At 69.0% G+C, this 446,480-nt stretch carries 444 protein-coding genes, 1 tRNA gene and 1 pseudogene (2 of these 446 running past the window's edge); 272 read left to right on the plus strand and 174 right to left on the minus strand.

Annotated elements, in window-relative coordinates; genetic code table 11:
• The 14 genes from ACLQ2Q_RS05930 to ACLQ2Q_RS05995 all read left to right on the plus strand — a co-directional run.
• Positions 1-221: the final stretch of an ABC transporter substrate-binding protein gene (locus ACLQ2Q_RS05930; protein WP_425818964.1), read on the plus strand. The gene continues 1,159 nt to the left of window position 1, outside the view; 221 of the gene's 1,380 nt are visible here — the last part of the coding sequence; its start codon lies beyond the left edge, outside the window; the stop codon is at positions 219-221.
• 35 nt (positions 222-256) lie between these two features.
• Positions 257-1,243, plus strand: a complete 987-nt coding sequence (locus ACLQ2Q_RS05935; protein ID WP_425818967.1) for a carbohydrate ABC transporter permease — start codon at positions 257-259, stop codon at positions 1,241-1,243.
• Positions 1,236-2,024 (plus strand): carbohydrate ABC transporter permease, encoded by a 789-nt coding sequence (locus tag ACLQ2Q_RS05940; protein WP_425818969.1) that lies wholly within the window; start codon positions 1,236-1,238, stop codon positions 2,022-2,024. The genes ACLQ2Q_RS05935 and ACLQ2Q_RS05940 overlap by 8 nt, the downstream gene beginning before the upstream one ends.
• A 9-nt stretch (positions 2,025-2,033) precedes the next feature.
• Positions 2,034-2,918, plus strand: coding sequence for a substrate-binding domain-containing protein (locus tag ACLQ2Q_RS05945; protein WP_425818971.1), 885 nt, complete (start codon positions 2,034-2,036; stop codon positions 2,916-2,918).
• Positions 2,915-4,165 carry an ROK family transcriptional regulator gene (locus tag ACLQ2Q_RS05950; RefSeq protein WP_425818974.1) on the plus strand — a complete coding sequence of 417 codons (1,251 nt, stop codon included), beginning with the start codon at positions 2,915-2,917 and terminating at the stop codon, positions 4,163-4,165. The genes ACLQ2Q_RS05945 and ACLQ2Q_RS05950 overlap by 4 nt, the downstream gene beginning before the upstream one ends.
• A gap of 127 nt (positions 4,166-4,292) precedes the next feature.
• Positions 4,293-5,063 carry a VOC family protein gene (locus ACLQ2Q_RS05955; RefSeq protein WP_425818976.1) on the plus strand — a complete coding sequence of 257 codons (771 nt, stop codon included), beginning with the start codon at positions 4,293-4,295 and terminating at the stop codon, positions 5,061-5,063.
• 1 nt (position 5,064) lies between these two features.
• Positions 5,065-6,018 carry an aldo/keto reductase gene (locus ACLQ2Q_RS05960; RefSeq protein ID WP_425818978.1) on the plus strand — a complete coding sequence of 318 codons (954 nt, stop codon included), beginning with the start codon at positions 5,065-5,067 and terminating at the stop codon, positions 6,016-6,018.
• A gap of 64 nt (positions 6,019-6,082) precedes the next feature.
• The gene (locus ACLQ2Q_RS05965) at positions 6,083-6,460 is read left to right on the plus strand and encodes a tautomerase family protein (RefSeq protein WP_425818980.1); all 378 of its coding nucleotides are present in this window, start codon (positions 6,083-6,085) and stop codon (positions 6,458-6,460) included.
• Entirely contained in the window at positions 6,447-7,853 is a 1,407-nt protein-coding gene (locus tag ACLQ2Q_RS05970; protein WP_425818982.1) for a GH1 family beta-glucosidase, read from the plus strand. The genes ACLQ2Q_RS05965 and ACLQ2Q_RS05970 overlap by 14 nt, the downstream gene beginning before the upstream one ends.
• 82 nt (positions 7,854-7,935) lie before the next feature.
• Positions 7,936-8,868: a PfkB family carbohydrate kinase gene (locus ACLQ2Q_RS05975; RefSeq protein ID WP_425818984.1), complete on the plus strand. Its 933-nt coding sequence runs from the start codon at positions 7,936-7,938 to the stop codon at positions 8,866-8,868.
• Positions 8,869-9,114: 246 nt separating this feature from the next.
• Positions 9,115-11,802, plus strand: coding sequence for a PQQ-binding-like beta-propeller repeat protein (locus ACLQ2Q_RS05980; RefSeq protein WP_425818986.1), 2,688 nt, complete (start codon positions 9,115-9,117; stop codon positions 11,800-11,802).
• Positions 11,803-12,009: 207 nt separating this feature from the next.
• Positions 12,010-12,660: a TRAP transporter small permease gene (locus tag ACLQ2Q_RS05985; protein ID WP_425818988.1), complete on the plus strand. Its 651-nt coding sequence runs from the start codon at positions 12,010-12,012 to the stop codon at positions 12,658-12,660.
• 5 nt (positions 12,661-12,665) lie between these two features.
• The gene (locus ACLQ2Q_RS05990; protein WP_425818990.1) at positions 12,666-13,946 is read left to right on the plus strand and encodes a TRAP transporter large permease; all 1,281 of its coding nucleotides are present in this window, start codon (positions 12,666-12,668) and stop codon (positions 13,944-13,946) included.
• Between the two features lie 22 nt (positions 13,947-13,968).
• On the plus strand, positions 13,969-14,406 hold the full coding sequence (locus ACLQ2Q_RS05995; protein ID WP_425818992.1) for a type II 3-dehydroquinate dehydratase: 438 nt from the start codon (positions 13,969-13,971) through the stop codon (positions 14,404-14,406).
• Here the strand turns inward: ACLQ2Q_RS05995 and ACLQ2Q_RS06000 are convergent, their stop codons facing one another.
• On the minus strand, positions 14,407-15,486 hold the full coding sequence (locus ACLQ2Q_RS06000) for a Gfo/Idh/MocA family protein (protein WP_425818994.1): 1,080 nt from the start codon (positions 15,484-15,486) through the stop codon (positions 14,407-14,409).
• A 322-nt stretch (positions 15,487-15,808) separates the two neighbouring features.
• Here ACLQ2Q_RS06000 and dctP point away from each other — a divergent pair, with 322 nt between their 5' ends.
• The gene (gene dctP, locus ACLQ2Q_RS06005; RefSeq protein ID WP_425818996.1) at positions 15,809-16,867 is read left to right on the plus strand and encodes a TRAP transporter substrate-binding protein DctP; all 1,059 of its coding nucleotides are present in this window, start codon (positions 15,809-15,811) and stop codon (positions 16,865-16,867) included.
• An 80-nt stretch (positions 16,868-16,947) separates the two neighbouring features.
• Here the strand turns inward: dctP and ACLQ2Q_RS06010 are convergent, their stop codons facing one another.
• Together ACLQ2Q_RS06010 and ACLQ2Q_RS06015 are read right to left on the minus strand one after the other, a co-directional pair.
• Complete coding sequence (locus ACLQ2Q_RS06010; RefSeq protein ID WP_425818999.1) at positions 16,948-17,727, minus strand: IclR family transcriptional regulator; 780 nt, start codon at positions 17,725-17,727, stop codon at positions 16,948-16,950.
• Positions 17,728-17,733: 6 nt separating this feature from the next.
• The gene (locus ACLQ2Q_RS06015; RefSeq protein WP_425819001.1) at positions 17,734-18,483 is read right to left on the minus strand and encodes an IclR family transcriptional regulator; all 750 of its coding nucleotides are present in this window, start codon (positions 18,481-18,483) and stop codon (positions 17,734-17,736) included.
• Between the two features lie 135 nt (positions 18,484-18,618).
• Here ACLQ2Q_RS06015 and ACLQ2Q_RS06020 point away from each other — a divergent pair, with 135 nt between their 5' ends.
• From ACLQ2Q_RS06020 to ACLQ2Q_RS06035, 4 genes are all read left to right on the plus strand, one after another.
• Positions 18,619-20,466 carry a bifunctional sugar phosphate isomerase/epimerase/4-hydroxyphenylpyruvate dioxygenase family protein gene (locus tag ACLQ2Q_RS06020; RefSeq protein WP_425819003.1) on the plus strand — a complete coding sequence of 616 codons (1,848 nt, stop codon included), beginning with the start codon at positions 18,619-18,621 and terminating at the stop codon, positions 20,464-20,466.
• On the plus strand, positions 20,463-20,765 hold the full coding sequence (locus ACLQ2Q_RS06025; RefSeq protein WP_425819005.1) for a Dabb family protein: 303 nt from the start codon (positions 20,463-20,465) through the stop codon (positions 20,763-20,765). The genes ACLQ2Q_RS06020 and ACLQ2Q_RS06025 overlap by 4 nt, the downstream gene beginning before the upstream one ends.
• Positions 20,762-21,685, plus strand: coding sequence for a shikimate dehydrogenase (locus ACLQ2Q_RS06030; protein ID WP_425819007.1), 924 nt, complete (start codon positions 20,762-20,764; stop codon positions 21,683-21,685). The genes ACLQ2Q_RS06025 and ACLQ2Q_RS06030 overlap by 4 nt, the downstream gene beginning before the upstream one ends.
• Positions 21,686-21,767: 82 nt before the next feature.
• Positions 21,768-22,442 (plus strand): TetR family transcriptional regulator, encoded by a 675-nt coding sequence (locus tag ACLQ2Q_RS06035; RefSeq protein ID WP_425819009.1) that lies wholly within the window; start codon positions 21,768-21,770, stop codon positions 22,440-22,442.
• Here the strand turns inward: ACLQ2Q_RS06035 and ACLQ2Q_RS06040 are convergent.
• The 3 genes from ACLQ2Q_RS06040 to ACLQ2Q_RS06050 form a co-directional block, all read right to left on the minus strand.
• Positions 22,420-23,172, minus strand: a complete 753-nt coding sequence (locus tag ACLQ2Q_RS06040) for an IclR family transcriptional regulator (RefSeq protein WP_425819011.1) — start codon at positions 23,170-23,172, stop codon at positions 22,420-22,422. The two genes, ACLQ2Q_RS06035 and ACLQ2Q_RS06040, sit on opposite strands and share 23 nt — an antisense overlap.
• Positions 23,169-23,909: an IclR family transcriptional regulator gene (locus ACLQ2Q_RS06045; RefSeq protein WP_425819013.1), complete on the minus strand. Its 741-nt coding sequence runs from the start codon at positions 23,907-23,909 to the stop codon at positions 23,169-23,171. Before ACLQ2Q_RS06045 ends, ACLQ2Q_RS06040 begins: the two co-directional genes overlap by 4 nt.
• A gap of 220 nt (positions 23,910-24,129) precedes the next feature.
• Positions 24,130-25,092, minus strand: a complete 963-nt coding sequence (locus ACLQ2Q_RS06050) for a ThuA domain-containing protein (protein ID WP_425819015.1) — start codon at positions 25,090-25,092, stop codon at positions 24,130-24,132.
• Positions 25,093-25,416: 324 nt separating this feature from the next.
• Between ACLQ2Q_RS06050 and ACLQ2Q_RS06055 the strand changes: the two genes are divergently transcribed.
• The 5 genes from ACLQ2Q_RS06055 to ACLQ2Q_RS06075 all read left to right on the plus strand — a co-directional run bounded on the left by ACLQ2Q_RS06055 (position 25,417) and on the right by ACLQ2Q_RS06075 (position 31,377).
• Positions 25,417-26,016 carry a dihydrofolate reductase family protein gene (locus tag ACLQ2Q_RS06055; RefSeq protein WP_425819017.1) on the plus strand — a complete coding sequence of 200 codons (600 nt, stop codon included), beginning with the start codon at positions 25,417-25,419 and terminating at the stop codon, positions 26,014-26,016.
• Positions 26,017-26,052: 36 nt separating this feature from the next.
• Complete coding sequence (locus ACLQ2Q_RS06060) at positions 26,053-26,388, plus strand: YciI family protein (protein ID WP_425819019.1); 336 nt, start codon at positions 26,053-26,055, stop codon at positions 26,386-26,388.
• Positions 26,385-27,611 carry an RNA polymerase sigma factor gene (locus ACLQ2Q_RS06065; RefSeq protein ID WP_425819945.1) on the plus strand — a complete coding sequence of 409 codons (1,227 nt, stop codon included), beginning with the start codon at positions 26,385-26,387 and terminating at the stop codon, positions 27,609-27,611. The genes ACLQ2Q_RS06060 and ACLQ2Q_RS06065 overlap by 4 nt, the downstream gene beginning before the upstream one ends.
• 460 nt (positions 27,612-28,071) lie before the next feature.
• Entirely contained in the window at positions 28,072-30,816 is a 2,745-nt protein-coding gene (locus ACLQ2Q_RS06070; RefSeq protein WP_425819020.1) for a glycoside hydrolase family 3 C-terminal domain-containing protein, read from the plus strand.
• A 183-nt stretch (positions 30,817-30,999) separates the two neighbouring features.
• Positions 31,000-31,377, plus strand: a complete 378-nt coding sequence (locus ACLQ2Q_RS06075; RefSeq protein ID WP_425819022.1) for a bleomycin resistance protein — start codon at positions 31,000-31,002, stop codon at positions 31,375-31,377.
• 73 nt (positions 31,378-31,450) lie between these two features.
• Here the strand turns inward: ACLQ2Q_RS06075 and ACLQ2Q_RS06080 are convergent, their stop codons facing one another.
• Positions 31,451-31,909 carry a hypothetical protein gene (locus ACLQ2Q_RS06080; RefSeq protein ID WP_425819024.1) on the minus strand — a complete coding sequence of 153 codons (459 nt, stop codon included), beginning with the start codon at positions 31,907-31,909 and terminating at the stop codon, positions 31,451-31,453.
• A 248-nt stretch (positions 31,910-32,157) separates the two neighbouring features.
• Positions 32,158-32,433 carry a hypothetical protein gene (locus tag ACLQ2Q_RS06085; protein WP_425819026.1) on the minus strand — a complete coding sequence of 92 codons (276 nt, stop codon included), beginning with the start codon at positions 32,431-32,433 and terminating at the stop codon, positions 32,158-32,160.
• A 259-nt stretch (positions 32,434-32,692) separates the two neighbouring features.
• Between ACLQ2Q_RS06085 and ACLQ2Q_RS06090 the strand changes: the two genes are divergently transcribed.
• Positions 32,693-33,676 carry an NADP-dependent oxidoreductase gene (locus ACLQ2Q_RS06090; RefSeq protein ID WP_425819028.1) on the plus strand — a complete coding sequence of 328 codons (984 nt, stop codon included), beginning with the start codon at positions 32,693-32,695 and terminating at the stop codon, positions 33,674-33,676.
• Between the two features lie 25 nt (positions 33,677-33,701).
• Positions 33,702-33,830: a hypothetical protein gene (locus tag ACLQ2Q_RS06095; RefSeq protein ID WP_425819030.1), complete on the plus strand. Its 129-nt coding sequence runs from the start codon at positions 33,702-33,704 to the stop codon at positions 33,828-33,830.
• Positions 33,831-33,853: 23 nt separating this feature from the next.
• On the opposite strand, the gene ACLQ2Q_RS06100 is transcribed toward ACLQ2Q_RS06095, so the two are convergent.
• Positions 33,854-34,279: an ester cyclase gene (locus tag ACLQ2Q_RS06100; RefSeq protein WP_425819032.1), complete on the minus strand. Its 426-nt coding sequence runs from the start codon at positions 34,277-34,279 to the stop codon at positions 33,854-33,856.
• 146 nt (positions 34,280-34,425) lie between these two features.
• Here ACLQ2Q_RS06100 and ACLQ2Q_RS06105 point away from each other — a divergent pair, with 146 nt between their 5' ends.
• The 4 genes from ACLQ2Q_RS06105 (at position 34,426) to ACLQ2Q_RS06120 (ending at position 37,252) form a co-directional block, all read left to right on the plus strand.
• Complete coding sequence (locus ACLQ2Q_RS06105) at positions 34,426-34,965, plus strand: YaeQ family protein (protein WP_425819034.1); 540 nt, start codon at positions 34,426-34,428, stop codon at positions 34,963-34,965.
• 73 nt (positions 34,966-35,038) lie between these two features.
• On the plus strand, positions 35,039-36,010 hold the full coding sequence (locus tag ACLQ2Q_RS06110; RefSeq protein WP_425819036.1) for a squalene cyclase: 972 nt from the start codon (positions 35,039-35,041) through the stop codon (positions 36,008-36,010).
• Between the two features lie 38 nt (positions 36,011-36,048).
• Positions 36,049-36,990, plus strand: a complete 942-nt coding sequence (locus ACLQ2Q_RS06115; RefSeq protein ID WP_425819038.1) for an aldo/keto reductase — start codon at positions 36,049-36,051, stop codon at positions 36,988-36,990.
• A gap of 34 nt (positions 36,991-37,024) precedes the next feature.
• Complete coding sequence (locus tag ACLQ2Q_RS06120; protein ID WP_425819040.1) at positions 37,025-37,252, plus strand: phage baseplate assembly protein V; 228 nt, start codon at positions 37,025-37,027, stop codon at positions 37,250-37,252.
• Between the two features lie 50 nt (positions 37,253-37,302).
• On the opposite strand, the gene ACLQ2Q_RS06125 is transcribed toward ACLQ2Q_RS06120, so the two are convergent.
• Positions 37,303-38,016 (minus strand): SDR family oxidoreductase, encoded by a 714-nt coding sequence (locus tag ACLQ2Q_RS06125; protein WP_425819042.1) that lies wholly within the window; start codon positions 38,014-38,016, stop codon positions 37,303-37,305.
• Between the two features lie 54 nt (positions 38,017-38,070).
• Between ACLQ2Q_RS06125 and ACLQ2Q_RS06130 the strand changes: the two genes are divergently transcribed.
• A complete protein-coding gene (locus ACLQ2Q_RS06130; RefSeq protein WP_425819044.1) occupies positions 38,071-38,631 on the plus strand; it encodes a hypothetical protein in 561 nt (186 codons plus the stop codon).
• A 30-nt stretch (positions 38,632-38,661) separates the two neighbouring features.
• Here the strand turns inward: ACLQ2Q_RS06130 and ACLQ2Q_RS06135 are convergent, their stop codons facing one another.
• Positions 38,662-39,249 (minus strand): M15 family metallopeptidase, encoded by a 588-nt coding sequence (locus ACLQ2Q_RS06135; protein WP_425819046.1) that lies wholly within the window; start codon positions 39,247-39,249, stop codon positions 38,662-38,664.
• An 86-nt stretch (positions 39,250-39,335) separates the two neighbouring features.
• Here ACLQ2Q_RS06135 and ACLQ2Q_RS06140 point away from each other — a divergent pair, with 86 nt between their 5' ends.
• Positions 39,336-40,025, plus strand: a complete 690-nt coding sequence (locus tag ACLQ2Q_RS06140; RefSeq protein ID WP_425819048.1) for a response regulator transcription factor — start codon at positions 39,336-39,338, stop codon at positions 40,023-40,025.
• On the plus strand, positions 40,012-41,121 hold the full coding sequence (locus ACLQ2Q_RS06145; protein WP_425819050.1) for an ATP-binding protein: 1,110 nt from the start codon (positions 40,012-40,014) through the stop codon (positions 41,119-41,121). Before ACLQ2Q_RS06140 ends, ACLQ2Q_RS06145 begins: the two co-directional genes overlap by 14 nt.
• 130 nt (positions 41,122-41,251) lie before the next feature.
• Here the strand turns inward: ACLQ2Q_RS06145 and ACLQ2Q_RS06150 are convergent, their stop codons facing one another.
• On the minus strand, positions 41,252-41,698 hold the full coding sequence (locus tag ACLQ2Q_RS06150) for a VanZ family protein (protein WP_425819052.1): 447 nt from the start codon (positions 41,696-41,698) through the stop codon (positions 41,252-41,254).
• 246 nt (positions 41,699-41,944) lie between these two features.
• On the opposite strand from ACLQ2Q_RS06150, the gene ACLQ2Q_RS06155 reads away from it, so the two are divergent.
• Together ACLQ2Q_RS06155 and speB are read left to right on the plus strand one after the other, a co-directional pair.
• Complete coding sequence (locus ACLQ2Q_RS06155) at positions 41,945-43,330, plus strand: DUF222 domain-containing protein (RefSeq protein WP_425819054.1); 1,386 nt, start codon at positions 41,945-41,947, stop codon at positions 43,328-43,330.
• Positions 43,331-43,356: 26 nt separating this feature from the next.
• The gene (gene speB / locus ACLQ2Q_RS06160) at positions 43,357-44,331 is read left to right on the plus strand and encodes an agmatinase (protein WP_425819056.1); all 975 of its coding nucleotides are present in this window, start codon (positions 43,357-43,359) and stop codon (positions 44,329-44,331) included.
• On the opposite strand, the gene ACLQ2Q_RS06165 is transcribed toward speB, so the two are convergent.
• From ACLQ2Q_RS06165 to ACLQ2Q_RS06180, 4 genes are all read right to left on the minus strand, one after another.
• The gene (locus ACLQ2Q_RS06165) at positions 44,311-45,426 is read right to left on the minus strand and encodes a LacI family DNA-binding transcriptional regulator (RefSeq protein WP_425819058.1); all 1,116 of its coding nucleotides are present in this window, start codon (positions 45,424-45,426) and stop codon (positions 44,311-44,313) included. The genes speB and ACLQ2Q_RS06165 overlap by 21 nt on opposite strands.
• Positions 45,427-45,535: 109 nt before the next feature.
• Positions 45,536-47,617 carry a glycoside hydrolase family 3 C-terminal domain-containing protein gene (locus tag ACLQ2Q_RS06170; RefSeq protein ID WP_425819060.1) on the minus strand — a complete coding sequence of 694 codons (2,082 nt, stop codon included), beginning with the start codon at positions 47,615-47,617 and terminating at the stop codon, positions 45,536-45,538.
• A 7-nt stretch (positions 47,618-47,624) separates the two neighbouring features.
• Entirely contained in the window at positions 47,625-48,377 is a 753-nt protein-coding gene (locus tag ACLQ2Q_RS06175) for a glycoside hydrolase family 3 N-terminal domain-containing protein (RefSeq protein WP_425819062.1), read from the minus strand.
• Positions 48,378-48,543: 166 nt separating this feature from the next.
• Positions 48,544-49,620: a DNA polymerase IV gene (locus tag ACLQ2Q_RS06180; RefSeq protein ID WP_425819064.1), complete on the minus strand. Its 1,077-nt coding sequence runs from the start codon at positions 49,618-49,620 to the stop codon at positions 48,544-48,546.
• Between the two features lie 223 nt (positions 49,621-49,843).
• On the opposite strand from ACLQ2Q_RS06180, the gene ACLQ2Q_RS06185 reads away from it, so the two are divergent.
• The 4 genes from ACLQ2Q_RS06185 (at position 49,844) to ACLQ2Q_RS06200 (ending at position 52,981) form a co-directional block, all read left to right on the plus strand.
• Complete coding sequence (locus tag ACLQ2Q_RS06185; protein ID WP_425819066.1) at positions 49,844-50,536, plus strand: ThuA domain-containing protein; 693 nt, start codon at positions 49,844-49,846, stop codon at positions 50,534-50,536.
• Positions 50,515-51,624 carry a Gfo/Idh/MocA family protein gene (locus tag ACLQ2Q_RS06190; RefSeq protein WP_425819068.1) on the plus strand — a complete coding sequence of 370 codons (1,110 nt, stop codon included), beginning with the start codon at positions 50,515-50,517 and terminating at the stop codon, positions 51,622-51,624. Before ACLQ2Q_RS06185 ends, ACLQ2Q_RS06190 begins: the two co-directional genes overlap by 22 nt.
• Before the next feature lie 170 nt (positions 51,625-51,794).
• Positions 51,795-51,992 carry a hypothetical protein gene (locus tag ACLQ2Q_RS06195; RefSeq protein ID WP_425819070.1) on the plus strand — a complete coding sequence of 66 codons (198 nt, stop codon included), beginning with the start codon at positions 51,795-51,797 and terminating at the stop codon, positions 51,990-51,992.
• 65 nt (positions 51,993-52,057) lie between these two features.
• Positions 52,058-52,981, plus strand: a complete 924-nt coding sequence (locus ACLQ2Q_RS06200; protein WP_425819072.1) for a hypothetical protein — start codon at positions 52,058-52,060, stop codon at positions 52,979-52,981.
• Between the two features lie 27 nt (positions 52,982-53,008).
• Here ACLQ2Q_RS06200 and ACLQ2Q_RS06205 read toward each other — a convergent pair whose 3' ends face one another.
• Positions 53,009-53,407, minus strand: a complete 399-nt coding sequence (locus tag ACLQ2Q_RS06205) for a DUF5655 domain-containing protein (protein ID WP_425819074.1) — start codon at positions 53,405-53,407, stop codon at positions 53,009-53,011.
• A 131-nt stretch (positions 53,408-53,538) separates the two neighbouring features.
• Between ACLQ2Q_RS06205 and ACLQ2Q_RS06210 the strand changes: the two genes are divergently transcribed.
• Positions 53,539-54,780 carry an amidohydrolase gene (locus ACLQ2Q_RS06210; protein WP_425819076.1) on the plus strand — a complete coding sequence of 414 codons (1,242 nt, stop codon included), beginning with the start codon at positions 53,539-53,541 and terminating at the stop codon, positions 54,778-54,780.
• Between the two features lie 51 nt (positions 54,781-54,831).
• Here ACLQ2Q_RS06210 and ACLQ2Q_RS06215 read toward each other — a convergent pair whose 3' ends face one another.
• The 5 genes from ACLQ2Q_RS06215 to ACLQ2Q_RS06235 form a co-directional block, all read right to left on the minus strand.
• Entirely contained in the window at positions 54,832-54,972 is a 141-nt protein-coding gene (locus tag ACLQ2Q_RS06215) for a hypothetical protein (protein ID WP_425819078.1), read from the minus strand.
• Between the two features lie 274 nt (positions 54,973-55,246).
• Positions 55,247-56,557: an RNA polymerase sigma factor gene (locus ACLQ2Q_RS06220; RefSeq protein ID WP_425819080.1), complete on the minus strand. Its 1,311-nt coding sequence runs from the start codon at positions 56,555-56,557 to the stop codon at positions 55,247-55,249.
• Entirely contained in the window at positions 56,539-56,916 is a 378-nt protein-coding gene (locus ACLQ2Q_RS06225) for a YciI family protein (RefSeq protein ID WP_425819082.1), read from the minus strand. The genes ACLQ2Q_RS06220 and ACLQ2Q_RS06225 overlap by 19 nt, the downstream gene beginning before the upstream one ends.
• Before the next feature lie 40 nt (positions 56,917-56,956).
• The gene (locus ACLQ2Q_RS06230; protein WP_425819084.1) at positions 56,957-57,541 is read right to left on the minus strand and encodes a dihydrofolate reductase family protein; all 585 of its coding nucleotides are present in this window, start codon (positions 57,539-57,541) and stop codon (positions 56,957-56,959) included.
• A gap of 179 nt (positions 57,542-57,720) precedes the next feature.
• Positions 57,721-58,713 (minus strand): LacI family DNA-binding transcriptional regulator, encoded by a 993-nt coding sequence (locus tag ACLQ2Q_RS06235; protein WP_425819086.1) that lies wholly within the window; start codon positions 58,711-58,713, stop codon positions 57,721-57,723.
• 266 nt (positions 58,714-58,979) lie between these two features.
• On the opposite strand from ACLQ2Q_RS06235, the gene ACLQ2Q_RS06240 reads away from it, so the two are divergent.
• From ACLQ2Q_RS06240 to ACLQ2Q_RS06280, 9 genes are all read left to right on the plus strand, one after another.
• The gene (locus ACLQ2Q_RS06240) at positions 58,980-60,521 is read left to right on the plus strand and encodes an ABC transporter substrate-binding protein (RefSeq protein WP_425819088.1); all 1,542 of its coding nucleotides are present in this window, start codon (positions 58,980-58,982) and stop codon (positions 60,519-60,521) included.
• Positions 60,522-60,598: 77 nt separating this feature from the next.
• Positions 60,599-61,540: an ABC transporter permease gene (locus tag ACLQ2Q_RS06245; RefSeq protein WP_425819090.1), complete on the plus strand. Its 942-nt coding sequence runs from the start codon at positions 60,599-60,601 to the stop codon at positions 61,538-61,540.
• Positions 61,537-63,417, plus strand: coding sequence for a dipeptide/oligopeptide/nickel ABC transporter permease/ATP-binding protein (locus tag ACLQ2Q_RS06250; RefSeq protein WP_425819092.1), 1,881 nt, complete (start codon positions 61,537-61,539; stop codon positions 63,415-63,417). The genes ACLQ2Q_RS06245 and ACLQ2Q_RS06250 overlap by 4 nt, the downstream gene beginning before the upstream one ends.
• A complete protein-coding gene (locus ACLQ2Q_RS06255; RefSeq protein ID WP_425819094.1) occupies positions 63,417-64,253 on the plus strand; it encodes an ATP-binding cassette domain-containing protein in 837 nt (278 codons plus the stop codon). Before ACLQ2Q_RS06250 ends, ACLQ2Q_RS06255 begins: the two co-directional genes overlap by 1 nt.
• A gap of 28 nt (positions 64,254-64,281) precedes the next feature.
• Positions 64,282-66,060 carry a beta-glucuronidase gene (gene uidA, locus ACLQ2Q_RS06260; protein WP_425819096.1) on the plus strand — a complete coding sequence of 593 codons (1,779 nt, stop codon included), beginning with the start codon at positions 64,282-64,284 and terminating at the stop codon, positions 66,058-66,060.
• A 3-nt stretch (positions 66,061-66,063) separates the two neighbouring features.
• Positions 66,064-67,494: a glucuronate isomerase gene (gene uxaC / locus ACLQ2Q_RS06265; protein WP_425819098.1), complete on the plus strand. Its 1,431-nt coding sequence runs from the start codon at positions 66,064-66,066 to the stop codon at positions 67,492-67,494.
• Positions 67,491-68,831: a mannitol dehydrogenase family protein gene (locus ACLQ2Q_RS06270; protein WP_425819100.1), complete on the plus strand. Its 1,341-nt coding sequence runs from the start codon at positions 67,491-67,493 to the stop codon at positions 68,829-68,831. Before uxaC ends, ACLQ2Q_RS06270 begins: the two co-directional genes overlap by 4 nt.
• A gap of 18 nt (positions 68,832-68,849) precedes the next feature.
• A complete protein-coding gene (manD, locus tag ACLQ2Q_RS06275; RefSeq protein WP_425819102.1) occupies positions 68,850-70,088 on the plus strand; it encodes a D-mannonate dehydratase ManD in 1,239 nt (412 codons plus the stop codon).
• Positions 70,085-70,609, plus strand: coding sequence for a gluconokinase (locus ACLQ2Q_RS06280; RefSeq protein ID WP_425819104.1), 525 nt, complete (start codon positions 70,085-70,087; stop codon positions 70,607-70,609). Before manD ends, ACLQ2Q_RS06280 begins: the two co-directional genes overlap by 4 nt.
• Before the next feature lie 53 nt (positions 70,610-70,662).
• Here ACLQ2Q_RS06280 and ACLQ2Q_RS06285 read toward each other — a convergent pair whose 3' ends face one another.
• The 3 genes from ACLQ2Q_RS06285 to ACLQ2Q_RS06295 are packed head-to-tail and all read right to left on the minus strand — an operon-like array spanning position 70,663 to position 73,883.
• Entirely contained in the window at positions 70,663-71,412 is a 750-nt protein-coding gene (locus ACLQ2Q_RS06285; protein ID WP_425819106.1) for an SDR family NAD(P)-dependent oxidoreductase, read from the minus strand.
• 36 nt (positions 71,413-71,448) lie between these two features.
• On the minus strand, positions 71,449-72,123 hold the full coding sequence (locus tag ACLQ2Q_RS06290; RefSeq protein ID WP_425819108.1) for an SDR family NAD(P)-dependent oxidoreductase: 675 nt from the start codon (positions 72,121-72,123) through the stop codon (positions 71,449-71,451).
• Positions 72,120-73,883 carry an IlvD/Edd family dehydratase gene (locus ACLQ2Q_RS06295; RefSeq protein ID WP_425819110.1) on the minus strand — a complete coding sequence of 588 codons (1,764 nt, stop codon included), beginning with the start codon at positions 73,881-73,883 and terminating at the stop codon, positions 72,120-72,122. The genes ACLQ2Q_RS06290 and ACLQ2Q_RS06295 overlap by 4 nt, the downstream gene beginning before the upstream one ends.
• Positions 73,884-73,968: 85 nt before the next feature.
• Here ACLQ2Q_RS06295 and ACLQ2Q_RS06300 point away from each other — a divergent pair, with 85 nt between their 5' ends.
• From ACLQ2Q_RS06300 to ACLQ2Q_RS06320, 5 genes are all read left to right on the plus strand, one after another.
• Positions 73,969-74,841 carry a fumarylacetoacetate hydrolase family protein gene (locus ACLQ2Q_RS06300; protein ID WP_425819112.1) on the plus strand — a complete coding sequence of 291 codons (873 nt, stop codon included), beginning with the start codon at positions 73,969-73,971 and terminating at the stop codon, positions 74,839-74,841.
• Positions 74,841-75,878, plus strand: a complete 1,038-nt coding sequence (locus tag ACLQ2Q_RS06305; protein ID WP_425819114.1) for a zinc-dependent alcohol dehydrogenase — start codon at positions 74,841-74,843, stop codon at positions 75,876-75,878. The genes ACLQ2Q_RS06300 and ACLQ2Q_RS06305 overlap by 1 nt, the downstream gene beginning before the upstream one ends.
• Positions 75,875-76,672 (plus strand): IclR family transcriptional regulator, encoded by a 798-nt coding sequence (locus ACLQ2Q_RS06310; protein ID WP_425819116.1) that lies wholly within the window; start codon positions 75,875-75,877, stop codon positions 76,670-76,672. Before ACLQ2Q_RS06305 ends, ACLQ2Q_RS06310 begins: the two co-directional genes overlap by 4 nt.
• Positions 76,673-76,755: 83 nt before the next feature.
• Complete coding sequence (locus ACLQ2Q_RS06315; RefSeq protein ID WP_425819118.1) at positions 76,756-77,241, plus strand: DUF2975 domain-containing protein; 486 nt, start codon at positions 76,756-76,758, stop codon at positions 77,239-77,241.
• Positions 77,241-77,468 carry a helix-turn-helix domain-containing protein gene (locus tag ACLQ2Q_RS06320; RefSeq protein ID WP_425819120.1) on the plus strand — a complete coding sequence of 76 codons (228 nt, stop codon included), beginning with the start codon at positions 77,241-77,243 and terminating at the stop codon, positions 77,466-77,468. Before ACLQ2Q_RS06315 ends, ACLQ2Q_RS06320 begins: the two co-directional genes overlap by 1 nt.
• Here the strand turns inward: ACLQ2Q_RS06320 and ACLQ2Q_RS06325 are convergent.
• Complete coding sequence (locus tag ACLQ2Q_RS06325) at positions 77,465-78,268, minus strand: SDR family oxidoreductase (RefSeq protein WP_425819122.1); 804 nt, start codon at positions 78,266-78,268, stop codon at positions 77,465-77,467. The genes ACLQ2Q_RS06320 and ACLQ2Q_RS06325 overlap by 4 nt on opposite strands.
• A gap of 107 nt (positions 78,269-78,375) precedes the next feature.
• Here ACLQ2Q_RS06325 and ACLQ2Q_RS06330 point away from each other — a divergent pair, with 107 nt between their 5' ends.
• Complete coding sequence (locus ACLQ2Q_RS06330; protein WP_425819124.1) at positions 78,376-78,750, plus strand: nuclear transport factor 2 family protein; 375 nt, start codon at positions 78,376-78,378, stop codon at positions 78,748-78,750.
• A 7-nt stretch (positions 78,751-78,757) separates the two neighbouring features.
• On the opposite strand, the gene ACLQ2Q_RS06335 is transcribed toward ACLQ2Q_RS06330, so the two are convergent.
• Together ACLQ2Q_RS06335 and ACLQ2Q_RS06340 are read right to left on the minus strand one after the other, a co-directional pair.
• Complete coding sequence (locus ACLQ2Q_RS06335) at positions 78,758-79,228, minus strand: GNAT family N-acetyltransferase (protein ID WP_425819126.1); 471 nt, start codon at positions 79,226-79,228, stop codon at positions 78,758-78,760.
• Between the two features lie 70 nt (positions 79,229-79,298).
• Positions 79,299-81,407 carry a DUF262 domain-containing protein gene (locus ACLQ2Q_RS06340; protein WP_425819128.1) on the minus strand — a complete coding sequence of 703 codons (2,109 nt, stop codon included), beginning with the start codon at positions 81,405-81,407 and terminating at the stop codon, positions 79,299-79,301.
• 226 nt (positions 81,408-81,633) lie between these two features.
• Here ACLQ2Q_RS06340 and ACLQ2Q_RS06345 point away from each other — a divergent pair, with 226 nt between their 5' ends.
• The gene (locus ACLQ2Q_RS06345; RefSeq protein WP_425819130.1) at positions 81,634-82,407 is read left to right on the plus strand and encodes a hypothetical protein; all 774 of its coding nucleotides are present in this window, start codon (positions 81,634-81,636) and stop codon (positions 82,405-82,407) included.
• Positions 82,408-83,023: 616 nt separating this feature from the next.
• Here ACLQ2Q_RS06345 and ACLQ2Q_RS06350 read toward each other — a convergent pair.
• The 4 genes from ACLQ2Q_RS06350 to ACLQ2Q_RS06365 form a co-directional block, all read right to left on the minus strand.
• Complete coding sequence (locus ACLQ2Q_RS06350; RefSeq protein ID WP_425819132.1) at positions 83,024-84,235, minus strand: ROK family protein; 1,212 nt, start codon at positions 84,233-84,235, stop codon at positions 83,024-83,026.
• Positions 84,236-85,171 (minus strand): carbohydrate ABC transporter permease, encoded by a 936-nt coding sequence (locus ACLQ2Q_RS06355; RefSeq protein WP_425819134.1) that lies wholly within the window; start codon positions 85,169-85,171, stop codon positions 84,236-84,238.
• Positions 85,168-86,190: a carbohydrate ABC transporter permease gene (locus tag ACLQ2Q_RS06360; RefSeq protein WP_425819136.1), complete on the minus strand. Its 1,023-nt coding sequence runs from the start codon at positions 86,188-86,190 to the stop codon at positions 85,168-85,170. The genes ACLQ2Q_RS06355 and ACLQ2Q_RS06360 overlap by 4 nt, the downstream gene beginning before the upstream one ends.
• Before the next feature lie 194 nt (positions 86,191-86,384).
• Positions 86,385-87,770 carry an ABC transporter substrate-binding protein gene (locus ACLQ2Q_RS06365; protein ID WP_425819138.1) on the minus strand — a complete coding sequence of 462 codons (1,386 nt, stop codon included), beginning with the start codon at positions 87,768-87,770 and terminating at the stop codon, positions 86,385-86,387.
• 257 nt (positions 87,771-88,027) lie between these two features.
• On the opposite strand from ACLQ2Q_RS06365, the gene ACLQ2Q_RS06370 reads away from it, so the two are divergent.
• From ACLQ2Q_RS06370 to ACLQ2Q_RS06380, 3 genes are all read left to right on the plus strand, one after another.
• Complete coding sequence (locus ACLQ2Q_RS06370) at positions 88,028-89,074, plus strand: zinc-dependent alcohol dehydrogenase (RefSeq protein ID WP_425819140.1); 1,047 nt, start codon at positions 88,028-88,030, stop codon at positions 89,072-89,074.
• Complete coding sequence (locus ACLQ2Q_RS06375) at positions 89,071-89,877, plus strand: sugar phosphate isomerase/epimerase family protein (RefSeq protein ID WP_425819142.1); 807 nt, start codon at positions 89,071-89,073, stop codon at positions 89,875-89,877. The genes ACLQ2Q_RS06370 and ACLQ2Q_RS06375 overlap by 4 nt, the downstream gene beginning before the upstream one ends.
• A gap of 99 nt (positions 89,878-89,976) precedes the next feature.
• Complete coding sequence (locus ACLQ2Q_RS06380) at positions 89,977-91,269, plus strand: MGH1-like glycoside hydrolase domain-containing protein (protein ID WP_425819144.1); 1,293 nt, start codon at positions 89,977-89,979, stop codon at positions 91,267-91,269.
• 40 nt (positions 91,270-91,309) lie between these two features.
• Here the strand turns inward: ACLQ2Q_RS06380 and ACLQ2Q_RS06385 are convergent, their stop codons facing one another.
• Positions 91,310-91,645 (minus strand): hypothetical protein, encoded by a 336-nt coding sequence (locus ACLQ2Q_RS06385; protein WP_425819146.1) that lies wholly within the window; start codon positions 91,643-91,645, stop codon positions 91,310-91,312.
• Between the two features lie 193 nt (positions 91,646-91,838).
• Between ACLQ2Q_RS06385 and ACLQ2Q_RS06390 the strand changes: the two genes are divergently transcribed.
• The 9 genes from ACLQ2Q_RS06390 to ACLQ2Q_RS06430 all read left to right on the plus strand — a co-directional run bounded on the left by ACLQ2Q_RS06390 (position 91,839) and on the right by ACLQ2Q_RS06430 (position 98,656).
• A complete protein-coding gene (locus ACLQ2Q_RS06390; protein WP_425819148.1) occupies positions 91,839-92,507 on the plus strand; it encodes a GAP family protein in 669 nt (222 codons plus the stop codon).
• Positions 92,508-92,573: 66 nt separating this feature from the next.
• Positions 92,574-93,548, plus strand: coding sequence for a Gfo/Idh/MocA family protein (locus tag ACLQ2Q_RS06395; RefSeq protein WP_425819151.1), 975 nt, complete (start codon positions 92,574-92,576; stop codon positions 93,546-93,548).
• A gap of 81 nt (positions 93,549-93,629) precedes the next feature.
• Positions 93,630-94,550, plus strand: a complete 921-nt coding sequence (locus ACLQ2Q_RS06400; protein WP_425819153.1) for a sugar kinase — start codon at positions 93,630-93,632, stop codon at positions 94,548-94,550.
• The gene (locus tag ACLQ2Q_RS06405) at positions 94,547-95,173 is read left to right on the plus strand and encodes a bifunctional 4-hydroxy-2-oxoglutarate aldolase/2-dehydro-3-deoxy-phosphogluconate aldolase (protein WP_425819155.1); all 627 of its coding nucleotides are present in this window, start codon (positions 94,547-94,549) and stop codon (positions 95,171-95,173) included. The genes ACLQ2Q_RS06400 and ACLQ2Q_RS06405 overlap by 4 nt, the downstream gene beginning before the upstream one ends.
• Positions 95,174-95,538: 365 nt before the next feature.
• Positions 95,539-96,972 (plus strand): aminotransferase class V-fold PLP-dependent enzyme, encoded by a 1,434-nt coding sequence (locus ACLQ2Q_RS06410; protein ID WP_425819157.1) that lies wholly within the window; start codon positions 95,539-95,541, stop codon positions 96,970-96,972.
• Positions 96,969-97,418 carry a Fe-S cluster assembly sulfur transfer protein SufU gene (sufU, locus tag ACLQ2Q_RS06415; protein WP_425819159.1) on the plus strand — a complete coding sequence of 150 codons (450 nt, stop codon included), beginning with the start codon at positions 96,969-96,971 and terminating at the stop codon, positions 97,416-97,418. The genes ACLQ2Q_RS06410 and sufU overlap by 4 nt, the downstream gene beginning before the upstream one ends.
• 105 nt (positions 97,419-97,523) lie before the next feature.
• Entirely contained in the window at positions 97,524-97,697 is a 174-nt protein-coding gene (locus ACLQ2Q_RS06420; protein WP_425819161.1) for a hypothetical protein, read from the plus strand.
• A gap of 43 nt (positions 97,698-97,740) precedes the next feature.
• The gene (locus tag ACLQ2Q_RS06425) at positions 97,741-98,145 is read left to right on the plus strand and encodes a type II toxin-antitoxin system VapC family toxin (protein ID WP_425819163.1); all 405 of its coding nucleotides are present in this window, start codon (positions 97,741-97,743) and stop codon (positions 98,143-98,145) included.
• 16 nt (positions 98,146-98,161) lie between these two features.
• On the plus strand, positions 98,162-98,656 hold the full coding sequence (locus tag ACLQ2Q_RS06430; protein ID WP_425819165.1) for a metallophosphoesterase family protein: 495 nt from the start codon (positions 98,162-98,164) through the stop codon (positions 98,654-98,656).
• A 36-nt stretch (positions 98,657-98,692) separates the two neighbouring features.
• Here the strand turns inward: ACLQ2Q_RS06430 and ACLQ2Q_RS06435 are convergent, their stop codons facing one another.
• The 5 genes from ACLQ2Q_RS06435 to ACLQ2Q_RS06455 all read right to left on the minus strand — a co-directional run bounded on the left by ACLQ2Q_RS06435 (position 98,693) and on the right by ACLQ2Q_RS06455 (position 104,264).
• Positions 98,693-99,952 (minus strand): family 1 glycosylhydrolase, encoded by a 1,260-nt coding sequence (locus ACLQ2Q_RS06435; protein WP_425819167.1) that lies wholly within the window; start codon positions 99,950-99,952, stop codon positions 98,693-98,695.
• Positions 99,953-100,014: 62 nt separating this feature from the next.
• Positions 100,015-101,040, minus strand: coding sequence for a glycosyltransferase (locus ACLQ2Q_RS06440; RefSeq protein WP_425819169.1), 1,026 nt, complete (start codon positions 101,038-101,040; stop codon positions 100,015-100,017).
• Positions 101,041-101,362: 322 nt separating this feature from the next.
• Positions 101,363-102,739, minus strand: coding sequence for an NAD(P)(+) transhydrogenase (Re/Si-specific) subunit beta (locus ACLQ2Q_RS06445; RefSeq protein ID WP_425819171.1), 1,377 nt, complete (start codon positions 102,737-102,739; stop codon positions 101,363-101,365).
• Entirely contained in the window at positions 102,736-103,116 is a 381-nt protein-coding gene (locus ACLQ2Q_RS06450; protein WP_425819173.1) for an NAD(P) transhydrogenase subunit alpha, read from the minus strand. The genes ACLQ2Q_RS06445 and ACLQ2Q_RS06450 overlap by 4 nt, the downstream gene beginning before the upstream one ends.
• Complete coding sequence (locus ACLQ2Q_RS06455) at positions 103,116-104,264, minus strand: NAD(P) transhydrogenase subunit alpha (RefSeq protein ID WP_425819175.1); 1,149 nt, start codon at positions 104,262-104,264, stop codon at positions 103,116-103,118. The genes ACLQ2Q_RS06450 and ACLQ2Q_RS06455 overlap by 1 nt, the downstream gene beginning before the upstream one ends.
• A 439-nt stretch (positions 104,265-104,703) precedes the next feature.
• Here ACLQ2Q_RS06455 and ACLQ2Q_RS06460 point away from each other — a divergent pair, with 439 nt between their 5' ends.
• From ACLQ2Q_RS06460 to ACLQ2Q_RS06470, 3 genes are read left to right on the plus strand one after another with little or no spacing between them, the layout of a single operon-like run.
• Positions 104,704-105,966, plus strand: coding sequence for a histidine kinase (locus ACLQ2Q_RS06460; protein WP_425819177.1), 1,263 nt, complete (start codon positions 104,704-104,706; stop codon positions 105,964-105,966).
• Positions 105,954-106,622: a response regulator transcription factor gene (locus tag ACLQ2Q_RS06465; RefSeq protein ID WP_425819179.1), complete on the plus strand. Its 669-nt coding sequence runs from the start codon at positions 105,954-105,956 to the stop codon at positions 106,620-106,622. The genes ACLQ2Q_RS06460 and ACLQ2Q_RS06465 overlap by 13 nt, the downstream gene beginning before the upstream one ends.
• Position 106,623: 1 nt before the next feature.
• A complete protein-coding gene (locus ACLQ2Q_RS06470) occupies positions 106,624-107,577 on the plus strand; it encodes a hypothetical protein (RefSeq protein ID WP_425819181.1) in 954 nt (317 codons plus the stop codon).
• Between the two features lie 159 nt (positions 107,578-107,736).
• On the opposite strand, the gene ACLQ2Q_RS06475 is transcribed toward ACLQ2Q_RS06470, so the two are convergent.
• Positions 107,737-109,506 carry a glycoside hydrolase family 35 protein gene (locus ACLQ2Q_RS06475; RefSeq protein WP_425819183.1) on the minus strand — a complete coding sequence of 590 codons (1,770 nt, stop codon included), beginning with the start codon at positions 109,504-109,506 and terminating at the stop codon, positions 107,737-107,739.
• A gap of 63 nt (positions 109,507-109,569) precedes the next feature.
• A complete protein-coding gene (locus ACLQ2Q_RS06480; protein WP_425819185.1) occupies positions 109,570-110,376 on the minus strand; it encodes a siderophore-interacting protein in 807 nt (268 codons plus the stop codon).
• Positions 110,377-110,506: 130 nt separating this feature from the next.
• Between ACLQ2Q_RS06480 and ACLQ2Q_RS06485 the strand changes: the two genes are divergently transcribed.
• From ACLQ2Q_RS06485 to ACLQ2Q_RS06520, 8 genes are all read left to right on the plus strand, one after another.
• A complete protein-coding gene (locus ACLQ2Q_RS06485) occupies positions 110,507-111,469 on the plus strand; it encodes a TIGR03557 family F420-dependent LLM class oxidoreductase (RefSeq protein ID WP_425819187.1) in 963 nt (320 codons plus the stop codon).
• A 222-nt stretch (positions 111,470-111,691) separates the two neighbouring features.
• Complete coding sequence (locus tag ACLQ2Q_RS06490) at positions 111,692-111,862, plus strand: hypothetical protein (RefSeq protein ID WP_425819189.1); 171 nt, start codon at positions 111,692-111,694, stop codon at positions 111,860-111,862.
• Positions 111,863-111,938: 76 nt separating this feature from the next.
• Entirely contained in the window at positions 111,939-112,157 is a 219-nt protein-coding gene (locus ACLQ2Q_RS06495; protein WP_425819191.1) for a hypothetical protein, read from the plus strand.
• A gap of 46 nt (positions 112,158-112,203) precedes the next feature.
• Positions 112,204-112,506: a hypothetical protein gene (locus tag ACLQ2Q_RS06500; protein WP_425819193.1), complete on the plus strand. Its 303-nt coding sequence runs from the start codon at positions 112,204-112,206 to the stop codon at positions 112,504-112,506.
• Entirely contained in the window at positions 112,503-113,585 is a 1,083-nt protein-coding gene (locus ACLQ2Q_RS06505) for an iron-containing redox enzyme family protein (protein ID WP_425819195.1), read from the plus strand. Before ACLQ2Q_RS06500 ends, ACLQ2Q_RS06505 begins: the two co-directional genes overlap by 4 nt.
• On the plus strand, positions 113,582-114,547 hold the full coding sequence (locus ACLQ2Q_RS06510) for a glycosyltransferase (RefSeq protein ID WP_425819197.1): 966 nt from the start codon (positions 113,582-113,584) through the stop codon (positions 114,545-114,547). The genes ACLQ2Q_RS06505 and ACLQ2Q_RS06510 overlap by 4 nt, the downstream gene beginning before the upstream one ends.
• Entirely contained in the window at positions 114,544-114,780 is a 237-nt protein-coding gene (locus ACLQ2Q_RS06515) for a CDGSH iron-sulfur domain-containing protein (protein WP_425819199.1), read from the plus strand. The genes ACLQ2Q_RS06510 and ACLQ2Q_RS06515 overlap by 4 nt, the downstream gene beginning before the upstream one ends.
• The gene (locus tag ACLQ2Q_RS06520) at positions 114,777-115,586 is read left to right on the plus strand and encodes a glycosyltransferase family 2 protein (RefSeq protein WP_425819201.1); all 810 of its coding nucleotides are present in this window, start codon (positions 114,777-114,779) and stop codon (positions 115,584-115,586) included. The genes ACLQ2Q_RS06515 and ACLQ2Q_RS06520 overlap by 4 nt, the downstream gene beginning before the upstream one ends.
• On the opposite strand, the gene ACLQ2Q_RS06525 is transcribed toward ACLQ2Q_RS06520, so the two are convergent.
• The 6 genes from ACLQ2Q_RS06525 to ACLQ2Q_RS06550 form a co-directional block, all read right to left on the minus strand.
• On the minus strand, positions 115,577-116,755 hold the full coding sequence (locus ACLQ2Q_RS06525; RefSeq protein ID WP_425819203.1) for a YihY/virulence factor BrkB family protein: 1,179 nt from the start codon (positions 116,753-116,755) through the stop codon (positions 115,577-115,579). The genes ACLQ2Q_RS06520 and ACLQ2Q_RS06525 overlap by 10 nt on opposite strands.
• A 71-nt stretch (positions 116,756-116,826) precedes the next feature.
• The gene (locus tag ACLQ2Q_RS06530) at positions 116,827-117,429 is read right to left on the minus strand and encodes a DUF3618 domain-containing protein (protein WP_425819205.1); all 603 of its coding nucleotides are present in this window, start codon (positions 117,427-117,429) and stop codon (positions 116,827-116,829) included.
• A complete protein-coding gene (locus ACLQ2Q_RS06535; RefSeq protein ID WP_425819207.1) occupies positions 117,426-117,842 on the minus strand; it encodes a phage holin family protein in 417 nt (138 codons plus the stop codon). The genes ACLQ2Q_RS06530 and ACLQ2Q_RS06535 overlap by 4 nt, the downstream gene beginning before the upstream one ends.
• Positions 117,820-118,503: a hypothetical protein gene (locus ACLQ2Q_RS06540; RefSeq protein WP_425819209.1), complete on the minus strand. Its 684-nt coding sequence runs from the start codon at positions 118,501-118,503 to the stop codon at positions 117,820-117,822. The genes ACLQ2Q_RS06535 and ACLQ2Q_RS06540 overlap by 23 nt, the downstream gene beginning before the upstream one ends.
• 208 nt (positions 118,504-118,711) lie before the next feature.
• Complete coding sequence (locus ACLQ2Q_RS06545; protein WP_425819211.1) at positions 118,712-119,662, minus strand: manganese catalase family protein; 951 nt, start codon at positions 119,660-119,662, stop codon at positions 118,712-118,714.
• Positions 119,663-119,793: 131 nt separating this feature from the next.
• A complete protein-coding gene (locus ACLQ2Q_RS06550) occupies positions 119,794-120,396 on the minus strand; it encodes a flavodoxin family protein (RefSeq protein WP_425819213.1) in 603 nt (200 codons plus the stop codon).
• A 167-nt stretch (positions 120,397-120,563) separates the two neighbouring features.
• On the opposite strand from ACLQ2Q_RS06550, the gene ACLQ2Q_RS06555 reads away from it, so the two are divergent.
• Both ACLQ2Q_RS06555 and ACLQ2Q_RS06560 read left to right on the plus strand, forming a co-directional pair.
• On the plus strand, positions 120,564-121,532 hold the full coding sequence (locus ACLQ2Q_RS06555; protein ID WP_425819215.1) for a TIGR03885 family FMN-dependent LLM class oxidoreductase: 969 nt from the start codon (positions 120,564-120,566) through the stop codon (positions 121,530-121,532).
• A complete protein-coding gene (locus ACLQ2Q_RS06560; protein WP_425819217.1) occupies positions 121,529-123,190 on the plus strand; it encodes an alpha-amylase family protein in 1,662 nt (553 codons plus the stop codon). The genes ACLQ2Q_RS06555 and ACLQ2Q_RS06560 overlap by 4 nt, the downstream gene beginning before the upstream one ends.
• A 128-nt stretch (positions 123,191-123,318) precedes the next feature.
• Here the strand turns inward: ACLQ2Q_RS06560 and ACLQ2Q_RS06565 are convergent, their stop codons facing one another.
• A complete protein-coding gene (locus ACLQ2Q_RS06565; RefSeq protein ID WP_425819219.1) occupies positions 123,319-124,704 on the minus strand; it encodes an MFS transporter in 1,386 nt (461 codons plus the stop codon).
• Positions 124,705-124,885: 181 nt separating this feature from the next.
• Between ACLQ2Q_RS06565 and ACLQ2Q_RS06570 the strand changes: the two genes are divergently transcribed.
• Positions 124,886-126,079 (plus strand): MalY/PatB family protein, encoded by a 1,194-nt coding sequence (locus tag ACLQ2Q_RS06570; RefSeq protein WP_425819221.1) that lies wholly within the window; start codon positions 124,886-124,888, stop codon positions 126,077-126,079.
• A gap of 214 nt (positions 126,080-126,293) precedes the next feature.
• Positions 126,294-126,842: a DUF1992 domain-containing protein gene (locus ACLQ2Q_RS06575; protein WP_425819947.1), complete on the plus strand. Its 549-nt coding sequence runs from the start codon at positions 126,294-126,296 to the stop codon at positions 126,840-126,842.
• Between the two features lie 8 nt (positions 126,843-126,850).
• Here the strand turns inward: ACLQ2Q_RS06575 and ACLQ2Q_RS06580 are convergent, their stop codons facing one another.
• The gene (locus ACLQ2Q_RS06580; RefSeq protein WP_425819223.1) at positions 126,851-128,065 is read right to left on the minus strand and encodes an ROK family protein; all 1,215 of its coding nucleotides are present in this window, start codon (positions 128,063-128,065) and stop codon (positions 126,851-126,853) included.
• A 134-nt stretch (positions 128,066-128,199) separates the two neighbouring features.
• Here ACLQ2Q_RS06580 and ACLQ2Q_RS06585 point away from each other — a divergent pair, with 134 nt between their 5' ends.
• The 5 genes from ACLQ2Q_RS06585 (at position 128,200) to ACLQ2Q_RS06605 (ending at position 134,169) form a co-directional block, all read left to right on the plus strand.
• The gene (locus ACLQ2Q_RS06585; protein ID WP_425819949.1) at positions 128,200-129,468 is read left to right on the plus strand and encodes an ABC transporter substrate-binding protein; all 1,269 of its coding nucleotides are present in this window, start codon (positions 128,200-128,202) and stop codon (positions 129,466-129,468) included.
• Between the two features lie 22 nt (positions 129,469-129,490).
• Positions 129,491-130,408, plus strand: coding sequence for a carbohydrate ABC transporter permease (locus ACLQ2Q_RS06590; RefSeq protein ID WP_425819225.1), 918 nt, complete (start codon positions 129,491-129,493; stop codon positions 130,406-130,408).
• The gene (locus tag ACLQ2Q_RS06595) at positions 130,408-131,322 is read left to right on the plus strand and encodes a carbohydrate ABC transporter permease (RefSeq protein WP_425819227.1); all 915 of its coding nucleotides are present in this window, start codon (positions 130,408-130,410) and stop codon (positions 131,320-131,322) included. The genes ACLQ2Q_RS06590 and ACLQ2Q_RS06595 overlap by 1 nt, the downstream gene beginning before the upstream one ends.
• Positions 131,323-131,378: 56 nt before the next feature.
• Positions 131,379-133,070, plus strand: a complete 1,692-nt coding sequence (locus ACLQ2Q_RS06600) for a glycoside hydrolase family 13 protein (RefSeq protein ID WP_425819229.1) — start codon at positions 131,379-131,381, stop codon at positions 133,068-133,070.
• Between the two features lie 295 nt (positions 133,071-133,365).
• A complete protein-coding gene (locus ACLQ2Q_RS06605) occupies positions 133,366-134,169 on the plus strand; it encodes an alpha/beta fold hydrolase (RefSeq protein WP_425819231.1) in 804 nt (267 codons plus the stop codon).
• Positions 134,170-134,220: 51 nt separating this feature from the next.
• Here the strand turns inward: ACLQ2Q_RS06605 and ACLQ2Q_RS06610 are convergent, their stop codons facing one another.
• Positions 134,221-135,714 carry an MFS transporter gene (locus ACLQ2Q_RS06610; protein WP_425819233.1) on the minus strand — a complete coding sequence of 498 codons (1,494 nt, stop codon included), beginning with the start codon at positions 135,712-135,714 and terminating at the stop codon, positions 134,221-134,223.
• A 94-nt stretch (positions 135,715-135,808) separates the two neighbouring features.
• On the opposite strand from ACLQ2Q_RS06610, the gene ACLQ2Q_RS06615 reads away from it, so the two are divergent.
• Positions 135,809-136,429, plus strand: coding sequence for a TetR/AcrR family transcriptional regulator (locus tag ACLQ2Q_RS06615; protein ID WP_425819235.1), 621 nt, complete (start codon positions 135,809-135,811; stop codon positions 136,427-136,429).
• 47 nt (positions 136,430-136,476) lie between these two features.
• Here the strand turns inward: ACLQ2Q_RS06615 and ACLQ2Q_RS06620 are convergent, their stop codons facing one another.
• The 6 genes from ACLQ2Q_RS06620 to paaA all read right to left on the minus strand — a co-directional run bounded on the left by ACLQ2Q_RS06620 (position 136,477) and on the right by paaA (position 141,299).
• A complete protein-coding gene (locus ACLQ2Q_RS06620; RefSeq protein WP_425819237.1) occupies positions 136,477-137,250 on the minus strand; it encodes an enoyl-CoA hydratase/isomerase family protein in 774 nt (257 codons plus the stop codon).
• 21 nt (positions 137,251-137,271) lie between these two features.
• Entirely contained in the window at positions 137,272-138,444 is a 1,173-nt protein-coding gene (locus ACLQ2Q_RS06625; RefSeq protein ID WP_425819239.1) for a 2Fe-2S iron-sulfur cluster-binding protein, read from the minus strand.
• Positions 138,441-138,932 (minus strand): 1,2-phenylacetyl-CoA epoxidase subunit PaaD, encoded by a 492-nt coding sequence (gene paaD, locus ACLQ2Q_RS06630; RefSeq protein ID WP_425819241.1) that lies wholly within the window; start codon positions 138,930-138,932, stop codon positions 138,441-138,443. Before paaD ends, ACLQ2Q_RS06625 begins: the two co-directional genes overlap by 4 nt.
• Positions 138,926-139,723 carry a 1,2-phenylacetyl-CoA epoxidase subunit PaaC gene (paaC, locus tag ACLQ2Q_RS06635; protein WP_425819951.1) on the minus strand — a complete coding sequence of 266 codons (798 nt, stop codon included), beginning with the start codon at positions 139,721-139,723 and terminating at the stop codon, positions 138,926-138,928. Before paaC ends, paaD begins: the two co-directional genes overlap by 7 nt.
• A gap of 254 nt (positions 139,724-139,977) precedes the next feature.
• Positions 139,978-140,361 carry a 1,2-phenylacetyl-CoA epoxidase subunit PaaB gene (gene paaB, locus ACLQ2Q_RS06640; RefSeq protein ID WP_425819243.1) on the minus strand — a complete coding sequence of 128 codons (384 nt, stop codon included), beginning with the start codon at positions 140,359-140,361 and terminating at the stop codon, positions 139,978-139,980.
• Positions 140,361-141,299, minus strand: a complete 939-nt coding sequence (gene paaA / locus ACLQ2Q_RS06645) for a 1,2-phenylacetyl-CoA epoxidase subunit PaaA (protein WP_425819245.1) — start codon at positions 141,297-141,299, stop codon at positions 140,361-140,363. Before paaA ends, paaB begins: the two co-directional genes overlap by 1 nt.
• 88 nt (positions 141,300-141,387) lie before the next feature.
• On the opposite strand from paaA, the gene paaI reads away from it, so the two are divergent.
• Both paaI and ACLQ2Q_RS06655 read left to right on the plus strand, forming a co-directional pair.
• Entirely contained in the window at positions 141,388-141,828 is a 441-nt protein-coding gene (paaI, locus tag ACLQ2Q_RS06650; protein ID WP_425819247.1) for a hydroxyphenylacetyl-CoA thioesterase PaaI, read from the plus strand.
• 38 nt (positions 141,829-141,866) lie between these two features.
• Complete coding sequence (locus ACLQ2Q_RS06655) at positions 141,867-142,499, plus strand: TetR/AcrR family transcriptional regulator (RefSeq protein ID WP_425819953.1); 633 nt, start codon at positions 141,867-141,869, stop codon at positions 142,497-142,499.
• Between the two features lie 362 nt (positions 142,500-142,861).
• Here the strand turns inward: ACLQ2Q_RS06655 and paaZ are convergent, their stop codons facing one another.
• Positions 142,862-144,907, minus strand: a complete 2,046-nt coding sequence (gene paaZ / locus ACLQ2Q_RS06660) for a phenylacetic acid degradation bifunctional protein PaaZ (RefSeq protein WP_425819249.1) — start codon at positions 144,905-144,907, stop codon at positions 142,862-142,864.
• 245 nt (positions 144,908-145,152) lie between these two features.
• Positions 145,153-145,851: a hypothetical protein gene (locus ACLQ2Q_RS06665; protein WP_425819251.1), complete on the minus strand. Its 699-nt coding sequence runs from the start codon at positions 145,849-145,851 to the stop codon at positions 145,153-145,155.
• Between the two features lie 135 nt (positions 145,852-145,986).
• Here ACLQ2Q_RS06665 and ACLQ2Q_RS06670 point away from each other — a divergent pair, with 135 nt between their 5' ends.
• The 6 genes from ACLQ2Q_RS06670 (at position 145,987) to ACLQ2Q_RS06695 (ending at position 151,708) form a co-directional block, all read left to right on the plus strand.
• On the plus strand, positions 145,987-146,418 hold the full coding sequence (locus ACLQ2Q_RS06670) for a YdeI/OmpD-associated family protein (protein ID WP_425819253.1): 432 nt from the start codon (positions 145,987-145,989) through the stop codon (positions 146,416-146,418).
• A 94-nt stretch (positions 146,419-146,512) separates the two neighbouring features.
• Positions 146,513-147,181, plus strand: a complete 669-nt coding sequence (locus tag ACLQ2Q_RS06675; RefSeq protein WP_425819255.1) for an asparagine synthase — start codon at positions 146,513-146,515, stop codon at positions 147,179-147,181.
• A gap of 31 nt (positions 147,182-147,212) precedes the next feature.
• Positions 147,213-147,623: an MmcQ/YjbR family DNA-binding protein gene (locus tag ACLQ2Q_RS06680; protein ID WP_425819257.1), complete on the plus strand. Its 411-nt coding sequence runs from the start codon at positions 147,213-147,215 to the stop codon at positions 147,621-147,623.
• Positions 147,620-148,417, plus strand: a complete 798-nt coding sequence (locus ACLQ2Q_RS06685) for a glycoside hydrolase family 16 protein (RefSeq protein WP_425819258.1) — start codon at positions 147,620-147,622, stop codon at positions 148,415-148,417. The genes ACLQ2Q_RS06680 and ACLQ2Q_RS06685 overlap by 4 nt, the downstream gene beginning before the upstream one ends.
• Positions 148,418-148,489: 72 nt before the next feature.
• Positions 148,490-148,562: transfer RNA gene (locus ACLQ2Q_RS06690), tRNA-Arg, on the plus strand.
• 689 nt (positions 148,563-149,251) lie between these two features.
• Entirely contained in the window at positions 149,252-151,708 is a 2,457-nt protein-coding gene (locus tag ACLQ2Q_RS06695) for a right-handed parallel beta-helix repeat-containing protein (protein ID WP_425819259.1), read from the plus strand.
• A 100-nt stretch (positions 151,709-151,808) separates the two neighbouring features.
• Here ACLQ2Q_RS06695 and ACLQ2Q_RS06700 read toward each other — a convergent pair whose 3' ends face one another.
• From ACLQ2Q_RS06700 to ACLQ2Q_RS06720, 5 genes are all read right to left on the minus strand, one after another.
• Positions 151,809-152,663, minus strand: a complete 855-nt coding sequence (locus tag ACLQ2Q_RS06700; RefSeq protein ID WP_425819260.1) for an amidohydrolase family protein — start codon at positions 152,661-152,663, stop codon at positions 151,809-151,811.
• A 34-nt stretch (positions 152,664-152,697) separates the two neighbouring features.
• On the minus strand, positions 152,698-153,027 hold the full coding sequence (locus tag ACLQ2Q_RS06705; protein ID WP_425819261.1) for a PfkB family carbohydrate kinase: 330 nt from the start codon (positions 153,025-153,027) through the stop codon (positions 152,698-152,700).
• A 372-nt stretch (positions 153,028-153,399) separates the two neighbouring features.
• A complete protein-coding gene (eda, locus tag ACLQ2Q_RS06710) occupies positions 153,400-154,041 on the minus strand; it encodes a bifunctional 4-hydroxy-2-oxoglutarate aldolase/2-dehydro-3-deoxy-phosphogluconate aldolase (protein ID WP_425819262.1) in 642 nt (213 codons plus the stop codon).
• A complete protein-coding gene (locus ACLQ2Q_RS06715; RefSeq protein ID WP_425819263.1) occupies positions 154,038-154,796 on the minus strand; it encodes an SDR family oxidoreductase in 759 nt (252 codons plus the stop codon). Before ACLQ2Q_RS06715 ends, eda begins: the two co-directional genes overlap by 4 nt.
• Positions 154,793-155,815: a zinc-dependent alcohol dehydrogenase gene (locus ACLQ2Q_RS06720; RefSeq protein WP_425819265.1), complete on the minus strand. Its 1,023-nt coding sequence runs from the start codon at positions 155,813-155,815 to the stop codon at positions 154,793-154,795. Before ACLQ2Q_RS06720 ends, ACLQ2Q_RS06715 begins: the two co-directional genes overlap by 4 nt.
• Positions 155,816-155,959: 144 nt before the next feature.
• Between ACLQ2Q_RS06720 and ACLQ2Q_RS06725 the strand changes: the two genes are divergently transcribed.
• The 6 genes from ACLQ2Q_RS06725 (at position 155,960) to ACLQ2Q_RS06750 (ending at position 164,276) form a co-directional block, all read left to right on the plus strand.
• The gene (locus ACLQ2Q_RS06725) at positions 155,960-157,333 is read left to right on the plus strand and encodes an ABC transporter substrate-binding protein (protein WP_425819267.1); all 1,374 of its coding nucleotides are present in this window, start codon (positions 155,960-155,962) and stop codon (positions 157,331-157,333) included.
• Positions 157,334-157,378: 45 nt separating this feature from the next.
• The gene (locus ACLQ2Q_RS06730; protein WP_425819269.1) at positions 157,379-158,308 is read left to right on the plus strand and encodes a carbohydrate ABC transporter permease; all 930 of its coding nucleotides are present in this window, start codon (positions 157,379-157,381) and stop codon (positions 158,306-158,308) included.
• A complete protein-coding gene (locus ACLQ2Q_RS06735) occupies positions 158,295-159,209 on the plus strand; it encodes a carbohydrate ABC transporter permease (protein WP_425819271.1) in 915 nt (304 codons plus the stop codon). Before ACLQ2Q_RS06730 ends, ACLQ2Q_RS06735 begins: the two co-directional genes overlap by 14 nt.
• Positions 159,210-159,214: 5 nt before the next feature.
• Entirely contained in the window at positions 159,215-159,538 is a 324-nt protein-coding gene (locus ACLQ2Q_RS06740; RefSeq protein ID WP_425819273.1) for an L-rhamnose mutarotase, read from the plus strand.
• A 298-nt stretch (positions 159,539-159,836) separates the two neighbouring features.
• Positions 159,837-161,942, plus strand: a complete 2,106-nt coding sequence (locus ACLQ2Q_RS06745) for a right-handed parallel beta-helix repeat-containing protein (protein ID WP_425819275.1) — start codon at positions 159,837-159,839, stop codon at positions 161,940-161,942.
• A gap of 219 nt (positions 161,943-162,161) precedes the next feature.
• A complete protein-coding gene (locus ACLQ2Q_RS06750) occupies positions 162,162-164,276 on the plus strand; it encodes a beta-galactosidase (protein WP_425819277.1) in 2,115 nt (704 codons plus the stop codon).
• 448 nt (positions 164,277-164,724) lie between these two features.
• On the opposite strand, the gene ACLQ2Q_RS06755 is transcribed toward ACLQ2Q_RS06750, so the two are convergent.
• Positions 164,725-165,492, minus strand: a complete 768-nt coding sequence (locus ACLQ2Q_RS06755; RefSeq protein WP_425819279.1) for a FadR/GntR family transcriptional regulator — start codon at positions 165,490-165,492, stop codon at positions 164,725-164,727.
• A 42-nt stretch (positions 165,493-165,534) separates the two neighbouring features.
• Positions 165,535-166,698 (minus strand): mandelate racemase/muconate lactonizing enzyme family protein, encoded by a 1,164-nt coding sequence (locus tag ACLQ2Q_RS06760; protein ID WP_425819281.1) that lies wholly within the window; start codon positions 166,696-166,698, stop codon positions 165,535-165,537.
• A 122-nt stretch (positions 166,699-166,820) separates the two neighbouring features.
• Between ACLQ2Q_RS06760 and ACLQ2Q_RS06765 the strand changes: the two genes are divergently transcribed.
• Complete coding sequence (locus ACLQ2Q_RS06765; RefSeq protein WP_425819283.1) at positions 166,821-167,789, plus strand: aldo/keto reductase; 969 nt, start codon at positions 166,821-166,823, stop codon at positions 167,787-167,789.
• Positions 167,790-168,005: 216 nt separating this feature from the next.
• On the opposite strand, the gene ACLQ2Q_RS06770 is transcribed toward ACLQ2Q_RS06765, so the two are convergent.
• Positions 168,006-169,091: a LacI family DNA-binding transcriptional regulator gene (locus ACLQ2Q_RS06770; protein WP_425819285.1), complete on the minus strand. Its 1,086-nt coding sequence runs from the start codon at positions 169,089-169,091 to the stop codon at positions 168,006-168,008.
• A gap of 314 nt (positions 169,092-169,405) precedes the next feature.
• On the opposite strand from ACLQ2Q_RS06770, the gene ACLQ2Q_RS06775 reads away from it, so the two are divergent.
• From ACLQ2Q_RS06775 to ACLQ2Q_RS06805, 7 genes are all read left to right on the plus strand, one after another.
• A complete protein-coding gene (locus ACLQ2Q_RS06775) occupies positions 169,406-170,767 on the plus strand; it encodes an ABC transporter substrate-binding protein (RefSeq protein ID WP_425819287.1) in 1,362 nt (453 codons plus the stop codon).
• A gap of 70 nt (positions 170,768-170,837) precedes the next feature.
• Positions 170,838-171,764: a carbohydrate ABC transporter permease gene (locus tag ACLQ2Q_RS06780; protein ID WP_425819289.1), complete on the plus strand. Its 927-nt coding sequence runs from the start codon at positions 170,838-170,840 to the stop codon at positions 171,762-171,764.
• On the plus strand, positions 171,761-172,687 hold the full coding sequence (locus tag ACLQ2Q_RS06785; RefSeq protein WP_425819291.1) for a carbohydrate ABC transporter permease: 927 nt from the start codon (positions 171,761-171,763) through the stop codon (positions 172,685-172,687). The genes ACLQ2Q_RS06780 and ACLQ2Q_RS06785 overlap by 4 nt, the downstream gene beginning before the upstream one ends.
• A gap of 36 nt (positions 172,688-172,723) precedes the next feature.
• The gene (locus ACLQ2Q_RS06790) at positions 172,724-174,235 is read left to right on the plus strand and encodes an alpha-N-arabinofuranosidase (protein ID WP_425819293.1); all 1,512 of its coding nucleotides are present in this window, start codon (positions 172,724-172,726) and stop codon (positions 174,233-174,235) included.
• A gap of 42 nt (positions 174,236-174,277) precedes the next feature.
• On the plus strand, positions 174,278-175,291 hold the full coding sequence (locus ACLQ2Q_RS06795) for a LacI family DNA-binding transcriptional regulator (RefSeq protein ID WP_425819295.1): 1,014 nt from the start codon (positions 174,278-174,280) through the stop codon (positions 175,289-175,291).
• A gap of 166 nt (positions 175,292-175,457) precedes the next feature.
• Positions 175,458-176,927 carry an alpha/beta hydrolase-fold protein gene (locus ACLQ2Q_RS06800; RefSeq protein ID WP_425819297.1) on the plus strand — a complete coding sequence of 490 codons (1,470 nt, stop codon included), beginning with the start codon at positions 175,458-175,460 and terminating at the stop codon, positions 176,925-176,927.
• A gap of 195 nt (positions 176,928-177,122) precedes the next feature.
• Positions 177,123-178,268, plus strand: a complete 1,146-nt coding sequence (locus ACLQ2Q_RS06805) for an endo-1,4-beta-xylanase (RefSeq protein ID WP_425819299.1) — start codon at positions 177,123-177,125, stop codon at positions 178,266-178,268.
• A gap of 124 nt (positions 178,269-178,392) precedes the next feature.
• Here ACLQ2Q_RS06805 and ACLQ2Q_RS06810 read toward each other — a convergent pair whose 3' ends face one another.
• On the minus strand, positions 178,393-180,138 hold the full coding sequence (locus ACLQ2Q_RS06810) for an amidase (protein ID WP_425819301.1): 1,746 nt from the start codon (positions 180,136-180,138) through the stop codon (positions 178,393-178,395).
• Entirely contained in the window at positions 180,135-181,178 is a 1,044-nt protein-coding gene (locus ACLQ2Q_RS06815; RefSeq protein WP_425819302.1) for an agmatine deiminase family protein, read from the minus strand. The genes ACLQ2Q_RS06810 and ACLQ2Q_RS06815 overlap by 4 nt, the downstream gene beginning before the upstream one ends.
• Positions 181,179-181,241: 63 nt before the next feature.
• On the opposite strand from ACLQ2Q_RS06815, the gene ACLQ2Q_RS06820 reads away from it, so the two are divergent.
• A complete protein-coding gene (locus tag ACLQ2Q_RS06820) occupies positions 181,242-181,865 on the plus strand; it encodes a TetR/AcrR family transcriptional regulator (RefSeq protein ID WP_425819304.1) in 624 nt (207 codons plus the stop codon).
• 43 nt (positions 181,866-181,908) lie between these two features.
• Here ACLQ2Q_RS06820 and ACLQ2Q_RS06825 read toward each other — a convergent pair whose 3' ends face one another.
• A complete protein-coding gene (locus ACLQ2Q_RS06825) occupies positions 181,909-183,267 on the minus strand; it encodes a pyridoxal phosphate-dependent decarboxylase family protein (protein WP_425819955.1) in 1,359 nt (452 codons plus the stop codon).
• A gap of 189 nt (positions 183,268-183,456) precedes the next feature.
• On the opposite strand from ACLQ2Q_RS06825, the gene ACLQ2Q_RS06830 reads away from it, so the two are divergent.
• Entirely contained in the window at positions 183,457-183,891 is a 435-nt protein-coding gene (locus ACLQ2Q_RS06830; protein WP_425819306.1) for an Lrp/AsnC family transcriptional regulator, read from the plus strand.
• 170 nt (positions 183,892-184,061) lie between these two features.
• Here ACLQ2Q_RS06830 and ACLQ2Q_RS06835 read toward each other — a convergent pair whose 3' ends face one another.
• Positions 184,062-185,156 (minus strand): LacI family DNA-binding transcriptional regulator, encoded by a 1,095-nt coding sequence (locus tag ACLQ2Q_RS06835; protein ID WP_425819308.1) that lies wholly within the window; start codon positions 185,154-185,156, stop codon positions 184,062-184,064.
• Between the two features lie 191 nt (positions 185,157-185,347).
• Between ACLQ2Q_RS06835 and ACLQ2Q_RS06840 the strand changes: the two genes are divergently transcribed.
• The 7 genes from ACLQ2Q_RS06840 (at position 185,348) to ACLQ2Q_RS06870 (ending at position 192,361) form a co-directional block, all read left to right on the plus strand.
• Positions 185,348-186,223, plus strand: a complete 876-nt coding sequence (locus tag ACLQ2Q_RS06840; RefSeq protein ID WP_425819310.1) for an ABC transporter substrate-binding protein — start codon at positions 185,348-185,350, stop codon at positions 186,221-186,223.
• 77 nt (positions 186,224-186,300) lie between these two features.
• The gene (locus ACLQ2Q_RS06845; protein ID WP_425819312.1) at positions 186,301-187,089 is read left to right on the plus strand and encodes an amino acid ABC transporter permease; all 789 of its coding nucleotides are present in this window, start codon (positions 186,301-186,303) and stop codon (positions 187,087-187,089) included.
• Complete coding sequence (locus tag ACLQ2Q_RS06850; RefSeq protein ID WP_425819314.1) at positions 187,086-187,856, plus strand: amino acid ABC transporter ATP-binding protein; 771 nt, start codon at positions 187,086-187,088, stop codon at positions 187,854-187,856. Before ACLQ2Q_RS06845 ends, ACLQ2Q_RS06850 begins: the two co-directional genes overlap by 4 nt.
• Entirely contained in the window at positions 187,856-188,908 is a 1,053-nt protein-coding gene (locus ACLQ2Q_RS06855; protein WP_425819316.1) for a Gfo/Idh/MocA family protein, read from the plus strand. The genes ACLQ2Q_RS06850 and ACLQ2Q_RS06855 overlap by 1 nt, the downstream gene beginning before the upstream one ends.
• A 35-nt stretch (positions 188,909-188,943) precedes the next feature.
• Complete coding sequence (locus ACLQ2Q_RS06860; protein WP_425819318.1) at positions 188,944-190,119, plus strand: NAD(P)/FAD-dependent oxidoreductase; 1,176 nt, start codon at positions 188,944-188,946, stop codon at positions 190,117-190,119.
• A 431-nt stretch (positions 190,120-190,550) separates the two neighbouring features.
• Positions 190,551-191,411, plus strand: a complete 861-nt coding sequence (locus ACLQ2Q_RS06865; protein WP_425819320.1) for an aldo/keto reductase — start codon at positions 190,551-190,553, stop codon at positions 191,409-191,411.
• Between the two features lie 35 nt (positions 191,412-191,446).
• The gene (locus ACLQ2Q_RS06870) at positions 191,447-192,361 is read left to right on the plus strand and encodes a nucleoside hydrolase (protein ID WP_425819322.1); all 915 of its coding nucleotides are present in this window, start codon (positions 191,447-191,449) and stop codon (positions 192,359-192,361) included.
• A gap of 23 nt (positions 192,362-192,384) precedes the next feature.
• Here the strand turns inward: ACLQ2Q_RS06870 and ACLQ2Q_RS06875 are convergent, their stop codons facing one another.
• Both ACLQ2Q_RS06875 and ACLQ2Q_RS06880 read right to left on the minus strand, forming a co-directional pair.
• Positions 192,385-193,521 carry a dienelactone hydrolase family protein gene (locus ACLQ2Q_RS06875; protein ID WP_425819324.1) on the minus strand — a complete coding sequence of 379 codons (1,137 nt, stop codon included), beginning with the start codon at positions 193,519-193,521 and terminating at the stop codon, positions 192,385-192,387.
• Positions 193,522-193,554: 33 nt separating this feature from the next.
• Positions 193,555-194,298 (minus strand): alpha/beta fold hydrolase, encoded by a 744-nt coding sequence (locus ACLQ2Q_RS06880; protein ID WP_425819326.1) that lies wholly within the window; start codon positions 194,296-194,298, stop codon positions 193,555-193,557.
• A gap of 208 nt (positions 194,299-194,506) precedes the next feature.
• Between ACLQ2Q_RS06880 and ACLQ2Q_RS06885 the strand changes: the two genes are divergently transcribed.
• From ACLQ2Q_RS06885 to ACLQ2Q_RS06905, 5 genes are all read left to right on the plus strand, one after another.
• Positions 194,507-195,802 carry an ABC transporter substrate-binding protein gene (locus ACLQ2Q_RS06885; protein ID WP_425819328.1) on the plus strand — a complete coding sequence of 432 codons (1,296 nt, stop codon included), beginning with the start codon at positions 194,507-194,509 and terminating at the stop codon, positions 195,800-195,802.
• Positions 195,803-195,917: 115 nt separating this feature from the next.
• Positions 195,918-196,841 (plus strand): carbohydrate ABC transporter permease, encoded by a 924-nt coding sequence (locus ACLQ2Q_RS06890; protein ID WP_425819957.1) that lies wholly within the window; start codon positions 195,918-195,920, stop codon positions 196,839-196,841.
• Positions 196,834-197,763 carry a carbohydrate ABC transporter permease gene (locus ACLQ2Q_RS06895; RefSeq protein ID WP_425819329.1) on the plus strand — a complete coding sequence of 310 codons (930 nt, stop codon included), beginning with the start codon at positions 196,834-196,836 and terminating at the stop codon, positions 197,761-197,763. The genes ACLQ2Q_RS06890 and ACLQ2Q_RS06895 overlap by 8 nt, the downstream gene beginning before the upstream one ends.
• Positions 197,760-199,166, plus strand: coding sequence for a Gfo/Idh/MocA family protein (locus ACLQ2Q_RS06900; protein WP_425819330.1), 1,407 nt, complete (start codon positions 197,760-197,762; stop codon positions 199,164-199,166). The genes ACLQ2Q_RS06895 and ACLQ2Q_RS06900 overlap by 4 nt, the downstream gene beginning before the upstream one ends.
• Entirely contained in the window at positions 199,163-199,933 is a 771-nt protein-coding gene (locus tag ACLQ2Q_RS06905) for a sialate O-acetylesterase (protein WP_425819332.1), read from the plus strand. Before ACLQ2Q_RS06900 ends, ACLQ2Q_RS06905 begins: the two co-directional genes overlap by 4 nt.
• On the opposite strand, the gene ACLQ2Q_RS06910 is transcribed toward ACLQ2Q_RS06905, so the two are convergent.
• Positions 199,897-201,504, minus strand: a complete 1,608-nt coding sequence (locus ACLQ2Q_RS06910; RefSeq protein ID WP_425819334.1) for a pectinesterase family protein — start codon at positions 201,502-201,504, stop codon at positions 199,897-199,899. The two genes, ACLQ2Q_RS06905 and ACLQ2Q_RS06910, sit on opposite strands and share 37 nt — an antisense overlap.
• Positions 201,505-201,576: 72 nt before the next feature.
• On the opposite strand from ACLQ2Q_RS06910, the gene ACLQ2Q_RS06915 reads away from it, so the two are divergent.
• Genes ACLQ2Q_RS06915 through ACLQ2Q_RS06925 form a run of 3 tightly spaced genes read left to right on the plus strand, consistent with a single transcriptional unit; the run spans position 201,577 to position 205,123 of the window.
• The gene (locus tag ACLQ2Q_RS06915; protein WP_425819336.1) at positions 201,577-203,169 is read left to right on the plus strand and encodes a family 43 glycosylhydrolase; all 1,593 of its coding nucleotides are present in this window, start codon (positions 201,577-201,579) and stop codon (positions 203,167-203,169) included.
• Entirely contained in the window at positions 203,166-203,987 is an 822-nt protein-coding gene (locus ACLQ2Q_RS06920; protein WP_425819338.1) for a DUF6807 family protein, read from the plus strand. Before ACLQ2Q_RS06915 ends, ACLQ2Q_RS06920 begins: the two co-directional genes overlap by 4 nt.
• Positions 203,984-205,123: a Gfo/Idh/MocA family protein gene (locus ACLQ2Q_RS06925; RefSeq protein ID WP_425819340.1), complete on the plus strand. Its 1,140-nt coding sequence runs from the start codon at positions 203,984-203,986 to the stop codon at positions 205,121-205,123. The genes ACLQ2Q_RS06920 and ACLQ2Q_RS06925 overlap by 4 nt, the downstream gene beginning before the upstream one ends.
• Before the next feature lie 21 nt (positions 205,124-205,144).
• Here the strand turns inward: ACLQ2Q_RS06925 and ACLQ2Q_RS06930 are convergent, their stop codons facing one another.
• Positions 205,145-206,158 (minus strand): LacI family DNA-binding transcriptional regulator, encoded by a 1,014-nt coding sequence (locus ACLQ2Q_RS06930; RefSeq protein WP_425819342.1) that lies wholly within the window; start codon positions 206,156-206,158, stop codon positions 205,145-205,147.
• Positions 206,159-206,248: 90 nt separating this feature from the next.
• A complete protein-coding gene (locus ACLQ2Q_RS06935) occupies positions 206,249-208,585 on the minus strand; it encodes a glycosyl hydrolase family 95 catalytic domain-containing protein (protein WP_425819344.1) in 2,337 nt (778 codons plus the stop codon).
• A gap of 154 nt (positions 208,586-208,739) precedes the next feature.
• Here ACLQ2Q_RS06935 and ACLQ2Q_RS06940 point away from each other — a divergent pair, with 154 nt between their 5' ends.
• The 4 genes from ACLQ2Q_RS06940 to ACLQ2Q_RS06955 are packed head-to-tail and all read left to right on the plus strand — an operon-like array spanning position 208,740 to position 213,230.
• A complete protein-coding gene (locus ACLQ2Q_RS06940; protein ID WP_425819346.1) occupies positions 208,740-209,675 on the plus strand; it encodes an NAD-dependent epimerase/dehydratase family protein in 936 nt (311 codons plus the stop codon).
• Positions 209,672-210,682 (plus strand): 5-dehydro-4-deoxyglucarate dehydratase, encoded by a 1,011-nt coding sequence (locus ACLQ2Q_RS06945; protein ID WP_425819348.1) that lies wholly within the window; start codon positions 209,672-209,674, stop codon positions 210,680-210,682. The genes ACLQ2Q_RS06940 and ACLQ2Q_RS06945 overlap by 4 nt, the downstream gene beginning before the upstream one ends.
• Positions 210,679-211,773: a mandelate racemase/muconate lactonizing enzyme family protein gene (locus ACLQ2Q_RS06950; protein WP_425819350.1), complete on the plus strand. Its 1,095-nt coding sequence runs from the start codon at positions 210,679-210,681 to the stop codon at positions 211,771-211,773. Before ACLQ2Q_RS06945 ends, ACLQ2Q_RS06950 begins: the two co-directional genes overlap by 4 nt.
• Positions 211,770-213,230 carry an aldehyde dehydrogenase (NADP(+)) gene (locus tag ACLQ2Q_RS06955; protein ID WP_425819352.1) on the plus strand — a complete coding sequence of 487 codons (1,461 nt, stop codon included), beginning with the start codon at positions 211,770-211,772 and terminating at the stop codon, positions 213,228-213,230. Before ACLQ2Q_RS06950 ends, ACLQ2Q_RS06955 begins: the two co-directional genes overlap by 4 nt.
• Positions 213,231-213,363: 133 nt before the next feature.
• On the opposite strand, the gene ACLQ2Q_RS06960 is transcribed toward ACLQ2Q_RS06955, so the two are convergent.
• Entirely contained in the window at positions 213,364-215,262 is a 1,899-nt protein-coding gene (locus ACLQ2Q_RS06960; protein ID WP_425819354.1) for an amylosucrase, read from the minus strand.
• A 101-nt stretch (positions 215,263-215,363) separates the two neighbouring features.
• On the opposite strand from ACLQ2Q_RS06960, the gene ACLQ2Q_RS06965 reads away from it, so the two are divergent.
• Both ACLQ2Q_RS06965 and ACLQ2Q_RS06970 read left to right on the plus strand, forming a co-directional pair.
• A complete protein-coding gene (locus tag ACLQ2Q_RS06965; RefSeq protein ID WP_425819356.1) occupies positions 215,364-215,729 on the plus strand; it encodes a VOC family protein in 366 nt (121 codons plus the stop codon).
• A 289-nt stretch (positions 215,730-216,018) separates the two neighbouring features.
• Positions 216,019-216,474, plus strand: a complete 456-nt coding sequence (locus tag ACLQ2Q_RS06970; RefSeq protein WP_425819358.1) for an Hsp20/alpha crystallin family protein — start codon at positions 216,019-216,021, stop codon at positions 216,472-216,474.
• A 247-nt stretch (positions 216,475-216,721) separates the two neighbouring features.
• On the opposite strand, the gene ACLQ2Q_RS06975 is transcribed toward ACLQ2Q_RS06970, so the two are convergent.
• A complete protein-coding gene (locus ACLQ2Q_RS06975) occupies positions 216,722-216,895 on the minus strand; it encodes a hypothetical protein (protein WP_425819360.1) in 174 nt (57 codons plus the stop codon).
• Between the two features lie 74 nt (positions 216,896-216,969).
• Here ACLQ2Q_RS06975 and ACLQ2Q_RS06980 point away from each other — a divergent pair, with 74 nt between their 5' ends.
• Positions 216,970-219,027, plus strand: coding sequence for an L-serine ammonia-lyase, iron-sulfur-dependent, subunit alpha (locus ACLQ2Q_RS06980; protein ID WP_425819362.1), 2,058 nt, complete (start codon positions 216,970-216,972; stop codon positions 219,025-219,027).
• 32 nt (positions 219,028-219,059) lie between these two features.
• On the opposite strand, the gene ACLQ2Q_RS06985 is transcribed toward ACLQ2Q_RS06980, so the two are convergent.
• Positions 219,060-220,232: a low temperature requirement protein A gene (locus ACLQ2Q_RS06985; RefSeq protein ID WP_425819363.1), complete on the minus strand. Its 1,173-nt coding sequence runs from the start codon at positions 220,230-220,232 to the stop codon at positions 219,060-219,062.
• Between the two features lie 101 nt (positions 220,233-220,333).
• On the opposite strand from ACLQ2Q_RS06985, the gene ACLQ2Q_RS06990 reads away from it, so the two are divergent.
• The 4 genes from ACLQ2Q_RS06990 (at position 220,334) to ACLQ2Q_RS07005 (ending at position 222,831) form a co-directional block, all read left to right on the plus strand.
• Positions 220,334-220,960: a TetR family transcriptional regulator gene (locus ACLQ2Q_RS06990; protein WP_425819365.1), complete on the plus strand. Its 627-nt coding sequence runs from the start codon at positions 220,334-220,336 to the stop codon at positions 220,958-220,960.
• Positions 220,957-221,247, plus strand: a complete 291-nt coding sequence (locus ACLQ2Q_RS06995; RefSeq protein WP_425819367.1) for a DUF4287 domain-containing protein — start codon at positions 220,957-220,959, stop codon at positions 221,245-221,247. The genes ACLQ2Q_RS06990 and ACLQ2Q_RS06995 overlap by 4 nt, the downstream gene beginning before the upstream one ends.
• A gap of 79 nt (positions 221,248-221,326) precedes the next feature.
• Positions 221,327-222,100, plus strand: a complete 774-nt coding sequence (locus ACLQ2Q_RS07000) for an ABC transporter ATP-binding protein (protein WP_425819369.1) — start codon at positions 221,327-221,329, stop codon at positions 222,098-222,100.
• On the plus strand, positions 222,097-222,831 hold the full coding sequence (locus ACLQ2Q_RS07005) for an ABC transporter permease (protein ID WP_425819371.1): 735 nt from the start codon (positions 222,097-222,099) through the stop codon (positions 222,829-222,831). Before ACLQ2Q_RS07000 ends, ACLQ2Q_RS07005 begins: the two co-directional genes overlap by 4 nt.
• Before the next feature lie 56 nt (positions 222,832-222,887).
• On the opposite strand, the gene ACLQ2Q_RS07010 is transcribed toward ACLQ2Q_RS07005, so the two are convergent.
• Positions 222,888-223,328, minus strand: a complete 441-nt coding sequence (locus ACLQ2Q_RS07010) for a MarR family winged helix-turn-helix transcriptional regulator (RefSeq protein WP_425819373.1) — start codon at positions 223,326-223,328, stop codon at positions 222,888-222,890.
• A gap of 44 nt (positions 223,329-223,372) precedes the next feature.
• Here ACLQ2Q_RS07010 and ACLQ2Q_RS07015 point away from each other — a divergent pair, with 44 nt between their 5' ends.
• On the plus strand, positions 223,373-225,256 hold the full coding sequence (locus ACLQ2Q_RS07015) for a DUF2207 domain-containing protein (RefSeq protein ID WP_425819375.1): 1,884 nt from the start codon (positions 223,373-223,375) through the stop codon (positions 225,254-225,256).
• 86 nt (positions 225,257-225,342) lie between these two features.
• On the opposite strand, the gene ACLQ2Q_RS07020 is transcribed toward ACLQ2Q_RS07015, so the two are convergent.
• The 4 genes from ACLQ2Q_RS07020 to ACLQ2Q_RS07035 all read right to left on the minus strand — a co-directional run bounded on the left by ACLQ2Q_RS07020 (position 225,343) and on the right by ACLQ2Q_RS07035 (position 228,191).
• A complete protein-coding gene (locus ACLQ2Q_RS07020) occupies positions 225,343-225,540 on the minus strand; it encodes a DUF2795 domain-containing protein (RefSeq protein ID WP_425819377.1) in 198 nt (65 codons plus the stop codon).
• 35 nt (positions 225,541-225,575) lie between these two features.
• On the minus strand, positions 225,576-226,748 hold the full coding sequence (locus ACLQ2Q_RS07025; RefSeq protein WP_425819379.1) for a hypothetical protein: 1,173 nt from the start codon (positions 226,746-226,748) through the stop codon (positions 225,576-225,578).
• Between the two features lie 439 nt (positions 226,749-227,187).
• On the minus strand, positions 227,188-227,856 hold the full coding sequence (locus ACLQ2Q_RS07030) for a cation diffusion facilitator family transporter (RefSeq protein WP_425819381.1): 669 nt from the start codon (positions 227,854-227,856) through the stop codon (positions 227,188-227,190).
• Positions 227,853-228,191: an ArsR/SmtB family transcription factor gene (locus ACLQ2Q_RS07035; protein WP_425819383.1), complete on the minus strand. Its 339-nt coding sequence runs from the start codon at positions 228,189-228,191 to the stop codon at positions 227,853-227,855. Before ACLQ2Q_RS07035 ends, ACLQ2Q_RS07030 begins: the two co-directional genes overlap by 4 nt.
• 155 nt (positions 228,192-228,346) lie before the next feature.
• On the opposite strand from ACLQ2Q_RS07035, the gene ACLQ2Q_RS07040 reads away from it, so the two are divergent.
• Positions 228,347-229,546, plus strand: coding sequence for an MFS transporter (locus ACLQ2Q_RS07040; RefSeq protein ID WP_425819385.1), 1,200 nt, complete (start codon positions 228,347-228,349; stop codon positions 229,544-229,546).
• Positions 229,547-229,738: 192 nt separating this feature from the next.
• Here ACLQ2Q_RS07040 and ACLQ2Q_RS07045 read toward each other — a convergent pair whose 3' ends face one another.
• Positions 229,739-230,662, minus strand: coding sequence for a hypothetical protein (locus ACLQ2Q_RS07045; protein ID WP_425819387.1), 924 nt, complete (start codon positions 230,660-230,662; stop codon positions 229,739-229,741).
• Between the two features lie 300 nt (positions 230,663-230,962).
• Between ACLQ2Q_RS07045 and ACLQ2Q_RS07050 the strand changes: the two genes are divergently transcribed.
• Together ACLQ2Q_RS07050 and ACLQ2Q_RS07055 are read left to right on the plus strand one after the other, a co-directional pair.
• Positions 230,963-231,790, plus strand: a complete 828-nt coding sequence (locus ACLQ2Q_RS07050) for a hypothetical protein (RefSeq protein ID WP_425819389.1) — start codon at positions 230,963-230,965, stop codon at positions 231,788-231,790.
• Between the two features lie 96 nt (positions 231,791-231,886).
• Positions 231,887-232,108, plus strand: a complete 222-nt coding sequence (locus ACLQ2Q_RS07055; RefSeq protein WP_425819391.1) for an amphi-Trp domain-containing protein — start codon at positions 231,887-231,889, stop codon at positions 232,106-232,108.
• 61 nt (positions 232,109-232,169) lie between these two features.
• On the opposite strand, the gene ACLQ2Q_RS07060 is transcribed toward ACLQ2Q_RS07055, so the two are convergent.
• From ACLQ2Q_RS07060 to budA, 3 genes are all read right to left on the minus strand, one after another.
• A complete protein-coding gene (locus tag ACLQ2Q_RS07060; protein ID WP_425819393.1) occupies positions 232,170-232,439 on the minus strand; it encodes a hypothetical protein in 270 nt (89 codons plus the stop codon).
• A 68-nt stretch (positions 232,440-232,507) separates the two neighbouring features.
• Positions 232,508-233,401 (minus strand): DUF808 domain-containing protein, encoded by an 894-nt coding sequence (locus tag ACLQ2Q_RS07065; RefSeq protein WP_425819395.1) that lies wholly within the window; start codon positions 233,399-233,401, stop codon positions 232,508-232,510.
• Positions 233,402-233,498: 97 nt separating this feature from the next.
• The gene (budA, locus tag ACLQ2Q_RS07070; RefSeq protein WP_425819397.1) at positions 233,499-234,221 is read right to left on the minus strand and encodes an acetolactate decarboxylase; all 723 of its coding nucleotides are present in this window, start codon (positions 234,219-234,221) and stop codon (positions 233,499-233,501) included.
• 144 nt (positions 234,222-234,365) lie between these two features.
• Here budA and ACLQ2Q_RS07075 point away from each other — a divergent pair, with 144 nt between their 5' ends.
• From ACLQ2Q_RS07075 to ACLQ2Q_RS07095, 5 genes are all read left to right on the plus strand, one after another.
• Positions 234,366-234,830, plus strand: coding sequence for a hypothetical protein (locus ACLQ2Q_RS07075; RefSeq protein ID WP_425819399.1), 465 nt, complete (start codon positions 234,366-234,368; stop codon positions 234,828-234,830).
• Between the two features lie 231 nt (positions 234,831-235,061).
• A complete protein-coding gene (locus ACLQ2Q_RS07080; protein ID WP_425819400.1) occupies positions 235,062-235,499 on the plus strand; it encodes a hypothetical protein in 438 nt (145 codons plus the stop codon).
• A 502-nt stretch (positions 235,500-236,001) separates the two neighbouring features.
• Positions 236,002-237,132, plus strand: a complete 1,131-nt coding sequence (locus ACLQ2Q_RS07085) for a glycosyltransferase (RefSeq protein WP_425819402.1) — start codon at positions 236,002-236,004, stop codon at positions 237,130-237,132.
• 74 nt (positions 237,133-237,206) lie between these two features.
• Complete coding sequence (locus ACLQ2Q_RS07090) at positions 237,207-238,127, plus strand: alpha/beta fold hydrolase (protein ID WP_425819404.1); 921 nt, start codon at positions 237,207-237,209, stop codon at positions 238,125-238,127.
• Complete coding sequence (locus ACLQ2Q_RS07095) at positions 238,120-238,383, plus strand: hypothetical protein (RefSeq protein WP_425819406.1); 264 nt, start codon at positions 238,120-238,122, stop codon at positions 238,381-238,383. The genes ACLQ2Q_RS07090 and ACLQ2Q_RS07095 overlap by 8 nt, the downstream gene beginning before the upstream one ends.
• 48 nt (positions 238,384-238,431) lie before the next feature.
• Here the strand turns inward: ACLQ2Q_RS07095 and ACLQ2Q_RS07100 are convergent, their stop codons facing one another.
• Positions 238,432-240,021, minus strand: a complete 1,590-nt coding sequence (locus ACLQ2Q_RS07100; RefSeq protein ID WP_425819408.1) for a serine hydrolase — start codon at positions 240,019-240,021, stop codon at positions 238,432-238,434.
• A 402-nt stretch (positions 240,022-240,423) separates the two neighbouring features.
• Here ACLQ2Q_RS07100 and ACLQ2Q_RS07105 point away from each other — a divergent pair, with 402 nt between their 5' ends.
• Positions 240,424-240,807, plus strand: coding sequence for a hypothetical protein (locus ACLQ2Q_RS07105; protein ID WP_425819410.1), 384 nt, complete (start codon positions 240,424-240,426; stop codon positions 240,805-240,807).
• Between the two features lie 128 nt (positions 240,808-240,935).
• Positions 240,936-242,177: a phosphotransferase gene (locus tag ACLQ2Q_RS07110; RefSeq protein WP_425819412.1), complete on the plus strand. Its 1,242-nt coding sequence runs from the start codon at positions 240,936-240,938 to the stop codon at positions 242,175-242,177.
• Positions 242,178-242,251: 74 nt separating this feature from the next.
• On the opposite strand, the gene treS is transcribed toward ACLQ2Q_RS07110, so the two are convergent.
• Positions 242,252-244,564 carry a maltose alpha-D-glucosyltransferase gene (gene treS / locus ACLQ2Q_RS07115; protein ID WP_425819414.1) on the minus strand — a complete coding sequence of 771 codons (2,313 nt, stop codon included), beginning with the start codon at positions 244,562-244,564 and terminating at the stop codon, positions 242,252-242,254.
• A 142-nt stretch (positions 244,565-244,706) separates the two neighbouring features.
• On the opposite strand from treS, the gene ACLQ2Q_RS07120 reads away from it, so the two are divergent.
• The gene (locus ACLQ2Q_RS07120; RefSeq protein ID WP_425819416.1) at positions 244,707-245,204 is read left to right on the plus strand and encodes a nucleoside deaminase; all 498 of its coding nucleotides are present in this window, start codon (positions 244,707-244,709) and stop codon (positions 245,202-245,204) included.
• Between the two features lie 15 nt (positions 245,205-245,219).
• On the opposite strand, the gene ACLQ2Q_RS07125 is transcribed toward ACLQ2Q_RS07120, so the two are convergent.
• The 6 genes from ACLQ2Q_RS07125 to ACLQ2Q_RS07150 all read right to left on the minus strand — a co-directional run bounded on the left by ACLQ2Q_RS07125 (position 245,220) and on the right by ACLQ2Q_RS07150 (position 248,647).
• Complete coding sequence (locus tag ACLQ2Q_RS07125; RefSeq protein WP_425819418.1) at positions 245,220-245,450, minus strand: YkvA family protein; 231 nt, start codon at positions 245,448-245,450, stop codon at positions 245,220-245,222.
• 89 nt (positions 245,451-245,539) lie between these two features.
• Positions 245,540-245,674: a hypothetical protein gene (locus ACLQ2Q_RS07130; RefSeq protein WP_425819420.1), complete on the minus strand. Its 135-nt coding sequence runs from the start codon at positions 245,672-245,674 to the stop codon at positions 245,540-245,542.
• A gap of 49 nt (positions 245,675-245,723) precedes the next feature.
• Positions 245,724-246,107 carry a RidA family protein gene (locus ACLQ2Q_RS07135; RefSeq protein ID WP_425819422.1) on the minus strand — a complete coding sequence of 128 codons (384 nt, stop codon included), beginning with the start codon at positions 246,105-246,107 and terminating at the stop codon, positions 245,724-245,726.
• 210 nt (positions 246,108-246,317) lie between these two features.
• Entirely contained in the window at positions 246,318-247,262 is a 945-nt protein-coding gene (locus ACLQ2Q_RS07140; protein WP_425819424.1) for a hypothetical protein, read from the minus strand.
• A gap of 137 nt (positions 247,263-247,399) precedes the next feature.
• Positions 247,400-248,179: a class I SAM-dependent methyltransferase gene (locus tag ACLQ2Q_RS07145; protein WP_425819426.1), complete on the minus strand. Its 780-nt coding sequence runs from the start codon at positions 248,177-248,179 to the stop codon at positions 247,400-247,402.
• A 72-nt stretch (positions 248,180-248,251) separates the two neighbouring features.
• On the minus strand, positions 248,252-248,647 hold the full coding sequence (locus ACLQ2Q_RS07150) for a ChaB family protein (RefSeq protein WP_425819428.1): 396 nt from the start codon (positions 248,645-248,647) through the stop codon (positions 248,252-248,254).
• 72 nt (positions 248,648-248,719) lie between these two features.
• Between ACLQ2Q_RS07150 and ACLQ2Q_RS07155 the strand changes: the two genes are divergently transcribed.
• From ACLQ2Q_RS07155 to ACLQ2Q_RS07175, 5 genes are all read left to right on the plus strand, one after another.
• Positions 248,720-249,109: a VOC family protein gene (locus ACLQ2Q_RS07155; protein WP_425819430.1), complete on the plus strand. Its 390-nt coding sequence runs from the start codon at positions 248,720-248,722 to the stop codon at positions 249,107-249,109.
• An 80-nt stretch (positions 249,110-249,189) separates the two neighbouring features.
• Positions 249,190-250,608 carry an FAD-dependent oxidoreductase gene (locus ACLQ2Q_RS07160; RefSeq protein ID WP_425819432.1) on the plus strand — a complete coding sequence of 473 codons (1,419 nt, stop codon included), beginning with the start codon at positions 249,190-249,192 and terminating at the stop codon, positions 250,606-250,608.
• 117 nt (positions 250,609-250,725) lie between these two features.
• Complete coding sequence (locus ACLQ2Q_RS07165; RefSeq protein WP_425819434.1) at positions 250,726-251,382, plus strand: histidine phosphatase family protein; 657 nt, start codon at positions 250,726-250,728, stop codon at positions 251,380-251,382.
• A gap of 144 nt (positions 251,383-251,526) precedes the next feature.
• Positions 251,527-251,856, plus strand: coding sequence for a hypothetical protein (locus ACLQ2Q_RS07170; protein ID WP_425819436.1), 330 nt, complete (start codon positions 251,527-251,529; stop codon positions 251,854-251,856).
• Positions 251,857-251,941: 85 nt separating this feature from the next.
• The gene (locus tag ACLQ2Q_RS07175) at positions 251,942-252,106 is read left to right on the plus strand and encodes a hypothetical protein (RefSeq protein ID WP_425819438.1); all 165 of its coding nucleotides are present in this window, start codon (positions 251,942-251,944) and stop codon (positions 252,104-252,106) included.
• Positions 252,107-252,131: 25 nt separating this feature from the next.
• Here the strand turns inward: ACLQ2Q_RS07175 and ACLQ2Q_RS07180 are convergent, their stop codons facing one another.
• Positions 252,132-254,174, minus strand: a complete 2,043-nt coding sequence (locus ACLQ2Q_RS07180) for an elongation factor G (RefSeq protein ID WP_425819440.1) — start codon at positions 254,172-254,174, stop codon at positions 252,132-252,134.
• 150 nt (positions 254,175-254,324) lie between these two features.
• Positions 254,325-254,699: an ATP-dependent DNA ligase gene (locus ACLQ2Q_RS07185; protein ID WP_425819442.1), complete on the minus strand. Its 375-nt coding sequence runs from the start codon at positions 254,697-254,699 to the stop codon at positions 254,325-254,327.
• A gap of 222 nt (positions 254,700-254,921) precedes the next feature.
• Between ACLQ2Q_RS07185 and ACLQ2Q_RS07190 the strand changes: the two genes are divergently transcribed.
• The 3 genes from ACLQ2Q_RS07190 to ACLQ2Q_RS07200 all read left to right on the plus strand — a co-directional run bounded on the left by ACLQ2Q_RS07190 (position 254,922) and on the right by ACLQ2Q_RS07200 (position 257,881).
• A complete protein-coding gene (locus tag ACLQ2Q_RS07190) occupies positions 254,922-256,547 on the plus strand; it encodes a DUF5597 domain-containing protein (protein WP_425819444.1) in 1,626 nt (541 codons plus the stop codon).
• A gap of 93 nt (positions 256,548-256,640) precedes the next feature.
• Positions 256,641-256,964 carry a winged helix-turn-helix transcriptional regulator gene (locus ACLQ2Q_RS07195; protein WP_425819446.1) on the plus strand — a complete coding sequence of 108 codons (324 nt, stop codon included), beginning with the start codon at positions 256,641-256,643 and terminating at the stop codon, positions 256,962-256,964.
• Between the two features lie 422 nt (positions 256,965-257,386).
• A complete protein-coding gene (locus ACLQ2Q_RS07200; RefSeq protein ID WP_425819448.1) occupies positions 257,387-257,881 on the plus strand; it encodes a hypothetical protein in 495 nt (164 codons plus the stop codon).
• 107 nt (positions 257,882-257,988) lie between these two features.
• Here ACLQ2Q_RS07200 and ACLQ2Q_RS07205 read toward each other — a convergent pair whose 3' ends face one another.
• Together ACLQ2Q_RS07205 and ACLQ2Q_RS07210 are read right to left on the minus strand one after the other, a co-directional pair.
• On the minus strand, positions 257,989-259,035 hold the full coding sequence (locus ACLQ2Q_RS07205; protein ID WP_425819450.1) for a PDDEXK nuclease domain-containing protein: 1,047 nt from the start codon (positions 259,033-259,035) through the stop codon (positions 257,989-257,991).
• Positions 259,036-259,118: 83 nt separating this feature from the next.
• Positions 259,119-259,559, minus strand: a complete 441-nt coding sequence (locus ACLQ2Q_RS07210) for a DUF1801 domain-containing protein (protein WP_425819452.1) — start codon at positions 259,557-259,559, stop codon at positions 259,119-259,121.
• Between the two features lie 151 nt (positions 259,560-259,710).
• On the opposite strand from ACLQ2Q_RS07210, the gene ACLQ2Q_RS07215 reads away from it, so the two are divergent.
• Both ACLQ2Q_RS07215 and ACLQ2Q_RS07220 read left to right on the plus strand, forming a co-directional pair.
• A complete protein-coding gene (locus tag ACLQ2Q_RS07215; protein WP_425819454.1) occupies positions 259,711-260,316 on the plus strand; it encodes a dihydrofolate reductase family protein in 606 nt (201 codons plus the stop codon).
• A gap of 228 nt (positions 260,317-260,544) precedes the next feature.
• Positions 260,545-261,582 carry an alpha/beta hydrolase fold domain-containing protein gene (locus ACLQ2Q_RS07220; RefSeq protein WP_425819456.1) on the plus strand — a complete coding sequence of 346 codons (1,038 nt, stop codon included), beginning with the start codon at positions 260,545-260,547 and terminating at the stop codon, positions 261,580-261,582.
• Here ACLQ2Q_RS07220 and ACLQ2Q_RS07225 read toward each other — a convergent pair.
• The 3 genes from ACLQ2Q_RS07225 to ACLQ2Q_RS07235 are packed head-to-tail and all read right to left on the minus strand — an operon-like array spanning position 261,548 to position 263,834.
• Positions 261,548-262,003 (minus strand): DUF2255 family protein, encoded by a 456-nt coding sequence (locus ACLQ2Q_RS07225; RefSeq protein WP_425819458.1) that lies wholly within the window; start codon positions 262,001-262,003, stop codon positions 261,548-261,550. The two genes, ACLQ2Q_RS07220 and ACLQ2Q_RS07225, sit on opposite strands and share 35 nt — an antisense overlap.
• 8 nt (positions 262,004-262,011) lie before the next feature.
• Complete coding sequence (locus ACLQ2Q_RS07230; RefSeq protein WP_425819460.1) at positions 262,012-262,614, minus strand: response regulator; 603 nt, start codon at positions 262,612-262,614, stop codon at positions 262,012-262,014.
• On the minus strand, positions 262,611-263,834 hold the full coding sequence (locus ACLQ2Q_RS07235) for a sensor histidine kinase (protein ID WP_425819462.1): 1,224 nt from the start codon (positions 263,832-263,834) through the stop codon (positions 262,611-262,613). The genes ACLQ2Q_RS07230 and ACLQ2Q_RS07235 overlap by 4 nt, the downstream gene beginning before the upstream one ends.
• Before the next feature lie 165 nt (positions 263,835-263,999).
• Here ACLQ2Q_RS07235 and ACLQ2Q_RS07240 point away from each other — a divergent pair, with 165 nt between their 5' ends.
• The 4 genes from ACLQ2Q_RS07240 (at position 264,000) to ACLQ2Q_RS07255 (ending at position 266,761) form a co-directional block, all read left to right on the plus strand.
• Positions 264,000-264,563, plus strand: coding sequence for a small multidrug efflux protein (locus ACLQ2Q_RS07240; protein ID WP_425819464.1), 564 nt, complete (start codon positions 264,000-264,002; stop codon positions 264,561-264,563).
• 122 nt (positions 264,564-264,685) lie between these two features.
• Positions 264,686-264,892 (plus strand): hypothetical protein, encoded by a 207-nt coding sequence (locus ACLQ2Q_RS07245; RefSeq protein WP_425819466.1) that lies wholly within the window; start codon positions 264,686-264,688, stop codon positions 264,890-264,892.
• A gap of 91 nt (positions 264,893-264,983) precedes the next feature.
• Positions 264,984-266,027, plus strand: coding sequence for a lactonase family protein (locus ACLQ2Q_RS07250; RefSeq protein WP_425819468.1), 1,044 nt, complete (start codon positions 264,984-264,986; stop codon positions 266,025-266,027).
• An 8-nt stretch (positions 266,028-266,035) separates the two neighbouring features.
• Positions 266,036-266,761, plus strand: coding sequence for an AAA family ATPase (locus ACLQ2Q_RS07255; RefSeq protein WP_425819470.1), 726 nt, complete (start codon positions 266,036-266,038; stop codon positions 266,759-266,761).
• A 42-nt stretch (positions 266,762-266,803) separates the two neighbouring features.
• On the opposite strand, the gene ACLQ2Q_RS07260 is transcribed toward ACLQ2Q_RS07255, so the two are convergent.
• The 5 genes from ACLQ2Q_RS07260 to ACLQ2Q_RS07280 all read right to left on the minus strand — a co-directional run bounded on the left by ACLQ2Q_RS07260 (position 266,804) and on the right by ACLQ2Q_RS07280 (position 269,053).
• Positions 266,804-267,253, minus strand: a complete 450-nt coding sequence (locus ACLQ2Q_RS07260) for a hypothetical protein (protein ID WP_425819472.1) — start codon at positions 267,251-267,253, stop codon at positions 266,804-266,806.
• On the minus strand, positions 267,222-267,704 hold the full coding sequence (locus ACLQ2Q_RS07265) for a pyridoxamine 5'-phosphate oxidase family protein (protein WP_425819473.1): 483 nt from the start codon (positions 267,702-267,704) through the stop codon (positions 267,222-267,224). Before ACLQ2Q_RS07265 ends, ACLQ2Q_RS07260 begins: the two co-directional genes overlap by 32 nt.
• A 179-nt stretch (positions 267,705-267,883) precedes the next feature.
• Positions 267,884-268,246, minus strand: coding sequence for a nuclear transport factor 2 family protein (locus ACLQ2Q_RS07270; RefSeq protein ID WP_425819475.1), 363 nt, complete (start codon positions 268,244-268,246; stop codon positions 267,884-267,886).
• Positions 268,247-268,305: 59 nt separating this feature from the next.
• Positions 268,306-268,737: an SRPBCC family protein gene (locus ACLQ2Q_RS07275; protein WP_425819477.1), complete on the minus strand. Its 432-nt coding sequence runs from the start codon at positions 268,735-268,737 to the stop codon at positions 268,306-268,308.
• Positions 268,730-269,053 (minus strand): ArsR/SmtB family transcription factor, encoded by a 324-nt coding sequence (locus ACLQ2Q_RS07280; RefSeq protein ID WP_425819479.1) that lies wholly within the window; start codon positions 269,051-269,053, stop codon positions 268,730-268,732. Before ACLQ2Q_RS07280 ends, ACLQ2Q_RS07275 begins: the two co-directional genes overlap by 8 nt.
• A 118-nt stretch (positions 269,054-269,171) precedes the next feature.
• On the opposite strand from ACLQ2Q_RS07280, the gene ACLQ2Q_RS07285 reads away from it, so the two are divergent.
• Positions 269,172-269,609, plus strand: coding sequence for a VOC family protein (locus tag ACLQ2Q_RS07285; RefSeq protein ID WP_425819481.1), 438 nt, complete (start codon positions 269,172-269,174; stop codon positions 269,607-269,609).
• A gap of 163 nt (positions 269,610-269,772) precedes the next feature.
• On the opposite strand, the gene ACLQ2Q_RS07290 is transcribed toward ACLQ2Q_RS07285, so the two are convergent.
• On the minus strand, positions 269,773-270,621 hold the full coding sequence (locus ACLQ2Q_RS07290) for an SRPBCC family protein (RefSeq protein WP_425819483.1): 849 nt from the start codon (positions 270,619-270,621) through the stop codon (positions 269,773-269,775).
• A gap of 241 nt (positions 270,622-270,862) precedes the next feature.
• Here ACLQ2Q_RS07290 and coaBC point away from each other — a divergent pair, with 241 nt between their 5' ends.
• From coaBC to ACLQ2Q_RS07305, 3 genes are all read left to right on the plus strand, one after another.
• Entirely contained in the window at positions 270,863-272,110 is a 1,248-nt protein-coding gene (coaBC, locus tag ACLQ2Q_RS07295; RefSeq protein WP_425819485.1) for a bifunctional phosphopantothenoylcysteine decarboxylase/phosphopantothenate--cysteine ligase CoaBC, read from the plus strand.
• Positions 272,107-273,063, plus strand: coding sequence for a type I pantothenate kinase (gene coaA / locus ACLQ2Q_RS07300; RefSeq protein WP_425819487.1), 957 nt, complete (start codon positions 272,107-272,109; stop codon positions 273,061-273,063). Before coaBC ends, coaA begins: the two co-directional genes overlap by 4 nt.
• A 102-nt stretch (positions 273,064-273,165) precedes the next feature.
• Entirely contained in the window at positions 273,166-273,870 is a 705-nt protein-coding gene (locus ACLQ2Q_RS07305; RefSeq protein ID WP_425819959.1) for an NRDE family protein, read from the plus strand.
• A 4-nt stretch (positions 273,871-273,874) separates the two neighbouring features.
• On the opposite strand, the gene ACLQ2Q_RS07310 is transcribed toward ACLQ2Q_RS07305, so the two are convergent.
• Positions 273,875-274,591, minus strand: a complete 717-nt coding sequence (locus ACLQ2Q_RS07310; protein ID WP_425819489.1) for a MerR family transcriptional regulator — start codon at positions 274,589-274,591, stop codon at positions 273,875-273,877.
• Positions 274,592-274,675: 84 nt separating this feature from the next.
• On the opposite strand from ACLQ2Q_RS07310, the gene ACLQ2Q_RS07315 reads away from it, so the two are divergent.
• The 3 genes from ACLQ2Q_RS07315 to ACLQ2Q_RS07325 are packed head-to-tail and all read left to right on the plus strand — an operon-like array spanning position 274,676 to position 277,910.
• The gene (locus ACLQ2Q_RS07315; RefSeq protein ID WP_425819491.1) at positions 274,676-275,122 is read left to right on the plus strand and encodes a DUF6194 family protein; all 447 of its coding nucleotides are present in this window, start codon (positions 274,676-274,678) and stop codon (positions 275,120-275,122) included.
• A 53-nt stretch (positions 275,123-275,175) separates the two neighbouring features.
• A complete protein-coding gene (locus ACLQ2Q_RS07320; RefSeq protein ID WP_425819493.1) occupies positions 275,176-276,555 on the plus strand; it encodes an FAD-binding oxidoreductase in 1,380 nt (459 codons plus the stop codon).
• Positions 276,552-277,910 (plus strand): class I SAM-dependent methyltransferase, encoded by a 1,359-nt coding sequence (locus tag ACLQ2Q_RS07325; protein WP_425819495.1) that lies wholly within the window; start codon positions 276,552-276,554, stop codon positions 277,908-277,910. Before ACLQ2Q_RS07320 ends, ACLQ2Q_RS07325 begins: the two co-directional genes overlap by 4 nt.
• Here ACLQ2Q_RS07325 and ACLQ2Q_RS07330 read toward each other — a convergent pair.
• Entirely contained in the window at positions 277,907-278,575 is a 669-nt protein-coding gene (locus ACLQ2Q_RS07330; protein ID WP_425819497.1) for a TetR/AcrR family transcriptional regulator, read from the minus strand. The genes ACLQ2Q_RS07325 and ACLQ2Q_RS07330 overlap by 4 nt on opposite strands.
• A 113-nt stretch (positions 278,576-278,688) precedes the next feature.
• Between ACLQ2Q_RS07330 and ACLQ2Q_RS07335 the strand changes: the two genes are divergently transcribed.
• A complete protein-coding gene (locus tag ACLQ2Q_RS07335) occupies positions 278,689-279,390 on the plus strand; it encodes a DUF899 domain-containing protein (protein ID WP_425819499.1) in 702 nt (233 codons plus the stop codon).
• A gap of 62 nt (positions 279,391-279,452) precedes the next feature.
• Here the strand turns inward: ACLQ2Q_RS07335 and ACLQ2Q_RS07340 are convergent, their stop codons facing one another.
• From ACLQ2Q_RS07340 to ACLQ2Q_RS07355, 4 genes are all read right to left on the minus strand, one after another.
• Positions 279,453-280,082 carry a LysE family translocator gene (locus ACLQ2Q_RS07340; RefSeq protein ID WP_425819501.1) on the minus strand — a complete coding sequence of 210 codons (630 nt, stop codon included), beginning with the start codon at positions 280,080-280,082 and terminating at the stop codon, positions 279,453-279,455.
• Positions 280,083-280,218: 136 nt separating this feature from the next.
• A complete protein-coding gene (locus tag ACLQ2Q_RS07345) occupies positions 280,219-280,371 on the minus strand; it encodes a hypothetical protein (RefSeq protein ID WP_425819503.1) in 153 nt (50 codons plus the stop codon).
• 8 nt (positions 280,372-280,379) lie between these two features.
• Positions 280,380-281,252 carry a class I SAM-dependent methyltransferase gene (locus ACLQ2Q_RS07350; RefSeq protein WP_425819504.1) on the minus strand — a complete coding sequence of 291 codons (873 nt, stop codon included), beginning with the start codon at positions 281,250-281,252 and terminating at the stop codon, positions 280,380-280,382.
• Between the two features lie 97 nt (positions 281,253-281,349).
• Positions 281,350-282,438, minus strand: coding sequence for an alpha/beta fold hydrolase (locus tag ACLQ2Q_RS07355; protein WP_425819505.1), 1,089 nt, complete (start codon positions 282,436-282,438; stop codon positions 281,350-281,352).
• Between the two features lie 232 nt (positions 282,439-282,670).
• Here ACLQ2Q_RS07355 and ACLQ2Q_RS07360 point away from each other — a divergent pair, with 232 nt between their 5' ends.
• The 3 genes from ACLQ2Q_RS07360 to ACLQ2Q_RS07370 all read left to right on the plus strand — a co-directional run bounded on the left by ACLQ2Q_RS07360 (position 282,671) and on the right by ACLQ2Q_RS07370 (position 285,579).
• Positions 282,671-283,609: an ABC transporter ATP-binding protein gene (locus ACLQ2Q_RS07360; protein WP_425819507.1), complete on the plus strand. Its 939-nt coding sequence runs from the start codon at positions 282,671-282,673 to the stop codon at positions 283,607-283,609.
• Complete coding sequence (locus tag ACLQ2Q_RS07365; RefSeq protein WP_425819508.1) at positions 283,606-284,364, plus strand: hypothetical protein; 759 nt, start codon at positions 283,606-283,608, stop codon at positions 284,362-284,364. The genes ACLQ2Q_RS07360 and ACLQ2Q_RS07365 overlap by 4 nt, the downstream gene beginning before the upstream one ends.
• A gap of 207 nt (positions 284,365-284,571) precedes the next feature.
• Positions 284,572-285,579, plus strand: a complete 1,008-nt coding sequence (locus ACLQ2Q_RS07370; RefSeq protein ID WP_425819510.1) for an alpha/beta fold hydrolase — start codon at positions 284,572-284,574, stop codon at positions 285,577-285,579.
• 27 nt (positions 285,580-285,606) lie between these two features.
• On the opposite strand, the gene ACLQ2Q_RS07375 is transcribed toward ACLQ2Q_RS07370, so the two are convergent.
• On the minus strand, positions 285,607-285,960 hold the full coding sequence (locus ACLQ2Q_RS07375) for a hypothetical protein (RefSeq protein WP_425819512.1): 354 nt from the start codon (positions 285,958-285,960) through the stop codon (positions 285,607-285,609).
• Between the two features lie 259 nt (positions 285,961-286,219).
• Between ACLQ2Q_RS07375 and ACLQ2Q_RS07380 the strand changes: the two genes are divergently transcribed.
• Entirely contained in the window at positions 286,220-286,570 is a 351-nt protein-coding gene (locus ACLQ2Q_RS07380) for a hypothetical protein (RefSeq protein ID WP_425819514.1), read from the plus strand.
• Between the two features lie 288 nt (positions 286,571-286,858).
• On the opposite strand, the gene ACLQ2Q_RS07385 is transcribed toward ACLQ2Q_RS07380, so the two are convergent.
• Positions 286,859-287,404 (minus strand): hypothetical protein, encoded by a 546-nt coding sequence (locus tag ACLQ2Q_RS07385; protein ID WP_425819516.1) that lies wholly within the window; start codon positions 287,402-287,404, stop codon positions 286,859-286,861.
• Positions 287,405-287,604: 200 nt separating this feature from the next.
• On the minus strand, positions 287,605-288,000 hold the full coding sequence (locus ACLQ2Q_RS07390; RefSeq protein ID WP_425819518.1) for a VOC family protein: 396 nt from the start codon (positions 287,998-288,000) through the stop codon (positions 287,605-287,607).
• 180 nt (positions 288,001-288,180) lie between these two features.
• Between ACLQ2Q_RS07390 and ACLQ2Q_RS07395 the strand changes: the two genes are divergently transcribed.
• Positions 288,181-288,972 carry a hypothetical protein gene (locus tag ACLQ2Q_RS07395; protein WP_425819520.1) on the plus strand — a complete coding sequence of 264 codons (792 nt, stop codon included), beginning with the start codon at positions 288,181-288,183 and terminating at the stop codon, positions 288,970-288,972.
• A 25-nt stretch (positions 288,973-288,997) separates the two neighbouring features.
• On the opposite strand, the gene ACLQ2Q_RS07400 is transcribed toward ACLQ2Q_RS07395, so the two are convergent.
• A complete protein-coding gene (locus ACLQ2Q_RS07400; protein WP_425819522.1) occupies positions 288,998-289,426 on the minus strand; it encodes a DUF1801 domain-containing protein in 429 nt (142 codons plus the stop codon).
• Positions 289,427-289,631: 205 nt separating this feature from the next.
• Complete coding sequence (locus ACLQ2Q_RS07405; protein WP_425819961.1) at positions 289,632-289,826, minus strand: hypothetical protein; 195 nt, start codon at positions 289,824-289,826, stop codon at positions 289,632-289,634.
• Between the two features lie 116 nt (positions 289,827-289,942).
• Between ACLQ2Q_RS07405 and ACLQ2Q_RS07410 the strand changes: the two genes are divergently transcribed.
• Positions 289,943-290,434 carry a methyltransferase domain-containing protein gene (locus ACLQ2Q_RS07410; protein ID WP_425819524.1) on the plus strand — a complete coding sequence of 164 codons (492 nt, stop codon included), beginning with the start codon at positions 289,943-289,945 and terminating at the stop codon, positions 290,432-290,434.
• Positions 290,435-290,491: 57 nt separating this feature from the next.
• On the opposite strand, the gene ACLQ2Q_RS07415 is transcribed toward ACLQ2Q_RS07410, so the two are convergent.
• Positions 290,492-290,761: a hypothetical protein gene (locus tag ACLQ2Q_RS07415; RefSeq protein WP_425819526.1), complete on the minus strand. Its 270-nt coding sequence runs from the start codon at positions 290,759-290,761 to the stop codon at positions 290,492-290,494.
• Between the two features lie 139 nt (positions 290,762-290,900).
• On the opposite strand from ACLQ2Q_RS07415, the gene ACLQ2Q_RS07420 reads away from it, so the two are divergent.
• Positions 290,901-291,701: a nucleotidyltransferase family protein gene (locus tag ACLQ2Q_RS07420; protein ID WP_425819528.1), complete on the plus strand. Its 801-nt coding sequence runs from the start codon at positions 290,901-290,903 to the stop codon at positions 291,699-291,701.
• Between the two features lie 123 nt (positions 291,702-291,824).
• Here the strand turns inward: ACLQ2Q_RS07420 and ACLQ2Q_RS07425 are convergent, their stop codons facing one another.
• The gene (locus ACLQ2Q_RS07425; protein ID WP_425819530.1) at positions 291,825-292,337 is read right to left on the minus strand and encodes an SRPBCC family protein; all 513 of its coding nucleotides are present in this window, start codon (positions 292,335-292,337) and stop codon (positions 291,825-291,827) included.
• Positions 292,338-292,411: 74 nt separating this feature from the next.
• Between ACLQ2Q_RS07425 and ACLQ2Q_RS07430 the strand changes: the two genes are divergently transcribed.
• Positions 292,412-292,972: a TetR/AcrR family transcriptional regulator gene (locus ACLQ2Q_RS07430; RefSeq protein ID WP_425819532.1), complete on the plus strand. Its 561-nt coding sequence runs from the start codon at positions 292,412-292,414 to the stop codon at positions 292,970-292,972.
• Positions 292,973-293,000: 28 nt separating this feature from the next.
• On the opposite strand, the gene ACLQ2Q_RS07435 is transcribed toward ACLQ2Q_RS07430, so the two are convergent.
• Complete coding sequence (locus ACLQ2Q_RS07435; protein WP_425819534.1) at positions 293,001-293,171, minus strand: hypothetical protein; 171 nt, start codon at positions 293,169-293,171, stop codon at positions 293,001-293,003.
• Positions 293,172-293,384: 213 nt separating this feature from the next.
• Here ACLQ2Q_RS07435 and ACLQ2Q_RS07440 point away from each other — a divergent pair, with 213 nt between their 5' ends.
• The 3 genes from ACLQ2Q_RS07440 to ACLQ2Q_RS07450 all read left to right on the plus strand — a co-directional run bounded on the left by ACLQ2Q_RS07440 (position 293,385) and on the right by ACLQ2Q_RS07450 (position 295,689).
• Positions 293,385-294,251 carry a GyrI-like domain-containing protein gene (locus ACLQ2Q_RS07440; RefSeq protein ID WP_425819536.1) on the plus strand — a complete coding sequence of 289 codons (867 nt, stop codon included), beginning with the start codon at positions 293,385-293,387 and terminating at the stop codon, positions 294,249-294,251.
• A 97-nt stretch (positions 294,252-294,348) separates the two neighbouring features.
• A complete protein-coding gene (locus ACLQ2Q_RS07445; protein ID WP_425819538.1) occupies positions 294,349-295,116 on the plus strand; it encodes an alpha/beta fold hydrolase in 768 nt (255 codons plus the stop codon).
• Positions 295,117-295,119: 3 nt separating this feature from the next.
• Entirely contained in the window at positions 295,120-295,689 is a 570-nt protein-coding gene (locus ACLQ2Q_RS07450) for a dihydrofolate reductase family protein (protein ID WP_425819540.1), read from the plus strand.
• Between the two features lie 124 nt (positions 295,690-295,813).
• On the opposite strand, the gene ACLQ2Q_RS07455 is transcribed toward ACLQ2Q_RS07450, so the two are convergent.
• Positions 295,814-296,203: a hypothetical protein gene (locus ACLQ2Q_RS07455; protein WP_425819542.1), complete on the minus strand. Its 390-nt coding sequence runs from the start codon at positions 296,201-296,203 to the stop codon at positions 295,814-295,816.
• A 65-nt stretch (positions 296,204-296,268) separates the two neighbouring features.
• On the opposite strand from ACLQ2Q_RS07455, the gene ACLQ2Q_RS07460 reads away from it, so the two are divergent.
• Positions 296,269-296,979 carry an NADPH-dependent F420 reductase gene (locus ACLQ2Q_RS07460; RefSeq protein WP_425819544.1) on the plus strand — a complete coding sequence of 237 codons (711 nt, stop codon included), beginning with the start codon at positions 296,269-296,271 and terminating at the stop codon, positions 296,977-296,979.
• 64 nt (positions 296,980-297,043) lie between these two features.
• Here ACLQ2Q_RS07460 and ACLQ2Q_RS07465 read toward each other — a convergent pair whose 3' ends face one another.
• On the minus strand, positions 297,044-298,306 hold the full coding sequence (locus tag ACLQ2Q_RS07465; protein WP_425819546.1) for an MFS transporter: 1,263 nt from the start codon (positions 298,304-298,306) through the stop codon (positions 297,044-297,046).
• Positions 298,307-298,579: 273 nt separating this feature from the next.
• On the opposite strand from ACLQ2Q_RS07465, the gene ACLQ2Q_RS07470 reads away from it, so the two are divergent.
• Positions 298,580-298,750 (plus strand): hypothetical protein, encoded by a 171-nt coding sequence (locus ACLQ2Q_RS07470; RefSeq protein WP_425819548.1) that lies wholly within the window; start codon positions 298,580-298,582, stop codon positions 298,748-298,750.
• A gap of 30 nt (positions 298,751-298,780) precedes the next feature.
• On the opposite strand, the gene ACLQ2Q_RS07475 is transcribed toward ACLQ2Q_RS07470, so the two are convergent.
• Positions 298,781-300,169, minus strand: coding sequence for a hypothetical protein (locus ACLQ2Q_RS07475; protein ID WP_425819550.1), 1,389 nt, complete (start codon positions 300,167-300,169; stop codon positions 298,781-298,783).
• A gap of 4 nt (positions 300,170-300,173) precedes the next feature.
• Complete coding sequence (locus tag ACLQ2Q_RS07480) at positions 300,174-301,190, minus strand: diacylglycerol/lipid kinase family protein (protein ID WP_425819552.1); 1,017 nt, start codon at positions 301,188-301,190, stop codon at positions 300,174-300,176.
• Between the two features lie 274 nt (positions 301,191-301,464).
• On the opposite strand from ACLQ2Q_RS07480, the gene ACLQ2Q_RS07485 reads away from it, so the two are divergent.
• A complete protein-coding gene (locus tag ACLQ2Q_RS07485) occupies positions 301,465-303,264 on the plus strand; it encodes a hypothetical protein (protein ID WP_425819554.1) in 1,800 nt (599 codons plus the stop codon).
• Positions 303,261-305,108, plus strand: coding sequence for an MBL fold metallo-hydrolase (locus tag ACLQ2Q_RS07490; RefSeq protein ID WP_425819556.1), 1,848 nt, complete (start codon positions 303,261-303,263; stop codon positions 305,106-305,108). The genes ACLQ2Q_RS07485 and ACLQ2Q_RS07490 overlap by 4 nt, the downstream gene beginning before the upstream one ends.
• Here ACLQ2Q_RS07490 and ACLQ2Q_RS07495 read toward each other — a convergent pair.
• The gene (locus ACLQ2Q_RS07495) at positions 305,080-306,555 is read right to left on the minus strand and encodes a sulfatase-like hydrolase/transferase (protein WP_425819558.1); all 1,476 of its coding nucleotides are present in this window, start codon (positions 306,553-306,555) and stop codon (positions 305,080-305,082) included. The genes ACLQ2Q_RS07490 and ACLQ2Q_RS07495 overlap by 29 nt on opposite strands.
• 120 nt (positions 306,556-306,675) lie before the next feature.
• On the opposite strand from ACLQ2Q_RS07495, the gene ACLQ2Q_RS07500 reads away from it, so the two are divergent.
• Positions 306,676-307,377, plus strand: a complete 702-nt coding sequence (locus ACLQ2Q_RS07500) for an alpha/beta fold hydrolase (protein WP_425819560.1) — start codon at positions 306,676-306,678, stop codon at positions 307,375-307,377.
• A 20-nt stretch (positions 307,378-307,397) separates the two neighbouring features.
• On the opposite strand, the gene ACLQ2Q_RS07505 is transcribed toward ACLQ2Q_RS07500, so the two are convergent.
• Positions 307,398-308,042, minus strand: coding sequence for a nucleoside/nucleotide kinase family protein (locus ACLQ2Q_RS07505; protein ID WP_425819562.1), 645 nt, complete (start codon positions 308,040-308,042; stop codon positions 307,398-307,400).
• A 341-nt stretch (positions 308,043-308,383) separates the two neighbouring features.
• On the opposite strand from ACLQ2Q_RS07505, the gene ACLQ2Q_RS07510 reads away from it, so the two are divergent.
• On the plus strand, positions 308,384-309,760 hold the full coding sequence (locus ACLQ2Q_RS07510; RefSeq protein ID WP_425819564.1) for an ABC transporter substrate-binding protein: 1,377 nt from the start codon (positions 308,384-308,386) through the stop codon (positions 309,758-309,760).
• Positions 309,761-310,717: 957 nt separating this feature from the next.
• On the opposite strand, the gene ACLQ2Q_RS07515 is transcribed toward ACLQ2Q_RS07510, so the two are convergent.
• The 5 genes from ACLQ2Q_RS07515 to ACLQ2Q_RS07535 form a co-directional block, all read right to left on the minus strand.
• A complete protein-coding gene (locus tag ACLQ2Q_RS07515) occupies positions 310,718-311,692 on the minus strand; it encodes a carbohydrate ABC transporter permease (protein WP_425819566.1) in 975 nt (324 codons plus the stop codon).
• Positions 311,692-312,666, minus strand: a complete 975-nt coding sequence (locus tag ACLQ2Q_RS07520; protein ID WP_425819568.1) for a carbohydrate ABC transporter permease — start codon at positions 312,664-312,666, stop codon at positions 311,692-311,694. Before ACLQ2Q_RS07520 ends, ACLQ2Q_RS07515 begins: the two co-directional genes overlap by 1 nt.
• Positions 312,667-313,095: 429 nt before the next feature.
• Positions 313,096-313,761, minus strand: a complete 666-nt coding sequence (locus ACLQ2Q_RS07525; RefSeq protein WP_425819570.1) for a class II aldolase/adducin family protein — start codon at positions 313,759-313,761, stop codon at positions 313,096-313,098.
• On the minus strand, positions 313,758-315,041 hold the full coding sequence (gene otnK / locus ACLQ2Q_RS07530; RefSeq protein ID WP_425819572.1) for a 3-oxo-tetronate kinase: 1,284 nt from the start codon (positions 315,039-315,041) through the stop codon (positions 313,758-313,760). Before otnK ends, ACLQ2Q_RS07525 begins: the two co-directional genes overlap by 4 nt.
• Positions 315,038-315,874: a DeoR/GlpR family DNA-binding transcription regulator gene (locus tag ACLQ2Q_RS07535; protein ID WP_425819574.1), complete on the minus strand. Its 837-nt coding sequence runs from the start codon at positions 315,872-315,874 to the stop codon at positions 315,038-315,040. The genes otnK and ACLQ2Q_RS07535 overlap by 4 nt, the downstream gene beginning before the upstream one ends.
• Positions 315,875-316,010: 136 nt before the next feature.
• Here ACLQ2Q_RS07535 and ACLQ2Q_RS07540 point away from each other — a divergent pair, with 136 nt between their 5' ends.
• From ACLQ2Q_RS07540 to ACLQ2Q_RS07555, 4 genes are read left to right on the plus strand one after another with little or no spacing between them, the layout of a single operon-like run.
• Positions 316,011-317,474: an FGGY family carbohydrate kinase gene (locus ACLQ2Q_RS07540; RefSeq protein ID WP_425819576.1), complete on the plus strand. Its 1,464-nt coding sequence runs from the start codon at positions 316,011-316,013 to the stop codon at positions 317,472-317,474.
• A gap of 55 nt (positions 317,475-317,529) precedes the next feature.
• Positions 317,530-318,411 (plus strand): hypothetical protein, encoded by an 882-nt coding sequence (locus ACLQ2Q_RS07545; protein ID WP_425819578.1) that lies wholly within the window; start codon positions 317,530-317,532, stop codon positions 318,409-318,411.
• Positions 318,408-319,064 (plus strand): aspartate/glutamate racemase family protein, encoded by a 657-nt coding sequence (locus ACLQ2Q_RS07550; RefSeq protein ID WP_425819580.1) that lies wholly within the window; start codon positions 318,408-318,410, stop codon positions 319,062-319,064. Before ACLQ2Q_RS07545 ends, ACLQ2Q_RS07550 begins: the two co-directional genes overlap by 4 nt.
• 1 nt (position 319,065) lies before the next feature.
• Positions 319,066-320,574 (plus strand): alpha-amylase family glycosyl hydrolase, encoded by a 1,509-nt coding sequence (locus ACLQ2Q_RS07555; RefSeq protein ID WP_425819582.1) that lies wholly within the window; start codon positions 319,066-319,068, stop codon positions 320,572-320,574.
• Between the two features lie 42 nt (positions 320,575-320,616).
• Here the strand turns inward: ACLQ2Q_RS07555 and ACLQ2Q_RS07560 are convergent, their stop codons facing one another.
• Positions 320,617-321,318 carry a phosphotransferase family protein gene (locus ACLQ2Q_RS07560; RefSeq protein WP_425819584.1) on the minus strand — a complete coding sequence of 234 codons (702 nt, stop codon included), beginning with the start codon at positions 321,316-321,318 and terminating at the stop codon, positions 320,617-320,619.
• 176 nt (positions 321,319-321,494) lie between these two features.
• On the opposite strand from ACLQ2Q_RS07560, the gene ACLQ2Q_RS07565 reads away from it, so the two are divergent.
• The 4 genes from ACLQ2Q_RS07565 to ACLQ2Q_RS07580 all read left to right on the plus strand — a co-directional run bounded on the left by ACLQ2Q_RS07565 (position 321,495) and on the right by ACLQ2Q_RS07580 (position 326,821).
• A complete protein-coding gene (locus ACLQ2Q_RS07565) occupies positions 321,495-322,535 on the plus strand; it encodes a LacI family DNA-binding transcriptional regulator (RefSeq protein ID WP_425819586.1) in 1,041 nt (346 codons plus the stop codon).
• A gap of 122 nt (positions 322,536-322,657) precedes the next feature.
• Positions 322,658-323,632 (plus strand): ROK family protein, encoded by a 975-nt coding sequence (locus ACLQ2Q_RS07570; protein ID WP_425819588.1) that lies wholly within the window; start codon positions 322,658-322,660, stop codon positions 323,630-323,632.
• Positions 323,622-324,215, plus strand: coding sequence for a D-sedoheptulose-7-phosphate isomerase (locus ACLQ2Q_RS07575; RefSeq protein ID WP_425819590.1), 594 nt, complete (start codon positions 323,622-323,624; stop codon positions 324,213-324,215). The genes ACLQ2Q_RS07570 and ACLQ2Q_RS07575 overlap by 11 nt, the downstream gene beginning before the upstream one ends.
• On the plus strand, positions 324,212-326,821 hold the full coding sequence (locus ACLQ2Q_RS07580) for an alpha-mannosidase (protein WP_425819592.1): 2,610 nt from the start codon (positions 324,212-324,214) through the stop codon (positions 326,819-326,821). Before ACLQ2Q_RS07575 ends, ACLQ2Q_RS07580 begins: the two co-directional genes overlap by 4 nt.
• 47 nt (positions 326,822-326,868) lie before the next feature.
• Here ACLQ2Q_RS07580 and ACLQ2Q_RS07585 read toward each other — a convergent pair whose 3' ends face one another.
• Genes ACLQ2Q_RS07585 through ACLQ2Q_RS07595 form a run of 3 tightly spaced genes read right to left on the minus strand, consistent with a single transcriptional unit; the run spans position 326,869 to position 331,573 of the window.
• Positions 326,869-327,834 carry an NAD-dependent epimerase/dehydratase family protein gene (locus tag ACLQ2Q_RS07585; RefSeq protein ID WP_425819594.1) on the minus strand — a complete coding sequence of 322 codons (966 nt, stop codon included), beginning with the start codon at positions 327,832-327,834 and terminating at the stop codon, positions 326,869-326,871.
• Positions 327,831-330,554, minus strand: coding sequence for an alpha/beta fold hydrolase (locus tag ACLQ2Q_RS07590; RefSeq protein WP_425819596.1), 2,724 nt, complete (start codon positions 330,552-330,554; stop codon positions 327,831-327,833). The genes ACLQ2Q_RS07585 and ACLQ2Q_RS07590 overlap by 4 nt, the downstream gene beginning before the upstream one ends.
• On the minus strand, positions 330,551-331,573 hold the full coding sequence (locus ACLQ2Q_RS07595; protein ID WP_425819598.1) for a 3-oxoacyl-ACP synthase III: 1,023 nt from the start codon (positions 331,571-331,573) through the stop codon (positions 330,551-330,553). The genes ACLQ2Q_RS07590 and ACLQ2Q_RS07595 overlap by 4 nt, the downstream gene beginning before the upstream one ends.
• Positions 331,574-331,768: 195 nt before the next feature.
• On the opposite strand from ACLQ2Q_RS07595, the gene ACLQ2Q_RS07600 reads away from it, so the two are divergent.
• Entirely contained in the window at positions 331,769-332,995 is a 1,227-nt protein-coding gene (locus tag ACLQ2Q_RS07600; protein WP_425819600.1) for a low temperature requirement protein A, read from the plus strand.
• A gap of 15 nt (positions 332,996-333,010) precedes the next feature.
• On the opposite strand, the gene ACLQ2Q_RS07605 is transcribed toward ACLQ2Q_RS07600, so the two are convergent.
• Entirely contained in the window at positions 333,011-334,012 is a 1,002-nt protein-coding gene (locus tag ACLQ2Q_RS07605) for an alpha/beta fold hydrolase (protein WP_425819602.1), read from the minus strand.
• A gap of 164 nt (positions 334,013-334,176) precedes the next feature.
• Positions 334,177-334,311: a hypothetical protein gene (locus tag ACLQ2Q_RS07610; RefSeq protein ID WP_425819604.1), complete on the minus strand. Its 135-nt coding sequence runs from the start codon at positions 334,309-334,311 to the stop codon at positions 334,177-334,179.
• Between the two features lie 112 nt (positions 334,312-334,423).
• Here ACLQ2Q_RS07610 and ACLQ2Q_RS07615 point away from each other — a divergent pair, with 112 nt between their 5' ends.
• The 3 genes from ACLQ2Q_RS07615 to ACLQ2Q_RS07625 all read left to right on the plus strand — a co-directional run bounded on the left by ACLQ2Q_RS07615 (position 334,424) and on the right by ACLQ2Q_RS07625 (position 335,993).
• Positions 334,424-334,750: an ArsR/SmtB family transcription factor gene (locus ACLQ2Q_RS07615; protein ID WP_425819606.1), complete on the plus strand. Its 327-nt coding sequence runs from the start codon at positions 334,424-334,426 to the stop codon at positions 334,748-334,750.
• The gene (locus tag ACLQ2Q_RS07620; RefSeq protein ID WP_425819608.1) at positions 334,750-335,190 is read left to right on the plus strand and encodes an SRPBCC family protein; all 441 of its coding nucleotides are present in this window, start codon (positions 334,750-334,752) and stop codon (positions 335,188-335,190) included. Before ACLQ2Q_RS07615 ends, ACLQ2Q_RS07620 begins: the two co-directional genes overlap by 1 nt.
• 92 nt (positions 335,191-335,282) lie before the next feature.
• A complete protein-coding gene (locus ACLQ2Q_RS07625) occupies positions 335,283-335,993 on the plus strand; it encodes a hypothetical protein (protein ID WP_425819610.1) in 711 nt (236 codons plus the stop codon).
• On the opposite strand, the gene ACLQ2Q_RS07630 is transcribed toward ACLQ2Q_RS07625, so the two are convergent.
• From ACLQ2Q_RS07630 to ACLQ2Q_RS07645, 4 genes are read right to left on the minus strand one after another with little or no spacing between them, the layout of a single operon-like run.
• Positions 335,978-336,424, minus strand: coding sequence for a DUF2510 domain-containing protein (locus ACLQ2Q_RS07630; RefSeq protein ID WP_425819963.1), 447 nt, complete (start codon positions 336,422-336,424; stop codon positions 335,978-335,980). The genes ACLQ2Q_RS07625 and ACLQ2Q_RS07630 overlap by 16 nt on opposite strands.
• Positions 336,318-336,551 carry a DUF2510 domain-containing protein gene (locus ACLQ2Q_RS07635; RefSeq protein ID WP_425819612.1) on the minus strand — a complete coding sequence of 78 codons (234 nt, stop codon included), beginning with the start codon at positions 336,549-336,551 and terminating at the stop codon, positions 336,318-336,320. Before ACLQ2Q_RS07635 ends, ACLQ2Q_RS07630 begins: the two co-directional genes overlap by 107 nt.
• Before the next feature lie 45 nt (positions 336,552-336,596).
• The gene (locus tag ACLQ2Q_RS07640; RefSeq protein ID WP_425819614.1) at positions 336,597-336,989 is read right to left on the minus strand and encodes an ester cyclase; all 393 of its coding nucleotides are present in this window, start codon (positions 336,987-336,989) and stop codon (positions 336,597-336,599) included.
• A 34-nt stretch (positions 336,990-337,023) separates the two neighbouring features.
• On the minus strand, positions 337,024-337,902 hold the full coding sequence (locus tag ACLQ2Q_RS07645; RefSeq protein WP_425819616.1) for an aminoglycoside phosphotransferase family protein: 879 nt from the start codon (positions 337,900-337,902) through the stop codon (positions 337,024-337,026).
• 116 nt (positions 337,903-338,018) lie between these two features.
• Here ACLQ2Q_RS07645 and ACLQ2Q_RS07650 point away from each other — a divergent pair, with 116 nt between their 5' ends.
• The 5 genes from ACLQ2Q_RS07650 to ACLQ2Q_RS07670 all read left to right on the plus strand — a co-directional run bounded on the left by ACLQ2Q_RS07650 (position 338,019) and on the right by ACLQ2Q_RS07670 (position 343,134).
• Entirely contained in the window at positions 338,019-338,960 is a 942-nt protein-coding gene (locus ACLQ2Q_RS07650) for an SMP-30/gluconolactonase/LRE family protein (protein WP_425819618.1), read from the plus strand.
• A gap of 121 nt (positions 338,961-339,081) precedes the next feature.
• The gene (locus ACLQ2Q_RS07655) at positions 339,082-339,720 is read left to right on the plus strand and encodes a dihydrofolate reductase family protein (RefSeq protein ID WP_425819620.1); all 639 of its coding nucleotides are present in this window, start codon (positions 339,082-339,084) and stop codon (positions 339,718-339,720) included.
• On the plus strand, positions 339,710-340,354 hold the full coding sequence (locus ACLQ2Q_RS07660) for a hypothetical protein (protein ID WP_425819622.1): 645 nt from the start codon (positions 339,710-339,712) through the stop codon (positions 340,352-340,354). Before ACLQ2Q_RS07655 ends, ACLQ2Q_RS07660 begins: the two co-directional genes overlap by 11 nt.
• Positions 340,355-340,429: 75 nt before the next feature.
• A complete protein-coding gene (locus ACLQ2Q_RS07665) occupies positions 340,430-342,280 on the plus strand; it encodes a glycoside hydrolase family 2 TIM barrel-domain containing protein (protein WP_425819624.1) in 1,851 nt (616 codons plus the stop codon).
• Between the two features lie 29 nt (positions 342,281-342,309).
• Positions 342,310-343,134, plus strand: a complete 825-nt coding sequence (locus ACLQ2Q_RS07670; RefSeq protein ID WP_425819626.1) for a zinc-ribbon domain-containing protein — start codon at positions 342,310-342,312, stop codon at positions 343,132-343,134.
• Positions 343,135-343,206: 72 nt separating this feature from the next.
• Here ACLQ2Q_RS07670 and ctaD read toward each other — a convergent pair whose 3' ends face one another.
• Positions 343,207-344,967 carry a cytochrome c oxidase subunit I gene (gene ctaD, locus ACLQ2Q_RS07675; RefSeq protein ID WP_425819628.1) on the minus strand — a complete coding sequence of 587 codons (1,761 nt, stop codon included), beginning with the start codon at positions 344,965-344,967 and terminating at the stop codon, positions 343,207-343,209.
• Positions 344,968-345,231: 264 nt separating this feature from the next.
• On the opposite strand from ctaD, the gene ACLQ2Q_RS07680 reads away from it, so the two are divergent.
• The 5 genes from ACLQ2Q_RS07680 to ACLQ2Q_RS07700 all read left to right on the plus strand — a co-directional run bounded on the left by ACLQ2Q_RS07680 (position 345,232) and on the right by ACLQ2Q_RS07700 (position 349,758).
• Positions 345,232-346,476, plus strand: coding sequence for an MFS transporter (locus ACLQ2Q_RS07680; protein ID WP_425819965.1), 1,245 nt, complete (start codon positions 345,232-345,234; stop codon positions 346,474-346,476).
• A gap of 113 nt (positions 346,477-346,589) precedes the next feature.
• Entirely contained in the window at positions 346,590-347,246 is a 657-nt protein-coding gene (locus ACLQ2Q_RS07685) for a hypothetical protein (protein ID WP_425819630.1), read from the plus strand.
• 55 nt (positions 347,247-347,301) lie between these two features.
• Positions 347,302-348,246: a DUF2382 domain-containing protein gene (locus ACLQ2Q_RS07690; protein WP_425819632.1), complete on the plus strand. Its 945-nt coding sequence runs from the start codon at positions 347,302-347,304 to the stop codon at positions 348,244-348,246.
• 124 nt (positions 348,247-348,370) lie between these two features.
• Positions 348,371-348,946, plus strand: a complete 576-nt coding sequence (locus ACLQ2Q_RS07695; RefSeq protein ID WP_425819634.1) for a DUF2243 domain-containing protein — start codon at positions 348,371-348,373, stop codon at positions 348,944-348,946.
• Entirely contained in the window at positions 348,943-349,758 is an 816-nt protein-coding gene (locus tag ACLQ2Q_RS07700; RefSeq protein ID WP_425819636.1) for a cytochrome c oxidase assembly protein, read from the plus strand. The genes ACLQ2Q_RS07695 and ACLQ2Q_RS07700 overlap by 4 nt, the downstream gene beginning before the upstream one ends.
• A 61-nt stretch (positions 349,759-349,819) precedes the next feature.
• Here the strand turns inward: ACLQ2Q_RS07700 and ACLQ2Q_RS07705 are convergent, their stop codons facing one another.
• The 3 genes from ACLQ2Q_RS07705 to ACLQ2Q_RS07715 are packed head-to-tail and all read right to left on the minus strand — an operon-like array spanning position 349,820 to position 352,440.
• Positions 349,820-351,346 (minus strand): FAD-dependent monooxygenase, encoded by a 1,527-nt coding sequence (locus tag ACLQ2Q_RS07705; RefSeq protein ID WP_425819638.1) that lies wholly within the window; start codon positions 351,344-351,346, stop codon positions 349,820-349,822.
• 42 nt (positions 351,347-351,388) lie between these two features.
• The gene (locus tag ACLQ2Q_RS07710; protein ID WP_425819640.1) at positions 351,389-352,042 is read right to left on the minus strand and encodes an SRPBCC domain-containing protein; all 654 of its coding nucleotides are present in this window, start codon (positions 352,040-352,042) and stop codon (positions 351,389-351,391) included.
• A complete protein-coding gene (locus tag ACLQ2Q_RS07715) occupies positions 352,039-352,440 on the minus strand; it encodes an ArsR/SmtB family transcription factor (RefSeq protein WP_425819642.1) in 402 nt (133 codons plus the stop codon). Before ACLQ2Q_RS07715 ends, ACLQ2Q_RS07710 begins: the two co-directional genes overlap by 4 nt.
• A 150-nt stretch (positions 352,441-352,590) precedes the next feature.
• On the opposite strand from ACLQ2Q_RS07715, the gene ACLQ2Q_RS07720 reads away from it, so the two are divergent.
• The gene (locus ACLQ2Q_RS07720; protein WP_425819644.1) at positions 352,591-352,836 is read left to right on the plus strand and encodes a hypothetical protein; all 246 of its coding nucleotides are present in this window, start codon (positions 352,591-352,593) and stop codon (positions 352,834-352,836) included.
• A 183-nt stretch (positions 352,837-353,019) separates the two neighbouring features.
• On the opposite strand, the gene ACLQ2Q_RS07725 is transcribed toward ACLQ2Q_RS07720, so the two are convergent.
• Entirely contained in the window at positions 353,020-353,676 is a 657-nt protein-coding gene (locus ACLQ2Q_RS07725) for a response regulator (RefSeq protein WP_425819646.1), read from the minus strand.
• The gene (locus ACLQ2Q_RS07730; RefSeq protein ID WP_425819648.1) at positions 353,673-355,313 is read right to left on the minus strand and encodes an ATP-binding protein; all 1,641 of its coding nucleotides are present in this window, start codon (positions 355,311-355,313) and stop codon (positions 353,673-353,675) included. The genes ACLQ2Q_RS07725 and ACLQ2Q_RS07730 overlap by 4 nt, the downstream gene beginning before the upstream one ends.
• 191 nt (positions 355,314-355,504) lie before the next feature.
• On the opposite strand from ACLQ2Q_RS07730, the gene ACLQ2Q_RS07735 reads away from it, so the two are divergent.
• Together ACLQ2Q_RS07735 and ACLQ2Q_RS07740 are read left to right on the plus strand one after the other, a co-directional pair.
• Positions 355,505-356,983, plus strand: coding sequence for a CitMHS family transporter (locus tag ACLQ2Q_RS07735; RefSeq protein WP_425819967.1), 1,479 nt, complete (start codon positions 355,505-355,507; stop codon positions 356,981-356,983).
• 244 nt (positions 356,984-357,227) lie between these two features.
• Positions 357,228-358,193 carry an aldo/keto reductase gene (locus ACLQ2Q_RS07740; RefSeq protein ID WP_425819650.1) on the plus strand — a complete coding sequence of 322 codons (966 nt, stop codon included), beginning with the start codon at positions 357,228-357,230 and terminating at the stop codon, positions 358,191-358,193.
• Positions 358,194-358,284: 91 nt separating this feature from the next.
• Here ACLQ2Q_RS07740 and ACLQ2Q_RS07745 read toward each other — a convergent pair whose 3' ends face one another.
• Entirely contained in the window at positions 358,285-358,554 is a 270-nt protein-coding gene (locus ACLQ2Q_RS07745) for a GlsB/YeaQ/YmgE family stress response membrane protein (protein WP_425819652.1), read from the minus strand.
• Between the two features lie 191 nt (positions 358,555-358,745).
• Here ACLQ2Q_RS07745 and ACLQ2Q_RS07750 point away from each other — a divergent pair, with 191 nt between their 5' ends.
• Positions 358,746-359,024 (plus strand): ArsR/SmtB family transcription factor, encoded by a 279-nt coding sequence (locus ACLQ2Q_RS07750; RefSeq protein ID WP_425819654.1) that lies wholly within the window; start codon positions 358,746-358,748, stop codon positions 359,022-359,024.
• Positions 359,021-359,419, plus strand: coding sequence for a VOC family protein (locus ACLQ2Q_RS07755; RefSeq protein WP_425819656.1), 399 nt, complete (start codon positions 359,021-359,023; stop codon positions 359,417-359,419). The genes ACLQ2Q_RS07750 and ACLQ2Q_RS07755 overlap by 4 nt, the downstream gene beginning before the upstream one ends.
• Positions 359,420-359,446: 27 nt before the next feature.
• Here the strand turns inward: ACLQ2Q_RS07755 and cls are convergent, their stop codons facing one another.
• On the minus strand, positions 359,447-360,928 hold the full coding sequence (gene cls, locus ACLQ2Q_RS07760) for a cardiolipin synthase (RefSeq protein WP_425819658.1): 1,482 nt from the start codon (positions 360,926-360,928) through the stop codon (positions 359,447-359,449).
• Between the two features lie 155 nt (positions 360,929-361,083).
• On the opposite strand from cls, the gene ACLQ2Q_RS07765 reads away from it, so the two are divergent.
• On the plus strand, positions 361,084-363,246 hold the full coding sequence (locus ACLQ2Q_RS07765) for a S9 family peptidase (protein ID WP_425819660.1): 2,163 nt from the start codon (positions 361,084-361,086) through the stop codon (positions 363,244-363,246).
• A gap of 5 nt (positions 363,247-363,251) precedes the next feature.
• A complete protein-coding gene (locus ACLQ2Q_RS07770) occupies positions 363,252-363,920 on the plus strand; it encodes a cyclodeaminase/cyclohydrolase family protein (RefSeq protein WP_425819662.1) in 669 nt (222 codons plus the stop codon).
• A 164-nt stretch (positions 363,921-364,084) separates the two neighbouring features.
• Here ACLQ2Q_RS07770 and ACLQ2Q_RS07775 read toward each other — a convergent pair whose 3' ends face one another.
• The 3 genes from ACLQ2Q_RS07775 to ACLQ2Q_RS07785 are packed head-to-tail and all read right to left on the minus strand — an operon-like array spanning position 364,085 to position 365,883.
• Positions 364,085-364,459 (minus strand): DUF2255 family protein, encoded by a 375-nt coding sequence (locus ACLQ2Q_RS07775; RefSeq protein ID WP_425819664.1) that lies wholly within the window; start codon positions 364,457-364,459, stop codon positions 364,085-364,087.
• 22 nt (positions 364,460-364,481) lie between these two features.
• Positions 364,482-365,117, minus strand: coding sequence for an NADPH-dependent F420 reductase (locus ACLQ2Q_RS07780; protein ID WP_425819666.1), 636 nt, complete (start codon positions 365,115-365,117; stop codon positions 364,482-364,484).
• Between the two features lie 49 nt (positions 365,118-365,166).
• The gene (locus ACLQ2Q_RS07785; RefSeq protein ID WP_425819668.1) at positions 365,167-365,883 is read right to left on the minus strand and encodes a TetR/AcrR family transcriptional regulator; all 717 of its coding nucleotides are present in this window, start codon (positions 365,881-365,883) and stop codon (positions 365,167-365,169) included.
• A 207-nt stretch (positions 365,884-366,090) separates the two neighbouring features.
• Here ACLQ2Q_RS07785 and ACLQ2Q_RS07790 point away from each other — a divergent pair, with 207 nt between their 5' ends.
• From ACLQ2Q_RS07790 to ACLQ2Q_RS07830, 9 genes are all read left to right on the plus strand, one after another.
• Positions 366,091-367,626 carry an ABC transporter substrate-binding protein gene (locus ACLQ2Q_RS07790; RefSeq protein ID WP_425819670.1) on the plus strand — a complete coding sequence of 512 codons (1,536 nt, stop codon included), beginning with the start codon at positions 366,091-366,093 and terminating at the stop codon, positions 367,624-367,626.
• A 70-nt stretch (positions 367,627-367,696) separates the two neighbouring features.
• The gene (locus ACLQ2Q_RS07795; protein WP_425819672.1) at positions 367,697-368,638 is read left to right on the plus strand and encodes an ABC transporter permease; all 942 of its coding nucleotides are present in this window, start codon (positions 367,697-367,699) and stop codon (positions 368,636-368,638) included.
• On the plus strand, positions 368,635-370,527 hold the full coding sequence (locus ACLQ2Q_RS07800; protein ID WP_425819674.1) for a dipeptide/oligopeptide/nickel ABC transporter permease/ATP-binding protein: 1,893 nt from the start codon (positions 368,635-368,637) through the stop codon (positions 370,525-370,527). Before ACLQ2Q_RS07795 ends, ACLQ2Q_RS07800 begins: the two co-directional genes overlap by 4 nt.
• Entirely contained in the window at positions 370,524-371,381 is an 858-nt protein-coding gene (locus tag ACLQ2Q_RS07805; protein WP_425819676.1) for an ATP-binding cassette domain-containing protein, read from the plus strand. The genes ACLQ2Q_RS07800 and ACLQ2Q_RS07805 overlap by 4 nt, the downstream gene beginning before the upstream one ends.
• Positions 371,378-373,822: a glycoside hydrolase family 3 protein gene (locus ACLQ2Q_RS07810; protein WP_425819678.1), complete on the plus strand. Its 2,445-nt coding sequence runs from the start codon at positions 371,378-371,380 to the stop codon at positions 373,820-373,822. The genes ACLQ2Q_RS07805 and ACLQ2Q_RS07810 overlap by 4 nt, the downstream gene beginning before the upstream one ends.
• Positions 373,819-374,949, plus strand: coding sequence for a serine hydrolase domain-containing protein (locus ACLQ2Q_RS07815; protein WP_425819680.1), 1,131 nt, complete (start codon positions 373,819-373,821; stop codon positions 374,947-374,949). The genes ACLQ2Q_RS07810 and ACLQ2Q_RS07815 overlap by 4 nt, the downstream gene beginning before the upstream one ends.
• Before the next feature lie 26 nt (positions 374,950-374,975).
• Positions 374,976-376,499 (plus strand): family 43 glycosylhydrolase, encoded by a 1,524-nt coding sequence (locus ACLQ2Q_RS07820; RefSeq protein WP_425819682.1) that lies wholly within the window; start codon positions 374,976-374,978, stop codon positions 376,497-376,499.
• Positions 376,496-379,312 (plus strand): family 78 glycoside hydrolase catalytic domain, encoded by a 2,817-nt coding sequence (locus ACLQ2Q_RS07825; protein ID WP_425819684.1) that lies wholly within the window; start codon positions 376,496-376,498, stop codon positions 379,310-379,312. The genes ACLQ2Q_RS07820 and ACLQ2Q_RS07825 overlap by 4 nt, the downstream gene beginning before the upstream one ends.
• Positions 379,313-379,382: 70 nt before the next feature.
• Positions 379,383-381,128, plus strand: coding sequence for a DUF5605 domain-containing protein (locus ACLQ2Q_RS07830; protein WP_425819686.1), 1,746 nt, complete (start codon positions 379,383-379,385; stop codon positions 381,126-381,128).
• A 95-nt stretch (positions 381,129-381,223) separates the two neighbouring features.
• Here the strand turns inward: ACLQ2Q_RS07830 and ACLQ2Q_RS07835 are convergent, their stop codons facing one another.
• Complete coding sequence (locus tag ACLQ2Q_RS07835; protein WP_425819688.1) at positions 381,224-381,628, minus strand: VOC family protein; 405 nt, start codon at positions 381,626-381,628, stop codon at positions 381,224-381,226.
• Between the two features lie 85 nt (positions 381,629-381,713).
• Complete coding sequence (locus ACLQ2Q_RS07840) at positions 381,714-382,337, minus strand: helix-turn-helix domain-containing protein (protein ID WP_425819690.1); 624 nt, start codon at positions 382,335-382,337, stop codon at positions 381,714-381,716.
• Between the two features lie 65 nt (positions 382,338-382,402).
• On the opposite strand from ACLQ2Q_RS07840, the gene ACLQ2Q_RS07845 reads away from it, so the two are divergent.
• Complete coding sequence (locus tag ACLQ2Q_RS07845; RefSeq protein ID WP_425819692.1) at positions 382,403-383,392, plus strand: NAD(P)/FAD-dependent oxidoreductase; 990 nt, start codon at positions 382,403-382,405, stop codon at positions 383,390-383,392.
• Positions 383,365-384,198, plus strand: a complete 834-nt coding sequence (locus ACLQ2Q_RS07850; RefSeq protein WP_425819694.1) for an aldo/keto reductase — start codon at positions 383,365-383,367, stop codon at positions 384,196-384,198. The genes ACLQ2Q_RS07845 and ACLQ2Q_RS07850 overlap by 28 nt, the downstream gene beginning before the upstream one ends.
• Here ACLQ2Q_RS07850 and ACLQ2Q_RS07855 read toward each other — a convergent pair.
• The gene (locus ACLQ2Q_RS07855) at positions 384,195-384,791 is read right to left on the minus strand and encodes a TetR/AcrR family transcriptional regulator (protein ID WP_425819696.1); all 597 of its coding nucleotides are present in this window, start codon (positions 384,789-384,791) and stop codon (positions 384,195-384,197) included. The genes ACLQ2Q_RS07850 and ACLQ2Q_RS07855 overlap by 4 nt on opposite strands.
• Before the next feature lie 62 nt (positions 384,792-384,853).
• On the opposite strand from ACLQ2Q_RS07855, the gene ACLQ2Q_RS07860 reads away from it, so the two are divergent.
• The 3 genes from ACLQ2Q_RS07860 (at position 384,854) to ACLQ2Q_RS07870 (ending at position 386,895) form a co-directional block, all read left to right on the plus strand.
• Positions 384,854-385,969, plus strand: a complete 1,116-nt coding sequence (locus ACLQ2Q_RS07860; protein ID WP_425819698.1) for a hypothetical protein — start codon at positions 384,854-384,856, stop codon at positions 385,967-385,969.
• A gap of 120 nt (positions 385,970-386,089) precedes the next feature.
• Positions 386,090-386,455 (plus strand): ArsR/SmtB family transcription factor, encoded by a 366-nt coding sequence (locus ACLQ2Q_RS07865; RefSeq protein ID WP_425819700.1) that lies wholly within the window; start codon positions 386,090-386,092, stop codon positions 386,453-386,455.
• Positions 386,452-386,895 (plus strand): SRPBCC family protein, encoded by a 444-nt coding sequence (locus ACLQ2Q_RS07870; protein ID WP_425819702.1) that lies wholly within the window; start codon positions 386,452-386,454, stop codon positions 386,893-386,895. The genes ACLQ2Q_RS07865 and ACLQ2Q_RS07870 overlap by 4 nt, the downstream gene beginning before the upstream one ends.
• Before the next feature lie 55 nt (positions 386,896-386,950).
• On the opposite strand, the gene ACLQ2Q_RS07875 is transcribed toward ACLQ2Q_RS07870, so the two are convergent.
• Positions 386,951-387,796, minus strand: a complete 846-nt coding sequence (locus ACLQ2Q_RS07875; protein ID WP_425819704.1) for an NAD-dependent epimerase/dehydratase family protein — start codon at positions 387,794-387,796, stop codon at positions 386,951-386,953.
• A 187-nt stretch (positions 387,797-387,983) separates the two neighbouring features.
• Between ACLQ2Q_RS07875 and ACLQ2Q_RS07880 the strand changes: the two genes are divergently transcribed.
• The 6 genes from ACLQ2Q_RS07880 (at position 387,984) to ACLQ2Q_RS07905 (ending at position 394,673) form a co-directional block, all read left to right on the plus strand.
• Complete coding sequence (locus ACLQ2Q_RS07880) at positions 387,984-389,075, plus strand: DNA glycosylase AlkZ-like family protein (protein WP_425819706.1); 1,092 nt, start codon at positions 387,984-387,986, stop codon at positions 389,073-389,075.
• Positions 389,076-389,119: 44 nt separating this feature from the next.
• Positions 389,120-389,476, plus strand: a complete 357-nt coding sequence (locus tag ACLQ2Q_RS07885; RefSeq protein WP_425819708.1) for a cupin domain-containing protein — start codon at positions 389,120-389,122, stop codon at positions 389,474-389,476.
• A 186-nt stretch (positions 389,477-389,662) separates the two neighbouring features.
• Complete coding sequence (locus ACLQ2Q_RS07890) at positions 389,663-390,961, plus strand: MFS transporter (RefSeq protein ID WP_425819710.1); 1,299 nt, start codon at positions 389,663-389,665, stop codon at positions 390,959-390,961.
• Between the two features lie 50 nt (positions 390,962-391,011).
• Positions 391,012-391,836, plus strand: a complete 825-nt coding sequence (locus ACLQ2Q_RS07895) for a MerR family transcriptional regulator (protein WP_425819712.1) — start codon at positions 391,012-391,014, stop codon at positions 391,834-391,836.
• Between the two features lie 416 nt (positions 391,837-392,252).
• Complete coding sequence (locus tag ACLQ2Q_RS07900; RefSeq protein ID WP_425819714.1) at positions 392,253-393,770, plus strand: DUF222 domain-containing protein; 1,518 nt, start codon at positions 392,253-392,255, stop codon at positions 393,768-393,770.
• A 537-nt stretch (positions 393,771-394,307) separates the two neighbouring features.
• Positions 394,308-394,673 carry a DUF5655 domain-containing protein gene (locus tag ACLQ2Q_RS07905; RefSeq protein WP_425819716.1) on the plus strand — a complete coding sequence of 122 codons (366 nt, stop codon included), beginning with the start codon at positions 394,308-394,310 and terminating at the stop codon, positions 394,671-394,673.
• A 94-nt stretch (positions 394,674-394,767) separates the two neighbouring features.
• Here the strand turns inward: ACLQ2Q_RS07905 and ACLQ2Q_RS07910 are convergent, their stop codons facing one another.
• The 10 genes from ACLQ2Q_RS07910 to ACLQ2Q_RS07955 form a co-directional block, all read right to left on the minus strand.
• A complete protein-coding gene (locus ACLQ2Q_RS07910; RefSeq protein WP_425819718.1) occupies positions 394,768-395,268 on the minus strand; it encodes a hemerythrin domain-containing protein in 501 nt (166 codons plus the stop codon).
• Positions 395,269-395,278: 10 nt separating this feature from the next.
• Complete coding sequence (locus tag ACLQ2Q_RS07915; RefSeq protein ID WP_425819720.1) at positions 395,279-395,695, minus strand: VOC family protein; 417 nt, start codon at positions 395,693-395,695, stop codon at positions 395,279-395,281.
• Between the two features lie 108 nt (positions 395,696-395,803).
• Positions 395,804-395,992: a PspC domain-containing protein gene (locus tag ACLQ2Q_RS07920; RefSeq protein ID WP_425819722.1), complete on the minus strand. Its 189-nt coding sequence runs from the start codon at positions 395,990-395,992 to the stop codon at positions 395,804-395,806.
• A 1-nt stretch (position 395,993) separates the two neighbouring features.
• On the minus strand, positions 395,994-396,212 hold the full coding sequence (locus ACLQ2Q_RS07925; RefSeq protein ID WP_425819724.1) for a hypothetical protein: 219 nt from the start codon (positions 396,210-396,212) through the stop codon (positions 395,994-395,996).
• 61 nt (positions 396,213-396,273) lie between these two features.
• Complete coding sequence (locus tag ACLQ2Q_RS07930) at positions 396,274-397,275, minus strand: DNA-3-methyladenine glycosylase family protein (protein WP_425819726.1); 1,002 nt, start codon at positions 397,273-397,275, stop codon at positions 396,274-396,276.
• A gap of 135 nt (positions 397,276-397,410) precedes the next feature.
• The gene (locus ACLQ2Q_RS07935) at positions 397,411-398,274 is read right to left on the minus strand and encodes a winged helix-turn-helix domain-containing protein (RefSeq protein WP_425819728.1); all 864 of its coding nucleotides are present in this window, start codon (positions 398,272-398,274) and stop codon (positions 397,411-397,413) included.
• A gap of 359 nt (positions 398,275-398,633) precedes the next feature.
• Positions 398,634-400,652 carry a beta-galactosidase gene (locus ACLQ2Q_RS07940; RefSeq protein WP_425819730.1) on the minus strand — a complete coding sequence of 673 codons (2,019 nt, stop codon included), beginning with the start codon at positions 400,650-400,652 and terminating at the stop codon, positions 398,634-398,636.
• Complete coding sequence (locus tag ACLQ2Q_RS07945; RefSeq protein WP_425819732.1) at positions 400,649-401,551, minus strand: carbohydrate ABC transporter permease; 903 nt, start codon at positions 401,549-401,551, stop codon at positions 400,649-400,651. The genes ACLQ2Q_RS07940 and ACLQ2Q_RS07945 overlap by 4 nt, the downstream gene beginning before the upstream one ends.
• Positions 401,548-402,486, minus strand: a complete 939-nt coding sequence (locus tag ACLQ2Q_RS07950) for a carbohydrate ABC transporter permease (protein WP_425819734.1) — start codon at positions 402,484-402,486, stop codon at positions 401,548-401,550. Before ACLQ2Q_RS07950 ends, ACLQ2Q_RS07945 begins: the two co-directional genes overlap by 4 nt.
• Before the next feature lie 95 nt (positions 402,487-402,581).
• A complete protein-coding gene (locus ACLQ2Q_RS07955) occupies positions 402,582-403,877 on the minus strand; it encodes an ABC transporter substrate-binding protein (RefSeq protein ID WP_425819736.1) in 1,296 nt (431 codons plus the stop codon).
• Positions 403,878-404,052: 175 nt separating this feature from the next.
• Between ACLQ2Q_RS07955 and ACLQ2Q_RS07960 the strand changes: the two genes are divergently transcribed.
• From ACLQ2Q_RS07960 to ACLQ2Q_RS08010, 11 genes and pseudogenes are all read left to right on the plus strand, one after another.
• Positions 404,053-405,081, plus strand: a complete 1,029-nt coding sequence (locus ACLQ2Q_RS07960; RefSeq protein ID WP_425819738.1) for a LacI family DNA-binding transcriptional regulator — start codon at positions 404,053-404,055, stop codon at positions 405,079-405,081.
• 139 nt (positions 405,082-405,220) lie between these two features.
• On the plus strand, positions 405,221-406,273 hold the full coding sequence (locus ACLQ2Q_RS07965; RefSeq protein WP_425819740.1) for a LacI family DNA-binding transcriptional regulator: 1,053 nt from the start codon (positions 405,221-405,223) through the stop codon (positions 406,271-406,273).
• 112 nt (positions 406,274-406,385) lie between these two features.
• Positions 406,386-407,705, plus strand: a complete 1,320-nt coding sequence (locus ACLQ2Q_RS07970; protein ID WP_425819742.1) for an ABC transporter substrate-binding protein — start codon at positions 406,386-406,388, stop codon at positions 407,703-407,705.
• 61 nt (positions 407,706-407,766) lie between these two features.
• The gene (locus tag ACLQ2Q_RS07975) at positions 407,767-408,744 is read left to right on the plus strand and encodes a carbohydrate ABC transporter permease (protein ID WP_425819744.1); all 978 of its coding nucleotides are present in this window, start codon (positions 407,767-407,769) and stop codon (positions 408,742-408,744) included.
• Complete coding sequence (locus ACLQ2Q_RS07980; RefSeq protein ID WP_425819746.1) at positions 408,744-409,640, plus strand: carbohydrate ABC transporter permease; 897 nt, start codon at positions 408,744-408,746, stop codon at positions 409,638-409,640. Before ACLQ2Q_RS07975 ends, ACLQ2Q_RS07980 begins: the two co-directional genes overlap by 1 nt.
• Positions 409,640-411,937 (plus strand): alpha-xylosidase, encoded by a 2,298-nt coding sequence (yicI, locus tag ACLQ2Q_RS07985; RefSeq protein WP_425819748.1) that lies wholly within the window; start codon positions 409,640-409,642, stop codon positions 411,935-411,937. Before ACLQ2Q_RS07980 ends, yicI begins: the two co-directional genes overlap by 1 nt.
• A pseudogene (locus tag ACLQ2Q_RS07990) lies at positions 411,934-413,384 on the plus strand (GH1 family beta-glucosidase). The gene yicI and the pseudogene ACLQ2Q_RS07990 overlap by 4 nt, the downstream one beginning before the upstream one ends.
• Positions 413,385-413,446: 62 nt before the next feature.
• Positions 413,447-413,728 (plus strand): GNAT family N-acetyltransferase, encoded by a 282-nt coding sequence (locus tag ACLQ2Q_RS07995; protein ID WP_425819969.1) that lies wholly within the window; start codon positions 413,447-413,449, stop codon positions 413,726-413,728.
• A 65-nt stretch (positions 413,729-413,793) separates the two neighbouring features.
• Positions 413,794-414,231: a DUF1622 domain-containing protein gene (locus ACLQ2Q_RS08000; RefSeq protein WP_425819750.1), complete on the plus strand. Its 438-nt coding sequence runs from the start codon at positions 413,794-413,796 to the stop codon at positions 414,229-414,231.
• An 89-nt stretch (positions 414,232-414,320) separates the two neighbouring features.
• Positions 414,321-414,671: a hypothetical protein gene (locus ACLQ2Q_RS08005; RefSeq protein ID WP_425819752.1), complete on the plus strand. Its 351-nt coding sequence runs from the start codon at positions 414,321-414,323 to the stop codon at positions 414,669-414,671.
• Complete coding sequence (locus ACLQ2Q_RS08010; RefSeq protein ID WP_425819754.1) at positions 414,671-415,063, plus strand: hypothetical protein; 393 nt, start codon at positions 414,671-414,673, stop codon at positions 415,061-415,063. Before ACLQ2Q_RS08005 ends, ACLQ2Q_RS08010 begins: the two co-directional genes overlap by 1 nt.
• 100 nt (positions 415,064-415,163) lie before the next feature.
• Here ACLQ2Q_RS08010 and ACLQ2Q_RS08015 read toward each other — a convergent pair whose 3' ends face one another.
• Positions 415,164-415,454, minus strand: coding sequence for a hypothetical protein (locus ACLQ2Q_RS08015; protein WP_425819756.1), 291 nt, complete (start codon positions 415,452-415,454; stop codon positions 415,164-415,166).
• Between the two features lie 349 nt (positions 415,455-415,803).
• Between ACLQ2Q_RS08015 and ACLQ2Q_RS08020 the strand changes: the two genes are divergently transcribed.
• The 5 genes from ACLQ2Q_RS08020 (at position 415,804) to ACLQ2Q_RS08040 (ending at position 421,814) form a co-directional block, all read left to right on the plus strand.
• Positions 415,804-416,961, plus strand: coding sequence for an exonuclease SbcCD subunit D (locus tag ACLQ2Q_RS08020; RefSeq protein ID WP_425819758.1), 1,158 nt, complete (start codon positions 415,804-415,806; stop codon positions 416,959-416,961).
• On the plus strand, positions 416,958-419,954 hold the full coding sequence (locus ACLQ2Q_RS08025; protein ID WP_425819760.1) for an AAA family ATPase: 2,997 nt from the start codon (positions 416,958-416,960) through the stop codon (positions 419,952-419,954). The genes ACLQ2Q_RS08020 and ACLQ2Q_RS08025 overlap by 4 nt, the downstream gene beginning before the upstream one ends.
• 193 nt (positions 419,955-420,147) lie before the next feature.
• Positions 420,148-420,987, plus strand: coding sequence for a GDSL-type esterase/lipase family protein (locus ACLQ2Q_RS08030; RefSeq protein WP_425819762.1), 840 nt, complete (start codon positions 420,148-420,150; stop codon positions 420,985-420,987).
• Positions 420,988-421,006: 19 nt separating this feature from the next.
• Positions 421,007-421,195, plus strand: coding sequence for a hypothetical protein (locus ACLQ2Q_RS08035; protein WP_425819764.1), 189 nt, complete (start codon positions 421,007-421,009; stop codon positions 421,193-421,195).
• A gap of 37 nt (positions 421,196-421,232) precedes the next feature.
• Positions 421,233-421,814: a hypothetical protein gene (locus tag ACLQ2Q_RS08040; protein WP_425819766.1), complete on the plus strand. Its 582-nt coding sequence runs from the start codon at positions 421,233-421,235 to the stop codon at positions 421,812-421,814.
• A gap of 15 nt (positions 421,815-421,829) precedes the next feature.
• Here ACLQ2Q_RS08040 and ACLQ2Q_RS08045 read toward each other — a convergent pair whose 3' ends face one another.
• Complete coding sequence (locus tag ACLQ2Q_RS08045) at positions 421,830-423,914, minus strand: NAD(+) synthase (RefSeq protein ID WP_425819768.1); 2,085 nt, start codon at positions 423,912-423,914, stop codon at positions 421,830-421,832.
• 83 nt (positions 423,915-423,997) lie between these two features.
• On the opposite strand from ACLQ2Q_RS08045, the gene ACLQ2Q_RS08050 reads away from it, so the two are divergent.
• The 7 genes from ACLQ2Q_RS08050 (at position 423,998) to ACLQ2Q_RS08080 (ending at position 432,361) form a co-directional block, all read left to right on the plus strand.
• Entirely contained in the window at positions 423,998-427,597 is a 3,600-nt protein-coding gene (locus tag ACLQ2Q_RS08050; RefSeq protein WP_425819770.1) for a TM0106 family RecB-like putative nuclease, read from the plus strand.
• Between the two features lie 24 nt (positions 427,598-427,621).
• Positions 427,622-427,963, plus strand: coding sequence for a DUF3467 domain-containing protein (locus ACLQ2Q_RS08055; protein ID WP_425819772.1), 342 nt, complete (start codon positions 427,622-427,624; stop codon positions 427,961-427,963).
• Between the two features lie 40 nt (positions 427,964-428,003).
• Positions 428,004-429,464, plus strand: coding sequence for an MFS transporter (locus ACLQ2Q_RS08060; protein WP_425819774.1), 1,461 nt, complete (start codon positions 428,004-428,006; stop codon positions 429,462-429,464).
• A gap of 255 nt (positions 429,465-429,719) precedes the next feature.
• Complete coding sequence (locus ACLQ2Q_RS08065; RefSeq protein WP_425819776.1) at positions 429,720-430,034, plus strand: ATP-dependent DNA ligase; 315 nt, start codon at positions 429,720-429,722, stop codon at positions 430,032-430,034.
• A 7-nt stretch (positions 430,035-430,041) separates the two neighbouring features.
• Positions 430,042-430,371, plus strand: coding sequence for a hypothetical protein (locus tag ACLQ2Q_RS08070; RefSeq protein ID WP_425819778.1), 330 nt, complete (start codon positions 430,042-430,044; stop codon positions 430,369-430,371).
• 137 nt (positions 430,372-430,508) lie between these two features.
• The gene (locus tag ACLQ2Q_RS08075; RefSeq protein WP_425819779.1) at positions 430,509-431,057 is read left to right on the plus strand and encodes a hypothetical protein; all 549 of its coding nucleotides are present in this window, start codon (positions 430,509-430,511) and stop codon (positions 431,055-431,057) included.
• Complete coding sequence (locus ACLQ2Q_RS08080) at positions 431,054-432,361, plus strand: type III PLP-dependent enzyme (RefSeq protein ID WP_425819781.1); 1,308 nt, start codon at positions 431,054-431,056, stop codon at positions 432,359-432,361. The genes ACLQ2Q_RS08075 and ACLQ2Q_RS08080 overlap by 4 nt, the downstream gene beginning before the upstream one ends.
• Before the next feature lie 60 nt (positions 432,362-432,421).
• On the opposite strand, the gene upp is transcribed toward ACLQ2Q_RS08080, so the two are convergent.
• Entirely contained in the window at positions 432,422-433,054 is a 633-nt protein-coding gene (gene upp, locus ACLQ2Q_RS08085; protein WP_425819783.1) for a uracil phosphoribosyltransferase, read from the minus strand.
• A 186-nt stretch (positions 433,055-433,240) separates the two neighbouring features.
• Here upp and ACLQ2Q_RS08090 point away from each other — a divergent pair, with 186 nt between their 5' ends.
• Entirely contained in the window at positions 433,241-434,668 is a 1,428-nt protein-coding gene (locus ACLQ2Q_RS08090; RefSeq protein ID WP_425819785.1) for a dihydrolipoyl dehydrogenase family protein, read from the plus strand.
• Here ACLQ2Q_RS08090 and ACLQ2Q_RS08095 read toward each other — a convergent pair.
• Complete coding sequence (locus ACLQ2Q_RS08095) at positions 434,657-435,001, minus strand: DUF2834 domain-containing protein (protein WP_425819787.1); 345 nt, start codon at positions 434,999-435,001, stop codon at positions 434,657-434,659. The two genes, ACLQ2Q_RS08090 and ACLQ2Q_RS08095, sit on opposite strands and share 12 nt — an antisense overlap.
• A gap of 29 nt (positions 435,002-435,030) precedes the next feature.
• Here ACLQ2Q_RS08095 and ACLQ2Q_RS08100 point away from each other — a divergent pair, with 29 nt between their 5' ends.
• Complete coding sequence (locus ACLQ2Q_RS08100) at positions 435,031-435,534, plus strand: hypothetical protein (protein WP_425819789.1); 504 nt, start codon at positions 435,031-435,033, stop codon at positions 435,532-435,534.
• Between the two features lie 83 nt (positions 435,535-435,617).
• On the opposite strand, the gene ACLQ2Q_RS08105 is transcribed toward ACLQ2Q_RS08100, so the two are convergent.
• Positions 435,618-436,073 (minus strand): CinA family protein, encoded by a 456-nt coding sequence (locus tag ACLQ2Q_RS08105; RefSeq protein WP_425819791.1) that lies wholly within the window; start codon positions 436,071-436,073, stop codon positions 435,618-435,620.
• Positions 436,074-436,408: 335 nt separating this feature from the next.
• Between ACLQ2Q_RS08105 and ACLQ2Q_RS08110 the strand changes: the two genes are divergently transcribed.
• Positions 436,409-437,086, plus strand: coding sequence for a GTP pyrophosphokinase (locus tag ACLQ2Q_RS08110; protein ID WP_425819793.1), 678 nt, complete (start codon positions 436,409-436,411; stop codon positions 437,084-437,086).
• A gap of 3 nt (positions 437,087-437,089) precedes the next feature.
• Here the strand turns inward: ACLQ2Q_RS08110 and purU are convergent, their stop codons facing one another.
• The gene (gene purU, locus ACLQ2Q_RS08115) at positions 437,090-437,947 is read right to left on the minus strand and encodes a formyltetrahydrofolate deformylase (RefSeq protein WP_425819795.1); all 858 of its coding nucleotides are present in this window, start codon (positions 437,945-437,947) and stop codon (positions 437,090-437,092) included.
• Between the two features lie 70 nt (positions 437,948-438,017).
• Here purU and ACLQ2Q_RS08120 point away from each other — a divergent pair, with 70 nt between their 5' ends.
• From ACLQ2Q_RS08120 to ACLQ2Q_RS08130, 3 genes are read left to right on the plus strand one after another with little or no spacing between them, the layout of a single operon-like run.
• Positions 438,018-439,235 carry a cation:proton antiporter gene (locus ACLQ2Q_RS08120; protein WP_425819797.1) on the plus strand — a complete coding sequence of 406 codons (1,218 nt, stop codon included), beginning with the start codon at positions 438,018-438,020 and terminating at the stop codon, positions 439,233-439,235.
• The gene (locus tag ACLQ2Q_RS08125; protein WP_425819799.1) at positions 439,236-439,724 is read left to right on the plus strand and encodes a glutaminase; all 489 of its coding nucleotides are present in this window, start codon (positions 439,236-439,238) and stop codon (positions 439,722-439,724) included.
• Between the two features lie 36 nt (positions 439,725-439,760).
• Positions 439,761-440,567, plus strand: coding sequence for a TspO/MBR family protein (locus ACLQ2Q_RS08130; protein WP_425819801.1), 807 nt, complete (start codon positions 439,761-439,763; stop codon positions 440,565-440,567).
• 36 nt (positions 440,568-440,603) lie between these two features.
• On the opposite strand, the gene ACLQ2Q_RS08135 is transcribed toward ACLQ2Q_RS08130, so the two are convergent.
• Positions 440,604-441,353 (minus strand): glutamine amidotransferase-related protein, encoded by a 750-nt coding sequence (locus ACLQ2Q_RS08135; protein WP_425819803.1) that lies wholly within the window; start codon positions 441,351-441,353, stop codon positions 440,604-440,606.
• Between the two features lie 181 nt (positions 441,354-441,534).
• On the opposite strand from ACLQ2Q_RS08135, the gene ACLQ2Q_RS08140 reads away from it, so the two are divergent.
• The 4 genes from ACLQ2Q_RS08140 to ACLQ2Q_RS08155 form a co-directional block, all read left to right on the plus strand.
• Entirely contained in the window at positions 441,535-442,191 is a 657-nt protein-coding gene (locus ACLQ2Q_RS08140; RefSeq protein ID WP_425819805.1) for an RNA polymerase sigma factor, read from the plus strand.
• Positions 442,191-442,664: a hypothetical protein gene (locus ACLQ2Q_RS08145; protein ID WP_425819807.1), complete on the plus strand. Its 474-nt coding sequence runs from the start codon at positions 442,191-442,193 to the stop codon at positions 442,662-442,664. The genes ACLQ2Q_RS08140 and ACLQ2Q_RS08145 overlap by 1 nt, the downstream gene beginning before the upstream one ends.
• Before the next feature lie 62 nt (positions 442,665-442,726).
• Positions 442,727-444,451, plus strand: coding sequence for a S8 family peptidase (locus ACLQ2Q_RS08150; RefSeq protein ID WP_425819809.1), 1,725 nt, complete (start codon positions 442,727-442,729; stop codon positions 444,449-444,451).
• Positions 444,452-444,507: 56 nt separating this feature from the next.
• Positions 444,508-446,480: the 5' portion of a CHAT domain-containing protein gene (locus tag ACLQ2Q_RS08155; RefSeq protein ID WP_425819811.1), read on the plus strand. Its footprint extends 532 nt past the window's final position; the window shows 1,973 of its 2,505 coding nt (coding positions 1-1,973); the start codon lies at positions 444,508-444,510; its stop codon lies beyond the right edge, outside the window.

Raw genomic sequence — 446,480 nt, forward strand, 5'->3', positions numbered from 1 at the left:
TCGTCGACGATGATGTGCAGCGCCCCGCCATCGAGGAGCTCATCGCGTCGAGCGCATCGTCCACGCAGTCCCGCCAGTGGCAGACGACGGAGACGACCCTGGATGCGATCGTCATCGCGATCCAGCAGGTGCTCGACCCGACGGTGGACAAGTCCATCGAGGACATCGCGGCGGAGATGCAGGCGACCGCCGAGCCGAGCTCCGTCGGCGTGGACGACTGAGCGCGCGGCATCCGGATCGAACGACGGGAATCGACATGACCACGGTCGCAGAGCGCACGCAGGGCTCGCCGAGCCCCGCCCCTCGCGATGGACGCGGCAGACGGGGAGGGCGGGCCAGGAGGTCCGCCCCCCTCATCCCCCCGGGACTCCGCTGGATCCTGCCCGGATTCATCATCTCGGTCGGGCTGATCTACTACAGCGTCGTCTATTCCGGCTACCTGTCGTTCTTCGACTGGCGCGGGGGCCGGGCGCCGATGATGCCGGTGGGCATCGACAACTATGTCGAGGCGTTCACCGACCCCGTCTTCTGGACGGCGATCCGCAACACCGTGATCTACTTCGTGGTCGTCTTCACGGTGCAGGTCATCGGCGGTGTGCTGTTCGCCGCGGCGCTTCATTCGAAGGTGCTGTTCGGGAATCTCTACAAGGTGATCATCGTCATCCCGGTCGTGGTGGCGCCGGCCACGCTCGCACCCGCGCACATCCAGGTGTGGCAGTCCGACGGCACCTTCAACGCGATCCTCGAGGCCATCGGGCTGGGCGCGTTGACGCAGTCGTGGATCGGACAGTCGACGACGTCGTTGATGGTCGTGATCGTCGTCGGATGCTGGGGCTCGATCGGATTCGGATTCATCCTGTACTACGGCGCGATGACGCAGGTCGACCCCGAGATGATCGAGGCCGGCCGCGTGGACGGAGCAGGAAACCTCCGCGTGCTCTTCTCGCTCGTGCTGCCCAGCATGCGCCCGATCACGATCTCCCTGGCGATTCTCAACCTCATCACCGCGCTCAAGCTGTTCGACAACGTCTGGCTGATCACGCAGGGCGGACCGGCGAACTCCTCGGCGTTCCTCGGCACGATGATCTACTCCGAGACCGCGGCGTCGGACCGCAACCTGGGGTACGCGTCGGCGCTGTCGATCATCCTGCTGGTGATCGCGGTGGTCACCTCGGTGCTGATCCAGCTTCGATCGCGCGAGCGACGGGTGAAGCCGATCCTGGAGGCGGCGAAGAATGTTTGAGACACGTTCCCGCCTCTCTCGGGCGGTGCTGCAGATCGTTCTCACGATCGCCGTCATCCCGTTCCTCATCCCCATCTATACGATGGTCGCGAGGTCCTTCGAGGGCGCGGGGTGGGGGAACTACGCGGCCGTTCTCGGAGTGCCGGGCTTCGCCCGGTTCTTCCTGAACTCCGCCATCGTCGCGGGCGGCTCGATCGTTCTCGTCTACGTGACGACGATGATGGCGGCCTTCGGGTTCTCCAAGCTGCGCATCCGCAACAAGGAGGTCTACTTCTGGCTGATGATGGTCGCACTGACCTTGCCGGAGGTCGTGCTCATCGCGCCGTTGTACGCGACAGCCGTCAGCCTCGGGCTGCTCGGTACCTTCTGGTCCGTGATCCTCCCGATCGTCGCCCTGCAGATCCCCTTCACCGTGCTCATCGCGCGGGGCTACGTCGACGGCATCCCCGACACTCTCTTCGAGGCGGCGAGGCTCGACGGCGCCGGCACCTGGCGGATGTTCTGGTCGGTGCTCGTGCCGCTGGCGCGGCCCATCGCCGTTGCTCTTCTGGTGCTCGTGCTCATCAACGCGTGGAACGCCTACCTGCTGCCGAAGGTCTTCCTCATCAACGACGACATGGGCGTGGTCACGCTGCTGCCCGAGTTCTTCCGCCGGCAGTACAACGACGACACCCCCAAGGTGCTCGCCGCCGCCGTGGTCACCGCCATCCCGACGATCGTCGCCTACATCGCGCTCCAGAAGCAGTTCGAGCGCGGCATGGCAGCCGGTGCCATCAAGTAGGCGGCCCCTATGATGAGTGCGATCGACACAGACCTGGCCACGGCGGCTCCTCCCGGCCTCCGGCGCCGGCCGCGCCGGGGCTTCCACCAGGCCGCGAACGACGGGGACCGGATGACGGGGATCGGGCTCGCTATCGCGGCCGGCAACGCCGACGACCACTTCGTCGCCGCTCTCGCACACGCGCTCGCCGAGCCGCTCATCACCCAGGGGATCGGGCTCTTCACCCGTGTCGTCCACGACGACGCATCGGAGGAGGGCATCTACCGCCACTGGGCCGACTCCGAGGGCATCTCCGGCGTGGCCCTTCTCGGCGCCGGACGGAACGACGCGCGCATTCCGCTGCTGCGATCCCTGGGGCTCCCCTTCGCCGCGGTCGTCGACGCCGGAGAGGCCGCCGACTTTCCCGCGGTCCTCATCGACGTCTCGGCTGCCGTGGACATCGTGCGCTCCTTCCTCGAAGGCGGTCGCCATGACCGGATCGTCTACATCGTCGGGCCGACCCCCTCGATCACCTCGCAGTCCAGGGCGGCGGCCCTCGCCGAGCAGTTCGCCGTGGTGCGCACCGACCGCTCCGCGGCGTCCGCCGTCGTGGCCGCCGCCGCCGTGATCGCCGACGGCCCCGCCGCGCTCCTCTTCGACAGCGATGTGCACGCGGCGGCGGCGCTCGCGGCTTTCGCCGAGCGGGGGCTCCGCATCCCGGATGACGTCTCGATCGTCTCGTGGACGGACTCGTCGCTCTGCCAGAGCACGTCGCCGTCCATCACGGCGATCAACCGCCGCGGGAGCGAGATCGGGGCGCTGCTGGGTGCCCAGGTGCTCGCGGCGATCCGGGGGGACGCCGTGGCCACGGTCGACGCGCCGCATCCGTTCGTCGTCGTGCGGGAGAGCGCATGAGTGTGGCACGCCGGCTCGGGCCGTCCTCCGAGAACACCCGGAGCGCGGTGCTCGACCTCATCCGCTCCAGCGGCACGGTGAGCCGCATCGAACTCGCCGAGATGTCGGGTCTGACGGCGACCTCCATCACGCGCATCATCAAGTCGCTCATCGACGCCGGTCTGGTCGTGGAGACGGGATACGGGGATTCGACGGGCGGCAAGCGCCCGAGCCTGATCGAGCTCAATCTGCTCGCGCGCTACGCGGTCGGCGTGTCGCTCGATGATGCCCGCTTGACGTACGTGGTCACGGATCTGGGCGGCAACCTCGTCGGGCAGCTGGTGACTCCCGGCATCGACAAGAGCCCGCCGAGCGATGTCGTCACCCGCATGGCCGAGGAGCTGGACGAGCTGTTCCGCGACCTCGACATCCCCCGAGCGAGCGTCGTCGGCGTCGGGGTGGCGGGCGCCGGCCTCGACATCCGCGCCGGCGCCGAACGGCTCTCGCTGACGGCGGACGAGTGGGAGTCGTTCGCCGTGCAGGAGGCGCTCGAGCTCAGCACCGGTCTGCCCACCGTGCGCGACAACGACGCCGCGTGCGCCGCGCTCGGCCAGTTCTGGGCTGGTCGCATGCCGGCGACCGACGACTTCGCCACGCTCTTCATGTCGAACGGCTTCGGCCTCGGCCTCATGACCGGGGGAAGCCTCAGCCGGGGCTCGTCGTCGAACGTCGGCGAGATCGGCCATATGGTGCTCGAGATCGACGGGCCGGACTGCTGGTGCGGGTCACGGGGCTGCCTCGAGATCCTCGCGGCGCCGCGGGCCATCGTCGCGATCGCGTTGACCGACGAGGGGCTGGCGTCGGACCTCGCCCTCGCCGGCGGCGACCGCAACGTGCGGCACGACTTCGACGCGGTCGCCCGGGCTGCAGGGCGCGGAGAGCCGCGCAGCCTGGCGATCATCGAGCGCTCGGCCCGCTACGTGGCGGCGGCGATGCTCTCGGTCGTCAACGTGCTGGACCTGGACCGCATCTACCTGGCCGGTCCTGGCTTCGCCGACGCCGGCGCGATCTACGTCCGCCACATCCGGGAGACCATCGCGCGGCTCGCACGCACCCGGGCGGTGCACGGGGTCGCTGTGGAGCTCTCCGACCCGGGGCTGGATGCGGCCGCGCTCGGCGCGGCATCGCTCGCCCTGCAGCACGTCCTGACGCCGCATACCCGCTCGACCCGCCCCGCGCTCGACGTCGCCGCGGCGCCGAGGGCATGAGAGCGGCGGCATCCGCGAACCTCCTGCAACGGGCCCCCCAACTTAGAACCACAAGCTTAGAAAGTAAGTTCACAACCCCGACCGCAGATCCGCTGCGCTCCTCAACCCCATCAGAAAGGACTGGCCCGTGGCCATCGCGTCCGTACTCATCAACGTCGCCGACATCGACCGTTCCGTCGACTTCTACACGCGTTTCCTCGGGCTCGTGCCCGTCGAGGTGACGTCGGGGAGCGCGGTGCTCGATGCCGTGACCGCGACGGTCCGCCTCGTGCGCCTCGACCAGCCCGGCGAGTCGAGCTGGATCGCCGACGACCTGCAGGCCGGATTCCGGCACATCGGATTCAAGGTGGCGGATCTCGACGAGCGGGTGCAGGCTCTCCGGAACGCCGACGTGCCGTTCCAGCTCGAGCCGATCCACGCCGAGGGCGACGTCCGCATCACCTTCTTCTACGACCCCGACGGCACCCTTCTCGAACTCGTCGAAGGACCGCTCCAGTATCACGAGGTCTACGACCGTGCCGAGGTCGACAGGGACTGGGGGCTCGGCACCCCCGACCGCCCGCGGTTCGACCACGTGGCGGAGACGGTGAACGACGCGCACGCCACGCACGAGTACTTCGCCGGTCTCGGCTTCGCGCTGATGGGCGGCATCCACCAGCCGAGCGATCCGCGAGGCTTCGAGATCACCTACCTGCACGGCGGCGACACCTCGATCGAGATCTTCGAGTTCAGCGGCGCCGAGAAGAGCGCGCGCGCCCCTCAGCTCGACGCGCCGGGCTTCGTCGCGGTCGAGTTGCAGGGTGAGCCTCCCGCCGCGGCGGCACCGCTCGGCGAGGCGCACGGCCGCCGCCTGTACGCCGACCCGGACGGTCTGGTCCAGGCGATCGCCGGGGCCTGAGGTGCCCTGGGAACTGCGTCCGCTCGGCTCGACGGGTCTTCGCGTCAGCCCCATCACGCTCGGGGGCGGGCCGCTCGGCGGGATGCCGGAGAACTTCGGCTACGACGTCGACGAGGACGACGCCGTGGCGCTGGTGCGAGCGGTGCTCGAGAGCGACATCCGGACGATCGACACGTCCAACGGATACTCCGGCGGACGCAGCGAGCAGCGGATCGGACGGGCGATCGGCGAGCACGGAGGTCTGCCCTCGGACGTCGTGGTCATCACGAAGGTCGACCCCCGCGACGGCGACTACGGCGGCGACCGCGTTCGGCGATCACTGGCGGAGAGCGAGGAGAGGCTCGGGATCACCCCCCTTCCGCTGGTGCACCTGCACGACCCGGAGTTCCACGACTTCGATGAGATGACGAAGCCCGGCGGTGCCGTCGCGGCGCTCATCGAGGCGCGGAACCGCGGCGAGATCGAGCACATCGGCCTCGCCGGGGGGAACGTGCACGAGATCGCCCGGTATCTCGAGCTCGGCGTCTTCGAGGTGCTGCTCGTGCACAACCGATGGACCCTGGTCGACCGCAGCGCGGGCAACCTGCTGCGCACCGCGGAGCGGCTGGGGGTCGCGGTGGTGAACGCCGCCGTGCTCGGCGGCGGCATCCTCGCGGACATGACCGGTGCCAACACCAGTTACGGCTATCGACCGGCCTCGCCGGCGACCCTCGATGCGGTGAGGCGGATGCGGGAGGTCTGCGTCCGCTGGGGCACGGACCTCGCCACGGCCGCCATCCGCTTCTCGACGCGCGACCCCCGATTCGCGTCGACCATCGTGGGCATCAGCAAGCCGGAGCGCATCGCATCCATGATCGCCGCCGCCACCGCGCAGCTGCCCGAGCCGTTCTGGGAGGAGCTCGAGTCCCTGCTGCCGTCGGCCGACCACTGGCTCGACGGCCCGAAACCGGCCTGACCCCTCGACCCCATCCAGTCCGCTGCGGGAACCGCAGCACCCAACCCGTATGAAGGAGATCACCATGCCCCTTGTCCGCGTCGACATCCACCGCCATCTCGCCGCTCTGCGGCCCGAAATGAGCGAGGCCATCCACCGCGCCCTCGTCGAGGGGTGGGAGATGCCCGCCGACGACCTCTTCCAGATCTTCCAGGTGCACGAGCCCGGCGACCTGTTCTACAGCCGCACGTTTCCGGAGGCCGACCGATCCGACATCGTCTTCGTGCAGATCCTCGCGTTCACGGGCTACAGCCCCGAGGTGAAGCAGAGGAGTGCGGCTCTGATCGCCGACCGCCTGGCGGCCCTCGGCATCAAGCGCGACGACATCCTGATCGCCCTCAGCGAGAACGGTGACGGCGACTGGCTGGCTCCGGCCGCGGAGGTGACCCGTGCAGCGGTCTGACTTCTCCGAGGACTTCGTGTGGGGCACCGCCACGGCGGCCTATCAGATCGAAGGCGCCGTTCAGGAGGACGGTCGCGGGCCGAGCATCTGGGACACGTTCAGTCGCAAGCCCGGTGCCGTGCTCGGCGGCGACACGGGCGACATCGCCGATGACCACTACCACCGGTTCCGCGAGGACGTGGCGCTCATGGCCGACCTGGGGGTGAACGCCTACAGGTTCTCGATCGCGTGGACGCGCGTTCAGCCGACCGGCAGTGGTCCCGCGAACCAGGCGGGCATCGACTTCTACCGGCGGCTCGCCGACACGCTCGGCGAGCACGGGATCACACCGTGGGCGACCCTCTATCACTGGGATCTCCCGCAGACGCTCGAGGACACCGGCGGCTGGCTGCGGCGGGACACGGCACTGCGATTCGCCGAGTACGCCGGCATCGCGGTCGACCGCCTCGGCGATGCGGTCTCGGACTGGATCACGCTCAACGAGCCGTGGTGCTCGGCTTTCCTGGGCTACGCCAGCGGCCACCACGCGCCGGGTCGTCACGAGGGGAGCCGCTCCCTGCACGCCGCCCATCACCTCCTGCTGGGTCACGGCCATGCCATGACGGCGATCCGCGCGGCGCGCCCCGACGCGAATGCGGGTATCACCCTCAATCTCTACTCCGTGCGTCCGGCGAGTGGAACGGCGGAAGACGTCGACGCCGCCCGCCGCATCGACGGGCTGAGCAATCGGCTGTTCCTCGACCCCGTGCTGCGGGGCCAGTACCCGCAGGACGTGCTGAATGACGCCGGCGAGGCGGATTGGTTCGCCGAGAACGCGACGGCGGAGGACCTCGCCCTCATCTCCGCGCCGATCGACTTCCTCGGCATCAACTACTACAGCCGCCACACGGTGGCCGCGGGGTCGGCCGCGACAGACGCCAGCGCGTACCCGGGGAGCGAGTCCGCCGTCATGATCGACACCGGCGCGCCGCGCACGCAGATGGGCTGGGAGATCCACCCCCACGGCATGCTCGATGTGCTCGAAATGGCCCACGAGCGTGCTCCCGAGCTGCCGCTGTACATCACCGAGAACGGGTCGGCGTATGAGGACGAGGTGTCTGAGAACGGCAATGTGGACGACCCGGATCGGCTCGACTACCTCCGCGCGCACATCGACGCGTGTCGCCAGGCAATCGAGCGCGGGCTTCCCCTGGCGGGCTACTTCGTCTGGTCGTTGATGGACAACTTCGAGTGGGCGTGGGGATACCACCGGCGATTCGGGATCGTGCACGTGGACTACGACACCCAGGTGCGCACGCCGAAAGCGAGCGGGATGTGGTTCTCCCGGTTCTTGGGCGGACGCATCGGGCGGCGGAGCCGCGAGGGCGTCGACGAAACGGTTGAGGTGGCGTAGCGCGGTCGGTCGAGGCGGCGTGCAGTACTCCTCGATTCAGGGTGCGCCTGCGCATGCTGGGGCTGCCTGAGAGGATGTGCCTGTGAAGGTAGCGGTGGTCGGAAGCATCAATCTGGACGTCGTCGCCCGGGTTCCGCACATCCCTGCACCGGGGGAGACGCTCCTTGCGCGCGGCTCATCGCGCGGCGGCGGTGGGAAGGGGGCCAATCAGGCGGTGGCCGCCGCCCGCGCAGGCGGCGCACTCGTCGCGTTCATCGGCTCGGTGGGCGAGGACGGCGACGGGCAGGCGCTTCGCGCCGCGCTGGAGCTGGACGGGATCGACGTCACGGGGCTGGAGTCCATCGGCGCGCCCACGGGCGTGGCGCTCATCTCGGTGGCCGATGACGGCGAGAACGCGATCGTCGTGATCTCCGGTGCCAATGCCGTGGATGCGCCCCTCTCGGGACGTCAGCGGGCGCTGATCTCGACCGCCGACGTTGTCGTGGCACAGCTGGAGATCCCACCGGCTCGCGTGCTCCAGGCGTCGGGCCTCCGAAAGCCCGGTGCGCTGTTCGTCCTCAACGCCTCCCCGGCATCGCCTCTCGCCGAGGAGGATGTCGCGCGCAGGCTCCTCTCCGCGGTCGACGTCGTCCTGGTGAACGAGCACGAGCTGCGCGACATCGCGGGATCCGAGACCGGGACGGTGGATGCCGCGATCGACCTCCTGACGGAGCGCGTCGGCGCTCTCGTCGTGACGCTCGGGGCGGACGGATCGATCATCGCGGTGGGTGCGGAGCGCAGGAGCGTTCCCGCGTTCCTCGTCGAGCCGGTCGACACGACGGGCGCCGGCGATACGTATTGCGGCGTGCTGGCCGCGCACCTTGCGGCCGGGCAGGGCGCGCTCACGATCGACGGGATCGCGGACGCAGCGCGCCTCGCCGGTGCGGCGGCCGCCCTCGCCGTAGGAAAGGCGGGCGCGCAGGCGTCCGTTCCGACGGCGGAGGAAGTGGACGACCTGCTCGCCGGGGCATCCTGAGCGACGACTTCGATCCGCTGGCCCCGCGGGCCATCGATCGCTGACGGGACGTTCCGCCGCATCCGTTCGTGTACCACTCGGTGGGCCGGAGCCTTGCCTCCCCTCGCGAGCGACGGTTAGCGTCCAGGCGCCGGATGGCCGAACCGATCCATCGAATGGATAGGGCCGGCCGGCCCACCCCACGGGTGGACTCGGGCGCGCGGTGGCACGCCGGAGACGAGATCGAGGACGATCAAGGAGTCGAGGATGCGCAGACGTCTGATGAAGAGGATGGGGACCGTCGGGCTCGGGGCGCTGGTGGTGCTCGCGCTCACGGCCCCACCCGCCTACGGCCTGGCAAGGCCCACCGAAGCCGTCCCGCCCGCGGGGGTGACGGGTCTGGAACCGACGGGCGCCGACATGCCGACGGTCGGCGGCAACCTCGGCAACCAGCACTACTCCGGGCTGACGCAGATCGGCAAGGACAATCTCGATCAACTGGCCCCCGCGTGGCGCACCCACGTCTCCGCCGTCGCGCCCGCGAGCGATGATGTCGGGCAGCAGACGACCCCCATCGTCGTGGACGGCGTCATCTACCTCGACACGCCGAGCGGTGGGGTGATCGCGGTGGACGGCGCCAGCGGTGATCCCGTCTGGAAGTGGGAGAACGACGTCTACGGCCTGTCCGGCACGCGGCGCGGCGTCTCGGCCGGCGACGGGAAGATCTTCACGCTCGCGGGCGGCAACCGCGTCGTCGCGCTGGACGACGCCACGGGGGCAGAGGTCTGGGCCGTGCCGGCTGCCGGCCCGAACGGCGAGGACCTCGGACGCGTCGGCAAGGTCGCGACCGTGTACTACGACGGCATCGTCTACGCCCACGCGGCCGACGGCGACCGCGGCGCGGTCGTCGCGCTCGACGCGAGCGACGGATCGTACCTGTGGCACTTCTTCGGCGGACCGAAGCGCGGCCAGGTATTCACCGGCGTCGACGGCGTGCCGTTCGACGCCTCCGCGACATGGGGGCCCGTGCTCGCGGACGGCACGGACTGCGCCGAGGAGGGCGGGGCGACGTCGTGGATCCACGGCGCCGTGGACCCCGAGCTGAACATGTACTACATGACCTTCGGCAACGCCCGCAGCTGCACCTCATCGCAGAACGGGTCGCTGCGGCCGGGAGACAACCTCTTCTCGAGCACGATGGTCGCCGTCGACGCCTCGAGCGGCGAGTACAAGTGGCACTACCAGTCCATCCACCACGACGTGTGGGACATGGACAACGTGCACCCGCCGACCCTCGCCGACATCGAGGTCGAGGGCGCCGAACGGAAGGTCGTCTTCTACGGCAGCAAGTCGGGTCACCAGTTCGTGCTCGATCGCACCAACGGCGAGCCCGTCCTGCCCGTCACCGAGAAGCCGATGATCACCGACTCGCGGCAGGCGCACTCGCCGACGCAGCCCTTCCCCGAGAGCCGCCTCCTGCCGGAGTGCGTGGTGTGGGAGAAGCTCGACCGGGAGAACATCCCGGGCGACCCGTGGCGTGCCGTGCCGAACTACAACGGCTATCAGCCCGACGCGGACGGGAACCTGGTCTTCAACCCCGACAGCTACGTCGCGGCCGACGAGCCGTTCCTCACCTACCCCGAGGGCGCACCCGACCACCGCGAGGGCTGCATGTACGACCCGCAGTGGGATCTGCCGATCCTCTCGACCACCAGCCAGAACGGCGGGGCCGACTGGTCGAACAACGCGTACAGCCACAGCACCAACCTCGTCTACTACCCGTATGGGACGAACCCCGTCGCGCACTGGAACGGGGCGGCGGCCAACGGTCAGCGGGCGATCGGGCAGTACCAGACCGGCGGCATCCTCGCGTATGACGCGTCGACCGGCGAGGTGGCATGGAAGAACCACCTCGGCACCGACATGTCGCACGGTCAGGGACCGCTGGTCACGGCATCCGACCTGCTCTTCGTCGGGCAGATTGACGGGCGTGCGCTGGCGATGGATGCCGGCACCGGCGATGTGCTGTGGGAATTCCAGACGGGCTCCGGGATCGCGGCCGCACCGGTGACCTACGAGGTCGGCGGCGAGCAGTATGTCGCGGTCTTCGCCGCGGGCTCCACCAACCCCTACGGCGGATCGGTGACGCAGGGCGACTCGCTGTGGGCGTTCAAGCTCGGCGGTTCGTACACCACGGAATCGGGCAGCCAGGAGGGACCGGACACGGCGCCCCTCTCGATCCGTCGCCCGGTCAGCGGTGCCGCGGTCGAGGGTGCGACGGTGGGCAACACCGTCCTCCTCGCCCGGAGCAGCCGAACCGCCGACACAGCGGTCGCGCGGGACGCGACCACCCAGAGCTCGATGCAGCCGACCCACCTGCGGGTGCCCGTGGGGACGACGGTGACCTTCCGAAACCCGGGTGCGGAGACGTTCCCGAACTTCCCGAACCTGCTGCCCCACTGCGCCACGCAGTTCTTCGAGGGGGAGTTCAACGCCACGCTGCAGCCGGGGGAGAGCTACGAGCACACGTTCGATCGTGCCGGCGACTACTTCTTCAACGACTGCACAGACCCGCGGCCCACCGGAAGGATCGAGGTCTACCTCACGCCCGAGGACCAGCCGGGGTCGCTGCGGTTCACGCCGGGCACGCTGAATCTGCGATCGGAGACGGGCATCTTCACGGGTGTCGACGGCAAGGTCACGGCGCACTTCGAACTGCCGGCGGGCGCCGTGTACGACGGCGGAGCCGCACTGCTCACTCCGCTCTCGCAGACGCCGATCCCGGCCGAGAAGGTGACGGCCAACAAGAACCGGCTGATCGTGCAGTTCGAGAAGGCGGATGTCGACAACAACGTGCCCACGGGGGAGGTCAGCCTCACCGTCGTGGCGAGGGTCCTGCAGGGCGGCGTGCAGAAGCAGCTCACGTCGACCGCGACCGTGACGGTCGTGAAGTAGGCCGGTCGCCGGCATTCCCGTCCGCCTCCGTCACCGCTCCCCGCACCCGCGGGGAGCGGTCGGCGGGGGCGGGCGTCCGCGCGCCGAGCGGCCGCCGTGTCCCATTCGGCGAGACTCGACTTTGCAGAGGTCGGTTCCACGATCCAGAGTCGCAGAGGCGGTCGCGCGCACGCGCGCGGCCCCACCGCACCTACAGAGAGGCTGGCCATGGTGCCTGACAAGGACCCCGGGGAGTCGAGGGAGCCGGAAGAGCCGAGTGAGCCGGCAGAGCGCGCGGTGCCCGAGGAACTTCGCGAGTCGATCTACGGGCACACCGACACCTTCTACACGGCGCCCAAGCTGAACCAGGGGGTGCCGCCGGACCCGAGGTTCATCCGCATCCTCTCGGCCGTGGAACTCGCGATCGGCGTCGCGCTGTTCGCCCTCCTCTTCATCGGCGTCATGTACCAGGTGGTTGGTCGCTACCTGCCCGGGATCGGCTGGGTCGGTGCCGGCGAGCTCGCCCTCCTCTCCATGGTGGCCATGACGTTCATCACGACCGGCTACCTGGTGGGTCGCAACGGGCACATCGTGATCGAGGTGTTCGACCAGCTGCTCGCCGGTACGAAGCTGTTCGTGGCGCTGCGCGTGATCTCCGCCGTCATCATGGTCGCCACGAGCTTGGCGCTCGCCTATGAGGCGTTCGTCAAGATCGAGACGGAGTGGATCCGGGCGAGCGCCGCCATGCACATCCCGCTCGGGGTGCTCTACATCTTCGCCCTCGTCGGCTTCCTGTCGGCGGCGGTGCACTCGGCCATGAAGATCCCTTACGCGAACCGCCCGGAGCACAAGCTCGACATCTCCGAGATGGAGGGCTGATCCGCGTGGATCTCTGGCTCTACATCCTGCTGCTCGTCGTCTTCCTGCTCCTCCGGGTGCCCGTCGCCTTCGCGATGATCGCGCCCAGCATGCTGTACTTCTACAGCCACGGGCTCTCGTCGGGCTACGCGATCTCGTCGATCGTGAACGGGATCAACAGCTTCCCGCTGCTGGCCGTGCCCCTGTTCATCTTCGTCGGCACGATCGCGAACCACCTCGGCATCGCGACGCGGCTGTACGACTTCGCGAAGGCGCTGCTTCCCCGGCTCCCCGGCAACCTCGCCTACGTCAATCTCGGGACCGCGATCGGCTTCTCGTGGATCAGCGGCTCGGCGCTCGCCGACGCCGCGTCCACGAGCAAGGTGCAGATCCCGCAGATGCTGAAGGCCGGCTACCCCTACGGCTTCTCGGCCGGGCTCACCGCATCCGGTTCCCTGATGAGCACGGTGATGCCGCCGAGCATCCCGGCGGTGCTCTTCGCCGCCACCGCCACGATCTCGACCGGAGCCCTGTTCGCCGGCTCGATCCTGCCGGCGCTCCTCATGGCCCTCGGCCTCGCGGTCTACGTCTTCATCTGGGTGAGGCTGCACCCCGAGGTCTCGACGAGCCGCCGCTTCGACGGCGCGATGCTCCGCAAGGCGACGGTCAGGGTCCTCGGCCCGATGCTGCTGCCGGTCATCATCCTCGGCGGAATCTTCAGCGGGCTGTTCACCCCGACGGAGAGCGCCGGCATCGCGGCCGCCTACATGCTCCTGCTCGGGGCGATCTATCGCACGCTGAACCTGCGGGTCTTCTGGCGCGCGGCCAAGGAGACCGTGGTCATCTCCGGCGGCATCCTGCTCATCCTCGGCGCGTCGAACCTCATGGGGCAGGTGCTCGCCCGCGAGCAGGTCTCGCGCAACCTCGGAGAGTGGCTCTCGAACCTGACCGACAACCCGGTCGTCTTCCTGCTGCTGCTCAACGTGCTGCTGATCCTGCTGGGTATTTTCTTAGAGGCGCCGCCGGTCATCCTGGTGCTGGTCCCGATTCTCATGCCCATCGTGGCCGCCTACGGGATCGACCCCGTCCAGCTCGGCGTCATCATGATCCTCAACCTGATGATCGGCTCGCTGACGCCTCCGGTGGGCGCCGTGCTGTTCGTCGTCGGCTCGATCACGCGCAGACCGATGGGCGAGCTCTTCCGAGGCATCCTGCCCTTCCTCATCCCCCTCGGCGTCGTGCTGATCCTGCTGACGCTCTTCCCGCCGATCGTCACGATCGTGCCCACCCTGCTCGGCTTGATGTGACGACCCCCGGAAAGGAACACCCGTGACCAGGAAGCTCTACGTGCTGAACGGCCCGAACCTCAACATGCTCGGCCAGCGCGAGCCCGAGCTGTACGGCAGCGCGACGCTCGACGATGTGCGGGACGACTGCGCGCGCGTGGCCGGAGAACTGGACTTCGATCTCTTCTTCGCGCAGTCCAACGCCGAGCACCAAATCGTGGACTGGCTGCATGACGCGTTCCGCGAGAAGGCGACGGTGGTGATCAACCCGGCAGGGTTCAGCTTCCGCTCGGTGCCGGTTCTCGACGCGCTGCGGATGCTGGAGGCACCGATCGTCGAGATCCACATCACCAACATCCACGCCCGCGACGCCGCGCACCAGCACTCACTCGTCTCATCCGTCGCCCGCGCCGTGATCGCGGGGGCCGGCGTGTTCGGGTACGAGCTGGCGATCCGCGCGGCCGACCGCCTCACGCGGTGATCAGCGGGGGTCCAGCTCTTCGGCCCGGAACTTCGCGACATCGACCGTTTCGCCGCTGCGCGCGGCCAGGGCGGCCGCCTCGACGAGGGCGAGGGTCCGCGACGCGTCCTCGGCCGACACGAGCGGCTGGGCGATGCCTCGGGCGACGTCGGTGAAGTGCTCGAGCTGCGCCGGGAATGCTCCGCCCGCGGGGACCGGGAGGTAGGTGCGGGAGAGCGGTGAGTGCCAGTCGGGCGACACCGACGGATGGTAGGCGTAGGTTGCGAGGTTCGGCACGGACAGAGCACCGCGAGTGCCGACGAGCTGGTAGGCCGTGCCGTCGGGCACGAAGGGGAACGCCGGGGTGTCGTTCGTCGACTGGTCCCAGCCCCACGGCGAGACGCCGGCGTCGGAGGCCAGGAAGCTGCCGATCGCACCGCTTTCGAACCGGAGGTTGATCGACACCGTGTCCTCGACGTCGAGGTTCCTCGCGTGCGAGCTGACCATCGCCTGAACCTCCGCGACCTCGCCGAGGAGGTGGCGCAGCAGGTCGAGGTCGTGCACGAGGTTGATCAGCATCACGCCGCCGCCGCGCTCCCGGTGCCACGGGATCTCGGTGAAGTACGCGTCCTCCTTGCGGGCGGACCACAGGCCGCTCACCGCGACGACGTCGCCGATCAGGCCGTCCTGCAGCACGCCGCGGGCCCGGGCGACCGCCGGGTGGTGGCGACGGTGGTGGCCGACCAGCAGGCGCCCGTGCAGCCGCGCCATAGCCTCGACGAGCCGGAGGGACTCGGCGTAGTCCACGGCAACCGGCTTCTCCAGCAGCACCGCGACGCCGGCCTCGAGGCACTGGATCGCCGTGTCGACGTGGAGGGCGCTGGGGTTCGCGATGATCACCGCATCGAGGCTCTCGGCCCGGAGCATGTCGCCGGCATCGCGATACGCCGGGCAGCCGAAGGCGGTGTCGGTGGCCGCGGGATCGGCGACGGCGCACAGCTCGGCGCGGGATGACGCCTCGATCAGCTGGACATGCTGTCGTCCCATGAAGCCGACGCCGACGATGCCCATGCGGAGGGCAGGAGGCTGTGGGCCGGTCATGCGCACCCCTCTTCTGGAGTCCGGGCGGGTGATGGACCCGAGCGTATGCCACCATGGGACGACGTGCGGGATCCGTCCCATTCAGCGGGGACACCGGGTGTCCAGCGGTCCCACGCGGCATGTTCCACTCGCCGGGACATCGCTTTGCGAACCGCACGCAGTGGGCGAGAGTCGGCACTGCCACCGGGCCGTTTCATTGACAGCGTGGTCGACGATGCCCTTGTGAACTGCAGGAACCTCGTCGACCGGATGTCGCCGTCTCGGCCACCGATTGACACATCAGCGCCCGCACCAGGACGTGCGCACAAAAGAGGAGAGTCCCATGGGCACAGCCCGCTCGACGCGCCGAGGCCGCATAGCCGCGTCGGTGCTTGCAGCAACCACCCTCGTCGTCACCGGCTGCGCCGGTGGTGGCGCCGCCCCCGAAGGCGACGCCACCGAGAGCGCCACGGCGAACGAACCCGTGACCCTCACCGTCGCGACGAGCCAGAACGAGCAGACGCCGAACTACTACTGTGGCGTCGAGCTGCTGAAGGAGCGCCTCGAGGAAGCCGATATGGGCTTCACTGTCGAGCTGTATCCGGCGAGCCAGCTCGGCCCCGATGCCGACCGCTTCCCGCTCGTGCAGGCCGGCGACATCGACATCGACCTGCAGGGCGCGTCCGCGCTCAGCTCGACGTTCGAGCCGATCGGCGTCGTGGACGCGGCCTACGCGTTCGATGACGTCGACCACGCGTTCGAGTGGATCGACGAGGGCTCGGAGGACCTCTTCGCGGAGTTCCAGGAGGCCACCGGGGTCAGCATCGTGGACGGGTGGTTCTTCGGCAACCGCACGTTCACGACGAAGGACGTCGAGGTCACGGGCCCCGACGACCTCGAGGGCGTGCCGATCCGGTTCCCGAACTCGCCCGCCTTCCTGGCGAACGCCGAGGCCCTCGGCGTCACCAATCCGGTGTCCGTGGCGGTGGAAGAGGTCTACACGGCGCTGCAGCAGGGCATCGCCGTCGGCCAGGAGAACCCGATCGTCGCGACCCGCTCATCGAGCTACGACGAGGTGCTCAACACCGCGATCCTGAACAACCACAACGTCGGCATCCACTGGATCCTCGTCAGCGACAAGACCTACGAGAAGATGAACGACGAGCAGGCCGCTCTGCTCGAGGAGACGATCCACGGGATCCGTTCGGAGAACGCGGAGTGCGTCGACGAGGCCACCGAGGAGATCCTCGACGAGTACCGCGCCGACGAGAACTTCACCGTGATCGAGCAGGAGGACATCGACATGGACGCGTTCATCGAGAAGGCGGAGGCCTACTTCGAGAACTACTTCACCGGGGAGACCCTCGAGGTCTACCAGGCGATCCGGGAGATGGCCGGCTGATCGCAGCGACGAGCGAACGGGGCGGATGCGAGGTTGCGCCCGCCCCGTTTCGCGTGGGCGGTGGGGTGTCAGGTTCGGGTTCAGGGAACTCGACCGGCACCCCCTCGACCGGCATCGAGTCGGCGGGTGAGGGTCATCGCCGCTGCACGGACGGCGGGGGCGGCGCGACCCGGATCCAGCTCTTCGCTCGTGCCCGTGACGGAGATCGCCGCGACCGGAACGGTGCCGGAGCCGAGGATCGCGCTGGCGATGCAGCAGCGACCGGCCGCCGACTCTTCGCGCTCCGAGGCGAACCCGCTGCGACGGGCGTCGGCCAGCTCCAGGAGGAGCGCGGAGGCATCGCCGGTCGTGCGGGAGGCGAGCCGGCGAAGGTCGGCGTTCACGATGCGTTCGGCGACCTCGGGCGGCGTGAACGCGAGCATGGCCTTGCCGAGCGCTGTGGCAGAGGCGGGCAGTCGCGTCCCGACACGCGCCACGGGCGCCTGCGTCGGCCGGCCCCGCACGACCGAGAGGAACACCACGTCCGTTCCTTCGAGCACCGCGAGGTGGACGGTCTGACCCGTGAGGTTGCGGAGCTCGGTCATCACGGGAAGGGCGAAGTGGCGCAGCCTGCGCGGCTGCTCGACCGTCTGACCCATCTCGAACAGGTGGACGCCGAGATAGAGCTTGTCCCCTTCTCGATCGAGCAGTCGCTGCCCCACGAGGTCGTTCGCGATCCGCGACACCGTCGACTTGGGCAGGTTCGCGCGCCGGGCCAGCTCCGAGACCCCGAGCCCCTCGTCATCCTCCCCGAAGGCCTCGAAGACCGCCGTGATGCGGTCGAGGACGCTGACCGATTCGGTCCAGTCGGCGGTTCTCACGGTCGCCTATGCCGCCGTGAGGCGACGGGTCACGCTGGCGCCGGCGGCGCGGACGAGCGGCGCGACGCGTTCGGCATCCATCACCCCGCTCGGACCCGCGATCGAGATGGCGCCGAGCACGGCGGAGTCGGCCGAGAGCACCGGGCTGGCCACGGCGAGGATGCCCGGGTACGAGACCTCTCGGTCCGTGGCGATCACCGACGAGCGGATGCGGCCGAGCTCCTCCTTGAAGCGCACGGCCTCGTCGGCGACCAGCCGCGCGCTGACGCGATCCACCACGCTCTGGTCGGCGCAGAACGCGAGGTACGCCTTTCCGCTCGCCGTCGTGAGCACGGGTGAGCGCATCCCTGCGCGGGTCGGCAGCATCGGCAGCCGGCCGGCCACGGCCGCGATCGACACCATGTCCGTGCCGTGGTGGACCCACAGCCCGACCCGTTCTCCCGTGAGGTCCCAGAGGTTCCTGATCACGGGGGCGGCGGCAGCGATGAGGCGCCGGGGGAGACTGGCTCGCGCGCCCAGTTCGAACAGGCGCAGCCCGAGAGTCACCCCTTCCGCCGTGCGCTCCAGGTACCGCTGCTCGACGAGCGCGGCGACGAGTCGCGAGACGGTGGATTTCGGCAGTCCGGTGTGCGCCGCCAACTCGGTGATCGAGCTCGATCCACCCGAGTCCTGCACCGCGTCGAGGATCGCGAAGATGCGGTCGAGCACCGAGGCCGAGCGGGCGGGCGACCTGTTCCATTCGGCGAGACTCGTCATCGAGGATCCCCTTCCACCGGGTTGAATCGTCATCGATCGCCCATCTGCGATCGAACGTACTAGTTAGTACGTTTTGATGCAATGCTCGTTACGGGAACGATGCAGGCGCCAAGGACGGTGCCTACGGGAGGTGTCATGCGAACGTCGGTCGCCACGGTGTGCCTCAGCGGAACGCTCGATGAGAAGCTCGTCGCCGCGCGCGCTGCGGGGTTCGACGGTGTGGAGATCTTCGAGCCGGACCTCGTCGCGTCGCCGTACTCGCCGGAGACCATCCGCGATCGCGCGAAGGAGCTCGGGCTCTCGCTCGACCTCTACCAGCCCTTCCGGGACTTCGAAGGAGTCGGCCCCGACCTGCTCGCCCAGAACCTGCGACGGGCGGGGGCGAAGTTCGCGCTCATGAACCGCTTAGGCATCGACACGATGCTGCTCTGCAGCAACGTGGGCACCGCGCGCAGCGGCGACGAGCAGCTTGCCGCCGTGCAGCTGCGCGAACTGGGTGATCTCGCGGAGCGATTCGGCGTGCGCGTGGCATACGAGGCCCTGGCCTGGGGGCGGTTCGTCGACAGCTACGAGCAGGCGGCGCGCATCGTGCGCCTGGCAGATCACCCCCGCATCGGGGTGTGCCTCGACAGCTTCCACATCCTCTCCAAGGGTCACAACCCCGAGGCGATCGAGACGATCCCGGCCGACAAGATCTTCTTCGTGCAGCTCGCCGACGCGCCGCTGCTCTCGATGGACGTGCTGTCGTGGAGCCGTCACCACCGGCTGTTCCCCGGCGAGGGCGGCTTCGACCTCGGGGCGTTCATGGGCCACCTGGCACGCACCGGATATGACGGCCCCGTCTCGCTCGAGATCTTCAACGACACCTTCCGTCAGTCCGACCCGTTGACCACCGCGATCGACGCGCGGCGGTCCCTCCGATGGCTCGAGCACGAGACGGCATCGTGGCTCGGCGCGTCCGCGGGCGGGCGCGCCGCGGGGATGGCCCCATCCGCGCTGCCCGCGGTCGATCCGCCGGCCGGACTCAGCTACGTCGAGCTGCGCCCCGACGACACCGACGACATGCGGGCGCTGCTCGCCCAGCTGGGGTTTCGCGCCCATGGTCGTCACCGCACGAAGACCGTCGAGCTGTGGTCGCAGGGCGCCGCCCGCATCGTGCTCGGCGCCCCGGGGTCCGACCGCCCGCAGCCGACCGTCGCCGGCATCGGGCTCTCCGTGCGGGATCCCTCAGCCGCCCTGCTGCGGGCGACGGAGCTCTTCGCGCCGGAGATCCCCCGCGAGGAGGGTGCCGGCGACGAGCCGCTGGTGGGCGTGCGCGCGCCCGACGGCTCGGAGGTCTTCTTCGGTGCCGCGACGGATGCCGAGCCGCGATGGGTGAGCGAGTTCGGTGCGCCCGACGGCGACGGAGTGGGCGGAATCCTCTCCGTGGATCACGTGAACCTCGCGCAGCCGTGGCAGCACTTCGACGCGGGCGTGCTCTTCTTCCACTCCGTGCTCGACCTGCGCACACAGCCGTCGATGGAGGTCGCGGCGCCCGTGGGTCTCGTGCGCAGCCAGGTGCTCAAGAGCGCGGACGGCACCGTCCGAATCGCTCTCAACCTCGTGCCATCGGGTGCCGATCGGGACGCCATCCTTCCCCAGCACATCGCGTTCGCGGCATCCGACGTCCTCGCACTGGCGCGATCGGCGAGGGCGCGGGGATTCCACCCCCTCGAGATCCCGGCCAACTACTACGACGACATCGAAGCGCGGTACGACATCGACCCTTCGCTGCTGTCCGAACTGAAGGAGCTGAACGTTCTGTACGACCGCGACGAGGCGGGGGAGTTCCTGCACTTCTACACGCGCCCGATCGGCACGGTCTTCCTCGAGGTCGTGGAGCGGCGGGGACGCTACGAGGGCTACGGGGCGCTGAACGCGCCCGTCCGCCTGGCCGCCCAGTATCAGCAGCGCGGCGAGGCCACGAAGCGGGTGCCCGCATGATCCGCCATGTCGCCGTCTTCCGGTTCTCGCCGGCGTTCACCGCAGAGCAGCGGGAGCACTGGATGTCGCTGCTGCGCGCCCTCCCCGCGCAGATCCCCGAGCTGCTCAGCATGAGCGTGGGCACCGACGTACACGGCGGACCCGCGTCGTACGAGCTCGCTCTCGTCGCGGACTTCGCCGACCTCGAGGGCCTCGAGGCCTACACGCGGCACCCGGCGCACGCCGAGGTGCTCCGCATCTCCGCACCCGTGAAGACCTCGCTCGCGACCGTCGACTTCGAGATGCCGGACGCCTCGTGACACCGGGCGAGCGGAGCACGGGCCTCTCCCCGCATCCGCCCGGCACCGGATACCTGGTCGGACTGATCGGCGAAGGCATCACCGCATCCCTCTCTCCGGCGATGCACGAGGTGGAGGCCGCCGCCCTCGGCATCGAGTACGAATACCGCATCCTCGACCTCCTGCAGCTCGGCAAGGAGGCCACGGACGTCGGCGTCCTCCTGCGCGACGCGCAGAGCGTCGGGTACGCGGCGATGAACATCACCCACCCCTGCAAGCAGCTGGTGCTCGGCATCGTCGATCAGCTCGATCCGGATGCCGAGCGCCTCGGTGCCGTCAACCTCGTCGTCTTCGACGGCGGACGCATGATCGGGTACAACACCGATTGGATGGGCTACCGCGACGGGCTGATCGCGGGGCTGCCGGGGGCGTCGTTCGAACGCGTCGTGCAGGTGGGATGCGGAGGCGCGGGTGCGGCCACCGCGTACGCTCTGCTGTCGTGCGGCACCGCCCGGCTGGACCTGTCGGACGTGGACGATCGACGAGCCGAAGATCTGGCGGCGCGCATGCGCCGCCTCTTCCCGGCGCAGACGATCGCCACCGTGCCCACCGACGGGCTCGCCGGAGCCATCGCGCACGCGGAGGGAGTCGTGCACGCCACGCCGCTGGGGATGCTGCACCACCAGGGGGTCGCGTTCGACGTCGGTCTGCTGCCGCCGGGCTCGTGGGTCTCGGATGTGGTCTACCGGCCGCTCGAGACGGAGCTGATCCGGCAGGCCGCCGAGCGCGGCCACCCCGTGCTGGATGGAGGCCGGATGGCCGTCGGCCAGGCATACGCTAGTCTGCACATCATCACGGGCCGACGACCCGATCGCGATCGGATGGAACGGCATTTCCGCACCCTCGTCGAGGTGGAGGAGCGGTCGGGAAGACCGGGATGACGGGCTGCGTACGCCCGGATCCCGCCTCGGCGCCGGCGATGATGCGAGAGTGCGGGGCGCACGGCGGCGGAGGGAGCCCCCGATGACCGATCGGCTGAGCGAGGCCAGCGACATCGGGCAGACAAGACGCGCTGCGCGCACCCGCGAGGACATCCTCGAGGTGGCGACGGCGGAGTTCGCCGCGAACGGATACGCGGGCGCCCGGGTTGATGAGATCGCCGCACGCACGCGGACGACGAAGCGGATGATCTACTACTACTTCGGGTCGAAGGAAGGTCTCTACCTCACCGTGCTGGAACGGGTCTATGCGCAGATCCGCCGCGTCGAGCGCGGCATCCAGATCGACGAGCTCTCGCCGGAGGATGCCCTCCGCAGGCTCGCGGAGGCGACGTACGACCACCACACCACGCACGAGGAGTTCATCCAGCTCGTCAGCATCGAGAACATCCACCGCGCGGAGCATCTGCGGCGTTCCGAGACGATCCTGCGGGAGAACGCGACGGCCATCACGGTGCTCGAGCAGGTCATCGATCGGGGAGTGCGGGACGGCGTCTTCCGGGACGACATCGACGCCCTCGACGTGCACATGATGATCAGCGCCTACGCGTGCTTCCATGTCGCGAACCGGCATACCTTCGCCGCGATCTTCAAGAGGGACATGCTCGAGCCGGCGCTGCAGCACTCGCACCGTCGGCTCATCGGAGACATGATCGTGGCGACGATGACGGATCGGCCTACCGACCTCGATTCGCACTGAGACGGCACTCCACACTGTGCGCGGCCTCGCGGACCGCCGATGCCTCACGGGCCGGATCCAGCCGCTCCACGGGGCCCCGCAGCCCGAGCGCGGCCACCGCACCGCGGACCGGGAAGATCACCGGGCTCGCCACACCCGCGATGTCGCGACCGGACTCCACGCTTTCGAGGGCGACCCCCGTGCGCCGGATCTCGGCCAGCTCGCGCTTCAGCCGCCCCAGCTCGGCCGGCATCCACTCCCTCGATGCCCCGAGGACGATCTCATCGATCTCCGTGGCGGGCGAGTAAGCGAGCAGCACCTTCCCGAGAGCGGTCGTGTGGAGGGGAGCACGTTCGCCGATGCGAGAGGCGGGCGGAGCGGGCGGTCGTCCCCGCATGATGGAGATGCAGATCATCTCCGCGCCGTCGCGTATGGCGAGCTGCACCGACTCGCCGGTCGCGTTGCGGAGCTCGGCCATGACGGGGAGGGCCGCGATCCGCAGCTCCTGCGGCATCTCCGCGAGCTGGCCGAGCTCGAACAGCCGCAGGCCCAGGTGGATGAGGGATCCGTCCCGTTCGAGGTAGCGCTGACGCACGAGGCCGGCAACGATGCGGGAGACGGTGGATTTGGGCAGACCGGCGCGCAGTGCGAGCTCGGAGATGCCGAGACCGCGATCATCGCCATCGAAGGCCTCGAAGACGGCCGTGATCCGGTCGAGGACTCCGAGCGCGTCGCCGGCGGCATCCGTCATGCCACCTGCAGCGCCAGCCGGTGCGTGAGGGCCAGAGCGGCGCGGCGCACCAGCGGCACCATCCGCTCGGGATCCATGTCGGCGACGGGCCCCGCCACCGAGATCGCCGCGACCGGCTGGTGCTCCGGAGAGAGGATGGGGCTGGCCACGCCGACCACGCCGGGGAACGTCTGACAGCGATCGATCGCGACCGACGATGTGCGCACTTCGGCGAGCTCGCGCTCGAGAGCGTGGCGGGCCCGCGGGTCGAGCCCCGTCGTGATCCTGCGCAGCACGGACTCCTCCGTGGTGAACGCCAGCACGGCCTTGCCGAGGGCCGTCGTCGCCGAGGGGACGCGAACGCCCGCGCGCGAGGGCGCAGGTCGGAGCCGACCTCGAACGGAGATCACTGAGAGCATGTCGCGTCCGTCGCGCACGGCCACGTTCAGGTGCTCGCCGGTGGCGTTGAACAGCTCCGCCAGCACCGGAAGGGCGGCGACGGTCAGGCGGCGAGGGGTGCTCGTGCGCGCACCGAGTTCGAAGAGGCGCAGCCCGATCCCCACGCCGTCGTCGGTCCGCGAGAGGTAGCGCTGGCGCACGAGATCGGCGACCAAGCGCGAGACGGTGGACTTCGGGATGCCCGTCGCACGCGCGATCTGCGTGATCGTCGTCGAGCCCTGCGACTCGCGAACCGCCTCGAGGACGGCGATGATCCGGTCGAGCACGGACACCGGCTCGCTCCATTGAGCGGTTCGCATGAGTGCAGTATGCGGGGGCGTTCGGGCAACGGCAAGGAAACGCAGAGCCGATGCCGCATCCGTCCCATCCAGTGGAACCGGCGGCATCGGGACGTGTCCTTGTGGGCGGATGAAGCATCTCTGTCGTGGGAGGATGCTTCTCGTTCTGGGCCGACGAATGGGCCCGGAACCGGCGATGCCGGCCCCGGGCCCCTCATGAATCGCTGCGAGGCGGGAACGATCAGGCCGCGCAGAAGGGCTTGATGCCCATGGCGCTCTCCAGGCCCTCCATCACGTGCCGCTTGAAGAACTCGTCGCCCGGCAACGGAGCGGCGGTCCAGGCCGCGGCGTCGTGGCCGAGCGTGGTCAGCCACGCCTTGCCGCCGTCGTAGTACTGGCACCAGCTCACGGGGTGCGATTCGCCGTGGCCGGCGACGGTGGCCTCGCTCGTGGCCCGGTCGACCTCGAGCAGCACGTTGACGAAGCTCGGGTAGGGCGTCAGGTTGTACCACTCGTCCTTGAACGCCCACGTCTCGGGCAGGAAGGAGGTGGACACGTCCCTGTCGTTGATCGTCTCCACCGTTCCGTCGCGGTTGGGGCCGTGGTTGTAGAAGTTCGCGCCGCCCAGGAGGCCCTCGTAGTACTCCCAGTGGTATTCGGCACCGAATGCGTTGTGGATGCCGACGAAGCCGCCCCCGCCGCGGACGTACTGCATCAGGTTCGTCTGAGCCGTGTCGTCGAGGGTGTCGCGGTTGGAGCTGAGGAAGACGACGGCCTGGTAGTTGTTCAGCCGTGAGAACGAGGCGAGGTCCTCGGTGTAGTCGGCGGCGATGCCGCGCTCTTCCGCCCACGCCTTGAGACCGGCCTGCGCGACGTTGTCGGCGTTCAGCGGCGGGTTGAGCCCCGGCGCCAGCGGTGTGCCGAGATGGGCGTGGCGCGGACCCGCCGTGCGGCTCCAGATGAGGATGCGCTTCTGCTCACCCTCCACCCAGCCGTTGCCCCACTCGTTGTAGCACGCGGGGTCGAGGCCGCGGCAGACGCCGTAGTCCGTGATCTCGTCCAGATAGATCTGGCTGGCCGTCGCCGGCTGTCCACCCAGCCCGTTGCCATTCCCGTTGCCGGCGGCCGTTCCCGCAAGCATCATTCCTGCGCCGAGCGCTGCCGCGGCGACTAGGCCGACGGCGGAGCGTATTGACGATCTCACGTGATCTCCTTCGATCGTTCCTGGTGTGGCTCGGCAGTGCCGGGGCGACATCCTCCGGTGCGGCGATGCGGTCTGCGGTACCCGACCGAGCAGCGGGGGTGCATTCGACCCCCGGCTGGTGCGAATCTAAGCGGGGGCAGGAGGGCGATCAACGGCCGTTCCACCCAGTAAGCCGATCTCCCGTGCCGGGGTGGAACGCCCGCGGTCGGTGTTTTCGTACGACCCCGCCTCACGGGTTTCCGACGACGTGTCGGATGGGCGCGCCGCCGTTCGTAGTAAGGGTGAGAGGTCGCCCGCGGGGCGGCCCAGAGGAGGATGCCCATCATGAAGCTCGTCACCAACACGCAGATCACCGTCGACGGCGTGATGCAGGCCAACGGGGGCAACAACCCGACGCTCGACCCCGGATTCGACCGCGGTGGCTGGGCCCTGCCGGTGGGGGATGAGGAGTCGACCGGCTACATCGGCGAGTGCTATCAGCGGGCGGACGCGTTCCTGTTCGGCCGGCGCACGTACGAGCTCTTCGCCGGGTACTGGGGGGTGCGGGACGACTTCGACAACCCGTTCGTGAGCGCCCTGAACTCCCGACCCAAGTTCGTCGCATCGAACACTCTCACCGACCCGCAGTGGGCCGACACGACGGTGCTCTCCGGAGACCTCGAGTCCGGCATCCGTGCGCTGAAGGAGAAGCCGGGTGGCGAGCTGCAGGTGCACGGCAGCGGCCGGCTCATCCGCTGGCTGCTCGAGCGCGAACTCGTCGATGAGATGACGCTGATCGTGTGCCCCGTGATCGTCGGTGCCGGCACGCGTCTGTTTCCCGAGGCGGGCAAGGACTTCTCGCTCGAACTGGTGGATTCGCGTCGGTTCGCGACCGGCATCCTCGCCCAGACCTACCGCCCCGCCGGTCGTCCCCGGTATGCATAGCGGTACGATCCACAACCACGTCCCGAAAGGTGCGAGATGCAGTATCTGGTATCCGTGATCGATGACAAGACGAACTCCGGCACGGCGGAGGAGATGGTGGCGATCGACGACTTCAACGACCGCCTTCGAGCCGGCGGTCACTGGGTGTTCGCCGGCGGCCTCGCAGACCCGAGCACGGCGACGGTCATCGACGGACGCGGCGAGGAGCCCGTGTTCACCGACGGCCCCTTCCTGGAGTCGAAGGAGCACATGGCCGGCTTCTGGATCATCGACGCCCCCGACCTCGACGTCGCACTCGCGCTCATGACGGATGGCTCCAGGGCGTGCAATCGGCGGGTCGAGGTGCGCCCGTTCCTGGGGGTGGGGGCCTGATCGACGCGCGCGACGCGATCGCCCGAGTCCACCATCAGGAGTGGGCCCGGGTGGTCGCCTCGCTCGCCAAGCGATTCGGTGATCTCGACATCGCCGAAGAGGCGGCGGCCGAGGCCTTCGCGACGGCCGTCGAGCGGTGGCCGGTCGACGGGGTCCCGCCCAATCCCGGTGCGTGGCTCACCACGACCGCGCACCGCAAGGCCATCGACAGGATCCGGCGCGAGAGCCGGCGCAACGAGAAACATCGGGAGGCGCTGATGCTCTCCGACCGAGAGCCGCCCGAGCCGCTCGGGGTCATCGACGACGACCGTCTGCGGCTCATGTTCACCTGCGCTCATCCGGCGCTGGCGATGGAGGCGCGGGTGGCGCTCACGCTGCGCATGGTGGGTGGTCTGACGGTGCCGGAGATCGCCGCCGCCTTCCTCGTGCAGGAGGGCACCATCGGGCAGCGGATCACCCGGGCCAAGCGCAAGATCGCGGCCGCCCGCATCCCCTACAGGGTGCCGGCCGCTCGTGATCTGCCGGTGCGCATCAGTGGGGTGCTCGCGGTGCTGTACCTCATCTTCAACGAGGGCTACCTCGCCACCGGCCCGGGTGAGGACCCCGTGCGTCCCGACCTCACGGCCGAGGCGATCCGGCTCGCTCGCCTGATCCGCACGCTGCTGCCCGAGGACGGCGAGGCGGCCGGCCTGCTGGCCCTCATGCTTCTCATCGAGGCTCGTCGCCCGGCGCGGATCTCGCCCGAGGGGGAGCTGGTTGCCCTCGGCGACCAGGACCGCGACGCATGGGATCGCGCGCTGATCGAGGAGGGCCATACCCTCGTGCGCGAGCGCCTGGATGCGGGGGTGGCTCCCGGGCGGTACCAGCTGCTGGCCGCGATCAACGCGGTGCACACCGACGCGCGGGATGCCCGCGCCACCGACTGGTCGCAGGTCCTCGCCCTCTACGACCGGATGGTCCGCCTCGACCCGTCACCGATCGTCGCTCTCAACCGGGCGATCGCGATCGCGGAGCTGCGGGGTCCGCAGGAGGGGCTCGCTGAGATCGACCGCCTCGGTGACGCGCTGAACGGGTACCACGCGCTGCACGCCGCCCGCGCGGAGCTGCTGCGCAGACTGGGGCGCGACGGCGAGTCGCGCACCGCCTACGACAGGGCCATCGCGCTCACCGGCAACACCGCCGAGATCGCGTATCTGGCGCGCCGCAGGGACGAGCTCGGCTAGGGCTTGCACCCGGTGGGGACATCGGTGCCCTGTACCTGACGCTGCCTGGCCCGCGCAGCGCGCCCGCGCTGCAGTTCTTGCCGCGCGCCGCGCAAACCTGAGCCGCGTGTGGCAGGAAATGCAACGGGAGCCGTGACCGCACATTCCTCACCGGACCGCGCTCGGCCCTGAGTACCCACGCGGCGCCGGTCCAGAAAGAGCGCTTATCCCACCTCGGCCACCTCCGCGTCTACCCCTTGCTCCGCCTTTCTGAACTCGGATAGACCCGGGACTCCACACCGCAGCGGTCCGACGATGGAACGCCGCGGCCCATCCCCACATCGATTGGGCTTCAATGAAGAAATCTACGAGCGTGTTCGCGGGAAGCACCCGCGCACGCGTCCTGGTCGGAGTAGCGGCAGCCGCTCTCACGATCAGCGTTCTACCGGCGCAGGCCGCCTTTGCGCAGGATCCTGCGTGGATGAACACAGCGCTGTCTCCGGATGAGCGCGCAGCGCTCGTCCTGCAGGAGATGACGCTGGAGGAGAAGGTCGAGCTGATGACGGGGGACCAGGGCGAAGCCCCGTCCGCCTTCTACAACGGCCCGATCGACCGGTTGGGCATCCCCGAACTTCGAATGGCGGATGCCACCGCGGGTATCGCATCCCGCGGATGGACGCTGCCCGGGACAGGGGACACAGCGACGGCGCTCCCGGCCAACCAGGCGCTGGCCGCCACCTGGGACCCGGACCGCGCTCGTGATTACGCGGGCGTGGTCGCGGACGAGGCCCGCCAGACGGGCCACGAGATGCTCCTGGGACCCAACTCGGACCCGACCCGGAACCCGTTCTGGGGTCGCCAGGCCGAGACGGCGAGCGAGGACCCGGACCTCAATTCCTCGATGGTCGTGCCGTTCGTGCAGACGGTGCAGGAGCGGAACGTCATCGCCAACCTGAAGCACTACACCGGCTACACGCAGGAGGTGAACCGAGGGCTCGGCCAGAACTCGATCATCGACGAGCGGGCGCTTCACGAGGTGCACACGTACGCGTACGAGAACGCGATTCGCGAGGCCGACCTCGGGTCGGTCATGTGCTCGTTCAACAAGATCAACGGCGTGTACGCCTGTGAAGACGAGTACGCGCTCGACACGGTGCTGCGCGATCAGCTGGGCTTCACCGGGTTCGTGATCACGGACTTCGGCGCCATCCACTCCACAGTCCCCTCCATCGTCGCCGGCACCGACATGGAGACCGGCACGGCCGCCTTCTACGACGGCGCACTGCTTGCCGCGGTGCAGTCCGGCGAGGTGCCGGTGTCGCTGGTCGATCGGTCGGTGCTGCGCATCCTGCGCACGATGTTCGCCATCGGGGTCTTCGACAACGACTACACCCCCACGGCGATTCCGGTCGAGGAGCACGGGGCGATCGCCCGCGAGGTGGAGGAGGATGCGATCACCCTGCTGCAGAACGAGGACGGTGTGCTGCCCCTGGACCCGGCTGTCGGCTCGGTCGCGGTGATCGGTGGCGACGCCAACATTCCCTCGGCGCTCTCCGGCTCGGCATACGTTCAGCCGACGTACACCGTGTCCCTTGTCGATGCGCTCACCGCTCGCGGTGCGGCGACTGGCGCCGAGGTGCGCTACGAGCCTGGCAATGACCCGGTCACCCCTGCCAACATGATCGAGACGGCGGATATGACGGCCGTACCCTCTTCGGTGCTTCGGCCCGAGGTCGGGGACGGTAACGGTCTCACCGCGCGCTACTACCCGACTGCCGATTGGAGCGGCCCGGCCGGTGTGGAGCGTACAGAGCGGCAGGTCGCGTACGACGTCGGGTTCCTCGGTGGCGGGCCGGCCTTCGCCAGCCTGTACGCGTCTCAAGTCGAGCCCACGCCGTCACTCGGCGGTCCCGCCGGGGGCGGGGATCAGTCGGTGCGCTACACCGGCACGCTCGCGCCCCCGACCAGTGGCACGTACGTGCTGGGCGCCACCGGCTGGGGTGACGCGCGCGTTTACATGAACGACGAGTTGATCATCGATATGACGGGCGAGAACGGTCGTCGCGACGTGCGCTCGGCACCTCTGGAGCTGACGGCCGGCGAAGAGTACGACCTGCGGGTGGAGTACTCGCAGACACGTCCTCTGGTGGGTCTTCAGCCGGGCACGTTCCTGCTGCAGTGGTCAACGCCGGAAGGCGCCCTGTCGCCGTCCGCGCAACTCGCGGTCGAGGCGGCGGCGAGTTCCGACGTCGCGGTGGTGTACGTGCGCACGCTCGAGGGTGAGGAGCGCGACCGTGTCTCCTTGAAGCTCCCTCAGAGCGCCGACCAGCTCATCAGTGCTGTCACTGCGGTCAACCCGAACACCGTCGTCGTGCTCGCGACCGGCGGAGGCGTGACCATGCCATGGCTCGACCAGGCCCCGGCGGTGCTGCAGAGCTACTTCGGCGGACAGGAGGAGGGCAACGCGCTCACCTCGATCCTGTTCGGTGACGAGGATCCGTCCGGTCACCTCCCGATCTCGTACCCGCGCAGCGAGAGCGAACTGCCGCTCGGGGTGGAGAACCCGTGGGCGGGAATCGACAACCTGGACGTCGAGTTCTCGGAGGGTGTCAACGTCGGCTACCGCGGCTACCTCGCCGCGGGGGTGGAACCGCTGTTCGCCTTCGGGCACGGTCTGTCCTACACCGATTTCTCGGCCGACCAGGTCAAGGTCGGCAAGTCCATCCGCACCACCGGGGGAAAGGACACGGTCGATGTGCAGCTGCGTCTGGACAACGTCGGAGATCGTACGGGGACCGAGGTGGTGCAGGTGTACCTGGGCGCACTTCCCGGTGTCGATTCCCCGCCGCTCAAGCTCGCCGGCTACGCCAAGGTGGAGCTCGACGCGGGAACCGGCGAACAGGTGAAGATCACGCTGGACCGGCGGGACTTCTCGTACTGGAACTCCGACGCCGACAAGTGGGTCGTGCCGACAGGAGATGTCGCCGTCTACCTGGGGACCTCGGCGGCTGAGGTCGAGCAGGTCGGCACCGTGAAGGTGGTGGACAGCGGGATCGACAAGCGGATCCGGGCCATCCTTCTGAAGGTCATCGCCTGGCTGAAGCTGCACCCGCGGGCCGACCTCGAGGAGATCCTCCGCGCTCGCCTTGACAACGCCAACATTCCCGTCACCGAAGAAGAGATCCGCGAGCTGGTCCAGCAGGCGCGGGAGCTCATCCGAGGCTAGGAACGGCGGTTCGACGCTGAAAGCAGACGTTGCCGCCCACCGATCCACACATCGGTGGGCGGCAACGTTCCCGCACGGGGGCGTGAGAGTCTCGCCGTACGGACCGCGAAGCCGCCAGAACGGCCGTGGACGATGCGCTCCGACGCCGTTGCCGCGGCGGGTCCGCCCGGGTAGCCTGCAGCCGTGAGCGAGCGCGCCGTCCCCATCCTGCCCAGTCGCGACCTCGAGCAGACGCTCGAGTTCTACGCGTCCCTCGGATTCGAGAATCGCGGGGCCGCCCCGGACGAGTGGGATTACCTGATCGTCGGCCGGGGAGGGATCGAGCTTCACTTCGTCCGGGACGAAGACGTCGATCCCCTCGCGACGGCTGGTACGTGCTACCTGTTCGTCGATAACGCCGACGAGCTGTTCCGCGCCTGGTCCGACGTCGTCGTGGATGACCTTGAAACAGGCAGTCGGCTGATTCCACCTTCGGACACCGAGTACGGCATGCGCGAGTTCGCGCTCGTCGACCGGAGCGGGAATCTCGTTCGCGTCGGCACCGTGTCGGCGACTGCGTAGTCCACGGCGTGGGCCACAGTGGCCCATGGCGTCGTCCGCGCCGTGATTCCGCCGCTGCGCAGGCTCGCGGCGTTCAGCCGCCCGCTGTCCGCGTCGACACCGTCGTGTACCCGCCCCCGCCGGGGTAGTGCCAGGCGCCGGTGAGGGTATTGCCGTCTTCGCTGAAGGTGCCTTCGTAGTACGCCGGCGAGCCCCTCTCGCCGCTCCAGATGGTGAGCGTGTCACCTATGATCTCGTAGGTGTAGTCGAGGGTCTCCCCTTCGGAGAACCCGTAGTACCGGGATCGGATGTCGGTGCTGGGCTCCTCGCCGTACTTGCGTTCGTGTCCGATGATCTCGAGACCTCGGTTGCCGCCCAACTCGACGTGCTGGAGGAGGAAGAAGCCGCCGGGGGTCCACTCGTAGGTGACCGTGCCCTCCGCTTCGCCCGTCACGCTCCAGGTGCCGATCAGCGGTGCGAGGCTCTGCAGGTCGGGGTTCGGCTCGGCCGGCTGCGGTGGGCCCTCGCCCGTGAAGCCCTGCTCATCCGTCATGACGCTCTCCCATCCCATCCGGTGCCCGAGTCGATGGACACTCGCGACAAGTCTGCATTCAGTGGGCCGGTGCGCGCCAGCATCTTTCGGCCCCGGCGGGGCGGATGCGGTGTACGGCTCGAGCCGGCCGTCCTGGCAGAGCTCGACGCGATCTGGCCCGGCCCCCGTCGGGAGGCACCCGCGGAGTACGCCTGGTGAACTCTCAGTGTGGGGCCCTGACTGAGCGGCCCTGAATCACGGGCGCTGACTCAGAAGTCGTAATCCGGCCATGGGGTGTGGTCGATCGGCGGGGGATCGGCCTCGATGGCCTCCAGCTCCTCCTCGGTGCGCTCGATGATCTCGAAGCGGACCGGCATGTTGGGAGTGACCAACACGGAGATGGTGCCGTGGCCGACGGTTCGGAAGTCGACGAAATCGGACCCGTCACGTGCGGCAGCGACGATGGCTTGCTTGGTCTCATCGACGTCCTGACCTGGATCCAGGAGAAATGTCTGTCCGTCGAATCGGACCTTGCTCACCTGCATCGGCTGCTCCTCGCGGACCGCTCCGGCCCGAGCATCTGCCGCTGCGACTCGAGAGTTCGAGAGTCGGGATAACAAGCGACCATACTCTTCGGAGCTCTCCGGCTGTCCTACCTGAGCAGATGCACAGGTGCCGCACAGCTACCCCTTACGTGGTCGCGCTCTGGGCCGCTGCATCCAAACCCACGCCGCAAGCCGAATAACACTTCAGCGGCGAATCCTGGTCGAGGGTCGCCCGATCGCGACGATGCGAGGTCTCGCCATGAAGATGCCCAGCCAGACGACCGTGTTCGAATACGACACCTACGGAGATGCCGGTGTGCTGCAGGCGCGAAAGCGGGACCTGCCGGCGCCGCAGTCACGAGAAGTCACCGTCGAAGTCATCTCGTCGGCGCTGAACCACATCGACGGCTTCATCCGGGACGGTCGCGAGGAGGAGTGGACGGAGGAGTGGCCCCGGCGCTCCGGCAGCGACTTCGCCGGCGTGGTCATCGCACGCGGAGACGAGGTCACCCGCTTCCCGGTCGGATCATCCGTCATCGGGCACGTCTCCAGCGGCGCGCACGCGACGTTCCTCAACGTCGACCACGGCGTGCTGGTCCTGAAGCCGCGAGAGGTGAGCTGGGAGGTCGCGGGAGGCCTCTATCTCGCCGGCGCCACCGCCTTGGCCACGCTCGATCAGCTCCGCATCGGCGCGGGCGACACCGTCGTCATCTCGGCCGCCGCCGGTGCCGTGGGCAGCATCGAGGCGCAGGTGGCGAAGTACCGCGGCGCCCGGGTCATCGGCACGTGCGGCGTTCGCAACTTCGACTACCTGCGCCAGATCGGCATCACGCCGATCCAATACGGAGAGGGCATCGCGGAGAGGATCCGCCGCGTCGCCGGTGGGCCGGTCACGGCCATGATCGACAACTTCGGCAAAGACGGCCGCGATCTCGCCATCGAGCTCGGTGTTCCGATGCAGCGCTACCGCTCCAGTGCGGACCGCCGGGACCTCGAGCTGCAACTGCTCGGCGATGACCTCGAGTCCGTCGCGGCCGGCACCGATCTGCTCCGCCGAGCGAGCGAGCTCGCGCGCGTTCGAGCCTTCACCCTGCTCGCGTCGGGCGTCTATCCCCTCACCGACATCGTCGAGGCGTATGCCGACCTCGCACGCCTCCATGCCCGGGGGAAAGTGGTGGTCGCCACGCACCCGGTCTCCACCTTCCGGACCCTCAAGGCGCGCGACGTTCACGAAGCGTCTTAGGGGGAGCGAACGTCACATCGCGGAGGTGGCCACCGCCCCGGCCGGCGGTGGGTGGATGCAGGTGAACGACGGAGAAGGCGAGGAGCGCCCCGCCTATCTCCTGCTCACGCCCGGAACCAGCATCGCGGTGATTCCTGTCCCGGATACCGCGTAAAGCCGGCCCTTCCCGCTGCCCGCCTACGGCGCGCGGAACACGGCCATGATCTTCTTCGCCGGCAGATACGCTCGCAGCTCCGTGATGAACTCTTCGGCGACGTCGTAGAACACGACATACGGAACTCGGAGCTGCTGGCCGGTGGCTGCCACGCCTTCGAATTCGCCAGTGTTCGTACCGACGAAATCGAACTCACCGGCGACGACGCCCTCCCCGATGACGAGCTTCCTGACTTCGGGGTGCGCATCGAACAGCGTGGTGTGCATCGAGCCGATGAAGTCCCGCACGGCTTCCCGACCGACGATCTGATCGCCCGATTCCATGGTGATCCACCGGACGTCGTCCGATAAGTGCTGGGCGAAATCGCCCCCACTCAGGAGCGCCTCCAGGTACGAGTCCATCGTGCGCTTGGTCGCTTCGGTCGACATCCTTGCCGAGTCAATGGACATGTTCATCTCCTCCTCTCGCTGCGGCTGCTCAGGTGCATCCGCTTTTCGGCACCCAATATGCTCCCGTGCCGGCTGCCTGTCGAGCGGGAACGCCCCGTGGGACCACGTCCAGGGTGGGCCGCCTCCTGGGCGTAGGCTCGGGCGCTATGGCCATCGGCGCAACGATCCACACCTTCACGGTGCAGCTGGCCGATGTGGACCGCGGCGTGTACGAGGAGCTGACCCTTCGTGTCGCGCGCCAGTCCTCCGAGACCGACGCCTTCATGGTGACGCGGGTGCTGGCCTACTGCCTCGAGTTCGAGGACGGGATCTCGTTCAGCGAAGGCATCTCATCGACGGATGAGCCCGCGGTGCTCGTGCGCGATCGCACCGGCAGGGTCACGGCATGGATCGAAGTGGGCGCCCCGGATGCCGCGCGCCTCCACTACGGCAGCAAGCTCGCCGACCGCACCGCCGTCTACACGCATCGCGATCCGGCCAAGTTGATCCCACTCTGGGCCGGCAAGCCCATCTATGACGCACAGGCGATCGCGCTGCACAGCTTCGATCCGGGATTCATCGACGCTGCCGCCGCCGCCCTCGAACGCCGCAACACGGTCACGCTCTCGATCACGGAGCGCCAGCTCTACGCCGAGATGAACGGCACGACCCTCAGTTCGGCGGTGCACGACCAGATGCTCGCGTAGCGAGCCCGGGCGCATTCGACGTGCAGAACAACGTCTGCTTCGCCTTGTCGGCGCCGGTCGGTAGCGTGCATGCATGGCCACCGACGCCCGCGTCCTCGACTGGTTGCTCGATTCCGACCCTGCCCTCCTCTGGCAGGTCGAGCGGGACCTGGCCGGCGCTCCGCCCGAGTTCTGGGAAGCCACGCGGGCCCGCGTCGCCACCGAGGGGTTCGGGGCCCGGCTGCTGTCGCATCAGGATCCGGATGGCCAGTGGGCGGGCGGTGCATTCTTCCCGGCCGGGTTCTTCGGCAGCGCGGAAGCGGACGAACCGGGGCAGCCGTGGGTCGCCACCACCTGGGCGCTGAACGATCTGCGGGATTGGGGGGTCGATGCGGCGGCGCTGGCGGGGACCGCCGAGAAGCTCGCGGCGAACAGCCGCTGGGAATACGACGACCTGCCGTACTGGGGTGGCGAGGTCGACGTCTGCATCAACTCCTACACCCTCGCGAACGGCGCATGGCTGGGCGCCGATGTCTCGCGGCTCGCCTCGTGGTTTCCCGCGCATCGCCTGGCCGACGGCGGCTGGAACTGCGAGGCCGAGGAGGGTGAGTCGACGCGGTCATCGTTCCATTCCACCCTGAACGCCGTCCGCGGCCTCCTCGCGTACGAGAGGATCACCGGCGACACCGGCGTGCGCGAGGCCCGCCACGGCGGCGAGGAGTACCTGCTGACCCGGCGCCTGATGTACCGGGCCAGCACCGGTGAGCTCGTCGGCGACTTCGTGACGCGCTTCGTGTATCCGAACCGTCACCGCTACAGCGCGCTCTCGGCCCTGGACCACTTCCGCGGTGCCTCGCTGTTCGACGGCACGCGACCCGATCCACGGCTCGCCGAGGCGGTGGAGGTCGTGCGCGCAGCCCGGCAGCCCGATGGAACATGGCTGCAGACGACGCCGCTCGCCGGGCGCACGTGGTTCGACGTCGACGTCCCCGAGGGCGAACCGTCCCGCTGGCTGACGCTGATCGGCACCCGCGTGCTGGACTGGTGGGACACCGCGCACCCCTGACCGGGCCGGAAGCCGGAGGGGTCGGGATAATGAGACGCATGCAAGATCGAGAACTCGGCGGCACCGGCCTGCGCGTCACCGCCCTGTGCGTCGGTACCAGTCCGCTCGCCAGCATGCCGGGCCTCTACGGCTACGAGGTCGATGAGGCTCGAGCCGTCGCCACCGTGCGCGCAGCGCTGGGCAGCCCCATCCGCTTCCTCGACACCTCCAACGGCTACGGCGCGCACGGCGAGTCGGAGTCGAGGATCGGCGAGGCCCTTCGTGAATCGGGCGGGATTCCAGAGGGCTTCGTCCTGGCGACGAAAGTCGATCCCCGTCCGGGGTCTTCGGACTTCTCCGACGCCCGGGTGCGCGAGTCGTATCGCGAGAGCCTGGAGCGGCTCGGAGTGGAGCGAGTTCCCCTTCTGCATCTGCACGACCCCGAGCGGATCGGGGTCGAGGCGTCGCTGGCACCGGGAGGCCCCGTCGAGGCGCTGCGACAGCTGAAGGCCGAGGGGCGGGTCGACTGGATCGGCGTCGCCGGCGGCGCGCTGAGCGTGCTGCGGCCGCTGGTCGACACGGAGGTCTTCGATGTCGTGCTGACCCACAATCGCTACACCCTTCTCGACCGCTCGGCAGAGGAGCTTATCGCCGAAGCGAGCACTCGCGGCCTCGGCGTCCTCAACGCGGCGCCGTACGGTGGGGGACTGCTCGCGAGGGGTCCGGCGTCGACATCGAAGTACGCGTACGCGGAGCGAGGCGACGCGCGCGCCGCGGCGGAGCGGATGCAGGCGGCGTGCGAGCGTCATGGCGTGCCGCTGGCCGCTGCCGCGCTGCAGTTCTCCCTGCGCGACGAACGGATCGCGTCCACCGTCGTCGGGGTTTCGTCACCCGAGCGGATCGATCAGACCCTCTCCTTGGCCGCGCAGGAGATTCCCGATGACCTCTGGGCGGAGCTCGGCCGGCTCACCCCTCCGAAGTCCAGCTGGCTGAACGACTGACGCTGTCGCTCGTGTCTCGCGGTACTCTGGCGCCGTGACGATTCACCGTGGGACTGTCATCAGCAACCTCGACCCGACGGGCTCCGGGCGATTGCAGGTGCTGGTGCCCGCGATCAGCACCGAACCGCTGTCGTGGGCGCTGCCGGTCTTTCCGCTCGGAGTCGCGCCGGCTTCGGAGCCGTTGCCGCTCGGTACCGAGGTGTGGGTCACGTTCGAGAACGACGACCCGGCCTACCCGGTGGTGCTCGGCACCCTCGGCTGACGGCACCGGCGCCGGACCAGCGATCACGACGCCCGCGGGCGGCGGGCCCGTCAGGCGTGGCGCGTCGCCGGTCGCAGCACGATCTCGGTCGGACACACATTCGCCGGGGAGTCCACGACGAACTCGACTGCCCGGGCGATGTCCTCCGGCCGGAGGAGCGCGGACGCGTGTGTCCGGGCCGCCGGCGCGAGGCTCCCCGCTCCGGCGTTGACGAGCCCCGCGCTGATCACCGACACCGTGACACCCTCGTCGCACACGTCCAGGTGCAGCGCCTCGGCGAGCCCGCGCAGACCGTGCTTCGCGGCGACATAGGCGGCGTTGTCGGGGTATGCCTGGCGTCCGGCACCGGATCCGACGAAGACGAACGTGCTCGGCGCGTGAGCGACGAGTGCGGGAAGGAACAGGCGCGCGGTGGTGGCAGCGGCGGTGAATGTCGTGGACAGCACGTCGTTCATCAGCGACTCGTCCACGGTGTCGAACCTTCCCCACTGGAACACGCCGGCCGCCCAGACGACGGCGGTGAGGCGGCCCCCTTCTTTCAGCACACCGTCGGCGGCGGCGTGCAGCGCCGCGCCGTCCCGTACGTCGACGACGGTCGGCTGTGCGGATTCCGCACCGGCGTCCATGCACGCCGAGGCCGCGGCATCCAGTCGGGCGACGTCGCGTCCCCACAGACGCACGTGCATGCCGCGCCCGGCGAACGACACGGCGATCGCCCGCCCGATCTCGCTCGAGGCGCCCGCGATCACCACAAGATCGGTCACGGCACAACGCTAGACCCGCCCGCGGACACCGCTGCGGTCGGGCAGAATGACCGGATGCGACTCGTCTTCCTGCATGGCGCGGCGGCCGCGGGAAAGCTGACCACCGCCCGCGAGCTGGAGCGGCTGGTCGGGTATCCGGTCTTCCACAACCACCTCATCGTCGACGCGCTCACGGCGGTGTTCCCCTTCGGAACCGAGCCGTTCGTGCGGCTCCGCGAGGAGTTCTGGCTGAAGGTCTTCGCGGAGGCTGCCGGCATCGGCCGCTCGCTGACGTTCACGTTCGCGCCGGAGTCGACGGTCACCGCCGGCTTCGCGGAGCGCGTGCGCCAGGTCGTCGAGGAGGCGGGCGGCCGGGTGTGCTTCGTGCGGCTCACCGTCACGGACGAGGAGCAGGAGCGGCGGATCGGGAACGCCGACCGCCGGGAGTTCCACAAGCTCAGCGATGTCGGGACGCTCCACCGGTTGCGCGAGCACGGCAGTGCGGACGTCGAGCAGCCTCCGGTCGACCTCGAGATCCTCACCGACCGGAGCACGGCGTCCGAGAGCGCCGCCTTGATCGTCGCCCGCTTCGGCCTGCGGCCCCAGGTGGTCAGCGACAGGTATCCGCCCGTCTGACACCCGGTTGGGTTCGGTATCGGGCCGCGATCAGCCCCCGGCATCCGGAAGCAGGTCGGGGCACACCCCGCCCGGCTCGGTGGCGAGCTCGAAGTGCCATCGTTCGTTCGCGTAGATCTGGCAGATGCCCCACTGCGCGCCGTGCTGGATGAGCCACGACTGCGCATCCAGCCCGCCGATGTCGATCGCGTGGCCCGTGACGTGTCTGGACCGATCTGGCGTCGCGACGAACTGGCGCGCGATCTCCTCGCTCCCGTACTCCACGATCGCGTCGTCGAGCAGCCACTGCTGATACGCCCGGCTGCGCCAGCCGCTCGTCACCTCGAATGCGACGCCGTCGGCGCCGGCCGCGGTCGCGGCATCCCGCATCGCCGAGAGCAGCGCGGGGTCGAGCAGGGCGATCGCCGGCAGCTCGGCGTCGGCGAGCGATGCGGCATCCTCGATATGACCGCTCGCCTCGCTCGGAGCGAAGGGTGCCGACAGTGCATGAACGGGGCTCCAGAGGGATACGGCCGCCAGGATCACCGCCGCGACGACCGCCGCCGCTGCTGCGCCGATCATCACGAACACGACCGGGCGCGCCGGGGACGAGCTGCCGACGACAGATGCAGAGAACATGCGTCGATCTCACGCGGGCGCGCGTTGCGAGGGCGTAAGCGGAATCGGATACGTCCGCGATATGCGCCCCCACCTAAGCTGAGCGCATGCGCGTGCTGATCGTCGAGGACGAGCTCTACCTCGCCGAAGCCATACGCGACGGCCTGCGCCTCGAAGCGATCGCGGCCGACATCGCGGGGGACGGGGACACCGCCCTGGAGCAGCTCGCGGTCAACGAGTACGACGTCGTCGTGCTCGACCGTGACATTCCCGGACCGAACGGGGACGAGGTCGCTCGTCGGCTCGCGGCCGAGCCGACGAGCCCTCGCATCCTGATGCTGACGGCCGCGGATCGGCTCGACGACAAGGAGACCGGCTTCGAGAGCGGTGCCGACGACTACCTTACGAAGCCCTTCGCGCTGCGGGAGCTCACCCTGCGCCTGCGGGCGCTGGGCCGCCGGCCGGCGCGAGGACGGCCGCCCATCGAGGAGGTCGGCGGCGTTCGTCTCGATCCGTTCCGCCGCGAGGTGTACCGGGATGGCCGCTACGTCGCGCTGACACGCAAGCAGTTCGCCGTGCTGGAGGTGCTGGTCGCGGCGCGCGGCGGCGTCGTGAGCGCCGAGGACCTTCTCGAACGCGCATGGGACGAGAACGCGGACCCCTTCACCAACGCCGTGCGCATCACCATCTCGACGCTGCGCAAGCGCCTCGGCGAACCGTGGGTGATCGAGACGGTGGCGGGGGTCGGCTACCGCATCAGCGGGGTGGCGGATGCCGAGTCCCATGACTCCGTCTGAGGCGGGTCGCCCGGCCGGGCTCTCGGTGCGGGTCAAGCTCGCACTGAGCTACGCCGGCTTCCTCGTGGTCGCCGGCGCGGCCCTGTTCGTCGTCGGCTTCCTGCTGCTGCGATTCGTTCCTGAGGGCAACGTGCAGGTCGTGGGCGGGGGCTTCGCCCCCAACCGCACAAACCTCATCGAAGTGTTCGTCCGCTACGCCTCGTGGGCGCTCGTTCTCCTCGTGATCTTCGGGCTCGTCGGTGGATGGGTGCTCGCCGGGTTCGTGCTGCGACCCCTCGACCGCATCACCGATGTGGCCCGCCGGGTCGCAGCCGGGTCGCTCAATCACCGGGTCTCGCTTCCGGGACGCCGCGACGAGCTCACCGATCTCGCCGATGCGTTCGATGCGATGCTCGCCAGGATGCAGCACACGCTCGACGAGGAGCGCCGTTTCGCGGCGAACGCCTCGCATGAGCTGCGAACACCCCACGCGATCATCCGCACCATGGTCGAGGTCGCGCAGGCGGATCGGGAAGGGCGCGACGTCGACACGCTCCTCGAGCGGATCGCGGCTACGAACGACCGCGCCATCGCCACCACCGAGGCGCTGCTCGCCCTGGCGCGCGCGGGCCGCGATGCCGGGCTCGAGAAGGAGCGGGTGGACCTCGCGGCGGTCGTCGCCGAGGCTATCGCCGAGGTGCAGGCGGATGCCGAGGCCTCCGGCATCCGGATCGATGCCGCGCTCGATCCCGCGCCGATGTGGGGCCATCCGACGCTTCTGCACCGCCTCGCGGCGAATCTCCTGCAGAACGCGGTGGTGCACAACGTGCGCGGCGGCGCGGTGTCGGTCACGACGAGCCGGGGTCCCTCCGGTGCGGTGCTCACCGTGAGCAACACCGGGCCGGTGATCGATCCCTCGGTCGTGGCGACCCTCGTCGAGCCCTTCGTGCGCGGTGCGGGGCGCGTGCGGACGGGTCATGCCGGCGCCGGGCTCGGGCTGGCGGTCGTGGCGTCGATCGTGCGGACGCATGGCGGCACGCTCGACGTCTCGGCGCGCGCGGAAGGCGGACTTCAGGTGCGCGTCACGCTGCCGGTCGAGGCCTCCCTCAGCGCCTGACGCGGCGAAGCCGCCGGGTCACGAGGCGGATGCCGGTCACGCTGCCGGTCTGTGCATCCCTCGGGTCCTGTCCTGGCGAAGCCAGCGGGTCACCAGGCGGATGCCCGTCACGCTGCTGGGTTGCCACCCCTTAGCGCCTGACGCGGCGAAGCCGGCGGTTCACGAGGCGGATGCTGGTCACGATGACGACCCCGATCGCGGCGCCCGCGGTGTTCCAGAACACGTCGGCGGAGTCGGGGACCCGGCCCGGAATCGTTGCCTGCGCGTATTCGACCGCGGCCGACATCGCGAAGCCCGCGAGGATCGCGAGAGGCCATAGCCGACGGTGCAGCAGCAGTGCGATCGTCGCGCCTAGCGGGACGAACATCACCGTGTTCAGCAGCCGTTCGGCGTCCGCGGTCGAGATCCAGGCCAGCAGCGGGGCGGGAACGACATCCATCGATCGCATGAAAGCATCGCGCGCTGGCGCGACGAGAGCGCGGGGACCGAGCGTGAGCGTGGCGACGGCCGCGACGGCGACGACCGCGGCCAGGAGCCGGCCGCTCCGGTGGCCGTTCACGGGGGAGCTCTGCGACATGGGTCCGCCTTTCGCCGGCGGGAAGCGCCGGTTTCGTTCGACCAGTTCAACAGGACGGATGTTGCAGGAGCGTATTGATATGTGCGCGTCTCCGGGCTTCTCCGATTCGGGTCACGCGTGGACGCTCGTCAGCGTTCGTTTCCTTCTTTCCCGCTTCGTTCCTCCCCCTCGCGTGTCGGGCCTCAGTTATCCACATCACCCCACCGCCCTCGTCTGAGTGTCGTACCTACGTTCTAGACTTCGAGCATGTTCTTTGAGCCCGAGATGACCCCAGACGCGGCCGGCAACGACGCCGAGCTGGGGGGCGCGTCGGAAGATGAGTCGGTAGTGGCTGCACGGGCGGCGGCGGCGTTGAACGCCCCGGACACCTTGGATCATGTGGTGGAGATCGCGGACATGATCACGATGCACGCGGCGCAGCGGCTGATCGGGATCGATCTGGCGCGGCGCGAGGCGCTGGCGGACGCGGCGCGGCATGGGCGGGGTCTGGTGGAGGTGGTGGAGCGTTCGGTGCGGCTGGAGATCGCGGCGGCGTTGCGGATCACCGAGCATGCCGCCGACGGGCTCCTCTCTCTTGGAGAGGCGTTGGTGCACCGGTATCCGGCGGTGCTGGATTCGTTCGCGGTCGCGGGGATGACCGAGCGTCACGCACAGCTGCTGGTGGACGCGCTGGATTCGGTGGAGCCGGAGTTCCGGGACCGGATCGTGGGGCCTGGGATCGTGCTGGCAGAGTCGCAACCGGTGGGCACGTTTCGCCGGAAGCTGCGGACGCTGGTGGAGAGCGTGCGCGCAGCGACATTGGAAGAACGGAACACGGCGGCTCTGCAACGGCGCCGGGTGATCGTGGAACCGGCAGAGGACGGGATGGCCTGGTTCTCGGCTCTGATCCCTGCGGTGGAGGCGCACGCGGCGATGGGTCGGGTGACGACGATCGCCAAGGTTCTCGGCGGCAGGGACGAGGAGACCCGCACCCTGGACCAGCTGCGCGCCGACGTATTCGCCGACCTCCTGATCGAGGGGGAGACCGTGGCGCATCCGCCCGAGGCGCGCGGCATCCGCGCCACCGTTGCCGTCACCATCCCCGTCCTCGCCCTGCTCGAGAACGACAAACCGGGGACACCGGCCGCGGGCGGCGCAACCGGCACAACCCGCACAATCGGCGGGCGCGGGGATCCGCCGACCGTGGAGGGAATAGGGCCGATCCCACTCTCCCGTGCCCGGGAGCTGTGCGGGAGCGCCGAGGGGTGGATGCGGATCCTGACCCATCCGGAGTCCGGCATGGTGCTCTCCGTCGGGCGGGAGCAGTATCGGCCACCGCCCGGGCTGCGAAGGCTGGTCCGTTGGCGGGCGGACAGCTGCATGGCACCCGGATGCGCAGTCCCCGCCTCCCGCTGCGAGATCGACCACACCATCGCCTGGCAGGACGGAGGCACGACCACGCTCGACAATCACGCTCCGCTTTGCAAAGGGCACCACATCGTGAAACATCACGGCGGATGGAGCGTCACCCAGATCGAGGGCAGCGGCGGCGCCATCCAATGGGTATCCCCGACAGGACGCCGCTACATCGTCCAACCGGAACGCCGCGTACCCGTCTTCCGCGCCCAACCCGACGACGATGCCCCGTTCTGAACACCCCGAGTCGCTAACCTCAGCGCATGAGCAACAGCGACGGGCCGATGGGCCAGCGCGACATCCCCGGTCACCCCCGCTACGCGGGGATCGCGACCTTCGCCCTTCTTCCTCGGATCGAGGATGTGCCGCACGCAGACGTGGCGGTGCTCGGAATTCCGTTCGACGCGGGCACCAGCTACCGCCCAGGCGCGCGGTTCGGCCCGGCGCACATCCGCGAGTGCTCGAGGCAGCTGCATCCCTATCACCAGACCCACGACGTGCATCCGTTCGCGGTGCAGCAGGTGGCGGATGCCGGCGACCTCGGGGTGACCCCCTACGACATCGCGGCGGCGGTGTCCTCCATCGAGTTCGCCGCCTCCGAATACAACGAGCGAGGGACCCGACTGGTCGTGCTCGGCGGCGACCACACCATCGCTCTTCCGCTGCTTCGCGCCGTCGCGAAGAGGAACGGGCCTGTCGCCGTCATCCACTTCGACGCGCACCTCGACACCTGGGACACCCATATGGGAGCCAGCCTGTGGCACGGCTCACCCTTCCGGCGCGCCGCAGAGGAGGGGCTGCTGGATAGCACCCGCTGCGTCCACGTCGGGCTGAGAGGCGGCGTCTACGACAAAGGCGAGCTGGAGGCCGACGGGGTCCTCGGCTTCCAGGTCATCCGGGCGGACGACTTTCAAGCGCAGTCGATCGCCGACGTCCTCTCCCGCATCCGCGACCGTGTCGGCGCCGGTCCCGTCTACCTCTCCGTCGACATCGACGTGCTCGATCCCGCGTTCGCCCCCGGCACCGGTACGCCGGAACCCGCCGGCCTCACGAGCCGCGAACTCTTCGGCGCCATCCGCGGGCTGGTCGGGCTCGACGTGGTCGGCGCCGACGTCGTCGAGGTCGCGCCGGCGTACGATCACGCCGGCGTGACGGGCCTCGCGGCGGCGCACACGGCGTGGGAGATCATCGCCCTGATGGCCACCGGCGCGGCCGCATCAGGAGGACTCGCTCGCTGAGGGCCCGGCAATCGCCCGCCCCAGAGTGCTCTCGCGAGCCATCAGGGTCGGGGCCACCGTGATGGTCCGGTGCACGTGGTCACCGGGCTTCTCGATCTCCTCCACAAGCAGCTCGATCGCGTGCTCACCCAGCGTCTCGCCGCTCAGCGAGACCGACGAAAGCGGGATGGCGCCGCCCCACGCCGCGGTGTTGTGGTCACAGCCCATGACGAGCATGTCCTGCGGCACACGGATGCCGAGCGCGGTGAGCCGGTTGATGATCGCCATCGCGAGCAGATCGGTGACTGCGAGCACCGCATCCGGCCGATCCTCCGACCCGAGGTCGGCGATCCGGTCGGCGGCGATGATGCCGGCTCCGACCTCCAGACCCTCGATGTCGAGCTCCATCACCTGTACCGCCTCCGCGGCCTCCACCGCCTCCGCGGCCTCCGCGGCCGCGCGCGCCACCCCCTCGAGCCGGTGGGAGACCGGCTGGTAGTCCCGGCGCCCGACGACCACGGCGATCCGACGTGCGCCGCGGTTGATGAGATGGCCGGCGGCGATGCGGCCCGCCTCGCGGTTGTCCACGAGCACACAGCACGCATCGGTGCGCGAGGGCTCGTGGTTGACGATGACGACCGGATGACCGTGGCGGCGGAGCCGCTCGACGCTCTCCGCGGCCTCGTACATCGGCGCGAGCAGCACCCCTGAGACGCGCGAGCTGTCGAAGAACGCGAGGTGCTCCGCTTCCTGCTCGACGTCGCTCTCGCTGCTGCCGAGCTGCAGGCTGTACCGCCGCGCCCGCGCCGCCCGCTGGGCGCCGCTCGCGATATCCACGAACAGCGAGTTGCGAAGATCGAACACCACGAGACCGATGGTGTGGGTGGCGCCCACCACGAGCGCGCGGGCGTTCTGGTTGCGCACGAACCCGAGTTCGGCGACGGCCGACTCCACGCGCTGCCGCGTCGCGACCTTCACCCGCTGCGGATGGTTCAGCACGTTCGACACGGTGCTCAGCGATACCCCTGCGACGCGGGCCACGTCGTGCACCGTGGGCGGTGCGTCGTGATCGGCCGCGCGCACCGCGGGAAGGCGAGTCGGGGGAAGGCGAGTCATAGGGGGATGGTAGTTCTACGGCACCTGATCGGGCTCACGACGGCGCGCCAGGAGGGGGTGGCGGGCACGCGGCCCACCACCCCCTCCTTCGCGGGTGTCTTCCGCCTCCTCAGCGTCTGACTGTGATCAGCGAGACCCCGTAGGCCGGATGGACGGTGTCGCTCCCGGCATACGACAACGTGATCGGGTGGATGCCGCGCTCGAACGTGCCGATCGGGATGGTGGCCTTTCCGCCGGCGAGAGTGCCGGTGAAGGACTTGCCGTCGACCACAGCCGTGACATCGCCTTCCGGGGTCACGCCGTTCGCGAGGGGGGTGACCCGAACGGACAGGGTGAACTCGGTCGTGGTGGTTCCCACGAGCCTGTTCGGCACAGCCACGATGACGGCAGAGGTCTTCACGAAGACTGCCGCGCTGGTCGCTGCGCCGGAAGGCCCTGACTTCGGCTTCGCGGTGACGGTGACGCTGAGCGACGTGCCCTGGTCGGCGGGGGTCACCCGGTAGGCCGCCTTCTCCGCACCCTGGATCGGCTCGCCGTCGCGCAGCCACTGGTACGAGAAGGCGAGACCGTCCTCGCTCCAGACGCCCGGGTCGGCGGTCAGCTTCTTGCCGAGTGCCACGTCTCCCTGGATGCTCGGCGCCGTCGTCGCGACGGGGCCGTTCGCATCGATCTCGACCGTCTTCGAGAGCGGCAGATCACCCGACGAGGAACCGGCCCAGACGGTGTACTCGCCATCGACGATCCTCCACTCGTCGGCGTCGGCATCCCAGATCGAGAGGGGGTGGCTGCTGTCTTCCGAGTCCACGACGATCTCGACCGTGCGGTTCTCTCCGGGAGCGAGTTCGATGCGATCGAACCCGATCAGCCGTTTGCCGGGCTCGACGGCGGCCTCCGGGAACGTCAGGTAGACCTGCGGGATCTCGGTACCGGCGACCTCACCGGTGTTCTCGACCGTGAAGCTGACGGTCGCCGTCCCGGATGCCGCAGCTTTGTCCGCGGTCGCCTTCACCTTGAGCTGCGAGTACTCGAACTGCGTGTACGACAGGCCGTGGCCGAACGCGAACAGCGGCTCGATGCCCTGCCCCTCGTACCATTTGTACCCGACCTGCAGACCCTCGGTGTAGTTCACCTGACGGATCTCGGTCGACCCTTCGGGGCGCGTCGTCGACCCATCGGCGAACACGCCGGGGTACTGCTCCGGGGTGTTGGTCGGAGTGTCTGCGAGCGACGCCGGGAAGGTCATCGGCAGCTTTCCCGCCGGCGCGACGTCGCCGAACAGCAGCGACGCGATCGCCGGGCCCTGCTGTTCGCCTCCGTACCAGTTCTCCAGCACCGCCTGAACGCCGTCCAGCCAGGGCATCTCCACGGCACTGCCGGTCTGCAGCACGACGACCGTGTTCGGGTTGACCTGCTCGATCGCCGAGATCAGCGCATCACCGTTGCCCTGCAGCCTCAGGTCGGTCAGGTCGCTGAACTCTCCCATCCGCTGATAGCCGAAGACCACGGCGACATCGGCGGCGGCAGCCTGAGCCGCAGCCGCCGCGACGTCCTGACCGTTGTTCCACGTCACCGTTGCGCCGGCCTGGGCCGCACGCTCGGTCAGCGCGGTCTCGGCGGAGACGACGTCCTCGCACGGAAGCGTGTTGCGTGGCGGCTGATCCGGGCGGAAGCGCAGGGTGAGGCTGCACACCGAGACGGCGCTCGTCGGCACCCCGCCGAGGTCAGTCGGCGTGCTCGAGGCGGTCGGCCCGAAGAGCGCGATCGTCTGCCCCTCAGAGGGGGTGAGGGGCAGGGTGCCCTCGTTCTTCAGGAGAACACTGCCCTGCTCGGCGATCTGCCGAGCGACCGCTTCGTTCGCCGGCGTCGACGCCTCCTCGGCGGGCTCGGCCGGGAGCGGGTTGTCGAAGAGGCCACCGCGGATGTAGGACCGGATGACGCGGAACGCCGCTTCGTCGATGCGCTCCTGCGTGATCTCACCGGCCGCCAGCGCCGCATCCAGCCGGGCGGGCGTGAACCACTTGGGGCGGTTGAGCTCCTGATCGAGTCCGTTCATCAATGAAGCGCCGGTGGAGTGCACCGAACCGAAGTCCGACATGATGAAGCCGTCGAAGCCGTAATCGTCCTTCAGCACATCCTGCATGAGCGGGCTCTCGCAGATGTACACGCCGTTCACCTGATTGAACGCGCACATCACGCTCTTAGGGGCTCCCCCGATCCACCGCGATCTCGTACGGCAGCGCGTAGACCTCGCGCAGCGTGCGCTCGTCCATGTTCGACGAGCTGGTCTGACGGTCGAGCTCCTGCTCGTTCGCGGTGAAGTGCTTCAGGTCGGAGATGACCTTGCCGTCAGCCTCGATGCCCTCCGCGTGCGACGCCGCGAAAAGACCGTTCAGGATCGCGTCCTCACCGAAGTACTCCGGGGTGCGGCCCGCGAGCGGCGTGCGGCCGTTTGCGAGTCCGGGCGCCAGGATGACGTTGCGTCCCTTCGCGAAGGCTTCCTCCGCTTGGGCCACGCCCTTGTCGTACGCCAGATCGAGGTCCCACGTCGAGGCGAGTGCGATCTGCGCAGGAAAGTCCGTGACGCCAGCGGCTCGTACGGCCTCCGGGCCGTCGGTGTAGACGATGGTGGGCGTGCAGGACACCTGGACGGGATAGGTCACGGGGTCCTCGCCCGGAAAGCCGGGGTTCCACTCCGTGCGCTCCGGCGAGACGGCGGGCTGCTCGACGAGCCAGCGGTACTTCTGGTGCTGTGTGCTCGCCTTCAGAAGCGCCTCCGCGCGCGCTTCGGGTGTGGCGGATGCGTCCATCCAGGGGACGGTCGCGCAGTCGGTCTCCGCGGCCGAAGCCGGCTGGACGGCGAGGGTGGAGGCGAGGAGGGCGACCGTGATCGACGCCACCCCGATCCACCGGGTATTGCGTTGCGGGGCGTGACGGGGACTCGTGCTCGCCATTGGGTTCCCTCTCCTTTGAGGCTCGCGGGCCGCGGCGCGGCCGGTCGGTTTTGGCAGGCTAAGCCCGGGCCGAGCACAAGGTCAAGGAAAAATTGCAACGTTTTAATAGGTGCAGGGAAGCCGGCCAGGAAAGGGCTCTCGAGCCGGCAGCCGACCGTCGCCGGCGTCACCACCCGCCGCGGGTCGGCGTGTGCCCCTGCCGGGCGTCGTCGGGCATCGCCATCTCGGCCCGCACGCCGAGCAGCCGGATCGGTCGGTCCTCGATCTTCTCGACCAGCTCCATCGTCTTCGCGAGCACAGTCTCCCGGTCGAACGTCGAGGCGATCTTCTTGGTGAACGTCTTGGTGATGAACGGCGCGTAGCGCACCTTGAGCCCCAGCCCGACGACCGGCCGACCGTCCGCCGCCACGTCCTCGAGCACCTGCGCGAGCAGCTCGAGGGCGGCCGCCTCGACAGCAACCCGCTCCACGAGGTTCTGCTGGTAGGTCGTCTCCCGGCTGTGCCCCCGGGCCACCCACGGGGTGTCATCCACCACCGTCGCACCCTCGCCACGTCCGAGCTGCGCGTACCAGGGTCCCATCCGCGGACCGAACTCGGCCACGAGGTCTTCGTCCTCGACGGCCGCCAACTCTGCCACGGTGCGGATGCCGAGACCGGCCAGGCGCTTGGAGATCTTGGAGCCGACTCCCCACAGGTCGATCGTGGGGCGTGCGCCCATCACGTCCAGCCAGTTCTCCGCGGTCAGCCGGAAGACTCCGCGCGGCTTGCCGAACCCGGTCGCCACCTTGGCCCGCACCAGGGTGTCGCCGATGCCGACGCTGCAGTGCAGCGCGGTGCGCTCCAGCACCGCCGCCTGCACGGAACGGGCATACGCCTCGGGATCGTCGGTCTCAATGCCGAGAAAGGCCTCGTCCCAGCCGAGCACCTGCACGGTGGCGCCCGGCTGCGCCCTCAGCGCCGACATGACCTGCTCGGATGCCACGGTGTAGGCCTCGGCATCGACGGGCAGGATCACGGCATCCGGGACCTTGCGCGCCGCGATGCGCAGCGGCATCCCGGAGCCGACGCCGAACTCGCGCGCCTCGTAGGACGCCGTCGACACGACCGCGCGCTCGGTGGGATCCCCCCGGCCGCCGACGATCACCGGCTTGCCGGCGAGCTCCGGCCGTCGCAGCACCTCGACCGCGGCGATGAACTGGTCGAGGTCGACGTGCAGCACCCATCGACGGCGGTCCGCGCTCATGGGGCTAGTCTGCGGTCTTGCGGCAGGCATCGCCATGTCGCCGGCATCCGGTCACGCACCGCCCGCGGGATGGCGCCGGCACAGCGCCGTGGTCGGCGCGGTTGAGTATGCGGTGCCAGAAGTACGCCATAAGACCACCATTGCGCAATAAGTGGCGGCTCGGCCCGATATCTGCGAGCCTCGTCAGGCCGTCCCGTCAGTCCAGTCATTCCGGAGGAAGTACATGACACAACGCACGGCCCTGATCGTTCGAGGAGGCTGGGACCAACACCACCCGGTCGCGGCGACCGAACGGTTTGTCCCGTTCCTCGAGAAGAGCGGATTCACCCTGCGCATCGAGGACTCGCCGGAGATCTATGCCGACGAAGTGCAGATGGGCGGCGTCGATCTGGTCGTCCAGTGCGTGACGATGTCGCAGGCGAGCGGCGAGGCCGTCGCCGGTCTGCAGCGTGCCATCGCGGCCGGCACCGGGTTCGTCGGCTGGCACGGCGGCATCGCGGACTCGTTCCGCGCCTCCGCCGGCTACCTCCAGCTCGTCGGCGGCCAGTTCGCCGCCCACCCCAGCGTGCTGGGCTCACCGGAAGGCGAGTACGCGCACCCGACCTATCGGGTGGAGATGACGGATGCCGGGCGCGAGCACCCGATCACCGCCGGGCTCGACGACTTCGAACTGACCACCGAGCAGTACTGGGTTCTCAGCGACGACCTCAACGACGTGCTGGCGACCACCACCATTCCCACCGACGGCACCCGGCCGTGGCACCGGCCGATCACAAGCCCGGCGGTCTGGACGCGGGCGTGGGGAGCCGGTCGTGTCGTCGTCGCGACGCCCGGGCACGAGCCTGCGGTGCTCGACGACGCCAACGTACGCACGATCATCGAAAGGGGAATGCTGTGGGCGGCCCGCACAAAGTAGGGATCATCGGACTGGGCAACATCTCGGCGGCCTACCTCGAGACCCTGAACGGCATTCCCTCGATCACCGTTGCGGCGGTCGCCGACCTGGATGCCGCGCGTGCCGAGGCGGTCGCCGCGGCGCTGCCGAGCGCGCGAGCCGTGACCGTCGCCGAGCTGCTCGCCGACGACGAGGTGACCACCGTCCTGAACCTCACGATCCCGGCGGCGCATGCCGAGGTCGCGCTCGCCGCCATCGCGCACGGCAAGCACGTGTATGGCGAGAAGCCGCTTGCGGTCACGCTTGAGGAGGGGAGGGCGATCGTGGATGCCGCGGCCGCCGCCGGCGTCTCGCTGGGCACCGCCCCCGACACCGTGCTCGGGACCGGCATCCAGACCGCGCGCGCCGCCCTCGAGGACGGATCCATCGGCACGCCGACCGCCGCGTCGGCTGTGATGATCACGGCCGGGCACGAACGGTGGCACCCGCAGCCAGACTTCTACTACCGCGCCGGGGGCGGACCGCTCTTCGACATGGGCCCGTACTACGTCTCCTCGCTCGTGCACCTGCTCGGACCCGTCCGATCGGTGATCGGGGCGTCGGTCCGGCCCCTGGAGGAACGACTCATCGAATCCGGGCCGCGGGCGGGGGAGCGGATCCGGGTCGAGATCGACACCCACATCGCCGGCATCCTCGAGCACCACGGTGGAGCGCTGAGCACGATCACGACCAGCTTCGACGGCTCCGCGACCCTCGCCGCGCCGATCGAGGTGCACGGCACCGGCGGCACCCTGGCGGCGCCCGATCCCAACCACTTCCACGGCGATGTGCGGGTGTTCGCGCGCAACGGCTCGGAGTGGCGGACCGTCCCGGCCTCGGCGGGCTACGCCGACTCCGGCCGGGGGATCGGGCTGCTCGACATGCTGGAGTCGGCGAACGGCGACGGGAGAGCGAGCGGCTCCATCGGTCTGCATGTGCTCGAGATCATGGTCGGGCTCACGGAGTCGGCGAACGCCGGCGGGCAGCGCGTGCAGGTGCAGAGCGTCCCGGCGGTCCCGCCGCTCGTGCCGCTGACGAGCGCGGACCGCTGGCGGGGCGTTCCCGCCTGACGCCGCGCCGGACGATGAAATCACGCGCATCGCGTGAGGTGCCGGGGTGCCTGGCGAAGGCTGGAGTCGACCACTAGCGCGAAGGCGGCGTATCAGCTAGGTTTCGACCGAGGGGGACTGTCGACCGATAGCTGGAGGTCATAATGTCGTACGATCGCGGGTCTGCAGACGTGAAGGTTCCCGCACTTCCCACCGTGATCTTCTATCAGCCGCAGGTCAATCGCCTGCTGGAAGTTGATGCCAAGGAAGACCTCGCCTCTTGGGAAGAGCGCATATCCAAGTGGAGTGGTGTCCGGCTCGGAGCGGAGGACATCCTCTCATCCGGCGGCACATGCACTGATAGCGGAAACGACTGCGACGTCGACTGATAGCGCTGCAGGGCGTGGCCGTGCGGTGTCTGTTCCTCAGCCACCGCAATGACCTCCATACCGCCGTGGTCGCCAAGCTCCTCCGCGACCACACCGGGGTCGAGGTCGACATCGTCGCCGTCGACGACATCGCCGGAGGGAAAGGCATCACCCTCTTCTCGACCGGCGGAGCACTGCCCGTCGGCACGGCGCGCCTCAGCGCAGATGACTACGACCTCATTTGGGCGAGACGACTCCGGATGCCTCAACGCGGCGCGCCGAGCGACGGAGGGGAGGCGAGCGCCTACGCGAACTCCGAATCCCAGGCGGCCATCGAAGGCTTCTGCCTGGGGGCGGGTGAGGATCAGGTGGTCGTCAATCCGATCCTGGCCGAGCGCCGCGCGGAATCGAAACTCTGGCAGCTGCACATTGCACCGGTGCTCGGGTTCGATATCCCCGACACCGTCTGCAGCAACAGCCCCGCCGACATCCGATCTGCGGTCGAGAGCATGGGCGGTCACGCCATCGTGAAGAAGCTGCGTGGCACGCATCACCGGAGCCTGCTCACGCTGGCCGTGACCCCGACCATGTTGGCTGACGACGATGCATTGGCGGCGGCTCCCCTGCTCGTGCAACAACGTATCGACGCCGAGTGCCACTATCGCGTGAATGTCTTCCTCGATGAGATCATGGCGTTCCGCATCGAATCCGACGCGTTGGACTGGCGTCCGGGTGCGGGACGCGGTGCCGTGCTGGTCGAGCTTCCTTCGGCGTTGGCGAGGCTGTGCCTAGATTTTCGCGAAGCGTCCGGGCTCTATTACTGCGTTCTCGACCTCGTACAGGCGCGGGATGGCCGGGTGTACTTCCTGGAATGCAATCCACAGGGTCAGTTCCTGTTCATCGAGCAGCGAAGCGGGCAGCCAGTGAGCATCGCGTTCGCCAGGATGGTTCTGGGCCTCCTCGATCTTCGTGATCGAGTTGCCTCACTGCCGCAGCAACTCCCGGTCTGAAAGACGCCTGCCGCGACGAGAGGCGTGTCACCGCAGGTGAGCGCCCGCCCCGACGGCATATGCCTCGCCGACCCATTCGGCGAACTGTGCATCGAGCTGGTCGGCCGCCGTCACCCGGAAGCGATGGACGAACAGCCGCTCGGTGTACGGAGAGACGGACGTGATCCGCGGATCGCGGACGTCGCGCTGCAGGTCGAGATAGCCCCGCAGCCCGGATCGGTCGGGTCTCGCACCGGCGAAGCCGCGACGCGAGCCCTTGAGCGTGACCGTCGTCTTGCTGACCGCATACGTGAAAGGCCCGATGCCCTCCACGATGGCGATGAACCGCCGGAACAGGTCGACGGCGAAATCGGGCTGGCCGGCGAGGTGACGCGCGACCGTCCACTCCCCGCCGCTGTTCGCCTCCTCAGTGCCGTTCTCCGTCATGAGGCCACTGTGCCGCAGGAAGACCCCGGGGACAACGGGACTCGCGTGAGGACAGGACGTTCGCGAACGGCCTGCCGAGGCGGAGACAGCTGCGCCGCGACCGGTCCACGACGTCGCCCTAGGGTGGATGGATGACTGACTTCCTGGCGATCACCGGTGGCTACGTCGTTCCTGTGAGCGGCGATCCGATAGAGAACGGAACCGTGGTCGTCGCGGACGGAGTCATCTCGGCCGTCGGCGGACCGGACACCCCGATTCCGGACGGCGCCCGGATCGTCGAGGTCTCGGGCAGCTGGGTGCTGCCCGGCTTCGTCGAGGCGCACGGCCACCTCGGTGTGCACGAGGACGGCGAAGGGTGGTCGGGCAACGACACCAACGAGATGACGGATCCGAACGGCGCGCGATTCCGCGCGCTGGACGGCATCGACATCGAAGAGGTCGGCTTCCGCGACGCCCTTCGGGGAGGGGTCACGACCGCGGTCATCAAGCCGGGGTCCGGCAACCCCATCGGCGGCCGGACCGTCGCCATCAAGACCTGGGGCGGACGCACCGTCGACGAGCAGGTGCTCTCGCTCGATGTCTCGGTCAAATCCGCGCTCGGCGAGAACCCGAAGCGCGTGTACGGCGACAAGAAGCAGACGCCATCCACCCGCCTCGGCGTCGCCGCGGTGCTGCGAGAGGCGTTCGTGAGCGCGCGCAACTACGCCGAGAAGCGCGCCGCCTCGGTCACCAAGGGAGAGCCGTTCGAGCGCGACCTCACCGACGAGACCCTTGCCGCCGTCCTCGACGGCGACCTCGTCTGGGACCAGCACTGCCACCGCCACGACGACATCGCCACCGCCATCCGCATCGCCCAGGAGTTCGGCTACACCCTGGTGGTCAACCACGGCACCGAGGGCCACAAGATCGCCGATGTGCTGGCAGAGAAGGGCATCCCGGTCATCTTCGGCCCCATGCTCACCTCGCGCTCCAAAGTGGAGCTGCGTGACCGGGCGATCGGCAACCTCGCTCTCATCGCGGCGGCGGGCGTGAAGGTCGCGATCACGACCGATCACCCGGTCGTGCCCATCGAGCAGCTTCGCCTGCAGGCGATCCTGGCCGTCCGGGAGGGGCTGCCCGCGAAGACGGCGGTCGAGGCGCTGACGGTCAACCCCGCATCGATCCTCCGGCTGGACTCGCGCGTCGGCGCCCTGGCGGAGGGCCGGGATGCCGACATCGTGGTGTGGTCAGGAGACCCGCTGGCCATCGAGTCGGAGGTCGAGCAGGTGTTCATCAACGGCCGGGCGGTCGTGGAGCCCACCGACGACCAGGACCGGACTCCGCGGATCGTGGACCGGTGGGAGCGGTTCGGCCGAAGCTCCTGGAAAGGGTGACCGGGTAGGCCGATTGCCGGACGACGCGGGTCGTCGCGGGGGTGGCGCGCTTCACGCCTCCGGTGCGCCGGGGGTCGGCTCCGATGGCGTCGGGAACGTCGGCTCGTCCGGACTGGGCGCGAGCGGCTCGTCTGGGTGCGGGGTGGCCGGCTCGTCCGGCACAGGGCTGAGGGGCTCGTCCGGGGCAGGCATGGTCGGACTGGATTCCGAGCTAGGAGCGTGCGCCCGTTCGGGCACGGTGGGCCCCGACGGGTTCCCGCCGGGGGTGGGAATCTGATCCGGCCCGGGAGGGATCTCTCCCGGACCGCCGGGAGCCGGGTTCGCGGTGCTCATGTTGTCCTCCTTCGTGCGGGACGGGCGATCCCGCCCTCGGCGCTTGTGCGGGGCGGGAACCCGCCCTCTTCGAGGTTCGCGGCGTGCCGCTGTCCGCGGTAGCGGGTTGACCGCGGCGCAGGAGCGAGGTAGCTCACGAGACGCTGCCTCCCCGAAAGGCCTCGGACCTCGCACGGAGATAGTCGACGACGCGGCCGTGCGAGGCGGCGGCGGCCGCGGCATAGGCGGCGGACGCGTCGGCGTCGCCCGCGCGCGCCAGCAGATCGGCCCGGGTGGCGAGGTACGGCTGGAAGACGGATGCCGGCAGCTCGATGCGAGCGAGTTCGGCGAGGCCGGCCTCCGGGCCGAGAGTCCTTCCCACGATCGCGGCGTGCGCGACGCGTGCGCCGAGCGTCGGCGCGACGGTCACCAGAGCCCTGGACAGGGTCTCGAGCGCCGCCCAGTCCGTCGCCCCCGTACGCGCGCGGGCGGCGTGCACCGCCTGCATGGCTGCTTCGAGCTGCAGCCGTCCGGGTGGCCCGGACGTGACGGCGGCCGCCCGGCGAAGGGAGCGCTCGCCTTCCGCGATCAGGCCACGGTCCCAGGCCCGCGTGTCCTGCTCGTCGAGCGGGATGAAGGGGCCGCGGCGGGCGGCGGCCCGGGATAGCGAGAGCGCGATCAGCGCCGCGAGCGACCACGCCTCGGCGTCGTCCCCCAGCAGAGAGGCGAGCGTGGTCGCCAGGTACAGCGCTTCGCCTGGCATCGACTCGGGAGCGCGGTGCGAGATGCCGTCCGCATCGTCCCAGCTGGCCGCAAAGCATCCGTAGACCGCCTCGAACACGGCAGGGAGCCGTTCGCGACGAAGAGCCGGCTCGGGGACGACGAAAGGGATGCGGGCGTCGCGGATGCGCCGCTTCGCGCGGACGAGCCGTTGCGCCATCGTCGCCGGCGGGACGGCGAACACCCGCCCGATCTGGGTCGCGTCGAAGCCGAGCACCGTCTGCAGCATGAGCGGTGTGCGCACCGACGGGTCGATCGCTGGATGCGCGCAGACGAACAGCAGTTCCAGGCGCCGGTCGCCGATCGCATCGGGTTGCACTTCATCGAGCGGGTTGGTCGATCCCGCCGCGTGCTCCGCCGCGGCATCCCACACCGCCCTCGTGCGCATCGCGGCCGACTTCCACGAGTCGCGCTGCCTGTTGCGGGCCACGGTCAGCAGCCATCCCTCCGGGTTGTCGGGCACGCCCTGCCGCGCCCAGCGGTCGAGCGCCTGTGCGAACGCGTCGCCGAGGGCATCCTCGGCGTGGGCGATGTCGCCGTCAGCGGCGGCCAGCAGGGCGACGAGCCGGCCGTACGAGGCGCGCGCGGCGCGCTCGGCCGCCGCGTGTGCCGCCGCGTCCGCCGCGTCCGCTGCCGCGTTCGGCTCCGCGTTGGCCTCGGCGGCCGTCATCCGTTCGGCACCCACACGCCGTCGCTCGTGTACGTGGCTCCCGGTCGGATCTCCACGGCGCCCCACCGCACCGGCGGCGCCTTCGCGGCCCAGGAGATCGCCTCGTCGAGGTTCGGCACGTCGATCACGAACGTCCCACCCAGCTGCTCCTTGGTGTCGGCGAAGGGGCCGTCCTGAATCCTCAGCACTCCGTCGGCCATCGTCAGGGTCGTGGTGCTCTCCGATGGCTGAAGGACTTCCGCGGCGATCAGCACGCCGGCGCCGTGCAGCGCTGAGGCGTAGGCGGCGAACGCCTCCATGCCCGCCTCGATGGCCTCCGGGCCGAGGGACTCCGCGGTCTCCTCCGGGTAGTGCAGCAGCAGCGTGTAGCGCATGGGTCGATCCTTCCGGCGTCCTGCCCGCTCGTCCAGCCCGTCAGCCGCGCACGCGGTACGACGCGATCACGACGCCCGTCGTCGTCGGGAGCGCCCGCTCCAGGTCGAGATCGACGCGATCCGCCGGTCCGAACAGGCTGGTGCCCGAACCGAGGACGATCGGGTGGATCAGCAGGATGTACCGGTCGATGAGGCCGGCCGCGTGCAGGCTCCGGACCAGCTCCCCACTGCCCAGGATCGTCAGATCGAGGTCGACGCCGTCGCGGAGTCGTTTGACCGTCGCCGGGGCATCGCCCGCCAGCAGGTGGCTGTTCGGATACACCGGCTTCGTCGAGGCATCCCTCGACACGACATACTTCGTCTTCCGGCTGAGGACGTCGCTGAACGGGTTCTCGAAGGATGCCGCCGACCAGAAGCCCAGCAGATCCTCGTACGTCCGCCTGCCGAAGAGGAGCGCACCGTCCTGGGTCATGCCTTCCGCCGCAAAGCCCATGGAGATATCGTCCTGGTAGCCGTTGCTCCAGCCGCCGTGGGCGAATCCGTTCCTCGTGTCCTCGTCGGCGCGACCCGGCGCCTGCATGACGCCGTCGAGGCTGACGCTCTCGAAGACAGTGATGGTCGACATGCCCACTCCGATCCGGGACGCACCGGCGGCGTCCTCACGGACATGACGAGTTCGGCCGGCGCCGATCGACAGGTCAGGGAAGGTCGGCAGGTCAGACGCACCCGGCGGGACAGGAGGCCGGGCTCAGACCCGGGCTGGTCCGGGTCCGGTGGACTCACGGATCAGCAGGTGCGTGGGGATCAGACCCGGGCCGGTGCGGGTCCCGTGGACTCACGGATCAGCAGGTGCGTCGGGATCAGCGATGTCGCGTTTCCGACGGCGCGCTCGCCGTTCAGCGCGGCGAGCAGCCGGGTGGCGGCCACTCGTCCCGCCTGCTCCGTATCCCCTGCGATGGTGGTCAGCGGTGGATCGCAGAAGTCCGCCCCGAAGATGTCATCACACCCGATGACACTGAGTTGGCCGGGCACGGAGACCCCTCGACTGCGAAGGCGCTGCAGCATCCCGATCGCCAGGAGATCGTTGTACGCGACGCAGGCGGTGGCTTCGGTCAAAAGGAGCGCATCCGCAGCTCCGACCCCGCCCGCGCGAGTGGGAGGGTGGGGCCCGACGAGGATCGGCATCATCTCCTGCAGGAGAATCTGCTCCTCGAACTCCTTCCAGCGCCAGCGATTCTGCCACGACTCGGGTGGGCCCGACACGAAGGCCACGGTGCGGTGGCCGAGCGCCTTGAGGTGATCGACGGCCTGCGTCAAGCCCATGCGGATGTCGATCAAGACACTCGGGATGTCGTCGTGCCGGCGGTTGATCACAGTGAGCGGCAGTCGGGCTGCCGCCGTCCGCAACGCGTCCGAGTCGAGCCGGGGTGCAGAGAGGATGACGCCATCGACGACATTCACCAACTGCTCGAGGGTCTCGGATTCGGTGCGTCCGGACTCGCTGGTGTCGATGAGCAGCTGCATGTAGCCGGCACCGCGCAACTGCTCCTGCGTCGAACGGATGATGTCGAAGTAGAACGGGTTCGTCACGTCCGGCACGAGCAGAGCCACGAGTCCTCGTCGCTGCGTGGCGCGCGGGATGGCTGTGTATCCCAGTTCCCGCGCCGCGTCCATGATCTGCTGGCGCGTGGCCTCGTTGATCCGGCCCGGCGTGCTGAAAGCGCGCGAGACCGTGGAGGCGGCGACGCCCGCTCGGGCGGCTACATCCCGAGCTGTGACCCGGTTCGCACTAACCATTGACATCCCTTGCTCGACAACACTTGGCAATATTCTATCGATTGCCAGACTAACCGGACGCGCCTGGGATGGTCGCCGAATTTCCCGGTGACCCCGGCGCGCGCTTCGCTCGGGGCGCCAATTTCTCGCCCGTTCACGCGGCGTGAACGCTGTGCACGCATGGAAACGCTTGGCAACTTGTTGACGGATCGTGCCACAGGCGTTCTCATGGAAGCAACGGCGACCACACCTTCGCCAAATCCGATGACGTATAGAAGGTATGAACAATGAAGTCCATCAGCAGCAAGATCGGGGTTCTCGCGGTGGGAGCCCTCTTCCTCGCCGGATGCGGCGCCGGCGCCCCTTCCGCCCAGGAATCCGCCAGCGGCGACGCCGCGGGCCGGGGCGGCACACTCAAGATCGGCCAGCTCGGAGACGTCGCCTCGTGGGATCCGGCCCAGGCCCATGTCGGACACGCTCTCGTGCCGTACCAGCTCCCCTATGACACGCTCATCCTTCGTGAGCCGGACGGGGAGCTCAGCCCCATGCTCGCCACGGAGTGGAGCTACAACGACGACCGCACCGTTCTGACTCTGGAGCTGCGCGACGACGTCACCTTCTCGGACGGCGAGGCTTTCGACGCCGAGGCGGTGGTGGCCAACCTCGAGCACTTCAAGTCCGGGAACGGTCGCCAGGCGGTTCAGCTGACGCAGTTCGAGTCCGCGACCGCGGTTGATGAGGACACCGTCGAGATCACCCTCGCTCAGCCCGACCCGGCGATGGAGTACTACCTCAGTCAGGCGGCGGGCCTCATGGCAAGCCCCGCGGCGATCGAGGCGGGGACCCTTGAGACCGATCCCGTCGGCACCGGCCCGTACACGTACGACAAGGCGAACTCCGTGCGCGACTCTCAGTCGATCTTCACGGCGAAGGAGGACTACTGGAACCCCGACCTGCAGAAGTTCGACTCGGTCGAACTGCGCATCCTCGAAGACCTCTCTGCACGGGCGAACGCGATCATCTCGGGGCAGGTCGACTGGACCACTCTGGACGCAAGGACCGCCGGACAGGCCGAGGACGCCGGGCTGGAGATCATTCCCGACTATCAGGTGGACTGGACGGGTGTGACGTTCTTCGATCGTGACGGCGTCATCAACCCGGCGCTCGCCGACGTGCGCGTACGCCAGGCCATGAACTATGCCATCGACCGTGAGACTCTCCTCGAGCAGTTGCAGCTCGGCCGTGGCTCGGCGACGAGCCAGGTCTTCGGTCCTGAAAGCGGAGCGTTCGTCGACGATCTCGAGGACTATTACCCTTACGACCCTGAGATGGCGCGGGAGCTGTTGAGCGAGGCGGGCTATGAGGATGGACTTGAGATCACTCTCCCTGTGATCGACGGATTCGCGACGCAGATCACCGCGGTCGCCCAACAGCTGAGCGACGTGGGGATCACCGTCAACCAGGTGGCCGCCGTTCCGGCCAACTACGTCGCAGACGCCGTCCAGCAGAAGTTCGAAGCCTTCAACTTCAACCTGTTCCAGGGCGAGGCGTGGGTCGCGATCAACCAGATCATCGCGCCGACGGCCACCTACAACCCGTTCCAGACGACGTCTCCTGAGCTGGAGGAACTGATACCCGTCGTCCAGCAGGGCGGCGACGACAGCGAGGCCGCCGCACAGGACATCAACCGGTACGTCACCGAGAACGCCTGGTTCATGCCGCTGTATCGCATCGATCAGATCAGCGTCTACAATCCCGACGCGATCACGGTGGAAGCGCAGATCCAGTCGGCCATGCCCGCGCTGTACAACTTCGCTCCGGCGGAGTAGGCCGCACTCGGACAGGGGTGGGGGCGGCGCGCGCACCGCGTCAGCCGCCCCCGCCTCCCAACCCGGAGACATCTCTCATGCTTACTTTCACTCTGCGGCGACTCGTCTCAGGGGTCGGGCTGCTCATCGTCATCTCGATTCTGACGTACACCCTGCTCTTCTTCTCGAGCTCGAGTATCGCCCGCAACATCCTCGGCGATCAGGCCACACCCGAGCAGATCGCTCTCAAAGAGGCCGAGCTCGGCCTCGACCAGCCCCTCTTGGTTCGCTACTTCGACTGGGCCGGCGCAGCGCTGCGGGGTGACCTCGGCCAGTCCTGGTTCAACGGCGAGCCCGTCACCGAGACCATCCAGGGTCGCCTGCCTGTCACCCTCGTGCTGATGTTCGTCTCCATCGTCCTGGTGGCGCTCATCGCCACCGCCCTCGGAGTCCTCGCCGCCGTCCGCCGCGGCGGGGTGGATCAGGCGATACAGGTCGGCGCCGTGGTCGGAGACGCCATTCCCGGCTTCGTGCTCGCCATCTTCCTCGTCACGATCTTCGCGGTGAACCTCGGCTGGTTCCCCGCGGTGGCCACCATCCGACCAGGGGCAGGGGCCGAGGCGTGGATCGTGTCCCTGACACTCCCCGTCATCGCCATCGTGGTCAACTACGTGACATCCAGCGCGCAGCAGATCCGCAGCGCGGTGATCAAGGAGCTCGACAAGGATTACGTGCGCACGCTCCGCAGCCGCGGCCTCGGTGAGCGTGAGATCGTTCTGAAGAACGTCCTGCGCAGTGCGGCGCCGGCCGGTCTCACCGTACTGAGCCTGCAGTTCATCGGACTCCTCGGCGGCGTGGTCATCCTGGAGCAGATATTCGCGATCCCCGGCTTCGGCGCCCTCGCCGTCAACGCGACCGTTCTGAGCGACATCCCGCTCGTCATGGGGGTGGTGATCGTCTCGGTCATCTTGGTGATCATCGTGAATCTGGCCGTGGATATCGCCCAAGGCGCCCTCAACCCGAAGGTTCGGCTCTCATGACCAGCGTCATCAAGACCCCGTCCGTACCCAAGCGCCCCCGTCGCGGCACCCTCCGCCGGATGCTGCGCAACCCCCTGGGTATCATCTCGCTCTCGATGCTCACGATCATCGTGCTGGCGGCGGTCTTCGCGCCGCTGATCGCGCCGTTCGACCCGGCGTACGCCGACGTCGGAAACACCCTCGCCGACCCGGGTGGGCAGAATCTGCTCGGCACCGACAGCAACGGCCGCGATGTCCTCTCCCGACTGGTCTACGGCGCTCGACTGACCTTGCTCTCGGCTCTCCTGTGCGCGGCAGTCGCGATCGCGATCGGCCTCCCGGCGGGACTCATCGCCGGGTTCTACGGCGGACCGTTCGACAGTACGTCGAATTGGTTCTCGAACATGCTCATGGCGCTGCCGGCCATCATCATCCTGCTGTCGGTGCGTGCGGCGCTCGGGCCATCGACGTGGTACGCGATGATCGCATTCGGCATCCTCATCAGTCCCGCCTATTTCCGGCTGACCCGCACCGCGGTGCAGTCGGTGCGCAATGAGCTATATGTGGACGCGGCCCGAGTCGTCGGTCTGAGCGATGCCCGCATCATCTCGCGGCACGTTCTCTCGGTCGTTCGCGCACCGCTGATCATCCAGACCGCCCTCATCTGCGGAGTCGCGATCGCGGTGCAGAGCGGACTGCAGTTCCTCGGGCTCGGTGACCCCACCGAGGTCTCCTGGGGTGCGATGCTCAGCGACGGCTTCAGCAACATCTACATCCAACCTCTGCTCATGCTCTGGCCGGCGCTGGCGATCGGTATCACGATCGGTACGCTCGTGCTGCTCGGCAACGCGATCCGTGACGCGCTGGAAGACCGCCGCGAGATCAAGGCTCCGCGACGCCCGGCCATACAGACCCCTCTTCCTGCAGACGAGCCGGCCGCGGTCGACGCCGCCGAGGCGATCCTCCAGGTCGCGGGGCTGAGCGTCGGCTATCCGAACGCCGACGGCGAGTACACCCGCGTGGTCCGCGACGTATCGCTCACGATCCGCCCCGGTGAGGTGCTGGGTCTGGTCGGCGAGTCGGGGTCGGGCAAGTCGCAGACAGCGTTCTCCATCCTCGGCCTGCTGCCGCAGAACGCGCGCATCCTGTCGGGCTCTATCCGCTTCCAAGAGACCATGCTCGTCCGTGACGGCGAGGTCGACGCGAAGGCCGTGCTCGCCATCCGTGGGCGACGCATCGCCTACATTCCGCAGGAGCCGATGTCGAACCTCGACCCGGCCTTCACGATCGGGCACCAGCTCACGCGTCCCATGGTCAAGCTCCTCGGCATCTCGAAGAAGGAGGCCCGCGAACGCGCGCGGAACCTGCTCGAGAGGGTGGGGATCACCGATCCCGAGCGAGTCATGAAAGGGTATGCGCACGAGATCTCGGGCGGAATGGCGCAGCGCGTGCTGATCGCAGGTGCTCTGACATGCGAACCCGATCTCATCGTCGCCGACGAACCGACGACAGCGCTGGATGTGACGGTCCAGGCCGAGGTGCTCGACGTGATCCGAAAGATGCAGCAAGAGCTCGGCGTCGCGGTGCTTCTGGTCACCCACAACATCGGTGTGATCGCCGACATCGCCGACCGCGTGGCGGTCATGCGCCAGGGAGAGATCGTTGAGACCGGGCAGGTCGAGGAAATCCTCGAGAACCCCTCACACCCGTACACCCGGTCGCTCATGGCCAGCATGCTCGTCGGCAAGACGCCGCTCACCCCGCTCGGTCTCTCGGGGCCCACCACGGGAGGCGAGACCAGCTACGACGAGGATGCCGGCGAGCTGGCGATTGATCAGGCCGACATGCAGCAGCCGCTCTCGTCAGCCGCCGAGACAATGCTGCGAGAGGACATCTGATGAGCGACCTGTTGGAGGTACGCGACCTGGTCGTGGAGTACAAGCCGAAGAAGCTGCGCGCCAAGCCCCACCGCGCCCTGCATGGAGTTTCGCTGAGCGTCGCCGAAGGCCGCACGCTCGGGCTCGTCGGCGAGTCTGGCTCGGGCAAGACGACGATCGGTCGCGCGATCCTCGGCCTCGCGCCCATCGCCTCAGGCGCGATCGCCTTCGAGAGCCAGGACATCACCCGCATCAGCCGTCGGGACCGCCGCAAGTTCAGCGGCGACCTGCAGGTGATCTTCCAGGATCCGTACACGTCCCTCAATCCCGCGATGGACGTCGGCGACATCCTGGCCGAACCCCTCGGTGTGCAGGGCGTCGCCCGCGACGCGGCGCGGAAGCGCGTGGTGACACTCCTCGATCGGGTCGGCCTCCCTTCGAACGCGATCGACCGTCAGCCGTACGAATTCTCGGGCGGACAGCGCCAACGCATCGCGATCGCCCGGGCGCTCGCACTCGACCCCAAGCTGATCGTGTGCGACGAGCCGGTGAGCGCCCTGGACCTGACCACTCAGGCCCGCGTTCTCGACCTGCTGCTCGAGATTCAGCAGGACACCGGGGTGGCCTACCTGTTCATCTCGCACGACCTGGATGTGGTTCACCACGTCAGCCACGACGTCGCGGTGCTCTACAAAGGCCAGATCGTCGAAGACGGTCCGGCGGCCGAGGTCACCCGCACACCTCAGCACCCCTACACCCAACAGCTGCTCCTGGCCTCGCCGGTGCCGAATGCCGCCGAGCAGCGCGCCCGCCGCGAGCAGCGCCTCGCACTCAAGGCAGCGCCCGACGCAGCCTGATATCTCCACCGAACGAGAAAGAGAAGCCGTGCTCAAGCCCATCTCCACCCCTACTCGCGAATTGGTCCGCCTGGACGGTCTCTGGCGCTTCGCGCTTGACGACGCGGCGATCGCCGAGCCCTGGGCAGGTCACCTCGAGACCGCCCTGGAGGCTCCGGTTCCGGCCAGCTACAACGACGTCTTCGCCGACCAGACGATCCGCGACCACGTCGGCTGGGTCTGGTACCAGCAGACGGTGCGTGTCCCCCGTGGGTGGGCCGGCGAGCGGGTCGTGCTGCGCGTGGACGCCGCCACCCACGAGGGGGTCGTCTACGTCGACGACACCAAGGTTGCCGAGCATGTCGGCGGGTACACGCCGTTCGAAGCGGATGTGACCGACCTCGCCCCGGCGGGCGAGGAGGTGCGGATCACGATCGGCGTGAACAACGAACTGACGAACGAGACGATCCCGCCGGGCACGATCTCGACGACCGAGGCGGGCCGCCGCAAGCAGGCCTACCGCCATGACTTCTACAACTACGCGGGACTGGCCCGCTCGGTTATCCTCTACTCGACTCCCGCGACCCGGGTGACCGACGTCACTGTGACGACCGACATCGATGGCGCGACGGGTGTCGTGGAGTACCGCGTGGAGACCTCCGGCGACGCCGAGGTCCGCGTCGTCCTCTCCGACGCCGACGGCACCGAGGTCGCGGCTGCGGACGGCGCGTCGGGAGAGATCACCGTGGCGGATGCCGAACTCTGGCGACCCGGCCGCGGCTATCTGTACGAGCTGCGGGTGGAAGCGCTCCAGGGCGGAAGCGTCGCCGACGTATACGAGCTGCCGGTCGGCATCCGCTCGGTCCGCGTCGATGGTACACGGTTCCTCATAAACGGCGAGCCGTTCTACTTCCGCGGTTTCGGCAAGCACGAGGACAGCGCGTTCCGCGGCCGCGGGTTCGACAACGTCGTCATGGTGCACGACTTTTCCCTGATGGAGTGGATCGGCGCCAACTCGTTCCGGACGTCGCACTACCCGTATGCCGAGGAGTTCCTCGACTACGCCGACCGCCACGGGATCGTGGTGATCGACGAGACGGCGGCGGTGGGCCTCAACCTCGGCATCGGCGGCGGATTCCACGGGGCGGTCAGCGAGCTCTCCTTCTCGCCGACGATGTTCAACGACAAGACCCAGGCGGCCCACGCCGAGGGCATCCGCGAACTGATAGACCGCGACAAGAACCACCCGAGCGTCGTGATGTGGTCGATCGCCAACGAGCCGGAGTCGGTCGAGGAAGGCGCTCGAGAGTACTTCCGGCCGCTCGTCGAGCTCGCGCGGGAGCTCGACCCCTCCCGCCCGCTCACCTACGCGAACGAGTACCGGGGCACCTTCCACAATGACCGCCTAGCCGACCTGTTCGACGTGATCTGCCTGAACCGCTACTACGGCTGGTACAACGAGACGGCAGACCTCGATTCCGCGGCTCTCAAGCTCGAGGCGGAACTGCGCGGCTGGGAGTCGGCGTTCGGCAAGCCGATCATCATCACGGAATACGGCGCCGACACGCTCGCCGGACTCCACGCCGTCGGAACACAGGTGTGGAGCGAGGAGTACCAGGTTGCGCTGCTGCGCACCTACCACGAGGTCTTCGACCGCATCGACGCCGTCATCGGGGAGCAGGTCTGGAACTTCGCCGACTTCCAGACCTCGCAGGGCATCATCCGAGTGGACGGCAACAAGAAGGGCGTCTTCACCCGCGACCGGCGTCCGAAGGCGGCCGCCTTCCTGCTGCGGGATCGGTGGCGCACCGCCTCCGAAGGGGTCTGAGCCATGCGTGATGCCCACCCTACACCCGCGGCTGAGCGGGCCGGCGTCGCGTCATCCGACGCACTCCTCCCCGCCGATCAACGCACGCGCGACATCGCCCGCGACCTCTACTCCGAGGTCGCGGGTGCGCCGATCATCTCTCCGCACGGGCATGTCGATCCCAGGCTGCTGGCGGACGACACTCCCTTCCAGGACCCGGCCGAGCTTCTCATCACTCGTGACCACTACGTGACCCGTCTCCTCCATTCCGCGGGAGTGGACCTCTGGGAGCTGGGGCTGGATCCAAGCCGGCCGGTGGATCCACGAAGTGCCTGGCGACGATTGGCGGAGAACTGGCACCGGTTCGCCGGCACAGCCAGCGGATACTGGCTGACGCACGAGCTTTCGTCCCTGTTCGGCGTGGACGAAGAGCTCGACGAGAGTTCGGCCGATCGCATCTACGATCGCGTAGCGGTCGCGCTCACCGAGCCGGAGTTCCGTCCGCGCGCTCTGTTCGAGCAGTTCCGCATCGAGGTTCTCGCCACCACCGACGACCCACTCGACGACCTGGAAACGCACCGCCTTCTCGGCGCGGACCGCTCATTCCACGGACGAGTGCTCCCCACCTTCCGTCCAGACGCCTACGTCGACCCCGATTCGGCGGCGTTCACCGAGAACGTGACGAAGCTTCTGGCCGCTACCGGAGAGAGCACCTCGTTCGCCGGTTATCTCGGCGCGCTCGCTGCGCGTCGCGCGCACTTCCTGGCGCGGGGGGCGGTCTCGGCCGACCACGGCGTGCTCGAACCCTTCACGAGCGATCTGGCCCCGACCACCGCGGAAGGGCTGTTCCAGCAGGCCCTGACCGGCACGCTCGACCCTGCCGGCGTCCGCCTCTTCCGCGGCCACATGCTGTTCCAGATGGCACGGATGAGCGTCGAAGACGGTCTGGTGATGACCGTCCACGCCGGAGTGCGCCGCAACCACCACGCGCCGACCTTCCGGCGCTACGGGGCCGACACCGGTCACGACATCCCGGTGCGGACCGAGTACACGGAGAATTTGCGACCCCTCCTGGATGCCTTCGGCACCGCGCCCGGCTTCCACCTCGTGCTGTTCGCCGTCGACGAGACGGTGCACTCCCGAGAGGTCGCTCCTCTCGCGGGGTTCTACCCGAGCGTGTACATCGGCGCGCCGTGGTGGTTCCTCGACGCTCCCGACGCCATCCTGCGCTGGCGATCGGCCGTCACCGAGACCGCCGGCTTCTACCGTTCGAGCGGATTCATCGACGACACGCGCGCCTTCCTTTCCATTCCCGCGCGCCACGACACCGCGCGTCGCCTGGACGCTTCCTTCCTGGCCCGCCTGGTCGTCGAAGGACGCGTCTCGATCTCGACCGCACGCCGGATCGCACGAGACCTCGTGGGAACCATTCCCCGAGAGGTGTTCAAGCTGTGACCGACGCGACCATCGCTGCGCCCCCCGGGGGTCCGCGGCGCCCGGTGCGGATCGTGCACATGGGGCTGGGACGGTTCTTTCGTGCGCATCAAGCCTGGTACACCGACAGGGCAAGGGATGCCGAAAGCTGGGGGATCGCCGCGTTCACGGTCCGCAGTCCCCGGGCGGCGGCAGAGTTGGCGGCGCAGGACTGCGTGTACACACTGACAGTGCGCGGGCCCGAGGTCGACACGGAGGAGCGCATCGATAGTGTCGTGGCAGCGCACGATGGTTCGGATGTCGACGCCCTGTGCGACTATGTCTCGCGCCCCGAGGTGGCGGTGATCACCCTGACGGTGACGGAGGCCGGCTACGGGCTGGACGCTGAAGGGAAGCCCGACATGGACGACCCGGAGGTGAGCGGGGATCTCCACGGCCTTCGCACCGGCACGTTTGGCGCGCACACGGTGCTCGGCCGGCTGATCGCCGCACTGGACGCTCGCCGTCGCGCCGGCGCCGGGCCCATCGCGCTCGTGCCCTGCGACAACGTGCCGGGAAACGGGCCGTTCCTCGCGCGAGGACTTCTGCGGTTCGCCGAGCAGATTTCGGGCGACCTCGCGGCGTGGATCCGAGAGAACGTCTCGTTCGTCAGTACATCGGTCGACCGCATCACGCCCCAGACGACCGGCAGCGAAGTCGTCACCGAGCCATTCTCCGACTGGGTGCTGGCCGGAGACTTTCCGGCCGGCCGGCCGGCCTGGGAGAGCGCGGGCGCCCGATTCGTGAACGACATCGAACCTTGGGAGGCCCGCAAGCTGTGGCTGCTCAACGGAGCGCACAGCATCCTCGCGTTCGCCGGTCTCACGCGCGGACTGCAGACGGTATCCGAGGCGATCGCGCACCCGGAATGCCGCGCGCTCGTCGACGCCTTCTGGGACGAAGCCGTGCAATGTCTGCCCGCGGGCACCGAAGTGGACGACTACCGCGAGCAGCTCGTGGTGCGCTTCGCCAACCGCCGCATCGAGTACCGGCTCAGCCAGATCGCGACAGATGCCACGACCAAGGCGCAGTTCCGCTTCGCGGCGGTGTCAGAGCGCTCGATCGAAGCGGGGCGAAGCCCGGAGGCGTCTGCTCGGGCGACCGCGGCGTGGATCCAGTGGGTGCTCGGTCGACCTTCCGAAGCCGACGCACGGGCGGCAGAGATCGCCGCCGCGGCGGCATCCGATGATCCGATGACCGCCCTCGTCGAGGTCATCTCACCGCGGCTCGCCGCATCCCGTGCGTTCATGGATCGCGTTCGTCCAGCGACGGCCGCTCGTCCCGAATCCCTTCCCCGCGGCGCCGCCGTCGCGTCCTGACCTGCAAGGAGACCACCCATGATCATCGACAAGGCAGAAGTGATCGTCACGAGCCCCGACCGCAATTTCGTGACCCTCAAGCTCACGACCGACGAGGGTCTCACCGGGCTCGGCGACGCGACGCTGAACGGCCGGGAGCTCGCCGTGGTGACCTACCTGACCGAGCACGTGGTGCCGCTGCTGATCGGCGCGGATGCGTCGCGCATCGAGGACACCTGGCAGTTCCTGTACCGCTCGGCGTACTGGCGGCGCGGCCCGGTCACGATGGCCGCGATCGCCTCGGTGGACATGGCCCTCTGGGACATCAAGGGCAAGGCGGCCCGGATGCCGGTGTACCAGCTGCTGGGCGGCGCATCGCGCAACGGCCTCATGGCGTACGGGCACGCGTCCGGCAAGGAGCTGCCCGAATTGTTCGACTCGATCCGGGCGCATCAGGAGCAGGGCTATAAGGCGATCCGGGTGCAGACCGGTGTCCCGACCCTCAAGGCGATCTACGGCATCGCGGCGCAGGGCGCCGATGTGGGAGATGCGACCGTCCGGTACGACCACGAGCCTGCGCGCCGCGGCGCCAAGCCGGTGGAGGAGGACTGGGACACCCGCGCTTACCTCAACCACCTGCCGGGGGTGTTCGAGGCCGTCCGGAACGAGTTCGGTCTCGACATCCCGCTGCTGCACGATGGCCATCACCGGATGACGCCCATACAGGCTGCGCGGCTCGGCAAGGACCTGGAGCCGTACGATCTGTTCTGGCTCGAGGACTGCACACCGGCCGAGAACCAGGAGGCGCTCCGGCTGGTGCGCCAGCACACCACCACGCCGCTCGCGATCGGCGAGATCTTCAACACGATCTGGGACTTCAAGGACATCATCCGCGACCAGCTCATCGACTACGTCCGCGGCGCCGTCACCCATATGGGCGGCATCACGTCGCTGAAGAAGACGCTCGACTATGCGGCGATGTACCAGATCAAGTCCGGCATGCACGGGCCGACCGACATCTCGCCGGTGGGAATGGCGGCCGCGATGCACCTCGGGCTGTCGATCCACAATTTCGGCATCCAGGAGTACATGAAGCACGGCGCCAAGACCGACCAGGTCTTCGAGCAGTCCTTCACCTGGACCGACGGCTACCTCCACCCCGGCGACAACCCCGGTCTCGGCGTCGAGCTCAACGTCGACGAAGCAGGCAAGTACCCGTACGAGCAGGCATACCTGCCCTACAACCGCCTGCTCGACGGCACCGTGCACGACTGGTGAGCGGCGTGCCGGAGATCCGCCGCATCGTCGTGATGGGGGTCGCCGGATGCGGAAAGAGCACCGTCGGCGCGGCCCTCGCGGCGGCCATGGGGCTCCGGTTCCTCGACGGCGACACGCTGCACAGCCCGTCGAACGTGGCGAAGATGGCATCGGGCATCCCTCTCGATGACGACGACCGCCGACCGTGGCTGGATGCCGTCGGCGCGGTCCTCGCGCGGGCCGGCGAACCGGGAATGGTCGTCGCCTGCTCGGCGCTCAGACGGGCGTACCGCGACCGGCTGCTCGCCGCCGCGCCCGACGTCGTGTTCGTGCATCTCGACGGCGGCCCGGAACTGCTGGATGCTCGACTGCGGGCGAGGCCCGGTCACTTCATGGCCGCGGGGATGCTGGCATCGCAGCTCGCGACGCTCGAGCGCCTGGAGAACGACGAGGCCGGCGTGGTGATCGGGATCGATCAGGATGTCGATTCCATCGTCGCCGAGACGCTCCAGGCGCTCGGCCCGCACCCTGCGCGGAGCTGAACGGCGGCGCCGTTCAGCTCGCGGCGCTGCCCGGCTCACAGCGCTGCCCCGGCCTACTCCGGCCGGAGGCGAAGCTCCTGCATCCCGCCGTCGACGGCTATCGACGTGCCCGTCGTCGAACCGGAGCGCGGACTGGCCAGGTACGCGACGGCGCCGGCGACCTCGTCGGCGCTCACCAGGCGGCCGTGCGGCTGCCGGGCCTCGAGGGCCCGGCGCTCGGCATCCGGATCGGATGCGGAATCGAGCAGCCGGCCGATCCACGGCGTGTCGGCGGTGCCCGGATTGACGGCGTTCACCCGGATGCCCTCCCGCAGGTGGTCGGCCGCCATCGCGCGCGTCATCGCGAGCACCGCGCCCTTCGTGGCGGAGTACAGCACCCGCTGCGGGAGGCCGGCGGTGGCGGCGACCGACGAGGTGTTGACGATGGATGCCGCGGGGGACAGGCGCAACGCGGGGAGCGCGGCCCGGGTGACGCGCACCATGCCGACCACGTTGATGTCCCAGACGCGATGCCACTCGTCGTCGTCGTTGGCCCCGACATCGCCCTGGGCGCCGATCCCGGCGTTGTTGACGATGATGTCGATGCGGCCGAACCGTTCCAGCACGGCGGCAACGGCGGCACGCACCGAATCGTCGTCGGAGACGTCCGCGGCGACGGCGAGGTCGGCGTCGGCGGTGTTCGACACGTCCCGGTCGAGCACCGCCACCGTCGCGCCATCCGCGCGCAGCCGGCGCACGATCGCCGCCCCGATGCCCGACGCGCCGCCCGTGACGATCGCCACAAGGTCCGTGAACTCGGTCATTCCGCCTGCTCTCCGGGGCCGGTCGGCCCGCTCTGCTCAATACGTGGCGCGTCCGCCGCTGATGTCGTACACGGCACCCGTGGAGAAGCTGCACTCGTCCGACGAGAGCCAGCTGACGAGCGCGGCGACCTCTTCGGCCGTGCCGACCCGGCCCATCGGGATGAGCGACGTGATGTGCGCGAGCACCTCAGGGGAGGTGGTCGAATTCATGGGGGTCTGAATGACGGCCGGAGCGATCGCGTTCGTCAGGACGCCCGTCTTCGCCAGCTCCTTGCCGAGGGACTTGGTGAGGCCGATCACCGCCGCCTTGCTCGCCGAGTACGCCGACAGGTTCGGGTTGCCGTCCTTGCCGGCCATGCTCGCCATGCTGACGATGCGTCCCCAGCCGGCCTCGATCATCCCCGGCACGACGGCCCGGGTCACGGTGAAGAGCCCGTGCACGTTGACGTCGAACGTGCGACGCCACTCCTCGAGCGACACCTCCCAGAGCGGCTTGTTCGGACCCACGATGCCCGCGCTGTTGATGAGGATGTCGACCGGCCCGATCTTCGCGACCGCCACCGCGACGGAAGCGGGATCGGTGATGTCGAGCGGCACGTCGGCCTCGGGCGAGAGGTCGAACGTCACGACCTCGACGCCGTCGGCGCGCAGCCGAGCCGCACAGGCGGCCCCGAGGCCGCTCTGTCCGCCGGTGATGAGCGCGCGCCTCAATGCGACTCCCGGCTGACCGGGGCTCCGCTGGAGCCGACGAGGAAGTCGAGATCCGCTCCGGTGTCGGCCTGCATCACGTGATCGACGTAGAGCTTCGCCCACCCGCGCACCGGCGCCGCATAAGCCGCCTCTGCGGCGGGCGTCTGACGGCGCGCCCGCAGCTCCTCATCGGAGACCTCCATGTGCAGTGAGCGGCCTTCGACATCCACGCGGATGAGGTCTCCCGTCCGCACGAGCGCCAGCGGTCCACCCGCGGCGGCCTCGGGCGCCACGTGCAGGATGACGGTGCCGTACGCGGTTCCGCTCATGCGGGCGTCGCTGATGCGCACCATGTCGCGCACCCCCTGCTCGAGCAGCTTGCGGGGCAACGGCATGTTGCCGACCTCCGGCATGCCCGGGTAGCCACGAGGACCGCAGCCGCGCAGCACCAGCACCGAGTCGGCCGTCACGTCGAGGTCGGGATCATCGATCCTCGCGCGCATGTCTTCGACGCTCTCGAACACGACCGCCGGCCCGACGTGCTGAAGCAGGTGCGAGGTGGCGGCCGCCGGCTTGACGATGGCACCCTGAGGCGCGAGGTTGCCGCGCAGCACGGCGATCCCCGCGTCGTCCATCAGCGGGGCCGACCGGGGGAAGATCACCGTGTCGTCGAACACCGGATGACCGTCGAGGTAGTCCACCAGGGGCTTGCCGGTCACGGTGATCGGCGAAGGGCTGAGCAGGTCCTTCACCTGCTCGAGCAGCGCGAGCACGCCGCCGGCGCGGTACAGGTCGTCCATCAGGAATCGGCCGCTGGGCTGCAGGTTGGCCAGCACCGGTACCCCCGCTCCCGCGGCATCGAAGTCCTCGAGCGTGAGGTCGACACCCACGCGTCCCGCGATCGCGAGCAGGTGCACAACGGAGTTGGTCGAGCCGCCCACGGCCGCGACGGCGACGATGGCGTTGAGGAACGCGTCCCTGGTCAGGATGTCGCTCGGCTTGCGGTCCTGGGCCACCATCTCCACGATCAGGCGACCGGTGTCGTGCGCGAGCGAGAGCAGCCGTGAGTCCGGCGCCGGAGTTCCCGCGAATCCCGGGATCGTCATGCCGAGCGCCTCGGCGACGACCGCCATCGTCGACGCGGTGCCCATGGTGTTGCAGTGGCCCTTGCTGCGGATCATCGACTGCTCGGAGCGCAGGAACTGCTCCTCTGAGATCGTGCCCGCGCGCGCCTCCTCGCTGAGGCGCCAGACGTCGGTGCCGCAGCCGAGCGCCTGGCCGCGGAAGTGTCCCGTCAGCATCGGACCGCCCGGAACGACGATGGCGGGAAGATCGACGGATGCCGCGGCCATGAGCAGCGCGGGAATGGTCTTGTCGCAGCCGCCGAGCAGCACCAGGCCGTCGATCGGGTTGGCGCGGAACATCTCCTCCATCGCCATCGCCGCCATGTTCCGCCAGAGCATGGCAGTGGGCTTCACCTGCGTCTCCCCGAGCGAGACGACGGGCAGGTTGTAGGGGACTCCGCCGGCGGCCCAGACGCCCTGTTTCACCGCATCCGCCACCTCGTTCAGGTGCATGTTGCACGGCGTGTAGTCGGACGCCGTGTTCGCGATGGCGATCTGCGGCTTGGATGCGTCGAGAGCGTCCTCCGGCAGTCCGCGCCGCATCCAGGCGCGGTGGATGTACGCGTTGCGGTCGTCGCCTGCATACCAGCCGGCACTCCGTAGATGGGCACTGGGGAGATCGGCGCTGGGCAGATCGGCACTGGGGTGAGAGTTCACGCGGATCCTCGGTTTCCATCTGCTCGAATGGCGCGATAGCATTTCGAATTATGGCACACGCCGACGAAAGAGGAGAGACCCGCCCATGAGACTTGTCCGAGTGGGAGATGCCGGCTCCGAGATCCCCGGGGTGCTCCTCGACGACGACACGGTCGTCGACCTGTCCGACGTGGTGCGGGACTTCGACGAGGCGTTCTTCGCCTCGGGGGCGCTGGCCACGCTCCCGTCGGCCGTCGCCGATCGCGCGGCGAGCGGCCGCACGGAGCCGCTTGCGGGGCGCCGCCTCGGTGCGCCGATCGCCCGCCCCCATCAGATCCTCTGCATCGGACTGAACTACAGCGACCACGCCGCCGAGACGGGTCAGGAGGTTCCGTCGGAGCCCATCCTCTTCACGAAGGCGCCGAACACTCTGATCGGCCCGGACGATGACGTGCTGATCCCTCGTCGGTCGCGCAAGACGGACTGGGAGGTGGAGCTCGGCATCGTGATCGGGTCGCGGGCCTCCTACCTGGCGGACGAGGCGGAGGCAGCCGCCGCCATCGCGGGCTACGTGCTGGTGAACGACGTCAGCGAGCGGGAGTGGCAGATCGAGCGCAACGGCCAGTGGTCGAAGGGCAAGTCGGCGCCGACGTTCAACCCGGCGGGGCCGTATCTCGTGACGCCCGACGAGGTGGGCGACGTTCTCGCTCTCGATATGTGGCTCGACATCGACGGAGTGCGCCGCCAGACCGGCTCGACCGCGACGATGATCTTCAGCCCGACGTTCATCGTGCACTACCTCAGCCAGTTCCTGACCCTCGAACCAGGCGACCTGATCAACACCGGCACGCCGCCCGGTGTGGGCATGGGGCAGTCGCCGCAGGTCTTCCTGAAGGGTGGCGAGACCATGACGCTCGGCATCACACGGCTCGGAACGCAGACCCAGCGGGTCGTCGCCGACCCGACCGCCTCGGACTGATGCGCGCGCTCGTCGTCACCGGGCCCCACGCGGCCGAGGTGCAGCAGGTCGCCGATCCGGTGGCCGGCGAGGGCGAGCTGCTCGTACGGGTCGAGCGCGTCGGCATCTGCGGCACCGACGTCGAGCTGTACACGGGCGAGATGGCATACATCCCGCAGGGCTTCACGCATTTCCCCATCCGCCTGGGACACGAGTGGACCGGCAGGGTGATCGGCACCGGATCGGCCGCCGACGAGAGCTGGCTCGGTCAACGGGTCACCGGCGACACGATGCTGGGCTGCGGCCACTGCGAGTACTGCAGCGCCGGCGTCCACCACGTCTGCCCCGACCGCTTCGAGGTCGGCATCCGCGACGGTTGGCCCGGTGCGCTCGCCGAAAAGGTGCTGGTGCCGACACGGTTCGCGCACGCGGTTCCGGAGCATGTGAGCGTTGCGGCCGCCGCACTGGTCGAGCCCGGTGGCAACTCGCTGCGGGCGGTGCAGGCCGCCGCGCTCCGGCGGGGCGACTCCGTGCTGGTGCTGGGCTCGGGCACGATCGGCCTGCTGGCGGCGCAGTTCGCCCTCGCCGCCGGTGCCGACGTGCACGTCGCAGGGGTCCGGGAGGACTCTCTCGCCCTGGCCGCGTCTCTCGGCGTGCCGCACACCTCGCGCCTCGATGAGCTCGATTCTTCGCCCGACAGCAGGTTCGACGCCGTCATCGATGCCACGAGCCTCCCCACCAGCCCGGCGCTCGCCGTCCGGCTGACCAAGCCCGCGGGTCGCGCGGTCTTCATCGGGCTGTCGGAGACGCCCAGCGTGCTCGACACGCGGGAACTGGTGCTCAAGGACGTCTCCGCGATCGGCATCCTCTCGGCCTCGCCGGGACTGGCGGGGGCGATCGAGAGCTTCGCCGACGGATCCGTCGTCCCGGACGGGATCGTGAGCGAGGTGATCGCGCTCGAAGACGTGCCGTCGCGCTTGGAGGGGCACCGCGGCGCGGGCGCGAAGGCCGGACCCAAGGTGCATGTCGACCCCCGGCTCCGTCCGCACTCCCCATGAACAGGAACGAGAACCTCAGCGAGCCCGGCGAGGAGAGACTGGTCGGGGCGGACCGCGTGATCGCGGTGCTGACCGAGCTCGCCGAGCACCCCACCGGCGTCACGCTCGATGAGCTCGCCGGCATCCTGCGCAGCACCAAGCCGACCGTGCACCGCGCCCTTGCGACGCTCCGCCGTGCGGGACTGGCCGACCTCGTGGGGCGGGGTGTCTATGTGCTCGGCGACGAGTATCTGCGCCTGGCGTTCCGCAACCTCGACGGCCGTCCCGAGCACGCCCGCATCCAGCCCCTGCTTCTGGATCTCGCCGACCGATTCAGCGAGACGGCGCACTACGCCGTGCTCGCCGGAGGAGACATCGTGTACCGGGCCAAGATGGACCCGCCACGGGGGGCCGTGCGCCTCACCTCGGTGGTCGGTGGCCGCAATCCCGCGTACTCCACAGCCGTCGGCAAGGCGCTGCTGAGCGGCAGGCTGCGCTCCGTCGCCGAGGTGGCGGAGTGGTTCGGAGAGCTGCCCCTCGAGCGGAAGACCGCTACGACCCTCGTCACGGCGGACGAGCTGCACAGGGAGCTCGAGCTCACCCGCGCTCGGGGCTTCGCCGTCGATGATCAGGAGAACGAGGTAGGGGTGAACTGTGTCGCGCTCCCTGTATTCCTGCAGGGCTCGGCTCTGCCCTCCGGTGCCATCAGTGTGAGCGCGGTCTCTTTCCGCTGCCCGCTCGATCGGCTGGTGGCCGCGGTGCCGGTCATCCGCGAGACGATCGAAAGCCATCTCGGCGCCGGCGCCGTGCGCTGAGTGGACACCCGAAGTGATCTACGGACTTGTAGAACCTAGCGAATATCGATATCTTTCTATCGAAACACTACCTAGGAGTCTCGATGGGAAAACTGACGATCCTCGCGCTGCGCGTCGTCATCGCGCTGGCACTGGCGGGCTCGCTGCTCGTGCAGGTCGTGATGATGCCGGTCATCTGGGCCGATCTCGAAGGTGCGGAGCAGTGGATGCGCGTCGCGTTCGTCGTCCTGCTGGTGCTGTTCATCGTGACCCTGCAGGTCAGCGCGGTCTGCATCTGGCAACTGCTGACGATGGTGCGGCGCGGCTCGGTGTTCTCATCCGCCGCCTTCCGCTACGTCGACGTGATCATCGGCGCCGTGGCAACGGCATCCGTTGTCATCTTCTTGATCGCGGTGCTGCTCGCCCCCGGTGACGCGGCGCCCGGCATCGTCGGCTTGATCTGCGGCGCGTCGCTCGTGACCGCCGGCATCGCGCTTCTCGTGCTCGTGATGCGGATGCTGCTCGCACAGGCGGTCGCGCGGGAGACCGAGGCGCGGCAGCTGCGCACCGAGCTCGACGGGGTGATCTGATGCCCATCGTCGTCGACATCGACGTGATGCTGGCGCGGCGCAAGATGGCCGTCGGGACACTCGCGGAACGGGTCGGACTCAGCCCGGCGAACATCGCGGTGCTGAAGAACGGGCGCGCGAAGGCCGTGCGGTTCACGACCCTCGAGGCGCTGTGCGCGGTGCTGGAGTGCCAGCCGGGCGACCTGCTGCGCTGGGAGCCCGATGGAGCGGGCGAATCGCACAGCTAGCGCGCGCGGCGCCACTCGCTCTGCGTGAGGTGCGAGCCGCCGTGCGGGCCCATCAGCAGGATGCCGCCGTCCACCAGGTACGACGCTCCTGTGACGTACGACGCCGACGGTGACGCGAGGAAGGCGATCACAGCGGCCACCTCCCGGGCGTCGCCGGGTCTGCCGAGCGGGATCCCAGGGCGGTCGATCTTCGTCGTGTCCACGTCCTCGGCTCCCGTCATCGGCGTCGCGATCTCGCCCGGCGCGACGGTGTTCGCCGTGATGCCGTGGTGGCCCAGCTCGAGCGCCAGGGTCTTCATCAGGCCGCCGAGGCCGTGCTTGGCTGCGTCGTAGGCCGCGAAGCCGACGCGCGGCTGGTACTCGTTGATGCTCGTGACGGCGATGAGCCGGCCGCCGTTACGGCCCTGCACGAGGTGCCGGGCGGCCTTCTGCAGGCACACGAACGCCCCGTCGAGGTCGATCGCGATGGTGCGTCGCCACTGCTCCCGTTCGAGATCGACGAAGCGTTGGCTCTCGACGGTGCCCGCATTGTTGACGAAGACATCCAGGCCGCCGAGTCGCGCGATCAGGTCGTCGATCACCGCCCCGCACGACTCGGGGTCGCTCGCGTCGAGCCGGGCGAGCACCGCTTCGCCTCCGTGCGAGCGCACCTCGGCGGCGGTTTCGTGGGCGCCCTTCTCGTCGGCGTACCACGTGAAGCCCACGTCGCAGCCGTCGGCGGCCAGAGCCACGGCGGTCGCCCGCCCGATGCCCGAATCGGCCCCCGTCACGATCGCGCGCCTGCGGTGTTGTGTCGTCACGGAGAAAGCGTGGTGCGGCTACCCGGATGCCGGGAGGCGGTTGACACCGCGGGATGCCGATGGCAAGGCCGTTGACCGGTGTCGGTGGCCGGAGGTAGACGTGGATCATGAACGAATCCGTGCAGAACTGGCTCGACCGCTACCTCGTCGCCTGGGGCTCGAACGACCCCGACGACATCCGTGCGCTCTTCACCGAGGACGCCACCTACGCCGGCGGGCCCTTCGATCCCGAGCCCTGGATCGGCCGCGAGGCGATCGTGGAGGGCTGGCTCGCCCACCGCGACGAGCCCGGCTCGTGGACCTTCGAGGGCGTTCCGCTCGTCTACGCCGACGGGGTCGGCATCGTGCAGGGCCGCACCGACTACGCCGACGGTGACGTGTACGCCAACCTCTGGGTCATCGGCCTGGCCGACGACGGGCGCGCGCATTCCTTCGTCGAGTGGGCGATCGAGCCGGGACCGGTCTGGAAAGACCAGGAGTAGGCACCGCTCAGGCGGTCCCGTCGGCCGTGCTCGCCGGCATCCGTCGCATGGGAACGTGCGGGATGTCGTCTTCGACGTACTCGTCACCGCTGGCTGCGAAGCCGAAGCGGGCGTACCACGCCGACAGGTGAAGCTGGGCGTCGAGGTCGATCGGCAGCTCCGGGTGCGCTTGGATGCAGTGGGCCACGGCGCGATGCATCAGCTCGACCCCGACCCCGCGACCGCGCGCGCTCTCCGACGTGGCGACGCGGCCGATGCGCGAGGCGCTCGCGTCGGTCAGGATGCGCAGCGTGCCGATCACGTCGCCGTCGGACTCGGCCCACATCAGGAGGGCACCGGGCTCGATGTCCCGGCCGTCCAGCTCTTCGTAGGCCGCTCGCTGCTCGACGACGAACACCCGCACGCGCAGCCACAGGATGCGGTAGAGCGTGACGGCATCGATGTCGGCGAGCGGGGCCAGCCGGTAGTTCACGGTCACCGCTCCACGGTACAGGCGGCGACGGCGGCCGCTCGTGGTCTGGGCGCGCGCTGGAGGGGCATCCGCTGTCCTACATCGCGGCGGCGATGTAGGAGTACTTGACGAAGACCTCGGGCGCGAGCCCTGCCTCATCGAGCAGTCCCTGCACCGCGGTGAGCATGTACTTCGAATCCCAGCCCATGTAGATGAAGTGGGCGTCATCGATGGCATCCCATTGGCCGTTCCAGGCCTGGGCTTCATAGATCGGACCCCCGCGGCGCCCGCTGTAGGCGACGACCGTCTCGTGGGCGTCGGCCCAGAGGCGCTTGAAGATGCGGTTGAAGAGCGCCTTGACGTCGTGCACCTCCCAGTGCTCGCCGCGGTACTCGACGTACTCGAACTCGCGATCCCAGCCGCGCGGCCATCCTCGGCGGCGCTGCGCGTCGAGGACGGGGGTCAGTCCGTCGTCGTCGATCCCGACCGCGGCCGGGCGGGCCCAGATCTTCAGGAAGGCCTGAGTCAGCCGTACGGTGCGCTCGGCGATCGCCGAGGTGCTCCACGCCGGAATCTCGGCGAGCTCCTTGGTGGGGCCCACCGCGCTGCGCACGTAGACCGCGCGCTTCTCGGGGTGCGAGGCGTCGAAGGCACGTTCCGCCAGCGGCTGCTCGAGCAGGGCGACGTTGCCAAGGGTCTGCGCGAGGGCCCGGAAGGCGTTCTGCTCGTCGTCGGTGAAGTCCGTCCACCGGCGCTCGCCGTCCGGGCTCCAGTCGTCGGCCGGTGCGAGCGGGAAGACGTACTCGAGCTCGAGCGCGCCGAGTGCCTCGACATCGGCGAGGCGACCCAGCACGTAGGCGGCGTGGGGAAGATCGCCGTACTTGAGGGCCACGCGCACGCGCTCGTCCGACGGCGTGATGCGCGCGATGGCGCGCGCCAGGCTCTCGGGACCCTCTTCGCGTGCCCGGCACATTCGGGCCACCAGCCGGTCGTTGCTGAGGCCCACCACCGTGCGCCGCAGCAGCAGCGCCTGCACGTGCTCGAGGGTGCCGATCAGGGTGGCCCTGTCTTCGGCGCCGCGAGCGTGGTCGCGGTAGGCCCGCATCACGAGCGGATACATCCCGCGGCCGAAGGTGTTGACATAGGCCAGCTGACGCCCGATCTCCGCGTCATCCGCCGTCGACGGCTCGAGCAGCGTGCGGTAGACCGCGGAATACTCGCGCCACTCGGCGGCGTGCGCGCGCAGCGTCTCGAAGTCCAGCCGCGGGAACTGCTGGCGGAACGCTCCATAAACGCCGTGCTCGCCCGCGACGGCCACCTCGCGTCCGGTCGACATCACGAGGTAGTGACGCCAGAAGCCGCCGATCTGCTCGCCGGTGTTCTGCTCGATGGGCAACCAGTACGAGTCCTCGATCTCGCTCTGCTCGGCGTGCGAGAGTCCCATCAGCACGTAGTTGTGGATCAGCTCGTGATCGCGCAGGGGCTCCCCGGTCGAGTTCAGGCTCTCGAAGATCTGCTGGGCGTTCGCCCCCGCGCCGAGCGTGATGGCGACGTGCTCCAGCTTCTGCAGCCCGCGCCAGATGCGGGGGGCCTCATCGGCGAGCACCTGGCTGCGGAAGAAGGCGTAATTGTCGTCGAAGCGCGAGTCGCGCAGCTCGTCGCCCGCGTCCCGGCGGTCGAGCACGACGCTCTCGAAGACCTGTGCCCACGCGCGGTGCGGCCGGAGCTTGGTGCGGGTTCCGGGGTTGTTCGTGTCGGTGCCGTTCGGGTCGTTGCCGTTCGTGTCGCTGCCGGCGCCGGTGCCGTTCGTGTCGGCGCCGTTCGGGTCGTTGCCGTCGCCGTTGCCGTCGGTGTGCACGAGCACCCTCCCGAGGTGCGCTGCCAGCTCGGCGTCGTGATCCTTCACGGTGTGGTGCAGCGCCGCGATCAGCAGCATGAGCGTCGTGATGCGCTGCTGGCCGTCGATGAGCACGAGCTCCGGAGCGGCCCCGGCGCTGCTCGTGGTGGACAGCACCGATCCGATGAAGTGCATGTGCCGGTCATCCGAGTCGGCGACCGCACGGATGTCGGCGAGCAGCTGCTCGCATCCGCCGATGTCCCAGCGGTACTGGCGCTGGTAGACGGGCACGACGATCGTGGTCTCCGCAGCCGACAGCCAGGCGATCGTGTTGACCGCGGTCGCGTCGATGTTCGTGGCACTCGCCATAGTCTCGCTTCGCCCCTCGGAACGCTGTGTGTCGTGACGCGCGAGCATCCCACAGACGACGCCGCACTCGGCCGAAGACCGCCGGAGGCTCCGATTTTACCGTGCGGCCCGCTGCGGCCCGCGCAGCGACGCCGTTCCCTGGGCGCGCAGCAGGCCCGAGGTAGGCTTACCTAAGTTGGGCCTGTTAAAACGTGCTGGCCCCCCTACGAAAGGCATGATTCGCATCATGGGTTACATCAAGTCTGCAGCGCTCGAGGAGACCGGCTTCGTCGTCCTCGACCGCTACAACCAGGAGCTCGACCCCAAGGAATGGCTCGATATCGAGTACAACGACTGGAAGTCCTCGGGCGACACCCGCTTCGCTCCGCTGGCCAGCTTCGCCGGCGAGATCGAGTGCAACGGCTTTTGGAACCACAAGCCGCCCCGCACCGACAAGGGCGGCGTCTGGATCGACTCGCAGGTCGAGAAGGCCCCGAACCTCACGCGCCGCGCCCAGGAGCCCGGCTCCGACGTGGGTCGCTGCCGGGTCATCGAGCTGCAGCCGAACACCTACGCGGACTGCCTCTACAACCTGCACCAGGACGACAACAACCGCCTGAACCCCGACGGCACCGGCTGGGTGGTCCGCGGATTCTTCAACCTCACGGACGACAAGGACAGCTTCTTCGTCCTGCGTGAGAACCGCACCGACCCGAGCATCGAGTACCGCATCGCCCTGCCGGCCGGCGCGCAGCTCATCATCGACACGCAGCGCCTGTGGCACGCGGCCGCGCACTACGGCACGGAGCCCCGGTACTGCCTCATCACGTCGTGGACGTCCGGGCCCGAGCTCGACGCCTACATCGAGAAGTACCACGGCAACCCGCGCACCGAGCAGTTCGAGGTGTCGCAGGAGGTGCTGGATGCCGGACAGGCCGAGCAGGCCCGCCGCGACGCCGCACGCGCCGCGTACTACGCCGCAAAAGGACAGTCGGAGAAGCTCGCGATGAGCGAGGCCTGAGCCTCAGCTCCCTGCAGAAGGCCCCGGTCGATCGACCGGGGCCTTCTGGTTTCCCCGCCGGGCGGTGGGGACCGACGTCGGGAGGCACAGCGGCGGGGAGGATTCCCGGGGTTCTGCGTGCACAACGGCGGGGATTCTCCGCGACACGCCGCGCCGCGGCATCCGTCCTCGGCGTGTCGTCGACGATGTCCGCCGTTGTGCTCGTGAGTCGCGTGTGTCCCGGTTTCGGCGAGGTGTGGGCCGGCCCAGCCGATCGCCCGCCGATCGCCCAGAACCAGCCACGAGTCCGGAGTTCGGCGTGCACAACGGCGGGGATTCTCCCCGACACGCCGTGCGGTGGCATCCGCTCCCGGCGTGTCCCCCCCCGATCTCCGCCGTTGTGCTCGTTGATCCCGGGGAGGGGAGTGAGTGGAGTTGTTGTGACCCGTGTCGGCCTGCCCGGCCGATCCGGCGGAGCCGGACTCACGACTTCCGGGGTTCTGCGTGCACAATGGCGGGGATTCTCTGCGACACGCCGTGCGGTGGCATCCGCTCCCGGCGTGTCGCCCGCGATCTCCGTCGTTGTGCTCGTAACTCGGGGAGCGGCCGCCGCGGGCTGCGCTGACGCGCGAACGCGCTACGCGATCGCGCCCGCGTTCTCCGGCCGGCCCGCCTGCAGACGTGCATCCACGGCGCGCGCCGAGAACGTCTGGTCGATCACCATGTGCGTCGCGCCGTGGATGGCCGCGTCGGTGCCGAGGGCGCTCGTCGCGATGAACAGCTCGCGGGTCGCGAGCGGCACGGTGCGCTCGAACACCCGGTCGCGCACCGCATCCACGAGCACGGACGACTGGCCCGCCATGATGCCGCCGATCACCAGGACGGAAGGGTTCAGCAGCGCCACCGACGTCGCCAGCACATCGCCGAGCATGCGGCCCGCCCGCTCGGTGAGCGCGACCGCGCGCGGATCGCCGCCGGCGACGAGACGGCTCACTTCGGCGGCGGATGCCACGTCCCGGCCCTCTTCGCGGAGGGTGCGGGCGATCGATCCGCCGCTGGCTTCGGTGGCGAGGCAGCCGTACGCGCCGCACGTGCAGCGGTGGGCATCCGGACTGTCGTTGACGCGGATGTGCCCGATGTCGCCGGCCCCGCCTGCGATGCCGCGCTCCGGCTGGCCGTGCAGGATGATGCCGGCGCCGATGCCCGTGCCCACCTTGACGAAGAGCAGGCTCGGCGCATCGGGGTACCGCTGGCGGGCTTCGCCGAGCCCCATCAGGTTCGCGTCGTTGTCGACGAAGACGGGGATGCCCAGGTGTGCCCCCAGCGCATCGGCGATCGGAAAGTCGTGCCATGCCGGCATGAGCGGCGGGTAGTTGGGGCGCTGGGAGGAGAACCGCACCGGCGCGGGGATGCCGACGCCCACGCCGACGACCTCCGAGAGCGGCCGCCCAGACCGCTGGATGAGCTCCGTCAGCTTCCGGGCGAGACCACGGAACGTCACCTCGGGCGCGAGCGAGATGTCGATCTCGGCTTGCGCCTTCATGATGACCTGGCTGCCGGCATCCAGCAGCGCGAGATTGGCGTGCGTCGCCCCGATGTCGACGGACAGCACGAGCTGCCGAGCCTCGTCGAAGGAGAGGATGCGGGCGGGGCGCCCCGTCGACGCGGCCGCCTGCCCGGACTCGCGGACGAATCCCGCGGCGATGAGCTGCGACATCCGCAGCGCAAGAGTGGAGCGGGACAGGCCCGTCTGCTCCTGCACGTCCCGGCGGGTCGTGGCCCTGCCCGACCGCACGAGCTCCAGGATCTCGCCGGCGCTCGCGCTTGCGGAGGTCGGTGACACGCTCACTCAGCCCTTCTCGGCTCCGGCCGTCAGCCCGCCCGTCAGCAGGCGCTCCGTCAGGAAGAACAGGATGATGATCGGGACGGTGAGCACGACGGACCCCGCCATAAGAACAGTAGTCGGCACTTCGATGCTCCCGGACAGCTGCGCGAGCCCCAGCGAGACGGTCCAGAGGGGGCGCCTGTCCACGAGGAACAGCAGGGCGAACAGGAACTCGTTCCACGCGATCATGAAGACGAAGAGTCCCGTCGCCATGACAGAGGGCGTCGCCAGCCGCAGGGTGATGCGGCGGAGGACGCCGACCCGGGACAGCCCGTCCATCAGTCCTGCCTCTTCGATGGACACCGGAACGGTCTCGAAGTAGTTGCGCAGCATGTAGATGGCGACCGGCACCGTCTGCGCCGTGTAGACGAGGATCAGTCCGACGAGCGATCCGCGCAGCCCCAGACGCGTGAAGATCACGAACAGCGGGATGGCGATGACGATCGCCGGGAAGAGGTACGTCGCCAGGAACAGGGCGCTCACCTGGCGGCGGCCGAAGAACGGCAGCCGCGCGATGGCGTACGAGCCGGGGATCGCGATGAGCAGGGCGAGGATGACCGAGGAGATGGCGACGATCGCGCTGTTGCCGAGGAAGGTCAGGAACCCCTGGCCCCCCTCCGAGACGGGAGCCAGGACCGTGCGGTACGTGTCGAGCGTGAGCTCGCTGAGCGACGGCGGGAAGAACGTCCCCGGGTTGCGCAGCAGGCTCTCGATCGGGCGGATCGACAGGATCGCCATGTACGCGAAGGGCACCAGCACGGCGATCAGGAACAGGGCGATCGTGACCCAGCGCAGGACGGCGAGGAACGTGCGCTGACGGCCGGAGCCCGGTGGCCGCCGGCGCTTGGGCGCGCGGGCGGCGACTTCCTCCGCCATGACGACGGTGGCTGTGGCGGTCATACTTTCTCTCCCCTACGGCGCATGAGCAGCAGATAGAACGCGAGCATCAGGATGAGCAGCACGGCCATGACCATGGACATCGCGGATGCCGCGCCGACGTTGCGCTGAACCGTGAGCAGTTCGAAGATGCGCACGCTCGCCACCTCCGTGCCGGCGGCACCGCCGGTCAGGAGGAAGATGTCGTCGAACTCGTTGAAGGTCCAGATCGTGCGCAGCACGGCGAGCACGCCGATCACCGGAACGAGCTGCGGCCAGATGATGTAGCGGAACGTCTGGAAAGGGCCGGCGCCGTCGACCAGGGCGGCCTCCTCCGGCTCGCTGGAGAGGGCCTCCAGCCTCGCCATGATGAACAGGAACGCGAACGGGAAGTACCGCCAGCCCTCGAAGACGATGACCGTCAGCAGGGCCGTCGGCACCGGGATCTCGAGGCCGAAGACGTCCCATGTGCCCGAGGCCTGGGTGAGGAACGGGATGGGCCGCTCCCACCCGAGCACGTTCTGCCCGAACTGGTTGACGATGCCGAACTCGGGGTTCAGCATGATCCGCCAGACGAACGTGACGGCGACCACCGGCGCGACGTACGGCAGGAGGAACGCGGCCCGCACCAGTGTGCGGCCACGGAACGGCCGCCGAACGACGAGCGCCGCGATGAGGCCGAAGAAGATGACGAGCACGACCGATCCCGCGGTGTACACGATCGTCGTCCACAGACTCTCCCAGAGGGCACCGTTCGCGAAGACGACCCGGAAGTTGTCGAGCGTGAAGTTGCCGAACGGGTTGGCCGTGCCGATCTGGATCAGCTTCACGTTCTGGAACGCGAGCAGCACCGACCAGATCAGCGGGACGAGCACGACCGCGACCACGATGACCAGCGTCGGGGTCATCAGCCAGACGCCGGTGCGGGCGTCGCGCTGGGTGAGGGTCCGCCGTCTGGCGGTTCGGGCGGCGGGCTTGCGGCCCGCCGGATCGGGCGATGTCGTGGCGGTCGAAGCCGGCTCGAGGTTCGTTGGCGTTGCCATGTTGTTCTCCCGCGGTGCGGCCCGCGACCCCGCCGGGCGCCCCGCCCCCCCCCGAAACGCCGCGGGCTGCCATGAATGGGGGTGGCGGCTCGGCCCCCCCGGGGGCGGGCGCCCGGGGGGGGTGGGTGGGGGGTTGCCCTTTGTGGGCCCGCGGGGCGCCCCCCGGCCCCCCGCCGGGCCCCCCCGCACCCCGGCTACAGGCCGAGGTCTCCCTTGATGGCGTTGGCCTGCTCGGCCGCCTGGCGGGCGCCGTCCTCGGCGCTCACGCCGCCGTTGATGGTCTCCGAGAGCACGCTGGGCATCACGAACTGTCCGCCGACCGCGCCCGCGAGCGCGCCCTGGCCCTGGGGCAGGCCCCAGCGGCTGAAGGTGCTGGGCGCGTCCACCACCGTCTGCAGCACTTCCTCGCCGTAGATGGAGGAGAGGAGCGCCTTGGTGTCGACGCCCGCCTCGAGCTCCTTCCAGCCGTCGGTGAACTCGGAGGGGTTGTCGGCCGTGCCGAGGCGCGTCGGCATCTTGCCCTCGGGGGCGAGTGCCAGCCAGTCGAGGTACCCGTCGCCCATCACGTATTCGATGAGGCCCTGGGTCTCGGACGAGGCTCCGCTCAGCACGGCCCACGACACGATCTCCCCGAACGATGCGGGCTCGCTGCCACTCGGACCCTCGATGGCGCTGACGATGCCGGTGTTCTGCGCGAGGTAGGCGGGGTCCGTGCACTCGGGGCAGGTCGGCAGGGCGTCGTTGCGCAGGCCCGCGAGCTCGTCGAGCAGGAACGAGGACCACACGATCATCCCCGCGCCGCCGCTGAAGTACGTGGCGCGCGTGGTGTCGGCATCCTGGTTGCCCTCCACCGACCCGTCGGTGATGAGCTTCGTATAGAAGTCGATCGCCTCGACGCACTCCGGGCTCTCGAGCGTGACCTCCCCGGAGTCATCGACCAGCTGGCAGTCGTTCGCGAGCGCGAAGTGCTCGAACGTCTGAGCGGTGAAGGAGTCGGCCGGTGCCGTGGCGGCGACGATGCCCGCGACCGCGGGGGACTGCAGCGTGGTCGCCGCTTCGGCAATGGTCTCGTAGGTGGTCGGCGCCTCGAGCCCGGCCTGCTCGAACAGGTCCGTCCGGTAGTAGAGCAGCTGGGCCCATCCATCGCTCGGAACACCGAGCTGCGCGCCGTCGGCGTTCTGCGTCAGCTCGAGCGCCCGCGGTGAGAAGGTGTCGGCACCCAGCTCGCCCACGATGTCATCGGCGGCACTCGCGTCGAGCACCCCGTCGGTCTCGAGCTGGTTGAGCCCGTTGAGGGAGACGGCCGCGATGGCGTCGGGCAGTTCGTTGGATGCCGCGGCCGAAGCCAGCACGGTGGCCAGCTGGTCCTCGGCGAGCGCCACGAGTTCGATCTCGACGCCCGCCTCCTCGGAGTACGCGTCGAGGATCGCCTGCTGTGCCTGGACGCGCTCGGCGACGTCTTCGACGGTCCAGATCAGAATGCTGTCGTCCGTCTCCTCGCCGCCGCCGGCGGAACAGCCGGTCAGCAGCAGGGCGGTGGCGGTGAAGGTGGCGGTGACGCCTGCGCGGACAGTGCGCATGGTCTCTTCTTTCGGTAGCCGGATCGAGGTCCCGCCGGGGGCGGAGCACGCCTGGTCATCATCGACTCGGATCCACAACCATGGAGCGCTGCCGCCATTGAAGCACCCCTTTATGTCCGACCACAAGACTAAATCTAAAGACGAGGACTTGCGCGCGCGTCGAAACGGTCTTATTTATGTCCTATTTCTGGATGAACGCTTGTCGGTGACATCGCTTTGGGCATACTGTGGCGACCGACAGGATGAGAGGTGAGCCGATGGGCTTGCGCGTTACGTTCCCCGAAGCACGGAGGGTGTCCGTCGTCGAAGACCCCGATCCCGCTCTCCGCGCGGAGGAGGTGCGCGTTCGCACCCTGTACTCGGGGATCTCCGCCGGCACGGAACTGACCGCGTATCGCGGTACGAGCCCGCATGTCACCAAGCAGTGGGATGCGGCGTCCCGCCTCTTCAGCGACGGTGCGGCGGAGCCCGCCTTCCCCGTGACGACCCTCGGCTACGAAGAGGTGGGCGAGGTCGTGGAGGTCGGGGCGTCGCACGATGGGGTAGCCGTCGGAGATCGCGTGTGGGGCACGTGGGGGCACCGCAGCTCCGCCGTGCTCGACGGCGCGCAGGCGGCCGCACGGGTGCTTCCGCCCGACGCCGACCCGCGCATCGGCATCTTCTCGCACATCGGCGCGGTGGCGGTCAACGCCGTGCTCGACGCCGACATCCACATCGGCGAGACCGTGGCCGTCTTCGGCCTGGGCGTTCCGGGCCAGCTGGTGGCGCAGCTCGCGCGGCTCAACGGCGGGCGTGTCGTTGTCGTGGACGGCATCGAGAGCCGCAGGAACCTCGCTCTCTCGCTCGGCGCGGAACTCGCCCTCGACCCGCGGGAGGGCGTCGCCGAGCGGATCCGCGAGCTCACGGACGGTCGCGGTGCCGACGTGGCGATCGAGATCAGCGGCAACGCCCGTGCCCTGCACGAGGCCATGCGATCCGTCGCATACAACTCCCGCGTCGTCGTCGCCGGATTCATCCAGGGCGATGCCGTCGGCCTGCGTCTCGGCGAGGAGTTCCACCACAACCGGGTGCAGCTCGTGTGCTCGCAGATCTCCGGCTCGTCGCCATCGCTCAGCCATCGATGGGACAGACTGCGGCTCAACCGCACCGCCCTCGGCCTGGCGGCGGAGGAACGCCTCGACGTCACGGCGCTCATCACCCACACCATCACGCTGGACGGCGTCGCGGAGGCATACCGGATGCTCGATGAGACGCCGCAGGAAGCGCTGCAGGTCGTTCTCGATCTTCGGGAGGACCCCTCATGAGCCCCATCAACGCCGTGTGCGTGCAGGAACAGGTGCTGAAGGGAGACACTCTCGAGGAGAAGTGGGACCTCGCACAGTCGTGGGGGTACGACGGCATCGAACTGCGCGGCCAAGGGGAGCGCGCGCTCTCGGCCCGCCTGCCCGACCTGCAGCGGGCGCTCAGGGCAGGAGTGCACATGCCGACGGTGTGCGTCGAGATGAGCCACTTCATCGGCGCGTTCGACGACGACCTGCGCCGGGATGCCGTCGCCCAGATGTCCGATCAGCTGCGCGTCGTCGCCGCCCTGGGGGGCCGCGGGGCGATGACGCCCGCATCGTGGGGCATGTTCTCCCGCCGGCTGCCGCCGTTCGAGCCGCCGCGCACCCCCGAACAGGACACGCAGGTGCTCGTCGACTCACTCGGCGCGCTCGGCCGCGTCGCGGAGCAGGAGGGCGTGAGCGTCTATCTCGAGCCCCTCAACCGCTACGAGGACCACATGGTCAACACGCTGGCCGACGCCGCCCGCCTGATCCGGCTGATCGGCCTCGACTCCGTGCGGATCGGTGCGGACACGTACCACATGAACATCGAGGAGGCAGATCCCGCTGCGGCCCTCATGCACGCCGGTCCGCTGATCGGGCACGTTCAGGCCAGCGACTCGAATCGGCTCGAACCCGGCGCCGGCCACATCGACTGGGCGCTGTTCGGCGCCACCGTGCAGGCGATCGGCTACACCGGTCCCATCGCCATCGAGAGCCGCCTGTCCGGGCCGGCCGACGCGGTGCTCCCCGCGGTTCCGGTGCTGCTTCGGCGGTACTTGTGAGCGTGGGGACTGCGTCCGCGCGCACAGCGGGCTGTACGAGTGAACGGCGGGCTGCACTCATGAACGGCGGGCTGTACGCATGAACGGCGGGCTGCACTCATGAACGATCTGGCGATCGCGGCCGCCACGCGGGTGCTGGCGGAGAACTGGCGCGGTACGTACACCGTTCCCGCCGCAGGCCTCTACCCGCACCAGTGGAGCTGGGACTCGGGCTTCATCGCGATCGGTCTTCGTCATATCTCGCCCCGCCGCGCGCAGCAGGAGCTGGATTCGATCCTCAGCGCGCAGTGGGACGACGGGCGCCTTCCTCAGATCGTCTTCAATCCGCGCCTGGACGTCCAGTACTCGCCCGGGCCGTCCTTCTGGCACAGCGAGCGCATCCCGGGCAGCCCCGTGGTGCCGACATCCGGCCTGATCCAGCCGCCGAATCACGCGCTGGCCGTGCTGCTCGTGCACGAGGCCGACCCCGAGACCTCGGCTCGGCGGCGGTTCCTGGAGCGCGCCTACCCGGCGCTGCGCGCCTGGCACGACTACCTCGCCGACCGTCGCACCGGAGCGTCAGGTCTCGTGCACGTCGTGCACCCGTGGGAGAGCGGGATGGACAACTCGCCGTTCTGGGACGGCCCGCTGGCTCGCATCGGCGAGTCCTACGAGGGCGACATCCCTCGGCCGGACCTGGCGCATGCCGACGCGGGCCATCGGCCGTCGAACGCCGAATACGGCAAGTACCTCTACCTGGCCGCCCGATACCGCGACCACGACTGCGATGACCGCGACGATGGCTACCCGTTCGTGCTCGAGGACCCCGCCGTCAACGCGCTCTTCATCCGGTCGGAGTGGGCGATGACACGGATCGCGGAGCTGCTCGGCGAGGATCCGCAGCCCCATCGGAGCCGGGCCAGGGCGCTCGGGGAATCGCTCGACTCCCTGTGGGACGACCAGCTCGGATGCTATGTCGCCCGCGACGTGATCGCCGGGCGGCACGAGCGCTTTCGCACCGTCTCGGGCCTCCTCCCGCTGCTGGTGCCCGAGCTCCCGCGCACGGAACGGCTGCTCGAGACGCTGCACTCGCCGCACTTCGGACTCGGGTCGGCAGCCCTCGTGCCGAGCCATGACCTGACGGCGCCCACCTTCGACTCCGCCCGCTACTGGCGTGGGCCGTCGTGGTTCAACACCGCCTGGCTCATCGCCGAAGCGCTCTATGAGCGCGGCTACGACGATGCGGCGCGCGACCTGTCCAGCCAGATGGCCGATCTCGGCCTCGGTCACGACTTTCCGGAGTACGTGGACCCGCACACCGGCGAACCGCGGGGAACGATGAAGTTCAGCTGGACCGCGGCGCTGAGCCTGGACCTCTTCGAACGCCTTCACAGAAGCGGAGAGACCGCATGACGCTGCGCATCCTCGTCTAGAACCGAGGACCCCCTGCCGGCTACGCCATGTCGGGGTCGAAGTACGACGAGGACTCCGAACGCTCGACCGGCTGCGCCAGCGACGGCAGAAGCCGGCGTGCGCGGCGATCGAGCTCCGCGATCACCGCCGGGTCGGCGCCCACCTCGTCCGCGTCGGGAGCGGGGGTGGAATAGAGCTGGCTCGCGGGCCCGATCAGCAGCTCCGCCTGCGAGGGCTGGCCCTTGTCGTCTATGACGGGCACCACGATGACATCGGACGTCTTCGCCTCGGCAAGCGCGCTGGCGTAGCGCATCACCGCTTCTCCGATGGCGTCGGCCATCAGGATCCTGTCTCCGGTGTAGTGCAACTCGAGCATGCACCCATCTTTCCGGCTCGATGCGGAGCCGAGAAGGGGGTTGCAGAACGGCCAAGGGCGTCCTAACCTCCGAGGTCGCCCCTTCGCCGCACCGCCCCTCGCGCCGATACAGTTGGGGCTCACGAACCGCACCCGGCCGTCCGCGCGAAAGTGGCTGTGGTGTGCGCGGCCGGGCACACATGAGGGACGACGAATGCTGCAGGCGATCGGTCACATGCTTCCGATCGCGATCGCCGTCGCCCTCAGCTCGGTGCCGATCCTGGCGACCATCGTCATCCTGCTCTCGCCCAAGAGGCAGCAGTCGTCTGTGCCGTTCCTCATCGGCTGGGTGATCGGGATCGCGGTGGTGCTCGTCTTCTTCACCCTGACCGCCCAGCTCCTGCCCGCGTCGCGATCGCCGAGGCGCCCGGACACGGTCATCGGCACCCTCGAGATCGTCGTCGGCGCGGCCCTCATCGCGATCGCCGTGTTCGAGTGGGTCCGCGCTCGCCGGCATCCCTCCACGACCATGCCGAAGTGGCTGAGCGCGGTGGACTCGTTCGGGCCATGGGCGGCATTCGGCGTGGCCCTGCTGCTGAACGTGCGCCCGAAGGCGCTGCTTCTGGCTATGGCGGCGGCGCTCGCGCTGCGCGGCGACGGGCTCACGCCGGCCGGCTCGATCGTGCCGATCCTGGTCTACACCCTCGTGGGGTGCTCCACCGTGGCGATCCCCATCATCATGACGATGGCGCAGCCCGAGAAGATGGCGCCGCGGCTCGTGTCGATGAAGGACTGGGTGTCGCGCAACATGAAGTCCGTGACGGCCGTCATCCTGCTCCTGATCGGCGTCGCCATCATCTGGACCGGCGTCGCCCGGCTCTGACGCGCAGCAGGGGCGGACGCGTACGCCTCGACGATTCACACGGTCTCGGGCTGATAGCGTCGCCCGATGGAACGAACTCGGTGGGCGGTCCTCGGACCCGGTGAGATCAGTGGCTTCTTCGCGCGGGCGCTTCCGCGTTCGGAGCACGGCGTGCTGCACGCCGTCGGCAGTTCGGATGCGGGACGCGCGGAGGCGTTCGCGTCCAGATACGGCGCCCCCGTCCACGGCACGTATGACGACGTGCTGGCCCGCGACGACGTGGATGCCGTCTACATCGGCACCGTGCACACCGGTCACGCGCCCCTCGCGATCGCGGCGCTGGAAGCAGGCAAGGCGGTCCTCTGCGAGAAGCCCGTGACCCCGACGGCGGCGGCGACCGCTGAGGTGCTCGCGGCGGCCGAACGCTCGGGCCGGCCGTTCGTGGAGGCGTTCAAGCACAGCTTCGGGCCGCTCGCCCGGGAGCTGCGGACCGTCGTCCAGAGCGGGGAGATCGGTGAGCTCGTCAGCATGGAAGCGGCTTTCGGATTCGCGGCCGGCGAGCACACCGGCCGGCTCTTCGATCCGGCGCTCGCGGGTGGGGCGATCCTGGATGTCGGCGGCTACCCCGCATCCCTCGCCGTCGCTGTCGCCCGGTGGGCGGACCGGGGCGAGCCGGTGCTGGTCTCTGCGGAGGGCACCATCGGCCAGACCGGGGTGGATGTCGAAGCCGTCGCGGTCGCGGACTTCGGCGGCTTCACCGCGACGCTTCGCACGGCCATCGTGACGGCGATGCCCGAGGAGGCGACCATCGTCGGCACGCGCGGCAGCATCCACGTGCCCGATGTGTGGGGATCCCGCGAGGAGAGCCCGGCCCGCGCGACGGTGCGCGGCGACTCGGGCGAGCGGGTGATCGAGGTGGAGCCGGTCGATCCATTCGCCGCGGAGGCGGACGCGGTGTCGCTCGCGCTCGCGGAGGGCCGCCGAGAGGTGCCGGAGGTGCCGTGGGCGTCGAGTGCCGCGATCTCCCGGATTCTCGACGAGTGGCGCGCCCGGCTCGGTTGACGCGCCCGTGGGCGATCGCGGGAGGTAACAGGCGATCGACGAAATGGACGCCGCCCCCGTCGCCGCCCTACGGTGATCGGTATGACGAGCAATTCCTCGGACCGACCTCGCCCTGGCGCCGGGCTCCTCACGGTCGGTGAGACGATGGCGCTCGTGACGCCGGCAACCGGTCACAGACTTGTCGACGCCGAGGATTTCCACCTCGACGCCGGCGGAGCGGAGTCGAACGTCGCCGCCCACGTCGCCGCGCTGGGGTATCCGGCGCGATGGTTCAGCCGGCTGGGAGACGACGCCCTCGGCCGGCGGGTCGCGGCGCAGCTGGGGCGAAGGGGAGTCGATGTCTCCACGGTCGTGATGGATGCCGCACACCGCACCGGCGTGTACTTCAAGGACCCGGGCAGCGGAGTCCTCTACTACCGGTCCGATTCGGCGGCCTCGCATCTCTCCCCGGCCGACGCCGACCTGCTCGCCCTCGACGGAATCGGCATCCTGCACGTCTCGGGCATCACCGCCGCGATCTCCGGCTCGGCGGCGTCCTTCCTCGACAGCGCCATCGGGCGCGCTCGCGAGGCGGGCGTGCTGGTGAGCTTCGACGTGAACGACCGGCGCGCGCTGTGGGATCCCGCCACCGCGGCCGGAGCGCTCGCCGCACTCGCGCGAAGGGCCGACCTCGTCTTCGTGGGCCGCGATGAGGCCGAGGGACTCTGGGGCACCGAACGAGCGCGGGACGTGCGGGCGCTGTTCCCCGACATCCCCGAACTCGTCGTCAAGGACGGCGAGGTGGGCGCCACGGTCTTCGCCGGCGGCCTGGAGATCTTCGAACCGTCGTTCTCGGTGCAGGTCGTCGACGTCGTCGGCGCGGGCGACGCCTTCGCCGGCGGGTACCTCGCCGCCGTGCTGGCCGGCGCCCCGCACGAGAAGCGCCTGCGCGCCGGCCATGGCCGGGCGGCCCTCACACTGCAGACCACGGGAGACTTCATCGACGAGAGGATCGGAAGATGACCGACAGCACGACCGCATGGTTCGACGAGGCATTCGCTGATGTTCCTCTCATGGCGATCCTGCGAGGCATGGGGGTGGAGCGCTCCGTCGCCCTCGCCAGGACGGCCTGGGATCTCGGCATCGATTCCGTGGAGCTTCCCCTCCAGACGCCGGAGGACGAGGCGGCGCTCCGCGAGGTCGCGCGCGTCGGCGCGGAACGCGGCAAGGTCGTCGGTGCCGGAACGATCATCTCCGTCGAGCAGATCGACGTGGCGAATCGCGCGGGAGCCCGCTATCTGGTCTCACCCGGACTCGACCCGGCGATCGTGCGCGCGGCCCAGGACGCCGGCATCCCGATCCTGCCCGGGGTGGCGACGCCGAGCGACGTGCAGCTCGGGCGTTCGCTCGGTCTGACGTGGCTGAAGGCCTTTCCCGCCCAGTGGCTGGGCGTCGACTGGTTCCGGCACCTGCGCGGTCCCTTCCCCGACGTGCGCTTCGTCGCGACGGGCGGCATGGATGCGAACAACGCGGGGGACTTCCTCGACGCGGGCGTGAGGGTCGTGGCGGTGGGCTCGGCCCTGGAGGATCCCGCCCAGCTCGAGCGGCTCGCGACCCTGCTCGGCGCGCGGCGGGTGTCGCGCTGAGCCGGGACTGACCCCGAGCGGCGCGTCCCTGGCCGCGCCGGGCGCCTCCGCCTCGGCGCCCTCCATTGGGCGCGGCCTCCACTGGCGCGGCCTCCACTGCTCGGCTTCGTGGCTTCGCTTCGTGGCTTCGCTTCGTGGCTTCGCTTCGTGGGTCGCTCTCCTGGCTCGCTCGTCCCTATCTGCTGGTCGCGCAGGTCCGCACCCGCATTTTGCGCCGAGTCGGCGGTGGTGTTCGCCGCGCTGCGTCTCGGGCTCCGTCTCTGGGCGCTGCTCCCAGGCGGAATAGCCTCGACCCTGCGAAGCTTGTCTTGAAGAACGGATGCCGCGGGCACCTGCTGCCGCGCCGTTCCCGAGAGGCTTTCACCATGACCACAAACGCATCGACCGCCGGCACCCGCACCGGGCCGCTGTCAGGCGCGGCCCGCACGGACGCCCTCCTCGGGGATGCCCTCCTCGGCGATGCCGCCCGCACGGATGCTCCCCGCACGGACGCTCCCCGCACCGATGCCCGCATCGCGGATGCCCCCCTCACGGATGCCGAGGTCCACCGGATCCGCGCGGACTTCCCGATCCTCGCCACCCGGATGAGCGGCCACCCGCTGGTCTATCTGGATTCGGCGGCCACATCCCAGAAGCCCCGCGCCGTGCTCGATGCGGAGCGTGCGTACTACGAGGGCGCGAACGCGGCCGTGCACCGCGGGGCGCACACTCTCGCCGCCGAGGCCACCGAGCTGTTCGAAGACGCCCGGAGCGCGGTCGCGCGGTTCGTCGGCGCGGCCGAGGACGAGATCGTGTGGACCTCCAACGCGACCGAAGCCATCAACCTCGTCGCGTACGGCTTCTCGAACGCGAGCGTCGGACGTGGCGGCGAAGAGGCCCGCCGGTTCCGGCTCGGCCCGGGCGACGAGCTCGTCGTCACCGAGATGGAGCACCACGCGAACCTCCTGCCGTGGCAGGAGCTCGCGGCGCGCACGGGCGCGACCCTCCGGTTCATCCCGATCGAGGACGACGGCTCGCTGCGACTCGAGAGCGCTGCCGACGTGATCAACGACCGTACGAAGCTCCTTGCGTTCACCCACGTCTCCAACGTGCTGGGCCTGATCAATCCCGTCGACCAACTCGTGCGTCGTGCCCGCGCCGTGGGCGCGCTCGTGCTGCTCGACGCGTGCCAGTCGGCGCCGCATCTTGCGCTCGACGTGAAGGCCCTCGACGTGGACTTCGCGGTCTTCTCCGGGCACAAGATGCTGGCTCCCACCGGGATCGGTGCGCTGTACGGCCGTCGGGAGCTGCTCGCCGCCCTGCCGCCCTTCCTCACCGGGGGCTCCATGATCACGACCGTGACGATGACCTCCGCCGAGTACATGCCTCCGCCGCAGCGGTTCGAGGCCGGCACCCAGCGCGTGTCGCAGGCGATCGCGCTCGCCGCCGCCATCGGCTACCTGGACGGCGTCGGCATGGGCCGGATCGCCGCGCACGAACACGAACTGGGCCGGCGCCTGGTCGACGGGCTCGCGGCTCTTCCGGGTGTCCGCGTGCTCGGCGCGGATGCCCGCGCCCCCCGGGTGGGCCTCGCGAGCTTCGATGTCGCCGGCATCCACTCGCACGATGTCGGGCAGTTCCTCGATGATCGTGGGATCGCGGCGCGCGTCGGGCACCACTGCGCGCAGCCCCTGCACCGCCGGCTCGGCATCACCTCCTCGACGAGGGCGAGCTCGTACGTCTACACGACCGGCGACGAGATCGACCAGCTGATCGAAGGCGTCGACGCGGCCACGCGGTTCTTCGGGGTGCGGTCATGAGCTCCGGTGAACTGCAGGCGATGTACCAGCAGGTGATCCTCGACCACTCCCGCACGCCCCACGGGTTCGGGCTGCGCAGCGGGCCGGCCGCCGAGTCGCACCAGGTCAACCCGACCTGCGGAGACGAGGTCACGCTGCAGGTGCACCTCGCCGCCGACGGCGCGATCGAGGAGCTGCGCTGGGAGGGCTCCGGCTGCGCCATCTCTCAGGCATCCGCATCGCTCCTGGCGGACCTCGCCGAGGGCCTGACGACGTCGCAACTGACGGAGCGCATCGGGTCCTTCCGCACCGCCATGCGCTCCCGCGGGCAGATCGAGCCCGACGAGGAGCTGCTCGGCGACGCCGTCGTGCTGGGCGGGGTTTCGCGCTACGTCGCGCGAGTGAAGTGCGCGATGCTGGCGTGGGTCGCGGCCGAGGACGCGATCGGTGCGCTGCCTTCCCACTAGCACGCACCTGGTTTTCCGCAAGGGTGGGCGCTCAGCTTGTGACGCGGTGCGATTGCGGCAAAACTGGAGATCCCTCGTGCCGGCCGACTTCAGGAGCGCAATCAGATGAGTACCGGAATCGCCTACACCCTGGCCCTCATACTTCTGCTGGGCGGGATGTGGCTCGTCGGGTTCGCGTTCTCGCAGCCGGCATTGCAGGGACTGGTCTTCATCGGCGGCATCCTCGCCATCAGCCTCGCGCTGGCCGTTCCCGTGCACCTGCTGACGCGGGCGAAGTAGACCCGCGGCAGCGGATGTCGGCGGCGGCGCGCACAATTCCGGCATGACCAGATTCGCCATCGACGCCCCCACCGCCGTCCGGATGATTCGCGAGGGGATCAGCGTGCCCGAGGGCAGCACCCTCGTCGCGCCGAACCTTCTGCGCTCGCAGGCGCTCTCGCTCATCTACCGCGAGGTGCGTGCCGGGACCCTGGATGAGGCAGAAGCGCGCTCCCTGCTCGATGGGATCACGACGATGCGTGTGCGCCTCCTCGGCGACCGGGTTTCGCGAGGCGTCGCGTGGCAGCTCGCGAGGGAGTTCGACTGGGACGACACGGCGGATGCCGAATACGTCGCCGTCGCCAAGCTCCAGGCGGACGTCTTCGTCACCCTCGATGAGGAACTCGCGCGGCGGGTCGAGGGCGTCGTGACCGTGGCGCCCTTCGACGCGCTCTCGGCTCCGGGGTGAGCTCGGGCACACCGCCATGACGACACGTCTGCTGCTGATCTCGGACACCCACATCCCCGGTCGGGCGCGCACGCTTCCGGATGCCGTGCGGGCGGCGGCGGAGCATGCGGACCTGATCGTGCACGCGGGCGACTGGGTCAGCGCATCCGTCCTCGATGACCTGCTGACCTACGGCGACGTGCTGGGGGTGTACGGGAACAACGACGGCCCGGACCTGACGGGGCGTCTGCCCGAGGTGGCGCGGCGCGAGATCGACGGGCTGCGCTTCGCCGTGGTGCACGAGACAGGCGACGCCAAGCGCCGGCACGCCCGCATGGACGCCCAGTTTCCCGACGCCGACGTCGTCGTCTTCGGGCACAGCCACATCCCGTGGGACTCGGCGACGCCCCGTGGCCTGCGCCTGCTCAACCCCGGATCTCCCACCGACCGCCGCCGGCAGCCGGTATGCACGATGATGACCGCCGTGGTCGACGCGGGGGAGCTGCGCGAGGTCGCGCTCCTGCCGGTCTGAGGTGCCGAGTACCGATGCGGGCGTCGCGACGGCCCGTCAGGCCGCCGCTTCGTCGGCGATGCCCCGAGCGCTCGAGGGGATCGGCAGGTCCGAACCCAGCCAGGGAATGTGCGGACGGTCGCGGTCGACCGCGTACGCCGCATCCCGCACCGCCTCCGCGAGCGGCGTTTCCAGACGCTCACCGTTGTGCACCTCGAAGACGCCGGGCTCATAGGTGACCTCATCGCCCTCGGTCGTGCAGAGGGTGTCCCAGTCGAATGATCCGAGAAGACTCCAGACGGTCACCCCCGCGACGGGGATGCCGCGGTGTGCGGCGACCTCCGCCGCCGCGAGCGCTGCGCGCCACCACGCCGCCTGGCCCTCGAAGTGGTCGTAGATATGCACCTCGGTGATGGCGATCGGCGTCGCGTAGCGGCGCCATGTCTCGTCGATCAGCGAGAGCAGCGATGGCTGGGAGGCGAGGTGCGTATCGCATGCCGCCACGTCCGCGTAGCGCTTGCGGCCGTTGCCTCCATGGAAGGCGGGGTGGAACTGATCGAGGCGGTGGTCCAGCCAGCGGTTGCTGCGCGGGTAGTGGTTGAGTCCCAGGATGTCGGGCGGGCACGCGTTCGCGGCGATCCACTGCAACTCGGCGGGATCTGCGGCGCCCATGCCGGTCAGGTAGCCGTACAGCGGATGCCGGCGGTCGACGCGCCCGCTGAGCAGGTCGAAAGTGAGCCACCGTCGCTCGTTGTCGAAGGCGATCTGATCGCGCAGCGGCCGGGTGCCCCCCGTGCGGCCGAAGTCCTCGGTCTGGATCAGCCGCGCGTCGGGGTTCACCCGCCGGATGGCCCGCATGGCGAGGATTGTCGCCTTCACCTCGTTCAGCAGCATGGCGACGAACGCCGGGTCATCGTTGGCGTGCGGATACCAGTGCCCGTACAGGCCGGAGAAGCGGGCCGTCGTCAGGGGCTCGTTCACCGGCGTCCAGTCGGAGACCCACGGATACCGGCACGCCACGTCTTCGGCGAAGTCGGCGAGGCGCTCGGGCAGCTGCGGATCGTCCAGCGAGGTGGAGGACGGACCGCTGCCATGATGCAGCAGACCGACGATCGGGGTCATCGGGGACTGCTCGAGGTAGCGCATCGCCCGGTCGGCATACGTGAAGTCCCGCTCGCCGCTGGGCGATTCCACCTCCTCCCAGAGCACCGGGTAGCGCAGTCCGGTCACCCCCAGCGAGGCGCACGCCTCCAGGTCCTGCTCCAGCCGTTCGTAGTGTCCGCTCCGCGCGAACTGGCGGTGCCATGAGTCGCCCACGCGATTGACGGTGCACTCGATCCCTCCCCAGACCTGCGGGCGGGGGGCTGCCCGGTTGCCTGTCATCGCGCTTCGGCGGCGGGTTTCGATATTGCGGCGGTCTTGAGCACCTGGCGCTCGAGTGCGGCCATCCGCTGCCAGATGCCGTCCCAGGAGCTGTCCTTCAGCGCGATGTCCACGGCCCGCAGCCGGGCGGGATCGTCACGCGTCTCGATGGCGGCCTCCAGCGCGCGAGAGAAGGATGAGGCATCGTCGGCGATGCTCACGAGACCCGGTTCGCCGTACCGGACGACGACATCCCGGATGCTGGTGGAGACGACGGGCAGACCGGCGGCGAGGTATTCCGGGGTCTTGGTGGGGCTGATGAAGCGGGTGGCCTCGTTGCACGCGAAGGGCATCATCGCCACGTCCCACTCCGCCATCAGTTCGGGCAGTACGGCGTAGTCCTGCATGCCGAGGTAGCGGATGTTGTCCCCGACAGGGAGCAGATCGGGGTCGATCTTGACGACGGGACCGACGATGTCGAAGTCCATTCCGGGCAGCGCCGAGGCCACGGCGGCGAGCAGCTCGACATCCATGCGCTCGTCGATCACCCCGGCGAATCCCACGCGGGGGCGGTCGGTCGCCGGCCGGTGCATCGACCGAAGTGCGTTCCGGCGGTGATCGCGTGCGCGACCGAAGTGCTTCGTGTCGATGCCGCTCGGGAAGCAGTGCACGCTGGGGTGCTTCTGCCGCTTCGCCTCGTACAGGGCCCGGCCGCCGGTGAAGACGAGGTCGGCGCGGCCGAGCAGCTGCTTCTCGTTGAAGGCGAGTGCCGGGGGCGCGTCCTTGAAGCCGCTGAGTTCGTCCATGCAGTCGTAGATCACGGCGCCCGCCCGGTCGAGCGGGGCGAACGAGAACGCCATGGGAGTCTGGAACCAGAATGTCGGCCGCTCGCTGCGGGCATCGAGGTAGTCGGAGATCAGCGACTCCTGAGCCAGGATGGCCTCGCGGGCCGAGAGTCCTTCGGGGAGCACGGGCACGATCACATCCACACCGTCCCTGCGTCGGTCGACGCGGAGGGCGGCCCGCGCCACGGACTCGAACATGGGCTCCTCGATGAAGAGGACCCTTCGCTCACGCGCGAATCTGCTCATCAGGTGCTGGGGGCGTTGGTACACGAAATCCCAGCGAAGGTGCGAGAAGCAGACCAAGTCCGGCAGGTTTCGAGGCGGAGAAGGTGGCGTGTTCATTGCCTCAGTGTGCGAGAACGGGCGGTTCTTCCTCACACCCTTGACTCACGGGGACACCTGAGCTACACGCACCCGCGGGCGATCTTGGTCGGGCGGGTTGAGGTCGCGCGATCAGGCTGCGCGTTGCCCCGCGCAGGCGCCGGGCAGCGCGCGATCAGGCGGGCGCCTTGCCCCGCGATCAGGCGGGCGCCTTCACCCCGGCGAGGACTTTCGAGAGGGTCGCCTTGGCGTCGCCCAGCACGATCGCCACCTTGGGGTCGTAGAAGAGCTCGTTCTCGATGCCGGCGAAACCGGGGTTCAGGCTGCGCTTGAGGAACACGATCTGCCTGGCGTCGGCGACCTCGAGGATCGGCATCCCGTAGATCGGCGATCCGGGGGATGTCTTGGCGGCGGGATTGACCACGTCGTTCGCGCCGATGACGAGCACGAGGTCGGTCGCCTTGAACCGCCCGTTGATCTCGTCCATCTCGACGAGTGATTCATACGGCACGTTGGCCTCTGCGAGCAGCACGTTCATGTGGCCGGGCATTCGGCCCGCGACAGGATGGATGCCGAAGACGACGTCGGCGCCCCGCTCTCGCAGCAGCTCGGCGAGCTCGGCCGCCGCGTGGTGCGCCTGGGCGACGGCCAGCCCGTATCCGGGCACGATCACGATCGTCTGCGCATACTCCAAGAGGATCGCCACGTCATCGGCATCCATCGTGCGGATCGGCCGGTCATCGGCCGCCCCGCTTGTGCCCGATGCCACGGCAGTGAACGCGCCGAACACGATGCCCGTGACCGTGCGACCCATGGCCTTGGCCATCGCCATCGTGAGGATCGTTCCGCTGGCCCCGACGAGCGTGCCCGCGATCAGCAGCAGCACGTTGCCGAGTACGAGACCGGATGCCGCGACCGCAAGACCCGTGAACGCGTTCAGCAGCGAGATCACGATGGGCACGTCTGCGCCGCCGATGGGCAGGACGAGCAGCACGCCGAGCAGCATGCCGACCGCGAGGAGGGCGTAGGCGAAGAGGATGTCGCCCGTGACGGCGAGTGCGACGCCGAGTCCGATCGCCCCGAGCAGAGCGAGCACCAGCAGCACGCGCAGGCCGGGGAAGACGACCGCCCTCGTGGTGATCACGCCCTGGAGCTTGCCGAAGGTGACGAACGATCCGGTGAGCGAGACGCCGCCGATGAGGGTGGTGACGGCCACGACGCCGAGGGTCCACGCGCTCTCGCTGTGCGTGACCTCGACGACGGCGACGAGCGCGGCGGCGCCGCCGCCCACGCCGTTGAAGGCGGCGACGAGCTGCGGCATCTGGGTCATCTGCACGCGTCGCGACGCGATGACCGCGATGACGGATCCGATCGCGACGGCGAGGGCGATCCAGACCATGTTGTGGATCGTGGTGCTGAACACGTAGGCGAGCACCGCGAGAGCCGCGCCGGCGGCGCCGAGCAGGTTGGCCCGGCGAGCGGACCGGGGATTGCTCAGGCCCTTGAGGGCGAGGATGAACAGCACCGCCGCGACGAGGTAGACGGCCGTGACGGTCTCGGGGCTGAGGAGCTTCACTGGGCGGCCTCGTCGAGGCTCGCGGCATCCGCATTGGGAGACGAACCAGGAGATATTCCGCCTCCGGCATCCATCGGCTTCTTCTTCGTCGACGAGCCTCTCCGGCCGCCCGAGAACATGACGAGCATGCGGTCGGTGACCACGAATCCGCCGACCACATTCATCGTGGCGAGCAGCACGGCGACGATCGACAGCGTCAGCGTCACAGGTTCGTCCGCCTGCCCCGCCACCATGATGGCGCCGAGCAGGATGATGCCGTGGATCGCATTGGCCTCCGACATCAGAGGGGTGTGCAGGGTGCTCGAGACCTTGGAGACGACCTCGAAGCCGAGGAAGATCGCGAGCACGGTGATCGTGATGAGGGCGAACGGATCCATCAGCGGGCCGCTCCTTCCAGCAGTTCTGCGATGCGGGCCTGCGTGACGGCGCCGTCGTGGGTGAGCGCGCAACCCGCGACGAGCTCGTCGGAGAAGTCGAGGGCGAGGGTGCCGTCGGTGAGCAGCGGGACGAGGAAGTTGGCGTAGTTCATTCCCAGCAGCTTCGACGCATCGACCGGGAGGTCGGAGTGGATGTTGCGTGCGCCGATCAGTGTGGCGGTTCCGCCGGCCACCTCGACCGCACGGCGTTCGCCCGGCACGGATCCCTCGACGTTCCCGCCGGATTCCGCGGCGAGGTCGACCAGCACCGACCCGGGGCGCATGCCGGCCAGCATCTGCGCTGTCACGAGGCGGGGGGCGGCTCGCCCGGGGACGGCCGCGGTGGTGATCACGATGTCGGATGCCACGAGGTGCGGGGTGAGCAGCTCCTGCTGGCGGCGGGCACGGTCTTCGCCGAGCGCCTTCGCGTAGCCCCCGGAGGCGTCGGCAGTCTCGAGGTCGAGGTCGATGAAGGTGCCGCCGACGGAGCGCACCTCGTCGGCGGATGCCGCGCGAACGTCGTTCGCCGAGACGACTGCTCCGAGGCGCTTGGCCGTGGCGATCGCCTGCAGCCCGGCGACACCGGCGCCGAGCACGAGCACGCGGGTCGGGGCCAGTGTTCCGGCGGCGGTCATCGACATCGGGAACATGCGGCCGAAGGCATCCGCCGCCATCGTCACCAGCCGGTATCCGGCGACGAACGACTGCGACGAGAGCACGTCCATGGATTGCGCGCGGGAGATGCGGGGGAGCAGGTCGAGGGCGAGCATGGTGACGCCCCGGTCGCGGGCCGCCGCGACGCTCTCGGGATGTGTGAAGGGGTCGGCGGTGCCGATTGTGACGGCGCCCCGGGGCAAGGCCGCGACCTCTGCCGGCTCCAGAGGCCGCACGTGGAAGTACACGTCGGCGGCGTGGGGTTCGTCGGGAGCGACGATCCGCGCTCCGGCGGCCTCGTACATGGCGTCGGTCAGGAGCGCACCCGCTCCAGCGCCGGACGCGACCAGCACCGTGGCTCCCGCCGCGGTGAGCTTCTTCACGCTGTCCGGGGTGGCGGAGACCCGCCGCTCGCCGGCGGCGTGCTCGGCGCGGACCATGATCGTCGTCGACACAGAACTCCCTGAGTTGCCTCGGTGCACAGCAGTGTGCCCCGCTTTCCACCATAGAGTCGCGGGGCGACGTCTGGGCGGTGATCGGGCGGGGTGAGGGCGAACAACACCCACCCCACGAAATTCCGGCCCACCGCCTGAACGGGGGGCTCACGGTGGAGTGAGCCGGGGCTCGGCGGGCTGCCCCAGGCCGAAACCGCGGCCTCGGGAGGAGATCCGGGTTCGGGAGGACCGGAACAGCCCGCACCATCCTCCCGACTCGGGATCTCCTCCCGAATGGGGATTGGAAGGGCAACCCGGGGCGCGGGCCGCGGCTTCGGGAGGAGATGTAGGGAGTCCGGACGCGGCGGCTCACCGGGGGCTAACCCACGGGGGAAAACCCGAAAGAAACTTTCCGGATCCCTCGGGAGCGCGCAGGAGCCCCGCGACCTACCGTGGAGCCATGACAACAACGCTGCCGCAGCGCGTCCCGATCGCACGACCGCTGCCACTGGCCGGAGCCGTGGCGCACCTCTTCGCGCTCGGCTGGGTGGGACCACTCGTCCTCGGGGCACTCTTCACGCTTCTCGCCGCCTCCATCCCCCTCCTGCTCGTGTTCGGCATCGGCCTCCTCGGACTCATCGCCTTCGCCTACGCCCTGTTCGGCCTCAGCTGGCTCGAGACCGCGCGCGTCGGGGGACTCTACGGCGTCGACCTGCCCCCACGACGCCTGCGGCGCAGCCACCGCACCGGGTTCGCCGGATTCCTCCACACCATCTGGCTGCAATTCATAGACCCGAACTCCTGGCGCGCTCTCGCCAACATCATCATCTCCACGGTGCTCGGCCTCATCGCCCTCGCCGCCCTCGCCCTGGCCGCGGCCGGCCTGGTAGCCGCCTTCGCCCCGCTCTACGCCAGCACCCCGGCCGTGTCGCTCGGCCGCACCGACCTCTCCCTTCCGGTCGCCTGGGCCCCCGTCGGCGGAGTCACGACCGCCTTCCTCGCCCTGGCCGCCATCGTCGGGCTCGCCCTCCTGCACGGCCTCATCTCGCGAGCCGTGATGATCCCCTCCCGAGAGCAGCACTACGCCGAGGCGGCGCAGGCGTCCAGCGCGCAGCGCGCCGGCGCGGTGCGAGCGGCCGAAGTGGAGCGCACCCGCATCGAGCGCGACCTGCACGACGGCATCCAGCCCCGCCTCGTCTCCGTCGGAATGACACTGGGCCTCGCCCAGCAGAAGGTCGACGACGACCCCGACGCGGCAAAGGCGCTCATCTCCGAGGCCCACACCTCGACGAAGGCGGCGATCACCGAGCTGCGCCAACTGGCCCGCGGCATCCACGCCTCGGTGCTGGATGACCGCGGACTCGACGCCGCCCTGTCGGCCCTCGCCGCTCGGTCCCACATCCCCGTCCAGCTCGACGTCCGCCTCACCCGCAGGTGCAGCGCCGTATCGGAAGCCGCCGTCTACTTCGTGATCGCGGAGTCGTTGACGAACGCCGCCAAGCACTCCCGAGCCTCGGAATGCCGGGTGCTTCTCCGGGAGCGCGAAGGGGGTGCACTCTGGGCCCGCGTCGAGGACGACGGCATCGGAGGCGCACATCTCACCCCCGGCGGCGGGCTAGACGGCATCTCGAACCGGGTGATCGCCGCCGGCGGCACCTTCCGACTCGACAGCCCCGTGGGCGGACCGACCCAGGTGGAGGTGAGCGTCCCGTGCGCATCCTGATCTGCGAGGACTCCGTCCTGCTGCGCGAGGGAATGGTGCGGCTGCTCGAGGATGCCGGCCACGAGGTGGTCGCGGCGATCCCCGACGCGACCACCCTCGATGACGCCGTGGCGCAGGGCGCCCCCGAGCTCTGCATCCTCGACGTGCGGCTGCCGCCGACCTTCACCGACGAGGGCATCCGCGCCGCCCTCCGCCTGCGTGCCGCGAACCCGCACCTGCCGGTGCTGGTGCTCTCGCAGTACGTCGAGGAGCGCTACGCCGCCGATCTGATCGGCGGGCGCGGAGGCGCGCTCGGCTACCTGCTGAAGGACCGCGTGGCCGACGTCACCGAATTCCTCGAGTCCGTCGCCCAGATCGCGGCCGGAGGCACCGTGCTCGACCCCGAGGTCGTCGCCCAGCTCTTGGGCCGTCGACAGGTGGACGAGCGGATGCAGCGGCTGACCGCCCGCGAGTCGACCGTTCTCGCCCTCCTCGCGGAGGGCAAGTCCAACCAGGCGATCGCCCGCACCCTGCACCTCAGCGAGGGCAGCGTCGAAAAGCACATCACCGCGGTCTTCCAAAAGCTCGGCCTCGAGCAGGACGACTCCGGGAACCGGCGGGTGCTCGCTGCCCTCGCCCACCTCGAACATGGCGGATCGCCGCAGACAGGAGCTTGACATGTCATCCAACGACCTCACCCCGCCCCCAAGGCCGCCGCTGCCCCCGGTTCCGCCGGCAGGAGGGCCGCCCGCCGCACCGCCCGCCGCACCGCCCGCCGCACCGTCCGCTGCAGTGCCGGTCGCGAACCCGTCCACCTCTGTGCCGCCGTCATCCGGCCCGTCCGCGGGGCGCATCATCGCGATCCTGACGGCCGCACTCGGCGGCCTCGTCGCGGTCGTCACCATCGGCGGCGCGGCCGCCGCCACCGTCGGCTCCGGCAGCACCGAGACGGTCACCCGGGCGCTCGACGTCGAAGGCATCGATGAGCTCGGCGTCGAGGCGACCGCCGGCACGCTGGACATCTCCTTCGCCGACGTCGACGAGGCCGTGCTGAACGTCACGAGCGGCCCCGGCCGCGGCGACTGGACCTTCGAACGCCAAGGCGGCACGCTCGTGGTCGCCTCACCTGACCGCGGCTGGTTCGACGGCTGGTGGTTCGGAGGCTGGATGAGCGGCCCCACGACGGCGACCCTCACGCTGCCGCAGGAGCTGGACGGCGACCTCGACGCGCACCTCGAGCTTGCCGCCGGAAAGCTCACGACTGCGGGCGGCTTCGGCGAGCTGGAGCTCGACGTAGCGGCCGGCGACCTCCGGCTGGACGGTGCCGCCGAGACGCTCTCGGCCGAGGTCTCCGCGGGCCGAGCCGAGCTGGACATCGCCGACGTGCGAACCGCCGACATCCGGATCAGCGCCGGAGCGATGGTCGCCGAGCTGACGGGCAGTGCCCCCACAGAGACGACGATCGACGTGAGCGCCGGGAGCCTGGAGCTCACCCTGCCGGACGACGACTACGACGTCAGCGTCAGCGAGTCCGCGGGCAACGTCCGCAACGACCTCGAGAGCTCGACCTCCGCGGAGAACGCCGTCGACGTCTCCATCTCGGCGGGAAGCGTCTGGCTCCGCGCCCGCTGAATCCGTCCTCACCACGTCGAGACGCACTCCGAGAGCCGCTGCGTCGCGGCGTGCTGGATCAGCAGCAAGCCCGGCGCGGACGCAAGTGTCACGCGCAAGAGCAGCAGCGTCACGCAGCAGAGCCGGCAGCGAAGGCGAGTGCCGAGCGGATGCCGCCGGCTATTCCTCCCGGTCGCCGAGCAGCGGCTCGGCCACGAACCGGGCCGTCGCTTCGCGGATTCCCTCGAGCTCGATCACGACGACGTCGTTCTCACCCGCGCGCGTCACGGGCCCCGGAACGTACAGCGACCGCTGGGGGCCGTTCCGCCAGTAACGGCCGAGGAAGAATCCGTTCACGAACGCGAAGCCCTTGCCCCAGGCATCCGTATCGAGGAAGAGGTCCGACGGTCGCTCGAGCGCGAAGGTCCCGCGCAGAGACACCGGGCCGGCCGCCGGACCTTCTCCGCCGCCGCCGGGGGTCGCCGGGGAAACCGTGCGGCGCGCCAGCTCATCGAGGTCGATGGGGGTCGCGGTCCACCCGCCGAGCAGCGACCCGCCGAGGGTCACCGCCCCGATCAGACCCTTCTCTTCGCCGAGTCGGTGCGCGTAGTTGACGCGCCCCTGCTCCTCGACCAGCACCGTCAGCGCCGATCCGCGAGGCACGGCGAGGGTGCGCTCGTGCAGCCCGCGCGACAGGCGCCCGACGGGCGCATCGTCGACGAAAATCCACGCGATGTCGCGCACCTCCTCGAACTCCAGCAACGCCGTGGGGCCATCTCCGAACGCGCCGGCGTCCAGCGCCGCGTCGTACCGCACCAGCGCACCGAGGTGACCGAGCCCCTCGAAGGAGAGCGGAACGTCCGATGAAGAAGTTCCGGGCGCGACCTCGCCCAGCCACTCCGAGACGATCGCCAGCGGTGCCGACGGGGTGGGCGCCGGCTCGGCCAACGGCGGCAGCTCGTCGGGCACCGGCGCGTATTTCGCGATCACGTCGCGGAACGCGAAGAACTTCTCGGTCGGGTGACCGGCCTCATCGATGGGTGCGTCGTAGTCGTACGAGGTCACGATCGGCAGGTAGCGGCCCTTGTCGTTCGCGCCGTTCGTGAGAGCGAAATTGGTGCCGCCGTGCACCATGTAGATGTTGATGGATGCCCCGGCCGCCAGCAGAGTGTCGAGCTCCTGCGCGGCGGACGCGACATCCGTCGTGTGATGCACGCCGCCCCACCAGTCGAACCAGCCGTCCCAGAACTCCGAGCACATCAACGGGCCGGTCGGCTGGTGCTCACGCAGGGTGGCCAGGCGCTCGGTCGCACGCGCGCCGAACGAGCCGGTCATGTGCAGTCCGGGGAGGCTTCCATCGCGCAGCATCTGGGGCTGCGGCTGGTCGACCGTCGTCAGCGGAACCGTCACGCCGAGCTCGCGCGTCAGGCGGACCAGTTCGGCGAGGTACGCCTTGTCGGAGCCGTATGCGCCGTACTCGTTCTCGATCTGGACGAGGATGACATTGCCGCCGCGGTCGATCTGCCGCGGGGCGACGATCGCGTACACGTTGCGCAGGAACTCGGTGACCTCGGCAAGGTACGTCGGCTCGGAGCTGCGCAGCCGGGCCCCCGGCATCGAGGTGAGCCACACCGGCAGCCCGCCGTTGTGCCACTCCGCGCAGATGTAGGGTCCGGGGCGCACGATGGCGTTCATCCCCTCGGCAGCCACCGCGTCGAGGAAGCGGCCCAGGTCCAGGCCGCCGCTCGTGTCCCACTCGCCGCGCACCGGGGAGTGGGCGTTCCAGGCTACGTAGGTCTCGATCGTGTTGAGCCCCAGCAGCCGCGCGGTGCGGATGCGATCCGCCCACTGATCCGGGTGCACGCGGAAGTAGTGGATCGCCCCCGACAGCACTCGGTACGGCGCTCCGTCGAGCAGGAAGTCGTGCTCTCCGATGGTGAATCGGGCCATGGGGTCTCCGTTCTCGGCGTGCGCGCCCGGCGCTGTCCCAGGCTAGCGAGCGGGGTGGTCGGCTCAGGAGGCCTCGGCCTGTGCCAGCTCGGACTTCCAGGCCCGGAAGCCGTCCTCCGTGCGGCCGCGCCGCCAGTATCCCGACACGGAGACCTGGTCGCGCGCGAGTCCGTGCTCCTTCAGCAGGAGGGGGCGGAGGCCGTGCATGGTCTCCTGCGCCTCGCCGTGCACGAACGCGTGCACGCGTCCGTCCGGCCACTCCATCGCGCGCAGCGCGCGCACGAGGAGTCCTTCGGTCTCGTCGCCCACGACGTCGCTGCGGTAGACGTGCGTCACGGTCCCGTTCGCGGGCAGCGGCAGCACCGGTTCGTACCCCGGCCGGTCGACCAGCAGCACGACGCGCGCCGTCGCTGAGGGATCGAGCACGTCGAGGGCGGCGGTGATCGCGGGCATCGCCGACTCGTCTCCCACGAGCAGGTGCCAGTCCGCTTCCGGGTCGGGCCGGTACCCGCCACCGGGACCGTTGACCAGCAGCGTGTCGCCCGGCTGCGCGCGGGCGGCCCACGGGCCGGCCACCCCCTCATCCCCGTGCAGGACGAAGTCGATGGCGACGGTCCCTGCATCCAGGTCGGGGAAGATCGCGGTGTACGTGCGCACGTCCGGCATGTGCTCGGGCGGGAGGGTGCCGCGAAGGGAGCGGATGTCGAGCGGTTCCGGGTACTCGACGCCGGGCTTGGGGAACACGATCTTGACGTAGCGGTCGGTCTGGACGCTGCCGGCGAAGGCCGAGAGGTCGTCGGAGCGGAAGTGCACGCGCCTCACCACCGGCGTCACCCAGGTGGTCGCCGTCACGGTCAATCGGATGCTCACGTCTGTCCTCCGAGCTTCGGGTCCTCCTTCGACCCTATGCGCGTGCGGCGGGTCGGCGGTCCCGCGCTTCTGCGGCCGAGGGCTTGTCAAGGGGCTTCGGCCACCCCATGCCACTTGTTACGTTCGCGCCATGCAGATCGGATACAAGCTGTCGACAGAGGGCTTCGGGCCCACAGAGATCGTGCGTCAGGCGGTCGCCGCCGAGCGCGCCGGATTCGACTTCGTCGAGATGAGCGACCACTTCCACCCCTGGCTCTCGAGCCAGCAGCACAGCGCGAACACCTGGGTGCTGATGGGGATGATCGCGGCGAAGACCTCGACGATCGGCCTCGTCACCGGGGTCACCTGCCCGTCGTTCCGCTACCACCCGGCGATCGTGGCGCAGATGGCCGCGACCCTCCAGATCGTCTCCGAGAATCGATTCACCCTGGGCGTCGGTTCCGGCGAGCGGTTGAACGAGCACATCACCGGCCAGGAGTTCCCGTCGGTGAGCAAGCGCCACGAGCGCCTCACCGAGGCCCTGCAGATCATCCGGCTGCTCTGGCAGGGCGGGTACCAGTCCTTCGAGGGCACGCACCTGCAGCTCGACGACGCGCGCGTGTTCGACCTGCCCGACCGGCTGCCCGAGATCTGCGTCGCCGTCAGCGGGCCGGCATCCGTTCGTCTGGCACAGGAGCTGGGCGACGGCATCTTCGCCGTCGAGCCGGATCCGGAGCTGGTCCCGGCATTCCGCTCGAGCGGCAAGGCGGGCCCGGCGTTCGCCGAGGTCCCGCTGTCGTACGCCGTGGACGAGCAGTCCGCGATCGACTCCGCGCTCGAGACCGGACGGTTCGCGCTCACCGGCTGGAAGGTCATGAGCGAGCTTCCGAATCCGGTGAACTTCGACGCCGCGACGCAGACCGTGCGCCCGGAGGACGTGCAGGAGGCGTTCGCGTGCGGGCCGGACGTCGCCAAGCACCTGCAGGCGGCCCAGCCGTACGTCGATGCGGGATTCGACCACCTCGTGATGCAGAACGTCGGGCCGGACCCCGACGCCTTCCTGCGGTTCTTCGCCGACGAGTTGCGTGACGGGCTGCACTCGCTGACGCGCTAGCCCGAGAAATCCGGCACCCCCTTCCGAGGACGCTTGACGCCGGCGAACCCGTCGGCGTAATCTACCCGGCAGTTCAGGGGCAGGACCGCGGATTCACTAGCCCGAAGTGCGCGGACCGTCAAGCCCCTCTCACCTGTGCCCGATTCCGAGGCAACCTCTTGAATGGACATGACCCGCTGTTGGTCATGAACCGATTTCGGACATGCACGAGGAGGTGAGGACATGGCGGTGGACTACCGGGATCCGAACCCACGTGGGCAGCGGACGCTGGAGCACCCCGGGCAGGGCGACCGCCGGCAGCGCGACGGCGAAGACTCGCGCGACACCACGACCGACTTCGCGGCATCGGTGCCGCGGCGCGGAAACGTCCGGCCGGCCGCTCGGCACGAGTGAGCGCACAGCAGTACGGGGGGAACACAGAGGGGCCGGCGCTAGCGTCGGCTCCGCAACGACAGGAAGGTGAGCGGGCGTGACCGACACCCGGGCGGCGCTGCCGCCGATCGAGAAGTGGTGGCCGTACCTGACCATCGGCAGCCGGCACGCCATTCTGCGTGCAGGCGACCGCCCTCTCGAGTACCGCGTGATCGCGGAGATCCAGAGGGCGACCGGCGAAGACGTGCCGGCCGGCATGGTCCTCAGCGATCGGGATCGGCGGTTCGTCGCCAGCCAGATCGAAGCGGACGATTGAGCCCGCACCGTACCGTTTCTGCACGACACGAGAAGGAGTGAGTCCAATGGCGGGCGACACGATGTACCGGCGGATCGAACTGACGTTCATCGGTGAGACCGGCTGGCGCGTGTGCGACGCGTCGGTACCGGAAGACGATGCACGGCGGCTGGTCGCGTTCTTCGAGAGGGTGGATCGGCACATCGAGGTGATCTGGTTCCGGGAGTGCCACGCCTCCCGTCGTTTCGACACGCTGAACGATGCGCTGGACGCGGCCGACGCGGTCATCGAGCACGCCGACTCGGACCGCTCGACGCGACCGATCCCGATCCATCACTTCCCCCCGCGCGCGAGAAAGGCGATCGCGTGAGCGTGTTCACGCCCACGCCATCCCGATCCAGCCACGTCTTCCTTCCCTACGGGCCTCGGGGTCCTCTGAGCCGAGAGCTGCATGCCGTGCTGGGCGCCTCCGCGGACACCCCAGGGCCCAGCGACCTGATGGAGCTGGCTCTGGATGCCGTCGCGCGTGCATCCGACGTCGCGCGCGATGGCGACATCCAGGTGACGCTGCTCACCCTCTACGGCCTGCACTACGGATCGTTCGATCAGTTCGGCGGTGACTGGGAGTGGCACCCGGGACTGATCCGCACACGGGCGGTGCTCGAGCGCGCGTTCGAGGCACAGCTGCGCGCCGAGGTGCCATCGCCGGCGCTGCCGGATCCCTCCGTCGACGCGGTCGCCCGGTTCCTCTTCACCCTGACGGGCGCGCAGGGCGGCCCGAGCCTCGCCCGCTTCATCGCGAAATCCGCCACCAGCGAGCAGCTGCGGGAGCTGCTGATCCAGCGCAGCATCTACACCCTGCGCGAGGCGGATCCGCACTCGTGGGCGATCCCCCGGCTGACCGGCCGCGCGAAGGCGGCACTCGTCGAGATACAGTCCGACGAGTACGGCGGTGGGGTTCCGAGCCGGATGCACTCGGCGATCTTCGCCCAGACCATGCGCGCGCTCGCGCTCGATGACACCTACGGCGCCTACGTCGACGCCGTTCCCGCGGTCACCCTCGCGTCACTGAACATGATGTCGATGTTCGGGCTGAACCGCCGGCTGCGGGGAGCGATCGTCGGGCACCTCGCCGCGTTCGAGATGACCTCGTCGATCCCGAACAGGTTCTACGGCGACGGCTTCCGGCGCCACGGGTTCGACGTGGACGCGACGGAGTACTTCGACGAGCACGTGGAAGCCGATGCGGTGCACGAGCAGATCGCCGGGCGCGACCTGGCCGGGGCGCTGGCCGAGGACGAACCGGTGCTGCTGCCCGACATCGTCTTCGGGGCGGCGGCCTGCCTGGCGGTGGACGGGTGGGTCGGCGAGCACATCCTCGACGCGTGGCGCAGGGGGGACTCGTCTCTGCGGCAGCCCGTTCCCGAGGCAGGGGGAGCCACCACGTGAGATCGCCGCAGCACAGCGCCGAATACGTGCTTCCGCTGCGCTGGGACGAAGACGCCGACCTGCCCGAGCTCACCGGATACCTGGCCGAGCTGGTCGTGCTCCTCGACGTCACCGTGGTCGACGGCTCGCGGGCGGATCTGTTCGAGCGCCACCGCGCCGCGTTTCCCGCCGCGGTGCGGCACCTGGCCCCGGCTGCGTGGCCCGGGGCGAACGGCAAGGCGCGCGGCGTGATGACCGGCATCCAGGCGGCGCGCCATGATCGCGTCGTGATCGCCGACGACGATGTGCGCTACGACGCGGCGACGATCGCCGCGGTGCTGCACAGGCTCGGTGACGCCGACCTCGTCCGTCCCCAGAACGTCTTCCGCCCTTCCCGCTGGCACGCCCGCTGGGACACCGGCCGCACACTGCTGAACCGGGTTTGGGGCGGCGACTACTCCGGCACGCTGGGCGTTCGGCGCTCGTTCGTGCTGGCGCGCGGCGGCTATGACGGCGACGTGCTGTTCGAGAACCTGGAGCTCGAGCGCACGGTGCTCGCGCACGGCGGACGGGTGGATGTCGCCTCCGACGTCTTCGTGGTGCGTCTGCCCCCGACGCCGGCGCAGTTCTGGAATCAGCGCGTGCGGCAGGCCTACGACGACTTCGCGCAACCCGCGCGCCTCGCATTGCACCTCGCAATCCTCCCGGCCCTCGGCTGGGCGCTGTCCGCCCGTCGCCCGGGCGTCGTCGCGGCCGGGGCCGCCGCCGCGATCGGCCTGGCCGAAGTCGGACGGCGACGCGACGGCGGTGCCGCGGTGTTCGACGGGACCGCGGCGCTGTGGGCACCCGTGTGGCTGCTGGAGCGCGCCCTCGCCATCTGGATCGCACTCGGATGCCGGTTGCGCGGAGGAGTGCGCTACCGTGACACACGCATCTTCCGCGCGGCATCCTCGATCCGTTCTCTTCGAAGGAGGTCGGCATGACCCACGCGGAACACCCGCACCGCCGGTCGGAACCGGGGCCCACCATCACCCCCTATCCGAACGGGCCCCTGATCGTCCGCGGGCACGTCACCCTGATCGACGAGCACGGCGACCCGGTCGAGCGGCGCCGCCGCACGATGGCCCTCTGCCGCTGCGGGGTGTCGGCCATCAAGCCGTGGTGCGACGGCACGCACAAGGCGATCGGCTTCACCACGGGGGAGCACGAACGATGAGCGAGGCGACCGCGGCCACCGCATCCATCTCCGTCGTGATCCCGGTGAAGGACGACGCACAGCAGCTGCGGGAGTGCCTTCGGGCACTCGGCCGGCAGACGCGCGCCGCGGACGAGATCATCGTGGTCGACAACGACTCCAGCGACTCCAGCGCCCTCGTGGCCGAAGGGATGGGCGCCCGCGTCGTGCGGCAGGAGGGCGGCGGCATCCCCGCGGCCAGCGCCGCCGGCTACGACGCGGCCCGTGGAGAGATCATCGCGAGACTGGATGCCGACTGCCTGCCGGGCGAGGGATGGCTGGAGCGGATCGCCCAGGACTTCGCCCGTGACGCCGACCTCGCCGCGGTGACGGGCGGGGCGCGTTTCGCCGAGGGCCCGCGGGTGCTGCGCTCTGTGCTGTCGGCGGTGTACCTCGGGTCCTACTTCGCCGTGCTGACGCCCACGCTCGGGCACGCGCCGCTGTTCGGCTCAAACTTCGCGATGCGCCGCTCCGCGTGGGAGGCCGTCTCAGCCGAGGTGCACCGGCACGACATCCTCGTGCACGACGACCTGGACCTCGCGTATCACCTCGGCCGGGATCACCGGATCGGCCTCGACCGGGAGCTGGACATGACGATCTCGATGCGGCCGCTGACCGATCCGTCGTCGTACCTGCTTCGAGTGCGGCGGGGATTTCACACCGTCACTGTGCACTGGCCGCACGAGTTCCCGCCCAGACGGTGGGTGCGTTCGCGTCGGCGCGAACATGAGAACGCGGGCGGGCGAGCGGAGACGCCTCCGCTCGCCCGGCCCTTCACTCAGCGCTGATCCGACCGGCGGCCGGTGCGCTTGCCATCGGAGTCGGCGGGCACCGCTGTCGCGTTCTTGTCGCGGTCCTCGTTCTCGCCGCCGTCGGGGCTGCCGTCGTTCGCGCCGTCGGCAGCGGCCTCCGTCCGGATGCGCCGGCCCTCCTCGATGTCCTTCTGCTCCTTCTCCTCCGCCTTGTCGATCTTCTTGGTGTCGCGAGGAGGCAGCTGGATCGTCTCCTCGGCGGCGATGCCCGCCTGCAGTTGGCGACCCCGCTCCATCTCGGCGTCGAACTCCGCGCCGAACAGAAGCGCGATGTTCACGATCCACAGCCAGAGCAGGAAGATGATCACACCTGCCATCGACCCGTACGTGCGGTCGTAATTCGAGAAGTTGGTGACGTACAGCCCGAACAGCAGCGTCGACACCAGGATCAGCACGATGGCCAGCACGGAGCCGAGACTCAGCCAGCGGAACTTCGGCTGCTTCACGTTCGGCGTGAAGTAGTAGAGGATCGCGATGATCAGCACGACGACCAGGGCGAGCACGGGCCACTTGACGATGTTCCAGATGGTCGTCGCGGTGTCACCGAGACCCAGTGCGTTCCCGACGGCCTCGGCTACGGGACCGGAGACCACGAGCAGGACGGCGGCTACCACCACGAGGACGATGGCGATGACGGTGACGAGCAGCTGAGTGGGCTTCAGCTTCCAGACCGGGCGGCCCTCGGGAATCTCGTAGATGCGGTTCATGGCCCGGCTGAAAGCGCCGACGTAGCCGGATGCCGACCAGATGGCCAGCACGATACCGCTGACGAGCGCGAAGCCCTTGGCCGGTGAGTTGGAGAGCTCTTCGATCGGCCCGCGCAGGGCGTCGGCGCTCTCGCCCGGAGCGAGGGAGTTCACGATGCCCAGGATGGCGTCGGTTGCGTCATTCCCTTGGCCGATCAGACCGAGCAGCGCGAAGATGGCGATCATCGCCGGGAAGAGCGACAGCACACCGAAGTAGGTCAGCGCCGCCGCGATGTCGGTGCACTGGTCGGAGCTGAACTCCCGGATGGTCTTTCCCAGGATGTACTTCCACGACCGCTTGTGGAGGTCATCCGGCGAATCGGGCTTTCTCGGATCCTCGGGGTGAGGAGCGTCTCGGGTGTCGTCGTCGTTCGAGCGGGTGGAAGTGTCGTTGGTCATGGCATCACCTGAGGGGAAGAAAGGCGGGGGGCCGGTTTCCCGGTCCCCCCGCCGATGAGTGTGTCGTTCGGTCAGCTCTGCTGGACGTTCTCTTTGGCCTGCTGAGCCTGGCCCTTGACCTCCTGGGCGGCGCCCTGAGTCTCGGCCTTGACGTTCTGCGCGGCATCCGTCGCCGTGTCCTTCACGGCGGCGGCAGCCTGCTGGGCGGGCTCCTTCAGGTGCTCGCCGACCTCGCGCGCGGCGTCCTTCGCCTTGTCGACGAGGGGCTGCGCGCTGTCCTGCACGTTGCCGGCGACGTCCTTCTCGCGCTCGGACGCAGGAATGAGGGATGCCACCACCAGGCCGACGCCGAACGCGATCAGCCCGACGGCGAGCGGGTTGCCCTCCGCCTTGGCGACGACGCGGTCCTTCGCGTCGACGACACGGTCCTTCGCGTCGGAGAGGCCGGAACCGGCGTCCTGCAGGCTCGAGCCGGCGCTGTAGCGGACGTCATCGGCGGCACCCATGATGCGGGTGCGCACGTTGCCGATGGCCTCCTTGACCTTGCCCTTCTGGCGGTCGACGATCTTCGACGGCGTCACCTTGTCGGCCAGGGCGTCGACGTTCGATCCCAGCTCACTGCGCGTGGCCTCGATCTCGGCGCGGATCTGTTCCGGTGAATCGGTAGTGCTCATCGGTTCTCCTCATTTCTCTGGAATGCTTCCGGTATTTCCTTGAGGGTGTCGACGGTCTGCGGTGCACCCTGGACTTCCTTCAACTTCTTGCGGCCGACGACGAACAGAATGGCGGCGATGATGCCCCAGACGATCGCGACGATCACGGCCGACCAGGCGTTGTTGTCGAGCGCGTAGCCGAGTCCCCACCACGCGGCGATCGAGAGGAACAGCACGGTCAGGTGACCGGCATAGCCGGCACCGCCGAGGAAGCCCGCGCCCTTACCCGCCTTCTTGGCCGACTGGGTGAGCTCAGCCCTGGCCAGCGCGATCTCCTGACGCATGAGCGTCGAGAGGTCGCGGGTCACCTCGGCGAGGAGCTCCCCGAGCGACGAATTCGCCGCCTTGGCCTCAGAGGGAGTCACGTCGGACATAGCCGTCGCCCTCCTCCTCTGCGAGTCCGCCGGACAGCGACGCGGAGCGCTCCGCGTACAGCGGCGTCTCCGCCAGGTCGTCGCTGCCCGTCACCGGGTAGGTGGTCTCCCCGGCCACGCCCGCGTACGACGTCGGCGGGACGGGAGGGGCCGGGCGGTAACCGGCGCTCTGGGAGATGCGCTCCTGGTCGGCCTTCTCGTCGGCGTTGTGCTCGGTGAGCGCACGTGCCAGGCGGCCGGCGACGATACCCGCGACGGCGGCGAGGCCGATGAAGACGCCCGGACGACGGCGCGCGTATCGCTTGACCTCGTCGAGAAGCTCGGCCGGGTCGCGATCGCCGATCCAGGCCGCGGCGCTGGACACGCGATCGGATGCCTGGCGCACGAGGTCGGTGGCGATGCCGCTTGACTGAGGCTGCTCGCCGTTGGCCAGCGAGCGGAGCTCGTCGCCCACGGAGCGAAGACCCGATGCCGCCTTCTGCTGCTGCGCGCCCGCCTGGCTCTGCAACTCGTTCTTGGCCTGGGCGTAGAGATTCTTCGCCTGGTACTTGGCCTCGGATGCGACGTTCTTCGCCTCATCCTTCGCGGTCTCGGCAACGTGACCGGCTTCCGCCTTGGCGGTGTCCTTCACGCCAGCGGCCTCCTGCTTGGCTGCATCCATCGTGCTCTGGGTCTCAGTGGACTCTTCAGGCCTCGTGGCTGAGACCGATCCATAACTCTCGGACATGGTGCCCCTTTCGACTACCGGCCGTTCGACCGGGATTTAGTAGACATTGATACGCGCGGCCCCGCATCTGTTGAACCCCCTTGCCAAATGGGAGGCGTCTGTGTAAACGCGAGCGCGCGGTGTTGCGGGTAGTGCTGCGGGGCTACTTCATCGCCCCGAAAGTCGCGTCGATGTCGGCCATCTCCATCGCCGCCGTCGCCTCGATCAGCTGGCGCAGGTCCTTGTCGGCGCCGGGGGAGAACTCCTCCGGACGCTCCGGTGAGATCGTGAGGGGGAAGCCTTCCGGCGCCTGCTGCGACGCGTCGAGCTGGGTGCCGTCCTTCGAGGGCGAGAGGCCCTGGAAGATCTTTCCGGCTTCGGATGCCGCGGTCAGGTCGAACGAGAACTGCTTGCTCTGCAGACCCTGGTTGAGGAGCTTCTTCACCTCGGGGAACTGCTCGGCGTTCGTCTTCGGGATGGGCAGCGCGGTGCGCCAGTTCACCCCGAGCGTCTCCAGCGCCTTGGCGAAGGCGTTCTCGTGCGCCTGGTCGCGCACGATGAGGTAGGAGATCGTCGAGCGAGCGGTCTTGTTCGACGTCATCTCGTAGAGGCGGCACTTCTGCAGTCGGCCCGTCGACTCGAGCATCAGGTTGTACAGCAGGTCGAGCACCAGGTTGCCGGAGTTGTACACGTAGCTTCCGAGCCACGGGTTGCCGGCGGCATCCACCGGCAGGGCGCCCTGCGCGCCCACCAGATAGTGGTGGATGTTGCTGTGATCCAGGGCGATGTTCAGCGGCGTCGCGCCGCCGTCGCCCGGCTCGTCGACCGGGTCCGTCGGCTTGCCCTTGTACTGCGGCGATCCGTCCAGGAGGCGGGAGATCGTGGTGCCGATCAGCTCGACGTGGCTGATCTCCTCGGTGCCGATTCCCTGGATCAGGTCGCGGTACGGCTTCGCCGACGGGCCGCGGAAGTTGATGCTCTGGAACAGGTACTGCATCATGGTGCGCATCTCGCCGAACTGACCGCCGAGGCCCTCCTGCAGCGCGTTCGCGGCTGCGGGGTCCGGCTCGTCCTGCTCGATCTCGTTGATGAGTCTCTGCACGTGGAAGTACATGGCGCCTCCGTCTTCGGGGTTGGGTCTCCCACTCTGCGACGGTTCCGCGAAGCAGCCAGGACCCTGGACCGACGAGGGCAAGGGGCGCTAAAATCGCCCGCTCGCCTCCTCCGGCCGGGGCCGCGAGGGGATCACGGCGCGGGGTACGGGCTGTCCTGCAGCAGCTTCGCGAGGTGCACGGCGTTGCGCGCGAGCGTCTCGGTGGCGCTCGCGGTCTCCTCGGGCGTCTCGTCCAGATCCTTGTAGTCGACCGTGTGCATCGCCTCGCCGTTCCAGTACGTGCCGCCCTGCGACGGGATGCTGAAGCCCACATCTCCGAGGGCCTGGTAGAGGTCCGCGGTGATCTTGTGGGCGCCGTCCTCGTTGCCCACGACCACAGTGACGGCCACCTTGCCGGTGAGGATCGGACGGCCTTCCTCGTCCGTCTCGGAGAGCTCGGCGTCCAGCCGCTCGATGACCCGCGCGGCGACGCTCGACAGGTGGCCGACCCAGGTGGGCGTGGCGAACACGAGGATGTCGGCCGCAAGGATCTTGGCGCGCACCTGGGGCCACTCGTCCCCGTCGCCCATGTCGGTCTCGGTGCCCGGCCGGACGTCGTAGTCCAGCACCCTGAGCTGCTCCGTCTCGGCACCTCGAGCGGCAAGGGCTTCCAGCACCTGCGTGGCGAGCAGCTCCGTGCTGGAGGATTCGGGGGAGGGCTTGAGGGTGCAGTTGAGTGCGAGCGCGCGGATCATCGGTTTCCTCTCGTCGGGCCGTGGCGGTCCGGTCAGGCCGAGGCTACGGTCGGCGCCGCGGATGCCGGAAGCCCTTGACAGCGGGGGCCGGCCGGTCCGCCGTACCCGATGCCCTCGCCATGTGCAAGGCGTTGCCTGGCGGTGGCGGCCCGGGCAAGACTCGATCAATGGTCTTTCTCGGATACCACGCCTCTCACGAGCAGCTCCCGCCCAGCGCGCTGCTGACCGCCGTCCAGGACGCCGAGGCCGCAGGCTTCGACGGCGCGATGTGCTCTGACCACCTCGCCCCATGGGGGGTTCGCCAGGGCGAATCCGGCTATGCCTGGAGCTGGCTGGGGGCGGCGCTGGCGCGCACATCCTTCTCTTTCGGCGTCGTGACGGCGCCGGGGCAGCGATATCACCCGGTCATCGCGGCACAGGCGATCGGCACTCTGGAGGAGATGTTCCCCGGGCGATTCTGGGCGTGCCTCGGCAGCGGCGAGGCGATGAACGAGCACGTCACGGGCGACCCGTGGCCGCCGAAGGGCTTCCGTGACGACCGCCTCGACGAATCGCACGACGTCATCTCCCGGCTCCTCGCCGGCGAAGAGGTGTCGCACGAGGGGACGGTGCGCGTGCACCGCGCCCGGCTGTGGAGCCGGCCGGCCGAGCCGCCGCCGCTGTTCGCGGCCGCGGTCGCCTCCGAGACCGCCGCGCACGTCGCCGGGTGGGCCGATGGACTGGTCACCGTCGCGCAGGACCGGGCGGCGCTCGAGGATGTGGTGGCCGCCTACCGGGGGGCGGGAGGTCGCGGGCCCCTCGCGCTGCAGACGCACGTGGCGCTCGCGGAGGACCGGGAGACGGCTCTGGCGATCGTGCGGGACCAGTGGCGGCACGCTGCGGTCACGGGCCCTCGTCTCTGGGACGTCGAGCAGCCCGAGGACTTCGATGCCGCGGCCAAGGGCGTGGACGACGAGACGCTGCTGAAGTCGGTGCTCATCGCGTCGGACGCACGCGACCTGGCCGCCCAGATCGTGGAGCGGGCCGACGCGGGGTTCGATCGCATCTATCTCCATCACGTCGGCAAGGAGCAGGGTCCCTTCATCGAGCGCGCGCAGCGCGAGCTGCTCCCGGCACTCCGGGAGCTGCTGCCGTGAAGATCACCGACACGGGCGACCTGTGGTGGAAGACCGCCGTCGTCTACTGCCTCGACATCGAGACCTTTCTGGACGAGAACGGCGACGGGATCGGCGACCTCGCCGGCCTGGCCCGCCGCATCGACTACCTCGCCGACCTCGGGGTCACCTGCCTGTGGCTGATGCCGTTCTTCCCTTCCCCCGACCGCGATGACGGCTACGACATCACGGACTTCTACGGGATCGACCCGCGGATCGGCAGCCACGGCGAGCTGGTCGAGGTGCTCCGGACTGCCCGTGACCGCGGCATCCGCGTCATCATCGACCTCGTCGTGAACCACACCTCCGACCGGCATCCGTGGTTCGTCTCCGCAAAGCGCAGCCGCACGTCGCCGTTCCGCGACTACTACGTGTGGCGTGACGAGCCGCCGAAGAAGCAGCAGGAGACGGTGTTCCCCGGCGAGGAGAGCAGCGTCTGGGAGCTCGACGAGAAGAGCGGACAGTACTTCCTGCACAGCTTCTACTCGCACCAGCCCGACCTCAACATCGCCAACCCGCGCGTGCGCGACGAGATCGCCAAGGTCATCGGGTTCTGGCTGCAGCTCGGCGTCTCGGGGTTCCGCGTCGACGCCGTGCCCTTCCTCATCGAGCCGCCGGAAGGCGTCGACATGGGCGACCCGCACGAGTTCCTGCGCGACATCAAAAGGTTCCTGCAGCGCCGCAGCAGCGAGGCTGTCGTGCTCGGCGAGGTGAACGTGCCCTACAAGGAGCAGCTGGAGTACTTCGGCGGCTCGCGCGGCGGCGAGCTCGACCTGCAGTTCGATTTTCTTTCGATGCAGTCGATGTACCTTTCCCTCGTTCGCTCCGACCCCGCGCCGCTGATCCGCACGCTCACCTCGCGTCCCGTCATCCCGCCCGAGACGGCGTGGGCGAATTTCGTGCGCAATCACGACGAGCTCACGCTCGACAAGCTCACGGAGAAGCAGAAGCAGGAGGTCTTCGAGGCGCTCTCGCCCGATCCCTCGCAGCGCGTCTACGACCGCGGCATCACGCGGCGGCTGCCGCCCATGCTCGCCGGCGACCCCCGGCGCGTGCGGATGGTCTACAGTCTGCTGTTCTCCCTTCCCGGCGTGCCCGTGCTCTTCTATGGCGAGGAGATCGGGATGGGGGAGAACGCCGACATCGAGGGACGCCTGGCCGTGCGCACGCCCATGCAGTGGGCGCCGGATGACAAGGGCGGCTTCTCCAGCGCCCCCGCCTCGCGCTTCCCCGCGCCCATCCCGGCGGACGGCTACGCGCCACGGCACGTCAACGTCGCCGACCAGCGCAACGACGACGGCTCGCTGCTGAACTTCATCCGCCACCTCGCGTCGCGATACCGGCTGTCACCGGAGATCGGCTGGGGCGAGTTCGAGGTGCTGCCGCAGGAGGCCCCGGCTCTGCTGGTGCACAGCCTGCGGGCGGATGTCGGGCGCATGATCGCCCTGCACAACTTCGCGGATGTGCCCGCGGTGGCCGCGGTCGTCTTGGACGACGAGCCGGATGACGTGCGGCTTCGCGACCTGTTCAGCGCCGAGGCGCTCGTCCCGGATGACAAGAGACGCTTCGAGATCGAGCTGCCGCCCTACGGGTATCGCTGGCTGCGCGTCGCGCGCCCCGGTGACACCCGGCTCGGGTGACGCCCGGCTCGGTTGACGCCCGGCCCGGGTGACGCCCGGCCCAGTGATCCCGGCCCGGTTGACGCCCCGTCCGGTGATCCCGGCTCCGGGGGCGCGCTCCGGCGACCCTCGCTCCGAGGTGACGGGGCTCAGCGCTTGGTGCGTCGAGCGGTGACGTGCGCTCCGGCGCCGCGGCTGAGCCGCAGCGCCCCTGCCATCGGCAGGAGCAGCAGGGCCGCAGCGACGGCGAAGGCGATGTTGTACGGCAGCATCGCGTCGGTGCCGCCGCCCGCATCCGCCACGATCCGCACGATCGTCGCCGCGAGGGCGATCCCGCCCGCCTGGGCGAGCTGCGCGAGCACGGAGGAGACGGTGTTGGCCGACGCGAGTGCGGCGCCATCGACATCCGCGAACTGCAGCGTGTTGAACGCGGTGAACCCTGTCGAGCGGAACCACCCGCTGACGAACGCGATCACGGTCACGAGCCAGATGGGCCACGCGGCGCCCAGCAGAGCGAGCGCCACGAGCAGCACGAGCGAACCGGCGATCGAGACGAGCAGCACACCGCGGAAGCCCCATCGGTGCAGCTGAACGGTCGCGAGGCTCTTCGCCGCGATGTTGCCCAGGAACAGCGCCGTGACGGGAGCGCTCGCCAGCAGGGCGCTCCAGCCGAGGCCTTCCTGCAGCGCGAGGGCGAGCAGGAACGGCACCGCGCTCACCACGAGGCGGAACACGAACCCGCTGGAGTTGCCGGTGCGGAAGGTCTCGGTGCGGAAGATGCCGAGGTCGACCAGCGGCTGCGTGGTCCGCCGCAGCCACAGCAGCAGCGCAGCGAGCGACAGCGCCGCGATGACCAGCAGCACCGCCGAGGTGAGGTCGAGTCGCGCCGCGCCCTCGAAGGCGAGCAGCACGGCGCAGCAGGCGACGGTCGTCAGCAGCAGCCCCGGAACATCGAGCCGCGTCGGCTCCTCCCGGGTCTTGGGCACGAAGACGAAGGCGAGGACGAGGCCCAGGATGCCGAGCGGAACGTTGATCAGGAAGATCCAGTGCCACGTCGTCACGGTGACGATAAGGCCTCCGACGGCCGGCGCGATGGCGGGTGCGAGCAGCGCGGGCCACGTGATGACCGCGATGGCGCGGATGAGGTCGGATTTCGCCGATGATCGCAGCACGATGAGGCGCCCGACGGGGACCATCATCCCGCCCGCGATGCCCTGCAGCGCACGGAAGACGCAGAGTGCCAGCAGTCCGTCGCTCATGGCGCAGAGCGCCGAGAACACCGTGAAGCCGGCGATCGCGCTCAGGAACACGACCCGAGGTCCGATGCGGGTGGACAGCCATCCGGAGAGCGGGATGCTGCAGGCCACGGCGACGAGGTAGACCGTCATCGCCGCGCCGACGTCTTCCGCGGCGACTCCGAGATCGGCCGCGATGGCCGGTGCTGCGGTGACGAGGATGGTGGCGTCGAGGTTCTCCATGAACATCGCGGCGGCGACGATCCAGGCGGCCGGGGATGTGCGGGAGCGGAGAGACATCCTCCTCATCTTCGCGCACGGGACTGCGCCCCCGGCGAGTGCGGTGCGCGGGCGGCGAAACGGTGCGGCGACACCGAGGCGGCGACACGGGGCGGCGACACCGGGCGTAACACGGCTCGTGGCGGCCGAGGCCTCCGTGTCACCCTGGTCAGGGTGCGGCGTGCGCCCGAGGGGGTGTCGGATGTCGGGGACCATGGTGAGAAGCGGCGTGCTCGATGCGACGCATCCCTTCGACCGCCGCAGCCGCGCGGAGCTCGAGCGCCCATCCAGCCGCAAGTGGAGCCTGCACCCAGGCACGATCGGTGCGTGGGTCGCGGAAATGGACTTCGGCACCGCGCCGGTGGTGACCGAGGCGCTGCATCGCGCGATCGATGACGAGACGCTCGGCTACCTGTCGCCGGCGACCTCCGCCGAGATGGGCGCCGCCACGGCCGGATGGATGAGGCGCGAGTACGGCTGGACGGTCGATCCCGACCGCGTGCACCCGGTGAGCGACGTCATGGCCGCCCTCCGTGTGGCGGTGGAGGAGTTCTCACCCGAGGGCTCCGCCGTGATCGTTCCCACCCCGGCGTACATGCCGTTCCTGACATATCTGCCGTCGATCGGGCGTCCGGTCGTGCAGGTGCCCGGCACGCACACCGACGCGCGCTGGGCGCACGACCTCGACGCGATCGATGCCGCATTCGCCGCCGGAGCGCGCACGCTCGTGCTCTGCAACCCGCATAATCCGACGGGAACCATGCTGTCGCGCGCCGAGCTGGAGGCCATCTCACTGATCGTCGAGCGGCACCGCGGCCGTGTCTTCGCCGACGAGATCCACGCCCCGATCCGATTCGGGGGCCGCCGGCACATTCCGTACGCATCGGTGTCGGATGCCGCCGCCGCGCACTCGGTGACCGGCACGAGCGCCTCGAAGGCCTGGAACATCCCGGGACTGAAGGCCGCGCAGCTGATCACCTCGAACGACGCCGACGAGGAGCGCTACCGCCGCTTCGGATTCGCCACCGCGCACGGGGCCTCCACGCTGGGGGTGCTCGCGTCGACGGCGGCCTACGCCTCGGGCGGCGAGTGGCTCGCCGGCGTGACGGCGTACCTCGAGGCCAGCCGCGAGGCTCTCGAGGCGCTCGTGCGTTCGGAGCTCCCCGGCGCGCGCTTCACCGCCCCCGATGCCACGTACCTCGGGTGGCTCGATGTCGGCGACTTCGACATCCCCGGCTCACCCGCCGAGTTCTTCCGCATGCACGCCGGGGTGGCCCTCACCGACGGAGCGCTGTGCGGCGCGGGCGCCGAGGGGTTCGTCCGCCTCGTCTTCGCGATGCCGAGGCCGCTTCTCGAAGAGGCGATCCGTTCCATGGGCGACGCGCTCCGCCGCTGAGCGCCGGGTGGTTCGCGGTGCGCGGCCGGGCCGGCTCGTTCGCGCTGCACTATCTGCCTTGCGCGTAGTCACTTATCGGCGCGCGCGACGATAAGTGCAGCGCGAGCGGAAGCGACCCGATCGCGACACCAATCGGAGCCCGTTCTCGCGCCATCGATTAACCTCGAAGGGACGCGTGGAGGGAACCGTGGCGCAGGACAGCAGGGATGCCGCGATGCGATACCGCCTCGAGAAGGAGGCGCGCGAGCGCGGCGAAGAGCCGGAGGCGGACGGCGAGGCATCCGCGCGCGGCTTCACGAACGAGGAGCGCGCCGCCATCGTCGAGGTCGCGATCGAACAGGCGATCCGGCGTGGAGAGTTCAAGGATCTTCCCGGTGCGGGAAAGCCGATCCCCGGGCTCGGCGCGACCCACGATCCGGACTGGTGGATCCGCCGCAAGATCGAGCGGGAGCGCCTCACGGGTCTCGGGCCGCCGGCCCTCACCCTTCGCACCGAGTTCGCCGAACTGGACCAGCGGCTCGATGCCCTCCGTCGCGAGAGCGACGTGCGGGAGTACCTCGAGGACTTCAACCGCCGCGTCATCGAGGCGCGGCGGCAGCTGCTGGGCGGGCCGCCGGTGGTCACGCCGACCGTGGACGTCGACGAACGCGTCGCGCAGTGGTCGGAGCGACAGGATGCGGCGGCGCGCCGCGCCGCGGAGCAGGACGCACGCGAGGCACCGCCTCAGCGCCGCTGGCGGCTCCGCATCCGCCGCCCCGGCTGAAGCGCGGGTCAGACCGCAGGGCGCAGCCCCTGAGCGAGGTCGAGCACGCCGGCGCGGGCCACCTCCAGCGCGGCCGCCACCGCGCCGATGCACACGACGTCGCCGCCGAGCTGCGAGGCGACGAGCTCCGGCGCCGGAAGGTCGAGCTCGCCTGGAAGCGACACGCTCGCGGCCGCCACCACTTCGGCCGCTCCCTCCGAGATCGCTCCGGAGACCACGACCCTGCGGGGATCGAACAGGCTGCCGAACATCCCGGCGACGACACCGAGCATCGCGCTCACCCGATCGACGATGCGCTGGGCGTCAGGATCGCCCGCACGTGCGGCCAGCAGCACGGCGCGGCCGTCCAGCTCGGCGGGGTCGAGGCGAGCAAGAGGGCTTCCGGGCGACAGCTCGCCGGCGGCCGCGGCTTCGCGTGCCCACTGGGCGGCTCGGTAGCCCAGCCCCCAGGCTCCCTCGACGCCGATCACGTGGTCGAAGGCCACCATCTCGCCGACGCCGCCGTGTGCACCGCGCAGAAGGGTGCCGTCCACGACGACCCCGGCGCCGAGGCGCTCACCGGCGAGCAGCGTCACGTAGTCGCGGCATCCGACCGCTGCGCCGACCGACCCCTCCGCGACCGCCGCGAGAGACGCGTCGTTCTCGACCCGGACGATCGGAACCCATGCGCCGAACAGCTCGGCGAAGTCGGGGTTCATCCGCAGCCAGAATCCTGCGCGGTGGGGCGGTGACTTCCCCTCGCGGTCCACGGGGGCCGGCACGCCGATGCAGATGGCCAGCACGTCCTCCCGAGGGCGTGCCGCCGCGTCGAGCGCGGCATCCACCGCCCTCTCGGCGGCTGCGCGGCGCTCATCGGGAGCATCGCGCCCCTCGTCGAGTTCCACGTGATGCCGTGCGAGCTCCGCGCCGCGCAGATCCGCCACGGATGTCGTGATGTGCAGGCGGCCGGCATCGATGCCGACGACGACCGCGGCATCCGCACGGAGCTCGAAGCGCCGCGCCGGCCGGCCCTTCTGGTACTGGCCGCCGGCGCGGGCATTGGGCAGTTCGCGCAGCAGCCCCAGTTCGGCGAGCTCATCGAGCACGGCGATCGTCGTGGAGCGTGTGAGCCCCACTGCCGACATCGCTTCGCTCGCCGTGAAGACGCCGATATCCCAGGCGTACGCGAGCACCGCGTCGAGGCTGGCGCGGCGCAGAGAAGCAGGAGCAGTCGGGCTGGACAAGGGTCTTGACCTTTCGGGTCGCTCCCTGCATTATGGTCGATACCGATTTGATTCGAGTAGTAAATCTATTAGCCGAACCAATCAGATCCCGCATCACCGACGATGGCACGTGGAAGGACAGCGACGTGGCTGCAATGACACAACGACGATGGATGAGGGTGGCCGCGGCCGCGGCGGGGCTCGCCCTCATGGGCGGTCCGCTCGCGGCCTGCTCTGCGTCCTCTGGCGGCCGGGAGACCATCCGGTTCGCTTTCGCCAAGCCCGAGGCCATTCCCTACATGAGGGAACTCGTTCAGGAGTACAACGACTCGCAGGATGAAGTGAACGTGACTCTCGACACCTCCGGCGTCGACGCGTTCTCGGCGGGATTCGTCCGTGGGGATCCACCCGACATCGGGTTGAACAACTACAACCAGGAGACCGCGCGCTTCATCCAGCGCTGCGCCATGTCGGATCTCTCCGACACGGAGGCGGCGCAGAGCGTTCGAGAAGACCTGACCCCGTTCATGGAGCAGTTCGGCGTCTGCCCCGGCCGCACGAGCGCGATTCCGTACTCGATCATGGGCGCCGCGGTAATCTACAACAAGGAGATCTTCGAGCAGAACGATCTTGACGTGCCGGAGACGTGGGACGAGCTCATCGAAGTGTGCGAGACACTCACGGCGGCAGGGGTCACACCGTTCTACGCGACCTTCGCAGACAACTGGACGATCGGGCAGGGCTGGTACGACTACACGGTAGGCGGCATGCTCGACACGGTCGAATTCTTCGACCAGCTCGCCGAAGAGGGTGTGAACGTCGGACCGAACTCGGCGGTCTCGTTCCAGAAGGACCAGGCCGAACCCGTCGACAAGATGCTCGAGCTGTCCCAGTACGTCAACCCCGACGCCGCCAGCCGCGGCTACGGCGACGGCAACACGGCGATGGCCAATGGCGAAGCCGCGATGTACCTGCAGGGCCCCTGGGCGCTCGGCGAGATCGCCAAGGCCGCCCCCGACCTCGACCTCGGAATGTTCCCGCTGCCGGTCACCGATGACCCCGACGACCTCAAGGCCCGCATCAACATGGACCTGGCCGCCTGGATTCCGGAGGCCTCGGAGCACCAGGAAGCGGCACGGGCGTTCCTCGAGTACCTGTACCAGCCGGAGATCATCCAGGAGTACAACCAGTCGCAACTGGGCTTCCTTCCGACGAAGGATGCCCCACCGGTGTCGGACGAGCGCATCAAGGGTCTTGAGGAGTACATCAACGCGGGCGACATGTACCAGGGTTCGACGCAGCTCGTGCCACGAGCGATCCCGATCATGAACTACGCGCAGGCCATCATGCTGGGCAGCGACCCGCAGAGGATCCTCAGCAACATCGACGCCGACTATGCGCGGCTCGCCTTCCGTCAGCAGTGATCCGGGAACAAAGGAGTTTCTCATGACAACAACGACAACTCTCGTCACGCAGGGCAAGCGACAAGCAGGGCAGGCGCGGCCACGCAAGCGCGTCGAGGCCATCTACTACTGGTTCCTGGTTCCCACCCTGATCCTGTTCACGCTGGCGATCACGGTCCCCGCTGTGATCGGCATCTTCTTCAGCTTCACGAACTCCATCGGCCTCGGGGAGTGGAAGTTCATCGGGCTGACGAACTACGTCGCCCTGTTCGCCGACCCGCTGGTCATCCAGAGTTACGGGTTCACGTTCGGGTTCTCGCTCGTCACGGTCGTCCTGGTGAACATCATCGCCCTGCTCCTCGCGGTGGCGCTGACCTCGCGGATCCGGCTGAAGACGCCGCTGCGCACGATCTTCGTGATCCCGATGGTGATCTCGGCCATCGTCATCGCGTTCGTCTTCAAGTTCCTGTTCTCGAACTCGGTGCCGGCGTTCGGCACCATCTCCGGCATCACGTGGCTCCAGGAGAGCATCCTGGCCAAACCGGACTGGGCCTGGCTGGCGATCGTGATCGTGACGGCGTGGCAGGCGATCCCGGGGGCGCTCCTCATCTACATCGCCGGCATCCTGTCGATTCCGGGCGAGGTGTACGAAGCGGCCGACATCGACGGGGCGAGCAAGACCCAGCAGCTCACGCGCATCACGATCCCGCTCATGTTCGGCTACATCGTGATCAACGTGATCCTGGGCTTCAAGGGCTTCCTGAACGCGTACGACGTCATCAAGGGTCTCACCGGCGGCGGCCCCGGCACCTCGACCTACAGCATCGCGATGACGGTCGTCTCGGGACTCACCACCGGCGACTATGCCTTCCAGATGGCGAACGCGACGGTGTTCTTCGTGATCACTGTCGTCATCGCCGTCATCCAACTCTCCATCACTCGCGGAAGGAACGCCCTCTGATGTCTGTTCAGCCAGCTCTCGTCGTCGAAACGGTCGAGGCCACCGAAACCCTCGAAGGCGTTCACCCCAGACCGGCCGGGGGCAGATTCGGCATGGAGCGGGTCAACTGGACCGGCACCATCCTCCTCATCCTCTGCGCGGTCACGGTCCTGCTGCCGCTGTACGTCACCGTCGCGATGGCGTTCAAGACGACCGCCCAGGCGGTCGACGGCAACGCGTTCTCGCTTCCGGCCCCGTTCAGCGTCGAGGGCTTCGTCGCGGCGTGGAACCTCACGAACTTCCCGGTCGGGGCCGCCATGTCGGTGATCGTCACGGCGGGCACGGTCCTCTTGACGATCTTCCTCGCGGCGTTCGCCTCGTACGCGATCGTCCGCAACTGGGATCGCAAGTTCTTCCGCTACTCGTTCTTCTACCTGCTTGCGGCCATGTTCATCCCGTTCCCCGTCGTCGCCCTCCCGCAGGTGCAGCTGACCGGGCTGGTCGGGCTGGCCAACCCCGGCGGCGTGATCATCCTCGCGACCATGTTCCAGTTGAGCTTCAGCGTGCTGCTGTTCACGGCGTTCCTCCGTTCGATCCCGTTCGAGCTCGAGGAGAGTGCGCGCATCGACGGCGCGACAACGTGGCAGACCTTCTGGCACATGATCTTCCCGCTGCTTGCACCGATGAGCGCGACGATCGGCATCTTCGCGTTCCTGTACGCGTGGAACGACTTCATGATGCCCTCGCTCATCATCGCCGACCCGGCCCTGCAGACCCTCCCCGTGGTGAATTCCCTGTTCCAGTCGCAGTTCAGCAACAACTACAACGTGTCGTTCGCGTCGTACCTCATGACCATGGCCCCCGCGATCATCGTGTATCTGTTCGCGCAGCGCTGGGTCATGGAAGGTGTGACCCAGGGTGCTGTGAAGGGCTGACGCCCGGCATCCTCGTTCCGCAGATCAATCCCGCCCTACGAAAGGAACCCGCTCCCGTGACGAGCGCACCGAACACCCAGTTGCAGACCGAGGCGTTGCTCGACAGCGAGAAGGCGCCGTGGTGGCGGCAGGCCGCCGTCTATCAGGTGTATCCGCGCAGCTTCGCCGACGCCGACGGCGACGGTCTCGGGGACATCCCGGGCATCGCGTCCAAGGCGGACTACCTGGCCGAGCTGGGAATCGACGCGGTGTGGCTGAGCCCGTTCTATCCGTCCGAGCTGGCCGACGGGGGGTACGACGTCGCCGACTACCGGAACGTCGACCCCCGCCTCGGCACGCTCGCCGACTTCGATGCCCTCGTCGCGGCGCTGCACGCCCGCGGCATCCGGGTCGTCGTCGACATCGTGCCGAACCACACGTCGGACCGGCACGTCTGGTTCGAGGAGGCCCTCGCCTCCGCTCCCGGTTCGGCGGCGCGCGAGCGTTACATCTTCCGCGAGGGCACAGGGCCGGACGGCGCCCTGCCCCCGACCGACTGGGAGTCGATGTTCGGCGGGTCGGCGTGGGAGCGCGTGCCCGACGGCCAGTGGTACCTGCACCACTTCGCGGTGGAGCAGCCCGACCTCAACTGGGACAACCAGGAAGTGCGGGCCGATTTTGTGCGCACTCTGCGGTTCTGGTCGGACCGCGGCGTCGACGGGTTCCGCATCGACGTGGCGCACATGCTCACGAAGGACCTCACCGAGCCGCTGCCCTCCAAGGCCGAGCTCGAGGCGATGCCGCGCGACGGCCGGCACCCGCTCATCGACCGCGACGACGTGCACGACGTGTACGCAGAGTGGCGCAGGGTCTTCAACGAGTACGACCCCCCGCGCACCGCCGTGGCGGAAGCGTGGGTGGACTCATCCCGCGTGCCGCTCTACGCGAGCGCCGAGAGCCTCGGCCAGGCGTTCAACTTCGAGCTGCTGGAGGCCGACTTCGAGGCCGGTCAGTTCCAGCGCATCGTCAGGGACAACCTCGCCCTCGCGAAGCTGTCGGGTTCATCGACGACGTGGGTGCTCTCCAACCACGACGTCGTGCGCCATCCGACGCGCTACGGGCTGCCGCATCCCGAGCGCGACGCCGACGGGCGGCCCGCGCGCAAGCACGGCAACGAGTGGCTGCTGTCGGGGGGCATGCAGCCGGTGCTCGACCGTGTGGGCGGACTACGCCGCGCACGGGCCGCCACCCTCTTCGTGCTGGGCCTGCCCGGTTCCGCGTACCTCTACCAGGGGGAGGAACTCGGCCTGCACGAGGTGGCGGAGATCCCCGACGCGCTGCGCCAGGACCCGACCTTCTTCCGCAGTCCCGGTGTGGACAAGGGACGGGACGGATGCCGCGTGCCGCTGCCCTGGAGCGAGGGGGGCCGGTCGTTCGGCTTCGGCGACGGCGGGGCGCACCTGCCCCAGCCGTCGTGGTTCGCCCTGCACGCCGTCGACGTGGAGGACGGTCGGCCGGACTCGACGCTCACGATGTACCGCCGCGCCCTCGCCCTCCGGCACGAGCTGCAGACCGACGAAGAGCTCGACTGGATCGACACCGGGCGGGCCGATGTGCTGCGCTTCGCGCGCCCCAACGGCTGGCAGGTCGTGACGAACTTCGGCACGGAGCCCTTCGAGCTCGACCGCGCCGACGTGCTGCTCGCGAGCGACGAGGCGCCGCTCGGCATCGTGCCGGGAGAGACCACGGTCTGGCTCGCGCCGAACTGAGGCGCGGGTGGGGCGGGGCGCCCGGGGGACGGGTGCGCCCGCCCGGCTGCCGTCGGGCGCGCACCCGGGAGCACAATCGACGGCGATAAGCGTGCCTGGGCAAGGATCGGGTCCCGAAGCGGACGGATCTGTGCCCGGGTGCACGCAGCATAGAAGCACTTCCACCGGCAGCACGAGCGCATGGCCCCGGCGACCCTGGCCGGGCAGCCGGGCAGGCGGCGCTGCGGACCGGGCCTGTCAAGAGGTCGTGGATGTCGGGACGCGCGGTTAGCGTGGCCCGAAAGGAGGTCCATCCATGACCGAGTTTCTGACCACTCCTGGCGGCGATCGCGTGGCCTTCGACGTGCGAGGCGAAGGACCGGCGCTGATCTTCATCGCCGGCGCCGGCCCCGTCGGCCGAGAGCCGGAGACCGCGCAGACCGCCGAACTGGCCGCCGCCGCCGGCCTCACCACCCTCGTCTACGACCGGCTCGGACGTGGTGAGAGTGAGCTCGGCGGGCCGGCGACCCTTGACCGCGAGGTCGACGCCATCGGCGCGCTGATCGAGCGGGTCGGCGGCCGCGCGGCCCTCTGCGGGCATTCGTCGGGCTGCACGATCGCCCTGGCGGCGGCAACCCGAGGGCTGCCCGTCACGGCGCTCGCGCTCTGGGAAGCGCCGATCGAGGGGGAATCGAAGGAGGCGGCGCCGTGGGCGGCGGAGTTCGGGCGCCGTGTGGATGCCGGCGACAACGTCGGCGCGCTGGAGTACTACATGAAGGACATGCCGCCCGAGTGGCTCGAGGGGGCGAGGCAGGCGCCGTTCTGGCCGGCGATGGTCGCCGCCGCACCGACGAACCGGGTGGATGCCGACTCCCTCGCGTGGGCGGAGTCCGCGCCGCTGTCCGAGCTGCTGGGCGGTCTCGACGTCCCCGTGATGGCGATCGTGGGGGAGGAGACGATGCCGCTGATGATCGACGCCTCGCAGGCGATCGTGGATGCCGTCCCCGGCGCCGCGCAGCGGCGCATCCCCGGCGCCAACCATACCTGGGAGCCGGCGCCGATGGCGGCCGTCCTCGTCGAGCTCGTGCAAGGAGCGGAGAGCAGGGCCGGCGCGGCGTAGGAAGCGGGGGCTTCGAACGCTCGAAACCCTCACTCCCCACGGCGGAGGGTCCTAGCGCGCGATGACCGGATCGGCGCTCGCCTGGACCACGGGTTCCTGTGCCAGCGAGAGACCGTGGCCGCGCCGGCGGAAGAGCAGCGCCGACATGATCGCTCCCGCGACGAAGAACGCGGCACCCCACCAGTACGCGGTCGAGTAGCCGGCGATCGCCGCCTGAACCCCCACCTCGGGCGTGGTGGGCGTGTTGGCCACCAGGAAGTCGGCGGTCGCGGTAGCCGCGAGGGTGTTGAGCAGCGCGGTGCCGATCGAGCCTCCCACCTGTTGGCTGGTGTTCACCGTCGCCGACGCGACGCCCGCGAACTCTCGGTTGACGCCGAGCGTCGCGGTCTGCATCGAGGCCGGCATGATCGTGCCCATCGCGAAGCCGATGACCATCAGCGGCGCCAGCACGTGCGCGGCGTACGTGCTCGACTCGTCGAGGAACGTCAGCCAGATCATGCCGATCGCGCCGAGCGTCATGCCCATCGGCACGAGCACCTTCGGCCCGAATCGCGGGATGAAGATGTTCGTGCCGAGCTGCGCCGCGAGGATCAGCATCCCGATCATCGGCAGGAAGGCGAGGCCCGTCTGGATCGGCGAGTACCCCAGCGTCAGCTGCAGATAGTAGGTCACGAACAGGAAGATGCCGAACATGCCGGCGCCGGCGACCATGACCGAGAGGTAAGCGGCGCCGCGGTTGCGGTCGAGCACGATCGACAGGGGCAGCAGCGGGTGCGCCGCCCGGCGCTGCCACAGGACGAATGCGGCGAGCAGGATGACGGCGGCGGTCAGCATCCCCCACGTCAAAGGCGAGTCCCAGCCGTCTGTCTCGGCGTTCGAAAAGCCGAAGACGAGTCCGAAGAGACCACCGGAGACGAGCAGCGTGCCCGGAACGTCGAGCTTCGGTCGCGGGCCGGTGCGCGGCAGGAGGGGCAGATAGATGAGCGCCCCGACGAGCGCCACGGCCGCGATCACGACGTTGATGTAGAGATTCCAGCGCCAGCCGACCGTCTCGGTCAGGATGCCGCCGAGCAGCAGGCCGACCGCGCCGCCGGCGCCGGCGATTGCACCGAAGACGCCGAACGCCCGCGCGCGTTCCTTGGGGATCGTGAACGTCGTTGTCAGCACCGCCAACGCGGTCGGTGCCAGCAGCGCCGCGAAGGCGCCCTGCAGTGCACGGGACGCAACCAGCAGCTCAAAGGTGCCCGAGGCGCCGCCGAGGGCGGACGCGGCCGCGAAGCCGACGAGGCCGATGATGAACGTGCGCTTGCGGCCCATCAGGTCGGAGAGGCGACCGCCGAGCAGCAGGAGGCTGCCGAAGGCGAGCGAGTACGCCGTGATGATCCACTGGCGCTGACCGTCCGAGAAGCCGAGGTCGGCCTGGGCGGACGGGAGGGCGATGTTCACCACGGTCGCGTCGAGCACCACCATGAGCTGGGCGAGGCCGACCACGGCCAGCGTCAGCCAGTGGCCGCGATTGGTGGGCGTGGGGGTGTGAGAAGACATGCTGGTCACTATATACGGTACTATTGAGTTCCGGATCTACTTGGTTCCGAAATTTACCCCGCGGTAATGTCGACACGAGAGAAGGGAGTCCGCGATGACGCAGACCGACCTCGTGGATGCGCAGCCCAAACTGGGCCGCAAGCGCGATCACAGCCGCGATCCCGAGATCTTGGATGCCGCCCTCGACGTCCTGGCCGAGACCGGGTACGACGGCATGACGATCGACATGGTCGCTGCCCGGGCAAAGGCCGGCAAGGCGACCCTCTACCGCCGGTGGGCGTCGAAGACCGAGCTCGTGCTCGACGCGGTGGCCTGCATGAAGTCCAGGGGCCAGGACCTCACGTCGCCCCCCGACACGGGGACCCTGCGCGGGGACCTCGTCGCGATGGTCAAATCGCCGACCATCGCGGAGAGCGAGCGCAAGCTCAAGGTCATGGCGGGAATCGTGTCCATGATCGCCCGCGACCCCGAGCTCGCCGTCGCGGCCCACGAAGCGCTGGTCGAACCGCGCGCGGCGGCGAACCGCATCATCTTCCGGCGCGCGATTGACCGCGGAGAGATCTCGGCCGACAGCGACGTCGAGACGCTCTGCACGATCGGCCCGGCGATGGTCGCTTACCGCACGCTGATGCTGCGTGAGCGGGTCGACCGGGACTTCATGATCGACGTGATCGACCGGATCATCCTGCCGGCGGCCGGCGTGCCGCGATCCTGACGAAGGTGACCGTGTCCGCCCGTGCCGGGACCCGCCTGATCCGCGCCTCAGCTGAGGCCCGTGAAGGACGGGCGCCGCTTCTCCTGGAACGCCGAGAAGCCCTCGCGGTAGTCATCCGTGTCGCACAGCGCCGCCTGCGCGCGGTTCTCGGCGTCGAGCGAGTCCCAGAGCCCGAGGCGCTCGTCCCGCAGGGCGTGCACGAGGGCCTTCGACGCGAGGAACGCCTGTGTCGCCCCGGCTGCGGCCGTCCGGGCCGCACCCCTGGTAGCGCCCACCACGCCGTCGGCCGGGAAGACCCGCGAGAAGAGCCCCGCCTCGACCGCCTCGGATCCGGACATCAGCCGTCCCGTGTAGATGAGGTCGAGCGTCCGGTGGGCGCCGAGCCGCTCGTAGAAGAGCGCGTGCCCGCCCGAGTCGAGGGTCGCGCCGAGGTTCGCGAACGGGGAGCCGATCTTCGCGTTGTCGGCGACGTAGACCACATCGGTCGCGATGAGCAGTCCCAGGCCGACGCCGAGGCACGCACCGTGCGCGACGGCGAAGGTCGGGGCGGGGAACGCACTCATGCGGCGGAGCAGCGGCCCCACCAGGTCGCCGAGGTACCCCATCACGTCGTCGGTGCGCGGGTCGACGCCCGAGATGTCGCGGCCCGCGCAGAACGCCCTGCCCTCGCCTCGGAGCAGCAGCGCCCGGACATGGGCGCCCTCGGCGTCGGCGTAGGCGGTCTCGAGCTCGGCAAGGTCGCCGGGGCCGAGGGCGTTGAGCCGCTCGGGCGCATCCAGCACCACTTCGGCGACGTCGTCTTCGATGCTCAGGTGGATCATCCTGCTCCTCTCCTCTCCCGCTCAGACGTCGTAGTCGACGACGACGCGAGGGGTCTGCGGGTGGGACTGGCACGTAAGGACGTACCCCCGCGCGAGTTCGTCCGGCTCGAGGGCGTAGTTCTGGGTCATCCGCACGTTCCCCTCGACCAGGCGGGCGCGGCACGTGCCGCACACTCCGCCGGCGCACGCGAACGGCACGTCGGCGCGCACGCGCAGCGCGGCATCCAGGATCGCCTCGTTCGCCGCGACCGGCGACTCGATCCGGGACGAGAGCCCGTCCAGCGTGAACTCGATCTGCACGGTCTCATCGCCGGGGCGGGTCTCGACGGGCCGTCCCCGGTCGATGCGCGGGCTGTCGGCATCCGTCGTGAAGAGCTCGAAGCGGATGTCGGATGCCGGCACCCCGCGGCGCTCGAGCGTGTCGCGGCAGAGCGCCACGAGCTCGAACGGGCCGCACAGGAACCACTCCGTGACACCCTCCGGCGGTAAGAGCACGTCGAGAATGCGGCCGAGCTTCTCGGCATCGATGCGCCCCGACAGCAGGGGCGCCGCCCGCTGCTCACGCGAGAGCACGTGATGCAGCGCCAGCCGCGCGGGGTAGCGATCCTTCAGGGCGGCGAGCTCCTCGAGGAACATCACATCCTGCGTGGCGCGGTTCGTGTAGACGAGGGAGAAGCGCGCGGTAGCGGATGCCGCCAGCACGGATGCCGCGAGCGCCATCATCGGCGTGATGCCCGAGCCGGCGGCGATGCCGGCCAGGTGCGCCCCGTCGAGGTCCGGGAGCCCCGTCGTGAACGTGCCTTCCGGGCTCATCACGTCGATGCGATCGCCCGGTTTCAGCTCGGTGTTCGCCCACGCCGAGAACACGCCGCCGATGTCGCGCTTGATGCCGACCGAGATGGTGGTCCCGGCTTGGCTCGCCGAGACGTTTTCGGTCCCTCGGCCGTCCCCGGTCCCTGAGCCCGTCGAAGGGTCGCCCGGCGCTGGGGCGCGGCAGATCGAGTAGCTGCGGCGCAGCTCGTGGCCGTCGATCGTTGCGCGCAGCGCGACGTACTGTCCCGGCAGGTAGGCGTAGTCGTCCCGCAGCTCGGACGGTACGGCGAACGTGACCTCGACGCTGTCGGCCGTCAGCGGACGGACCGCCGTGACCTCGAGCTCGTGGAACCGCGCCCGGCGGCGCGTCGTGGTGCTCACAGCACCTTGAAGAAGTCGAACGGCTCGAGGCACGCGCGGCACTCGTAGAGCGCCTTGCACGATGTCGACCCGAAGTGGGAGAGCTCCCGGGTGTCGAGCGACCCGCACTGCGGGCACCGCACGCTGAGCGTCACCGGCACGCGGGTCCCGCGGGCGGGTGCGTGGCCGTTGGGCGGTGCGATGCCGAACCCGGCCAGCTTGGCCTTGCCGGCATCCGTCATCCAGTCCGTCGTCCAGGCGGGGGAGAGCACGGTGCGCACCTGCACGTCGGTGTAGCCGGCGTCGAGCAGGGCCGCGCGCACGTCGTCGGTCATCGCATCGAGGGCGGGGCATCCGCTGTATGTCGGGGTGAGCCGCACGCGCACGCGGGAGCCGTCCTCCTCGACGGAGCGGAGCACACCGAGGTCCTCGATGGTCAGCACCGGGATCTCCGGGTCGACCACCGCGGCGGCGATGTCCCAGGCACGGGTGCGGGTCGCGGTCACCATGTCGCCCCCGGATGCTGTCGCGCCAGCACCTGCATCTCGGCGAGCAGAAAGCCGAGGTAGCTGGAGTGTCGGCCCTCGCGGCCACCGCCCGACGAGAACGGCACGCGGGGTGCCTCGAGCTCGCAGGCGCTCAGGATGCCGGTCAGCTCCGCTTCCACGTCGTCGCGCAGGGATGACGGGGGTACGGCGATCCCCGGCAGCGCCAGCGCCGCCTCATCGTCGACGAAAAGCTCGCCGAGGTAGGGCCAGAGGTCGCCGAGGGCGACGATCGTGCGCCGCCGGGATTCCTCAGTGCCGAGCGCCAGGCGGCGCATCCACTGCTCCGCGTGGTCGAGGTGGTACGCGACCTCCTTCTCGGCCTTCGCCGCGATCGCGGCGAGGGTCGGGTCGGCGGATGTCGAAAGCTCCGCGTAAAGTGCGCGGAAGTAGGTGGATGCGAGGAGCTGCCGCACGATGGTGTGCGCGAAGTCGCCGTTCGGCTGCTCGAACAGCCACCGGCTGCGGAACTCGCGCTCGCCGCGCCAATAGGCGAGGTCGTCCTCGGTGCGGCCGTCGGCGCTGCCCGCGTAGTGCAGGAGCGAACGGGCGTGGCCGAGCAGGTCGAGGGCGATGTTGGCGAGCGCGATGTCCTCCTCGAGCTCTGGAGCCCGGGAGATCCACCAGCCCAGCTGCTGGGCGAGGATCAGGGCGTCATCGCCGAGGCCGAGCGCGTACGCGGCGACCTCGGGTGACGCGACGGCGGCCTCGTCGCCGATCAGCTCGGCGTCGAGCTGGACGGTGTCGACGACGATGTGCGCGGTACGAGCATCCGGCCCCGGCGCAGCCGCATCCGGTCCCTGCGCCGCGGCATCCGGTCCCTGCGCCGCGGCATCCGGTCCCTGCGCCGCGGCATCCAGCTGTTGCGCCGCGGAATCCGGTCCCTGCGCCGCCGCATCCGGTCCCTGCGCCGCCGCATCCGGTCCCTGCGCCGCGGCATCCGGTCCGTGCGTCGCGGCATCCGGTCCCTGCGCCCCCGCATGCGCTCCCTGAGCCTGTCGAAGGGTCGTCACAGGTGCGGCACCCCCTCGGACGCGGTGTAGTACGTCGCGTGCCGGTAGTTCTTGCCCGATGGACTCTCGAAGAAGGCGTCGCGCGCATCCGGGTCGCTCGTCGTGATCGCGTCCGCGGGCACGACCCAGATCGAGACACCCTCGTTGCGCCGCGTGTAGACGTCGCGCGCGTTGCGCACCGCCATCTCGGCATCCGGAGCCTGCAGCGAGCCGACGTGCACGTGGCTCAGCCCGCGGTTGGCTCGCACGAACACCTCCCACAGTCCCCACGACGCTTCGACAGGCTCAGCGACCGGGGTGGGCCCGGTCCCCGAGCTTGTCGAGGGGTGGGAGGACGACGCTTCGACAGGCTCAGCGACCCGGGTGGGCACAACATCCATCACGCCGCCACCTCGATCCGCGACATCCGCTCGGCGTACGCCGCCGCCGCCGCGCGCACCCACCCGCCGTCCTCGTGCGCCTGACGCCGGTGCTGGATCCGCTGCGCGTTGCAGGGTCCGTTGCCCTTCAGCACGGCCTCGAACTCGGACCAGTCGATGGGTCCCATCGCGACGACGTTCCCGTCGTCGTCGAGCCGCAGCTCGGGGTCCGGAAGCGTGATGCCGAGCGCTTCGGCCTGAGGCACGAGCATCGAGACGAACCGGTTGCGCAGGTCATCGTTGCCGAAGCGCTTGATGTTCCAGGCCATGGACTGCGCCGAGTTCGGCGATTCGTCATCCGGCGGCCCGAACATCATCAGGCTCGGCCAGTACCAGCGGTTCACGGCATCCTGGGCCATCTCCCGCTGCGCGGGCGTGCCGTTCATGAGCGTCAGCAGGATCTCGAATCCCTGCCTCTGGTGGAACGACTCCTCCTTGCAGATGCGCACCATCGCGCGGGCGTACGGGCCGTACGAGGCGCGGCAGAGCGGCACCTGGTTCACGATGGCGGCGCCGTCGACGAGCCAGCCGATCGCGCCCATGTCGGCCCAGGTCGGAGTGGGGTAGTTGAAGATCGAGGAGTATCGGGCCTTGCCTGCGAGCAGCGCCTCGGTCATCGCGTCGCGCGGGGTCCCGAGGGTCTGCGCGGCGGAGTAGAGATAGAGCCCGTGGCCGGCCTCGTCCTGCACCTTGGCCATCAGGATCGCCTTGCGCTTGAGACTCGGAGCGCGCGAGATCCAGTTGCCCTCGGGCTGCATGCCGATGATCTCGGAGTGCGCGTGCTGCGACATCTGCCGCACGAGCGTCTTGCGGTAGGCGTCGGGCATCCAGTCCCGCGGCTCGATGCGGGAGTCGGCGGCGATCAGTTCGTCGAACCGGGTCTGCTCGCGTGTCGTCATCGTCAGCACCTTTACTTTACGATCGTTCAGTTATTATAGGCCCACGCCGCGGGTCGGACAAACGATGCGGGCGAACAGAGGGGGTCGGATGTCGAGCCGCGACATGATGGCGAACGACCGGGCCTCCGCGGCGCTGGGCATGGTCGTCGAGACCGACGAGCCGGGGCGCGCCGTCGTCTCGATGCGTGTGCGCGACGACATGACGAACGGCTTCGGCATCACCCACGGCGGGCTCGTCTTCGCGCTCGCCGACACGGCGTTCGCGATCGCCTGCAACGAGGACGACCGCGTCACCGTCGCCGTCGGCGCAGAGATCGACTTCGTGCGCTCGACGGTCAGCGGCGAACTGCTGAGGGCGACCGCGGAGCGCCGGGTGCGACAGGGTCGGCGCGGCGTCTACGACGTCACGGTGACCGACGAGGCTGGAGACGTGGTGGCGCTGTTCCGCGGACGGGCGGTCGTCACGGATCGCCCGGCGCCGCCATCCATCGTGCCGGCGGATGCCGCGGCCGCAGGAGCGGGCGGGTGACCGAGGGGCCCGTGGCCGGCGACGTGGCAGAGGCGGGCGTGGCCGAGGCCGACGGGGGCGATGCCGTTGCCGCGGCCGTCACCCCTGAACCGCGCCGCGGCCGGCCCGGCTACGACCGGCGGGGCGCCCTCGAGGTCGCCGCGCGCGTGTTCAACGAGCACGGCTACGACGCGACATCCATGGGCATGCTGGCCACGCGGCTGGGCCTGTCGAAGTCGGCGATCTACCATCACTTCGCGTCCAAGGAGCACCTGCTGGATGCCGCCCTCGACGAGGCGCTCGGCGGACTGGAGCAGGTCCTCGAAGAGCCGGGCGCTGCGGCGGGCGAGCCGATCGACCGCCTGACCTATGTGGTGCGCCGGGCCGTCGAGGTGCTGGTCGAGCGGCTGCCGTACGTGACCCTTCTGCTGAGGCTGAGGGGCAACACCGAGGTGGAGCGGACGGCGCTCGAGCGTCGCCGTCGATTCGACGAGGCCGTGAGCGCCCTCGTACGGGCCGCGCAGGCCGACGGGGCGGTGCGAGCGGATCTCGACCCCGCGATCGCGACGCGGCTCGTCTTCGGAATGGTGAACTCCCTGGTCGAGTGGTACCGGCCGACCGGCCCCGAGCGCCCCGCCGACATCGCCGACGACGTGCTCGCCCTCGTCTTCGACGGCCTCCGCCGCCGCTGAGCGCGGGACGTCTGCGCCCCTGACCCGGGGTCGCGTGCGCGCGAGCCCGGGAGGCCGACCCCGTTCCCGCTGCACAATCCGGACGGCGCTGCGTCGATTCGCGTGGCCCGCGCAGGAAAGTGCAGCGCGAACGCCCGAGCCGGGCGAGCTGCGGCGCGGGAGCGTGCCGGGCCGCCGCTGGGTTCGGGATGCGCGCGATACCCGCTCGCGCTGCACAATCCGGACGGCGCTGCGTCGATTCGCGCGGCCCGTGCAGGAAAGTGCAGCGCGGATGCCGGGCGGACCCGGGCAACGGGTGAGTCAGCGCCCGGTCGGCCCGAAGTGCGACCCGGCACCGAGCCCGCCCAGAACTCCCGTGCGACCTACTCCTTCGCGACGAGCGTCAGCACGTCGTAGGTCGCCACGAGGTCGTCGCGCTGGTTGCGGATCACGGCGTCCCACCGCACCTCGCCGTACTCGTCGGTCTCGCGCGGGGTGATCTGCTTCGCGGTCAGCTCCACGCGGATCTCGTCGTCCGGGCTCACGGGGGTCACGAACCGCAGGTTCTCGAGCCCGTAGTTCGCGAGCACCGGGCCAGGCGCCGGGTCGACGAAGAGGCCCGCCGCCCACGACACCAGCAGGTACCCGTGCGCCACGCGACCGGGGAAGAACGGGTTCGCCGCCGCGGCATCCTCGTCCATGTGGGCGTAGAAGGTGTCGCCGGTGAAGTTCGCGAAGGTCTCGATGTCATCGAGCGTGACCGGCCGCGACTCCGAGATCAGCTGGTCGCCGATGCGCAGTTCGCCCAGGCTCTTGCGGAACGGATGCCGCTCGTCGCTCCGCGCCTTCGCGCCGGGGTGCCACACCCCGGTGAGGGCGGTGAGCATGTCGGGGGAGCCCTGAATGGCCGTGCGCTGCATGTGGTGCAGCACGGCACGGATGCCGCCGAGTTCCTCGCCGCCGCCTGCGCGCCCGGGGCCGCCGTGCACGAGGTGCGGCATGGGGGAGCCGTGCCCGGTCGACGAGCGTGCGTCGTCGCGGTCGAGCAGCAGCACGCGGCCGTTGCACGAGGCGATCCGCGAGGTCAGCTCGACCGCGAACACCGGGTCGTGGGTCGCGACGCTTGTCACAAGGGACCCCTCGCCTCGCGCGACCAGGTCGGCCGCGTCATCCACGCTCTCGTAGCCGAGGATGGCAGCGACCGGACCGAACGCCTCGATCTGGTGCACCGCCGGCGTTCGGGCATCCGCGAATCGCAGCACGAGGGGGGTGATGAACGCGCCGTCCTGGGCCGGCCCGCGGGTGCCGTCGGCCCGCACCACCTCGGGGGCGTCGGTCGAGCCGATCGCGATCTCGCCACCGGCCTCCACGAGCCGCGCGACCTGACGGAGCACCTCGTCGCGCTGCGCGGTGGACACCAGAGGCCCCATGGTCACGCCGTCGCCGCGCGGATCACCGAGCACCGCGCGCTCTTCGAGGCGTGCGCGCACCGCGTCGAGAACGGCATCGACGGATGCCGCGGGCACGATCGCCCGCCGGATCGCCGTGCAGCGCTGGCCCGACTTCGCCATCAGCTCTGCCACGAGCTGCTTCACGTAAGCATCGAACTCCGGGGTCCCCTCGCCGGCGTCGAGCCCGAGCACCGAGGCGTTGATCGAGTCCGTCTCCGCCTGGAAGATGGCGCCGTTCGGCACACGCGCCCGCAGCATCGCGGCCGTCGATGCCGATCCGGTGAACGCGACGAGGTCACCCAGCCCGAGGCTCTCGAGCAGGCCGGGCACGCTCCCGCACACCAGTTGCAACGCGCCGTCGGGCACCTCGCCGGACTCCACGAGGATGCGCACCATCGCCTCGGCGACGAACGCGGTCGGGGTCGCCGGCTTGACGATGGTCGGCATACCCGCGAGGAACGCGGGCGCGAACTTCTCGAGCGCTCCCCACACCGGGAAGTTGAACGCGTTGATCTGCACCGCGACCCCCGGCAGCCGGGTGTAGATATGCCGGCCGAGGAATGAACCGTCCTTCGAGAGGGACTCCGACGGGCCGTCGACGTAGACCTGGGCGTTCGGGAGTTCGCGCCGGCCCTTGGACGAGTACGTGAAGAGCACGCCGATACCCCCGTCGACGTCGACCCAGGCGTCGGATTTCGTCGCGCCCGCGCGAGCCGAGGCCGCGTAGAGCTCGTCTTTGCGCTCGGTCAGCACCTGCGCGAACCGCTTCAGCAGCAGGGCGCGCTGGTGAAAGGTCAGCGCGCCGAGGCTGGCCTGGCCGGTGCGACGCGCATAGTCCACAGCCCCGGCCAAATCGAGTCCGTCGGCGCTCACCTCGGTGATCAGCTCGCCGGTTGACGAATCGCGGACGGGGACGGCGGAGCCGCCGGCATCCGGTGTGAACCACCGCCCGGTGGTGTAGCTCGGCAGCGCGCCCATGGGTGTCCTCCTCATCGAGAACGGATTAGTGACCGATCGTTCAGGAAGTCTAACCGAGCGACACGGGTACGCCACCAACCTCGGGTGAAGGTATCGACTGAGCGACCGCGGCCGCATCGCCGAGAGTCCCGTGCGCACACGGGTGAACGCGCTTCTGCCCGAGGGTGGGGTCCGGGCACCGCCTGGCACGCGCGGTGCACGTTGGCAGGCGGCGCCTGGACCTCAGCTCGGACAGGAGACCGCCGTCAGTGCAGAAGCCCGCACGCAACCGGATCGGTGGCCTCGGCGGGGAGGCTGGGATCCAGCTCGCTGGCGCCTTCCGGATCGCTGAGGTTGTACGCCCCGTTGCCGTCGTAGTCGTTTCCGTGGATCACGACGACGCCCTCACCCGCGCGGATGGCCTCGGCGATCTGTGCAGCGGTGCCGGTGCCGCCGGCACCCGGGTAGCCGGTTCCGGCAACGTCAGTGAACGCGATGTTCCGCCGGAAGTAGTTGTAGGTTCCGTTCTTGGAGATGGGGAACCGGGTAACGTCCAGAAAACTGGCCGGCGACGTGTCGCCGCTGGTGTTCAGCGATACGACGACGGGCCCGTAGGCCGGAACGCCTTCGACGGTGTTCAGCCGCCCGTCACCGTTGCTGTCCAGCGCCAGCGTGGGACACTCGTTCAGTGCCTGCTCGCCGTAGTGGATGTGCTGGGCGTGAGGCGCATTGGGTGAGAGGCCCCTCGCGCGGATTCCGATCGCCCGGATCGTCTCGTCGCGAACGACCGCGATCGCCTTCCCCGAGGCCCCCGATCCGTTGAGCTCCGTGAGAGTGGCGGTGAGCACCACGTTCTTCCCCGGTGACGGCTCGGGATCATGCGCCATCGCCGGCGCAGCGCCGAGCGACATGGCAACAAGCGCTGCGGCACCGATGCCGAGCACCCGCTTGGTGTTCTTCTTCACGATTCACTCCCTTGTGTCATCGCCCGCCGGGGAGATCCCGACGGTTTGTGCGACAGGTGTGATTCGTTGCGGCGCGCCGAATGGATTGGCGGAGGTCGCCTGTCCAGCCGGCGGCATCCGTGGCACACTCGCCCCATGCGCTTCGAGACGACCCTCTTCCAGACCGGCAACAACACCGGGATCGAGGTGCCTCCCGAGGTGATCGAGCAGCTCGGCGGAGGCAAGCGGCCGGCGGTGACGGTCGAAGTCAACGGCTTCCAATACCGCAGCACCGTCGCGGTGATGGGCGGGCGCTACCTCATCGCGTTCAGCTCGGACAAGCGGGCCGCAACGGGGCTGAACGGCGGCGACCCCATCACGGTCGAGCTCGCCCTCGACGCCGCGCCGCGGACGGTCGAGGTGCCCGACGACCTTGCTGCGGCGCTTCGCGGCGGCGATGCGCAGGAGGCGTTCCAGGCGCTCTCGCCGAGCGCGCGCAAGGCGCACGTGACGAACGTGGAGGGCGCGAAGACGCCCGAGACGCGCCAGCGCCGCATCGATTCCATCGTCGCGAAGCTCGTCTCCTGAGCGCACGCGCCGCTCGGCCGGCGGGCGCGGGCTGCGCTTCTGGAATGCGCTCGCCGTCGGCCCGCTAATCTCTGAGGGAGGGAGGTGGGCGGCTGTGGGGAGAAATGCGGATGCCGTCGCCGAGGGAATCGCGATTGCCACGGCGGCCGCTCGCCTGAGTGTGAAGAACAACATCCTCGTGGGGACGATCTCGCTCGGCGAACCCTTCGAGGCCTCGCGGTTCGTGCCGGTGGCGCGAGATGCCCTCCTCCTGCTCGCCACCGAGGCGGAGGACGCGGCGAGCCTCGCGAAGCGTCAGCGCAAGGCCGCCTGGGGTCAGTACTCCCAGCCCGACGGCACGCACGACTATCGGGACCGCGACGTGAAGAACCTGCGTCGCCGCGGTCGTCAGTATCTGCGGGTCGCGAAGGAGCTCCGCAGAAGGGGCGATGATCCGGACGCGCTGGCAGAGCTCGTCGAGGCCGCGCGCGAGGCGGCGTGGGCGGATGTCGAGTCCAACCTCGAACGGCGGCTGAGGGTCGAGGGCATGCGCCCCGAGTCCGACCCCGACTACGAGCGCATGCGTGCGGCGCGGATGCAGTCGCTGCGCCTCGTCGACCTCGAGCGCCTGGCCGCGCAGCACCGGCGCCGGCTTCGCGGCGCGGACGCTGATGACGAGGACGATGGGGCGGATGACGGCGCCGGCGTGGATGACAACGTCGGCGTGGATGACACCGCCGGCGTGGATGGCAGTTCCGCCGCCGGCGACTCGTCAGAGCGCTGACGTCGTCGGACGCTCCTGGCACAATCGGGGGATGCCGGACACGCCGCCGCCCTCGCCCTTCCCGCGGGATGAGGCGTTCATCCCCCGCCTGCGGGAGCTCTGCCTCCGGTATCCCGAGGTCGCGGAGGTCGCCGCGCACGGCCGGGCCACCTGGCGCGCCGGCACCCGGCAGTTCGCCATCGCCGGCGCCGCCCATCAGCCGGAGCAGGCGGTGGTCGTACGGGTCGACCCGGACGAGCGGGAACCGCTGCTCGAGCGCGACGACGTGTGGGTCCCCGCATACGACGGTGCCTGGGGCTACCTCGCCATCGCGGCGCATGAGGAGGCGGACTGGCAGCTGATCGCAGAACTCGTCGACTCGTCGTACCGCTCGGTCGCGAACCAGCGTCAGCTTCGAGCCCTGGACGCAGAGCCGGTCGTTCCCCTGCGAGGCGATGCATGACCGACATCGATCGCAGCCGCTGGGAACTCGAGTTCGAAGACGACTTCGACGGGAATGACATCGATCCGTCCAGGTGGATCCCGGCCTATCTGCCGCAGTGGAGCAGCCGCGCGGCGACAAGACCGCGCTACTCCCTCCGCAACAGCGTGCTCACGCTGCGGATCGATGAGGACCAGGCGCCGTGGTCGCCGGAGTTCGACGGCACGACGTACGTGTCGAACCTGCAGACGGCGGTCCGCTCGGGACCTCTCGGCTCGCGCGACGGCCAGCACCGCTTCGCCGATGCCCTGGTGGTGCGCGAAGAGCAGCAGCGCGAAGTGCTCTACGCCCCGAGCGAGGGCCTCGTCGAAGTGCGCATGCGTGCCACCCCCGACCCCGACGCGATGGCGGCGCTGTGGCTGATCGGAATCGAGGACAGCCCCGAGCAGTCCGGTGAGCTCTGCGTCGCCGAGATCTTCGGCCGCGACATCCGGGGGCAGACGATGAAGGTCGGCGTCGGCGTGCATCCGCATCATGATCCGGACCTGCCCGACGACTTCACGACGGTCGACGTTCCCGGTGCAGACGAATTCCACGAGTATGCCGCCGCGTGGTCGGCCGACGGCGCGCGGTTCTACGTGGACGGCCGCCTGGTTCGCTCCGTCGCACGCGCGCCCGCCTATCCGCTCATGCTCATGCTCGACCTGTATGCGTTCGCGCGGCCCGACGGCGGGCGGGGCGCGCTGCCGAAGTCGTGCGAGGTGGATTGGGTGCGGGGATGGCGTCCCGCCGCCCCGGAACCCTCGCCGACCTGACCTCGGTTCGCGGCATCCTCGCGCGTGGGGTATTCTGGACGCTGGCCTGCGCGCCTTGCGCCAGGCGAGACTGCGCTCGTAGCTCAATGGATAGAGCATCTGACTACGGATCAGAAGGTTGGGGGTTCGAGTCCCTTCGAGCGCACACTGTGTTGAGGCAGTAAATGGGAAAAGGGCCGGTGACGGCCCTTTTTCTTTTGCTGGACTCTTCTGGCCGGCGTCGATCCGAAACCGTCTGGTTTGGCTCTGCCTAGACGTTTTTTCCTGCGGAATCACGCGGAAGTGCATGCGCGCAGGGCTCAGACTCTTCTGATTCGGTGTGCACCAATGTGTGCACCTGTGTGCACCTGGACCGCCCTCGAATTGTCCGTTGCGCCCCCATGGACGCATTGCGATCACAGCGGGGGTTACATCCTGCTGGGGTTCAGTTCCCAACGTCACCGCGAGGAACCCCAACTGGTCGCCGGTCATCTGACGACCGATCGAACGATCCGGTCCTCGTCGTGTTCGGCACACCGCGCTGAAGTTGCGCTTGCAAAGCTAATACATCATTCATATGATCTTAACGCGAACGGTCATCGCTCGCCCCGTTCCACAGTGTCGTGATCGGTTGTTGCGCGTGTGAGTACGGGAAGCCCTCATCAGATTGGATTCCCCGTGAAGCTCGGCCTAATACGTGGCAGCGCACTGGCGGTGATCGGGATTCTCGCGGCAAGCCTCGCAGTCGCGTCCCCCGCCCACGCTTCCACTCGCACTCTGTTTGTCTCGCCTGACGGGTCAGGTCCGGCGTGCTCGGAACCCCGGCCCTGTGACCTCGCCACCGCGAAAGAGCGGGTGCGTCAGCTCCCCGCCGGACCGGCATCGAATGTCACCGTCGAACTCGCCGACGGCGAGTACCGCATCCACGAGCCGCTCGAGTTCCGCCCGGAGGACGCCGGCGGCGAAGGCGGAATGGTCCGCTGGGTCGCCGCCGAAGGCGCGGACCCCGTGATATCCGGGTCTGAGCCCGTCTCGGGCTGGCGCGTGCACGACGCCGCAGCCGGCGTCTGGGTCGCCGACACCCCGCAGGGTGTGGACACGCGACAGCTCTACGTCGATGGTGTGTACGCGCAGCGGGCGCAGCGTCAGGTCCCGGTCGCCGATGTAACGCTCAGCGCCGACGGGATCGCTCTGAAAAACCCCAATCTCGCGTTCATGAACTCTCTGCCCAACCAGGACCGGGTCGAGTTCGAAAGCAAGGGCGATTTCACTTATCGCTACTCGCCGGTGGAATCGATCGCGAACAACGTGGTCACCATGAGCCAGCCCGCGTGGGACAACAACACGTGGGGTTGGGATACCCCCCAGTACGCGCTCCTCGGTGGGTCGACATTCTGGTTCTCCAACTCGCTCGCGTTCCTCGACTCGATGAATGAGTGGTATATCGATCCGGGCGCCGGAAGGCTCTACTACAAGCCGGGCGCCGGGGTGGACCCGAACACGCTCGACGTGCAGCTGCCGCGGACCGAGGCTCTCCTGAGCGTCGGCGGCACCTACGACGAGCCGTTGCAGAACCTCGAGTTCGAGGGGCTGACCTTCGCAGGAACCTCCTGGCTCGGACCTTCGTCGCACGGATACGCGACGCAGCAGAACGGCTCGTACATCAAGGACGACTACGACTATCGCCCCGCCGACGCTTTCACGTCGTGCTCGCGCGGATGCGAGCTGTTCGAACGTGCCCGTACGAGCTGGTACCAGCAGCCGGCGGCTGTCCAGGTGTCGGCGGCCTCCGGAGTGTCGTTCGTGGACAACTTCTTCACAACGCTCGGGTCGTCCGCTCTGGGTATCGGCAATGACACCAACGCGGCCATCAGCGGCGTCGGGCTCGGCGCGAGTGACGTCACGGTGATCGGCAACCGTTTCACCGAACTCGGTGGCCACGGCGTCTTCGTCGGTGGGAACCGACCCGACGCCCACCACCCGAGCGACCCGCGGATGATCAACCGCGACATCGTCATCGAGCACAACACGGTCACGCGCGCGGCAGTGGAGTACAAGGACAACTCCGGCATCCTGAGCACGTATGTCACGAACGCCCGGATCCTCCACAACGAGGTCGCCAACGTCGCGTACGACGGGATCGACACGGGATACGGATGGGGCGTGAACGACGCGGGTGGATCCGGCGAGTACACGAACCGGGGTTACTACAACTGGAACACCCGCTACGAGACGCCCACGACGCTCAAGGACAATGCCGTGACCGGCAACCTCGTGCACAACACGAAGTCCCAGTTCGCCGACGGCGGGTCGATCTACAACCTGTCGGCAAGCCCGGGCTCGGTCACAGAGCGCAACTATCTCTACAACGTTTCGGGAGTGGGGCTGTACCTCGATGAAGGTACACGGTCGACGGTGTACCAGAACAACGTGCTGCAGGGTACCAACCCGTGGGTCTTCACGAACGCGTACGGCGCGACCAACACGAGTGACAACCTCATCCGTGAGAACTGGTACAACTCGGGCGGCGCGCAGACTCCCAATGCGACACAGAACCGCAACCAGATCGTCGACAACGTGCGAGTCACCGGACTCAACTGGCCCGCTGCCGCTCAGCAGGTCATCTGCGAGGCCGGTGTCGAGCCGGAGCGCCGGAGCGTGCTCAACGGCAACTTCTTCTCGGAGGACCCTGCCTGCGGCAACCCGGGTGACCCGGTCGCCGCGCCGTTCTCGACGACGGGCTCGTCTGCCGTGAGCTCCTACTTCGCTCAGTCGGGCGATCACTTCGGGATCCGTGCCGCAGGCGCGGACGTCTGGGGCGGCGGCGGACAGCGCGACGACCAGTATGGAGCCATCTTCCAGAAGGACGCCGTCACGGCGGCCTCGAGCGTGTCGGCCCGTGTCGACACCGTGGGTGACTCCAACGCGTGGGCGAAGTCCGGCGTGATGATCCGCAACGACATCGAAGGTGCCGGTGCGTCAGCCGGCTACGCAGTCGTTGCAGTGACTCCGCGCAACGGCGTCGCGTTCCACTGGGACGCCAACGGCGACGGGTACGTCGAGAGCTCCGCATCGGCGAACGTCAACACGTTCCGCCCGCTGTGGGTCAAGCTCGAGCGTCAGGGCGACAAGGTGAGCGCCTTCTACTCGTTCGACGGCGCCAACTACGCCCAGGTCGGGTCGACGGTGGCGCTCACGGGTGCGGAGGCGGTGCAGGACGGCGGGATCTTCTCGAGCTCGCACGACCGCAACCAGTCGCGGATCAACATCTTCAGCGACTTCTCGGTGGAGACCGACGCCATCACGCCCTAGGCGACGCTGATGATCACGCCGAACTGACCGGCACGACTGCGCCCCCTCCTCTCGGACGAGAGGAGGGGGCGCAGCTCTGCGGAGCCTGGAGTCCGCAGGGTCAGTGAATGCGCAGCGGGGACGCACCACCGGGGAGGTAGGCCGATCGCGCTGTCGTACCGGATACCGCCGGCCAGTCCGTCGTGCCGACGAGGCGCTCGACCCGCACGGCCCATTCCATCATCGTGACGCCGACGCCGAAGTGAGAACTGACCGGCCAATCGCTGCCGATCATCGCCCGTTGCGCCCCGAACGCCTCCAGGGCACGGCCGATGAAGGCGTCCGCGTTCTGGGCGAAGGCGGCGGCACCCGAGGACTCGGGTGCGAGTCCCGAGAGCTTCACGTATGTCCGCGGACGCGCAGCGAGGATGCCGATCTGCTCGGACCACCGTCGCCCGTCCGGACTGTCGATGCCGGCGTCGACCGGCGGTTTGCCCAGGTGGTCGAGCACGACAGTCAGACCCGGGACTGGATCGAGAAGGTCTGTGAGCGCGGGCAGCTGGGTGTGGCGGATGCAGGCATCGAAGGTTCCGCCGTGGGACTCCAGGATGCGCAGTCCTTCGCTCACCGCGGCGAAGTCCGCCACAGCGGTGTCCTGGAGCAGATGTCGCACCCCGACAACTCGAGGGATCTCGGCGAGCGCTGCGAGGTGCGCCTCGACGTCTTGCGGCTCACGAGTCAGGTCTGCGCCCGCGACGATCGCAATCAGCTCCGGCCAGGTGAGCTGGTCGACCCACCTCGCTTCGGCGAGCGGGTCGCCGTCGGATGCCTGGACGAAGACCATCTCAGTGGGCACGGTGGCCACACGATCCACCTCGGGAGGGAGCATTGCCCGGTCGAGCCCGGTCTCCGAGAGCCAGGCGTAAGCGAGGCGGCGCGGGTCCCAGACGTGTACGTGGGAATCGACGAGGGTCATCAGAGGCGCCGTCTTCTTTCGGGGTCAGTGGACGCTAGCGAGTGACAGGTTCGGACGAATCGAGGAGGCCGAGTTCGTCGCGACGCGGATACCCTTCCCAGTCTCCAGGTGCGAGACAGGCGAAGGCGCCTGTCCGTACGGCGAGGTCGAGACAGTCTCGAGGTTCTGCGCCATTGATCGCCTCGCAGAGATGGCCCGCCTCGAAGGCGTCTCCGGCTCCCACCGTATCGATGACGGGGACGGCCACTGGCGCGCGCGACGAACTCGCCGTCTTGGAACGCAGGCAGTCGACGATGGACGGAAGGCGCGTCGCCGTGGCGCCGGAGCGAGGCGTGGTGATTGACGTCGAATGAGACGGGCACATCCGACGCCTGAGCGATGTCGATTGCCGCCTCCACGGCGGCGGCTGCCGATGCGGACAGAGTAGGCGTGTCCCCGTGATGTGTAGCACGGAGGCTCCCGCAACATCCGAGTCGGCGATGTCTGCGGGGGAAAGCCGGTCCCGGCGCTGTCCGTGCGGGCGTAGTGCACGGCGGAGCGCCCGGGACTCGTTGCTCCTTCGTCATGAGTCCGGTGCCGGCATTCGTGTCGACAGCGACTCGGACGCGCACCGACTCAGCGCGGAGATCGCGCAGCACCTTGCGGCCGACCGCATCCGCGCCCACTCGCCCGATCCCGGTCGGCCGGAAGACGCCCATCGTCTCGCCGAGGGTGATGAGCCCGACACGATCGCTCCTCATCCTCCAGTCCTCTGCGTCCCAGACATGCTCATCGCCTCGCGGCTCAACGCCTCGATCCGGTCGAACTCCCGGCCCACGACGAGCTTCCGCGCGACCATCCAGCTGCCGCTCACCGCCGGCACCGAGGTGTGTGCGAGGTAGTCGGCCATGTTCGCCGTCGACACTCCGCCCGAGGGAACGAACGCCATGTCCGAGAACGGGGCGGCGAATGCGGAGATCGTCGCGAGACCACCGAGCCGGTCGGCCGGAAAGAACTTGACGGTGCGCACTCCCAGCCGTCGCGCATACTGTACCTCGGTCGCAGTCGCGACGCCGGGCAGCACCTCGATGCCGCGGCTGTTTGCACGTTCGACGATTGCGGGGTCGAGTCCGGGGCTCACGACGAATGCGGCACCCGCTGCAACGGCTGCGTCGAACTGATCGACGTCGAGCACGGTTCCCGCCCCGACGGTGAATCCTGGGTCGCTGTTTCGGGCGATCGCGCGGATCGCGTCGAGCCCGGCCGGCGTGCGAAGCGTGATCTCGGCACATCGGATGCCTCCGCGCAGGAGCGCAGCGGCGAGAGCCGGGGCGGCCGCGGCGTCCTCAGTGACGACGCCGGGGATCACGGGCGACGATTCCAGCACACTCCCGGTCATCTGCCCAGCCACCCGCCGTCGACGGGGAGCACGATGCCGTTGATGTAGTCCGAGGCGCGGGAGGCGAGGAAGATGGTGGCGCCCGCAAGGTCGTCGGCGCGTCCCCAGCGTCCGGCCGGGATCCGCTCGAGGATGCTGCGAGAGCGGTCCTCGTCGGCTTGCAATGCGGCCGTGTTGTCCGTCGCGATATATCCGGGGGCGATTGCGTTGACGTTGATCCCCTGCGATGCCCATTCGTTCGAGAAGGCCTTCGTCAGCCCTGCGATGCCGGACTTCGCCGCGGCATAGCCAGGCACGTTGATTCCTCCCTGGAAGCTCAGAAGCGAGGCCGTGAAGATGATCTTTCCGCTTCCTCGCTCGAGCATCGACGCGCCGACCGCTTGACTGAGCGCGAACTGGCTCGAGAGGTTGACCTGCAGGACGCGGTCCCAGGCGTCACGGCTGTGCACGGCGGCGGGTGCGCGTTCGATCGTCCCGGCGTTGTTGACAAGGATGTCTGGGGCGCGTTCCGCCAGTCTCCTACCGAGCGCATCGACGGCGGCCGTGTCGGCGAAATCGCATGCGATGGCATCGAACGAACGCCCTTTGGCTTCGATGGAGGTCTGCACGTCGCTGCCCGGGACGAGACTTGCGCTCACGCCGATGATGTCCGCGCCGGCGTCAGCGAGGGCCTCGGCCATGGCGCGTCCGATTCCTCGGCGGGCGCCCGTCACCACGGCGAGCGTGCCCGTCAGGTCGAACAGACGGGCGGTCATGAGACGTCCCCGACCTTCACGAGCACCTTCATGGCGCGACCGTTCTCGAGGTCGCTGAACGCTTCTTGCGCTTCGCTGAGGTCGACGATGCGCGTGATGATGGCGTCGGTCGGGATCGCGCCTTCTACAAGGAGTTCGACGGCGCGCTCGAAGTCTTCCCGGCGGTAGACCCGAGCGCCGAGGATGCGCAGTTCACGCCAGAAGACGCGCTGCAGATCGAGCTCGCGGGGCTGCGGGTGGATGGCGACGATGACGATGGTGCCTCGTACCTTGGCCAGGCCAGTCGCTCCGGCGACGGCGGCAGCTGCGCCCGAGACTTCGAAGACGACATCCGCGCCCGCGCCATCGGTCCACTCCTCGACCCATGCGGTCTGGTCTGTGGCGCGGGGATCGATCGTTGCGAAGCCGAGGTCGGAGATCTGCGAACGACGCCGCTCGTCGACTTCGATCACCACGACGTCGGCGCCGGCGTGGCGCGCAACAGACGCGATGAGCGCGCCGATGGGGCCGCCGCCGATAACCACGACGCGGTCGCTGTCGGCGAGCTCCGAGCGGCGCACATCGTGCACCGCCACGGCGACGGGTTCCACCAGCGCTGCGACCTCAAGTGGCAGCGATGACGGCAGACGTACGAGTGTGGACGCGGGAACGTTCCACTCCTCCTGGAGAGCGCCAGGGGAATCGATGCCAATGAAGTCGAGATTCTGACAAATGTGCTCATTCCCTGCACGGCAGGCGGGGCACACGTTGTCCCAGGAGAGAGGCATGACGGTGACCCGCTCGCCGACACTCCACTCAGTCGCGTCCGGTCCGACGGCGGTGATGACACCGCTCATCTCGTGACCGAAAATGAGCGGTCTGCTCACACGCGCGTCCATGTGGCCGTGGAAGATGTGAAGGTCGGTGCCGCACAACCCGGCGAAGGCTACGCCGATCTGGACTTCCCCCGCGCCGGGCGGAGACGGTTCTGCATCGGCCATCACAACGGTGCGCTGGGCGATGTACTGCAATGTACGCATGTCTCTCCTATGGGTATGACGTCATATGAAAGATACACTCCAACGAGGAGTCGTTGCTAATAGGTCACATGTATGATCTACTGGCGTCGGCAGTCGTCATTCGGCGACGAGTCGTCAACGACGTCGACAAGTAAGGACGCGAAAATGGCATCACGGCAGCGCCGCTTCTCCCGCCTCGCTCGATCACTCACTCTCGCCACTTCGGTGTTTGCAGTGGTCGCGCTCACCGCCTGCTCGGGCGGCACCGGCGGCGGCGGAGACAACTCCGAGCTCGGCTTCACTCCTGCCGAGCAGGATCCCGACAGCGCCATCACCGTGTGGGTCGACGCCTCCCGCGAACCCGCGACCGAGGCCTTCCAGGCAGCTCACCCGGAGATCGACATCAACGTCGAGACGTATGACGGGAACGCGAGCGGCTCGGGGAGTCTGCAGACGAAGATCGCCCTGTTCGATCAGGCGGGCGAGGGGTGGCCCGACGTCGTCTTCTCTACTCAGAACAACGACGCGTCGTGGGCTTCCAAGGAGACCAACGGCGTTCAGGCCTTCGCGGCCCCCGTCAACGAGGGGTGGTTCGACCAGGAGTTCCTCGACGGCTTCACGCCGGGATCGCTCGACCCGCTCACGGTCGACGGAACCGTTTACGGGCTGCGCAACGACCTGGCCCAGTCGGTCTTCTGGTACGACCAGACCCTGTTCGACCAGTTCGGTTACGAGATCCCCACGACCTGGGAGGAATATGCGGAGCTGAGTGACTCCCTCGCTGCGGACCACCCCGGCTACATCCTTGGCTCCGTCGGCGACGCGTTCCTCGGCATGATGGTCTACTACTGGGGCGCTCAGGCACCCGTCTTCCAGCTGGACGGCGACACGTTCAGCAGCGACTTCTCGGCCGACAACTCACAGAAGATGACTGAGCTGCTCGACCACATGGTTGAGAACGGCACTCTGACCGAGGACAGCGTGTTCAGCGCGGACTTCGTGCAGAAGAACCAGGGCAAGGTGCTGGGCATGCCGGGACCGGTCTGGTTCACCGGAGCCCTCTTCCAGAACCCCGACAGCCTCAACGTTCCGGCCGGCCAGCTTGGCGCCGGCACACCTCTGCACTGGGAAGCCGAGGAGATCGGCACAGGCAACGTGGGCGGCGGCACGTGGATCGCATCCAGCCACACGAAGAACCTCGAAGCGGTCAAGACCTTTATGGAGTTCGTGACGAGTTCGGACGAGTACCAGGTGGAACTGGCGGGCGGCTACCCCGCCTACGCCGACGCGGCTGAGCAGTGGATCGCGAAGCAGGCCAGTGGCGGATACTTCGTCGGAGAATTCGAGCAGACGGTGGTGGATGCTGCGAGCCAGGTGTGGACCGGCTGGGGCTACCCGAGCTTCAGCGCCGAGACCGCATATGCGAAGGTCGTCCTGCCCGCGCTCGCTACCGGTGACACGATCGAGTCGGTCGTGCCCGAGTGGCAGAAGGAGATGGAGAACGAGGCGCAGGTTCAGGGTTACACCGTCGCCCAGTAAACGATCGCTCATCACTGAAAGAAGAAGCTCATCGCAATTTCCAACGTGACGGCTCCCGTCGTCGGCCAGCTGGACGGCCGGCGGGGGGAGCCCCGCACCAGACGCAAGAACCCGAACCGCGCGCAGTCGCGAATGGGTTACACCTTCAGTGCGGGATACGGCATCCTGCTGGTCCTGTTCGGCCTGGTTCCTACCCTGTACGCCATCTTCCTGGCGTTCACCCACGAGGGGGCCTTCGTCGGTGTCGACAACTTCGTGAGGGTGTTCAACGACTACCGATTCTGGCCCGCCGCGCAGCACGTCGCCGTGTACGTGGTCATGTGGGTGACCTTCCAGACGATCTTCGTCGTCTTGCTTGCCCTGATCGTTCACGGGTTCGGCGCTCGGTGGCTGTCGATGTCGACGCGGTTTGTGTACTACATCCCCGGGGCACTCGCCGGCGCGTCCAGCGTGATGCTGTGGCTGTTCCTCCTCGATCCTTCCGTCAGCCCCGTCTCCGGGATCCTGGGCGCTCTCGGCTTGGACAGCTTCGTCGAGACCGTCTCGATCGAGAATCTTCCGGTCATCTTCACCATCATCGCCTTCTGGGCCGGCGCCGGTGGGTGGATCGTCATCATGTACGGAGCGCTCAACAACATCAGTCAGGAAGTGATGGAGGCGGCACGCGTCGATGGCGCCGGTGCGGTCCAGACCGCCTGGTATATCCAGCTGCCACTGCTGCGAAAGTGGATCTCGTACATGGGAATAATGACGCTTGCGGCGGGAACGCAGCTCTTCGTCGAGCCGCGCGTCCTCTCTCAAGCCAGCAAGGGCGTCGTGCCCGCCGACTATTCATTGAACCAGCTCGCCTATCTGTACGCGTTCCGTCAGAACGACTTCAACGGCTCCGCGGCGATCTCCCTCATCCTTCTCGTGGTCGCTCTCGGCCTGGCCGCGTTCTTCGTCTTCCGTGGAGGTCTCTTTGAGCGCGACTAACGCAGTACTGACCCGTGATCACCGCAGGGCGAGTTCCCCACGCGGCTGGCTCGGACGCGCGCTCGCCATCGTCATAGCGCTGGTTTTCGTAGTGTTCTTCGTGCTGCCATTGATCTGGCTACTGCTGGCACCTACGAAGACACCTCTGCAGCTGCTGACCGAGAACCCGTTCATGTTTGGGGGTATCGGCACGCTCGTCGAGAACTGGCAGAGCCTGTCGGCGTTCCAGAACGGCATCGTCTGGACGTGGTTGGGAAACGCCGCCTTCTACACCGGAGCGGCGCTCGTCCTCACGCTCGTCGTCAGCATCCCGGCAGGCTACGCCCTGGCGTTGATCGACTTCCGCCTACGTCGTGCGCTCCTCATCACGACCTTGGTCGTGATGCTCATTCCCAACACTGCCCTGGTGCTTCCGATCTTCCTCGAGCTGAGCGCCGTGCGGCTGATCGGCAACCCACTGTCGGTCATCCTGCCGTTCTCGTTCTTCCCGTTCGGCGTCTACCTCACCTATATCTACTTCTCCACCAGCGTCTCCCGAGACCTTTTGGATGCCGCCCGCATCGACGGAGCCAGCGAGTTCCGGGTCTTCTGGGGAGTCGCGATGCCCCTGGCAACCCCCGTGATCGCCCTGGTCGGCTTCTTCAACTTCGTCGGCAACTGGAACAACTACTTCCTGCCCTTCGTGATGGTGCCCGGCAGGAAGGCGCCGATTCAGGTGGGACTCGCCGAGCTGCTCTCGAACGTCCCGCTCTTCAACCCCACGGCGGCCGGTACCGTGACGATCGAGTTGCCGACGCTCGCGCTGGCGACAATCATCTCGGTCGCACCCGTGTTGATCATCTTCCTGTTCTCGCAGCGATTCCTGGTATCCGGAATGACTGCCGGCGGAACGAAGGGCTGAGGCGGATGCAGAGATACGCGATGGTGTGCCGCGTGCGACCGGGCAAGCGCGAGGAGTACCTGGCTCTCCATCGCGAAGTATGGCCGGGCGTGGAGGCGATGATCACGCAGTGCGGCATCCGGAACTTCTCGATCTACGTGATCGAAGACATCCTTTTTGGCTACTACGAGTACATCGGCGACGACTTCGACGCCGATCAGCAGCGGATGGCAGGTGACCCCCTGACCCAGGAGTGGTGGGCTCGCACTGCGCCGTGTCAGGTGCCATTGACAGCGGATGCGGACGTGCCGAACTGGCAGCCGCTAGAGGAGGCCTGGCACCTCGACTGATGGCGGCGCCCTGCTGGACGTGCGCCAGCACGCTCGCGCGAATTCTGCGATTGGTCGGCAGACGGCGGGACGGGACGAGGATCTCGATCGCCGTGTCGACGAAGGGTGGAAATCTGCCCGCCTCCGATCCGGAGGACCGTTGGCGGGGTAGCGGCACGAGGGCCTGGCGCGCACCGCAGGGGAGCGCGTCGAAGCGAACCGCGATGACCCCAAGATGGGTCTTGCGCATACGTCATACGTATGATTTTCTACAACAAGGTCAAAATATCCCTCCTCACCATCACGGAAGCGAACAGCCATGACATTGACGTCACCCACGCGCGAACTCCCTGGGCGAAGGAAGGGCCGGTGGCAAGCGGCTGCCGGATCTGCCGGCGCGGCAGCCCTACTCCTGAGCGGTCTGGGCATACCAGCCGCCCAGGCTGCACCACCGGACAAGGACAGTGTCTACTACGCGTCACCCGACGGCCGCGACCAGGGGCAGTGCCAGGAGCAGCACCCGTGCTCGCTGGAGCACGTGCAGGGCGTCGTGCAACACACGGCCGCTAAGGGGAAGGGCGATGTCACCGTCGTCCTCGCCGACGGCACCTACCGCATCGACAGCCCGCTCGAGTTCCGCGCGGAGGACGGCGGCCAGAATGGGCGCACCGTACGCTGGACGGCTGCTCGAGGCGCGGACCCCGAGATCACAGGATCGACGCAGCTCACAGGCTGGCAGACGTATGACGAGGCCGCGAACATCTACGTCGCAGACACGCCGACCGGCTTCGAGACCCGGCAGCTCTACGTCGACGGCATAGCCGCTCCGCGGGCCTCGACCAGCCTGGAGCTGACCGACTTGACGCTCACCCCAACAGGGATGACGATCAACAATCCCTCGCTCGCCTATTTGGCGGACCTGCCGGACCAGGACCGGATCGAATTCGAGTCGCTTGGCGACTTCACCGACCGCTACTCCCCGGTGCAGAGCATCGAGGGCAACACGATCACGATGACCCAGCCCGCCTGGGACAACAACACGTGGGGCTGGGACACGGTGCAGAACTCGCTGCTCGCCGATTCAACGTGGTTCCTGGCGAACTCGCTCGATTTCATCGATGAGGCGGGGGAGTGGTACGTCGACCCCCACGCAGGAAAGCTCTACTACAAGCCCGCGGACGGCGTGAACCCCCAGGACCTCGACATCGAGCTCCCACGGCTGGAAACACTTATCAGCGTCGGCGGCACCTACGACGACCCCGTGTCCAATCTGGAGTTCAGCGGTCTCACCTTCACGGGGACCTCCTGGCTCGGCCCCTCTTCGGCCGAGGGGTACGTCAGTCAGCAGATTGGTGGCTACATCAAGGGCACGTACGATTACCGCCCCGCCGACGCCTTCACCAGTTGCAGCCGCGGGTGTGATCCGTACGAGCGGACGCGCAACACGTGGGACCAGATCCCCTCCGGCGTGCAGGTGTCCGCCGCCGATAACATCACGTTCGCCGGGAACACCTTCCGCAACCTCGGGTCGGCGGCCCTCGGCATCGGCAACGACGACAACGCGATGTTCACCGGAATCGGGCTCGGCGCGAGCAACATCGACGTAGTCGGCAACGTGTTCACCCAGATCGGTGCGCACGCATTGAACGTGGGCGGGATTCGGGCGGACGCCCATCACCCGAGCGACCCCCGGATGACAAACCAGGACATCCTCATGGCGAACAACACGATCAGCGACGTCGCGGTGGAGTACCAGGACACCACCGGCATTCTCAGCACCTACGTGACCAGGGCGCAGATCGTGAACAACGAGATCAGTGACCTCGCCTACGCAATCGACACCGGCTACGGATGGGGGATCAACGACGCAGGCGGCTCTCAGGAGTACCTCCGCCGCGGGTACTACCAGTACAACCCGCTTTATCAGACGCCGACGACGCTGAAGGACAACCTGATCGCGGGCAACCTTGTGCACGATATCAAAGGCGACTTCGCTGACTCCGGCAACATCTACAATCTCTCGGCGAGCCCAGGGACGGTAATCGAGAAGAACTACTTGTATAACGTCTCCGGTGTCGGCCTCTACTTGGACGAAGGCAGCCGCGGCATCCTCGCCCGGAACAATGTCCTGAGCGGCGCGAACCCATGGGTGTTCACCAACGCGTACAGCGCCGGTAACGGCACCAACGACAATACGTTCCAGGAGAACTGGTACAACTCGGGCGGTGCCCAGATGCCCAACGCTGAACAGCGCAACAACCGGCTGATCGACAACGTTCGGGTCAACGGCAACAACTGGCCCAGCGGCGCGTTGGAGGTCATCTGCGCGGCGGGCGTCGAGCCCGAGTACCGCACGGAGCTCAACGTCAACCTCGACGGTATCGACCCGCGGTGCGAAGCCGTCGCGGAGGCCGCGACCCAGTAGCGCAGCTGCCGGCACTGCCGGCGAGGCGCCCCCGCGACGTGCCTGATGCGGGGGCGCCTCGCTGCGGCGGAGTCTTGGCGACCAAGGCACGCGCGGTAACGTGTGGCACCTTCGAACCGGTTCCGACGATGACTTCGACGATGACCAGGAGCGAAGAGTGACCACGATTGGCGCCGTCGCGTCTCACCTACCCCTCCAGCCAGATTAGGACCTCGTTGCATGGCAGACATTGACAACCGCGTGCTCTTCGGCGCCGCGTACTACCACGAGTACCAACTCTCCCCTCGGCTTGACCAAGACCTCGACCTCATGCAGAAAGCGGGGTTCACCGTGATCCGGGTCGGCGAGTCCACGTGGGCCACCTGGGAGCCAGAAGATGGAGTGTTCGACCTTGACTGGCTGCGGCCAGTCCTAGACGGCGCGCATTCGCGTGGGATCGCCGTAGTGCTGGGTACGCCCACCTATGCCGTACCCCCATGGTTGACCCGAAAGTATCCCGAGATCGCCGGAGAGCGACGCACGGGAGAACGTATCGGGTGGGGGGCCCGTCAAGAGATGGACCTGACGCACGCCGCCTACCGCTTCCACGCGGAGCGGGTGATCCGCGCCGTCGTCGGACGCTACCACGACCATCCTGCAGTGATCGGGTTCCAGGTGGACAACGAGCCCGGTTTCGAGTTGCTGCACAACGAGGGTGTATTTCAAGCCTTTGTCGACGACCTGCGCCGGACCTACGGCGACGTGGAGACTCTGAACCGGGAGTGGGGACTCGTTTACTGGTCCCATCGGCTGACGACCTGGGCGGATCTCTGGCGACCGGACAACAACGCCCAACCCCAGTACGATCTTGCTTGGCGGAAGTTCCAAGCCCGATTGGTCACCGAATTCATAGGCTGGCAGGCACAGATCGTTCGTGAAATTGCGGGCGCCGAGAAATTCGTGACCACATGCATCGCTTACGATCGGCCGGGAGTACAGGATCCGGAGCTGACAACAGCGCTGGACGTCACCGCGGGCAATCCCTACTACGCGATGCAGGACGGTCTCGCATTACCATCCGCAGAACATCTCGCGCAAAGCTGGACTACAAGCGGGCCTTCGGCGATATTCCACAGTGCAGACCGGATCTACTCCTCGAAGCAGGCGCGGTTTCTCGTCACCGAGACGAATGCCGGGGCAATCGGCGGTCCGGCCGAGAACGCGCCCGCGTTCGATGGTCAATGGCGACAAGTAGCTTGGGCGATGATCGCGCGGGGCGCACGAATGCTCGAGTACTGGCATTGGCACACACTGCACTTCGGTACCGAGACGTTCTGGGTCGGGATCCTTCCCCATGACCAGAGGCCCGGGCGGGTCTATGAGCAGCTGGCCGAGCTGGGTGCAGAGATCAAATCCGCCCAGGATCACCTGAGCGGACTCGTCCCTGACGCCACCGTAGGGTTGCTATGGTCCAACGAGTCAAAGTGGGGCCTCGAAGGTCAGCCGTCGCTGGCCCGCAGCGACGGCTCCGCGGATCCCGGAAGCTACCAGCGAATTGTGCACGCCTTCTACCAGGGAGCGTTCGACGCCGGTGCGCCGGTGCGAATAGTCCATGACGTCCAGGTGGTCGAACAGGGCGTCGGCACGCGGCTCCGCGAACCGGCCGAGGTCGCCGCCGAGCTGCCCGTCCTGCTGGCGCCTGCGCTTTACGTGGCCAGCGACGCGCTGCTCGAGTGGTTGCGCGACTACGCTGAGGCGGGCGGACACCTCGTTCTTGGACCGCGCACTGGATATGCGGACACAGAGGCCCGAGCGCGCGCCGAGGTCAAGCCGGCGCGGCTCGCCGCCACCGCCGGCGTCAGCTACCAGGAGTTCAGCAACCTGGCGGCACCGGTCCGCGTGACGGGCGCCGACGGCGCACTGGAGTTGCCTGCCGCCGCCGCTGGCGCAGCATGGGTCGACTACTTGCAGGTCTGGGACGACTCCGTCCAGATCCTCGCTCGATATCAGCACCCCGCGTTCGGCCTGTACCCGGCGGTCACCACCGTTGAGGCTGGTCTCGGGCGCATCACCGTCGTTGGTACCGTGCCCAATGCCGAACTGTCGGCTGCGTTGGTGTCCTGGGCGGTGCCAGCTGACAGGGACGCCTGGACCTCGCTGACGACCGGTTCGGTCACGGCGACCTCCGCGACGACGGCCGCAGGTCGTCGGCTGCGAGTGCTGCACAACTGGTCGTGGGATGCCTGCTCGATGAGATTGCCGGCCGACGTCACGGATCTCTTGTCCACCGAGCCTCTTGAAGCTGGTTCGCTCGTCGAGTTGGGGCCGTGGGACGTCCGCGTCCTTCTGGAGTAGAAGCGAGGGCGAAGCAACTGCATCCTGGGCGAATGGGTCGTGGAGCCGCTCGCCGGCCGCCGCGCCGCCCGCGTTATCGCGAAGTCAAATTATCAACGCTGTCTTCACCCGACGCCGACCCACCTGGTGTCGTCGCGATTATGTCATTCCCTGCGCCGTCAGGCGGGGGCCCCGATCCGTGCAACGCGAGCGACAGCAGACCGAATCACCCGCCCTCCCCCGTGCGGTGCCGGGGGCCGAGGGCGGGGCGGCCGCCAACGGTCCCGCCGCAGACGAGCCGCGATGGGAAAGGTCGTCAGCAGTGAATAAACCGTTCCGTCTGCCGATCCGCTCAAACAGAAGTGATGGTCCCCGACCGCGCCGTGCCAGGGCCTCCTGACGGAGCGCGCAACGGGCGGAAACTGGCAGATTTCAATCGAGGCCTGGCACCGCGACCCAGTGATAGATGTCAGGGCTTGCGCTGGGTCGGGAGACGACGGCGCTGCCAGGAGTCGATGATGTGAGCGCGCATCGCCGCTTGTGCCGCCTCGGCATCACCGGCGGCGATCGCTTCGTAGACGCGCCGATGCTCTTCGAGGGTGAGCGCGTGGGCATCCACGGACTGGTGGCCGGTGAAGCGACTGCTGCTGCGGGCGCGCTGGAAGAGGATCTTCGTGATGTTGCTCGCGAGCTGGTTGCCCGAGAGGGTCATGACGATGAAGTGGAAGTCGACGTCCGCTTGCGGGAACACGTCCGGGTCATGGACGTGCTGCTCCATCGTGGTGAGCGCCGTGTGGATGAGAGCGAGCTCCTCCTCTGACCGGCGCCGGGCGGTCTCGGCCGACATCTCACCTTCAAGAGAGCCTCGGATGACCGCCAGATCATCGAGCACTCCGAGCGCGTCGTCGTTCTCGAGCATGACCGAGAGCACGACGGGATCCAGGATGTTCCAGGAGGTCGTCGGCTGCACCGTCGTTCCGCGACCGGGCGCCACCGCGATGAGGCCCTTCTCTTCGACGCGCTTGACGGACTCGCGGACCACCGTTCGGCTGACTCCAAAATGCTGTGCGAGCTTTTCCTCCGGTGGGAGCGTCTGGCCCGGAGCAACCTCGCCGTTGACGATCGCTGTCACGAGATCGTGCACCACGGCCACGCCCAGTCGGGCCGAGGGGGTGCGTCGCGCTGAGTCGCCGAATACCGCTGACGCATCGCTGGAGGCGTTGAGGGCTGAACTCATGCCGTCAGCCTAGCCGCGCAGGATCCGGATACGGGGGCGCCGTCATGACGCGCCTTCGCGGCGGCCGGTGTCGGTGACGAGGCGAAGGCCGGCGCGCGCCGGGCGCACGTGCGGGCCCTCCGTGAGGAGCCAGCTGGCTGAGCGCTGGTTGCTCTCGATCGCGACTTCGTCGACTGCCACGCCGTGGCCTGGGTTGTTGCCGAGCACGATGCCTCCATCGACGATCTCCTGGTCGATCGTGAGCCCGAACGGTGCACCAAGGTCCTGCACCTCGGTCGAGAGGTGGTTGGGGACGGATGCCGCGGCGTGCGCAACCGCCTGGTTGGTCGTCAGCCCGACGGGGCTGATCGGCAGATCGCGGGAGTGAGCGACCGCCGCGACCCGCAGGAAGTGGGTCACGCCCCACGTGCAGCCCACCTGCACCACGTCGACGCCGTTGGCGTCCAGGAGCGGGCGGAACTGCTCGAGGCCGGAGAGATTCTCGCCGGTTGCCACAGCTGCTCGGATTGAGTTGGACAGGCGCGCGTGTCCGGGAGCGTCCCAGCGACGGAGAGGCTCTTCGATCCAAGTGAGATCGATCTCGCGCTCGATCGCCGATACGTAACGGACGGCCTGCTTCAGATTCCAGGACTCGTTGGCGTCGAGCATGAGGGCGGGCGCGCGCGAGTTGCGCTGAAGAGCGTCCTCGAGGATACGCAGACGGCGAAGGTCCGCCCCGAGGTCGAGGCCCCCTTTGAGCTTTCCGCTCGTGAAGCCACGGTCTGCCATGGCGGCGTAGAACCGAGCGAGTTCCTCGTCCTTCAGGGCGATGTCAAGTCCGGAGGCGTATCCCTCCACGAATCGATCACGCGCTCCGAGCGTGCGCCACAGCGGCTCGCCGGCGATCTTGGCTTTGAGATCCCACAGTGCCATGTCCAGGGTGCCGATCGCGCCGAATGTCGCACCGTTGTGCCCGGCCTTGAACACACGCGCCAGCATCCGGTCGTACAGGGTCGTCACCGCCCGCGGGTCTTCTCCCTCAAGAGCCGGGAAGAGCTGCTCGAGGTTCTGGTCGGATCCCGTTCCTACCCCTTCGATGCCTTCGTCGGTCTCGAGGATCACGATCGGCACGTCCGTCACGCCGTGCTTCAGGAACCCGTTGACGTCGCCGATCGGCCGGCCCCAGTCGCGGAACGTGCGTACGCATCGGTAGCCGGTGATCTTCATATCGTCCTTGATCTCTGGGTGGAGCCTTAAGCATAAACAGCATACATCATATGTTCAGTGTCTATAATGGGTTGGACAAAGGAAAGACGTGCGCGATCGATGCGGAACAGGGGCAGGCGGATATGAAGACGCGTGGACACAGGCGGACCCCCGCGCTGACCGAACTCGGGCTGGGTGCGGCTCAGCTCGGCAACCTCCACCGCGAGATCGACGACGACGTCTCTCATGCGACGGTGGACGCCGCCTGGAACGCAGGGATCCGCTACTTCGACACGGCGCCCCATTACGGGCTGGGATTGTCCGAACGCAGGCTGGGAGAGGCGCTGCGTTCGCGGCCGCGCAACGAGTTCGTCGTGTCCACCAAGGTCGGACGGCTGCTAGTCGAAGACGCTGATGGGCAGCAACGTCCTGATGACGATGGATTCATCGTCACGAGCCGCCTGCGCAGGCGATGGGACTTCACGCGCGACGGGATCCTTCGCTCGGTGGAGGGAAGTCTGCAGCGGTTGGGGATGGATCGCCTCGACATCGTGTACCTGCACGATCCCGATGCCCACTGGGAGGAAGCCTCGACCAACGGCATCGACACCCTCGTCGAACTGCGTGAGCAGGGCATGATCTCGGCGATCGGGGCAGGCATGAACCAGAGCGCAATGCTCGCTGAATTCGTGCGACGGTGCGATGTAGACGTCATGATGGTCGCCGGCCGCTACACTCTCCTGGACCAGTCGGCCGGGAGGGATCTGCTCCCGATCGCGAGGGAACGAGGCGTCGCCGTGGTCGCGGCGGCCATCTACAACTCGGGCCTGCTCAGTACCCCTCGCCCTCGCGCCGATGCGCGCTTCGACTACGCGGGAGCGACGAACGACATCATCGCGAAGGCGAACTTGATCGCAGATGTCTGCGAGCAATTCGGAACAACACTTCCCGAGGCTGCTATTGCGTACCCGTTGCGCGAAAGTGCCGTGGTCTCAGTCGTGGTGGGTGCCCGCGGCGCAGGTCAGATCGGGTCCACCCTCCAACGTTACGACGGGCAGCCTCCCCGAGATTTGTGGGAGGAACTCCTCGAACGGAGGTTGATCGAGTGCTGACCGCGCGGAGAAGAAGTGCGCTGTCGCCGTTTGTCGCCCCCGCCCGGATGTGTGCACGCATGTGTGCACCAGCACCGATATGGCGCGGAATAGCGCGGATGTCAGCTCCGTAGCCGATGACTACGGATCAGTAGGTTGGGGGTTCGAGTCCCTTCGAGCGCACACTGTGTTGAGACAGTGACGGAAGAAAGTGCCGAAGCATCGGCACTTTTTTCGTTAAGCCTCGGGTCGAAGCGAGCGCGCAGGGAACGGCTGTTGCTGCTCCGCAGGCTGGCTGACGTGTGGGAAGCCCGTCGACTCCCGGCCCACGATGCGAAAGTTCGGCTTGATGCGCCGGGGCGGCATCCTCTCGCCCTTCTCTGCGATGCGCTCGACGAGCATCTCGACCGCAAACTCGGCGATATCGTCGCGTCCTGGGTCCACGCTCGATAGGGAGGGGAGCGAGAAGCGTGTCGCATCGGTGTTGTCGAAGCCGATGATGGCGACGTCGTCGGGTATCCGCACACCGGCTTCGCCCAGAGCGCGCAGAGCGCCGATGGCCAGAGTGTCGTTCAGAGCGAAGAGCCCGTCGAACGATGTCCCCGAGGCGATCAGGGCGCGTGTGGCGATTGCGCCGTTCTCGTGACGCCACTTGCCGGCGGAGCGGATGAGGTCGGGATCATCGGGGATCCCGGCTGCCGCGAGCGCCTGCCGATACCCCCGCACGCGCAGGGTCGCCGAACCCACCGCATCCGCCGGCTCCGAATCGGCCGCACCGATGAGTGCGATCCGGCGACGGCCGAGCCCCAGCAGGTGTTCGACAGCCGCCTGTGCGGAAGACACGTTGTGCATCGTGACGTGATCGGTGGGGCCGCCGAAGATGCTCTCGCCGAGGATGACCAGAGGAAACGGCACGTCGAGCAGCCCGGCATCCATCTCGCCGATATGAACAGGGCTGAAGACGATGCCGTCTGTCAGCCGAAGTCGGCGACCCGCGATGACATCGAGTTCATGCTCGCGTACCTCGTTGGTCTGATCGACGACCACCCCCAGGCCCCGCTTCTCTGCGGCCACGATGATCGAGTCCGCCAGCTCGGCGAAGTACGCCTCTCGCACCGACGGGATCGCGAGCCCGATCACGCCCGTCTTTCCCGAACGAAGGCCACGAGCGGAGAGATTGGGCTGGTATCCGAGTTCCTTGACGGCTACGAGCACTCGATCGCGCGTCGTCGCCCGCACGTGCGGGTAGTCGTTGATGACGTTGGACACGGTCTTGATCGAGACGCCTGCCACGCGGGCCACATCGTGCAGCGTCGCACTCATGTCGCCTCCTTGCGCCGGCTCCCACGGCCTGTGCGTGTGCGGCAAGCTTAGCGGCGCTCCTGGTCCGCGTTCCGGCCGCCGTCCGCTGCACGACAAGAGACTTGCGATTACCGCTCTTCGGACAGGGACTTTTCGAAATTCCTTGACACGACTCGGGTGATCGGGGATAGTCATTTCCAACGTTGAATGTACAACGTTGCAAACACGATTCAGACACCCCGATCTGCTCGGTGGGCGCACGCTCGCCAGCTCGAATGGGGACCCCGCGATCGTGGGCGCTTCGACGAAGATGTCCAGCACCGAAAGGAATCACAGTGAAGACGACACCGGTCATCGCTGCAGCAGCCACGCTCGCGCTGGCGAGTGCCCTCGTTTCCTGCTCCCCGGGCGAGAACGATGCGGACGGCGGCGGCGGCGGAAACGACGCGACCAACTGCACCAACACGATCAAGAACGAAGACGCACCAGTGGTGACGCTGTGGGCCTGGTATCCGAACAGCGAGACCGTCGTCGACAACTTCAATGAGGAGCACGATGACGTCCAGGTCTGCTGGACGAATGCGGGCGCGGGCGGCGACGCCTATGACAAGTTCCAGACCGCCATCTCGGCAGGCAGCGGCGCTCCCGACGTCATGATGGTCGAGGCCGACCGGATCGCGACGTTCCAGGCGCAGGACGCCCTCGTCGACCTGACGGACATCGGCTATGAGGACGTCAAGGACAACTTCAGCGAGGGCGCCTGGAAGGACGTCTCGGTCGGTGATGCCGTCTACGGGGCTCCGATCGACGGCGGCCCGATGGGCATGATCTATCGCACCGACGTCTTCAGCGAGTACGGCATCACTCCGCCCACGACGTGGACCGAGTTCGAGGCCGCCGCGCAGACGGTGAAGGATGCCGGAGGCCCGGTCTTCGCCAGCTTCGCCGCGAATCAGCCCGCCGAGGTCACGGCGCTCATGTACCAGAACGGTGCGGAGCCGTTCGAGTACGACCCCGCCGCCGAGGGCGAGATCGGGATCAACCTGAACAGCGACGAGATCAAGGAGGTCCTCGACTACTGGAGCGGCCTCGTCGAGAAGGGTCTGGTCGGCACCGAGGATCAGTTCACGCCCGAGTACATCTCCGGCGTCATCGCCGGCGACTATGCAACGTACCTGTCGGCCGCCTGGGCCCCCGGCTACCTGCAGGGCGCAGGCGTCGGCGAGGGCGCGGACGCCGGCGTGTGGGCGAGTGCGCCGATGCCGCAGTGGAACCCGGACAACCCGATCGCGATCAACTGGGGCGGCTCCGCGTTCGCGGTGAGCAGCCAGGCGGCGGATCCCGAGCTCGCAGCGCAGGTCGCCTTCGGCGTCTACGCGGATCAGGCCTCGCTCGACGAGGGCTGGCAGCAGCAGATCATCTTCCCGCTGAACCTGAACGTGCTCGAATCGGAGGAGTTCCTGAACTACGAGGTGCCCTTCTTCAACGGCCAGCAGGCCAACAAGGAGGTGTACGTGCCGGCGGCCAACGCCTACACCGGTATGACGTACACGCCGATCGGACAGTACTACTACTCCCAGCTCACCGAGCAGATCGCCCGCATCAACGATGGGTCCGCGACCGGCTCTGAGGCCGCGGATGCGCTCCAGGCAGCCGTCGTGGCATACGCAGAGGAGCAAGGGTTCACCGTCAAGTGACATGACACGAGGGCCGGTCCGTGTCAGTGCGGACCGGCCTTCGGTCATCCGTTCCATACCCGGAGAAATCATGACAGCGACAACCGCAAGTCCCGCAAAGACGAAGGTTCGCAGATCGACCGCCGCCCGGCAGAACCTGTTCGGATGGCTCTTCGTCGGACCGTTCGGAATCATCTTCCTCGCCCTTCTCGTCCTGCCCATCGGCTACGCCTTCTACCTGAGCCTGTTCCAGAAGTCGCTGATCGGCGGGACGAGGTTCGTGCTCTTCGGCAACTACGCCAAGGCCTTCAGCGACCCGTCGTTCCTCGACGGCGTGTGGTTCGTCGTCAGGTTCTCGCTCGTCCTGATTCCGCTGCAGATGGCCGTCTCGCTCGCGATCGCGCTGATCCTCGACATCGTGGTCACCCGTTTTGCGCGCTTCTCGCGCCTCATGATCTTCCTGCCGTACGCGATCCCGACCGTGATCGGCGCCCTGATGTGGGGGTTCCTCTACAGCGACAACTTCGGCCCGCTGGCGGAGATCTTCGAGAGCTTGGGTCGACAGGCGCCCGATTTCCTGAGCACCGGCCTCATCTTCTACGGCCTGCTCAACATCGTCACGTGGCAATGGGCCGGTTACTACATGATCGTCATCTACGCCGCGCTGCAGGGGATCGATCCCACGCTCTACGAGGCAGCCCGCATCGACGGCGCATCCCAGTGGCAGATCACACTGCGGATCAAGATCCCGCTGGTCGCCCCGGCGCTCCTGCTGATCCTCGTTTTCGCCCTCATCGGCACCCTGCAGTTCTTCAACGAGCCGCAGATCCTGCAGCAGCTGGCCGCCGGGTCCATCCCCAATGACTTCACGCCGAACATGTACGCATATCAGCAGGCGTTCTCGCTGGCCAACTACAACTACGGCGCCGCGATCTCGTTCGCGCTGGGCGCGGTCGTCTTCGTCTGCGTCTACATCTTCCTGTTCGCCACCCGCAAGCGAGGGAGCATCCTCTCATGACCGTCACACCTGTCGAGGTCACGGGCATCCCTTCGGCGCCCGACGATGCCTCCAAGCGGAGGCGGCCCCCCCGCGCTCGCGGCCGCATCCCCCTGAACATCGTGCTCGCGCTGTTGATGATCTACTTCCTGATCCCGTTCTGGTGGCTCATCGTGAACAGCTCGAAGAGCGCCGCCGGGCTGTTCGGGGGCGACAGCTCGCTCTGGTTCGCCGACGACATCGACTACATCGGCAATCTGATCGACCTGTTCACGTACAGCGGTGGGATCTACGCTCGCTGGCTGGCGAACTCCGCCCTCTACGCGATCGTCGGAGGTCTCGGCGCCACCGTGCTGGCGGTGCTGGCGGGTTACGGCTTCGCGAAGTATCGCTTCTTCGGCCGCCGAGCCTCCTTCGCGATCCTGCTGGGTTCGGTCATGGTGCCGACGACTGCACTCGTGATCCCGACCTTCGTCCTGTTCGCCCAGGCCGGGTTGACGAACACGATCTGGGCGGTGATCCTGCCGACGCTGCTCAACCCGTTCGGCGTGTACCTGATGAACGTCTACGCCCGCGACGCGGTACCCGACGAGCTGCTCGACGCCGCACGCGTGGACGGCGCGGGGGAGTTCAGGACGTTCCTGCAGGTGGCCCTTCCGCTGCTGCGACCCGCCATCGTGACCGTTCTGCTGCTGTCGGTCGTGGCGTCGTGGAACAACTACTTCCTCCCGCTCGTGATGCTGTCGGACAACCGGCTCTTCCCCGTCACGGTCGGGATCGGCCTGTGGAACTCGACCGCGTCGACCTACGGCGCCGCCGGCGGACAGACCCTGTGGAGCATCATCATCCTCGGCTCCTTGGTCTCGGTCATCCCCCTGATCATCGCGTTCCTCACCCTCCAGCGTTACTGGCAGGGCGGGCTCTCGATCGGAAGCCTGAAATGACATTTCGCGACCACCATCACGACACCAATGAGGACCATGATCTCCGCACATCTGACCATCGACCCCCACTTCGTCGTCGGACCGATCAACCGCCGTCTTTTCGGCTCGTTCGTAGAGCATCTCGGGCGGGCCGTGTACGAGGGCATCTATGAGCCCGGCCACGCCGACGCGGACGAGCACGGCTTCCGTCGAGACGTGATCGAGTTGGTTCGGGAGCTCGGCGTCTCGACCATCCGGTATCCGGGGGGAAACTTCGTCTCCGGATATCGGTGGGAGGATGGCGTCGGCCCCCGCGCGGAGCGGCCCAGACGGCTCGAATTGGCATGGCATTCGACGGAGCCGAACGAGATCGGCCTCGACGAGTTCGCCACCTGGCTGGACAAGGTCGGCAGCGAGATGATGTACGCCGTCAACCTCGGCACCCGCGGGGTGGAAGAGGCACTCGACGTGCTCGAGTATGCGAACCTCAATTCAGGAACGGCTCTGAGCGATCTGCGCATCGCGCACGGTACCCCGCAGCCGTACAACATCCGCATGTGGTGCCTGGGCAACGAGATGGACGGTCCGTGGCAGCTCGGTCACAGCACCGCTCAGAGCTATGCCGAGCTCGCATCCAAGACGGCGCGTGCGATGCGTCAGATCGACCCCGACCTGGAGCTTGTCGTGTGCGGCAGCTCGAGCGGCCAGATGCCGACGTTCGGCGCCTGGGAGCGGACGGTGCTCGAGGAGACGTACGACGCCATCGACTACATCTCGTGCCACGCCTACTACGAGCCGCTCAGCGGAGACTTCAAGAGCTTCCTTGCGTCAGCCGTCGACATGGACCGATTCATCGACAAGGTCGTCGCGATCGCGGACGGCGTGAAGGCCGTGCGCGGCAGTGACAAGACGATCAACATCTCCTTCGACGAGTGGAACGTCTGGTATCTGTCGCGCTATCGCGAGGTCGACCGTGTCTCAGGAGTCGACAGCTGGCCGGTCGCGCCGCGCATCTGCGAGGACACCTACTCTGTCGCCGACGCCGTCGTGGTCGGAAGCCTGCTGATCTCGCTGCTTCGCCACGCGGATCGAGTGACCGCCGCGAGCCTGGCTCAACTGGTGAATGTCATCGCGCCGATCATGACCGAGCCGGGTGGTCCTGCGTGGCGCCAGACGACCTTCTATCCGTTCGCCGTGACATCACGACTCGCCCGCGGCGTCACCCTGGACGTCACGCTCGACAGTCCGTCGTACGACACGGATCGATTCGGGTCGGTGCCCGTGATCGATGCCGTCGCCACCAGGGATGAGGCGACCGGCCAGACGACGGTCTTCGTCGTGAACCGAGGCATGGAGGAAGAGGTCACGATCGACATCGACGTGCGCCAGCTCGGAAGCGTCGCGCTGCAGGAGGTGCAGTCCCTGCACGACGACGACATCCACGCGGCCAACACCCTGGAGCATCCCGACCGGGTCGGTCTGCGCGGCAATCAGTCGGCCATCCTCGCGGACGGCATGGTGACCCTGCAGCTGCCTCCGGTTTCGTGGACTGCGTTGACCCTGGGGTAGCGGGCGTGACCGCGCTCGTGCGGCATGGCTGAGAAGAACCGCGTGACCCTCGCGACGATAGCTGCGGCGACCGGGGTGTCCGTCACGACGATCTCGAAGGTCCTCAACGGTCGCGGGGATGTCGCGGCCTCGACCCGGATCCTCGTGGAGGACCAGCTGGAGCGGCTCGGGTACGCGCGACGCGGTGAGAGCAGAAGCGAGTTCATAGAGGTCGTTCTCCATGAACTCGATTCCAATTGGTCACTCGAGGTGATCGAGGGAGTGCGCGACGTCGCAGCGTCTTCTGGTCGGACGATCTCGCTATCCGTCAACGGCGACCGCTACGCGCCGACCGAAGGGTGGATCATCGACGTCGTCCGTCGGCGTCCGATCGGTGTCGTGCTGGTGTTCGCCGGCCTGCCGCCCTCGGCCCGCCGCACGCTGCAGGCGCGCGGCATCCCATTCGTGATCCTCGACCCCACCGGCGACCCTGCTCCGGACGTACCAGGAATCGGATCGGCCAACTGGCAGGGCGGAGTGCTCGCCACCCGCCATCTGATCGAACTCGGTCACCGTGTGATCGGGGCGATCATGGGCCCGGACGACATGATGTCCTCGCTGGCGCGCATCGACGGGTTCCGCTCCGCGATGAGCTCGGCGAGTCTGGAGGTCCACCCCGAGTGGGAACGATTCGGCGAGGTGAATGTCGAGAGCGGCGAGCAGATCGCCGGGGAGGTTCTGGCGATGCCGGAGACTCCCACCGCGATCTTCGCCGGCAGTGATCTGCAGGCAATGGGGGTCGTTCGCGCAGCCCGTCTGCGCGGGCTCGACGTGCCGCGCGACCTCTCCGTCGTGGGGTACGACGACATCCCGCTCGCGAGCATCAGCACCCCGCGCCTGACCACCGTTCATCAGCCTCTCCGACGCATGGCCGAGGAAGCGACGCGCCTGCTGCTGCGGATGCGGGGCGGCGAGGAGCCGGCGACGACCCGCATAGACCTGGCCCCGACGCTCGTGGTGCGGGAATCCACGGCGCCGCCCGACCACCCGTTGCATCCTTCATTTACAACGTCGTAAAGATTTGCTTTACAACGTAGTAAACCTTCGGTTAGCCTGGCCGCGGCGAGCAGCCTTCCGGCGCTCAGTGGCCGTTCAAGGAGGAACAGTAATGGGAGCTTTGCAATCGAGTAGGCAGACCGGAGGGGTGCGGGGCAGTGCCGTCCAGGCGCCACTCCTGAAGCTGATGACGGCTTTGGCGCTCGCGTTGGCGATGGTGCTGAGCATGTCGGCCGTGTCGGCGCGGGCCGACGAGGTGAATCTCACCCCTGGGCCGACCGTCACCCAGGATCCGAACTCGCCGACCGGCTACACCGGCCACTTCGTGTACTACAACCCGACCGCGACCAGCGTGCGATTCGTCGCCGACATCATGCTGCGCAACTGGGCGGACCCCACCGACACGACCGTCTACTCGCCGTTCGAGTACCGGCCGGGCCTGATGCGCGGAGGCGGTGGATACGACGTGGAGATGACAGAGGTGGCCGACGGCTACTGGGTCACCGATGTGCCGCTCGCCGCGGGCGCCAACCAGTACTGGTTCTACGTCGACAACGACACGAGCTACTGGGTTCCGGATCCCGCGAACTCACCGATCTTCGCTCCGGACGGCATCCAAGGCACCGCCCGGCGCGCGTTCAACAAGGTGCACGTGCCGTACGATCCGGTGAAGCAGAACTACGCACCGCTTGCTGCACGCGAGATCGAGAACCCCCGGGCCGACTCGCCCAAGGGCACCTGGAGCTATGTGCCGTTCGAGGTCAACGGCACGACGCGCACCATGGGCGTCTACCTGCCGCCGAACTACGACCCGAACCGGGCCGAGCCGTACAAGACGATCTACATGCAGCACGGCGGCGGGCAGGATCAGTCCGACTGGATGAACATGGGTGACGTCCCCGTCATCATGGACAACCTCCTCCAGGACGGCACCACCGAGCCCGCGATCGTCATCACGACGAACACGAATTACCTCGGCGCGCCCAACGAGGGCTACCCCAACCTGCGCAACGTCGTGATCCCGTTCGTCGAGGCGAACTACAACGTCTCCACCGACGCGATCGACCGCGCGTTCGCGGGCCTGTCGGCGGGTTCCTTCGTCACGCAGAATCTCATGCGCTACGACACTCTGAGGTTCGGGTACTACGGTCCCTGGAGTGGAGGCGCACAGGCAGTGCTTGCCACTGTACCGAACATCGATAAGCCCTACATCCTGTACGGCGGCGGTCGGTGGGACTTCGGTCTGCCCAATGCGAACACCGTCGCCGCTCTGGATCAGGTTGCCTTCGTCGAGAACGTGGTCGTCGCCGGTGCCCACGACTTCAACGCCTGGAACCAGCTGTTCACCATCTGGGCGAGGGACTACCTGTGGCACCCGGAGGCGTTCATCCTTGATGAGGTCACCACGCTCAAGGACGCCGTCGCGGACACGGGCCTCAATAAGGGGAACCGCAACGCGCTCACCGTGAAGCTCGATCAGGCGCTCAAGCTCGTGACGAAGGACGAGAACGGCGGCGCGGTCGATGTGCTGAACGGCTTCGTCGCTCAGGTCAACGCGTTCGAGAGCAATGGAAAGCTCACAGAAGAAGAGGCGGCAGGGCTGCTCGTCATCGCGAATCAACTGCTCTCCAACCTCGGATACTGGCAGCAGCAGTAGTCAGTACGTGAAGTGGGTTGCCGGCGGAGCTTCTCCGTCGGCAACCCATTTCTGCGGCACCAGCGAAGGTCAAAGGCTCCTTGGTCACCGTTTTCGAAATAAGTTGACGACAAGAACTTATCGTGCTTAGCATGGTCGCCGGATGGAAAACGTTATCGAACCATCCTTCACCACCCCATGCAAAGGAGCATTTCCATGCGCATTTCCCGTCCCCTGCTCGTCGGCGCGCTGGCTACGGCCTTCGTCGTTGCCCCGGGCACAGCCTTCGCCGCCGATCCGGCCCCGCCGGCCAACCCGAATGCGTCGAAGCACTCGGCCGTCATCGGCGAGAACACCCTGCGCGCGCTCGCCGAAGAGGCCGGCATCGAGATCGGTGTCGCCGTCAACACCGACCTGCTGGCTAAGAACGGCAAGTACCGCAACATCGTCAACACCCAGTACTCGAGCGTGACGGCCGAGAACGTCATGAAGTGGGAAGCGCTGAACCCCGCGCCCGGAGTTTATGACTGGGCGGCGGCCGAAGCGCTGATCGCCAACGCCGAGGCGAACGGCCAGGTGGTGCGCGGGCACACGCTCGTGTGGCACAACCAGCTGCCGACGTGGCTGACCACCGGCGACTACAGCGCCGAGGAGCTGCGCGCGATCCTTGAGAACCACGTTCGGACGGTCGCCGGACACTTCGCCGGTCGCATCCAGCAGTGGGACGTCGTGAACGAGATCTTCAACGACGACGCTGAAGGAAGCTTCCGCGAGACCATCTGGTACCAGGCGTACGAGGAGCTGGGCCTTCCGGGCGAGCAGTACGTGGCGGATGTGTTCCGCTGGGCGAACGAGGCCGACCCGGAGGCGCTGCTGTTCTACAACGACTACAACCTCGAGTTCACCGGCCCGAAGAGCAACGCCGCGTACGCGTTCGTGCAGGAGCTGCTCGCCGCAGGGGTGCCGATCGAGGGCGTCGGCTTCCAGGGACACCTCGACACCCAGTACGGATACCCGGACCTGCAGAACAACCTGCAGCGCTTCGCCGACCTCGGCCTCGAGGTCGCGCTCACCGAGGTCGACATCCGCACCTTCGTGACGCAGAAGAACAACGGCACCTACACCAACACCCCCGCCGATCCGGCGGAGGAGGCCGAGCAGATCGACTGGTGGGCCCGGACGCTGGAAGCCTGCCTCGCGGTGGAGGCATGCAACTCGTTCACCGTGTGGGGGGTATCGGACGCGAACTCGTGGATCCCCGGCTGGTTCACCGGCCAGGGCGCGGGCCTGCTGTACGACACGCACAACAACCCGAAGGCCCAGTACGACGCGCTGCGCGAGGTGCTGCGCGCCGCCGCCTGACCGGCATCGGATTCGCGTCCGGCGGCCTTCCGTCGCCAGGACCACGAGGGGCACGTCCATCCGGGCGTGCCCCTCGCGGCGTGTGGGCCGAACCTCGCGCGACCTGCGTTCCGGCGCGGGGTCGTCAGGACAGCGGGGGAGTGCGCGGCGGAGCCACCCGACGCGGCCGGATCGCCTCGAAGGCGCTCGCCAGCCGCAGCAGGGCCACGTCATCGTAGGCGCGTCCCGCGAACGTCAGTCCCACCGGCATCCGGATGTCGTCCATCAGCCCCATCGGGACCGTGACGGTCGGGATGCCGAGGTGCCGGATCGCCAGGTTGCCGTTGGCCACCCAGACCCCGTTGCGCCAGCCGAGGTCGGCGGAGTCCGGGTTGACGTCCATGTCGGCGGGGCCGACATCGGCGACGGCCGGGAACACCACGGCATCCAGGCTCAGGCCGTCCATCCACTCCTCGAGGTCGAGGCGGCGCGTCTGCTCGAGGCCGATGACACCCGCCTCGAGATCGGCGAAGTCCGCCCAGGTCGCGTCCGGGTGCGTGCGCACCCAGTCCGGGTACTCCGCGATGTCGTCGTCGAAGCCGGTGTAGCGGTCGAGGGCCGCTCCTCCCGGGTGGGGGAAGATGCGGCTGCCGTCGACGTCGGCGAGGGTCGACAGCGCGGGGTCGCCGTTCGCGGCGAGGAAGTCCTCCCACGCCCATGCCGAGAGGTCACGGATCTCGCGCGCCAGGTAATCGGGCGTCACCAGTCCGCGCGTCGCGATCGTCGGCGCGCCTGGTCTGTCTCCCTCGTAGTTCGACACGACAGGGAAGTCGACCTCGACGACGGTTGCCCCCGCCTCCTCCAGGTCGCGGCGGGCGGCGTCCCAGAGGTCGAGAACCGACGGCCGGGTGTCGATGCGGGTTCCGGTCGGCCCGCCGATGCCGGGGGAGGGTGCGGTGCCGGCCAGTTCGTCGGCGTTGATGTACATGCGCGGGATGCCGATGCGCCGGCCGGCCAGCGCGCGTCGGGCGGTATCCGCGTCGGTGACCGCGAGCGCGGCGTACGAGTCCGGACGCCGCGTCGACGCGGCGGGAATGGGCACCCACGGCTGCACGCGCCAGAAGTCGCCGCGCGTCTCCGGGTCGTCCGCCACGACGGCGTCGAGCACGGCCAGCAGATCGGACATGGTGCGGGTGTGCGGCACGACGACGTCCATCGTGGGCACGAGGGGCCAGTTGCCCCGCACCGAGATCACGCCGCGGGAGGGTGTGTAGGCACACAGGGCGTTGTTGGATGCCGGCCCCCGGCCGCTCGACCAGGTCTCCTCGCCGAGCCCGAACGCACCGAAGCTGGCCGCGGTGGCCGTGCCCGACCCGTTGGACGAGCCCGAGGCGAAGGGCGCTGTCAGGTAGTCGGCGTTGTAGGGGCTCTCGGCGCGTCCGTAGAGGCCGCGCTGCATGCCGCCGTTCGCCATCGGCGGCATGTTCGTGAGTCCGAGGCAGATGGCGCCGCCCGCGCGGAGCCGCTCGATAGTGAACGCATCTCCCTGCGCCACGAGCTCGGCGAACGCCGGGCTGCCGGCGGCGGCGGTGAGCCCGCGCACGAGGTAGCTGTCCTTCGCGGTGTACGGGATGCCGTCGAGCGGGCCGAGCACGCGCCCTGCCGCCCGCCGGGCATCGGATGCCGCGGCTTCGGCGATCGCGTCGGGGTTGGCCACGATGACGGCGTTCAGGGCCGTCGGCGTGTGCGGAGCGTCGTACGCCGCGATCCGCCGCTGGTAGGCGTGCACGAGGTCGACGCTCGTCGTCTCGCCGGACTCGAGCGCCCGGCGCAGGTCGGCGATGCTCGCCTCGACGACGTCGATCTCGGTCGCGCCGTCGGTGCCCGTCATCCCGCCGCTCCGTCCACTCGAGGCTGCTGCTGGGTGATGCAGTGCACGCCACCCCCGCGCGCGAAGATCGGCCTCGCATCGACGCCGACAACCCGCCGTCCTGGGTAGGCGTCTTCGAGGATGCCCCGCGCCGCGGCATCCGCCGGCTCGTCCCCGAACGCGCACGCGATCACGCCGTCGTTGACGACCAGATGATTGATGTAGCTCCAGTCGACGAACCCCTCGTCGTCCCGCAGCGTCGACGGGGCGGGCACGTCGACAACCTCGAGCGACCGGCCCGCGGCATCCACCTCTGCGTCAAGGAGAGCGCGCAGCTGCGTGGACACGGTGTGGTCGGGGTGGCCCGCGTCGTTCTGCGCGTGCAGCAGCACGCGACCCGGGGCGGGGATGGTCGCGACGATGTCGACATGCCCGTTCGTGCCGAAGTCGTCGTAATCGCGCGTCAGGCCGCGCGGAAGCCAGATCGCGTGGCGGGTGCCGATCGTGCGGGCGAGCTCGGCCTCGACCTGCCCGCGCGTGAGCCCCGGATTGCGCCGAGGGTCGAGCTGCACCGTCTCGGTGAGCAGCACGGTCCCCTCTCCATCGACGTGGATGCCGCCGCCCTCGTTGACGAGTTCGGAGGGGATCGTCTCGGCCCCGACGAGGTCGGCGACGAAGGCGCCGATCCGAGCCGAGAGCTCCCACTCCGCCCACGCGGGGGCACCCCAGCCGTTGAAGACCCAGTCCACCGCGCCGAGCGCTCCGGGTCGCTCATCGTCGACCACGAAGGTCGGCCCGAAGTCGCGCATCCAGAACTCGTCGAGCGGAGCTTCGACGATCTCGATGTCGCCCGAGAGCATGCGGCGCGCCCTGGCGATCTCGGTGGGGTCGACGACCATCGAGACGGGCTCGAATTCCGCGACGGCGTGCGCGGTCGCCGTCCAGGCGGCGTAGCACTCCTCGCGCTCCTGCTCGGTGTCGCCGATCGTCTGTCCGGCGCGGGGGAACGCCATCCACGTCCGCTCGTGGGGCCTCGTCTCCGAGGGCATTCGCCAAGCCATCCGTGGCACCTTCCCTAACAAGTTGATCACTTGATCAATTCGACCTCACGGTACAGAATCGGGATGATGTCGTCAACACGCACACGAAGATCCGCGAGCGAGCGCGTCGCCGAAATCGGCGACGCCGCTCGGGCGATCGCGCTCCAGTCCGGCCTGAGCGCCGTCACTCTCCGCGGGGTGGCGCAGCACATGGGGGTCGCCTCGGCGCTCGTCGCGCACTATGCGCCCAGCATGAACGACCTGGTGGCCGAGACGTTCGCCACGATCGTCGGCGCCGAGCTGACGGAGCTGCAGCAGGTTGCGAACGCCCAGGACGGGCATTCCGCCGCACTCGTCTCGATGCTCGGCAGCATGCTCGACGAGGACCGCGCGGACGTGACGCTGATCTGGGTGCAGAGCTGGGCGCTCGGCGGCCGCAATCCCGCCCTGGCCGAAAGCGTCCGCGAGCAGATGGACCGGTGGCGGGCGTTCCTCGCCGGCCTGCTCGCGGAGGGGCGCCGAGCGGGGGAGTTCCGATTCGACGACCCGATCGCCATCGCGGGACAGGTGCTCGGGATGATCGACGGGCTGAACGCCCATTCCCTGGTCGGGTGGCAGCGCCCGCGCGAGCGTACGGAGCTGCTGATGCGGTCGGTGGAATCGATGCTCGGGCTGTCGTCGGGGGCGCTCATCGACCGGATGCCCTAGACGCTGCTCCGGCGTTCGGGCTCCGCGTGGGCGCGCGGCGTGATCACGCCAGCGTGTCGAGGATCGAGGTGAGCAGTTCGATCGTCGTGAGGGGGCTGATGATCGCGAAGCGCAGCACCGGCTCTCCCGCGTGCGAGCTGGGCACCACGAAGGCCTTCTGCTCGGCGAGCAGCTTGTCGGACCACGCCTGGTAGTCGCGGGCCGACCAGCCCTCCCGGCGGAAGACCACCACCGAGAGCTCCGGCTCGCGCACGAGTGACAGATGCGGACGCTCGGCGATCTCGTCGGCGATCGTGCGGGCCAGCGTGATGCCGTGGTCGATCGCCGATCGGTACTGCTCCGTGCCGTGCGCCGCGAGCGAGAACCACAGCGGCAGGCCACGGGAGCGACGGGTGAGCTGCACACCGAGATCCGAGGGGTTCCAGTCGGCCGTCTCGGTGAGGGTGTCGAGGTACTCCGCCTTCTGAGTGTGCGCGAGACGCGCCAGGTCGGGATCGCGGTACAGCAGCGCGCAGACATCGAAGGGGGCGAACAGCCACTTGTGCGGGTCGACGATCACCGAGTCGGCGTGCTCGACGCCGGCGAACGTCGGTCGCATCCGCTCCACCAGCATCGCCGCCAGGCCGTACGCGCCGTCGATGTGCAGCCATACGCCGCGCGAGCGGGTGACCTCGGCGATCGAGGCGATGTGGTCGACGATGCCGAAGTTGGTGGTTCCGCCCGTGGCGACGACCGCGAACACGGCGGCGCCGTGCTCGTCGAGCGCCCGGGCCACGGCGTCGCCGCGAAGACGACCGCCGTCATCCGGGGCGGCCGCGACGACGTCGATGTCCATCACGGCGGCGGCCGACGCGATCGAGGAGTGCGCCTCGGCGCTGCACAGCACGACCCAGCGGGCGGGATCGGCGACGCCGTTCTCGCGATTGCGGCGGCGGGCGGCATCCCGAGCCGTCACGAGCGCCGACAGATTGCCGATCGTGCCGCCCTGCACGAACACGCCGCCGGCAGTCGCGGGGAGTCCGAACTCGCGCGCCAGCCAGTGCAGCACCTCGTTCTCGGCGAAGACCGCGCCCGCACCCTCGACCCACGAGCCGCCGTAGATCGCCGACGCCGACACCACGAGATCGAAGGCGATCGCCGCCTTGCTCGGTGCCGACGGGATGAATGACAGGTATCCCGGATGGTCGGTCGAAAGGCACGCGGGCGCCAGCACATTCTCGAAGAGGCTGATCGCCTGCTCGGCGCCCAATCCCGCGGGGCCGATCGAGCCGGAGGCGGTCTTGGAGAGCTCCTCGGGCGTGACCGGGTGATCGAGCGGGATGTCTTTATAGAGCACACGGTTGCGTGCGTAGTCCAGCACCGCCTCGATCACGTCGTGCGTCTCGTCGGTGAGGGCGTGCATGCGCGCGGGTGCGTCTGTCTCGAACAAGGGGCGCTCCAGGGAGTGAGGGAATCGCGCCCGGCGGGAGCGCACGGCTGCCGCGGCAACTCTCTCAGCGTAGGGACGACCCGGGTGCACGATCAATCGCCGGACTGCGCGTTCTCGACCCGCGCATGAGCGAAATGTACATCCCGGATGTACATTATGTGCATGGAGCCCACTCTCGACGACCTCGATCGCCGGCTCCTCGCGCTGCTTCGCGACAACGCGCGGGAGCCGGTCGTGACGCTCGCCGCGCGCCTCGGAGTCACCCGCGCAACGGTGAACAAGCGTCTGAACCGTCTGCTCGACTCGGGGGCGATCCTCGGTTTCTCGGTGCGCGTGCACGACGCCGCCGAGCGGTCGACGATACGGGCGATCACTCTCATCGCGGTCGAGAGCCGCGACGCGCGCGATGCGATCCGGAGCCTGCACGGCATCCCCGAGATCGCCGCTCTGCACACGACCAACGGGCGATGGGATCTGGTGGCCGAACTCCGCTGCACGAGCCTCACCGCGCTCGACGGCGCCCTCGGCGCGCTTCGCGGCATCGAGGGGATCCGAGACAGTGAGACGAGCATCCTGCTCAGCACGGCGACGGCTTAGGCGCGACCGCGCCGGTGCGGGCGCCGCGGCCGCCCGGTTGCCTCGCTCGTCGCTTTTTGTGGGTTTCTGCCCAGTTCACTGACACTTACGACGAGTGAGGCGATCTGGGCGTTACCCGGTGCTTTGCCGAACCGCCAGGCGTGACCAGATCCTGTCCCGGCCGCCGGGCGTCACAGCGTCGTTTCGCGCGGCGGGGCGACGGACTCGCGTTCGATCAGGTGCTGATCGAGCACCCGCAGCACCGGAGGAGCACCGTCGCCCCGGATGCGACGGACCAGCAGCCGGGCCGCTTCGGCGCCGATCTCATGGATGGGCTGGGCCATCACCGTGATGCCCGGCGTGCTGACCCCCGTCCAGTCGGCGTCGTCGAAGGCGACCAGGGAGAGATCCCCCGGGATGCGGAGGCCCAGCGCGCGGGCGACCCGGAAGACCCCCAGCGCGATGAGGCTGTCGGAACTCACGATGGCCGTGATCCCCGGATCCTCCGAGAGGATGCGGCGGGTCAGCCGCTCCACCCCCTCCTCGCGGGCGTTGAGATGCACGAAGGACGCGGGATCCGGCACGCCGGCGCGGGCCAGCGCGCTCGTGAATCCCTCGACACGCTCGGCGACGGACGACGTCGACAGCACATCGCCTGCGTGGTAGCGACCCGGATGACCGAGCGTCGAGATGAAGGCGATGCGGCGATGTCCAGCGTCGACCAGGAGCGTCGTCAGCACCGCCGCGCCGGTCCGGTTGGCCGCGATCACGGTGTCGACCGGCAGTCCCGGCAGAGCGCGGTCGAAGAGCACCACGGGCCTCCGGGCGGTGAGCACGGTCTGCAGGTTCGACGCATCGATCGAGGATGCGGGTGCCACGAGCAGCCCGTCCACCCGTTTGGCGAGCTGCACCCCGATGGCCTTGGCCTCGATCTCGGCGTCCTCGTCGGAGTTGGAGAGGATCACATCGAGCCCGGCCGCCGCCGCGACATCCGCCGCACCTCTCGTGGCCTGCGCGAAGAACGGGTTCTCGATGTCGCCCACCACGATTCCCACCGTGTTCGAGCGACCGGTGCTCATGGTGCGGGCGAGCGCGTTCGGTCGGTAGCCCAGCCGCTCTGCGGCGAGAAGTACCCGGTCGCGTGCCGATTCGCTCACGGCTCCGTAGTCACCGAGTGCCCGGGCGGCTGTCGCCTTGGCAACCCCGGCCGCGGCTGCCACGTCGCTGACCGTGACCTCGCGACCGGTGTCGTCATGCCCGTCCCCGCCGGTGTCAAGTGACTGCACGTGATTTCCCCTCCTTGTTTGACTTGCGCCCCGGTCTCGCGTATTGTCCTCGAAAACGAACTGAGACCGGTCTCAATCTAATCAGTTGAGACCGGTATCACCAAAGCGACATGACTCACCACCGCGTGGAAACCCCCCGCGTGGAAACCCCCGTCACACCCAACCGCAGCTGAATCCCCGAGAGGATCATCGTGACCTTCACCACCATCCGACGCGCCATCGTCGGCGCCGTCGCCGCCAGTGCGACCGTTCTCGCGCTCGCCGCGTGCTCCTCGGCCGCTCCCGCGGCCGAGACCAGCGCGGCCGCCGACCCGTACGGCCTCATTACCCCGGGCCAGATCCGGGTGGCGAGCCTGGGCGACTCCAAGCCTTACACCTTCACAGACGAGAACGGCGAGTTCACCGGCTTCGACGTCGAGCTCTTCACCGATGTCGCCGACCGGATGGGCATCGACGATGTCGTGTTCACCGGTCAGGACTTCTCCGGTCTGCTCGCCGCGGTCGCGAACGGGCAGTTCGACGTCGGTGTCGCCGCCATCGGAATCACCGAGGAGCGCGAGCAGACGGTCGACTTCTCCGACGGCTACCTCGCCGGCTACCTCACCGTGATGTCCAGCCCCGACGCGAACATCGCCGACGAGGCCGATCTCGCGGGCAAGCGCCTGGGCGTCGTCCAGGGCACGCTGCAGGAGGCCTACGCGGTGAAGAACTTCACCGACACCGAGCTGGTCCGCTTCCCCGACAACAACGCCGCCATCTCGGCCGTGAACAGCGGCTCCATCGACGCGCACTTCCTCGACTACGAGGCGGCGAAGGAGTACGCCGACCAGTACGGCCTCGAGAACGCGATCGACATCCCGTCCTTCGATGCCCCCGCCGGCTTCGCCATCGCCAAGGGCAAGGACGCCTTCAAGGACGCCCTCAACGAAGCGCTGCACGAGGCCATGGAGGACGGCACCTGGAAGGAGCTGTACCAGAAGTGGTTCCCCGGCTCGCCGATGCCCGACCAGTACCTTCCCTCGGACGAGCAGCAGACCCCCGCTCCGACGGACACCGCGTCGGACTGAGCGGATCCGCGGTGCGGGCCTCCCACGGCAGACCGCGCGGCCCGCACCGCCACCGCCTTCTCTGAAAGAAGAATCCCATGGACTGGCTCGACAACATCGTCAAGACCTTCTTCGACTTCGAAGCGATGTGGCAGGTGTTCCCGCAGCTGCTCGGCATCGGCCTCGTCAACACGCTGGTGATCTCCGGCGCCGCCACCGTCATCGGAATCGTCCTCGGCATGGTCATCGCGATCATGGGCATCTCGCCCTCTCGATGGCTGCGCATCCCCGCACGTGTCTACACCGACATCTTCCGGGGGCTGCCCGCGATCCTCACGATCCTGCTCATCGGTCAGGGCTTCGCCCGGTTGAGCCAGCAGATCTTCGGTCCGTCGCCGTACCCGCTCGGCATCCTCGCCTTGAGCCTCATCGCGAGCGCCTACATCGGCGAGATCTTCCGCGCCGGCATCCAGAGCGTCGACCGCGGACAGCTCGAGGCATGCCGCGCCCTCGGCATGAGCTACGGCAAGGCGATGCGCCTCGTCGTCGTGCCCCAGGGCGTCCGTCGCGTGCTGCCCGCCCTGGTGAACCAGTTCATCGCCATCGTCAAGGACTCGAGCCTCGTGTACTTCCTCGGCCTCCTCGTCTCGGAGCGCGAGCTGTTCCGGGTGGGCCAGGATGCCGCGGTGCTGACCGGCAACCTCTCGCCGCTCGTGATGGCAGGCCTGTTCTACCTCGTGATCACTGTGCCCCTCACGCACCTCGTGAACTACTTCGACAACCGATTCCGCACCGGCCGCCGCAAGGCCACTCCGCCCAAGAGCGGACTCGACGAGGTCGAAGAGACCACCCTGACTCCGACCCTCACCTACGGAGAGAACACATGACCTACACCACTCCCGTGCCCGTTCCCGACGGACACATCTACGCGGGTTCCAGCCTCGAGCTGCGCAACCTCACGATGGCCTACGGCGACATCGATGTGCTGCGCGATGTGAGCCTTCAGGTCGCACCGGGAACGACCACCTGCATCATCGGACCCTCCGGCTCCGGCAAGTCGACTCTGCTTCGGGGCGTCAACCGGCTGCACGAGCCGAAGTCCGGCGATGTGCTGCTGGCGGGAGAGAGCGTGCTGACGCAGAAGGCGGATGCGGTGCGCAAGCGCATCGGCCTGGTCTTCCAGCACTTCAACCTGTTCCCCGACCACACCGCTCTCGAGAACGTCGCCCTCGCGCTGCGCAACGTGAAGGGCCTCTCGGCTCCGGAATCGCGGCGCATCGCCGCCGAGCGCCTCGCCGAGGTCGGCCTCGCCGAGCGCTCCGACCACCGGCCGCGCGATCTGTCGGGCGGCCAGCAGCAGCGCGTCGCGATCGCCCGCGCGCTCGCGATGGAGCCGGAGGTGATGCTCTTCGACGAGGCGACCAGCGCCCTGGACCCGGAGCTCGTCAAGGGCGTGCTGACCCTCATGGCCGGCCTCGCGCACCGCGGGATGACGATGCTCGTCGTCACGCACGAGATGGGCTTCGCACGCAAGGTGGCCGACCAGGTCGTCTTCATGGATGAGGGACGCGTCGTCGAATCCGGTGCCCCCGCCGATCTGTTCGACCGGCCGCAGAGCCCGCGCCTGCAGCGCTTCCTCTCGGAGGTGCTGTGATGACGGATGCCGCACACCGGCCGCTCCGCACCGCCATCATCGGCTTCGGCACGTCGGGTCGCGTCTTCCACGCGCCCTTCCTCGCGGCGAACCCCGACTTCTCGCTCGACCTCGTCGTGACGAACGACCCGTCGCGTCGGGCGGCGCTCGCCGACCGGCATCCGCGCGCACGGGCCGTCGCGTCGCCGGATGATGTCTGGGCGGATGCGGATTCGCTCGACCTCGTCGTGATCGGCTCGCCGAGCGGCACGCATGTCGACCTCGCCGACGCGGCGCTCGACGCGGGACTGCACGTCGTCATCGACAAGCCGCTCGCGGTGACCGCCGACGAGGGAAGGGCGCTGATCGCCAAGGCCGAGCGGCTCGGGCGACACCTCACGGTGTTCCAGAACCGGCGGTGGGACGGCGACTTCCTGACCGTGCGAGACCTCGTCGGGGCGGGGGAGCTGGGCGAGGTGCGTCGCTTCGAGTCCCGATTCGAGTGGTGGAAGCCCGAGCCCGTCACCTCCTGGAAGACGAGCACAGCGGCGGGGGAGGCCGGCGGCATCCTCTACGACCTCGGGACGCACCTCATCGACCAGGCTGTGCAGCTGTTCGGCCCCGTGTCGAGCCTGCACGCCGAGATCGCCCGTCGCCGACCGGCCACCGCCGCCGACGACGACTCGTTCCTCGCCCTTCAGCACGTCTCCGGCGTCACATCTCACCTGTGGATGAGCGCGGTCGCGCCGCTGGCAGGGCCGCGGTTCCGCGTGCTCGGCTCCCGCGCCGGCTACACGACGTGCGGACTTGACCCGCAGGAGCCGTCGCTGCTCGCGGGCGCGCTCCCCGGTGACCCCGGCTTCGGCGAGGTGCCCGAGGATCGCTGGGGCACGCTCGGCACCGACGGCGCTGCGCGCCGCGTGCCGACGCGGCGCGGAGACTACGGCGAGTTCTATCGCCTGCTGGCCGTCGCCCTCCGCCGCGGCGGGCCGCTTCCCGTCGATCCCCGCGACGCCGTCGACGTGCTCGAGCTCATCGAGCGCGCGCACGCCACCGCGGACATCACCGTCTGACCGAATATTCGAGAACACGAAGGAATCACTCACACATGACCAGAACCGGATCGAAGAACGTCGTCGTCATCGGCGGCGGCATCCTGGGTGCATCCACCGCGGCGCACCTCGCGCGCGGCGGCGCCCAGGTGTCACTCGTGACCGCCGGCGAGCTCGCGGACGGGGCATCCGGTCGCTCCATCGCCTGGCTCAACTCGTCGGGTGACCGCTCGGCCGAGTACCACTACCTGCGCCTGCTCGCACTCGACCGCTACCGCACGTGGAGTGCGCGGCATCCGGAGAGCGCGGCGTACCTGCGCTTCGACGGCGCGCTGAAGTGGGCGGGTGCCGGCGAGAGCTTCCGCGACACCTTCGCCTTCGAGCGAGCAGGGGGATATGACTCCGTCTGGGTCGACCGCGCCGATGTCGCCGCGGTCGCCCCGGACGTGAACGCCGACGCGGTCGCCGCCGAGGGCGCGATCTTCAACCCGGGTGAGGGCTGGGTGAGCCTGCCGGACATCATCGCCGCGCTGGTCGATGAGGCCCTCACCGACGGCGCCCGCCTCATCGAGAACGCGGGCGAGGCACGCGTCGAGGTGACGGACGGGACGGCCACCGGGGTGATCCTCGGTGACGGGACGCGCGTGCCGGCCGACGAAGTGGTGCTGGCGACGGGACCCGCGGTGCCTGCGCAGCTCGCCGCGCTGGGAGTCTCCGTGCCGGATGCCACGCCGGCCGCGTTCGTGCTGTTCACCGATCCGGTGGAGGTCGAGGTGAAGACGGTGCTCAACACGCCCCGCGTGGCGGTGCGCCCGACGCCCGACGGCCGCCTCGTGCTCGACGCCGACTGGGCGGAGCAGTCGGTCGTCGTCGCCGACGATGGATCTCTCACGGTGCCGGACGACTCTGTCCAGGGCCTGCTGGATGCCGCATCCGAGGTGCTCGCCGGCCACCCCCGCCTGACCGCGCAGCGCGTCGGCGCGGGATTGAAGCCGATCCCCGGCGACGGCGAGCCGGTCGCGGGCGCCGTGCCCGCCATCGACGGCCTGTACACGCTGTTCACCCACTCGGGTGCGACACTCGGGCTGATCCTCGGCGAACTCGCCGCCGAGGAGATCCTGACAGGTGCGCCGTCACTGGTGCTGACCTCGTTCCGTCTCGAGCGCTTCGGCGCAGACGCGGAGCCCGCGGCCGTGGGGACGGGGGCCTGGGCGCCGTTGGTGCAGAAGTAGACCGATCCGGGGCGGGGGCGTCGCGCCCCCGCCTCGGATCGCCTCGCCGTTCGCGTTCTGAAGGTGCCGGTGCACCGGACACATCGGGGCGATGTGAAGTGTGCCGCGCGCGGCCCCAAGCCCGCGGCATCCGCTCGCATGAGGTTCGGAGAATCGCGCCTCAATCGTCCCGATCATCCGGAATCACCCGAACTGAGCGACATTCTCCGAAGTTCGTGCTCCCGCGGCGAGGCGACGCGCAGTCCGGTGGTTGAGCGAGCGCAGCTAGGAGCCACGCCCCGCCCGCGGCATCGGCTCGCATGAGGCTCGGAGGATCGCGCCTCAATCGGCCGGATCACCTGCAATCACCCGAATCAGGCGACACTCTCCGACGCTCGTGCTCCCTTGCTCCCGGCGGCCCCTCTGCTGCGCGAGCGCGGGAGAATTCAGTGATGGAGAGCATCACCCTCAACAGCGGGGCGCGGATGCCGCAACTCGGCATCGGCGTCTACCAGGTTCGCTCCGCCGACTGCGGGCCGGCGCTGGCCTCGGCCTTCGCCGCCGGGTATCGCTCGGTCGACACGGCGAACGCGTATCTGAACGAACGCGCCGTGGGGGAGGCGATCCGAAACAGCGGTCTGCCGCGTGAAGACGTCTTCCTCACGTCCAAGCTGTGGCCGCCGAACTACCCGTACGAGAAAGCGGTCGCGGCGATCGACGGCACCCTGAGGCGCCTGGCAACCGACTACGTCGACCTCCTGCTGCTGCATCAGCAGTACGGCGACTACAACGGGGCGTGGCGGGCGATGGAGGAGGCCGTCGAAGCGGGAAAGGTCCGCGCTCTGGGCGTGAGCAACTTCGATGAGCGCCGCTTCACCGACCTCACCGACCACGCGAGCATCGTGCCGGCGGTGAACCAGGTCGAGTGTCATCCGTACCATCAGCAGCGTGAGCTGAAGGAGTTCCTCCGGTCATTCGGTACGGTGCTCGAGGCCTGGTACCCGCTGGGGCATGCCGATCGACGACTGCTCACCGAACCGCTCTTCGCGGAGCTGGCGCGCAAGCACGGCAAGTCGCCCGTTCAGGTGATCCTGCGCTGGCACATTCAGGAGGGGAACATCGCTATACCCCGGTCGACCAACCCCTCACACATCGCAGCGAACATCGACATCTTCGACTTCGTGCTCGCACCCGAGGAGGTCGCCTCGATCGGGGCGCTCGACAAGGGCAAGCCGTTCTTCCAGATGCCCGACCTGCTCGGGCGGATCCTCCTTCCCGCAGCGCGCATCAACTTCGACAAGCGGCAGCGCTGAGCGGCGCACGAGAACCGCTTGCTACTGTGCCAAGCGTGATCATCGACGACCCGCGCACCCGGCGCGTCCTCCTCAACTCCGACGTCAAGAACGAGGCCGACGATCAGTTCGCGGTCGTCCACGCGCTCCTGTCGCCGACGCTGGACATCCGTGGCATCATCCCCGCCCACTTCGGCAGCGCGCGGTCGCAGACGTCGATGCTCGACTCCCGTGCCGAGCTGGAGCTGATCCTCGAGCTCATGGAGCGACCGGATGCCGTGCGGGTCGAGAACGGCGCCCCGCACGCGCTGCCGTCAGCGACCGAGCCGGTCGACAGCCCGGGTGCGCGCCTGATCATCGAGGAGGCAAGACGAGCGGATGCCGGTCCCCTCTTCATCGCCTTCCTCGGCCCGCTCTCCGACATGGCGACCGCGCTGCTGCTGGCCCCGGACATCGCCCGGACCGACACCACCGTCATATGGATCGGCGGACCGCCATACGGGGATCGCGAATACTCCGGCACATGGCCGGAGTTCAACCTGCGCAACGACATCCATGCGGCGAACGTCGTCTTCGCATCCGGCATCGCCGTGTGGCAGGTGCCGTCCGACATCTACCGCCTCGTGAGCGTGAGCTATGCCGAACTGCGCCGAAAGGTCGAGCCGCACGGCGCACTCGGGGCTCACCTCGCACAGGGAGTGGTCGACTTCAACACCGCACATCACCGGGTGGCGACGGAGTCGCGCTCGCTCGGTGACTCGCCGGCCATCGCGCTGCTGATCGACCCGTGGTGCGCGGTCTTCCGCAAGCAGGGGCCGACCCGGTTCACCGCGGACGGCCACTACGAGGCAGCCGACGTCGGCGGCGACATCCTCGTCGTCGAGCAGATCGACGTGCGGTTCCTGCTGGAGGACATGTTCGCCAAGCTCGCGGAGTTCGGCGAGGCGTCAGCGGCGGCGACCGCGCAGTAGGAGGTCACGGCGCCAGAGGACGGTCACGGCGTCCCGAGATCGGCCAGCCAGGAGAGGAAGGCTCGCTGGGTGGCCGCGTCGAAGGAGTGCGGAGCGTCGACCCAGTGCGCGGAATAGGCCTCGCCGGCGTTCCTGCTCTCGTAGTGGCGCCGGATCACCTCGTCTGCGGCACGCATCCCCTCGAGTGGAAACAGCGCGTCCCGTTCGGCGTACCCGACGAACAGCGGCCGCGGTGCGCGGCACGCGGCGATATCGGGCCAGTCGGCGACGCGACCGATCCCGGGGTTCATGAAGGCCCAGGTGTGCGAATGGAGATAGCCGTCGAGCATCGCATCCATCGTCGACATCATGGCGATGACGGCTGCTGCGCGGATGTCGTCGCTCAGTGCCGTCGCGAGCACCGCCCGCGCGCCGCCCCCCGAGAGCCCCGCGACCGTGACGCCCCCGTCTCGTACCCCCGGTCGCGCGGCGAGGATCTGCGCGGCGATGAGATCGTCGCGGACGATCACGCCGCCCCACGATGTGCCCAGGACTCCGAGCGTCTTGGCCATGACGTCCTCGTGCGGCCCGGCGTGCAGGTCGTATTCCCGTGCCTCATCCAGCGGCTCGCCGGCCCGGCGCCGCTCGTCCAGTTCGAGCCCAGCGATGTGCTCGCTTCGCCAGGGCATGTTCTCCACCGGCACCCGGCGACTGCCCCAGCCGAACGCATCATGCACCAGCACGACGTTGCCGGCCCGCGCGAACTCGTTCGCCACCGCCCGACCCGAATAGCACTCGTCGCGGAAGGCCTGGATCTGAGCGGAAACGGCGTCCGGGCCGTCGGCGATCTTCTCCTTGCCGTACCGCTTCATCCCGCCGTGGCAGTGCAGCGCGACGATTCCGGGGAGCGGACCGGTCTCGCCGCTCGGCCGCAGCAGGAACGCCTCCGTGTCTGGACCGAAACCCGTGCTCCACCGCAGCAGCGCACCGTCGACGCCGTTCCGCGTCCACCCGCCCAGCTCCTCGACTGCGGTGGCCGCGGGGATCGTCGGTACGCCGAGCACGTCGGTCAGGACGCGGGGGATGTCCTCCGGTGCACGACCGCTGAACGGCCGGCGATCGAGCAGAGAATCGAGACCTTCGATCCCTCGTAGGTCTCGGGGTGCAGGTTGCGGCGACACCGGCGCTCCTTTCATGTCGGGGGAGGCGTGCGCTCAGGCGAGCGCCGCGCGAAGCTCCCGGCCGAACGCCTCGGGCCGGTCGAGCATGACGAAGTGCTGTGCCCCGGCGAGAACGATCTCGGGGATGCCAGTGCGCGCGATGTCGTCGCTGCGGTCGTAGCTGCGGACCTCACCGCGGATGAGGGTGGTCGGCACCCGAACGGAGAGCAGGAGGTCGGTGATCGAGTCGTCGAGGGCGTCCGTGGTGTGGATGGCGCATCGCAGGAAGGCGACAGGATCGGTCAATCGGACCTCGGCCCGTCGCCACGCGGGGTCGCCGGCGAGAGTGAGCTCCCAGCCGCGGTCGAGGAAGTCCTGCTCGCTCCAGGCGGCGATATCGCCTGCACCGATGGCCCGACGGTCCAGCGCGGGCTCGACGGCTACGCACCGACGCACCAGGTCTGGCCTTGCTGCCGCGATCAGGATCGCAAGGGTGCCGCCCAGGCTGTGCCCGACGAGATCGACCGGCCCGTCCGCGACGGTCTCCACGACGGCGATCACGGCATCCCGGAGGGACGGCAGCGAATAGTCGTATGTCCGCGGGCGATCGCTCCTGCCATGGCCGGGCAGGTCGACCAGGATGGCGCGACGACCGAGACGGGAAGCGGCATCCGCCCACGACGCCGCCCCGTGGCATCCCAGACCGTGCAGATACACGACGGGACCGCCGTCGCCCGCGACATCGATCCAGCGCACCGCGTCGCCCCGGGGCGTGAATGCGACGAAGTCCGCGTACATCGACCTGCCTCCTGCTCGTGGCTCCGGTCGAATGTATCGCGATTCAGCGCGATCAGAAACCGGTTCCCAACGGATCGAAAAGATTCGGGTAACCGGTTTCCCTTTTCGCCGTTTCGGGCGTAGCATGTCTCGCACCGGTCGAGAAACCGGTTACCGAGCGCAAGCTGTGCCGACGCTCGAACAGCTCACCACGAACAAGGGGACGTCAATGAAGACTCACACGAAGCGCCGTGCGATCACGGCTCTATCGGTTGCGGCCGCAGCGGGCGTCGTGCTTGCGGGCTGCGCCGGCCCGGGTGCCGAGGACTCGGGAGATGTCACGCTCACGGTTCAGGCCTGGGCGGACACCACTCAGGCGGAGGTCTACGAAGAGGTCTTCGACGTCTTCGAGGAGAAGAACCCCGGCGTCACCGTCAAGCTCGACTGGATGGACGTGGGCTCGTACCAGGACAAGCTGGCGACGAAGTTCGCCGCCGGGAGCCCGCCGGACGTCATGTTCCTCGTCGGACTCTGGCTCGCTGAATACGCCTCGCGCGGGGCACTCGCCGACCTGAGCGAGTTCTCGGACGAGATCGACTTCGACGACCTGCCGGACAGCATCCTCGCGTCCGGACAGCTCGACGGCGCGACGTATGGCATGCCGACGGGGTCGACGGCCATCGGATTCGTCTACAACAACGAGATCGTCGAGCAGGCGGGCCTCGGGATGCCGGATGACTCCACCTGGACCTGGGAGGACTTCGAGGCGTTCAACAAGGACATCTTCGACGCGACCGGCGTGTACGGCACCGGCTTCTATGTCCCCTGGACCCCGGCCATCTCCACGTTCGCGCGCCAGCGCGGCGAGGACTTCTACACCGAAGACGGCGAACTCGGCGTCTCGGTCGACACCGTCGAGGATTACTTCCAGATGACGGTCGACATGCGTGCGGATGGCGGCTTCGCCCCCGCCGGCTCGCTCGAGGATCAGGGCAGCTCGACTGCGGAGTCTCCCCTCGGCAAGGACTTCATCGCATCCCAGGTGATCCCCTCCAACGTCTTCCCGGACTTCCAGTCCGCCCTGGACGGCAAGCTCTCACTCATGCGCTTCCCCGGTGAGACGGAGGGCGAGCGGCCCGGTATGGCGGTCACCCCGACGCTCCTGTGGGCCGCCGCGGCTCAGTCCAAGCATCCGGAGGAGGCCGCAAAGCTCATCGACTTCCTCACCAACGACCCCGAGTCCTACGAGGCTCGCTCCACGCTGCTCGGGGTGCCGATCAATCCGGCCGTCGCCGAAGAGGTCGCCGCCGGGCTGGAGCCCGATGCGAAGACGTTCGTCGACTACGTCCTCGGGCTTCAGGAGGAGGACCTCGCCCCGTACTTCCTCGAGCCCGCAGGCGCCGGAGAGGTGGGCAACGCGCTCGTGTCGGTCGGCACCGAGGTCGAGTTCGGCCGGATGACGCCGCGCGAAGCGGCGGAGAAGTTCGTCTCCGAGGCGGAGTCGATCCTCGCCAACGCCGGCTGATGCCACCGGGGCGGGTCCGCCGGACCCGCCCCCTCCCACCCGCACGATCGAAGGAGATACCGTGACCAGCCTTATCGGAGGCAGTGAGACCGTCGCCGAGGTCGAGCCAGGAGTTCTGAGCAGCGTCGTCCGAGACCGAGATCGTCCCTGGTGGCGCCGCAGCCGCGGGGGGAAGGACGACACCGCCGTCGCCTACGTGATGCTCATCCCCTGGATCCTCGGGATGCTGTTCACGATCATCCCCTTCGGCGTCTCGCTGTGGCTCGCCTTCACGGACTACAACCTGTTGCAGCCGCCCGAGTGGATCGGGTTCGAGAACTTCGTCCGGCTGTTCCAGGATCCGAAGATCGCGACCGCCACCCAGGTCACGCTGATGTACACGCTGCTGGCGGTTCCCATCTCGATAGCGGCTGCACTCGGGCTCGCGGTCCTCCTCAACCGGGGTGTGCGAGGACTCAACTTCTATCGATCCGTCTTCTACCTGCCGTCACTGATCGGCGCGAGCGTCGCCATCGTCATGCTGTGGCGCTCGATCTTCGGGTACAACGGCATCGTCAACCAGTTCCTCGGCTTCTTCGGCATCGATGGGCCAGGCTGGACGACGGATCCGGACTGGGCGCTCGTGACGCTCGTCACCCTCGCGGTCTGGGGCTTCGGGGCGTCGATGGTGATCTTCCTCGCCGGGCTGCGTCAGATTCCGCGGTCGTACTACGAGGCGGCCTCCGTCGACGGTGCGGGGGGATGGCGGCAGTTCCGGGCGATCACGCTGCCGCTGCTCAGCCCGGTCATCTTCTTCAATCTCGTGCTCGGTCTGATCGGCTCGCTGCAGACCTTCACGCAGGCCTTCGTCTTCAGCGGCGGCACCGGCGGTCCCGCCGAGTCCACCCTGTTCTACAACCTGTACCTCTACCAGCAGGGCTTCCAGCGGTTCGACATGGGCTACGCGTCAGCGATGGCGTGGGTCATGTTCGTCGTGATCGCACTGTTCACCGCGATCAACTTCTTCGCCTCGAAGTATTGGGTCTTCTACGATGACTGACACCACGGTAATCCGCACCGGCCTTCGCGGCCGCTCCAGCCTTCGCAGCCTTGCCGGCAAGGTCGGCGGTGAGACGCATCAGGAAGAGCTGACCGGCAGTCCCCGTCAGCGCTTCCTCCGCCATGTCGTGCTGATCGGTCTCGGCGTCGTGATGATCTACCCACTGCTGTGGATGCTCTCGGCGTCGTTCAAGCCGAGTGACATGGTCTTCAACGACGCGGGTCTCATCCCGAGCGAGATCGAACTCGGAAACTACGCGCAGGGGTGGGACGCACTGGAGTACCCGTTCCAGCTGTACATGTGGAACTCGCTCCTGCTGGCAGTCCTCAACATCATCGGCAACCTGCTGTCATGCTCGCTCGCCGCCTACGCCTTCGCTCGGCTGCGGTTCCGCGGTCGCAAGCTGATGTTCGCAGCGATGCTGGGCACGATGCTGCTCCCCGCTCACGTCGTGCTGATCCCGCAGTACATCGTGTTCGCCAAGCTCGGATGGGTCAACACGTTCCTGCCGCTGACCGTGCCGGCGTTCCTCGCTTCGAACGCGTTCTTCGTGTTCCTGCTCGTGCAGTTCATGAGGAACCTCCCCATGGAGCTGCAGGATGCCGCCAAGATCGACGGCGCGGGGGCGTTCCGCACGTTCTGGAGCATCATCCTTCCGCTCACGAAGCCGGCGCTCGCGACGATCGCCATCTTCACCTTCATCGGCAGCTGGAACGACTTCTTCGGGCCGCTGCTGTACCTGACCGACCAGAAGCTGCTCACCGTGCCGCTGGCCCTGCGCCAGTTCGTGGCGAGTGAGGGCTCGAGCCAGTGGGGTCCGATGTTCGCGATGTCGGTTGTCTCCCTGCTGCCGGTGATCGCCTTCTTCTTCATCGGACAGCGCTACCTCATCAACGGCATCGCGACGACGGGACTGAAATGACGGACTTCACTCGCCGCTACGCCATCATCGGGACGGGCGGTCGCTCGGAGATGTACCTGCGGGCACTGCTGACCACTCACGCCGACCTCGGCGAGGTCGTCGCCTTCCTGGACACCAACGAGAGGCGCATGGCGTTCTATGACGGGGTGGCTCGAGAACTCGGCAGTGCAGCCGCCATCCGGCACTTCGCTCCCGAGTCGTTCGAGACGATGCTCGCCGAGACCGTACCCGATGTCCTCATCGTCACCTCGCCGGACTTCACGCACGCCGAGTACATCGTGGCCGGTCTTGACCGTGGCCTGGACGTCGTCTGCGAGAAGCCCATGACGATCGATGCGCCGAGCCTGCGGGCCATCGTGGACGCAGCCGACCGGTCGGCGGGCAACCTCATCGTCACCTTCAACTACCGCTACTCGCCGCGCAACACCCTCGTGCGCCAGATCATCGCGGACGGCCTGATCGGCGATGTGACCTCCGTGCACTTCGAGTGGTGCCTGGACACCGTGCACGGGGCGGACTACTTCCGCCGATGGCACAGGGAGAAGTCGAAATCCGGTGGGCTCCTGGTGCACAAGTCGACGCATCACTTCGACCTGGTCAACTGGTGGATCGACGATGTGCCCGATGTCGTGTTCGCACTCGGGCGGCTCAGATTCTACGGACCCGAGAATGCGGCGCGTCGTGGCCTGGGACCGCGCGCCGAGCTGGGTCGCGACCTGCCGGGCGATCCTTTCGCCCTGGACCTCGCCGCAGACGACAAGCTGTCGGCCCTGTTCCTCGAGGCGGAGTCGCTGGACGGCTACCAGCGCGATCGCGACGTGTTCTCGGACGGCATCACAATCGAGGACAACATGACCGTCGCCGTCGGGTACCGGAGCGGTGCGTCCCTCGCGTACACCCTTGTCGCGCACTCGCCCTGGGAGGGGTATCGCGTCGCGATCTCGGGAACCGAGGGACGCGTGGAGCTGGAGGTGGTCGAGCGAGGCGCCGTCAGCCACGACCGTGCGACCAGTGGCCTCGGGCCGAACGGCAAGTCCGCTCCCGTCGTCGACCCGAGCGCGCAGGTCGACGACCTCGCGCAGACGGAGACCGTCCGTCCCCACGGGTCGCGCGTCGTGCTGCAGCGCCTGTGGGAGCCGCCCCGCGTCATCCCCATTCCGGAAGGTGTCGGATCGCACGGCGGTGGGGATCGGATGCTGCTCGACGACGTGTTCCGTGGACCGGGGGAGGACCCCCTCCGGCGTCAGGCCGGGTACCTCGACGGGGTGCGCAGCGTGATCGTCGGCGTCTCAGGCAACGAGTCCATCCGCACCGGGATGCCGGTGCGCGTCGCCGAGTTCGGGCTCCCCCTGATCGAATCCGATGGCGGCGTCCACGGCCTCCGGCCCAAGGTCTCCGCGTGACGGGCCGAAGGCACCTCATCCTCGTGCTGGGCCAGTCCAACGCGAACGGCTCGAACACCGACTATCAGCCCGACGGGCTCGACGCGCGCGACCCGCGGATCGAGGTGTTCCCCGGTTCCGGGCCGGACGCCGGCACCATCGTGCACGCGCGCGAGCCGCTTCCGCCCATCGGGGGCCACCCGCCGGGTGGGCTTGGACCGGGCGGGCCGTTCGCCGCGCTGCTCCTTCCGACGCTTCCGCCGGAGGACCGGATCCTTCTCGTGCCCGTCACGATGGGCAGCACCGGCATGCGCTCGCACGGCGGTTACGCCGGCGTGTGGAAGGTGGACCTGGTGAAAGACGGTGCTCCGAATCTCTTCGACGCCACGATCGCGCACAGTACCGCCGCCCTGGAGGCGGCCGGTCCCGGCGCGACGATCGACGCGATCCTGTGGCATCAGGGCGAGACCGACGGCGGCCGCAGCGAGGCGGACTACGCCGCCGACCTCGATGAGCTGATCGGGGCGCTCCGGGAACGGCTGCCGGCCGCGGCCGATGCGCCCTTTCTCGTGGGTCAGCTCCCGGCGGAGCGTCGCCGCGCATACCCGAACCACCAGGGCGTGGCGGATGCCCTGCGGAACACCCCGAACCGGGTACCGAACACCGGCTATGCCGAGGCGCCGCCGTTCGGTCACGTCAACGACCTCACCACGCACCTGACGGCATCCGGTCAGCGCATCCTCGGCGAGAACTACTTCGTCGCGTACGAGGAGCTGCGCGCAGGCTGAGCAGGCGCGCGCCGCTCCCCATCGAGCAGGCCCGCGGATGCGACCCCTTCGGCCACCAGCGCGGCGACGGCATCCGCGCCCTCGTCGGACAGATGGGTGTCGTCGGCCTCGCCATCGGGGAAGCCGGGCCACACTCGCGGCTCGAGCCAGAGGAACAGCCGCTTGCTCTCTTCGGGCCCGAGCTCCTGCACCAGGCTGCCCGTCAGCCGCGTGAGATCGATCAGGGCGACACCCTCCGCGGCGGCGAGCCGGCGCACGCGCTCCGGGTAACCGCCGTGAGTCGAGCGCAGGCGGCCGTCGACGAAATGCCGGCGCACGATGGGGGTCAGCAGGACGGGCACTCCGCCGCGCGCGCGGGCGCCGATGAGATAACGGCGGAGGTTCGACTCGAACTCCGTGAAGACGTCGCTGTGCCGTTCATCCGGCTTCGAATCGTTGTGGCCGAACCCGATCAGCAGCAGGTCGCCCGGCTCCAGGGTGTCGAGAGCCGCATCGAGTGCACCGAGCTCGATGAAGCTGCGGCTGCTCGCCCCGGAGATCGCGAGATTGCGCGTCGGCATCCCGGTGTGCCGACGGAGGCGCTGTCCCCACCCCGTGCGCGGCGCGCGGCTCTGGTCGTAGTGCGACGCGGTCGAGTCCGAGACGATGACGGCGGCGGGGCCCTCTTGCATGCGGGCCGCGGGGGCGGTGAGCCAGTCCCGGGGATCGGGAGCCAGGGCGGCCTGTGGTCGGTCTTCCCCCCGCCGGGCGCCTTCGCCGACGTTCTCGAACTCCTCGAACCGCGCGTCGCGCCACGAGAATCCGCCCATGTCGTCCCACGGCTCGGCGGCGATGTGCGCCCCCAGGCGGCATCGTGCGAACACGGCCTGCCCGACCGCATCCGGTTTGCCGCCCGGGTGCCAGGGACGTCCCAGTCGCACGGATCCGTCCGGAAGATCGGCGACGACGTCCACGTTCCAGAAGAGGAACCCCCGCGGGTTCTCCCGCGCGGTGCTCGGCGCGGCGATGTAACCGGGCCCCACGCTGCGCAGGATGCCCCCTTCGATGAGGGCCGTGGCGCGGCCGTAGACGAAGTCGACATCCCCCTGGATCTCGCACTCCCGCAGGTGCACGCGGCGCCACGCGGCGAAACTGGGGGCGTCGAGCAGAACGGTGTCCTGCCTGCCCAGCAGACGGCACCCATCGAGAAGGATCTCATCGCCGCGGGTTCGCAGGGCGAGCGCCTGCACGTTCGGAAGCTCAGGATGCGCGCGGCGGTCGAAGCTGTTCTCGATCGTGATGTGCCGGACGGTGACCGCATCGGCGTCGATCGTCAGGGTCGCGCACGACTGGACGAACTCCATGCCCGTTCGGTCGCGGTCTCCTTGCCGCAGGCCGAAGGTCAGCACGACATCCTCGGCGGCGCCCGTGGACGAGCGGATCAGCAGGGGCGCATCCCGAGGGGCGATCACGACGTGCTCGATGTACACGCCGGGATGCAGCACGATCTCGGTGGCGTCGGGGTCTGCGAGCGCCATCCCGAGCGTCGGGATCATGTCTGCGTCGTCTCCGACCCGCAGCATCTTCGCCATTGTTTCCTCCGAGTAACCGGTTTCCGGTACGATTCTATGCATAGTAACCGGTTTCTCAACAGAATCGATCCCATGAACCTTCGGCACGACGATGAGCCGCACTACCAGAACCCGATCCTCGACGAGGACCGGCCGGACCCCGATGCGATCCGGGTGGGCCGCGACTTCTACCTCGTCGCGTCGAGCTTCAACCGCGCGCCCGGGCTTCCGGTGTTCACCTCCCGCGACCTCGTCAATTGGGCCCCCGTCACGTCGGCCATCCCCCGCAACGAGCCCGAAGACTGGTTCCGGCTGCCCCGGCACGGCGGGGGCGTATGGGCGCCCTCCATCCGCCACCACGAGGGCACCTTCCACATCGTCTTCCCCGATCCGGATCGCGGAATCCTTGTGACGAGCGCGACCGATGCGGCCGGGCCATGGACCGAGCCGAGGGTGCTGCTCGAGGGCCTCGGCCTGATCGATCCGTGCCCGCTGTGGGACGACGACGGCGCGGCGTATCTGGTGCACGGCTGGGCCGGCAGCCGCGCGGGGCGCAAGAACGAGCTGTGGGTCGCACCCGTCGATGCGCGGCTGACCACCGCACTGGGTCCGAGCAGGCTGGTGATCGACGGGAACGCGCTGGACGGGTACCGAACGCTCGAGGGGCCGAAGTTCTACAAGCGGGACGGCTGGTACTGGATCTTCGCCCCAGCCGGCGGAGTCGCGACCGGATGGCAGTCGGTGTTCCGTTCCCGGAGCGTGTTCGGTCCCTACGAGGGCCGGATCGCCCTGGAGCAGGGAGAGACCACCGTCAACGGACCCCACCAGGGCGCATGGGTGGACGCCGGGGACGGCACGGACTGGTTCCTCCACTTCCAGGACCGGGGCGCATTCGGTCGCGTGCTGCATCTTCAGCCGATGGCGTGGGATGCCGAGGGCTGGCCGCTCATGGGCCGGGCCGTCTCGGGCGGAGCGGCGGTCCCCGTGCTGCGGCATCCCTCGCCCCTCGGGGCGGTCCAGCAGCGGCGCACGCTCGCGGCGGACGACGACTTCATCGATGGGATCGACGCGAACTGGGCGTGGCAGGCGAATCCACGCGCCGATTGGTGGGACACCGGATCGGACGGGCTGCGGCTCGTGGCCGTGCCGAACGACGGGGGGAATCTCCGCGCGATCCCGCAGGTGCTCGGGCAGCCCCTTCCGGGGATGCCGACATCGGCGGAGGTGTCGATTCGAGTCGACGGGCCGCCGGGAACGCGCGCGGGGTTACTGGTGCTGGGCCGGAGCTACCTCTGGGTGGGACTCCGGGTGGGCGATGGGGGGAGACGGCTCGTCGTCGCCACCCGGATAGACGGTCGGCTCGAGGAGGAGATCGTGCGCGATCGACCGTGGGCGAGTGACGAAGTCCGCCTGCGGGTGATCGTCGACAGTGATGCCGTCGTCTCGGCACTCGTCCTCGACGGAGGGGTGTGGCAGGAGCTCGCGGTCGCGTTCACGGCCGTCGCGGGTCACTGGATCGGCGCGGAGATCGGAATCTTCGCCGCGGCGCCGCTCGGCGGCGAGCCGGGCGTTGCGCGGATGCAGCGGTTCCGGATCCGCACAGAGGATCCGGTCGGCGCGCAGGATCCGATCGACACAGAGGAGCCGGACGGCGCGCAGGCTCCCGTGAGCCGGAGCCGAGCATGACCTCGGCGGTAGAGCTCGAGGTGAATGGGCACGTCGTCGCTCGGCTGGATGACGGCTCGGACATGGCGCCGCAGCTCTCTCCGCGCCCGTTCGTCGAGGTGTGGACCCTCGGGGGAGAGCCCGTGACTCAGACTCATCCGAGCGACCATCCGCACCATTACGGCGTGAGTGCCGCCCTGCCCGATGTCGACGGCGTGAGCTACTGGGGTGGGCGCACGTACGTGCGCGGGAGCGGGTCGACCATGCTGGAGAATCACGGGACGCAGCGGGTCGAGAGCCGGACGGTGTCGGCCTCGGGCGTTCTCGACGAGATCTCGTGGCGGCGACCCGACGGCAGCCTCCAGGCAGTCGAACAGCGCGAGGTGTCGGTGGAAGGGTTCGACGGCGGCTGGATTCTCGACTGGGTGTCACGACTGCAGGCGCCGGACGGCGTCACGCTGGGGAGCCCCGCGACGAACGGGCGGCCGGGAGCGTTCTACGGAGGCCTGTTCTGGCGCACGCCCTTCGAATCGGCCGCGATCTCATCGGAGGCACTCGCCGGGGTCCAGGCGGCCCACGGATCGGAGTCGCCGTGGCTTGCGATCCAGTCTCCTCGGGCCGCGCTCGTGGCGGCGGCGCCGCGAGGGTACCCGTGGTTCGTCCGGGACGACGGCTACGTCGGATTCGGTCCCGCGGTGGCGGTGCGGCATCGGCGTGCCGTGCCGCCGGGAGGCGCATTGACCCTGCGGCTCCGGGTCGCCGTGCTGAATGGCGACGAGGAGCGCGTCGTGGAGCGAGGCCGCCGAGCCGTGTTCGGCGGAGAAGGAGGCCGGCTGTGACCACCTCGTCTACCCCCACGGTCGCGGTGGTCGGTGCCCATGGGCACGGCCGTTCGCACGTCGTCATCGCGACCGACGCCCATCGCGAGGGGCGCATCACCCTGGCGGCCGTGGTCGATCCCGTGCCCGTCCCCTCCGGCCTCCTCCCCGACGCGACCGCCTATCACTCAGAGCTCGCATCTCTCCTCGAGGCTGCGGTGCCTGATGTCGTGATCATCAGTACGCCGATCCACACCCACGCCGACCTGGCCCTCGCGGCCGTGCGGGCGGGGGCGGACGTTCTCCTCGAGAAGCCGCCGACCGCCACCCTGACGGAGTTCGATGAGCTGTGCGCGGAGTCCGAGAGAGCGGGCGCCCTGGTGCAGGTCGGCTTCCAGAGTCTCGGCTCGCACGCCCTCGCCTACATCCGGGATCGCGTGCGCGAGGGCGCGGTCGGCGAGATCACCCGCTACGGCGCCTCGGCGGGCTGGGTGCGGCCCGAGAGCTACTGGCGACGTGCCGCGTGGGCCGGCAGACGCCGAGTGGGCGACCGCGTCGTGGCAGACGGCGTGCTCACCAATCCTCTGGCTCACGCCACGGCCACGGCGCTCGCGCTGGCGGACCGCATGCGAGCGGACGACGTCGTCGGCATGACCCTCGACCTGCATCGAGCCAACGACATCGAGGCCGACGACACCTCCGTCGCTCGCCTTGGGCTGCGGGACGCGCCATCGCTCACGACCGCGGTGACTCTCTGCGCGGCCTCCCGCGAGGAACCGTGGGTCGAGGTCGTGGGCACGAAGGGCCGCATCGTCTTCTACTACGGGATCGACGTCGTGCAGGAGCACTCGCGCACGGGCGAGCCGCCGGTGACGACGCGGCACGATCGCACGCCGCTCCTCGAGGACCTCATCATCGCGCGTCGCGACGCTCGCCCGCTGTGCTCGCCGCTCGTGGACAGCGGAGGATTCATGAGGCTCCTGCAGGGGGTGATGGATGCACCCGATCCGGCGGCGATCGACCCGTCCCGGGTGCGGTGGGTGACGGACGCCGCCGGCCGCCATCCGATCGTCGACGGTGTCGAGCATGCCCTGCACGAGGCCGTCCGCACGGAGCGCACGTTCCGCGAGGCCGGCGTGGAGTGGGCTCAAGCCTGAGAGGCGGTCCGGCTCTTGCCCTCAGCGGGCGGGACCGGTGCTTGCTCGCACGACCAGATCCGGACGGAATCTCGTCTCCGACGGTTCCTCGCCGCGGTCGATCGCGGCTCGCAGCTTCTGCCACGCCACCTCGCCGATCCGCACCTGATCGATCGTCACCGTCGTCAGGGGCGGGGACGAGAATCGGCTGAACGGGATGTCGTCGAATCCGGCGACGGAGAGGTCGGCCGGAACCGCGATCGATTCCTCGTTCAGCCGGCCGAGGAAGCCGAGGGCGACCAGGTCATTGAAGGCGATCACCGCAGTGGCACCGGTGGACTGCACGTCCGGCCACGCCCGATAGCCGTCCACCAGGGTCGATCCGCACGGTACCCAGTGGATCTCGAGATCGTCCCGCTCCTGCTTCATCTTCTCGAGTGTCTCCATCCGGACGACATTCGACGCGCTCTGCGGCGGCCCCTCCAGGTACGCCAGGCGGCGGTGGCCGAGGGCGACCAGGTGGTCGACGAGAGACCGGATGCCGGCGGCGTAGTCGATCGTGACCGCCGGCGCGACGCCGCCCTGCGTGCTGCGGTTGATCACGACCGCGGGCTGCACGGTGCGCAGCAGCTCGACCAGCGCCTCGCCGCTCGATCGCGGTGCGCACAGCACGACCGCGTCGCAACGGCGTCGCGCGTCACGGGCGATCGCGACCTCGTCGGCGACGACCTCTTGAGAGTCCGACACCAGCACGCGGTACCCGTCGGCCCCGGCCGCGTGGTGGAAGCCCTTCAGGATCTCCTGGAACATCGGATTGCCGAGGTCGGGGACCATCATCGCGACGGTCTGGGTCACCCCGAGCGACAGGGAACGCGCGGTCCCGCTCGGCGCGTATTCGAGCTCGGAGGCGGTCGCCAGGACCCGCTCGGCGATCGATGCGTCCACCGTGCTGATGCCGTTCATCACCCGTGAGACGGTTGCCCGCGACACACCCGCCGCGCGCGCGACGTCGGTGATGGTCGCGCGCTTGCCCGCGTTCACCGCGTCGATGGTCATCACATCCTCCGGACGTCGCGCTGGGGAGCGCACTCGCGGTTCTGCGAGAGTGCAGTGCCCCATCCGTTGCCCAGCATAGCGGGGAACCGGTTACCGGATCGGGACGTCGGTCGAGCCGGAGGGACCGATCGCCACGCGCGTCACCTCGCCGCGCATCTCGACGGTGTGCACGGTTCCGATGCCTCCTCGAAGAGTCAGTGAGGTCGGGACGCCGTGGCGCCAGTCGAGGTCGATTTCCGCGCCGCCTCGCACCCGTGCACCGCGCACCCTGCCGCTCGGCCACTGCGCCGGAAGGGCGGGCAGTATCGCGATGCGGCCGCCGTGCGACTGCACGATCATCTCCAGGATCGCCGCGGTGATGCCGAAGTTGCCGTCGATCTGGAACGGCGGATGCGCGCAGAAGAGATTCGCGTACAGCCCCGCCTGGCCGGACGGTCCGGGATCGTCCGGTTCCCTAACGGGTGCGAGGAAGTCGCGCAGCGCGGCGTGGGCACCCACCGCATCCCGGAGGCGCGCCCGCAGCCCGACCCGCCAGGCGAGCGACCAGCCCGTGGTGTCGCGGCCCCGCACATCGAGGCTCCGCGCAGCGGCTCGGCAGAGTTCCGCTTCGGTCCAGGGGACCACCGCGTCCCCAGGCAGCACGCCATAGAGATGAGACTGATGACGGTGATGCGGTTCGGCGTCAGGGGAGTCGTCGTACCACTCGGCGAGCAGCCCCTCGCCGGTGATGTGCTCGCGAGGGATGCGCGACAGGGCGCGCGCCGCTCGAGCGACGAGCGGATCATCGAGCCCCAGCATCTCGGCCGCGCTCACGACATTCGTCAGCAGGTCCCGGATCATGGCGAGATCGGCGGTCGTCGAGACCGTCAGCCCGGTTCGCACCGCGCCGACGAGGAAGTGATTCTCCGGGGAGGTGGAAGGCATCGTGCCGAGCGTGCCGTCGTCGAGTTCGACGAGCCAGTCCAGGACGAAGGCGGCGGCGCCCCGCAGGATCGGCCAACTCCGATCGCGAAGCTCTTCCAGGTCCTGGGAGAAGAGCCAGCGATCCCAGAGGTGTCGGCAGAGCCAAGCCCCGCCCATGGGCCACATGGACCACACCGGGTCGAACGTGCCGTCGCCGACGGGAACGGAGAACCCCCAGATGTCCGAGTTGTGATGCACCGTCCAGCCCGGCAGTCCGTACAGCTCGCGCGCGGTTCTCGCGCTCCGTTCGGCGAGGTCGCCCAGCCATTCGAGCAGGGGCTCGTGGCATTCGGCCAGATTCACCGCCTCGGTGGGCCAGTAGTTCATCTGGAGGTTGATGTTCGTGGTGTAGTTGCCGCGCCACGGCGGAAGCAGCTTGTCGTTCCAGATGCCCTGCAGATTCAGCGGACCGCTGCCGGCGCGCGACCCCGCGATCGTGAGGTAACGGCCGAAGGCGAACACGGTTTCGGCCAGCCTGCGCTCGTCTCCGTCCTCGGCCGCGCCGCGAAGCAGCTCGGCCGTCGAGACCGACGCGGAGCCGGAGGTGCCCAGGTGCAGCGACATCCTGTCGTAGAGCGCGCGGTGATCGGCGACGTGCCGAGCGTGCAGCGCATCGCCGCGTGCGAGCGCCGCGGCGGACCGCGCCGACGCCTCGGCCAGGAGCCGGGATGCGTCTCCGTGCGGTGCGATCCGCATGCCGACGAAGTCGGTTGCGGTCGCGACGACGATGCGGATGCGGCGGGCCCCGGCGAACGCCAGCGCGCCGGTGGAGACACCGTCATGCTCGAGGAGAAGGGCGACGACGGCAGTGACGGCGGCACCCGGAGCGGGGTCGTGAAGGGCGTGCTCGGTCTTCGACCCGGCTTCACGGGAGATGTCGGAGGGCATCCGCACGGTGATCGTCGCGTCCGCCGCTCCGGCGCGGACCGTGCCGTCTTCGTGGGGTGTGTCCAGCAGCACGCGGCCGGAGAAGGGGGCTCCCCGCGTCACCTCCCGCTCGATGACGAGCACACCGTCGGGGGCGCTCACCCATGACACCTCACGCGCCGATTGCGCCGGCGTGGTCCAGGTCGTCGTGCTCGTGGCCGTCGGCAGGTCGAGGATCCGCTCCAGCGTCCGGGGCTCGCGGTCGCCGTCGGATTCCACCCACACATCGGCCAGGGGCTGGTATGCCTGCGACCACCCCAGCTGCAGATCCTGCTCCGCCGCAGTGGCGGCGGCCACGTCGCCCGCCGCCAACGCCGAACGCACGCGCGCGAGCGCGGCGGGCCCGTCGACGGATGCATGGCTGAGCCTGCCGTGGGCCGAGGCGGGGGAGCCGGTCCAGCAGGTGTCGTCGTTCAGCTGGAATCGGGAGCGATGTGGCGTGCCGAACACCATGGAACCCAGGCGCCCGTTGCCCAGAGGCCAGGCCTCGGTCCAGCGTTCGGCGGGCCTGCCGGCGGCGAGCCGTTCGGCGCTCATCGCGAAGGTGGGGAAGAGATCGAATCGGACAGGATGCGTTCCTTTCGCCGGACAGGAGAACGCGGTGCGGGCAACGGCGGGAAAGCGGTTGCTCCGACACGGCACACACGGTATCGTAGTCAGAGAAACCGGTTTCTGACAGAGAGGACGACCGATGCGCATAGCCGTGACGGGAGCATCCGGGCGCCTCGGCCGCAGCGTCACTGCGGTGCTGCGCGGCGCGGGGCATCGCGTGCTCTCGATCGACCGCACGCTGATTCCGGGAGACGAGGGCGAGGCGGTCGATCTGACGGACGCCGCCGCGACGGAGGACGTCTTCGCGCGATTCGAGCCGGATGCCGTGGTGCACCTCGCCGCGATCGCCGTGCCGTTCAGCGCACCCGAGCGCACCATCTTCGCGACGAACACCGGCATGGCCTTCACCGTGATCGAGGCGGCCGTCGCAGCGGGCGCGACGCGCGTGCTCGTCGCCTCCAGCCCCACCGTGCTCGGTTACGGCGGAGCCGACTGGGCGCCGGCGAGGCTTCCCCTCGACGAGCACGAGGAGCGCCGACCCACGAACGGCTACGCGCTGTCGAAGGTGTGCGTCGAAGACACCGTCGAGATGTTCGCGCGCACCAACCCCGGCGTGCGGCTCGCGAGCTTCCGGCCCTGCTACGTGATCGCGCCCGACGAGTGGGCGGGCGTTCCGACCCAGCAGGGCCACACCATCATCGAGCGCCTCGAACGGCCGGAGTTCGCCGCCGTGTCGCTGTTCAACTACCTCGACGGGCGGGACGCCGGGGAGTTCGTCGATGCGTGGCTGCGCGCCGACGACGCACCGAGCGGCGCCCGCTACTTCGTCTCAGCGGCCGACGCTCTCGCGCTCCGGCCGCTCTCCGAGTTGCTTCCCGCCTTCCACCCCGGCACCGCTCCCCTCGCCGACGCGCTGCGCGGGACGGCCTCCGCGTTCTCCTCGGACGCTGCCTTCCGCGACCTCGGCTGGACGGCCAGCCGCAGCTGGCGCACCGAACTTCCGGCCGATGAGGTCGCCCGGCTCGAGGCATCCGTTCTCGAGCTGTCGCTCGAAACGGAAAGGTCCGCATCGTGAGTTTCGCCTTCGCCGATGGCCCGCTGTTCTTCCCGGTCACTGCCTACGCCGAGGACGGCACGGTCGATCACGCGCTGACCCGCGCGCACATCGAAGCGGGCGTCGACGCCGGTCCCGGTGGCGTGTTCCCCGCGTGCGGGACGGGCGAGTTCCACGCACTCTCCGCGAGCGAATCGGTCGCCGTGGCCAGGACGGCGGTCGAGGCCGTCGACGGACGCGTCCCCGTGATCGCGGGCGTCGGCGGGCCGGTCGGACAGGCCATCGAGTCCGCCCGCAACCTGCAGGGAGCCGGCGCCGACGGCCTGCTGCTGCTGCCGCCCTACCTGGTGGGGGCGACGCAGGCGGGCCTTGAGGCGTACGTCGCGGCGGTGGCCTCGGCATCCGAGCTGCCGATCATCGTCTACCACCGCGCGACGGCGAAGTTCGAGGCGGCGACCTTCGCGCGCATCCTCGAGACCCAGCCGACCGTCGTGGGGTTCAAGGACGGCATCGGCGACGTGGCGCTCGCCCAGCAGATCGTGCTCACTGCGCGCGCCGTGCGGGAGGACGTGCAGTTCTTCAACGGCCTTCTGACCGCAGAAGCCAGCCAGGCGGCGTACCGGGCGATCGGCATCCCGCTCTACTCGTCAGCCGTGTTCGCCATGGCGCCCGACATCGCCCGCGCGTTCTACGAGGCCTACCGCGACGGCGACGACGCGCGCTGCGACGAGCTGCTGACCGGGTTCTTCTTCCCGTTGGTCGGACTGCGTGACACCACGCCCGGCTACGCGGTGGCGCTCATCAAGGCCGGCGTTCGCCTGGCCGGGCTTCCCGTCGGGGGAGTACGACCCCCGCTGGTCGACCCCGGTGAGGCTCACACGGCGCGGCTCGAGCAGCTGCTCGCGGCCGGACGGTCGCTCCCGTCGGCCGGCGGCGCACGGATGTCTGAGGGCGCGGTGTCGGAGGTCGCCGGGATGCCGGAGGGCGCGGTGTCGGCTTCTGCCGCAAGTGCCCTCGTCTCGTCATGAGCCGCATCGCTCGCATCGACGTGCGCCGGGTGTCGGCGCGGATGCCTCGGCCCTGGGTGCCCGAGGCGCCCGATCTGCACCTCATCATCGTCAGAGTGGAGGACGATCAGGGCGCCGTCGGCACCGGATTCTCATGGACACCGACCATCGGCGCGTCGGCCGTTTCCGCGCTGCTCGGCGACGACATCCGGCGCTTCGTCGTGGGTCAGGATGCCGACCCCGCCACGCTCTGGCCGCTCCTCTGGGCGCACCTGCACGAGGCCGGAGGCGGGGGCATCACGACCATCGCGATCGCCGGCCTGGACCTCGCGCTGTGGGACCTGCGCACCCGCCGCGACGGCGTCGGCCTCGCCACGGCGCTCGGCCGCCGGCACGAGCGGCTCCCGGTCTACGGCTCCGGCGTGAACCTGCATTACTCGGCCGATGAGCTCGTGGCCCAGGTACGGCGCTGGACGGATCGCGGCCTCGACGCCGTCAAGGTCAAGGTCGGCAAGCCCGACCTCTCCGAAGACATCGAGCGTGTCGCGGCCGTGCGCGATGCGCTCGGGCCGGGCCGGCGGCTGATGATCGACGCCAATCAGCGCTGGGACCTGCCGACCGCCGTGCGCGCCCTCGAGGCGCTCGCCCGTTTCGATCTCACCTGGATCGAGGAGCCCCTCCGGGCCGACGACACCGCCGGCTACCGCGCACTCGGCGCCGAGACATCCGTGCCCATCGCCCTCGGCGAGAACCTGCACACGATCCACCGCTTCCGCGACGTGCTCGACGCCGGCTTCGCCTCGACGGTGCAGCCGAACGTCGTGCGGGTCGGCGGAATCACGCCGTTCCTCGAGATCGCGGCGCTCGCCGGCGAGCGGGGGGTGGATGTCGCTCCGCACCTGCTGCCCGACATCTCCGCCCAGCTCGGCATGGCCCTCCCCGGCGAGACGTGGGTCGAAGATGTCGAGGACGCCGACTTCGCCGCCCTGCGTGTGCTCGCCGCCCCGTCGCCCGTTCGCATCGAGGGACCCTGGGCGACCGTATCCGAGTCCCCGGGGCTCGGCCTGACCTTCGTCCCGACCCCTCAGACCCACACCGAGGAGACCCCATGACTCTCACATCCACGGTCGCATCCACCCCCGCCGACCTCGCCCCCGTGCTCGACCGGTCCGCCGCGGCGGCGGTCGCGCTCCGTTCGATCCCGGACGACGTGCGCGCCGGCTGGCTCGAGGCGATCGCCGACGCCATCGATGCGGCGCGCGAGGAGCTGGTCGAGATCGCCCGCCGAGAGACGCACATCGCCGAGGTGCGGCTCGTCGGAGAGGTCGCCCGCACCACCGGCCAGCTGCGGCTGCTCGCCGGCGTCGTGCGGGAGGGCTCGTACCTCGAGGCGATCCTCGATGACGCGGCCCCCGAGGCGACGCCCCCGCGCCCCGATCTTCGCCGCATGCTCGTCCCGCTCGGCACGGTCGCGAACTTCTCGGCCTCGAACTTCCCGTTCGCCTTCTCGGTCGCCGGAGGCGACACCGCCGCGGCGCTGGCCGCCGGGTGCCCGGTGGTCGTGAAGGCCCACAGCGGGCACCTCGAGCTCTCGCACCGCACCGCCGAGGTCGTCTCCGAGGCCCTCGCCGCGGCGGGCGCACCCGAGGGCACTTTCGCGCTCGTCGAGGGTCGCGAGACGGGCACGGCCCTGGTCGCCCACCCCGTCGTCAAGGCCGGCTCGTTCACCGGATCGGTGAACGGAGGCCGCGCCCTGTTCGACATCGCAACCAGCCGCCCCGACCCGATCCCCTTCTACGGAGAACTGGGCAGCGTGAACCCGGTGGTCGTGACGCCGGGCGCGTCGGCCGCCCGTGCTGCGGAGCTGGCGGAGGGGCTCGTCGGCTCGTTCACCATGGGCTCCGGTCAGCTCTGCACGAAGCCGGGCATCGTCTTCGTCCCCGCTGGCAGCGACATCCCCTCGCTGGCCGCCGCGGCGGTGGGCGAGCCCGTGCCCGCGAAGCTGCTCACCGACTCCATCGACGGCGCCTTCACCGGTGGCTGGGCCGAGCTCGGTGAGATCGAGGGACTCACCCGGCTGGTGGATTCGACCGTCGGGCCGGAAGGCGGGGTGACCCCGGGTCTCGCGCACGCGCCGATCGCCACGTTCCTCTCGGAGCCGCGCCTGCGCGAAGAGCTGTTCGGCCCCGCGACACTGCTCGTCTCGTACGATTCGCTCGAGCAGGTGTTCGCCGCCTTCGACCTGCTGGAGGGCAGCCTGACCGGCACGATCCATGCCGAACCGGGTGAGGACATCGCGGACCTCGTCTCCGTCGTGTCGGAGCGCGTGGGTCGCCTGCTGTTCGCGGGCTGGCCGACCGGGGTCGCGGTCACGTGGTCGCAGCACCACGGCGGACCGTGGCCGGCGACCACCTCGCTCCACACCTCGGTCGGGGCGACGTCGCTGCGGCGGTTCCTGCGGCCGCTCGTCTACCAGAGCGCACCCGAAACGGTGCTGCCGCCGGCGCTGCGCGACGGCAATCCCCTCGGCATCCCGCGGCGCGTCAACGGAGTGCTCGAGCTGCCCTGAGCCCTCCCGCGGCCCGCCGCACAGCGGCTCGTCAGGGCGGCCGCCGAGCGCGGCTCGCCTATCCGTGTGGCGTCGCCGGTCAGCCGAATGCCCGGAACCTGACGCAGTCACCCGGAAACAGCGAGTGGAGCGGTCAGCCGAGGGGCGTGACCCGCAGCCACGCGAACCCGTGCGGCGGCAGCACCAGGCCGTGGTTCAGCTCGAGGTCGCGCTTCTGCACGATCTCGCGCGCCGCGGCCGTGAAGCCGCCGAAGATGATCGGGTCGAGATAGGCGTCGTCGTCGCTCACGTTGGCGAGCACGAGGATCACGGCATCGGCCCCCGGCCGCTGGTAGCCGAGCACCGCCGGATTCTTCGCGTCGAACCCGATCAACTCGCCTCCGGCGAACTCGGGCGTCGCCTTCCTCGTGCGGATCAGTGCCGTGAGCCCGGCGAAGACGCGTCCGGCATCCGTTGTCGGATCCTGCCGCTGCGCGTAGCGTTCGGCGGGCCGGGCCGGGCGATGCACCCAGCGGCTGTCGCCGGATCGGTCCGGGTCGTCGGCGTAGGAGTAGTCGTTCAGCTGCGCGACTTCGTCTCCGAGGTACAGCAGCGGGATCCCGCCGGTCGAGAGAGCGATCGAGTGGGCGAGCAGGATGCGGTCGACCCCGCCGGCATCCCCCGCCTCGACGCCGGCCAGCGACGCCGTGGTGCCGGTGACCCGCGCGTCACCCGTCTTCGCGTTCTCCTGGAAGGGCACGCCGCGCGCGAAGGTGCCGGGGAACCTGCCGACGTAGAAGTCGTTCAGGAACCGCCGGTGCGGGTAGCCGTCGATGCCCAACTCGGCGGCATCCTCGTCGGCGAACGTCCAGCCGATGTCGTCGTGGCTGCGGACGTAGTTGACCCAGGCGGTGCCGGGCGGGAGCGCGTGCCGCCGCTCGAGCGACTGCTGCAGAAGCCGCGGGTCACGGGTGGCGAGGGCCTCCCAGGTGAGGGCCATCTGCAGCGGGTTGTAGGAGAGCTGGCACTCCTCGAGCGAGATGTACTGGATCACCTCGTCCGGGTGCACGATCGCCTCGGACTTGAAGAGCAGCGACGGGGCCGCCATCCGGAGCACCGCGTTGAAGGCGCGCAGCAGCAGGTGTGCCTCGGGGAGCGACTCCGACGGGGTTCCCAGACGCTTCCAGATGAAGGCCACGGCATCCATGCGCAGCACTTCCACGCCCTGGTTCGCGAGGAACAGCATCTCGCCCGCCATCGCGCGGAACACCGCGGGATTCGCGTAGTTCAGGTCCCACTGGAAGTGGTAGAACGTCGCCCAGATCCACCTGCCGTCCTTCAGCTGCACGAAGGAGCCGGGGTGGTCGTCGGGGAAGATCTCCCGCACCGTCTTCTCGTAGGCGTCGGGCATCGTGCGATCGGGGAAGACGAGGTAGAAGTCCTCGAATCCCCGCTCCCCGGCCACCGCCTTGCGAGCCCACTCGTGCTCGTTGCTCGTGTGGTTGAAGATGAAATCGACGACGAGTGAGATTCCGGCGTCGCGCAGCTCGGCGGACAGCGCGGCCAGCTCTTCCATCGTGCCGAGCCTCGGATTCACGCGCCGGTAGCTCGACACGGCATACCCTCCGTCGGAGTTTCCCTCCGGGCTCTCGAAGAGCGGCATCAGGTGCAGGTAGGTGAGCCCCAGCTCCTGGAAGTAGGGGATGCTGTCCCGGATGCCGGCGAGCGAACCCGCGAAGCGGTCGACGTAGCAGACGCCGCCGAGCATGCGGTTCGAGAGGAACCAGCCGGGGTCGGCCTCGCTCTGCTCATCGCGGGCCTTCAGGTCAGGGGAGCGCACCTTCCAGGATGCCGCGGCTTCGGCGATCACCGCCGCGAGCTGATCGAGGCTGTCGTCGCGCTCGCCGTAGAGCTCGAGGAACAGCGGATGGAGGGTGGGGAAGTGCTCGTAGAACCGCCGGGTGAAGGAGGCGTCGATCTCGCCGGCGCCCAGTGTCGCGAGCGCGCGGACCGCGTCGATGTCGTCGGTCCACTCGGCGGTGAGTCTCGGCATTGCGCTCCTCGTGAAGTGGCGACGTGTGCTCTCACCCTAGGTGCCGCAACGGGCGCCCGCGAGGACTGGAGCGCGGCCGGTGCGCCTGGGAGACTTCCCGCATGAGACTCGTTCAAGTGGCGTTGCACGCCTCCGACCTCGACCGCGCGTCGGACTTCTACACGGTGCTGCTCAACACCGATCCAGTGGCCCGGTTCGACCCTCCGGGGCTGCTCTTCTTCGATCTCGACGGTGTGCGGCTGCTGCTGGATGCCGAGGCCCCGGCATCGCTTCTGTATCTGCATGTGCACAACGTGCATGAGACGCTGGAGCGCCTCGACGGCATCGCGGATGTCGTGTCCCGGCCGCACGTCATCTTCCGGCACGAGAACGACACACTCGGTCCCGCCGGGCACGAGGAGTGGCAGGCCTTCATCCGCGACTCGGAGGGCAACATGGTCGGCCTGATCGCGTTCCAGCCCGCCTGACTTGGCACTCCTCCGCTCGCCGCCGCCGGTCTCGGGCACTCCGTGCTGAGCTCGCTCGTCGCTGAGTGCGGGAGTACACCGGGTGTACCCGCACCTTGCGACGAGCGACGCCGTGAGGGCCTGCGTTTTTCGGGGGATTTCGGGTCTCGTGTTCGCTCGAGGCGAACAGAGATCAGACTTGGCACTCTCGGTGTCCGAGTGCTAATCTGAACGTAGTTGAGCCGATAGGGCTCAACTCCCAGAACACAGTCCGGAAAGTTCCGGACGCACGACAGAAGGAGACGACATCATGGCAACCTACGACCCGTTCCGTGACCTCGACCGCCTCGCGTCGACGTTCTTCGAAGGCCGACGCGGCCCACGGTTGATGCCGATGGACCTGTACCGCGACGGTGACCACTACGTGCTGACCGCCGACCTGCCGGGCATCGACCCCGGTTCGGTCGACATCGACGTCGACGGCCAGCTGCTCACGATCCGCGCGGAGCGGACGCTCACCGGCGGAGAAGGAGTCAAGTGGATCACCCGCGAGCGTGAGGCTGCGAGCTTCCTGCGTCAGCTCAACCTCGGTCAGGGCGTCGACACGGAGCACATCGCGGCCAGCTACAGCAACGGTGTGCTGAGCGTGACCATCCCCGTCAGCGAGAAGGCCAAGCCGCGCAAGATCGAAGTGGCGACGGAGGGTGACCAGCAGGTCCTCCAGGCTCGCGAGAGCACCGACGCTCAGCAGTCGGTCGAGCAGTAGCAGCACACGGCGCGCAACGCCCGTCAACCCAGGTGCATCGCCGAACAGCACCGGCGCATCACCGAGCGACAGCGGCGCAGACCGCGAAACACCGGCGCAGCGCCGAACGAACCGCCCCGAGGCAGACCGCCTCGGGGCGTTTCGGCGTATCGGGGCGCTTCCCATCGCGCACTTTCGGGTAAGCCGCACCGTGCGGGTCAGCCGCGGCCTGCGCCGGCGGTCGAAGAAGGAGGACGCCCATGGCCATTCACAGGAGCCTGATCGCGATCATCGCGAGGAGGAATCCGGCGATCTGGGAGGAGATCATCGGTCCGCTCCGGAGTTCGTGTTCGGCTATGCCGTGGGCCTCGCGTTCGCGCTCGAGAGCAGCGTCCACGCCTGGGAGTTCCTCGACGGCGCTCCGGCCCTCGAACAGCTTCACGAAGCGGCGTTCGAGACGGTGGAATCCGCCGGCTGAGCACAAGAGGGCCCGAACGCCGGGCGTACGCTGAGGGGGTGACAGCGTACGTCTCGGCGTTCGAGTTGTTCTCCATCGGCGTGGGACCCTCGAGCTCGCACACGGTCGGCCCCATGCGCGCCGCGCAGGACTTCGCCGCACGACTGCGCGCCTCCGGCCGGCTTTCGGAGGTCGGCCGGGTGACCTGCGTGCTGTACGGCTCACTCGGCGCGACGGGAATCGGGCACGGCACACCGGATGCGATCGTCGGCGGCCTGCAGGGGCTGGCTCCCGAGACGGCAGATCCGGATGCCGTGCGCTCGGCGTGGCGCGACTGGCCCGATGGCGGCGCGCTGGCGCTCGACGGGAACCACCCCGTCCCGTTCGTCAAGGCCGACATCGCGTTCGAGCCGCGGTCGCGGCTGCCCGGCCACCCGAACGCGATGACGCTGTACGCGTGGGCCGCCGAGCATTCCCCGGTCGCTGAGCCTGGCCCGGTCGCTGAGCCTGGCTCGGTCGCTGACCCTGGTTCGGTCGCTGAGCCTGTCGAAGCGTCGGACCGCGCCTCGGTCGCTGAGCCTGGCTCGGTCGCTGAGCCTGTCGAAGCGTCGGACCGCGCCTCGGTCGCTGAGCCTGGCTCGGCCGCTGAGCCTGTCGAAGCGTCGGACCACGACGCCTCGACAAGCTCGGCGACCGGTGCTGGCTCGGCGACCGGTGCTGGCTCGGCGACCGGTGGTGGCTCGGCGACCGATTCGCGCTCGGCGATCCGCACGACGGGCCGAACGATCTACTCCACGGTCCCCGAGCCCGTCGAGGGGACGCCGCTTCTCACCGAGACGTATTACTCCGTCGGCGGCGGGTTCATCCGCCGAGATGGCGAGGAGGCGCAGGTCACCCCGCACGCCTATCCCTACTCGTACGCCGACGCCGAGTCCCTGATCGCGCTGTGCGACGAGCACGGCCTGACGATCGCGGAGCTGGCGAGGCGCAACGAGCAGTCGCTGCGCTCAGAGGACGAGGTGGCCGCGGGGCTCGATGCGATCTGGGACGCCATGGCGGCCTGCGTCGAGGCCGGCCTGCACCACGACGGCGTGCTTCCCGGCCTGCTCGAGGTCAAGCGGCGGGCGTCGGCGATCCGGGAGCAGCTCGAGGCGGCCGAGGCGGGCGGCCACCGGGAGCTTCCCGGTGAGTGGCTCGGCGCGTTCGCGCTCGCCGTCAACGAGGAGAACGCTGCCGGCGGGCGGGTCGTCACGGCGCCGACCAACGGCGCCGCCGGCATCCTGCCCGCCGTTGCGATGTACTGGTGGCGGTTCCTCGCGGACGCCGGGCTCGGAGCGGGGAACGCCGTGACGCCGTACGGCGAACTCGTTGGCAGCGCTCTGCTCGGTTTCGACCCCTCGACAGGCTCGGGGACCGGCTCAGGCTCGGGGACCGGCTCAGGCTCGGGGACCGGCTCAGGCTCGGGGACCGGCTCGGGCTCGGGGACCGGCTCGGGCTCGGGGACCGGCTCAGGCTCGGGGACCGGCTCGGGCTCGGGGACCGGCTCGGGCTCGGGGACCGGCTCAGGCTTGCGGGCCGGCTCGGGCTCGCGACGCGGCACAGGCTCGGACCCGGCCATAGGCTCGCCGCCGCCGAGCGATCCCCTCGACGGGGCCCTCGTGGCCGATGCGAACCGCCGCCGCGGCATCCGTCGCTTTCTGCTCACGGCCACCGCGCTCGGCTCGCTGTTCAAGGCGAACGCGTCGATCTCGGGCGCCGAGGGCGGCTGCCAGGCCGAGGTCGGCTCGGCCTGCGCCATGGCGGCCGGCGGCCTGACCGCCGTCATGGGCGGCACGACGCGGCAGATCGAGAACGCCGCCGAGATCGCCATGGAGCACCACCTCGGGCTGACATGCGATCCGATCGGCGGGCTCGTGCAGATCCCGTGCATCGAGCGGAACGCCATCGCGGCATCCACCGCCGTCACAGCGGCCCGGCTCGCACTCCGCGGCGACGGCTCGCATTACGTCTCGCTCGACGCGGTCGTCGAGACCATGCGCCAGACCGGCGTCGACATGTCGACGAAGTACAAGGAGACCAGCGAAGGCGGCCTGGCGGTCAACGTCATCGAGTGCTGACGGAACAAGCCGTGACCCCCAGGACCGCGACTTCATCCCCCACTGCGCCGCCCCAGCTGCACCCGCTCCACGGTCTCGCCCACCGCCACGAGCACGAGCAGCGCGGCGACCGCCAGCGACAGAACCAGCGCATCGAACAGCGGCGAAGCCACGGCGAGCACGAGAATGCCCGCGATGCCGAGCACGTGCGCCCGCGCCCAGCGGTGCTCGAGCACCCGCCGGAACAGCGTCGTGCCGACGAGGAACAGCAACGGCCCCCCGAGCAGAATCACCGTCACCTCGAGCCCCGCCGAATGTGGATGACCGAGCGCCTCCTTGTCGCCGACGCTCATCAGCACGATCCCCGCGATGATCGCGAGGTGCACCCAGGTGTAGGCGGTGCGGGCGAGGCGGCCCGGTTCGTCGGCGGCCTCGATCGCCTCGGACCCGATGCGCTCGCCGTGGTCGAAGTAGATCCACCAGGCGGCCGCGGCGGTCACGAACGACGTACCGAGCGCGATGATGCTCTCCGGGGATGACTCCGTGCCCGCGAACGCGAAGCCCGCGACGAGCAGGCCCTCACCGATCGCGATCAGCACGAAGAGGGAGGTGCGCTCCGCGATGTGCGGACCGGAGATGTCCCAGGCGCCGATTATCGCCCGCCCGTAGCCGGGCACCGGGAAGCCGAGCACCGTGCCGATCAGCTCCAGCCCGAGCGCGGCGGCCCAGAACGGCAGCTGCAGCTCCAGGGGGAGGAGCGCGCCCGTGATCCAGAGCACGGCGCCGGCAGCCGTCCACGCGAGGACGCAGGTGAAGTCCCGGGCCACCCCGGGGTCGTGCCGCCGCGTCGCCCAGACGATGAAGCCCGTGCGGCCGAGCTGCAGCACGACGTAGGCGATGGCGAACGTCCACGCCCGCTCGCCGAAGGCCTCGGCGATCGCGACGCTCATCAGCAGCGCCACGGCGGCGAGCGCGACCACCGCCCCGCGCACCGGAAGCCTGACGGGGTCGAGCCAGTTGGTCACCCAGGTCGTCGACACCCACGCCCACCACAGCGCGCACACCATGATCACGCCCTCGAGCGCACCGAGCGGAGTCTGGTTCTCGTACAGGTACGCCGAGAGCTGCGTCAGGGCGAACACGAACACCAGGTCGAAGAAGAGCTCGACGTAGGTGACGCGGTCGGCGCGAGGAGTGTCGCTCGGGCGCAGGACGTCGCTTCGCATGCCCAAAGTCATCCCTCATCATCGCAGGCCGCTTCCCTGTCGGTCCCTGCGCTCCATGCTGGCGCCTGGGCTCCGTCGGGGCCCAGGTCTAGGCTGGGCGGATGCCGAACTACGCCGTTCCGACGCCGCGGCGTCCGCGCGGCCGGCCCCGCGGCGGGGGCGCGGACACGCGCGATCGCATCGTCGCGGCGGCCATCGACGAGTTCGGCGAGCGCGGCTACGACGGCGCCACGATGCGCGCGATCGCCGCGCGGGCCGGGGTGGATGCCGCGCTGCTGCACCACTACTTCGGCACCAAGGCCGACCTCTTCGGCGAGACGGTCGGCGCGCCGATGCGCCCGGACCTTGCCCTGCCCGAGATCCTCGACGGTCCCCGCGACGAGGTGGGCGAACGGGTCGTGCGCTACCTGCTCGAGGCGTGGGAGGTGCCGGAGACCCGCAAGCGGGGTGTCGTGCTGCTGCGTTCCGCGATCGGCAACAAGCTCGCGACCCCGCTCCTCGCCGGCTTCATCTCCCGTGAGCTGCTGGGCAAGATCGCGGCGGTGCTCGATACGCCCGACGCCGAGCTGCGTGCGGCGCTCGTCGCCTCCCAGATCGCCGGCCTCCTGATCGGGCGCTACGTGCTGCGGCTGCCGCCGCTGGCCGAGGCATCCGTCGACGAGCTCGTCACCCGGCTCGCGCCCACGGTCCAGCGCTACCTGTTCGACGAACACGAGGGGAAGACATGACCTTCCAGGCATATCTCGACAACATCGAGGAGCAGACCGGCCTCACACCCCGCCAGTTCCTCGAGCTCGCGACCGAGAAAGGCTTCGGGCCCGGCACGAAGGCCACGCCGATCGTCGAGTGGCTCGCCGCGGACTACGGTCTCGGTCGTGGCCATGCGATGGCGCTGGTGCACGTCATCACGAAGGGTCCGAAGATCCCCGGCAAGCACGTCGAGTCGGGCGGCACCCACAGCGACCCGAGCGACACGCTGTGGCTCGACGGCAAGGCGACCAACCCGGCAGGCTGACCCGGCCGCGCGCGGAGCGCGCGCGTCGACGCCTTCCCTCTTGTGATTCCCGCGTCGCCGGAGCATTATTCATCATGTGATGAATAAAACCCCGAGTGCCGCGGCCGCGGCCGCCGTGTCGGTGCGCGGCCTTCGGGTGCGCCGGGGGACGACCACGGTCTTCGACGGGCTCGACGTCCAGATCCCGCGCGGTCAGCTCACGGGACTCCTCGGCCCCTCGGGCTGCGGCAAGACCACGCTGATGCGCTCCATCGTCGGCGTGCAGAAGGTCGACGGGGGAACGGTCACGGTGCTCGGGGCCCCGGCCGGCTCGGCGGCGCTCCGGCACCGCGTCGCGTACGACACCCAGGCGGCCTCCGTCTACGGCGACCTCACGGTCGAGCAGAACCTCGCGTACTTCGCGCGGCTGATCGGCGCTCCGGCGAGCGATGTCGCCCGCGTGATCGGGGAGGTGGGACTCGGGCCGCAGGCCCGGCAGACGGTCGACTCCCTGAGCGGCGGCGAGGAGTACCGCGTCTCGCTCGGCGTGGCGATGCTCGGAACCCCCGAGCTCATCGTGCTCGACGAGCCGACCGTCGGCCTCGACCCGGTGCTGAGGGCCGAGCTGTGGGGACTGTTCCACGCGCTCGCCGAGCGCGGCGCCACCCTCATCGTCTCGAGCCACGTCATGGACGAGGCGCTGCGCTGCGACCGCCTGCTGCTGATGCGCGCCGGCCGGATCATCGCCGACACCACCCCGCAAGGGCTGCTCGCCGACACGGGCGCGGCCGACCCGGATGCGGCGTTCCTCGCGCTCGTCGAGCGCGATCAGGCGGCGCATCCGAAGCTCCGGCGAGAGGGCGACCGCTCATGAACGCCACCCGCACGTTCGCCACCGCGGGCCGGGTGCTCCGGCAGCTCGGCCACGACCACCGCTCGGTCGCCCTGATGCTCATCGCGCCGAGCATCCTGGTCGGGCTCTTCGCCTGGCTCTTCATCGACCAGGACGGGGTGTTCGACACCATCGGTCCGCCGATCCTGGCGCTCTTCCCCTTCGTGATCATGTTCCTCATCACGAGCATCACGACCCTGCGGGAGCGCCGCTCGGGGACCCTCGAGCGCCTCATGACCACGCCGCTCGGCAAGGGCGACTTCATCGCCGGCTACGCCCTCGCCTTCGGAGCCGCCGCGGTGCTGCAGGCCCTGATCACCGTCGCCTTCGCCGTGGGGGTGTGCCGGCTCGACGTCGAGGGACCGCTCTGGCAGCTCGGCCTCGTCGCCGTCGTCGACGCGCTCCTCGGGACCGCGCTGGGCCTGCTCGCGAGCGCCTTCGCCCGCACCGAGTTCCAGGCCGTGCAGTTCATGCCGCTGATCGTCTTCCCACAGATCATCGTCGGAGGCATCTTCATGCCCCGTGACGAGATGCCGGACCTGCTCTACGCGATCTCGAACTTCCTGCCGCTCAGCTACGCGATCGACGCCGTGAACGCCGTGACCGCGGGGGATGAGGGCTGGGACGTGGTCAGCCCGCTCCTCGTCGTGCTCGGATTCGTGGTCGGCGCCGTCATCCTGGCCGCCTTGACGTTGCGGCGCCGTACACCGTAGGTCGGCGGTCCGAGCCCGACCGGCCGGGCCGCCCGCCGGTCAGCGCCCCCGAGCCTTCAGCACTCCGGCGGGGGAGTGCGCAGCTTCGCGGTCAGGTCGCGCAGCACCCGGAGCTCCTCGACGTCGAGACCCGACATCCGCTCCGCGATGCGACGTCCGTGCTGCGTCGCCATCGTGCGGAAGGAGCGGGCACCCTGCTCGGTCGCGCGAACCAGTGCGCCCCGACCGTCGTCGGGGTCGGGGCATTTGGTAACGAGTCCGCGCGCGACCATGCGGTCCACGAGGCGCGAGACGCTCGGTTGGCTGACGAGCATGAGCGAGGTCACATCTCGCAGCCGCGCCGTCATCTCGGGGGCCCGAGTGACGGTCAGCAGTACGTCGTATTCTGCCTGGGAGAGGGTGGTGTCGTCGAAATCAACGCTGAGATCTCCGAACACCTCGTGCTGTGCCCGAAAGAGGCTCTCCCAGGCCTCGATGGCAAGACGGCGGTCATTCATCGCACCAGGGTAACGCCCGTAGGCTGGCCCGCGTGAGGATGCCTGTGAGGAACGCACGCCCGGCCCGTGCATCGGTCCGGTGGATGCGCGGCGCCGCGACGCTCGCGGCATCCATCGTTCTCGCGGCGCTCGCTTCGGTCGCCGCCGCACCCGCTGTGGCATCCGTCCCCGCGTTCGCGGCGTTCGCCGTCGCGGATCCTGCCAACGTCGCCCCGCCGACGGCCGCCGGCGTGCAGGACTTCGTCTTCGAGAGCATGGACGTCGACTACACGCTGGACCGCGCGGACGACGGCACCAGCCGGCTCTCGGTGGTCGAGACGTTCGTCGCCGTGTTCCCGGAGTTCGACCAGAACCGCGGCATGCAGCGCCGCATCCCGGATTCGTACAACGGAGTGCCGACCTTCCCCACGCTGGCCTCGGTCACGGATGCCGAGGGCGACCCGCGTCCAGAGGAGACCGAGAGCGAGGACGGCCACCTCGTCGTCACGTCCCGCTCCGACGACTTCGTGCACGGACGGCAGACATACGTCTTCACGTACACGATGCAGAACGTGGTCGGAGCCTTCGCCGACACCGACGCGGACGAGTTCTACTGGGACGTGAACGGGGTCGACTGGGCGCAGCCGTTCGGCCGGGTGTCCGCGCGGGTGAGCATGCCGGCCGACCTCGCCGGCGCGCTGACAGGGGAGGAGGCCTGCTACCGCGGCTCGCAGGGGTCGACGGCGACGTGCGAGATCGCGCGGGATGCCGGGGCCTCCGGTTCGGCGGTGCTGTCGGCATCCGCCGCCGAACTGGGTCCGTTCGAGACGATGACCGTCGCGATCGGCTTCGAGAGCGGCACCTTCACGCCGTTCGACTCGTCGTACTTCGCGTCGCCGTGGGGCTGGCTGCAGGCACTCGCCGCGCTGCTGGTCGCCGGGGCGATCGCGCTGGCCGCCGTCGCGCGCCGGCGGCACCTGCGCGATGACCCCGGGCGCCCCACGATCATCACGGAGTTCACCCCGCCGCCCGAGATCGACGCACTCGAGAGCGCGGTGCTGCTGGGCAAGACGACGAAGGCGATTCCCGCCGAGGTGCTGGAGCAGGCGGTTGCCGGGTCGATCCACATCGTCGAGGGTCCGCCGAAGATGTTCGGGGGGACCAAGCTCGAGGCGCAGCTGGTCGATCCCTCGCGGGCCGACGGTGACGGGCGGATGCTGCTCGATGGGCTCTTCGGCCCCGGAGCGCCCGCCGGGTCGGTCTACGAGTTCGGGCGCGCCGACACGCGGTTCTCCTCCGCCGCCCAGAAGATCCTCAAGGCGGCGTCGACAGAGCTGAGCACGCGCGGCCTCCGCCGGCCGGTCTCGCCGATGGTGCCGGCGAGGCCGATCCTCGCCGCGATCGGCGCCGGGGCGCTCGTGTTCGTGCTCGGGTTCGCGGCGATCAGCGCCGGCGTCTTCCCGCTCGGTCCCATCGCCGTGATGGCGGTCGCCGTCGTGGGCTTCTTCGTGGTGGTCGGGCTCGTGACGCGCACGCCGCTGACCGCCAAGGGCGCCGAGACCCGCGACCATCTCGAGGGCCTGAAGGTGTTCATCGAGTGGGCGGAGGCGGACCGCATCCGGATGCTGCAATCACCGCACGGCGCCGAGCGGCAGCGGATCGACACCAACGACCCGCGGCAGATGCTGAAGCTGTACGAGGTGCTTCTCCCTTACGCGGTCGTCTTCGGCCAGGAGAAGGAATGGGCGGAGCAGCTCGCGGTGCTCTACGGCGCCGACGGCTCGCCCGGCTGGTACACCGGGTCGAGCGGCTTCCACGCGGCCGCGTTCGCTTCCGGCATCGGTTCGCTGTCATCGAGCGCGTCGGCGTCGTCGAGCACCTCCGGCGGCTCCAGCGGAGGAGGCTCCGCCGGTGGTGGAGGTGGCGGCGGGGGAGGCGGCGGCGTCTGACCCGCGGGGTTCGGTCCCTGGCCCCGGCCCGGTCCCTGGCCCCGGCCCGGTCCCTGAGCCCGTCGAAGGGTCGCGGCTCCGCAGTCCTACTTCCCCGCGACGGCGCTGCTGACGTCCGTGGGGCTGTCGAACGAGTCCCGCGAGGCGGACTCGAGCGCCTGTACGAGCTCGTCGGGTGCGCCCTGGTCCCGCGCAGTCCGGACGAGGTCGTCCCGGCTCGCCGGGTAGTCCACGCCGCTGAGGTACTTCTGGAGCTCGATCGGGGTCGGGTTGTTGTCGGACATGGTGCTTCCTTTCGTTGATCTACGGAGTGTCTTCGCTACGACGCGGCGGGAACGGCCGGCCCGGTCTGCCATCGCAGCAGGGCCGCCACGGCCGCCTCGCCGGGCAGCGTCAGCGGGTGATCGTCGAGCCCGGCTTCGCGGGTGAAGTAGACGCGGGCGTCGGTGAGCAGCGCCGCGCGCAGGAGGGCCGACCGCGCCGGAACCTTGCCGAGGATCCTCGCGGTCAGCGCGTCCTCGGGGGTCGAGGCGACCCAGGGGGCGTCATCCAGAGCAAGCAGCTCGCGGTCGGCCAGCCGCGCGTCGTCGATGAGCAGCGCGTCGACCTGGGCGGAGGCGAGCGCGTGAACAACGCCGCCGACCGTCAGCTCGGCGAGGTTGTCGCCGCGGCCCTCGTGCAGGTTGATGAGGTCCGTGATGGCCTCCTCGTCCGCGCGGACGATCCGCTCGATCTCGGCATCGATCCGCTCGGTGAGGCGTTCGTCGCTCGCGCCCTCCGGCTCGGTGTCGGTCGGCTCCACGACGAGGATCGCCTTCGCCTCGTGCGAGAGCTCGTCCGCGAGCAGCTGCCGGGCGCGGATGTCGCCCGCGACGACGAGCAGCCGGGGCCGGTGCCGGCGCACCAGGTGGTCGATGGTGGTCGCGACCTCGGACTGCGTCTGCTTCCAGATCTCCTCGACGTGGTCCTGGGTGTGCTCGTTGCGGGATCCGGTGCCGCGCTTGGGCTTGTGCAGGCTGTCGGTGCGCCCCTCGACGTACTGGCTGGTCTCGGGGGCGGCCTTGCCGACCTGGAACAGCGTCACCCGCCCGCCCTCGCGGGCGGTCTCGACGACGAGGTACGAGAAGGCGGTCAGGGCGTGCTTGACCGCCGGCGAGAGGTCCGGCACCCGGCCGAAGCTCACGGATTCGGCATCCGCCGGCGTCGAGCGGATCACCTCCGTGAGAAGCGGTTCGCCCCCGCGCACGACGGAGAGGACGGTGACCGGACTGGGCACGCTTTCGGCCTCGGTCAGGGCTTCGACGACCGCCTCGATGTCGGCATCGGGGGCTCCGGCGCGTCGCAGCGCGTCCACCGCGCTGTGCGAACGGGCCCGCTCGACCTGCGGGGGATCGGCCGTGTCGACGGACATGTCGACGTAGACGCACGAGACCGGCTCGGGCTCGCGGTAGACGTCGGCCAGTGTTCGGAGGTAGTCGGTCGTGTTGTCCACGAGACCCCTTTCGTCTGGGAATCGTTCAGTTCACGACAGACGGTAGCCGCGCACCCCGGGGGGCTCGGCAGGGGCTTGACAAGGTATGCGGGATCACCCGATCGCGGGGTGCGCCCGAGGAAGAGGGGCGGATGCCGGAGGCAAGAGCGGCGGTGGACGGCTTGATGCCGGAGGCAAGAGTAAGGGCCGGTCGGAGAGGCTCCCGACCGGCCCTTGTCCCTTGCACCAAGAGTGTCCTGCAATCACATGTCGGTAGCTGCCACAGCAAAACAACTACCGTGCTTGCACTCTATAACGACGAGGTAACGGATGGGAAGGGGTTCTCGTTATCTTTTTGTGATTCTCCTCGAAGCGCGTCACAGAACCCTTATCCGGTGCGCCGATGTCTTGTCGGGGTGGGGCTGATCCGATCGACATTCCCGGGGTCTGTTCTCACGGCTCAGTCGTTGGAGTCAACGGACTCATCTTCGAGCAGCATCCCGACCGATGTGGCGCAGGTATCGCCGCCCCAGGCTTCGATGCCCTCTCGGATCGCAAACCCGGCGATGATGAGGCCCGCAATCGCATCGGCCCACCACCATCCGAACAGGCTGTTCACGATGAGGCCCGCGAGCACCGCTGCAGAGAGGTACGTGCAGATGAGGGTCTGCTTGGAGTCCGCGACGGCCGTGGCCGATCCGAGTTCGCGGCCCGCGCGTCGCTCCGCGAGGGAGAGGAACGGCATGATGATGACGCTGAGAGCGGTGATGACGATGCCGATGGTGGAGTGCTCGACCTCGACCTGACCCACGAGTGCAAGCACGGACGAGACCGTGACGTATGCGGCGAGGGCGAAGAACGCGACCGCGATGACGCGGAGCGTTCCCTTCTCCCACCGCTCGGGGTCGCGACGCGTGAACTGCCATGCGACCGCGGCGGCGGACAGGACCTCGATCGTGGAGTCCAGGCCGAACCCGATCAGCGCGGCCGACGATGCCACGGTGCCCGCGGTGATCGCGACGACGGCTTCGATCAGGTTGTAGGCGATTGTCGCGGTGACGATCCACCGGATGCGGCGGTGAAGAACGTGCCGGCGGTCGTCGGCCACGCGGGGTGCGGTGGTGGTCATGCGCAGGTGCAGCTCTCTCCGGCGCAGGAGCCGGGCTCGACGTAGAGGACGACGCGCAGCAGCTCATCCAGGGCCGGGGCCAGGTGTGCGTCCGTGAGCCGATACCACGTGCGTCGGCCGTCGGGTACCGCCTCCACCAGGCCGCAGCCACGAAGGCACGCCAGCTGATTGGACATGACCTGTCGAGAAACGCCCAGAGCATCGGCCAGGTCCGAGGGGTAGGCGGGCGCCTCACGCAGGGCCAGGAGTACGCCGGCGCGAGTGGCGTCGGACAGAGCATGACCCAGTCGAGCCAGCGCCGCGGTGTGCGTCACGGTTGCGGTTGCGGGAGACATACGAGGGAGAATACATAGAACGCTGAATAAACGAAACTGTGTACTTGTGAGGCGGCCTCCTTCTCTTCGGTTGACGGAGCACCGTCTGGCGAGCGTGACTGTCGGTGCAGGCGATGCTGGAGGAGCAGCTATCCGGCTGCCGTGAGTAGGTGGGGATGGTTGTGACGAAGATGGCGGATGCCGCGCCGACGTCGGCGATCGCCCCGTTGTACGCGGCTGGTTTCGTGACCGCATTCGGCGCGTTCAGTGTGGCCGCGGGCTTGGGAGCGACGGGCGAAGAGATCGGCCTCAGCCTTCTGCGCATCGGTGTGCTCCTCGCCCTGTACGACGTCGCGGAAGTCTTGCTCAAGCCCATCTTCGGATCGCTGTCTGACCGGATCGGCGCGAAGCCCGTCATCGTGGGCGGGCTCGTGGCGTTCGCGGGATTGTCGTTGTTCGGTCTGGGGGCGGACAACATGGTCATGCTCGCGGTTGCGCGGCTCGGGCAAGGGGCCGCTGCAGCTGCGTTCTCTCCGGCTGCGTCGGCGTCGGTGGCGAGACTCGCGGGCCCAGGTCGGACCGGTCGGTACTTCGGTCGATACGGCTCGTGGAAGTCGCTGGGGTACACGCTCGGGCCGATACTCGCGGCCGCGCTCATCGGCATCGGCGGGATGCCCTTGCTGTTCGGCGTGCTGGCCGCGGTCGCCGCGGTAACCGCGATCTGGGTGGCGGTTGCGCTGCCATCGATCCCGCCGTTGCCGCGCCCGCGCTACACCGTGATCGATCTGGTTCGACAGACGACCGATCGTCGCTTCGTGATTCCCACCCTCGCTCTGGCGACCTCGACGGCCGTCTTGGGTGCGTCGATCGGTTTCCTTCCGGCCCTTGCCACTGAAGGCGGGTCGAGCGTGATCGGGGCAGTGGCGATCGCGTCGGTGCTGGCGTTGTGCTCCGCGATCGTGCAGCCGGTGGTCGGCGCGCGTCGCGACCGGGGCACCGTGTCGGATCGGACCGGCACCGTCGCCGGCCTCGTGCTCCTGGCTGCGGGTGTGCTGACCGCGGCCGTGCCTCTGGGACCTGCGGGTTTGTACCCGGCGGCAATCCTCATCGGTGTCGGCATCGGCGTGGTCACGCCGTTCGCGTTCGCCTCCCTCGCAGATTCGACGCCGCCTGAGCGGATGGGTCGCACGATGGGCTCAGCGGAACTCGGCCGAGAGCTCGGCGACAGCGCCGGTCCGCTTCTGGTCGGCGCGGTCGCTTCGGCGCTGACGCTCGGCGCCGGTCTTGCCGCTCTCGCTCTCTCTGCCCTCGTCGTGGCGGCAGGCGTGAGCCTCACGCCACCGAAGAAGCCCGTCCCGGACCCCGTCCGGGACTAGCCCTCCGTAGCGGACACTGCGTCGCGCTGCTCGGGGCTGCCTTGTCGAAGCTGCGCCGGCGCGCCGATTCGCCGAACCGAGCTCATTCAGGCGCCTACGGCGATCCTTCGGTAGGCGAGGCGACGAGACCGCTCTCCGGCGACGGCCCTGTCCCGAGCAAACTCCCCTGGACGCTGCCGCGACCGCAATCGATTACGGTGCCGCATGGAGGGAGGCCTCTGCGTTCTCCTGCGCCGTCCGCGTGCGGGTCTCGCCCGTGACGCAGATCTGGTCGCCGACGTAGGCGTCGCGCCAGACGTATCCAGGAAGGCACGTGTTCTCCCCGTAGGGCCCGCCCGGCGGGTTGGGCTTGCGCCGCAACTGCGTCACCTCGGCATTGTCCACGAGGACCTGAGCGGCCGACGCCGGCAGAACGCACACCTCATCTGAGGGCACCACGAGGCGATAGACGTAACCCGGCTGGCACCGGTCCGCCGCCGCCGTGGGCGTCACCGTGGGCGTCACTGTGGGGGTCACTGTGGGCGTAACCGTCGGCGTCCGGTCGGGATCGGGTTGAACGAGCGACCAGATCAGAATCCCGCCGCCGACGAGGAGTATCAGCGCCACGGCGGCGACGATGAATATCCACCACGGGAACTTCCGCTTGGCAGGCGGCGCCGACACCTGGAAGGCGACCGTTGGACCCGCCACCACCCGGTCGGGGGCCTCCTCCAACGCGGCGCCCAGAGCGAATGATGCTGCTCCGGCCGGCGCCTGGTCCGCAACCCGCACCGTCACTTGCACGGTCGCCGTGCCCGCCACAGGCAGAGCCCGCTCAGCCGTCGCCGGCCCTCCCGAGGGTGAGCCGGCCGGTGCAGCTCCGGCAGGTGCTGATCCCGCTGGCGGCACGGGCTGTCCGACCTCGGGCTCGATCTGGAACCACGACGCGTCGGCGCCTGCGCCCGGCTGCACCATCACCCGTGCCCGTACGGGTCTCCCCGTCAGGTTGGACACCGTGAACGACACACTGCCGCGCCGCAAGCCGTCCAGGCTCAGCTGCGACGGTCCCGCGACGGCGAACGGTACGGCTTCCGCCGCACCCGGATCCGACGGCCCGAACCCTTCAGAACCCGACATGGGTCACCTCCCACTCTTCATCGTCCTACGTAGCGAATGGACGGGTGCAGCACGGTTACGGAGTCTGGTGGACCAATCGTCGGCGACGGCGAAGCCCGATGCAGTGAGAGAGGTTCCAATCGGGTGCGTGATACACCGTGGAACGAGGAGTCTCATTCGTGCCCCGCAGGTCTTCCGCCGTCGTTGGGTCACCGGGTGGATGTCATGCCAGGTTGACCCCGCCTCTCCCGTCCGGGCGTAGCGTGACAGGGTGGGGAGCTCACCGAAGCGCAGACCCGTCGCGGGCAGGATGGCCTGACGATGGATGCCGCGGCCCGCGCCGAACTGGCCGCGCTGCGTCGCCGCGCGTACAGCCGGGACGCCGACATCGCCGGCGACTCGGTCGCGCTGAAGCGCCTTGCCGAGCTCGAGGAGCTCGCGCTCCCCGCCCGGCCGGCCGCACCCGTGCCGTCATGCAGCCAGGGCGACCCAGAGGCCGAGGCCCCGACATCCGGTCCCATCGCTGACGAAAGGGCGACATCCGGTGCCGTCATCGGTGCAGGACCGCCGGTCGCCGGGCCGGCCACCGGCCGCCCCTCGCCCCGCGGCCGTCTGATCGTCGGCCTCGTCGGTGCAGTCGCGGTGCTCGCGGCGGCCCTCAGCACGGTCGCCGCGCTGCAAGTGGCGCCGGACCCGACCCGCGCGGACGCGGCGACCGCAGCTCCGACCGCAGGACCCGCCGGGACCGATGTCACGGCGGACGATCCCGTGACGATCCCTCTGCTCATCGACAGCCTGCGCGGCGAGTTCATCGACTTCTCCGAGCGACCCGATGTACCGATGTTCCTCGCCAACGGCGTGACCAGCTGGGTGCAGCCGCTCGGCGTCTACTACGGATGGGCGCTCTGGGTCGCCGGGGTATCGAGCGGGCAAGGACCCGAGAACTGTCTGCTGGTGACCGACGGCACCGCGACCGAAGCACAATGCATTCCCGCCGAGACCACCGTGGACGGGGCGCTCGAGGTGTCGCTCCGCTATGACAAGCTCGCCGATTATCAGCGGCCCCAGGGGATGACACCCGATCAGCAGGTGACTTTCGACTGGGGTGGCGGCGCCTACGTGACAATGGAAATCACCGACAGTCGATGAGCCCTTCGAGAACGATCGAAGCCGCCGACCCCCTCGAAACTGTGCGCGGCCGGGCAGAGGTCGGTACGGTCGAGAAGACGAAACCAGGGAGACACCATGGACCTGTTCGACATCAATGACACCCAGCGCATGAGCCGCGAGGAGGCAGCCGCCAAGCTTCGCACACTCGCCGACGCCTTGGCGAAGAACAACTCGGTCGAGTTCTACCGCGAGGGACGCCAGATAACCGTGCGCATCCCCGACGAGGTCAACCTCAAGGTAGAGGTGGAGCTCGGCGAGGAGGGCGAGAACGAGCTGGAGGTCGAGCTCACCTGGTGACGCCGGCGGGCCGGAGGCGACGCCGCGACAGAGAGCGGCAGAGCGCCACCGGTCGGTCGACTTACCAGAGAGTGCCGCCCCCGACTGAGATGCCGCCCCAGGTGAGCGCGATGAAGATGCCGGCGAACACGACGGGCGCGATGCCCTTGCCGCCGCGCGCGAGACCCTTCAAGAGGGCGATCACGGCAAGGACCGCGGCGACGATAGAGAGCCCGCCGCCGAGGATCAGCCCGATGAACAGCGGGATGGGCATGAGCAGGAGGCCGGCCAGCGCGACCCAGAACGCGGCCCAGGCAGTCGGATTGGAGCGGCGTTCGACGGAGGAGGACATACTTCATTATCCCGTGTCCGCAACCCGCCGCCCGTCACGCCCGCACCATCACGCCGGCCCGCAAGCCCTCAATGTGAAGCGTCGACCGGCGCCTTCCGCCTGACGAGCTTCATCACCGCAAACACGATCCCTGCGATGATCAGCCCGTACACGAGGCCGAACAAGCCGGAAAGCGCGGTGTCGACGATCCACCCCACGACCGGCCCGAGCGACTCGATCGCATGCGTCGCGGCGTGCAGCAGGTCGTAGGGGCCGGCCCAGAAGGTCTCCGCCAGATTCGCGATCACCAGGTGGCCACCGACCCAGAGCATCGCCACCGTGCCGATGACGCTGATGATGCGGAACACCGTCGGCATCGATCGCACGATCCACTCCCCGGTGCCTCGCACCCCGCTTGCGGAGCTCTGCGCCATGCCCAGTCCGATGTCGTCGATCTTGACCAGGAGCGCGACGGCACCGTAGACGAGCAGCGTCATCCCCAGACCGATCACGACCAGAGCGCCGAGGGTCATCCAGATCCCGAAGTCCGCATCGAGACTGGCCAAGGAGATCAGCATGATCTCCGCGCTCAGGATGAGGTCTGTGCGGATCGCACCGAACACGAGTTTGCGCTCGTCGCGCGGTTCGTCCTGACCAGGGCCGTGGTGAGCGCCGAACCACTCCATGACCTTCTCGGCGCCCTCGAAGCAGAGGTATGAGCCGCCCAGGATGAGCAGCCACGGCAACGCCCACGGAGCGAAAGCGGTGAGCAGCAGAGCGATGGGGATGATGATGACGAACTTGTTGACCAGACTGCCGATCGCGATCTTCCCGATGATCGGCAGCTCCCGTGCAGGGGTCACGCCCTGCACGTATTGAGGGGTGACCGCCGCGTCATCGATCACGACGCCGGCCGTCTTCGCGCTCGCCTTGACGGCGGCGGTGAGGATGTCGTCTACGACTGCGAGCAAACCGACCGACAAGGCAAACCTCCGTTTTGGGTCTTCCGACGCGCGGGTGCGGACCGATCGACTTCATGCACGCTAATGCAGCACTCGCTCGTAGACAATCCGGTTGCGCTCAGGCATCCGACGCGTTCCCGTCCGCGACCGTGCCGCCCTCCACGGCGACGATGCGGTGATCCTCACCGTGCGTCAGCTCGGTTTCGAGAAAGTGCTCGTCGGTGGGAAGGCGCAGGTTGAAGCGGGAATGCGCCGCGAGCTTCAGCCGGGCCTCGGCGATCGTCACATCCAAAACGTGGCCGCCGACGCTGCGGTCTTCCGCGATGAAATGCATGTGCAGACCCCCGACGCTGATTCCTTGATAGATGCGCGGCGTCCAGAACCCGACGAGCGTGCCGCGAGCATCCGTCACCATTGTCTCGATCTGACCGCTCGTGACCTCCGCCAGCGGTTCAAACGGGCGCTCCTGACGCGGAGTCACGCGGATGCGGAGGGCGGCGAACACGCCATCCACGCGCACGGCGTGGAACAGGTTTCGACTCACGAGACCCTTCTCGACGCGGCCGGTGAATTCAGGCAGATCCGCGCCGGCGATGGGCTGCGCCGATACCTCCGGGAACGGACTGACAGCGACGAACGGGAGGACTCGGTCCTCTGCCATAGGCCGCGGGGACTCATCGACCGTGCACTCGAACACATCGCCGTCGAGGATGATCACCTCGCCGCCGAGATGATCGCAGCATCCGATGCCGAAGTCGCCGAGTTTCCGCACATCGGCAACCGCCATTCCCGACTCGTACGCCCCTGCAAGCAGAGCATCAAGCACGGCGAATTGGGTCACTGCCGAATCGGAGACGGATTGTCGGCTGCTCACGATGCGAGATTATCCCGCCCGTGCCCCCGGAGGATTCGTCCCCGAGCAATGCACCCATCGACGCCGCGCTTGGGTCGGCGTACTCTGACCCTCATCAGTCAGGGAGAGAACGTGAAGTTTCGACACGCGCAGCACGCGATCAGCGAAGACGAGCAGATCGCGCGATACGCCTACGTACTGGGAAACGTTCCCGCGAGCGTCGCCGATAAGGCCTACGCGGCCGCCTTCGCTCACCTGCCCGCGGCCCAGCGTCAAGAAATCGTCGGCCGGCTTCTCTCGCAGCTGCCGGCCGCGCCGCAGAAACCGGCATCCGAGGATCCCGAAGCGTTCGCTGTATTCATGCGCGACCTGAGCTCGCGTGACGCCCTGGTGCGGGTCAGCGGTGTCGGCGCCTTCGCGGCCGCGTTCGTGACGAGCCCTCCGATCGTCGCCTACTTTACGGCCGGCACCGGGTCGGTGACGGTGGACCAGCAGCCGCTCTGGGTACAGGAACTGGCGGGCCACGAAACGGCCCCTCTCGACGCGGGACGGATGCACCACCGCTACGGAGTGAACGCAGGCGAGTGGTACGTCTGACACGACCGGCCGTCAACGCGGGGGAGTGACCGCGGGCCTCGACCTTCATGGGTCGACCGGACATGGTGTGAACGTGGGGCGCGTGGAGACCGCTGCCGACGACATTCTGCGGGCAGTCAACGCCGCAGCGATCGGCCTCCATCGTCGAACATAATGGGGCTTGTGCCAGATGCGCTGGCGCTTCACGGCTCCCCGGGGTCCGGGAAGAGCACGCTTGCGCGAGCTCTGGCTTTGACGCTCGTGGAAGCGGACATCCCGTGGGGCGTCATCGACATGGACGAGCTCAGCCTGATCCATCCCTACCCCGGCAGACACTTCCCACGCGAGAACCTGCGGGCCATCTGGCCGAACTACGTCGCCGCTGTCCCCGACATCAAACTCATCATCCCGACGGTGTTCGCCGACGCGGAGGAGGTCGAGTTGCTGCGCGCCGTGCTGCCGGGAGCGCGGCTTCTCATCTGCGAATTGACCGCGCCCATAGAGATCTTGAAGCAGCGGGTCACCGAGCGCGAGCCCACCGAGGAGATGGCCGTCGGTCTGCGCCGGTGGGTCGACGTCTACCACGCCCGGACTGATCATGAGCGCATCCGGCACTTCCAGGTGGCTACCCACCCCGCGTCGGTCGATGAGTCGGTTCAAGAGATCCTTCACCTCGCCGAGTGGACCTGACCCCGCCCGCGCCGGGGCCGGCGATCGGCAACTGCGCAGCCCAACCCGGCGGTGGGCCTCTACCCGTTGCTCGTTGCGCTGCTTTTCGCGGCGATCGGCGGCGCCTTCGAGACCGTGAAAGAGCGGATCGACGCCACCGCATACCCTCCTCCCGGTGACCTCGTCGATGTCGGCGGGCACCGGCTGCACGTCCACTGCGCCGGCTCCGGCAGCCCCACCGTGATTCTCGAGCCCGGGCTCGGGGAAGTGGTTCCCCGCACAGAAAGCACTGGCGAGCCTGTCTACGAACAGCCGCCAGCAGATCGTCACCGATGCCACCCATGCCTCCCTCGTGTACGAGCGGGCCCATGCGGCCGCGGTCAGCAAGGCGATTCGTGACGGCGTTGCAGCGGTGCGGACCTCCCAACCGCTGGGCTGAGCGATCCGCGGCTCGTCCTGCTGAAGGGCACCAGTGAACGAGACGTCGTGGCGCGGGAGCGCTCGCGCTCGCTACAGTCCTCGAATGAAGGTGTTGTTCCTGAGTGCGAACTTGGGTGGAAACGTGCCGCCGACGGTTGCGATCGCCCTGGAACTCTGCCGCCGCGGCGCCCAGGTGGATGTCGCCGGCATCCTCGTCGGCGCAGGCCCGGCCGCGGACTCAGGCGACGGCCCCCCTGACGATGCCGCCGCACTCACCGAGGTCGATGCCTCGTGGGGACAGAAGCGAGACGCGTCGGGCTCTCCTGAGCCGGTGGGGCCGGCGCTCCTGCGCATCTTCGTCAGCCGTGGTCTTGCGGCGGAGGCGGAGGCGCTCATCCGGGACCACCGCCCAGATGTCGTCGTCGTCGACTGCATGGCGCTCGCGCTGATCCAGGGCGCGAACCGCAGCGGGGTGCCGGTCGTGGTGCTTTTCCACACCTTCGCCGAATACTGGCGCCGCGCATTCCTGGCGGGTCCGTTCGGGGCGCTGGTGGGAGCGCTCGGATTTTCTCCTCGTGCGCTATGGGGGGCCGCGACGCTTCGACTGGTGCTCACCGACCCGGTGCTGGACCCGGCGAGCCACAAGCCGGAGTTCGCCGGCTACGTATGGACAGGGACGACGGAGGTCGGCCCGACCGAATCCCCACTTGGCTCGACCACCCCGCCACGCGTGGTCGTGTCGTTCTCGACGACTTCTCTGCCGGGAATGCGGCGCGCGTACCGCAATGCCATCGAGGCGCTGCAAGAGCTTCCCGTCGTCGCGATCGTCACGACCGGCGGGTTCGAGATCGGGGATTCACCGCCGGCGGCGTCGAACGTGGAGGTCCGCGGCTTCGTGCCGCACGCCGAGCTGCTTCCGGGAGCCGCCCTCGTGATCGGTCATGGCGGGCACTCCACGACGATGAAGGCCCTCTCTTACGGCGTTCCGCTGCTCGTGATGCCGCTCAATCCCACTGCCGACCAAGGACTCATCGGAGATGTGCTCGAAAGAGCCGGGATGGGGCGCCGAATCTCAGCCCGCAGCGATCCCGCCAAGATCCGGCGGGAGGCCGCGGGGCTGCTGCAGGACGTCACGGTGCGGGAGCGCGCACAGACCACGGCTGCACGCTTGCGCTCCGCGAAACCCGGAGCCGAAGTCGCCGCAACCCGAATCCTGGAGGCCGCCCGCAGCTGAACGGGGAACCGGACGGACGAACTGCCCTGGCGTCGTGGGCAGTCGACTCCCGCAGACGAGGAACGAGCGAGTGCATGGGAAGTGAACGAGGCGTGGTGACGACGGCCGGAGGCCGAAGAATCGAGGTGTTGACGGCCGGCGATCCGGACGGCTTGCCGTGGCTGTGGATTCCAGGCAGTCCGTCGGCAGCGGCAGATTATCCGCGACTGGATGCGCTGGCGATGAAGCTGCGCCTTCGAATGGTGACGTGGTCACGGCCGGGATACGGCGGCTCCACGCCTCGACCGCTGCGGGCGCAGGGGCCACGGATCGCCGACGATGTCGCCGACGTCGACGCCATCCTGGCGGCGCTGGGAATGGACGGCTTCGTCGCGGTGGGTTGGTCCGGGGGTGGCCCACGCGCCCTGGCGTGCGCGGCGATGTTGCCGGAACGGTGTCAGGCGGCCGCGACGCTGGCCGGCCTCGCCCCGTTCGGTGCAGAGGGTCTGGACTGGTTCGCCGGCATGGGACCAGGCAACGTCGCGGACTTCACGGCGGCACTCACCGGGTCTGAGGCCTACGGGGCATTCAAGGAGATGTACTTCCTGCCCATGACGGCCGCCAGAGTCGACGACGTCAAGGCCGGATTAGGCGCCTTGCTGACCCCGTCGGATGACACTGCGCGGACGGCGGAGCTGGCGGTATGGCTGACCGAGATGATGCATCGAGCCGGTGCGCAGGGAGTGATCGGCGCGCGCGACGACGGGTTGGCGATGGTCGCGCCGTGGGGATTCGACGTAACGGGCATCGTTGTGCCGGTTGCCGTCTGGGCGGGTGGACTGGACACGACGGTGCCTTTCGCACACGGAAAGTGGCTGGCGGCGAACGTGCCGGCGTCGATCGCCCATCTCATCGACGACGCGGGGCACATCACCCTCGTCAACAAGATCGAGGACGTATTGCGCGAGCTGCTCGAAATCACGGAGACACCGCTCCACAAGCGACGGCATGTCTAGACGGTCAGCGGCGGCGTGGGTGACTGCGGGCATCTTGACGGTGACGGGTGTCGTGGTCCTCGTGGCGGGATTGTCCACCCCCGTGACCTTCAGCTGGTTCGCTTACCAACCACTCGCGGATGCGACCTTCACCCCGGAAGGAAGCGGCGTGTTCCTTTCCCGCATCACCATCGCCGGGTTCATCGCGCTCACGATCGGACTGATCGCGCTTGCGTTCCTCGTCGGCTGGCGTGCGGGTGCCAGACGACGCGCGTGATCGACGACGTGGACCTCGCCCGCTGCGGGATCACCCGTGGCGGGCGGCTCACCGTGTGAAGGTGCCGAGTTGGTGCTTGTCGAAGTATTCGAGCACGAGCGTCTCGCCGTTGAACGTGGCCTGCGACACTGCCTGCGGGTTCGAGTTCTCGCCTCTGGGTCGGAATACGAACACGTCGCCGGACCAGTGCTCGAGCGGCCACCGACCTGTGGGGCCGAGACTGAGGACGAGCTCGTCGCCCCGCACCTCGACGCGCGCGGGCCCGAAGTAGTCGTTCGCGTATTCGCCCGCGTACGAGGCGAGAGCGGCCGCGGGAGCGGCATCCGCTGGAGGATTCTGACCGTCGAATTCGCCGAGGGGCTCGTTCATGATCCGGTCGAAGACGGAGATGAAGAAGTCGATCCAGTCGCGGCGCTCCTCCCCGAACTGCGCGATGTCCATGAAGCGGTTCGCGATGCCCTCGGCCACGCCGTTGGCTGCCGCGTTGGACAGCACGATGATCCCGATGTCCCCTCCGGGCAGCATCTTCACGATGCTCCCGGTACCCATCGCGAACGCGCCGGAGTGATTGACGTCGACGAGCCCGCCGACGGTGGTGCCCACGTTCCAGCCGTAGCCGTACATGCCGGCCCGGGCTCCCCAGGCATTCGGGGAGCCTTGGATCATCTGCGGCGACATCGCGGGCAGCAGCGACGCCTCCTCGACGAACCGGTCCCCGTCGTGCTCGCCGGCGGCAAGCAGCATCTTCGTCAACGTCGCCATGTCGTCGATGTTGGAACTCACACCCCCCGCGGGCGATTGCGCGTCGGGCTGACGCTGCTCGGGGTTGACGATCCATTCACCGTCCTGCTGGATGTGGCCGAGCGCACGGTTCTCCCGCTTCTCGAGGTCCGCGTACCGCGAGCTCGTGGATGTCATGCCCAGGGGCTCGTAAATCAGGCTCTCCGAGAGCGTCGCCCAGTCCTCGCCGGATGCCCGGGCGACGGACTCTGCCGCGGTCGTGAGGTCGAAGTTCCCGTAGTTGTACACCGCACGCCACGACTCGAGCGGGATGTGCCGGAGTCGCTCGATGATGCTCTCGCGGTCGTAGCCGATCTCCTCCAATTCATCGCCGGCGTGCTCGTACAGACCTGAGCGGTGGGAGTACATGTCGGCGATCGTGACGTTCGCCCCCACGTCGGGGTCGGACAGCGTGAATCCCTCGAGATTCTCGGAGACCGGTGTGTCCCACGCCACGATCCCTTCGTCGATCGCCCGCGCGATCACTGTCGACCCGACCGATTTGGAGACGGATGCCAGGGCGAACACCGTCGCGGAATCCACCGGCTCCCCGCTGTCGACGTCGCGGACGCCGAAGCCCTCGGCAAAGATCACCTCACCGCGGTGCACGACGCCGACGGCGATGCCCGGGGCTCCCGTCGCGTCCATCGCCGCGCGCACCGAGTTGGGGATGTCGGCGACGGCCGCGTCGACCTGCGCGGGCGTCACCACCGCCACTGCGTCCGCCGCGGGATTCGCCTTGACCACGGGACTCTGCGTATGCTGCGGCGCGGCACTCGCCGTTGCGGTGCGGCCGGTGAGGGCACCAGCGACGAGGACGGGAGCAACGGCGGCGGAACGACGGGGAGCAGCTCGCATGCTCCGAGTGTGCAGGAGGTCGACGCGTCGCGCCATGGATAACGTCCAGACGTGGTTCTGCGCTCAGGCGTCAAGGCTGTACGTGGCGAAGTCTCCGGCACGCGACAGCGCGGCCCGATCTCGCGTGGCAGCGGGGTAGCGGAACCTCATCCAGCGGCGCATGATGGCCATAACTCGGCACGTGTCCTCGAAATCACACTGCCGGTCGAACTCCGCCTTTCCTGGCAGCGGAACGACAACAGCACGTGCAAAAGGCCTCGCCACCCGGTTCACACGACGAGATGGGTTCCAGCGATGATCAGATGGGGACGCGGCGTCCTAGTAGTCGCCGCACTGGCATGCTTTTCTGTCGCACAGGCATCGGGTGCAGCCGCTGAGCCGGCGGCTTCCGATCTTGAGCGCATGACGTACCCGGTCGACTTCGTCACTGGCGTTTCCTGCGTGGGGGAAGGTGTCCACGTTGTGGGCGAGGTCACCTACCTGGTGCAAGCTGTCGAACCGTCCAGCGGTGACCTTCTCATCGCGTACCACATGAGAACGGACGTGACAGGCTTGGGTGTCGCGTCCGGCACTTCCTACACGGTGGTCGACAGTCGCCGGGGAGCAAACCAATTCCGAGGGCCCTACCGGTTGGATCAGTCCAGCGTCGCCACGTCAACCTTGCTGTTGGTGAGCCGCGGCGAGGGACCCAACTTCATTCTGACCCTTCAAGACAAGGTGACCGTGACAGCCGACGGCGAGGTGGCCGTGGAATTCTTGAACACGAATGTCCACTGCGTCGGGTGACTGGACAGCTGCGGCGCATCACGAACGGGACCGTGGCGTGAGACACAGGAATCGCGACACCCCCTACGCCTCTCCCGCATCCCCGTCCACCCCTTTCTTCGGCAGCCCCGCACCGGTCAAGGTGAAGTGTGCGATTCACAGACGATCTCGGCGCCTGGGTGGCGCAGCAACGCTGGTATGCGGGCAAGAGCCACGCACCTCGATTCCGGGTCCTCGACGCCCAACCGGTCCCGGGGGCCACGCGCTACCTGCTGATGGACGACGCGGGAACGCTGCCGGCGCTCTACCACGTGCCCCTCGCGGTCGTGGAGGAGCCCGTCGAGCCGGACGCCGTCGTCCGCCGTGACGCCGACGGCTACCTGATCGATGCCACCCGCCACCCAGCATTCGCCATCGGGATGCTGGCGGAGATGGGGGTCGATGTCAGCGGGGTGACAGGATCGCGGCCGCTCACGGGCGAGCAGTCCAACACGTCGATCGTGTTCGACCAGAACGGAGAAGCGACGATCATCCTCAAGCTGTTCCGCACCCTTCACCACGGCGAGAATCCCGACGTCACGGTGCAGCGTGTGCTGAGCAACGCCGGGTCGCCGTACGTGCCGCGATTCCTCGGGAGCCTGGACGCCGAGTGGCCGGATGTCGGCCGCGAAGCGGGCGTCGCGCGCGGCACCCTGGGCTTCGCGCAGGAATTCCTCCCCGGCGTGCGCGACGGGTGGGCGGTCGCGCTGGAGGCGGCGCGGGAGGGTCGGGACTTCACCGGGGCCGCACGAGACCTCGGGACCGCCGTCGCCGGGGTGCACGGCGCACTCGGTGCGGCGCTGGAGACGGCGGATGCCGGACCCGATGAGGTGACCGCCACGGGCACCGCCTGGCGGCGACGGCTCCGGATCGCCGCGGCCGAAGTGCCCGCCGTCGCCGAGCGTCTCCCGGCGATCGACGCCGTCTACCGCGCTGCCCTCGAGCGCCCGTGGCCGCGGCTGCAGCGAATCCACGGCGACCTGCATCTCGGTCAGGTGCTCGCGGTTCCGGACGGCGGGTGGCGCATCGTCGATTTCGAAGGTGAGCCCCTGCGCCCGATGAAGGAGCGCGCGATACCCGACCTGCCTCCTCGCGATGTCGCGGGGATGCTGCGGTCCTTCGACTACGCGAGCGCGGTCGCCGATGGACCCGATGCGAGCGGCTGGGCTGCGGCGTGCCAGGCCGCGTTCGTCGACGCGTACGCCGGTGCGACGGGATCCGTCGAGCTCGATCCGGTGCTGCTCCAGGCGCTCGTTCTCGACAAAGCGGTCTACGAGTCGATCTACGAGGCCCGCAACCGCCCGGACTGGCTTCCCGTGCCGCTGGCCGGCGTCGATGCCGCGCTCGCCTGATCCCCTGCGCCGTCACTGCCGGCCCCGAGCCAGCCGGTCGGGAGTCGGCCGGTCGCGACGTAGTCGGCCGCGGCCTACTCCGCTGTAGGCGGCTCGACGACCGCCTCCGGCGGCTGCAGCAAAAGGAACATCGCGCCGTATGCGGGCAGGGAGACGGAGAAGCTCCGTAGGTCGTCGACGTGCCCGATCTCGTTCCCCGAGGCAGCGTCCACGACGTCGCTCCCTGGCACGAGCTGCTCGGACCGCACGGTGCCCTCGGTGGGCTCGCGCGAGAAGTTCAGCACGGTCACCTGCATCGGCGCATCCGCGTGAGCGTCGCCGTTGTCGAGGCGGTGGACGAGCACCAGCATCCCAGCGTGGGCAACCTCCGGGATGTCGACCTGCGAGGCCGTGGCGATGCCGTGGTCCCGGCGGAGCCTGAGGATTTCGGCGAGCCGTGAGGCGAACGATGCGGAATCGTCCAGCTGCGCGGGCAGGGCGCCGTGGAGTGCGCGCCCGCGCGGCATGCCTGCCGCGGATCGCGTCGCCTTCGGATCGACGTCGAGCAGGTCGTGGGCTCCGCGCTCGATCCACCGCGTGTCGCCGGTCGCCACGAGATCGGCGACCTGATCGACGGGGACGGTGAGCATGCCGGTGAGGTCCCAGCCGGAGAGCGCGAAGACGCCGGGCTGCCACGCGTTGTAGGCGCAGAGCAGGAGGTGAGCATCGCGGATGGCGGGGAGGTCCTCCTCTGTGATGTCGTCGAGTCGGGCGATTCCCCGTGTCGCCGCGATCAGCGAGGTCGTCGTGCAGGCGATGCCGTTCTGGGTGAAGATCCGGTTGTAGTCGGCGGCGCCGGTGAGGCTCTCCGTGAGGTCGGCGCGCACCTCCTCGGCGAGCTGACCGCCCGAGATCTCGCGTCCGCGGAAGGTGAAGTGGTCGTCGCCGTGGCGGGTCGCCCAGTGAACGAGCTCGTAGGTGAGCTCGTCGTGGTTCTGCATCCCGTGGACGAGCTGCACTGGCTGCACACCGAGCCGGAGCGACGTCGTGAGCGCCAGCCGGAGGAACTCGGTCTGCCCCGTCGCGAGGGCGTGGTGGTACCCCGGACGTCCGATGAAGTCGTACGAGAGGTCGGCGCCGACGGCCCCGGTGTCCCGGATGTCCTCGATCGTGAGGTTGAGCTCCTGGAAGGTGAAGCCGCCGACCTTGCGCACCATTCCGGCGATGATGTGGTTCGCCGCGTGGGAGAGCGGATGCCCCTCCGACCATGCGGGAAGGCCCTCGGCGCTCTTCTCCACACCGAGGAATCCGTTGGCGTCCAGGCGCAGCGCGCTCGTGCCGAGCTCGCCGAGTGAGTGCAGGGCGTCCCCGATTACGAGGCGCATCCCCGCGAAAGTGGGGTCGAGCCAGTTGATCGAGGGCTGGCCCTGCTTGAAGTAATGCAGGTACACCCACCGGCGCGTGACCCCGTCGGGACCGGTGACGGGAGCCGTCGCGCTCCAGTTCGTCTCCTTCACGCCCGGCGTGTAGAAGATGACGCGCTGGAGGGCGCCGATGATGTAGCCGTGCTGCGCGAGCTCGTGCTCCGTGGCGGGGTCGAGATTGACGCTGTCGGCACCCTCCGGCACGTCGGGAAGGAACGACCAGTCCTCGGGCGGGATCTCGATCATGTGATAGATCCCGGGGTAGTCCTTGAACCCCATCTCGGCGAGCCGGAAGTCGGCACCCTTGCCGGTGTGCCCGGGCACGATGTCGTCGATGATGCTTCCACCGTGGGAGTCCGCGACGTCGCAGAGGGCACGGAACTCGTCCTCGGCGCCGAAGGCCGGGTCGATCTGTGTGCTGATGCGGTCGAAGTGACCGTCGACGCTCGGGGTCTCGCGCCATCCGTCGATCCCGCCGGCGCGCTTGACCGGACCGGTGTGTATCGCGGTGATCCCTACGCGCTCGAACGCCGCCCACAGCTCCTCGTCGCCGAGCGCCGCCAGGAATGACTGGCCAGGCCGCGTGATGAACGAGATCGGGTACGCCGTGAACCACACGTCACTCGTCGCGATGGCCCGTCGGGCATCGGGGCGCGCGTAGGCGTTCCGCCACATGGTGGGCTGCCCCGAGAGCTGGCGGGCGAGGACGTCCGCGTCCTTGAGCATCGCCTGCCTCACCAGCCACTCGACGTAGGAGGGGTTGGTGCCGTTCGCCGTGCGCGGGTCGGTCCGGATGCGCCGCACACTGCTGCCGCGGAGGTGGTCGCGAGGTCGCAGCCGCCGCGGCCGCGCGGGATAGCGCTGCTCGTCATAGGTGATCTCGGGCGTTTCGGGATCAGGCTCTTCGCCGTCGGCCGCACCCACTGCGGCCAAGTCGATCGGTCCGGTGTACAGGTCCTCCAGCTGTTGCTCGTCGCGCGCCATGCCTTAACGCTAGAGCCCTCGCTTCGTCGCCAGGAGGGACTGGTGCGCACGTTCGCGAGGCACTATGGGTGAACCGCGACGTGCGAAGGCCGCTCGTACGGAGCGGTGGTCGGCACATGACTGGATCGGAAGGACTACCCGGATGAGTACGAGGGTCTCGAGCGTCGACGAGCGTCACCTGCGGCGATGCGTCGACCTCGCGTCGCAAGCGCTCGAGAACGGCGATGATCCTTTCGGATCCATCCTCGTCGACGCCGACGGTGCAGTGCTGGCCGAGGCGATGAACCGAGAGCGATCCGATCGCGACCCGACCTCGCATCCGGAATTTTCGCTGGTGAGGTGGGCGATCGCGAACCTCACCTCAGAGCAGCGCGCGACATCGACGGTGTACACATCGGGGGAGCACTGCCCGATGTGCGCGGCCGCCCACGGATGGGCGGGGCTGGGGCGCGTCGTCGCTGCCGCGTCGGCCGCTCAACTCGCCGAGTGGCGGGCGTCGTGGGGACTGCCGAGGGGCCCGGTGACACCGATGCCGCTCACGGATGTCGCGCCGGATGTCGTCGTGATCGCGTCAGTGGCGCCGTTCGACGCGCAGATGCGCGAGGTTCACGAGCGGGCGCGTGCCCGAGCCAAGGGATAGAAGCGGCGGCGTCGGCTATTTCTGTTCGAGGTCGGCCAGCCACCGGCGCTGCTCGCGCGCGAAGAGGATGGCGAAGATTCCCCACACTCCGATGTCATCCACGAAGCCCAGAGGGCCGAGCACGAGCTCGGGGATCAGATCGATCGGCGCAAACGTATAGACGACGGCGGCGATGGCGGCGACCCATGTCGTCGGCGCAACGCGGTGCTGCCGCTTCCTGACTGCCTTGACGAATCTCCACCACATGCCATCAGTGTGCGCCACAGCTGACACGATGCCGGAACAGCGCAGGAACTTGGCTGGAAGCTCCCAGCGATCATCAAGGCTGGAGCGTCTCACCCGGAAGGGTTCTCCACCGGGCGCCCGGCCTCATCCGTCGTGTCCGGGGTCTCCGGGGCGCCGCCGGACGCGGTGTCGGCTTCCTCGTTGTCGCCCGGCGTGCCTTGTGTGTTCTGCTTGTCGATACTCATGCATCCACTACACGCGTTCGCAAGCCGCTGCGCCATGGGTTGACATCGATCACTGGGCGATGTGCGCCGTCATCGTGATCGAGACGAGGATGCCGGGGAGCTCGGGCCCGAGTCTGGCCACGGCGCGAGCGGGAGGGTCGGTTGGGAAGACAGTCGCGTAGCCCTCATTCATCCCTGCGAAGTCGGCCGGGTTCGCAAGCAGCACGGTCACCATCGCCACGTCAGCGAGCGTGCATCCTGCGGCTTCGAGCACCGACTCGCAGTTGCGCAACGCCTGCGTCGTCTGCTTCTCGATCGCCTCTCCAGCGAGCTCCCCGGTCGTCGGGTCGACCCCGACCATCCCCGACACGTAGAGCGCGGAGCCTGCGCGAATACCCTGGCTGAAGAGCGGGGAGCTGGGGGCGTTGGGCGTCGCTATGATCTGCCTCGTCATGCACCGGAGCATATTCCCCACCCGCCCCCGCGTGAACCTGCCGTCGCGTCGGGGCGAGAATCCAGCGCTCGGATGAAGGTCGACGTCAGCTCTTCGCGTGCCGGAGAGCCGTGGTGGTGAAGTGGGTCACCTCGCCCTTGTCGTCCTCGACCCCGAAGATCCACTTGCCAGAAGGTGTGGGACGGATATCGATGGACCGGCCGGTCTGGCCTACCGGGGCGGTGCGCTCCGGTCGCGGGCCATCACGAACTTATAGACATCGACGTGGTCGTCTTTCAGGACGAACCGGACGAGACTGCCGGGAGGCAGTCCCGCGAAGACCACGGCGTTTGAGCATTCGGCGCAGAGCTGCAGCTCCACGACGGCCTCGAGGCCCTCGGGGGAGCACTGCACGTCACCGATCCCCTCCTGAAGCCCCTGGAAGGGGTGGGCGACGAGCAGGCAGGTCGTGCCGTACCGAGACTCGCCGCTCCATAGGCCGAGGAAGCCGAAGTTCTCGAAGCGCTGCAGTCCCGCGACGCTGAGTCCGAGAGCGTCCAGAGTCCCGTGCGGGTCCTTCGGATGATCGGCACCGACCGATTCCAGTGAGAGTACGTCGTCAGGTGCCGGCAGTACGTACCAGGGTCCCCCCGTGCCCTGAACGGGCGGCAACATCACCGCCGCCGTGCCGGACGCATCCGCGAGCAGCCGCGATACCCACGAGATGTGGGTCGCGGTCAGGGCGAGGGCCACGATGCCGGCGGCGAGGATCACCCACCGGCGGCGACTTCGCCACCACGACGCCGCTGAGGCCTCGCCGACGGGGAGGGCATCGGTGCTCGGCCGCTCGCCGATCGCGTGACCGGTCACCAACCCTTCGGCTTGTTGCTGCCCCGCGAACGGCGCTTCCACGGCCGACAGCGCGGGCGTCGAACCGGAGCGCGGCACCCTGGCCGGCTCTGAAAACGGGCCAGGTTGCGGGTCGGCGGGCGGGATTCCTGGGGCGGTATCGACGAGAACAGTCCATTGCCGGCGTTGGGCCGCCTCCAGTTCGGAAAGCCGAGCCTGAGCCGGCGCATCGCCCGCGATGTCGGCATCCGGTCCGTACGCGCGTCGTCGCAGGCGCGCCAATTCCTCCGCATCCGCGAAGTCGACCGACCCCAACGGTCCATCCATGGCCTCATTGTCCGTCCGCGCACGACGCGGGGAAAGGGTGCCTGGGAATGACGATGACATCGCCGAACCGGATTCATGCACGGAATCCGCGTGACAGCCTGGTTGCCTGGCGTCGGATCGATCAGCGGCGATCCGACTCAGAGAGGTTTGCGGACGGTCCAGACGTGCTCGCTCGGGAAATCCCGTGCCCACTCCGCGGAGATCCCCGCTCGCGAGCCGACGGCGTCCGCGGGAGCCTGGATCTCGATCAGATCGAGGATCTCGAACCCGGTCGCACGGAACAGCTTGATCCAGCCCGAGAATGTCAGCGCGAATTCGATTCCGCCGGGATCATCGACGGCGTCTCGCCAGTCGAGGCGGTGTTGACCGAAATAGGGCCGCTCGAATCGTCGGGTGATCGGGTACGACCCGTCGACGGGCGAGCACAGGCTCACGAGAATGTGATTCCCCAGGAAGACCAGAGTTCCGCCGGGCCGCAGCAGGCGGTGCGCTTCCGGTATCCAGCGAAAGGGATCGGCCCAGATGGCTGCACCGTACTCGCTGATCGCGAAGTCGAATGACCCGTCGGGTTTCGGAACCGCCTCCGCGTTGCCGTGAATCAGTTCGAGCGCGACACCATGCTGGTCCGACAGCCGCTGTGCGGTGCGGAGCTGCTCTACGGAGTTGTCGATCCCCGTGACCGACGCGCCCCGTCGTGCCATCCACGCTGAGACATAGGCCGTCCCGCATCCCAGTTCGATCGCGTGCATCCCCGTCATGTCGTCGGGGAGCAGGTGGAGCTCGCCTTCCCGGATGCCCCATTCGCCCCAGGTCGGCTCGGCGCGCGCCCAGGCGCGCTCACCTCCCTCGACCCATTCATGAGCCATCCCATCCCAGTACTCGCGATTGACAGCGACATGTTCCGGGAGTTCGCCCATGGCGAGACACTACCGCGTCGCTTACATCAGGTCTGGAGCGCCGCTCACCCGACGGCACGCATCCGGCTGCGGTCATCGCTCCGAGTCGAGGCTCTTCCGGCTCTCTCTCGCGTTGGCCTTCTGGATCGCCTCGACGAGTTCGTCCTTCGTCATCCTCGTGCGCCCGCGCACGTCGAGACGCTTCGCGACATCGAGCAGATGCTTCTTCGTCGCGTTGGCGTTGACGCCGCCGGCCGTTTCGCCGTCGCGGCTCATCGCGCCGTCGTCCGAAGGGCCTCGCTCCGCCTTCTTCTCCCAGTGGTCTCCGACCTTCTCGTACTGGTGCTTCAGCGCGGAGAACGCCGTGCGGTGCGCTCGCTCGCCCTCGCCGTACGTCTCGACCGCGGAGTCGTGCGTCTCAGACCAGATGTCCTGGGCATGCTGCGGCGACCGCTTGATCGTCGCAGGGAGTTCTTCGCGGGCGGGCATGGGCGCTCCTTCCAACAGGTCCTCGACCCTGAGGCTACGCCGCAGGGACCGCCCCAGCGGTAGCGTGATCGGGTGCGATGGAATCTCGAGGTCGTGCCGGTCATGGTCAGCGACGTCGACCGAGCCAAGAAGTTCTATGCCGAGCAGGTCGGCTTTCACGTCGATCTCGACGTCGAAGTGAGTGAGCAATTGCGCATCGTGCAGCTCACCCCACCAGGGTCGGGCACCAGCATCCAGCTCAAGCAGGGAGACACCCGACTGGACGGACTTCAGGTCGTCGTCGACGATGTGGACGCTGCCCGTGACGAACTCGTGGAACGCGGGGTGGACGTCAGCGCGGTGGCGCACTTCGAGGGCGGTGTTCGGCGTGAGGGGCGAGGCGGGGATTGGAACTCGTTCGTCTTCTTCGTCGACCCGGACGGAAACGCCTGGGTTATCCAAGAGCGCCCTTCCCGCAGCTGACCGACCTTGACCAGGGCGTCGTTGACCATCCATGACGTGACGTGACACGCTCGTCTGATCGTCTGGGAGAGGAGCGACCGTTGAGCGAGTCTCCGGCGAAGGTCTTCGCCCGCCTCAGCACCGTGGATCGACCGGATGTCGCCTCCCCTCGATTGCGGCGCGCGGTCGTGCTCGGCGGTAGCGTCGCGGGTCTGCTGGCCGCACGGGTGCTGGCCGACCACGCCGACGAGGTCGTCGTTCTCGAGCGGGATGAGGGCGTGCATGGGATCGACGGCGAACGCCGGGGTGTTCCGCAGAGCCTTCAGGTGCACGCGCTGCTGCCCGGCGGTCGCGCTCAGATCGAGCGGTGGTTCCCGGGGTTCGGGCGGGAGGCTGTCGAGCAGGGTGCGGTTGCCTCCGCGGCGCACCAGAGCGAGCAGTGGATCGACGACGTGCGGGCGGTGTCGGCCCCGAACGTGGTGCTGCTGAACGGCAGCCGGACGTTCATCGAAGCGCTGCTGCGCCGTCGCACCCTGGCCCTGCCGAACGTGCGGCTGCTGCCGACAGCGGCGACGGGGCTGACGTTTCACGATGCGCGCGTCAGCGGCGTGCGATTGTCGGCCGCGGACGAGGAGAGCGTCGTGCCGGCCGAGTTCGTCGTGGATGCGATGGGCCGCTCCAGCAGGCTGGCGGCATGGTTGGAGCGCGACGGGTGGGAACCGCCGCCGTTGCAGCGCATGCAGATCGACGTGAACTACTCGACGGCCTACTTCGCCCGCTCACAGAACGAGCCACCGGTCGCGGTGGCGACATCCCGCGTCTCGCCCGATTACCCGAAGAAGACGCACGCAGCGCTCACCGCCGTCGAGAACGGCCGATGGATGCTTCTGCAGATGACATATGGCGAGGATCGGCCGCCTCAGGACTGGGACGGCTTCGTGGCCCGTTGCGCCGACCTTCCTCCGGTCTTCGCCGATGTGGCGCACAACCAGCCGATAGGAGAGGTGCACGCCTTCCGGCTCGCGGAGGCGCGGCGGCGCCGCTATGACCGGCTGAATCGCCTGCCCGGTGGTCTGGTCAGCGTCGGGGACGCCGTCGCGTCCTTCAACCCGATCTACGGCCAGGGCATGTCTTCGGCCGCACTGCACGCGTCATGCCTCTCGGAATATCTGTGCGGCGCCTCCGATGCGACCGGCGTGGCGACCCGCTTCTTCGAGCTGCAGAAGGTCGTCGTGGATGCGGCGTGGGACTTGTCCACCCAGAGCGATGCCCAGCGGCTCGAGACCGGCCGGCCCCCGCTGCCGACCCGGTTGCAGCGCGCGCTGGTCGATCAAGTCCTCGCTGCCGCCGTGGTCGACATCCCCGTTGCGACGGCATTCAACGAGGTGGCGTTCATGAATGCGCACCCCAGCACGCTCGCGGCACCCTCCGTGGTGCTCAGGTCGGTGGCCTCGAACGTGCGCACCCGTGCCCGTGCTGCGCGAGGAAGGCTCACATCAGAAGCCGGCACGCCTGGGTAGCTCACCCCTCTTCGCCGCCGTCTCGCTGGCCGTCGCCCGTCGGCATGCTCCGACCCGCGCTGTCTTGGATCGCTCGGGACGAAGCCGGGAGAGCGGCACCGACACTACGGTTGCGATGTGTCCACAAACGATCCGCTGCCCGACCGGCCCGCTCCCGACAACCCGTCGGGAAAGCTGATCCTCCTGCGCCACGGCGAGACGGAGTGGTCGAGGAGCGGCCGGCACACAGGACTCACGGACGTTCCGCTCACCGCCCGAGGGGAGGATCTTGCGCGCGGGGCAGGCGAGTTGGTCGCCGGTTATCGTTTCTCGCTGGTCCTGACGTCGCCGCTGCAGCGCGCGCGACGCACTGCTGATCTCGCCGGCCTGCATGCCGACGTGGATCCCCTCCTCGTCGAATGGGACTACGGCGGGTACGAGGGGCGGACGACTCGTGACATCCGCAACGAGCTCGGCTACAACTGGAGCGCATTCACCCACGGCGTCATTCGCGGGCTGACGCCCGGTGAGACGGTGGAGGAGGTCGCCGCCCGTGCATCGCGCGTGCTTACGAGGGTGCTGCCTGCGATGGCCGAGGGGGATGTCGCCCTTGTCGCGCACGGCCACTTCCTGCGCATCCTGACCGCCGTGTATCTGCGACTCGCCCCTCGCTTCGCCTCCCAGATCACCCTGGACGCTGGGTCGGTGTCGGTGCTGAGCTACTACCGCGAGCAGCCGGCGATCCTGTCGTGGAACTATGGACGCGAACTTCCCCTGGTGCCCTCAGAGTCCTGACACTCCGTGGTCGATGGGTCGCCTGCGTAGCACCACCTGCACCTCCTGCCCCCTGAAGCGCGAGCGAGCGTTGATCCCATATCCCACGGTTCGCTGCGACGCTACCCCCGTCCGCAATGCCGGCCGGCGGGGCTATACCCAAGCATGAAATCGATCATCTACGCCCACACCGAGCTCCTCACTGGAGACGCGATCGCTGTGGCCGTCCTGCACTACGGCGCCGCACTCGCCGACAACGGTCTGGCGGAAACGATCGAGATCCCCATCCTGGAGCCCGACGGCTCACGCTCCACCGCCCTCATGCTGATCGGGCCGGCCAGCCAGATTGTGGCAAAAGGGGTGCAGGCGGGTCTCGAGGAACTGGTGGACACCGATGTCGTCGCAGAGCTGGAACGAAGAACACGGATGCTGAGGCCCGAGGGGATGGCGGACTTGGGCGATCCCGGCTATGCCGAGTGGCACAGTGAGGCCTGACGAGGCGGCGCTATGACGCCCTAGCACCACGCACCCGCATTTGGAATGCCCCGGCTTGCGCGGACTTGGCGCGTAGGTTGGCTGCATGTGGACAGTTCTCGTGATCTTGCTTGTGGCCTGGGCGGTCCTGTCGATCGTCGGTTTCGCCTTCGAGGGTCTTCTCTGGCTGGCAGCGGTCGGAATCGTGCTCTTCGTCGGCACGCTCGTCTTCGGAGCGGTCAGGCAGCGCGCTCGGGGGAAGCGACCCTAGCCGTCATCCAGCGATGCTCGCACGGTCACGCTGAATGCGGTGCGGCTTCGTAGCGGTCCGGCGCGATCGTCAGCTCGGCCTCGCCGCCGGTGAGGGACCGCAGTTCCAGCACATACCGGCCGAGCTCGGCCTCGGGCACGCGGGCGATGATGCGGGTGCGTCCATCGTCCGTCGATTCGGTCGCGTGCACGTGCCCGCGCCTGGATGACAGGTCGGTGAGAACCGGGCCCTGCAGGGCTGCGGGGACGGTGATCGTCACGGCTGAGACGGGTTCGAGCAGCACCGTGCCCGCTTCCACCAGAGCCGCCTTGACCCCGAGCGAAGCCGCGGTGCGGAAGGCCATCTCGGAGGAGTCTACGGAGTGCGACTTTCCGTCGTACAGCTCCACCCGCACGTCGACGACCGGATGACCCTGCGGCCCGCCGGAGGCCAGCGCGTCACGCGCGCCCCTCTCGACAGCGGGGATGTATGTGCGAGGCACGGAGCCGCCGACCACAGCGTCGACGAACTCGAAGCCGCTCCCAAGCGGAAGCGGCTCCAGGCGGAGCTGCACGACCGCGAACTGGCCGTGCCCGCCCGACTGCTTCTTGAGCCTCCCCTCCGCGCGGGCGGGCTTCGCGATCGTCTCGCGATACGCCACAGGGGCCGGCGCCGACGTCACATGGACACCGAGGACCCGCGCCATGCGCTCGATGGCGACCGCGACGTGCGTGTCGCCCAGCCCGCGGAGGACGGTGTCGCCGCCCGCGCGGTCGATCACGAGCGTCTGATCCTCGGCGACGAGGCGCGCGAGGGCCGTGGAGAGCTTCGCATCGTCGGACTGGGATGCCGGTGTGAGACTGACGGCATACACCGGATGCCGCTCGGGAAGACGCGCCGGACGCGCTGCGCCCTGCGCACGCGACCACAGCAGCGATCCGGATGGGGAGCCGCTGAGCTTGGCGACGGCTCCCACCTCCCCTGTGCGGAGCGCGTCGACGGGCAGATGCTCTGCGCCTCGCAGCCGGAAGAGCGCCGGCATCCGCTCCTCCGCGCCCGTCGTTGCGTTGTACAGCCGTTCGCTTGGCCGCAGGACGCCAGAAAGCACCTTCAGCATCGCGATCTGCCCGACGAACGGGTCGGCCACCGTCCGGAAGACATGCACCAGCGGCTCCCCGTCGGGGTTCGGTGAGACGGCATGCTCTCTTCCGCCGTCACCGCCCATCAGGATCTTCGTGTCGCGTGCGAGCGGGTCGGGTGCGAGGCCCCACAGCAGATCGAGCACGCGATCGACTCCCGTGCCGGTCGTGCCCGAGCACAAGACCACCGGAACGGTCTCCCTGGCAGCGACCTCGTGGGCGAGCGTGCGCTCCAGGTCGGCTGCGGTCGGCTCCGTCCCGTCGAGGTACGCCTCGAGCTGGGCATCGTCGTGGGAGACGATCTCCTCGGTCACGTCACGGTGCAGCGTGTGCTCCTCGGCCTCGGCCTCGGACGGCAGAGGTTCGTCGTGATGGCGACCGTCCTGGTCGTAGACCAGTGCGCGCTCGCTCAGGACATCGGCGATCGCGCGGAAGCCCTGCTCCTCGCCGAGCGGAAGCTCCAGGGGCCAGACGTGCGCGCCGAACTCGGCTTGCAGGCCCGCGAGCACGCTGCGGAAGTCGGCGCGAGCCCGGTCCTCCTGCGTGACGACGACGACGCGCGGCACACCGGCCTGCTCGACCGCCGCCCAGGCCGCGCGGGTGCCGGCGGTCACGCCGTCGACGGCGCTGACGACGATCGCGGCGGCGTCGGCCACGGCCAGCGCCGTGTCGAGGCCGCCGACGAAGTCCGGGTGACCGGGCGTGTCGATGAGGGTGAGTGCGCGTTCCGCGCCGTCATCGGTCCACGTGAGGCTGGCCAGCGAGATGGTCAAGGTCGTCCCACGGGCAATCTCCTCGGGGTCGTGATCGCCGACCGTGGTTCCCTGCTCGACAGCGCCGCGGCGCGAGATCGCGCCGGCGCGGAACAGCATCGCTTCCAGCAGGGTCGTCTTGCCGGACCCCGGTCCGCCGACCAGGGCGATCGTGCGGTGAGCGGAACTGCGAGCCATGTCCATCGAGCCTCCACTGCGGTGTGGTGTGCGACCATCGTCCGCGATCCCGACCGTCAGCGCCAGGGGCGGCGCCATCACGCGCGCAATCTCGCCCGCCACGGCTCGGGCTCGCCCTGCCGATCAACCCGCGGCCGGGTGGAACACGACCTAGAGACGTCCAGAGGCCGTCACGACGCGGCGGGTGTGTTCGGCTCCCGCGGTTGATAGATGAAGCTCGCGGTCCGGTTCAGCGGGTTCGGGCATCACATAGAGGCCGCTCTGCGAGTTGGCCGCGCTCATGAGATCAGTCAGCCACGCCCTGTTCAGGAAGGGGACATTCCGCCCATCGAATCTGTAGAGCAGCGAGCAGCCCGGATGGATCCAGACGCTGCTGCGTCCACCGCCATGGCTCCTGTCGTCCGTCCACGAGAAGTGAAAGGACTCACCGCGGCGCACCTTTGCGCCGATCACCGACTGAAGGTGCGCGAGCGTGCGATCCTCGAAATCCACTCGGACTATCTCGCCGTACCTGAACGATCCCATGGCGACGCTCCCCACGCATCGAAGGGTCCGCCCGGTCAGCGCCCCTCGCCCACTCCAGCAGATGAGCGGGTCGGCGGTCACACCCCTAGGGGTGAACCGAGAGCAGGTGACCGTGGTGATCGCGGCTGCGCAGGCACTACTGTCGAAAACAGACTAAAGTTGCGCGGAGTCGTTCCGGCGATACGCCCGCGCGACTCTCGCCCCTACGATCCTGGAGTTTCGATGACGAATGTGCCCGTGCTGGAGCGTGCCGGTGATCACGTGCGGCTGATTGTGGACGGCGAGCCCTTTCTCTGCCTCGGAGGCGAGCTGCACAACTCGAGCTCGTCCGATTCGACCTATATGGCTCCCATCTGGGAGAGGCTGGGACGCTCCGGAATCAGCTCCGTCATCGCGTCCGTCGGGTGGGATCAACTTGAACCCGAAGAGGGCCGATTCGACTTCCACGTCGTCGAGGAGCTGCTGCAGGGAGCGCGGTCTGCCGGCGTGCGCCTTGTCCTGATCTGGTTCGGCGCCTTCAAGAACGCCTCGTCGACGTACGCGCCGACGTGGGTTCGGGCGGATCGTGCGAGGTTCCCGCGCGCCGACCGCGGCGCGACACCCTATGCCGAGCCGTTCAGCTACGAAGGGTCCATGCCAAGACCCGCACTGTCCGTCTTCGGCGCGGAGCTTCGAGAGGCGGATCTGCGCGCCTACACGGCGCTGATGCAGCATCTCAGCGAGGTGGATGCGCAGCACACGGTCGTGATGATGCAGGTCGAGAACGAAGTCGGCCTGCTCGGGTCGGGACGGGATCACTCGCGGCCTGCGGTCGAGGCGTGGAATGCGCCGATCCCCGCCGATCTGCTGGCCGCGATCGAGGCCGACGGCGTCGGCTTCGACCAGGACATCCTCGATCTCTTCGCTGATCCGTCCGGTCGGGGCGCGTCGTGGACGGAGCGATTCGGCCCCGGCAACCCTGTCGCCGACGAGGTGTTCATGGCGTGGGGCTTCGCGCGCTACGTCGGCGCTCTCGCGGATGCCGGCAAGAAGGTCACGCCCCTGCCGGCGTATGCGAACGCGTGGCTGGGGCCGCAGCCCGGGCAGGACCTGCCCGGCCAGTACCCGAGCGGGGGACCCACCGCGCGGATGGGCGGGGTCTGGCGAGCAGGCGCTCCTGCGCTCGACTTCATCGCCCCCGACATCTACGTCTCAGACGGTGCGACCGTGATGGCCGAGTACGCCTCGGACCTCAACCCCCTTTTCGTTCCTGAAGCGCGTCTCAGGACCGGTGACGTGTTCTTGGCCGTCGGCGCGTTCAACGCGATCGGCTACCACGCCTTCGGCATCGACGACGTCAGGGACGAGAGCCAACTCTTCGGCGGCATGCGGCAGCTGCTGGCATTGACGCCCGAGATCGTGGCCGCACAGCGGGAGGGACGTATTGTCGGATTCGCGCTGGACGATGACGTCGAGGCTGTCACCGCTGCCCTTGCGGACCTCACCGTCGTCATCCGGAACGCACCGAAGCTGCTCGCCCGCATGCTGCTCGACGTCGGTGTTCAGCTGCCGGCACCGGTTCCGCTGCCCAGCGAAACGATGTCGAGCAGTCACGGCGAGCAGCCGGCCGATCCGCGCCCATTCGGCATCCTCATCGCCACCGGGCCACTGGAGTTCGTCGCGATCGGCCAGAACGCCGTGATCGACTTCTCGCGCGAAGGAACGGAACTCGAGGTCGACAGCGTCCGAGAACTGCGATTCACCGACGGCTCGTGGACGGATGGGCGCATCCTCAACGGGGACGAACGGCTGAACATCCTCGGCACCAACACCATCACCGCCGCAAGGATCACACTGCTCTGGTCATGACGCGGCGGCGCGGGGGGGCTCTTCCCCTTCTCAACCCGTGCCACGAGACTGATCCCATGCCACGGGGCACCGTCCTCCGGCGACGGGCGGGCAGTGCGTGACGTTCTGGATCGGGTGGGTGACAAGTGGTCGCTGCTCGTCATCGTCACCCTGCAAGGGGGGCGCCTGCGCTTCAGCGAGCTGCAGCGTCACATACCCGGTATCTCGCAGCGCATGCTGACCCTGACCGTACGGCAGCTCGAGCGCGACGGCCTTCTCGTACGCACGGTGCATGCCGAAGTGCCTCCGCGCGTCGAATACGACCTCACCGAAACCGGCCGCACCCTGATCGAGCCTTCCCGGGCGCTGGCGGAGTGGGCGATCGCCCATTACGCGTCGATCGAGCGCGCGCGGGAGCGCTACGACGCCAAGGCTTGATCGCCGATCCTTCCCGCCCCTTCAGGTGGTGAAGTGCGCGGTCAGGATCTCTTGCTCTTCGGTATCGACGTCCGCCGCGAGCGACATGAATCGCTCGCGCCATGCGGTGCGCTGTTGCGAGGTGAGCGCCATGCCGCCGGCGAATCACCGGAGGTACATATCGAACGTGTCCGCGGTGAGTCGGGTCGGACGCCCACGGCCCGACAGGGTGACTTCGGACGGTTCAACACGACCGCGATTTCGGTGCCCGTATTCGGAACGGGCGTGTTCGTCGCCCGTTCACGACGACGGCGCGATCGCTACCGCCGTCGATGGCAACATCCGGGTGATCCACGAGTTCGCCTGAACCGTACGTGCTTCGCACGCGCCTTCCAGCCGCGGGGCACTGGCTTTCCGGCTGGATGTGCGTGTCACGATGAGCCGTGGCGATCTTCGTGAGCGGCAACCCCGGTTCCGGCAAGTCGACCTTGACGGCCGAGCTGCTTCGCAGAGGTGTTCACGCCGTGGACGCGGACGAGGCGGATGGGTTGGCCGGGTGGATGAACGCCGACGGGCAGGTCGTTGGTGACTCCTCCGCTATTCCGACCCCCGAGCTGCTGAAAGACTGCTACTGGGGGTGGTCACCATTACGGATCGACCAGCTCATCACGGATCTTGGGCCCCGCGGGGTCCTCCTCGGCATTGCCGCCAATCAGTGGGACTACCTCCGTCGATTCGACGACCTCGTTCTGCTCGAACTCGACGCCGACACGCAGCGCGAACGGGTGAGTGCTCGGCACCCTCTCTTTCAGGAGCAGATCCGGGCCGGCCTACCCGTCTTTCAGGCCCGGATGATCGAGCACGGTGCCCTTCGCATCAGCGCGACGCGACCGACGACCGCGATCGCGCAAGCCGTGATTGCACATCTGAGGGACTGACAAGCGATCGCGGTGAGCCAGCGCTGGGCGGGCAGTCGTCGTCGACGAGCTACGCGCCGCATCCGACTTCACTCCGCGTCGATGGGAGTATGGCTGCGCGCGCTCAGTCAGGGGACCTCGGGCGGCGGTTCGGTGGTTGTGTCCGCGACCTCGGCGGCGAGTCTGGTGAGAGTGTCTTCGGCGGGAAGCGCCGCCTGTTCGGCCGCGGACAGCTCGTATCGGGACACGGCCATGGGCTTCGATGTGCCGGCCAGTGAGTAGCGGACGACGGTTTCGTTCCTTTCGGCGACCAGAAGGATGCCGACCGTGGGCGCGTGCCGATCCGGCAGGCGCAACCGGTCATCGACGAGAGCCACGTAGAAGCCGAGCTGACCGGCGTCTCGTGGGTCGAACTTGCGCGTCTTCAACTCGAAGACGATGTACCGCAGTTGCTCCACATGGAAGAACAGCAGGTCGATGTAGAAGTCGTCACCGTCCACTTCGATGTGATGCTGACGACCGATGAAAGCGAACCCGCTGCCCAATTCGCGGAGCGTGTCGACGATCCGCCGAGTAAGGCGATCCTCGAACTCCCGCTCGGTGATGTCAGCATCCACGCCGAGGAAACCCATCGTGTAGGGGTCCTTCGTCAGCTGCTGAGCGAGGTCAGAGTCGGATCTGGTGAGTGCCGCCGCGAAATTGCTGGGGGCTGCGGCGTCGCGTTCGTGCAGTCCGGTGCGGATCTGGTGGACCAGGACAGCTCTGCTCCAGGCGTGCTGCACGTCCTTCCCGGCGTACCACTCACGCAGCGCCTGGTCGTCCAGCTTCTCGAGGAGTTGGACGATGTGGGTCCACGGCAACTGTCCGACCGGCTGCTGGACGATTCCATTTCGCTCCGGCCACGCGGCGGCGAACGCTCGCATCGAGAAGAGGTTGGACCTCGAGAATCCGCGCATCGTGGGGAACTCCGCCTGAAGGTCCTTCGCGAGGCGGGCGACCACGCCGGTGCCCCATCCACTCGTCTTCTGCTTTCGGAGGATGGTGTCGCCGATGTGCCAGTACAGCGCGACGAGCTCCGCGTTCGCACGCCGCTGCAACGTGAATCGCGCGTCGCGCACACGGCGCTTGAGCGCGTCGAGCGTCTCGGTGTAGTCCGTCGGCTCTACTTCTCCCACCGTCCCAGCATCCTCCACCGGGCAGACACGGCAATAGTCCAGCAGCCTGCTGGACCATCACTTGAAGGCTGGCGTCCGACGGGCTACTCGGCGGTTTTCCAGAGGATCTGACGTATCGGCCCCTCTTGGGACTTCGACTCCACGAACTCGTAGGACTCTCGGACGATCCGTTCGAGCACGGTCACGTCGACATCGCTGAGCCGGCGTATGTAGACGCAGTATCCGCTCGTGGAATGCGTGCCGAGCTTCGCCAGAAGTGACGAATGACGTGCCGTGCCGTCCATCAGATAGATGGTCAGCTTGCCTCTTCTCGGGTAGAAGCCGATCGTGTGACCGTCGCCCTCCCGGCCGCTCTGGTACTTGTAGTGGTAGGTGCCGAATCCGATCGTGCCGACGTTCCACAGGGCGGGCTCCTGTCCACTGACCCGCTGCATCATCTCGATCAACGTCTCGCTGTCCTTGACGGTCTGCTCATCGAGCGACGCGATGTAATCGTCGACCGAGCGATCCTGTTGGTCTGTCATTTCACCTCTGCCTTCCATGCCCGGACGGCAACCTGTCCCAGGACGCCCGCGGTGCCCCGTTCCGTGCCACGGTAGTCTTCCAGCCTGTGGGCGGCTCGTTTAGGTCCCGGGCGACTGCCCGCGAACCGCAATCACCCTCGAGAGGTCCCGGATGCCGGACACCACCTGCCACATGTCGATCTCGCTCGACGGCTTCGTAGCCGGGCCAGACCAGAGTGCCGAGCACCCGCTCGGCAGACGCGGGATCGAGCTTCACACCTGGCACGTCGGCGACCCGAGGGCCACCGAGGCGGACGAGATCGCGGCCGGATGGCTGATGCGCCCGCGCGGCGCCTACGTGATGGGCCGCAACATGTTCGGACCGATCCGCGGTGAGTGGGGCGAGGACTGGCGCGGATGGTGGGGGCCGGAGCCGCCGTATCACGCGCCGGTCTTCGTGCTGACCCATCATGCCCGCGAGCCGATCGAAATGGAGGGCGGCACGACCTTCTTCTTCGTCACCGAGGGCTTCGACGCGGCGTACGCACGTGCGCGTGAGACGGCCGGCGACGGCGGCGTCGACATCGCGGGCGGCGCCTCCACGGTGCGGCAGGCCCTCGTAGCAGGGGTCGTCGACGAGCTCACGCTCGACATCGCCCCAGTCCTGCTCGGGTCGGGCGAGCGGATGTTCGACGGCGTCGAATCCTTCGGGTTCGAACCGGTAGAGGTGCTGCACTCGCCGCTGGCCACGCACATCCGCTACCGCCGGGCGCGCTGAAGCCTGCTCCGACAAGTCCGCCACACGGATCGGCGGAGGCGCGAACTAGGCCGCGGGCTGCCGTGAACTGGTGAGGAACCGCTCGACCCGTCAGACCGAGCTCGCGACTCCCCGCTCATGCGCTCATGGTAATCCGCTGGCAATCGCGCCGTCAGTGCCCCCCGCACCGGCAGTGCGAGGCGTCCCCGACGCTCCTGCTGGGCTTCGTTGTTGCAGGAGGGCACCGGGGTGCACGACGCTGAAGGCACGAAGCTCCCCGATGACGCCTGGAGGATCATGTCCGTGCACCCTGCGCCGCCGTTCGACCCGGAACTCGCCCCGGTGCTGGCGGCCATCGCCGACCGAGTTCCGCCCACCCTGACGCTGGAGATGGTCCCGCGCTTCCGGGCCCTGCCCGCAGATCCCTCCGTGGGTGGTCTGGTCGACGCCGTCGGCGCTGTCCACGACGAGCGCTCGCTCCGTTCGGATGACGGTGCCGAGATCGTCGTCTCGGTGTTCCGCCGCGCGGTGCGCTCGGGATACGGCGGCCCCGGCATCCTGTATCTGCACGGCGGGGGGATGCTCTTCGGCAATCGGTTCGGCGGCGTGCAGGCGTACCTGCCGTTGATCGAGAGCCACGATGGCGTCGTCGTCGCCGTGGAGTACCGGCTCGCACCCGAGCATCCCGACCCGATTCCCTTGGAAGACGGCTACGGCGCGCTCTGCTGGATGTCGGACTCGGCCGCAGAGCTCGGCATCGACCCCGCACGGCTCTTGATCGCAGGTCAGAGCGCGGGCGCCGGCCTCGCGGCGGGGGTGGCTCTGCTCGCCCGCGAGCGCGGTGGTCCGGTTCTTCGCGGGCAGGTCCTCGTAAGCCCCATGCTCGATGACCGGGACGAGACTGTCTCCACCCGGCAGGTCGACCGCATCGGCGTGTGGGATCGGCAGAGCAATCTGCTGGGCTGGTCCGCGCTGCTGGGTGACCGTCGCGGCCGTCCGGACGTCGGAGGCCCGACGGCACCCGCGCGAGCGGTCGACCTCACCGGCCTGCCACCGGCGTTCATCTCGGCCGGCAGCAGCGAGGTCTTCCGCGACGAAGCCGTGGCATTTGCCTCGCGCATCTGGGCCTGCGGGGGAGTGGCCGAACTTCACGTCTGGCCGGGCGGCTTCCACGGGTTCGAGAACTTCGCGCCGCAGGCGGCTCTGTCACTGGCTGCGGCCGCCGCCCGGGACGGATGGCTGCATCGGCTCCTCAGCGACGTCCCGCCGGATGATTCTGCTGCCTGATCGTGAGCACCGGCCGGGGCGCGAGGCGGAGGGTCGATGCGACGGCTTCGGCGGTGAGCATGGACTGTGCGCCGGCCGCGCCGTACTTGGCCCGGTAGGACGCGTCGACGGCGTCGGCATCCGTGCTTCCCGTCGCGGTCACGATCACGTGGACCGGTTCGCCCCGCATGCGGATCAGGGCGCTCCCCGATGCGACTGCCCTGCCGTACCAGCCGGTGTTCCGCCGGTGCCAGGTGCGGACGAACACCTCGTGGTCGGCGACGACGACCCAGATCGGTGTCCAACGCCCGGGAACTCCGTCGGCGGGCGGCACCGAGATTTCCAGCTCACGCAAGCCATCGAGGTGACGCAGGTCCTGAGGGGACCACGTCGGCCCACTTCGGCTGTCAGCCTGCGGGCGCAATCCGGAATCTTCCTGCATCGACGTCGTCAGATCCAGCCGCGCTCTTCGGCGAGGAGCACGGCCTGCTGACGCGTTCCGACGGACAGCTTGCCGAGGATGCTGGAGACGTGGTTGCGCACGGTGCCGGGCGCCAGCGACAGCGCGCGAGCGATCTGACCCGTCGTCTCACCCCGCCGCCCGGCACGCAACACATCGCACTCCCGGTCTGTCAAGGGGCTGCGCTCGTCGCTCAGCGCGTCGGCGGCCACCTCGGGGTCGACGTAGCGACCGCCGGCGGCGACCCGCCGGATGACCGTCGCGACCTCGTCGGCGCCGCGCGATTTCGGAAGGAAGCCGGCGACGCCGGACGACAGCGCACGTCGAAGCACGCCCGGTCGGGCGTGACGCGTGACGACGACGCATCGCGTCACCAGCAGGCGGTTGAGCCGCTCCGCCACCTCGACTCCGTCGAGGCCGGGCATCTCGAGGTCGAGCAGGCAGACATCCGGTTTCAGCCTCAGCGCCTCTGCAAGGGCATCCGTCCCGTTCTCGCACTCGGCGACGATGTCGATGTCCGGCTCGAGCCGCAGCAGGGCTGCGAGCGCGGAGCGGATCATCGCCTCGTCGTCGGCAAGGAGCACCCTGATCACCGGCGACCCTCCTGCTGCACCGGGATCGTCACGACGATGGAGAAGCGCTCCCTGTCAGAAAGCACCTCGATCCGCCCGCCCGCCTCCGAGACCCGCCGCTCCATGCCCTGGACCCCGGAGCCGTCACCGTTCACGACCGCACCAGGTGTGAGGTCGTTCGAGATCTCGTACCTCCACGAGTCGCCGACCGGCCCGAAGGAGAGGCTCGCGCGACGCCCACCGCCGTGTCGCAGGACGTTCGTCGTCGTCTCGCGGATGACGGGGCCGAAGACGGATGCCGGCGCACGATCGGCATCCGGTGCCACGATCGCCTCCGTCGCGAGCCCCGCGGCGATCAGCAGATCGCGCGCGTTCTCGATCTCGTCGCGCAGCGGCACCGAGCGAAACCGCGTCGCGAGGTCGCGTGTGCCCTGTCTTGCGTCGTCGACGCTCTTGCGCGCGGCCCGAAGCGTGTCGAGCGCCGCGTGGGGGTCGCGCGACAGGAGCCTTTCGGTGAGCTCGAGCTGCAGCGCGATGACCTGGAGGTGGTGTCCCTGCAGGTCGTGCACATCCGTCGCGACGCGGAGCCGCTCCTGCGTCGCGCCGAGCCGTGCCTCCGACGCGCGGGCGAGGTCGAGGGTCACGAGAACGTCCCACCACCACAGCGACAGGACCGTCATGGCGGGCAGGAACGTGGAGTAGAACGCCAGCAGCACCCAGCCCGACGCGTCGCCCAGCGTCGCGGCGTCGCTGAAGGACCCTCGAGCGTCGAAGATCCAGGCGCAGCCCAGCGATGCGGTCACCACGAGGAGCGCGCGTCCGCGCACGCGCCTGGGCCAGTTCAGAAGCATGAGGGACTGCGCCACGGGAAGCAGGCCGATGAGAACGCTCTCCGTGATCACGACCGACGCTGCGCCGTATGCAGCCGCGATCAGCACAGGGATGAGCACCCGAGGCGACCTCGCCGACACCCCGGCATCCGTTCGGTGGCGGTAGTCGGAGAGGAGCGGCAGCGTCGAGGCCACCCAGATCGATCCCCCGATCGCGACGGTCCACAGCCCCACGGGTGCGACGCCCGCCTCGAGCAGGGTTGCCAGCCAGACGACGACGATCATGACCTCGAAGAAGACGATGACCGACACGGTGTACCACCAGGTCGCTGTGACGCCCCGAGCAAGCCGCAGCGTCGCCCGCGCATCCGCCGTCGGGACGCCGACATCCGGCGCCATGCCTCGTTTCACCCGCCCCACCATACGGCCATGACACTTGTCATGGACCGCGCGTGCGAATCACCCGGCGACGGGTGACAGCCCGACACTGCCGCTCTGCGGTCGCATCCGATGAGCTTGAGTTCACACCCCGAGGCGAGCCGACACGCGGCCGCCTGAACTACAGGAGCCCGTCCCATGACTCTCATCGACACCTTCCAGGACCTCGTCGCGCAGGTTCCCGACGCCGTCCAGCCGCTCATCGTGGCCGCCGCAGGAGCCATCCCCTTCATCGAGGGCGAGGGGGCTGCGACGATCGGCATCATCGGCGGGATCCCGCCTGTCATCGCCGTCGTGGCCGCGATCATCGGCAACTTCTTGTGCGTCGCCGTGCTGGTGGTGCTCAGTTCCCGCACACGCACGGCCGTCATCGGGCGACGTCGCAGCCGCGCGCAGCTACGCGAGACGGTGCCGGCCGGGGCACCCGGCCGCGGTGCATCGAGGGAGGGCGACGTGCTCGACGCGACGCGCCCCGCGGTCTCGCCGCGCGCGGCGAAGTTCCAGCGAGCGTTCGAACGCTACGGAGTGCCGGGTGTGAGCTTGCTCGGCCCCCTGCTCCTGCCCACCCAGTTCACCGCCACCATGCTCGCCGCCGCCGGCGTCCGCACGGCGCGCATCCTGATCTGGCAGGCCGTCGCGATCATCGGCTGGACCACCGCGGTCGCGCTCATCATCAGCGGCGCCGTCTACGCGGGCCGATGACGACCGGATGCCGGTGAGTGCGCGCCCGCGGGAAAGGGTGCGACCCGGCTGCGTCAAGCCGGTTGCACGTCCACCGTCTGACCGGGACGCTTGGCGTACGGAAAGCTGAAGAGGAGAAGAACATGGCGGATGGATCGACGCAGGGTCGCGCGGCTGAGGAGAAGGAGCCGACGAACGACGAGCTGGACGAGCCCAGCACGGAGAAGGAACCGGGTGAAGAGCCGAAGTCGGACGACGGAGGAGAACCATCGCCCAGCCATCAGGCGGTGGGGATCGGCGTCGTCGGCGGCCCACTGGTCGACGCAGAGCAAGACTCAGCCGACGACTGACCGCACAACCCGCACCTCCTCCCGCTTCCCCGTGGGGAGCGCACGGCCGTCTGACCCTCACGCTCCGGAGTGCACGTTCTAGGATCGGGGGATGACGGAGACTCCTTCACTCGTGCTCGTCGCAAACGCCGGTGATGGCAGCATCAGCGCTTTCCGGCTGTCGGACGGTCCGCTCGAGCGCCTGGCCGTGACGGACGGGCTTGCCGGCTGCTCGACATTCGCAGTCGATCCCGCTCGCGACCTTGTGTATGCCGCGGTGAAGGCGTCAGCGGAAGGTGAGCAGGCGGCCATCGTGACGCTTCAGCTCGACCGCGGCACCGGGGCACTCGAGCAGCGCTCGCGCCTCGATCTTCCGCAGGGCGGGATGAACTACCTGGCCCTCTGCAGGGACGGGGCGGGCCTGCTCGGCGCCTCGTACGGCGGCGGATACGGAGTCAGCTGCCCGGTGACGGATGGCGTCGTGGGTGCGGCCGTCTCGCAGATCAGCTTCCCCAATCTGCACTCCGTGCTGCCGAGCGATGACGGGCGATTCGCCTACTTCGTGTCCCTCGGCGACGATCTCGTGGCGCAGTACTCCCTGAACGAGGATCTGCGATTGACGCCGCTCGAACCGGCCACGGTCGCGGCGCCTGCCGGCAGTGGTCCACGCCATCTCGTGCTGAACGAGGCGCAGGACGCCGTCTACGTGCTCACCGAGTTCTCCGCGCAAGTGCTGCACTTCGCGCGAGACACGCAGACCGGAACACTGGAGCTCCGAGGTGCGGCGGACGCGTTCGACCCGACGAAGAGCCTTGAGCACAGCCGCTTCGGGGCCGATCCGCGGGCGGAACACCTCATCTGGGGTGCCGACCTGCACCTGGCTTCCGGCGGCCGATGGCTGTGGTGCTCGGAACGCACGGAGAGCACGCTCGGCGCGGTATCGGTCTCGGATGATGGCTCGGTCGCCCCGCCCGATCGGTTCTTCACGACGGAACCGCAACCGCGCGGGTTCGCCCTCAGCCCGGATGGTGCCCACCTGATCGCCGCGGGCGAGCGATCGACGACGATCTCCTTGTATGCCGTGGACGGCAGCCGTCTCCGCCTGCTCGAGCAGGCGGAGACGGGTCGTGGCGCGAATTGGGTGCGCTTCGTCTGACCTCCTCGATGCTCTCGCCGCAGCCGCCCGTCGTCGCCGTCACGGCGTACGACGACCGCGGGTCGCCGCTCAGCACCTGGCCCGGCAGCATCCCGGCGGTACGGCAGCTTCTCGATCGGGGGCTCCGACTCGATCCGGGCATCACCTTCCTGGTCGGGGAGAACGGGTCCGGCAAGTCGACGATTCTGGAGGGCATCGCTCTGGCGTACGGGATGTCGCCCGAGGGCGGCTCGACGTCTGCTCGACACGGGACCAGACCGACCGAGTCGCCGCTGTCGGACTGGCTGCGGCTGCAGCGCGGCGTGGGCGCCAGCCGCTGGGGTTTCTTCCTCCGTGCGGAGACGATGCACTCGTTCTACACCTATCTGGAAGCGAACCCCTCGAGTGGCCCCGAGCCGCGCTTCCATGAGATGAGTCATGGCGAGTCTTTCCTCGCCATCCTCGAAACCCGCTTCGATTCGCCCGCGTTCTATTGTCTCGATGAGCCGGAAGCCGCGCTGTCGTTCACCTCAACCCTGGCACTGATAGCGAAACTGCGCCGGATCGCAGACGAAGGCGGTCAGATCCTCTGCGCAACCCACTCTCCCGTCCTCGCCGCCATCCCGGGCGCCGCCATCCTCGAGGTGGGGTCGTGGGGGATGCGCCGCTCTTCGTGGGAAGACCTCGAACTGGTCCACCACTGGAAGTCCTATCTCGACTCGCCGAAGCGATACCTGCGCCACCTGCTCGACTGACTGGTCACATCCTGGAGCGGAGCACGTCGAACCCGGCCGCGCCTAAACCAAGGGCTGTTCCGGACCTTCGGACTGCCCGATGATCCGGATCGGCAGGTCCTTGGCGCCTCGTGCTCGCAGCCGCAACTCGAACCGGCGCGTGATCGCTTGCAGCACTTCGTACGGTTCGACGTCGTGAACCAGGAACTCGGTGGCCGGAATCTGTCCGCCGTGCTCCGAGGCGATCTTCGGGAACACATCGGCGGCTTCGGGAATGAGGTCTCGGTCCACGGCCACGACGCGCAGCTCGTGGCCATGGTCGCCGTCGCGTATGTCGAACCCGACGATCAGCCACTTCTCGCTGTCCAGGCCGGCGAGCTGGGCCAAGTCGGCCGAGCGTCGCTGATCGAGTTGCGCGGTGCCGCTCCAGTCCGCCGATGCAACATCGGCGGCCCGCCAGATGAATCCGTCTTCCATGGCGCTATCTTCCACCGAAAACGAAGCGCGAGGCATCCGTCGGGAAACTCGTCCATGCGAGAGCGCGGTGGGGCACGACCATCCAGAGCGGTGACGCATACGCGGCAGGGTCTCCGTACCCGTACTTCGCCCGGGACCGGGCCGTCAACATCTGCGCCTGCTCGCTGCTCGGAGTGATCAGTTCCGCGATGCCCTCGACGATCACCGGTGCCATCGCGTCTTCGGTATGCACCGATACTTCGCCACCACGGAGCAGGTTGAGGTGATGAACCGTCGCGACGCTGCCACCGAACCACAGGCAGTCGGTCTCCCAGAGTCCGTCTATCGGGACGGTGTGTGGCCGACCATCGCCCCGAACCGTTGCCAGCCAATAGTGCGGCGCCATGCTCAGTCGGCGGGACACATCCGCCCACCTCAACGTGTGCTTCACCCGCCCGTACTCACGGGGCAGGGTCAACGGCTCGACCCGGGGTTCGTGCTCGCTCATTGCTTCCCCTTCCGCCGTTGATCGACACGAAGGCCCACCTATGCTCAGACGCGCATCATTTTGCCCTCCGGGTCGGACATCCGGAACCGTTCAGCATCGAGACGCTCTCTCGATCGTGCGGCAGGCGGCGTTCGATCCTGTCGAGAAGCTCTCGCCGGGCATCTGGTTCTGGCATGGAATCACGCGGCCTGCGGCGGCCTGTAGCCGAGGCGGTCGAACGTCAGATGGATGCTGGTGATCCGGCCGCCCTCGACGGTGAACAATTCGCTGGCGAGGGTGTTCTCCGTGACGGCCGTCTGCGGGTAGTACCAGAGGGCGACCCGCTTCCCCTCCGTCATCCGAGTCAGCTCCGGTGTTCCGGTGAGCATCGGCATGAACGCGGAAAGGTAGCCCCGCCAGTGCTCTTTCGTCGTGACGTCCGGATCGGGGGCGGAGCACACGAAGGAGTCAGCCACGTAGGTCATTGCGCGATCCACATCACCGCTAGTCCAGGCCCGGTGGTAGGCCTCGACGATGGCAACGGGTGCGGGGTTTTCGGGCATGTCATGCTCTCCTTCGGTCTCGATCTTGGCCTGGGTCTGGGTCTGAGTTCGGGTCGGGGTCACGGCGAGGGGCTCCAGGTGTCGGGCGGAAGGGTCGCACCGGTCGCGGCGAGCGCGAACCGGGGAAGGAAGTGGTTCCACCCGTCGATGTGTCCGGGCACTTCGCCGTCCGGCAGGTCGGTGTGCACGACCACGAGACGCGTGCCGGCTTCGGTGGCGGTCAGTTCGAACGACACCGTCGATGATCCGGGCGGCAGGGCCGCGCTGCCCTCGAATCCCCACGTCACCGTCACCCGTCGGGGCGGGTCGACCTCGAGGAATGTCCCTCGGGCGCCGTAGCCGGCGATGTTCACGGAGAACTCGCCGCCCGGCGTCGGCTCGACTCGAGCCCAGTCGCCCATCCACGCCGTGATTCCTTCCGCGGTCACCATGTACTCGAAGACCCGTTCCGGGGCGGCGGCGATGTCGACACTGGAGCGGTGCTCAGCCATCGGCGGCACCCGCGTTCTCGATGGTGTGCTTCAGGCGGGTCAGGCGCTCCGGCCAGAAGTCGTCGAAGAACGCCTTGCCGACCGCGAGGCCTTCCACGCGCACGGCATACAGGTGTCGAGTGCCGTCGCGGGTGCCCGAGACGAGTCCCGCTTCGCGGAGCACCTTCAGGTGGTGGGACACGACCTGCTGCGACAGGCCCAGTTCGGTCGCGATCTCACCGACCGGGCGGCGACCACCGCGCACCAGCGCGAGGATCGAACGACGGTTTCCGTCGGAGAGAGCGTGGAACGCTTCATCCAGAGCGAGGGAATTCATCAGTACCTCCACGCCCATCCTGCTCCACACACGCATGTTTGTACAAGTGACTATTTGTGGTTGCGCGGCGGCTCAGCACTGGTGGAGTTGAGGGGCCGGGCTCTGTAGCGTGCCGTGCATGGCCATCAGACTGGAGAACGTGGGCATCGCCGTTCGCGACCTCGAAGAGACCATCGCCTTCTTCACCGACCTGGGGCTCACTGTCATCGGCCGCGACACCGTCAGTGGCGAGTGGGCCGAGACCGCGGTGGATCTCGACGGCAATCACGCCAAGATCGCGATGCTGCAGACGCCCGACGGTCAGGGGCGCCTCGAACTCTTCGAGTACATCCATCCCGAAGCGATCGAGACGGAGCCCACTCGTCCGAACGAGATCGGCATGCACCGAGTGGCCTTCTCGGTCGACGACATCGACGAGGCCCTTGAGATCGCCGCGAGGCACGGCTGCCTCCCGCTGCGCGGCGTGGCGACCTATCAGGACGTGTACAAGCTCACGTACGTGCGCGGTCCCAGCGGCATCATCGTGATGCTCGCCGAAGAAATGCAGAAGGGCTGACGGCCGGATCGGCTCGCACGCGCACCTGCGCACTGAACGAGCCCACCGAGGTGGAGATCCATCTGCTGTACGACTGGGATGCCGGCCGCTGACTGATCGACAACGTCAGCTGACTTCAACCGTGCGCCCCGGGCCTCTCGGAGGCCCGGGGCGCACGGCGGGATCACAGGTCCCTGCGTGTTTCCCTCGTGGCGGGATCCTCGTCGACCAGGAGATCCTCTTCGGCGCTGGTGCGTGTTGCGCCCGTGGATCCCTGCTTGTCCTCTACCGCCTCCTCTTGGGGGCTGCCCTCCCACGGGCCGGTGAGTGTCCCGGAGGGGTCGCTCGTGTACTGCTCCGGCAGCGCGTCACCCGCTGGCCTGGCCGTGACGTCGGCCCGCACATCGGTGTCGTCCTCGTCACCCTGCTTGCTGGCGGCGACACCGACACCGACGGCGGCGGCCGCGGCTGCCGCGGCGACTCCCACGCCGGCCGCCACCTTGCCCGAGACTCCTGCCTTGCCGCTGTCACCGCGTGAGGCGGCGGCGTCCTCGACTCCCGGCTGGCCGGCAGCAGTGCCGTTTCCGACCGTTCCGCGCCACGCTCCTGTCGCGTAGCCTTCCGACTCGATGAATGCCTTGAAGCGCTCTAGGTCGGCTTCAGCCTGGTTCTCGACGACGTTCAGCTTGTCGCCGACCTTCTCGACCAGACCCTCCGGCTCGTACTCGAGGACCAGCTGCACCTGCGTCTGCCCGCCGCCGACATCTTCGAAGGTGACGGACCCGGCGTTGGTCGCGCCCTCGGTCGCGGCCCACGACACCTTCTTGTCCGGCACCTGCTCCAGGATGGCTGCCTTCCATTGCCGACGGACGCCGGCGATCTCCGCGACCCACTCGAGGTTCTTGTCATCGAGCTGAGTGACGGACTTGATGCCCCCCATGAAGTGCGGGAACTCTTCGAATTGAGTCCACTGGTTGTACGCGATGCTGAGCGGGACGTTGACGAGAATGCTCTTTTCGACCTTCGTGCTCATGGTCTCTCCTTCTGCCGTACGTGATCTGCGCGGGTAGCGCTTGCTCCCGTAACAGAAACACGCCCCGGCGCGAGCGGGTACCCCCTTGCATTTGCCGAGGAGCAGCATAAGAATCTGTCCGCCGCGGCGTCAGGTCGCCCTCGCCTCGCCTGTTGGCGGACATGACCGCCGGGCATTTCGAGCGGGGTACTACGCTGTCGCACGCGGGCCGGCGCCGTTTCAGCTCGCGGAAGGGCAGACGATGAGCCAACCCCTGGACATCGTCGTGGGTGTCACCGGCGGCATCGCGGCGTACAAGGCGGTGCAGGTGGTGCGCGACCTCGTGCTCGCCGGTCACACCGTGCGAGTGATCGCAACCGAGTCGGCATTGCGCTTCGTCGGCGCGCCCACCTGGGAGGCGATCAGCCGCCAGCCGTTGCACACCTCCCTCTACGAGGGTGTCGCCGCCGTGCGGCACGTCGCCCTCGGTCAGCGGGCCGACGTGATCGTCATCGCACCCGCGACCGCGAACACGATCGCGAAGCTGGCCGCGGGCATGGCGGACGACCTGCTCGGCACGACGGTGCTGGCGAGCCGAGCGCCGCTCGTGCTTGCGCCCGCGATGCACACCGAGATGTGGCAGCATCCGGCGACCGCGGCGAACATCCAGACGCTTCGTGCGCGCGGGGTGTCGATCGTCGGGCCGGAATCGGGCCGGCTGACGGGTCCGGACGTGGGACTGGGGCGGATGTCGGAGCCCGACCGCATCGTCGCGGCGGTGCTGGCCGCGGGCACCGGAGCCGCTCCGCTCGAGCCGACTCCTCCGCGCGACCTCGAAGGCCGGCGCGTGCTGGTCACGGCGGGCGGCACACGGGAGCCGATCGACCCGGTGCGCTATCTGGGCAATCGCTCCAGCGGCAAGCAGGGAGTGGCCTTCGCCCTTGCGGCCGCCGCGCGCGGCGCCCACGTGACCGTGGTAGCCGCCCATCTCGACGAAGGTCCGGCGGCCGAGCTCGCGGCCGCCGGACTGGCCACCGTCCCCGTCGAGACCGCGGCAGAACTGGCCTTCGCCGTCCAGGACGAGGCGAGCGCGGCATCCGTCGTCATCATGGCGGCCGCCGTCGCGGACTACACCCCGGCGGAGGTGGCCGAGCGGAAGATCAAGAAGACCGAGCGCGGTGAGCAGCTGCAGATCGTGCTCACCCGCACGAGAGACGTGCTCGGTGAACTGGTCGCACACCCCGTCCCCGGGCGCGTGGTCGTGGGGTTCGCGGCCGAGACGGCCGAGGATCGGGATGAACTGGTCGCTCTCGGACGCGAGAAGATCGCCCGTAAGCCGGCCGACCTGCTGGTCGCGAATGCCGTGGGCAACGGGCGTGGGTTCGGGGCTGATGACAACTCGGCGGTCGTGCTCGCGGCATCCGGCGAGATCGTGCTGGAGGTGTCCGGCAGCAAGCGGGCCGTGGCGGATGCCGTGCTCGACCGCGTCGTGGAGCTGCTGGCACGGTGACCGCTCGGGCCGAGCCGCCGGCGCCCGCGGTCGCGAGGGAGCTCTACCGGGAGGTCGTACGGTCCGACTGGGCTCGCCTGGCGCCGGGCTTGAAGCAGCCACTCACCGAGAGCGAAATCGCTGAGGTGCGTGGGCTCGGGGATCGTCTGGACATCGACGAGGTGCGTGAGGTCTATCTTCCGCTGAGCCGGCTGCTGAGCCTGTACGCGAATGCGGCGAAGCAGCTCGGCGCCGCCACCAGCCGGTTCCTGGACGAGCCCGACACGACGACGCCCTTCGTTCTCGGTATCGCCGGTTCGGTGGCCGTCGGAAAATCGACCGTCGCCCGGCTCCTGCAGGAGCTGCTCAGCCGCTGGCCCGAGACACCCAAAGTCGAACTGGTGACGACGGACGGTTTCCTCTATCCGAACGCCGAACTGGAACGCCGCGGGCTGATGCACCGTAAGGGCTTTCCGGAGTCGTACGACCGGCGCGCGCTGCTGCAGTTCCTCACCGAAGTGAAGAGCGGGGCTGCGGAAGCTCGCGCCCCGATCTACTCGCACCTCCGATACGACATCGTGCCCGGCGAGGTGGTCACCGTGCGCCGGCCGGACGTCGTGATCGTGGAGGGGCTCAACGTGCTGCAACGCCCGCCCGGTGCGCAGGACGCCTCGATCGGCGAGCTGTTCGACTTCTCGATCTACGTCGACGCTGACAGCGACGACATCGCCCAGTGGTATGTCGACCGGTTCATCGCATTGAGACGGAGCGCGTTCCGTGATCCGTCGTCCTACTTCAATGTGTACGAGCGGATCGGTGACGAGGAGGCGGTCAGCCGGGCGATGGGGTTCTGGAACGACATCAACCTCCCGAATCTCCGAGAGAACGTGCTGCCGACCAGGCACCGGGCGACGCTGGTGCTGCACAAGGCCGCCGACCACCGGGTGAGCCACGTGCTCCTGCGCAAGCTGTAGGTCGCACACGCGCCCACCCGCCGTGCTAACCCGTAGGCGATGGACACACGGCCGACGCCTTACCATCGTTGAGTACCCGAACCCTGAAGCCGGGAGCGTCTCATCTGCACCGTCGTCGTCCGTGTCCCCTCCTCGCCGCACGAGCCCACACGCGTGCTGGCGATCCGCGACGAGGACCCCGAGCGCCCGTGGAGCCCGCTCGGGCGATGGTGGCCCGAGTCTCACGGCGGGGTCGTAGGCGTCCGCGATGTGCGGGCCGGTGGCGCATGGCTGGCCGCTGACTCGGACGCGGGGCGGCTGGCCGTGCTGCTGAACCGGGCGGATGAGTCACCGCTGGCGGAATCCGAGATCGTCTCGAGGGGCAGCCTGGCTCTGGACTCGGTGGCGGGCCGGACCCCGCGGAATCCGCGGACCCACGGCTTCAACCTGGTCGAAGTCGAAGGGCAGAGCACGCGGGTCACATCCTGGGACGGGCTGCAGCTTCGCAGCGAGACGCTCGCCCCGGGCACCCACATGGTCGCCCATGACGACGTGGATGACGAGGCGACACCACGCATCGCGCGGTGGCTCCCGGACTTCTCGGACGCCCCTCTCACCGGATCCGGTCGATGGTGGGCGCCGTGGATCGATGTGCTCGCGTCCTCCACGTCGCTGGAAAGCACCGACGACCAGGCTCTCATCCGCGACAACCGTCCCCACGGCTACCCGACGCAGTCGCTTCTCGTCTGTGTGGCGTCGGTGACGGAGGACGCGGTCGACGTCGAGTACCGCGCTCTCCGCGAGCCCGGTCATTGGGACGGCTTCTGAGCGCTCACCGGATCACCGGCGGCCGTGAAGGCTCCCGCGCGACGAGCAGTGCATGCAGGTGGGATGCCGCCTCGAGGAGAGCGATGCTGCGGCGGCTGAGATCGGCGAGCCGTTCGTCGAGCAGCGCTCGAGCCTCCATGGTCAATCCGGTCTCGCGCAGTTGCGAGAGGATGCGGGCGATCGGCGGGATCGGGGAACCACCGCTGCGAAGTGCCGCCACCATTCGTGCCTCCGTGATCGCGCGAGCGTCGTAGCGCCGGGCCTGCGACCCGGTGATGCGGTCGGGGCTGACGAGTCCTTCGTGCTCCCAGTGACGCAGGGCGGATGGCCGGACATCGAGTGCTTGAGCCAGCTCGCCGATCGTCATGGCGTCATGCTCGTCGAACGCGTCGGCGGCCTCTGTCAGGACCGTGTCGACGCCGCGGCGTGCTTCACGCACTCGAGCGCGGTCGCGCGCGATGGCGGCGTGGAGCTCGTCGATCATCTCGGCTGCTTCATCGAGCGTGCTCGCCAGCAGCGTGGGCAGAAGCTGTCGCGCCGGCACCGGGCCGATGGCTGCCGCGAGAGCCCGGTATGTCCCGAGGGCGATGATGTGTCGCTGCTCGTACAGCCGATAGCCGTTTGCGCCTCGCACAGCGGTCGGGATCACACCGAGGCGTTCCAGGTCGCGCACCTGCTGGCTGGAGTAGCCCACGAGCCTACCCAGCGCTGCAGTCGTCAATCGCGGCACTTGAGGGTTCGGCATCCTCATGCCCGCGTTCACGGCGCCAACTCCACATAAGCACTGTAGGGCGACGATTGAACCATGAAAATGCGAGAGATCATCGATGCGGTCAGCACCTTCGACGGCTCACTTGTCGTCGTGCCGGAGGAGGGCGGGTCGTCCCCGGAGGTGGCGTGGGGTGATGCGTTCTTCTACTACGCCCCCGACGGCGTGATGCCGGAGCGCACCCAGCCATACGGAACCATCATCACGAAGGACTACCCGGACGATGGGGACTCGAGATTGGGAGAAGACGACCGGTTCCGGGTCAACATCCATGTCGGTCACGATCAGGCTGCGCGGCTCACCACGGCAGCCTCGGATCCCGCCGAGCCCGACGCCTTCTTCCCGCACCCGCTGTACAGCGCAGCGGGATGGGTGTCGGTGGTCAACCCTGGAGCGAAGACGGCGGATGCGGTCGTGTCGCTCTTGCGCGACGCGCACGACGCCGCTCGCGCTCGGATGGCTCGCCGCTCGGCGAACCGGTAGGTCTCGCGACCAGGACCCTTCAACTGGCGACGTCCGCGGACTACCGTGTCAGTGTGTCCGCTCCCGCGATCGATGCACGGACAGCTCACGCGGCAGGCGTGGAGCGCCTGCTGGAGAGCTATCGCGCCGTGCCCGCGAGCAGCTCCGTCCGGCTGGCGAAGCGCAGCTCGAATCTCTTCCGGGCACGTGCCGCGCCCGACGCCCGCGGCCTCGACACGTCCGGTCTGACCGAGGTCGTCGCCGTCGATGCGGCGACTCGGACCGCCGACGTGGCCGGCATGTGCACCTACGAAGACCTCGTGGCCGCGACCCTGCCCTTCGGGTTGGCCCCTCTGGTGGTGCCGCAGCTCAAGACCATCACGCTCGGCGGCGCCGTCACCGGCCTGGGCATCGAGTCGACGTCGTTCCGCAACGGGCTCCCGCACGAGTCCGTGCGGGAGATGGACATCCTCACCGGTGCGGGGGAGCTGGTCACCGCGTCGCCCGTCGAGCACACGGACCTGTATCGCGCCTTCCCCAATTCGTATGGGACGCTCGGCTACGCCGTGCGGCTGCGCATCGAGCTCGAGCCCGTCCAGCCGTTTGTCGCGCTGACCCACCTGCGATTCCACGCGCTCCCGGACCTGGTGGCGGCGATGGAGGGCATCGTCGAAACCGGTCGCCTCGACGGCGTTCCCGTCGACTACCTCGACGGCGTGGTGTTCAGCCCGCAGGAGAGCTATCTGTGCGTGGGCGTGCAGACCGCGGCATCCGGCCCCGTCAGCGACTACACGGGCCGGCAGATCTACTACCGGTCCATCCAGCACGACAACCGCGTCAAGGAGGACCGGCTCACCATCGCCGACTATCTGTGGCGCTGGGACACCGACTGGTTCTGGTGTTCGGGGGCGTTCGGCGCCCAGCATCCGGTCGTGCGTCGCTTCTGGCCACGGCGGCACCTGCGCAGCAGCTCCTACTGGAAGCTCATGAAGCTCGAACGGCGGTTCGACATCGGGGATCGCCTCGAGAAGCTGCACGGCCGCCCCCCACGTGAGCGGGTGATCCAGGACGTCGAGGTGCCGATCGGGCGCTGCACGGAATTCCTCGACTGGTTCCTCGCCAACGTCCCCATCGAGCCGGTCTGGCTGTGCCCGCTCCGGCTGCGCGACGACGACAGCTGGCCCCTCTACCCGATCCGTCCGCACGAGACGTACGTGAACGTCGGCTTCTGGTCGACCGTGCCGGTGGGTGCGACCGAGGGAGAGACGAACCGGATGATCGAGCGCCGGGTCAGCGAGTTCGACGGGCACAAATCGCTGTACTCGGAAGCCTTCTACGCCCGGGATGAGTTCGACGAACTGTATGGCGGCGACACCTACCGGACGGTGAAGGAGCGGTACGACCCCGACTTCCGACTGCTCGACCTGTATGCCAAGGCGGTGGAGCGACGATGACGACGTACGACGAGAACACGACGGATGCCGAAGCGGTCCTGGGCGCGACAGAACCCGCGGATGCCGGGGGAGCGGGCGCGAAGGAGGGAAGGCTCAGCCTCGCCGAGGTCCTGGAGATCTTCGTCGGCAGTCGCCTGCCGCTGCGGATCACCGCCTACGACGGAAGTTCAGCCGGACCGCCCGACGCGCCGTTCGGGCTGGACCTGAAGACGCCGCGCGGCACGACCTATCTCGCCACCGGCTTCGGCGACCTGGGTCTGGCTCGCGCGTACATCGCCGGTGACCTCGACATTCGCGGTGTCCACCCCGGTGATCCCTACGAACTGCTGAAGGCGCTCGCCGAGAGCCTCGAATTCGCCCGGCCGCCGGCGCGGGTGATGGCGCAGATCGTCCGCTCCATCGGCGTCGAGCACCTGCGGCCGATCGCACCGCCACCGCAGGAGGTGCCGCCGCGCTGGCGCCGTATCGCCGGAGGACTCCGGCACAGCCGCTCACGCGACGCCGAAGCCATCCACCACCATTACGACGTCTCGAACGACTTCTACGAGTGGGTGCTCGGGCCGTCGATGACCTATACCTGCGCGTGCTATCCCCACCGCGACGCAACGCTCGATGAGGCGCAGGAGAACAAGTACCGCCTGGTCTTCGAGAAGCTGCGACTGAAGCCGGGCGACCGGCTGCTCGACGTGGGGTGCGGCTGGGGCGGCATGGTGCGCTACGCGGCCCGCCGCGGCGTGAAGGCCACCGGCGTGACGCTCTCCCGGGAGCAGTCGGCCTGGGCTCAGAGGGCCATCGCCGAGCAGGGGCTGTCGGGAATGGCCGAGGTGCGGTTCGGGGATTACCGCGACATCGCCGAGCGCAACTTCGACGCGGTGTCATCGATCGGACTGCTCGAGCACATCGGGGTTCGGAACTATCCGTCCTACTTCCGCTTCCTCGCGTCGCGGCTGCGACCAGGTGGGCTGCTGCTCAATCACTGCATCACGCGATCGGACAACCGCACCGAACCGTCGGCCCGCGGATTCATCGATCGCTACGTGTTCCCCGACGGGGAGCTCACCGGCTCGGGGCGCATCATCAGCGAAGCCCAGGACGCGGGGCTGGAGGTGCTGCACGAGGAGAACCTGCGCCCGCACTACGCGATGACGCTGCGCGACTGGTGCGCCAACCTCGTCGAGCACTGGGACGACGCCGTCGCCGAGGTCGGGCTTCCCGCCGCCAAGGTGTGGGGTCTGTACATGGCCGGATCGCGACTGGCCTTCGAGTCGGGCGGGATCGAGCTGCATCAAGTGCTGGCGGCCACGCGGGACCATGGTGCCGGCGACCTGCCGCTGCGACCATGGTGGACGCCTTAGCTCAGGATGCCGGTGATCGCTGCCTCGACCGTCCGCTGGGCGGCGGCCTCGATGTCCTCGGGCGAGCGCTGACGCAGCGGGCCGTACAGCGCGAGCAGCGCGAAGCCGTGGACGGCCGACCAACAGGGCCACTCCGCGCCCGGGCGCGCCGCGGGCGCCAATTCGCCCGAGTCGACCAGCGCGTCCAGGGCCTCGATCAGGAAGGCGAGCGGCGCGGGTACCGCGCCCGCGTCGCCCGTTGCCGCACCGTTCGGCACCGGATGGTCGATCGTCGCGTCGTTCAGTGCGGCGGATGCCGCGCCGAAGGCGTCGGGGCCCCCGAAAGCGACGTCGAACCAGCCCGGTTCGGCGAGGGCGAACGCGATGTATCCGAGGCCCACAGCGGTCAGTCGGGCGCGGGCCTCCGACATCCCGGATCGGGCCGGGGGCTGCAGCGCCAGCATCCGCTCGACCATCTCGTCTTGGATGCGCGTCGCCACGGCGGCACGCAGGCTCTCGCGATCGGCGAAGTGCCGGTAGGCGGCGTTCGGCGAAACGCCCACCGCACGAGTGACGTCGCGCAGCACGAGGCCTCGTGATCCGGCCACGCGCGTCAGGTCGAGCGCGGCGTCGATCAGCGCCGACCTGAGGTTGCCGTGGTGGTAGGTCGAACGAGCCGGATCCATCGTTCCCCTTGACTCACCGTGGTGAATGTGTACCCTGTCAACATAGCATGTGGACACCGTACACATGTGTCACCCGCGCGCGGCGGGCCGACACCGGATAGAAAGGCGAGCCGATGGATGCAACGACCACCACGGCGCTTCCCCCCATCACCGATGCCGCCGAGTGGCGCCGCCGGCTGGATGAACTGCGTGTTCGCGAGAAGGCGGCCACGCGCGAGCTCGACGCGATCGCCGCTCAGCGACGACGACTGCCGATGGTCGAGCTGCCGGACTACGTGCTGCAGAGCGAGGACGGCCCGGTCCGGCTCGTCGATCTGTTCCAGGGCAAGAGGCAGCTGATCACGTACCACCACATGTGGTCGCCCGGTAAGGACTGGCAGTGCCCCGGTTGCACGGGCTTCACCGCACAGTTCACCCGGCTGGACTTCCTCGAACCGTACGACGCCCGATTCGTGATCGTCACCCAGGGCGAGATCGGCGAGGCCCTGGCATACCGCCACAAGGTCGGGAATCGGATGGAGTGGTACTCTACGGCGGGCAGTTCGTTCGGCGCAGACGTCGACGCCCCTCCGGGCGGAGGGTTCGCCGTCAATGTGTTTCTGCGCGACGGCGACAGGGTCTACCGCACCTGGCACACGAACGGACGCGGGACCGAGCAGCTCACGCACACCTTCCCCCTCATCGACCTGCTGCCATACGGGCGCCAGGAGGAGTGGCAGGACTCGCCCGACGGCTGGCCGCAGCTTCCCGCCTACGAGGGCTGGCGCAACGCAAAGGACATTGCGAGGCTGTACGGTCCGAGCCGACCCGCGTAGTCGGAGCCGGCCGCGATCGCTGTCCCGGCCGACCACCACTCCGCGGCGACCGAAGCCCAAGGTCAGGTGACGGCGCGGCGGGACGACGCGAGCCAGAACGCCAGAGCGAGCAGGACGCCGCCGCAGACCCGTTCGATCCAGATTGCTCCGCGTTGTCTCAGCAGGCGAATCGCCTGTGAGCCGAGAAGGGCGTAGGCGAACATGATGGTGAAATCGAGCGCACAGAACACGATGCCGATCACGATGTACTGCGGGATCGGCGCCGCTGCCGGAGCGATGAACTGCGGCAGCAGCGCGCCGACGAACAGGTACCCCTTCGGGTTCGTGACCGAGACCAGGAAGCTCTTGACGAAGACCGCCGTGCGCGCGCCGCGCGGATCTGCCGCGGGGTCGCCATGCAGGAGGGAACCCTTGGACAGCATCATGCGGATGCCTAAGAATGCGAGGTAGGCGACACCCACCCACTTGACGATGGAGAAGGCGACTTCGCTGGCGAGGAGCAGCGCCCCGAGGCCGACGCCGACAGCGACGACCAGGATGACATCCGAAGCGACGGCGCCCAGCATCCCGAAGGTCGCCCGGCCCACGCCGTACCGGGAGCCGTTCGCCAGAGCCAGGAGGACGGTCGGCCCCGGGATCGCGATCGCGACCGTGGCGGCGAGTGCGAAGGCCAGGACCGTCGTGGGTTCCATCTCATTCCTCCGAGGTTCTGCGTTCAAGACGTCCAGCGATGTCGTGAGGGTGGATGAGGCCCGCCGACGTCGCGTCGCGAGCCTAGCGAGAACCCCGCGGCTCCCGGAAGACCGGGAGCCGCGGGGCTCGTATATTTCAGCTCTGCGGGAAGAGCCGCCAGCGTCCCGGAGCCGGACGACGGGGGTAGCCGCCGGCCCTGCGGGCGCTCAGGATCGCGTGACGTTGGGCGGCGTCACGACTCACCTGGTGGCTGTCGGGCACGAGGTCGATGAACATCAGCGGATGCATGACTCCTCCTAGCGACGCTTCGCGGTGACGATGAGGTACTCCCACGGCATGACGCCGCCGTCGAGGAACCTGTCCCCGAGTGCCGCCATCTCCGCGTCGAGCGCGGCCACCTTCTCCGCGTCGTCCGCGATGAAGCGGTACACCGCGATCGTGGGGCCGTAATTAGCCTTCATGAAGTCGCGGAACTCCGCGCCGCTCGTGAATCGATCGACCACGAGGGCCTGCTGGCGAGCCACGAACTCCTCGACGCGGTCGCCGAACAGATCGCGGACGTGCTCGACGCTGCCCCACAGCGGCGCCGGAGAGGCTCCGGGCGGGGGCGGCGGCGCGAAAGGCTTCATGGTGGTGAACAGCTGCCCGATGAACCCGTTGGGGGTCCAGCTGAGGACGCGGATCGTTCCGCCGGGGCGGCACACGCGGATGAGCTCGGCCGCAGCCAGCTCGTGGTGCGGGGCGAACATCACGCCGATGCTCGACAGAACGACGTCGAACGCTTCGTCGCTGTATGGCAGCGCCTCCGCATCCGCGGTCTGCCATGTCAGGGCGAGCCCCTCGGCGTCCGCCGCGGCGCGCCCGACTTCGAGCAGCTCCGGTGTGAGGTCGGTCGCGACCACTTCGGCTCCGCGTCGGGCCGACGGGATCGCCGACGTTCCGGTGCCGGCGGCGACGTCGAGGACGCGCTGACCGGCGTGCACGTCGATGGTCTCGACGAGGATGCCGCCGAGGGTATGGACGACCTCGTCGACGACGGTGGGGTAGCTTCCGCTCGCCCACATCGCCGCGTGCTTCGCCTTGAGTGCCCGATCCTCCGGCGTTGCCGTCAGGGACCGGGTGGTGCTGGTAAAGGTTGACATCTGGGTTCCTCCTGTGTGGTTGCTCATGTCACCACGGTAGGAATCAGGCACACCTCGCCACATCGGCGCCGACGCGTAACGAACCCCCTCGGCCGGAGGGCCGTTGGCGGCTGACGCGTAGGCGTTACGCGCTCGACAGCAGGCGAGCGACCGCGGCGGTGCGGGCCGTGCGGCCGCTCAGCCCGAGCTTGGCGTAGGCATTCTGCAGGTGTCGCTCGACGGTGCGCACCGATAGGAACAGCTCGGCCGCGATGGCGTCGTTGTCATACCCGGCGGCCGCGAGCCGGAGGATGTCGAGTTCCCGCGGCGACACCAGGGCGGCGACGTCGTCGGCGATGATGCCCGGCGCGGCCTGGCGATCGGGCTCGAGGAAATCAGTGATCTCGCGAAGGAACGCCGGCCAAGCCGGCTCGTCGGCGAGCACGATGTGGTTGTTGCTGTCGAGCCCCACCAGGCGTGCGCCACGGATGCCGGCCGCCAGATCCCGCGCGTGATGGAACTCGTTCATCTGGTCGCCGCGGCTGTGGATGACCAGGGTCGGCGCGGTGATCTCGGGCAGGCGCCAGGTCGAGTCGCAGATCTGACGCTGCGACCTCGCGATCACCGCGGTCTCGGTGTCGCACGCCATCCTCTGGAGGTCATCGAGCCAGCGCATCTGCTCCTCGGTGCCTCCCGGAATCATCATGCTGCTGAACACGCGACGGAACTCGGATGTCGGGCGAGCCCACCCGACCCGGATGAGGGCCTCGAACGCGGCCAGGAGCTCCAGCTCTTCTTCGCTCGATCCCGCTTGCGCGCCCGCATAGCTGCCGTAGAACACCAGGCGGGTGAGGCGATCGGGATGCCGCGCGGCGTATTCGATCGCGACCGGACCGCCCTGTGCCATGGCCATAAGGGCGAACCGGTCGAGTCCGGCGTCCTCGACGACCGCCTCCAGGTCGGCGACCCGGGCCTCGAGGCTGTGGTCGGTGACGTTGCGATCCGACAGACCGTGGCCGCGTTCGTCGTACCGGATGACGGTCGCGATCTTGCCGAGTTCGACCAGGTAATGGCGCCAGACCGGACTCTCCCAGTCGAACTGCAGATGACTGAGCCAGCACGCATCGATGAGAAGCGGAGGTCCGGAGCCATGCACGGCGTACGCGATCCCCACGCCGTCGGCGGAGCGTGCGAAGCGGATGTCCTGCACGACATCGGCTCTCAGCGTCTCCACGCCGACATCATAGGAGCCCCGCGCGGTCAGCGCACCGTGGTCGTCCGCCGCACCGCGGCGACGATCATCGGGCTTCCCGATCCAAGTCATCGTCATCCAACGGCTTACTTGTTATTCCTAGTGTTTATCGATAGATTCCTGCTGTCTAACGATCAGGAGGGTACTGGATGACCCAGCGCTTGTATACCGCGTCGCGACGGGCGATCTTCTTCCCGGGTTCGCGGGTGCATCAGTGATCCGGGTTCACGGTCTGACGAAGACCTACGGGAAGGTGGTCGCCGTCGACGATCTCTCGTTCGATGTGGACCCAGGCCGTGTCACCGGCTTTCTCGGCCCCAACGGCGCCGGGAAGTCCACGACCTTGCGCGTCATGACAGGCCTTGACCGGCCCACGGCGGGGGAGGCGCTGATCGGCGGTCACCCTTACCGGCGGATCCGGCAGCCGCTTCGCGAAGTCGGAGCGCTGCTGGATGCCGAGGCGATGCATCCCGGACGCACCGGTCGTGCGCATCTGCGCATCGCGGCCCGCTCGAATGGCTTGCCGGGCGCGCGTGTCGACGAAGTGATCGAGCAGGTCGGCCTGGGCGAGGCGTCACGGCGGCGCATCAAGGGCTACTCCTTGGGCATGAGGCAGCGGCTCGGCATCGCCTCCGCGCTTCTCGGCGACCCGGGTGTCCTCGTGTTCGACGAGCCGGTGAACGGATTGGACATCGATGGCGTGATGTGGATCCGGAGCCTCATGCACGGTCTCGCCGCGGAAGGTCGAACGGTCTTGGTCTCGAGCCATCTGATGAGCGAGCTGCAGCAGATCGCCGACCACATCGTCATCATCGGCCGTGGCCGCCTTCTCGCCAATGCCCCGCTCGGCGAGCTGTTGAGCTCCCTCGGTGTCCGGCGAGTGCGGGTGCAGACGCAGGCGCCGGAACCGCTCATCGTCGCTCTGAGACAGCGCGCCGTCGAGTTCATACGTACGGGAGCGGAAGAAGTGGAGATCGTCGGTCTGGATGCTTCGGAGGTGGGTGCCCTGACGCACAGGCTGAATCTGCCGGTGCGTCACCTGTCCCAGGTGCACCATTCGCTCGAGGACGCCTACCTCCGTCTCACCGAAGACGCCGTGGAGTTCCATGGAGACGACGCGCCATCGACCGATACGCGCGGAGCGCGTTCGTGAGCGCCACGGGGATCCTCGGTAGAAACGCCGGGGCCGAGTGGACACGGCTGTGGTCGGTGCGCTCATCGTGGCTGTTCGTTCTCGGGGCGGCGGCGGGAGTGATCGGACTGTCCGTCTTCGTCGGCGTATCCCAGGGTGCGTCGGCCCCCGTAGGGGGATCGCCCTGGAGGCTGGCCGGCATCTTCGGACTGCTCGGGCTCTTCGCCATCCTCGTGCTCACTACCGTTGCGGCGACAGCCGATCACGCGACCAAGAGCATCATTCCGACCCTTCAGTGGACGCCCCAGCGAGCCATTGTCGTGGCCGCCAGAGCCGGCATCCTCGTCCTGACCGCCGCCTGCCTCGGCCTCGTGCTCATGACAGCGGCGAGCCTGGTGATCTGGGTCTTCGCCCCCCAACTCACGTTCTGGTCGGCAGAGGGGGCCGCTGCCCTCGCTGGGGCGACCCTCGTTTACGCGACGGGCGGTCTGCTCGCCGTCGGGCTGGGCCTCGCGACACGCAATACCGCCGCCGCGCTGACGAGCGTGTTCGCGCTGATGCTGGTGCTGCCCCTGATTCTGCAGGCGTTCCCCCTGGATTGGATGGTCCACGTGATCGGGGGGCTGCCAGGATCGGGCGCGTTCTTCTTCCTGCTCGGCGAAGGGCCGGGCGACACACGGATGACGGCCAGCTCGTCGTCGATCGTGCTCATCGCCTGGTCTGTCGCAGCCTTGGCAGCCGGAACGTGGCGTCTGCTCCGGACGGACGCGACCTGACTCCGACGGCCGGGCGCGGGGGTTGCTCACGGCACGGGGATGCGATTCGCATCCTGCGTGAAGAGCTGGCTGAGCGCGGACTCACCTTCTTAGAGTGATCGTGAACGGCTCCGCACGAGGCTGCTGTTCCATCCAGCGGCAACACGGTTCGTCGTGATCGCCGCCGCAGGCGCGCGCCGTTGCCCGCCCGCCGAGAGGACGAACCCCATGAGCAATCCATTCGAAGGCCGACTCGAGCCGTTGCCTGGTCGGCTGCAGCACCGCGGATTCGAGCAGTCCATCGCGCATGTGGGCGACGGCGTTGGTCTTTCCTACGTCCGCGGGCAAGCGAACGGCCCGCCGCTCGTGCTGATTCCCGCTCAGATGGGCACGTGGCGCACGTACGAGCGCGTCGCGGCCGAGCTCAGCGACAGCTTCCAGGTGTTCGCGATCGACGTGACCGGGCACGGCGCCTCCACCTGGACGCCCGGGCGCTATACGTGGGACCTCGTCGGTGCTCAGCTGCGGCGGCTCCTCGAGACGGTGGTCGAGCGCCCTGCGATCATCAGCGGCAACTCCTCCGGCGGCGTGCTGGGATTGTGGCTTGCCGCGAACGCGCCGGATGCCGTGGCCGGGCTGGTGCTGGAGGATGCGCCGGTCTTCTCTGTCGAGTGGCCGCGATTCCGCGACCGCGACCGGTTCGTCTACCGCGGTCTCGTGCACGCGGTCGAGGTACTCGAGCGACCGGACCGCCGGCTCGCCGATTACTTCCGCGGGCAGGAGCTGCCGGTGTCCCCGCGTCGCACCAAACGCTTACCGGGCTGGGCGGTCGACCTCATCGACCGCGGTGTGCGTCGGTGGGAGAACGCGCATCCCGGCGAACCCTCCGGCTTCTCGGCGTGGTGGGCGCCCGCTTCATTCGGCGATCTGTTCCGGTCGCTGTCGATGTTCGACCCCGACTTCGCGCGAGCCTTCGTCGACGGACGGATGTACGGCGACTTCTCGCACGCCGAGGCGCTGCGCTCCGTCGCCGCGCCGATCCTGCTGATGCACGCCCGGTGGATGCGACTCGAGCCGTATGGCCTGGTCGGCGCACTCGATGACGACGACGTTCGCCACGTGCAGGAACTGGCTCCGCAGACCCGTGTCGTGCGGTCGCGCGCGAATCATGTCGTGCACCGCTACGACCGCGCACTGTTCGTGCGCGAACTGCGCAGATTCTCTACCGAGATCTGAGTCGACCATCGGTCTCGCCGGGTGAACTCACCGGGCGAGACGCCCCCATGCGACAGCGGCGAGCGCCACGCGGACGACCCCGATGAGCGGCGGGAACGGCAGAGCGAATCCCCACCAGAAGATCGCCTCCACCGGCATGAGAGCAAACGTCAAGATCGCACCTGAGCGCCGGCCACGCCACAGCAGCACGCCCGCGAACGTCGCGGCAAGCGTCACGCCGAGGAATGCGACCAGCAGCCAGGCGAAGGCGGTCCAGCGTCCGGCGTTCGACCATGGCCCGCCAAACATGGGGAAGAGGTCGAGGAACCACGGCAGTGCGCGCTCCCGGACGGCGATCACCGCGATCGGGACGGCCGGCAGCCCGAAGCCTGCTGCGTACACCCATGTGACGATCGCTGCGGCCCGCGCAGTGGCGGGCAGCCCGATGCGGCCGGGGCCGGAGTGGTCATGGGCGGCATGCTAGTCGCGGCGCCGATCCAGCGCACACGGGCGACAACCGCTTCCCCGTAGATCAGTCCACACGACGAGCATCTCGACTCTTGTAGGTGCACACGAACGAGCGTACGGTCAGCGCTACCCGGGAGGCCCTCTCGGAGCCGTCGGGAACCGTTCTCGGCGATTTGAATCTGGGGAGAATCAAATGAAGAAGTTGCTTGCGACCGCTGCAGTAGCCTGCTTCGCGGTCTTGGGGATCGCTGCGCCTGCGCAGGCGGCGGCAGACCCGGCGCAGAACCAGACCAGCTACTGGGAGTCGTACACGGTCGCTGACGACACGTGCTACAAACTCGAACTGGACGGGGCCGTCACGACCTTCACGCTCGATGCGTTGCCGGCCGGACAGACGTACACGCTGCTCGTGCTCAAGGCTGGACCTACCAACACGGTGATCGCCAACCCGACAGCGGGAGTCGCCTACCCGGCCAGCACCGAGAAGGGCCTCAGTCACGTCATCTACTGCGTGAGCGACAGCCCGTACTACCCGGGCACCTGACCCGACAGATCCAGAGACGCATCATGCGGCCCGGTTTGATCGGTCTTCCGACCAAGGGTGACAGCGCCGTCGACTACGAAGGTCCCTCCGCGACGGGGGGACCTTCGCCTTTTGCAGGGCTCCCCGATCCTTGATCTTCGGATCGAGCGACCCGTAATGAGGCAGCAGCCGCGCCTGCATGTGCTGTTCATGCCACTACGACCACGTGCGCAGGGCGGTCCCCACGGTTGAACCTGAACCGTCGACGAGCACATCGTAGATGCCTCGTCCGCCGACGTGTGTAGCGAGTCAGACGCCCCAGTGAGCGAGCATCGCCTCGCAGTAGTCGTCGTTGGTGCCCGTCGAGCCGAAGATCAACTCTTCGCTGAGGATCTCGTCCGTGGCGATGTCGATGATGAGGAGCATCCGGATCTGGCCGTCGCCCTTCGCGAGGATCTTTCCGTCGCTTCCGACGAGCCGCCCGCCTCCTGCGTACAGCACCGTGACGCTGAGCGTCCCGTCGCCGTTGTCGACGATCTTCTGGTCCTTCACGACCGTGTTCGGCTCGATATCAGTCACGGTCATCCCGTCGTAGGTGAACGTCCGGGTGACACTCGACTTCTCGTGGAACCAGAACGGGCCGTCCTGGCCGCGCAGCTTCACCGAGCCGGACCCCGTCTGCTCGTAGGTGTAGGCGACCAGCAGCCCCGCGCCGCAGAAGTCGTCGACGACACCGCTTTCGGAGTAGTCGAGGCTGTACCGCTCCACCACCTCCGCATGAGCGGGGGCTGCCCCCGCGAGGAGGAGACCGCCGACGAGGAGCGTGGCGACCAGCGGGCTGAGTTTACGGAACATGATGGTGCCCTTCAATGCGAGGAAATCGGCGGACGCACAGCGTCACAGCACAACACCCCGGCGTTCCCCAGAAGATCGGCTGCAACGACGATCCCACCTGCCGCAGACGGTACTCCTCGGCCGCGCCTAGCGATACCCACTCCGCCTGCGCACACGACTCCGGTCGAGGCGGTCCCGCCTGGCGGGGCGGGGGTGCACACTCAGAAGTTCTCGCCCGTGCGCCATGCCATCTCCTGCAGCAGCAGGGTGTTGCCGTCGGGATCCGCGAACTCCGCAAACCTCACTCCACCGCCGACATCGATGATCTCGGCGACATCGACACCCCGATCACGGAGCTCGGTGCGGGCGGCCTCGATGTCGTCGACGACCAGGTGCAGGCCGTGCACGCTCCCCGGCGCCATCCTGTCGAGCGCCGGTACGCCGTGACTGAGCACGATCGAGCAGGCGGAGCCGACAGGTGTGAATTGAACGAACCGAACGCCGTCCGCTGGAACGTGGTCGACGTCGAGAACGAAACCCACCTGTTCGTTGTAGAAGCGGATGGCGCGATCGATATCGGTGACCGGTACAGGTACGAGCTCCAGTTTCAGGTTCATTTCGGCTCCCAGAGAGTGAAGGCGACGAGCGTGTCGGTCGTGGAGATGCGGCTGCGTCGCGGACCACCGCCTCACCTAGTGCGTCGAACGAAGGATCCGAAAATCGACAGGGCGGCGGCGAATCTTGCCCCGCGAGGTGAGTTGAGGGCCCGGAACGGCGCACCTCCTTCGAATGAGCCGATGTGTGCGACGATGCTTGCGATGGACCTCGGGAGCGATGACGAACTCCGCATGCTGCGCGCTCGCGCGTACGGCCCATCGGCTGACATCGGCAACGATCCCGCTGCGCTGGAGCGGCTTCGAGCGCTGGAGGAACTCGCTCGCGCGGGTAGCGAGTCCCCGCCGGACGCGGCCGGTGGCGGTGCTGAGCCTGCGCGGGTGACCACTCAGGCACCGACACCGCCTGTCGAGCCGATCGCCTCCGCCGACGAAGATCCCCTTCGCGGGTCTCCGGAGGCTCCCGAGACACCCGCTCCTCGATCGCGCCGCCTCTCCCGCCGGATCGCCGCCGTTTGGGCGATATCGGTGGTGGTGGCGGCCGCCGTCGCGGCCGCCGTGACCTTCGCGGTCGCCTCCATCACGCCTGTTTCGCGCGACCCGGACGCTCGCCAGATCGCCACGCTGCGTGCCGAGCCCGGTGTCGACCTGCCGGGCGACTTCTTCGGCTTGGGAGTGGAGACCGTCGTTTTCGAGTTCTACGGCCTGACGATCGTTCGAACCGATGGGGGCGTGTTCAGCAATGGAACCGGCGAGTGCCTGACCGTCGTGGCCACACAGGACATCGATCCGGATTCACCCTCGATCAACGGGCCGGTGTACTACGGATGCCGCGCCGGCGGGTTCCCCGCCACGGTGCAGCTGGACGTCGATGCCACGACGCCGTCGGCCCTCCGTGACCGTGTCGCACAGGGCAGCGCCCTGCTCTTCGTCCTCGACGGCGAGCTGGTGGGCGTCTTCTCCGACGAAGAGTGACGCGCGCGCAGGTGTCGACCCGGAGTCACGATTTCGGTTCGGGGTCGTCCTGGCGCGACCAGGCGATCGCGATCAGCTCGCGCAGCACATCCAGATCGATGTCCTCGAGCTTCTTGGCGTAGACGCAGCCCGCGCCCAGTGTGTAGGTGCCGAGCTTCGGCAGCAGGGCGGCCGAACCCGGCATGTCGTTCAGCCCATAGAAGGTCAGCTGCGCTTTGCGAGGCGAGAACCCGGTCTTCGGCCAGTTCCCGCGTGTGCGCGGGTTCGCGCGCGAGATGTAGCGGAAGCTTCCGTACCCGATCATCGTGGGACCCCACATGACGGGATCGGTGCCGGTGACCTCTCGGAAGACCTCCGCGAGCCGCAGCCCCTCCTCGCGGCGCCGGGGCGTCGCGGCCGCCTCGAGGAACTCGTGCACGTTCGCGTCCGTCGGACGCGTCTTGGGCTCGCTCATGCTGCCGGCGCCGCCTCTGCGAGAAGCGATCCAGCAGTCGTCACGGAGAGGGCATCGCCTGGGGCCATGAGACATCCTCGTGTTCGGGTCCGCGCACGGAACGACTGTCCCGGCGTCGCGAACGATACTCCCACGACCCTCGGCGCGCCAGACGGCAGGGGGGCGCTCGGGGATCAGCGGACGGGAGGTGTGCGGCTGTCGCCGATCACTGCTCGGCGCGGCGTCGGCGGGCGATCGCCATCCAGATCAGCACCAGGCCGACGAGGAGAACGATCGGGCCGATGATGGCCCACAGCGCCTGACCGCTCATGGCGGACCCGCCCAGCACGTCGAGGCCCTGCAGGGTCCAGACCAGGCCGACAACGCTCAGGAGTATGCCAGGCACGAGGAACGGCCACATTCGCTTCACAGGCTCACCCTAGTTCCGGGTGCCGGGTGCAGCGGTCGCATCGGATGCTCCGTTCGAGCAGAATCGTCCAATGCGACTCCGGACGGCTCCTTCTTGGGGGAGTGACGATGGGTGAACGACTGTCTGCGCGTCTGCGCCGGGTGGTGGACGCGCTGCCGCTCGAGCCGGGGATCAGGGTGCTCGAGATCGGCGGCGCGCCCGGCGCGGCGGCACGCGCGGTGGCCGAGATCGTCGGAGAGAGCGGGCACGTACTGGTGCTCGATCGGTCAGCCAAGGGCGTCGCCCTCACAGAAACGCACTGCGCCGACGAGATCGAGCGTGGAGTGCTCTCCGTTCTCTGCGCGGAGGTCGAGAGCTTCGCGCTGCCGCCCGGATCCGAGCGGTTCGACGTCGCGTTCGCGTGCCGGGTGGGGGTGCTGGACGGGCGTCACCCGGATCGCTACGAGGCCGCACTGGCGCGCATCGCAGAGGCTCTGTCGCCCCAGGGTCGTCTCTTCGTGGACACCGGCGACCCTTTGGACGAGGTGCCGCTCGCTCACTCACGTGCGCGGCCCAGCGGGCGATCGCAGCGCGATCGGCCCGCCGGGCCGGTGACATGACAGCCCTGGATGCCGGGCCGCGCGGTACAGACCGGCACGGCACCGGCATCCGGCGGCTCAATGGCCGACTTTGGTGACGCCGAACATGAGGGTGCGGCGGGGGATGTCGTAATGGACATCGTCCGTATTGGCGAGCAGATCCTGCAGCACGTCTGCGTCGTCGGCATCGACCGTCAGCACCTCTTCCCACGCACCCTGATCGAGGATCAGCTGCAGTGTGAAGGTGCCCTCCTCTGCAGGCTCTCCGGCGACCCAGGAGAACTGATAGTGCGTCAGCTGGCGCACTTTGAGGCTGTTGTCGGTGACGGGCTGGGGAACTTCGGGCATGATGCATCCTTTCTCTCGAGATGGTGTTCCCTGCATAGAACGGCCTGTGCCGAGATGGTGGGGGCTGGACGATCGAGCGAGCATGCGGTAGCGGTCGCGCGCGGCTGCCCGACGCGCGCGTGGTCGATAGGCTCCCGTCATGCTCAGCGAAGACCGCCTCCGCCTGATGGCGCGCGAGCTGTGCGCCGTGGGCGGCGTCCGCGCGGTCGCCCTGGGCGGGAGCCGCGCTCGCGGCACCCATCGACCCGATTCGGACATCGACCTGGGCCTGTACTTCGAGGGTGACGTCGACCGTGTCGCGCTCGACCGCCTGGCCGCCCGGTGGACCGGCGGCCCCGTCACCGTCGCGTCGCCCGGCGCGTGGGGACCGTGGGTCGAGAGCGGTGCGTGGCTCGTGGTCGAGGGGACCGCCGTCGACTGGATTCTCCGTGATGCCCGCCGGGTCGCCGAGCAGTGCGAGCGTGCCCGGCTCGGTCGCTTCGCGTTTCACACCCAGCCCGGTCACCCCCTGGGATTTCTGGATGTCTCGTACGCGGGCGAGGTGGCGATGGGCGTGCCGCTGTGCGACGAGACCGCTCTCCTGGCCGGGCTGGCCGAGGGACTCACGCCGTATCCCGAGCCGTTGCGCGCGGCCATGCTGCAACGGCTCTGGCAGGTGGACTTCCTCCTCGACGGCGCGGAGAAGGGAGCGAAGGGCGCGGATGCCGCCTACGTCGCGCTCTGTGCCGGGACGGCGGCCATGATCATCGCCCACGCGTGGCATGCCCTCGCCGGCCGGTGGGTGCTGAACGAGAAGGGGCTCGTGCCCGGCGTCTCCGGCCTGCCCATCGACACCCGGGGCTTCGCCGAGGCGGCTGCCTCGGTTCTCAGCACCCTGGGATCGACGCCGGAAGAGCTCCATCGATCCATCGCCGCCATGCGCGCGGTGCCGCGGCCCTAGGTCCGCTGAGGGACTCCTCCACAACCGCGTCTCGAGGGACGGTCGGCTTCCCCGCATTCCGCCCGCCTGTCCGGGAGACCGCCAACGCGCTGCAATCTGCTGTGCGGTGTCGTCAGCCCTTCCTCAGACTGACGCTCTCGCACGCACGTCGTGCTCCGCTGCCCGCACCGCCCGCTGGAGGGAAGCCTTTGCGTACAAGCGCCACAGCGGGGCCACGACCAGACGGAACAAGCCGACTCGACCCGGCAGCGGCTTGAACTCATAGGTCCAGCGAACAACTGTGGTCTCGCCGTCGGGCGTGAAAGTCCATTCGCCGCGTACCCCGGCAATGAGGTGGCGCAGGGGCCCGGTGAAATTCGTGAGCTCGTACGCGAAGCTGTGAGGAGGCGTCAGTTCGGTGAGACGCTCGTCTGCTGTCGAGCCGTCCGTCAGATCAGGATTGCGAGTCTGGCCTACGGCGTCCCAGTCGCCGGTCTGATTGTCGGACCTTCGGACGCCCGGAAAGGGCCCCCAGGCCTGAAAGACCCGGGATAATTCGACCGGTTCGATGACAGCGAAGGCGTTGGCGGGACTCGTCGCGCATCGAGCCTGGACGGTCACCGGGACGGTCCTGTCTGTGTGGGAGATGAGGGACATGCATCGACTCTCTTGTTGACGTTGTCAACCTCGTTATAGTCGACACTGTTGACAGCGTCAACTAGGAGGTCGCCATGGCCGAGACAACCCGCAGCAAGCTTCTTCGCGTCGCCGCTGAGCTACTCGACGCGGAGGGCCTGAACGCCGTCACGCTAAGGGAGGTCGGTGCGCGAGCCGGTGTGAGTCGACAGGCCCCGTACCGGCACTTCGCTGACAAGGATGATCTTTTGGCTGCGGTCGCGGAGGCCGGTCTTGCGGGGCTCGAGCGCGTAGCCACTGAGGTCGCTGACGGGATGTCTCCGCGACATCGTCTTGACGCCGCCCTCATCGCTTACGTGCGCGCCGCCCTGGAGAACCCGGAACTCTACTCATTGGTCTTCAGCGCGTCGCTCTCGCAAGCAAAATACGCCGACCTGCACGCCGTCGGGGGGCTCGCTTTCGCGCTGTTCCGTGAGCTGTTGGCGGCGTTGCTCCCAGCCGACCGACTCGACAACGTCGCACCCGTGATCTGGGCGGCAACCCATGGCGTGATCATGCTGTCCTTGAGCGGACACAACGAGGACGCCAAGGGGATGCGAGACCCCGAGAGCGTAGTGAGGGCGGCGCTGACTCTGGCACTTGCTGAGCACAGCTGAACGATTGCCCGACCGACGCAGATCCCCGTCACTCCGGGTGCGAGCTGTGGTCTTCCACGTCGGGTTCGGCGCGCAGCACGTCGGCGATCTCTTCCTCCGGGCGAGGGGCGACGGTCTCGTCGTCCTCGAGCTGCGGAACGGTCGGCTCGTCCGGCCCAGGGATGTGCCCGGGAGATGAGTGCTCGTTGTGGGACGACACGGTGATCCTTCGGTGGGCGACATCCACAGCGTATGCCGATTTCGGCGCCATGGAGCGGGGCCCGGCGATCCGGCATCCGTGAGGCTCGCCCTGGGCGAGACCTGGCTTGGTTGGGATAGTTGACCATGGCCACCGCGCCGATGATCGATTCGGGCAGGGATGATCGGGTGCCCGGCGATGTCGATGGGCAGGCTGGATGCCGAAGGGGGAGCCGTGATCGCAGTTCTCAACCGACTCGTCGGACTCATCGAGGACCGCCTCGCCGACGAGATCGACATCGCCGGCCTCGCGAGCAGCCTCGGCACGACGGAGTACCACCTCCGCCGGATGTTCTCGTCGCTGGCCGGTATGCCGCTGTCCGAGTACATCCGGCGCCGTCGTATGGCCGTCGCCGCAGCCGATGTTCTCGGAGACGGCGAGCTGCTGTCGATCGCGGTGCGCTACGGCTACGGCTCGACGGAGGCCTTCGGTCGAGCCTTCCGGGGGGTGCACGGCGTCAGCCCCGGCGAAGTGCGCCGGCACGGTGGCCCCCTTCGCACACAACCGCAGCTCAGGTTCCGCCTGACCGTAGAAGGGAGCACCCCCATGGACACCCGCATCATAGAGCGACCGGCTTTCCGGCTGGTCGGGCACTCGGCTCGCGTGCCGCTGATCCACCGCGGCGCCAACCCGCACATCCAAGCCCACATCGCTTCCCTGCCCGCGGCGGAGCACATCCGCCTGAAGGCGATGAGCGACTCCGAGCCGGCGGGGCTGCTCCAGGTGAGCGCCGACGTGGAGCCGGACTACACGGAGGGCAGCGAGGTGACGTACCTGCACGGCGTCGCCGTGGGCGAGACGACGCCGGTGCCGGAGGACCTGACCGCGATCGAGGTCCCCGCCGGAACGTGGGCGGTGTTCCGCACGTCGGGCCCGTACCCGGCGTCATTGCAGTCGACGTGGGCGACGACCGCCACAGACTGGTTCCCGTCCAACCCTTGGCGCTTGCGGCCGGGCCCCTCGATCGTGGCCGTGCTCGATCGCGCCGCCGACTTCAGCACTGCGACCTGTGAACTGTGGCTGCCGGTCGAACGCGCCTAGCCCGAAGCAAAGGCACCGGCCGCCCGGCGGCTGCATATCCCATCCCTGACTCCCGTTGGTTCTTGTCCACCGGATTCCGCCGTGGAAGGGTGTCTGGATGGTGAGCGAGCAAGGTCTCTGGTACGCGGACGAAGGGTCGGGGCCACCGCTGGTCGTGCTGCATCCGGGTGGCACCGACTCGAGGTCGATGACGCCGCTTCTGGACCACCTCGACGGATACCGCCGGATCACGATCGACCGACCGGGTCACGGCAGATCTGCAGACACCGCCGGCGCGTGGAGCTTCGCCGACATGGCGGACTCGATAGCGAGGGTGCTTCGAAGTCTGCCGGTGCACGACACGCACGTGGTGGGCTGGAGCGACGGCGCGATCGTGGGGCTGCACCTCACCCTGCGTCATCCGGATCTCATTCGCACGCTCGTTTTCGGGGGTGCGCCTCGGCACTACTCGGGCTGGCGCGAGAGCGTTCTGGAAGGCGATCCGCCGCAGTTCATGGCCGACGCGTACGCGGAGGTGTCGCCGGATGGCGCTGAGCACTGGGACGTGGTCGTCCGTAAGTCTGCGGAGCTGCATCGATCCGAGCCGCGCCTCAGCCTCGAAGAGCTCAGCACCGTGACGGTGCCGGTGCTCATCCTCTCGGGCGACGACGACGAGGTCCGCTTCGAGCACCTCATCGAGCTGTACGAGGCCCTGCCCGACGGCGAACTGGCCATCGTGCCGCGGTCCACGCACGCGCTGATCGTGGAGAAGCCGGACCTGGTTGCGCGACTGATCCGGGATTTCCACGCCGAGCCGCGCCAGAACGGGTTCGCGCCCATCCGTCGCGCCGACCGGCGCGACACCGCTACGAAGGGAGGCGGTTAGCACGTGGGGAGCACAGTGCTGTACATGTCGATGTCGCTCGACGGGTTCATCGCCGGACCGAACGAGACCGACGATCACGGGCTCGGCGACGGCGGCGACAGGCTCCATGAGTGGGTGTTTCCTCCCGAGGGCGACGTCAACAGGCAGATCGTGGATGAGTTCATGTGCACCGGCGCGGTCGTCGCCGGTCGCGCAACATTCGAGCCCGCCGAAGGCTGGCACGGCGATCACCATGACGGGGTCCCTATCTGGGTGCTCAGCCGCCGGCCGATCCCGGACTGGGCGCGCAGCATGCCGGCGGTCACCTACACGAACGTCATCGAGACGGCCTTCCGCGACGCGCGCGACGCTGCCGGCGAGAAGGACGTGCTGGTGCATGGCGCGAGCACCGCGCAGCGGGCGATCGCCGCGGGCGTGCTGGACGAGATGCAGATCCACCTCGTTCCCGTTCTGCTCGGCGAGGGCCGCCGGCTCTTCGATCATCTGGGCGCCGAGCAGCGCCAGCTCGAGCGGCTGAGGGTTCTGGTGGGCGAGGGAGGCGTCACGCATCTCCGGTACCGGATCCGCTACTGACCGGGAACGCGCCCGGTCAGTTCGATCGTGGTTCGGGACCGGGCCTGCTGCGGCGGATGCGCTGGGCTAGCGTGTGGCGTATGACTCGTCTGAAGGTCTTCACCCTCATCCCATGGTCGCACCCCTAGGAGCCGGCGTCGTCGAACTCTTCCCGCAGATATCTCGGAGCCTGAATGCGCCACGCCTCGGTGACGAGTTCGGCCAGGTGGTGCTCGTCGATGCCCGCCATACGGAAGGCGATTTTCGGTTCACCCCAGGGCGTCGTGCTGCTCAGGAACACATCGGGCGCCATGTGAACGAGCGCGAGCGCGTCCAAGCGGTCGGCGACCTTCACGCCCACGACGAGCTCGGCCGCGATGATGGCACGCACCTCCGCGGGGATGCTCGGCCACGGGTGGCACTCCCAGGCGTAGAGCTTGCGGCGCACGAACCACGCGGCGCCGCCCGTGGTCGCTCGCTCCTCGCTCCCCGGCAGCTCGGTCGCGGTGCGGCGCAGATCGTCGAGGGTGGCCACGACGCAAGGATATGCCGCACCCCCGACAGAGCAAGCGACCGCACGACGAAGCACCGAGGTGCCGGATGACCGTCGCCCGGCCCGTGATCGGGATCATCGGTGCCGGCAGGCTCGGCATGGTGCTGGCTCGGCTGGCCACGCGTGCGGGGTATCAGGTGCTCATCGCGGCATCCGGGGACCCGAAGCGGATCGCACTGGCCGACGACGTCCTCGCCGAGGGGGCTACCGCCACCACCGCGCTGGATGCCGCCGAGCGTGCCGACGTCGTGATCCTCGCCCTCCCGTTTCGCAGGTACCGGGCGATCCCCGCCGACGCACTCGCCGGAAAGCTCGTGATCGACGCCACGAACTACTGGTGGGAGGCGGACGGGCTGCTCGAGGAGTTCCGCGACCCGCTGACCTCGAGCAGCGAGCTTCTGCAGGGTCACCTCCGGGGGTCGCGGGTCGTCAAGGCGTTCAACCACATGAGCTACGCCGACCTGGGCGACGAGGCGCGACCGCCCGGTCAGCCGGGGCGCAAGGCCATCGGCATCGCGGGGAACGACGCCGACGACGTGAACACCGTCGCCGCATTGGTCGACGACCTCGGATTCGACCCCGTGGCGGCGGGCACGCTCGCCGACGGCGTCAGGCTGGAACCCGGCACCGATCCGTTCGGCGCCGACGTCGATGCCCGGGAGCTTCAAGACATGATCGACGGCTTCCCGTCTTCGCAGAGCGGCCTCCGGCGGGCAGCCGCGTCGGCGGCACGCCATCCATCCGCATCCGACGAGTAGAGCCTCCTCGCATCGCACTCCGTGCATCGCCGTCACTAGACGCAGAGACGCACGATCCCGGTGCCTACGGCTCGCTCGGAGATTCGCCGGTGTCGAGCACCGGGCGAGCGGCTGCGATGTGCGAGATCGGGCGCCACACCAGCAGGAGGGTGACCGCCGACCCCGCGAAGGCGAACCACCACGGTGCCGTGAGACCCCACGCCTGGGCGATGAGCCCCCCGAGCAGCTGACCGATCACGAGGCCCCCGAACACGCCGACCATGTTGACGGATGCGATGCGCCCTTGCAGCTGCAACGGCACGAGGCGCTGTCGCACGGTCGTCGAGATCGTGCCCCAGACGAAGGCATAGGCGCCGAACCCGAACATGATCACGAAGGCGATGACCGGCGACGTCGTCAGCGCGAACGAGAGGTGCATGACCACCTCGAGCGACAGGCAGACGCGCATGAGCGTGGCGAAGGACACGTGGCGCTCGAGCCAGCCGAAGGATCCGGTGCCCACCAGCCCGCCGAGGGCCGACGCCGTGGTCAGGGCACCGAAGCCCACGGCACCCATGTTCAGATGCTCGGTCGCGTAGAGAACGAGGATGCTCCAGGGAGCGGCCCACGTCACGTTGAAGACGAGGATGATCAGCACGAGGGTCCGCACGGGGGCGTTGCCGCGCAGCCAGTGCAGGCCCTCGCGGATCGGGTGCGGCCTCGTCCCCACCGGCACCGGCTCCTTCGGTGGAATCGGGGTGCGTGCGATCCGCGAGATGAGCACGACGGCCAGGCTCACGCAGAGGATCTGGACGAGAAACGGCCAGAACGACCCGATGGCGAAGAGGAACGCGCCGAGCGGGGGACCGGCGAGTTGATTCCCGACGAGGAACCCCGTCTGCAACCGCGCGTTTCCGAGCCCCAGATCGGCGGGCTTCACGAGCATGGGCAGAAGCGTGCTCCCCGCCGTATCGGCGAAGACCTCGGCGGTGCCATAGAGGAAGGACGTCGCGAGGACGACCCACACGCTCACCTGACCGGTGAACAGGAAGACGACCAGGGCCAGCACGATCACCGCGCGCGACCCGTCCGCCAGCATGACGAGCCGGCGTCGATCGTGGTGGTCGGCGACCGATCCGGCGAACAGCCCGAACAGCAGCCACGGCAGGAACTGCATCATCGCCCCGCCTGCCACCAGCAGCGGCGACGAGGTCAGCGAGGCGATCAGCAGCGGTGCGGCCGACAGCGCGATCCCGTCGCCGATGTTGCTCGTCCACGACGACGCCATCAGCCAGCGGAAGTCGCTGCCGAGCCGGCGTGGCGCGATCAGTTCGCCGAGCGAGGGCATTGCGCCATTCCTAGAGGTACTCGACCGCCTGCGGATGCTTCAGGGACGTGAACGCGAACCGGAACTGCTCGTTCCGGTCGCGAAGGCGGAGGAGAAGAGGATACCGCGGTCAACCGCAGTGGTGAGGCGCCCAGACGCTGACCGAGGGATCCGTCCGGCGGCAGCCGACGAGCCATCCGATCGACGCTCGATACACCCATCGCCTGACCGGTGCAAGCGCCGTGAGCGATCGCCCCCGCAGTCCTAGCCTGCATGGAGCGAAAGGAGCACATCATGGTGGAGACATCGGACTCGCGTGAGTCGCAGGAGGACGGCAACCCGGCCAGCGATCTGAAGACGGACGTGATCAAGGACATCGAGCGCGACGACACGATCACGAGCGACTTCGTGGGTCCTCGGGGCGACGAGGTGCCGGACGAGTCCGCAGACGACGACGGGGACTGAGTTCTCCCGCATCCCCGGCGCGGCAAGGCGTCAGCCCCGCGCGAAGACCTGCTCGAGGAGCGCCACCGTGCGCTCGACGAGCAGCTCGCCGGCCTCCGGCGGAACGCGACACGCGTCGTTCACCTCGTACCCGCCTTCGTCGTAGGCGGCTCGAGTCGGCACGTACCACAGGGCGCCGTCGGTATAGCCGACCACCCCCGTCCAGACGCTCGGGGAGCCGATCTTGATCGCTCTGCCCAGCTCGGTGAACAGTTCTGCGGGCGCGAAGGAGAGGGCCGCGTCGCCGATCCTCAGGACCGAGATGTCCGCCTCGATGGTGGGCCGGCGTCCCGACTCGAGAGCCGCGAGCACCTCGCGGGCCTCCTTGATCTTCAGTTCCAGCCACCACCCGGCATCCGGATCGGCGGATCCTCTGGCCGCCATGTCGGCGAGCAGCCCCTCCAGCTCGGATCGGGCGCCTGACACGGAGTCGGCTCCACGGCGCGGGATCGCCAGGCGCCGGCGCTCACTCGTGAGGGGTGTCGCCGCCAGGTGCTGCGCGGCCGATGAGGCGCGGATCGCCTCGGTCGCGAGGGAGAGGCCGAAGGACTCGGGCAGCGACCAGTCGGGCGCCCTGGTCTTGGGATCGATGTCGCCCGCGGCGCCCTGCAGGAACAGCGCTGTACCGCCGACGACCTGCTCCACTCGCGCGCGCATCGCGCCGGGGAAGTCGGCGCTGATGCTTCTGACGCTCGCCTCCAGCGAGCTCGGATGGCACGCGAAGCTGACGATCGTCGCAACCGTCGCCGGATCGCCGCGCGAGTCGCCGGCTGCATCCGTCGCGGCACGGTCGAAGCGCAGGATCTGCACCTCCGGGTCGAGCGGCCCGTCGGGGTTGCGGCCCAGCGCGATGGTGCCATCCGGCTGCGGTTCGCGCCGGTTGACGCCGACTCGGCACGCGCCGCGCCCGGCGAAAAGGGTCACGGGCTCCCGTCGGCTGTCCGCCTCCGCCACGCACCGGGCGATCCATGTGGGGAGCCGGGCACGGTACTCCGCCGCCTCGGAGGTCTCGCCGCCGGGCATGTCGCCGTTCTCGGCGACGACCGGGCCGTAGTGCGTGTGACTGCACGCCAGGAACACCCGCTCCGGCGGTATACCGGTGGCGCGCCGCACGGCTGCCTTCAGCGTGGCCACGAGTTCGTCGCTGTACATCCCGATGAGATCGAGCGCGACGATCGCCACCCTGGTGTCCGCCTCGAGGTCCTGCCCGCCCCGCTCCGCAAGCACGAGGGCCGTCGCGAAGAGGTCATCGTGGATGTCGAGGGCAGGGCCCCTGCCGACGAAACCGGACATCGGAACACCCCGCGCGGGCGTGATCGCCGCGCGTGCGACCCCGGCGGTCAGCGTCGTCCCCGCCCGCCGGTCGCCGACGCGGCGCATGTGGTCAGTCCGTCGACTCGACGGGCACGCGGATGGTGAGCCCGTTCGGCACCACCCAGGTGCGGATCGCGACGGCCTCGCCGAACTCGTCCCCGTCGAGCTCGATGGCCTCCGGGTGGTTCAGGGTCATGGTGAAGCGCTCGCCCTTGATGTAGTTGAGTGCCTTCACCTCCTTGGTGGTGAACTTCTGCCCGAGCCGAGTGCGGCTGAGCACGCCGTTCTCCCACACGATCTTCGTGAAGATCTGCGCCCAGCTGAGGAAGCCCTCCGGCCGCAGCAGCACGATGTCGAGCTGGCCGTCGTCCACCGCAGCCTCCGGCATCAGGAGCACGTTCGCCTGCAGCGTTCCGCAGTTGCCGATGATCACCGTGTGCGCGCGGATGTGCTTGACGGGCGTCGCGTCGAGCTTGTACTTGAGCCGGAGCTGGTTCTTGTCGCGCAGTGCGATGGCGATGGCCTTGACGTATGCCAGCCAGCCGATCTTCGCCTTCAGCTCCTCGTCGGTGTTCGCGAGCATCTTGGCGTCCAGGCCGAGCCCCGCCATGACGACGTACGCGTGCGTGTCGACCTTCGAGTCCCCTCGACGGATGTCGATCATCGCGAGATCGATCTGCCGATCCTCGCCCGTGAAGGCGGAGTGGATGGAGTGCTCGAGGTCATCGAGCGTGAGCTTGAGGTTGCGCGCCAGCAGGTTGCCGGTTCCCGACGGCAGCAGCGCCAGCGACACGTCCTTCTCATGCACCGCCTCGGCCACGGCGCGCACCGTGCCATCGCCACCCGCGACCACGATCATCGACACGTTCTGCGCGAGCGCCGCCTCGGTGGCACCCTGCCCCGGGTCGTCCTCGGACGTCTCGAACCAGAGCGTCTCGCCCCATCCAGCCGCCGCCTGCTCCGCGGCCACGACGGCCTGGATGGCGGGCAGGTCCACCTTGATGGGGTTGTAGACCACCGCGGCGACCTTCGTTGCGGTGTCCGGCGGCGTCGGCGTCGAAACGGTCGGGTTCTGTGTGTCGGTCATCGTCGTCTGTCCTTCGGATGCTGGTGGTGCGGCCCCCGCCACCGGATCGGGCCGGGGACCGGGGTCGGTGAATGCGGCGGTCGCTCTGAGCGGCACGGAGCGGCTCAGCAGCGACAGAGGAACGCGCGCGTTCTGTCGGCGCCCTCCCCGGCGCTTCTTCACACAACGTTACGCAACTCGGCGGACATCCGGGAGGCCTTGACGCGCTCGACCGGGCCGGATACGCGAGTGCACCTCCGCGCTTATGGGAACGATGTCACATAGGATGGAAAGCATGAACCCCGCACCCTCGCTTGCGGGCGACTCCGAACGTGTCATCGTTCGCGGCCACGGTTACACCCTCGCGTGGAAGACCGGGCCCTCTGGACTGACCCTGTCGCCCTATTTCCATCTTTCGGATGAAGGAGGCGCCCGCTGGATGCGCCTGTGCGCCCTCTCCAGCGCCCACACCCGCGAGACGCCCGACGAGAGCATGCGTCTCTTCGAGCCCGAGGTCGAGGTGGTCGAAGGCGCGGTGATCATCACCGTGCGGACGGAATCGTCAACATGGCAGCGACGAGCGCTGTTCCTGCGGTGCACGGCGGAAACCGTCGAGCTGACTCTCGAGGCGGAGGGTTCCGGCTCGCTCACCGATGTCACGATCCTCGGGGGCGACGGCGTCGTGCCGACCGGCGCCTCCGGCACCTTCCGTACGGGGCTGGATGCGCAGAGCGTATACGTGCCCAGCCCGACCGAGCCGATCGCGTTCGTGCGGCCCGTGTGGTCGGCAGCCTCCCTCGGCGTGGTGGGCGATGCGGATCCCGGACGCCTCAACGGCATCTTCTCCCCGCCGCCGTTCGCCCTCGCCTTCGGCCGCGATGCGGCGTCGGATCCCTTTGCGCCGGGCCTCGGCCCCTGGCTGGCCGTGTGGCTGCGCGCGCCGGTGGAGGAGTTGTCCTTCACGACCCTTCGCTACGAGCCCGTCGATGACGGCGCGCTCCTTCGTCTCGCGTACGAAGGGCACACGCAGATCGACGGGACATGGCGTTCGCCGACGATCGTCATCCGCCCGGTGGCGTCTCCGGCGAAGGCGCTCGAGGCCCATCGAGCAGACCTCGTCCACAGCGGATACGCGTCGGCGGAACACCGCGACCTCGAGGACTGGTGGCTCGAGCCGATCTTCTGCGGCTGGGGGTCGCAGGTCGCGAGGGGCGGCAGATCCGCTCCCGACTTCTGCCGCCAGGAGATCTACGACGAGTTCCTCACCACGCTGGCGACGGCGTCGCTGGAGCCGGGCACGATCATCGTGGACGATCGCTGGCAGGCGGAGTACGGCACGGCCGAACCGGATCCCGAAGCATGGCCGGACCTGCGCGGGTGGATCGCCCAGAGGCATGCCGAGGGACGCCGTGTGCTGCTCTGGTGGAAGGCATGGGATCCCACCGGCCTGCCGGTAGACGAGTGCATCACGGATGCCGCGGGCCGAGCGGTCTCGGTGGACCCGGGCAGCGAGGCATACATGAGACGGCTCGATGACATCATCGTCCGCCTGCTCGGACCGGATGGACTGGATGCCGACGGGTTCAAGGTGGACTTCACGCAGCGCACCCCGAGCGGCAAGACGCTCCGGCCGGCACCGGGCAGCGACGGAGTCTGGGGTGTCGCGGGGCTGCACCGTCTCGTGCAGCGCATCCACCGTTCCTCCAAGGCGGTCAAGCCCGACGCTCTCGTGATCACGCACACCGTGCATCCGTCCTTCGGCGACGTGTGCGACATGGTCCGCACGAACGACGTGCTCGAGCACGACGTCACGGGCGCGCCCGTCTCGGTGGCGGCCCAGCTGCGCGCGCGGTACGAGATCGTGGCCACGACTCTGCCGCGGCATCCGGTCGACACCGACCAGTGGCCGATGCCCAGCCGTGACGAGTGGCTCGACTACGCACGGGCGCAGGGCGGCATGGGGGTTCCGGCGCTGTACTACATCGAACGGGTCCGGGACGACATCGAGCGGGTCAGCGACGACGACGCCATCCTGCCCGAGCACCTCGCCGTGATCGGAGAGACATGGGCGGCGTATCGGAGCGCCCGCGAGTGACCGCCAGCCAGATCGCGCGGGGCGTGTGGCGGATCGCCGACACGTGCCACGTGTACGTGCTCGTCGACCCCGACGAGCCGTTCGGCAAGCGCGATGCGGTGACCATCGACTTCGGGTCGGGTCTCGTGCTCGACCACCTGGCCGAGCTCGGCATCCGCCGCGTGACAGATGTGCTGATGACGCACCACCACCGCGATCAGGCCCAGGGTCTGCCGCGCGCCGTGCGGCACGGTGCACGGATCCACGTGCCGCCCGTCGAGGTGGAGCTGTTCGACCGCGTCGAACAGATGTGGTCCGGTCGCCAGCTCGACAACGACTACAACCTGCGGCAGGACCGCTTCTCCCTCCTGGCATCGGTGCCCGTGCACGGCACCGTTCCGGAGTATCGCGACCTCGTCTGCGCCGGCGTCGCCCTCAGGGTGCTGCCGACCCCCGGCCACACGATCGGGTCCGTCACCTATCTGCTGGAGCGGGACGGCGAGCGCATCGCGTTCACGGGCGATCTGATCTACGCACCGGGCAAGGTGTGGTCGCTGGCGGCGACGCAGTGGTCGTACACCGAGAACGAGGGGCCCGCCATGACCGTGCTCAGCGCGCTCATCCTCTCGGCCGAGAACCTCTCGCTGCTCGCGCCGTCGCACGGCGATCCGATGCGAGAGCCCGAGGTGGCGCTGCAGCTTCTCGTCGAGGCCATGCAGCGCTACATCGACTCCCGGCGGCCATACCCGTGGGACGTGCGTGCGCGCCTGGACGATCCGTTCGTCGCCCTGACCCCGCACCTGCTCCTGAACCGTTCGACCATCTCGTGCTCCTACGTCTTGCTCTCCGAGACGGGCGAGGCGCTGCTCATCGATTACGGGTACGACATGACGACCGGGCTCGTGCACAGCCAGGAGCGCAGCGCCCGACGGCCGTGGCTCGCGTCGCTTCCGGCACTGCGCCGCCATCACGGTGTGACGAACGTCACCGTGGCGCTGCCGACGCACTATCACGACGACCACGTGGCCGGCATGCCGCTGCTTCGGGATGTGGAGGGCACCGAGCTGTGGATCCCCGAGAACGTCGCACCGGTCCTCGCCGATCCGTGGCTCGAGGATCTCCCTTGCCAGTGGTATGACCCGATTCCGGCCGATCGTGTCCTGCCGCTCGATCGGCCCTTCACGTGGAACGAGTACACCATCACGGCGTACGCGCAGCCGGGGCACACGCTCTATGCGGTCGCCTACGCGGTCACCGTCGACGATGTGCAGGTCGTGTTCACCGGCGACCAGCAGCAAGGACTGGGCGGCCGCGATGGGCGCCGCGACATCATGAACTACCAGTACCGCAACCTCTTCCGCCTGGGCGACTACATCCGGAGCGCGGAGCTCTATCAGCGGATCGCACCCGGCCTGATGGCGACCGGACACTGGGAACCCCGATGGGTGGAGCGCGGATACCTCGACTACCTGACCGAGGAAGGCCGGGCCGTGGACGACATCCACGAGGAGCTGCTGCCGCTGCAGGAGATCGGGATGGCACCGCACGGGCAGACCGCCCGGATCTCGCCGTACCGAGCTCGCGCCGCGGTGGGGGAGCGCCTCGCCTACCGCGTGTCTGTGCGCAATCCGCTCCCCGAGGCGGCGGACGTGCGTGTCGCCCTCGTACTCCCGCCGGGCTGGCACTCGCCCGAGACCGAGTTCGCTGCACGACTGGAATACGACGAGGAGGCGCTCTGGGATGTGGCGGTCGTTCCGTCCGCCCCGGGCCGCCGCTTTCGCTTCGCGATCGATGTCACCATCGGCAGGCTCATGCTGGGGCAGCACGCAGAGGCGCTCATCGATGTGGAGCCGGTCCCGGCTTGAGTGGTGCCGCAGGCTGATCGAAGGCGCCGTAGAGGGCGCGATACACGAAGCCGCGTCGCCGCTGCGACTGCCGAGCGCGCCGTTCGACGTCCGCCGGATCGACCGACTCCAGCAGCCGCCGGTGCAGGCGGTCGAGCTGCGCCGCTCGCTCCGCATCCGAGGCGAGGTCGCGCCGCTCTCCGGGATCGTGCGCGAGGTCGTACAGGTGCTGCTCGTGGCCGTGCACCAGCACGTACTTCCACGAGCCATCGCGGAGCAGAAAGCACGGCGCGTGGACGCCCTCTCCGTGATACTCCGCGATCACCGCGTGCTCCGGTGCCCGGTGACCACTCAGCGCGGGACCGAGGTCCGCGCCGTCGAGGTCAGGGGGCAGCGGTGCCCCGACGAGGCCTGCCAGTGTGGGCAGCAGATCGACGAGGCTGACGGGCGTGGAGATCTCGGCACCCTGCACGATCCCCGGCCCGGCGATGATCAGCGGCACCCTGATCGAGCGTTCGTAGAAGGTGCGCTTCTGCAGCATGCCGCGGTCGCCGAGCATGTCGCCGTGATCGGCGGTGAACACGATGATCGTCTCGTCCGGGCGAGGGAGCGCGCGCAGAAGCTCCCCGACGCGGATGTCGAGCTCGCGCACCAACGCGTACACCGTCGAGTGCATCCAGCGCAGGTTCTCCGGCTGCATCAGCGGGTCCAGCACCTGGTGGACGTAGTGGAAGTCGTCGAGCCAGCGGTCCATCACGCCCGCCGGCGGCACCACTTCGGGAGCGAGCCGCGGGCGCGCGTCCGCGAACCGAGCCACCTCCTCGTCCGGCGCCCAGAACGGGTTGTGCGGGGCATGGTACGAGGCGATGGCGAAGAAGGGCCCCTCGTGGTCGCGCGAGAGGTAGGCGAGCGCCTCTGCGTGAATGCGCTCGTCCCGCTCGGTGTGCAGCTCCTGCCGGAAGCGTCGGCGGTAGGCATCCGTCGATTCGCCCGCCAGGTAGGACTCGCCCATCATCTGCGGACTGTTCGGGTTGCCGGCGCTCGGCTGGTCCCAGTCGTAAGCCAGCGCATACAGGCCGGGGTCGTAACCCTTGCTGTAGTCGGTGTCGAGGGCCAGCCGCTCATCGAATCCGTGGTGCTGGTCGTGCCCGATGAAGTGCATCTTGCCGATGATGGCCGTGCGGTAGCCCATCGACCGGAACGCGTGCGCCACGGTCGGGTGGTCCGATGCGAACTCGCTCGCGTTGTCGAAGCAGTCCAGCCGGCTCGCGAGGCGTCCGGTCAGCATGGACGCGCGCGATGGAGTGCACAGCGGGGCATTGCAGGATGCCTCGAACCGCACGCCCCGAGCGGCGAGCGCATCGATCTCGGGAGTGGCGCCGTTCCGGTCGCCGTAGGCGCCGATCAGGTCGGGCGGCAGCGAGTCGCACTCGATCACCAGCACATCGGGCAGTTCGGGGCGGGACATCCCTCCACGATGCCACCGCCCGGCCGTGCTTCGAAGCACAGAACCGGTGCTCTTCGCAACCCCCGTGACTACCGGGCGGAGAAGGCGTGACAATCTTCTGAAAATGGGAAGGAGTGTGCGTTGGACATCGTTCTCGTTCCCGGGCTCTGGCTGGATGCCACATCGTGGCAGGACGTCGAGTCCCGGCTCGCCGCCGCAGGACATCGGCCCCTGGCGCTCACCCTCCGCGGCTTCGAGTCGCGGTCTGCCAACCGTTCCGGCATGATGCTGGCCGATCACGTGGCCGAGATCGTGTCGGCCATTGATCGCTCCGACGGTCCGGTCGTGCTCGTGGGGCACGCGGAATCCTGCGGGCTCGTTCATGCCGCGGTCAACAAGCGCCCCGAATCGATCGCGCGCGCCGTGTACGTCGGCGGACTGCCCAGCGCCGACGGCGCCGGGGTGCTCAGCGGCTTCACCGCCGACTCCGGGGGAAGGCCCACGCACACCGGCGGGCAGCGCGTGATCGACGCGGGCCTCGCCTCCCTCTACTACCGCATGACGGAGAACGCGTCGCATGTGCTGGACGGCGTGCAGCGGTTGACGGATGCTCGCCGCTACGACGTGCCAGTGACTGTCGTCGCCACGGAGTTCAGCACCGACGACGTCCGTCGGTGGATGTCGCTCGCGATCGACCCCGCCCGCGAACTGGCGCAGATCCCGGATGTGACCCTGGTGGACCTGCCTTCCGGCCGCTGGACGCAGATGGAGCGCCCCAACGATCTCTCGGATGTGCTGCTCGAGGCGGTCGCTCTCTGCGAGGCGCAGCTCGAACCCCGCTGATCGAGCTCGGCATGGTGCTCTCAGGTCAGGACGTCGTGGAGGGCGAAGACGGCGTCCGCAGCGGATGCCGTCCGGGCGATCAGGGCCGCATTGCGCTCGTCGGACTCCTCGACGAAGCGCGCCGCGTCCTCGGGGCTGCGGCCGGCTTGTCGATGACGCGCCTCGAGGCGGGCGCGGCGCACCTCGGCCGGCGTATCGAAGTACCAGACGGCGTCCAGCTGCGCGCGGGCGGCGCCCCATCCCGGCTCGGGATGAAGCAGGTAGTTTCCCTCGACGACGACCAGCGGCAGCCCAGCCGGCACCGTGATCGCATCCGGGATGGGGTCGCCGACGACGTGATCGAACGCCGGCACCGACACGTCCTCGTCGGTGGTGTACCGGATGCGGTGCAGAGCCGCAGCGAAGGCATCGGCGTCGAACGTGTCGGGTGCACCGCGGCGGGCCAGAAGGGGGGTTCCCATGATCTGTGCCCGGGTGAGGTGGAATCCGTCCATAGGCACCACCACCGCGGTCGCCGGTCCGAACGCTTCGGCGATGGCGGAGGCAACCGTCGACTTGCCCGTGCCGGGCGGGCCGGTGATGCCCAGAAGAACCCGCGAGGGGCTTTCACGCAGCAGGTCACGCGTGGCCGCGATCAGTTCCGGGAGGTTTGTCGAGCGGGTCATGTCACTGCCACCTCGGGAGCACTTCGTCAACCCCGATGACGGCAGGGAGCGAAGCGTGGTTGTCTGACGGAGAAAGGAGCATGAAGCCCAAGGCGCGCGTCTCTTTTCGTCGCGATCAAGGGGTGGGATCGATTGCATACGACGCTAGTTCCGGCGTCCCATCGACCGCAATCGTCAAGGTCACGAATACACAACGGAACGCCAGGATGCGGGCGCAAGTGCCTTGTGCGTAAACGCATCCCTCCTGTACGGTCACGTGTGGGATGGTTCCCACACAGCACCACGCAACTCGCACTCCCGCGCGAAGGCGCCTGGGAGCGTGCGCCCGAAAGGACAGTTCAATGAAGAAACGGCAGAACGCCCTCGTCGCGGTGACAGCCGCGGCGTCCCTCTTCACTCTCACCGCGTGCGGTGGTGGGGGCACCGCGACGACCGAAGGCGCGGAATTCTCGGAGGACTACTCCGGCACTCTGACGGCGTGGGGGTTCCCGGAGCCCGACGAGGTCGCGCAGTCCCGCATTGACCTCGCAGACGACAAGCTGGCCGAGTCCGACACCGAAGTCGATCTCGACAACTCGCCTTTCGACGCGCAGAAGTTCACCACCCTCGCGGCCAGTGGCAACATCCCGGACGTCGTCGTGATGGACCGGCAGTTCGTCACCACCTACGCGTCCCAGGGCCTGATCATGCCGATCGACGACTGCTTCGCCCTTTACGACATCGACCCGCGCGAGTACTGGTACCCCCAGGTCGTCGACGACGTCACGTGGGACGACGAGGTCTGGGCGGTCCCGCAGTTCTACCAGCCGCCGGCGATCATGCTCAACGCCCGGGTCATGGGCGAGACGGGCGTCACTCCGGAGCAGCTCAATGTCTCGGATCAGGACGCCTTCCTCGCTGCCGTCGAGAAGATGACGGTCATGAACGGGCAGAACCCCACGCGCCTGGGCTTCGACCCCCAGGGTCCCTCCAAGGCGGGCCTGTGGATGCTGAGCTTCGGCGGGTCGACGATCGGTGAGGACGGCGAGCCCACGCTCGACAACCCGAAGAACGCCGAGGCGATCGACTTCCTCAAGAAGATCTACGACCTGCAGGGCGGGTACGCGAACGTGAAGAGCTTCGTCGACTCCTTCGACGTGTTCGGCGAGAACAACTCGTTCGTGGCCGACCAGGTCGGCGCCGCGATCTTCGACCAGTGGTACGTCAATGTGCTGACCTCCTACGCCGAGCAGGTGGACATCGGGGCGATTCCGGTCGTCACCCAGGAGGGTGAGCCGTTCACGGTTGCCAGCGGGACATCCGTGGTGATCCCGGCGGCGTCGAAGAACCCCTCGGCGGCGTGCGATTGGGCTCTGACACTCACCTCGCTCGAGGCCTGGGAGGCGGCCGGCGCCGCTCGCGCCGAGACGACCGAGGCCGACCCCGGTCGCAACGGCATCAACGCGGGTCTGTTCACCGGTTCGCCCGAGGCCGACCAGACGATCCGTGAGTCGTACGTCAAGGAGACGGGCTACGCCGGCTTCGACCAGGCGATCGCGACGTACTACGACGTCGCATCCAGCGGCGCCTCGTTCGGATCCTCGCCCGCCGGTCAGCAGATCCAGTCCGAGCTGCAGAACGCGGTGACCTCGGCCCTCCTCGGAGAGAAGTCGGCCGCCGACGCGCTCGCCGACGCTCAGAGCGCCGCACAGCGCGCGTACGACCAGGTCGCAGGCTAGGCAGGCCAGGTAGACACCGCCGGCCGGCACCGGTCGGCTGGGCACCACCACAGGGCGGTCTCCTTCGGGAGGCCGCCCTTTTGGCGCGCCGGCCGCCGTGCACAACGGCGGGGATTCCTCAAGACACCCCGAGCTTGGGCTTCCGGTGTCGGTGTGTCCCAGTGGATCCCCGCGGTTGTGCCGGGCTCTCGTTCGGCGTGATGAATCGGGCTGAATGTCGAGCGTGCGTCTTCCGCCGCGAGTGCATCTTCCGGGCCGCGCAGCGCCCACTCTCGCGGCGGATCGTGCACTCTCGCGTGGGTTGGGGCGCTCGACTCCATCCCGGCCATGCCCTCCAGCCGAGTCCCGGCGAGCCGCCAGTGGTGTGCACACGGGCGCAGATCCGTCGCCAAACGCCGGGTTGCGGCGTCCGTTCTCGGTGTGTCGAAGCGGATCTGCGCCGTTGTGCTCGGGGTCTGCGGCGGGCTTCAGAGGCGGTGTTGCGAGTGGGGGTTGGAGGCGACGGGCGAGGGTCGGTGGTGCACAACGGCGGGGATTGTCGGGGACACGCTGGGCTGCGGCGTCCGGTGCCAGTGTGTCGGGGAAGACACCCGCCGTTGTGTTCGGGGGCCGGTCAGCGAGGCGGCGTTGGGCCTCGGTACTCTCCGGATCGGGAGCCGGGCGAGGTCGGTCGTGCACAATGGCGGCGATTGTGGGGGACACGCCGAGATTCGGCATCCGGTGTCGGTGTGTCGGAGAGGATCCCCGCCGTGGTGCTCGTGGTCGCGGGGGGAGCCGGCGCAGCGAGTTGTGGGATCGTGGATCCTGGGCGCCCCGCCAGGCTCGAGTGAGTTCCGGGTCCACGGAGCGCGAACGCTCGGCGGGTTGGATCGGCAGCCGGAGGGGCCGGGATCGACACGACAAGAAGAGGGCGGCAGCCCGGATGCGGGATGCCGCCCTCTCACGGTCGAACGGTGATCAGCCCTTTCGGCCCTGGGTTGCGAGGCCCTCGACGAAGTACTTCTGACCGATCGCGAACAGGATCAGCATCGGGATCGTCACGAGGAGCGCGGCGACCATCACGTACTGGTAGTCGCCGTGGCCGCCGTTCGTCGGGCTGTACTTCGCCATCGCCGATGCGATGCCGAGTGGGGCCGTGTACCCCTCCGGCGAGCCGGCGTTGAGGTAGATCAGCGCTGCCTGCAGGTTGTTCCAGCTCGCCTGGAATTCGAAGACGAACACGATAATGAACGACGGGATCGACAGGGGCATCGCGATCTTCCAGAACATGCCCCAGTAGCCGAGGCCGTCCATGCGCGCGGCCTCGAACAGTTCACGCGGCAGTCCGAGGAAGAACTGCCTCTGCAGGAAGATGTAGAAGGCCGAGCCGAACAGGTTCATCCCCCACAGCGGCACGCTCGTCCCGACAAGGCCGAGCTGGTTCCAGATGAGGTACTGCGGCACGAGGGTGACGGCTCCCGGCAGCATCATCGTGGCGAGCACCAGACCGAAAAGGAGCTTCTTCGCGGGGAAATTGAAGTACGCGAAGCCGAAGGCCACGATCGAGCTCGAGACAGCCACGAAGGTCGCCGCCAGGAGCGCGATGTAGAGGCTGTTGCCGATCCAGTTGAAAAGCGGCAGCTCCGAGAACACCGTGACGAAGTTGTCGGGCCGGAAGGTCTTCGGAATCAGCCGGTTGTCGAAGACCTCTCCGCGCGGCTTGAAGCTCGCAGCGAGCAGCCAGGCGAAGGGGTAGAGGAACAGCAGGGAGAAGCCGATCAGCAGCGCCCACTTCAGGACGGTGGCGACCCAGCCGCCGAGAGACTTCTGCTTCTTGCGCTTGGGCGGCTTCGCGGCGGTCGTCGGCTGCGAGGGGGTGGAAGCGGTGCCCTCGCGGTCGGCGCGCTCGTCGGCCGTTTCGGGGGCCGCGGGAACAATGCGCTCGGTAGTCATCAGCGTTCGCTCTCGTAGTAGACGAATCGGTTGCTCAGCTTCACCTGGATCAGTGAGATCACGATGATGATGATGAACAGGAGCCATGCCATGGCCGCGGCGAACCCGAAGTTGAACTGCCGGAAGGCCTGCTGGAACAGGTAGATCCCGTAGAAGAGGGATGCGTCGGATGCTCCTTGCACCTGATCCCGGTAGAACAGCAGATACGCCTGGTCGAAGACCTGGATGGCCGCGATCGTGAGCACGATGATGTTGAAGAACATGGCACCCGAGATCATCGGCAGAGTGATCGAGAAGAAGCGGCGGATCGGTCCCGCGCCATCCAGCTCGGCCACCTCATACAGATCGCGTGGCACGTTCTTGAGCGCCGCGAGGAAGATGATCATCGTTCCGCTGACTCCCCAGAGGGTCATCAGCACGATCGAGGGCTTGATCCATGCCGGGTCGAGCAGCCACTGCGGCCCCTGGATTCCGATCGCGGCCAGACCCTTGTTGATCGCACCTTGGTTGCCGTTGAGCAGGAGCAGGAAGATCGCCGCGGTGGCGACCATCGGCGTCATCTTCGGCAGGTAGTAGAGGGTGCGGAACACGCCGGATCCCCGGTTCACCCGGTTGAGCAGCAACGCCAGGGACAGCGCGAAGATGATCTCGAAGGGCACGGCGAGAACGGCGTAGAAGAGGGTGTTCGACAGCGAGAGCATGACCTTCGGATCGGAGATCAGCGCCTCGTAGTTCGCGAAGCCGGCCGGGCGAGCGGTGTTGGTGGCCAACTGGTAGTGACTGAAGGAGATCACCAGGCTGTAGACCATCGCGCCGAACGTGAAGACCAGGAAGCCGAAGAGCCATGGCGAGATGAAGAGATAACCCGCGATCGCCTCGCGACGGTTGTACTTCTTCCCGCGGACCTTCTCGATCTTCTTCTTCTTGCCGGCCTCTGCCGCTTCGGGCGCTGGCTTGAGTTCCGTCGTCGTCATCTCGATGACCCTCGACGGCGCTTTCTCGTCAGTAAGAACATCGCCGTTCCCCTTTCCTGAGACATCATTGACTCCAGCCACGAGTGTGGTATCGATACCACATAGCACATTCGAGCTTATGCGCGGCCTGCGCGGGGCGCAAGACGGGAGTAATTCCGGACCTGCTGCGGTATAATCATACGTTTCCGGGCCTCGGGGGGCGCCGAAACGCGGGATATCCGTGTGAACGGCTCCGAGTATGCCACTTCGCGCGGAATCCCGATATCCCGCCTTGGCTGTGCTCAACGGCGGCCGAAGTCCGTTGACCGCCTAGGCCGGATGTGGGTACGTTCTCACACCGGGCGAAGTGGCATCGGGTGGGGCGACGGGATGTCGGGGTGCTTCAGGATCGGTTGCGCGAGCAGGGCGGCGTGCTGCCGGGGTAGCCGATCAGGACCTTCTCGTACGCAGTCGCGCGATCGTCTCCTCGTCGAGCTGAGCCGCGCCGGACGCGCTCAGGTCGAGCGCGAGACGAGCGCTTGCCTCCAGCTCCTCCGCACGATCCGCGGCGCGCTCGACGCTCTCGCCGCAGCAGAGGCTCCCGTGGTTGGCCAGAAGAATCGCCACCGCGCCGGCGTGGACGGCCGCCGCGAGAGGTTGGGCGAGTGCGGGCGAACCGGGGTCGGCGTAGTCCAGCAGAGGCACATCGCCGAGGCTCATCACGCGATAGGGGGTGTATGTCGGGAGCGCCGCCGACCCGCCGGGCTCGGCGGGCAGGCAGGCGATCGCCGTGCTTGCCGCCGAGTGCAGGTGCACGACGCCGCCGATCGCGGAATCCGCGCGGTACGCCGCGGCGTGCAGCGGCCACTCCTTGCTGGGCGCCGCGCCGGCGAGCCGGCGTCCCTCCAGGTCGAGAACGGCCAGATCGGATGCCTCCACGCGCGACAGCGCCGACCCGGTCGGCGTCACGAGCAAGCGGTCACGGACCCGGGCGCTGATGTTGCCCGAGGAGCCGGGCGAGAGACCCTGGGCCACGAGGTGCCGGGCCACCGCGACGATGCGCCGGGCGGTGTCGGACTCCTCGTCGCCGGAGACGGGTGTGGTGTGCGCGGTCACGTGGCAGCCGCCTCCCACGCCCGTACGAACAGGTCTTCGCCGCCGAAGTTGCCGGACTTGAGCAGCACGTGCAGGCGAGGACCTCCGGCGACCGCCCCCGCGGCACCGATGCCCCACGCCACCCCGGCATCGACGCGACGCGTCAGGCGCAGACGCTCGATGCCGAGGGCGCGCGTCACGGCGCCGGAGGTCTCGCCCCCCGCGATGAGCAGGTGCCGAGCGCCCAACCGCTTGACAGAGCCGAGGGCGATGGCGGCCAGCGCATCCTCGACGGCGGCTCCCGCTCGCTCGACGCCGAGCGCCTGCTGGGCGAGGCGGAGCGCCTCGAGATCGTGGCTCGCGCTCACCACGGCCGGGCGGTCCGGATGCCGCATCCAGAAGTCTTCGAGCAGCGCGAGTGCCCGAGCGACCTCGTCGCCGCCATCCGCGGCCGCAGCCACCGCGTCGACGGTCGCGGTGACGGGACCGCCCCTGGCGACCTGAGCCCGGGTGCGCTCGGAGGCGCTGCCGACGAGGATCAGGCGCCGGCCTCCTTGGTGTGCCTCGACGGGATCGGATGTTCTGCCGCCGGGCCCGGCGCGTCTCGCCAGCGCGGTGATGAGCCCGGCGCCGCCGCCGACGAGGCAGGGGTCGAGAGCCTCGACGGCGATCGCAATCGAGTCGAGGTCGCGTTCATCGAGCGCGTCGACGAGAAGGTGGGGGGCGCTCGCCGTGCGTATCGCCGCTGCCAGCGCGGGAGGACCCGCACGCACGTCCCGATGGCGCACCAGCCCGACCGGCAGTGTCGTCTGCCGGCCGAGCACGCGCACGAGGTCGGGATCGGTCATGGGCGTCAGCGGGTGATGTGCCAGCGAGCTCTCGGAGACGAGCCGGTCGCCGACGAACAGGTGACCGCGGTAGACCGTGCGATCCGCATGGGGCGTGCACGGGGTGCCGACGGAGGCGGCGAAACCGCCCGCGGCCATCAGCGCCTCGGCGACCGGACCGATCATGCCCTCGGGCGTGGAGTCGAAGGTGGAGCAGTACTTCTGATACCACCGGGTGATCCCGCGCCGGCGCAGCCACTCGGCGGCGGCGAGCGAGTCGTCCACCGCGACCGCTCGCGGTGCGGTGCGGGTGCGAAGGCCGATCACCACAGCGCCGCCGTCATCGGGCAGGTCCTCTTGTGCGGGAACGCCCAGCAGCACGTCGACGGTCAGCCCGATCTCGCGCAGTTCGGCCGCCACATCGCAGGCTCCCGTCACATCGTCGGCGATCACGCCGATGCGCTCGTCGTTCACGGAACCACGGCCGTCGGCGTGACAGCCCCTGCCGAAGCCGAGGCCGAAGCCGAAGCCGACGCGGAAGCGGATGAGGAGGCGGAAGACGATGCGGCGACGTGGAGGGTAGGACCGGCGACTGTCCCGAGCGCTGCCGCACCGGCCGCGTCGGTGACGATGTCATCCACCGCATCCAGGCGGGCGAGGCGTATCGGTGCCCTCGCACCGACCTTGGAGGCATCCGCCACGACGAGCACCCGGCGGGCCGCGGCGATGAGGGCGCGCTTGACGGCCGCATCCAGCGCATCGCCGCCGAGCAGCCATCCGTCATCGATCGCAGGCACGCTGATGACCGCGACATCCAGCGCCAGGCCCTCCAGCGCGTGCAGCACGGCGGGACCGACGAAGCTCCGGGTCGCCCGCTGGTACACGCCTCCGGCGACGATGAGGTCGAGGTCGTCGCGGCGCTCGACGGCTTCGATCACGGGCACCGAATGCGTGACGACCCCGCTGTGCGGGGGAAGCACCGGCGCCAGGAGGGCGACGGTGGTGCCGGAATCCAGGCCGATCGTGCCACGGTCGAGCAGCGAAGCGGCGTGCTGGGCGATGGCGCGCTTCGCGTCGGACGCCAGCCCCGCTCGCACCCCGAACGCGGGTCGCGCGGTCCCGCCCAGCCACGCCCCGCCGAGCACGCGCTCGAGCGCGCCCTCCGCGGCGAGCTTCTCGATGTCTCGCCGCACCGTCATCTCGGAGACCCCGAGCGCGGACGCCAGTTCCGCGGAAGCGACATAGCCGGTTCGCCCGGCGACACGGAGGATCTCCGTTCTGCGGGCATCCGCTTGTCGATAGCGCATGGCGTCATCAAAGCGGGCGCTCCTTGGTTTGTCAATCCGCGCTCATCACTTGACCGGTTTGTGAATCGCCGCACATACTGACATCCATGCTCGTGAGTCCCGTTGTCCGCCGATCCGGTGCGAGGGGGATTCCGCAATGGTGATCGCGCTCGGCATCGACGTGGGAAGCACCGCGGTCAAGGCATCCGTGGTCGAGCTGACGGAGAGCGTGCGCGAGCTCGCCGTGGCGACCGCTTCGGTCGCCGGCCTGGATGCGCCGGCGCTCGTGCGCGCCGCCCTCGCCGCGGCGGCAGCGGCGCTCGAACGTGCGGCGGCCGGCCCGGCGCGGGTCGTCGGAATAGCATCGATGGCCGAGACCGGCGCGATCACCGACGCCGACGGATCCTCGCACGGTGCTCTCGTTCGTTGGGACCGGCTGCCGGACCACCGACGCCGGGACGAGCTCGAGGCGCGCCTCGATCCTCGGGCGCTGCACGCTACGACGGGCGTTCCGCTCACGCGCAAGCTCCCCCTCCTGACGTGGGTGGAGCTGGCCACCGGGCAGGACGAGCCGCCGAGGCACTGGGCGTTCACGGCGGACCTCGTTGCCGCGGCACTGACCGGCCGCCGGGCGACCGACCACACCCTCGCCGGAAGGAGCGGGGCACTGCCGCTGCCCGAGGCATCCGCGTCGCTGACCCTCGCCTGGGACGACGAGCTCCTGGCGGCCTTCGGCATCGCCCGCGGGTTCGCTCCCGACGTTCTCGCCCCGGGCGAACCGGCGGGGATCGTCAGCCAGGAGGCCGTCGCCGCCCTCGGTGGGCTGGTCGATCCGGATGGATCGGTGTACATCGCCGGTCATGACCACGCCGTCGCGGCCTGGATCGGGAGTGCCCGTTCGCGGGGACGTCGCGTGCGGTCGATCGGGACGACCGAGGCGGTCGTGGCGATCGCCGCCGGCGAGGTCGACAGGGAAGCGGCCTGGCGAGAAGGCATCAGCGTCGTGCGCGCCGTCGACGGAATCCTCGAGGGCGCGCTCGCCGGCAGCCCGGCGGCCGGGTCACTTATCGAGGACTGGCGCACACGTGTTCTGGAAGACGGTGAAGACGGCGACGAGCTGATGATGCGCGCGAGGCTCGAACGTGGCCCTGACGAGGCGATCGCGTTGCCGTATCCCCGTGGCAGGCAGTGCCCGCACCCCGACGCGTCGGCAACACTCGTCTTTCGCGGCGTGCCCGCCGGGGACCGCATCGCCGAGCTGCACGCGCTGCTGCGCGGCATCGCGGCGCACGGCGGCTGGATGATCGAGGCGGCCGAGGCGCTCTGCGGGGTGGCAGCACCACCGGTGCTCGTCGGTGCGCCGTACCGGCTGAACGGGCGGCTCGCCGCCCTCAGCGCCGCGGTGGCCGGAACGCCTCTCGAGCTCGTCGATCTGGCCGCGCCCGTGGCAAGCGGTGCGGCGGCGCTCGCCGCCGACAGGGACGGTCTCGCCGGGGAAGTGCATGCTCCGACACGTCTGATCGACCCCGACCGCGTGACCGATGACGGCTTCGTCGATCGGTTCCGGGCGGCGATCGCCGAGTCGGCAGTCTCCGCCCGGCCGCCGACCCGCACCCCATGACCGACCACCGCCCGCACGCCGCACCATCGCGCCGCGTGCACCGAAGAGGAGAACCATGACCCGCACACTCGACGCGATCGCCCGACCCGCGGGCGGCCTCGCGATGGTCGCCATGGACCAGCGCGAGAGCCTTCGTCACATGTTCGATCAGGCAGGCGCCGGCCGGCCCGGCGACGAGGTGCTCGAGCGGTTCAAGCGAGATGTCGCCACCGAACTCGGCGGACTGGCATCCGGATTCCTCGTCGACCGCGACTTCGGCGGCCTCGGCATCCTCGACGACGGCCTCCTTCCGGCGGGATGCGGCTTCATCCTCGCCGCGGACGCCCTCACCCAGGATCCGGGGGGTCCGGTCGAGGAGACGGAGCTGGACGAGGGCGCACTGCACAGCGTCCGCGAGGGCGTGGATGCGATCAAGCTCCTGATCATCTGGCGACGCGACGACCGACGTTCGGACCGGGTGGCTCTGGCCGAGCGATTCATCGCCGAGGCGCGCGAGCGCGGCGTGCTCTCGGTGCTGGAGCCCGTCGTCCGCGCGACCCCCGCCGAGCTCGACGACGGCTCGTGGGACGTGGAGGCGGCGATCCGCGAGGCCGCGCGGGAGCTGTCGACCCTGCGTCCTTCGCTCTACAAGGTGCAGGTCCCCCTCGGCGGTGCGGGCGAAGAAGCGGAGCAGCGCGCGGCGAGCGAGGAGCTGGCGGCGGACATCACGGGGCCTTGGGTCGTGCTCTCGCAGGGCGTGGAACGGGACCGCTTCGCACAGGCTGTCGAGGCCGCGTGCCGCGCGGGCGGTAGCGGATTCCTCGCCGGCCGGGCCCTCTGGAGCGACATCGTGGGAGCACCGGATGTGCCGGTGGCGCTCCGCGAGAAGGCGCGCCCGCGGCTCGAGCACCTCGTCGGCATCGTCGACCGGCACGCCCGGCCGTGGACGGAGGCGTGACCGTGCGCCTCGGTCTGCTGCACACGGTGCCCGCTCTCGCGCCCCGGTTCGACGGCATGCTGGCGGCTCGCGTGCCCGGTTCGACGGCGCTGCACATCGTGGATGCCGAACTGCTCGCCGAGGCGGTGCGTGCGGGCGTCGGAACCGAGGTGCGAGAGGCGGTCGCCGCGCACGTCCGGTACTTGGTGGACCTCGGAGTGGACGGGGTGCTGGTGACCTGCTCGTCGATCGGCGAGGCGACCGAGGTCGCGGCCCAGGACGTGGCCGTCCCCGTCGTGCGCATCGACACCGCCATGGCGGAGCGCGCGGTGCGCATCGCCCGAGCGGGAAGCGGCCGGATCACGGTGCTCGCGACCCTGGAGGCGACGCTCGGTCCGACCGGCCGCCTGCTCGAGCGGCTCGGCGGCGATGCGCAGCGCGTCCGCGCCTACGTCGTGGCGGGCGCGCTGAGCGCGCGGGAGGCGGGCGACACGGATCGGCACGACGCCCTCATCGTCGACGCGCTGAGGGCGGCGGCCGCCGAGGCCGACGTGCTCGTGCTCGCGCAGGCCTCGATGGCGCCTGCCGCCGACCGTGCCGGGCTGGACATTCCGGTGCTCACTTCACCGGATCTGGCGATGGATGCCGTGCTCGAGCGTGTCAGGGGGCGCTGAGGTGGGGCGATCGGGCGTCCGGCTGCTCGTCTATGCGGACAGGCTCGGCGGCGACCTGACCCGGCTGGGCGCGATCCTCGACGGCCCGCTGCGGGACCTCACCGGCGTGCACATCCTGCCGTTCTACACACCTTTCGACGGTGACGATGCGGGGTTCGACCCCGTGGATCACGCCCGGGTCGACCCGCGCCTCGGAGACTGGGCGGACGTCCGGCGGCTGGCAGCGGATCGGGAGGTGACGGCGGATCTCATCGTCAACCACACGTCGGCGGGGTCGGAGGAGTTCCGCGACTGGCAGGCCAAGGGCAGCGAGTCCGTCCATGCGGGGATGTTCCTCACGATGGACCGGGTCTTCCCCGGCGGGGCCACCGAGGCCGGCCTGACCGGCTTCTACCGTCCGCGCCCGGGACTGCCGATCACCCCGTACGCGGTCGGCGGCCAGCGGCGACTCGTCTGGACGACCTTCATGCCCAGCCAGGTCGACCTCGACGTCGATCATCCGGCCGCGCTCGCCTACATCGACCGCATCGTGTCGAGGCTCACGGAGGCGCGCGTGGAGGTGGTGCGCCTCGACGCCGTCGGGTACGCCATCAAGACCCCCGGGACCGACAGCTTCATGACGCAGCACACGCTGGCGTTCGTGGAACGCCTGACAGCGCGCATCCGGAAAGCGGGCCTCCGCGTGCTCGTCGAGGTGCACGCGCACTTCGAGCAGCAGCTGGCGATCGCCCCCCTTGTCGATCTCGTCTACGACTTCGCCCTGCCCGCGGTGCTGCTGCACGCCCTGGGCGCGGGCGACGTCGAACCCCTCGCGCGCTGGCTCGACATCCGGCCGCGCAACGCCGTCACGGTGCTCGACACCCACGACGGCATCGGCATCATCGACGCCGGCCCGGTCGCGGGCCGTCCCGGGCTGCTCACCGAACAGGACATGCGGGCGATCTTCGTGCGTGCGTCGCAGGCGACCGGCGGACATTCGGAGCTGGCATCCGTCACCCCGCAGTGGGCGAGCATGCCGCATCAGATCAACGCCACGTTCCCGAGCGTGGTGAACGATGACACCGCCTATGTGATGTGCCGCGCGGTCCAGCTGCTGCTGCCGGGCGAGCCGCAGCTGTATTACGTGGGGCTGCTCGACGGGCGGGACGACCGCGAGCGGTTCGCCGCGACCGCACAGGGGCGCGAGGTCAACCGCCACGTCTACGACGACGCGGAGCTCGCCGAGGCGCTTGCACGGACCGTGCCCCGCGCGCTGCTCGCCCTCGCCCGCCTCCGCCGGAACCACCCCGCGTTCGATGGGGAGTTCTCGTGGGAGCGACTCACCGAGACGTCGCTGCGTCTCGGGTGGCGGTCTGCCGACGCGTCGCTCGAACTCGACGCACAATTCGCCCCCGACTCACGCGGGTTCGCCCTGCGGAGCCGGGTCGGTGAGCGGGAATGGTCCTCAGGCACGGTGGCGGAGCTGGCGAACGGCGCACTCCAGGATGACGGCCGAGAGGGCATCACGTGAGGAGGGACCGAGAACGAGGAGGCGCCTTGCCGGTGCGGCCCTCTACGCCTCCGGCCAATCCCTCAGCTCGGTGGTGAGCTGCTCGAGGTACGCCGGCGGACCCGCCTCGGCGAACCACAGCCAGAGCTCGGCGGCGTGGATCGGGAACCATGCCCGCACGAGGGACGGGTCGGCGCCGTACCCTTTGACGAGCGCGTCGACGGATCGAGGGTCCTTGCGCGACGCGCCCCAGGCGGCTCGCGAGAGCTCCCTCAGGGGGTCGCCGAGATGCGCCGCTTCCCAGTCGAGAACGGCCGTGATGGTGCCGTCGACGGCGAGCAGGTTTCCGTCCGTCCAGTCGCCGTGGCAGAACACCTGGTCACCGGCGAGCGGAAGGGCGAGGGGCAGCGGGGGACCACCGGCGTCTCGGTAGCGGCGGATGATATCCGCGTCGTCCGGCGCCCCCGGCAACCCGACGGGAGGCGGCAGCTCGTGCAGCCGACGAAGGAGCACCGCCGACGCGCGGAGGCCGTCGAGCCGAGCATCGGCGCTGTCGCTGTCCAGTCGCTCACCGGCCATGAGGGTCATAAGAATCGACCCGGGTCTCACCTCGACGAGCTCGGGCACCGGCAGGTCGGTCTCTGCAAGGGCGCGCAGGGCGAGGACCTCGGTGTCGTGCCGCGAGGCATCCGTCATCCGCTTCTCGACGAGGGTGCGCCCACGGTGCTCCATCAGCCGGACATGACCCACCGCCCCCTGCCGCATGCCTTCATCCTGGCAGTCGCCCAGGGGCGATATACCGGTTCCCGGATGGGCCAAGGGTGGTATCGTTACCACAACTCGCCCACACCGCGGCTGAGGCGCCAAGACCTCGATCCGTCCCTGTGCGGCTTTCACGAGCCGACCCCAACGCGATCGACGCCCCTGGCAGCGAGGAAGACATGAGCTCCAACCCGTTCCACCCCGTCGCGGTTCCGCGGCGTCGGGCCACGATCAAAGAGGTCGCCGAGGCCGCAGGAGTGTCCCGCTCGACTGCGTCCCGTGCGCTCGGGGGCAACGGCTACGTCGCCGAACCCGTTCGTGCGCGGGTCCGTCTCGCCGCGAAGAAGCTCGGGTATGTCGTCGATGCGACGGCGCGCAGCCTCAAGCAGCAGTCGAGTCGCCTCATCGGCGTCGTCGTCTCCGACCTGAAGAACCCCTTCTACGCGGGCCTCGCCTCGGGCGCGGCGCAAGCTGCGCGCTCCGCCGGCTACACGACCGTGCTCATCGACGATCGCGATGGCGGATCGGACGAGAGCTACGCGGCCGAAGCCCTCGTCGCGCTGCGGGTGGCGGGCATCGTGGGAACGCCCGTCTCGGATGAACTCGTCACCTTCGCGCTCGGGCACGGCATCCCGGTCGTCGAGGTGGACCGGCGCTTCGCACCGGACCGGGCCACCGGGGTCGTGGTCGACAACCGTGCGGCGTCTCGTTCGGCCACCGAGCACCTTCTCGCGCTCGGGCACCGCCGGATCGCGCTTCTCATCGACGAGACGGAGTGGACCACCGGGCTCGAGCGATTGGAGGGGTACTCCGACGCGCTGCGGGGGAGCGGCCTGCCGCTCGATGACCGACTGATCGTCTCGGCCGGGTGGGATGCAGCGGACGCGCGTCGCGCAGCGAACGAACTCCTCGGCGCCGGCGATCGACCGACCGCGATCTTCGCCGCCAACAACCTGCTCGCCGAGGGGGCATGGCGCGCCGCGCACGATCGCGCGCTTCGGATCCCCTCCGACCTGTCGCTCGTCGCCTTCGACGACGCCGCGTGGATGTCGATGGTCGAGCCGGGCATCACGGCCGTCGTGCAGGACCCCGGAGCCATCGGGATCGCCGCGGTGGAGGCGGTTCTCGCCAAGATGAAGGTCCCCGCTTCACCCGCCGCGACGGTGATCGTTCCCACACGCATCGTCCATCGCGGGTCGACGGCCGCCCTCGCCGGTTGACGGCACCGCGGAGACCCGCGCGACAGCGCGAGTTGACCGCCCCGGAACGTGCCCATAGGATGTGGGAACGATGTCACAGCAATCCCACTGGACATCGATCGGTTATCGAGGCAGGGGACGTCATGGCCGCTGAGTCGCCACCGGTACTCGCACTGGACATCGGCGGGACGAAGCTCGCCGTCGGCGTCGTGACCCCGGTCGGCGACATCCGCGGCTATATCGTCGAGCCGACGCGGAAGGACGAGGGCCATCGGAAGGTGATCCGCCGCCTGTTCGCCCTGGGGCAGCAGGCGATCCGGGATGCCGCGCTCGGGCCCGTGGCAGCTGTGGGAATCAGCAGCGGTGGGCCGCTCGACCCCGAGACGGGTGTCGTGATGGCTCCCCTCAACCTGCCGGACTGGATCGACGTTCCCCTCGGCCACCTCGCGCGCGCCGAGTTCGGCATCCCGGCCGTGCTGGTGAACGACGCGACCGCCGGCATGCTGGCGGAGCATCGGTACGGCGCCGCTCGGGGAGCCGATATCGCGCTCTACCTGACCATCTCGACGGGCGTCGGCGGGGGCGCGGTCGTGCACGGCCGACTGCACCGCGGATCCGCCGGCAACGGGGGCGAGTTCGGCCACGTGATGGTGCGCCCTGGCGGCCGTCGCTGCACCTGCGGGCGGCTGGGCTGCCTCGAGGCGTACGCCTCCGGCACCTCGATCGCCGCTCGTGCACGCGACGCTCTTGAAGAGCACGGCGCGACGTCGCCTCTCGCCGCCCTGCCCGTCGTGGGGGCCGAGCAGGTCGTGGCGGCGGCGCGCGCCGGTGACGCGCTGGCCGTGCGCCTCTGGACGGAGACCACCGATGTCATCGGTCAGGCCATCACCGACCTCGTGAACACGTTCGAACCCGAAGTGGTGGTCCTCGGCGGCGGCGTCACGCGCGCCGGCGACCTATTGATCCAACCGGTCCGCGACATCGTCGCCCGCACGGGGATGCCGCTGGCGGCCGCGTCCGCGCGCATCGAGTTCGCCGAACTCGGCGAAGCCGTGTGCGTGGTGGGGGCTGCCGCCCGCGCATTCGACTATCTGGAGGAATACACCCTTGTCCGTTGATCATCCGGACTGGATGCATGCTCAGCTCAACGACCATCGCGCCGTCGCCGACGCGATGCAGGACCTTCTGCCCGGCGTTCGCTCGGTGGGCGAACTGCTCATCGAGGCGTATCAGGGGACCGGCATCCTCTACACCTTCGGCAACGGCGGCAGTGCCGCGGATGCGCAGCACCTCACGGGGGAGATCATCGGACACTACAAGCGGGATCGTCGCCCGCTGCCGGCGGTGACGCTCTCGACCGATCCGACGACCATGACCTGCATCGCGAACGACTACTCGTACGACGACGTCTTCTCGCGACAGGTGCGGGCCCTCGCGCGGCCGGGCGATGTCGTGGCCGCCTTCACGACGAGCGGGCGCAGTGCGAACATCGTCGCGGCGCTGCGCGCCGCAAAGGAGAAGGGCGCGACGACTGTGCTCTTCGGGGGTGGCGACGGTGGCCCGTCGAAGGAGTTCGCCGACGTCGCGCTGCTCGTGCCGTCATCCACCACACCACGAATCCAGGAGATGCACACCTTCATGCTCCACGCGATCTCGGAGATGGTCGACGCGTGGGCCGACGAGGACGAGGAGTACGCGTGAGCGATGCGTCGAGGGCCGGTGCCCCCACGGCCAACGCCCCGTCCGGCCCGCAGCCGCGTGACCTCCCGGCCGCCCCTAGACCCGCGGCATCCCCCGACCGCACGATCCACATGATCGGCAACGCGCACCTCGACTGCGTGTGGCTCTGGCCATGGCAGGAGGGCTACCAGGAGGCGCGCGCGACGTTCTGGTCGGCGATCCAGCGGATGGACGAGTATCCGGACTTCGTGTTCACGTGCGATCAGATGGTGCTGCTGTCGTGGGTGGAGGAGTCCGATCCCGAACTGTTCGAGCGCATCCGCGAGCGGGTCGCCGAGGGGAGATGGGTCAACGCCGGTGGGTGGTGGGTCGAACCCGACTGCAACATGCCGATGGGGGAGTCCTTCGCGCGGCAGGGGCTGTACGGACAGCGGTACCTGCAGTCCCGATTCGGCCGGATGGCGGAGGTCGGCATGAACGTCGACCCCTTCGGCCACAACGTGATGATCCCGCAGATCCTCCGCCAGCAGCGCATGGACTCGTACATGTTCCTGCGGCCGGGCCGTCAGGAGCTGGACTTCGACGACACGCTGTTCTGGTGGGAGTCGCCCGACGGCTCCCGGGTGCTCGGCTACCGCATCCCGTTCGAATACGGCAGCCCTCCGGGCGACATCGTGGGGCAGACGGAGAAGTCCCTCGGCATGCTGGACCGCAGCCTCGGGCAGATGATGGTCTTCTATGGCGTGGGCAACCACGGCGGGGGCCCGACCAGGGCGAACATCGAGTCGATTCATCGGTATGACCGGATGGGCTCGTTCGGGAGGATGAAGATGTCGTCTCCGCGGGAGTACTTCGACGAGATGCTCGCGCGAGGCCCGAGATTCCTCGACGCTCTGACCGTGCGCCGCGATGACCTCCAGCATCACGCGCCCGGATGCTACTCGTCGCACTCGGGCATCAAGGCGTGGCAGCGCCGCGCCCAGTTCGCGGTGCTCTCCGCGGAGCGGTGGGCGGCCGTCTCCGCCCTCCACGACGGGATCGAGTACCCGCGTGGGGAGCTCGAGAACGCCTGGAAGCAGATCCTGTTCAATCAGTTCCACGACATCCTGCCGGGTTCCGCGATCGAGCCGAGCTACGACGATGCCCGCGACCAGCTGGGAGAGGCCACGGCGATCGCCAAGCGCATCATCGCGAAGGCGCACAACGTGCTCGCGCGACAGGTCGACATCCCGATCGACGTGGGCACCCACCCGGTGCTGGTCTTCAACCCGCACCCGTGGCCCGTGTCGCCGGACGTCGAGCTGCAGTTCGGCAACGAGCCGACGGGCGTGCACGTCACGGATGCCGAGGGCACGACGATCGTGAGCCAGATCAGCCAGTCCACCGCGACCACCGACGACAGAAGCCGGGGCGCCATCGTCTTCCGCGCCGAGGTGCCGGCGTTCGGCTACCGCCTCTACCGCCTGCGGTCGGGCCAGGCGCGGGTGGACCCGCCTTCGCGCCCCTTGGCCGTCACCGAGTCGCTCCTCGAGAACGAGCACCTGCGCATCGAGATCGATCCGGAGACCGGCTGGATCTCGTCGCTCGTCGACAAGGCGACCGGCGTCGACGTGCTGGCGGGGACCCGCGGACAGCCGCACACCCAGGTCTGCGACGACCCCACCGACACGTGGGGCCATCGGGTCGTGTCGTACGCGTGGCCGGGCGCCGAGATGACGCTCGACCGGATCGTCGTGCGCGAGACCGGCCCGTTGCGCTCGCGGGTCCGCATCGAACGCAGCTGGGGCGCCTCCACGCTCGTCGAGGAGCTGGTCCTCTCGCACGACGGCCGTGCCCTCCGCGTGAACGCGACGCTCGACTGGCGGGAGAAGGCCCACCTGCTGAAGCTCCGGTTCCCCACGGCGCTCGAGTCGCCCACGGCAACGTTCGAGGTGCCGTTCGGGGTTCTCGAGCGTCCGGTCGACGGAGCGGAGGAGCCCGCGCAGGCGTGGGTGGACCTCACCGGCGAGGTGGCGGGTCGCTCCGCCGGCCTCACCGTGATCGCGAACGGCAAGCACGGGTGGGATGCCTCGCCGGGTGAGTCGGCGAGCATCGGCATCACCGCGGTGCGCAGCCCCGTCTACTCCTGGCACGATCCTCGGCTGCTCGACCCCGATGGCATCTACAGCTTCCAGGACCAGGGCATCCAGCGCTTCAGCTACGAACTGGTGCCGCACGTCGGCGATCACCGCGCCGCACAGCCGGCCAGGCGGGCCGCTGAGCTGGGCTCGTCGGTGCGGGCGATGCTCGAGTCGTTCCACCCCGGCGAGCTCCCGAGCAGCATGAGCTTCGCGGATGACGGTGGCTCCGGCGTTCTGGTGACCGCGATCAAGGGGAGCGAAGACGCCTCCGCAGAAGCGGGCGGTGCAGACCTCATCATCCGCGCGGTCGAGACTCGCGGCGAACACGTCCGTGCCGTGATCGATGTGCCGCTCGTCGGCCGAGTCGTCGAGGCTGACTTCAGCCCGTACCGCATCCGCACCTTCCGGGTTCCGCGCTCGGGGCCGATCGAGGAACTCGATCTGCTGGAACTGCCCCTCGAGTCGGCCGCCTACGAGCAGCCGCCGCTGACCGAGAAGAATGAGTAGCGCTCTGCGCCGAAATAGAGCGGTCCGAAGCCGCGTTCGCCCTCGGGCTAGCCGTAGCTCAGGGCCAGGCGGCGGAGCCCCTCATCGATCGACACCGACGGGGACCAGGCCAGAGCCCGGCGCGTGTCGCGCTGGTCGAACCAGTGCGACGTCGAGAGCTGTTCCGCGAGGAACCGTGTCATCGGCGGCTCGTCGATTCCGGGCTTCACGGCCCACACCCGCTCGATGGCGGACCCCGCGGCACGGCCGAGGCCCGCCGGGATGCTCCAGCCGGGAGGCCGCACCCCCGCCGCCCGGCAGATGCCCGCGAACATCTCCCCGACGGGACGCGGCTCGCCGTTGGTGAGCACGTACGCCTTGCCGTGGGCTTCATCCGCGCGGTGCAGCGCCGCGACGATGCCGGTCGCCGCGTTGTCGATGTACGTGGTGTCGACGAGCGCGGTTCCGCCGTTGAGCAGCGGAAGCCGTCCGCGGCGTGCGCGTTCGACGATGCGTCCGACGAGCATCGTGTCGCCCGGACCCCACACCAGGTGCGGACGGATCGCGAGGACGCGCATCCGGTTCGAGTCGCGGCCCAGCGCCAGGAGTTCGCCCTCCGCCTTCGTTCGCGCGTAGTCGCCGTGCGCGTGCCGAGGGGATGCCGGTTCGGCGGCCACTCCGGCGAGCGCCGAGCCGGAATACGCCACCGAGGGCGACGACACCTGGACGAAGTGCGATACTCCGATGCGTTCCGCCGCGTCGAGGAGCGAGCGGGTGCCTTCGACGTTCACGGCGCGGAACTCCTCCGGCGCCCCCGCGAGCGAGACCTTCGCCGCGAGGTGCACCACGCCCTCGGCACCATCGATCGCCCGAGCGACATCCGCCGGATCCGTGATCGAGCCGAGCACATCGGTCGCGCCGTCGACGCCCGAGGGCCGCCGCTGGAGGGTGCGGACCTGGTGGCCGGCTGCCACGAGCTCGGCTGCCACGGCGCGGCCCAGGAAACCCGAGGCGCCGGTGACGAGCACGATCACGGCGCGACCGGCCTTCCGCCGGCCAGCATCCGCTCCGCCCAGCGCGAGAGGCGGGACCGGTCGATCTTCGAGTTGTGCCGGATGTCGGTGGGTAGACGCGGGACGGCGAGCACCGCCACCAGCGGGAGGTTCGTGCTCGCCCGCACCGCGCCGCTCAGTTCCGGACCGGCGAGGCCGGGCCGAGCGGTCGGTGGCACCGTTTCCACGACGGCGACCGCCTGCCGCAGGCCGTGGGGACCGATGCCGACGACGGCGGCGCGGCGCACGGCGGCCACCAGCTCCACGTCCTGCTCGGGTCCGACGGGGGCGATCGGTCCCGTCGCCGCGACGATGACGTGCGGCATCCGTCCCTCCACCCACAGGCGGCCGCGCGCGTCGAGATGCCCGACGTCGCCGGTGCGGTGCCAGCGCTCGCCGGCACCGGCGGCCGCAGCAGCGCCATCCGGGGCGCCCGCGTCATCCTGATCGGTCGCCGTCTCGCGCTCGGCGTCGCGATCGGTGAGCCACAGCCGGTCGTAGTGATCCTTGAGATGCGCGGCCGACACGACGATCTCGCCGAGCACGCCGGGGCCGGAGCCGGGGATGCCCGTGGCCCGACCGTCTGCGTCCAGTGCGCTGATGAGCACGCGATTAGAGCCGATCGGGGGTCCGACGCAGACACCGGCGTCTGGTTCGTCCGCCGCCGACCGGATCCCGTCGAGCGTCACGTCGGTCACCAGGAGGCACTCCGTCATGCCGTAGGGGGTGTGCGGCGTCGCGTTCGGCATGAGCTCGCCGGCCGACGCGAGCAGTCCCGCGCCGATCGGGGCGCCGGTCGAGAGGAACGTCTCCACGTGGGCGAGGGCGGCCCGATCCTCCGGTGCGAGGTCGCCGGAGGTCGCGACGACGTTCAGGATGGCGGCCGGCGAGAGGAACACGATGCGGGCATCGGACTCGCGGACGGCTGCGGCGACGGCGGTTGCGGTGAGGGTGCGAGGGGACGAGACGTCCATATCCGGCGTCACCGATCGGGTGCCCAGAGCCGGCCCCAGGAGCGCGAACGGAGCGAACCCGGTCACCAGGCCGGAGTCGGCGGTCACGCCGAAGTGGCTTCCCAGGACGTCTCGCAGCGCAGAGAGCTGAGCGTGCGTGTAGATGACGCCCTTGGCCGGACCCGTGGATCCCGACGTGAAGAGGATCGCCGCGTCGTCGCGGGGGTCCGGGGCCTCGGGCACCTGGCGGTCTGCGCCCAGAGCGGCGATCTCGCCAAGGCTGCACGAGACGCGCAGGGCCCCGGCGGACACCTTGGGCAGACGCGCGGCGGAGATGCGAACGCCCGGCCAGCCGAGGGCGCGCGCGGCGATCAGGCCGGGCGCCTCGCCGATGACGAAGTCGGGCCACGAGCCGCGCACCGCTCGCGTGAGACCCCGGATGCCGAGACCCGCGTCCGCGACGACCACGACGGCTCCGATCCGCAGGCAGGCGTACACCACGGCCGTCAGCGTGGGACCAGGCGGAATCAGCAGCGAGACGCGGTGCCCCTTCCGCACGCCGATGCGGGAAAGGCCCGACGCGATCGCTCGCACCCGGTCATCCAGCTGCCGCCAGCTCACCCGCCGGGGACCCGCCTTGCCGCGTGTGGTCATGTCGGCGACCGCGATGGCTTCGTCGTCTCGACGCTCGTCGAGACGATGCCACAGGGGCGTGAAGGGCGCGTGTCCCGGCTCGTCGGACGGCGCGGGGCGAGGCGCCGGCACCCGGGAATTCGCCGGAGCACCGGTCAGACGATCGAGGTTGTCGCCCAACCACGCAAGCACCGCGTCTGCGTACGGACGGTCCTCGGCGAGCAGGTGTCCCGCGCCCTCGAACCGATGGATGTCGGCGTGCGGGAGCCGGTCGGCCAGATCGTCCAGGTAGCGATCGCTGAAGATGGGATCCTCCGGTCCCCACAGCATCAGCGCCGGAACGCCCAGCGCCGCCACGCCCGACGCGATGCGCTCCAGTTCGGAGAAGCTCTCCGAGCGTCGATCCGCCGGGATGTCGGCGACGAAGCCGCCGATCCCCTCGCGCCGCCCCGGTGACCGGTAGGGCGCGCGGTACGCGTCCTTCACCGCGCCCTCCAGCGCCGGACGGGCGAGCGCGAGCGTCGTCTCGAGGAACGCCGGGGTTCGGACCGTGGATGCCGCCAGCACTCCGCGCGCGCCCGCGACCCGCAGCGGCGCCGGAAGCGGCACGCCTTCCGGGTGGTGGATCGCGGTGTTCAGCAGCATGACGCCTGCCAGTTCGGCGGGGTGGTCGATCGCCCACCCGAGGGAGACGACGCCTCCCCAGTCGTGACCGAGGGTCACCACAGGACCGTTGAGCCCGAGCGCGTCGGTGCACGCCGCGAGGTCGACGACCCGCTGCGCCAGCGGGCGGTGCGTGCCTGTGCGCTGCGAGAAGCCCATCTCGAGCTGGTCGACCGCCACGACGCGCCACGCGGGGGAGCCGGCTTCCGCCGCACGCACCGACTCCGTGATCAGGCGGCGCCAGAGGTAGGACCACGTCGGATTTCCGTGCACCGCGAGCACCGTGCCGGCGACGGGTACGCCGAGACGCGCGAGCTCGTCGCCTGTGTCGAGGAGGTGCCATTCCCGTGTGATGCCGTCGTCCGTGCCGCGCCCGGGGACGGACAGCACGCGGCTGAATCGCGCCTCGAGCCCTGGAAGTCCGGGTGCCGGAAGCGCGGCACTGTGGCTCACCAGGCGAGTTCCATCATGGCCGTGTTCAGGCCGGAGCCGACCCCCATCAGAAGCACGCGATCGCCCCGGCGGAGCGTCGCCTGCTCTTCGACCAGTGTGATCGGTATGGAGGCGGGGCCGACGTTGCCGAAGCGGCCGAACGTCGTCGGCACCCGGGTTCGATCGAGTTTGGCCGCCTTCACGATCGCGTTCGTGTGCACCGAGGAAACCTGATGGGTGATGTAGCGGTCCATCGAGCTCCAGTTCCACTCAACGGATGCCTCTTTCCAGGCGGAGACGACGAGATCGAGGCCGCCCTTCAGCAGCGCCTTCGCATCGGTGAACATGCCGTCGACGCTGCCGACGCAGAGGTCGTGGAACTGGGTCGCGGCACGCGTGACTCCCCCGAGGATGCGGTGACCCCCGGGGTGCTCGTCGGTGCGGCCGAGCACCGCGGCGGCGGATCCGGAGCCGAGCGTGAGCGACGCGAACTCGCTCATGAACGCGTCGCGATCGACGTCGGCGTTCAGCAGCCGCTCGATGGTGTTGATCTGAATCTCGTCGGCGTCCTCGCCGTTCACAACGATGGCGTACCGGATCTGCCCGGACTCGATCATGCTGGCCGCGAGACTCATGCCGTTGACGAATCCCAGGCAGGCGTTCGCGACATCGAAGTTGACGGCGGAGCTCGGCAGCCCGAGACCGTGGTGCAGGCGCACCGCGACGGACGGCTCGAGGTGCTTGCGCGTGACCGAGGTGTTGATGAGGAGCCCGACCTCGGACGGGTGGACCCCGGCCTCGGCCAGGGCGCGCTCTCCGGCGGAGACAGTGGCGTCGTCGGATGACTCGCCGGGACCCCAGTTGCGGCGTTCGAGCACGCCGGCGACGCGTTCGAGCAGCCCGGTCGGCAGTCTGAGGCGCGCCAACGCGTCCGCCAGGCGCTCCTCGATGTCGCCGGACGTCGTCACCCGGCTGGGCAGGGCACTCGCCACCGACAAGAGAGACACATTGTCGAAGCGGGTCGTCGCATTACCGGCCACGAAACCTCCGTCGAACGAGCCCGTCGGGCGCGGTGCATCGAGTGTCAACTTTACGCCCGCTCCGGGGGCTTCACGTACGAGGGCTGGCAGCCACTATAGTTCGCCCGCCGTGCGGTGTCAGTTCCGCCCCGGCTGGAGTGACGGTGGCGGGATCTTCCTCGGCATGCGCCGGTGAGGCGCACGTAGACTGTGGATGTGAGGCGACGCATCGCTCGGGAGACCACGACGGGCCCATCGCGTCGCATCCCGATACCGAGCATCGTCGTCCGCGAGGGCACGAACCGGGTCACTACGTTCGAGCTCTTCTTCGATCTGGTCTACGTGTTCGCATTCACGCAGGTCTCGCGGCTCATGGCCGAGACGCACAGTGCGCTCGGGATCCTGCAGGCGCTCATCGTGCTGTCGCTGCTGTGGTGGACGTGGGCCGGCTTCAGCTGGATCTCGAACCAGGCCTCCGCGGATCAGCCCTTCCTCCGTTCGGGCATGACGCTCGCGATGATCGCGGTGTTCGTCGCCGCGCTCACCATTCCGGAGGCGTACGAGGATCTCGAGGGCGGGTGGTACGGACCGCTCGTGTTCGCCGGCGCGTACGCAGCCGTGCGGATCATCCACATCTCCCTGTACGCGGTCGTCGCATCCGGCGACGCTGCCCTGCGTCGTCAGCTGCTCCTGTTCCTCATCGCGCTGATCCCGGCCGTCAGCCTCATCTTCCTCGGCGCCGCGGCCGGCGGGCAGGCCCAGCTCTGGCTGTGGCTCGTGGCCATGATCTACGACCTGGCCGCGACGCGGGTGGGCTCGGTGCTCGGCCGCGGGTGGCGGCTGCCTTCCGTTGAGCACTGGGCCGAGCGCTACGGGCTCATCGTGATCCTGGCCCTCGGCGAATCGATCGTCGCCATCGGCGTGGGAGTCGCTCAGGAGCCGATCGACCTGGCGATCATCCTGGGAGCCGCGGCATCTGTCACGATCTCGGTGCTGCTGTGGTGGTCGTACTTCGCTCGCCTGGCGGCGTACGGCGAGCACGCCCTCGAACGATTCGACGAGCGGGAACGCGCGACCCTCGCCGCCGACGCGTACTCGTACGTCCACTTCGTCATCATCGCGGGCATCATCCTGACGGCCCTCGGCATCGAGGACGCGATGAAGCACATCGACGAGTCCGAGGCGTTCGGCATCTTCGGTGCCGCCGCCCTCGGAGCGGGGGTCGCGACCTTCGCCGTGGGAACGGCGCTGTTCGCCCTCCGCGTCGGCATGGGGTGGCCGTTCATGCGCACGGTCGAGGCGATTCTGCTGCTCCTCGCCATCCCGGTGTTGGCAGCGGTGCCCCCGCTCTCGGCGCTGTTCCTGGCGTTGGCGCTCATGGGCGCCGTCGCGATCATCGAAAGCAGAGCGCACAGCCGGGTCGACGCCGACGCCGCCCAGTGAGCTCGGGCGCGGAGGCTATCCGGGCTCGTCCGCGGACTTCTCCGTGACGCCGAACTCCGCCTCGGCGGAATCCTCGCGCACTTCGTCGGTCACTCCGTCGGTCGGTGGGGCGTCGTCGGCTCGCGCGTCTTCGGCATGCGTGGCGTGCGGTTCGGGATTGCTCATTTCGCTGGACCTCTCATCTGGTGGAGCGTGCGGATGTGAGACATCCTGACCCGCCGGCGCGTGCTCGGTAAGTCGGTTGACACGGGCGATCCACTCGGCAAGGAGCGCGGCGAGAAGCTCGGGTCGTTCGTGCATGAGCGCGTGCCCGGCGTCCTCCACGACGGCGAGAGTGGCCCGCGGGTGGCGTTCGAACAGCCTCATCGCTTCGGAGCATCCCGCCGTCGAGTCGCGTCGCCCGGCGACGATCAGGGTCGGCCCGGCGTACGGCGCCGATCCGGGATCCATCGCCCACCCCTCGAAGATGCGCCCGAGAGCGCCTTCATCCACGAGCGTCGTCCCGGGCACGACGTGGTCGCGGTAGCGACGAGCGGTGTCCGCCGTGCGGACCACGAAGTATTCGTCGAAGCCGTCGTGCTGGGCCGGATCGAGCTCGTCGTGCGCGTCGGCGTCCTCACGCACCACGACGTGCTGCGGCAGATCCTGCGACTGCTCGCCCAACGGGCAGAGCAAGGCGAGACCGAGCACGAGGTCTGGTCGATGGGCCGCCAGCCCGCCTGCCAGGTAGGCGCCGTAGGAGTGCCCGACCAGGAGCACCGGTCCGGCGCCGAGGTCGTCGATGAATGTGCCGAGCCGGCGCACCACATCGTCGTTGCAGACCAGACCCTCGGCTGTGGATCGACCCATGCCCGGCAGGTCGGGGTAGACGCGTCGGCAGTCGCCGAGGGGGACGACGGCCTCCATCGCAGCCTCCATCTCGCGGTGGTCCACACCGGCGCCGTGCAGCGCCACGAGCGGCGTACCGCGACCCCGCTCAACGTAGTGCACCAGGGCTCCGTTGATCCGGCTCTCCATATCGCGCGAGTGTAGCGATGACCTGGCAGTACAGCGGCGTGCTCGAACTCACTGCCTGGGGACCGATGCCGGCCGGGCGCCCGTCGAGCACGATGCCGAGCACGGCGACGAGTGCGGCGACGAGCATGGCGGATGCTGAGACGGCCAGGTAACGGCAATGCGAATTAGAGGCGCCGCCCTCGTGCTCCCTCGCCCTGGCCGACGAGCTCGCCGCGGAACTGACCGTCCTGGAGGAGCGGCTCGCCTGCCTCACGAAGAGCCGCGACGCGGTCGCGCGCTATCTCGAGCTGACGCGTCACGGAGACCTGCTGACGTCCGCGAGCACCGCCTGACGGCATCTGCTGCCCGGGTACACCGGTCCGGTTCGGCCCATCACTTGACAGTGATATCACGCCGTGATGATATGTATGCATGCACCCGCTCGAGGTTCTCGGCGATCCGGTCCGCCGACGCCTGATCGAACTGCTGGGCGACGGTCAACGTACGGCAGGTGAGCTCACCGCTCGCATCCGGGAGGAGTTCGCCGTCGGCCAGCCGGCGGTGTCGAATCAGCTGAAGGTGCTTCGAGAGACGGGGTTCGCACGCAGCACACCGCAGGGAGCGCGCCGGCTCTACGCCCTCGAACACGCGGGGCTCGACCAGGTGGACGCCTGGGTGCGTCAGCGTCGCCGCTTCTGGACCGGCCAGCTCGACGCGCTGGGCGACGCCCTGAGCGAAGACCACGGGGAGGACGCCTGATGAGAAACGATCCCCGGTCGCCCGCGACTCGAGAGCTGCGCATGGAGACGGTGGTCGCCTCGCCGCCGCCCGACGTCTGGGCGGCGTGGACGACCGAGCCGGGCCTCGCCCGCTGGTGGTGGAACCACTGGGCGGATGTCGAGATCGACGTCGACGCCCGTGTGGGCGGCGCCTACCGATTCGCTGCCCCCCACGCGGGCATCGTCGTGACGGGCACCTACCTCGAGGTTCACGAGCCCACCCGGCTCGTGTTCACGTGGGAGTGGCGTGACGCCGACGGCGTCCAGAGCGACGAGACGGTCGAGGTCGACTTCGTCGATGTGGACGGCGCCACCATGGTGGCGCTGGTCCACCGGGGGCCGTGGGCGGAGGAGTCGGCGGCGGACTCGTACAGGCAGGGCTGGGCGTTCGTCCTGGATGCGCTCGCTCGTGCGCAGTGAGGCGGACCGGCGCTGGATCGGCGGATCGTAGCCGCACGCGGAGCTGTCGAAAAGGGGAGGCCGTCTCGCCGCGTCCTCTCCATACTGGCCGGATGCTGAATCCTGCCGCCGGCTTCGTCGGCGAGGTGCTGCGCGGCCTGTTCCGCGCGATCCTTTTCGTGCGGCGTCCGCGCCCGATCCACTCCCGCGGACGCGTGCTGCGCGGGGATATCTCGTGGATCGCCGGCGCCGCGCCCTCCGGCATCCGCTGGATCGATGAACGCCCCGTGCATCCCGTGCCCGTGGTGGCGCGCCTGTCGCGATCGGTCGGGCTGCCGGCTGCTCTGCCCGACATCATCGGTCTCGCCCTGCGAACGGATGCCGCCGGCCGGACGGTCGACATCGAACTGGCGTCGACGGGCCTGGGCATCCCATCCCGATACCTGCTGCTTCCGCACCGCTCGCCGTCCCACGCGCGCTACGGCAGTCTGCTCCCGTACTGGTCTCCTCGAGGCCCGATCCTCGTCTGCGCCCGCCCTCTGACGCCATCCGAGCCGCTGCCGGCAGGGGGCCGCGCGCTCGACGAGGCGCTCGTGCGGGAGCCATGGCGGTTGCGGCTGTACCACGCCACGCCGACGGGGAAGTGGCATCCGTTCGCTCAAGTCTCGGTGCGGCTCGACGAGAACCAGGATGACACCGGCCTGCGTTTCGATTCCGTGCGCCACGCGCTTCCCGGCGCCGACACCTATCCGTGGGTGCGCGCCCTGCGCCAGCCGTCCTACCACCTGGCGCAGGATGCGCCCGTGCGTCAGCGGAGAGGCTGACCCCGCGACACGGTCTCGACCAAGGCGACGAACTGACGGGCCTGAGCGGCGAGCCTCTGCGAGATCGGAACGATCCAGAACTGCTCGACCCCGTCGATGGCCACGTAGAACTGCCGGCGGTGCACGCCCGTCTTGAGCGTGGCCTCGGTGATGGCGCCGGTGGGCCCGAAGAGAAGCCCGCCGGCGAGGGCGCGAGCCAGAGGCGATCGCTTCACGACGTCGCTCCCGGGCTCGTACGAAGCCATCGCGCCGGCGACCGGCTGACTGAGGTCGCCGTAGTGGATCCAGTCCCCGGCGACCGTGATGCCCGCGAAGGTGTGCTGCTCACCGATCGGCTGGCTGCGAGAGGTCCACCGCAGGCCATCCCACCAGCGCAGCCGTCCGCGATGATCGTCGTACCAGCCGGGACCCTGCGGGGCGGGCGGCGTCAGTGGCGAGCTGCGGAGTTCGACCCCGCGTGCCGGTCATGTCGGCGTAGTCGTCGGTCCACCGATCGCCGTCCCACCAACGCTGGTTGCCGGAGCCGTCGTCGTACCACCCCGCTTCGACGTTGCCCATCCGCCGATCGTAGCGATCTCGCGGCGTCTTATCCCGGGAGACCGATCACGCCCGCAGCTGGGCGAGCAGCTCGACGTCGCCGGTCGTGCCGGAGAACTCGGTGATGCGCCCGTTCGTCACGCGGTACATCCCGAACTGCGCCACGTTGGCGTGCCGTCGGGTGGGTGCGATGCCGAGGAACGGCCCGAGATGCGTGCCGCTCGCCCGGACGTGAGCGGCCAGGCGATCGTCCTCGACGATGAGCTGGATGCGACGCCAACGCCAGTCCGGGAACCCGTGGAACAGGTCGGCCATGTCGGCCACCCACGCGTCCTCCCCGCCCGGCAGGTGCGCGCGTCGAACCGACGGATGGACGAACGAGCGGATCGCGTCGAGATCGTGGCGGTTGCAGGCGTCGAGGTAGTCGGCGTACCACTCGCGCATCTCCCACGGCTCCACCTCCTCATTATCCGCGCGCGTTCCGCACGGACGCTCAGCGGACGTTCGCGAGGATCCGTTCGACAACAGTCCGGGCTTTCCGAGCCTCGGCCTCCGGATCATGCGACCCCGCCGCGCCGGACATCAGCAGCATGGCCTTCCACAGTGCCCAGGCGCGCCCGCGCGCCCATACCTCGTCGTGCCACGGGAGTCCGTCGCGGAACGCCCGGCGAGCGGAGTCGTCGAACACCGTCCACGCGATCGCGAGATCGCAGGCCGGGTCTCCCACACCGGACGTCCCGAAGTCGATGACGGCCGCCAGTCGCCCGTCGCGGAGCAGCAGGTTGCCTGGTGCGATGTCGCCGTGGAACCACACCGGCCGCCCCGTGATCTCGGTGTGCAGCGCCGCCTCCCAGACTGCGCGGGCGGCATCCGTATCGATCGCCCCGTCGAGCTGAACGAGCGATCGCTGCACCTCGTCGTCGTAGAACCGGGGGTGCGCGCCGCGCCAGAAGCTGTGCCGTCCCGCCGCCGGTCCCTCCGAGGGATCGACGTCCGCCAGGGCCGTCAGGAACCGCGCCACATCACGTGCGAAGCCGTCGAGATCGTGGATCGCACCCTCGCCGGCCGGTACGCCGTCGATCCAGCGGTACACCGACCACGGCCTGAGAAACTCCGCCGTCGGCATTCCGAGCGCGACGGGCTCCGGGATCTCGAAGGGAATCAGCGGGGCGATGACCGGAAGCCAGCGCTGCTCCTTCTCGACGGCCTCGGCGTAGCCGTCGGCGCTCGGCAATCGCACCAGCAGGTCGTCGCCGAGGCGAAAGGTCCGGTTGTCCCAGCCGCCGGGCACGACCGGCCGGACGGGGAGGTGAGCCCACCGGGGGAACTGCTCCATCAGGAGGCGGCGCACCAGCTCCTGGTCCAGTTCCATGCGCCCAGTCTCTCCCAGCGCCCCTCACTCGCGCACAACGACGCCTGAGGGAACGGGCACGGCGGATTCTTCGACGGCGGGCGGGTGAGCGGTCTGCGTGCCACTACGTTGACAGCATGCATCGCATCGTCACCGTTCACCCGGTTCCCGGTCCGGGCGCCGAGGATGTCGTCGTCGGCCACTCCGGCGCCGACGAGGGCGCCGTCTTCACCGGGACGGCGGACGGGTCCATCTTCCGGGTGAGCCACGGCGGGGACAGGGTCGACCGGATAGCCCGCACCCAGGGGCGGCCGCTGGGACTCGAGCTCGACCTCGACGGCCGGCTGCTGGTGTGCGATGCGCACCGGGGCCTGCTCCGCATCGACACCGGCACCGGCGACGTCGAGGTGGTCGCCGGTGAGGTCGGGGGCCGCCCGATGCGGTTCTGCAACAACGCCGCCATCGCCGCCGACGGCACCGTCTGGTTCTCCGATTCCTCCACGAAGTTCGGGATCGGGGAGTGGAAAGCGGACTTCGTCCAGAACACCCGTACCGGGCGGCTGCTGCGCCTGGACACAGACGGCACCGTCACCATCGTGCTCGACGGGCTGGCCTTCGCCAACGGAGTCGCGCTCTCCCGTGCGGAGGACTTCGTCGCCGTCGCAGAGACCGGCGCCCGCACGGTGGTCCGGCACTGGCTGAGCGGACCGAAAACCGGGACGCGCGACCTGCTCTGCGATGACCTTCCCGGCTATCCCGACAACATCGCACGCGGCAGCGACGGTCTCATCTGGGTCACCATCGCCAGCCCTCGCGATCCTCTCGTCGAGCGGCTGCAGGCGGGCCCGATGGTGCTGCGGCGGCTCTCCACCAGGCTTCCCGAGAGGCTGCAGCCCGCCCCTAAGCGCACCGTACGGGTCCAGGCTTACGACGACGAGGGGAGGCTGATCCACGACGTCGACGCCGATCCGAAGTCTCAGCAGACGCCGTACCACATGGTCACCGGCGTCCGCGAGCACGAGGGCCGCGTCTGGCTCGGCAGCCTGCACGAAGCCGCGATCGCCGTCGTCGACCTCTGACCGGGCGATCTCGACGGGGCGGTTGGCAGCGACATCCAGGGGTTGATCTCCCCTGGCGGTGGGCGTCAGGCTGGGTCCCGGCCGAGCTTCGTGGGTCCTCGGCGAATGAAGGAGGAGCCGGATGGCGAAGATCGTGGTCAGCAGCATGGTGAGCATCGACGGCTACACGGAAGGCGCAGGCGGTGACGTCTCGCAGATGCCGATGGATCTCGCCTTCGCGGAGCACAACGCGGACCGCGTGCGAGCCGCCGGCCGCCTGCTCTTCGGAGCGACGACTTACCGCGGGATGGTGCAGTACTGGCCGACTCAAGTGGAAAACCCCGATGCGATCCCGCAGGACCGCTACATCGCCTCCCGTTACGCATCGGACCTCGGTATCACCGTGGTGCCCGACACCCTCGCTCCCGCCGACATCCCGATCTGGGGCGACAGAACCGAGATCGTGTCGCGGTCGGACGCGCACGAGCATCTGCGCCAGCTGCGCGAGACCGAGGACGCCGACATCCTGGTCTTCGGCAGTCGCACCCTCTGGACCGACCTGCTCGCGCACGGCCTCGTCGACGAGCTGCACCTGCTGGTCGGCCCCAAGATCGTGGCGGGCGATGCCCGTGCGTTCAGCGATCTTCCGCAGATCGATCTCACGCTTCTGGGGGCTCGGACGTGGCGGGACTCGAGCACGGTCGTGCTGTCCTACCACCCCGACAACGCGGCCGCCGGCCTGACGCACGGCGCGGAGGACACTGGACGTCATGCGATCTGAGCAGCCGATGCCAGGGAACCCATGGCCGCACGAGATGACCATCACCGTCGAGGACCGGCCGAACGCGCTGCTGGAGCTGCTGTGGATCCGCGAGGCGTACGGCCTGCGGCTCGTCGGGGATCACCTTCCCCCACCGTTGGTGGACTCCCCGCCAGCCGTCACGGGCGGCACCAGCACACCCGCCACGCGCGGAGCGTGGGAGGAGGCGTGGCCACGGATCTGGGATGGAGCCGCCGCGCATGCCGGCGCTGAGGCGGATCCGAGTCAATTCGAGCGGCTTGGCCTGACGGGGCCGGGCTCGATCGAGCGCGCCGAGCTTCTGCGGAGGATGGTGGGTCCGACCTGGCGCGATGAGTTCGGCGACGATGCGTTCGCCGACGATTCGTACAACCGGTGGCTCCAGATCGGGATGGACGCCCATCTCGCAAAGCTGCCGATCAGCCTCGAGGACCACCCGGAGCGACGTGACCTCGCGGTCCTGATACCCGCCTGGCGCGCGGGCCTGACGAAGGTCGTCACGATCCCGTGCGCCGGCGAGTACGTGCACAGGGTCGGCGCTCATGGTCTCCTGATGACCGATGGCACACGCGAGGACAGCGACGCCTACCGGCGCGCGCTCCGATCCTTCGCGTGACGGATGGCGCGTTCTCTGGATGAGCCTGCCGAACCGGTTCTCGCCAGCGCGGGGGGCCTCGCGTAGCGTGAGTCCATGGCGCCTTCCCTGTGGCCCGAGACCTGGCCGACTGATCATCCGGACTACCCTCGCCGCCGTATGCAGCGCCGGGAATGGCAGAGCCTCAACGGCATCTGGGAGTTCGCCGTCGCGGGCGGGGTCGAGCACCCGAGCGCGATCCCGGCGTGGGATCGCCAGATCATCGTGCCGTTCGCGCCGGAGAGCGTCGCCAGCGGCATAGACGACCGCACTCTCGGGGCCGACGTCTGGTACCGCCGCGAGATCGAGTACACGCGGCGCGAGAACGTGCGGCTCCTGCTGCATTTCGGAGCGGTGGACTACCGGGCGAGGGTATGGGTCGACGGCCGTTTCGTCGGCCAGCACGAAGGAGGGCACACCCCCTTCTGGTTCGACATCACCGACGCGCTCAAGAAGAACCGCGAGGTGCATGAGATCGCGGTGTGGGCGCACGACGAGCCGCAGGGCCTGGCGCAGCCACGCGGCAAGCAGGATTGGCAGGACGAGCCGCACAGCATCTGGTACCCCCGCACAACCGGCATCTGGCAGACCGTCTGGCTCGAGGAGGTGCCGTCGCGCCGTCTGTCCGATGTGCGGCTCACGTCGCACCTGGATCGATGGACGCTCGGCTTCGAGGCCCGGCTGTACGGCCCCGACCGGGGCGAGGACCTGCGGGTGCGCCTTCGTCTCTCGGTCGGTGACCGGCTGCTCGCCGACGACCTGTACGACGTACAGGAAGAAGAGGTGCACCGCCGCGTCGCTCTGGCCGATCCCGGCATCGACGACTCCCGGAACGAACTGCTCTGGTCGCCGGACTCACCGACGCTGATCCGCGCCGAGGTGTGGCTGCTCGACGGCGACCAGGTGATGGACGAGATCCGGTCCTACACCGCGATGCGCGGCGTCAACCTGCAACGAGGGCGGATGCTGCTGAACAACCGCCCCTACCCCATGCGCCTGGTGCTCGACCAGGGCTACTGGCCCGACACCCTCATGACGCCGCCCAGCGAGGAGGCGCTCATCCGCGACATCGAACTCACCAAGGCGGCCGGGTTCAACGGCGTGCGCAAGCACCAGAAGGTCGAGGACCCTCGGTACCTCTACTGGGCGGATGTGCTCGGCCTGCTCGTCTGGGAGGAGATGCCCAGCGCCTACCGCTTCACACGCGACTCCGTCGAACGCCTGACCCGCGAGTGGGTGGAGGTGATCGACCGCGACAGCGGGCATCCGTGCATCGTCGTCTGGGTGCCATTCAACGAATCGTGGGGCGTGCCCGACCTGCCGAACGTGGAGAAGCACCGGTCGTTCGTGCAGTCGCTCTACCACCTCACCCGCACTCTCGACCCGTCGCGGCCGGTCGTCGGCAACGACGGATGGGAGTCGACGGCGACCGACATCCTGACCATCCACGACTACGAGAGCGATCCGGCCCGTCTGCTCGCCCGCTACGCCCGCACCCCGGGCGGCGGCCTGCCCGAGGCGCTGCGGAGCGCCTTCCCGGCGGGGCGCGTGATCACCCTCGACGAGCATCCGCACGACGGGCAGCCGGTGGTGCTGAGCGAATTCGGCGGCATCGCGTGCCGCACGACCGACGAACCGGGTGGCGCCTGGGGCTACTCCGTGACCGGCTCGTCGCAGGAGCTGCGCGCCACGTACGAGCAGCTGCTCAGCGCGGTGCACGAGTCGGAGATGTTCGCCGGGTTCTGCTACACGCAGCTCACCGACACCTTCCAAGAGGCGAACGGCCTGTTCACCGCACAACGTGAGCCCAAGTTCGACATCCGGGCGATGCACCGCGCGACGCGCGGGGTCCGGCAGCACCCGGCGGAGGTCCCGGTCGAGGCGGTGGATCGCGAACCGACCTCCTGATGGGGGAGGTGGCCTGTACATTGCCCGCCATGGCCGAGCGAGTGGAATCGTGGTGGGCGCGTCGCCAGTTCTCGCGCGGCGCGGAGGTGCCGTATCCGGTGGGGACGTATCGGGAGGCGTGGGCCCCGTTCCCGATGCTGATCCGCCAGTATCACCCCGAACTGAACGCCGGCATCACCCTGACGCAGGTTCCTCCGGCCGCCGATGTGCTGCTGCTGTGGCAATGCGAGGCGGGTCATCAATTCGTCGCGACGCCGGCGGAGCAGCGAGCCCGTCCGGGGCGGGAGCGTCGCCGATCGGCCTGGTGCCCGGAGTGCGCGACGCTCGCCAAGCCCCCGCGGGTGCGGCCGGCGGGCGCGACTCCGTCCACGCGTCCGCGGCCGCCGCAGGCGCTCTGCCCCAAGACCCCGCCATTGCCGGTGGGCGAGCCGTTCCAGAGCGAATGCGCGCCCAAGCCGGCGTCCGCGGTCGAGGCGAAGCTGCGCGAGGACCTGTTCGCGCGCCTCGGCGTCACCCGGGGCTTCAACGCCGTACGGGTGGGCCGGCCGTTCTTCGACCACGTCGAGGTGTGGCCCGACATCCTGCTGCCCGAACTGCGCATCGCCGTCGAATACGACAGCACCGGCCGGTTCGGGCTGGAGCATGTCGGCAAGCGCGAGGAGTCCGATCGACGCAAGGACCGCCTGTTGCGTGCGGCGCACTGGGAGGTCGTGCGCATCCGCACGGGCAAGCTCCCGCCGCTCGGACCCTACGACCTGCAGTTCTCCAGCGTGAGCCGCCGGGGCTTGGAGCGCCTGCTCGACGCGTTCCGCGACATCCGCGGGCCTCTGTTCGTGGACGCGTACCTGCAGTGACGCGGGCCTGACACCGACGCGGGCCCGACACCGACGCGCGCGTCAGGGCGGCGGCTCAGAGGGATCGCCCGCTCACGTCACCTCGCCGCTGTCCTTGTCGGCCATCGGAGCTTGGGGAGCGTCCTTCGCGGGGCCCACACCCACAGGAAGTCCGGCCTCCGGGTGGTTCATGTCGAACGCGGGGCGCTCGCTGCGGATGCGGGGGATCGAGGTGAAGTTGTGCCGCGGCGGAGGGCACGACGTCGCCCACTCCATGGAGGCGGCGTAACCCCACGGGTCGTTCACCGTGACCCGAGGCGCCTTGCGCGCCGTCACCCACACGTTGAGCAGGAACGGCAGCATCGACAGGCCGAGGAGCATCGCGCCGACGGTGGAGACCTGGTTGCCCCACGTGAATCCGTCCTGGTCGGAGTAGTCCGCGTACCGACGCGGCATGCCGTCGGCCCCCAGCCAGTGCTGGATCAGGAAGGTCATGTGGAAGCCGATGAACAGCATCCAGAAGTGCACCACGGCCAGGCGCTCGTTCAGCATCCGGCCGGTGAACTTGGGCCACCAGAAGTAGAAGCCCGCGAACATCGCGAACACCACCGTGCCGAAGACCACGTAGTGGAAATGCGCGACCACGAAGTACGAGTCCGACACGTGGAAGTCGAGCGGCGGCGAAGCCAGGATGACGCCGGTCAGGCCGCCGAACACGAATGAGATCAGGAACCCGAGCGCGAAGATCATGGGCGATTCGAAGGTCACGGATCCCCGCCACATGGTGCCGATCCAGTTGAAGATCTTCACCCCCGTCGGCACCGCGATCAGCATCGTCATGAGCGCGAAGAACGGCAGCAGCACCGCCCCGGTGACGTACATGTGGTGCGCCCACACGGCGACGGAGAGCGCGGCGATCGCGATCGTCGCGTACACAAGGGTCTTGTAGCCGAAGATCGGCTTGCGCGAGAACACCGGCAGCACCTCGGAGATGATGCCGAAGAACGGCAGCGCGATGATGTACACCTCGGGGTGCCCGAAGAACCAGAACAGGTGCTGCCACAGCAGCACGCCGCCGTTCAGCGGGTCGTAGATGTGCGACCCGAGCACCCGGTCGGATGCCGCCGCCAGCAGCGCCGCGGCCAGCACTGGGAATGCCAGAAGCACGAGCAGGCTGGTCACGAGGGTGTTCCAGGTGAAGATGGGCATCCGCCACATCGTCATGCCGGGCGCCCTCAGCGTGGTGATCGTGGTGACGAAGTTCACGGCACCCAAAATCGTGCCGAAACCGCTCATGGCAAGGCCGAGCATCCACAGGTCTCCACCCACTCCGGGCGTGAACGTCTCGCTCGCCAGAGGCTGGTACGCGGTCCACCCGAAGGATGCCGCTCCCTCCGGCGTGAGGAACCCCGACACGGCGATGGTCGAGCCGAACAGGAACAGCCAGAACGCGAAGGCGTTCAGCCGGGGGAACGCGACGTCGGGCGCACCGATCTGCAACGGCATGATCGCGTTCGCGAACCCGGCGAACAGCGGCGTCGCGAACATCAGCAGCATGATCGTGCCGTGCATCGTGAACAGCTGGTTGTACTGCTCCTTCGTCGGCACGATCTGGATCCCCGGAGCGAAGAGCTCGGCCCGGATGATCAGCGCCATGATCCCGCCCAGCAGAAAGAACATCACCGAGGCGATCAGGTACATATACCCGATCGTCTTGTGGTCAGTGGAGGTGATCCACTTGACGACGATGTTGCCCTTCTCCTCCACGCGGGTGGCGGTCAGCAGCTCGGATTGACGCGGGGGGATTCCCGTCGGGCGGATGCCGGAGGGCACACCTGTCGCGGGTGCTGCCATCGTCCGTTCCCTCCAGATCGGTGCTCGTGTCGATGAAGGAATGGTAGGAACCGCGCGGGGAGCGGTACACGGGGGTTGCCTTCGTGCGTCGGCGGGGCTATACGACTCCGCTGGTGAGTGCGGTGGACGGTGTCGGACGGGGGCGGTACTGTCGCGGTGTCGTCCGTTGATTCCGTCGAGAGAAGCGGTGCCGCCATCCCCACGACTTCTGCCGCTACATCGTTGCCCACTCCGCGCCGCGTGCAGGGCACCTACTACACACTGATGCTCGGCAACACGCTGGCGGCGTCGTTCATCTGGGGCATCAACACGCTGTTCCTGCTCGATGCCGGCCTGTCCAACTTCGAGGCGTTCGGGGCCAACGCGTTCTTCACGGCCGGCATGCTCATCTTCGAGATCCCGACGGGTGTGGTCGCGGACACCGTCGGCCGGCGCGCGTCGTTCCTTCTCGGCACGATCACGCTCGCCGGGACCACCATCCTGTACTGGCTGCTCTGGGTCTGGGAATCCCCGTTCTGGGCGTGGGCCATCGTCTCGGTGCTGCTGGGCCTCGGCTTCACGTTCTTCTCGGGCGCGGTCGATGCGTGGCTCGTCGACGCGCTCAAGGCCACGGGGTACCGAGGCAGCCTCGAGACGGTCTTCGGCAGGGCGCAGATCGTCGGCGGCATCGCGATGCTCTCCGGTTCGGTCCTCGGCGGCGTGATCGCGCAGGCGACGAACCTCGGCGTCCCGTTCCTGATCCGCTGCGGCATCCTGCTGGTGATGTTCGTGGTCGCCGCGCTGCTGATGAGGGACCTCGGCTTCGAACCGGATCGGAGCGAGGGGCCGTTGAAGGCCACACGCACGGTGCTGCGCGCCTCCATCCGCTACGGACTCGCCGATCCGCCGGTGCGCTGGCTCATGATCGCGAGCCCGTTCACCGCGGGCGTCGGCATCTACGTCTTCTACGCCCTGCAGCCGTATCTGCTCGAGCTGTGGGGCGACGAGGAGGCCTACACGGTCGCCGGGCTCGCCGCCGCGCTGGTGTCGGGTGCGTCCATCCTGGGTGGCGCCATCGCCCCGTGGGTGCGGAGGCGATTCCGCCGCCGCACGTCGACGATCCTGCTGGCCACGGTCTCCAGCGCCCTGGTGCTCGTCGGGCTCGGGCTCGTGCGGGACTTCTGGTTCGCCGTCGTGCTCGTCGCCCTGTGGGGCGTCGCGTCCGCCATCGATGACCCCGTGCACAGGGCTTACCTGAACGACATGATCCCGTCGAAGCAACGAGCGACCGTGCTCTCTTTCGACTCGCTGATGGGGTCCGGCGGCGGGGTGGTCTTCCAGCCGGTGCTGGGTCGGGTGGCGGATGTCGGGGGCTACGGCGCATCCATGCTCTGGAGCGGCGTGATCTCGGCCATCGCCGTGCCCTTCGTGCTGCTGAGCAGGGCCCAGCATCCGTCAGCCGATACGGCTCGCGATGTCACCGGGGAGGGGGAGGGCGCGCAAGCGGCAGACCCGGTGAAGGAGGGCTGAGGCCGCCGCCCATCCGCATTCCTCAGCCCGCTGCAGCCGCGCAATAATACGCGGCCGGTTCGGCCCTGGCAACCATGTGCCCTGGCTTGAAGCGGCGACCTAACCTCGTCCGCATGACTTCTCACACACCAGATCCCAACCAGTCTCGGCAGGTGTATGACGCCGACGCCCGCGACGCGGCGGTGCCGGTGGAAGGCGACGGAACGGCGCGCGGCAGCGTCGTCGAGCGCCAGAAGGAGCGGTACGGCGGCATAAAGTTCGGCTCGGCGTTCTTCGGGTGGCTGACGGCGACCGGGCTCGCCGTGCTCCTCACGGCGCTCGCCGGTGCCATCGCCGCAGCGGTCGGCCTCCAGTCGGAGGGAACCGTGGAAGAGGCCGCGGATGCCGCCGCCGACAACGCCGGAACCGTCGGCATCGTCGGTGCGATCATCGTGGCCGTCGTGCTGCTCGTCTCCTACTACGCCGGCGGCTACGTCGCCGGGCGGATGGCCCGGTTCGACGGGGCCAAGCAGGGTCTCGCCGTCTGGCTGTGGGCGCTCGTGATCGCGGTCGTCGTGGCGATCCTGACGGCGGTCGCCGGCAGCCAGTTCGACATCCTGGCCAACCTGAACAGCTTCCCGCGCATCCCGCTCGATCCGGAGAGCGCCACCCTCACGGGGATCATCACAGCGGTGCTCGCCGCGGTGATCGCCCTCATCGGCGCCATCCTCGGCGGCGTCGCCGGCATGCGGTTCCACCGGAAGGTCGACCGGGTCGGACTCGACCGCTGACCCCCGAACTCCCCCCGAAATCCTCGCCTTTCCACTAGGAACAAGAAGGAAGAGCATGATCAACACTGAGAACATCGGCGGACTCATCGGCTCGAACGTCATCGGCTCCGACGGCGACAAGATCGGATCGGTGGGCCAGGTCTACGTGGATCCCGACACGGGGCGGCCGAACTGGATCACGGTGCGGACCGGACTGTTCGGATTGCGCGAGTCCTTCGTCCCGCTCGACGCGGCGGAGCAGTCAGGGGACGACATCCGGGTGCCCTACTCGAAGGACTTCGTCAAGGACGCCCCGAACATCGACCACGAGGGAGCGCTCGAAGAAGACGAGACGGACAACCTCTACTCGTACTACGGCGGAGGCACTGCCGGCTACAGCACGGGCACGACCGGCGGCTACCGCACCGGCGATGACACCCCGGGCACCGCGGGCTACACGGCCGCCGCGACCGGCCCCGCCGGCACCGGCGCCACGACCGGCACCCCTGGTACGACCGCGACGGGCGGCGTCAGCGGCGCGGCCGGCACGTCGGGCACCGACGACTACGACACCGGACGCAGGACCGAGGGGTACGACACCGGACGCAGGACCGAGGGGTACGACACCTCCGGGCCCACCACCGACGACGCGATGACCCGCTCCGAGGAGCGGCTGCACGTCGGCACCGAGAAGGTGCAGACCGGTCGCGCGCGGCTGCGCAAGTACGTGGTCACCGAACAGCAGAACGTGACGGTTCCGGTGACGCGCGAAGAGGTGCGCGTGGAGCGTGAGCCGATCACCGACGCGAACGTCGGCAACGCCATGAGCGGTCCCGACATCAGCGAGGAGGAGCACGAGGTCGTCCTGACCGAAGAGCGCCCCGTCGTGGAGAAGGAGACCGTTCCGGTGGAGCGCGTCCGCCTCGACAAGGAGACCGTCACCGAGAACGAGACCGTCACAGGAGAGGTCCGCAAGGAGGAGATCGAGATCGAGGGCGACTCCACCACCCGCGACCGCTAGCGGCACCCCCGACGCGGGGCGTGAACCCGACGCCGAAGGCGCAGGGCCGCCTGATCGCTTCGATCAGGCGGCCCATTCCTGCATCCACCCACCACCGGTACCACCGAACGAGAACGGACGCGCGATGGCGCAACCAGCAGGCGACGGATCGACGGCCCGCGACCGGCCGGGAATCGTGCTGCCCGGCTTGCTGCTCGGGATCGGGCTCGGAGGATTCGTCGACGGCATCCTCCTGCATCAGGTGCTGCAGTGGCATCACATGCTCACGAGCTCGGCCACCGCGAACATCCCCATCGGGGACTACCCGGCGACGACCGTGCACGGCCTGCAGATGAACACGCTGTGGGACGGCCTCTTCCACGTCGTCACGTGGCTCGCCGTGCTCGCCGGGCTCGGCATCCTGTATTCGCGTGTCTCGCACGCGCGCGGGCGCCTCTGGCGATCGAGGGTGCTGTGGGGCTGGATCATCGCAGGCTGGGGGGTCTTCAACGTGGTCGAGGGCATCATCGACCACCACGTCCTCGGCATCCATCACGTGATCAGCGGCCCATACCAGACCGTCGCCGATGTCGTCTTCCTCGGGCTCGGCGCGCTCCTGATCACCGGCGGGTGGCTGCTCCAGCGCTCGGGCAGAGCCGATGCCGCAGGCGACGCAACGGCCGTGCAGGTCGCGGACGTCGAGGCGCGGCGTTCGGGATGAACCCGCACCTCCATCCGCAGGTGACCGGTACGGAAGCGGCCGTGCCGCTGGCGGTCGCGTGCGCGGTGGCCGCGCTGTACCTGATCATGGCCCTCCGTGCCCACCGCGACCCACGGAGATGGAATCTGTGGCGCACCGCCTCCTTCTTGGTCGGCATCGCGCTGGCAGCTGCGGCGTTCGCTTCCGCCTCGCCGTTACCCCCTGGCGACTTTCGCTCGCACATGCTGCAGCACCTGATGATCGGCATGTACGCGCCGCTCGCCCTCGTCCTCGGCGCGCCCGTGACGCTGGTGCTGCGGTCGGTGCCCGTGCCGGCCGGGCGGGTGATCGGGCGGGCGCTGCACTCGCGACTCATGGCCCTGCTCTCGCATCCGATCGTCGGCCTGCTGCTCGCGGTCGGTGGGATGGCGGTGCTCTACTTCAGCCCGCTCTACACGGCGACACTGACGTCGCCGCTGCTGCATCACGCGGTGCACGCGCACTTCCTGCTGGCCGGCTACGTGTTCGCGTACGCGATTGCGGGACCGGACCCGGCTCCGCACCGACCATCCGTGCCGTTCCGGCTCGTCGTGCTCGGCATCGCGATCGCCGCGCACGCGTCGCTCGCCCAGCTGATCTACGCGGGCGCCCTCGTGCAGGTCGAGGCGCCGGCGGTGCAGCTGCGCGGGGCCGCCGACCTCATGTACTACGGCGGGGACATCGCGGAGCTGCTGCTGGCCGTCGCGATGGTCAGCACGTGGCGGCCCCTGCGTGCCGCCGGCCCCGCCCGACGACCGGCGGGAGCGACGGCGCCCGCCTCGCCGTCGCGGTGAACAGTCGCAAGGGAAGGGCCAGTGGGAATATATGCCGGATGATGCCTAGATGAGCGTTGCCTCATAGAGCGAACGGCAGAGCCCTGCGGATCCCCTCGACGGCCCCGGACAGAGGTCCCGCTGCCGCCACGAACCCGTCCGGGCGCACGAGATAGCACGTACCCGGCCGCAGCCGATCGTTGCGAAGTTCCGGAAAATGCATCACGGGCAGGGGGACGTATCCGCGCAGCCGCTCGAGGGCGGGGGCATCCACGGCGCCGTACAGGTGCACCTGCCATCGCATGCCGCGGAGTGCTTCGTAGTTGTCGCCGTTCCACGGCAGGCGCCGTCCGACCACCCTGCCTCGGCTGCCACGGGAGGTCACCCTCTCGCGCTCACTCATCCAGTAGTGGATGCGGGTCTGGGACAGGTATTCGAAGAGCCGGGACGCCCGCCGGGCGCGCGGCACGACGGCCGCGCCGACCGGCGCGAGCACGCGCAGCACACGCCGGCGGAGGAATCGCGGCCCTCTCTTGACCGAGGTGACGAACCCGAAGAGCGTGTCGGTCGTGCCGACGAGGCGCCGGGCTACGGGCATCCGCTCGGCCTCATACCGGTCGAGGTATGCGTCGGGTGCGCCCCTTCGGAGCACGTCTGCGATCTTGCATGCGAGGTTGTGGGCGTCCTGCAGCCCGGTGTTCATTCCCTGTGCTCCGACGGGGGAGTGCACGTGCGCGGCGTCGCCCGCGAGGAACACCGGCCCCTGCCGGAAACGCTCGGCGACGCGGTGATGCACGCGGTAGGTCGAGAACCAGAGCGCGGACTCGTAGGTGACTCCGAAGACGCGCTCGAGCGTCGCACGGACGGGGGCCTCCGTCACGTCCTCATCGGCGGCAGTGCGGACGACTCCGATCAGGCGATGGTGCCCGGCACCGGTCATCGGGAAGGCGAGCAGGAACTGAGTGTCACCGAAGCGGAGGTTGACCGCGTGCGGCACGAGGCCTTCCACGGCCGCAGCATCGGCGACGTAGAACGTGTGCTCGTTCGTCACCCCCGTGAACGGGATGCCGGTCGCCTCGCGCACGGGCGACGAGGCGCCGTCGGCTCCGACGCAGAATCGCGCCGTGATCGTCAGGGTGCCGACGGCGTCGGGATCGGAATCCGTCTCGCAGACGACGCGCGCACCGCCGTCCTCCGTCCGCACGACCGAGACCATCCGGCACCCCCAGCGCACCGCCGCGCCGAGCGCTTCCAGGCTCTCGGCGAGCAGCCGCTCGTTCTTGCTCTGCTCGAGCACGTACAGGCGAGGGAACGGCGTGACACCCGTGGCGAGCCGCCGAAGGTCGACCGCGCTGAATCGCGTCTTCTCGAAGCCGGGCACGAGCGCACCCACGAGTTCGGCCTGTTCGAGCACGCGCGCGGCGAGCCCGAGCTGATCGTAGATCTCCATCGTGCGCGCCTGGAGGACGAGCGCCCTCGACTCACGTGTGGGGCCGGCCTTGCCGTCCACGATCACGCAGGACACGCCCAGCTTCGCCAGGCAGTTGGCGAGCATGAGCCCGGTCGGACCGGCGCCCACGATCACGACGTCGGTGTCGAGATTCTCCATGCATTCACTATCGCGCCCTTGCGCGAGAATGTCAGGGGCGGCTCAGCTCTCCACTTCCTCGGCGGGGGCGAACTGGCTCGTTGCGAAGGCGACCGCCGCGTCGAGGTCCTCGTCGCTCGTGCCCCACGCATCCTGTACCGGGCGCGCCCACGCGCGGCAGCTTTCCGCGGCGAACTCCCTGACCTCCGCCGTGTCCTCCCATGTCGCGGGGTCGAAGTCCGCGCCCCCGAGGTGCAGGTCGAGGCCGAGCAGGGCGATGTCCCAGCCGCCACCGATGCCGATCGTACCGCCGGGGCCATATGCCTCGACCAGCACGTCGACGATCTGGGCGGGCGACGAATGCTCGAGTTCCAGCACGGTCCCGCCTTCAGGGGCGGGGGAGAGGCGGAGCGCGACCTCGGTGTCCATCCCCTCGCCGAGCGACCACGTGACCTCGAGGTGCTGCGGCGCATCGCAGCGCTGCACCACCCCGCCGGCGTTGCCCTCCAGTCGGAACGCTCCACCGAGGCGCAGGTCTCCCGTCACGGGACCGAGCCACCGGCCCAACCGCTCGCGCGACGTGCAGGCGTCCCAGACGTCCTCGATCGGTGCGTCGTAGGTGCGGCGCAGCAGCAGCGACCGCCCATCGCCCGTGCTGAGAGGTGCGTTGCCGATCTCGCGGTGCGTGGCGTTGATCTGGTTCACGATGTCGATCACGGGTGGTTTCCTTCCTCGTTGTTCTCGCTCTTGTTCTCGTTCTTCTTCTCCTGCGGACGCCGTGCGGCCGATGAACGGTGCGCCCTCGAGCCGCGCGCCAGCTCGGTTGCGAGCGCGTCGAGGTGCTGGGTCCAGTACCCGCGGAAGTGGTCGAGCCACACGTCCGCCTCCTGCAGCGCTTCCGCTTCGACGGCGTAGAGCCGGCGGGTTCCCTGGGCGCGGACGCGTGCGAAGCCCGCCTCGCGCAGCACCCGCAGATGCTGCGATACGGCGGGCTGGGAGATCCCGAATTCCGAGCGGATGACCTCTGTCACGGCACCGGCCGCCTGCTCGCCATCGGCGAGCAGTTCGAGGATGCGCCGGCGAACCGGGTCGCCGAGCATGTCGAGCGCGTGCATGACGACACCTTATCAATGGCGACTTATATAAGGCAATACTGATGATGAGTTGGCGCTACTCGCGCCGGGAGCGCGTGGCAATCCCCTCGCCGGTGTGCCCTGCGCGCCGTAGCCTCGGCGCAAGGGGAGACCGAGCAAGAGGAGAGCACCATGTCAGGCACACAGGATGCAGGGTCGGACCCCATCGAAGACGGATCTCTCGAGGCGTTCGACATCGAGAGCCCGGACGCCGTGGGGAGCGGGAGCGGCCCCTCGGAGGACGACGAGGCCACCGAGAAGCCGGGCGGCTTGGGCGAGGACGGCACGATCCCCAGCAACCCCAACGGCGTGGCCGCCGGTCACACCGGAGAGCAGTCGACGTTCGAGCCGGAAGAGGACGAAGAAGCGGACCTCTGACAGCGGCACCGCCGCCGCGGCGGCGAAGCCGATGTCATCCGGCGCTTCGGCATTCCGGCGCGGATGGGGCGCGGCGTGGCGGGCGGTTCGCGCTGCAGTTATCGTCGGGCGCTGCGTGAACCTGAGCCGCGCGCGCAGGAAACAGCCGCGCGAAGCGCGGACGGCGGGGGCGCTGGCGCCCCGTCACTCCGGAACGCGATACCGGTGCTCGGGGCGCCCGGTCGATCCGTACTTCAGCGAGACCTCGACCGCCCCGCGGGTCGCCAGGGAGGCCAGATGCCGCTGCGCTGTTGCGCGCGAGATGCCCGCTCGCGCCGCCACGTCCGCGGCCGAGGACTCCTCGTCGCCGAGCAGTTCGAGGATCAGGCGCTCGGTCGTGGAGCGCGTGGTCGGCGCCGCACCGCCGTCCCGGGCATATAAGACCCGCTGCGCACGCTCGATGCCTGACTGATCGAGCCGGCGCTCGCTCGGCAGCAGGTTCAGGAACCGGCGGTACGCGTCCAGCCGTTCGGCCAGCACCGCGGGCTCGAAGGGCTTGACGAGGTAGTCCCAGGCGCCGGCGCGCAGCGCACGGCGCACGGTCGCACCCTCCGACGCGGCGCTGATCACCATCGCGTCGACGTCGAGCTCCGACACGAACTCGATGCCGTCCCCGTCGGGCAGGTACACGTCGCAGATCACCAAGTCGGGCGCCTGGTCTCGCACGGCGGCGCGCGCGGAGCGCACCCCGCGCACCGGTTCGAGCGCCGTGAAGCCCGCTCGGCCGGCGACGATGTCGCGGTGCAGCCCGCCGACGTGGAAGTCGTCGTCGACCACGAGCACGCGGATACTGTCGGTCATGACGGGTGTCCTTCCTCGAGACGCGCAGCGGATGCCGCCCGCATGACCCCCGGCATCCGTGCGCAGAACACCGCACCATGGCCGTCGTGCCCGCCGGCGTCCGCAAGCCACACCACGCCCCCGAGGCGGGTTGCGATCTCGTGCGCGAGCGGAAGACCGATGCCATGGCCGTGCACGGCATCCGGATCCGCCGGCTGGCGCCGCGTCGGCGAAGGGATGCCGCCATCCGGCATGCCGGGTCCGGAGTCGGTCACCGTCGCCACCAGGGTGTCGGCTTCGTCGAGCAGCTCGACCTCGACCCACCGGGGTTCCCGCCCCCGCACCGCCGCCGCGACGGCGTTGTCGATCAGGTTGCCCAGCACCGTGGCGACGTCCTCCGGCAGGTCGACCACCCCGAGCACCAGCGAGTCCTCGCCGACGCGCAGCCAGACCCCTCGTTCGGCGGCATGGACCGCCTTGGCCTCGAGGAATGATTCGAGGAACGGCTCGCCGAGATCGTGCAGCGTCGGGGCACCATCATCCGCCACCTCCCGGATGCCGTCCAGATACGTGCGGGCGTCTGCCACGCGCCCCGCGTCGATCAGTCCCGCGGTGACGTGCAGCCGGTTCGCGAACTCATGGCGCTGCACGCGCAGCGCGTTCGTCATCGCCGCGACGGTCTCGAGTCGCTCGGTCAGGCCGACGATGTCGGTGCGATCCCGGATGATGGCGATGAGGCCGAGGTCGCGTTGCCCGCGCGACACGGGGTGCGTGTCGATGAAGACCACCCGCTCCCCGAGCGGCAGGGGCTCGGCGCCCGAAGCGGGCGACAGGATCGCATCGCGCACCGCAGCGGGAAGGTCCAGGTCGCGCACCTTGCGGCCGACGAGGTCGCCCGCTCCGAGGAGGGCGACCGCGGTGCTGTTGGCCACCGTCACGGTGCCCTCGGGGTCGGAGGCAAGCACCCCGTCTCCCACCCCGTCCAGCACGGCCGCCTGGTTCTGCACCATCCCCGCGAGCTCCTCGGGCTGCACGCCGAGTGTGAGGCGCTCGAGCCGGCGTCGCAGCACGAGCGAGGCGAGAACACCCACCGCGACGGCGGCCAGCGCCGCGATGACGATGCCCACGATCAGCACCGGCAGCTCTCCGAACACGCTCGCACGGGCGAAGCCCACGCTCACCTCCCCGACAGGTTCGGTGCCCCCCGGTTCACGGACCGGCACCTTCGCCCGGGCGGATTCGCCGAGCGTGCCCGAATCCCATCCGACCGTCTCGCGACCGGCGAGTGCGTCCTCGAAGCTCGTGCTCACCACTTCGCCCAGGCGGTCCGGATCCGGGTGCGCGAGGCGGATCCCCTGATCGTCCGTGATCACCACGAAGAGGGCGCCGGTGCGCTCCTGCACGTCGGCGGCGAGCGACTCCAGCGCGCCGCCGCGAAGCTCGTCCGCCGCCGGCGTCCCCGGTTCGGCGGAGATGCGGGCCACCTCCGCGCGCACGTCGTCGTCCACGGCGACGGTGCGGGCGATCGAGAGGGCGGACGACTCGGCCTCCGACCTCAGCTGCTGCACGCCGAGCCAGACGAAGACCGCGGTGCACACCGCCACGACGGCCGTGACGCAGGCCAGCTGCAGGACGAGCACCTGAGTTCCGAACCGCATCACCGAACCCCTCGCGTCGTCGTCGTGAGCGAAATGCGCAGAACTCACGATATGCGCAATAGGTGCATCAAAGCGAGATACCGGATGCCGCGGCCGCCGCCCGGCTAGCTTCGTGCGGAACACCCACCGGTGGCTTTTCGCCACTGCCACGAGACAAAGGAGTCGACGTGCTCGTCATCCTCGGATTCACCATGATCCTCACCTTCATGGTCCTGATCATGACCCGGCGCCTGACCCCGATGGTCGCGCTGATACTGGTCCCGACGATCTTCGGACTGTTCGCGGGGGCAGGGCTCGGCCTCGGCGACATGGTCATCGAGTCGATCGGCGACCTCGCCCCGACGGCGGCTCTGCTGATGTTCGCGATCATGTTCTTCGGCATCATGATCGACGTCGGCCTGTTCGACCCGCTCATCCGCTTCATCACCCGCTTCCTCGGCAACGACCCCGCGAAGGTCGTGCTGGGCACCGCTATCCTGGCGGGCGCCGTGTCGCTCGACGGCGACGGGTCGACGACCTTCATCATCACGACATCCGCGATGCTGCCCATCTACCTGCGCCTGGGCATGAGCCCGGTCGTGCTCACGTGCGTCGCCGGCCTGATGAACGGCACGCTCAACATCGTCCCGTGGGGCGGTCCCACCGTTCGGGCGGCCTCGGCCCTCGGCGTCTCGCCGACCGACATCTTCGTGCCGATGCTCCCGTCGCTGGCGACCGGCCTCGTCGTCTCCCTCGTGTTCGCCTGGATGCTCGGACTGGGCGAGCGCAAGCGCATCGGTTCGCTGGAGTACTCGCCGGCCGCCGCCGCCGAAGGCGCAGCCGCCACTTCCGGCGACCCCGGTTCGTCGCGCTGGCGCCGGATCTTCGGCGGCACCCGGGTCGTGCGGGGCACCGAGGTCAAGCCGGGCGCGCTGGCGACTCTGTCGACCACCGGCATCGTCACCGTCCGCGGTGATCGGCCGGCTCCGGCCGGTGCCGTCGTCACGGCGGTGGAGGACCAGCACGACACGATGATGGCCGACACGATGCTCCACCCCGACCGCCCGACGCTGCGCCCCAAGCTCATCTGGGTGAACTTCGCGCTGACGATGGCCGTCATGGTGCTGCTGGTGCTCGACCTCATGCCGCTGCCCTACATCTTCATGGTCGGCACGGCGCTCGCGCTCGTTCTCAACTTCCCGAAGCTGCGCAGCCAGGCGGACGAGATCGTCGCGCACGCGCCGAGCATCGTGGGCGTCGTCTCGATGGTGCTCGCCGCCGGGGTGCTGGTCGGCGTGCTGAACGGCACCGGGATGGTCACCGCGATGGCGGACTGGGTCGTTCAGATCGTGCCCCCGTCGATGGGGCAGTACTTCGCGGTCATCACCGGGCTGCTCTCCATCCCGATGACGTTCTTCATGTCGAACGACGCCTTCTACTTCGGCATCCTCCCGGTGCTCGCCGAGAGCGCCGCGGCCTACGGCATCGACCCGGTCGAGATGGCGCGCGCGTCGATCGTCGGCCAGCCGGTGCACCTGCAGAGCCCGCTCGTGCCGGCCATCCTGCTGCTCGTCTCCCTCGCCGCGGTCAACCTGGGCGACCACCACAAGAAGGTCCTGTGGCGCGCGACCATCGTCTCGCTGGTGATGCTCGCCGTCGGCGTGCTCGTCGGCTCCATCCCGTTCGGGTAGCGCTTCGCGCTGCACTTCTCGCCGCCCGCCGCGGGAATCGGTGCCGCGAGCGGCGGAAACCGCAGCGCGAACCCGGATGCCGGAACCGCACACCCCGGAGGCCCTGCCGGTACAGGTACCGACAGGGCCTCCCTCGTGGGCGCAGGCCCGCCTAGGGTCGAAACCGACGGCTCGGAGACGCAGTGGGGCGAGCACGTGACCGACGACGAACACCTCGCCAACCGGAACGGATGAGGAGCACACGATGGAATACACACGACTCGGCAACTCGGGGCTGAAGGTCAGCCGCATCGCCCTCGGATGCATGAGCTTCGGCGACACATCCAAGGGCTTCAACGAATGGGCACTGGATGACGAGGGCGCCGAGCCGCTCTTCCGGCAGGCCCTCGACCTGGGCATCACCTTCTGGGACACGGCGAACGTCTACGGCTTCGGAACCTCGGAGGAGATCGTCGGGCGTGCCATCGACCGCTACTCGCGCCGCGAGGACATCGTGCTGGCGACGAAGGTGCACTTCCCCATGCACGGCGGACCGGGCGGATCGGGACTCTCGCGCAAGGCGATCATGGAGCAGATCGACGCGTCGCTGACCCGCCTCGGCACAGATTACGTCGACCTCTACCAGATCCACCGCTTCGACCCCGAGGTGCCGGTCGAGGAGACGATGGAGGCCCTGCACGACATCGTGAAGGCCGGCAAGGTCCGCTACCTCGGCGCATCTGCGATGGATGCGTGGCAGCTCGCCAAGATGCAGTACACCGCCGACCTGCACGGCTGGACGCGGTTCGTCTCGATGCAGGACCAGTACAGCCTGCTGTACCGCGAAGAGGAGCGCGAGATGTTCGGGCTGCTCGCCGATCAGGGGGTCGGCAGCATCCCGTACAGCCCGCTCGGGAAGGGGCGCCTCGCGCGCCCGTTCGGCGAGCACACGACGCGCTTCGACAACGATCCTGTCGGCCGCCGCCAGTTCGGCGACGGGGACGCGGGGATCATCGGGGCGGTCGAGTCGATCGCCCGGGATCGGGGCATCCCCATGGCGCAGGTCGCCCTCGCATGGGTGCTGCGCAACCCGGTCATCTCGGCGCCGATCGTGGGAGCGACGAAGCCGCATCACCTGCCGGACGCCGTGGCGGCCCTCCAGGTGCAGCTCACCGACGACGAGGTCACCGCCCTGGAGGCGGGATACACCCCGCACGAGCCGATCCGGTAGATCGCTCCCAAAATCGCGCCGCGCCGGCGCCCGGACGCACAGAAGGCGCCTGCGGATGCACTTTCATCCGCCGGCGCCTTCTGCAGGGTTGTTACGCCTTGGTGCCGCGACGGTTCACGATCAGGCCGTAGATGAGCAGCACGATGATCGCGCCGCCGATCGCGAGCAGCCACGTGGAGAGGTCGAAGAAGTTCTCCAGGCCGGTGCCGAACAGCACGCTGCCGAGCCAGCCTCCGAGGAGGGCACCCACGACTCCGAGGAGCAGGGTGATGAGCCATCCGCCACCCTGCTTGCCGGGCAGGATGAGCTTTGCGATGGCGCCGGCGATGAGGCCGAGCAGCAGGAATCCGAGGAAACTCATGGTCTCTCTCTCTTTCTTCTTCTGTTGTGAGGACACAGCCCGGTCGCCCGGGCTCGCCACAACGCCATGAAGCGATGCGGGCGTTGCCGACTGTACCCTCTGCTGTGACTTTGGTGACAACCCCTCGCCGCGACACGGTCGATCTGATATAGCGATTGACATGCAAGTATCCACTTGCCTATCCTGTGTTCGTGACCGACGTCTTCAAGGCTCTCGCCGACGAGACGCGGCGCACGATCCTCGACGAGCTCGTCGAGCGGGATGACCAGACCCTGTTCGAGCTGTGCGCGCGCCTCGCCATGAAGCACGGGCTCACGAGCTCGCGGCAGGCCGTCTCGCAGCACCTCGAGGTGCTCGAGAGCGCCGGTCTCGTGCACAGCGAGAAGCGAGGCCGCAGCAAGTTCCACACGATCGACACGGCGCCGCTGGCAGCGGTCGTCACCCGTTGGCCACTGAAGGAGAACCCATGAGAATCACCAGCCACAGCATCTTCGTCGACGATCAGGATGCGGCGGTCGCCTTCTATCGTGACCGCCTGGGCTTCGTCGTCACCGCCGATTTCCCGGTCGGCGAGCACCGCTGGATCACGCTCGCCGACCCCGAGAACGCCACGGGCACGCAGATCGTGCTCGAACCGAACGACCACCCCGCGGTGCCCGCGTTCACGAGCGCCCTGGTGGAGGACGGCATCCCGTTCACGTCGTTCGGCGTCGAGGACGCGCAGGCCGAATACGAACGGCTCACGGCGCAGGGCGTCGTCTTCACCCAGCCGCCGACGGCGATGGGACCCGTGATCACCGCCGTGCTCGACGACACCGTCGGCAACCTCATCCAACTCGCCCAGATGGTCGAGCAGCCGAGCTGACGGTCGACACCGCCGGGGCAGTCGCGCCTAGTTGACTGCGGAGGTGAGGCGCGCGACGCCGTCCAGGAACGTCGCCTTCGCCGGTTCCTGCTTCCACTGCTCGAGGGTGAGTTCCCGTCCGGCGTCACGGTACCCCTGCTCGACGGCGCGCATGTCGCGCACGAACGATTCGCCGAGCACCATCAACGACGATTCGGAGTTGAGGCTGAACGAGCGGATGTCCATGTTGCTCGACCCGATCACGGCGATGTTGTCGTCGATGGAGAAGTGCTTGGCGTGCAGGATGTACGGCGCGGGGTAGAGGAAGATGCGGACCCCCGCCTCGAGCAGCTCACCGTAGTAGGACCGCTGTGCGTGGTACACCAGTCCTTGGTCCCCGATCTCGGAGACGAACAGCTGCACTTCGAGGCCGCGTTGGCACGCCGTCGTGATGGCGTAGATCATCGGCTCGTCGGGCACGAAGTACGGGCTCGTGAGGATGACCTTCTCCGTTGCTCCATGGATCAGCGACAGGAAGAGCCTCAGGCCGTTCTCGGTGCCGTAGCCGGGCCCGCTCGGCACGACCTGGCAGACGAGCGAATCCGGTGACGGGTCCGCGGCGACCTGATTCGCCGGCACGTGCTCCTCGTCGACGAGGAGCTCGTCGGTCTCGATCAGCCAGTCCGACAGGAAGATGGCGTTCACCGCCGCCACGGTCGGACCCTCCAGGCGGGTCATCAGCTCCTGCCACTGCAGCCCGCGCTTGATATTCTTCGGCGAGTCGTAGTTGCGGTTGATCAGGTTCTGCGAGCCCATGAAGGCGACCCGGCCGTCCACCACGACGAGCTTGCGGTGGTTGCGCAGGTCGGGGCGCTGATACTTGCCCTTGAACGGCATGACCGGCAGCATCCACGCCCACTTGACTCCGATGCGGTCGAGTTCTGCGAACGTCTCCTTGCTCTTGGGGACCTTGCCCGATGACAGGTGGTCGGCGAGCAGCCGCACAGAGACGCCCCGGGCCACGGCCCGCTCCATCGCGCTGAAGAACGCGCGGGTCGTGTCATCCCACGCCACGATGAAGAACTCGACGTGAACGAAGCTCGTCGCGGTGTCTATCTCCGCCGTCATCGCATCGATCGATCCCTGATAGTCGCCGATCAGCGTCGCCCTGTTGCCGCCGATGGCCGGCAGGCCGGTCAGGAGCTCATTCTGCTGCGTCACCCGTTCGAACCACCGTGGCCAGTCCCGGTCGGGCGAGGGCAGGTCGCGGCCGGCCGCTCGCTCCTGGATGATCCCGTTGATGCGAGCCTGCTCGTTCCGCCGCTTCGCCGGCAGCTTGAAGTTGCCGATGAGCAGGTAGAAGAGGAGGCCGAACAAGGGCAGCAGGATGATCAGCAGGATCCACGCCATGGCCGCGGTGGGCTTGCGGTCGCGAGGGATGAAGATCAGCGCGCCGATCACGATGGCAGCCTGGATGAGAATCGCGATCCAGGCGAGGTTGGGTCCGAGCACGGCGCCTAGAGCGTTCACGCGAGTCCGATCGTCGGAGGGGTTCGTCCGCTCCGAAGATGGACGGCGAGGTGCCCTCAGAGTATTGGATCCCCTGAACCCGGGCTTCACCCAGAATGCACGATCCGCCGGGTCCGGGACTGCAGCTGCGCCGGTCGCCGGGCTAGCGTGGACGAATGGTCTCCACGCCCTTCTCCTCCCTCGACAGCTTCGTCGCCCTGCCGCGCATCGAGGCGCTCGCCCTCTCGCCCGACGGAGCCCGCGTCGTCCTGACGGTCGCCACGCTCAAGAAGGACGGCACCGCCTACGAGCGCTCGCTGTGGTCGGTGCCCTCCGACGGATCCGGCCGTCCGACGAGGCTCACCCGCTCCGCGAAGGGCGAGAGCGGAGCGGCGTTCACGCCGGCCGGCGACATCCTCTTCGTGTCGGCGAGACCGGATGCCGAGGCCGACGAGGACGACGAATCGGGCCAGCTCTGGCTGCTTCCGGCGGCCGGCGGCGAGGGTCGCCCCGTGACCCGGCTGGCCGGGGGAGTGTCCGGCATCGCCGCGACCGCGCTGGAGAGCGAACGGATCGTGCTCGATGCCGAGCTGCTGCCCGGTGCGGATGAGGGGGGTGCCGGTACGGGCGGTGCCGGTGCGGGCGGTGCCGACGGGGGTGCCGGTTCGCTCGAGGCCGAGGCGGCGCTGCGCGCGCTTCGGAAGAAGAAGAAGGTGTCCGCGATCCTGCACGAGGGCTATCCCGTGCGGTTCTGGGACCACGACCTCGGGCCGGCGCAGCCGCATCTGCTCGCGCTCGACCTGGACGAGCTCGTCGACACCATCGCCGCGGTGGTCGAGGAATCCGACGAGAAGGCGCCGGACGAAGCCCCGGAGAAGGGCGGCGAAGCCGGCGCGCCGTACCCCGAGACCCTTCCGCGTCCGCGCGATCTCACGCCGAGGCCCGGCCGTTCGGCCGATCACGCCGGCGTCGCGCTGAGCCCGGATGGCGGCATCCTGATCGCGTCCCTCCGGCTGAGCGAGCAGCGCGCCGGGCGACAGGCGCTCGTCTCGATCGACACCACGACCGGCGACCGGGTGACGCTGTTCGATGAACCCGACGTGGACTTCGAGTCGCCCGCGGTGAGTTCCGACGGATCTCGGATCGCTTTCCGGCGCGTGGCCAAGAGCACCCCCGCGGGGCCGACCGACGTCGAGGTCTGGGTAGCCGGCGTCGACGGCTCCGGCGCCCGGCGCATCGCGGCGGACTGGGACCGGTGGGCGAACGACCTGCGCTTCGACGCGGTGAACTCGGCCCTGATCGCCACCGCCGATCAGAACGGCCGCGGGCCGATCTTCCGCCTCCCGCTCGACGGAGGCGCCGCCCAGCAGCTCACCGACGACGACTTCACCTACACCCACGTGCACGTCGACCGTTCGAGCGGGGATGTCGTCGCGCTGCGTTCGTCGTGGGTCGTTCCGCCGCATCCGGTGCGCGTCGCGCGCGACGGCGTCGTCACGCCACTCGCAACGCCGGCCGCCGCCCCCGCGACGCCGGGAACCATCACTGAGGTCGAGACGACCGCGGATGACGGGGCTCGTGTTCGCGGCTGGCTGCTGCTGCCGGAGGGGGCATCGGATGCCGCGCCGGCTCCGCTGCTGCTCTGGATCCACGGCGGACCCCTGAACAGCTGGAACGCCTGGAGCTGGCGCTGGGCGCCATTGCTCGCGGTGGCCCGGGGCTATGCCGTGCTGCTCCCCGACCCGGCGCTGTCCACCGGGTACGGGCTGAACTTCATCGCCCGAGGGTGGAACAGCTGGGGAGCGAAGCCCTACACGGACCTGCTCTCGATCACCGATGCCGTCATCGAGCGGGCCGACATCGACGAAACACGCACCGCGGCGATGGGCGGTTCGTTCGGGGGCTACATGGCCAACTGGGTGGCCGGGCACACCGACCGGTTCCGCGCCATCGTGACCCATGCCAGCCTCTGGGCGCTCGACCAGTTCAGCGGCACGACCGACAGCTCGGAGTACTGGCAGCGCATCTTCACGCCGGAGGCCATGGTCGAGCACTCACCGCACGGGCACGTGAGCGACATCCGCACGCCCCTGCTGGTCATCCACGGAGACCGTGACTATCGGGTGCCGATCGGCGAGAGCCTGCGGCTGTGGTCCGAGCTCGCGGAGCATCACGCCCAACCCGACGGCACCACGGTGCACCGTTTCCTGTACTTCCCCGACGAGAACCACTGGGTGCTGAAGCCCCAGCACGCGGTGGTCTGGTACCAGACCGTGTTCGCATTCCTCGATCAGCATATCAACGGCGCCGAGTGGAAGCGCCCGGAGCTGCTGGGGTAGCGGCCGTGAACTCCAACGGTGGGGACGCCGATCCGAAGGCGCCGCAGACGAACGTTCCGGACGCGGACGTTCCCGTGTCGATCCCGCTGTCATCGTGGCTGGACAAGCTCGCCCAGCCGCGAGGAGCGCCCGGCGGCGGCGCGGCCTGCGGCGTCCTGGCGGCGATCAGCGCCGCGCTGCTGCACATGGTGGCGGAGTACACCCGCGATTCTCCGGATGCCGGCGCGTGCGCGGACCGGGTAGCCGCCCTGCGCGTCCGCGCGCTCGAGGCGGCCGAGGCCGACGGCGTGGTGTCGGCGGAGCTGGGTGCGGCGCTGCGCCCCTCGGACGACCCGGGGCGAGACGACCGCGTGCGCCAAGCGGCGGTGGCGGGGGCGGACTCTTCCGTCGCGCTCGGGCGGATCGCCGCGGAGCTCGTGGACGAGCTCGCGCTGCTCTTCGAGATCGGGAACACATCGCTGCGAGCGGATCTCGAAGTGGCGGGCGAGGCGCTCTCCGCGGCCCTCGGCAGCGCGCGCGTCAATGTACGGGCGAATGTCCGGAGCGTGGAGGCGCACCGGGACGAGCGCGACCGCCTCGACGAGTGGCTCGTGCGGGTCACCGACGCCGCCGACCAGCTCCACGCGGCGAACCGCCGCACCCGCGAACTCACAGGCGCAGACCCTCGTCGCTGAAGGGACGCGATCTGCGGCTTCGGGGCCGCCGAAGCGGCAGATCGCGTCCCTTCGGGTTCGCTGGCTCGCGCTCACGGTGCCGGGTCACGACCATGACCGCTGAAAGGACGCGATCTGCGCGTTCGGGGCTTCCTAAGCCGCAGATCGCGTCCCTTCGCGGTGTTCTAGCGGGGGTTCACCCGGAGGGTCGCGGTCGCGGCGATGTCGCCGACCACCGGAGCCACATACTGCGGTGGCTGGTTCGCATACTTCCGTCGGTATGCTTCATCCAATTCCCGGTGATCGATGCCCGGCGGGACGTCGAAGACGACGTCCCGCTCGACACCGCCCGCGCGGATCCGGCCGGTGCCGCTGGCGGCCGCTCGGCGGAACCACCCGTTCTCGGGCCCGTATGCCGAGCGGACATAGAGCTGACCCGCCACCGCGACGTGCCAGATGGTCGCGAACGGTCGCATCGTGCCGTCGCGCCGCTCCGAGGCGATCTCGAGTTCTTCCGCGTCGCCGATCGCGCGCAGCTCATCCGCGTCCCAGGAACCCATGACCCGATCCTGCCACTCCCGGTCAGCGGGTGGCGCGGGCCAGGTTGGCTTCGAGCTCCGCGGCATCCTGCCGGACGACATACGCCGGCTGGTCGCGCTCCACGCGCCAGCTGTCGTGCAGCGCCCCGACGTTCACCGTGTCGAAGCCGAATCCGTCGTAGACGGCGGTCGCGAGTTCGGCCGCGTCCGGGGCATCGCTCGCGGTGGCGAGGGCGCGGCGTCCAGGCGTGCCGGCCGGGGCGCCGCTGGTGAGGATGTCGGCGGCGAGGATGTGGTTGAACGCCTTGGCGACCTTGGACTCCGGAAGGTGGCGCTGCACCAGCTCCGAGGTCGTCGTATTCTTCTCGTCGAGCTCGGCGATGCGACCATCGCGCTCCCAGTAGTAGTTGTTCGTGTCGAGCACGATCTTGCCGGCCAGCTCGTCGACCGGGACCTCGCCGAGCGCCTTGAGCGGGACCGTCACGATGGCCCAGTCGCCGGCCGCCGCGGCCTCGGCGGGCGTCGCGGCCCGCGCCTTCGAACCCAGCCTCGCGACGAGGTCGTCCAGAGTGTCTGGCCCGCGGGAGTTGCTGATCACGACGTCGTACCCCTGATCGACGAGCCCCCGCGCGAGCGCCGTGCCGATGTGTCCTGCCCCGATGATTCCCACTGTTGTCATGTCGGAGCCCAACGTGCTCCGCCGCGAAGCATTCCCGACAGACCGAGTGTTACGCGTCCGTGCGGTCCGGGGTGGCGTCGGTGGGCTCCGGAGTCGCATTCGTGGACTCGGCGGTTTCGACCGGGGCCTGATCGGCCGCGGTCTCGAAGTCCATGTCGACGAAGCCGGAGAAGAAGCGGCGCAGCTCGTCCGACATGTCGACGACCGTGCGATCCAGGAGCCACTGCACCTGCAGACCGTCCCACAGGGCTATCGCCGCGACCGCGGCGCGGGCGGGATCGACCCCCTCGGCGAGGCGGCCGTCTCGCCCCAGTTTCTCGAGGGCCGTCTGCACCATGCCTCGCGTGAAGACGTATCTGCGGGAGAAGTACTCGTGAGCGGGATGATCCGGCGACGTCGCCTCCGCCGACAGGATGCAGAACAACTCGACCACGCCGGGTACCGACGCGTTGTGCCGAGCGAGATCGACGAGGCCCCGAAGGGCCGCCGCCCCGTCAGGCGCGTCGACGTCGACCATCCCTCGAGAGAGATCGTCGCGGCGGTCGAGCACGGCTTCGAGGAGCTTCACCTTGCTCGGAAAGTGGTGCAGGAGCCCGGCTTCGCTCATGCCGACGCGCACTGCGACGTCCCGAAGCGAGCCGGATCGGTACCCGGACTCGGCGAACACCTCGAGGGCGGCATCCAGGATCGCCGTGCGCTTCGCGCTGGTCTTGGCGTACTCCCCACGGGGCTTGCGCGTCCGCGGAGGTGCGGTCGTATCGGTCATCGTCTCCACCGTATCGTCGGGCGGCGTCGGCCCCCGTCCAGAGCCGATCATCGCCCCTGAACGCCCAGTCTGGACCTTCCAGAAACAAAAAGCGAGCGGCCACTAGAAATTTATCCCAAAAACCTAGTGCATGCTCGGGTTTGGTGTTATCGTCTTCAATCACCGGCGATCCACAGTGGGATCGCCCCTACCAAGAGGACTTCGAAGATGATCCGATGGAAGAGTGCCGCGGCAGCAGCGGCCATCGCCGTCACCACCGCTCTCGTTGCGACGGGCTGCGCCGGTGGAGGCTCCACAGGCGGCAGTGGAGAGGGTGGCGAATCGCTCACCCTGGGCGCGATCTTCGCGCCGGCGACGTTCGACCCCGCGGGCGCCGAGTGGGGCAACCGCGCACCGTACTACCAGGCGGTCTTCGACACGCTGCTCCTGGCCACGCCCGAGGGAACCATCGAGCCGTGGCTCGCGACCGAGTGGTCCTACAACGAGGACAACACCGTCCTGACCCTCACGCTCCGTGACGACGTCACCTTCACCGACGATTCCGCTCTCACCGCCGACGTCGTCATCAAGAACCTGCAGCGCTTCAAGGAGGGCACCTCCCCGGATGCCGGTTACCTCGCGGGCGTCGCCAGCATGGAAGCCCCCGACGACCAGACCGTCATCATCACCCTGAGCGCACCCGACCCCGCGTTCCTCAACTACCTGACGCGCGACCCCGGTCTCGTCGGCGCCGAGGCCTCGCTCGACAGCGCCGATGTCGCGACGAACCCCGTCGGCTCCGGCCCGTACGTTCTCGACACCGCGGCGACCGTCACGGGCACGAGCTACGTGTACACGAGGAACGAGGACTACTGGAACCCCGACGTCCAGCACTACGACGGCCTCACCATCAACGTCTTCGCCGACAACACCGCGGCGCTGAACGCCCTCAAAGCCGGCGAGGCGAACGGCATGAAACTGGCGACGAACGACAACCTGGCCGAGGTGGAGGGGGCCGGCTGGACGGTCAACGCCAACGAGCTCGACTTCCAGGGTCTGCTGCTGCTCGACCGGGCCGGCACGACGCAGCCCGAGCTCGCCGATGTCAAGGTGCGCCAGGCCATCAACTACGCATTCGACCGCGCGGGGCTCCTCACGGCGCTGCAGACCGACCACGGCACCGTCACGACGCAGGTGTTCCCGACGACGAGCGACGCCTACGACCCCGAGTTGGACGAGTACTACACCTACGACCCCGACAAGGCCAAGGAGCTGCTCGCTGAGGCCGGCTACGAGGACGGTCTGACGCTGCAGATGCCTTCGGTCTCCGCGCTCGGCGCCGCCACCTACACGCTCATCCAGCAGCAGCTGGCCGATGTCGGGATCACGGTGGAGAACGTCGAGGTCGCGCCGAACAACTTCATCGCCGACCTGCTGGCACCGAAGTACGCGTCGTCGTTCATGGCCCTCGAGCAGAACCCGGACTGGCAGCTCATCCAGTTCATGATCGCGCCCCAGGCCGTGTTCAACCCGTTCCACTACGAGGACCCGCAGGTCAACGACTACATGCAGCAGATCCAGTACGGCGACGAGGCCACCCAGGCGTCGGTGGCCAAGGAGCTGAACCGCTACATCGTCGAGCAGGCCTGGTTCGCGCCGTTCTACCGGGTCCAGGGCAGCTTCGCGACGGATGCCGACACGACCGTCGAGATGCTTCCGACGAACGCCTACCCGGCCATCTACGACTTCGAGCCGAAGCAGTAGCGGCCTTCCGGCCCGCCCGTCCCCCGAGCGGGCGGGCCGGATCCTCTTCTCTCAGACCCAGGAGCAAAGCATGCTCACGTTCATCATCAGGCGCATCCTCGCCGGCGTCGTCCTCCTCTTCGTGATCTCCGTCCTCGCGTTCGGCCTGCTGTATCTGGACAGCGCGAACATCGCCCGACGGATCCTCGGCCAGAACGCCACCCCCGAGCTCGTGCAGCAGAAGGCTCAAGAGCTGGGCCTGGACCGGCCCATCGTCGTCCAATACTGGGACTGGCTGACCAGCGCCCTCACGGGCGACCTCGGACGGTCGTGGTTCAACGGTCAGCTCGTGACCGTCAGCCTCTCCGGCCGCGTCGCGGTCACCCTCTCGCTCGTCATCGGGACGACCGTCGTCTCGGCCGTCCTCGCCGTTCTGCTCGGCGTCCTCGCCGCCCGACGAGGCGGTTGGATCGACGGCGGAGTCCAGTTCATCTCGGTGCTCGGCTTCGCGATCCCGGGCTTCCTCATCGCCCTCTACCTCGTGCTGATCTTCGCCATCAATCTCGGCTGGTTCAAGGCGACCGGCTACATACCCATAACGGAATCGTTCACCGGCTGGCTGTCGTCCGTGACACTCCCGATCGCTGCTCTCGCGGTGGGTGCCATCGCCGCCGTCACCCAGCAGATCCGCGGCTCGATGCTCGACGCGCTGTCGCGGGACTACGTGCGCACCCTCCGCAGCCGCGGGCTGCCGATGAGCAGCGTCGTCTACAAGCACGTGCTGCGAAACGCGGGCGGACCCGCCCTCGCGATCCTCGCCGTGCAGTTCATCGGCCTCCTCGGCGGCGCCGTGATCGTAGAGCAGGTGTTCGCCCTTCCCGGCATGGGACAGCTGACAGTGCAAGCGGGGCTCCAAGGCGACGTCCCCGTGGTCATGGGCCTCGTCATGGCCTTCGCCGTGATCGTGCTCATCGTCAATCTCCTGATCGACCTCGCGCAGGCTGCGCTCAACCCGAAGGTGCGACTGTCATGACCGCCATCGAAGTTCCCCCCGCGATCCCGGTCCCGCACGTCAGGACCTCGCTGTTCCGCCGGCTCGTGCGCAAGCCGGTCGGGCTCATCGCACTGCTTTACCTGGCCTTCGTCGTGCTCATCGCTATCATCGGACCGCTCATCGCACCGCACGACCCCAACGCCGCCTCGATCCAGCTCGTGCTCGCGCCGCCGAGCGCCGAGTATCCCCTCGGAAACGACAGCGCGGGCCGCGACGTGCTCTCGCGACTGATCGTCGCCACCTCCGTGACGCTGGCCGCCGCGGCTCTCGCGGCCGTGACGGCGCTCCTGATCGGCGTCATCGCGGGCCTCATCGCGGGCTACTTCCGCGGCTGGTTCGACGGCGTCGCCTCCTGGGTCACCTCGCTGGTCATGGCGCTGCCGGGCATCGTGGTCCTGATCGCGGCGCGTGCCGTGCTCGGGCCGTCGGTGTGGGCGGCGATGTTCATCTTCGGCATCCTGCTCTCGACCGCCTACTACCGGCTCGTATACGCGGCCGTCGTCGGCGTTCGCAGCGAATTGTATGTCGACGCCGCGCGCGTCTCCGGGCTCAGCGACATGCGCATCATCGGCCGGCACATCCTGTCGGTCGTGCGCGCGCCGATCATCATCCAGACGGCGATCATCGCGGGCATCGCGATCGGCATCCAGTCGGGCCTGGAATTCCTCGGTCTCGGTGACATGACGGTCCCGACGTGGGGCTCGATGCTCAACGACGGCTTCGCGAACATCTACCGGGCGCCGCTGCTCATGGTGTGGCCCTCGCTCGCGATCGCCACCACGTGCATCGCGCTGACGCTGCTCGCCAATGCGATGCGGGACGTGCTCGAGCGCACCATCTCGGTCCGCCGTCGGCGTCGCCGCGCGGTCACGACCGCGACGGGTTCGATGGCCGCCGTCACGACGTCGATCTCGACCGGTGGCGGGGATGCCGCGCCCATCGAGGACTCGATGGAGCTTCCGATGATCACGGAGACGATCGTCCACCCCGACGATGCGAGCACGGCGCGGAACCTGCACGAGCCCGTCCTGACCATCACCGACCTCCGCGTCGCCTATCAGCAGCAGGGCGGCGAGGACATCGAGGTCGTGCACGGAGTGTCGCTGCAGGTGCGCAAGGGCGAGATCCACGGCCTCATCGGTGAATCAGGCTCCGGCAAGACCCAGACGGCGTTCGCGGTGCTCGGCCTGCTGCCCCGCGGCGGACACGTGTCGGGCGGGTCGATCGACTACGAGGGCACGCAGCTCGCGGATGCCTCGGAGAGCGCGTTCGCGGGCATTCGCGGTAAGCGCATCGGCTACATCCCGCAGGAGCCGATGTCGAATCTCGACCCCTCGTTCCGGATCGGGTACCAGCTTGTCGAGCCGCTGCGGCGCAACCTCGGGCTCAGCACGAAGGAGGCGACCGAGAAGTCTCTCGCACTGCTCGACCGGGTCGGCATCCCGAATCCGAAGCGCACGTTCGACGCGTACCCCTTCGAGGTCTCCGGCGGCATGGCGCAGCGCGTGCTGATCGCGGGCGCCGTCTCGACCGACCCCGACCTGATCATCGCGGACGAGCCGACCACGGCTCTGGATGTGACGGTGCAGGCCGAGGTCCTCGACCTGCTGCGCGACCTTCAGCGCGAGCGCCACATGGCGATGCTCCTGGTGACGCACAACTTCGGTGTCGTCGCCGACCTCTGCGACCGCGTCAGCGTCATGCAGCAGGGGCGGTTCGTGGAGCAGGGTCCTGCCCGCACCATTCTCGGCAGCCCATCGCACCCGTACACCCAGTCGCTGCTGGACGCGATCCTCGACGAGGGTCCCGCACGGCCGCCGCTGGTCACCGCCGGCGGTACCACCCGCATCGAAGGAGGACGCTCATGAGCACGCTGCTCGACGTCAAGGACCTCGAAGTCGCCTACCCGGGCAAGGGATTCCGGGCGAAGCCGTTCCAGGCACTGAAGGGCGTCTCGCTCGACATCCGGCCGGGTGAGACCGTGGGACTGGTCGGCGAATCGGGCTCGGGCAAGACGACGCTCGGACGCGCCGTTCTGGGACTGGCGCCGGTGACCGGCGGGACGATCACCTACGACGACAAGAACATCAGCCACCTGCACCGCCGCGAGCGGCGCGCGCTCAGCTCTGAGATCCAGGTCGTCTTTCAGGACCCGTACTCGTCGCTGAACCCGTCGCTGACAATCGAGCAGATCCTCGCAGAACCGCTCACCGCCCGCGGCGTGTCCGGCAAGACCGCCCGCACCAGGGTGCAGGACCTGCTCGACAGTGTCGGGCTCCCCGCCAACGCCGCCGGCCGGCTGCCGCGCGAGTTCTCCGGCGGGCAGCGCCAGCGCGTCGCGATCGCCCGTGCACTCGCCCTCGATCCGAAGCTCATCGTCTGCGACGAGCCGGTCTCCGCGCTCGACCTGTCGACCCAGGCGCGCGTGCTCGACCTGTTCATCGAGATCCAGGAGCGCACCGGCGTCGCCTATCTCTTCATCTCCCACGACCTGGCCGTGGTGCGCCACATCAGTCACCGTGTCGCGGTGATGTACCGCGGCGAACTCGTCGAGACCGGAGAGGGTGACCAGGTCACCGCCCGCCCCGAGCACCCCTACACCCAGCGGCTCTTCCTCGCCGCGCCGGTTCCCAACCCCGACCACCAGGCCGAACGCCGCGCTGCGCGGCGTCGACTGCTCGACGAGCAGGCGGCCGTTCTGAACGAAGGAGAGGCGGCATGACGACGCCGGCCACGTCCATCCAGCCCCCCGCCATCCAGCACCTGCTGCCCCTGCTCGAGCAGCTCACGCTCGACGAGAAGGCCGCCCTCGTGCAGGGTGCCGACTTCTGGACCACGGTCCCGCTGCCCAAGATCGGGCTCCGTGCGATGACCCTCTCCGATGGACCGGCTGGCGTTCGCGGCCCGCGGTGGGACGAGCGGGAGCCCTCGCTCAACCTCCCGTCCGGTTCGGCCCTCGGCGCCTCGTGGGATGCCGACCTGGCGTACCGCTACGGCGCGGCAGCGGCATCCGAGGCCCGTCGCAAGGATGTCGACGTCGTGCTCGGCCCGACGATCAACCTGCACCGCTCGCCGCTCGGCGGCCGGCACTTCGAGTGCTTCAGCGAAGACCCGGAGCTGAGCGCCGGGCTCGCCGCCGCCTACGTCGGGGGACTGCAGGACAACGGCGTCGCCGCGACTCCCAAGCACTACGTCGCGAACGACTCCGAGACCGACCGGTTCACGGTCGACGTGCGACCGGGGGAGCGCGCCCTGCGGGAGCTCTACCTCGTCCCGTTCGAGCGCGCGGTCGAGGCCGGCGCCTGGGCGCTGATGTCGGCGTACAACGCGGTCGACGGTGTCACGATGACCGAGAACGACCTGCTCGAGGATCCGCTCAACTCGGAGTGGGGCTTCGACGGCGTCGTCGTCTCGGACTGGACGGCCGTGCGCAGCCTCGCCTCCGTGCCGGCCGCGCAGGACCTCGCCATGCCGGGCCCCGCGCCGGCGTGGGCCGACCTCGCCGAGGCGGTGCGCGACGGGCGCCTGAACGAGGCGGACCTGGATCGCAAGGTGCTGCGGCTGCTGCTGCTCGCCGAGCGCGTGGGCGCCCTCGGCGACGGCGGCCCCGCTCCCGTGGCGGTGATCGATGGAGTGGCGCTCGCCCGTGAGGCCGCCATCGAGGGCTCGGTGCTGCTGAGCAACGACGGCCTCCTGCCGCTGGGCGTGGCGAGCCCCGTCTCGAGCATCGCCGTCATCGGTCACAACGCCCGTGAGGCGCGCACCCAGGGAGGTGGCAGCGCGACCGTTCTCCCGGAGCGCGTCGTCTCGCCGCTCGATGCCATCCGTGCCGCGGTGCCGCACGCGAGCGTGACCTACGAGCTCGGTGCGGTGGTGCAGGACGGTGTCGCCGCCCTGCCGCTCGAGCACATCACGAATCCGCGCACCGGAGAGCCTGGTCTGACGGCGACGTTCCTGGATGCAGGGGGGGCCGAGCTCTTCACGGAGGACCGCCGATCGACCGCCCTGGTGTGGTTCGGCGGCGACGCGCCGGTGGGCTCCGCCGAGAGGATCGTGCTGCACACCACCTACACGCCCGAGGAGTCGGGTCGCGTGCTCCTCGGCTTCGCCGGCGCGAGCCACGGCCGCCTGTTCGTCGACGGTGAGCTCGTCGTCGACGACCAGCCCGTCGTCACGGGGACGGACCTCGGGGCGGCGTTCCTGAACCCGCCGTCGCTTACGGCGGCCGTCGAGGTCAGCGCGGGCCAGGCTCTCGACGTGCGGGCCGAGTTCCTTCTCGGCGACGTCGACTCCCCGCTCACCGGCGTCTTCAGCGCGACCGTCGGCATCGCGCCGGATGACTCGGACCCCGACGGCCTGATCGCGCGCGCCGCCGGAGCGGCCGCCGCCGCCGATGTTGCGGTCGTCGTGGTCGGCACCAACTCGAAGGTCGAGTCGGAGGGCTACGACCGCGAGAACCTCGACCTGCCGGGTCGTCAGGACGACCTTGTGCGAGCGGTCGTTGCGGCCAATCCCCGCACGGTCGTGATCGTCAACGCCGGGTCGCCGGTGGTGCTGCCGTGGGCCGAGGATGTCGCGGCCATCGTGCTGGGCTACTTCGGCGGCCAGGAGTTCGGGCACGCCATCGGCGACATCCTGACCGGCGACGCCGAGCCCGGTGGCCGCCTGCCGACGACGTGGCCGGCGGCGCTCGCCGATGTGCCCGTGCTCGACGTGACGCCTCAGGACGGCGCGCTCATCTATGACGAGGGCATCCATATCGGCTACCGCGCCTGGCTGCGTGCGGGTGCCGCTCCCGCGTTCCCGTTCGGCCATGGCCTCGGCTACACCGACTGGACCTGGGACGCGATCGAGGCGGATGCCGATGGCTACGCCGTCACCGTCACGGTGACGAACACGGGCCGCCGGGCCGGCAAGCAGGTCGTGCAGGTCTACGCCGAGCGTCCCGACTCCGCCGTGGAGCGCCCGGAGCGCTGGCTCGTCGGGTTCGCCGTCGTGCGAGCGGATGCGGGGGAGACGGTCTCGGTCTCGGTTCCCGTTCCGGCCCGGCGCCTTGCACACTGGACGGGGGAGTGGACCGTCGAGCCAGGCGCCTACGCGCTGCGGGTCGGTCCGTCGGTCGCCGAGCTGCCGCTGCGCACCGAGTGGACGGTCGACGCGTGAGCGAGCCGGAACTCGGCGCGCGACTGCGCGGCAGCGCCGACAGGCGGCTCGGTGAGATCGTTGATCGACTCGACGGCTTCCTCGCTCAGGACCCCGATCTGTCGTTCCAGGTGGCTGCCATCCACGGCGGGGTGGTGGTGCTGGACGCATGGGGCGGACCGCACCTGTCTGCGGACTCCGTCACGGTGCCGTACTCGGTCACGAAGAACACGATCGGGCTGTCCATCGGGCTCCTCGCCCAGATGGGCGAGCTCGACCTCGATGAGCGCGTCGCGCATCACTGGCCGGAGTTCGCCCGATACGGCAAGGGCCACGTCACCGTCCGCCAGCTGCTGTCGCACCAGGCAGGCCTTCCGCAGGCGACGCCGGCGCTCTCCGCCGCCGAACTTCTCGATCAGCACGTCGCCGCGGAGCGACTCGCCGCATCGCCCCCTTTCTGGCACCCGGGCTCCGCCTTCGGGTACCACGGCATCACGATCGGCAACCTCGCTTCCGAGCTCATCTTCCGCGTCACCGGCCGCACCCTGCAGGAATACTACGAGGCCGAGATCCGCGCGCCCCACGACATCGACTTCTTCCTCGGCCTGCCGCCGGCGCAGGACGTCCGCAGGGCGCCGACGCTCCCCATGATCCGGCCGGTGGCCGACGCATCGCCTCTGTACACATCGCTGCTCGGGCCGATCGTGTTCGCCGCGCCGGGACCCGCGGTGGATCTCGCGAACGACGAGGTCAGCTGGCGATTCGGCCATCCCGCAGTATCGGGTGCGGGCACGGCCCGGGGACTCGCGCGACTCATGGCCGCCGCCGTCACCGGGGTCGATGGCGCTGCACCATTCCTGTCGGCCGACACCGTCTTCGCGATCGGGCAGCAGCAGGTCCGCGGGTACGACGAGGTGCTCGGGCAGCCCGACCGCGCGCACGCGATCGTGTTCCAGAAGCCGACCCCCTCGCTCGCCTTCGGCGGCCCCCGCGCCTTCGGTCACGACGGAGCCATGGGGGCGCTCGCGTGCGTCGACCCCGACACCGGCGTCGCGTTCGCCTGGACGATCGCGCGAGGGCCGTGGCCGGGCGGCGGGGACCCCCGGGCGGTCGCCCTGGCGGCCGAACTCGGCACCCTTCTCTCCTGACCCGCCCTGCGACGACGAGGAACACCGTGACCACGCTCTACAACCCGCTGCTGAACGGCTTCCACCCCGACCCGAGCGTCGTGAAGGTCGGCGAGGACTACTACCTCGCGACATCCACGTTCGAATACCTGCCCGGCATCCCGATCCACCACTCGCGGGACTTCGAGAACTGGACCCTGATCGGGCACGTCGCGCTCACCGAAGCACAGCTCGGCATCGCGGATGTCCCCACCGCCGGTGGCGCGTGGGCACCCACGATCCGGTTCCGCGACGGGGTGTTCCACGTGATCATCACCGTGGCGATGGCGCGCGGGATGCTGCACTTCACCGCCACGGACCCGGCCGGACCGTGGAGCAAGGGCGAGGTCATCCTCGGCGTCGACGGCGAGGAGAGCGTGAACGGCATCGATCCCGACCTGGCATGGGACGACGACGGCACCGCGTACGTCACCTACTCCGGACTGATCATGAGCGGCGCGCAGCTGGGGGCGCACCTCGGGGTGCAGCAGGTGAAAGTCGATCTCGACCGCCATATCGCGCTGGAGGAGCCCCGCTCGCTCTGGTCCGGCACCGGCCTCATGTTCCCCGAGGCGCCGCACCTCTACCGGCACGAGGGGCACTGGTACCTGATGATCGCCGAGGGCGGCACCGAGCGCGGCCACGGCATCAGCATCGCCCGCGGCGATTCGCCGGAGGGGCCGTTCGAGCCGGCGCCCCTCAATCCGCTCGTGTCGGCCCGCTCGACGAGCCGCCCCGTGCAGAACACCGGCCACGGCGACCTGGTGGTCGGCCCCGACGGCGACTGGCTCGTCGTGCTGCTCGGCGTGCGTCCCCGCAGCATGACCCGCGCCTTCTCGGCGCTCGGCCGCGAGACGTTCGTGACGAGCGTGCGGTGGGTGGATGGCTGGCCCGAGATCGATCCGGTGGAGCTCCACCCCCGGCCAGCAACGGCCATCATCGACGACTTCGACGGTACTGAGTCGGACGGCGACGAGCTGGACGGCGAGTGGATCGCGGTGCGCCGCTCGCCGGCGGAACTCGCCGACCTGACGAGCAGGCCCGGCTGGCTCGTGCTGCGCGGCGACGGTTCGACGATGGATGACGCGCATCCCGTCTTCGTCGGGCGCCGGCAGCAGCACCTCACGAACGCCGTGACGGCGGGGGTGGATGCGTCGGCCGGCGTCGGCGGTCTCTCGCTGCGCTACGACGAGCGCTTCCATGTGGACCTCGAGGTGGGCGGCGGCTCGGTGACCGGCCGCGCCGTTCTCGGCGGGCTGCGCCAGGAGTGGATCCATCCCTTCGAGGGCGACGTGCTCGACCTGCACATCGTCAGCGGGCCTCCTGAGGGCGACGGGGGCTTCCCCCGCACCAGCGACATCATCCGGCTGGCGGCCACCATCGACGGCGAACGGGTCGAGCTCGGCGAGGTGGACGGCAGGTTCCTGTCGTCGGAGACGACCGAGTCGTTCACCGGCCGCGTCATCGGCGCCTACGCCGTGAGCGGCACGTTCGCGGTGGACCGCTTCGCGGCAGAAGGGCACGACGAATGACGCGCATCGCGACCATGCGGGCCGAGTTGCGGGATGACACCGCCCTCGTCGCCACGGCGACTCCGCGCCTGAGCTGGACCGTCGAGGCGGAGCAGCCTGGATGGCTGCAGGCGTCGGCCGAGCTGCGTGCCGGGAACGAGTCCGCCACGATCTCGGGTCGGGACTCGGTGCTCGTGGAGTGGCCGTTCGCCCCGCTCCAACCCGGGGAGGTCCGCGCCGTCGAGATCCGCGCGACGGCCGAAAGCGGCGACACGACCCCGTGGAGCGAGCCGCTGGCGGTGACGGCAGCCTTCCTGGCGGAGGGCGAGTGGATCGCGGAGCCGATCGGCCTCGCCGACCCGGCGCGCGAAGCGCAGCCCTTCCGCGTGCGCACGAGGTTCGAACTCGACGCGCCGGTGCGCCGAGCCACCCTCTTCTGGACGGCCCTCGGCGCGGCCGAGCCCGAGGTCAACGGCGCTTCGGTCTCGGACGACGTGCTCGCACCAGGATGGACCAGCTACCGCGACCGCCTCGTGCACGAGACCGTCGATGTGACCGACCTCGTCCACCCGGGGGAGAACGTCCTCGGTGCCACGGTCGCCGGTGCCTGGTACACCGAAAAGTACGGCTTCTTCTCCTTCGCCGACCGCGTCTACGGCGACCAGCCGTCGTTCCTCGGCCAGCTGAGGCTGGAGTTCGAGGACGGGTCCACTCGCACGATCGCGACCGACGGAGGCTGGCGGGCCGACGGGAACGGCCCCGTCGTGGCATCCGGAATCTACGCCGGCGAGCACCACGATCTGCGCCTCACCGACGCCGCGTGGTCGGCGCCCGGATACGACGACGCCTCCTGGACTCCCGTGCACGTGGGCCCGGCGTCCCGGCCGGGCTACGAGAACGTGCCGGTGCCCGAGCCGCGCATCGCACCGCCCGTGCGCCGGATAGAGACGCTTCCGGTGGCCGAGGTGCTCACGTCGCCCTCCGGCGCCCTGGTGCTCGATTTCGGCCAGAACCTCGTCGGCCGCCTGCGCCTGCGCGTGGCCGGTCCGGCCGGCACGCGTATCAGCGTGCACCACGCTGAGGTGCTGGATGGGGGAGAGCTGGCGCTGCGACCGCTGCGGAACGCGGCATCCGAAGCGCACTTCGACCTCGCCGGAGACGGCCCCGAGACGCTCGAGTCGCGGTTCACGTTCCACGGCTTCCGGTACGCGCAGCTCGACGGCTGGCCCGGAAAGTTCGACCCGGCGGACGTCGAGGCCCTGGTGCTGCACACGGACATGGTGCGCACCGGCTGGTTCGAGTCCTCGCACGCCCAGCTGAATCGCCTGCACGAGAACGTCGTGTGGGGGATGCGCGGCAACTTCCTCTCGATCCCGACCGACTGCCCGCAGCGCGACGAGCGCCTCGGGTGGACCGGCGACCTGCAGGTCTTCAGCCCCACCGCGAGCTTCCTGTACGACTGCGACGGATTCCTCACGTCGTGGCTGCGCGACCTCGCCCTCGAGCAGGCGCGCAACGAGGGGAACGTCCCGCTGGTCGTGCCCGCCGCACTTCCGGGCTTCGGCGGCCCGGCCGCCGTGGCGGCGTGGGGCGATGCCGCGACCGTCGCCCCGTGGGTGCTTCGTGAGCGCTTCGGCGACGATGGTGTGCTGCGCGCGCAGTACGCCAGCATGCGCGATTGGGTCGACGCCGTGCTGCGCGTCTCGACCGATGGTCTCTGGGCGCACACGTTCCAGCTCGGCGACTGGCTCGACCCGGCGGCCCCGCCCGACAAGCCGGGCGCCGCCAAGGTCGACTCCGACATCGTGGCCAGCGCCTACCTCGCGCGGTCGCTGCGGATCGTCGCCGACACGGCCGCACTGCTCGGGAACGGGGCGGATGCCGAGAAGTACGGCGCGCTCGCGGAGAGCAGCCGGGCGGCGTTCGTCGCCGAGTACGTGACACCGGGCGGGCGGATGATGTCGGATGCCCCGACGGCCTATGCGCTGGCGCTCGGCTTCGACCTCGTGCGCGATGCCGGGGTGCGCGCCCGACTGGCCCGGCGCCTGGCCGGACTGGTGCGCGCGGGCGGCTACCGGATCGGCACCGGGTTCGTCGGCACACCGCTGGTTACGGATGCCCTCACCGACGGCGGCTACCTCGACGAGGCCGCCCGACTGCTGCTGCAGACGGAGAACCCCTCATGGCTCTACCCGGTGACGATGGGCGCGACGACGGTCTGGGAGCGCTGGGACAGCCTGCTCGAGGACGGCTCCGTCAACCCGGGTGAGATGACCTCGTTCAACCACTATGCGCTCGGCGCGGTCGCGGACTGGCTGCACCGCACCGTCGCGGGGCTCGCGCCCGACGAGCCGGGATACCGCCGCATCCGCATCGCCCCCCGGCCCCTGGCCGAGCTGGAGCACGCCTCGGCGCGGCACATCACGCCGTACGGGCCGGCATCCGTCTCCTGGCGCCGTGCCGGATCATCCATCGTCGTCACCGCCGAGATCCCGCCGAACACCACGGCCGTCATCGACCTGCCGGGCCTCGATGTCGCGGAGGTCGGCTCCGGCCGGCACGAGTGGACGTTCGCCGACCGGCCGACGCCCGAGTTCGCCGGACCGTTCGATCTCGACTCGTCCACCGCATCCGTGATCGACGACCCGCGCGCCTACCGCGCGCTGATCGATGCGATCGCGAAGCACGACCCCGGCAAGGCCGACGAAGTGCGCCGCGACACCGTGTGGGCGGAGGGGCGCACGGTGCGTCAGTCGCTCATGTTCACCCCGCATTCCCTGCTCGAGTACGTGGAAGAGGCGCTCGCCGCGATCACGGAGCACACTCCTCGATAGACCCGGCGGAAAGATCGCGGAAACCGCATCTCGAATCGGCCGACCGACCCAGCCCTTGGAGGCACAGCCCATGTTCGATCGCAGTTCCACCTTCGGCGAGGCACTCGACAGCCCGGCCGCGCGTTCCGTGCTCGAGGTGTTCCTCCCGGGCATCGCGGCATCACCCATGGCGTCGCAGTTCCGCGGCGCTCGGCTGGGTCAGGTCGTGAACCTGGTGCCCGGACTTGCCGAGTCGGTCGATAAGGACCGCTTCTTCGCGGCGCTCGCCGAGCTCGAGGAGGGCGGAGCGGGGCGCGCTCCGTATGCGCCCGCCATCGACCCGCATCCGGAGTACGAACCGGAGAGCGTGCCTCGCGGTTCCGCCGGTGTCACGCTCCCCCAGCCGACGCCGCAGTGGGGCGTCGTCGAGGTGCGCTTCGCCGGCCCGAGCCACGGCAACCCCTTCGTCGACGTGGAGCTCACCGCATCCTTCACGAACGGCGGTCGCACTCTCCGCGTCGGCGGCTTCTACGACGGCGACGGCGAGTACGTGCTTCGCCTGCTCGCCGAGGAAGTCGGCACCTGGCGGTTCGAGACGTCATCGACCGCCCGCTCGCTCGACGGGATCACCGGCGAGGTCGTGGTGACCGAGCCGGACCCGGGCGCACATGGACCCGTCCGCGCCGACGGCTTCCACTTCGTGCACGCCGATGGGACCCGGTACCGGCCGGTGGGAACCACGGCCTACGCCTGGACCCACCAGCCCGAAGAGCTGCAGGAGCGCACCCTTCGGGCGCTGGAGGGCTCCAGCTTCACGAAGATGCGCATGTGCATCTTCCCGAAGTCCTACCTCTACAACGAGAACGAACCGGAGGACTTCCCCTTCCCGGGGTCGATCGAGGAGGGGTTCGACCTCGAGCGCTTCGACACCGGCCACTTTCGCCGGGTGGAGCAGCGCATCGCGCAGCTCGGCGCGCTCGGCATCGAGGCCGACCTTATCCTCTTCCACGCCTACGACCGCTGGGGGTTCGCCGATCTCGGACGCGCCGTCGACGAGCGCGCCCTGCGCTACGTCGTCCGTCGCCTGGCGGCCTATGCGAACGTGTGGTGGGCGCTCGCGAACGAGTACGACCTGCTCTGGGCGAAGACGGAAGAGGACTGGGAGCGCATCGCCGAGATCATCGGCGAGGAGGATCCGCACGGGCACCTGACCTCCATCCACAATTGCCGCCCGTTCTACGACCAGACGCGTCCGTGGATCACGCACGCCAGCGTGCAGCGCGTCGATGTGTACCGCACGGCGGAGAACACCGACCATTGGCGCGAGCAATGGAACAAGCCGATCGTGATCGACGAGTGCGGCTACGAGGGCGACATCGACCAGGGGTGGGGCAACCTCACCGGCGAGGAGCTGGTGCGGCGCTGCTGGGAGGGCGCGATCCGCGGCGGCTACGTCGCTCACGGCGAGACCTACCTGAACGACGCGCACGAGCTGTGGTGGTCCAAGGGCGGCGAGCTCGTCGGCAGCAGCCCGGCGCGGATGGCGTTCCTGGACGGCATCATCGCCGAATCACCGACGGGAACGCTCGAGCCGCTCCCCTCCGATTGGGATGTTCCGTTCGGCGGTGTCGCGGGCGAGTACGTCGTCCTCTACTTCGGGTTCAACCGCCCCCGCTTCCGCAACGTCGTGCTGCCCGACGGGACCTTCGAGGTCGACGTGATCGACACGTGGGGGATGACGGTCGAGCCGGTGCCCGGCGTGCACAGCGGTGTCGTGCGCGTCGAACTCCCGGGGCGCCAGTACATGGCCGTGCGCCTGCGGCTCGTGCAGCCCTGACCCCCCTGCGCGAAGGGACGCGATCTGCTGACTCCGGTGTACCGAAGCCGCAACTTGCGTCCCTTCGGCAAGGATCGGGGAAGGGATGCCCGGCGTCAGCTCTCGACGGTGGCGTCTGAATCCGAATCCGTCTCGCCCTCGACCTCGGTGGTGCCCTCGTAGAGCCCGATCGCATTGCCGTCCGGGTCGGCGATGATCGCCCACCAGCTGGTCGGGCTGATCGGCCCCTTCTCCATCGTCACGGTGCCGCCCGCGGCGACGGCGGCGGCGATGGCGTCATCGATCGAGTCGACCTCGACGTACGAACGAGGCTGCGTGAAGTCGGCGGTGCGCGGCGCGAGCCCGCCGCCGCTGACCTTGTTCGGCGCCTGCCACATCGGGTATCCCTCGTACCCCGGGGGCTCGGCGATCTTCCAGCCGAAGACCGTGGAGTAGAAGGACGCTCCCGCCGCCAGGTCGCTGACCGGGATGTCGATGTGCGTGATGTCGCCGTGAGCCATGGCGTCTCCTCTCGTCGGGTTCTGCCCGACGTGTCGCCGGGCGTTCCCGACAGTGTCCCGCCGATGGATGCGCACGACAAGAGGGTCACGCCCGATGCTCCGGGGCGCTCCTGCGGCCGGTGCTCGCGCGCACGTGCGCCCGCTCGCCCTGCTTGCCGAACAGGCTCAGGAACTCGACGGACTGGGCTTCCGCGGCCCCGAACCAGTGCGGAACACGCGTGTCGAACTCCGCGACCTCGCCCGGTCCGAGCACGAGGTCGTGCTCGCCGAGTACGAGGCGCAGCCGGCCGCTGAGCACGTAGAGCCACTCCCAGCCCTCGTGGGTCTGCGGATCGGGCTCGCGCACGACACCGGGCTCGACCATCTTGTAGGCCTGGATGCCGCCCGCGCGGCGCGTCAGCGGCACCATCGTGCGACCGTGTCTCGTGATGGGCCGCACGTGGATGCGGGGGTCCCCGGTCGGGGGAGCGTCGACCAGTTCGTCGAGCGTGACCCCGTGTGCCCGGGCCAGCGGCAGCAGCAGCTCGAGCGTCGGGCGGCGGTCGCCCGATTCGAGGCGAGACAGCGTGCTGACCGAGATGCCGGTGGTGGCGGACAGCTCGGCGAGTGTGGCGTCGCGCTGTGCGCGCAGCGCCCGGAGGCGGGGCCCGACCGCCAGCAGCGAGGCCGCGTCGAGGGCGGTGGGGTCATCTTCGCTTGCGGCATCCATGCGGTCAGTTTGCCATATCGGCAATAACGCTTGCCACACGGCATCCTCCGGCGCATCCTCGAGAGATGAATGAGAACCAGGATGCCGCGGTCGATGTCGTCGTGATCGGAGGGGGCGCCGCGGGGCTCAGCGGCGCGGTGACGCTCGCGCGGTCGCGCCGTTCGGTCGTCGTGGTGGACGCCGGCGAGCCGCGCAACGCTCCGGCAGCCGGCGTGCACGCGCTCCTCGGGCGCGAGGGCATCGCCCCGGCGGAGCTGCTCGAGCGAGGGAGGGCGGAGCTCGAGGGCTACGGCGGCACGATCCTCCGAGGCGAGGTCGTGCGCGCCGCGGCGGATGCGGACGGCTTCGCCGTCACCCTCGCCGACGGGCGCGCGATGCGAGCTCGCCGCCTGCTCGTCACGACCGGCCTCGTCGACGAGCTGCCCTCGGTTCCGGGCCTGCGCGAGCGGTGGGGTCGGGATGTGCTGCACTGCCCGTACTGCCACGGATGGGAGGTGCGCGACCGGGCCATAGGCATCCTCGCGACCACGCCGACGTCGGTGCATCAGGCGCTGCTCTTCCGCCAGCTGAGCGACGATGTGGTTTACCTCGCGGCGGGCGTCGGGATGCCGGAGGCCGAGGATGCCGAGAAGCTCCAGGCGCGCGGCATCCGGATCATCGAGGGCGAGATCACGGGCCTTCACATCGTCGATGACCGCCTGAGCGCCGTGCGTCTGAGCGACGGAGCGGTCATCGCCCGCGATGCGCTCGCCGTCGGGTCGCGGATGGTCGCCCGCTCGGCGGTCTTCGACGATCTGGGGCTCCAGCCGACGTCCCACCCGATGGGCGAGTTCATCGCCGTGGATGCCACCGGACGAACGGCCGTCGCCGGGGTCTGGGCAGCGGGCAATGTCTCCGATCTGTCGGCGCAGGTCGGCATGGCGGCCGCCCAGGGCACGTTCGCGGCGGCGCAGCTCAACGCCGATCTGGTGGCGGAGGATGTGCAGATCGCTGTCACCAGGCACCGGGAGCGGGGGAAGATGGAGGCATGGTCAGCATCCCGAACATCACCCTGAACGATGGCAGCCCGTTCCCCGTGCTCGGGCTCGGCACCTACGGACTGCGAGGAGAGGACGGCATCGCGTCGCTCGTCGCGGGCATCGAGGCGGGCTACCGCCTGCTCGACACCGCGGTGAACTACGAGAACGAAGCCGAGGTCGGCGATGCCATCCGTCGCAGCGGCGTCGACCGCGACGAACTGATCGTCACCACGAAGATCCCCGGGCGCTCCCACGGCTTCGAAGAGGCGCTCGCCAGCACGAACGAGTCCCTCATCGTGCTGGGCCTCGATCGGATCGATCTCTCCCTGATCCATTGGCCGAACCCCCGCGTCGACAAGTACGTCGACACCTGGCGCGCGATGATCGAGCTTCGCAAACGAGGGTCGCTCCGCTCGATCGGCGTCTCGAACTTCACCGAGGCGATGCTGACGCGCCTGATCGACGAGACAGGAGTCGCTCCGGCGGTCAACCAGGTCGAGCTGCACCCCTACTTCCCGCAGACCGCGCTTCGCGCCTTCCACGCGCAGCACGGCATCCGCACCGAGAGCTGGAGCCCGCTCGCGCAGCGCAGCGAACTGCTGACCGAGCCGCTGCTCCGAGACCTCGCCGAGGTGCACGCCGCGAAGCCCTCCCAGGTCGTGCTGCGCTGGCACATCGACTCCGGCAGCACCCCGATCCCGAAATCGGGCGACCCGGACCGTCAGCAGGAGAACGCCGATCTCTTCGACTTCGAGCTCGACGCCGACGAGATCGCGGCCATCGCCGCCCTGGAGAAGGGGCGGCTCTGGGGCGCCGACCCCGACACCCACGAGGAATTCTAGGAGTCGGCGGGCGCCTGACGAAGGGCGGCGGCCACCGAGTCGACGTACTCGCGGGCATCGCGGGGACCGAACAGCGCTGTGCTCGCGACGTATCCCTGCGCGAGGCTCATCACCGCCCGCGTGCTGTCGGCGACGAGCGACTCGGTTGCGGCTTCATCCGTCGCCTGCGTCTGCGCCCACGGCCTCAGTGCTGTGCCCATCGCTGCGCGGAGACGGCTGACCGTCCCGAGCATCTCTTCGCGCATCTCCCCGGATATCGTCGCCTCGCCCCAGAACTGCAGCACGATTCCCGCCGGAAGCCCGTCCTCGGCGAACACCCCGAGCATGGTCGTGAGCACCTCCCGAGGCGTGCGCACGTCAACCGTGCTCTGCAGGTAGTCCAGGCGCGGGAGGAGGTACTCGGCGACGACGTACCGCGCGAGTTCGACCTTGCTCGAGAAGTGGGAGTAGATGGCTCCCGTCGAAAGCCCGGACTCTTCCACGATGTCGGCGATCGACGTGTCGTGCACCCCCTTGCGCTCCAGGCACCGGATCGCCGCGAGGGCGATCTCGTCTCGACGGGCCTTCCGGTACTGCTCACTGACGCGGGGCATGTAAAAAGAATACCCGTTCTGCTATTCTTCAAACAGAACACTCATTCTCTTTAGGAGGTCTCATGTCCGACACCCTGGTACCCCGCACGAAATGGGGCCTCGCAGTCGCGTACGGCCTGGCCGCCGCGCTGGTGATCGCCGTGCTGATCATGGCCTTCGTGTGGCCGGCCGCGACATCCAAGCCGCAGAATCTGCCCGTCGGCATCAGCGGGCCGGCGGATCGGGTCGCCGCTCTCGAGCAGGCGCTCGACGCGCAGGAGGCGGATCCGTTCACCCTCGTCGAGGTGTCGTCCCGTGCCGACGCGGTCTCGCAGATCGAGGCGCGCGAACTGTACGGCGCGATCCTCCTCGACGAGCCGGAGGTGCTCACGGCGACCGCCGCGAGCCCCGCCGCCGCGCAGGCGCTGCGTGGCGTGGCGACCCAGCTGCAGTCCCAGCTCAGCACGGCGGTGCAGGATGCCCTGCTCGCCCAGGTGCAGGCGCTCGGCATCGCGCTGGCGACGGGACAGCCGCCGGCCGTCGCGCCGCCGGCGGGTGAGGGCGCCGACATCCCGTCGGTGACGGTGACGGATGTCGTACCCCTGGCCTCCTCCGACCCCACGGGCGCCGGCCTGGCGGCCGCGGCGTTCCCTCTCACGCTCGGCGGGATGCTCGCGGGCATCCTGCTGTCGCTGCTCGTCGCCGGCGCAGTGCGCCGCCTCGCGGGCCTCGTCGTGTTCGGCTTCGCCGCGGGAGCACTCGCGGCGCTCGTCATGCAGACGTGGTTCGGCCTGCTGCAGGGCGATTGGCTGCTCAATGCGGCGGCGCTCGGCCTCGGCATGTCGGCCACGGCCGCGTTCCTCATCGGCATGAACGCCGTGTTCGGCCGTCCCGGCCTCGGCATCGCCGCGATCGTCACCGTGTTGATCGCCAATCCGATCTCGGCGGCCGCCGTCCCGATGCAGTTCCTTCCGGAGCCGTGGGGCGCGATCGGGCAGTTCTTCGTGCCGGGCGCCGCATCGAACCTCCTCCGCTCGCTGAGCTACTTTCCGGATGCCGCGACCGCGGTGCAGTGGACCATCCTGGCGTGCTGGCTCGTCGGGGGCGTGGTGCTGGCGCTCGTCGGGCACTACCGCGATCGGCCCGACATGCGCGTGCCCTCCGACCAGCTGGAAGAGCCGGAGCTGCAGCCGGCGTAGCCGGCGGGCTTCGCCCGCTGGCGGTCCCGGCGGCTGCCGGCAGCCGGCTTGACAAAGACTTCAGACCTGTTATATTCAACTCATCGGTTCAGAACTAAATGGTTGAATAAGGAGGCGCGGATGTCGGATGACCAGCTCAGCCGTACCTTCGCTGCCCTGGCTGACCCCACGAGGCGTGCGATGCTCGCACGTCTCGCGCAGGGGGAGGCGACCGTCGGGCAGCTCGCCGAGCCGTTCGACATGAGCTTCGCGGCGGTGTCCAAGCACCTGCGGGTGCTCGAGACCGCGGGGCTCGTCACCCGCGGACGCGATGCGCAGTACCGGCCGGCCACGCTCGATGCACGTCCGCTCGCCACGGCATCCGCCTGGATCGGCGACTATGCGCAGTTCTGGGCCGCCAGCTTCGACGCGATGGGCTCGTACCTCGAGCGCATCCAGAACACGCAGGGCACAGGTGCCCGGAACCAAGAAGGAGAACACCCATGAACGACCAGATCACCGTCACCCGCACCTTCGCGGCGCCCCGCGAACTCGTCTGGGACGTGCTGACCACTCGCGAGCACTTCGCGGTGTGGTTCGGCACGGAGGCCGTGGACGTGCCCCTCGAGACGCTCGAATGGGACCTCGCCGTCGGCAACCGCTGGACCGCCGTCATGCACCTCCCCGACGGGACGACCAAGAGCTGGCTGGGGGAGTTCGTCGAGATCGATCGCCCCTCCCGCTTCGTCTTCCGCCTCACGGACGAGCCCGAGAACCCCGACGACCTGGCGCCGGTCACAGTCGAGCTCGCCGACGTCGACGGCGGCACCGAGCTCACCCTCACCCAGGCGACCCCGGGGTGGAGCGACGAGAACCGCCAGGCTCTGATCGGCGGATACAACGCGTTCCTCGACTCGATGCAGCGGATTCTCGACCGCGTCGGCTGACCGGCCGCGGCATCCGCTCGTCGTCACCTCTCGACGGCGAGCCGGATGCCGGGTGTCAGACCTCGTCGCGCCAGGAGTGCTGCGGCTCGAAGCCCAGCAGCCGCCGTGCCTTGTCGATCGAGAGCATGGTGTCGTGCTCGCCGAGGTCGCCCCGAACCTCGACGCCGGGGAAGACCTCCGCGACGAGCTCGGCGTTCGGCTTCGACATCACGGTGTCGGACGCCGCGATGATGAAGCGCTCGAAGCCCGGCGGGGCGACCTCGAGGGCGCGCTCGATCGCCAGCGCCCCGTCGCGGGCGTCGATGTAGCCCCACAGGTTCCACTTGCGACCGCGCGGGTCGGCGTCGTAGGAGGGGAACGCGGCGTAGTCCTCAGGCCACATCACGTTCGAGAAGCGCAGCGCCGTGATCGAGAGATCCGGGTGCCATCGCACCAGCTCGACGGCCATCGTCTCTTCGAGGTGCTTGACCAGCGAGTAGACCGACTCGGGGCGCGCCGGGTACTCCTCATCCACCGGGATGTAGGGCGGCGGCACGTCGAACGGAAGCCCTAGCACGGTCTCGCTCGATGCGTAGACGATGCGCCGGATGCCGAGGCGAACGGCCGCCCAGAACACGTTGAACGTGCTCGGCATGTTGTTGTGGAACGTGGCGACATCGCTCAGGATGCCCGGGGCGGGGATCGCACCGAGGTGCACGAGCGCGTCGATGCCGTCGTGCTGGTCGTTGACTCCGGCGAGCGCGTCGATCACCTGCCCGTAGTCAGTGAGGTCGACCCGCACGAAGCCCGGTCCTCGCTGCCCGGATACATCGAGATTGACGACGTTGTGGCCGTTCGCCCGGAGTTCGCGGACGACGACTGAGCCAAGTTTTCCGGATCCTCCGGTGACGGCGATGCGCATGCCACCAGCCTGTCACGCCAGTGGTCGGCCGTGGGCGATCACCCCGACCCGGTCGCTGAGCCCTCACACTCACAAACCCGGTCGCTGAGCCTGTCGAAGCGTCGATGGCCGCGGCGAACGACCCCTCGACGGGCTCGGGGACCCTGATCAGGCGCCGCGCGTCTGTGCCTCCCGGTAGCCTCAACCGATGGTCGTGGAGCTGACGACGCGCGATGCGCGACGCATCGCCGTGCGCGCGCAGCTTCTGGATGCGGATCGCCCGGCAGATGTGGTCGAGGTGGCCGAGCAGCTCGGCGTGATCAACATCGACCCCACGGCCGCGGTCGCGCCGAGCGAAGACCTCCTGCTCTGGAGCCGCATCGGCGAGCCGTACGACCCTGGGCAGCTCAAGCGCGCCGCCGAGGTGGACCGCACCATCTTCGAGCTGGACGGCATGTTCCGCCCCGCCAGCCACCTGCCGTTGCTGCTGCCCGAGATGCGGCAGCCTCCGCGCTACGCGCAGACCCGCCAGTGGCTGGAAGACAACGATCGGTTCCGTCGCGACATCCTCGCCCTCCTCCGTGAGAGCGGACCTCTGCTTTCCAACGAGATCCCCGACACCAGCTCGGTGTCGTGGCCGTCGTCGGGCTGGACCAACGACCGCAACGTGAACCAGATGCTCGAAATCCTGGCGATGCGCGGCCACGTCGCGATCGCGGGGCGCGAGAAGCGGCAACGGTACTGGGATCTCCCCGAGCGCGTCTATCCGCAGGATCTGCCGGAGCTCTCGCTCGACGAAGCGCGTGGCGAGCGCAACGCGCGGCGGCTTCGCGCGCTCGGAATCGCCAGGGCGAGATCCACCTCGATGCCGGGCGAGCCGATCGACGTGGGCCAAGCGGGTGTGGATGCCGTCGTCGACGGGGTCCCCGGGATCTGGCGCGTCGACCCGGATGCGCTCGACCAGCTCGGGGAGCCCTTCAAGGCCCGTACAGCGCTGCTCTCGCCGTTCGACCGGCTCGTGTTCGACCGCAAGCGCCTGCTCGAGCTCTTCGACTACGAGTACATCCTCGAGATGTACAAGCCGAAGGCGCAGCGCCGGTGGGGATACTTCGCGCTGCCGATCCTGCACGGGGACGAGTTCGTCGGGAAGCTGGATGCCGCGACCGACCGCAAGACGGAGGTTCTGCGCGTGAGCGCCATCCACGAGGACGTGCCCTTCACACCGGATGTCGCGGCCGCCGTCGACGCCGAGATCGATGACCTCGCACGATGGCTCGGCCTGCGGGTCGCTGGTGTCTGATCGGCACCTGGAACACCGACCGCATCCTCGGTACCGTGGCACGCATGTCCGACGTTCTCGATCTCCCCATCCCGTTCGCTGCACTGCGCGTCGGCGCTTCGCGCACGATGCGCTTCGAGGGCAAGGACTACGGCTCGGGCATCTCGTTCTTCTTCGTCGACAACGACCCGGGCATGGGACCGGGGCTGCACCGTCATCCCTACACGGAGACGTGGACCGTCGTCGAGGGCGAGGCGACGATCACGATCGACGGCCGCGCCATCGTCGCACGCGCCGGCGATACGGCGGTCGTCGCTGTGAACACGTGGCACGGGTTCACGAACACGGGCGATGGGGCGCTGCGCATCCTCTGCATCCACGACTCGCCGGAGATCATTCAGGAGTTCCTGTACGAGGAGTGAGTCGCCTCGGGCGCCGCATCATCCTGCCGAGGGCTTCTCTGCCTGAGGGTGGGCGCGCCGCCCCCGCCGCCAGCCGTCATCCGAACTCGCATCGGCTTCATGCCGGGACGAATCGCGCCGCTGCCCGCTCAGCCGACGGAACGGCTATCGTACAGAGCCGAGGTGCGATCGGGACCGGGGAGCGCAATGGACGAAGCCACGCTGGATGCCGTGAATATCGGCCGCGGTGCGCCGCGGTCCCGCCGCGTCCATCCCGGCTGGATCGTCGCTGCGGTAGCGTTCCTGGCTCTCGTCGCGGCGGCGGGGTTCCGCGCGGCACCCAGCGCCCTCATGCTTCCCCTGGAAGAGGAATTCGGCTGGTCGCGCAGCGTCATCTCGAGCGCGGTCACCGTCAATCTGCTGCTCTATGGACTGATGGCGCCCTTCGCCGCCGCGCTGATGAGCCGCTTCGGCATCCGTATCGTCACGACCATCGCCCTCCTGCTCGTCGCCGCCGGCGCGGGCATCAGCGTCTTCGCCACCAGCCCCTGGGTGCTCGTGCTGACGTGGGGTGTGCTGATCGGGCTCGGCACCGGGTCGATGGCCCTCGTGTTCGCCGCCACGGTCGCGGACGCCTGGTTCGTGCGGCACCGGGGCCTCGTCGTCGGAACGCTCACGGCCGGCGGCGCGACGGGTCAGCTCGTGTTCCTCCCGCTCGTCGCCGCGATCGCCGAGGACCAGGGGTGGCGCGCCGCCACGCTGATCGTCTGCGGAGCGTCGCTCGCCGTCATCCCGCTCGTGCTCATCTTCGTTCGCAACCGCCCGTCGGATCTCGGCCTGCTCCCCGTCGGCGCCCCGGCCGATTGGGTCGAGCCACCGCGCGCCCGCGGGAACGCGGCGCTGCTCGCGCTGCGCACGCTCGGCCGCGCGAGCAGGTCGCGCACGTTCTGGGCGCTCGTCGCCGGCTTCGCCATCTGCGGTGCGACGACCAATGGCCTCGTCGGCACCCACTTCATCCCGAGCGCCCATGACCACGGGATGGCGCAGACCACCGCGGCGGGCTTGCTCGCCGTCGTCGGCATCTTCGACGTGATCGGGACGATCGCATCCGGCTGGCTGACCGATCGGTTCAATCCCCGGCTGCTGCTGGGCGTCTATTACGCGGGGCGCGGCCTCGGCCTCGCCGTGCTTCCGTTCCTCCTCTCCGACACCGTGCGCCCGCCGATCATCGTGTTCGTGATCATCTACGGTCTCGACTGGGTGGCGACCGTGCCGCCCACGGTCGCGCTCTGCCGCGAGCTCTTCGGCCCCGACGGCCCGATCGTCTTCGGCTGGGTGTTCGCCGCCCACCAGTTCGGCGCCGCCTTCGCCGCGACCATGGCGGGCGTCATCCGTGACACCACCGGCGACTATTCCGTGGCGTGGTTCGGGGCGGCGGGGCTCTGCGTCGTCGCTGCCGTCGTCTCTCTGTCCATCCGGCGGGTGCGGACGCCGGAGCGCGTGTGAGTTCCCTCGCTTGACCCTGCCACTGTGTCAGGGTTGACGCTGGGATCACCATGTACACCATCGGAGAGTTCGCGGCCTTCGGGCGCGTCAGCGCGCGGATGCTGCGGCACTACGACCGGATCGGACTTCTCGTGCCGGCGCGGGTCGACGAGTACTCGGGCTACCGGTACTACGACGGGTCGCAGCGCTCAGCGCTGGCCCTCATCGTGGAGCTCCGCGAGCTCGGCTGCTCGCTCGAGGATGCGGCCTCGGTGCTTCGTGCGGATGACACAACGGCGGCGCTTGCGGCGCTGCTGGAGCGTCGCCGCCGCGAGCTCGAGGACACACTCGCCGCCGACACGAGACGTCTGGATCGCATCGGTCTGCGCCTCCGGCTCTTGAGAGGAGATACCCCCATGTCCACCCCAGAGATCGTCTTCAAGGACATCCCCCCCGCCCGGGTCTACGAGGCCGTCGCGACCGCGCCCGGATTCGGTCCCGAGAACATCTCGCCCGTCATCGGGCCCCTGTTCGACAACCTGTACGACGCGCTCTCGCGTTCGGGCGCCGCCTTCGAAGAGACGGGGATCGCCTGGTACGAGCAGGGCGAGAACCCCGACACCGTCTACGTGCACGCCGGCTTTCCCGCGGGCTCCGACGCCCGGGACGGGGACGGGTTTCGCGTGCTCGAACTCTCGGCGCTGGCCGGTGCGGCGACGACCGTGCACCACGGCGACATGTCCAGCATCGGCGACTCGTGGGGCGCGCTGATGGAGGGAGTCGAACGCGAGGGATACCGGATGTCGGGGCCGAGCCGCGAGGTCTACCTCGTGTCTCAGCCCCTCCCGCAGACGGAGTGGGTCACGGAACTGCAGCAGCCTGTGGCGAAGGGCTGACGCGGCGGCCAGGGTTGGGGTTCGGTTGCTGACGGGTCGCCACCCCCCCCGGGTCGCTGACGACCGCCACCCCCGGTAGCTGAGGGACCGCCACCCCCGGTCGCTGAGCGAGGGTAGCGAGACGAAGCGTCGTCGATCAGGGACCCTTGGTCACTGAGCGCCCTTCGTCTCGTCCGGAGCCGGTCGCTGAGCGCCCCTCCTCTCGTCGCCTTGCTCCTCGCTGAGCGAGCGTAGCGAGCCGAAGGCGCTGCGCAGACAAGAACGCGGGTCGTGAGGTGCTCCGCGGGGTGCCGGCGGTGTCGCCGTTTCCTCCACAGCACGCGCCCGGAACGGAGTTTGAACAGGGCATGGTTTGGCTGGCTGATCTGGGCTGTTCCGGCGGTTCGGATGTCGGTGGTTGACGGTTGAATGAATACATGCACCCGCTTCCCGACACCCTCCACGCGCTGGAGACCGCGCTCGGTGAAACGGTCGCCGCCGCGGAAGCGGTGTCCGGGCTGGATGACGAGGACCTGCTCACGGTGATGGCGACCGCGGCGCGGATGATCCGTCGGGCGGAGGCGGTGCTGGTGGAGTGCACCGGACAGGTGCAGGACCGTTCCGCCGCCGCCTCCCTGGACGGGCGGCTCACCACCCGGATGGGGTGCCGGTCGGTGTCCGAGCTGGTCCAGCGCGCCACGCTCGTCTCGAAGCTGACCGTCACCGGGTACGAGCGCGCCGCCCGCGGGGTGCACCAGCAGGTCGCTGTGTCGTCGGGGGAGAAGCTGCCCGCCCCGTTCCCGGGGATGCGGGCCGCGCTGATCGACGGCGCCGTCGGAGTCGACGGTGTCGTCGCGGTCCTGGCACCGTTGTCCCATCTCGCGATGACCGCGGGACGCGCCGCGCACCTGGCCGCGGACGAGGAGTTGGCTGCGTCCGCGCGGGGTGTGGGGGTGGATGCGGCACCCCCGGCGACCGCGGAGGAGCTGCGCGCGTTCGCGCAGGTGTGGGCGGTGTTCCTGGATCAGGACGGCACCGAACCCCGCGACGCGGCCGTGATGCGCACACGCGGGGTCACCCTGGGTGTGGCCCGGGACGGGGTGATCCCGGTCCGCGGGAACCTGCTCCCCGAGGTCGCCGCCCAACTGCAGCGCATCTTCGACGCGCTGCTGAACCCGAAACTCGACGGCCCCCGCTTCACCCCCACCGACACCACGGACGGCGACGGGATGGACGCCGGTCATGCCGGAGCGGGGCACTGGGAGGGAAAGGGTGCCGACCCCCGGTTCGACGAGGACGCGCCCGCGGATCCGGGCAGTGTGGGTCTGCGTGAGGGCGTGTTGCGTGATCAGGCGGATCTGCGCACCCGGGCGCAGAAGCAGCACGACGCCCTGGCCACCGCCCTCAGCGTCGCCGCCCGGTCCGGGGAGCTGCCCACCCTGGGTGGGGCCGCGCCGACCCTGGTCGTCTCCGTCCGCGCCGCGGACCTGGCCGCAGGCACCGGGTACGCGCACCTGGACGGCACCGACCAGCCCGTCCCGATCGGGGTGGCCCGGCACACCGCCTGCGACGGGGTGGTGCAACGCGTCCTGATGGACGATCACGGTCGGATCGTGTCGATCGGAACCCTGGACCGGGTGTTCAACCACCACCAACGCAAGGCGATCACCCTCCGCGACGGGGGCTGCATCATCCCCGGCTGCCACATCCCCGCCGCCTGGTGCGAGATCCACCACGTCACCGACCACGCTCTCGGCGGACCCACCCACACCGACAACGGCGTCCTGCTCTGCTGGCACCACCACCGCACCCTGAACACCAACGGCTGGAACATCCGCATGCACCACGGCACCCCCCACGTCCGCGGCCCCTCCTGGTGCGACCCCTCCGGCCACTGGCGGCCCACCACCACATCACCCACCCAACTCCACGACCGCATCAACCGAAAACAATGATCAATCCGTGGTGAGGAGCGCCAGAAGGCGAGGAACAGCCCTCGGACCCGTCGCTTTAGCGAGCGCGGCCCGAGACCAGAGCCACCCACGGATTGGCACCAACCCGGTCGCTGAGCGAGCGCAGCGAGACGAAGCGCTCTGAGCAGACCAGAACGTGATCGCTGAACGCCCTTCGTCTTTGTCGCGAAGCCGGGTCAGTGAGCGCCCTTCGTCTCGTCGCTGCGCTCCTCGCTCAGGGACCGCTTGGCGAGACGAACTGTTCTGAGCAGACGGGAACGTCGGTCGCTGAACGACCTCGGTCATGTCGCCAAGCCGGTCGCCGAACGGCCTTGGTCATGCCGCGAAGCCGGTTGCACGAAACGCCTTCGTCTCGTCGCTGCGCTCCTCGCTCAGGGACCGCAATGCGAGACGAAGCGTCTTCGCCCAGAACCGGAACCTTGGGCGGCGCTCCCCTTCTCTGCGCTCGCCCAGCGACCCTCAATGGAGCAAGATCCTCGGGGCGTGCGATTCGAGGGCTGTTCGACCTAGTGTTGCGCCATGACTCAGCCGATTGAGGGTGACGAGTTCTTTGAGCCTGACAAGAAAGCCGTCTCGATCTACCGCGCACTCGCCCACTCACTCGTCGGACTCGAAGGGGTCGAAGTCGTCGTTTCCAAGAGCCAGGTGGCGTTCCGCGCGCGTCGAGGATTCGCCTACGCGTGGGCGCCCAAGCACCTGATGAAGAGCGATGTTCCAGTAGTGGTGTCCATCGCACTACGGGAAGAATTGCACTCCTCCCGGTTCAAGGAGGTCGCCCATCCGTCGCCGTCGACGTGGATGCACCATCTGGAACTCCGCCTGATGAAAGAGGTCGATGCCGAACTGATCGCTTGGATCAAGCGGGCCTATGAGGAGGCTCGCTAGACGACACGTGATGCCGGCGCCGCTGACTGGGCGACCCAGCGCGGTATAGCCCGTTGCGCCGCGCGGTGAAGGACCGGAGGAGATGCCCTTGCGCTCAGGCGAGTGGACCGAGCAACTCGCTCGCGGTCGCGGCCGAACGAAGTGTTGACAGCGGCCCGAGCAGCTCGCGCTCCTCGTAACGGAAGTGCGACTCCATGATCGCGGCGATGCCCTCCAGATGTCGTTCGAGCGCCCCGCGATCGGCTCCGCTTTCCATCGCCCCGCGGAACTGCAGGAGAAGATGGCTGAGCATCGAGTGGTCCTGCACCAGCTTGCCCACCACGGGACGCAGTTCGGGATGATCAGCCACGAGCGCCGGAAACAGGCCGGCGTCCTCGCTCCGGTGATGGCCGTCGAGGGCGACGCAGAAGCCGGTGCAGTACAGCAGGAGGTCCGCCGACGCAGCGGCCGCAGCATCGCGGAGCGCCCCGGCCCCCGGCGCGGCATCCCCGTCGCCCTCGAGAACCGCCGCCCGGGCGATCGCCAGGGACTGACGCAGCCGCGCGTGCACAGCGCGCAGCTCCGCGTCCCAGGCGATCAAGCGGTCGGCTTCCACACGCCCCAGGCTATGCGGCGGGCGACGCGTTCAGCGCGACCATCCAGTCGACACCGAACTTGTCGGTCAGCATGCCGAAGCGGCCGCCCCACGGAGGCGTCTCGAACGGCATCACGACGGTGCCGCCGGCGGTGAGACCGTCCCAGACGCTCTGCAGCCGCGCCTCGTCGTCGCCGCTGACCGAGACCGATACGCCGGCGGGTTCCTTGTAGGGCATCGAACTCGGTGTGTCGGCGGCCATCAGCGTCAAGCCGTCGGGCGTCTCGAGCTGGGCGTGCATCACGAGGTCGTTCTCGGCGGGGTCCTGGCCCATGTCGTAGCTGCCGAAGGTGTCGACCGCGAGTTCGCCGCCGAAGACGCTCTGATAGAACTCCATCGCCTCGCGTGCGTTGTTCCTGAACGAGATGTAAGGGTTGAGTGTGGTCATGGTTGGCTCCTGTGTCGGTGATCGGATGCCGCGGCCGGCCCCGTGACGCGACTCAGTGTTCTCCGGGCATCCGACATTCGCAAGCCCGGGGCGACGGCACCGCTCGGGTCAGCTGAGCTCCGACGGCATCACGATCCAGAGCACGATGTATACCCACAGGCTGAGGCCGAAGAAGACGACCGCCACTGCGGTCAGCACGCGCGTCAGCGTGACGTTCCAGCCGAAGCGCTGTGCGATTCCGGAGCACACGCCGGCGATGACGCGGCCCTGGGCGGGACGGGCGAGGGTTGTTGCCATGTCAGAGCTCGATTCCGTGTGACTCGTCGTTGACGCCGACATTCTTGCCGCGCCGGGACTCGTAGGCCAGGAGCCAGCCGATCGACAGGATCGCGCCGATCGTGATGCCGAGGGCGATGCTGCCCAGCACCGCGCCGATCAGCGCACCGAGGGCGAGCAGCCCGATCGTCCCGAGCAGCCAGTACGTGCGGCCGCGAGGCCATCCATTGCCTTGTGCCATGCGCCCACCATAGGCCACGCCGTCACGCGGGGGCAGGGGCCCACGGAACCGTGCCACCGTGTCACCGCTCGCGATGGTCCTCCGGATGCACACGCGCACCACGGCGAGGCTCTCGCGGCCCGCTCGCGCCGAGCAGGCGGATGACGCGCTGACGGTGCCCGGCCCATGGCGCCAGCAGCTCCAGCATCCCGTCATCATCGACGCGCTTCCCGGTGAGGGCGTAGCCGATCTCGTGGGCGAGGTGGTAGTCGCCGACGCTCACGGCGTCGGGGTCGCCGAAGGCGCGGATGCGGGTTTCCGCCGAGGTCCACAGGCCCACTCCCCGGAGGCTCGTCAGCACCGCATCACGCGCGGGCCCGTCCGGGGCGGCCGCCACCACGCGGGCGATCGTATCGCCCCGCCGGGCCGCTTCGACGATGGTGCGGGACTGCGGCGGCTCCAGCCCTGCGCGGTGCCACGCCCACGAAGGGATGCGCCGCCACTCGTCGACCGCGGGCGGCGCGAACATCGGCCGCGGCGTCGGGCCAGGCGCGCGTTCCCCGAACCAGGTGACGATGCTGCGCCAGGCCGCGAAGGCCTGCGTGCCGGTGACCTTCTGCTCGATGACCGCGCTCGCGAGGGTGTCGAACACGATGTCGGTGCGACCGAGCCGCAGCCCGGGGTTGCGGTGGTGGGCGTCCCGCACGAGCGGGTTCCCACCGGGGTCGAAGGAGGCCGCGTCATCGCGCGCGCCGCAGAGCGCGGGCGCCTGGTCGAGCGCCCACTCCGCGCCGGGACCCCAGGCGGCGATGCGGATCGCGCCTCGCGATACCTCGCGCAGCGCGACGGTGGCGATCCCGTCGGGCGTGCGGCTGGCACGCCAGATGACCGGACCCGCGAGAACCATCGTGGGATCACCGGCGCCCCGGCGCTCATACGCCACCGTGCGGCGGAAGTCCAGCGGATGCCGCGGCCGGTACTCGCTCTCGAGTCGAGGCGGCTCCGCCTCCCGATCGAGGCCCCGCGCCGCAGCCCTCCCGTGGGGCGTGCGGGCGCGGCTCTGCAGAGGGGGCCGCGAGGTCATGCCGTCACCCTACGCCGCCGTCCTGACACCCGGGCCGCCCCGTGTGCGCGAGGGGACGCGAACTGCGGCCGTGCCACCCGGAAACCGACGTTCTGCGTCCTTTCGGCAGGCCCCGGGACGCCCGAGAAGACAGGTCTAGAAGCGGTCCGGCGACGGGGTGCCGTGGCCGTAGCGGATGACGACATCCGCGTGCCGGTCGAAGCGGTAGCCGACGCCGCGCACCGTGCGGACGACATCCTCGTACCGGCCGAGCTTGGCCCGCAGGCGACGCACGTGAACGTCGATGGTGCGCTCGCCCGGCGCCTCCTCCTCGGCGGAGGCCTGCCACAGCGACGACACGAGCTCGGTGCGCTCGATCGTGCGCCCCTCCCGCAGCACGAGGTACTGCAGCAGCTCGAACTCCTTGAAGGTGAAGGCGGCCGACTCGCCGTCGATCAGCACGCGCTTGCGCGAAATGTCGACGACGACGCCGCCGCCGGCGACATCCTGCTCCTCGGGCTCTGCCTTCGTCCGAGCGATCGCGCTCGGCTCGTGCAGCGCGAGACGCACGACGTCCACGTCGCGGCCCCCGGAGCCCACGGGCGCCAGGGCGACGGTCGCATACGTCTCGGCGCTCGGGGCCAGTTCGGCGAGGGTGCGACGGAGCGCGTCGACGAGAACACCGAGGTTGACCCCGGCTTCGGCGGCCTTGGCCTCGTCGATCCCAACGTAGAGGGCGAAGCCGCGGGGGGAGCGCGTCAGCGAGCCGGGGGTTTGGGGCGGAGCCCCATCGGGGGAGCGCGTCAGCGAGCCGGGGGTTTGGGGCGGAGCCCCATCGGGGGAGCGCGTCAGCGAGCCGGGGGTTTGGGGCGGAGCCCCATTGAGAGACGTGCCCGCGGGGACGGCCCGCCCAGGAGTCGCGGGCGCCGGCTCGGCGCCCGGGGCCTCTGCTCGGGGAGGAAGGGCCTGCAGGTGCGAGGGACGGATGGAGGAACGTTCGAGGAGTGCGGAGTTCGACATGATGATGGTCCTTGCGGAGGGAACCCGGGCTGTCGCCTGGAGCGGGTTCGGGTGTGCTGTAGTGCGGCGGAATGCCGGGGAGACTTCAGACGAATCGATGTTCGCGATCGCATGAAGCGGGGCTCCGCGCCTCGGATCAGAAGCGGGCGGCGGGCCGGACGGAGGTCACTGGGTCAGCGACACATTCGACAACACATGCTGACGCGGCCGGCCATCATCATGCCGGCAGTCCTGTTCGCCTCCAAGGCGGACACAGGGCGTGCGTGATCAGTCATAGAGCCGATTATGACGGAGCGTGTCGGAATGTGTCAAACCGCACGGATGCCGGCGGTATCGCATGACGAAATATGACAGATTGCTCAATCCTGGTCGATGGACCAGTCGGGAGCAGATTCCCGGATGACCGCGACCGATCGCGGCAGAAGGCGGATGGTGCTTTCGGCTCCGCTGATCAAGTCGACTCCGGTGCCCGAGAGCCGGACATTCCGGTCGCCGTGATTGAACACGAAGAGGTAGTCCGCACGTGCCCCGCGTCGGCGGACCGCCTCCACCTGGAGTTCCGCGGCGCCCGCCAGCAGCGGGCTCACGTCGGCGTCGCGGGCGGCTTCGGCGAGAAAGGCATCGAGCGAGGACTGCACCAGTTTCGTGGACACGTAGGTCACCGTTCCGGCTCCGACGTCGCGGCGCGTGATCGCCGGGTGGCCCGAGAGAGCACCCGATCCGTACTCGGCGATCGTCTCAGCGGACTCCACGTGCACAAGTTCCGTCCACAGGGAGCCCTGCCATCCGTTGCCGAGCGCGATGGTCTCGTCGTCGGCCAGGGGAAAGATCTGTTCCGCATGTGCACCGAGCAGCGACCGCAGCATTCCGGGGTACCCGCCCAGGACGATTCGCTGATCCTCGTCGGTCAGGCCGGTTGCGAAGGACACGACGAGATGACCGCCCGATTCTACGAACGACTCGAGCCACCGCGCGGTCGCCTGCGTCATCGCATACAGGGCCGGGACGACAAGCAGCCGATACCGGGAGGCGTCTCCACCCGGGCGGATGAAGTCGACGACGTGTCCGCTGCGCCAGAACGCCCGATGGGCGGCGCGCACCTCGTCGGAGTAGTTCACCTCGTCGGTCGGAAGGTGCGGCGTCTCCAGCGACCACCAGCCCTCGGCATCCCACACGATCCCGATCTGCGCATCGATCACCACGCCGTCGGCCGGCGGAGCGGCCACCTCGGCGATCTTCTCCAGGATCTCGCCGAGTTCGACTACGGTCTCGAAGACCTTCGTGTCAGCGCCCGCGTGCGGGACGAGCGCACCATGCCACACTTCCGATCCGGCGGCCGACGCCCGCCACTGGAAGAACAGGGAGCTCTGGGACCCGCGCGCGATGTAGCCGAGTGAATTGCGGATCATCCGATCCGGCTCCTTGGTGAAGAGCCGGTCGCCGACCCGGATGCCGGTGGCGTTCTGCTCCATCAGCACCCAGGGGCCGCTCGCCCATGACCTGGTCAGATCGGAGCCGTAGGCGACGTGAGTCTCGCCGTCGCGACCCGTTGTGTCGAGATAGTGGTCGATCGATACGACGTCCTGGGCGTCGCTCCACGACCACTGCTCCAGGTGATTCCACGTCGGCAGCATGAAGTTCGTCGTGATCGGCGCCGTCGATCCGGCGGCGCGGATCACCTCCTTCTGCTCGGTGTAAGCGGCGAGCATCTCGTCCGAGCTGAACCTCTTGAAGTCGACGAGGTGCGCCGGGTTGTGGAGGTACTGGGTCTGCATCGGGGGCAGGATCTCGTCCCATGCGCCGTAGCGCTGCGACCAGAAGGCCGTGTACCACGCTGTGTTCAGGTTCTCTATCGTCGAGTACTTCTTCGCCAGCCATTCGCGGAAGGCGCGTGCCGCATGCGGACCGTAGTCGATGGTCCCGTACTCGTTGTGGACGTGCCAGCCTCGCAGTCCAGGATGCTTCCCGTAGCGCTCCGCCAGGTAGCCGGCGATACCGCGCGCCCCGGACCGGTACGCCGGGGCGCTGATCGCGTAGGTGTCACGCGAGCCGTGCAGCACGCGGGAGCCGTCGGGCCTGATCGGCAGGGCCTCCGGGTGCGCGAGCGTGAACCAGGGCGGCGGCGAGGCGGTCGGGGTCGCCAGAAAGAATCCGATGCCCGCCGAGTGGAGCATCCCGATCACCTCGTCCAGCCACTCCGCCTGGTACTCGCCCTCGCGCGGCTCCAGCATCGCCCACGAGAACACGCCGATCGTGGCGGTGTTGACCTTCGCGCGCGTCATCAGCGCGATGTCCTCCACCCACGTCTCCCGGGACCACTGTTCGGGGCTGTAGTCGCCTCCGAAGAGGAACAGGCCGGGGGAGTATGGTGCGCTCATCCCTTCAGTCCACCGCTCACGAGGTCGAGCCGCCAGTAGCGCTGCAGCACGAGCATCATCACGATCAGCGGAATGATCGAGATCGCGGCCCCGATGATGGCAAGGCTGTAGAGGGAGGGCGTGCCTGATCCCTTCGAGAGCAGGGTGTACAGACCGACGGTGAGCGGGTACATCCCCTCGTCCGAGAGCATGATGAAGGGGAGAAGGAAGTTGTTCCAGATCCCGACGAACTGCAGCAGGAAGATCGTCACCATGCCGGGCACCATCATCGGCAGCACGATGGCCGTGAAGATGCGGAACTCGCTGGCCCCATCGATCCGCGCGGCCTCCATCGTGTCGGTCGGAACCGCGGACGCGGCATAGACGCGAGCCAGGAAGATTCCGAACGGTGAGATCAGCACGGGCAGCAGCACCGACCAGTACGTGCCGGCAAGGCCCATCTGCGACATGAGCAGGTATTGCGGGATGGCGAGGGTGATTCCAGGAAGCAGCACCCCGGCGAGGATCGCGTAGAACCACACCTGCCGGCCCGGGAACTCGTATTTCGCGAGGGCGAAGCCGGCCATCGTCGAGATCAGCGTCGAGAGCGCCGCTCCGACCCCGGCGTAGATGAAGCTGTTGAATGCCCACAGTGTGAACTGGCCTCCGCCGTAGGCGAAGAGATCCTCGATGTTGTCGAACAGCCCCGTGCCGGGGAAGAACGTGAAGGTGGTGAACAGCTCCGTGTTCGACTTGGTGGATGCGATGAGCACCCACAGGACCGGCACGAGGCAGTAGATGGCGCCGAGGACGAGCACCACGGAGGCGATCACGGGGCGGCGGGTGCGCCGCCGCGGCGCGATGCTCGAGTCCGGTCTGATGGATGCCGGCGGGCGGCGTTCGGCGACTGCAGTGCTCATTGTTCTCCTCCAAAGGCTCGCTTCTGCGTCACTCGCAGCAGCACGACCGACAGCACGAGCGTCCCGAGCGCCAGCACGACGGAGGATGCCGCGGCGAGGGACAGGTCATCGCGCACGAACGCATCGCGGTAGATCTTCATCAGCGGCACCCACGTCTGGGAGATCTCGTTGGTCATCGGGCGCAGGGTGGTCGGTTCGCCGTAGACCTGCAGCGTTCCGATGAGAGCGAACAGACCGGTGAGGATGAGTGCGGGGGCGACGAGGGGGATTTTCACGCGCCACGCGATGCTCCACTCACTCGCCCCGTCGATGCGCGCCGCCTCGTAGATCTCGTTCGGGATGCCGCGGAGCGATGTGTAGATGATGATCATGTTGAAGCCGACCGCGCCCCAGATCGCGATGTTCGCGACTGACGGATACAGCGATGCGCCACTGAGGGCCACCACGTCGGGCAGACCGAGCTGGTTCAGGATCCAGTTGAGGGGACTGGTGGATGGCAGATAGAGGAAGCCCCACAGGAGCGACGCGATGACTCCCGGGACGGCGTACGGAATGAAGATGGACGTGCGGGAGAAACGCGCGGCCCGCACCCGCGGAAGGTCCAGCAGCAGCGCGAAGAGAAGGCCCAGGCCGAGTGTCAGCGGGATGGCGATCAGGCCGTAGATCGCCAGTCGGCCGAAGCCCGCGAGGAACTCGGTGTCCGTGAACGTTCGGATGTAGTTCTCGAACCCGACCCACGTCTCCTCCCGGATACCGAAGGGCCCGGCTCCGGAAACCCGCAGTCCACGGAAGCTCAGGAAGATGGCGTAGATCATCGGTATCGCCAGGAACGCGATGAACAGCACTCCGGCCGGCAGGAGAAAGGCGTACGGCGCGACCCAGGCGGTTCTGCGCCTCCGGGCCGGAGTTGTGACGTGGTCGGTCGTCGCGGTCATCGCGCGCACCTCTCTCTACGGAACGTCGGTGGTCTGCTGAGGGATCGGCGGGTGCCGGGGCGACGACCCCGGCACCCGCCTGATTGCTGCGGTCGCTACTTGCGGGTGACGGTGAAGCCGGATGTCTCCATGTCGGAGAAGACGACGTCCTCCGTCTCGGTGAGGGCCTCCCGCAGCGGCGTGCCGTTGGTCACGGCGGCCGACATGGCGTCCTGGAACGCACTGGAGGCGACGTTCACATTCGGGCCCCAGCTGAGATCGGGGATGGTCTCAGCGGCGATCTGCGCCGCGATCTCCCAGTAGTCCTCCTGCTGCGGCATCAGGGTCGGGGGATCGCTGTCCAAGGTCAGCTCCTGCCCACGGAGCGATGCCGGGTACTGGCCCTCCCGGATCTGGATCTTGGCACTCTCTTCGGATGCGCCGATCCACGCCGCGAACTCCGCCGCCGCTTCAGGATGCTTGCTCGAAGAGCTGACGATCGCGGCCGAACCGCCCTGGAAGGCGACGGCTGGGTCGCCCTCGTTCCATTGCGGGAGCGGTGCCATGGCCCACTGGCCGGCCATCTCGGCCGCGACGCCGTTGATGACTCCCGCCGCCCACAGGCCGGCGGGCCAGGAGAGGATGTTGCCCTCGTTGAGGCTCGCGTTCCACTCCGGCGTCAGCAGGGGCTCGGCGAGCACGAGGTCGCGGTCGATCAGATCCTGCCAGTAGTCCGCGACGGCGACCGAGTCTGGGTCATCGAAGTCGACCGTCCACGTGTCGCCGTCGACCATCCACCATTCGGCGCCCGCCTGCTGGGCGAACGCCGCGAAGCCGCCGAACTCGGCCGGCGCGAACGTCGTGATGTAGGCATCGGGGTCTGCGGCACGCACCGCTGCCGCGGCATCCGCGAACTCTGCCCACGTCGTCGGGACGGCGATACCGAGTTCCTCCAGGCGAGCCTGGTTGTACGTCAGAGCCTGCGGACCGGCGTCTTGGGGGATGCCGTAGCTCGCCCCGTCGAACGTCGCCTGGCTCCACACGCCGGGGGCGAACTGGTCCTCCAGATCGCTGACGTGCTCGGTGATGTCGGTGGCGACGCCGGCGACGATCATCGCGGGCAGCGTGTTGTACTCGACCAGTGCCACGTCAGGGGCGCTGCCGGCGCGCGCCGCCGTGACGAGCTTTGCCGACGAGTCCGTCCCGCCGCCCGCGTCCGTGTGCTTGACCTGGATGTCGGGGTGCGCTTCGTTCCACGCGTCGACCAGCGGCTTTTGGGTCGTGCCCCACGCCCAGTATTCGAGCGTGACGGGGCCGTCACCACCGGCATCGCTGCCCGTATCGGCGGCGCAGCCAGACACTGCGAGCGCCGCGATGGCCACCGTCGCACTTGCAAACAATCGTCGTTTCATTGCACATCTCCCTCGACATGTCCGGGCGGTGACCGAATCAGCCACTCATCGAAGCGTTTCGCGGAAACGCTTCGACAGCACAGTACGCTGGAGCCGCGGCATTTGGCAACCCTTCGAAAGCATCCCGAATCGACGAGCCCGTCCCGCCGCATCCGCGTAAGACGATGGAAGTCCAATGGCGAATATTCATGAGGTGGCCGACGCCGCGGGCGTCTCCATCAGCACCGTGTCGTACGCGCTGAGTGGCAAGCGACCTGTTTCCGACGAGACGCGGCGCCGAATCGAGGAGGCCGTCCAGCGCCTCGATTACCGCCCCAACGCGGGCGCACGGATGCTGGCCGGGCGCAGAACCCACATCCTCGCTGTGACCGAGCCGCTGCGAGCCGACACGCATGCGCCCACGCACATGGCGTTCGTCCTCGCCACCGCAGTCGCGGCTCGACGCGAGGACTACGACGTGCTCCTCCTGACCGAGGAGCAGGCTTCTGCCGGCATGCACCGTGTCGCCACGAGCGGGCTGGCGGACGCGATCATCGTCCTCGATGTCGCCCCGAACGACGAGCGCGTGGGGTTGGCGCACCACATCGCCGTGCCGAGCATCTTCGTCGGCGTGCCAGACGCGAGCGAGGGGCTCGTGTGCGTCGACCTCGACTTCGATGGGGCCGCACGGATGGGGGTCGAGCACCTCGCCGACGCAGGCCATGGCAAGCTGGGCCTCATCGGGCACGCCCCCGAGGCGTACGAGCTGTCCAATTTTCCACCGCGGGTGCGCGACGGGTTCGTGCGCTCTGCCGCCGAGCGCCATGTCGAAGGAGAATTCCGGATGCTCACCGGTGAGGGCCGGACGGAGGCGCGGGCTCGTCGCGCTGCGGCGTCGCTTCTCGACGCCGGCGCAACCGGCATCCTCCTGCACTGCAACGACGACGCGCACAATGGTGTTCTCTCCGAGATCGCAGACCGGGGACTGCGCATTCCGGAGGACGTGTCGCTCATCTCCGTGGGGTCGACTCTCGACACCACGGCTTTCGATGTGCCGCTGAGCTCCATCCCGCTGATTCCGCACCTGTCGTGCGACCTGGCGGTCTCGCTCGCAATGCAGTTTCTGTCGGGTGAACCGCCCGAGCCCGGTGTGCGGCTGATTCCGCCGACCTCTGTGGACCATGGCTCGATCGGCTTCCGTGCGGCATCGCCCGGCGAAGCCTGATCTCGGGGAGGGACTTGCCAAGGAGCCGAGGTGGCCCTATGGTGATCGAAACGCTTCGACGAAGCGCTTCGATGATCCACATCGCTGAGCGACTTCTCGGCGGAGCGATCTGTCAAACACCCAGGACGACGGAGTCGACATGGCGAAGATCCACGAGGTGGCGAAGGCCGCCGGTGTGTCCATCAGCACCGTGTCGTATGCCTTGAGCGGCAAGCGGCCCGTGTCGCTGGCCACGCGACGCCGCATCGAACGGGCGGTGCTCGAGCTGGACTACCGACCCAACGCCGGCGCCCGAATGCTCGCTGGCAGTCGCACGCATATCTTCGCGCTGACCGAGCCCTTTCGGGCCGACACGCATGCACCGACGCACATGGCGTTCGTGCTCGCCACCTCGATCGCCGCCCGCACCCACGATTACGACATCCTGCTGCTCACGGACGAGCAGGCCATCGCGGGCATGCGCCGGGTCGCGTCCAGCGGGCTCGTCGATGGCGTCATCGTGCTCGACGTCGCTCCTGACGACGCACGGGTGGAACTCGCCCGGCACCTCTCCATCCCGAGCGTCTTCATCGGTGTTCCCAACCACTCCGAAGGCCTGATCTGCGTCGACCTCGACTTCGAGGCGGCTGCTGCGCTGGCGGTCGACCGCCTCGCGGACGGGGGCCACACCTCCCTGGGGCTCGTGGGGCAGGCGCAGACCGCCTATGAGGTCTCGAACTTTCCGCCCCGCGTGCGGACTGCGTTCGAGGCGGGGGTGGCGGCTCGCGGCCTCGAGCCGATGTTCCGCACGAGCGGCGGGTCCCGCACAACGGCCGAGGACGCGCGTCGCGGTGCCGAGGAGCTGCTCGACGCCGGCGTCACGGGGCTTGTGCTGCACTGCAACGAAGATGCGCACGCGGCCGTGCTCGCCGGGCTGGCTGGGCGCGGCCTGACGATCGGCACGGACGTCGCCGTCGTCTCGGTGGCGGCCACGTTCGACACGTCGGCCTTCTCTACGCCGGTCGATGTGATCCCGCTCCTTCCGCAAGCCTCCGCCGACCTCGCGGTCGGACTCGCCATGCGCTGTCTCGGCGACAACCCGCCGGCGCCCGGCATCCACCTCATACCCCCCATCTACATCGACCACGGGTCGGTGTCCGCCCTCGGCCGGAGCTCGGCCGCCTCTCGGACAGGCGGCGCCCCCGCCGCCTGATCCGACCCGCGTCGCGGGGCCTTCGCAGGCGCGTCATCGAAGCGCTTCGACAATCCACCTCCATCAACGAGAACCCCACAGAACCACTCGCATCAAGAAAGGAGTGCCGAAGATGGCACACTCATTCACACGCAAGACCCGCACCCGGCTGCTCGGCGCCGCCGTGGCGGTCACCGTCGGAGCGCTCGCACTCGCCGGCTGCTCCGGCGGATCCGGAGACGCCGGAGGCGGCGACGGCGACACACTCAAGCTCTGGCACTACGAGGGCGCAGACAGCGCCATGGGCAAGGCCTGGGCAGAGGCCATCAAGGTCTTCGAGGAGGAGACCGGCGCAACGGTCGAGTTCGAGGAGAAGTCCTTCGAGCAGATCCAGAAGACGGCGAGCCAGGTGCTCGACACCGACGCGGCTCCCGACCTGATGGAGTTCAACAAGGGCAATGCGACCGCGGGCTTCCTCGCGAGCACGGGCCTCATCACCGACATCTCGGACGCCGTCGACGAGTACGGCTGGGCGGACAAACTCGCCCCGTCCCTGCAGACGACTGCCAAGTACAGCGAAGACGGAGTCATGGGTGGAGACACCTGGTACGGCGTCCCGAACTACGGCGAGTTCGTGGGTGCCTACTACAACCTCGACGCCTTCGAGGCGGCGGGTCTCGAAGTTCCCACCACGTACGAGGAGTTCGTCGCGGTGCTCGACGCCTTCGTCGCGAAAGGGATCACGCCGCTCTCCGAGGCGGCGGCGGAATATCCGCTCGGTCAGCTCTGGTATCAGCTCGCGCTGAGCCAGGCCGACCGCCAGTTCGTGGACGACTACCAGCTGTATGAGAACCCCGTCGACTGGCAGGGGGACGAGATCACGTATGCGACCGAGACCCTCCAGGACTACGTGGACAAGGGCTACATCGCCTCGGACGTATCGTCGATCAAGGCCGACGACGCGGGAGTCGCCTTCATCAACGGATCGGCACCGATCTTCGTATCGGGGTCGTGGTGGTTCGGCCGGTTCGTGGCAGAGGCGACGGGCTTCGACTGGTCGCTGCAGGCCTTCCCCGAGAGCGAGCTGTCGCTGGGCTCGTCGGGCAACCTGTGGGTGGTGCCGGAAAACGCTTCGAACAAGGAGCTCGCATACGAGTTCATCGACATCACGATGCGTCCCGAGATCCAGGCGATCATCGGCAACAGCGGCGGCCTGCCGGTGGCGGCCAACCCGGCTGACATCACGGATGAGAAGAGCGCGGAGCTCATCTCGACCTTCAACGGGATCCTCGACAACGACGGCCTCTCGTTCTACCCGGACTGGCCGGCACCGGGCTTCTACGACGTGCTCGTTCAGGAGCTGCAGGGCCTGGTGACGGGAGTGCAGGACGCCGAGACGACGAACGCCAAGCTCGGTGAGGCGTATGACGAAGGCACAGAAGAGTTCCGTTGACCCGCTGGTGGGGGCGGCGCCCGGAGCGGTGCCGCCCCCGCCCACTTCCTGGAGTTGAGACATGTCTCTTGCAACCCGCACCGACCGCGGAAAGACGACCCGCGTGAAGCTCCCCCCGGAGGAGCCGTCCATCCCTCAGCGCAAGGGGGGAACAGGCGGCTACTGGCTCTACCTTCTGCCCGGCTTCGTGCTGCTGCTGGTGATCGTGATCGTTCCACTCCTCTGGAACGTGTATCTCACGTTCACGAAATGGCGAGGAGTCGGCACGCCTGAGTTCATCGGCCTCGAGAACTGGCAGAAGATCTTCACCGACGAAGACTTCTGGACCTCCTTCACGAACTCCGTCTGGATGGTCATCGCGATGGTGGTCGTCCCGACCATCGTCGGGTTGATCGTCGCGGCGCTGCTGTTCGACGTCGTCGGCCGCAAGTTCGGCGGAAAGGTCGGCAGCTTCCTGCGGGCGACCTACTACCTGCCGCAGATCCTGCCCGTGGTCGTTGCCGGCATCGTGATCGGATGGATCGTGCGACCGGGTGGCGACGGCGCCCTGAATCAGATCCTGGGCTTCTTCGGCGTCCCACCATACGACTGGCTGGGGCAGATGCCTTCGGCACTCATCGTGCTCATGGTCGTCCTCATCTGGGTGCAGATCGGCTACCCGGTGGTCATCTTCATGGCTGCACTGCAGCGTGTCGACCCTGAACTCTACGAGGCGGCTGAACTCGACGGAGCGAACTGGTTCCAAAGGTTCTCCGCCATCACTGTGAGCATCATCCGGCCCGAGATCTTCGTCGTCACGCTGACCTCGACGATCGCTGCGCTGAAGGTATTCGGCCCCGTCTACGTCATCACCCGGGGAGGCCCGGCGGGCGCGACCCTGGTTCCGGCCTACTACGCCTACCAGGAGTTCTTCACGAAGCGGAACGTCGGCTACGGCGCGACCATTGCGACCGTCCTGACCATCGTCGTCGTGATCGTGTCGATCATCTTCATCCGCGTGCAGAACTCCATCGAACGCAAAGAAAGGGCGGGCCTCTGATGGCTGTCGGAACCGTTCTCGTCACGACCGGGAAAGGCGCCAAGCGCGCTGGACGCGCTCGCGGCGGCATGACCAAGAAGCGCGGAGTCGACTGGCTGCTGCTCGCGCTCGTGATCGTCGGCGCCCTCGCGGTGATCGCGCCCTTCTACCTGGTGCTGGTCAACTCGTTCAAGTCGCCCATCGACTATGCCACCGGAGGGCCGCTCGCCCTGCCGGAGTCGCTCGATTTCACGGGCATCGTCAAATTCTGGGAGCGGGTGAACTTCCCGCAGAAGGTATGGAACTCGATCTTCATCTCGGGGGTCGTCGCGGTGCTCGCCGTGGTCATCTCGATGCTCAACGCATTCGCGATAGGAATCGGAAGGGTCAGAGGACGCGCGTGGATCGTGCTTCTGTTCCTGTTGGCCAACCTGCTGCCGCAGGAAGCGCTTCTCTACCCGCTGTACTACATGTTCAAGGAGATCGGCCTCTACGACGACGTCTGGTCGGTGATCATCATCTTCACCGTCATCCAGGCGGCCTTCGGCACCTATCTCCTGTCGTCGGTCTACGGCACGTTCCCGAAGGAGATCCTCGAAGCGGCATCCATCGACGGCGCGACGCGCTGGCAGATCCTGTGGCGCGTCGTCTTCCCCATCAGCCGTCCTACGCTGTCGGTGCTGCTCATCTTCTTCTTCATCTGGACGTGGAATGAGTTCCTCATCCCGTTGACGTTCCTCGCGTCCAACGACAATCAGACCGTCCCCGTCGCGATCAGCGTGCTGCAGGGCGACCGGCTGATGGATGTCACCACCACGAGCGCGTCGGCTCTGCTCGGCATCATTCCCACGCTCATCTTCTTCCTCATCTTCCAGCGCACGCTGACGCGCGGCATCACGGCAGGAGCAGTCAAGTAATGAAGTTCACCGATGGGTTCTGGCAGCTGCGACCGGGGGTCACGGCGCTCTACGCGCAGGAGGCGTACGACATCTGGCAGGCGGATGCCGCGGCGGGGCTCAGCGGAACTGCCCCGGCGGCCCTCGGCCGAACCTCCGACGGAGCCGGTCTCGTCGTGACCGCGCCCACCGCGGTGATCGCGAAGCGCGGCGACATCCTCAACCGCCCCACCCTGACGGTCACCCTCTCGTCGCCGCTCGAGGGGGTGGTGCGGGTGCGGGTCGCTCATCACATCGGCGGCCGGTGGCATGGCGGCTTCGGGCTGCCGGGCGCTGTCGAGGGCGGCGCCGGCGCGGCATCGGTCAGCGAGGAAGGCGGCACACTCGTCAGCGGCCCGCTGACCGCGCGCATCGCCAAGGGTGCACCCTGGTCGCTGTCCTTCGAGCACGACGGCACGCGCCTCACGGGCAGCGGTCACAAGGCGCAGGGCTACGTGCAGCTCGCACCGAACGCACAGGTCGACCCCGGCGTCGTCGGCAACGCCCGCAGCGGCGGCGCTGGTCCGCAGAGCCGCGCCTACGTGCACGAACAGCTCGATCTCGGCGTGGGGGAGCTCATCTACGGCCTCGGCGAGCGATTCGGTCCGATCGTCAAGAACGGCCAGACCGTCGACATCTGGAACGCCGACGGCGGCACCTCCAGCGAGCAGGCCTACAAGAACGTGCCGTTCTACCTCTCCAACCGCGGGTACGGGGTTCTGGTGAACGACCCCGGGCACGTCTCGTTCGAGATCGGCTCGGAGGCGGTCGAGCGCCTGCAGTTCTCGGTTCCCGGCGAGGTGCTGGAGTACTTCGTGATCGCCGGGCCGACGCCGAAGGACGTCCTCGAGCGATACACGGCCCTCACCGGCCGCCCGCCCATCGTGCCGGCGTGGTCATACGGGCTCTGGCTCTCGACCAGCTTCACCACCGACTACGACGAGCAGACGGTCACCTCGTTCGTCGACGAGATGGCGCGCCGCGAGCTGCCGGTCTCGGTGTTCCACTTCGACTGCTTCTGGATGCGCGAGTTCAACTGGTGCGACTTCGAGTGGGATCCGCGGGTCTTCCCCGACCCGGAGGGCATGCTCGATCGCCTGCACGGCAAGGACCTGCGGGTCTCGGTGTGGATCAACCCCTACATCGGCCAGCGCTCGCCCCTTTTCGCCGAGGGCGCGGAGGCGGGATACCTCGTCAAGCGGGCCGACGGCTCGGTGTGGCAGTGGGACCTCTGGCAGGCGGGAATGGGTCTCGTCGATTTCACCAACCCCGACGCGACGGCGTGGTTCCAGTCGAAGCTCCGCGCGCTCGTCGACCAGGGCGTCGACTGCTTCAAGACCGACTTCGGCGAGCGCATCCCGCTCGACGTCGCCTGGTTCGACGGCGCGGATCCCGAGCGCATGCACAACCTCTACACGCAGCTCTACAACAAGGCGGTGCACGATGTGCTCGTCGGCGCCCGGGGCGAGGGTGACGCGGTCCTCTTCGCCCGCTCCGCCACCGCCGGCGGCCAGAGCATGCCCGTGCATTGGGGCGGCGACTCCACGTCGACCTTCGCGTCGATGGCCGAGACCCTCCGCGGCGGGCTCTCCCTCGCGCTCAGCGGCTTCGCGCACTGGAGCCACGACATCGGCGGCTTCGAGGGCACCCCGGATGCCGCGGTCTTCAAGCGCTGGACCGCGTTCGGGCTGCTGGGCAGCCACAGCCGCTTCCACGGCTCCACGTCCTACCGTGTGCCGTGGATCTTCGACGAGGAGGCCGTGGATGTGACCCGCACGTTCACGCACCTGAAGATGCGCCTGATGCCGTACCTCTTCCAAGCGGGGGTGGATGCCGCGGCATCCGGGGTCCCCATCCTGCGGCCCCTGCAGCTGGAGTTCCCGGAGGACCCCGCCGTCGGCTACCTCGACAGGCAGTACATGCTCGGCTCCGACATCCTGGTGGCGCCGGTCTTCACCGCGTCGGGAGACGTGGAGTTCTATCTCCCGGCCGGAAGGTGGACGCACCTGCTCACCGGCGAAGAGGTGACGGGCGGCGGCTGGCGCCGCGAGACGCACGGGTTCCAGAGCCTGCCCATCTACGTGCGGCCGGGGACCGTGCTGCCGTGGGGAGCGCGGGTCGATCGGCCCGACTACGACTATCTCGACGGGCTGACGTTCCGCACCTTCGCGGGCGAACCGCGCGGCGCGGAGGTCGTCGTCACCAACCCCGACGGTCGCGTCGGCCGTTTCGACACACAGGGAAACGCCATCGGCGGGACTGGAAAGGTAGGAGAATGACTCTCTTCTCGACGGCCGGCATCAAGGGCTCCACCGACTACAGGGACGCCGGACTGGTGTTCCCGCCCGGATTCACCTTCGGCTCCGCGACCGCGGCCTACCAGGTCGAGGGCGGCGCACAGGAGGACGGGCGCGGTGCCTCGATCTGGGACACGTTCAGCAGGACGCCGGGCAAGGTGTGGAACGGCGACACCGGCGACGTCGCCTGCGACCACTACCACCGCTGGGAGAGCGACCTGGATCTGATGGCCGAACTCGGCCTCGGCGCGTACCGGTTCTCGATCGCCTGGCCCCGCATCCAGCCGATCGGGCGCGGGCCCGTCAACCAGGCGGGGATCGACTTCTACTCGCTCCTCGTCGATGGCCTGCTGGAGCGGGGCATCAAGCCGGTGGCGACGCTCTACCACTGGGATCTGCCCCAGGCCCTCGAGGACGAGGGCGGATGGCCCGCGCGTTCGACCGCCGAAGCGTTCGGGGAGTACGCCGCGATCATGGGCGCGGCGCTCGGTGACCGGGTGCACACCTGGACGACCCTCAACGAGCCGTGGTGCTCGGCATACCTCGGATACGGCCAGGGCGGCCACGCCCCCGGCCGGCACGAACCCGCAGCGGCGCTCGCTGCGGTGCACCACCTCAACCTCGCGCACGGCCGGGCGGTGCAGGCGCTGCGCGCCACGTCGACGGGCGACCCCGACTACTCCATCACGCTGAACTTCCACGTGCTGCGAGGCAAGGGCGACGGCGCGGCAGAGGCGATGCGCCGGGTCGATGCCCTGGCCAACCGAGCATTCACAATGCCGCTGCTGCGGGGCAAATACCCGGCCGACCTGCTCGAGGACACCCAACGGTGACCGACTGGTCGTTCGTGCGCGAGGGCGACCTCGCCGACATCTTGCAGCCGATCGACGTGCTCGGCGTCAACTACTACTCCACCGCCACGGTGCAGCTGTGGGACGGCGTTTCGCCGAAGCAGCAGAACGACGGTCACAAGGCGGCGGGCGGCGGAACGGCGTGGCCCGGCAGCGACGGCATCGTGGAGTTCCTCGAACAGCCCGGTCCCTACACCACCATGGGCTGGAACATCGCTCCCGAGGGTCTGGAAGAGCTGCTGCTCTCGCTGAAAGACCAGTTCCCCGGGCAGCCGCTGATGATCACGGAGAACGGTGCTGCCTTCGACGACGTGGTGGCCGAGGACGGATCGGTACCGGACGCCGACCGGGTCGACTACCTTCGGCGGCACTTCACGGCCGCTCATCGCGCCATCGAGGGCGGCGTCGACCTGCGGGGCTACTTCGTCTGGTCGCTGATGGACAACTTCGAGTGGGGCTACGGCTACGCGAAGCGGTTCGGGATCGTGCGCGTCGACTTCGACACGCTGGAGCGCACGCCGAAGGACAGCGCGCGGTGGTTCCAGCAGCTGGCGGGCAGCGGGATCCTCCCCGCGTAGCGCGGCTCCGAGCCCGGCGGCGGTAGCGGGCGTACGATTTTCAGGTGAGTTCCTTGACGTTCATGCACGAACCGGATGCCTCGCGCTACACGCTCCGCAGGGGCGCAGACCTCGTCAGCATCCTCGACTACCGTGACGACGGACGCACCGTGGCCATGACGCGGGCCTACACCGTGCCGACGTTCCGGGGCCACGGTTACGCCGCCGAGGTCGTGGAGCGGGCCGTGTCCGATCTGGAGGAGACCGGCGACCGCAAGGTGATCCCGGTGTGCTGGTACGTCGTGGACTGGTTCGATGAGCACCCGGATCGCCGCGGCATCCTGCAGGGCCGTCGCAGCGCATAGGGGCGCCTCCAGCTCCCTAGCGCGCGCCCCCCGGCCCTTCGGCTGGGCGCCGCTACGCTGAGCCCGTGGACTTCCCGGTTTTCGTCTCGCTCGAGATCTTCTTCGCCGGCGTGACGATCGCGTTCGAGTTGCTCGGCGCGGTGGCGATGATCGTCGGAACGGTCATCGCCGCGATTCTGTGCGTGCGATCGCTGCGCCGCGGCGAGGGCGGCCAGACGGCGTTCACGACGCTCCGCAACACGCTCGGTGCGGCCATCCTGCTCGGGCTCGAAGTGCTGGTCGCGGCGGACCTCCTGCGCACGATCACTTCGAAGCCCTCGATGGAGGAGGCCCTCATCCTCGGGCTGATCGTTCTGATCCGGGTGGTGCTCTCCTTCTCGATCCAGGTGGAGATCGACGGGATCTCCCCGTGGCGGCGGGCGCTGCTGACCAGCGGCGGCCAGCTGATCGGGCAGGCCGTCGCCAAGGATCGCCGGGCCCAGTCGTCATCCGACCCGCGCTGAGCCGTCGTACACGGGGCCCTGTATACCGTCAAGCCCCTTCCCGCGCGCGCGCCCGCGCGCGAGGCTGAACGGCAACGAGAGGACTCGCGATGAGCAACCCACAGGATCCGCAGGACCTGCCAGAAGGCGTCATCAACAACGAACCGGCCGGCGGCTGGGGAAGCGAAGAGGCGTCGGCCACCGAGGCGGATTCCGACCGCAGTTCGAGCGGCCTTCCCCCCAACACCCCCACTGGCACCGATGCCACCGCCGACGCTCCCGGCCAGCCGGCGGAGCCGTCCGGCCCCGAGGCGCCGAGCGCCCCGGCCGGTCCCATCGAGGGCGACGGGGCCGGCCAGGGCCTGGATCCGGATCTGGCCACCGACGCCGACCTGGAGCAGGGTCGCGGCGAGGACCCCTCGCTCGACCCCGGCGCACGCGAGCGACAGGAAGGCCTGTGATGAGCGAATACGAGAAGAACGGCGGGGATTATCCCGACAAGGGCGGCACCTGGTCCGGCCCGGTCTCCGATGACGCGAAATCCCAGCCCGAGTCCGACGGCACCGCATCCGGCGCCGGCACACAGGCGGGGGTGTCGGAGCCCGGTACCCAGGACGAACCCCTGCAGGACATGCACCCCACGTCGGTCGACGAGAAGATCGAGGGCATCATCGCCCAGTCCCGGTCCGACTTCGCGGGGAGCGGGGACATGGACCTGCCGCTGCTGGTGCGCCGCCGTCTCGAAGACGCCGGCATCCAGGCCTCCGACGCTGACATCCAGCGTGTGGTCGACCGCGTCGGGAACGTCGACGACGGCACGCGGATCGAGCCCGGAGTCCATCCGGATCGCTGAGCCGTACCCGAGGGCCGCCGCTGACGAGGTCAGCGGCGGCCCTCGGTGTGGTCTACGGCGTTCTTCGGCCCGCTCGGCGTCGCGCTCGCTGCGGCATCCGTCAGCAGCAGGCGAGCTCCGCCCCGGCGAGCGCCGGTGCGCCGGCGAGGCGGCCCTGCCGGGAGATCGGACGCGGCCATGCCGCGCGCACGGTGCCACGCGCGGCGGTGACGGCGGCGAGCCCGGGCGTGGCGCGCTCGGCCATCGCGTGGGGAGCGGTGAAGCGGTGTCGCGACGTCGGTGTCGGCGCGGCCGTGCGTTCGGCGATGCGAGCGAGAAGCAGGTGCTCGCGGTCGAGCCGCGCGGAGTCGTGTCGGTACTGAACTTCAGCGGCGTGGATCGCGTTCAGCATGATTCCTCCTGGGATCACTGGTGTTCTGATACCCAGAACGTAGGCGCAACCTCCGACATTTCACTCGGGCGGCGAGGTGTCCGTAACTGACGCATCCATGGCAGTCGGACGCCGTCGCTCCGCGTCCGCGGATGCCGTGGCGCGGTCGCCCGGATGCTTCGGGCGGCCGCGTCCGTCGGCGCTCGCGCTGTCGTTCTCGCCGCGCGCGACGTGAATCCGCGCAGCGCACGCAGGATTCAGCAGCGCGGGTTGCTCTCGGCACGGCATGTGCGGCGGCGCAGCGAGGCAGGTTGGCCGCACCCGGCCACGCCTCATCGTCGATGTCCGAGCTCCGACCTACCGTGGATCCATGCGCATCCTGCACACCTCCGACTGGCACATCGGCCGGTCCTTCCACGGGCATTCCACGCTCGAGGCGCTGCGCGGTGTGCTCGAGGCGCTCACGGCGCAGGTGCGCGAGCACCAAGTGGACGTCGTGGTGATGGCCGGCGATGTCTTCGACTCCGCCACGCCCGCCGCCGGCTGCTTCACACTGCTGACCGACACCCTGGCGGCGATCCGCGCCGCGGGCGCGCAGGTGGTGGTGACCAGCGGCAACCACGATTCCGCCGCACGTCTCGGCTTCCAGTCGCGTTTCCTCGGCATGGCCGGCATCCACGTCCTCACCGACCCGCTCGCCGTCGGCACCGCCATCGCGCTCGACGACGAGCACGGGCCGGTGCACTTCTACGGGATCCCGTTCCTCGAGCCCTCGCTCGTGCGTCACCTCTGGCCCGACGCCGACCTGCACTCGCAGGCTCAGGTCATGGCGCACGCGATGGGACTCGTGCGCACCGACCTCGCCGAGCGCGGTGGTCGCTCGGTGGCCATCGCCCATTGCTTCGCAGCCGACGTCGAGCCGACTCCCGGGGTGGAGCGCGAGATCCGGCAGGGAACCCTGGATGTCGTCCCACTGGCCGCCTTCGACGGGCCCGACTACGTCGCGCTGGGTCACATCCACGGGCGGGCCCGGCTGTCGGAGCGGGTGCGCTACGCGGGCGCGCCGCTGCACTACAGCTTCGGCGAGGCCGACAAGCCTCGGGGCTCCTGGCTGGTGCAGCTGGATGCCGCGGGCCTTTCGCACGTCGAGTGGGTCGAGCTGCCCGTTCCACGCCGGCTGCAGACGCTGCGCGGCACGCTCGACGAGCTGCTGACCGACGTCTCCTACGAGGTGCACCGCGACTCCTGGATCTGCGCGCGGCTGACCGATGCGACCCCGCAGCTCGAGCCGATGCGCAAGCTGCAGAGCCGCTTCCCCTGGTGCGCGATGATCCAGCCGGACCCGCAGGGGCGTCCCGCCCCCGACGGCGTGTCCTACGCTGCCCGAAGGGGGGCGGCACGAACGGATCCCGAGCTGATCGACGCATTCCTCACGCACGTGCGTGCCGGCGAGGGTGCGAGCGAGCAGGAGGCGGCACTGGTCTCGGATGTCGTGACCGAGCGTCGGGTGTCCGAGGTGCTGGCATGAGGATCCACCGCTTGGAGGTCGAGGGGTTCGGTCCTTTCCGCGACCGCCAGAGCGTCGACTTCGACGCCTTCGCCGAAGAGGGCATCTTCCTCATCTCCGGCCGCACCGGCGCCGGAAAATCCAGCATCCTCGACGCGGTCTGCTTCGCGCTGTACGGCAACGTCCCCCGCTACGAAGAAGGCGACAAGCGCCTGCGCAGCGACCACAGCGAACCGGGCGATCCGACGCAGGTCGTACTCGAGTTCTCCACCGGCGACCGCCGATGGCGCATCGAGCGCTCGCCGGAGTTCGATCGCCTCAAGAGGCGCGGCGGCGGCACCACGATCCAGGCTCCCGAGGCCCGCATGTTCGAGTGGGTCGACGGGTCGTGGCGGGGGCGGGCGGCGCGACCGCGCGATGTCGGAGTGCTGCTGGATGAGATTCTGGGGCTGAACCAGCAGCAGTTCCTCCAGGTCATCCTGCTCGCCCAGAACCGGTTCGCCCGCTTCCTGCTCGCGAAGAACGACGAACGGCAGACCCTGCTGCGCACCCTCTTCGGCACCCGGCGGTTCGAGGAGTACGAGCGCGCGTTCGAGCAGCGCCGCAAGGACGCCGGTGAGGCGATGGCCCTGCAGAACCAGGCCCTGCTGTCGGACCTCGAACAGGCAGAGGCGCTGCTCGACGAAACTCCGCTTCCCGGCGCCGGAGAGGGAGAACCGGCGAACCTCGACCTCGCCGTCCGTCTCGGTCACGTGCAGCAGGGTGCTCTTCGTGCACGGCACATCGTCGAGACCGCGACAGCGGAGGAGGCGACCGCGACGGCGGCGCACGCCGCCGCCGAGAAGCGCTCAGCCGAACTCCTCGCGCAGGCCGAGAAGCAGCAGCGGCGAGATCGCTCGCGCGCCGCACTGCAGGCACTGGAGGCTCGGGCAGGAGCCATCCGCGGCGACCGCGCCGAATTCGCCGACGCCCAACGCGCAGAGGCTCTGCGTCCGGCGATCGATGGCGCGCGCAAGGCCCTTGTCGCGCTCACTGCGGCGACGGCCCGGGAGGCATCGGCGCGAGAGGCCTGGCTTGCCGCGGGTGAAGAAGATGCGGGACCGACCGAGCTCGACGCGCTCGTCTCCACGTTGACCCGGGAGGTCGGAGAGTGGTCGGCGGCCCTGCCGGCTGAACGCGGCATCCCCGGAGCGGAAGCCGACGTCGCCCGTTTCGAGGCCGCACTCGCGTTGCTCGACGCACGGCTCGCCGAGGCGGACGCGAGCCGGCTCGGGCTGCCCGCGCGCATCGCCGCGCTCGACGATGCGCTGGCAGACGCGACACGTGCCGGTGCCGGGGCGGAGGACGCCGCGGATCGGGTGCGGGAACTGGAGGGGCGCCGTGGCGCCGCGGCGGAGGCGGCCACCCTCCTGAAGGCGGCCTGGGTCGCCGAACGCGCGGCCATGGACGCCGGTTCCGCGTTCCGCGCCGCATCCGCGGCCCTCGACGAGCTTCGGGAGCGGCGCCTGGCCGGCTACGCGGGCGAGCTCGCCGAGGCCCTCGTCGCCGGAGAGTCGTGCGCCGTGTGCGGTTCGCTGGAGCACCCGTCCCCGGCGCCGCGCGGCGGCGACCCGGTCACCCCGGAGGCGATCGCGGAAGCCGAGGCGGCGAAGGGTGCCGCCCTTGCAGCGGACGTCGCGGCGACGCGGCACCTGCGCGCGGCCGAGCAGGCGACCGCGGATGCGGCGGCCCGCGCCGGTGGGCAGAGTGCAGACGAGCTCGATGGCCTGCTGGCCGATGCGCGCGGTGCGGCTTCCGCGGCATCCGAAGCCGCCACCCGCGCCGAAGCGCTGCGAGCCGACCGGGAGGCGCTCGTCGCCGAGGCTGCGACCCTTCAAGAACTTCGCGAGAGCGTCGCGGCGGAGCGATCGATCACGCTGGCCCAACTGGCGGCTGCACGGGGGTCGCTCGAGCACGCCCGCCGGACCGTGGAGGCGGCTCGGGGGGATTTCGCCGGCGTCGGCGAGCGGATCCGTGCCACCGAGCGGCGGATCGGTCTGGCCGCCGAGCTCGCGGACGTGCTCCGGGCGACGGCGCGCCTCGCGGATGCGGCGACCGCGGCGGCGGACGACCTGGAGGAGCGCCTCGCCGAAACCGGATTCGACGACCTCGCGTCGGCAACCGCCGCCCTGCGGGAGCCCGCCGTGCGCACCGCGCTCGACGCGCGCATCCGCGAGTTCGACGCGCAGCTGGCCGCCGAGAAGGCAACTCTGATGCCGCTCGAACTGGAGATGCTGCCCGAGCACCTCATCGACACGGAGGAAGCAGCCACGGCGCTGGCAGTCGCCGAGGCGCTCTGGCGCTCGGCCGTCACCGCACGCGCCCAGGCGGAGCAGCGTGCCGATGTGCTCGCCGACGCGGCCGCCAGGGCCGAGTTCGCCTACGACGCGATCGCCGCGCTCGCCGCCGAGGTGGCCGTCATCGAGCGCCTCGCCCACACCGTGTCGGGTCGGGCGCCGAACACCCGCAGGATGAAGCTTGAGACGTTCGTGCTCGCGGCCGAACTCGAAGAGATCGTCGCCGCCGCCAACGTGCGCCTCGGCGAGATGTCGGGGGAGCGGTACAGCCTGCAGCACTCGGACGCGCTCGCCGCGCGCGGCGCCGCCTCCGGTCTCGGGCTCGAGGTTCTGGATCGCTACACGGGACGCCCGCGCCCTGCGCAGTCGCTCTCGGGCGGGGAGACCTTCCTCGCGTCGCTCGCGCTCGCGCTGGGACTGGCGGAGGTCGTGACCGGTCGCGCGGGAGGAATCACCCTCGACACGCTCTTCATCGACGAGGGCTTCGGCGCCCTCGACGCCGAGACGCTCGACATCGCGATGCGGACGCTCGACGAGCTGCGCCAGGGAGGACGAACCGTCGGCGTCATCAGCCATGTGGAGGCGATGAAGGAGCAGCTGCCGGCACAGCTGCTCGTCGAGGTCACGCCCGAGGGATGGAGCGCGGTCCGCCAGGCGACGCTCGCGGCGACGTATTGAGCCCGCCACCGGCGCACATCGCCGTTTCCTGCCCCGACCGAACTGACGGGCGTCATTGTGACGCCGGGGGCCCGGGTGTACGCTTCGGCCACCGAATGCGCTCGGGGGGAGCGTCTGGGGCGGTCGCTCCTGCCCCCTGTCGACGGGGCAGCCGCCACGCCCGCACTCCCAACGATGTGAATCGGAGCATTGCATGAGTCTCACCCGTCGGGCGCGCCGCGTCCTCGCCGCCGTCGTCGCCGCCGTGGTCTTCACGGGGAGCGGCGTCCTCACCACGAACGCGGCGTACGCCGCCCCGCCGCTTCCCGCGAAGATGGCGGCGATCGGGGACTCGCTGTCGCAGGCGATCATGACCTGCAGCTCTCTGGTGTCCTGTACGTCCAACAGCTGGTCGGTGGGAACCAGCGGCTCGGTGGCTTCGCACGCGGCCAGGCTCCGAGGGCTCGGCGCGAGCCTGACGACCTACAACAACGCCGTCACCAGCGCGAAGTCGACCGGGCTTCCCGCTCAGGCGACGAAGGCGGCATCGCAGAACGTGAACTACGTCACGATGCAGATCGGCGGAAACGACGCGTGCACCCCCACGGTCGCGGGGATGACTCCGACGGCGACGTTCGACGCGAACGTCCGCGCGTCGCTTGCCACCCTGGCGGCCAGCGCGAGCCACCCGGACATCTTCGTCGCCAGCGTCCCCAACCTCAAGCGGCTGTGGGAGGTCAACAGGACGAGCTTCTCCGCCCGCCTGACCTGGGCGACGCTCGGCCTCTGCAAGTCGATGCTCGCCAACCCCTCCAGCACGTCGACCGCCGACATGCAGCGCCGAGATGCCGTGCAGCGCCGGGTGAACGAGTACAATGCGGTGCTCGCCGCCGCGTGCACCGCGACGCCGAAGTGCCGGTGGGACGGCGGCGCAGTCGCGAACTACTCCTTCTCGCGTGCCGACATCTCCACGAGGGACTACTTCCACCCGTCCGTGACCGGCCAGGCCGCCCTGGCCCGGGTCACCTGGGCCGCATCGCAATGGGTGCGCTGACGACGCTTAGGCTGGCCTCATGAACAAGAGCACGATCTGGACGGTTCTGGGCGTTATCGCGGCGATCGTGATCGCCTGGGTGCTGGTCGACCTCGTCTTCTCGGTGCTCTGGTTCATCGCCAAGGCCGCCGTCGTCGCGGTCGTCGCCCTCGTCGTCTTCTTCGTGCTGCGCAACGTCTTCTTCAGCCGCTCCGATTCGGACGTCTGACCCCGCGGCCCTCGGCCACACTCTGGAGGTCGTCGACATGGAATCTGTGCTTCTCTCGGCACCCGAGGGAATCCTGGCTCGCCTCGGCTGGGATCCGCGCCTCGATGAGAGCGCCCGCATCCTCGCGCTCGCGCGCGAGCTCGTCGCCGAGCACGAGGGCGTCGAGGAGGGGTCCGTCAAGGTGGACTACGAGGCGTCTCCGCAGCTCGGGCACTTCGTGAACGTCGAGGCGACAGTCGCGGGCAACCCCGTCCCGCTGAACATCAAGGCGGCGAGCTTCCGCACCGCGACGGTGGTGGCGGTGGCCGATGCCGCGGTGCCGATCGGCCTCGACATCCGGGTCCTGCAGCCCGATCCGATCACGCTCCGCGAGATGCGGCGGCACTCGCATCTGATCAACGGCGGCACCGACCGGGAACTTCTCGCCCACTGGACGCGGGTGCAGGCTGTGCTCGCCGCCGACGGCCGCGGTCTGCGCGTGCACCCCGAGCAGGTGCGGATGGATCCGCCCCGCAACAAGGGCTGGGTCGCGGATCGTCGGATCTACTACCGCCTTCAGGATCTGTCGCGCGACGCCTGGGTCATCACGCTCGCCTACGGCGGCCTTCCCAAGCGCTGAGGCGGTGCGGCCCGTTCAGGACCCCTCGGGCAGCGCGGTATCGAGTTCGGCGAGCCACGCACGTGCGTTGCCGTCCGACGGGGCCCGCCAGTCGCCTCGCGGCGACAGCGACCCCGCGGGCGACACCTTCGGGCCGTTCGGGATCGCCGAGCGCTTGAACTGCGCGAACGCGAAGTAGCGCTTCAGGAAGACGCGCATCCACCGGCCGATGGTCGGCAGGTCGTAGGCGTAGTGCTCGTCGTCCGGGAACCCGGGCGGCCACGCCCCGGCGTCCTTGTGCCCCCAGGCGTGCGACGCGAGGAAGGCGATCTTCGAGGGGCGGAATCCGAAGCGCAGGATGTGGAAGAGCGTGAAGTCGTGCAGCGCGTACGGCCCGATCGCGTCTTCGGTGGACTGCACCTTGCCGTCCTGACCGGCCGGCACGAGTTCCGGGCTGATCTCCGTGTCGAGCACCGATTGCAGCACCGTCACGGCCTCGCTCGACAGCGTGGTACCCGACTCGTCGCGGTGCCCGTGCGCGATCACCCAGCGGATGATGTGCTGGATCAGCGTCTTGGGCACGCCGGTGTTCACGGCGTAGTGGCTCATCTGGTCGCCGACGCCGTACGTCGTCCAGCCGAGAGCGAGCTCGGACAGATCGGAGGTGCCGATCACCATCCCGCCGTTCTGGTTGGCCAGCCGGAACAGATAGTCGGTGCGCAGGCCCGCCTGCACGTTCTCGAACGTGATGTCGTGCACGGGCTCGCCATCGGCGAAGGGGTGCCCGATCTTGGTGAGCAGTTCGATCGCGGCATCCCGGATGTCGATGGTCTCGATCGACGCGCCGATGGCCTCGGCCAGGGCGATGGCGTTGGATTTCGTGTGATCGGATGTCGCGAAGCCGGGCATCGTGTACGTCAGGATGTCGGAACGAGGGCGCCCCATGCGGTCCATGGCTCGCGCCACCACGAGCAGGGCATGGGTCGAGTCGAGGCCGCCGCTGACGCCCAGCACCGGTTTCGGCCTGCCGATGGCCTCCATTCGCTGCACGAGCCCCGAGACCTGGATGTTGAAGGCCTCGTAGCAGTCCTGCGCGAGGCGGGCGGGGTCATCGGGCACGAAGGGGAAGCGGTCCAGCGGGCGCCGGAGCCCGATGTCGGACGACGGCGGGTCGAGCTCGAAGTGCACGGTGCGGAAGCCGTCGATGCGAGAGGAGTGGGTGCGGCGGTTGTCATCGAACGTGCCCTGGCGGTATCGGTCCTGCCGGAGGCGGTCGAGGTCCACGTCGGCCACGGACCGACGGGGGCCGTCCGGAAAGCGCTCCGTCTCGGCGAGCAGCTGTCCGGCCTCGTAGACCATGGTCTGGCCGTCCCACGACACATCGTTGGTGGACTCGCCCATTCCGGCGGCGGCATATGCGTACGCCGCGAGACATCTGAACGACTGCGACTGCGACAGCAGCTTCCGGTCGTCGGCCCGAGCGATCGTGATAGGGCTCCCGGAGAGGTTGGCGAGCACGGTCGCACCGGCCAGCGCCGCCTCGGACGACGGCGGGATGGGGACCCAGTAGTCCTCGCAGACCTCGACGTGCACGACCAGACCGGGTACGTCGAGCGCTTCGAACAGCAGATCGGGCCCGAAGGGGGCTTCGACGCCCCCGATGACGAGGTAGTCGCCGCTTCGATCGTCTCCCGGTGCGAACCATCGGCGCTCGTAGAACTCGCGGTAGGTCGGCAGGTACGACTTGGGTGCGACGCCGAGCACCTCGCCGCGATGGATGACCACGGCGCAGTTGTAGATGCGGTTGCGGTGACGAAGCGGCGCCCCGATCACCAGCATCGGGAAGAGCTCCGTGGATGCCTCGACCAGGCGCTCGATCGCGGCCTCGACGGCGTCGAGCACGGGGTCCTGCAGCACGAGGTCCTCGAGCGAGTACCCGGTCAGGCAGAGCTCGGGGAAGACGGCGACGGCGACCGCTTCGGCATCGCATTCGCGGGCCGCTGCGAGCACCGACTCGGCGTTCGTGGCCGGGTCTGCGATGGCGAGGGGGATCGTGCAGGCCGCGACGCGCGCGTACCCGTGCCGGTAGGCGCTGTCGAAGGGCAGTGTCTGCACGGTCATGGGTTCAGTCTTTCAGCCCGGGCCGCGGCGCGCACGCTTCGGTGTCGGTGCTCGGCGATAGCGTGAATGCAACGAGGGGAATCATGAGGATCAACGAGAACGGCCGGGTTGTCTGGAGCGCGAGCGATCTGAAGGGGGCCGCCGAGTGCGAGTTCGCGTGGGTGCGGCAGCTCGACGCGCGCCTCGGCCGCATCGCGCCGGTCGAAGAGCCGGAGGACGCCACCCTCCAGCGCGCGGGGGCGCTGGGGTTCGTGCACGAGGGTCGCCAGCTCGCCGAGTACCGCGCTCGTTACGGCGTCGGCGTCGTCGAGATCGCGGAGGCGAAGAGCTGGGATGCCGATGCACTGACCATCGCCGTCGCACAGACCGAGGCGGCGCTCCGCGCGGGGGCGGATGTCGTCTACCAGGCGACCTTCGCCACCCCCGAGTTCGTCGGCTTCGCCGACTTCCTCTTCCGCGACCCGGATGGTCGGTACGTGGTGCAGGACACCAAGCTGGCGCGGCGGGCGAAGGTCACGGCGTTGATGCAGCTCGCCGCATATGCCGATCAGCTCGACCGCCGCGGCATCCCGCGTGCAGATCGTGTCGAGCTGCTGCTCGGCGACGGCACGGTCAGCGCCCACGCGGTCGACGACCTGCTTCCCGTGTTCCAGCTGCGCCGGGAGCGGCTGCGGGCGATGATCGCCTCTCAGCGGCCCGAGCTCGGCCCCGACGGGCCCGTGGTGGCGTGGGGGGACCCGGCCTTCGTGGCGTGCGGCCGCTGCGCGACGTGCAGCCTCGAAGTCGAGAGCCACCGCGACCTGCTGCTGGTGGCCGGCATGCGCCCGACCCAGCGCCGGCGACTGGCATCGGCCGGCGTGGCGACGATCGAGCAGCTCGCCGCCGCCGACGCCTGCGCGGCGAACATCAGCCCAGATGCGTTCACCTCCCTCCGCATCCAGGCGCGGCTGCAGCTGGAGACCGAGCGCCGCGCCGGCAACGGGGGACCGACCGCACCGGTGTTCGAGGTGGTGATGCCCGCGGCGCTTGCGGCGATCCCCGCCCCCGACCCCGGCGACCTCTTCTTCGACTTCGAGGGCGACCCGCTCTACACCGAAGAGGAGTCGGGCCTCTGGAACCTCGATTACCTGTTCGGCTGGGTCGATCAGGCGGAGCAGTACGGGGCCCTCTGGGCGCACTCGTTCGCGGAGGAGAAGCGGGCGCTCGAGCGGTTCATCGCCTTCGTGGGCCAGCGCCGGGCGAAGCATCCGGGGCTGCACATCTACCACTACGCGCCGTACGAGCCGACGCACCTTCTCGCCATGGCGGCGCGCTACGGCACGTGCGAGGCCGAGGTGGACACGCTGCTGCGGGACGGGGTGTTCGTCGATCTCTACCCGATCGTGCGTCGTGCGCTCCGCGTCGGATCGCCGTCCTACTCCATCAAGAAGCTCGAACCCCTGTACATGGGACAGGACGTGCGCACGAGCGATGTGCAGAAGGGCGACGAGTCGATCGTCCAGTTCGTGGAGGCGAGCGAACTGCGCGCGAACGGCGATGCGGAACGGGCTCAGCGCATCTTCGACGACATCGCCGAGTACAACCGCGACGACTGCGTCTCCACGCTCCGGCTGCGCGACTGGCTGCAGGCGCTTGCGGCGCAGTTCCACGTACGGGCGATCGATGACAGCGAGCCCGAGGGCAGGGCGTATCAGCCGTCGCCGCGGTCCGTCGCGCTCGCCGAGCGGGCCGACCTTCTCAAGGCCGCGGGGCGCGCGGACGGGCCCGGCAAGCCGACGGACGACGAGCGCGCGCTGCGGCTCGCGGGTGCGGCGATCGACTATTACCCCCGCGAGGCGAAGAGCTTCTGGGCGATGCACTTCCTGCGGCTGCGCGAGCCGATCAGTCTCTGGGAGGACGCACGCGATGTCGTACGGGTGGATGCCGAGCAGACCGAGGTCGTGCGGGATTGGCATCGCGACGACGGCCAGCGCACCGACCGTCGCCATGTGCTCATCCGCGGCAGCTTCGCCCCGGGCACTCGTCTGTCACCCGACACGAACCCCTCCCTGCTCTACGACCTGCCGACGCCGTTCCCCTTCACCTCGTCGCCGAGGTGGATCCACGGCGACCACCGGTGCCGCGTGCTCGAGGTCTTCGACGACGGCGTGCTGGTCGAGGAGCCGGCTGTCGACTCGTTCACCTGGTCCGAACTGCCGGTCGCCGTAACGCCCGCCGCCCCGCCACCGGCCGGCAACCAGCAGTTCGCCATCGAGGCGTGGGCCGATGCCCTCCTCGCGGCCGGTCTCGAGTTTCCGCACGACCCCGCGACCGATATCCTCCGCCTTCGTCCGCCGCGCACGCGCAGCGGGGCGCTGGCTCCCGTCCTCGGCGGCGACGATGTCACGGCGATCACGACGTCGCTGCTCGATCTCGACCAGAGCTACCTCGCCGTCCAGGGCCCTCCCGGAACGGGCAAGACGTACGTCGGCTCGCACGTGATCGCCCGGCTCGTCTCCGAGCACGGGTGGCGCATCGGGGTTGTGGCGCAGTCCCATGCCGTCGTCGAGAACATGCTGGACCGCGTCGTGGAGGCCGGCGTCGACCCGCAGCTCGTCGGCAAGGCGCCGAAGAAGGCGGATGAACCAGGCACGCCCGCGTACACGGCTCTGGCCAAGAACGGCGTCGCGGCCTTCGCCGCCGAACGCGCGGAGTCCGGGTTCGTGATCGGCGGCACGGCGTGGGACTTCAGCCACGAGGGGCGCCTGGCCCGCGGCGGTCTCGACCTGCTCGTGATCGATGAGGCCGGGCAGTTCTCCCTCGCATCAACGATCGCGGTCTCGCTCGTCGCGCCGCGACTGCTCCTCCTCGGCGACCCCCAGCAGCTGCCTCAGGTCAGCCAGGGCACGCACCCCGAGCCGGTCGACACGTCGGCCCTCGGCTGGGTCATCGGCGACCACGACGTGCTGCCGGAGGCCTTCGGCTACTTCCTGACGCAGAGCTGGCGCATGCATCCGGCCGTCGCCCGGCCGGTGTCGGTCCTGTCCTACGACGGACGGCTCGCCTCGCACGCGTGCGCATCGATCCGGCGCGTGGAGGGAATCCAGCCCGGGCTGCACGTCGAACCGGTGCTCCACGCCGGCAACGCCACCGAGTCGGTCGAAGAAGCGGCGAAGGTCGCAGCGATCGTCGCGGGTCTGATCGGATCGCCGTACACCGACGTCGACACCGACCCGTCCGGCTCGCCGACCGCCGTCGCTCCCCGTCCGCTCGAGGCCCCCGACATCATCGTCGTCACCCCGTACAACGCCCAGCTCACCCAGGTCGAGAAGGCGCTGGCCGCTGCCGGGTTCCCCGACGTGCCGGTGGGGACGGTCGACAAGTTCCAGGGTCAGGAGGCGGCGGTGGCCATCGTGTCGCTCGCCGCCTCCTCCGCGGCCGACGCCCCACGGGGAATCGAGTTCCTGCTGCTGCGCAATCGCCTGAACGTCGCCATCTCCCGCGCCAAAGTGGCGGCGTACCTCGTGTACTCGCCCGGGCTGCTGGATGACCTGCCGCGCACGCCCGAGGGGGTCGCCCGGCTCAGCGCCTTCGCGCGGCTCGTCGGCGCGCCCGCAGGCACCTCCACGGACGAACCCGCCGCTGTCCCCGCGGCCACCCTCACCGTCGCCCCGATCCGCGCCACCGCCGATTCCGCGCCATAGACTTGCGGGAACGGGAGGGCGAGCGTGGCCGACGAATTGCCGAGGAAGTTCGAGATCGACCTGCCGACCGAGGTGGTCCCTGGTCACTACGCCGACTTCGCCAACGTCTGGCACACTCCGACGGTCTTCATCATGGATTTCGTGACGCTCGCGCAGCCACCTCGGGAAGAGACCGACGCTGACACCAGCGAGCGTCACATGGTCGTTCCGGCACGCGTGGTCAGCCGCATCCGCATTCCTCCCGAGCAGGTCTTCGAGCTGGCCAAGGCGCTCACCCAGCAGTTGGAGTTCTGGGAGCAGGAGACCGGCAAGAGACCACCGAGCGCCCCGCTCCTCGACGACGGAAACGCGGGCCCGCGCGCCTGATCGCGCGGCCCGCGACCCCGATGGCTGCAGAGCCGCGCCCGTGACGACCCCTTCGACCGACCGGCACCGCTGGCGCGCCTACTGGGCGTGCGTCGCCGTGGCCGCCCTGACGATCCTCGACCTCACGAAGGTCAATGTCGCGCTGCCCTCCATCGAGCAGGCGTTCTCGGCGTCGTCCACCGAGCTCCAGCTCGTCGTCAGCGGCTACGTCCTCACGTTCGGCCTCGCCCTCGTCCCCGCAGGTCGCATCGGCGACCAGCGCTCGCGCAAGGCGATGTTCGTCGTCGGCCTCTCGATCTTCACCCTGTCCAGCGTCGCCGCCGCGCTGGCTCCGACGGCATCCGTGCTGCTGATCGCTCGCCTGGTCCAGGGAGTCGGCGCCGGCATCCAGATGCCCCAGGTGATCGGCACGGTGCAGGAGCTTTTCCAGGGCGAGGAGCGTGGGCGCGCCTTCGGCCTCTTCGGGGCGACGATCGGCATCGCCACCGCGTTCGGCCCTACCCTCGGCGGCCTGGCCATCGCCCTGGGCGGAGCGGACGACGGCTGGCGCTGGATCTTCTGGATGAACGTGCCGCTCGGTCTCGCGGCCCTTCTGGCCATCGTCAGGCTCCTCCCATCCGGCAGGCGCGGCTCCTCCGAGAAGCTGAGCCTCGACCCTCTGGGCCTGCTGCTCTTCGCGATCACGGTGATCGCCCTGATGTGGCCGTTCCTCTTCACCACCGGTTCTCCCGATGACAACCCCGCCCGCTGGTGGCTGCTCGTCGTGTTCGTCATCGCCGCGGCGCTGTTCGTCTGGTGGGAGCGCCGGTATGCGGCATCCGGTCGGTATCCGCTCGTCACGATGTCGCTGTTCCGGATCGGGTCCTACCGCAACGGCACACTGCTCGCCACGGCGTACTTCGCGGGAACCCCGGCGATGTTCCTGCTGACGACGCTCTTCCTGCAGGACGGCCTCGGACTTCCTGCGGTGTTCGCCGGAATGACGTCGATCGGGTTCGCCCTCGCGAGTGCGGCGTCGTCGTGGTGGGGCGGCCTCATGGTGAACAGGCTCGGCCGGCCCATCGTCGTTCTCGGCGTCGTGATCGTGCTGATCAGCGTGATCGGGATGGTGATCGCCACCCTGGTGCTTTCGGACGATGTGGTGCCCTGGGCCGTCGCGGCGGTGATGATCGTGGGCGGAGCGGGCGGTGGCCTCGTGATCGCCCCGAATCAGACCCTAGCGCTCGAGGACGTGCCGGTGGCCGAGGGCGGCCTCGCCGGCTCGGTCGGACAGCTCGGCCAGCGCATCGGCGCGGCCATCGGCACGGCCGTGGCGCTGTCGCTCTTCTACGCCACGATCTACCGCGAAACGGACGACGAGGTGCAGACCGTCGTGTACCACGACGCCTACGCCATCGGCATGACATCCGTCGCGGTGCTGCTGGCAATGGCCCTGCTCGCGGGGGTCGTCGACCTCGCCGGCCGACGGCGCGACGACGTGCTCACGGCCGCGAGCGAATAGCCCGCCCGGCGCGCGGTGTCAACCCCCTACGGACCGGAATTCGATCGCACGTAGTCTTGCGGAGCGCGCAAGCGCAGGTCGCGGCAACCGCATCGGCGAGGTCGGTTGCCGCGACCTCTTGCTTGCGGCGAGGCATCATCCCGAGAGCCCGCTCGGTTCGATCGCCCGGCCGCCATGAGTCCGGCGGCCTCCTTCGCGGCTATCATCATTGAGATCCCCCTCGAAGTCGGGGGTAGCCCGAGGGAGGGAACCGGCGTGGGACGATTCCGTTATGGGGACGCACTTGTCGTCGATTTCGATGACCGTCTTCTTGCCCACCTGCAATTGGTGATCGGCGCGAAGATCCGTCGTGGAGAGTCGTTCTACTTCTCCTGGAGAGATGATCCGGGCGTCGGCGATGGCCGCACCAGCGTCTGGGTCCATCCCGCTGTTCCGATCTCGTTCAAGTTCTACGGGTCGCGGATGCCGGGCATCAACCGTGCGTGGATCGATGCGCTCACGGCCACCGCGAACGCCCCTATGGGGCTTCAGGTCGTGCCGGAGCCCGAAGCCGCGATCGAACAGGAGTGAGGCACTCGTGAAGCGCGTATACGTGATCTACCAGGGCACCACCTTCTCGGTCAGCGGGCGCGAACCCGAGGACCTCCGCCAGGAGATCATGGATGCGGTCCGCAAGGGCGAGCCGCACTGGCTGCGCGTCAACTACGGCGAGGGCACGCCGGCAGCCACCGACCTGCTGCTCGCACCGGGGATCGGTGTCGCCCTCTCGATTCCCGGCGGTGGTCCCGACGGCGAGTTCAGCGAGGCGGACGAGGCCGTCCCCTCGTCGGGCCCGGCCGGCCCGCTGCGGGGCTCCGCGATGGGCGATGGGATGCCCTCGGTCGGCGAGATCGCGCACGACGCCTGACCCGGGCCGCTGGCCGCCGCGCCTGACCGGGCGGAGTGCTCGCTTCGCGGGCGTCGTTCCCCCGGTGCCAGCGGCTTCGGAGCCGTGATGTATCAGCGCCGTCGGCGCACGCTCCTTCGTGGCGAGAAGGAGAGACCATGTCCAGCATCCCAGCCGCCGATCAGCGGGCCGATGTGCCCGGCGCTCCCGCCGAGGCCGTGGAGACCGGACGACGCCGCCGCCTGCTGTTCTGGATCTTCCGCTACCTACCGGCGGAGGTGGCCGGAACCGCCGCGATGATCGCGGCAGGGCTCCTCGTGACATTCTGGACGACCGCGCCGCTCGCGATCGCACTGGCCGCCGTGGTCGGCGAGAGCCTGGGCTTCTACCTCGTCCTCGCCGTGACCATCTACGGCGAGCAGGCCCCGCAGACGATCGGCGCTCCGCACGGGCGACGCCGCGCCGTGCGCCGCACCCTGCTGCTGCTGCTGGCCGAATTCGGCCCGGCCGAGCTGTTGGACAGCCTGCTGATCCGGCCCGCCGCACTGTTTCTCGGCGTGCTCGTCCTGGCCGACCCCGTATGGGGGATGCTCGCCGGGAAGATCGTCGCCGACCTCGTCTTCTACGCCTTGGCCGCCGGCGCATTCACCTTCACCGACCGCGCGGGGATGCGCGTCGCCCGTCCTCGGACAGGGGCGCCGGCATGAACGCCGAGGCCACCCGTCGGGAACGGCGAGCCGCCCGCACGGTGCGCGAGGTGCGCCTCACCGAGGCATCCACCCTCCTCGCCGGCGCCGATGCGCGGGCGGCGCTCGCCCTGCACGGAACCCCGCTGATGCTGCTCGAACCGGATCGCGTCCGCACGCAGTACCGGCGACTGCGCGACGCGTTGCCCTTCGTGCGCTTCCACTACGCGGTCAAGGCTCTCGACCACGATGCCGTGCTGTCGGTGCTGGCCGATGAGGGCTGCGGCTTCGACGTCGCGGGCACCGACGAGCTGACGGCGGTGCGCGAGCATGGCGTGTCGCCGGAGCGGATCATCCACACGCATCCGGTCAAGAAGCCCATCGAGATCGCGGATGCCGTGCGTGCGGGCGTTCGCACCTTCGTGGTCGACAACCCCGCCGAGCTGGCGAAGTTCGCCGGTCTGGGACCCCGGATCGGAGTGCTGGTGCGACTCGCATACCGCAGCCCGCACGCCAAGAGCGATCTCTCCAGCAAGTTCGGGGTCGGCCCGTTCGAGGCAGCGCACCTGATCGAGCAGGCGCTCGCCCAGGGCACGCGCATCGCCGGCTTCAGCTTCCACGTCGGCAGTCAGCTCGATGACCCGCAGCGCTTCGGCGATGCCGTCGCCGAGACGCTGGCGCTGATGGATCACCTGCAGGCCGTCTATCCCGTCCGTTTCGACACGCTCGACATCGGCGGCGGATTCCCGGTCGCGTATGAGAAGCCCGTGGCGTCGATCGAGGCGGTGGCAGCGGTGCTGCGGCCCCTGCTCGAGCCGCGCCGGCGAGAGCTCGACATCATCGCCGAACCGGGCCGCGTGCTCGTCGCCGAGGCGATGACGGCCGTGACGAGCGTCGTCGGCGTCGCCGAGCGTGCGGACGGACGCTGGTACTACCTGGACGACGGCGTCTACGGCGCATACTCCAACGTGATCGCCGAGGACGCGCATCCGCTGCTGTTCGCCGAGAAGGAGCTGGGCGCGGGGGAGGAGGCCGTGGAGGTGCATCGGTGGGCCACGCTCGCCGGTCCGACGTGCGACTCGGCCGATGTGATCGCCCGCGAGGTGCTGCTGCCCGACCTCGGGCCCGGGGATCTTGTGGTGAGCCCCGCGATGGGCGCATACACAGTGGTGACCGCTTCGCGGTTCAACGGCCGTCCGGCTCCGCGTGTGGTCGTGATCGGATCGGCTCCGGAGTCCGGATCGATGGATGCCGTCGCTGCTCCACACGCCGAAGGCCTTCGCGTACGCACCGGCGCCCAGACGGTCGCACCCGCGCTGACGTAGACCCCCGAACCCGCGTCAGACGGTGCCGCCTCCGACGGTGCCGCGTCAGACGGTGCCGCGTCAGACGGTGCCGTACAGCCGATCGCCGGCGTCGCCGAGCCCGGGAACGATGTAGCCCTTGTCGTTGAGGCGCTCGTCCAGCGCGCCGAGCACGAGGGTGACATCGCGGCCCTCGACCTGCTTCTCGATGGCGGCCACACCCTCCGGTGCGGCGAGGATGCAGATCGCCGTGACGTCCTGTGCGCCGCGCTTGAAGAGGAAGTCGATGGCGGCGCCGAGCGATCCACCGGTGGCCAGCATCGGGTCGAGCACGAAGCACTGACGGTCGCTCAGATCGGCCGGCAAACGCTCGGCATACGTCGTCGGCTCGAGCGTGTCCTCGTTGCGGGCCATGCCGAGGAACCCGACCTCGGCGGTCGGAAGCAGCTTGACCATGCCATCGAGCATGCCGAGCCCGGCGCGGAGGATCGGCACCACGAGCGGGCGGGGCTCGCCGATCCGCACACCGGTGGTCTTCGTCACGGGCGTCGTGATCTCGATCGGCTCCACGCGGACGCTGCGGGTCGCCTCGTACGCGAGCAGGGTCACGAGCTCCTCGGTGAGCTGGCGGAAGACCGGGGAGGAGGTCCTCTCGTCGCGCAGCACCGTGAGCTTGTGGGTGATCAGGGGGTGGGCCGCGACGTGTACACGCATATGCACAGGCTAACGGGTGGGGCACTTCCGGCACCGCCCGGGCGCCCCGGGCACCGCGCGCATCTCACGAGGCCGGTGCCCCCGCCGGCGGCGAGCCTCGGACGCTGCGCTTCTCGCCGCGCGCTGCGCCGATCGACGGCGCGTGAACAGGAAACAGCAGCGCCCGGCGGGCGTAGCGTGGTGGTCATGACGGCACGCGAATACGACCTCATCGTGATCGGAGCCGGGGCGGTGGGCGAGAACGTCGCCGATCGCGTCGTGCAGGGCGGACTCTCGGTGCTCATCGTCGAGGACGAGCTGGTCGGCGGTGAGTGCTCGTACTGGGCGTGCATGCCGTCGAAGGCGCTGCTTCGGAGCGCCGCGAGCCTGCGTGCGGCGCGCGCGGTCGACGGCGCTCGACAGGCGATCACCGGGGAGCTGGACGTCGCGGGCGTACTCCGCCGGCGCACGAAGGTCACCCACGACTGGGACGACGCGTCGCAGGTGAAGTGGCTCGGCAAGGCGGGCATCGAGCTGCTGCGCGGCCACGCGGAGTTCACCGGCGAGCGCGAGCTGCGGGTGACAGGCGACGACGGCTCGGTCACCGAACTCACGGCCCGTCACGCGGTGGCGGTGTCGACGGGCTCGCTGCCGCTGCTTCCCGACATCCCGGGCCTCCGCGACATCGAGCCGTGGACCAGCCGCGATGCCACGAGCGCTCGGGAGGTGCCGGCGTCTCTCGCCATCCTGGGAGGCGGCGTCGTGGGTGCCGAGATGGCGACCGCCTACGCGGGGTTCGGGACCGAGGTGACGCTGATCGCCCGCTCCGGACTGCTGACCCGCGAGGAGCCGTTCGCGGGTGAACTGGTCAAGGAGTCGCTCGAGGCGATGGGTGCCACGGTGCTCACCGGAGTCGACGTCACGGCGGCGGCGCGCGACGACCACGGTGCGACCCTGACCCTCAGCGACGGCCGCACCATCGTGGCGGAACAGGTGCTCGTGGCCGTCGGCCGAACGCCGCGGACGGGAGATCTCGGCGTGGAGGCGATCGGCCTGACGCCCGGCGAGTGGCTCGAGACCGACGACACCCTGCGCGTGAACGGCTTCGACTGGCTCTACGCCGTCGGAGACGTGAACCACCGTGCGCTCCTCACGCACCAGGGCAAGTACCAGGCGCGAGCCGCGGGCGACGTCATCGCCGCGCGGGCGAAGGGCACGGCCGTGGATGACGCGCCATGGGGCGCCCACGTCGCGACGGCCGACCACCGGCATGTGCCGCAGGTGACCTTCACCGACCCGGAGGTGGCCTCGGTCGGACTCACCGAGGCGGCCGCGCGAAAGGCCGGCTACGACATCCGCGTTCTTGATTACGACCTCTCCTGGGTCGCCGGTGCCAGCACCCTGTCGGACGATTACCGGGGCACGGCGCGAGCGATCGTCGATGAGAAGCGCGGCGTGTTGGTCGGCGCCACCTTCGTCGGGCAGGATGTCGTCGAGCTCCTGCACTCCGCCACCGTCGCGATCGTCGGCGAGGTGCCGCTCGACAGACTCTGGCACGCGGTGCCGTCGTACCCGACGCTCAGCGAGGTCTGGCTTCGCTGGCTCGAGGCATACGGGCGTCCGTCAGCCGGCTGACTCCGTGGCCACCCTGTTCAGCCGGCGCTGGCGCATGGCGAGGAACAGCGGGAAGGTGAACGCGAATGCCGTGAGGGCGGATGCCACGACGTAGAGCCAACCGGACCGCATGCCCAACCGGCGGGCCTCGACGATGATGAAGACGCTGCCCGCCACCGCGGCCACGAGCAGATCGACGGTGATCGACGACACTGCGGGGCCGCTCGTTCGCAGGTCTGTGAAGAAATCGTTCATCTCGGCGATCGCCATGCCGTTGTAGATCCACGTGCCGATCAGGCCGGCGATGGCGAGCACCAGGTAGGCGACGGCGAGGCGCGACCAGTCTCGAGTCATGGACTGATCATGCCCGTAGAATCGCCCCCATGGCCGAGCCCCTCCAGCGACAGGTGATCCGGGCGAGCTTCGCGACCGAGCAGTCGGTCTACGGGGTCATCCTCGTCTCTGGGATGATCGTCGTCTCCGCGACGCACGATTCCACTTCGTGGGAGGTCTTCTGGACCGTCGTCGTGACGGTCATCGTGTTCTGGCTCGCGCACGTCTATGCGGGAACCGTCGCTCACCACGGACTGGACCACGGGCGTGTGCTCGGCATCCGCGAATCGTTCGAGGAGGCGGTCTCGCACTCCTGGGGGCTGCTCGCGTCGGCGCTCATCCCCTCCTTCATCCTGCTGCTCGGGGCCACGGAGGCGGTACCCGACTACGTCGCCATCTGGATGGCTCTGTGGGCCGGGGTCCTGGTGCTGGCGATCCTCGGCTACATCGCGTTCGCGCGCCGAGGAGCCGCGTGGCCCATCCGCGTGCTCGGCGCCGTCACAACAGCGGGCTTCGGTCTGGTGATGATGCTGCTGAAGGCGCTCGTGCACTAGCCGATCGCCCGTCAGCGGGTGTCGGGTGGCGCGATTGGGCGTGCGGGGCGGCTGCCGGGAGGCGGTGGCCAGTGAGCCGACGCTCAGCGGGACGTGAGGTCGAGCAGCGCCGCGACGGCCGCCTCGACGCTGGCCTCGAGGATCTCCTCCGGCTCGCCGGAGAGGGTGAGCAGCCGGTTCCCGGTCGTCCCGTCGGCGCACCACCCGACGTACACCGTTCCGGCGGCATGCCCGCCCTCGGATCCCGGTCCGCCGACGCCCGTCACCGACACGGCGACGTCGGCGTCCATCAGCGTCCGCACGCCGCGGGCCAGCTGCTCGGCGGATTCCGGGGAGACCGGATCGGTTCCCTCGGCGAGTCCGAGCACGGACTCCTTGGTGGGCGTCTGGTAGGCGATGACCCCTCCTGCGAACCAGGTCCCGGCATCGTGGGCCTTGCCGATGGTGCTGGCCAGCAGCCCGCACGTCAGCGACTCCGCCACGGCGACGGTGAGTCCGGTGTCGAGGGCCTGGTCGGCCACGCGATCGATGTCAGCCATGCGCATCCTTCCTCGAGAGCAGCCGACATTACCTGGCTCCCATGGCGGCGACAGCCCCTTGCCATCGCGGTCGGGGTCGTGTTCATCGCCACGGGCAGCGGCCCGTGCGTGCACCGGGGAGCAGATCCGGGGGATCGCGTGCCGGGATGCCCCGGATCGGGTCGGAGCGACCCGAATCTGCGCCCCGGTGCTCGCCGACCTTCGGGCGCGCCGCGCGACCCGAATCTGCGCCCCGGTGCTCGCCGATCTTCGGCGCGCCCCGCTACCCGAATCCGCACTCCAGGTGCTCGCCGATCTCTCAGCACTCTCGTATCGGGCATCCGTAGCGTGGCCTTATGACGATGCTCCCGGCCGACGAAGAGGCGATCGCCCAGGCGCGTGCGCTGCGCGACGAATTCCAGCGGTTCCTGCTGGAGTACCGGTTCGGGCTGCGGGAGATCGAGACCAAGATCTCGATCCTCCGGGAGGAGTTCGAGCAGGCGCACGACTACAACCCGATCGAGCACGTCACGAGCCGGGTGAAGAGTCCGGACAGCCTGGTCGAGAAGGTCGGCAGGAAGGGGATCGCCCCTGACTTCGACAGCATCCGGGCCGGCATCACCGACATCGCCGGCATCCGCATCACCTGCAGCTTCGTCTCGGATGCCTATCGGCTCTTCGATCTGCTCACGAGGCAGGACGACGTGCGCGTCCGGTCGGTGAAGGACTACATCGCCGAGCCGAAGGCGAACGGCTACAAGAGCCTGCACGCCATCCTCGAGGTGCCTGTCTTCCTCTCGTCCGGCCGGGTCGATGTGCCCGTGGAAGTGCAGTTCCGCACGATCGCGATGGATTTCTGGGCGAGCCTCGAGCACAAGATCTACTACAAGTACGACCGCCGGGTGCCCGCCGAGCTGCTCGACTCGCTGAAGGAGGCCGCGGATTCTGCCGCAGAGCTCGACTCCCGGATGGCCCGGCTGCACTCCGAGGTGCACGGGATCCGCAGCACTCCGGCACGGGTCACGGCCGTCTGAGTCCTACAGGATGACGGTGGACCGGCCGTGCACGATAACCCGGTCTTCGCTGTGCCACTGCACGGCCCGCGCCAGCACGAGCCGCTCGACATCCGCCCCCCGGCTCTGCAGCTCAGCCGTCGACTGGGAGTGGGTGACCCTGGTGACGTCCTGCTCGATGATCGGGCCCTCGTCGAGGTCGGCCGTCGCGTAGTGCGCGGTCGCACCGATCAGCTTGACCCCACGATCCTTCGCCCGCGCATACGGGTTGGCCCCGATGAAGGCGGGCAGGAACGAGTGGTGGATGTTGATGACCGGCGCCCCGACCCGCGTGAGGAAGTCGTCGCTCAGGATCTGCATGTACCGGGCGAGCACCACGAGGTCGACGTCTCCCCGCAGGAGGTCGAGCTGCCGCTGCTCCATCGCGGCCTTGTCGCCGTTCTCGAGCGGGATGTGCGCGAACGGCACTGCGAAGGAGCGAACGTCGGCCGCGAGGTCCGCGTGGTTGGACACGACCACGGCCACCTCGATGTCGAGCTCGCCGCGGCGCGTGCGCCACAGCAGGTCCATCAGGCAGTGGTCGTACTTCGAGACGAAGATCGCCACGCGCTTGCGCTGGGCAACATCGTGCAGCGACCACTCCATCCCGAAGCGGTCGGCCACCGCGGTGATCGATCGCTCGAGAGCCGGGCGCCCTTCGGCGAGTCCCGGAAGGTGGAACACCGTCCGCTGGAAGAAGCGCCCGCCGGCGGCATCCGTCGAATGCTGATCGAGCGAGATGATGTTGGCTCCGTGCTCGGCCAGCACCCCGGCGATGGCGGCCACGATGCCTGGTTGGTCCTCACAGGTGATCAGAAGCCGGGCGGTGTCGGGCTGAGGCATGGTTGCGATTCTTCCCGAGCGAACGCTCCCGGGCCAATCGGGAGAACGGTCCCGCCGATACTCTGTACCCGTGGTCGAGCCAGACATGTTCTTCATCCCGCTGATCGCGGTGCTGGCGCCGCTGCTCGCGCGGGGTGTCTCGGCGTGGGTGCGCGTGCCGATCGTGGTGTTCGAGCTCGTGCTGGGCATCCTGCTCGGACCGGACGTGCTCGGGTGGGTGCAGCTCTCCGATTTCGTGGACCACCTCTCGGACTTCGGGCTCGCCACCCTCTTCTTCGTGGCCGGCAGCGAGATCAACTTCGAGGCGGTGCGGGGGCGGCCGATCCTCCGCGCCTCGCTGGGCTGGCTGACGAGTCTCGTGCTCGGTCTCGCGGTGGGCGTGCTGATCGCACCGGGCGAGACCGCGGTGATCATCGCGGTGGCCCTGAGCTCGACGGCGCTCGGCACGCTGATGCCGATCCTGCGCGACGCGGGGGAGCTGCACACCCCCTTCGGCCGGGCTGCCACCGCGATCGGAGCCGTCGGCGAATTCGGTCCGCTGGTCGCCATCTCCCTGTTCCTCGGCACGCGTGAGCCCGGCATCTCGACCCTCGTGCTGATCGGCTTCGTCGTGGTGACGGGCGGCGCGATCGCCCTTGCCACGAGGATGTCCCACGGGCGCCTGCACGACTTCGTACGCACCACCCTGCACACGTCGGGGCAGTTCGCCGTTCGTGTCATCGTCATGATCCTCGCGGCGCTCGTGGCGCTCAGCATCCTGCTCGATCTCGACATGCTGCTCGGCGCGTTCGCCGCGGGAGTGATCTGGAAGCTCATCATGCGCAACGCGCCCGAGCGCGACCGGGAGCAGGTTGACAGCAAGGTCGAGGCCATCGCGTTCGGCTTCCTGGTCCCCATCTTCTTCGTCTACACCGGGGTCACGTTCGACCTCGAGGCTCTGCTCGCGTCGCCCATGGCGCTCACCCTGCTGCCGCTGTTCTTCGTGCTGCTGCTCGTGATCCGGGGGCTGCCGGCCCAGCTGTCGGTTCCACCCGGGGCGTCGGGCCACGACCGCGCCGCGCTGGCACTGCTGGCCGCTACCGGGCTTCCGATCATCGTCGCGGTGACCAATATCGGGGTCGACGAGGGGATCCTCGACTCCGCGCTCGCCTCGGCTCTCGTGGGGGCCGGCATGCTCTCTGTGCTCGCCTTCCCGCTCCTCGGCATGGCGCTGCGGGTGAGATCCTCCACACGCGAGACGGTGCCGCTGGACCCGGCACCCGCCGAGCCGACGCAGGAGGAAGCGTAGGTGGATGACGTCCGGTCGATCTTCGACGCCGCGCGCGCCCGGCTCGCCGATCTTCCGCGCGAGGGCCTCGGCCGTATGACCCATCCCCGTCGCATCCTCGGTCTCACCCGCGCTCCGCGGATCGTTCCGGTCGGCACCGCGTGGCACCTCGGGGTGCTGCTGGTGGGTGATGCGACCGTGATGGCGACGGGCGAGATCACCCGGGCGGTCGACCCGGGTCGACGCGGCTACGCGGCGGAATCAGCGCGCCACCGGGCCGAGCTGCGTGCCGCGGCCCTGCGGGGCGGGTTCGCCGATGGTGACACGGTGCACTTCGGCTGGACGGAGCTCGACCTCGACGCCGTCGCCCGCGGCGAGGCATCCGGACCGCTCTCCGGTGCCGGCGGTGAACCCATGGTCCGCTGGAGCGCCTCCGGCGGGCTCGCGCCGCTGCGCGGCTATCTCGACGAGCGCATCGAACTGCTGCGGCATCCGCCGCCCGGAGCCTGACGGCCCTCGCCGCCAGCCCCCGTCGTACGCTGGGGTATGGCAGAGACGCAGCGCCGCGACATATTCCGCCAGAGTTCTGTGATCGCGGCGGCGTCGTTCATGGTGATCGCCGCCTTCATCGGCACCGGAGCCGCCGGCGGAACGCCGGTGCAGGATCTTCAGGGCGGTGCTCTGGATGCCGACGGCTCATTCCTCGCCCCCGGCCGGCCGGCGTTCGGCATCTGGACGGTCATCTACGCCGGTCTGCTCGCCTACACCGTCTGGCAGGCGCTTCCCGGCCAGCGCGCGTCGGCGCGCCAGCGGTCGATGGGCTGGTGGATCGCGCTGACCATGGTGCTGAACGGCGGATGGCTCGTCGCGTCGCAGTTCGGGCCGCTCGTCTCGACCGTGGTCGCCATCGTCGCGCTGCTCGCGGCGCTGGGGTGGACGTTCCACCGTGCGGTGGTCACGAAGGAGCATCAGTCGCCGTGGCCGGACTCGCTGCTGGTCGACGGCGTGACCGGGCTGCACCTCGGCTGGGTCAGCGTCGCCACGGTCGCCAACATAGCCGCGTGGCTGACCGCGGTCGGTCCGGCCTCGTGGGGGGCGCAGGCGCACCTGTGGGGGGTCGTGGTGCTCGTCCTCGTGCTCGTCATCGGCCTGGCGATCTCGTGGGCCAGCGGATGGCGGCTGGCGCCGCCCTTCGCAATGGCGTGGGGGTGCCTCTGGATCGGGCTGGAGCGCCTCGGCGGGCAGCCGTACGCCCCTGACGTCGGGTCCACGGCCCTGATCGTCGCCGGGCTGCTGGTGCTTGTGCCGTCGACGGCGAGAGTCGTCACGCTGCTTCGGCAGGGCGGGGATTAGGCGAACACGCCGCGCGGGCCGGCGCTGCGCCGCGGGCTATCCGGCCGCGGGGCCGAACATGCGGGCGAACGTGCGCAGCAGGCGGGCGGGCTCGGTCACGGATGCCGCGAGCACGCGTCCGGCGATCGTATCGTAGGCGTCGGCCTCGAAGTAGCCGTCGTTCCGGTAGATCGCCATGCGCTCGGTGAAGTCGCGGGTGGTCGGCTCCGGATGGAACTGTGTGGCGTAGAGGGTGTCGCCCGACCGGTAGGCCTGCACCGGGCACGCCTCGTTGGTGGCGAGCAGCACGGCGCCGGGCGGCGCCTCCGCAGCGCCCTCCTTGTGAGCGGTCAGAGCCGTGAACCGTGTCGCGAGCCCGCCGAGCAGCGGGTCGCTCTGCCCTTCTCGCGTGAGTGCCACGGCCACGGGTCCGGTGTCCTCCGGCCACGCCCGGCTGACGGTGCCTCCCAGCATCCGGGTGACCACGCCGATGCCGTAGCAGGTGAAGAGGGCGGCCGTCCTCGCGTCGGCGGCCCTCGCTGCGATGCGCTCGAGGTCCGCCTCGAGGCGCCGCTGCGACTCGTTCTTGGTGGAGTCCGGATCGGTGATGTTGAACGGGCTCCCCCCGATCAGAAATCCCGAGTAGCGGTCGAAGACGTCGTCGGGGAGCGGATTGCGCACCAGATCCAGGTGGTCGAGGTCGACCTCCTTCAGCCGGGTCGCGGTGAGGAACGACCGGTACTCGGCGGCCGCCGCGTCCTCTTGAGGGCGCACGCGGACGTACAGGAGGGGGAGGTCGGTCGCCATCCCGTGATTCTAGGCGCCGGGGCCGAGGAGCGGCTGTGACGGGGATGACGAAGAGCGGCTGTGACGCGGGTGACGAAAAGCGGCTGTGACGCGGATGCGGGGCGCCCGGAACCATTTCGGAGGGACATGTATCAGCTAGGCCCTTGCCCTGCTCCTCATCGGTGTGGACACAATGGGCCCTATGACCGAGAGACCCCGGTCGGACCCCCGCAGCGCGCCGGAATCGCCTGACGAGCCGGAGGGTGCCGATCCGGATGTCGAGCCGACGCGCTGGGAGCGGGCGGCCGATCTTTTCGTGAGCTGGCGCGAGGGCGAGACCCGCGCGATGGATGACCTCGTGCGCCTCATGACGCCCGTGCTCTGGCACGTGGTCCGCGCGTACGGGCTCGACCATGCGCTCGCACAGGACGTGGTGCAGACCACCTGGATGACGCTGGTGCGGCGGCACGACTCCATCACCGAGCCGAGGGCCGTCGCCGGTTGGCTCACCACCTGTGCGCGCCGCGAGGCCTGGCGGGTCGGCAAGCTGCACCGCCGCGCCGACCCCACAGGAGCCGATTACCTCGAGCCGCATCTCCCTCCCCAGGAATCGGCCGAAGAGACCGCGTCGCACATCGATGAGAGCAGCCGGCTGTGGTCGGCGGTGCGCAAGCTGAACGAGCGCTGCCAGCGACTGCTGCGCGTCGTTGCCTTCGAGGAGCGTCCCGATTACGCCCGCCTTGCCCAGGACCTGTCGATGCCCATCGGGAGCATCGGACCTACCCGGCAGCGTTGCCTGGGCAAACTCCGCGCCCTCCTGCAGGGCTCCGGGCTCGAGACGTCTGAGGGGATGAAATGATGTCGATCCACAACGAAGACCACGTCGCCGACGCGGCCCTTTTCGCGCGACTGCGCGCCGTGTGGGAAGACGTCGACCCGGTGCCGGCGGATCTGATCGACCGCATGGTCGCCGCCGTCGCGGTCGAGGATCTGTTCCGGGAGTACGCGCTGCTGACCCTCGTCGAGAGCGCCGGACTGTCGGCCGTACGAGGCGAGAGCGACACGCTGACCCTTCAGTTCAGCGACGGCACGACGAGCGTGCTGCTGCACGTGACGGCGACCGAGAGCGGCCACCGCCGCATCGACGGGTGGGTGGACGGCACCGCTCTCGCGGTGCGGCTCGCGCAGGGCGATCGCGAGTGGTCTGCGGATGCCGGCGAGAGCGGGCGCTTCGCGTTCGAGGAGATCCCGTCCGCGGTGTCGCGCATCCGGCTCGTCGTGAAGGACGGCGACGGCGTGCGGGAGTTCAGAACTCCTCAGTTCGAGGTGTAGACACCGGACGCCGACGGGCGTCTGGTCGATCGGGTCGGTACCGGCCCAGGAAAGGATCGAGCGTGGCAGACGACAAGGAAGTCGGTTCTTGGCGCGACCGCGAAGCGGCCGCCGAACCGAGGGGAATCGCGCTCGACCCGTTGCGCGAGCCGGTGCCGGGGCTGTCCGCCTTCGGGACGGTCTACGTGCCCGGGTATCTCATCATCTCGGGCGACCCCGAGCCCGCGACCTCGGTGCTGAGGGATGCCGGGGCCACGCTCGGGTGGGACGTCAAGCTCGAGACGATACGAGACGCGGCGCCGACGGATGAAGCGGGGCAGAGCTCGCAGCTCACACGGGCTCGCATCTTCCAGTCGCCCAAGCCCGGACGCGACGATGAGCCGGTCCCTCCCATCGATGCGTGGCGTCTGCTGCAGCGTGCGCGAACGCCGAGGGTGGACGAGCAGAGCGCCAGGGATGGCGCACTGGAGGCGTCGAGATCGGTCGATCCCGGCGGCGGCGGCCGGAGGGTGCAGCAGCACTCGGAGGTGGCGCCCGATGATCCGCTGAGAAACGTCGGTCTGGACCACGTCCTCATCATCGATCCGATCGGCATAAACCCGCACACCCGGACGAACCCGCACACGCGGACGAATCCGCACACCCGGACCAACCCGCACACGCGCACCAATCCGGTGGGCATCGACGGCTATGCCTACCCGGGCAGCGGTGGATTGGAGGTGGTGAGCTACATCGGTCCGAAGCCCGCTCGCCTGCTCCCGCTCAAGGAGGGAGGACGCCGACCCGTCATCGCCTTCGTCGACACCGGCTGCGGCGCACATGCCTGGTTGCCCGTGGAGCCCACGTCGGAAGAGGTCGCCGAGGGTGCACTCCCGGAAGGCGAGCACCCCATCATCCGACGAAGAGTGCCGGCCCTGGTCACCCCGCAGGTGATCGGCATCGACGACCCGGGGACCGACCCGGAGGTGTTCGGCGACCAGGCGGGAGCGCTCGACGGATTCCTCGACGACGGTGCAGGGCACGGGACTTTCGTCGCCGGCGTCCTTCGCCAGGTGTGCCCTGAAGCCGACCTGATCTCACTTCGCGTGGCGGACAGCAACGGCACCGTGCTGGAGAGCGAGTTCATCGACGCCCTGGAGGAACTCGTCCAGCTCATGGATGGGCAAGGCGCCGGAAGTGCGCAGCCGGTCGATGTCGTGAACCTGTCATTGGGGTACTACCACGAGACGCCGGAGGATGGACGATTCAGCACTCGGCTCTATGACGTTCTCAAGGAGCTGCGCAGCCGCGGGTGCGTCGTCGTCTGCTCGGCGGGAAACGACGCGACCGACCGCCCGACCTTTCCCGCTGCCCTGTGGGACTGGAACGACCCGGAGCTCCGGCTGGTCGAGCCAGCCGGGCTCGCCGCGCATATCTCGGTGGGTGCACTCAACCCCAACAACACGTCCGTCGCCCTCTACAGCAACGTCGGCAAGTGGGTTCGCGCCTATGCGCCCGGGACATCCGTGCTCAGCACGATCCCGCCCTTGCAGGGCGGCGTTCAGGCCGGATCTCGCTATGACATGTACGATCGCCGACGCGAGACCATCGATCCCGACGACTTCACGGGCGGCTATGCCATCTGGAGCGGCACGTCCTTCGCCGCGCCGTTCGTGGCCGGATCGATAGCCCGATACCTGGCTGAGGGGCTCATGGCAGGCGAGGCTGTCGACATCACAGCGAGAGAGGCGGCGACGAACGCGGCTCTCGCCGATGTCACGGCGCTCGACGGGTCCGGCATCGCATAACGGATCGACGCGGTCTGCATGGTGGTCAACGCGGAGGATTTCGCCATGATGAGAGAGTGACCGTCACAGCGGAGGAGCTTTACCAGCGCGGTCAGGCGCTGAGCAACCGCGGAAGCTTTGCGGCCGGTCGCCGGGCTCTGGAGGCGGCCGCTCGCCGAACCGACGACCCGAACCTGCGGGCGCGGATCGCCGGCACCCTGTCCTACGTGATGACGAAGGTCGGCAGCGCGGCCGAAGCGGAGCGGATGTGCCTCGACGCGCTGGCCCTACCGGGAATCAATGTGGAGACGGCCGCCATCCTGTACGGACAGCTCGGGTCGATCGAGATGGACAGGGGGCGTCTGGAGACGGCCGTCGCCTGGCTGGGTCGGAGCATCGACGGCCTCTCCCACGACCCCGTGCGCAGCGCGAACATGCGTTTGAACCGCAGCCTCGTGCTCATGCAGTGGGGACAGCTCGCCGGGGCTCGTGAAGACCTCGAGCGCGCCGCGAGCAGCTACCGCGAGGCCGGTCTCCACCTCGAAGAGGCGCAGGCCCGGCACAACCTCGGCTACGTCTCGATGCTCTCCGGCGATCTCGTCGGGGCCCTGCAGATCATGCAGCAGGCCCGCGCGCTGCTTGATCGGGAGTCGTCCACGTGGGAGGCGATCGGCGACGTCGACCGGGCCGAGGTGCTCCGCGAGGCGGGCCTCACCACCGACGCCGAGCAGATCCTCGAACGTGTGGCGCGCGTGTTCGGCGCGCACGGCATGCCGCAGGCGCGCGGGGAGGCGGAGTTCAACCTCGCGCGCTCCCTCCTGAGGCACGACCCCGTGCGCGCCGCGCGGGTGGCCGCAGCGGCCGGCAGGCGGTTCCGCGCGCTCGAGAACGATACTTGGGCGGCGCGCGCCGAGGGAGTGCGCCTCCGTGCCGTGCTCTCCGCCGGCAACGTCGGGCGCTCGGGCGATCGGACGGCCATGATGCGGGGGATCCCCCATGCTGGCGAGGTGGATGCCGTGGCCAGCGCGCTCGAGGCCCGCGGGCTGCGGGGCGAGGGCGCCGCGCTGCGGATGACGGACGAGCTATGGCGCGCGCACCACGGGACGGATGCCGACGCCCCGCGACGCGTCATCCGGCAGCCGCGCGGCGCGTCGATGGATGTGAAGCTGCTGGCGTATGAGGTGCGCGCCGCGCGGGCGGCGGCGGCCGGACGGGAAGGGGAGGTCCGTCGCCAGGCGGCGGCGGGGCTCGAGCTGCTGTCGTCGTGGCAGAACTCCTTCGGCAGCCTGGACCTTCAGACCTCCACGAGCGGCCATGGCATCGGCCTCATGCTCGAGGGCGTCGCGTCCGCCGTGCGGTCCCGCAGGCCCGATGTGCTGTTCGAGTGGTCCGAGCGCGTACGGCACCTGAGCCAGGAGGTCATCCCGCTCCGCCCTCCGCCCGATCAGGGGCTCGCCACCGACCTGGCGGAACTCCGGATGCTGCGCGCCGAGAACCCGTCCGGCGATTGGCTCTCGGACCCTCGGGCCGCGGCGCTGCGGGATCGCGCGCGCGAGCGGCAGTGGTCCGCGACCGGTTCGGCCGCTGTGCAGCAGCGGGTGGGCCTGGAGGAGTTCCGCGGCCACCTGGGTGATGACACCGCACTGCTCGCCTTCGTCTTCAGCGGCGACTCCCTGTCGTGCCTGGTCGTGTCGAGCTCGAGTACCGGGATCATGGACATCGGTCGCTGGTCGACCGTGCGCACCGGGCTGGCCGGCCTCCGCGCCGACCTCGACGTGTCGGCGTCTGTGCGCAGCGGACCGATGGCGACCGTCGTGAAGCGAGCCCTCGATGAACGGCTCGCCCTGCTCTCATCCGTGCTGCTGAGCGCGCCCCTCCGCGCGGCGGGCGGCGCCCGGCGCCTCATCCTCACCGTCCCGGGCGTGCTCAACGGCATCCCATGGGCGATGCTGCCCGCGATGCGGGGTCGGGTCTTCACCGTCGCGGTGTCGGCGACGCGCTGGACGAGATTTCGCCCGGCCGTGGAGGCGGCCGGGGTCGACGGTTCGCG

It is taken from the genome of Microbacterium sp. DT81.1 (genome assembly GCF_049844955.1).
In the GTDB taxonomy this organism is placed as follows: domain Bacteria; phylum Actinomycetota; class Actinomycetes; order Actinomycetales; family Microbacteriaceae; genus Microbacterium.

Bases quoted from the DNA above. Each gene is read 5' to 3' on its own strand.
- ACLQ2Q_RS05935 (WP_425818967.1), top strand. From the start codon at position 257: ATGACCACGGTCGCAGAGCGCACGCAGGGCTCGCCGAGCCCCGCCCCT.
- ACLQ2Q_RS05940 (WP_425818969.1), top strand. From the start codon at position 1,236: ATGTTTGAGACACGTTCCCGCCTCTCTCGGGCGGTGCTGCAGATCGTT.
- ACLQ2Q_RS05945 (WP_425818971.1), top strand. From the start codon at position 2,034: ATGATGAGTGCGATCGACACAGACCTGGCCACGGCGGCTCCTCCCGGC.
- ACLQ2Q_RS05950 (WP_425818974.1), top strand. From the start codon at position 2,915: ATGAGTGTGGCACGCCGGCTCGGGCCGTCCTCCGAGAACACCCGGAGC.
- ACLQ2Q_RS05965 (WP_425818980.1), top strand. From the start codon at position 6,083: ATGCCCCTTGTCCGCGTCGACATCCACCGCCATCTCGCCGCTCTGCGG.
- ACLQ2Q_RS05980 (WP_425818986.1), top strand. From the start codon at position 9,115: ATGCGCAGACGTCTGATGAAGAGGATGGGGACCGTCGGGCTCGGGGCG.
- ACLQ2Q_RS05985 (WP_425818988.1), top strand. From the start codon at position 12,010: ATGGTGCCTGACAAGGACCCCGGGGAGTCGAGGGAGCCGGAAGAGCCG.
- ACLQ2Q_RS06000 (WP_425818994.1), bottom strand. From the start codon at position 15,486: ATGACCGGCCCACAGCCTCCTGCCCTCCGCATGGGCATCGTCGGCGTC.
- dctP (WP_425818996.1), top strand. From the start codon at position 15,809: ATGGGCACAGCCCGCTCGACGCGCCGAGGCCGCATAGCCGCGTCGGTG.
- ACLQ2Q_RS06015 (WP_425819001.1), bottom strand. From the start codon at position 18,483: ATGACGAGTCTCGCCGAATGGAACAGGTCGCCCGCCCGCTCGGCCTCG.
- ACLQ2Q_RS06020 (WP_425819003.1), top strand. From the start codon at position 18,619: ATGCGAACGTCGGTCGCCACGGTGTGCCTCAGCGGAACGCTCGATGAG.
- ACLQ2Q_RS06025 (WP_425819005.1), top strand. From the start codon at position 20,463: ATGATCCGCCATGTCGCCGTCTTCCGGTTCTCGCCGGCGTTCACCGCA.
- ACLQ2Q_RS06035 (WP_425819009.1), top strand. From the start codon at position 21,768: ATGACCGATCGGCTGAGCGAGGCCAGCGACATCGGGCAGACAAGACGC.
- ACLQ2Q_RS06040 (WP_425819011.1), bottom strand. From the start codon at position 23,172: ATGACGGATGCCGCCGGCGACGCGCTCGGAGTCCTCGACCGGATCACG.
- ACLQ2Q_RS06045 (WP_425819013.1), bottom strand. From the start codon at position 23,909: ATGCGAACCGCTCAATGGAGCGAGCCGGTGTCCGTGCTCGACCGGATC.
- ACLQ2Q_RS06055 (WP_425819017.1), top strand. From the start codon at position 25,417: ATGAAGCTCGTCACCAACACGCAGATCACCGTCGACGGCGTGATGCAG.
- ACLQ2Q_RS06060 (WP_425819019.1), top strand. From the start codon at position 26,053: ATGCAGTATCTGGTATCCGTGATCGATGACAAGACGAACTCCGGCACG.
- ACLQ2Q_RS06070 (WP_425819020.1), top strand. From the start codon at position 28,072: ATGAACACAGCGCTGTCTCCGGATGAGCGCGCAGCGCTCGTCCTGCAG.
- ACLQ2Q_RS06080 (WP_425819024.1), bottom strand. From the start codon at position 31,909: ATGACGGATGAGCAGGGCTTCACGGGCGAGGGCCCACCGCAGCCGGCC.
- ACLQ2Q_RS06085 (WP_425819026.1), bottom strand. From the start codon at position 32,433: ATGCAGGTGAGCAAGGTCCGATTCGACGGACAGACATTTCTCCTGGAT.
- ACLQ2Q_RS06090 (WP_425819028.1), top strand. From the start codon at position 32,693: ATGAAGATGCCCAGCCAGACGACCGTGTTCGAATACGACACCTACGGA.
- ACLQ2Q_RS06100 (WP_425819032.1), bottom strand. From the start codon at position 34,279: ATGTCCATTGACTCGGCAAGGATGTCGACCGAAGCGACCAAGCGCACG.
- ACLQ2Q_RS06105 (WP_425819034.1), top strand. From the start codon at position 34,426: ATGGCCATCGGCGCAACGATCCACACCTTCACGGTGCAGCTGGCCGAT.
- ACLQ2Q_RS06110 (WP_425819036.1), top strand. From the start codon at position 35,039: ATGGCCACCGACGCCCGCGTCCTCGACTGGTTGCTCGATTCCGACCCT.
- ACLQ2Q_RS06115 (WP_425819038.1), top strand. From the start codon at position 36,049: ATGCAAGATCGAGAACTCGGCGGCACCGGCCTGCGCGTCACCGCCCTG.
- ACLQ2Q_RS06130 (WP_425819044.1), top strand. From the start codon at position 38,071: ATGCGACTCGTCTTCCTGCATGGCGCGGCGGCCGCGGGAAAGCTGACC.
- ACLQ2Q_RS06135 (WP_425819046.1), bottom strand. From the start codon at position 39,249: ATGTTCTCTGCATCTGTCGTCGGCAGCTCGTCCCCGGCGCGCCCGGTC.
- ACLQ2Q_RS06140 (WP_425819048.1), top strand. From the start codon at position 39,336: ATGCGCGTGCTGATCGTCGAGGACGAGCTCTACCTCGCCGAAGCCATA.
- ACLQ2Q_RS06145 (WP_425819050.1), top strand. From the start codon at position 40,012: ATGACTCCGTCTGAGGCGGGTCGCCCGGCCGGGCTCTCGGTGCGGGTC.
- ACLQ2Q_RS06150 (WP_425819052.1), bottom strand. From the start codon at position 41,698: ATGTCGCAGAGCTCCCCCGTGAACGGCCACCGGAGCGGCCGGCTCCTG.
- ACLQ2Q_RS06155 (WP_425819054.1), top strand. From the start codon at position 41,945: ATGTTCTTTGAGCCCGAGATGACCCCAGACGCGGCCGGCAACGACGCC.
- speB (WP_425819056.1), top strand. From the start codon at position 43,357: ATGAGCAACAGCGACGGGCCGATGGGCCAGCGCGACATCCCCGGTCAC.
- ACLQ2Q_RS06165 (WP_425819058.1), bottom strand. From the start codon at position 45,426: ATGACTCGCCTTCCCCCGACTCGCCTTCCCGCGGTGCGCGCGGCCGAT.
- ACLQ2Q_RS06170 (WP_425819060.1), bottom strand. From the start codon at position 47,617: ATGTGCGCGTTCAATCAGGTGAACGGCGTGTACATCTGCGAGAGCCCG.
- ACLQ2Q_RS06175 (WP_425819062.1), bottom strand. From the start codon at position 48,377: ATGGCGAGCACGAGTCCCCGTCACGCCCCGCAACGCAATACCCGGTGG.
- ACLQ2Q_RS06180 (WP_425819064.1), bottom strand. From the start codon at position 49,620: ATGAGCGCGGACCGCCGTCGATGGGTGCTGCACGTCGACCTCGACCAG.
- ACLQ2Q_RS06185 (WP_425819066.1), top strand. From the start codon at position 49,844: ATGACACAACGCACGGCCCTGATCGTTCGAGGAGGCTGGGACCAACAC.
- ACLQ2Q_RS06205 (WP_425819074.1), bottom strand. From the start codon at position 53,407: ATGACGGAGAACGGCACTGAGGAGGCGAACAGCGGCGGGGAGTGGACG.
- ACLQ2Q_RS06210 (WP_425819076.1), top strand. From the start codon at position 53,539: ATGACTGACTTCCTGGCGATCACCGGTGGCTACGTCGTTCCTGTGAGC.
- ACLQ2Q_RS06215 (WP_425819078.1), bottom strand. From the start codon at position 54,972: ATGCCTGCCCCGGACGAGCCCCTCAGCCCTGTGCCGGACGAGCCGGCC.
- ACLQ2Q_RS06225 (WP_425819082.1), bottom strand. From the start codon at position 56,916: ATGCGCTACACGCTGCTGCTGCACTACCCGGAGGAGACCGCGGAGTCC.
- ACLQ2Q_RS06230 (WP_425819084.1), bottom strand. From the start codon at position 57,541: ATGTCGACCATCACTGTCTTCGAGAGCGTCAGCCTCGACGGCGTCATG.
- ACLQ2Q_RS06235 (WP_425819086.1), bottom strand. From the start codon at position 58,713: ATGGTTAGTGCGAACCGGGTCACAGCTCGGGATGTAGCCGCCCGAGCG.
- ACLQ2Q_RS06240 (WP_425819088.1), top strand. From the start codon at position 58,980: ATGAAGTCCATCAGCAGCAAGATCGGGGTTCTCGCGGTGGGAGCCCTC.
- ACLQ2Q_RS06245 (WP_425819090.1), top strand. From the start codon at position 60,599: ATGCTTACTTTCACTCTGCGGCGACTCGTCTCAGGGGTCGGGCTGCTC.
- ACLQ2Q_RS06250 (WP_425819092.1), top strand. From the start codon at position 61,537: ATGACCAGCGTCATCAAGACCCCGTCCGTACCCAAGCGCCCCCGTCGC.
- ACLQ2Q_RS06255 (WP_425819094.1), top strand. From the start codon at position 63,417: ATGAGCGACCTGTTGGAGGTACGCGACCTGGTCGTGGAGTACAAGCCG.
- uxaC (WP_425819098.1), top strand. From the start codon at position 66,064: ATGCGTGATGCCCACCCTACACCCGCGGCTGAGCGGGCCGGCGTCGCG.
- manD (WP_425819102.1), top strand. From the start codon at position 68,850: ATGATCATCGACAAGGCAGAAGTGATCGTCACGAGCCCCGACCGCAAT.
- ACLQ2Q_RS06285 (WP_425819106.1), bottom strand. From the start codon at position 71,412: ATGACCGAGTTCACGGACCTTGTGGCGATCGTCACGGGCGGCGCGTCG.
- ACLQ2Q_RS06300 (WP_425819112.1), top strand. From the start codon at position 73,969: ATGAGACTTGTCCGAGTGGGAGATGCCGGCTCCGAGATCCCCGGGGTG.
- ACLQ2Q_RS06305 (WP_425819114.1), top strand. From the start codon at position 74,841: ATGCGCGCGCTCGTCGTCACCGGGCCCCACGCGGCCGAGGTGCAGCAG.
- ACLQ2Q_RS06310 (WP_425819116.1), top strand. From the start codon at position 75,875: ATGAACAGGAACGAGAACCTCAGCGAGCCCGGCGAGGAGAGACTGGTC.
- ACLQ2Q_RS06315 (WP_425819118.1), top strand. From the start codon at position 76,756: ATGGGAAAACTGACGATCCTCGCGCTGCGCGTCGTCATCGCGCTGGCA.
- ACLQ2Q_RS06320 (WP_425819120.1), top strand. From the start codon at position 77,241: ATGCCCATCGTCGTCGACATCGACGTGATGCTGGCGCGGCGCAAGATG.
- ACLQ2Q_RS06330 (WP_425819124.1), top strand. From the start codon at position 78,376: ATGAACGAATCCGTGCAGAACTGGCTCGACCGCTACCTCGTCGCCTGG.
- ACLQ2Q_RS06340 (WP_425819128.1), bottom strand. From the start codon at position 81,407: ATGGCGAGTGCCACGAACATCGACGCGACCGCGGTCAACACGATCGCC.
- ACLQ2Q_RS06345 (WP_425819130.1), top strand. From the start codon at position 81,634: ATGGGTTACATCAAGTCTGCAGCGCTCGAGGAGACCGGCTTCGTCGTC.
- ACLQ2Q_RS06355 (WP_425819134.1), bottom strand. From the start codon at position 85,171: ATGACCGCCACAGCCACCGTCGTCATGGCGGAGGAAGTCGCCGCCCGC.
- ACLQ2Q_RS06360 (WP_425819136.1), bottom strand. From the start codon at position 86,190: ATGGCAACGCCAACGAACCTCGAGCCGGCTTCGACCGCCACGACATCG.
- ACLQ2Q_RS06365 (WP_425819138.1), bottom strand. From the start codon at position 87,770: ATGCGCACTGTCCGCGCAGGCGTCACCGCCACCTTCACCGCCACCGCC.
- ACLQ2Q_RS06370 (WP_425819140.1), top strand. From the start codon at position 88,028: ATGGGCTTGCGCGTTACGTTCCCCGAAGCACGGAGGGTGTCCGTCGTC.
- ACLQ2Q_RS06375 (WP_425819142.1), top strand. From the start codon at position 89,071: ATGAGCCCCATCAACGCCGTGTGCGTGCAGGAACAGGTGCTGAAGGGA.
- ACLQ2Q_RS06380 (WP_425819144.1), top strand. From the start codon at position 89,977: ATGAACGATCTGGCGATCGCGGCCGCCACGCGGGTGCTGGCGGAGAAC.
- ACLQ2Q_RS06385 (WP_425819146.1), bottom strand. From the start codon at position 91,645: ATGCTCGAGTTGCACTACACCGGAGACAGGATCCTGATGGCCGACGCC.
- ACLQ2Q_RS06390 (WP_425819148.1), top strand. From the start codon at position 91,839: ATGCTGCAGGCGATCGGTCACATGCTTCCGATCGCGATCGCCGTCGCC.
- ACLQ2Q_RS06395 (WP_425819151.1), top strand. From the start codon at position 92,574: ATGGAACGAACTCGGTGGGCGGTCCTCGGACCCGGTGAGATCAGTGGC.
- ACLQ2Q_RS06400 (WP_425819153.1), top strand. From the start codon at position 93,630: ATGACGAGCAATTCCTCGGACCGACCTCGCCCTGGCGCCGGGCTCCTC.
- ACLQ2Q_RS06405 (WP_425819155.1), top strand. From the start codon at position 94,547: ATGACCGACAGCACGACCGCATGGTTCGACGAGGCATTCGCTGATGTT.
- ACLQ2Q_RS06410 (WP_425819157.1), top strand. From the start codon at position 95,539: ATGACCACAAACGCATCGACCGCCGGCACCCGCACCGGGCCGCTGTCA.
- sufU (WP_425819159.1), top strand. From the start codon at position 96,969: ATGAGCTCCGGTGAACTGCAGGCGATGTACCAGCAGGTGATCCTCGAC.
- ACLQ2Q_RS06420 (WP_425819161.1), top strand. From the start codon at position 97,524: ATGAGTACCGGAATCGCCTACACCCTGGCCCTCATACTTCTGCTGGGC.
- ACLQ2Q_RS06425 (WP_425819163.1), top strand. From the start codon at position 97,741: ATGACCAGATTCGCCATCGACGCCCCCACCGCCGTCCGGATGATTCGC.
- ACLQ2Q_RS06430 (WP_425819165.1), top strand. From the start codon at position 98,162: ATGACGACACGTCTGCTGCTGATCTCGGACACCCACATCCCCGGTCGG.
- ACLQ2Q_RS06440 (WP_425819169.1), bottom strand. From the start codon at position 101,040: ATGTTCGAGTCCGTGGCGCGGGCCGCCCTCCGCGTCGACCGACGCAGG.
- ACLQ2Q_RS06450 (WP_425819173.1), bottom strand. From the start codon at position 103,116: ATGGATCCGTTCGCCCTCATCACGATCACCGTGCTCGCGATCTTCCTC.
- ACLQ2Q_RS06460 (WP_425819177.1), top strand. From the start codon at position 104,704: ATGACAACAACGCTGCCGCAGCGCGTCCCGATCGCACGACCGCTGCCA.
- ACLQ2Q_RS06470 (WP_425819181.1), top strand. From the start codon at position 106,624: ATGTCATCCAACGACCTCACCCCGCCCCCAAGGCCGCCGCTGCCCCCG.
- ACLQ2Q_RS06475 (WP_425819183.1), bottom strand. From the start codon at position 109,506: ATGGCCCGATTCACCATCGGAGAGCACGACTTCCTGCTCGACGGAGCG.
- ACLQ2Q_RS06485 (WP_425819187.1), top strand. From the start codon at position 110,507: ATGCAGATCGGATACAAGCTGTCGACAGAGGGCTTCGGGCCCACAGAG.
- ACLQ2Q_RS06490 (WP_425819189.1), top strand. From the start codon at position 111,692: ATGGCGGTGGACTACCGGGATCCGAACCCACGTGGGCAGCGGACGCTG.
- ACLQ2Q_RS06500 (WP_425819193.1), top strand. From the start codon at position 112,204: ATGGCGGGCGACACGATGTACCGGCGGATCGAACTGACGTTCATCGGT.
- ACLQ2Q_RS06515 (WP_425819199.1), top strand. From the start codon at position 114,544: ATGACCCACGCGGAACACCCGCACCGCCGGTCGGAACCGGGGCCCACC.
- ACLQ2Q_RS06520 (WP_425819201.1), top strand. From the start codon at position 114,777: ATGAGCGAGGCGACCGCGGCCACCGCATCCATCTCCGTCGTGATCCCG.
- ACLQ2Q_RS06525 (WP_425819203.1), bottom strand. From the start codon at position 116,755: ATGACCAACGACACTTCCACCCGCTCGAACGACGACGACACCCGAGAC.
- ACLQ2Q_RS06530 (WP_425819205.1), bottom strand. From the start codon at position 117,429: ATGAGCACTACCGATTCACCGGAACAGATCCGCGCCGAGATCGAGGCC.
- ACLQ2Q_RS06535 (WP_425819207.1), bottom strand. From the start codon at position 117,842: ATGTCCGACGTGACTCCCTCTGAGGCCAAGGCGGCGAATTCGTCGCTC.
- ACLQ2Q_RS06540 (WP_425819209.1), bottom strand. From the start codon at position 118,503: ATGGATGCAGCCAAGCAGGAGGCCGCTGGCGTGAAGGACACCGCCAAG.
- ACLQ2Q_RS06545 (WP_425819211.1), bottom strand. From the start codon at position 119,662: ATGTACTTCCACGTGCAGAGACTCATCAACGAGATCGAGCAGGACGAG.
- ACLQ2Q_RS06550 (WP_425819213.1), bottom strand. From the start codon at position 120,396: ATGATCCGCGCGCTCGCACTCAACTGCACCCTCAAGCCCTCCCCCGAA.
- ACLQ2Q_RS06555 (WP_425819215.1), top strand. From the start codon at position 120,564: ATGGTCTTTCTCGGATACCACGCCTCTCACGAGCAGCTCCCGCCCAGC.
- ACLQ2Q_RS06565 (WP_425819219.1), bottom strand. From the start codon at position 124,704: ATGTCTCTCCGCTCCCGCACATCCCCGGCCGCCTGGATCGTCGCCGCC.
- ACLQ2Q_RS06570 (WP_425819221.1), top strand. From the start codon at position 124,886: ATGTCGGGGACCATGGTGAGAAGCGGCGTGCTCGATGCGACGCATCCC.
- ACLQ2Q_RS06575 (WP_425819947.1), top strand. From the start codon at position 126,294: ATGCGATACCGCCTCGAGAAGGAGGCGCGCGAGCGCGGCGAAGAGCCG.
- ACLQ2Q_RS06585 (WP_425819949.1), top strand. From the start codon at position 128,200: ATGACACAACGACGATGGATGAGGGTGGCCGCGGCCGCGGCGGGGCTC.
- ACLQ2Q_RS06590 (WP_425819225.1), top strand. From the start codon at position 129,491: ATGACAACAACGACAACTCTCGTCACGCAGGGCAAGCGACAAGCAGGG.
- ACLQ2Q_RS06595 (WP_425819227.1), top strand. From the start codon at position 130,408: ATGTCTGTTCAGCCAGCTCTCGTCGTCGAAACGGTCGAGGCCACCGAA.
- ACLQ2Q_RS06605 (WP_425819231.1), top strand. From the start codon at position 133,366: ATGACCGAGTTTCTGACCACTCCTGGCGGCGATCGCGTGGCCTTCGAC.
- ACLQ2Q_RS06610 (WP_425819233.1), bottom strand. From the start codon at position 135,714: ATGTCTTCTCACACCCCCACGCCCACCAATCGCGGCCACTGGCTGACG.
- ACLQ2Q_RS06615 (WP_425819235.1), top strand. From the start codon at position 135,809: ATGACGCAGACCGACCTCGTGGATGCGCAGCCCAAACTGGGCCGCAAG.
- ACLQ2Q_RS06620 (WP_425819237.1), bottom strand. From the start codon at position 137,250: ATGATCCACCTGAGCATCGAAGACGACGTCGCCGAAGTGGTGCTGGAT.
- paaD (WP_425819241.1), bottom strand. From the start codon at position 138,932: ATGGTGACCGCGACCCGCACCCGTGCCTGGGACATCGCCGCCGCGGTG.
- paaB (WP_425819243.1), bottom strand. From the start codon at position 140,361: ATGGATGTTGTGCCCACCCGGGTCGCTGAGCCTGTCGAAGCGTCGTCC.
- paaA (WP_425819245.1), bottom strand. From the start codon at position 141,299: ATGACGACACGCGAGCAGACCCGGTTCGACGAACTGATCGCCGCCGAC.
- paaI (WP_425819247.1), top strand. From the start codon at position 141,388: ATGTCGAGCCGCGACATGATGGCGAACGACCGGGCCTCCGCGGCGCTG.
- paaZ (WP_425819249.1), bottom strand. From the start codon at position 144,907: ATGGGCGCGCTGCCGAGCTACACCACCGGGCGGTGGTTCACACCGGAT.
- ACLQ2Q_RS06670 (WP_425819253.1), top strand. From the start codon at position 145,987: ATGCGCTTCGAGACGACCCTCTTCCAGACCGGCAACAACACCGGGATC.
- ACLQ2Q_RS06680 (WP_425819257.1), top strand. From the start codon at position 147,213: ATGCCGGACACGCCGCCGCCCTCGCCCTTCCCGCGGGATGAGGCGTTC.
- ACLQ2Q_RS06685 (WP_425819258.1), top strand. From the start codon at position 147,620: ATGACCGACATCGATCGCAGCCGCTGGGAACTCGAGTTCGAAGACGAC.
- ACLQ2Q_RS06700 (WP_425819260.1), bottom strand. From the start codon at position 152,663: ATGACCCTCGTCGATTCCCACGTACACGTCTGGGACCCGCGCCGCCTC.
- ACLQ2Q_RS06705 (WP_425819261.1), bottom strand. From the start codon at position 153,027: ATGTGCCCGTCTCATTCGACGTCAATCACCACGCCTCGCTCCGGCGCC.
- eda (WP_425819262.1), bottom strand. From the start codon at position 154,041: ATGACCGGGAGTGTGCTGGAATCGTCGCCCGTGATCCCCGGCGTCGTC.
- ACLQ2Q_RS06715 (WP_425819263.1), bottom strand. From the start codon at position 154,796: ATGACCGCCCGTCTGTTCGACCTGACGGGCACGCTCGCCGTGGTGACG.
- ACLQ2Q_RS06720 (WP_425819265.1), bottom strand. From the start codon at position 155,815: ATGCGTACATTGCAGTACATCGCCCAGCGCACCGTTGTGATGGCCGAT.
- ACLQ2Q_RS06725 (WP_425819267.1), top strand. From the start codon at position 155,960: ATGGCATCACGGCAGCGCCGCTTCTCCCGCCTCGCTCGATCACTCACT.
- ACLQ2Q_RS06740 (WP_425819273.1), top strand. From the start codon at position 159,215: ATGCAGAGATACGCGATGGTGTGCCGCGTGCGACCGGGCAAGCGCGAG.
- ACLQ2Q_RS06745 (WP_425819275.1), top strand. From the start codon at position 159,837: ATGACATTGACGTCACCCACGCGCGAACTCCCTGGGCGAAGGAAGGGC.
- ACLQ2Q_RS06750 (WP_425819277.1), top strand. From the start codon at position 162,162: ATGGCAGACATTGACAACCGCGTGCTCTTCGGCGCCGCGTACTACCAC.
- ACLQ2Q_RS06755 (WP_425819279.1), bottom strand. From the start codon at position 165,492: ATGAGTTCAGCCCTCAACGCCTCCAGCGATGCGTCAGCGGTATTCGGC.
- ACLQ2Q_RS06760 (WP_425819281.1), bottom strand. From the start codon at position 166,698: ATGAAGATCACCGGCTACCGATGCGTACGCACGTTCCGCGACTGGGGC.
- ACLQ2Q_RS06765 (WP_425819283.1), top strand. From the start codon at position 166,821: ATGAAGACGCGTGGACACAGGCGGACCCCCGCGCTGACCGAACTCGGG.
- ACLQ2Q_RS06770 (WP_425819285.1), bottom strand. From the start codon at position 169,091: ATGAGTGCGACGCTGCACGATGTGGCCCGCGTGGCAGGCGTCTCGATC.
- ACLQ2Q_RS06780 (WP_425819289.1), top strand. From the start codon at position 170,838: ATGACAGCGACAACCGCAAGTCCCGCAAAGACGAAGGTTCGCAGATCG.
- ACLQ2Q_RS06785 (WP_425819291.1), top strand. From the start codon at position 171,761: ATGACCGTCACACCTGTCGAGGTCACGGGCATCCCTTCGGCGCCCGAC.
- ACLQ2Q_RS06790 (WP_425819293.1), top strand. From the start codon at position 172,724: ATGATCTCCGCACATCTGACCATCGACCCCCACTTCGTCGTCGGACCG.
- ACLQ2Q_RS06800 (WP_425819297.1), top strand. From the start codon at position 175,458: ATGACGGCTTTGGCGCTCGCGTTGGCGATGGTGCTGAGCATGTCGGCC.
- ACLQ2Q_RS06805 (WP_425819299.1), top strand. From the start codon at position 177,123: ATGCGCATTTCCCGTCCCCTGCTCGTCGGCGCGCTGGCTACGGCCTTC.
- ACLQ2Q_RS06810 (WP_425819301.1), bottom strand. From the start codon at position 180,138: ATGACGGGCACCGACGGCGCGACCGAGATCGACGTCGTCGAGGCGAGC.
- ACLQ2Q_RS06815 (WP_425819302.1), bottom strand. From the start codon at position 181,178: ATGGCTTGGCGAATGCCCTCGGAGACGAGGCCCCACGAGCGGACGTGG.
- ACLQ2Q_RS06820 (WP_425819304.1), top strand. From the start codon at position 181,242: ATGATGTCGTCAACACGCACACGAAGATCCGCGAGCGAGCGCGTCGCC.
- ACLQ2Q_RS06825 (WP_425819955.1), bottom strand. From the start codon at position 183,267: ATGCACGCCCTCACCGACGAGACGCACGACGTGATCGAGGCGGTGCTG.
- ACLQ2Q_RS06830 (WP_425819306.1), top strand. From the start codon at position 183,457: ATGGAGCCCACTCTCGACGACCTCGATCGCCGGCTCCTCGCGCTGCTT.
- ACLQ2Q_RS06845 (WP_425819312.1), top strand. From the start codon at position 186,301: ATGGACTGGCTCGACAACATCGTCAAGACCTTCTTCGACTTCGAAGCG.
- ACLQ2Q_RS06850 (WP_425819314.1), top strand. From the start codon at position 187,086: ATGACCTACACCACTCCCGTGCCCGTTCCCGACGGACACATCTACGCG.
- ACLQ2Q_RS06855 (WP_425819316.1), top strand. From the start codon at position 187,856: ATGACGGATGCCGCACACCGGCCGCTCCGCACCGCCATCATCGGCTTC.
- ACLQ2Q_RS06860 (WP_425819318.1), top strand. From the start codon at position 188,944: ATGACCAGAACCGGATCGAAGAACGTCGTCGTCATCGGCGGCGGCATC.
- ACLQ2Q_RS06865 (WP_425819320.1), top strand. From the start codon at position 190,551: ATGGAGAGCATCACCCTCAACAGCGGGGCGCGGATGCCGCAACTCGGC.
- ACLQ2Q_RS06880 (WP_425819326.1), bottom strand. From the start codon at position 194,298: ATGTACGCGGACTTCGTCGCATTCACGCCCCGGGGCGACGCGGTGCGC.
- ACLQ2Q_RS06885 (WP_425819328.1), top strand. From the start codon at position 194,507: ATGAAGACTCACACGAAGCGCCGTGCGATCACGGCTCTATCGGTTGCG.
- ACLQ2Q_RS06895 (WP_425819329.1), top strand. From the start codon at position 196,834: ATGACTGACACCACGGTAATCCGCACCGGCCTTCGCGGCCGCTCCAGC.
- ACLQ2Q_RS06900 (WP_425819330.1), top strand. From the start codon at position 197,760: ATGACGGACTTCACTCGCCGCTACGCCATCATCGGGACGGGCGGTCGC.
- ACLQ2Q_RS06910 (WP_425819334.1), bottom strand. From the start codon at position 201,504: ATGGCGAAGATGCTGCGGGTCGGAGACGACGCAGACATGATCCCGACG.
- ACLQ2Q_RS06915 (WP_425819336.1), top strand. From the start codon at position 201,577: ATGAACCTTCGGCACGACGATGAGCCGCACTACCAGAACCCGATCCTC.
- ACLQ2Q_RS06920 (WP_425819338.1), top strand. From the start codon at position 203,166: ATGACCTCGGCGGTAGAGCTCGAGGTGAATGGGCACGTCGTCGCTCGG.
- ACLQ2Q_RS06930 (WP_425819342.1), bottom strand. From the start codon at position 206,158: ATGACCATCGACGCGGTGAACGCGGGCAAGCGCGCGACCATCACCGAC.
- ACLQ2Q_RS06935 (WP_425819344.1), bottom strand. From the start codon at position 208,585: ATGAGCGCCGAACGGCTCGCCGCCGGCAGGCCCGCCGAACGCTGGACC.
- ACLQ2Q_RS06940 (WP_425819346.1), top strand. From the start codon at position 208,740: ATGCGCATAGCCGTGACGGGAGCATCCGGGCGCCTCGGCCGCAGCGTC.
- ACLQ2Q_RS06950 (WP_425819350.1), top strand. From the start codon at position 210,679: ATGAGCCGCATCGCTCGCATCGACGTGCGCCGGGTGTCGGCGCGGATG.
- ACLQ2Q_RS06955 (WP_425819352.1), top strand. From the start codon at position 211,770: ATGACTCTCACATCCACGGTCGCATCCACCCCCGCCGACCTCGCCCCC.
- ACLQ2Q_RS06960 (WP_425819354.1), bottom strand. From the start codon at position 215,262: ATGCCGAGACTCACCGCCGAGTGGACCGACGACATCGACGCGGTCCGC.
- ACLQ2Q_RS06965 (WP_425819356.1), top strand. From the start codon at position 215,364: ATGAGACTCGTTCAAGTGGCGTTGCACGCCTCCGACCTCGACCGCGCG.
- ACLQ2Q_RS06970 (WP_425819358.1), top strand. From the start codon at position 216,019: ATGGCAACCTACGACCCGTTCCGTGACCTCGACCGCCTCGCGTCGACG.
- ACLQ2Q_RS06985 (WP_425819363.1), bottom strand. From the start codon at position 220,232: ATGCGAAGCGACGTCCTGCGCCCGAGCGACACTCCTCGCGCCGACCGC.
- ACLQ2Q_RS06990 (WP_425819365.1), top strand. From the start codon at position 220,334: ATGCCGAACTACGCCGTTCCGACGCCGCGGCGTCCGCGCGGCCGGCCC.
- ACLQ2Q_RS06995 (WP_425819367.1), top strand. From the start codon at position 220,957: ATGACCTTCCAGGCATATCTCGACAACATCGAGGAGCAGACCGGCCTC.
- ACLQ2Q_RS07000 (WP_425819369.1), top strand. From the start codon at position 221,327: ATGAATAAAACCCCGAGTGCCGCGGCCGCGGCCGCCGTGTCGGTGCGC.
- ACLQ2Q_RS07005 (WP_425819371.1), top strand. From the start codon at position 222,097: ATGAACGCCACCCGCACGTTCGCCACCGCGGGCCGGGTGCTCCGGCAG.
- ACLQ2Q_RS07010 (WP_425819373.1), bottom strand. From the start codon at position 223,328: ATGAATGACCGCCGTCTTGCCATCGAGGCCTGGGAGAGCCTCTTTCGG.
- ACLQ2Q_RS07020 (WP_425819377.1), bottom strand. From the start codon at position 225,540: ATGTCCGACAACAACCCGACCCCGATCGAGCTCCAGAAGTACCTCAGC.
- ACLQ2Q_RS07030 (WP_425819381.1), bottom strand. From the start codon at position 227,856: ATGACCACCACCGCACCCCGCGTGGCCGACGACCGCCGGCACGTTCTT.
- ACLQ2Q_RS07035 (WP_425819383.1), bottom strand. From the start codon at position 228,191: ATGTCTCCCGCAACCGCAACCGTGACGCACACCGCGGCGCTGGCTCGA.
- ACLQ2Q_RS07040 (WP_425819385.1), top strand. From the start codon at position 228,347: ATGGTTGTGACGAAGATGGCGGATGCCGCGCCGACGTCGGCGATCGCC.
- ACLQ2Q_RS07045 (WP_425819387.1), bottom strand. From the start codon at position 230,662: ATGTCGGGTTCTGAAGGGTTCGGGCCGTCGGATCCGGGTGCGGCGGAA.
- ACLQ2Q_RS07050 (WP_425819389.1), top strand. From the start codon at position 230,963: ATGGATGCCGCGGCCCGCGCCGAACTGGCCGCGCTGCGTCGCCGCGCG.
- ACLQ2Q_RS07055 (WP_425819391.1), top strand. From the start codon at position 231,887: ATGGACCTGTTCGACATCAATGACACCCAGCGCATGAGCCGCGAGGAG.
- ACLQ2Q_RS07060 (WP_425819393.1), bottom strand. From the start codon at position 232,439: ATGTCCTCCTCCGTCGAACGCCGCTCCAATCCGACTGCCTGGGCCGCG.
- ACLQ2Q_RS07085 (WP_425819402.1), top strand. From the start codon at position 236,002: ATGAAGGTGTTGTTCCTGAGTGCGAACTTGGGTGGAAACGTGCCGCCG.
- ACLQ2Q_RS07090 (WP_425819404.1), top strand. From the start codon at position 237,207: ATGGGAAGTGAACGAGGCGTGGTGACGACGGCCGGAGGCCGAAGAATC.
- ACLQ2Q_RS07095 (WP_425819406.1), top strand. From the start codon at position 238,120: ATGTCTAGACGGTCAGCGGCGGCGTGGGTGACTGCGGGCATCTTGACG.
- ACLQ2Q_RS07100 (WP_425819408.1), bottom strand. From the start codon at position 240,021: ATGCGAGCTGCTCCCCGTCGTTCCGCCGCCGTTGCTCCCGTCCTCGTC.
- ACLQ2Q_RS07105 (WP_425819410.1), top strand. From the start codon at position 240,424: ATGACGTACCCGGTCGACTTCGTCACTGGCGTTTCCTGCGTGGGGGAA.
- treS (WP_425819414.1), bottom strand. From the start codon at position 244,564: ATGGCGCGCGACGAGCAACAGCTGGAGGACCTGTACACCGGACCGATC.
- ACLQ2Q_RS07120 (WP_425819416.1), top strand. From the start codon at position 244,707: ATGAGTACGAGGGTCTCGAGCGTCGACGAGCGTCACCTGCGGCGATGC.
- ACLQ2Q_RS07125 (WP_425819418.1), bottom strand. From the start codon at position 245,450: ATGTGGTGGAGATTCGTCAAGGCAGTCAGGAAGCGGCAGCACCGCGTT.
- ACLQ2Q_RS07130 (WP_425819420.1), bottom strand. From the start codon at position 245,674: ATGAGTATCGACAAGCAGAACACACAAGGCACGCCGGGCGACAACGAG.
- ACLQ2Q_RS07135 (WP_425819422.1), bottom strand. From the start codon at position 246,107: ATGACGAGGCAGATCATAGCGACGCCCAACGCCCCCAGCTCCCCGCTC.
- ACLQ2Q_RS07140 (WP_425819424.1), bottom strand. From the start codon at position 247,262: ATGGATGGACCGTTGGGGTCGGTCGACTTCGCGGATGCGGAGGAATTG.
- ACLQ2Q_RS07145 (WP_425819426.1), bottom strand. From the start codon at position 248,179: ATGGGCGAACTCCCGGAACATGTCGCTGTCAATCGCGAGTACTGGGAT.
- ACLQ2Q_RS07150 (WP_425819428.1), bottom strand. From the start codon at position 248,647: ATGCCCGCCCGCGAAGAACTCCCTGCGACGATCAAGCGGTCGCCGCAG.
- ACLQ2Q_RS07170 (WP_425819436.1), top strand. From the start codon at position 251,527: ATGAAATCGATCATCTACGCCCACACCGAGCTCCTCACTGGAGACGCG.
- ACLQ2Q_RS07175 (WP_425819438.1), top strand. From the start codon at position 251,942: ATGTGGACAGTTCTCGTGATCTTGCTTGTGGCCTGGGCGGTCCTGTCG.
- ACLQ2Q_RS07180 (WP_425819440.1), bottom strand. From the start codon at position 254,174: ATGGCTCGCAGTTCCGCTCACCGCACGATCGCCCTGGTCGGCGGACCG.
- ACLQ2Q_RS07185 (WP_425819442.1), bottom strand. From the start codon at position 254,699: ATGGGATCGTTCAGGTACGGCGAGATAGTCCGAGTGGATTTCGAGGAT.
- ACLQ2Q_RS07190 (WP_425819444.1), top strand. From the start codon at position 254,922: ATGACGAATGTGCCCGTGCTGGAGCGTGCCGGTGATCACGTGCGGCTG.
- ACLQ2Q_RS07210 (WP_425819452.1), bottom strand. From the start codon at position 259,559: ATGACAGACCAACAGGATCGCTCGGTCGACGATTACATCGCGTCGCTC.
- ACLQ2Q_RS07215 (WP_425819454.1), top strand. From the start codon at position 259,711: ATGCCGGACACCACCTGCCACATGTCGATCTCGCTCGACGGCTTCGTA.
- ACLQ2Q_RS07225 (WP_425819458.1), bottom strand. From the start codon at position 262,003: ATGCAGGAAGATTCCGGATTGCGCCCGCAGGCTGACAGCCGAAGTGGG.
- ACLQ2Q_RS07240 (WP_425819464.1), top strand. From the start codon at position 264,000: ATGACTCTCATCGACACCTTCCAGGACCTCGTCGCGCAGGTTCCCGAC.
- ACLQ2Q_RS07245 (WP_425819466.1), top strand. From the start codon at position 264,686: ATGGCGGATGGATCGACGCAGGGTCGCGCGGCTGAGGAGAAGGAGCCG.
- ACLQ2Q_RS07250 (WP_425819468.1), top strand. From the start codon at position 264,984: ATGACGGAGACTCCTTCACTCGTGCTCGTCGCAAACGCCGGTGATGGC.
- ACLQ2Q_RS07255 (WP_425819470.1), top strand. From the start codon at position 266,036: ATGCTCTCGCCGCAGCCGCCCGTCGTCGCCGTCACGGCGTACGACGAC.
- ACLQ2Q_RS07260 (WP_425819472.1), bottom strand. From the start codon at position 267,253: ATGCCTCGCGCTTCGTTTTCGGTGGAAGATAGCGCCATGGAAGACGGA.
- ACLQ2Q_RS07265 (WP_425819473.1), bottom strand. From the start codon at position 267,704: ATGAGCGAGCACGAACCCCGGGTCGAGCCGTTGACCCTGCCCCGTGAG.
- ACLQ2Q_RS07270 (WP_425819475.1), bottom strand. From the start codon at position 268,246: ATGCCCGAAAACCCCGCACCCGTTGCCATCGTCGAGGCCTACCACCGG.
- ACLQ2Q_RS07275 (WP_425819477.1), bottom strand. From the start codon at position 268,737: ATGGCTGAGCACCGCTCCAGTGTCGACATCGCCGCCGCCCCGGAACGG.
- ACLQ2Q_RS07280 (WP_425819479.1), bottom strand. From the start codon at position 269,053: ATGAATTCCCTCGCTCTGGATGAAGCGTTCCACGCTCTCTCCGACGGA.
- ACLQ2Q_RS07285 (WP_425819481.1), top strand. From the start codon at position 269,172: ATGGCCATCAGACTGGAGAACGTGGGCATCGCCGTTCGCGACCTCGAA.
- ACLQ2Q_RS07290 (WP_425819483.1), bottom strand. From the start codon at position 270,621: ATGAGCACGAAGGTCGAAAAGAGCATTCTCGTCAACGTCCCGCTCAGC.
- coaBC (WP_425819485.1), top strand. From the start codon at position 270,863: ATGAGCCAACCCCTGGACATCGTCGTGGGTGTCACCGGCGGCATCGCG.
- ACLQ2Q_RS07315 (WP_425819491.1), top strand. From the start codon at position 274,676: ATGAAAATGCGAGAGATCATCGATGCGGTCAGCACCTTCGACGGCTCA.
- ACLQ2Q_RS07325 (WP_425819495.1), top strand. From the start codon at position 276,552: ATGACGACGTACGACGAGAACACGACGGATGCCGAAGCGGTCCTGGGC.
- ACLQ2Q_RS07330 (WP_425819497.1), bottom strand. From the start codon at position 278,575: ATGGATCCGGCTCGTTCGACCTACCACCACGGCAACCTCAGGTCGGCG.
- ACLQ2Q_RS07335 (WP_425819499.1), top strand. From the start codon at position 278,689: ATGGATGCAACGACCACCACGGCGCTTCCCCCCATCACCGATGCCGCC.
- ACLQ2Q_RS07340 (WP_425819501.1), bottom strand. From the start codon at position 280,082: ATGGAACCCACGACGGTCCTGGCCTTCGCACTCGCCGCCACGGTCGCG.
- ACLQ2Q_RS07345 (WP_425819503.1), bottom strand. From the start codon at position 280,371: ATGCATCCGCTGATGTTCATCGACCTCGTGCCCGACAGCCACCAGGTG.
- ACLQ2Q_RS07350 (WP_425819504.1), bottom strand. From the start codon at position 281,252: ATGAGCAACCACACAGGAGGAACCCAGATGTCAACCTTTACCAGCACC.
- ACLQ2Q_RS07370 (WP_425819510.1), top strand. From the start codon at position 284,572: ATGAGCAATCCATTCGAAGGCCGACTCGAGCCGTTGCCTGGTCGGCTG.
- ACLQ2Q_RS07380 (WP_425819514.1), top strand. From the start codon at position 286,220: ATGAAGAAGTTGCTTGCGACCGCTGCAGTAGCCTGCTTCGCGGTCTTG.
- ACLQ2Q_RS07385 (WP_425819516.1), bottom strand. From the start codon at position 287,404: ATGTTCCGTAAACTCAGCCCGCTGGTCGCCACGCTCCTCGTCGGCGGT.
- ACLQ2Q_RS07390 (WP_425819518.1), bottom strand. From the start codon at position 288,000: ATGAACCTGAAACTGGAGCTCGTACCTGTACCGGTCACCGATATCGAT.
- ACLQ2Q_RS07395 (WP_425819520.1), top strand. From the start codon at position 288,181: ATGTGTGCGACGATGCTTGCGATGGACCTCGGGAGCGATGACGAACTC.
- ACLQ2Q_RS07400 (WP_425819522.1), bottom strand. From the start codon at position 289,426: ATGAGCGAGCCCAAGACGCGTCCGACGGACGCGAACGTGCACGAGTTC.
- ACLQ2Q_RS07405 (WP_425819961.1), bottom strand. From the start codon at position 289,826: ATGTGGCCGTTCCTCGTGCCTGGCATACTCCTGAGCGTTGTCGGCCTG.
- ACLQ2Q_RS07410 (WP_425819524.1), top strand. From the start codon at position 289,943: ATGGGTGAACGACTGTCTGCGCGTCTGCGCCGGGTGGTGGACGCGCTG.
- ACLQ2Q_RS07415 (WP_425819526.1), bottom strand. From the start codon at position 290,761: ATGCCCGAAGTTCCCCAGCCCGTCACCGACAACAGCCTCAAAGTGCGC.
- ACLQ2Q_RS07420 (WP_425819528.1), top strand. From the start codon at position 290,901: ATGCTCAGCGAAGACCGCCTCCGCCTGATGGCGCGCGAGCTGTGCGCC.
- ACLQ2Q_RS07425 (WP_425819530.1), bottom strand. From the start codon at position 292,337: ATGTCCCTCATCTCCCACACAGACAGGACCGTCCCGGTGACCGTCCAG.
- ACLQ2Q_RS07430 (WP_425819532.1), top strand. From the start codon at position 292,412: ATGGCCGAGACAACCCGCAGCAAGCTTCTTCGCGTCGCCGCTGAGCTA.
- ACLQ2Q_RS07445 (WP_425819538.1), top strand. From the start codon at position 294,349: ATGGTGAGCGAGCAAGGTCTCTGGTACGCGGACGAAGGGTCGGGGCCA.
- ACLQ2Q_RS07460 (WP_425819544.1), top strand. From the start codon at position 296,269: ATGACCGTCGCCCGGCCCGTGATCGGGATCATCGGTGCCGGCAGGCTC.
- ACLQ2Q_RS07465 (WP_425819546.1), bottom strand. From the start codon at position 298,306: ATGCCCTCGCTCGGCGAACTGATCGCGCCACGCCGGCTCGGCAGCGAC.
- ACLQ2Q_RS07470 (WP_425819548.1), top strand. From the start codon at position 298,580: ATGGTGGAGACATCGGACTCGCGTGAGTCGCAGGAGGACGGCAACCCG.
- ACLQ2Q_RS07475 (WP_425819550.1), bottom strand. From the start codon at position 300,169: ATGCGCCGCGTCGGCGACCGGCGGGCGGGGACGACGCTGACCGCCGGG.
- ACLQ2Q_RS07480 (WP_425819552.1), bottom strand. From the start codon at position 301,190: ATGACCGACACACAGAACCCGACCGTTTCGACGCCGACGCCGCCGGAC.
- ACLQ2Q_RS07485 (WP_425819554.1), top strand. From the start codon at position 301,465: ATGAACCCCGCACCCTCGCTTGCGGGCGACTCCGAACGTGTCATCGTT.
- ACLQ2Q_RS07495 (WP_425819558.1), bottom strand. From the start codon at position 306,555: ATGTCCCGCCCCGAACTGCCCGATGTGCTGGTGATCGAGTGCGACTCG.
- ACLQ2Q_RS07505 (WP_425819562.1), bottom strand. From the start codon at position 308,042: ATGACCCGCTCGACAAACCTCCCGGAACTGATCGCGGCCACGCGTGAC.
- ACLQ2Q_RS07510 (WP_425819564.1), top strand. From the start codon at position 308,384: ATGAAGAAACGGCAGAACGCCCTCGTCGCGGTGACAGCCGCGGCGTCC.
- ACLQ2Q_RS07515 (WP_425819566.1), bottom strand. From the start codon at position 311,692: ATGACTACCGAGCGCATTGTTCCCGCGGCCCCCGAAACGGCCGACGAG.
- ACLQ2Q_RS07520 (WP_425819568.1), bottom strand. From the start codon at position 312,666: ATGACGACGACGGAACTCAAGCCAGCGCCCGAAGCGGCAGAGGCCGGC.
- ACLQ2Q_RS07535 (WP_425819574.1), bottom strand. From the start codon at position 315,874: ATGCGCTATCGACAAGCGGATGCCCGCAGAACGGAGATCCTCCGTGTC.
- ACLQ2Q_RS07540 (WP_425819576.1), top strand. From the start codon at position 316,011: ATGGTGATCGCGCTCGGCATCGACGTGGGAAGCACCGCGGTCAAGGCA.
- ACLQ2Q_RS07545 (WP_425819578.1), top strand. From the start codon at position 317,530: ATGACCCGCACACTCGACGCGATCGCCCGACCCGCGGGCGGCCTCGCG.
- ACLQ2Q_RS07560 (WP_425819584.1), bottom strand. From the start codon at position 321,318: ATGCGGCAGGGGGCGGTGGGTCATGTCCGGCTGATGGAGCACCGTGGG.
- ACLQ2Q_RS07565 (WP_425819586.1), top strand. From the start codon at position 321,495: ATGAGCTCCAACCCGTTCCACCCCGTCGCGGTTCCGCGGCGTCGGGCC.
- ACLQ2Q_RS07570 (WP_425819588.1), top strand. From the start codon at position 322,658: ATGGCCGCTGAGTCGCCACCGGTACTCGCACTGGACATCGGCGGGACG.
- ACLQ2Q_RS07605 (WP_425819602.1), bottom strand. From the start codon at position 334,012: ATGGAGAGCCGGATCAACGGAGCCCTGGTGCACTACGTTGAGCGGGGT.
- ACLQ2Q_RS07615 (WP_425819606.1), top strand. From the start codon at position 334,424: ATGCACCCGCTCGAGGTTCTCGGCGATCCGGTCCGCCGACGCCTGATC.
- ACLQ2Q_RS07620 (WP_425819608.1), top strand. From the start codon at position 334,750: ATGAGAAACGATCCCCGGTCGCCCGCGACTCGAGAGCTGCGCATGGAG.
- ACLQ2Q_RS07625 (WP_425819610.1), top strand. From the start codon at position 335,283: ATGCTGAATCCTGCCGCCGGCTTCGTCGGCGAGGTGCTGCGCGGCCTG.
- ACLQ2Q_RS07635 (WP_425819612.1), bottom strand. From the start codon at position 336,551: ATGGGCAACGTCGAAGCGGGGTGGTACGACGACGGCTCCGGCAACCAG.
- ACLQ2Q_RS07645 (WP_425819616.1), bottom strand. From the start codon at position 337,902: ATGGAACTGGACCAGGAGCTGGTGCGCCGCCTCCTGATGGAGCAGTTC.
- ACLQ2Q_RS07650 (WP_425819618.1), top strand. From the start codon at position 338,019: ATGCATCGCATCGTCACCGTTCACCCGGTTCCCGGTCCGGGCGCCGAG.
- ACLQ2Q_RS07655 (WP_425819620.1), top strand. From the start codon at position 339,082: ATGGCGAAGATCGTGGTCAGCAGCATGGTGAGCATCGACGGCTACACG.
- ACLQ2Q_RS07660 (WP_425819622.1), top strand. From the start codon at position 339,710: ATGCGATCTGAGCAGCCGATGCCAGGGAACCCATGGCCGCACGAGATG.
- ACLQ2Q_RS07665 (WP_425819624.1), top strand. From the start codon at position 340,430: ATGGCGCCTTCCCTGTGGCCCGAGACCTGGCCGACTGATCATCCGGAC.
- ACLQ2Q_RS07670 (WP_425819626.1), top strand. From the start codon at position 342,310: ATGGCCGAGCGAGTGGAATCGTGGTGGGCGCGTCGCCAGTTCTCGCGC.
- ctaD (WP_425819628.1), bottom strand. From the start codon at position 344,967: ATGGCAGCACCCGCGACAGGTGTGCCCTCCGGCATCCGCCCGACGGGA.
- ACLQ2Q_RS07680 (WP_425819965.1), top strand. From the start codon at position 345,232: ATGCTCGGCAACACGCTGGCGGCGTCGTTCATCTGGGGCATCAACACG.
- ACLQ2Q_RS07685 (WP_425819630.1), top strand. From the start codon at position 346,590: ATGACTTCTCACACACCAGATCCCAACCAGTCTCGGCAGGTGTATGAC.
- ACLQ2Q_RS07690 (WP_425819632.1), top strand. From the start codon at position 347,302: ATGATCAACACTGAGAACATCGGCGGACTCATCGGCTCGAACGTCATC.
- ACLQ2Q_RS07695 (WP_425819634.1), top strand. From the start codon at position 348,371: ATGGCGCAACCAGCAGGCGACGGATCGACGGCCCGCGACCGGCCGGGA.
- ACLQ2Q_RS07700 (WP_425819636.1), top strand. From the start codon at position 348,943: ATGAACCCGCACCTCCATCCGCAGGTGACCGGTACGGAAGCGGCCGTG.
- ACLQ2Q_RS07705 (WP_425819638.1), bottom strand. From the start codon at position 351,346: ATGGAGAATCTCGACACCGACGTCGTGATCGTGGGCGCCGGTCCGACC.
- ACLQ2Q_RS07715 (WP_425819642.1), bottom strand. From the start codon at position 352,440: ATGCACGCGCTCGACATGCTCGGCGACCCGGTTCGCCGGCGCATCCTC.
- ACLQ2Q_RS07720 (WP_425819644.1), top strand. From the start codon at position 352,591: ATGTCAGGCACACAGGATGCAGGGTCGGACCCCATCGAAGACGGATCT.
- ACLQ2Q_RS07725 (WP_425819646.1), bottom strand. From the start codon at position 353,676: ATGACCGACAGTATCCGCGTGCTCGTGGTCGACGACGACTTCCACGTC.
- ACLQ2Q_RS07730 (WP_425819648.1), bottom strand. From the start codon at position 355,313: ATGCGGTTCGGAACTCAGGTGCTCGTCCTGCAGCTGGCCTGCGTCACG.
- ACLQ2Q_RS07735 (WP_425819967.1), top strand. From the start codon at position 355,505: ATGATCCTCACCTTCATGGTCCTGATCATGACCCGGCGCCTGACCCCG.
- ACLQ2Q_RS07740 (WP_425819650.1), top strand. From the start codon at position 357,228: ATGGAATACACACGACTCGGCAACTCGGGGCTGAAGGTCAGCCGCATC.
- ACLQ2Q_RS07745 (WP_425819652.1), bottom strand. From the start codon at position 358,554: ATGAGTTTCCTCGGATTCCTGCTGCTCGGCCTCATCGCCGGCGCCATC.
- ACLQ2Q_RS07755 (WP_425819656.1), top strand. From the start codon at position 359,021: ATGAGAATCACCAGCCACAGCATCTTCGTCGACGATCAGGATGCGGCG.
- ACLQ2Q_RS07765 (WP_425819660.1), top strand. From the start codon at position 361,084: ATGGTCTCCACGCCCTTCTCCTCCCTCGACAGCTTCGTCGCCCTGCCG.
- ACLQ2Q_RS07775 (WP_425819664.1), bottom strand. From the start codon at position 364,459: ATGGGTTCCTGGGACGCGGATGAGCTGCGCGCGATCGGCGACGCGGAA.
- ACLQ2Q_RS07780 (WP_425819666.1), bottom strand. From the start codon at position 365,117: ATGACAACAGTGGGAATCATCGGGGCAGGACACATCGGCACGGCGCTC.
- ACLQ2Q_RS07785 (WP_425819668.1), bottom strand. From the start codon at position 365,883: ATGACCGATACGACCGCACCTCCGCGGACGCGCAAGCCCCGTGGGGAG.
- ACLQ2Q_RS07790 (WP_425819670.1), top strand. From the start codon at position 366,091: ATGATCCGATGGAAGAGTGCCGCGGCAGCAGCGGCCATCGCCGTCACC.
- ACLQ2Q_RS07795 (WP_425819672.1), top strand. From the start codon at position 367,697: ATGCTCACGTTCATCATCAGGCGCATCCTCGCCGGCGTCGTCCTCCTC.
- ACLQ2Q_RS07800 (WP_425819674.1), top strand. From the start codon at position 368,635: ATGACCGCCATCGAAGTTCCCCCCGCGATCCCGGTCCCGCACGTCAGG.
- ACLQ2Q_RS07805 (WP_425819676.1), top strand. From the start codon at position 370,524: ATGAGCACGCTGCTCGACGTCAAGGACCTCGAAGTCGCCTACCCGGGC.
- ACLQ2Q_RS07810 (WP_425819678.1), top strand. From the start codon at position 371,378: ATGACGACGCCGGCCACGTCCATCCAGCCCCCCGCCATCCAGCACCTG.
- ACLQ2Q_RS07825 (WP_425819684.1), top strand. From the start codon at position 376,496: ATGACGCGCATCGCGACCATGCGGGCCGAGTTGCGGGATGACACCGCC.
- ACLQ2Q_RS07830 (WP_425819686.1), top strand. From the start codon at position 379,383: ATGTTCGATCGCAGTTCCACCTTCGGCGAGGCACTCGACAGCCCGGCC.
- ACLQ2Q_RS07835 (WP_425819688.1), bottom strand. From the start codon at position 381,628: ATGGCTCACGGCGACATCACGCACATCGACATCCCGGTCAGCGACCTG.
- ACLQ2Q_RS07840 (WP_425819690.1), bottom strand. From the start codon at position 382,337: ATGGATGCCGCAAGCGAAGATGACCCCACCGCCCTCGACGCGGCCTCG.
- ACLQ2Q_RS07845 (WP_425819692.1), top strand. From the start codon at position 382,403: ATGAATGAGAACCAGGATGCCGCGGTCGATGTCGTCGTGATCGGAGGG.
- ACLQ2Q_RS07850 (WP_425819694.1), top strand. From the start codon at position 383,365: ATGGTCAGCATCCCGAACATCACCCTGAACGATGGCAGCCCGTTCCCC.
- ACLQ2Q_RS07855 (WP_425819696.1), bottom strand. From the start codon at position 384,791: ATGCCCCGCGTCAGTGAGCAGTACCGGAAGGCCCGTCGAGACGAGATC.
- ACLQ2Q_RS07860 (WP_425819698.1), top strand. From the start codon at position 384,854: ATGTCCGACACCCTGGTACCCCGCACGAAATGGGGCCTCGCAGTCGCG.
- ACLQ2Q_RS07865 (WP_425819700.1), top strand. From the start codon at position 386,090: ATGTCGGATGACCAGCTCAGCCGTACCTTCGCTGCCCTGGCTGACCCC.
- ACLQ2Q_RS07870 (WP_425819702.1), top strand. From the start codon at position 386,452: ATGAACGACCAGATCACCGTCACCCGCACCTTCGCGGCGCCCCGCGAA.
- ACLQ2Q_RS07875 (WP_425819704.1), bottom strand. From the start codon at position 387,796: ATGCGCATCGCCGTCACCGGAGGATCCGGAAAACTTGGCTCAGTCGTC.
- ACLQ2Q_RS07880 (WP_425819706.1), top strand. From the start codon at position 387,984: ATGGTCGTGGAGCTGACGACGCGCGATGCGCGACGCATCGCCGTGCGC.
- ACLQ2Q_RS07885 (WP_425819708.1), top strand. From the start codon at position 389,120: ATGTCCGACGTTCTCGATCTCCCCATCCCGTTCGCTGCACTGCGCGTC.
- ACLQ2Q_RS07890 (WP_425819710.1), top strand. From the start codon at position 389,663: ATGGACGAAGCCACGCTGGATGCCGTGAATATCGGCCGCGGTGCGCCG.
- ACLQ2Q_RS07895 (WP_425819712.1), top strand. From the start codon at position 391,012: ATGTACACCATCGGAGAGTTCGCGGCCTTCGGGCGCGTCAGCGCGCGG.
- ACLQ2Q_RS07900 (WP_425819714.1), top strand. From the start codon at position 392,253: ATGCACCCGCTTCCCGACACCCTCCACGCGCTGGAGACCGCGCTCGGT.
- ACLQ2Q_RS07905 (WP_425819716.1), top strand. From the start codon at position 394,308: ATGACTCAGCCGATTGAGGGTGACGAGTTCTTTGAGCCTGACAAGAAA.
- ACLQ2Q_RS07915 (WP_425819720.1), bottom strand. From the start codon at position 395,695: ATGACCACACTCAACCCTTACATCTCGTTCAGGAACAACGCACGCGAG.
- ACLQ2Q_RS07920 (WP_425819722.1), bottom strand. From the start codon at position 395,992: ATGGCAACAACCCTCGCCCGTCCCGCCCAGGGCCGCGTCATCGCCGGC.
- ACLQ2Q_RS07925 (WP_425819724.1), bottom strand. From the start codon at position 396,212: ATGGCACAAGGCAATGGATGGCCTCGCGGCCGCACGTACTGGCTGCTC.
- ACLQ2Q_RS07930 (WP_425819726.1), bottom strand. From the start codon at position 397,275: ATGACCTCGCGGCCCCCTCTGCAGAGCCGCGCCCGCACGCCCCACGGG.
- ACLQ2Q_RS07935 (WP_425819728.1), bottom strand. From the start codon at position 398,274: ATGTCGAACTCCGCACTCCTCGAACGTTCCTCCATCCGTCCCTCGCAC.
- ACLQ2Q_RS07940 (WP_425819730.1), bottom strand. From the start codon at position 400,652: ATGAGCGCACCATACTCCCCCGGCCTGTTCCTCTTCGGAGGCGACTAC.
- ACLQ2Q_RS07945 (WP_425819732.1), bottom strand. From the start codon at position 401,551: ATGAGCACTGCAGTCGCCGAACGCCGCCCGCCGGCATCCATCAGACCG.
- ACLQ2Q_RS07950 (WP_425819734.1), bottom strand. From the start codon at position 402,486: ATGACCGCGACGACCGACCACGTCACAACTCCGGCCCGGAGGCGCAGA.
- ACLQ2Q_RS07955 (WP_425819736.1), bottom strand. From the start codon at position 403,877: ATGAAACGACGATTGTTTGCAAGTGCGACGGTGGCCATCGCGGCGCTC.
- ACLQ2Q_RS07960 (WP_425819738.1), top strand. From the start codon at position 404,053: ATGGCGAATATTCATGAGGTGGCCGACGCCGCGGGCGTCTCCATCAGC.
- ACLQ2Q_RS07965 (WP_425819740.1), top strand. From the start codon at position 405,221: ATGGCGAAGATCCACGAGGTGGCGAAGGCCGCCGGTGTGTCCATCAGC.
- ACLQ2Q_RS07970 (WP_425819742.1), top strand. From the start codon at position 406,386: ATGGCACACTCATTCACACGCAAGACCCGCACCCGGCTGCTCGGCGCC.
- ACLQ2Q_RS07975 (WP_425819744.1), top strand. From the start codon at position 407,767: ATGTCTCTTGCAACCCGCACCGACCGCGGAAAGACGACCCGCGTGAAG.
- ACLQ2Q_RS07980 (WP_425819746.1), top strand. From the start codon at position 408,744: ATGGCTGTCGGAACCGTTCTCGTCACGACCGGGAAAGGCGCCAAGCGC.
- yicI (WP_425819748.1), top strand. From the start codon at position 409,640: ATGAAGTTCACCGATGGGTTCTGGCAGCTGCGACCGGGGGTCACGGCG.
- ACLQ2Q_RS07995 (WP_425819969.1), top strand. From the start codon at position 413,447: ATGCACGAACCGGATGCCTCGCGCTACACGCTCCGCAGGGGCGCAGAC.
- ACLQ2Q_RS08005 (WP_425819752.1), top strand. From the start codon at position 414,321: ATGAGCAACCCACAGGATCCGCAGGACCTGCCAGAAGGCGTCATCAAC.
- ACLQ2Q_RS08010 (WP_425819754.1), top strand. From the start codon at position 414,671: ATGAGCGAATACGAGAAGAACGGCGGGGATTATCCCGACAAGGGCGGC.
- ACLQ2Q_RS08015 (WP_425819756.1), bottom strand. From the start codon at position 415,454: ATGCTGAACGCGATCCACGCCGCTGAAGTTCAGTACCGACACGACTCC.
- ACLQ2Q_RS08020 (WP_425819758.1), top strand. From the start codon at position 415,804: ATGCGCATCCTGCACACCTCCGACTGGCACATCGGCCGGTCCTTCCAC.
- ACLQ2Q_RS08025 (WP_425819760.1), top strand. From the start codon at position 416,958: ATGAGGATCCACCGCTTGGAGGTCGAGGGGTTCGGTCCTTTCCGCGAC.
- ACLQ2Q_RS08030 (WP_425819762.1), top strand. From the start codon at position 420,148: ATGAGTCTCACCCGTCGGGCGCGCCGCGTCCTCGCCGCCGTCGTCGCC.
- ACLQ2Q_RS08035 (WP_425819764.1), top strand. From the start codon at position 421,007: ATGAACAAGAGCACGATCTGGACGGTTCTGGGCGTTATCGCGGCGATC.
- ACLQ2Q_RS08040 (WP_425819766.1), top strand. From the start codon at position 421,233: ATGGAATCTGTGCTTCTCTCGGCACCCGAGGGAATCCTGGCTCGCCTC.
- ACLQ2Q_RS08045 (WP_425819768.1), bottom strand. From the start codon at position 423,914: ATGACCGTGCAGACACTGCCCTTCGACAGCGCCTACCGGCACGGGTAC.
- ACLQ2Q_RS08050 (WP_425819770.1), top strand. From the start codon at position 423,998: ATGAGGATCAACGAGAACGGCCGGGTTGTCTGGAGCGCGAGCGATCTG.
- ACLQ2Q_RS08075 (WP_425819779.1), top strand. From the start codon at position 430,509: ATGTCCAGCATCCCAGCCGCCGATCAGCGGGCCGATGTGCCCGGCGCT.
- ACLQ2Q_RS08080 (WP_425819781.1), top strand. From the start codon at position 431,054: ATGAACGCCGAGGCCACCCGTCGGGAACGGCGAGCCGCCCGCACGGTG.
- upp (WP_425819783.1), bottom strand. From the start codon at position 433,054: ATGCGTGTACACGTCGCGGCCCACCCCCTGATCACCCACAAGCTCACG.
- ACLQ2Q_RS08090 (WP_425819785.1), top strand. From the start codon at position 433,241: ATGACGGCACGCGAATACGACCTCATCGTGATCGGAGCCGGGGCGGTG.
- ACLQ2Q_RS08095 (WP_425819787.1), bottom strand. From the start codon at position 435,001: ATGACTCGAGACTGGTCGCGCCTCGCCGTCGCCTACCTGGTGCTCGCC.
- ACLQ2Q_RS08100 (WP_425819789.1), top strand. From the start codon at position 435,031: ATGGCCGAGCCCCTCCAGCGACAGGTGATCCGGGCGAGCTTCGCGACC.
- ACLQ2Q_RS08105 (WP_425819791.1), bottom strand. From the start codon at position 436,073: ATGGCTGACATCGATCGCGTGGCCGACCAGGCCCTCGACACCGGACTC.
- ACLQ2Q_RS08110 (WP_425819793.1), top strand. From the start codon at position 436,409: ATGACGATGCTCCCGGCCGACGAAGAGGCGATCGCCCAGGCGCGTGCG.
- purU (WP_425819795.1), bottom strand. From the start codon at position 437,947: ATGCCTCAGCCCGACACCGCCCGGCTTCTGATCACCTGTGAGGACCAA.
- ACLQ2Q_RS08130 (WP_425819801.1), top strand. From the start codon at position 439,761: ATGGCAGAGACGCAGCGCCGCGACATATTCCGCCAGAGTTCTGTGATC.
- ACLQ2Q_RS08135 (WP_425819803.1), bottom strand. From the start codon at position 441,353: ATGGCGACCGACCTCCCCCTCCTGTACGTCCGCGTGCGCCCTCAAGAG.
- ACLQ2Q_RS08140 (WP_425819805.1), top strand. From the start codon at position 441,535: ATGACCGAGAGACCCCGGTCGGACCCCCGCAGCGCGCCGGAATCGCCT.
- ACLQ2Q_RS08145 (WP_425819807.1), top strand. From the start codon at position 442,191: ATGTCGATCCACAACGAAGACCACGTCGCCGACGCGGCCCTTTTCGCG.